A 450917-nucleotide genomic window follows, 5' to 3' on the forward strand; every position below is an offset into this window, starting at 1 on the left:
GGCGCCTACACGGGCATCGTCCTGATCCTGCTGGGCATGGGCCTCGATTCGGCCCTGTATCCGGACATGCAGTCAGCCTTCACCAGCGCCCGCCTGCTGGTGTCGGTGCTGATCTTTATTGTCGTGCTGGCCATGCGCACGCGCTGGGCGCAGGACCGCATCCAGGGCCTGACCTTCGTCTGGCTGCTGCTGCCGCAGCTGATGATCGCCTGGATGATCGCCGTCACCGAAGGGGCCGCCTCCATCTATTACGTGGGCATGACCCTGGCCATCTATTCGTCGGGCATCGTGCTGGCGTTTGGCCTGTGGCAAAACATGGTCTTCGGCGCCGTCTCCTGCCTGCTGTACGTGGCCGCCTGCGCCTGGCATGCGCACGGCTTCGACTTGCAGAGCACGTTTATCGTCAATTGCCTGTTCCTCATCATGTCGGCCAGCATCAGCGCCGTGTTTACCTACTTTAACGAGCGCGCCCGTTTCATGCTGTTCCAGCTGAAGGCGGAAGTGGCGCAAAAGAACACGCAACTGGAAGAAACCAACAAAAGTTTGGCCGATATCAAGGGGCAGATGCTGCAACAGGAGAAAATGGCGGCCATCGGCACGCTGGCCGCCGGCATGCTGCACGAGGTCAACAACCCCGTCAATTTCTGCATGATGGCCATCGAGGTGGCCATCGAAGATCCGGCTGCCAAGCAGAGCGCGCTGGTGAGCGAATGCCTGGCCGACGCCAAGCAGGGCATGCTGCGCGTGCAGCACATCGTTTCCGACTTGAAGACCTTTGCCTACCGCAAGAGCGGCAATCAGCTGGAAACGGGGCACTTCCAGTTCCGCAGCGCGCTCGACGCGGCGATCCGCCTCGTGGGCCACGAAACGAAGAATGTCAGCATCAGCCATGACTTGCCGGTCGATACCCTGGTGCGCGGCGACGAGGCGGCCATCGTGGGCGTCCTGATCAACCTGCTGGGCAATGCCGTGCTGTCCATGCGCAAGGGCAATGCGCCGCCGTTCGAGATCCGCATCACGGCCCGCTGGGACGACGACCGCCTGCGCATCAGCGTGCGCGACAATGGCCCCGGCATCGCGCCGGAAAACCTGGCGCGCGTCTTCGAACCGTTCTTCACCACGCGCGAAGTGGGGCAGGGACTGGGCCTGGGGCTGAGCATCAGCTATGGCGTGATCGAGCGCCATGGCGGCACGCTCAGCGCCGAGAGCGAGCTGGGCGTATGGGCCAGCATGAACTTCGACCTGCAGCGCTCGGATTGGGAGGGCCGCTAGCATGGATAACGATAGCCGCGCCTGCGTGCTGTATGTGGACGACGAAGCGCTCGCCTGCAAGTATTTCGAGCGCGCCGTCGCCACGCGCTACCGCGTGCTGACGGCGCCCGGCGTCGATGCGGCGCTGGCCTTGCTGGAACAGCATGGCGGACACGTCGACGTGCTCGTGACCGATTACCGCATGCCGGACCGCCTGGGCAGCGAATTGCTGCAGGAAGTGGCGCAGCGCTACCCGCACATCGTCTGCATGCTGGTGACGGCGTATGCGGACAAGGACGTGCTGCTTGAGCTGATCAATGGCGGCACGGTGTTCCGCCTGCTGGAAAAGCCGCTCGACCTGAACGCCATGCACAGCGCGCTGCAGCTGGCCGTGCAGACGGGACGCGAGCGCACCGCGCGGCGCCAGGGCCTGGTGGCGATGCAGGAGTCGCTCGCTTTCCTGGCCCATGAATTGAATACGCCGCTGGCGGCCATCGCCAATTTTGCGCGCGGCATCGAGCGGCGCACGCAGTCGGCTGGCGCGCAACAGGCCGAGATCGGCGAGGCGGCCGCCCTGATGCATGGCAATGCCCGTTATTGCCTGTCCGTCCTGGCCAGCTTCATCGACACGGTGCGCCTGGCCAGTGCCGGGCCCGGCATGCAGGATGGACGCGGCGCCGGCAGCGCGCGCCAGCTGCTGGCGGCACTGCTCGACAGCTACCCGCTGAGCACGCAGCAGCGCGGTGCCATCACGGTCGAGGCCGGCGAAGACTTTGCCATCGCCGAGTCGCCCAATTGCGTGGCGCTGATCCTGTCGTCCGTGCTGGGCAATGCCTTGCGCTCGGCCGGCGAGCAAGCCCATCCGGCGATCAGCATCCGCATCGGTGCCGGCCACATCAAGGTGCGCGACAATGGCGCCGGCATCGCCCCCGAGATTGTCGAGCAGCTGTTGATCGACCCCGTCAGTGCCAGCAGCGATGCGGGCAAGGGCTGGGGCATGGTATTTTGCCACCGCATGATGCAATCGTTCGGCGGCAATCTCGACATCGCCACCGAGTTTGGCAGTTCCACCACGGTGACCCTGAATTTTCCAGTACATATAAGGAACGAGCATGATTGACGCCAATCTGCGTTTACCGGCTCAACGAGAGCCGGCGCAAGGCTTGCCGACGATACTCTATGTCGATGACGAGGCCAACGCCCTCAAATATTTCCAGCGCGCCATCGCGCCGCTGGCCGACGTGCTGACGGCCACTTCGGTCGAGGAGGGCAAGCGCATTCTCGACGAACAGGCCGACCGCATCGCCGTGCTCGTATCGGACCAGCGCATGCCCGGTGCCTACGGCAACGAGCTGCTGTCGTACGCGTGGGACCGCCATCCGCATATCGTGCGCATCCTGACGACCGCGTATTCCGAGCTCGAGCACACGGTGGAAGCCGTCAACCAGGGGCAGATCCACCGCTACATCCAGAAGCCGTGGGATATCGCGGCGCTGCGCATGGAGTTGAAACAGGCGCTGGAGCTGGCGCGGCTGCGCAACGAGCATGCGCAATTGCTGCGCGAAAAGCTGATGGTGCGCCAGCGCCAAGCGATCGCCAACCGCATCGGCACCCTGTACACGCTGTGCGCCAGCCTGGCCGGTCCGGAACAGCAGCTGCCCGTGGAAGCCTACCTGTCGGCGGCCTTGACGGCCGGCGTCACGCCGCCCGAGCCGGACTGGCTGTTGATGGATTATGCCGACCTGGTCAGTTCGGAAGCGTTCCGCGGCACGGCTTTTGCCGCCGCCGTGCGCCAGCAGCTGGAAACGCTCGAGCGCGAGCATCCGGGGCGCGGCGTCGAGCAGGCCATCGACATGCTGCAGCCTGCGTTTGGCGCGGCGCTGCAAAACCAGGCCGGCACGGCGCTGTTCCTCGATGGCCGCCTGTTGACGGAATTCCTTGAAACGCCCACCACCACGCCCGTCTCGGCCACCCATGCGTTCTGGCTGGCCAATCTGCTGTGGCTGGCGCGGCGCGGCTGGTCCTTGCAGCTCAGCAAGGGCGAACAGGGTTTGCTGGGCAAGGTGGTGCAAGCCGAACCGGCCCTCACGCCCGATCACCTGGCGGCGTGGATCGAGCAGTTTTAAGCATGCGGTCCGCTTTCACGCGCCAACGCGGCGCCGACGGCGTGCAGGCGAACCGTTTTCATGCGGTGGATGGTATATTTAATCTTCGAATAACTTTGTTTATTGCATCCCCCAATATAAAATAGGGTTTTATTGTATTCATATTCAAATGAAACCTATTTTACTGAGCCTGGTTTTTGCCCTGTCTTTTATTTCATCGCAAGCCCATGCCGAGGGTTCCATTATTGGCAAGGTCTCGGAAGTGCGCATTGATTCCGACGGCAAGGGCCTGGTGACATTTGTCGACGTTATCACGGGTACGCCGCCGGCGTGCGCCATTGCCGGTTATAACCATTCCCTGGCATTTGATGCCGCGACGGCCGGCGGCAAGGCCTTTTATGCCATGGCCTTGCTGGCCAAATCCAGTGACGGTGTTATTTTTGGCCTGGGAAAAGGCGTATGCGTGACTTACGGTGTCGTCGAGGATGCCAATATTCTTTTCTTGAAATGACGAGTATCGGGTTTTCTGGATAAAACATCCTGGCCGCTCCGTCACAGCAGCTGCCCGTGGCAGTGCCGCTGTCGGCGCTCCTGACGGCCGGCGGACCGTTTTCATGCGGTGGATGGCATATTTAATCTTTGAATAACTTTGTTTATTGCATTTGCCAATATAAAATAAGGTTTTATTCTATTGATATTCAAATGAAACCTGTTTTATTGAGCCTGGCTGTTGCCCTGTCTTTTATCTCGTCGCAAGCCCATGCGGAGGGCGCCATTATTGGCAAGGTCGCGGAAGTGCGCATCGATTCCGATGGCAAGGGCCTGGTGACATTTGTCGATGTCGTCGTCGGCACGCCGCCGGCGTGCGCCATTGCCGGTTATAACCATTCCATGTCATTTGATGCGGCGACAGCCGGTGGCAAGGCGATGTACGCGCTGGCCTTGCTGGCCAAATCCGGCGGCGCCACGGTTTATGGCCAGGGCAAGGGCACTTGCGCGATTTACGGTGTCGTCGAGGACGCCAGTATTCTTTTCCTGAAATAATAAGCGCAAGGGCATTCCCATGTGAATGCCTGTCAGCTTGGATGCTTGCTGGGCCCGCCGGCAGGCGGCGCAATGCACCTGCCTGCATGGATATGCAAGGGCCGCGTCTCCAGCCGTCATCCCAAAAGAACAGGGCCGCGCAGGCCCTGTCCGTCATGGGGCGGAGACGAGTTACCGTTCCGCCGCCGCCTTCAGGTTGTTCAAGCCCTTTTCGAAATCCTTGCCGATCATGGTATCCATGCTGACGAACACGGTCATGACCTTGCTGACGTAAGGGCTGGGGCCCGTCATGGTCCAGTTCACCTTCGTGCTGTCGCCCTCGGGCGTCATGGTGAACGTGGTGGTGTTATGGCTTTCGAACGGTTTCAGGAAGTCCAGCTTGATGACGGTGCGCTCCGGTTGGGCCGCTTCCGTGATTTCCATGCTGCCGGCGCCCACCTTGTCATTGCCTTGCCACGCATATTGCGCGCCCAGGCCGCTGGCCGGGCCCGTAAACGTGCGGCGCATGGCCGGATCGAGCTTTTCCCACGGCGACCAGGCGGCCCAGTAGTGGAAGTCCGTGATCAGGGCGGCGATCTTGTCCGGCGGGGCCTTGATGGTGATTTCGCGCTGGACACTGAATGTGTCGGGCTTGGTGGTGGCATAGCCGAGGATGGCGGCGACGACGACGACGATCAGCAACAGGGTTTTTTTGATCATATGCTCTCCAAATCTTGAATGGTCGATGCGAACGAATCAAGGCAATCTTAGCAGATATGAATGGCTGTGCGCTGCATGTTGGCCTTTATTTGCGCTAGCTCGCCGCAAGGCCGCTTGCCGCCTCGCGGACAGGCGCACGGCAGGTTTGTGGTGCGGGCCTATCCTCCGCTAGAATGCTGGCCTGCAAAGATTTCAACTAGGGAAATATGATTCAAGGAACGATCGCCAGGCTGACCCTGGCGTGCGGCATGCTGGCCACGGCCTTTGCCGCGAACCTCGCTTACGCCGCCGCTTGCCCCGCGCATTACGTCGATGGCCGCAGGCCGGAAATCACCAACCCCAAGCTGGAAGTGGCCACCAAGGAACTGTGCTACAACGTGTTTGGCGTGATGCACTCGGGGATTACCCGCACGCCGCTGTGGTCGGCCGAACATTTGACGGCGAACAACCTGGAAGCGGCGCAGGACTTGTCGCGTGAAAACTCCTTCCATGCCGAGCGCAAGCTGCCGGCGGCCCAGCGCGCCGAGCTGGCCGATTATGCGCGCAGCGGCTTCGACCGTGGCCACATGGCGCCGAATGGCGACATGCCGGACCGCCAGAGCCAGCGCGACAGCTTTACCCTGGCCAATATGGTGCCGCAAGACTCGCGCAACAACCGCTATGTCTGGGCCGGCATCGAAGGCGCCGTGCGCAAGATGGCGAAGAAGGAGGGCGACCTGTACGTGATCACGGGACCGGCCTTTATCGGCGGCAATTTGCGCAAGGTGGGCAGGGTGATCGTGCCCAGCCACCTGTACAAGGCCGTGTACAGCCCGCGCCAGGGCGCCGGCGCCGCCTACTTCATTGAAAACGTGGATACCAAGAGCTATGAAGTGCTGAGCATTGCGCAACTGGAAGACAGGATAGGCATCGATCTGTTACCGTCGCTGACGCGGCAGCAGAAGTTGCGCATGCTGAGTTTGCCGAAGGTCAATAGCAAGTCCAGGAAATAATCTGATTGAGAGGAAATGCCATGTGCGCAAAGAAATTCGTTCCCTACGCCAATGAAAGCGATGTGCTGGAAATTGGCAGCCTGACGGTCGAGAACCGCATCGACCGCATCAGCATCAGCGGCGACATCGACCTGACCCTGGACAAGCCGGGCCTGGCCCTGGCAAAACAGCTGCAAAAGCTGCTGGCCGACGTCGTGGCGCAACTGGAAAAGCAGGACTTGCCGGACCAGCTGCCGCCGCCCGAAGTGACGTCGGTGGCCAATCCCTTCGAGTGAGGCGGGCCTGCTCCTGCGGCGCCCGGGTGGTGCGGGAGCAGTGAACAGCCTATGCCGTGGGCGGGAAAGGGCGGATAATAGCGGCTAATTCATTAATGCACAGGTTTGTTATCCCCCATGGAAATTAAAGTCAACTTTCTCGACAAGCTGCGTCTCGAAGCCAAGTTCGATGATTTTACGGTCATTGCCGACCAGCCCATCCGTTACAAGGGCGATGGCTCGGCGCCGGGCCCGTTCGATTATTTTTTGGCCTCGTCGGCCCTGTGCGCCGCGTATTTCGTGAAGTTGTATTGCGATACACGCAATATTTCCACCGAACATATCCGCCTGTCGCAAAATAATATCGTCGACCCGGAAAACCGTTACCAGCAGATCTTCAAGATCCAGGTCGAATTGCCGGCCGATATCTCCGCCAAGGATCGCCAGGGCATCCTGCGTTCGATCGACCGCTGCACGGTGAAAAAAGTGGTGCAGACGGGCCCCGAGTTCGTGATTGAAGAAGTCGAGAACCTCGACGCCGATGCCCAGGCCCTGCTGACCCTGAATGCGGCGCCGGGGGCGAGCACCTATATTACCGGCAAGGATTTGCCGCTGGAACAAACCATCGCCAATATGTCGGGCCTGCTGGCGGGCCTGGGCATCAAGATTGAAATCGCGTCGTGGCGCAACATCATTCCCAATGTGTGGTCGCTGCATATCCGCGATGCCCATTCGCCCATGTGCTTTACCAACGGCAAGGGCGCGACCAAGGAAAGCGCGCTGGCCTCGGCCCTGGGCGAGTATATCGAGCGCATCAGCAACAACCATTTCTATGCCGGTTCGTTCTGGGGCGTAGACATCGCCAACGCGCCGTTCGTGCACTATCCGAACGAGCGCTGGTTCAAGCCTGGCCGCAAGGATGCCTTGCCCGACGGTATTCTCGATGCATACAGCCTGGACATCTACAATCCCGATGGCGAGCTGCGCGCCTCGCACCTGGTCGACACCAACTCCGGCAATGCCGAGCGCGGCATCTGTTCGCTGCCGTATGTGCGCCAGTCGGATGGCGAGGTCGTGTACTTCCCGTCGAACCTGATCGAAAACCTGTATGTCAGCAATGGCATGAGCGCCGGCAATACCCTCGTCGAAGCGCAGGTGCAATGTTTGTCGGAAATTTTCGAACGGGCCGTCAAGCGCGAAATCCTTGAAGGCGAGATCGCCTTGCCCGACGTGCCGCAGGAAGTGCTGGCGAAATATCCGGGCATCCTGGCCGGCATTCAGGGCCTGGAGGAGCAGGGCTTCCCCGTGCTGGTGAAGGATGCGTCGCTGGGCGGCACCTACCCCGTCATGTGCGTGACCTTGATGAATCCGCGCACGGGCGGCGTGTTTGCCTCGTTCGGCGCACACCCGAGCCTGGAAGTGGCGCTCGAGCGCAGCCTGACGGAATTGCTGCAGGGCCGCAGCTTTGAAGGCCTCAACGATTTGCCGCAGCCCACGTTTGCCAGCGAAGCCGTCACCGAGCCGAACAACTTTGTCGAACATTTCATCGACTCGAGCGGCATCGTGTCGTGGCGCTTTTTCAGCGCGAAAGCCGATTACGATTTTGTCGAGTGGGATTTTTCCGGCCACGGCGACGACTCGAATGCCGAGGAAGCGGCGACCCTGTTCGGCATCCTTGCCGACATGGGCAAGGAAGTCTACACGGCCGTGTATGACCAGCTGGGCGCCACCGCCTGCCGCATCCTCGTGCCCGGTTATTCGGAAGTGTATCCAGTCGAGGATTTGATCTGGGACAATACCAACAAGGCCTTGCTGTTCCGCGCCGACATCCTGAACCTGCATCGCCTGGACGAAGCCAGCCTGGAAGACTTGCTCGAGCGCCTGGAGAACAGCGAGCTGGACGAGTACGGCGACATCGCCACCCTGATCGGCATCGAATTCGATGAAAATACGGTGTGGGGACAGTTGACGACGCTGGAATTGAAACTGCTGATCCAGCTGGCCTTGCAGCAATTCGAGGAAGCCAAGGAGCTGGTGGAAACCTTCTTGCAGTACAACGACAACACGGTCGAGCGCCGGCTGTTTTATCAGGCCTTGAACGTGGTGCTGGAGGTAGAGCTCGACGACGAGCTGGAGCTGGACGATTACGCGGTCAATTTCCGCCGCATGTTTGGCAACGAAAGGATGGACGCCGTGCTCGGTTCGGTGGACGGCAGCGTGCGTTTCTACGGCCTGACGCCCACCAGCATGCAGCTGGAAGGGCTGGACCGGCACCAGCGCCTGATCGACAGCTTCAAGAAACTGCACGCGGCGCGGGCCAGGGCGGCAGCCATCGGCTGACCGCCGCTTCATACACCGGTTCAAGCCTGATCGGCCATGCTGCGCCGGACCAGGTTTGAACCGCGTTTCTTCCCGTCTTATTTGGCGAACGCCTGCGCCGCCGGCGTCACCGTCACCGCTTCCGGCTTGATGTTGAGTTTCATCGCACCGATGACCTTGTCTTCGGCTAGCAGCGCTTGCGGCTTGTTGCCATCGTACTTGATGGGCGAGTAGGCGTCGCTGACGAGCTTATCCTTCAGGCCGGCCGCATCCTTGGCGATCACCACCACGGACAGGTTCTTTGCCGACAGGTGCTGCTGGATGGCGCGGTTGACGTCGGCCACCGTCAGTTTCGACAGGCCATCACGCATCAGCCTGGTGAACTCGGGCGTGCCATACCATTGCGAGTCGAGCGCGTAACCGAGCTGCTGGTCCTGCGTCGAGGTCATGACGAACACGTTCTTCATCAGGTAGTCGCGCGTGGTGGCGAACTGTTCCTGCGTCAAGCCGTTGTCGACCAGCTTGCCCAATTCCGTCAGCGCCACGCGCAGGGCGAAGTGGGCGTTTTCCGGCGCCACGGGGCGGATCCAGATTTCGAACAGCTGCGCCTTGCGGCCCAGGTTCGGGTTCGGGAAGAACTGGTACATGCCGCGCGGGAAGGCTTCGATGTAGGCATAGTCGCCATAGTTCATGCCGCGGATTTCACGGATGCGCTGGTACAGGTAGGAATTCGAGGCGCGGTGTTCGCCCAGCCAGGTCTTCACCAGCCACAGGGCGGGGAAGTCCGCGTGCGTGCGCGTCACCTCGAGCGGCAAGCCGAAGGAAATGGCCGTGGCGCGCGTGTTTTTCTCGATGATTTCCACTTCCAGGCCGTTCGCCTTGCGGCCCACGGGTTTCACCGTGGCCGGCAAGCCGGGACCGGCCGGCAGCTTCGCCAGCGCCTGCGTCAGCGAAGCCGTCATGGCGTCCGAGACGTCGCCGGAAATGCCCACCTTCACGGCGCCTTGCGCATACGCCGTCTTCCAGAACTGTTTCACGTCGTCGAGCGTGATGGCGTCGATGCCGGCCACGGTGCCCAGCACCGGGTGGCCGTACGGCGTGCCCGCGTAGACATTCGTCTGCAGCCGCTCCTTGGCGAACTCTTCCTCGTTATTGTCCTTCAGGTCCAGCAGCAGCGCGTTCCTCTGCGCATCTTTCAGGCGGCGGAAGTCGTCCTCGCGGAAACCGGGCGAGAGCAGCAGCGGCAGGGCGATGTCGCTGAACTGGTTCCAGTTATCCTTGTGGATGGAACCGGTAAACGTCGTCATTTCCTTGTCCGCCTGTTGCGTAAAGCTGCCGGCCAGCGGGAACAGGGCCTGGTTGACTTCGTCGATCTTGCGCTCGGACGAGCCGCCCGATGCCACCATGGCGGCCGTCAGCGCGGCCAGGCCTTCCTTGCCTTGCGGATCGTGCGCGGAACCGGCCGCAAACAGCAGCTTGTAGCGGATTTGCGGCAGCGCGGACTTTTGCACCAGCACGTCGAACTTGGCGTTCGGGGCGGCTGGCAGCAGGCTGGCCAGTTTCGGCACGCTGGCGATGGCGGCCGGCATGGCTTCATGCGACAGGGTGGTCAGCACCAGGCCGTCGTCGTTCAGGTATTTGCGCGCGGCCGCCTGCAGGTCGGCCGGGGTGAGCGAGTCGATCAGGCGGTAGTACTGGTTCAGGGTGGCATACGAACGGTCGAAATGCACGAACGAGGCCAGGGTGCCGGCGATCTGCTCGGTATTGTCGAGGGTGCGGATCAGGCCGTATTTTTCCGCCGACTTGGCGTCCGCCAGGTCTTTCTCGCTGACGGGCGTCTCGCGCAGCTGCGCCACGGTGGCGAGGATCGCGTCGCGCACGTAGACGACGTCGGCGAGGTTTTTCACGCGCGCGCCCAGCACGGCCAGGGTCGGGTCGACCCGGTCCGGCGTCATGTCGAACAGCTGGTCGACCTTCTGCTCGTTCTGCACCAGGCGTTTATACAGCGGCGAGGTGCGGCCGAACGACAGCGACAGCAGGGTCGCCAGCGCCGCCTGGTCCTTGTCCTTCACGGAAAACGCCGGCGCATGGAAGCCGACGGCCACCCATGGCAGGGTCGGCGTAGGCCAGGCCACGTGCTTGTAGACGGGGCCATGCGGTGCCGGTTCGACGGGCACGGCCGCCTGCCGCTTGCCGCGTTGCCAGCCGCTCCAGTATTTTTCCACCAGCGCGATGGCGTGCTGCGGCTCGACGTCGCCGGCGATGATGATGGTGGTGCGTTCCGGACGGTACCAGCGGTCGAAGAAGATCTTCGAGTAGGCATACTGGTTCGGCATGTCCTCGATGTCCTGGATGAAGCCCATCGTCGTGTGCTTGTAGGTATGCGTCGTGTAGGCGCTGTCGCGCATCACTTCGAACAGTTTCGAGACGGGATTGGCGCTGTTCTTGTTGTATTCGCCCAGCACGGCCCGCGATTCCGTCTTGAACGCGTCTTCCGCATAGTCGAGGTGCTGGAAGCGGTCCGCTTCCACCTTCAGCACGGTTTCCAGGTCGTCCTTGGCGAACGTCGTGTGGTAATTGGTCAGATCGTCGCTGGTGTAGGCGTTCTGGCGCGCGCCCGCCTTGGTGATGATGTCCTGGTATTTTTCGGGCGGATAGGCCTTGGTGCCGCGGAACATCATGTGTTCGAAGAAATGCGCGAAACCGGACTTGCCCGGCTCGACTTCATTGCGCGACCCCGTCTGCACGGGAATCTGCAGCGAGACGATATTCGGGAAGCCGGTCGGCACGATGATGATCTTCAAGCCGTTGGCCAGGGTCTTTTCCGTGGCCTTGAACGGCAGCAGGTCGGCCTTGCCGGCGGCGGCGCTTTTCGCAATGACGGGCTTGGCTGGCGCGGCGCCGGCCGTTTGCTGGGCCAGGCTGGACGAGGCCATGGCCGACAGGGCCAGGGCGAAAGCGGGGATGAAAACGGGCATGATTCTTGACACGAGGGCTCCTTCTTTTCTTGGAATGTGGAAAGTGCAACGCCGCAGCATAGAATATTCATGCCGCCGTGCATAGGGGGCAAGGCGTTTTGGCATGCAGCATGCAGGGGCGGTCCTGTCAGGGCAATGGCGCGAGCGGGCAAGGCATGCCGCTGGCGCGGACACTCACGTCAGCGTCGTCTCCGGCAAGCTGATGCGGTTGCGGCCCAGGTGCTTGGCGCGGTACAGGGCGCAATCGGCCGTGTGGATCAGCTGGCCCAGTTCCGTGCCGGCGCCGGGCAGGGCGGTGGCGGCGCCGATGCTGACGGTGACGCAGGCGCCGCCTTGCTTGCTGCGCGGCAGTTGCAAACGCTCGACGCGCTGGCGTATGCGCTCGGCCACGATGGCCGCGCCCTTCAGCGACTGGTTCGGCAGGATCACGGCGAACTCTTCGCCGCCATAGCGGGCCACCAGGTCGTTCGTGCGCAATTCGCTGGCGACGGCGCCAGCCACCTTGCGCAGGCACAAGTCGCCCCCCTGGTGGCCGTGGCTGTCGTTGTATTGCTTGAAATTGTCGACATCGACCATCAGCAGCGACAGCGCCTGCTGCTGGCGCTGGGCGCGCTGCCATTCGGCATGCAGGGTATCGTCGAAGCAGCGCCGGTTCGCCAGGCCCGTCAAGCCGTCGCGCGTGGCCAGGCGTTCCAGTTCCACGTGCGCGCGTTTTTCATCGGTCATGTCGCGCAGGGTTTCGACGACGGCGATCAGTTCGCCGGGATTGCCGTAGATGGGGCTGGCATCGACGGCCAGGTAGCGCCGCCGGCCCGTGCGCGGCATGTCGCACCAGTTTTCCGCGCACAAATTGTCGCCCGTGTTGCCGCGGTATTGCTGCTGCGCATACACGGCGTGCAAGTCGCCGCCGCGCCCGGCCAGCAGCAGGTCGGCCAGGGTGGGGCGCTGATCCGTGTAAAAGCAGCTTCCCGCCTCGCGCGTGCCCAGCACTTCGGCGGCCGGCACGCCCGTCAGCTGTTCGCAGGCGCGGTTCCAGATCATCACCTGGCCATGCACGTCGAGCACAAAGGTCGGCACGACCAGCAATTCCATCATTTTGACGGCGAAACCATGGGCGACACCATAGGGCGACTCGCTGGCCTGTGCGTGGCTGTCCGGCATGAAAGCATCCTTATCGGGCGTGGAATGGGGCTGGCTCGACCGCCATGATGCAGCGTGGCGGGTAAATGATGTTGATATTGAGCAATATTCTCAGGGATAGCCGGCACGTTCGTCCGGCGTGGCCGGCAGCGGCAGCGACAGGTGCAAGGTGGTGCCGCTATCGACGCCGCCGCGGCTGTCGATGCGCAGGGCGCCGCCGGCGCTGGCCAGGCGTTCATGCATGCCGGACAGGCCGCAGCCGAGGCGGGCGGCGGCGGGCATGCCGACGCCGTTGTCGCTGATGCGGAACTCCAGCGTGGCGGCGCGGCGGCGCAGCTGTACGCTGACGCGCGTGGCGTGCGCGTGGCGGGCGATATTGGCCAGCGCCTCCTGCAGCACGTGGTACAGCAGGATGGCGTGCGCGCCTGCCGCGCCCTCGGCCAGCGCGGGTTCGCACATGCATGCGCAGACGACGCCCGTATTGCGCGAAAAATCGGCCAGCAAGCCGTCGAAGGCTGACTGCAGGCCCAGCTCGAGGGCGGGCGGGCGCAGGTCGTGGATCACGCAGCGCAGGGCGGCGATACTGAGGTCGACATTCTGCACGATCATGGCCAGTTTCTGCGCCAGCAGCGGCGTGGCGTCGCACGTGCTCGTCTGCAACATGCACAGGTCGATTTTCAGGGTCAGCAGATGCTGGCCCAGGTCGTCATGGATATCGCGCCCGATGCGCTGGCGCTCCTGTTCGCGCGCCTTTTGCTGCTCGCCGGCCAGCAGCGTGCGCTCGGCGTCCGCGCGCAGCTGCTCCTGCGCGTGCAGGCGCGCGGCCAGGCAGTGCTGGCGCCACAGCAGCAACAAGGCCAGCGCGCCCAGCAGGACGGCGCAGGCCGTCATCAGGTTCAAGGGCGTATTCACCTGCGCCAGCGATTCGTCGGCGTGGCCCGCATGCAGGGATGCGGCCGTGCCCGCAGCAAAGCAGGCAACAATGCCGAGGCGAACCGGCAGGCGTATGGCGCGTTGCATCATCTCCTCGCTCCCCGAATGTTTTCCAACAGGCAATGCTATTGCCTGAAAATATATTATCTTGTGTATATTTATATTGTCTAAACGCAAAAGCTCGGCAGATAGGCGCGCTGCTGTCGTTTTCCGGGCGGCCGTGGCGGGCCATCCAGGCACCGGGCGCGGCATTTGCACGGGAAGTGTCTGGGCGGCATATAATAGAGGGTTGTCAATCGGCTTTTGCGGTCCTGGCCCTGCGGTTAGCGCCGTGCGCGCCCGCATCCATGCGCCCGTCATGCGCGATGGCGCCAGCCAGCTCTTAGGAAATACAGTGACTTATAGCATCAAAGAGATTTTTTATACCCTGCAGGGGGAAGGCGCGCATGCGGGCCGTCCAGCCGTGTTTTGCCGCTTTTCCGGCTGCAATCTGTGGACGGGCCGCGAAAGCGACCGCGCCACGGCCGTGTGCCAGTTCTGCGACACGGATTTCGTCGGCACGGATGGCGAACTGGGCGGCAAGTTCAAGACGCCGGCCGCGCTGGCCGCGCTGATCGACAGCCTGTGGCCGACCAGCTATACCGCCAGCAAATACGTGGTGTTTACGGGGGGAGAACCGCTGCTGCAGCTCGATGCCGCGCTGATCGACGCCATGCACGCGGTGGGCTTTACCATCGCCATCGAAACCAACGGCACCTTGCCCGTGCCGCCCGGCGTGGACTGGATCTGCGTGAGCCCGAAGATGGGCTCGACCCTGGTGGTGCACAAAGGCAATGAAATCAAGGTGGTCATTCCCCAGTTCCAGCAAGACCTGGCCGCCTACGAACAACTGGACTTCGAGAACTTCTTCGTGCAGGCGATGGACGGCCCCCTGGCCGCGCACAACATGAAGCTGGCCATCGAGACATGCAAAAGCAACCCGAAGTGGAAGCTGAGCCTGCAAACCCATAAACTCCTGCAAATACCTTAAACAAATAATATGCTGACTATCACACGCAAGCTCGAATTCGACGCGGGCCACCGCATTCCCGACCACAAAAGCCAGTGCCGCAACCTGCACGGCCACCGCTATACGGTGGAAATCACCCTGGTCGGCAAGGTCATCGAAGCGGAAGGCAATTCCGACAATGGCATGATCATGGACTTTTCCGATGTCAAGACGCTGGCCAAGCAGCACCTGGTCGATGTCTGGGACCACGCCTTCCTGGTGTACGAGAAAGACACGGCCGTGCGCGACTTCCTGGCCAGCCTGCCTGACCACAAGACGGTCGTCATCGACCGCATCCCCACCGTGGAAAACCTGGCGCGCATCGCCTTCGACATCCTGAAAGCCGCGTTTACCGACCACTTCGGCACGGGCTTGCACCTGCATAAGCTGGTGCTGCATGAAACGCCAAACTGCTGGGCAGAAGTGACCGATGACTGAAACCCCTGACTGCGCCGTGCCTGCCGTGAACGCGGCCGACGCCGGGTTCATGCGGCTGGCCCTGGAGCAGGCGCAGCATGCGTGGGACCTGGGCGAGGTGCCCGTGGGCGCCGTCGTCGTCAAGGACGGGGAAGTCATCGCCGTCGGCTACAACCAGCCCATCGGCCGCCACGATCCGACGGCGCACGCCGAGATCATGGCCTTGCGTGCGGCCGCCGACAAGCTGGGCAACTACCGCTTGCCCGGCTGCGAACTGTATGTGACCCTGGAGCCGTGCGTGATGTGCTCGGGCGCCATGCTGCATGCGCGCCTGGCGCGCGTCGTGTTTGGCGCGGGCGATCCGAAGACGGGGGCCTGCGGTTCCGTGCTGAACCTGTTCGAGCAGACGGCGCTGAACCACCAGACGGCCATCGAAGGCGGCGTGCTGGCCGACGAGTGCGGCGCCTTCCTCAAGCGTTTCTTCGTCGAGCGCCGGCGTGCCCAGGCGGAAGCGCGCAAGCTGGCCAATCCGGCCGCCCAGGTCTAGCCAGGAGCGGGCAGGGCGGTTCCGGCCCGCATTCCTGCCAGCATGCGCATGCCAGCCATTCCGGCTGGCATTTTTTATAACTGTTGCGAAATAACATCTGTATAGACCATTTTATCATTCTCAAATGAGAATGATTCGTGTTACAGTATTGTTTTCGCCAGCAAACTTCCCTTGCGTATCGTTATTGATCCGGGTTCAAGAGCCAGCCTTCACTCTTCCACCGGATCATCATGACTACAGTGCCTCTGCAGCGCACCGCTGCACCCGTCGTTCCTGCCATTCGTCTTCCTGCCCGCCGGCATAACCTGGTGCTGCGCGCCGCCTTGCTGGGCCTGTTCGCGGCGCCCATGCTGCCTGTGTATGCGCAAACGGCCGCCATCAATGCGGGCACGGCCGCGCAGGAACCGGCCAAGCTGCCCGTCTTCCCGGAAATCGTCGTCAATGCCAAGCAGGACTACGAGCGCCGCGCGGGCACCAAGACGGTGATACGCAGCGATGACCTGGAGCGCCGCAATGTGACGGACATGGCCGGTGTCGTGCGCTATCAGCCGCTGATCAGTACGCCAATGGCGGCCTCGGGCGGCGGCGGCATCTGGGATGGCGCGGGCAACACCGGCTACAACATCCGCGGTCTGGAAGGCAACCGGGTCAGCCTGGAACTCGATGGCATTTCCCTGCCCGATGCCGCACCGAAGCCGGACAGCAATACCCTCAACGCGTTTGGCATGGGCCGCGACTATTTCGATCCAGAAACTTTCCGCGAAGTGCGCATCGATTCCGGCACGACGTCCGTCAGCGGCGCCAATCCCGGCCTGGGCGGCGGCGTGGCCTTCATCACCAAGTCGCCCGAAGATTACCTGGGCGAAGGGGTGGACCATTACGTGGCGTATAAGTACGGCCGCGCCACGGTAGACCGCAGCAATGCGCACACTTTGACCGGCGCCGCCAAGATCGGCGCCAATCTGCAAGGCCTGGCCGTGTACGTGCACCGCGACGGCGAGCAGCTTGACAGCCGCGGCAGCGCCCCCATCAACCCCGATGACTGGCATTCGAACGCCTTGCTGTCCAAGCTGGTGTGGGCCTTGCCGGGCGAACAAAAGCTGGACTTGACGGTCGACATGTTCGAACGCAAGAACAAGCGCGATCTCAACAATAAGGTCAGCGCCATGTATCCGGACGGCGTGCAGCAGGATTCCACCACCAGGCGTACCCGCGTCAGCCTGGGCCACGATCTGGTATTGAAGGATTTCGCCCTGTTCGACCGCCTGACCTCGAAAGTCTATCTGCAGAACGCGAAGATCGAGGACAAGAGCAAGGGACGCTATACCTACCAAGGCAACTTCCAGCGCGCCATCGATACCAGCTTCAAGAATGACAGCATCGGCCTGACCTCGGAAGCGTTCAAGCAGCTCAATGCGGACAACGCGTTGCTGTACGGCGTGCAGCTGGAGCAGGCCAAATCGCGCCGCCCCTGGATGGAAGACCGCACCGTCATCGCCACGGGCGCGCACCAGATCACGCGCAAGAACCGCATGGCCGACATGGACGCCACCAAGCTGGCCCTGTACGTGCGTGACGACCTCAGTTTCGACCTGGGCGGCAAGAAAGCCGTGCTGACGCCGGGCCTGCGTGCCGACTACCGCAAGCTGGAGCCGAAGAACCTGCAAAACTACCTGATCGGCGTACCGGGCGCAGCCAAGGAAGTGCGCAAGGAGAGCGACACTTACTTCACGCCGAGCCTGAGCCTGTCCGTGGAAGTGCTGCCGCAAATGAGTGCCTATGCCACGTTCACGCGCGGCACGCGCCTGCCGACGGCGGTCGAACGCACGGGCACCTATGATTCCATCAGTTATACGGGCACGGGTAATGGCTATGCCGTGCTGGGCAATCCGAATCTGGGCAAGGAAACCAGCAAGGCGTATGAACTGGGGCTGAAAGGCGACGTGACCAGGGGCTTGAGCATGCACGCTTCCGTCTACCAGACGGAATACAAGAACATGATCGAGTACGTGGCGCAAGACCTGGATCCGGTGAATTACCCGACCCTCACCTGGGGCTTGTACCGTCCGGAAAACATCGGCAATGCGCGCACCTGGGGCGCCGAGCTGAGCCTGCGCGCGGAGCTGGGCGCCTGGTCGCCAGCCATGCAGGGCTACCGCGTCGACCTGGCCACGGGCGTGGCCAAGGGCCGCTCCTTCAATACCCTGACGGGCGAGAGCGGCGGCCTGGCCTCGGTGGCGCCGGCCAAGACGGCGCTGACCTTCGGCTATGACCATGCCAACAAATTGTTCGGCCTGGAACTGACGGCGCTGCACGCCGGCGAGAAACAGGCGCCGAACGACTTGCTGATGGGCACGACCGCGCCGCGCTACAAGGTGCCGTCGTACACCATCTTCGACCTGTCGACCTACTGGAACGTGCACAAGAACGCCAAGATCATCGTCGGCGTGTACAACTTGACGGATCGCAAGTACTGGGATTACGCCGCTGCGCGCAGCCTGTCCGCCGGCACCACGGCGGCCAGCCGCACCGAGATCGAGCGCTACGCCAAGCCTGGCCGCAACGTCGCCGCCAGCCTCAGCATCAACTATTGATTTTTTACCGGGGAGGGGCGGCTGCCCCTCTTTTTTTCCATGTTTGATTGAATGGTCTCTCTATGAAGTTATCCAAACTCGTTCTATCCCTGCTAGGCAGCCTGCTGATTGCAAACGCATATGCGGCCCCAGCCACTTTGGCGGAACGCTGGTCCACCTTGCGCACGGAGCAGCCCAAGCTGCAGATCCGCGACGCGGCGCGCGCGCTCGGTGTATCGGAAGCGCAATTGCTGGCAACCAACATCGGCAATGGCGTCACGCGCCTGCAGGCCGACGGCAACCAGCCGCGCGAAATCATGCGCGCCGCGCTGGACCTGGGCGTGGTGCAGGCGATCACGCGCAATGAAAATGGCGTGATCGAAACGACGGGCACGGCCAGCAAGTTCAAGCAGGCTGGCGACAAGTCGGAACAGGCCGACGCCAAGCAGGATCCGGAACAGGAAGCGCGCCAGCGCAATATCGCGGGCGGCTACCTGGGCGGCCAGATCGACCTGCGTTTCCACTTTGAAAACTGGAAATACGCATTCGCCGTGGTCCAGCCCGGCCGTGACGGCAAGCCGACGCGCAGCCTGCAATTCTTCGACGCCAACGGCACGGCCGTGCACAAGATTTATCTGCGTAACGAACCGGGCGTGGCCGTCTACGACAAGCTGGTGGCTACGTTCCGCATGCCGGAGCAAAGTGCCGAACTGAACGTGCTGGCCGTGGCGCCGAAAGCGGCGGAAAAGCCGGACGCCGAGATCGACGTCAAGGAATTCCAGCTGGCGTGGAAAGACATGACGGACGTGCACCAGTTTGCGCAAATCATGCGCGAATTCCACCTGACGCGCGAACAGGCGCTGCGCCTGGCGCCGGCTGGCGTGGTCGAACGCGTGACGCCGGAAGCGCTGCGCACCCTGCTGGAAAACGCGGCCAGGAACAAGGTCGCCATCATGGTGTTTCTGGGCAATGAGGGCTTGACGCAGATCTACAGCGGCAAGATCGAAAAAACCATGGCCGCCGGCGGCTTCTTCAACGTGCTGGACCCGGACTTCAACCTGCACATCCGCGACACGGCCTTGCGCAGCGGCTGGGTCGTCAAGCGCGGCGGCGTCACTTCCGTCGAGTTCTTCGACAAGGAAGGCACGCAAGTGGTGTCCTTCTTCGGCGTGCGCGAGCGCGGCAAACCGCAGCCGCAAGCGTGGGTGGACCTGGCCGATTCCCTGCCAAAAGCCAAGTAAGTTGCAGCACCGTTGCCGCCCGGCGTACCGGTGCGGCAACACTTCAGCTGGGTGCCGCGTGCCGGTCTCATGTCTGAAGCACAATAGTGGTATGCTGATTGCAAGGCCGCAGCGATCGTGCCTGCGTGCTGGTTCCTGGAAGAGAGGCAATCATGGCAACCATCATGGCGAACGGCCTCAACATAGCTTATGAATGCCACGGCGATCCGGCCGACCCGTGCGTCTTGCTGGTGATGGGCCTGGGCATGCAATTGATCGCCTGGCCATCGGACTTCGTCGAAGGCATCGTCGAGCAAGGCTTTCGCGTCTTGCGTTTCGACAACCGCGACAGCGGCCTGTCGAGCAAGATGGCGCTGGCCGGCAAGCCGTATCTACCGCTGGCCTACGTGAAAAACCTCGTCGGCTGGCCCCTGAAAAGCTCCTACACCCTCAACGACATGGCGGACGATGCGCTGGGCCTGCTGTCGGCCCTGCGCATTGCCCAGGCGCACGTGATCGGCGTGTCGATGGGCGGCATGATCGCGCAGGTGATGGCGGCGCGCGCGCCGCAACAGGTGCTGAGTCTGACTTCCATCATGTCGAGCAGCGGCCGGCGCGGCTTGCCCGGCCCCACGCGGGCGGCCCGCAATGCTTTATTGCAACGTCCGAAACGCAATGCCAGCCGCGCCGAGCTGATGGCGCACATGGCCGCCACCGTGCGCGTCATCGGCAGCCCCGCCTATCCCGTCTCGGAAAAACTGCTGTACCAGCGCATCGAGGCGGCGCTGGAGCGGGGCAGCTGTCCGGAAGGCGTGGCGCGGCAAATGGTGGCGATTGCCGCCTCGGGCGAGCGCACGGCCTTGTTGCCCAGCATCACATGTCCGGCGCTGGTGATCCATGGCGCGGCCGACCCGCTGATTCCCGTCGCCTGCGGCATCGATACGGCGGCGCTGATTCCGGACGCGCGCCTGGAAGTGATCGAAGGCATGGGACACGACATGCCGCCGCAGCTGATCGAGCGCCTGCTCGCCTTGATCGATGTGCATCTGCAAGGTAAGATGGCGCCCCAGATGCGCTCCCAGCCAGCCTAGGCGCGCCCACCATTTGACTAGCCGGGCATATTTTGAAGACACCTGAGATTGGCATCGCCATCGTCGCGCCGGGCGGGTATGCGCCCGACGAGGCGGCCCTGGCGCGCGGCATCGCCCGCTTGCAGGCGCAAGGCGCCACCGTCCACAATTATTACGATCCACAACATAAGTTCCAGCGCTTCGGCGGCACGGATGCGGGCCGCCTGGCACAGCTCAACGCGGCCGCCAGCGACCCGGCCGTGCAGGTGGTGCTCGCCTTGCGCGGCAGCTACGGCATCAGCCGCATCCTGCCCGAGATCGATTTCCAGGCCATGGCCGATAGCGGCAAGCTGTTTGTCGGCTACAGCGATTTCACGGCCTTTCACATGGGCTTGATGGCAAAGACGGGCCGCGCCAGCTTTGCCGGGCCCATGGTCTGCGACGATTTTACGCGCGACGAGTCCGAGCAATTTACGCTGAATCAACTGTGGTCATGCCTGGCCGGCCCCACGCACACGGTGACGGGCACGGCAGCGGGCAATCCGCAGGTCGAATTGCAGGGCCAGCTATGGGGCGGCAACCTGGCCATGCTGGTGCACTTGCTGGGCACGCCGTATTTCCCCCAGGTCGATGGCGGCATTTTGTTCCTGGAAGACGTCAACGAACACCCGTACCGGGTCGAGCGCATGCTGCTGCAACTGCTGCACGCGGGCGTACTCCAGCGCCAGCAAGCCGTGCTGCTCGGCGATTTTTCCGCGTATAAACTCAGCCCCATGGATAACGGCTACGATTTCGACGCCATGCTGGCCTATGTGCGCCAGCGCTTGCCCGTGCCCGTGCTGACGGGACTCGAGTTCGGCCACATCCGCCGCCGGGTCACCTTGCCGTTCGGCGGCCAGGCACGGCTGCGCTCGGACGAGGCCGGCTTTACCCTGCAGGTGGGCGATTACCCCACCCTGGCGCGGCCCTGAACGCCGTGCCCGCCAGACACGGACGCTTGCCGCAACTCGACGTGCTGCGCGGCATCGCCGTGTTCGGCATCCTGCTGGTCAATATCTGGGGCTTTGCCTGGGGCACCATTTCCCTGCGCTACGGCACCTTGCCGGCGCAGCCGCCCGTGCTCGACCAGCTCGTCATTTTCGGCGTGGCGGCGCTGGCGCAATTCAAGTTCTATCCCATCTTCGCCTTCCTGTTCGGCGCCGGCTTTGCCCTGCAGACGCGCTCGCTGAAGCGCCAGCTGGGCAGCTGGGAAGAGGCGCAGGCCGCCTACAGGCGTCGGCTGCGCTGGCTGCTTGCGTTGGGCCTGCTGCATGGTTTTTGCGTGTGGAGCGGCGACGTGCTGACCTCGTATGCCGTTGCCGGCATGCTGATCCTGCCGCTGGCGTCCGCCAGGCTGAGTCGCGTTCGCAACCGCGCCTGGCTGGTGGCGGGCGGTTTCCTGCTGTTCATGTGTTTATTGATTCCCGTGGGCCAGCAGGGCGGCGCTCCGGACACGGCGCACGATCTGCAAAGTTTTGCCGCCCGGTACGCCATCTATACGCAAGGCGGCGCGTGGGCCGTGGCAAAGTTGCGCGCCAACGACTACCTGACGTCCTTGCTGTACGCCATCGTCATGCTGCCGCACATCGTCGTGCTGTTCTTGCTGGGCATCGTCTCCGTGCGTTTGGGCTGGCTGACGCAGCCGCAGCGCCACGGGCGCCTGTGGCGCTGGGTCTGCGGCGTGGGGCTGGGCGTGGGACTGCCGTTCAATTTGCTGGCGGCGTTTGCCATCACGTGGCAAGTGGTCGATCCGTATCAACAAGTGTTCGACGCGGCCTTGTTCGAGGCGGGCCTGTTCGCGGGCGGCCCCGTGCTTGCCGCAGGCTATGTGGCGGCCTTGATGCTGGCCGGCCCCTTCCTGCTGCGCTGGCTCGCTTCCTGGCTGGCGCCCGTGGGCCGCATGGCGCTGAGCAACTACCTGTTGCAATCCTTGCTGGGAAGCTGGCTGCTGCAGGGGCCGGGCCTGGGCTGGGGCGCGCGTTTGCGCCCGGCCGAGATGCTGGGGCTGGCGATACTGATGATGGCGGGGCAGGTGCTCTTCAGCCGCTATTGGCTGCGCCACTTCCGCCAGGGTCCGTTTGAAGCGCTGTGGCGCCGCCTGGCGCGGTTGCCCGGCTGATCTGGCGTAATCCGCTCTAATCCGCACTCCAGTCGAATGAGGATTGGCCGGGCGGCGCGGGCGGCGGCTTGGCCTTGGCGGACGGCACCAGCGGATTGTCGACGGCATGCCATGCGAACAGGTCCACGTCGAGCATGCAGCTGCGCGCCAGGTGCAGCGCGGCCTCGGGCGTCAATGCGGGGTCGAGCCAGCGCCGCGCGTCTTCCAGGCTGACGGCGACGGGGCGGCGGTCGTGGATATCGACCATGCCGCCCATGCTGTCGGCCGTCACCAGCACGAAGCCCGCTTCCTCGCGGCTGTGTTTCCAGGGACCGAACTGGGCCAGCACCAGCAGGAACAGGCGCGCGCGGTCGCGGCGGTGGATATGCCACGGCTGCTTGCCGCCTTTTTCGCCGGTCCACTCATACCAGCCATCCACGCAGACGATGCCGCGTCCCGCGCGCAGCAGCGGCTTCCAGTAGGCGCCGGCCAGTTTTTCCAGCCGGGCGTTGATGGCGATGGGAATTTTCTTCTTGCCGGGCGCCGGCGTGGCCTGCGCCGCCCAGGCGGGGCGGTAGCCCCAGAAGACGTCGCCGACGCGGCGCACGCCATCCTCGATATGCAGCACGGGGCGGTAGCTACCCGGAGAGACGTTCAGGTGCGGCTCGGCCTCGCTGTCGAAGACCGCGTCGGTCCAGCCGAAAGACGACGCCAGCACGCGCGCCGTGTCATTTTGATCGAATCGTCCACACATGGCGAAATCATACCTGAATGCCTGGCCGCGCGACGGCTGGCGCACGCATCGTGCGGGTGTGGGCCAACGTACAGACCGTGCGCGGCGACCGGCGCACACTGGCTGCAGTCAGATCCCTGACGCTCATGCATCGGAGGAAATATGTCTTTTGAGAATCCCACCATCCACAAAGGTTTCACCATCAGCGCCACGGCCAGCCAGCGCCGCGATGGCCGCTGGGTCGGTTCCTTCATCAGCCAGAACCACGCGTGCGGCGCCTATGCAGACACCTGCGATTATGACGATTGCAGCAACGAGAAGGACGCGCAGCAAGTGGCCCTGTCGGTCGGCTGGCGCCTGGCCGACGGCACGCCGGCTTCCCGCTAGGGTATGCAGTGGCGCAAGCTTGCAGGCGCCGCGCCTTCAGCCTTTGCGCCGCAATGCCAACAGCACGCCCGCCAGCGGGAACAGCAGGACGGTGCCCAGGCGCACGGCCGCCAGCGAGGCGATTTCCACGCCCAGCACATGCGGCAAGGCCAGCAGCAATAGCGGCGCCGGCACCGCAATGGCGAAGAAGAACAGATACCACGAGTGGCCGTTCCTCTTTGCCAGCAAGGCGATCAGCGCGCAGCCGATCAGGAAGACCAGCGGCAGATTTACATTTTCCATTATTTGGCATCTCATCGAGTGGGGTAGGCGCCGCGTCTGCGCGGCGCGCGTGATTATACGCGTCCCCATGCCGTATGGCGCCTGGCAACTTCGCCCGGCAACTTGCTAGTTGCCGACCAGGTCAGGCGGCTGCGGCGCCTGCTTGCCGCTGGCGGGCGCGTCCGCCGGCAGCAGCGCCTTGATGGCGTCGTTGTAGATGAGTTCCTGCGCATACGCGGACGCCTCGATCAGGGCCGCATGCACGGATTTGAAGCTGCTGGCCGTCTCGATGAGCACCGGCTTGGCGTACACCTGCTGCGTATCGCCGCGCTTGCTGACCAGTATCATGCCCCGGTAGCGCCCATCCTTCTCCAGCGCCCCCGTCACATGAAATTCATAGCCCCTGATCTGGTGTTTTTGTTGTTGCTCCATGTTTCCCGCCTCCAGCACCGATTGTCACGGCATTGGACCATCCATTCGATAGGAACAGCAGAGTGTTTGATGTGTATCAATGCTTGAAATTTTTACCACGATACAAGGAACGTCACGCCGCCAGGCAGAATCGCAGCGAGCGGCAGGGACCTATGGCCGAGTGGTGCAACCGTACCCTGCTACGGTGCGCCTCGCCAGCCGCAAGGCGCCCCGCGCAGTGGCTTGCGGCAAGCGTCATCAGCCAGCGCGGATGGCGCGGATCTGCTGGGCTGTTTCTTCTATCTCGCGATACGCTTCCTGGATATAGCCATCGATAGGATGCCCGTCCATCCATTCGAAATAGGCGCGTTCGTCATGCTTGATGGAAAAGGGGACATGGTGGTCGCGGATCGATTCGGCCGTTTCGCGCACCAGCGAGGCAAACAGCAGCTCCAGAGTTTCCATGATGGTCACCTAGCGAGACATAGAGCATTCAATGTAGCACACCGCCAGCCAGGGCGCGCACCGCCGCCGTGCGCGCCCGCGCCCGACATGCCGCCCGCGGCTATCATGATGCGAGGCGGCTGGCCGGCCTTCAGGCCGGGTGGCCGATATGCTCGTACAGGATCACGCAGCCGATGACGATCAGCACGAGGCCACCCACCAGTTCGGCGCGGCGGCCCGCCACCGTGCCCAGCACCCGGCCCAGCATCACGCCCAGGGTCACCATGACGAAGGTGGAAAAGCCGATGGCGGCGGCCGTGACGACGATATTGGCGCCAAGCAAGGCCAAGCCGGCACCCACCACCATGGCGTCGATGCTGGTGGCCAGGCCCGTGATGGCCAGCACCCAGAACGAGTGCGACTGCGCGGGCGCTTCCTCCTCGTCGGCGTCGGACAGGGCATTGCGTATCATCAGCAAGCCGATGATGCCCAGCAGGCTGAAGGCGATCCAGTGGTCCCATGCGGCCACATATGGCGCGGCCACGCTGCCCAGGGCCCAGCCGATGACGGGCGTGATGGCTTCGATGACGCCAAAGATGAGGCCAGTGCGCAGCGCTTCGCGCCATTGCGGCTTGTGCAGGGCGGCGCCCTTGCCGACGGCGGCAGCGAAGGCGTCGGTGGACATGGCAAGCGAGAGGGCGGCGGTGGCGGCGAAATTCATCGTTGGCTTTCAGTGGGGCTGGCTGGGATGGTTATTCACGATAAGGCCTACAAGACTGTAGCGGGCGCAGGAGAGTTGCGGCCGCGAGGCGCCACTGTACGGAGGTACGGTGCGCATCGCAGGCCGTCAATCACGACGCGCAGCAGGTTTGATCGGCGTTTTCAGCAAACCCGGCGATTCTACCCCACGTACAGCACGACGGCAGAGGCCAGCAGGCAATAGGCGCCAAAGAAATGCCAGCGTCCCTGTTCCAGCCAGCGCGACAGCCAGCGCAGGGCCAGCAGGCCGGCCAGGAATGAGAGCAGCATGCCCAGCAGGCTGGGCGCGAGCAGTTGCGGCAGGCTGGCGCCATGCGCCAGGTGGCCGAGGCTGCCGCTGGCGACGGCCTGGTAGAAGCGCCAGCCTTCCTTGACCAGCACGGCGGGCGTCAGCACGACGGCCAGCGCGAAGCTGAATTCCTCGGCGCGGCGCTGCGGCACGCCCATGGCGATGCCGGCCGAAATGGTGGCGCCCGAGCGGGAAAAGCCGCGGAAAGGCAGGCACAGCCCCTGCACGGCGCCGATCACCATGGCCTTGCCGATAGACAAGGTACCGCTTTCCCGCGCCTGCTGGCGCGAGGAGGCGATGATCAGCAGGCCGGCGGCGGCCAGCGCGGCCGCCATCAGTGTGGCGTTGCCGAACAGGTGTTCGATTTCAAAGCCGGGCGCCTCCTTGCGCATGACGTGGGTGATGCCTTTCAGCAAGCCGAAACCGACGATGCCCGTCAGGGCCGTGGCGGCCACCAGCAGCAAGGCATTGCGGCGGAAGGCTGCGGCCGAGCTGAAATAGGTGGCGCGCCAGGATTTCCAGAAATACACGATCACGGCAAACATGGTGCCGGTATGCAGCATCACCAGCAGCATGGTCAGCTCGGGTGAGGTGGGGTCCAGGCCCATCCATTTTTCCGCCATGATGACGTGGGCGGAGCTGGACACGGGCAGCAACTCGGCGAAGCCCTGGACGATGGAAAGGATGAGGAGTTGCAGAAAAGTCATGGATGATGTGCTCGGGATCGTAGGCAGGCAGGAAAATTGTTGCATCGGAAACATGGCGTATCCGGCCGCGCCATTTTACAGGCCGCCTCCTGGCTGGCCGCTTGGCGCACCATTACAGTTTGTCCATGTTGGCGCAGGCCAGCAGTACGCCTAGCGCCATTAAAATCGTGCCGATCAGCCGGTCGACCATCCGCTGGTGGCTGAGCATGCGGGAACGGAACGTTGCTCTTGAAAAAAAGATGGCGACCAGGGCAAACCACAGCAGATGGATGGCGGACATGCATAGCCCGTAGCCGAACTGGACTGTTAATGGCGTGCCAGGCTGCACCACCTGGGTGTAGGTACTGATGACAAACAGCGTCGTCTTCGGGTTCAGGGCATTGGTAAGGAATCCATGGAGGAAAATTTGCTGTCGGGACACGGACGCGCCGTTGTGCAGGTCGATGACGAGCCCGGCGCGGTTGACGCAGGTTTTCCAGCCGATCACGATCAGGTACAGGGCGCCGGCAAACTTGATCGCGGCAAACAAGGCCGGTGACTTTGCAATGATGAGCCCGATACCAAACATCGTATAGAACACGTGGACTTGCACACCCACGGCGATGCCGAGCGCGGCCAGCAGGCCGGCACGGCGGCCATGCAGATAGCTGTTACGCGTGACCATCGCGAAATCGGGGCCGGGGACGATGGAGGCCAGCAGGGTAATCAGTGCAACAGCAAGCAATTCAAGCATGGATTCTTCCTTGGACGGTGGCGGCGCCGCATGGCGATCAGTGAGTATTCATCGCCTGGATGGCAAGCGCCATTGCGCATGCGGGCTAGCGGAAGAGCAATTATCCCTATAATGACGTACGGTGAAAAACGATGATATCGTGCGATTATGTGTGAGAAAAAATGACAGATCATGACTAGACAGGTAGCCCTCGGCGCCTTGCGCTTCTTCGCGGCGGCGGCCAGGCTGGGCAGCTTCGTCCAGGCGGCCGACGCATTGCATGTCACGCACGGCGCGGTGAGCCGGCAAATCCGCCTGCTGGAAACGTCGCTGGGCACGCCCCTGTTCGAACGCCGCAACCGTGGCGTGTTCCTGACGCCGGCGGGCGCGCAGCTGCAGGAGGCCGTCCAGCAAGCGTTCGAGCGGCTCGATGCCGCCCTCGAGGCCGTGCGCCAGCCGGCGCGCCAGGCGCCACTGGTGGTGTCATGCGAGCCGACGATCGCCATGAAATGGCTGATCCCGCGCCTCGGCGACTTTTACCAGCGGCATCCCGAGGTGCCGCTGCACCTGTTTGCGTCGGGCGGGCCGGTGGCGTTCCAGCGCGACGCGGTGGATGTCGCGCTGCGCCGCAACGATTTTCTGTGGGATGCGGGCCTGCATGCGGAAAAGGTGTGCGACGAATGGATCGCGCCCGTGTGCGCGCCGGCCCTGTTGCGGGACGGCCGGCTGGACTTGTCAGCGCAGCGCTTGCTGCATGCGGCGTCGCGCCCGGCCGCCTGGACGCACTGGCGCGCCGCCGCCAGGGACGACGGCGGCCAGGGCCAGGGCGACAGCCAGAGCTACGAACACTTCTACCTGAGCCTGCAAGCGGCCTGTGCCGGCCTGGGCGTGGCCATCGGCTCCGTCCTCATGGCGCGCGAAGACCTCGACCACGGGCGCCTGGTGGCGCCGTTTGGCTTCCGGCGCGACGGCACCGGCTATTTCCTGCTGTCCCCGCAGCCGTTCGACGGCGACGCGCGCCGTACCACCTTGCTGCACTGGCTGCGCGAGCAGATGGTGCCGGCGCTGCCGGCACCGTAGTCGCCCCGTTTACCGGGACGGTGTGGCCGGCTTGAACACGGCGCGGAAGGCCTTCAGGGCGGCGGGATGGTAGATCGTGCCATGGGTTTCGGCCGGCATCTTTTCCTGGTGCCATTGCAAACCGGCAGGCGCCTGCTTCTCCAGCACGTCCGACAGGCGCTGCACTTCCACGGCGATGCCCGCTTCGCTGCTGGACGCCAGGTACAGGCTGCGCTTGCCTGGCGCGCCCTTGGCCAGCAGGGCGGCCGCCTGGCGCGGCAGGGCGCCGCCGTTCCACCACAGGCTGGGGTCGAACGCCAGGTAGTGGTCGAACAGCTGCGGCTCGAGCAGATAGGTTTCCACCACGAACAGGCCGGCCAGCGATTCGCCGACGATGGCCGTCTCGCCCGTCGTGCGGTAGCGGCGCTTGACTTCCGGCATCAGTTCATCGCGGATGAAGCTGCGGTAGGCGGATGAACCGCCCACGACGGCAGCGATCTTGCGGTCGTCGGCGCTGTCGGTCGGCCCCGTCAAGTCGCGCCGGCGCTGCGTGTTCTGCATGCCGACCAGCATGAAGGGGCGCATCGTGCCGTTGGCTACCGACACTTGCAGCAGGCCGGCCACGTGCAGGAAATCCTCGGCCACGCCGCCATCGGGCATGTACAGCACGGGCAGCGGGGCGTCGGGCGGGGTGTCCCAGGCGCGCGCCACGTACACATTGATGTGGCGCTTTTCCTTCAGGGCGCGGGAATCGATGCTGAAACTTTCGCCGATGACCAGCGGCGTCGCCGCGCTGGCCACCGCGGTGGCGGGCGCGGCTGCGCTGGCAAGGTGAAAAGCGCTGCTGGTGGACAGCAGCAAGGCGGCGGTGAGGTGCAGTGCAAGGGTAGAACGGCGCATGTTTTCCTGTGATAAGTAAATTGGGACGATGGCATGTACTCGTATAGACATGCCATTGAGCAATTCTATCTTATCTTTGATGCAGGATTACTTGATCGCCAATAGTTCCCGCTCCCGCACGATGCCCGTGCTGTCCACCGTGTAGGCGATCAGCAGGGCGCCATCGTCCGCGCACGCATGGCAGCTCTTCAGGGACGTGGAAAACAGCAGGCGCTGGCCACCATCGCTGGTGGCCGTGCTGCCGACGAAGTCGGCCGGCGCAAACGGCATGGCGTCCGGGTGGGCGGCGGCAAAGGCGCGCCAGGCTGGCGTGGCGCGGTCCTCGTCGCGCACGGAATCTTCGTCGACGTCGATGGCGGCGCCATCGCTGCCGATCAGCAGGCTGCCTTCATTCGTGTTGGCACGAAACGGATAGGTGACGGTGGCCAGGGCCGCCTTGCCCAGCGGACGCCAGGCGGAGATGAAGCCGGCCTTGTCCGCCTTCACCAGCATCCTGGCGGCGGCGATGGCTTGCGGCCGGGCGCCGCTGCGCTGCATGGTGCGCAGCAGGCAGACGTCGGGCGCGGTGGACGATTGCTCGCTGCGGCAGGCCGACAGCGAGCGTTCCTGCCACACGGCGCGCGCGTCGATGGCGTCCGTGGGCGGGGCGGCATGCGCCGCGTGCATGGTGGTCAGGCTGGACAGGGCTAGTGCGGCAACGCCGGCAAGGTGGCGGGAAAGTCGTAGGGGCATGGCGTTATCCTTTCAGTGCTTTTCAACAGGCACTGATTATAGGAGGAGGGCCGCGCCCGCCTGCGCACCGTAGCGGCGGCCTAGCGCTTCCTTGCCGCCGCCTGGCGCAGCGCCTTCGCTTCCTGTTTGTTCGGGATGTGCGGGCGCGTCGCCAGTTCCGTCTTGACGGCGGCGATGGCGGCGCCGAACAGCTGTGCGGCCTGCTCCATGCTGGCGCCCGCATAGTACTGCTGGTTGGACTGGGCGGCGCGCAGCCGGCGCAATAGCGCCAGCAGCTGCCTGCCGTGCAGGACGGACAGATCCTGGGCCAGCACTTGCCGGCCCAGTGCGCCTTCCACGTAGTCGGGATCGAGCAGGCGCAGCAAGGCCAGGCCTGCGGGTTGCGGTACCGGCTTGTCCATCAGCACATTCTAAACGCGGCGCGGATTACAGGTAATCCCAGATTTCATCGAAGGTTTCGCGCGCGAAATCGTTGCGCCAGGCTTCCGAACTCTTTTCGCGGCTGATGGGGAACACGGCGCGCCAGGTCTGCTTCGGCGCGCTCGCGTAGGTCGCGGCGATCTTTTTCAAGCCTGCAATGCATTGCTCCGCCTTGCAGCCGCTCTTCGCCAGTTGCTGCGAGGCAGGCGCCCATGCGACAGGCACCTTGACGAGCTGGCATTCGAAGCTGACGACGGTCGTCTGCATGCCGTTTTCTTCCGTTGCCGGATCGGCCTTGGTGGCCTGGCATGCGGCGCCATTCTTGGCGGCGATGACGTTGGCGGCCAGCAACTCGGCTGCCGGCGTCAAGGCTGCCTGCATGGCGGCCGGGAACAGGTCGGCGATCAGCTTGCCCGTTTCCGCTGGAAATTGCGCATCCGTTTCCTTCAGCGCGCTGTACGACGCATATTCGGCGGACTGGTGGCCGGCCAGGCGGGTGGGGCGCAGGTAGGCGTTGAGCTTGGCGACGCTCGCTTCGTCATGGTTGACGATGGTCTTGATGTACAGATTGGCCACATCGACCGGCGCCAGTTCCACGGCGACGGGCGTCGCGGCGATGGCGGGTTGGGCCAGCGCGACGGCGGCGGCAAGGGCAGCCGCCAGCAGGGTGGCGCGCGGTGCTTGTTGTTTCAGGTGCATATATGTTCTCCACGATTCAATGTCAGGCGCCAAAAATGCCTTACGGCAACTCTGGCGCCGCGCATTATATATGGTGAAAGTCATAACGTTGCGCACGTCACGCGTCATCCTTGCTGGCCGCGGCCAGGAGGGCGATCAGCAGCTCCTTGCGCCGTCCGTCCGCCTTGCGCGCCAGGGCGGCCATTTTTTCCAGCTTGCCCCAGATCGGATACAGCATGTGTTCCACCAGATAGTCTTCCAGCCCCTGCAGTTGCTGGTGCAGGCAGGCCAGCTTTTCCACATCGTCGAACTCGGCCTGGATCTTGAGTTTCACGTTGTCCGTGCAACGCCGCAAACACGCCACCAGCGTCGGGATGGTTGCCGTCGTGACGCCATATCGCTCCACGAAGGCCGCCGTAAACTGATCCTGCACCGACTGGTGTTCGTCATCGACCTGCGCCATGTAGTCGTGGATCAGGGGAAAGTGACGGGCGTCGAGCAGGCCCAGGCCGAACGTGGCATAGCTGCCGGGCATGCAATTCTTTTCGCCTTCCGTATCGGCATAGAATTCATATTCCGCGATGGCCGCGCGCGCATACGCTTCTAGCTGCGGCTGCAGGGCGGGCCAGGCGAGGGCGTTGGCAAAGAAGCGGTGCGTATCGGATTTCGCCAGTCCCTTGATCGGCAGGTAGGCCTTGGCCCTGGATTTGAGCTTGATCTGGTAGCTTTTCGGGAAACCGTTTGCCAGCAGATGCGTGATGAATGCCAGCGCCTGCCCATACGCGGCTTCCTCTTCCTGGGCAATGCTGATGGTCAGCGTGGCAAACACGTCGTTGGCGCGGCATTCCAGCAGCGCATTCTTGACATGGATTTCCCCCTCGCTGAACGTGCCGCTGCCTTCGTGCAGCATGCGCACGGCCCGTTCACTGCCCAGTTCGCGCGCGATTTCCAGGAATTTGAGGCCCCTGGCCTTGGCGTAACTCGGTTCATGGCGCAGTATCATGACGGCGCCGTAGAGCAGGAGGTCGAGCGGCTGCATGGCTTGCGCATCGAGTGCCACGGCCGCTTTCAAGGCGTATTCGGTGGCGCGGTAGGCGGACTGGGCGCGGTCGTAGTATTGCGGCAGGAAGTCGTTTTCCACCCATTGCGTGATGGCGCGCAGGATATGATGGCGGTGTTCGGCCAGCGCATCCGGCGTGGCCTTGTTCAATGCCAGGATGCGTTCGAATTGCGCGATGGTCCAGGCCACGTCGAGTTGCGGGAATAGCTGATGGTCGAGCAGGTGGCGCGCGAGGAAGAACGATTCCAGCGCTTGCGTCGGCTGCGTGCCCTGGGTCAGCTGTTGATCGATATACGCGTGGATGCGCTCAAGCAGCAGTTGGCGTTTGTCTTCATTCACATATTCCAGCAAGCTCAGGTGCAACTTGCCCTGCGCCGTCTGGAATTTGCCGCGGAACGTGAAGCGGTAGTCGATCATCGCCGTGTTCACCAGTGGCGCCAGCCGCGCTTGCACCAGCGCCGTCAGCTGCGGCGCGATCAGCTCGCGCACTTGCGCATCATCAAGACGGGCCGGCGTTCTCGGGCGCGCGTCATCGTCGTTGTCGTAGCCCAGGTCGATATCGTCGGCCGTCGTGCGGCCTGGTTTGTAGTCGAGCAGGAAATCGCTGAAGATGCCCACTTGCATGGTGGTCCGGTCGAGAGACGAGTTCAGGTCGGTGCGCTGCAGGCGCTCGTCGAACCAGGCATGGATCGCCTGCGTCATTTCCTCTGTTGCCTGCTCTTGCAATGTGCTCATCTATTTCGCCTTCTCATGCATTGCACGCGACAAGGCCAACGCATGGCGTCACGAGCAATATTTAATATAAATCACTATTTTAGGTGTTCCGGCCTGGCCTGGGCAAGGGTGCGCGGACGTCAGGAGGGCGGCGCGAGAAAGCGCTCGTCGATCTCGCTCGATTGCGGCCCCACTGTGACCGTCGAGTGCCAGCCCGACGGTTTCTCATTGCCGTCAAATAAGGCGATGCGCGTGTGGATGAACAGCACCGAATAGACGCCGGACTTCATGTCGCGGTTCAAGTCCCAGTGCACCAGTTCTATGGCTTCGCCGATGCGCGGCAAATGCGCGCCGGGCGGCACCACGATGTTCTGATTGACGAACTCCCGGCTTGGCCCCGGTTCCTTGTGGCGCGGATCGATGTAGCGGAAGGAAACGCTGGTGGGGATGGTTTGCATGGACGGGCCTGCTCAATTGTATGTCCGATGACAATAGCACATGGGCGGCTGGCCTGATGCGTACCGTACGCGGCCGGGCTGCCTGTTGTCGCGACAGGCTTGCGCATGCGCTATGTACGGTAACAGACGGTTTTTAACCGGGAATCACGTTAGGCTTGCTTGTTGTCACTCCTAATAGATCGCAGGAAACGTCATGATGCATTTATTCCTAGAGGAAAAGCAGGTGGGTACGGCCGCGCTCAAGCCGGGGAGCACGGGCATGTCGGGCGCGACCGGTGCCGTGCTCGAGCGCAGCCTCGCGGGCTTGGGCACCCTGAGCAACCGTGCGCTGGCGGAAGTGCGCTCGGAGGCGGGCTTGACCTTGCAGCGTTCCATTTTTTCTGTCAGTAACTTCATCGCTGAACTCAGCTATCGGGCCGGCCTGCAAGCGGAGCTGTCGCGCTGCATCTTCGTCGCGGAAACGGTCGATCCCGTGCTGCGGCTCGATGCGGACAAGGATTTACTGCTGTCTGCCGTGGGCAGGCTGCTGCAGAATGCCTTCAAGTTTGGCGCGCCGAATGGCACGGTGGTGCTGCGCGCGTATGCGAGTGGCGAGCGGATCAAGGTCGAGGTGGAGGACAACGGCGCCGGCCTGTCGCCGGCTGCGGCAGAGCAGTTGTTTCTGCCATTCACGCAAGACGGCGCCGACAAGACGGGCCTGGGCCTGTCGATCGCCAAGCGCAGCGTGGAAGCGAATGCGGGCGTCCTGAGCGCGGAAAGCGTGCTCGGCCACGGCTCTGTCTTCATCATCGACTTGCCGCGCCATGCAGACGCTGCGGATACATCTTGCCCATGAATGCCTGCCTGCTTCCCGACATCGTGGCCACCGCGTCGCCACCAGGCACGTCGCGGACGGCATGCGGGACGGAGGCTGGCCATGCCCTATGAAATCGTCAAGGACAGCATTGCGCTCGACCAGGCTGGCGCCGCCGTCACCTTCCATCTGGGCGTCTTCGGGGTGGAAAAGAGCTGCAGCATCAGCGCGACCGCATTGCACAGCCTGGACGAGGGCCGAGGCGGCGACTTGCTGGCCATCTTCGACACCCACCGGCTGCGCATCGCCCAGCGTGCGTTCGCTCACCTGAGCAGGGATTTGCTGGTCAGCGGCGTGACCTTGCGCGCACTTGATTTCTAGTCACTATTTCCTGTGTTGACGCCGCTGTCCTGGCCAGATATGGCATTTCCGCACAGATCATCAAGTAAATGCAGGTATGGCTGGACGGAAATGTTACATCTCGGTATTCTGCGCATCTGATACTTATTTCTATACGGAAAAAAGTAAGAATGTGGCCGGGACCAGCGCTCACGCTGGCAGCCTGGCCAGGCACGATCAGGCATGCAAAGATGAAGTCGTCCACCTGCCGAGTGTCGCCGTCTGGTTGCGGCGCGCAGGGGACAGGGAAACTGTGCTGTCATCTTAAAAAGTAAGAGAGGTTGTTTATGAATCCAGAAAAGGCTGTTGTGTACGGTACAGAAGATTTGTTAATGAGTTTGTGTAACTCGGTAGTGCGGGTGCTCAACGTTGCAACACAAAGCAAGGTCAATTATTCCGGCATGGTGCAGCGCATCACCAAGACCGGCCTGAAACCGGACATCGGCTGTTTCGTGATGTTCGATGGCGGCTTCACGGGCCTGGTCGTGCTGAACTTCGCGGCCGACACGGCGATGGAAATCTACGAGCGCTACATGTTGCACATGGGGATGCCGAAGTCGGAGCTGGCCAGCTTCTACACGTCGGACGAAGTGTCGAACATCATGGGGGAGCTGATGAACCAGATCGTGGGCGACTTCACGGGCAAGGTGCGGCGCGAGCTGCAAACCAACATCACCCAGAACCAGCCGAAGATGCTGGTGCTGAACAAGCAGGTGATGCTCAGCGTCGATACGCCGCTGGACCGCCCGGAAATGCGTCGCGTGACGTTCTATACAGAAAAGAACAACATTTTCTATCTGGAACTGGCAATCGACCGCACCGAGTTCATCAAGCTGCACGATTTCGATTCCAAGGAATACGACGCCGACGCCTTGATGGCTACCGAGCATGCCAACCAGGCCAGCCAGGCCGCCGCGCCGGCGCCCGCGCCAGCCGCGCCGGACGAGGATGACAACGCCGACCTGCTCAAGTCCCTGGGCATGTAAGCTGGCTGTTCATCCGGCGGCGGTGGAGGCATTGCCGCCACCGCCGCCAGCGGTTTCAATCGTGGTTTCAATCGAGTAAGGTTTTGCTCATGAACACGCGGCTCGTCCCCTCGGGACTGCAGCTGATTTCGCCAAAGGTGCGCCAGCCACGGCGTTCGTAAAATTCGGGCGCCTGGAAACTGATGGTGTACAGCACCGCCGAGGCGCAGCCGCGCCGGCGTCCTTCCGCCTCGAACTGCGCCAGTACCTGGCTGCCCAGGCCGAGTCCGCGCAAGGCGGCGGGCAAATAAAACAGATCGAGGAAAAGCAGGCCCAGCGAGGTGCGGCCCATGGCGCCGCCCAGCACCTGACGCGTCTCGCGGTCGCGTACGACCACGCTCAGCGCCTGTCTGTCGCTGTAGCCGGTGATCGCATCGTTGTAGGCGTTCAAGCCATCGAGAATGACTTGCTCGACCTCGGCGTCGATCGCGGCGCTGACGGAAATGGTATAGGACGGCACGGTGTGCGGATTTTCAGGCATGCTCGACAAGGTTGTGATTGATGACTGTATGAATATACAGTATCTTGCGTCCCGCGACCAGTGCGAGTCTACCCGGCGCGCGCCGTGCTGGCGCTATGGCGACAGCGTCACCGTGTCCATCTTACCCGTGCCGACCATGCCGCTCTGCTGGCTGTCATCGAGCGACCAGTACTCGAGCGCATACACATAGCTGCCATCGATGATGGTCAGCGTTTCCTTCTGGCGCCCGCTGGGCGCCTTGTAATACAGGCGTCGCGCCGGTTTGCCATCCACCGTCTGATGGAACGCCTGCGGCGAAATGCGGACGCGCTTGCCCGCCTTGCCCGCCATCGACATCGCCGTGATCGTCAGGTAGGCCCGTTCCGGGCAGCGCGCCAGCAGGTGTCCGCCGCTCAGTACAGTTGCCTGCGCGCCCTCCAGCGGGAAGCCAAACGGTTGCACGCCGACGATATCGTGGCAGCCGACCTGCCGCGCCACAGCGGTCAATATGGCCGGGTCGAGCGCGCTGCCCAAGTGTTTTTCATCGGCCTGTGCCCGACCGATCGCCCAGCGGCGCTCCACCTCGGCCAGCGAAATGTCGCCGGACACGGGCAGCGGGGCAGGGGCGTGCGGATCGGCCGCCCTGGACGTTTCGTCCCGCATGCGCGCTTCGACAGAGTGGGCGCGCTCGGGGGATGTGGCGCGCGCGGCTTGTTCCGCTTCAGGCGAGGCGCTTGCCAGGGCGGTGCTGGCGAAGAACAGGCCGGCGGCCAACGTGATAACTTGTTTGCTAAGCATGGGGATATTGTGGGCGGCGGGCTGGCCTGACGCGCTAGGGGCAAAGGACAAGCATTCTTGCACCGAATCGCGCTTTTGCCCATGGGGGCACGAGAAATAGGGCGGCGCAGTGCCAAACATCAGGGGCCGGACAGGCTGGGGCGCAAAGGCGGCGAGTCGGGCGTAGCTTGTCTGCCGGTGGCGTTCCGTGCTTTGACGTAATTTACAGCTGTCGTCAGCCGCAAAAGTCAGCCCCCAAAAAATCTGTCGAGCCTGTAACCATAATGCCTGAGTTTCCCTTTTCGTATGGCCGTTCCCGAACCCAGCATGGAGTCGTCTTTTATTGCTGACATCAGCTTGCCTGCGGCTTTGAGCTTATCTTCCATCGAAATGCTTTTTTGCAAGAAAAACAGCCCGTCTCCCGGGTTAAAGAAAAAAATACCGTCGCGATGCTGGTACACCGCCCCCGCGTGTCCGTTTCCGGCAACGAATAGAAAGTCTCCCGGTTCCATTCCCGCAATATCCGCGCTGGATAGTTCTGCGGGAACAAGCGGGAAAAACATCGAATCAGTGCCTAATAAGTCCTGCAATTTCACTGCCCAGGAAGTGTCGCCTTTTTCAATAAGGGCTTGCAATGCATCACAATCGCTTGCCTTCAACTTCAAGGCATGTTCCATTCCCTGATTATCAAGCCGGGATAGCCATAACATTGCCGCCGCCTCACACACTCCCTTTGGGTGCATATGGGTCTTGTTTTCCCATTCCCTTACCTTTTTCATGATATGTGTCCGTCATTGCCAGATGGATGGGATGTTCGTATTTATTTTCACGGCTTGATTTCTTGTAATTATAGTTGGTGAAATATTGGTAGTTCTAGATAATTGTCACTGCTTGCTTGTAATTTCAGGTAAAAATTGCGGTTGCCGCAATTCGCCGACTCGTCGGGATTTGCCGCCTGGCTAGTGCTGCGATGTACAGGTGGCGATAGTGATTTTTTGCTTCTAACACGTTACGTGCCGCGTAACCTGCTGTTACTTGCTGGCCGATGCGGGTCGGCATACTGTGCCTCCATCGGTCCACCAGTTTTGTTGTAATAAATATGCAGGCCGGCCCTTGTGGCGACTCCCTATCCATCGATTCGATGGATAGGGCAGTGTCTGTCGCTCCCGTGCAAGTTGGTGTCATGGCATATGGATTCCTTGAGTACGGAACCGATACACTTTCAACCAATCAATGAGGAAATGATCATGCAAACGATCGGCAGCTTGAATCTTGCGAACAATGGCGGCTTTGTCTGCGCTGGCAAAGTGAGTTTTATCGACCCCAATGGCGGCACGGGAACGTCTGATCGCTGGGATATGATCGCGCTTGGCCAGAACGAGACGATGAAGCCAGGTGACAGGGGCGTGGCAAGCGGTTCGCTGGTGCAGATGTATATCGACATCGTGGCGGGAAACGACCGTACGGGAGGAACTTACTTCCTGTACGACCCGGCTTCGCCACGCTGCGCCAACTACAGCATTACGGGCACGACGCTTAACAGCACGGTGCATTTTGGCGGCATCACGCCAGTCTGATCAGGGGGCGTGGTCAGGCTGGACGGTATCGTGTCCCTGGTCTGGCTGCGCCGGTGCAGGCGGAAGCCGAGCATAAAATGGCTGCCTGGCATGGCACGGGAAAGCGAGCTGGTTCCCGGATTGCCTTGCTGGCGGTATCGGCTGAGTCCTGCCTTGGCAGCAGCCAGCGTTTTATCGGCGGAATGTGCGGATCGAGGATCTTTTCCGCTGATGTAAATCCGATGTGAATTTATAGGCGCCCACCACAGCAGCGGCAGCGGCAATGCCCAGCCCGTAAAATCCCATTCCCCAACCTACTTGAATGTCCGTACTCGCGTATTTATTCAGGAAAAAGGGCGCCGCATAGATCAGCGCAAGGCTGGCAACCCCAAAAACGCCCGCTCCTATCTTGGACGCCTCTGCAACCTCCCCCTGCGTGGCGCCATACACGATGTCGCCTCGGCAGCCTTGGCACACATGCGCGCCAACATTGAATTCGAAATGGCATTGATAGCAACTACTTGTTTTTTGAGCCAATTAAATTCTCCAGATAAATGTTTATTTATGGAAATTATCATAGATTGTCTGAAGTTTAATTGTCAAGGGCAGGGCATCGTGCCGCCGCAGCTGTCTTACCGCCCCGTAACCGCCGGCGCCAGCTCGATCGAACTCAGTTTCCAGCCCCAGATGCCGTGTCGCTGCAAGACCAGCGCGCCGTTGTGCGTCTTGCCATCCTTCGCGCGCACGACGAACTGGTTGATGCCGGCATAACCGGCCCGGTAGTCGGCCTTGTTGCGTGCGCCATCGGCTGCTGCACCGGCCCCTGCGCCTGCATCCATCTGCGGGCTGATGGCGCTGTTGTTGACGAGCGCGACGACGCCGGCGGGCGAGACCATGGCGTCGACCATCTTGCCCAGCATGGCGCCGGCAATCGATTGGCCGAGCGCGGCGAGCGGGTTGTCGCTGCCGGCCACTGCCTGGATGCTGTTGGCCATGTTCGCTTCCAGCTGGATCTTGACGCTGTCGCGCAGGGCGGGGAAGTCCACGTGCGCGGCCAGCGCGTCGGCATTGCGTTCGGCCAGCGCGGTCTTGATCTGGTGCAAGGCGTAATACGGCGAGGCATAGATGGTGGCGGCGATGGTAATGGCGGCTACGGCGGCGGCGATGGTGATTTTTTTCAAGGGATGCCTGTGTGATGAAAGGGAAAAGGGCGCTGTCACGCCGCCTCGCATGGCGGCCTGAAGCGGGCGAGCGCAGCGTATCTGTTAAATGAAAATGCGGCAATAGTAATCTCTTGCCATTATCTTGACCGCATCCGCTGGCCTGGCCGCGCCAGGTGCCGTTTCCCGGCCCCTATGGAGGGGAGGGTGGCCGGTGCTGTATAATGGGAGAAAAGTACTTAACTAGCTGTTTTAACTGAATAAAGACCTAATATCACATGCTTTCAACCGCAAATATTACGATGCAGTTTGGCGCCAAGCCATTGTTTGAGAATATCTCCGTCAAGTTCGGCGACGGCAACCGCTATGGTTTGATCGGCGCCAACGGCTGCGGCAAATCGACGTTCATGAAGATCCTCGGCGGCGACCTGGACCCATCGGGCGGCAATGTCATGCTCGATACCAACGAGCGCCTGGGCAAGCTGCGCCAGGACCAATTTGCCTTTGAAGACATGCGCGTGCTCGACGTCGTCATGATGGGCCACACGGAAATGTGGGCCGCCATCCAGCAACGCGACGCCATCTACGCGAACCCGGAAGCGACCGACGACGACTACATGCAGGCGGCCGAACTGGAAGGCAAAGTCTCCGAATACGACGGCTACACGGCCGAATCGCGCGCCGGCGAGCTGCTGCTGGGCGCCGGCGTCGCCATCGACCTGCACCAGGGCCCGATGAGCAATGTCTCGCCGGGCTGGAAGCTGCGCGTGCTGCTGGCGCAGGCGCTGTTCTCGAACCCGGACATCCTGCTGCTCGACGAACCGACGAATAACCTGGACATCAACACGATTCGCTGGCTGGAAGACGTGCTCAACGAGCGCAACTCCACCATGATCATCATTTCCCATGATCGCCACTTCCTGAACCAGGTGTGCACCCACGTGGCCGACATGGATTACGGCACGCTGAAGATTTATCCAGGCAACTACGACGAATACATGTTTGCCTCGACCCAGGCGCGCAACCAGCAACTGGCCAACAACGCGAAAGCGAAAGACAAGGTTGCCGAGCTGCAGGAATTCGTGCGCCGCTTTGCCGCGAACAAGTCCAAGGCCCGCCAGGCGACGTCGCGCGCCAAGCAGATCGAAAAGATCAAGGTCGATGACATCAAGCCGTCGTCGCGCGCCTATCCCTTCGTGCGTTTCGATGGCGAGAAGAAATTGCACCGCCTGGCCGTGGAAGTCGAGAATATCTCGAAAGGCTTCGACCGCCAGCTGTTCAAGAATTTCAGCATCATGGTTGAAGCTGGCGAGCGCATCGCCATCATCGGCGCCAACGGCGCCGGCAAGACCACCATGCTGCGCTGCATCGCGGGCGACATCGCCGGCCTGCAGCCGGACCAGGGCCGCGTGAAGTGGGCGGAAAACGCCAACGTCGGCTACATGCCGCAAGATCCGACGGAAGATTTCGCCAAGGATACGAACCTGACCGACTGGATCGGCCAGTGGACGAAAGAGGGCGACGACGACCAGGCCGTGCGTTCCATCCTGGGCCGTTTGCTGTTCGGCGGCGACGATGTGAAAAAGGCTGTCAAGGTACTGTCCGGTGGCGAGAAGGGCCGCATGATGTACGGCAAGCTGATGCTGGGCCGCCACAACGTGCTGATGCTCGATGAGCCGACCAACCACATGGACATGGAATCGATCGAATCGCTGAACATCGCGCTGGAAAAATACGCGGGCACCCTGATCTTCGTCTCGCATGACCGCGAATTCGTTTCCTCGCTGGCCAACCGCATCATCGAGATCAAGGAAGATGAAGTGGTCGATTACCGCGGCAATTACGAGGATTACCTGAAGAGCCAGGGTATTGATTAATTTTGTAGGGTAACGTTCCGTCGGATTACGCGCTGTGCGCTGATCCGACCTACGTCAGAGTGAGTTGACTGGGTTGGCCGCGTAGGTCGGATTGGCGGGGCCGCCGAGGCGTAGCGTAATCCGACATTACAATGCCAGCCTGCAACGCCAACCGCCAGCACCACACCGACGCGCCGCGGTCCTTTCGTTCCGGCGCACTTGCTTTCATGCGATAGTGCCGGTCTATTCCGTTTTTGTTTGACACAGCCATGCAAACTTTAGCAATCAAATCCGTCGAGTATGAACATCCACAAGACGGAGCCAGCTGCACTGCCCACGCCTGGGCACGCACGCCAGCGACGCCTTCCCCGGCCGAAAAAGCCGAACTGATCACGCGCATCAAGCGCCTGCTGATCGAGCGCGAAGCCGTGCTCGTTGCCCACTACTACGTTGATGCTGACCTGCAAGACCTGGCGGAAGCGACGGGCGGCTGCGTCTCCGATTCCCTGGAAATGGCCCGCTTCGGGCGCGACCATCCGGCCAAGACCCTGGTCGTCGCCGGCGTGCGTTTCATGGGCGAAACGGCCAAGATCCTCAGTCCCGAGAAAACCGTGCTGATGCCCGACCTCGATGCGACCTGTTCGCTCGACCTCGGTTGCCCGGCCGATGAATTCACGGCCTTCTGCGACGCCCATCCCGACCGCACCGTCGTGGTCTACGCCAACACCAGTGCGGCAGTGAAAGCGCGCGCGGACTGGATGGTGACGTCGTCCATCGGCCTCGACATCGTTGCCCATTTGCATGCGCAGGGCAAGAAAATCCTGTGGGCACCCGATAAACACCTGGGATCGTACATCCAGAAGCAGACGGGCGCCGACATGCTGCTGTGGCAAGGCAGCTGCCTCGTGCACGACGAATTCAAGGGCATCGAACTCGATCTGCTCAAGGAAGAGTATCCGCAGGCCAAGGTGCTCGTGCATCCGGAATCGCCGGCCAACGTGGTGGCGCTGGCCGACATGGTGGGCTCGACGTCGCAAATGATTGCGGCAGCGCAAACCATGAACACGGATACCTTCATCGTCGCCACCGACAATGGCATCCTGCACAAGATGCGCGCGGCGGCGCCGGGCAAGCGTTTCATCGAAGCGCCCACGGCCGGCAACAGCGCCACCTGCAAGAGCTGCGCGCACTGCCCGTGGATGGCCATGAATGGCTTGCTGAACCTGGCCGAAACGCTGGAAAACATGCACAACGAAATCCACGTCGATCCCGCCGTCGGCCAGCTGGCCGTGCGCTCGATCAACCGCATGCTCGACTTCGCCGCCGCCAAGAAGGCTGGCCTGCAGCCGGGCGCCGATCTGGCAAAAGAAACTAAATTGTTCCAAGGAATCGGTCCAGCATGAGTACCCTTGTTAATTCTTTCGCTCCCTTCGACCCGGCCCTGGCGCGCGCGTTCGAGGGCAACTTGCTGGCCGCCCTGCTGGAAGACGTGGGCCAGTGCGACCTGACGGGCGAGCTGGTGCCGCCCGACCACATCGTCACGGCCCGCGTCATCGTGCGCGAAGCGGCCGTGCTGTGCGGCGCGCCATGGTTCGAAGGCATCATGAAAAGCCTGGACCGCAGCATCGACATTGCATGGCATTACGCGGAAGGCGACATGATGACGGCCGACAGCGTCGTCTGCACGATACAGGCGCCGGCGCGCGCCTTGCTCACGGCCGAGCGCAGCGCCCTCAATTTCCTGCAGCTGCTGTCGGCCGTGGCCACGGCCACGCGCCAGTACGTGGACGTGGTGGCCGGCACCAAGGCATCCATTTTAGATACGCGCAAGACCTTGCCCGGGCTGCGCCTGGCGCAAAAATATGCGGTGCGCGTGGGGGGCGGCAAGAACCAGCGCCTGGCCCTGTACGACGGCATCCTGATCAAGGAAAACCATATCGCGGCGGCAGGCGGCGTCAGCCAGGCCCTGGAAAACGCGCGCAACCTCGACGCGGGCGTGCCCGTGCAGATCGAGGTGGAAACCCTGGCGCAACTGCAGGAAGCGCTGGACGCGGGTGCCGTCTCCGTGCTGCTGGATAACTTCAGCAACGACATGATGCGCGACGCCGTGCAGCTCACGGCGGGCCGTGCCTTGCTGGAAGCGTCGGGCGGCATCAATTTCGATACCGTGCGCGCGATTGCCGAGACGGGCGTCGACCGCATTTCGATCGGCAGCCTGACCAAGGACGTGCGGGCCACCGATTACTCCTTGCGCATCGTCGGCTGATGACGGCAGCAGGGCGGCGCCTGGCGCGCACGCGCATGCTGGCCGTGGCCCTGCTGTGGCCGGCGCTGGCCTTGCCCTTGCAGGCGCCAGCGCGCGAATTGCTGGCCGTGGGCGCGCAGTTCGAACGCGTGTTCGAATACCAGGATAGCGGCGAATATGGCGGCCTGGGCGCGGAACTGCTGCGCCTGATGGCGGCGCGCACGGGCAATACCGTGCGCTTTCGCATGGTGCCGTGGGCGCGCGCGCAAGCCATGCTGGTGCAGGGCCAGGCCGATATCTTGATCGGCCCCTACAAGGCGCCGGACCGCATCGCCAGCATGGCGTTTTCCGACAAGCCGTTCTACCAGGACCAGATCGTCTTCTATACGCGCCAGGATGCCAGTTTCGGCTGGGATGGCGACTATGCGGTGCTGAAGAACCGCAGGGTGGTGCTGCTCAATGGCTGGGCCTATGGCTCGGACTGGGAGCGCGCGCGGCCCGGCTTGCAGGTCAGCGTGGCCAACAACGTGGAAAATGGCTTGAAAATGCTCGTGCATAATCACGTCGACGTGTTTGTCAGCAACCGCCGCAACACCGATCCCGTCATCGCCCGGCTTGGCTACGGACGCCAGGTGAAACCCTTGCCGAAAGTCATAGAAGTACAGAATGGCTACTTTGCCTTTCCCCGTTCGCCCACATTCGACAAGCTGCGCCTGCAATTCGACCAGGAACTGAATATGCTGATCGAGACGGGCGAACTGAAAAAACTGGGCAAGCGTTTCGACGTCAGCGTGCCCTGACGGGCGTGCCGCCGGTGCGGCTCAGCCTGCCTATTTCTCCTGCGCTTGACGCGCCTCAACCATGCCGCATGGCCTGGCTATACCCTGACAACAGGCAGCGAATACTGTCCACCTCGTTGAAGGGAGACGCCATGCATACGCACCACATCAGCAAGCTTGTCTGCGCCGGGCTCACCGCCGTGCTGGCCGGGGTCCTGTTTGCCTGCGGCGGCGGCCACCATGACCACAAGCCGCCGAGCCTGGAAGGCTATGGCGCGACCAGTCTCGTGTCCGATACGGCGCAGTTGCCCGCCGCGCACACGGATGCCAAGCTGGTCAATGCCTGGGGGCTGGCCTTCAATCCCCGCGGTTTCGTCTGGGTGGCGGCCAACGGCACGGCGAAATCCACCTTGTATGACGGCAATGGCGTGCCGCAATCGCTGGTGGTCAGCACGCCTGCGGGGCCGACCGGCATCGTTTTCAACGGCAGGCAGGATTTCAAGCTGAGCCGGAACGGCGTGACGGCGCCCAGTCCCTTCATTTTCGCCGCCGAGAACGGCAGCATTTCGGCCTGGTCGCCCTCGGTCAGCCCGACCACGGCCCTCGTCGTGGTCGATGGCGGCGCCGGCGGCAGCGTCTACAAGGGCCTGGCGATTTCCCGCCATGCCGGCGCCAACTACCTGTATGCGGCCGATTTCCACAAGCAGCGCATCGATGTGTTCGATGCCAGCTTCGCCAGAGTCAGCTGGTCCGGCGCATTCAGCGACCCCGGCATGCCGGCCGGCTACGCGCCATTCGGCATCCAGGCCATCGGCGAGCGCATCTATGTCGCGTATGCGAAGCGCAGCGCTAGCGGCGACGAGGAGGAGACTGGGACCGGCTTGGGCATTGTCAGCGTGTATGACAGCGGCGGCACCCTGATCAGGCAACTGGTGCGCGGCGGGGCCCTGAATGCGCCATGGGGCATGGCGCTGGCGCCGGCCAATTTCGGCAGCGCCAGCCATGCCTTATTGGTGGGCAATTTTGGCGATGGCAGGATCAATGCCTATGATGCGGAGACGGGCGCGGTCATCGGCAAGCTGGCGCAGGCGGATGGCAAGGCGCTGGAGATCGACGGCTTGTGGGGCATCGCCTTCGGCAATGGCGTCAACGGCCAGCCGGCGAACACGCTGTTCTACGCGGCCGGACCGGACGATGAGACGCATGGCCGGTATGGGCGCATCGACGTGAAATAGGCGCTCATGCCATTGCCGCCCATGCCACCGGCGGCGGCATGGGCGTTCGCGCCGTTACAGCTGGCGCGCCTCGAACGTGTTGCACTGGGCGATCTGGCCGCTTTCGATACCCTTGCTAAACCAGCGCACGCGCTGCTCGGAGGTGCCGTGGGTAAAGGAGTCGGGCACGACATGGCCTTGCGCCTGACGTTGCAGGGCGTCGTCGCCGATGGCCGTGGCCGCTTTCAGGGCCGCTTCCACGTCGCCTTGCTCGAGGATCTTGCGGTCCGCATTCGCGTGATACGCCCACACGCCGGCGAAGCAGTCGGCTTGCAGCTCCAGGCGCACGGACATGGCGTTGGCCTGGCGCTCGGACGCCGTGCGGCGCGCATTGTCGACCTTTTCGGACAGGCCCATCAGGTTTTGCACGTGGTGGCCCACTTCATGCGCGATCACGTACGCTTCCGCGAATTCGCCGGACACCTTGAAGCGCTGCTGCATCAGGTTGAAGAAGTCCAGGTCCAGGTAGACTTTCTGGTCGCCGGGGCAATAGAAGGGGCCGCTGGCGCTCTGGCCCGTGCCGCATGCGGTCGGCGTGCTGCCCGAGAACAAGACCAGCTTGGGTTTTACATAGTTGCCGCCTTCGGCCTTGAACAGGTTGCTCCACGTGTCTTCCGTATCTGCCAGCACGGTTTTCACGAAGCGCGCCATCTCGTCCGATTCGGGGGGCTGGCGCGCGGGCGCCTGGCTTTGCTGGGTGCTGACCTGGCCACCGCCGCCGCTGAGCAGATTCAGCAAGGTCAAAGGGTTGACGCCCAGCACATACGAGCCGACGAGGGCGATGACGATGGTGCCGATGCCGATCGAGCGGCCGCCAAAACCAAAGCCGCCACCGCCGCCGCCCCCACCACCGTCTTCGCCACGGCGGTCTTCCACATTGTCGCTTTCGCGATTGCCTTCCCATTTCATGATGTCTACTCCTGCTGCGATTGTGCGATTGATTGGTGACGCCTCAAAATGTTTCTTGCGACGAATCTTATAATTATCGCAGCAAACCGCGCCGCGACAGGAGCGACAGTGTTACGCTTTGCAACTTTCCACCCACACGACAACAGGTAGATGCATGGTGCTTGCCAACGATACACTCATTTCGCCCGCGGCGGTGGTCCAGGCCCAACTGGACGCCTATAACGCCCACGACGTGCCTGCCTTGCTGGCCATCTACGCCGATGACGCCCAGCAATTCCAGCACCCGGATACCTTGCTGGCCACGGGCGCCGCGCAGATCGCTTCCCGCTTTACGGCCCGCTTTGCCGCCAGCCGGCCGCAGGCGCAGTTGCTCAACCGCATCGCCTGCGGCAAGCTGGTGATCGACCATGAGATCGTCCATGGCGACACGGACGATGGTGTTTCCGCGCAAGAACTGGTCGCCACGTATGAAGTGGCGCAGGGGCGCATCGCGCGCGCCTGGTTCAGCTTTGGCGCCTTGACGCGGCTGCGCGTGGCGCTGCCTAGCGACGTGCCCGTCATGAATGCGCTGATCGCCCGTTCCGGCGTGGAATTGAGTACGGGCTTTTATACGCTGGAGCAGGCCGAGGCCGTCACGCGCCACGTGTTCGGCGTCGACACGCAGCTGGTGGCCGACCAGACGTATTTCGTCATTGAGCGCGATGGCGCCATGCTGGCTTGCGGCGGCTGGAGCCGGCGCGCCACCCTGTACGGCGCCGACCGCGCCAAGAGCGGGCCGGACCCGCTGCTCGACCCGGCCAGCCAGCCGGGCCGCATCCGCGCATTCTTTGTCGACCCCGCGGCCGCGCGCCAGGGCCTGGGCAGCATGCTGATGCGTCATTGCGAACGGCAGGCGCGGGCGGCAGGGTTTACGGCGCTGGAACTGGCCGCCACCTTGCCCGGCGTGCCGCTGTACCTGGCCAGCGGCTTTGCCACCACGCAAGAGTTTCACCTGGACTTGCCCGGTGACATACAACTGCCGCTGGCGCGCATGCACAAGCGGCTGTGAGGCCATGCCTTACCAGGGCAGCGGCGCCTGTTCGCCGTTGCCATTTTCCGCGTAGTACAGCGAGGGCAGGAAGCGCGACAGATAGGTAAATTCGCTGTAGCAATGGCGCAGCAAGTTCAGGCCCAGCACGTCGGGTACGTCGCGCACGGGGTCGAGGCTGTTGCGCCCCAGCAGGAAGCGGCTGCGCAGCACGCAGCCGGTGGACGTGTCGCGCGCCAGGTGCAGCATTTCGCCATCGAGCGGATCGCCTTGCGGGTCGAGTTCCACCTGGTCGCCAAAACCGATGCGCGCGCAGACGGCCGCCGACAGGGCGCCGCTCTCTTGCGCGTGGCGCAGCTGCGCCGCATCGAATACACACTTCGGATCATGGAACTTCAGCTTGGCTTTCACGGGCGGAATGTCGCCCAGCGCTTCCACCGCCTCGATCGAGGCGCCATGGTAACTCTCGCCCTTTTTCCAGACGCTGTTCCAGCCGTGATGGGCCACGTGGTCGTGCGGATGCCACCATTTGATGTGCTGCGTCGTTTCAAAGAACGTGAACCACCAGTCCAGCATGCGCCCGCTGCAGCCATGCAATTGCGTGCGCGCCGCCACCAGCAGGCAGCCGTCGTCCAGGCGCGTGACGCCCGTTTCCAGGTGCAGGGGGAATGGGTCGAGCAAGTCGCCCGTGCCGGCGATACGCCACGGTGTGGCAGGATGGTTTGTGTCAGCCATGTTGTTCTCCTTTGTTGAGGTGAGCCAATTATATATTAAAGAAACGCAAACCGTTTCCTAAATGTTTTTCAGTGTAAAATCGGCCATCGATCAAGCAGGAGCAGGCATGCAGGAAGCAGACAGCAAGACCATGCGCGGACGCGGGCGTCCGGCCCGTCCGCCCGAAGAGGGGCGCGAAGCGGCCGTGCAGGCGGCCACCTGGCTGCTGCTGCATGAAGGTTATGCGGCCACGACCATGGAAGCCGTGGCGCGCCACGCGGGCATGGCAAAGAAATCGCTGTATCAGTACGCGGCCAACCGCGAGGAACTCGTGGCCCTCGTCGTGCGCGGCTGGACGGACGCCTTCCTGCCCGCCATGGCGCACGATGCGGCCACGCCCGCAGAGGTCCTGCCCTTGCTGAAGGACATATTGCAGGCGATGGCGGCGCGCGTGCTGACGGCCGACGCCGTCGGCCTGTTCCGCCTGCTGTGCACGGAGTTTCCCGCGCGTGCAGACTTGCTGGCCGCCTACCAGCGCAACGGCATCGAGCGGGGCACGGCCCTGCTGGCCGAGTGGCTGCAGCGCCAGGCGGCGCACGGCAGCGTGGCGCCCGGCAATGCGGGGGAAGTGGCTGGTTTGCTGCTGTCCATGGTGATTGCCGAGCCGCTGCGGCAGATGGCGCTGGGTTTGCTGGCGCCCGCGCCGGCCTGGGATGCGGCGCCGCGCATCGATGCCGCGCTGCGGCTGCTGGGCGGGCAGGGTTTCAGCCTGGCTGGTGCTTCAGCGCTTCGCGGTAGCTGAGCGCAGATAGGTGCTGGCGGTGTGCGCTGGCAAAGGCCAGCACGGCCTCGGGCGCGTGGCGCGCGTAGTCGCGCAAGGCCCAGCCGATGGCCTTGCGGATGAAAAACTCGTCTTCATGGGCCAGCGCCAGCGTGGCGTCATACAGCCAGGCGGCATCCGTGTCGGCGCGCCAGCCCAGCTGGTGCAGCATGGCGATGCGGCGCAGCCAGAAGTCGTCATGGCGCAAGGCTGCGTCCATGTGTGCATGGCCATCGCCGCCGCGCTTGTGTTCCGCCTGCAGCACGTCGCCCACGATGCCCGCCATGCCGTCGACGCTGTCCCACCACGCGCGCTGGCGCGCCAGGGCCAGCAGGGCGGGGAGGTGTGCCGGCGTCAGCTGGCGCCGGTGCAGGGCCAGCATGTCGAGCGCCACATGCTGGTATTCGCGTTCGGGCTCCTGCCACAGCCGCTGCGCGTGTTCCAGCAGGACATCGCCCCCAGCACCCTTCAAGCCCGCCAGCAGCGCCTTCGCGGCCAGGCGCCGCTGCGGCGCAGCGACGCCAAGAAACACGAACTGGTCGCGCATATACGCCTGCATGGGCATGGCGCGGGCCGGGTCGGCGGCCGCTTGCAGGGCGGCTTTCAATTCTGCATGTAAACGCATGGCGTTCTCCGGGCGTAAAAAAAGCGCTCCAAGGAGCGCTTTATATCCGGGCAGGATGCCCGATTTACTGAATCTTTGCTTTCTTCATCAGTTCGTCGCGGTAAGCGGCGAGCTTCTTCTGTTGCAGCGATTCAGCCACTTGACCCTTGACTTCTTCCAGCGACGGCAGCTTGGCCGGGCGGGTTTCTTCCAGCTTGATCACGTGGAAGCCGAATTGCGATTGCACTGGCGTTTGCGTGACCTGGCCTGGTTTCAGGGCGACCATGGCGTCGGAGAATGGCTTCACGTAGGAAGCTGGGCTAGCCCAGTCCAGGTCGCCGCCATTGGCTGCGGAACCGTCTTTCGATACTTTCGCCAGTTCTTCGAACTTGGCGCCGCCTTTCAGCTTGGCGATGATGTCTTTCGCTTCCGCTTCGGTGGCCACCAGGATGTGGCGTGCATGGTATTCCTTGTCGCCAGCCTGGGCCTTGAACTTGTCGTACTCGGCCTTGATTTCAGCGTCCTTGACCGGGTTTTTCTTCACGTAGTCGGCCAGCAGGGCGTTGATGATGATGCTTTGACGGGCATTGTCGATCTGCGACTTGACTTCCGGACGGGTGCCGTAGCCTTGCTTGTCGGCTTCCTGGATCAGCACTTCGCGGCCGATCAGGTCTTTCTTGATGGCTTCGCGCAGTTGCGGCGAATCCGCTTGCTTGCCCTGGGCGACGACTTGCTTGACGACCTGGTCGACGCGCGACGATGGAATGGCCTTGCCATTCACGGTGGCAACGTTTTGGGCGAAAGCAGGGATCGCCGCAACGGCTACCAAGGCTAAGATCAGGCGGGCTGGCTTCAAAATCATGTTCATTCCTAATAGATATACAAAAGATCGCGTCTGGCGGGCAGAGCGCATTCAGGCGCAGAATACACGACCGGCGCCGAAAAGGGCGCCGGGGAGGTCAGTTCTTATTGAACTTTCGCTTTTTTAATCATTTCTTCTTGATACGCTTGCAGTTTCTTTTGCTGCAGCGCTTCAGCGATCTGTGGCTTGACTTCTTCCAGGGTTGGCAGTTTTGCCGCGCGGGTGTCGTCCAGCTTGATCACGTGGAAACCGTTAGGCGTTTGCACCGGGGTATCGGTGACCTGGCCTTTTTGCAGTTTCACGAAGGCGTCCGAGAACACTTTCGGGAACGACGATGGGGCTGCCCAGTCGAGGTCGCCGCCATTGTCGGCCGAGCCGGCATCTTTCGATTGCTTGGCCAGGTCTTCAAACTTGGCGCCGCCTTTCAGCTTGGCGATGACGTCTTTCGCTTCGGCTTCGGTGGCCACCAGGATGTGGCGCACATGGTATTCCTTGTCGCCGGACTGGGCCACGAAGCGGTCGTATTCGGCCTTGATTTCAGCGTCGGTGACGGGGTTCTTTTTCAGGTAGTCGCCGACCAGGGCGTTGATGATGATGGCCTGGCGCGCGTTCTCGATTTGCTGCTTGACGGCTGCATCTTTACCGAAACCTTTGTTTTCCGCTTCTTGCATCAGCACTTCACGGCCGATCAAGTCCTTCTTGATCATTTCGCGCAATTGCGGCGAATCCGGTTGCTGGCCTTGGGCGACGACTTGCTTGACGACTGCATCAACGCGCGACGATGGGATAGGCTTGCCATTGACGACGGCAACATTTTGCGCAAAAACAGGTACCGCGACAACGGCGAGTAGTGCGATCAGCAAGCGGGCTGGCTTAAAAGTCATTATTAAATCCTGTTAGGGAAAGTTTCGTAAAAAACGCATGGAAGAAATTCCGCATGGCGTAGGCTGCGGCATATCCGCAAAAATGCGGATACGCCAAAAACGCCATCCTTATGCTACCTCGGACGGCGCCAATGCAACAATCGCCAATGCATGTATCTCATTATGCATCATATCGTGCACGGAATCATACACCAGTCGATGGCGCATGACGAGCCTGAGGCCTTCAAATTGACTAGAAATAATGCGCAAATTGTAATGGCCTCCGCCCGAAGCGGCACCCGCATGGCCGCGGTGGCGTGCCGAGTCGTCTTCCAGCACGCATTCCAGAGGGGAAAGCGCCGTTTCCAGGCGGCTACGAATGCGCTGCATGCGGGTTTCCGGCGCGGTGTTTTCGGTAGTGGTATGCATCATGCGTCTTCCTTGATATGTTTGGCCAGGAACAGGGTTTGCGCCACGATGAAGGCAAAGAAGATGCCCGTCGCGCCAAATGCCTTGAAACTGACCCAGGCCGCCATGTCGCCCTTGTACAGCACGAAGGCAACGAACAGGTTCAGCGCGCCGATGGCGCCAAAGAAGATGATCCATGCGGCCAGCAACTGGTTCCATACGGCGTCGGGCAGCTGCACTTGCGCTTCCATGGTCTTGCGGATCAGGTTTTTCTTGAAGCCCACGTGGGCGATCAGCAGGGCCAGGCCGGACAGCCAGTAGATCAGGGTCGGCTTCCATTTCAGGAAGAAATCGTCATGCAGGTAAATGCTGGCGCCGCCAAACACGACAAAGATGAACAGCGACAGCCACAGCATGCCGTCCACTTTGCGTCCGCGCAACAGCAGGTAGCTCACCTGGCAGGCGGTGGCGACGATGCCGACGAGGGTGGCGAGTATCCACGGCGCCTGGTCGGCCTTGATCAGGCCGCCGGACACGAAGCCGGATAAATAGTGCTGCACGAAGTCGTGCGTGGCCGCTTCATACATGCCGCCCAGCTTGAAGGCGGCGAAGAAGGCGATCAGGGGGAAGAGGTCGAATAGAAATTTCATGGCGAGACTTTACTATGGTCTTGTTAAAAGCATCTTAGGAATGGCTTAGGAGCAAGCGTGGCGCTCCCAGGCGATCCCCGTGTCTCAAGGCTGCGGATCGAAGCGCAGGGAAGCCGAATTGATGCAATAGCGCAATCCGGTCGGTGGCGGGCCGTCCGGGAAGACGTGGCCCAGGTGGGCGTCGCAGACGGCGCAGACGATTTCCGTGCGCACCATGCCATGGCTGCGGTCGACGATTTCCGTCACGTTGGCCGGATCGAGGGCCTGGAAATAGCTGGGCCAGCCGCAGCCGGAGTCGAACTTCGTGTCCGAGGCAAACAGCGGCGTGTTGCAGCAGACGCAGGTGTAGATGCCGTGTTCATGGTGGTCCCAGAACTTGCCAGTGAAGGCCCGTTCCGTGGCCGCGTGGCGCGTGACTTCGTATTGCATGGAATCGAGCATGGCGCGCCATTCGGCGTCCGTTTTTTTGACTTTATTGGTGGTCATGGTAATACCTCAGGATGAGCAACTGACTTCAAGGTGGCTGGCCCAGTCGGGCGGCAGCGCCGCATAGTGCTGGTGTTCGGGCTGTTCGTCAAATGGCTTTTGCAATATTTCCAGCAATTTTGCCACTTCCGTGTAATCGTGCTGCTGGGCTTTTTCGATGGCAACCTGCGCCAGGTAGTTGCGCAGCACGTATTTCGGGTTGACCGCATTCATGGCCGCTTGCCGTTCCGCATCGACGCTGTGCTCCTGCAGCAGGCGCGCGCGGTAGCTGCCGGCCCACGCATCGAAGGCGGGACGGTCGATGAACATGTCGCGCAGCAGCGCATCCGTTTCCGGGCTTGCCACTTGCAGTGTAGACAGGGTGCGGAAAAAGTTCGTGAAATCCACGTGATTGGCTTGCATCAGCGCAAACATGCCGTCGAAAAGCGCCGTGTCCTCGTCCTGCGCCGTGCGCAAACCGAGCTTGGCGCGCAGCAAGGCGTTCATCTTCGCGGCAAACGCGCCCTGATAGCCGTCCAGCGCCGCCTGCGCCAGTTCCACTTCGCCGATCAGCGGCAGCAGGGCCTGGCCCAGCGCATAGCAGTTCCAGTGGCCCACCTGCGGCTGGTTGGCGTAGGAATAGCGGCCTTGCTGGTCCGTGTGATTGCAGATGTGCTCGGCATCGAACGCTTCCATGAAGCCGAACGGGCCGTAATCGAGGGTCAGGCCCAGGATGGACATATTGTCCGTGTTCATCACGCCATGCATGAAGCCGACGGCTTGCCATTGCGCCATCAGCTCGGCCGTGCGCACGCTCACCTCGGCCAGCAAGGCTTGATATGGATTTGATGCAGCGCGCAAATGCGGATAAAAACCGTCGATCACGTAGTCGGCGAGGATTTTCAGCTCGTCCGGTTTCTTGCGGTAAAACCAGTGCTCGAACGAGCCGAAGCGCACGAAGCTGGGCGCCATGCGCGTGACGACGGCCGCCGTTTCCACCGTTTCGCGCATGATGCCTTGCTGCGAGCCCATGATGGACAGCGCGCGCGAGGTGGGGATGCCCAGCGCCGCCATGGCTTCCGAACAGAGGAATTCGCGGATGGAAGAGCGCAGCACGGCGCGGCCGTCGCCCATGCGCGAATACGGCGTGGCGCCGGCGCCTTTCAGCTGCAGCTCCATCGGGCCATCGTCCGTGGCGATATCGCCCAGCAAGATGGCGCGGCCATCGCCGAGCTGGCCGGCCCAGACGCCGAACTGGTGGCCCGAATATACGGCCGACAACGGCTGCGAGCGCTCGGCAACGGCGTTGCCGCTGAATAATGCCACGTAGTCGGACTCGGCCAGGCGCGCCGCATCGAGCCCCACCAGGGCCGCCGCCGGCGCGCTGGCGGCCACAAAGTAGGGCGAGGGCAGGGGCGTGGGCATCAGGCGCGTATAGAACGCGGGCGGCAAGGCCGCGAAGGAGTTGTCCAGGGGTAAGGTATGAGCGGTGATGGCGATTCCATTCAATAGTGTCAAGCGCGCCAGCGGTGTGCGCCGGCCGGAAAGGCGATTTTACCGCACGGCGCCGCGGCGTGCGGCGCCGTGCCATTTCCCCGCGCCGCCGTGCCGGTTTGCCCGTGCGCGCGGCGGGAAAAACGGCGAAAAAACGGAATGGAAAATTCCATGCTGCATTGCAATATCGAAATGCGTTGACGATTTCCGCACGACCGTACGAAACTAGGCCATCTTAGTTAAAACTCAAGAATAGAAGCGAGCCATCCCGGGCCCTGCCGCTATTCGCTTACCAGGAGACACGATGTCGGCATTCCCCTTGAGTCCAGTGATGGGCCAGATGATGAATCAGCCTCTGCTGATTTCCAGCATTATCGAGTTTGCAGCGCGTCATTATGGGAGCGGCGAAATCGTCTCGCGGCGGGTGGAGGGCGATGTGCACCGCTATACCTACCGCGATTGCCACCAGCGCACGCGGCGCCTGGCCAACGCCCTGCATGGCCTCGGCGTCGGCATGGGCGACCGCGTCGCCACCCTGGCCTGGAATGGCTACCGCCACCTGGAGGCCTACTATGCCGTGTCCGGCTCGGGCGCAGTGCTGCACACGATCAACCCGCGCCTGTTTCCCGAGCAGATCGCCTACATCTCGAACCATGCGGAAGACCAGGTGCTGCTGTTCGACCTGACCTTCCTGCCCGTGGTGGAAAAGATCGCCGCCGATTGCACCTTCGTCCGGCACTTCGTGCTGATGTGCGACCGCGACCGCATGCCCGCCAGCAGCAGCATCCCCGACCTGCTGTGCTATGAAGACTTGATCGACACGCATTCGGACGAATACACCTGGCCCCTGTTCGATGAGAATTCGGCCGCCGCCCTGTGCTATACGTCGGGCACGACGGGCAACCCGAAGGGCGCGCTGTACTCGCACCGCTCGACGGTGCTGCATGCGTATGCCTCGGCCATGCCCAGCGCCCTGAACGTGCGCGCCACCGACACGGTCCTGCCCGTCGTGCCCATGTTCCACGTGAATGCCTGGGGCTTGCCGTATTCCGTGCTGCTGTCGGGCGCGCGCATGGTGTTTCCCGGCGCGGCGCTGGACGGCAAGTCGCTGTACGAGCTGTTCGAAACGGAAAAGGTGACGTTCTCGGCCGGCGTGCCCACCGTCTGGCTGGGACTGCTGAACTACGCCTTGCAGAACGACTTGAAGTTTTCCACCTTCCGCCGCACGGTCATCGGCGGCGCCGCCTGTCCGCCGGCCATGATGGATACCCTGATCGACAAGTTCGACGTGGAAGTCATCCATGGCTGGGGCATGACGGAAATGTCGCCGCTGGGCACCACGGGCGGCTTGCAGACGCGCCACCTGGCCATGAGCAAGGAAGCGCAGCGCGACATCCTGCACAAGCAGGGCCATGCCATCTATGGCGTGGACATGAAGATCGTCGACGACGACGGCAAGGAATTGCCGTGGGATGGCGTCGCCCATGGCCATTTGCTGGTGAAAGGGCCGTGGATCATCTCGTCCTACTACAAGAACGAAGGCGGCGAGGTGCTGCAGGATGGCTGGTTCCCCACGGGCGACGTGGCCACCATCGATGCGGACGGCTACATGCAGATCACGGACCGCAGCAAGGACGTGATCAAGTCGGGCGGCGAGTGGATAGGCACCATCGACCTGGAAAACCTGGCCATGGCGCACCCGGCCGTGCTGCAGGCGGCCTGCATCGGCGTATTCCACCCGAAATGGGATGAGCGTCCCGTGCTGGTGGTGGTGGTGCGCCCGGGCATGGCTGTCACGCGCGAGGCCTTGCTGCAGTTCTTCGAGGGCAAGATCGCCAAGTGGTGGACGCCCGACGACGTGCTGTTCATCGACGCCTTGCCCATGGGCGCCACGGGCAAGATCCAGAAGAACAAGCTGCGCGAGCAGTTCAAGGGGCACAAGCTGCCAGGCCTGTAGGCAGGCGGCGCGGCGCGGGCCTTACGCGGCCTGCGGCAGCGCCGAGCCCAGTTTCTCCAGCAAGTGTTCGCACTGGAACACGGACAGGGTCTGGCGCTGGGCCTCCGTGCCGATATCGATCATGTCATCCATGTCGCTGCGCAAGTCGTCGTGCGTGCCCGTGCGGATGATCTGCGGCGCCGCAAAGCGCCGGCTGTCGGAAATGGTCATGATGTTATCGACCTTGTCGACGAGGAAGCCGTAGCGCTCCTCGCCCCGTTCCACGATGAGGATCTTGCCGGCGCTCGCGTCGGGCAAGGCCGGCATCGCGTACAGCTGGCGCAGGTCGATGATGCTGATCATTTGCTGGCGCAGGTTGAGCATGCCGCGCATGCAGGCCGGCATGCCGGGCGGCGTCGTGATGTCGGCGCTGAAGTCGATGATTTCGCGCACCTGTCCGATTTCCACGGCAAACTGCGTTTCCACCGTGAAGGTGATGTAGACGCGGCGCTGCGCCTTCAGCGTGGCGGCGCTGGCCGTTTCCGCATCGGCCGGATACAGGCGCGCGTGGCCGTCGCGCATCTCGACGATCTCCGTTTGCGACAGGATTTCCTTATGGTCGAGGAAAATGATGTCGCCCAGCCCCTCTTTCGTGATGCAGCCGGCAAACATGGCCGCGCGCGCCTTGCTCAGCAGGGGAATCGGCAGCACTTCATCGCCGAAGAAATGCACGATGCTGTCGACCGAATCGACGAGGAAGCCCACCGTCGTGTCGTCCAGGCGCACGACGATGATGCGCTGGTCCGGCGTGGTCGCCTTGCCGGATGCGGCCGCATGCAGCAGGGCGCCGAAGTCGACGACGGCCACCTGGCTGCCGCGAAAATGCATGCGTCCCAGGCACAGCTCACTATTCAGTATCGAGCTGTGCAGTTCCGGCACGCGGATGATTTCCTGGATCGCGCACATCTCGAAGGCAAACGTGGCACCCGCCGCATGGAAGCTGACGCACTGCCGGCGCTCGCTTTGCGCGTGGTAGCGGGCCGTGCTGAGCTTGGCGCCGCTCGCTTGCAGGGCCAGCACGTGCGGCACGTTTTCGATGCGCAGCATGGCTTGCGGGTCGAGGATTTGCAGCAGGCGGGCACCGCCGTCGAGCAATATCGTGCCGGCGATGACGGCATGGGCGTCGCCGGCCGCATATTGCAGGGCGCTGCGCTGGCTGGCGGGCACGCGCAGGATTTCGCCCGTATCCTGGAAGACGATGCCGATCAGCACCTGCTGGAAATCGAGTATGGCGATCTTGTCGCTGGGCACGGCGCGCGGTGCGTCGGCATGGAACAAGCGGCCCAGGTTGACGACGGGAATGACGCTGCCGCGCAGGGTGAACATGCCTTCCAGGTAGGGCGGCGACAGGGGCAGGGTCGTGACCCTGGCCGGATAGTTGACCACTTCGCGGATGCAGCTGGCGGGCAGGGCGAATTCATCGTCGCCGAGAAAGAAGGAGCCGAACAGTTCCGTGGCCGCCTCGCCGCCGGCCTCGGTGTGCAAGCCCGTCGCTTCATGCATGTCCATATGCGCTTTCCTTGCGTTGAGTCAAAGGGGCGTGCGCCACCACGTCGGTGACGGCAAAGCTGTGGCGGGCACAATCGATCAGCAGCTGGCGGCCGTGGCGTCCGCCCAGCGCGCAGAAACTGACGTGCAGGCCGCACTGGTCCAGGTATTTCTGCGCCGCTTCCGCGTTTTGCCGGCCCACCTGCAGACGCCCGTTGCGCGGGCCAAACATGCTGGCGCCGCCGGCCAGCACCACTTCGATGTCGGGATAATCGGCCTGGCGCGCCCCCATCAGGCGCAGCAGCGAGGGCACGGCCTGGCTTACATAGCGCGCGCCCAGGGCTGCTTCCCGGCCCGGCGCTTCCGGCAGCAGGCAGTGGGCGAGACCGCAGCAATGGCCTTTCTTCCAGAGGAAGCCGATGCCGATGCAGGAGCCGAGCAAGGCTTGCAGCTGCTCGCCGTGCGTGCCCACGCTGAGTTGCCCCATGCCAACCTGCTGCAGGGGCACGCCGTGTTCAGGGAGAAGGACGCTGCTGCTCATGCCGTGCCCGCCTTATAAATCATGGGAAACTCGAATTGGTAGCCGGTGCCGAGGCGGGCGATGGTTTCCGACTCGCCCAGGATCAGCCGGCCATCGTCCTTGAGGCTGCCGCGCGCCTGGCGCAGCACGGTCTCCTGGTGCTCGGCGTCGAAGTAAATCAGCACATTGCGCAGGAACACGAGGTCGAATAGCTGGGCCGGGCGCAGCGCTTCCAGCAGGTTATGCTGGGCAAAGCTGACGTGCTGGCGCAGCTCCTCGTTGATGCTGACGCCATACGGCGAGGGCGTGAAATACTTGCGCAGCAAATCCGGATGCGACAGGCGGATGCGCTCGACGGAGCGGCCGCTGTACTGGCCGGCCCGGGCCGCGGCGAGGATTTGCTGCGAAATGTCGCTGGCCAGGATCTGGTAGCGAAAGGCCGGCACTTGCAGCTTGAATTGCTCGCACAGCATGGCGATCGAATACAGTTCCTCGCCGCTGGCGGCGGCCGCCGACCACACTTTCAGGCAGGCGCCAGGATGGGCGCGGGCCCAGGCGGGCAGGTAGCGGTCGCGCACATAGTCCCACACCTGCGGCGTGCGGAAGAACAGGGTGTCGTTGGTGGTCACCAGGTCGATGAAATGGCTCACCTCGTCGCGGTCGCTGGCCACGCGTTCCAGGTAAGCCTGGTAGCTGTGCAGCGACAGCGCCTGCAGCCGGGGCTGCAAGCGCCGCTCCAGCAAGACGCTCTTGCGCGGCGTCATGGCGATGCCCGTATGCTCGCGCACCAGCGCGATCAGGCTCGTCAGGACCTCGGGCGTCAGGCTGGCCGCGTGGCTCATGGCCTACACCACGAAACCGGAGACAGTCTGGTTCAGGCTGCCCGCGCGCTCGTTCAGGCCATCGGTGGAGCGGGCGATGCTGTCGCAGTTGGCGGCCGACTTTTCCGTTTCCTCGGCGATATACTGGATCGCCGTCGACACTTCGCGCGCCGTCAGCAGCTGCTCGTTGGCCGCCTTCGAGATATCCGAGATGGCCAGCGTGGTTTTCGCCACGCCCGAGACGATCTTGTCGAAGGCGTCGCTGGCCTGGCGCGAAATTTCGCTGCCCGTCGAGACGCGCTTGACGGATTCGTTGATCAGCTTGGAAATTTCCTTGGTTGCCTGCGAGGAGCGCTCGGCCAGCTTGCGCACTTCGTCGGCGACGACGGAAAAGCCCAGGCCGTGTTCGCCCGCGCGTGCCGCCTCGATGGCCGCGTTGAAGGCCAGCATATTGGTCTGGTTGGCGATTTCGCTGATGACCTTGACGATTTCGCCGATGTCTTCCGACGAGCGGTTGATCAAGTCCATCGCCTCGATCGACTTGGCGACGGCGCGCGCGCCCGCTTCCGCCTCCTGCTGCGTGGCTTTCGCCAGGTAGTCGGCGTTCGAGGTGTTTTCGGCGATGGAATTGATGGAAAAGGTCAGGCCGTCGATGGACGCGTTCATTTCCTCGACCGTCGCGCCCAGCGCCTGCGTGCCGACGGCCACGCCCGTGGCCCGCTCGGCGATCGCGTGCGAGGCGTCGGCAAAGCCGTTCGCCGCCGACACCACGTTGCCGATCACGCCGCGCAGGTCGACGATCATCTTGCTGATGCCGCCGGCCAGCAGGTCGATCGGTTCCTCGCCTTCGGGCACGATATTGCAGGTCAGGTCGCCTTGCGCCGCGCGCGCCACGGATTCGAGCAGGGCATTGACCTTGCGGCTGTCGTTGGCGGACCTGGCCTGGATGCTGTTTTCCAGGTTCACCTGGTCCGTGATGTCGATGGCGAATTTCACCACCTTATATGGCTTGCCGTTGAGGTCGAGGATGGGGTTGTAGGTGGCCTGTATCCACACCACCTTGCCGTGGTTGCCCAGGCGCTTGTAGCGGCCGCTGTCGAATTCGCCGCGGTTGAGCTTTTGCCAGAACTTCTTGTAGTCGGCGCTGCTCGCATACTCGGGCTCGCAGAACTGGCGGTGGTGCTCGCCCTTGATATCGCTCAAATCGTAGCCCATGACGGCGAGGAAATTTTCGTTCGCGTCGAGCACATTGCCCTGCATGTCGAACTCGATCACGGCCTGGGCCTTGCCGATGGCGCTGACCTTGCCCTCGTACTCGGCGTTGCGTTTCTTCAGGGCCGTGATGTCGCTGGCGAACTTGACCACCTTGAACGGCCGGCCTTCCGCGTCGAAGATGGGATTGTAGGTGGCGTTGAGCCAGATTTCGCGGCCATCCTTCGTCACGCGCTTGTATTCGCCGGCGTCGAACAGGCCTTGTCCCAGTTTCTGCCAGAACTGCGCATATTCGTCGCTCTTGGCATACTCGGCTTCGCAAAAGATGCGGTGGTGCTTGCCCTCGATTTCCTCGGGCGTATAGCCGACGGCCTTGAGGAAGTTTTCGTTGGCGCGGATGATGGTGCCGTCGAGGCGGAATTCGATCACGGCCTGCGCCTTGCTGATGGCGTTGATCTTGCCTTCGTAATCGGCAGTGCGGCGCTTGCTGGCCGTGATGTCGGTGGCGAACTTGATGACTTTATACGGCTTGCCGTCGGCGTCGAGGATGGGGTTATAGGAAGCGTTGATCCACACTTCGCGCCCATCCTTGGTCAGGCGCTTGTATTCGCCCTGGTCGAATTCGCCGCGGGCCAGCCGGGCCCAGAAGTTGCGGTATTCGGGCGTTTTCACATACTCGGGATCGCAGAACAGCGCATGGTGCTTGCCTTGCACCTCCGCCAGGGTATAGCCGAGCACGTTCAAGAAATTGTCGTTCGCATGCAGGATGGTGCCGTCGAGTTCGAATTCGATCACGGCCTGTACACGGTTGAGTGCAGTATTTATCGCTTGTAAGTCCAGATCCTGCGAATGGCTGACATGGCTGGCTGCGTCCATAGTATTTCCTTCTGTGTGAGGCGAAGTGAATGGGGGCGATAATACTGATCTGGTAATGACTACATAAATGGCTTACATCCATGAAAAAATGATGGCGACCGTGCGCGCGGTGATAATCGGTGAGAATGTCCGCAATACGCACGGCTATTTCGGCAATGACTGTGCCTAATATTAAATCAATTGCAGAGTATTGATTTGAATCAACTATTTTATTATTCCCCAGCGTCAGGCGAAAAACAAGGGGGCTGAATAAATAATGCGAAAAGTGTCGTTATTGTCCAGTGTTGGTATATATCGGGGCATTTTTCATATAATAAAACGATGTTTTTCTTATTGCTGTTTTATTATTTAAATGAATATCCAAACGATAGCTGCTGGCGTCGGGCGCGGTCGGTGCCGCCATGCGCAGGTGGGCGATGTTGTACCATGGCGCCGAGGGCGACCGCCTGGCACGCCACGACAAAAATAATACGAGCGTTCTTTTATGCGGTATAGTGAAGCTTCATCCCTTGCAACCACCTCATACGTTGAGCAAAACCAATAAGGAAGAGACATGAGTGCTGAATATCAGGTGAACGGCGCCGTTGCCGTCATTACCCTTAGCAATCCGCCAGTCAATGGCCTGGGCCTGGCAACGCGCACGGCCGCCGTCGCCGGCATCCGCCAGGCGCTGGCCGACGACAGCGTGAAAGCCATCGTCATCACGGGCGCCGGCAAGGCCTTCTCGGGCGGCGCCGATATCAAGGAATTCAATTCGCCCAAGGCGCTCACGGAACCGACCCTGCATACCTTGATCAATGTGGTCGAGCAGTCGGGCAAGCCCGTCGTGGCGGCCATCCACAGCGTCTGCATGGGCGGCGGCCTGGAGCTGGCCCTCGGCTGCAACTACCGCGTGGCCGCGCCGGGCGCGCAGATGGCCTTGCCGGAAGTCAAGCTGGGCATCTTGCCGGGCGCGGGCGGCACGCAGCGCCTGCCGCGCGTGCTGGGCCTGGAAATGGCGCTCAACATGATCGTCTCGGGTACGCCCGTGGCGTCCGACAAGCTGGCCGGCACGGCCCTGTTCGACGAAGTCATCGCGCCGGGCGCGGACTTGCTGGGCGCCGCCGTGGCCTTCGCGACGAAGGTGGCCGACGTGCGCCCGTTGCCGAAAGTGCGCGAGCGCAAGGTCGATTACCCGAACCACGAAGCCTTTCTGCAGTTTTCGCGCAACACGGTGAAAGCCATGTCCGGCCCGTTCCCCGCGCCGCTGAAATGCGTGGATGCCGTGGCGGCCGCCGTGACGATGAAATTCGACGACGGCTTGAAGTATGAGCGCGAACTGTTCATGCAGCTGGTGCAGTCGCCCGAGTCGAAAGCCCTGCGCCACGCCTTCTTTGCCGAGCGCGTGGCCAGCAAGGTGCCCGACGTGCCGGCCGACACGCCCGTGCGCACGATCGCCGGCGCGGCCATCGTCGGCGCCGGCACCATGGGCGGCGGCATCGCCATGAACTTCGCCAACGCGGGCATACCCGTGACGCTGCTGGAAACGCAGCAGGAAGCGCTGGACAAGGGCCTGGCCACCATCCGCAGGAATTACGAGAACACGGTGAAGAAGGGCAAGCTGACGCAAGAGAAGGCCGAGCAGCGCATCGCATTGGTCAGCGGCACGCTGGCCTATGCGGATATCGCGCAGGCCGACATCGTCATCGAAGCCGTCTTCGAAGAGCTGGGCGTGAAGGAAACCGTGTTCCGCCAGCTCGACGCCGTCATGAAGCCGGGCGCCATCCTCGCCTCGAACACCTCGACCCTGGACCTGGACAAGATCGCCGCGTTTACCGCGCGGCCGCAGGACGTGGTCGGCACGCATTTCTTCAGCCCCGCGAACGTCATGAAGCTGCTGGAAATCGTGCGCGGCAAGGCAACGGGCAAGGACGTGCTGGCGACGGCGCTGGCGCTGTCGAAAAAGCTGAAAAAGACGGGCGTCGTCTCGGGCGTGTGCGACGGCTTCATCGGCAACCGCATGATCGAGCAGTACAGCCGCCAGGCCGGATTCCTGCTGGAGGAAGGCTGTTTGCCGGAGCAGGTGGACAAGGCGGTCGAGAAATTCGGCTTCGCCATGGGCCCGTTCCGCATGGGCGACCTGGCCGGCAACGACATCGGCTGGGCCATCCGCAAGCGCCGCTATGTGGAAAAGCCGGAAGTGACGTATTCGAAGACGGCCGACCTGCTGTGCGAATTGAAACGCTATGGCCAGAAGACGGGCGCCGGCTGGTATGACTACAAGGCGGGCGACCGCAAGGCCTATCCATCGGAGCAGGTCAATGCCATGATCGTGCAGCATAGCGCCGACATCGGCGTGGCGCGGCGCAAGATCGGCGACCAGGAAATCGTCGAGCGGCTCGTGTATGCGCTCGTCAACGAGGGCGCGCGCATCCTGGAGGAGGGCATCGCCCTGCGTGCTTCGGACATCGACATGGTCTACCTGACGGGCTACGGCTTCCCCCTGTTCCGCGGCGGCCCCATGTTCTATGCGGACAGCGTCGGCTTGCCGAACGTGCTCGATACGATCAATGGCTACGCGAAAGGCCGCCACGGCGAGGCATGGACGCCGGCGCCGCTGCTGGTGAAGCTGGCGGGCGAGGGCAAGGGATTCAATAGCTGATGATGGGGTAGGTCGGATGTAGGTCGGATTAGCGAGGCTGCGCCTCGCGTAATCCGACAACATTGTTGGCCGTAGCGGTGTCGGATTACGCGGCATGCCGCCAATCCGACCTGCGTTGTTATTTTTTCTTCGCCACCATCTTCACCGCTTCGTTGACGATGACGGGGTTGTCCTTCTGGATGTAGTAGCCGGCGCCCGTGATACGCTCGATGGCAGGCGCGCCGGACAGGCGCTGCCAGTCCTTCTCCTGCGCCCGCACCAGGGTTTCAAACGAGCCCATTTCCTCGATGCCGAACTTGTCGCGCACCAGCAGCATGGCCGGGATGCGCAGCGGGCTGGCCATGTCCACATGCTGCAGGCACTGCGCCTGGGCATCGAATTCGGCCGACTCGGCACTGTTGAACATCAGCTTGCGCCGCGTCTTCACGAGCATGGCGTAGGTGGACGCGTCCGTCTGCATGCGGCTCCATTGCTGCGGGTGGGTAGGGTCGAGCAAGACCAGCCCGGCCACGTCCTGCGGATACAGCTTGGCATACACATACTGGTACAGGCCCCCCAAGCCCTGGCCGACCAGCACATACGGCGGCTTCAGGCCCGCTTGCGCCAGCAGGGCGCGCTGCTGGGCCGCGATGGTGCACGGGTCGCGCGGCGTGGTGGTTTTCCGGCTGTCGCCGTAGCCGGGACGGTCATACACGAGCACGCGGTGCTGCTTTGCCACTTCGGGCACCACGGTGGTCCACACATCCTTGCCGTCGCCCATGGCCGACTGGAAGACCACCGGCAGCGTGCCTTGTCCTGTCAGCGTGTAGGCGATGGTGGCGTCGGGCAGGGCGGCGGTGGCCGGCACGCCGGGCATCACGGGGGAAGAAGGCAGCAGGGAGCAGCCGGACAGCAACAGCCCGACACTGCCGAGGAGAATGGCGCGCGCGCGGCGGTCGACGAATAGATGATGCATGAATTTCCTTCTTGGTGCAGGGACCGGGGACCGGTATGGCGTGCCAGCCATTATAGGCAAATCGTCCCGAAGTGGAAATGCCGAACAGAGGTGGTTTTCCGTCCTGTCAGCCGGCGTCGGCGCGATGGCAGACGGCTTCGATGCGGTTGCCGTCCGGATCGAACAGAAAGGCCGCGTAATAGCTGGCGTGATAATGGCGCAAGCCCGGCGCGCCCAGGTCGAAGCCGCCGTGCGCCAGGCCCGCCTGCCAGAAGGCGTCCACGGCGGCGCGCGATGGCGCCTTGAAGCAGCAGTGGCGGCGCGGCGCGTCGTCGGGCGCGGGACCGAGGCGCACGGAAAAATAGCTGCGCGCGGGGAATTCGGCGTCGCTGCGTTCGCCATAGCCTATCCACGCGTTCGCATGGTCGCTGCCCACCTTGGGCACGCCCAGCGCGGCGAAGACGGCGTCGTAGAAGCGTTCCGCGCGCGCCAGGTCGGCGACGGTGAGGGAAACGTGATCGAGCATGGGCACTCCACTGTAATCGGGGACGGCCATAGCATAGCCCGTATCGGACGCCATGTGGGCCTGGCGAGGGCAGAATGACCAAGTGATCCTGTGCGAAGACTACCTTTGGTCAAGGCAGGCCCAGATCAGGCGGAGATCGGCGGTGGCGGCTCAGGACGAGCAGGAGCAGGCCGTGCCCGCTGGCGCGCCGCCGCAAGCACAGGTCGGGCAGGCCGGCGCCGGACGCGCGATCCTGGCGACGATGCCACGGCTGAGCGCTTGCACGCGCGGCGCGAACAGCATCACGGCGCAAAAGGCGACGGGCCAGGCGGCAAGGAAGGCATGGCGCCAGCGCGGCAGGAAGTCCGCCTGCAGGCCGATATTGAGCCAGGTGACCCAGGCGCTCATCAGCAAGGTCATCACCAGCGACATCAGCAGGGCAAACACGAAACGCAGGCGCAGGGCGTCGGACATGGCGTCATCTTCCAAATGATTGAGAAATGACAGCGTAAACACTTGCGGCAATCTATACTAGAGCGAAATTTTTAATTTCAAATTCCATAAATGAAATCATATTCGACGCATCATGCTGGATGACCTGGCCCTGTTTGTCGCCATCGTGGAGGCGGGCAGCCTGCATGCGGCCGCCGTGCAGGAAGACTTGCCGCCCGCCACCGTCACGCGCCGCCTGCAAAAACTGGAAAGCGAGCTCGGTTACCGCTTGCTGAACCGCAGCGCGCGCCGCCTGCAGCCGACGGCGGAAGGCTGGCAATACTATGAGCAGTGCCGCCCGCTCGTGCATGCCTTGCGGCAAGCCACGCGGCAGCTCGACGCCAGCCTGTCGGCCGTCTCGGGCAGCATCCGCGTGCTGGCGCCCGTCAACTTTGCCAGCGGCCTGCTGACGCCGGCCTGGGTCAGCTTCATGCGGCAGTATCCCGACATCCGCCTGGAGCTGGAACTGTCGAACCGCCTGCAAGACCTGGTGGTGAGCGGCGCCGACCTGGCCATCCGCGTGGGCGCGCTCGACGATTCCTCGCTGATGCAGCGCCGCCTGGGCAGCGCTGCGCTGGTGATGGTCGCCGCGCCCGCTTACCTGGCGCGCGCCGGCGTGCCGCAAGACTTGCAGGAACTCGAGCGGCATGAGCTGATCGTGGCCGAACCGCTGCGCAGCTGGCGCTTGCGGCGGCCCGGCGACGGCGCCGAAATGGTGATCCAGCCGCAGGCGCGCCTGCGCGTCAATGAAATGCGCCTGGCCGTGGAAATGGCGGACGCCAGCATCGGCATCTTGCTGTGTCCGCTGCTGCAATGCCGCGACGAAGTGGCCCGTGGCAGCCTGGTGCGCGTCCTGCCCGACTGGATGCCGCAGCCTCGCCACGTGTACGCCGTGTGGACGCAGCGGCGCTACCTGCCGGCCCGCGTGCGCGTGCTGCTCGAGCACCTGGCCACGTTTGCGGCCGGCAATCCCCTGTTGAACGGGGAGCCGGGCGCTTAAATCGCCTGCTGCCGCGCCAGCCACCGCGTGAACTGGCGCAGCGCCGGCACGAAGCCGTCAGCCGGCGCGGCGCCCGGCCGGGCCTGGGCCAGGAAGCAGGCCAGCTGCGCCCGCATGCCGGGATGGCGGCGCAGGAACAGCTGCGCGTGTTCGTCCAGGCTGGCGGGCCAGCAGGCGTCGCCGTCGCGGCGCAGGATATTCGTGGAACGGATCAGCTTGCGTGACGCTTCCCGCTGCAGGCGCGCGATGGCGGCCGGCTCGGTCGCCCTTTCGAGGCGCCGCGCGTAGTCGTCCAGCACGTGGGCAAAGTCGCCATTCACGGCCATGGCGATGGCGCGCGATGGCGCGAACGGCGCGAAATGGGTCGACAGGTCGTCGCCCCACAGGCAGCGGCACTGGTGCTTGAGCCAGTAGCCCCAGCTGTACAAGTGCTCCGGCGCCAGCACCTGGGCCCGGTGGCCGATATCGAAATCGACCTTGAGCACTTCCGGATGGCGCGCCTGCAACGCCTGCCGCAGCGTTTCCAGCGCCGCGGCGTGCGCCGGTGCCGGCGCCTGGCGCAGCACCAGCGTCAGGTCGAGGTCGGATACGCCAGGCGTGGCGTCGCCGCGCGCGATGCTGCCGTAAAGGTAGATGCCATCGAGCAAGTCCCCGGCGTGCGCGGCCAGGGTGGCGCAGGCGTCCTGCAGCAGGGCGTCGAAGGCTGGCTGCAGCGCAGCGTCGGGGGCGGGCGGCAGGAAGGTGGCGGTGGCGGGCATGTCCGGAGCATTGAGCGTGAAAGCAACAGCTACCATAGCATGCGGCCGGGCTGGCGCGCCAGGCTGGGCCGGGAAGCATGGGCGCCGCCGTTAATTATTACCATTCAGTAATACCGAGCGCTTGTACTTCGCGCCGGGATCGCGTTAAGATAAAGCCGCTCGCTTATCAAGCTTGTAACCTGGTGTTTTTTGTCGCGCAATCCCTTCCATACACATGTGAGATGCAATGAAATATCTGATCGTTCCCTTCCTGTTGGCCATTACCGGCTGCGAGGTACTGTATGACGCGAACCGGGACAAGATCGGCGAGTACTGCAACAGCCTGAATAATTTCGACGACCGCAATGCCTGCCGCAAGCGCAACCAGACCAGCTACCAGGAATACGTGCAGCAGCGCGACAAGCTGAAAAAGGGCGCCACGGAAAAGTAAGCGTCCCGCCGCCGCATAAAAAAAACGCCGCTGAGATATCAGCGGCGTTTTGCTTTGCGGGCCCCGGCAGCGCGGCCGGGGCTTGCATTGCATCAGTCGTCGGCGTAGATATTGTTGTCTTTGGTTTCGCCGACAAACAGGGTGCCGATCACGACAGTCGCCAGGGCGACGACGATCGGATACCACAGGCCATAATAGATGTCGCCCTTGAAGGCCACCAGCGCGAAGGCCGTGGTCGGCAACAGGCCGCCGAACCAGCCGTTACCGATATGGTAAGGCAGGGACATCGAGGTGTAGCGTATGCGGGTCGGGAACATTTCCACCAGCATGGCGGCGATCGGGCCGTACACCATGGTCACGTACAGCACCAGGATGAACAGCAGCAGCACGACCATCGGCTTGTTGATCTGTTCCGGATCGGCTTTCGCAGGGTAACCGGCTTCCTTGATGCCGGCGCCCAGTTCCTTCTTCAGCGCCGCTTCATGGGCCTTGCTCTCGGCGTCGAAGTTCAGGCCATCGGCAGTCATGACGGCGTTAAACGAGGAGAACTCCTTCGTGCCGATGCGGACCTTGGCGATGCTGCCTGCCGGTGCATCTTCCTTCGTGTAGTTGACGGAGCTGTTCGACAGGAAGCCGGTGGCGATGTCGCACGACGATGGGAATTTCTTGGTGCCCGTCATGTTGAACTGGAAGTGGCAGGAGGCGGGATCGGCCACCACGACCACTGGCGAGTTCTTCAGTGCAGCTTCCAGTTGCGGGTTGGCGAAGTGGGTCAGGCCGTTGAAGATCGGGAAGTAGGTGGCGGCGGCGATCAGGCAGCCGCCGAGGATGATGTACTTGCGGCCGATGCGGTCGGACAGGCTGCCGAAGAACAGGAAGAACGGCGTGGCCAGCAGCAGGGCGATGGCGACGAGCACGTTGGCCGTTGCCAGGTCCACTTTCAGGGTCTGGATCATGAAGAACAGCGCGTAGAACTGGCCCGTGTACCAGACGACGGCCTGGCCTGCGGTCAGGCCGATCAGGGCCAGGATGACGATCTTCAGGTTTTTCCACTTGCCGAATGCTTCCGTCAGCGGGGCTTTCGAGGTCTTGCCTTCGGCTTTCATCTTGGCGAACGCCGGCGATTCATTCATGGCCATGCGGATCCAGACGGAAATACCCAGCAGCACCACGGAGAGCAGGAACGGCACGCGCCAGCCCCACGCCTCGAATGCCTGCTCGCCGGTCGCCAGGCGGGTGCCCAGGATGACCATCAGCGACAGGAAGAAGCCCAGGGTCGCCGTCGTCTGGATCCACGCCGTGAACGCACCGCGCTTGCCTTCAGGGGCGTGTTCCGCCACATACGTGGCGGCGCCGCCGTATTCGCCGCCCAGGGCCAGGCCTTGCAGGATGCGCAGGATGACGAGGATGATAGGCGCGGCGATGCCGATGGACGCATGGCCCGGCAGCAAGCCGACGATGAAGGTGGAGCCACCCATGATGATGATGGTGACGAGGAAGGTGTACTTGCGGCCGATCATGTCGCCGAGGCGGCCGAAGACCAGCGCGCCGAAGGGACGCACGATGAAGCCGGCGGCAAAGGCCAGCAGCGCGAAAATGAAGGTGGTGGTGGGGTCGCCGATGAAGAATTGCTTGGCGATGATGGAGGCCAGCGAACCGTACAGGTAAAAATCGTACCATTCAAAGACGGTGCCTAGCGAGGACGCAAAGATGACCTTGCGTTCCTCCGGCGTAATCGGAGTTCCCTTGGTGGAAATTTTCCGTACGTCGGCCGAGCCGGATGGTGTTGCCATGGTTTGTCTCCCTATATTTATAGTGAACCGTTGCCGAGGTCTTAGATTGACCATTCTTGCAACAGCTGGAGCCGAGTGTGTTCTCTTAACCTTACGTCATGCTTGCTTGAAACTTACACGGAGCTTACAGTGCGCGGCTTTTACGCGGGCGCAAAACAGCGTGCAACTTTGCGAACGACCGTACTTAAATGTGCTATTCTGCCTGCATGCACTGCACCGTAGACATCACCACAAAACATTCCCACAAGGAGACACAGCATGAATGAAGCCGTCATCGTTTCGACCGCCCGCACGGGCCTGGCCAAGTCCTGGAAGGGCGCGTTCAACATGACGCATGGCGCCACCCTGGGCGGCCATGTGCTGGCCGCCGCCGTCGAGCGCGCGCGCATCGAGGCGGAAGAAGTGGAAGACGTACTGGTTGGCTGCGCGTTTCCGGAAGGCGCGACGGGCGGCAATATCGCGCGCCAGGTGGCCTTGCGCGGCGGCTGCCCCGTGACGACGGCCGGCATGACCGTCAACCGCTTCTGCTCGTCCGGCCTGCAGGCGATCGCCTTGGCGGCGCAGCGCATCATCGCCGGCGAAGGCGATATCTATGCGGCCGGCGGCGTGGAGTCGATTTCCTGCGTACAAAACGAGATGAATACGCATATGTACCGCGACGTCTGGCTGCAGCAGCACAAGCCGGAAGTGTACTGGCCCATGCTGCAGACGGCCGAAACCGTGGCCAAGCGCTACCAGATTTCGCGCGAACGCCAGGATGTGTATGGCGCGCAAAGCCAGCAGCGCGCCGCCGCGGCCCAGGCCGCCGGCCTGTTCGACGCGGAAATCGTGCCGATGACCACCATCATGGGCGTGGCCGACAAGGCCAGCGGCATGCTGGTGTCGCGCGAAGTGACGATTGCCGCCGACGAAGGCATCCGCGCCGACACCACATATGACGGCGTGGCGAAGATCCGGCCTGCCATGCCGGGCGGCGTCATCAGCGCCGGCAATGCCAGCCAGTTTTCCGACGGCGCGTCGATGGCCATCGTGATGAACGCCAAAGTGGCCGAAGCGAAAGGCTTGCAGCCGCTGGGCGTGTTCCGCGGCTTTGCCGTGGCCGGCTGCGAACCCGATGAAATGGGCATCGGCCCGGTGTTTGCCATCCCGAAACTGTTGAAAAAAGCGGGCTTGACGGTGGCCGACATCGGCCTGTGGGAACTCAACGAGGCATTCGCCGTGCAAGTGCTGTACTGCGCCGACACGCTGGGCATCCCCATGGAGCGCCTGAACGTAAACGGCGGCGCCATCGCCGTCGGCCACCCGTTCGGCGTGTCGGGCGCGCGCCTGACGGGCCACGCCTTGATCGAAGGCAAGCGCCGTGGCGTGAAATACGTGGTGGTGACCATGTGCATCGGCGGCGGGCAGGGCGCGGCCGGCCTGTTCGAAGTGCTGTGATGATCGCGAGTCCAGCCATGTAATCGCGTCTGCGGGCGGCCTTTGTGGCCGCCCGTTTGCATTCCGCCCCCTGTTCCTGCAGAGCGCGCCGATAGCGGTTACAGTAATGCTTCATTTATAAACAACCAGCCTGCCACCATGATCAAGCACATCGTTTTCTGGAAACTCAAAGACCATGCCGAAGGCGCGGACCGCGCCACGAATGCATTGAAACTCAAGGCTTTGCTCGATTCCTGCGCCGACCTGGTGCCCGGCATCGTGACATTCGAGGCGGCAGTGGCCCAGCCTGGCCTGGAAGCCACGTACGACATCGTGCTGTACAGCGAGTTCGCCAGCCGCGAAGCGCTCGATGCCTACCAGAACCACCCCGAGCATGTGAAGATCAAGCCGTTTTTCGGCGCCGTGCGCGAAGCGCGGCAATGCATGGATTACGAAGTGTAAGGACGCAGAACTAAACCTGCTGCGCGTCGGCACAGGCGGCCCGCGATGTTTACCGTCCTTCAGTACGGTTGCGCTTCCCGGTTGCCTCCGCCTGGCGCTCGCGACGGTTTGGTACGGTGTCGTGAATATCAATGTTAGCCATCAACTTTATTGACAGGAGCATCATGAGCACATATCAACGCATCGTCCTCGCTTCGCGCCCCGCGTCCACGGATGAAGTCCAGCCGGCGCATTTTCGCCTGGAAACCAAAGACATTCCCGCCATCGCGGAGGGCCAGTTGCTGGTGCGCAACCATTATCTGTCGCTCGATCCCTATATGCGCGGGCGCATGAGCGCGAATAAAAGCTATGCGGCGCCGCAGGCGCTCGATGAAACCATGATAGGCGGCACGGTCGGCGTGGTGCTCGAGTCGAAGCATCCGAAGTTTGCCGTCGGCGACACGGTGGTGGGCACCCTGGGCTGGACGGAAGTGGCCGTGTCGGACGGCACGATGCTGCGCAAGGTCGATACCACGCATATCCCGGCGTCCGCCTACCTGGGCGCCGTGGGCATGCCCGGCATGACGGCCTGGTATGGCTTGAACCAGATCATGGCGCCAAAGGCGGGCGAAACCGTGGTCGTGTCGGCCGCCAGCGGCGCCGTGGGCAGCGTCGTCGGCCAGCTGGCGAAATTGCAAGGTTGCCGGGTGGTCGGCATCGCCGGCGGCGCCGAGAAATGCGCGTACGTCGTCGATACGCTGGGTTTTGACGCCTGCATCGACTACAAGGCGGGCAATCTGGCGTCCGACCTGGCGGCGGCCACGCCGGACGGCATCGACGCCATCTTTGAAAACGTGGGCGGCGCCGTATTCGATGCGGCCCTGGCGCGCACCAACGCGTTTGGCCGCGTGGCCGTGTGCGGCTGGATCGCCGGCTACAATGGCGAGCCGACGCCGCTCGACAATGCGCGCCTGATCCTCACCAACCGCCTCACCGTGCGCGGCTTCATCGTTTCGGAACAGCCGGAATTCTGGCCGCAAGGCCTGGCGGAACTGGGTTCGCTGGTGGCGACGGGCAAGCTGACATTCCGCGAATCCGTGGCCGACGGCCTGGCCAGCGCGCCCGAAGCCTTCATCGGTCTGTTAAAAGGCCGTAACTTCGGCAAGCAGCTGGTGAAGCTGACTTGACGCGGTCGGGCTGCGTGCCCTGCTAAAGAAGGGCAGGCCGTGCGACAATAACGGCCTGTCTTTTACTACTGCCTACCATGACCAAGCACACTATCCGCCTCGGCGACTGGGCCACCCTGGGCCAGGACGCCACCGCCATCCGTTTCGAAGTCTTTGTCGATGAACAGAAAGTGCCGGCCGAGATCGAACTCGACGACATGGACGCCGTCTGCCTGCATGCCGTCGCCTATGACGCGGCCGGCGTTGCCGTCGGCACGGGCCGTTTACTGCCGGATGGCCACATCGGCCGCATGGCCGTGCGCCAGCCGGGCCGCGGCACGGGCGTGGGCGGCGCCATCCTGCAACTGCTGATGGAAAAAGCGCGCGAACGGGGCGACCGCGCCGTCGTGCTGAACGCGCAAACCGTGGCCGCGCCATTCTATGCGCGCCACGGTTTCGTGCAGCAGGGGAATGTATTCGAAGAGGCGGGGATTGCGCATGTGGAGATGCGGCTGGAGTTTTGAGCCTTGCGCACGAGGTTGTCGGATGACGGCCTGCGGCCTCGGCGGCCCCGCCTAATCCGGCCTGCGCCGACCTGCTGCGGCTATGGCAGGTCGGGTCAGCGCGCAGCGCATAACCCGACATCACCAGCACAATCAGTTCTGCGCGTGCGACTGGCGCCATTTATCGAGGATGACGGCCAAGACAATCACGACACCCTTGGCCACATACTGCCAGAACGACGACAGTCCGAGGATCGTCAAGCCATTGTTCATCACGCCGATGATCAAGGCGCCGATGACGGTGCCCCAGACGGAGCCCACGCCGCCCATCAGGCTCGTGCCGCCCAGCACGACGGCGGCGATGGCGTCCAGCTCATAGCCCGTGCCCCAGTTGCCGTTGGCCGCGTACAGGCGGCTGGCCGACATGGCGCCGCCCAGGCCGGCGAACAGGCCGCTGATGGTGTAGACAAACATCAGCACGAGGCCGACCTTGATGCCCGTCAGGCGGGCCGCCTGGATATTGCCGCCGACGGCGTAGATATGCAGGCCCAGCGTCGTCTTGCGCAGGATGAACCACGTCAGCACGACGACGGCGGCGGCCAGCCAGATCAGCCAGGGCACGGCCAGGAAGCTGCCATTGCCCATCCATTCGAAACTGGGGATTTCCGTGTTCAGCACGCTGGTGCCGTCGGCCAGCAGGTAGGCGGCGCCGCGCAGGGCCGTCATGGTGCCCAGGGTGACGACGAAGGGGTTCAGGCCGACGAGGGCCACCAGCACGCCGTTCAGCGCGCCCAGCAGCAGGCCGACGATGAGGAAGGTGGGAATCGAGAAGCCGGCGAACTGGGCCGATAGCGACATCAGCATGCCCGCCACGGCCGAGACGGCCAGCACGGAGCCGACGGACAGGTCGATGCCGCTGGTCAGGATGACGAAGGTCATGCCCGAGGCCAGCACGATATTGATCGACACCTGGCGGAAGATATTCATGGTGTTGTTGCTGGTCATGAAGGTCGATGTGCCGTCGGCCGAGAAATACACGGTCAAGCCATACATGGCCAGGTACAGCACCACCAGCACGGGCAGCATGCCCAGGCGGCGCATCAGGTTCGAGGCATTGAAGGGTTCTCCGGCGCGCGCGGCGCCGCTGGTGGTACTCGTAGTCATGGTCTATCTCCTGAATGATTATGCTAATACGTATTCCTGGAACGCCTGACAAAACCGTAGCGGGCGGAAGCGGCTTGTGGTCGAGACGCGCAGCAGGTTTTGACAGGTGGTCTTATGCCGCTTCCAGCTGGGTGGCGTAGGCAAGGATGTTTTCCTGCGTGATGTCGTCGCCCGTCACTTCGCCCGTCAGCCGTCCTTCGCACATCACCATCACGCGGTCGCAGATGCCGACCAGTTCGGCCAGTTCGCTGGAAATGCATAGCACGGCCGTGCCCGCATCGGCCAGCTGGTGGATGATCTTGTAGATTTCGCTCTTCGCGCCCACGTCCACGCCGCGCGTCGGTTCATCGAGGATGAGGACCTTGGGCGCGATGGCCAGCCAGCGCGCCAGCAAGACTTTCTGCTGGTTGCCGCCCGACAATCCCCCGACGATGCCTTCCGGGCCCGACACCTTGACGTTCAGGTTGGCAATCGCCTCGCGCGTGAGCTGCGTCAGGGCGCCGCGGTTGACCACGCCCGCCGTGGAATGCTTGGAAAGGATATTCATCGACATGTTTTCCATGGCCGACAATTGCATGAACAGCCCTAGGCTCTTGCGGTCTTCCGGCAGGTAGCCGATGCCGTGGCGGATGGCCGCCAGCGGCCGCTGGATATGCACTTCCTGGCCGTCGAGCCAGACTTGTCCCGATTGCTTCTTGTCGGCGCCAAAGATCAGGCGCGCCAGTTCCGTGCGGCCCGCGCCGACGAGGCCGGCCAGGCCCGTCACTTCGCCCGCATGCAGGGCGAACGAAGCGGGCTTGACCTTGCCGCCGCCCACGTTTTCCACGCGCAGCCGTTCGGCGCCGCGCGACGTGCGGCGCTGGTGCGAGTAAAAGTCGTCGGCGGGACGGCCCACCATCATTTGCACGACTTTCTTTTGATCCAGCTCATCCTTGCCCAGCTCGCCCACATAGGCGCCGTCGCGCAGCACCGTGATGCGGCGCGCCAGGCGCTCCACCTCGGCCATGCGATGGCTGATGTACAGCACGGCCAGGCCCTTGTCGCGCTGCTCTTCGATGATGCGGAACAATTGTTCGGTCTCGCGGTCGGACAGGGCGGCCGTCGGCTCGTCCATGATCAGGATGCGGCTTTCGTGCACGAGGGCGCGGGCGATTTCCACCTGCTGCTGCTCGGCGATCGACAGGCTGGACACCATGGTGTCGGCATCGAAACGGGAACCGAGGTCGGCCAGGATGGCGTTCGTGCGCGCGCGCATCTCGCCGCCCTTGACGGTCCAGAACGGTCCTTGCGGTTCGCTGCCCATGAAGACGTTCTGCGCCACCGTCATGTTCTTGGCCACGCTCAATTCCTGGTAGATCAGGTTGATGCCCAGCGCGCGTGCCTCGCCCGGGTTGCGGATACGAATCGGCTTGCCGTCGAGGATGATTTCACCGGCATCGGGGGTATAGACGCCCGAGAGGATTTTCATCAGGGTGCTCTTGCCGGCGCCGTTCTCGCCCATCACGGCATGGATTTCGCCGCTGCGCACCGTCAGGTGCACGCCGCGCAGCGCGCGCGTGGCGCCAAAGCGCTTCTCGATGCCGCGCATTTCAAAAATAATATCGTCGCTCATGGGAATATCCTTGCTGTGAAACTGGCGCCCGCCCCCGGGCCGGAGCCGGGGCGGGCGACATGTGGTTCAGGTCAGGCAGATCAGTTCTTTACCCAGCCCGTATAGGTGGCGACGTTTTCCTTGGTGATGGCAGGGGTCGGCAACAGCACCATGGTCTGCTTCGGCGTGCGGCCGTTCATGATGTCGTAGCCCATCTGCACGGCGTCGGTGGCCATGCGGTACGGGTTTTGCGCCGAGGTGGCGGCAAACAGGCCGGCCTTGTTTTTCAGGGCGTTCTGGCCATCGGGCGCGCCATCAACGGCCGTGATCAGTTTCACGTCCGTGCGCTTCGATTGCTTGATCGCCAGTTCGGCGCCGATGCCGGTCGGGTCGTTGATGGCGAACACGCCGTCGATCTTCGGATGGGCCGTCAGCAGGTTCGACATCACCGTCATGCCGCCGTCGCGGCTGCCGCCCGCATTCTGGTTGTCGGACAGGATCTTGATATCCTTGAACGCGGCCAGGGTCTTCTTGCAGCCGTTGACGCGGTCGATGACGGAGGTGACGGGCGGGCCGTTGAGGATCACCACATTGCCCTTGCCGCCGATCTGCTTGGCCAGGTAGGCGCACGAGACGTCGCCGGCCATGGTGTTGTCGGACATCACGGTGGCCGAGGCGCCCACGGCGCCCACGTCGACGGCGATGACGACCACGCCCGCATTGCGCGCCTTCTTGATGGCCGGCGCGATGCCCTTGGAATCGACGGCGTTCAGGATGATGATATCGGTCTTGTTGGCGATGAAGTTCTCGATCTGGTCCACCTGGGTGTTGAGGTCGTACTTGCTCGACACGGTGGTGACTTTCACGCCGGGGCCGCCCAGCTTTTTCGCGCTTTCTTCCGCGCCGCGGCCGATGGCGACGAAGAAGGGGTTGGCCAGGTCGCCCACGCTGACACCGATCGATTTCAGCGGTTTGTCGGCGGCGAAGGCGCCGCAGGCGGCGGACAGCAGCAGGGTGGCGGTAAGGACTTTTTTCATGGGTATCTCCAAAGGGTTTTTATTGTGAGAGCAGGGGTGCTACGGGTAAAACTTATTGCTTCTTTAATTTTTCGATCATGGCGTCCAGCTTGCCCGCATCGACGGCGAAGCCGCGGATGCCTTCGGCCAGCTTTTCGGTGGCCATCGCATCGTCGTTCAAGGCGTAGCGGAAAGCCGCCTCGTCATACGTGATGGCCGCCTGCGCCGCGCCGAGGTCGCCGCCCAGGGCGCGCTCGAACGGCGCATCCGCCGCTTCCAGCTTGGCCAGCAAGTCGGGGCTGATGGTCAGCAAGTCGCAGCCGGACAGCGCCGTGATCTGGCCCACGTTGCGGAAGCTGGCGCCCATGACCTGGGTGGCGATGCCATGTTGCTTGTAGTAATTGAAGATGCGCGTCACCGATTGCACGCCTGGATCGTTGGACAGGCTGCGCGCCGCTTCGTCCCAGGCCGCGCCCAGCGATTTCTTGTGCCAGTCGTAGATGCGGCCCACAAACGGCGAAATCAGGCGCACTTTCGCGTCGGCGCAGGCGACGGCCTGGCAAAACGCGAACAGCAGGGTCAGGTTGCAAAAGATGCCGTCCTGTTCCAGTTCGCGCGCCGCCTGGATGCCTTCCCAGGTGGCGGCGATCTTGATCAGCACACGTTCGCGCTTGATGCCGGCCTGCTCGTACAAGGCGATCAGGCGGCGCGCCCGGGCCACGGTGGCGGCGCGGTCAAAGCTCAGGCGGGCATCGACTTCCGTCGACACGCGGCCCGGCACCACCTTCAGGATTTCCAGGCCGAAGCGCACCAGCACCTGGTCGACGATGTCGTCCAGCGAGGCGGCTTGATGCTCGGCGACCGTGCTTTCCAGCAAGGGCGCGTAATCGGGCTGCAGCACGGCCTTCAGGATCAGCGACGGATTGGTGGTGGCGTCTTGCGGCGCGAAGCGGGCCAGTTGCATGAAGTCGCCCGTGTCGGCGACGACGGTGCTGTATTGCTTCAGTTGTTGCAGTTGAGTCATTGCTACTTATCCTTCGCTAAGTTGGTGCAAGGCCTGCACGGCAGGAAACAGGCTACGGTATCGACCGTAACGGACGCTCAAGGCTGCGCTGTGCGCGGCATCGGGCAAGAAAGTATTTTTGACGGGCAAGCCCTGCGCCAGCAGGCTGGCGTCGCCGATGGCGGCAAAGCCCAGCTTGGCCGCGCCCAGGCTGGCCGACAGCTCGCTGTGGTGCAGGGTGCGCATTTCGCGTCCCAGCACATTGGCCAGCAGCTGCGCCCAGTACTGGCTGCGCGCGCCGCCGCCCACCAGCAGGCAGTGCGGCACCACGGCGCCCGTCGAGGTGACGGCCGCCATGGCGTCGCGCAAGGCAAAGGCCACGCCTTCGAGCACGGCATAACCGAGCTGGGCGGTATTGCTGTCGTGGCCCAGCTGCAGGAAGGCGCCGCGCACCTGCGGGTCGTTATGCGGCGTGCGTTCGCCCGACAGGTAGGGCAGGAACAGCGGCGCCGACGGCGCGATGGCGGTATCGAGCGGCAAGCCCGCTTCCACCAGCGCCAGCAGGGCCGCCTCGTCGGGCAAGCCCAGCACGCCCGTGGCCCAGCGCAGGCAGCTGGCGCCGGACAGGATGGCGCCCATCGCATACCAGCGCCCGGGCAAGGCGTGGCAAAAGCTGTGCACGCCGCCGGCCGGGTTGCCCAGCGGCGCTTCGGTGACGCTGACGATGGCGGCGCTGGTGCCCAGCGAGATAAAACTGTCGCCGCCGTTGACGGCGCCGATGCCCACGGCCGAGACGGGGTTGTCGCCGCCGCCGCCGGCCACCACCACGTTCGCCGGCAAGCCCAGCTTGTCGGCGATGGATGCCAGCACCGTGCCCGTGGCCGCATCGCCTTCGGCCAGCGGCGGCAATTGCTCCGGCGCCAAGCCGCAGGCGGCCACCATGGGCGCGAACCAGGCGCGCTTCGCTTCGTCCAGCCACAGGGTGCCGGCCGCGTCGGACATGTCCGTGAGCTTGATGCCCGTCAAGCGCAGGCGCAGATAATCCTTCGGCGACAGCAGGCAGGCGATGGCGGCAAAGGCGGCCGGCTCATGCGTTTTCAGCCACAGCAGTTTCGGCGCCGTCAGGCCCGCCATGGCCAGGCTGCCCGTCACGTCCGCATAGGCGGGATATTCGCGCGCCAGGGCGGCCGCTTCGGCATCGGCGCGCGCATCGTTCCACAGGATGGCCGGGCGGATCACGGCATCATGGTCATCGAGCAGCACGGCGCCGTGCATCTGGCCCGACAGGCCGATGCAGGCAATGTGCGCAAAGTCTTGCGGCCAGCCGGCGCGCAGCTGGCCCAGCGCGGCGACGCAGGCGGCCCACCAGTCGTGCGGCGACTGTTCGGACCAGCCCGGCTGCGGGCGGCTGACGTCGAGGCGCACGGAGGCCTGGCCGCGCAAGTTGCCGTCGCGGTCCATCAGCACGGTTTTCAGTTCGGAGGTACCGAGGTCGATACCGAGGGAAATAGCTGAATGCATGGGTGTCTGGCGTAAAAGTTCAGGGGCAACCGCAGGAATTGCGCACGCGCAAGGCTGGCGACAAGCGCTGCACATGCTGGGCGCGGCCCGGGTTGGCGATACGGTCGATCAGCAGGTCGACGGCCATGGCGCCCAGCTCTTCGAGCGGCTGCGCCATCACGGTCAGGCGCGGGCTGAAATAATCGGCCCAGTCGAAATCATCGAAGCCGGCCAGCGCCACGTCTTGCGGTACCGCAATATGGGCGTCGCGCAAGGCGTGCATGGTGCCGATGGTCATCAGGTTGTTGCCGGCGACGATGGCTGTCGGGCGTTGCGGCAAGGCCAGCAGTTCGCGCGTTGCCATGCCGCTGCGCTCGAGGTTCGAGTCGCCCGAGCGCAGCAAGTCCCCATCGAAGGCGATGTTGGCGCGCTGCAAGGCCAGGCGGTAGCCCGCGATGCGCTCGTCCGTGGTGGACAGGCCCGGTGCGCCGGCGATGAAACCGATGCGGCGGTGGCCGTGGGCCGCGATCAGGTGGCCGACCAGTTCGGCCGTGGCCTCGATGTTTTCCACGCCCACCTGGTCGAACGCCTGCGGCGACATGCGGTCGACCAGCACGGAAGCGATCTTGTTGCTGCTTAAATAGTCGAGGGCGCGGTTGTGCGCGTCGCCGGACGGCGCCAGCACGATGCCGTCGACCCGGCGCTGGTGCAGGTTCTGCACCACCTTGAGTTCCTGCTCGGGGTCGTCGTGCGTATCGGAAAACAGCATCATCAAGCCGTGGCGCGTGCAGGCGGCCTCGATGGCGCGCACGGTTTCGCTGAAATAATGGTTGGTGAAGGCGGAAATGGCCACGCCGATGGTGCCCGACGAGGAGCCGGCCAGTGCGCGCGCCAGCATATTGGGCACATAGCCGATCTGCTGCATGGCCGCGTTGACGGCGGCGACGGTTTTCGGGCTGACCTTGCGGGTGCCGTTGAGTACGTGCGAGACGGTCGACAGCGATACGTCCGCCGCCCGCGCTACATCTTCCATGGTGGCCATGGTGTCTCCTGATGGTTTTTTTATTCTTATGTACTGCGATTGGATGCGGCTGTGTCGCCGCGTTGGAATCCATCGTAAACAAAAGAAAGCGCTTGCGCAAGCGCTTTCTTTTTTTGTGCGCATGGATGGCGTGTGGGTTTTCGATGAGGATAGGGGAAGCTTGCGCAGGTGATAGGGGAAGCTTGCGCAGGTCGGATCAGCGCGCCGGAGGCGCGCGTGATCCGACGTCGGGGACGGCGGTGATGCCGGTGGAGTGTGGTGGGTGGTGTCGGGTTACGCGCTGCGCGCTAACCCGACCTACCTGACTTTTTTTGTGCGCATGGATGGCGTGTGGGTTTTCGATGAGAATAGGGGAAGCTTGCGTAAGTCGGATCAGCGCGCCGGAGGCGCGCGTGATCCGACGTCGGGGACGGCGGTGATGCCGGTGGAGTGTGGTGGGTGGTGTCGGGTTACGCGCTGCGCGCTAACCCGACCTACCTGCCTTTTTTTGTGCGCATGGATGGCGTGTGGGTTTTCGATGAGGATAGTGCGTAGGTCGGATTAGCGCGCCGGAGGCGCGCGTAATCCGACGAGATGGGGAAGGTTATGGCGGACGGCGGTTGTTGCCGGCAAGGCCGCTGGCGTTGTCGGGTTACGCGCTGCGCGCTAACCCGACCTACTGAATCACCAGCTCATGCAGTTCGCCGGGGGAGTCGGGGAACAGTTTCACGACGGTGGACGTGCGCGTGCCGTAGCCCGGCGTTTCGATGCAGACGGCCGACAGCACGCGCTCGAGGTCGAGCGGCACGCCCGTGTCGGGCAGGCGGAAGTCGGGCGCGCGCGTGGTGTCGGCCAGCATGTCGAAATAGGCGTCGTCCGGGGCGCCCTGGCACAGCAGGCTGGCGAACTGGGCCTTGGTTTTCAGGACCTTCGGCCACGGCGCGTCGAGCAGGGCGTTCGACAGGCCGTAGATGCCCGGCGCCAAAGGCTGGCCGTTGCGCGCATCGCCATCGCCGCGGTTGGAGAACCAGATCAGGGTGCTGGCGTCGCCCAGCACGAGGTTGAAGCCGTTGTAGGCTTTGCAGCCGGGGCGGATCTGCGCGATGTAGTCTTGCGGCGACATCGTGCCGGCCAGGTAGTCGGCCACCAGGGCGCCGCGCGAGGGGGCGTCCGGGTTGCGGTCTTGCGGGCTGCGGATATTCGTGATGGCGGCAAAACGCGAACTGCCGCCGCCCGTCTGCGTGATGCCCATCCAGCTGCCGCCCGCCTGCAGGTCGCGCCCGGCATACACTTGCGGGTGCTCGGGCCAGGCGCCGGCGGGTGCGCTGGCGCGCTCATAGAATTCGTCGCGGTTGGCGGCGGCAATCAGCGGGATGTGCGGATTGACTTTCCAGGCAAAAACGATCAGGCACATGGGGGCAAATCCATGAACACTTCCGTGTGGCGGGCGCCTGCCGTCAGCGCCAGCAGGCCGGCCTCGTCGGCGGCGCTGGCCAGCAGGTCGGCAAAGCCTTCGCCGACGACGGGATAGATTTCCATCCACGTCTGCAAGCCGTCCTTGGCTTCCGGGCGGCGCTTCAGCTGCGGCGCCACGCCGGAGGCGGCCGCCAGCTTGCCTTGCAGGGCGCGGACCCTGGCTTCCAGCGCCTGGGCGTGCTCGTCTTTTACCTGATAGTAAATGTACAGATCTTTCATGGCATTCTCACAAGTCGAGTGCGTCGAGCACGTAAGGCATGGGCAGGAATTGCACGGCGGCACCCTGGGCCGAGCCGTAGCGCACGGCACCGGCGTCGCTTGAACCTGCTTCGATCGCCCCCAACTTCATTTCAACGAGGGCGTCAACGCCGCCGGCGCCGTTGGGCGCCGCGTTGACGACCATGCCGCAAGGCTGGTCCGGATCGCTGACGGCAAACAGTTCGCCGCCGGCCGCTACCGATGCCCCGGCGATGCTGACGAGGGTGGTGCGGCGCTTGAGCTTGCCCAAATACTGGCTGCGCGCGACGATTTCCTGGCCCGGATAGCAGCCTTTCTTGAAATTGACGCCGCCCAGCAGCTCGAAGTTGACCATTTGCGGCACGAACTGCTCTTGCGTGGCGGCCGTGATCTGCGGGATGCCCGCATGGATCTCGGCCAGTTGCCAGGCGTCGTTGCCGCCCTTGGCCAGCCGGGCAGTCAATTGCGGCCACGCGTCGCGCGCCGTGGCGGCCGACGCCAGCCATTGGTAGCGGGGACTGCCGAAGGCGTCGGCCACGCGCAGCAGGGTGCCCGCCGCATGCTCGACCTTGCTGAACGGCGTGGCGGGCAGGGTGGGGAACCAGGCGGACAGGGCCGCGTCGGCTTGCCGGCCGCCGACACCGAGCACGACCTGGTTCGCCGCATCGGCGGTGGCATCGTGCAGCTTGGCCTTGGCGCGCAGCACGAACATCTGCAAGCGCTTCTGGATGGCCGGCTGTATGGCGCGCGGCAATTGCAGATAGATGGTGGTGGCGTTGCGCCACATCAGGAAACTGGCCAGCAAGCGGCCTTTCGGCGTGCAGTAGCCGGCCAGGCGCACTTGTTCCTGGTTCAGGTGCTCGACATCGTTGGTCAGCTGGCCGTGCAGGAAACTGGCCGCATCGTCGCCATCGAGGCCGATCAAGCCCTGGTCCGTGATGGCCGCGACGAAGCCGTCTTGCAGCTGGGGCACTGTCAGGGACTGGCCGAAATCGGCGATGGGGGACGCGGTGGCGGGGACGGTACTGTCAGGCGCGCCTTCGGGAGGGACGGGACGGGCGCCTTGCGCAGCTAAAAATTGATTCCAGTTATTCATAATTTCCATTAGATCAGCGATTAAGCATTATCATTACGGGTTCATTATAGTGATGTCGCGCGGATCGCGTCGGCAGCGGCAAGAAACACAGCATTCGTGCAGGTTTGCGCAGACTTTCTTCACAAATGAACGATCACAACAAGCGGGCGCCGGCAACAGGCGCCGGCATAACAAGAATCGGAACAATGGCTTTCTTTAAAAAACTCGTAGTCAGTTCAGTCATCGCCGCCATCGGCGTCGGTGGTACTTTTGTGTACTGGGCGCAGCAGCCCATCACGACGGAAGGCGAAGCGATTCCGTTTACGATTTCGCCAGGCAGCGGCGCGCATGCGGCCGGCCAGCAGATCGCGGATGCGGGCGTGCCCATCGTGCCCATCCTGTTCAACTTGCTGGCGCGCATCGAAGGCAAGACGTCGAAGATCAAGGCCGGTTCCTACGAGCTGAAGCCGGGCACGACGCCGCAGCGCCTGATCACGCAGCTGGCGCGCGGCGAGTTCGCGCAAGAGTCGCTGACCATCATCGAAGGCTGGACCTTCAGGCAGATGCGCCTGGCCATGGCCGGCCACCCCGGCCTCAAGCACGACACCGTGGGCCTGTCCGACAAGGAACTGATGGCCAGGATCAGCCCGGAATATCCGCAGCCGGAAGGCCTGTTCTTCCCGGACACCTATCTGTTCGCCAAGGGCGCCAGCGAGATGCAGATCTTCAAGCAGGCGCACGCGGCCATGATCGGACGGCTGTCCGAGGCGTGGGACAAGCGCGACCCGGCCTTGCCGTATAAGAACCCGTACCAGGCGCTGATCATGGCCTCCATCGTGGAAAAGGAAACGGGGCAAAAGTCCGAACGCGCCATGATCGCCGGCGTGTTCGTGAACCGCCTGAAGACGGGCATGCTGCTGCAGACGGACCCCACCGTGATCTACGGCATGGGCGACAGTTACCAGGGCAAGATCCGCAAACGCGACCTGGAAGCGGACACGCCGTACAATACCTACACGCGCGGCGGCTTGCCGCCCACGCCGATCGCCTTGCCCGGCGCGCAATCGCTGACGGCGGCGCTGGCGCCGGCCCGCACGCAGGCGCTGTACTTTGTCGCGCGCGGCGACGGCACCAGCCAGTTCTCGGCCAACCTGCCCGACCATAACCGCGCCGTGAACCAGTATCAGCGTTAACATCAGAGAATAAGAAGTTTCATGACACAACAATATCAACCCCGCTTCATCACGTTCGAAGGCATCGATGGCGCGGGCAAGTCGACGCATATCGGCTTTGTCACTGATTACCTGCAGCAACAGGGCGTGCGCCTCGTCTCGTCGCGCGAACCGGGCGGCACCAGCCTCGGCGAAAAGCTGCGCGAATTGCTGCTGCATGAAAAGATGCACCTGGAAACGGAAGCCTTGCTGATGTTCGCCAGCCGCCGCGAACACATCGCGCAAGTCATCGCTCCCGCGCTCGAGCGGGGCGAGTGGGTCATTTCCGACCGCTTCTCGGACGCCAGCTTCGCTTACCAGGGCGGCGGACGCGGCATGGACTTGCGCAAGATGGAGCAACTGGAAGCGTGGGTGCATCCGCATTTGCAGCCGGACCTGACCTTCCTGTTCGACGTGCCGCTGGCCGTGGCCCGCGCCCGCCTGGACGCCACGCGCGCGCTCGACAAGTTCGAGCAGGAGCAGGCCGATTTCTTCGCCGCCACGCGCAACGAGTATCTGCGCCGCGCGGCCCAGTTCCCCGAGCGTTTCCGCATCATCGATTCCACGCAAAGCATCGTTGACATCCAGGTACAGCTCGCGCAGTTTCTTGATGTTCTGCTTGAGAAAAGTATCGCAAGTCACTGATTAACAAAGAATAATATGACCAGTTCTCTCTATCCTTGGCAACAGGACGCGTGGCAGCAGCTGCAAGCCCTGCGCCCGCGCATGCCGCACGCCATCCTGTTCCATGGCGCGCAGGGCATCGGCAAGGCCGACTTCATCGAGCACTTTGCGCAAGCGCTGCTGTGCGAAGACGTGCGCGCCGACGGCCATGCCTGCGGCGCCTGCGCCTCATGCGGCTGGTTTAGCCAGGGCAACCATCCCGATTACCGCCGCGTGCGTCCGGAAGCGCTGGAAGACGAAGTGGCCGACGAGGGCGAAGACGGCGAGGGCGCGAAGAAAAGCGCCAAGACCAAGACGCCGTCGAAAGACATCAAGATCGAGCAGATCCGCAACCTGGCCGACTTCATGAACATCTCCACGCACCGCCAGGGCTTGCGCGTGGTGGTGCTGTATCCGGCCGAAGCATTGAACACGCCGGCGTCGAACGCCTTGCTGAAGACGCTGGAAGAACCGCCGCCAGGCACGTTGTTCCTGCTGGCATCGAACAGCCTCGACCGCTTGCTGCCGACCATCCTGTCGCGCTGCCGCAAGTTCGCGCTGCCCATGCCCAGCCACGAGCAGGCGCTGGCCTGGCTCAAGGTGCAAGGCTTGAACGACGCCGACAGCTGGCTGCGCGAGCAGGGCGGCGCGCCACTGGCGGCGCTGGCCCAGTCCGAGTCGGGCGGGCGCGAAGAAACGGAGCAATTGCTGCAGGTGCTGGCCAATCCGGGCGTGGAAGCGGCCTTGAAGGCGGCCGACAAGCTGCAGAAGGCGCCGCTGGCGCCCCTCGTGGCTTCCCTGCAGCGCTGGCTGTACGACTTGTTTTCCATCAAGCTGTCGGGCACCATCCGCTACTACCCGCGCCACCGGCGCGAGCTGGAAGCCCTGGCCGGACGCATCAACGTGAGCCGGCTGATGGCCGCCATCAAGGCCGCCAACGAACGGCGCGCCATCGCCGAACACCCCTTGTCGCCAAAGCTGTTCCTCGAAGATATGCTGCTCGACTACGCGGCCAGCTGCCAGTAGGTAAAGTTTCAATCAATTCAAATGCTTGCATTGCGTACCTCATCTGAAATATGAGAAAGAAAGTGCGCGATCCGGTCCTTCCGGGCCGGCGCGCCGCTTCCTGCCGCCATGCCTGTTTGCCACGCCCGGGCCATGGTGTTAAAGTGAAATGAAAGTAACTTTTCATAACGGGCATCGTCCCGCACCGGAGGCAACACATGAAACGGGTCACTGGCATCGGCGGCATCTTCTTCCACGCGCAAGACCCGGCCGCGCTGCGCGCCTGGTACCAGCGCCACCTGGGGCTCGACGTCTTGCCGTGGGGCGGCGCCGCCTTCACCTGGACGGATGCCGACGGCAAGCCCACGGCCGGCACCACCATCTGGTCCGTTAGCGAAGCGGGCAGCGATCAATTCGCCCCGGGCAAGGCTGCCTTCATGATCAATTACCGCGTCGACAACCTCGACGCGCTGCTGCAAGTGCTGCGGGAAGAGGGCTGTAACGTGCTGGACAAGGCCCCCGATTCCGAATATGGCCAGTTCGGCTGGGTCATCGATCCCGAGGGCAACAAGGTCGAGCTGTGGCAGCCGCCCCCGGGGCAGTAAGCAGGCAGGACGGTCATTGCCCTGGCGGCGCCTGGGCATCGTTTCCCTGAGTTTCGGGGAAAGTCTTCTTATCCGTGTCGTCGTCACTGAAAGGATGCACCATGCTGCACGTTCCAGATGGATACACCACTGCCCGCGACGCCCTGCTGACCCTGCCGACCGGGCAACAGCTCCTGCACAGCATCCGCACGGCCAACGTGCGCGCCATCATTTCCCATGACTTGAATGGGGCATATGGCAGAACCGTGGATGCCCTCACCATCCACCTGACGCCCAATTTCGCGCAATTATCGCTGCCGCAACAAGCCTGCGTGATCGCGCACGAGCTGACCCATGCCCACGACCTGAGCTATGCCGACCAGAACGCGGACGACTACCGGGACAGCAAAGGCCTCGGCGATACCGAAATCAACGCACACTTTAATCAGGGACAGGTACTGCGCGAGTTTCGCAGTGCGCGCGCCAGGTTCGCCGCGCCCGATGCCCTCGCAATCGACGCGGCATGCGCCGGCGTCACGGTGTTTGGCCGCTCCGTCGACTGGATTACCCGGGCCGACGTCGTCAGCCACCTGGCGAACGGCATGTACGCCGGCCATGTGATCGGCTGGCGCCTGGGCGCAGGGATTTACAGCGATGACATGTACACCAGTGCGGCGCGGCCGTTTCACTGCGACGAAAACTGGCATACCTTCAGGCGCGTGCTGCCCGTGGAGGACGAAGGCGAGATCGAGGAAATCCACGTCTAGACGCGTCCATGGCCGCAGGGCTGGCGTCGCCATGGCAATGCCGGCGTCTGGAATGCGGCGCGCGGTGCGTTCTTAGGTGCTGCCCGGTTCCAGGTCCAGCGAAAACTGGTGGCCGTCGACCACGACACCATGCACAATGGCGATATCCGCAATCCCATTCCCCCGCGTGAAACCGCAGCGTTCCAGCACGCGGATCGATGCCGCATTGCCATCGATGGCGCAGGCGTAGAGCCGCGCCAGCCGCCATTCTTCACGGGCCAGGCCGATCAGGTGGCGCAGGGCGGCCGTGGCCAGGCCCTGTCCCGCATGCTGCTGGCCGACGCGGTAGCCGACTTCGGCCGTCTGCGCCTGCCGGTCGATATCCTTGAGGTTGGCGCGTCCGGCCAGCTGTCCGTGCTCGTCGAGGATGACGCACGGGTGCAAGCTGCCGCCCGCATGGCCTGCCAGGAAGTGCCGGATGTGGGCCAGCACGCCGTCCGCGCTGTAAAACCCGTCGGGCCGCGGATCGATGTGGCGTTCGAACCAGGCGCGGTTGTCCAGCTCGAAGGCCAGCAGTTGCGGCGCGTCGTCCAGGCGCAGGGTGCGGATGGTGTAGGGACTCATGAATGTTGTGGCGGCACGCGGCCGGCTCGCGATTGAAAGACATGAGTCTAGAGACGGAAGGCCGGGCCGGTCAATCTTGATTCGCGGAATCGACCATGCAGCCATCAACGCTACAATGGCGGCCATGAACAAAGACCTGTCCGCGTCCGAGGCGGCGCGCATCCTCGGCGTCAGCCTGCCCACCCTGTATTCCTACGTCAGCCGTGGCTTGCTCGCATCCAGCGCCAGCGGGCCGGCGCGCCGCAAGCGCTATCCGCATGAGGACGTGCTGCGCCTGGCTGCCCGCAAGGGCGACGCCCGGCGCGGCGGACAGACGGCGGTGGCGGCCATGCACTGGGGCGTGCCCGTGCTGGAGACGCAGATTTCCCATATTGCCGATGATCAACTGCTGTACCGGGGCTGCGATGCGGCGGCGCTGGCCGGCCATGCAACGCTCGAAGCTGTGGCCTGCCTGCTGTGGGACGATGGCCAGGTCGACTATTTCATGGCGGGCGCCCCCGTGCTGCCCGAAGGCCTGTTCGAGCGCGCCCTGGCCCTGGCGCCGGACGCGGCGCCGCTGGCGCGCGCCATGGCCACGCTGCCGCTGCTGGCGCAATGCCTGCCGGCGCCCGGCCCGCAGCCGCAGGCCATGCTGCAGTCTGGCCCGATGCTGATGCGTCTGCTGGCCGCCATCCTGCTGAAGGCGGCGCCAAGCGCCTTGCCGCTGCACCGGCAAGTGGCCCTGGCGTGGGGCGTTGATGCGGCCCAGGCCGAATGGATACGCGCCGTCCTGGTGCTGCTGGCCGACCATGAATTGAATGCGTCGACGTTTGCCGTGCGCTGCGTCGCCTCGACGGGCGCCAGCCTGGCGGCGGCGCTCGCGGCTGGCCTGGGCGCCTTGTCCGGCGACCGGCATGGCGGCGGCAGCGCCGCGGCCAGGCGCATGCTGGCCGGCGCGCTGGCCGCGACACAGCCCGAGGAATTTATCGCCAGCTATTACCGGAGCATCGCGCCGGAACTGGCCGGCTTTGGCCATCCGCTGTATGCGCATGGCGATCCGCGCGCGGCGTATGTGCTCGCGCGTCTGGCACCCCTGGCGCAAGAGCGGCCGCGGCTGGCCGCCATCCTGTCCGCGTGCGAGGCGGCGGGCCAGGTGCTCGACGCCCGCCCGAATGCCGACCTGGCGCTGGCCGTGCTGGAACTGGCTTTCGACTGGCCCGTGGCGGCAGGCAGCACGCTGTTTGCCCTGGCCCGCGCGGCCGGCTGGATCGCGCATGCGGCCGAGCAGGCCACGGCGGCCACGCTGATACGGCCGCGCGCCCGCTATGTCGGGCGTCACCAGCGCGATTGACGCTTAGCGGCTGGCGCCAGCGCTTGCAGCGGCCACGCGGTCCGGGGTGGCCGCGCCGTACTGTCCCTGCAGCTTGCCCCTGGCCCAGTCCGCCATCAGGTCGTAAAACCCGGCAGCGATGCGCGTCGACTTGCGCGTGCCGTCGGCCGCCTCGGTGTAATGCCACATGCCGTGGCCCGTCAGCGGGAACAGGTAGACGGCGATATCGTGGCCTTGCCGGCGCAACTGCGTGAGGCGCTCGAGCGTCTGTGCAATCGGCGCCTGCCGGTCTTCCGCCGCGAATGCCCACAGCTGCGGCACCTTGACGCCGCTCAATACCTGCATGGGCTGCACCGACCAGTCGATATCGAGCTTGTCGAATTGCGGCACGCCATGCCGGCGCAGTTCCTCGGCCGGTATGCCCAGCAGCACGCCCGTATAGCCGCCCTTGATAACGGCAAACCACGCTTCTTTCGCATGGCGCTGCTGGAACGCCGCCAGCTCGTCGAGCCCGTCCTTGTACGACGACTTGACGATCCTGGCCGTGATGTCGCTTGCCGCGCGGCCCAGCGCGACGATCTCGTCGCCATAGCCGCGCTCGCGCAATTCCTTGCCGACCTGGGCCGCGTCCTGTTCCGTGATGTCGACGGCCAGGCCGTAGCCGATGCCGAGAAACTCCGCCTTCGCGCGCTGCGCCGCCAGCGGGGCGATCCAGCCGCCCTGGCTTACGCCCAGCAAGCCGAAACGGCCGTAGCGGCCTTGCGCCAGCCGCTTCGCTTCGCCCGATGCCGCCACCAGGTCATCGGCCAGGCGCGGGAAGTTCTGCGTATATTCCCCTTCCGACAGCCCCGCGCCGCGCTTGTCGTAGACGAAGACGGAGACGCCGCGCCCGACCATCTGGTACGGGTCGCGCGCGCGGTCGATCCAGCCGCTGCCTTCGGAACCATGCGCATACACGACGAGCGGCGTCTGCCTGCCCGCGCCAGGCGGCTCCATCAGCCGTCCGGCCAGCATCACGCCATGCGAGGCGAAGCGCGTGTTCGACTCGGCGATCGCCACTTTCGGCCAGGTCTGCGTTGCCCGCACCCGCACGCCGTCCTTTTCGCAGGCGACGAGGGCGGCCGCATCCAGTGTATTGCCGACCGTGCCGTCGCTGAAGGTGTAGGCATAGCCTTTGCCTCCTTTCGTGAGGGCGACGAAGGCCGTCTCATCCTTGCGGTAAACGCCCGTCTCGCAGGCGATGGGTGGGGCCGCATCGGGCGCGGCAGCTGCTGGCGCAGGCGCAAGCTGGGCATGGACGGGAGCGCCGGCGGCGGCGAGCGCGGCGGCAAGGACGGGGGCGAGGAGGTGGTTTGTCATCGCACAATACTACCGCATGGTGTTGCCGCATTGTTAAAGAAAAGCTGAAGACCGCGGCGCCGGCCATGGCGCCTTGCTGGCGCGCCCCTGGCCGCTGCCAGTTTCCTCCCGCTCCGGTACAATCTCGCCTATGTATATCGATTCCCATTGCCATATCAATTTCCCCGAGCTGGCTGCTCGCATGCCCGAGATTCTTGCCAAGATGGCCGAGAACAAGGTCACGCACGCCTTGTGCGTGTCCGTCGACTTGCCGGACTTTCCGCAAGTGCTGGCCCTGGCCGAGCAGTATCCGCATATTTTTGCCTCCGTCGGCGTGCATCCCGACTACGAGGATACGCCGGAGCCGTCCGTGGACGACCTGGTGCGGCTGGCCGACCATCCGAAGATCATCGCCATCGGCGAGACGGGCCTCGACTATTTCCGCCTGACTGGCGACCTCGAGTGGCAGCGCGAGCGTTTCAGGACCCACATCAAAGCTTCAAGAATCACGCGCAAGCCCTTGATTATTCACACAAGAGCGGCCAGTGAAGACACCATACGCATCATGCGCGAAGAGGGCGCCGGCGTGGCCGACGGCGGCGTGGCCGGCGTCATGCATTGCTTTACTGAATCCCTGGAAGTGGCGCGCGCCGCCATCGACATGGGTTTCTATATTTCGTTTTCCGGCATCGTCACCTTCAAGAGCGCCAAGGACTTGCAAGCCGTGGCGCTGGAAGTGCCGCTCGAGCGCATCCTCATCGAGACGGATTCACCTTACCTGGCGCCCGTGCCCTTCCGCGGCCGCATGAACGAACCGGGCTACGTGGCCCACGTGGCGGAATACCTGTCGACCCTGAAAGGCATGCCGCTGGCCCAGGTGGCGCAGCAGACGACGGATAATTTCTTCAAGTTATTCAATCAGTTGCCATAACTTATTAAGGTTGATTATGATGCGAAAACTCGCGCTGGCGGCGCTATTGTGCTGGGCCGGGGCCAGCCAGGCGGCGCCGGAACCGGAAGCCTTCTCCCGCGCCGTCTCCGTCAACAATGACAGCGGCGTGCGCAGCATGCTGGCCGACGGCATGAATCCCAACCTGCCCGACGCGCAGCGCGGCGACGTTCCCCTCGTGCTGGCCCTGCGCGACGATGCGGACAAGGTCTTCGAGGTCTTGCTGGCCGCGCCCGGCATCGACCTGGAAGCCCGCTCGGCGAATGGCAACACGGCCCTGATGATGGCCGCCTACAAGCACAAGCAGGCGGCCGTGGAAGCCTTGCTGGCCAAGGGCGCCAAGGTCAACCAGAGCGGCTGGACGGCGCTGCATTACGCGGCCTCGGCCGGCGACCTGCCCATCATGAAGATTTTGCTGGACCGCGACGCCGTCGTCGATGCGCGCGCGCCCGCCAACATCACGCCGCTGATGTTTGCCGCCCGCGAAGGCCAGGAGGGCGCCGTCAAGCTGCTGCTGTCCTGGGGCGCCGATGCGCAACTCAAGAGCGACCATGGCTGGACGGCCATCCAGTTCGCCCAGGCCGGCGACAAGCCGGGCGTGGTGGCCATCATCGAACGCCAGCTGCAGGCGCGCGCCAGCCGCAAGTAATCGTTCCAGTATCATTCCTGCAATGTTTTCCATGCCAGCGCTCAAACTGGCATGGAATTGCCTCTCACCTCAGCCCTTTGTTCATCTCCCTGATTAACGATAATGATTGTGTCGCATTAATCAGGAGATCTTTCGCATGGGTAATCACATCAAGGCCAGGCGCCGGCTGTACTGCCGCCGCCCCGCGCGCAGCCCGTGCGATATCACTGCTTTCTGGAATGACAAAACCGACCGGCCATCGGAGCCAGACTCCAAGAGGACAGACATGCTGAATGAACGAGAAATCGAGAGTTGTTACCTGGGGCAATTTATCCCCGTCCATTACCACCACAATATGTTGATGGACCAGAACCGCATGCACGGGTTCAAGTCGGCGATCGATTACGCGGTAAAACCCGGCATGAAGGTGCTGGAGCTGGGTGGCGGCACGGGCGTGCTGTCGTGGTTTGCGGCGGCCCGCGCCGACAAGGTGTGGTGTGTGGAGTTCAATCCGGACATGGTCAAGGAAGCGCGCAAGATGCTGGCGCTCAACCCGAATGGCGAAAAAGTCGAGGTCGTGCATGCGGACGCCTTCGAATACCTGCCGCCCGAGCCCGTCGACGTGGTCATCTGTGAAATGATCCATGTGGGCATGCTGCGCGAAAAGCAGGTGGAAGTGATCGAATCGTTCAAGCGCCGCTACCTGGCCCGTTTCGGCGGCCCGCTGCCCATCTTCCTGCCCGAGGCCGTCATCATGGCCGTGCAGCCGATGCAGCAGGAATACGATTTCGAAGGCTTTTACGCGCCCATCGTGCAATTCCAGGAAACCACGGCCATCCATCCTGGCGTGCAGGAACTGGCGCCGCCATCCGTCTACAGCATCATCGACTTCAGCCAGCCGACGGACAGCGTGTTCGGCTTCGACGGCAAGTTCGTCGTCGAGCGCAGCGGCACCCTGAACGCCTTGCGTTTCGTCACCAAGAACATCCTGGCCGTCGTGCCCGAGCGTTCCACCACCATCGACTGGCTGAATCACTACATGTGTTTGCCGCTGGCCATGCCGGTCGCCGTGAAGGCGGGCGACGTGCTGCAGGTGAGCTTCCAGTACCGCGCCGGCGGCTCGATCCCTTCGCTGGAAGCGTCGATCCGCGCGCAGGTCATCTACGACGTCAACCTGCAGCCTGTCGTGCAGAACGCCGTCTACGCCTGAACGCCGGCCTAAGCTGCTGCACGTCGCGATGTGCGGCCTGCGATGCTCGCTGTGCCCTGGCACAGCTGCGCTTCTCGGCCACAACCCGCTACCGCTCGCGACGGTTGTTTCAGGCGTTTTGACGCACCTTTTGCTAACGCCGCAGGCATTTCGTCCTGCGGCGTTCGTCCATTCAGGGTATATTTCGTCCTTTACCCACCGGACAGCTTTACTATCATGGAACAGATCGATCAGCGTTACCTCGTGCAACAGAACAAAATCAGCGACGGCGAGACCAAGCCGCCCGTGTTTGCCAAGGTGATGCGCAGCAAGGAAGGCGTGTTTGAAGGCGTGTCCTTCATCAAGTCGAAGGACAAGGCGACCGTCATGACCATCGAGGACGCCAACCAGGCCATCAAATGGGCCACCAGCAAGAAACCGAACGCGCACGAGTACGTCACCAAGGTGATTTGCGTCGGCCAATAAACACGCCGCCAGCCGCCGTTCATTCCCGCTTTCGTCCCGTTCATCGTGCCATTGTGCCGTTCATCGCATTGCCGTTGCCGCCATGCCGGCGCTTTTATATAGTGGCGTCACGGTAGCGGGGCAAGCACAGCTTGCTCCGCACATTTCATTCAAGGGGAACGACATGCTGGGTTTTGTGCTGTGGCTGCTGCTGCTGATGCTGTGCTGGCCCCTGGCCTTGCTGGCGCTCGTGCTGTATCCGCTGGCCTGGCTGCTGCTGCTGCCGTTCCGCCTGATCGGCATCGGCGTCGAGGGCGTGTTCGAGCTGCTGCGCGCCATCGTCATGCTGCCGGCCCGCGTGCTGGGCGGCGGACGGCGCTGAAGCGCTCCTCCCCATAAAAAAATGGCGCCCCCGGCGCCATTTTGTATTTGTCGGACAGTACTCTTACAGGTCGACCATGAAACCGGCGCCGATCGACTTTTGCGAATAGTTGTAGTCGATCAAGCTCTGGCCATAGCCGGAGAACAGCTGCAGATAGCCTTTCAGGTTGGCTTTCAGCGGGAAAGCCCAGCTGGCCTGCATGGAGCCATGCTTCTTGCTGAAATTGCGGCGGGCCGTGACGGCGTATTCATGACCCTTGTTGCGATAGCTCAAGCGTAAATCGCCATGTCCCATGTAATCGATGATGTCGATATTATCATTGTCGTTCGCGCTATTGTCGAGGCGGTGCCACACGCGCGCCGTGATGGCCAGATTGTCTTTTTCCATACCCAGCTCGGCATATACGCGGTTCCAGCTGCGCGACAGGGTCGAGGTCTGGCCGTTTGACTGGTGCACCAGGCCGAAGTTCAGGTAATTGAATTCCAGGCCGGCCAGATTCTTGTTGATCGGCATGACCAGCATCAGTTCTGGCTGATAGTTCGTCTCGCGGAACGGGCTCGAGGCCTTGCGGTTGTACGCCTGCCAGAAGCTTTGCTGCGTGTAGCCGAACCACATGTCGATCGGCGTGCCGGCGATGTCTTCCAGCATTTTCATCTTAAAGCTCAGCTGGAAAGTCAGCTCCACATGCTGGCTCTTGATGCCGCCCGGCGTGAAATCCTGGAACGGTTCGTCATTGGAAGCGTTGCTGTAATTGGCCAGCAACAGATACGTGTCGCGGTGGGGGCGGAAGTTGAACAGGCCGCGCTTCGACGCCTCGTTCAATTCCCACGATTGCTGGGTGCGCGAAATCGGCGTTTCCGGCGGCGCCGCGCCAGCCTGGGCGATGGCGGGAATGGCGGCGTTGACGGCTTCCGGCGTGGCGACGCCAGGCGGGCTGATGAGCGTGAGGGGCGCGACCTCGGCGGCAGCCGCCAGGGTCACGGCCGCCGTCGCCGGATCGCCGCCGGCCGCGATGGTGGCTTTTTCCGCCGCCTTGGCCAGGGTGTCGAAGCATCCCAGGCGGGCGCTGGCGTCACCGAGCACGGCGCAACGCTGCATTTGCTGCTCCAGTTCGCCGGCCATGGATAGCGCAGGCGACGCCAGCAGGGAAGAGAGAATTATTTTTCTTAGTTGAATAGTCATAGGCTGTGTGGGGCATGTCGTTCGGTGCGCACCTGGGCTGCATGCCGGCGGCGTCGCCTTGCATGGCAGGATGCCATGCATATTGATACTGATTAATCTTTGTTGATTTAGTACTTATGAAAGTATAGCTGAATCCGCAATTAGCCCCGGTGCGCCTGACGTGCGCGCGGCGGACAGTGTTGTGTGCATGGTAAACGGCCCGCTGCCGTGCCGCCAAAATCGATGTCTGCTACACTGGAAGACCGGCGCAAACCCTGGCGTGCCGGGGCTAGCCATGGAGATTGTGATGACCCGCAAAACACCTATCGAGCGCTACCGCAACATTGGCATCAGCGCCCATATCGACGCCGGCAAGACCACCACCACCGAGCGCATCCTGTTTTATACGGGGGTGAATCACAAGATAGGCGAAGTGCACAATGGCGCCGCCACCATGGACTGGATGGAACAGGAGCAGGAACGCGGCATCACCATCACCTCGGCCGCCACCACGGCCTTCTGGAAAGGCATGGCCGGCAATTTCCCCGAGCACCGGATCAACATCATCGATACGCCGGGCCACGTGGATTTCACGATCGAGGTCGAGCGCTCGATGCGGGTGCTCGACGGCGCCGTGATGGTCTACGACGCCGTCGGCGGCGTGCAGCCGCAGTCCGAGACCGTCTGGCGCCAGGCCAACAAATACCACGTGCCGCGCATCGCCTTCATCAACAAGATGGACCGGGTCGGCGCGGACTTCCTGCGCGTGCGCCAGCAGATCGGCGCGCGCCTGAAAGGCGTGGCCGTGCCCATCCAGCTGCCGATCGGCGCCGAAGAGCATTTCACGGGCGTGATCGACCTCCTGAAAATGCGCGCCATCACCTGGGATGACGCCAGCCAGGGCGTGCAGTTCAGTTATGGCGAGATTCCCGCCGAATTGCAGGCGCAGGCGCAGGAGTGGCACGAGCACCTGGTCGAGCATGCGGCCGAAGCCAGCTCCGAGATGACGGAACGCTACCTGAACGGCGACACCTTTACCGAGGCCGAGCTGAAGCAGGCCTTGCGGGCGCGCACCATCCGCAATGAAATCGTGCCCATGCTGTGCGGCAGCGCGTTTAAAAACAAGGGCGTGCAGGCCATGCTCGATGCCGTCATCGAATACCTGCCGTCGCCGATGGAAGTGCCGCCCATCATGGGCCATGACGAGCACGACAACGAGGTGGAGCGCCATCCGACGGACGACGAGCACTTTTCCGCGCTGGCCTTCAAGATCATGACGGACCCGTTCGTGGGCCAGCTGACGTTCTTCCGCGTGTATTCGGGCGTGGTGAACTCGGGGGACATGGTCTACAACCCCACCAAGAGCGCGCGCGAGCGGCTGGGGCGCATCCTGCAGATGCATGCGAACGAGCGCAAGGAAATCAAGGAAGTGTATGCGGGCGACATCGCCGCCGCCGTGGGCCTGAAGGCCGTCACCACGGGTGACACCCTGTGCGCCATCGACCACATCATCGTGCTGGAAAAGATGATCTTCCCGGAACCCGTGATTTCGCAGGCCGTCGAGCCGAAGACCAAGCCCGACCAGGAAAAGATGGGCATCGCCCTGAACCGCCTGGCGCAGGAAGACCCGTCGTTCAAGGTGCACACGGACGAGGAGTCGGGCCAGACCATCATGTCGGGCATGGGCGAGCTGCACCTGGAAATTCTGGTCGACCGCATGCGCCGCGAATTCGGCGTCGAAGCGAATGTGGGCAAGCCGCAGGTGGCCTACCGCGAAACCATCACGCGCACGGTGGAAGATGTGGAAGGCAAGTTCGTCAAGCAGTCGGGCGGACGGGGCCAGTACGGCCACGTGGTGCTGAAACTCGAGCCGCTCGAACCCGGCACGGGCTACCAGTTCGTCGACGCCATCAAGGGCGGCGTGGTGCCGCGCGAATTCATTCCCGCCGTCGACAAGGGCATCGCCGAAACCCTGAAATCGGGCGTGCTGGCCGGCTATCCCGTGGTCGACGTGAAGGCCACCTTGACCTTCGGCTCCTACCACGACGTCGATTCGAATGAGAATGCCTTCCGCATGGCCGGCTCCATCGCCTTCAAGGATGGCATGCGCAAGGCCGCTCCCGTGCTGCTGGAACCGATGATGCAGGTGGAGGCGGAAACGCCGGAAGAGTTCATGGGCAACGTCATGGGCGACTTGACGGCCCGGCGCGGCATGGTACAGGGCGTCGACGACATTCCCGGCGGCGCGGGGCGCATCGTCAAGGCCCTCGTGCCGCTGGCCGAGATGTTCGGCTATTCCACCACCCTGCGTTCGCTGACCCAGGGCCGCGCCACTTACACGATGGAATTCAAGCACTATGCGGCCGTGCCCAAGCATATCCTCGACCAGGTGGCGGCGGCGGGCAAAACCAAATAGAGGCGGGTAGCGGGTAGGTCGGATTAGCGCGCAAGCGCGTCATCCGACGCCACCACCGGCAACGCCAACGATGTTGTCGGATGACGGCCTGCGGCCTGATCCGACCTACCCATCAATTCAGAAGATTCTGCGCAATAATCGTATCGGCGATCTTTTCCGCCTCGGCCACCGGCTGGCGCAGCGCTTTGGTCGTGTAGACGGTCGACGCCACCATCGGCTGGTCCAGGGTCGCTCCTTCGCCATGGCTGGTGTCGACCGTCACGGTGGTGGACAGGCCGATGCGCAGCGGGTGGGCCGCCAGTTCCTTCGGGTCCAGCGCGATGCGCACGGGCACGCGCTGCACCACCTTGATCCAGTTGCCCGTGGCGTTTTGCGCCGGCAGCAGCGAAAACGCGCTGCCCGTGCCGGCCGACATGCCCAGCACCTTGCCGTGATACACCACCTTGCTGCCATACAAGTCCGTTTCGATGGTGGCCGCCTGGCCGACGCGGATATTGCGCAATTCGGACTCCTTGAAGTTGGCGTCGACCCATAATTGATCGAGCGGCACGATGGACATCAAGGGCGTGCCCGGCGTCACGTGCGAGCCCAGCTGCACGCTGCGCTTGGCCACGTAGCCGGAGACGGGTGCGAGCACGGCGTTGCGGCGCACGGCCAGCCACGCCTGCACCACGTCGCCCCTGGCCGACAGCACGGCCGGATGGCTGGACAGGTTCACGCCGGCCACGCCCGACTTGGCGGACTCGGCCTGGCGCTGCGCCACCACCAGGGCCGCGTTCGCATCGTCGACGGCCTGTTTCGCGTGGGCCAGGTCTTCGCCGGAAATCGTCTGGTCCGCGGCCAGCGGCGCGCGGCGCGCCAGATTGCCCTGCGCCGTGGCCAGGGCCAGGCGGCGCTGCCCGATGACGGCGTCGTACTGCGCCACGCTGGAATACCGTTCGCGTTCCTGGCGCACGACGTTGCCCAGTCGCGCCTCGGCCTGGCGCAGGGCCAGCTCCGCATCGATGCCGTTCAGGGTGATGAGCGGCGCGCCCGCTGTCACCATCTGCGTCTCGTCGGCGCGGATTTCATCGACATTGCCCGTTACCTGGGCGGACAGGGTGACCAGGTTGCCGCCCACATAGGCGTTGTCCGTGACTTCTTCCTTGGCCAGCACCAGTTGATAGTAGGCGGCCCAGGCTACGCCGGCCACGACAAACGCGGCCGTGATGGCCATCAGTACGGCCTTGCGCTTGCCCGGTTGTTCGGTTGGGGTGCTTGTTGCTGTGGTATCGCTGCTCATGATGTGTTCCGTAATCGATGGTTATTGTTGGGCGGTGGCATTGGCGGAAAAGTCGCTGCTGCCCCGGTAGCCGCCGCCCAGGGCCACGGTCAGGCCGATTTCCGCGTTCTGGCGCTGGTTTTGCAGCTGCATGCCCAGGTCCACCTGGCCGCGCACGGTCATTTCCGCGCTGAGCTGGGTGGCGCGGTCGGCCAGTCCTTGTTTCAGGCGCGCATTCGCATTGCGCAGCTGCGCTTCGCTGGCGCGCAGGTTTTCCTGCTGCAGGCGCAGCTGGTTTTCCACGCCCTGCACCCTGGCGCCGGCCTGCGCCACGTCGCGCACGACGTTGTAGACGTTCTGGTTGTAGTCGGCGATCAGTTCATCGCGCTCGCTGCGCGCGCCGGCAAGTTGCGCCTGCAGGCGGCCGCTGTCGAACAGGGGCAGCGATAACGCCGGGCCGATGAACAGGGTGCGGCTGCCGGACTCGAGCAGCTTGCCCAGCTTGATGGCATCGAGGCCGAACGAGGCGCCGAGGTCGATATCGGGGTAAAACGCGGCCTCGGCCGCCTCGATGCCGCTCAGCGACGCTTGCACGCGCCAGCGCGCCGCCTGCAAGTCGGGCCGGCGCGCCAGCAATTCCATGCCCAGCTTGCCGGGCAGGGCGTGCGGCAGCGCCTGTGCCTCCTTCGGCTGCAGGCTGGCCAGGGCCATGCCATCCGCGCCCAGCAGCGCGCGCAAGGCTTCGCGCTCCGTGACGACCTGCGTTTCCAGCATGGCGATCTGCTGTTGCAGCAGGCTCAGCCGCGTTTGCGCGGACAAATGGTCGTCGCTGACGCCGAGGCCGTTGGCGATGCGCTTTTCCTTGTCCGCCACCAGTTGCTGCTGCAATGTCACCAGCGCATGCAGGTTGTCCATGCGGGCCCAGCCGTTTTGCATGCTGAAATAATGTTTGGCGATTTCGGCCGCCAGCATCTGCTCGGCCATCGCATACTCGGCGCGGCGCGCGTTGACTTCGCCCAGGGCGGCCGCGATCTGCGCCCTGTGCCGGCCCCACCAGTCGAGGTCGTAATGGGCTTGCACGCCCACCGTCGCTTCATTGTAGTAATTGCCGCCGATGGGGGCGGGCATCAGGCCGTTGCCTGAATAGCGCTGGCGGTTGGCGGCGGCGTTCACATCCACGCGGGGGCCGCGCTCCGCATGCCGGGCGTCGAAGGCGGACAGGGCCGAGCCGATGCGGGCATGCGCCACGTCCAGGCCCGGGCTGGCGGCCAGCGCCTGCTCGACCAGCTGATCCAGCTGCGGGTCGCGGAACTGGCGCCACCACTGGGCCGCGGGCCAGCCTTCGCTGGCTAGGTGGATGTCGGCAGCCAGCTGGATGGTGGCCAGGTCTTGCTGCGGCAGCCGTTGCGCGTCGGGCGGGATGCTGGCGCAGCCGGCCAGGGCCAGCGATACGCTGAGGGCCAGTATGCCGAGGGAGAGTTTCATAGGTGTGTGCATGAGGGTTATTCCATGGCCGCGTGGTCGACCACGACCGGCGCATTCTTCTTCGGTGGTTTGATCAGGAGCAGGAGCGGCAGCACGAGGATGGTCAGCCACATCATCAGCCAGAAATCGTCGAGGTAGGCGATCATCGACGCCTGCCGCGTGATTTCGCCATTCAGCGCCGCCATGCCGGTGCCCGTGCCCAGGTCGAAGACTTGCGCGATGCCGGGGTCGTGCAGGGCGGGGTTGGCGATATTGATGTGTTCCGTCAGGGACGCATGGGCAATCTGCGTATTGCGCACCAACAAGGTTTGCACGAGGGCGATGCCGATGCTGCTGCCGATATTGCGCACCAGGCTATAGATGGCCGTGCCTTCCGCCCGCATCTGCGGCGACAGCGTGGCAAACGTGGCCGCGCTCAGGGGCACGAAGACGAGGCCCAGGCCGATGCCCTGGATGATGCCGTTCCACACGACGGTCTTCGGCACGAGGTCCAGCGTGAAATTGGCCATCTGCCACAGCGAGAACGCCGTGATGGAAAAACCCACGCCCAGCAGGATGCGCGTGTCGATTCTGCCCGTGAGCTTGCCGACGATCAGCATGGCCATCATCGTGCCCAGGCCGCTTGGCGCCGTCACCAGGCCGGCAATGGCCGCCGGGTAGTTCATCAAGCCTTGCAGCATCGACGGCGTCAGCGCGCGGGTGGCGAACAGCACCAGGCCGACGATGAAGATGAACAGCAGGCCGCTCACATAGTTCGAGTTCTTTAACAGGCGGTAATCGAGGAAGGACTTGCCGGCCGGGCGCAGGGCCGTATGGGCGATGAAATAGCACAAGCTCATGGCCAGCACGATGGCTTCGATCCACGTTTCCGTCGAGGAAAACCAGTCGTTCTGCTCGCCACGGTCCAGCAGCATCTGCAAGGCGCCGATGGACAGGCTCAGGGTGGCGAAGCCGAACATGTCGAAATTCATGCGGCGGTTCGGCGGGTCCTTGGGGATGTAGCGCCAGATGCCATAGAAGGCCATGGCGCCGATCGGGATATTGATGAAGAAGACCCAGCGCCAGCTGTAGCTGTCCGTCAGCCAGCCGCCCAGGGTCGGTCCCAGGATGGGGCCTATCATCACGCCCATGCCCCAGATGGCCATGGCCGAGCCGTGCTTTTCGCGCGGATTGATGTCGAGCAAGACCGCCTGCGACAGCGGCACGAGGGCCGCGCCGAATACTCCCTGCAGCAGACGGGCGGCGACGATCTCGGACAGGGTGCCCGACAGTCCGCACAGCACGGAAGCGAGCGTGAAGCCGGCCACGGAGACGAGGAAGGTGTTTTTCTGGCCGAAACGGTCGCACAGCCAGCCCGTCAGGGGCGTGGCGATGGCGGCGGCGACGATGAACGACGTCAGTACCCAGGTGATCTGGTCTTGCGAGGCGGACAGGCTGCCCTGCATGTGGGGCAGGGCGACGTTGGCGATGGTGCCGTCGAGCGCCTGGATGATGGTGGCGAGCATGATGGAAATCGTGATCATGCGCCGGTTCAGCGTGGGATCTTGCGCAGCCGGTACGGAGGACGCGGCAGTGGCCGAACTCATGCGGATTTCTCCGTGGACGCCTGCAAGGCTTCCAGCAGTTCGGTGGCGGCCCGCAATTGTTCTGGGTCAATGCCTTGCAACAGTTCCTTGCGGAAGCCATCCGCTTCCTTGCGCACCGTGTCGTACACCTGCATGCCCGCGTCGGTCAGCACGACGAGTTTCACCCTGCGGTCCGTTTCCGATGGCTGGCGCTGCACGAAGCCCGATTTCACGAGCCGGTCCAGCATCGACACCATGGTGGGGTTTTCCACCCCCAGCTGGTGCGCCAGCTCGCTTTGCGACGGCGGCTGCGGCGACTTGGCGATCATGGCGATGGCCATCCAGCTCGCCTGTCCCAGGTCCAGGTCTTTCAGGCGCCGGTCGATCGCATGGCGCCAGCCGCGCGCCGTCTTGTGGAGCGCGGCGGAGAAACGCTCTTCGATAGAAATCATAAAGTAAGTCGTCTAATAGTTAGGTATCGAACTAATATTTTAGCATGCAGATGTGCGCCGCGTGCAGGCCTTTCTGTTTTTCCACGCCGCTGTTACATTAGTGCCAGTCCATCACCTTCAGGAGACAGCATGACGACCGCAGAACAGAAACAGGAAGGACAGCACCGTGACGGCAGCGACTTTGTCATCACGCAAACTTTCGACGCGCCGCGCGAGCTGGTGTTTCAGTCGTGGGTGGAGCCGGACCGCCTGGCCCAGTGGTGGGGCCCGGTGGGCTTCGAATTGAGCGTGCTGGCGCTCGACCTGCGGCCGGGCGGCATTTTTCATTACGGCATGCGCGCCGACAATGGTTACGAGATGTGGGGCAAGTTCACTTACCAGGCTATCGACGCGCCGGAAAGAATCGTGTCGATCCTGTCGTTCGCCGACAAGCAGGGCAATGCCGTGCAGCACCCCGTCAGCGCCACGTGGCCGCTGGAATCGTTCAATACCATGACGCTGACCGAAGAAAACGGCAAGACGACGATGACCCTGCGCTCGACGCCGCACAAGGCGACGGATGAGCAGCATCGGACTTTTGTGGAAGGGCATGAGTCGATGACGGAGGGCTTCAAGGCCACGTTCGGCCAGCTGGCGCAGTACCTGGCACGCGTGCAGTGATCTGGCGCGGTTTCGTTAAAAGCGGGCCGGAGTCGCGGGCCTGAGAAAACGGCCATGGCCATTTTTCCGGTACGCTGGGTCCGAAGTGCCGGGCTTGGCAGCGGGAGCCTGCCCGGCTTGCTCCTGTCTGCCCGTTTGGCGTTCGCCGGCAAGCACCGACATGAACGCGGGCAGGTCGCCGCCGCGCCTATGTGTGCGACAGAATATTGATGAGCTTGCCGAAAGGGTCGCGCACGAAAAAGCGCCTTACGCCCCAAGGTTCATCGACTGGGCCATATTCAATGGGAAAGCCTGCCGCAGACATGCGTGCCAGTGCCGTATCGACGTCATCGACTTCAATGGAAAGGTCGGGCACGGCAGTGTTCGAGCCGCCTTCCGTCGCGAAGCTCACCTGAACGCTCATCTCGGTCTGCAAACCATATGTCCTGATCCAGCCGTGATCCATTAACAGGCTGAGACCCAGCACTTCCTGGTAAAAAGTCCGGGCCAGTCCCAAATCCGGCGCCGGGAAATTTGCCACTATCCGCATGACTTGCATATTTTTCCTCACTGCCAAAGATTGAACAATTCAACACCCGCCTCTAAGCGTCAGTTTTGGCTATGCCAGCCTCCAGCAAGCTGTGGCAGGCCGAGAAAATCTCGTCGACACAATCCTCCGCCGCAATGCCAAAACACTGGTGCCCTGTTTGTTCGTGCGCCAGCACCGTGAAGTCTTCCAGCGATGGAGGATGTCCAAGCTTTCCTGCGATGGTTGCTATCAGGGCGCAGCCCTGGTTGGCATCGAGCGACCTGTCCAGCACGTCGCGAGCCAGAATCGCACATAGTATTCCTTGCTGTGGGCGGCACTGACCAGTTTGCTTAACATCCGCAAAAATTCATCGAGTGAAAAATGGGTGCGATCAAAGTCTTGCGGGAAGAAGGTAAGTTCGCAGAATATGCTCCCTGCGGCGTCCCAGTAGAAGAACGCCTGAATGTGCTTGGGATTGCTGCCATCGTCCCATAGCGTCGACAGTGCGCCGGTGCGCTGTTCCAGGACGCGGGCCAATGCCGCGTATGGAATGTCTTCGCCGCTGTAGGTTTTCGCCTGCCTTAGCTGCCAGTAAGCAGCCAGAACATGGAGGACGCCGATAGCACCAGACGTCGAGATACATTCCGCAAAGTTGATGTCCCGGCAGGAGCCGTCATCATCCAGCAGGGCAGCCTCGACAGCGTTCAACATGGTTTGTTCATTGATTTTCATGAATGATTTGCGCATCCAGCACCTTGAACACCGTTTCCCCAGAGACAGACGCAATGCCCCACGGCTGCTCCGTACTGACCCGCGCCAGGCGGCGCTATCTGCACGGACAGACTGGCCACGCGGGGACCGGTCATGAATCATCATCCCGCTTGGCATCGCGCTCGCGGCAGCTCAGGGATGCATAGTGCCCCTTGGGGACCTTGTTCCTGATCGCCACCTCACGCAGTTCATGCGCCAGATCAACATGATCGCTCAGGGTGCAGCGGTTGGCGCGGGCAAACTGTTCCAGGTTCCTGGTACTGCCATGCACCTTCACCGTGACTCCCGCACCGGGGCTGACGCAGCAGCCGATGTATTGCGTGATGTATTCCTCTTCGATCAGCACCAGTTCATGGCCCAGGAAGGGGGCCGGTGTATTCAAGAGGTAGTAGTCGGTGTAGTCGGCGCGCTGGTTGGGCTTCTTGCCGACCAGGCCAGCCCGCATATAGGCCTCGATGGCCTGGCCGGACGTGCCCGTGCGCTCGGTCGTGCCCTTCTTGAGTTGCAAGGCATGCAGCAAGCCGCTTTCCAGTGACGTGGTGTCGGCGGCGAACGCCATGACGGAGCAGGCGGCAAGCATGGCACAGGCGATGGCGTGTTTCATTGTGCTGCCATCCCCAGCATCTGTTTGATCACCGGCAAGATCATCCGCCACGCGGGCGACGTCGCGGCGATTTCGTCGTAGTGGCTGGCGCCGGGCAGTATCAGTACTTCCGCATGGTCGCCGGCCAGCTTCGCCTTGGCCGCATAGTCGTGCGCGACGCGGGGCGGCGAGATGGTGTCGAGTTCGCCCGTGGCCAGCACGGTGCGGCTGCCGTTGGGCATCAGGTCGGCCGCGTTGGTGTCGCTGTAGATGTCGGGACGATCATTGCTGGCGCTGCCCGCCAGTTGCACCATATCGCGCTCGCAGCTGCTCTTGATCAAGTCTTTCTCGTGGCGCAGGTCGGCCAGGCCGCCGAGGCTCAGGATATTTTTTACTGGCAAGAACTTGTCGCGGTACAGGGGGCTGGTACGCGGCAGTTTTTCACGCCCGGCGATCCATTGCACCAGCTGCCCGCCCGCCGAATGGCCCATGGCCACGATGCGGCCTGTGTCGAGCTGGTACTCGAGCGCATGCTGTTGCAGGCTGTCGAGCGCCGCGTGCATGTCTTCGTAGGTGCCGGGATAGCCGCCGCCTGCCTCGTCCACGCGCCGGTACTCGACATTCCACACGGCGATGCCCTGCGCCACGAGGGCGCCGGCCACGTTGCGCATCTGCGTGATGCCGCCGAACGCCACCGTCCAGCAGCCGCCATGCACGAGCACGACGACGGGAAACGGTCCGCTGCCTTCGGGCCGGAACAGCTGCGCGTACTGCGACGGCGCCGCGCCATAGGCGATCCGTGTCGTGGGCGCGGGGCCATGCAGGGCCAGGTAATCGTCCAGGCTCATGGGAGCGGCGACGGCGCCGTGGCTGGCGGCGAGCAGGGCGGTGGCGATCAGGGAGGGCGGCAGGGACATGGTCATGTGCGATTACGCTTGAGAGAAGAGCAACACTCTAGCATAGGCTGGCGCCCTCATCACTCCCGGAGATGCGGTTTTCTCCTATGGGAAGCGTTGCCCCATGGTATATTTCGGGCATCAGTTACCCGCTTATCGACACGGTGCACGCAAACAACATCATCACATTGCTGGACGCCGAGCATCGCGCGCTGGGAAGCATCGCCGCCGGTGTCGACCTGGCCCATGCTTTGGAACATTTGCTGCTGGCGCTGGAGTCGCAGTCCGACGAAGCCATGCACGCCTGCCTCGTCCTCATCGACGAGACCGACCGTTTTTGCGGCCTGGCCGCGCCCAGCCTGCCGCAGGACCTGTGCCTGGCCTTGCGCCACGGCGGCGAACAGCCATCGCCGTTCAGCACGGCCGCCTTTTCCGGCGCGCCCGCATACTGCGGCGACATCACGCGCGACTTGCAATGGAGCGCCGGGCGCAAGGAAGCGGTGCTGCATGGCTATCGTGCCTGCTGGGTCGCTCCCGTGTTTGGCGCCAGCGGACATATCCTGGGCGTGCTGGGCTTGCTGTTCCAGGCGCCTTGTCACCCGACCCAGCCCGAGATCGAGCTGCTGGCGCTGGCCGCCCGCGTCGCCTCGCATGTGATCGAACGTAGCCAGCTGGAACGGCAGCTGCACGACAGCCGCGAACACTTTCACTACGCCATCGAGCTCAACACCCAGGTGCTGTGGACGGCCGACATCGACGGCAAGCTCGACTATGTGGCGCAGCGCTGGCGCGAATGGACGGGGGGCAGCGGCCTGGGCACGAGCTGGCTCGAGGCCCTGCATCCCGAGGATGTACCCCATTCCCTGGCGGCATGGAGCGAAGCGGTGGGCAGCGGCCAGCCGTTCGAGGCGGAAATGCGCGTGCGCCGGCAGGACGGCCAGTACCGCTGGATGCACACACGCGCCTTTTGCCGGCAGGATGAGCGGGGCAATCCCTTGAAATGGTATGGCTCGTGCGAGGATATCGAAGAGCACTGGCAAGCGCGCAACGCCTTGCTCGACAGCGAAGCACAGTTCCGTTCGCTGGCTTCGACCATGCCCAACCAGGCCTGGCTGGCGCACGGCAACGGCGCCACCTACTGGGTCAACGAACAGGTCTGCGCCTACACGGGCCAGTCCATGAAGTCGCTCGTGGCCAGCGGCTTTCGCTACTGCGTGCACCCGGACGATATGCAGGCCACGCAGCAAAGCTGGGAGCGGGCCGTCAGCACGTCCAGCGCCTATGAATACGAGTTCCGCATGCGCCGCGCCAGCGATGGCCAGTACCGCTGGTTCCTGGCGCGCGCCTTGCCCCTGTTCGACGAGGCCGGCAAGGTGCTGCGCTGGGTGGGCACCAACACGGACGTGCAGGAACAGAAGAACGTGCTGGAAAAGATGGCCTACCTGAATTCCTCGCTGGAAGTGGAGATGGCCAACCGTACGGCCGACCGCGACCGCATGTGGCGGCTGTCGACCGATATCATGCTGGTGGCCGACATGAGCGGCATGATCATCGCCGTCAATCCCGCCTGGACGGGCATCCTGGACCGGCCGGAAATCGAATCGCTGGGCATGGATTTCATCAGCCTCGTGCATCCCGAGGACCGCATGGCGGCCTTGAAGGACCTGTCGCGCCTGGCCCATGGCGCGCCGACCCTGCGCATGGAAAACCGCTACCGGCGCCGCGACGGCGGCTACCGCTGGATTTCCTGGACGGCCGTGCCGGCGCAAAAGCTGATCCACGCCATCGGCCGCGACGTCACGGACGAAAAAGAGGCGCGGCTGGCGCTGGTGCGCAGCGAGCAAGCCTTGCTGCAGGCGCAAAAGCTGGAATCGATCGGCAAGCTGACGGGCGGCGTGGCCCACGATTTCAATAACGTGCTGCAAATTATTTCCGGCAACCTGCAGCTGCTGAAGCTGACGGTGGCCGACAACCCGCAGGCGGCGAAACGCCTCGATTCCGCCGCCTCGGCCGTCGAGCGCGGCGCCAAGCTGTCGTCGCAATTGCTGGCCTTTGCGCGGCGTCAACCGCTGAAACCGCTGGTGACGGACCTCGGACGCCTGCTGCGCCGCATGCATGAGCTGATACGCCGCGCGCTGGGCGAGGCGGTGACCGAGGAAACCTTCATCAGCGAAGGCCTGTGGCATACGCTGGTCGACCCGAACCAGATGGAAAACGTGCTGCTGAACATGGCCATCAACGCACGCGACGCGATGGAAGGGGGCGGCCGCCTGACGTTTACCTTGAGCAATGTCACGCTCGACGCCGCCTATGCCAGCCTGCATGCGGACGTGCTGGCGGGCCAGTATGTCTTGCTGACCATCACGGACACGGGCCACGGCATGGAGCGCGACGTGATCGACCAGATCTTCGAGCCGTTCTTCACCACCAAGCGCGAAGGCGAGGGCACGGGCCTGGGCCTCTCCATGGCCTACGGCTTCATCCGCCAGAGCGCGGGCCACATCAAGGTGCACAGTGCGCCGGGAGCGGGCACGACCTTCAAGATATATCTGCCGCGATCGCTGGAAAAACTGGCCGAGCCGCCGCCCGGCCTGGCCGGACCCGTGCTGGGCGGCGGCGAGACCATCCTCGTGGTGGAAGACGACGCCCCCGTGCAGCACACGGTGGTCGACATGTTGCGCGGCCTCGGCTACGACGTGCTGCACGCGGACGACGGCGCCTCGGCCCTGGCCCTGCTGCGCAGCGGCGTCGCCGTCGACCTGCTGTTTACGGACGTGGTCATGCCGGGTCCCGTGGGCAGCAAGGAGCTGGCGCGCCAGGCGCGGCTGCTGCTGCCGGAACTGGCCGTGCTGTTTACCTCGGGCTATACGCACAACGCCATCATGCAGGGCGGCCGGCTGGACCCGGGCGTGGAGCTGCTGAGCAAACCGTACCGGCGCGAAGACCTGGCCCGCACGGTGCGCCATCTGCTGGCCGACCGCCGCCTGGTGGGCGCGCCCGACCCGTCCGGACGACGCATCCTGCTGGTGGAAGACAATGACGATGCGCGCGAAATGAGCACGGAAATGCTCAACATGCTGGGCCATACCGTGTATGGTGTGGCCAGCGCCGAGGACGCCTTGCCCCTGCTGGCCTTGCCGGGCCTCGACGTGCTGGTCACCGACATCAGCCTGCCCACCATGTCGGGCCTGGAACTGGCGCGCCATGCGCGCGAGCACTGGCCGCAGCTGGAAGTGATCTTCGCTTCCGGCCACGACTGGGGTGCCAGCCTGATGCAGGACGCCAGCGCGCGTTTCCTGCGCAAGCCGTTCAGCCTGGAAGAGCTGGCCGCGGCCCTGAAGGCGCGCCGGCCCGGGACTTAAGCGCCTGTCTTGCCGGGCGGCAGCAAGACCTGCTGCAGCTGTTCGAGGGTAAATGGCTTGACGAGGAAGCGCGCCGCCGGGTCCAGCACGCCGGAATTGGCCGGCGCATGGCCCGTGGAAAACACCACTTCCAGCCGCGGATGCTCGCGCGCCACCAGTTCGGCCAGTTCGACGCCCGACATGTGCGGCAGGCTGATGTCGGTCAGCAGCAACTCGAGTCCAGGCGTGCCCAGCAGCGGCACGGCTTCCTCGGCCGTGCCCACGGCCAGCACCGCATGCCCGAGCATGGCCAGCAGTTCGCCCGTCATGGCGCGCGCGTCCGCATTGTCTTCCACCAGCAGGATGTGACGCGTGCCGGGCCGTGCCCCGGGCAGCGCGGGCGCGGCCGGCTGCGGCGCCAGCTGCGCGCGGTATTGCTGCAGGCCCGCCACGTGGCGGCCATTGGCCAGCAAATGGCGGATGCGCCGCGCCAGGTCTTCGCGCCGGTAGGGCTTACTCAGCAGCTCCACGCCCGGTTCCAGGCGGCCGCCCTGCATGATGGCATCCTGCGTGTAGCCCGAGGTAAACAGCACGGCCAGCTCCGGCAGCAGCAGCCGCGCCTGGCGTGCCAGCTCCGTGCTGGCCACCTTGCCCGGCATCACCACGTCCGTAAACAGGAGGTCAATGGGGATGCCGCTGCCGATGATGTTGAGCGCGCTTTCGCCATCGCTGGCGCGCAGCACGAAATAGCCGAGGCCGCGCAGCATGTCGACCACCGTCGTCTGCACCTGCAGGTCGTCTTCCACGACGAGGATGGTTTCCTTGCCGCCGAGCACGGGACCATCGAGCTGCAGCGGCAGTTCGGATTCCGCTTCCAGCGAACGGGGCAGGTAGATGCGGAAGGTGCTGCCATGGCCGGGCACGCTGTCCACCTTCAGGTGGCCGCCGCTCTGGCGCAGGAAGCCATACGCCATGGACAGGCCCAGGCCCGTGCCTTCGCCTTCGCGCTTGGTAGTGAAGAAGGGCTCGAAGATCTTGTCCAGCAGCTCGGGCGGAATGCCCGTGCCCGTGTCCGACACGGCCAGCTGCACATAGTCGCCGGGCACCACGTCCGCATGGCGGGCCGCATAGGCGCTGTCGAGCACGCTATTGCTGAGCTCGATGGTCAGCTGGCCCTGGCCCTCCATGGCGTCGCGCGCATTGATGGCGAGGTTGAGGATGACGTTTTCCAGCTGGTGCGGGTCGACCAGGGCGCGCCAGGCGCCTTCATCGAGCAGCAAGCGCGTGTCGATGGTCTCGCCCGTGGCGCGGCGCAGCAAGTCCTCCGTCGAGCGCAGCAGGTGCGCCAGGTCCGTCACCAGCGGTTTCAACGGTTGACGCCGCGCAAAGGCCAGCAACTGCGCCGACAGCTTGGCGCCCCGTTCCACGGCGGCCGTGGAGCTGGCGATGCGCCTGGCGGCCAGCGGATCGTCGCCCACGGTCATCTGCAGCAGCTGCAGGTTGCCGGAAATGATTTGCAGCACATTGTTGAAATCGTGGGCCACGCCGCCCGTCAGCTTGCCCAGCGCTTCCAGCTTTTGCGACTGCAGCAGCGCCGTCTCGCTGTGGCGCAAGGATTCCTGCATGCTGCGCAAGGTGCTTTCCGCTTCCTTTTCCAGGGTGATGTGGCGCCCCGTGGCGAACACCAGGTCGCCTTCGGGCGCGGCCACCCAGGACAGCCAGCGGTGGCCGCCGTCGCGGTGGCGGTAGCGGTTTTCAAAGCTGGGCATGGCTTCCGGCGTCACTTGCGCCACCTGCGCCAGCGCCCGGCGCGTGGCGGCGGCATCCTCGGGCAGCACGAAATCGAACACGCTGCGGCCCAGCATTTCCTCGGGCAGCCAGCCGAGGATGGCGGCCGAGGCCGGGTTGACGGCGGCGAAGCAATATTCGGCATCGACGGCCACCATCAGGTCGTGCGCGCTGCGCCACAGCCTTTCGCGTTCGCTGTTGCGTGCCGCCAGGTCCGCTTCCAGCTTCTTTTCCACGCTGATGTCGCGCGCGCTGCAATACACCTTGTCGCCCTCGGGCACGGCCACCCACGACAGCCAGCGCCAGCCGCCGTGCTTGTGGCGGTAGCGGTTCTCGAAGCGCAGCGCCGGCTGGCCCTGGTTGGCCGCCTCCCACGCCGCATAGGTTCGCTTCAAGTCGTCAGGGTGGATCAGTTCCAGGAACTTCGTCGTGCGGATTTCCTCTTCCGACCAGCCCAGCGTGGCTTGCCAGGCGGGGTTCGAGTGCTCGAAATAGCCGTCGAGGTTGAGCACGCCCAGCAGGTCGGGGCTGACTCGCCAGGTTCGACCGAATTCGCGCGTGCGCTCGGCCACCTGCTGCTCCATGTTGGCACTGAGCAGGCGCAGCTGTTCTTCCGCCTGGGCCCGCAAAATGGTCGACCAGACCCGTTCCGACACTTGCACGGCCAGTTCGATCTCGTCCGCGCGCCAGATGCGGGCGGCGCGGCTGTGGACGACGAACAGGGCCGCCAGCCGGCCATCCTTGGCGATGGGAATGTTCAGGAAGGCGCGTATGCCCAGCCGCGCGAACGTGGCCAGCGCGGCCGGCGCGGCCGTGCGCGGGTCGCTGGCAACGTCGCTGACGGCCAGCGCGTGGCCGGCCGACAGCGTGTCGGCCAGTCCGGCGGCATAGTCGCCGAGAAAGTATTCGCCGGCGGCGCCCGGCGCCAGGCCATCGCTCCATGCATGTTGCAGGGTGGGGCATTGCAGGGTCTGGTCAATGTCGAAACAGGCGACCTGCTGTGCGCCCAGGCGCTGGCCCAGCATCTGCGCCGACAGGGCGAGGATGGCGCCCGTGTCGTGCAGCAGGCGCAGCCGGCGCTCCAGTTGCAGCAGGAAGGCCACGCCGCTGGGGCCGGTGGTGGTGCGGTGTTCCGTCATGCCGGCCTCAGCTTCCTGCCAGCGGCAGGGTGACGCTGAACAGGGCGCCATTGCCGGGCTGGCTTTGCAGGGTGATGGCGCCGCCGTGTGCATCGACCAGCTGCTTGGTGATGAACAGGCCCAGGCCCAGGCCGCCCGAGCGGTCCTGGTACATGACCCGCTCGAAGGCGTCGAAGATGCGTTCCTGGTCCTTGGCGCCGATGCCGATGCCATGGTCGCGCACTTCGATGACGGCGCTGTTCTGCGTGTGCGCCAGGCTGATTTCCACGGGCTGGCCCTGGCCGTAGCGCAAGGCATTGCTGATCAGGTTGACAACGATCTGTTCCACGCGGAAGGCATCCCAGTAGCCGTGGATGGGCTCGAAGGCCAGCACTTCGAGCACGCTGCCCGTCGTCGCCGCATAGTGGGCCAGATCGTCGGCCACGCGGCGCACGAGGCACGCCAGGTCGACCGGCTCGCGGCGTATCGACAGCTTGCCGCTGGTGATGCGCGAAACGTCGAGCATGTCGTCGATCAGGCGCACCATGCTGCGGATCTGGCGCCCGTCGCGGGCCACCATCTTGTTCAGCTTATCCGCTTCGAAGGCGGCCAAGTTGCCCCGCTCCAGGTTGACGGTGCGCATCTGGGTTTCCAGGAACAGGGTGTTCAATGGCGTGCGCAATTCGTGCGCCACCATGGACATGAATTCGTCGCGCAGGCGCAGCGAGCGCTGCAGTTCGGCCTGGGTGGCGCGCAATTCCTTGAGCAGCGCTTCCTGCTGCTGGCGGCTGTACTCGAGCGCCTGCACCTGGCGCCGCGTTTCGTTGCGCTGCTGGTGCAGGGCGACAAACACGTTGACCTTGCTTTGCACGGCATTGATGTCGAGCGGCTTGTGCAGGAAGTCGACGGCGCCGCTCTCATAGCCCTGGAAGGCGAAATTCATTTCCTTGCCGGCCGCCGTGACGAAGACGATGGGGATGTGGCGCGTCTTTTCCGTGCCGCGCATCAGTTGCGCCAGCTCGAAGCCATCCATTTCCGGCATTTGCACGTCGAGGATGGCCAGCGCAAAATCGTGTTCGAGCAGCAGGGCCAGCGCTTCCTCGCCCGAGGAGGCCTGGTAGACGCTGCGGTCGCTCTCGCGTATCAGGGCATTGAGCGCGCGCAAGTTTTCCGGCAAGTCGTCGACGATTAATAATTTGGTACTGGTTTCAGTCATCATGTGTCATTCCTGGCATGGCTTTGCCGTCCAGCGTAAGAGGGCGCGGCGCGCGATGGCGCGCGTTTGCGGTAGAGTTTTTCGACGCCGGGCAATGGCTCGAACTCGGTGGAGAAACGGGTGAAATGCGGACTTTCCTTGCTGCCCAGCCCCAAGAAGCCCCGGTGGCACAGCGATTCATGAAACAGGCCCAGCGCCCGGTCCTGCAGCTGCTTGTTGAAGTAGATCAGTACATTGCGGCAAAGCACCAATTGCGTTTCAACAAAGACGCTGTCCGTCGCCAGGCTATGGTCGGCGAAATTGATCTTGTCGAGCAGTTGCCGGGGGAAGCGCGCCGTGGCGTGCTCGACCGTGTAGTACTCGGCCAGCTGGCCCAGGCCGCCAGCTTCCCGGTAGTTGTTGCCATACTCTTCCATCCGGTGCAGCGGATACGTGCCGCGCACGGCCGTGGCCAGCGCTTGCGGGTTGATGTCGGTGGCGTAGATGCGGCTGCGCTCGAGCAAGCCTTCCTCGTGCAGCACGATGGCCAGCGACAACGCTTCCTCGCCCGTGCAGCAGCCGGCCACCCAGATGGTTGGCGACGGGTAGGTTTTCAGCACGGGCACGACATCTTCGCGCAAGGCGAGGAAAAAGGCCGGGTCGCGGAACATTTGCGTGACGGGCACGGTCAAAATCTGCAGCAGCCGGCCAAAGGCGGCAGGGTCTTCTATCACCAGCTGCTGCATGGCGGGCAGGTCCGCGCACTGGAAGCGGTCCAGGGCATGGTTCAGCCGCCGGCGCTGCGAGGGCAGCGTGTAGTCGCGGAAGTCATAGCTGTAGCGCTGATAGATGGCTTCCATCAGCGCCTGCAGTTGCGCATCCGTGTGGCGCGCGGACATCAGTGCCGCTCCATCCTGTGCGAAACAGGCGAAAGGCGCGCCATCACATGCGTTCCATCTTCGGCATCCACACGCGCAGCAGCGAGTACAGGCGGTCGAGGTCGATCGGCTTGGCCAGGTAGTCGGAGGCGCCCGCCTGCAGGCACTCTTCCTGGTCGTTCTTCATGGCCTTGGCCGTGATGGCGATGATGGGCAGCTTGTTGTAGCGGCCGTCGGCGCGTATCAAGCGCGTCGCTTCCAGGCCATCCATGCCCGGCATCATGACATCCATCAACACCAGGTCGATATCGTCCACGCTATTGAGCTTGCTGATGGCTTCGAAGCCGTTGCGGCCGATTTCCACCACCACGCCTTTCTGTTCCAGCGCATTGGTCAGGGCAAAGATATTGCGCACGTCGTCGTCGACCAGCAAAATCTTGCGGCCTTCGAATACGCGTTCGCGGCTGCGCACCTGCTGCAGCATGCCCTGGCGTTCGCTCGACAGTTCGGACTCCACCTTGTGCAGGAACAGGGTCACTTCGTCGAGCAGGCGCTCGGGCGAGCGGGCGCCCTTGATGATGATCGAGCGCGAGTATTTCATCAGGTCCGCCTCTTCCTCGCGGCTCAGGTTGCGGCCCGTGTAGACGATGACGGGCGGGAACGAGCACAGTTCCTCGTGTTCCATGCGTTCGAGCAATTCGTTGCCCTGGATGTCGGGCAGCTTCAAGTCGATGATCATGCAATCGAAAATCTGCGTCTTCAGCAATTCCAGTGCCTGTTCGCCCAGGGCCACGGCCGTGATTTCCACGTCGTCGTCGCTGATCAGGTGCACCACGCTTTCGCGCTGGCGTTCATCGTCCTCGACCAGCAGGATGCGCTTCATCTTTTGCGTGAACTTCGATTCGAGCTTGCGGAACACGTCCTTCAGCTGTTCGCGCGTGCGCGGCTTGGTGGCGTAGCCGATGGCGCCCAGCTGCATGGCTTCCTGCACCTGGTCGTTGCCGGACACGATGTGCACGGGAATGTGGCGCGTCAGCGGGTTTTCCTTCAGCTGCTGCAAGACCAGCAAGCCGGGACGGTCCGGCAAGCCCATGTCGAGCAGGATGGCGTCGGGCAGGAACTGCTCGGCCAGGCGCAAGCCTTCGTCGGCGCCATGCGCCACCAGGCAGCGGTACTGCATTTCGTGGGCCAGGTCGAACAGGATGCCGGCAAACGAGGGCTCGTCCTCGATCACCAGCACGGAGCGCTGGCCGCTCTTGCCGGCCGGTACGCTGTCGCGGTCATCCTGGAAGGTGGCCAAAGGCACGGGCTTGGCGGCGGGCGCCGCTTTCGGCGCGGCGGCTACGGTGGCTGGCCGCGCCGCGGCAGGCTGGACGGTGACGGTAGCGGGCGCGAGGGCGTCCGGCGCCGCCGCGCGCTGCGGCATGGCCGGCGGCAAGACCAGGGTAAATGTGCTGCCCTGGCCAGGCGTGCTGGCCAGTTCGATGGTGCCGCCAAGCAAGGCTGCCAGGTCGCGCGAGATCGACAGGCCCAGGCCCGTGCCGCCATAGCGGCGGCTGGTGGTGCCGTCGGCCTGGTGGAAGGCGTCGAAGATCTTTTGCTGCTGGTCGTCGGCGATGCCGATGCCCGAATCCTGCACCTGGAAGCGCACGTTGCCGCCGTCATCGGTGCTCACCTGCAGGGCCACCGTGCCCGCATCCGTGAATTTGATGGCGTTCGACAGCAGGTTTTTCAGGATTTGCTCGAGGCGCTGGCGGTCGCTGACAAACGACGCGGGCGCATCCGGCGCCACGCTGACGTTGAAGGCGAGTTTCTTTTGCTGCGCCTGCGGACCGAACAGCATGCGCATGCTGCTCAGCAGTTCATCGAAGGGCACGGTGTCCGGCATCAGTTCCAGCTTGCCCGCCTCGACCTTGGAAATGTCGAGGATATCGTTGATGAGCGTCAATAAGTCGTTGCCGGCCGAATAAATGGTTTGCGCAAACGTCACTTGCTCGGGCGTCAGATTGCCGCCGCTATTGTCGGACAGCAGCTTGGACAGGATCAGCGAGCTGTTCAAGGGGGTGCGCAGTTCGTGCGACATGTTCGCCAGGAATTCGGACTTGTAGCGGCTGGCCCGCTGCAGCTCTTCGGCGCGCGCCTCGAGCTGGGCATGCGCCTGGACTATCGCCATGTTCTTCTGGTCCAGCGCCAGCGCCTGCACGGCCAGCTGCTCGTTCGACTGCTCGAGCGCCGCCTTCTGCTCTTCCAGGTGGGCCTGCGACTGCTCCAGCACGCGCGACTGCTCGCCCAGTTCCTCGTTGGCCGTGCGCAGCTCTTCCTGCTGCACTTCCAGCTCTTCATTCAGCTGCTGCGTTTCTTCCAGCACGTTTTGCAGGCGCTGGCGGTACAGCGCCGCTTCCAGCGAGGTGCCGACATTGGCGGCGATCAGGTTCAGCAATTCTTTCGCGCGCTGGCTGACGGGATGCGTGAAGCCCAGCTCGATCACGCCGTTGACGGCGCCCTCGTTGTTGACGGGGGTCAATACCAGTTCCAGCGGCGCGCCATGGCCCAGGCCGGACGTCACGGTCAGGTAATCGTGCGGCACCTGCTTGATGTGCTTGAGCCGTTTCTCGCGCGCCGTTTCGCCCACCAGGCCTTCGCCCAGCTTGAATACCTGCTTGTCCTTCACGCCCTGTTCGTTGAAACCGTAGACGGCCGTGCGGCGCAGGCTGCCGTCGTCATCGATTACATACATGGTGGCGACGGCCACGTCCAGGCGGTTGGCGAGGAAATCGAGCACTTGCCGTCCCAGTTGCGGCAAGGCCAGCTGGCCGCTCGTATGCGCGGCCAACTCCGTCTGCCCCGTGCGCAGCCAGGCCTGTTCCTGCAGCACGTCGTTATCCTTGCCGCGCTGTTCCAGCGCCTCATTGTAGATGTCGGACAGGCGCAGCAGTTCGCGCCGGCCCAGGTAGGCCAGCAGACCGGACAGTCCCAGGCTCAGGACCAGGAACACCACCACGGCCAGCACCGTGCGGCTTTCGGCCGTATCGCCGCGCTCCTGGCGCAAGCGCTGCTCCATGGACAGGAAGGACAGGAATTCGCGGCGGATCTCGTCAAATTCCAGCTTGCCTTCGCCCTGGCGCACGCGCGCGAGAAATTCCTGGTTGCTGCGGCGCTGCCCGATGACACTTTCCGCGTATTCCATCCACTGGTTTTGCAGCGCGCGGATGCGGCGCAGGCGGTCCACCTGGACGGGACTGTCGGAGACCAGCTCGAGCAGGGTATTCATCTCGACGGCGATCTTTGCCTTGCCCGATTTATACGGCGACAGGAAGGTCTCGTCGCCCGTCAGCAAATAGCCGCGCATGCCCGTTTCCAGGTCGACGGACAGCTTCATGACTTCATTCGCATTGCCGATGACCCTTTCGGAATGTTCGACCGAGCGCAGCGCCGACAGCAGGTAGGCGATCAGGCCGACGAATACGAGGGCCGTGACGACGCCGATGACCAGGGGCAGGGTGACGTTGCGGGCAAGGATGCGGCGAAAGCTGAAGGAGTCGATCGGGGTCTTGGTATTCATCATGTCCGGTAAGGGCTGGTGCAAAAAATCAATTTTAATGGAAATGCAAGTATTTATGCGGATTGCGCATAGCGTGCGCTAGCATAGCAGCCTTGCGCCAGTTTCATTGCTGTAATACTTGTGTATGCGAGGCAGCGAACAATGCGATGCGGGCCATGTTCAAGTTCGCCAGAAGTCAATGCTTGCACGTTTGATATAACGCAAAGAGTGCGCCGGTTTGCGTCCTAGTATGCAGATGGTGGTGGCGTCCGTGCGGATGGCAGCTTGCCGCGCGGCTGGCCACCGTGTGCAATGCCATTGCCCATGCAGGAGGACATCATGGCCAATCATCTGATCCACCGCGATCCGCTCAACCCGCTGGCGCGCTTCGACCCCTTCAGCGACATGGAAGAGCTGATGCGCGATTTCTTCACGCCGGCCCTGCGCCTGCGCGAAGGCGGCGCGCCGCGCATCCGTGTCGATATTTCCGAAACCGAACAAGCTTACCTGGTGCAGGCCGACATACCGGGTGTCAGCAAGGATGACATCAAGGTGTCGATCGACGGCAACCGGGTATCCATCGCCGCGGAACTGAAGAATGAACGCGAACTGCGCGATGGCGGCGGCAGGGTCGTGCGCAGCGAGCGCGAATATGGCCAGCAATACCGCAGCTTCGTGTTGCCGCATGAAGTGGAGGAAGCTGGCGCCCAGGCCCGCTATGAAAATGGCGTGTTGTTGCTGGACTTGCCGAAAAAGGCGGGCACGGGCGGCAGGCAGCTGGCGATACAGTAGCCGGCGCCAGCAGCGGGGCATGGCGCCGGTTCCGGCGCGGCCGGCGCGCAGGGCCGGCGACAAAAAAATGCGCCGGAAGAATCCGGCGCATGGTGTGCATTGCGGCATGCGGCAAGCGCACGCCTGTCTATATATATGTCAGTCGCGGATTTCCAGCGCCCGGTTCAGGCTCAGCGCGGCCAGCGAGGCGACGGCGCCCGACAGCAGGTAGAAGCTGACATAGGCGAGGCCGAAGTTGGCCGACAGGCCCAGCGCCACCAGCGGTGCGAAGCCGGCACCGACCAGCCAGGCCAGGTCGGACGTCAGGGCCGCGCCCGTGTAGCGGAAGCGGGCAGGGAAGTTCGCCGTCACGGCGCCGGCCGCCTGGCCGTAGGACAGGCCCAGCAGGCTGAAGCCGACGAGGATGAACACGTCCTGGCCCGTATTGCCGCCCCCCATCAGGGTCGGCACGAAGGCGCTGAAGATGGCGATCAGCACGGCCAGCACACCCAGGGTGGTGCGGCGGCCCACTTTATCGGCCAGCAAGCCGGAAATCACCACGCCGACGGCGGCCAGCACGGCGCCCAGCATCTGGATTTGCAGGAAATCCGGCGCAGAACGGGTCTGGTAGACGGAAATCCACGACAGCGGGAACACGGTAACGAGGTGGAACAGGGCGTAGCTGGCCAGCGCGGCGAGGGCGCCGATCAGCACGTTGCGGCCCTGGCCGCGGCTCATTTCAAACACGCTCACGGGCTGCAGTTCGCGCTCGTCGAGCAGGCGCGCATATTCATTCGTCGATACCAGGCGCAACCGGGCAAACAGGGCCACCACGTTGATGGCGAAGGCCACATAGAAGGGATAGCGCCAGCCCCAGTCGAGGAAATCTTCATCCGTCAGTGTGGTCAGCATGAACCAGAACAGGCCGGCGGCGATCAGGAAGCCGACGGGGGCGCCCAGCTGGCCCAGCATGGCGTACCAGCCGCGCTTGTTTTCAGGCGCGTTCAGGGCCAGCAGCGACGGCAGGCCATCCCACGAGCCGCCCAGCGCCACGCCCTGGCCGATGCGCAGCACGGACAGCCAGATGATGGCGGCAAAGCCCAGGTGCGAATAGGTGGGCAGGAAAGCGATGCCGGCCGTCGATACGCCCAAGAGGAAGAGGGCGAACGTCAGCTTGGCGCTGCGCCCCATGCGGCGCTGGATTTCCATGAAGATCACGGTGCCGAACGGACGGGCGATGAAGGCGAACGAGAAGATCAGGAACGCATACAAGGTGCCTTCCAGGCGCTCTTCGAAGGGGAAGAAGACGCGCGGAAACACCAGCACCGAGGCGATGGCGTAGACAAAGAAGTCAAAATACTCGGAAGCGCGGCCGATGATCACGCCGACGGCGATCTCACCGGGGTCGATATGCGATTCGACCGTGCCGGCCCCGCGTGCGTCGCGCAGGGAATGGGGGGAAAAGTCAGCGGGTACATCCCCGCTGTGTATGCGCGTGCTGGACATGATGATCGTCTCCAATATAGTTTCGAGTTCGGCCAACGCGTAACATACCCCGGGTGTCTCACGCCCGGAGTAGGACTATCCATCAGGTAGTCGTAGGAAAACTCCGTACGTACACAGTGAAAGTCCGAGCAAGGGGTAGGACAAAACGTCCAATTGCCAACGCGCTCCAGTGAGAATACAGTACCATATCTTCATCCCCTGTACTGGACTTTCCTGTATGTTTTCATTAAAAGTTCGTCGCGGACTGCTTCTTTTACCTCTCGCATTGTTGGCTGGTTGCAATACGGTGGTACTGAATCCGTCCGGAGACATCGCAGTTCAGCAAGGCAATCTGATTGTCATCTCGACATTGCTGATGCTGTTGATTATCGTTCCGGTAATCGCCCTGACCCTGCTTTTCGCATGGCGCTATAGAAAAAACAACACCGCGGCCAAATACGAGCCGGACTGGGACCACTCGACTCGCCTCGAGCTGATCATCTGGGGCGCGCCCCTGCTGATCATCATCGTGCTGGGCCTGCTGACCTGGATCAGCACCCACACCCTCGATCCTTATCGTCCGCTGAGCCGTATCGACGCCAACCGTCCGATTCCTGCCAGCCACAAGCCGATGATCGTCGAAGTCGTGGCGCTGGACTGGAAATGGCTGTTCATCTACCCTGAGCAAGGCATCGCTTCGGTCAATGAACTGTATGCGCCAGTCGACCGTCCGATCCGCTTCAAGATCACCGCCTCGTCCGTCATGAACTCGTTCTTCATCCCCGCACTGGCAGGTCAGATCTACGCCATGCCGGGCATGGAAACCCAGTTGAATGCCGTCATCAACAAGCCAGGCGTGTATAAAGGCTTTTCCGCCAACTACAGCGGTGCCGGTTTCTCGGGCATGCGCTTCAAGTTCCATGGCGTGAACGATGCGGACTTCGACAAATGGGTGGAATCGGCACGTGCCGGTGGCGGCGCGCTGAACCGCGACGACTACCTGACGCTGGCCCAGCCGAGCGAGCGCGATCCCGTGCGCCGCTACAGCGCGGTACCTAGCGATCTGTACAAGGCAATTTTGAACCGCACCATCGTTTCCGACGCCCTGTGCGTGACGCCGGTCGAGCCATACAAACTGGCGGTGGCAAATAGCCCGGTAGCGGCCGTAACGGCAGTAGTCGCTAGCGATGCAGTGGTTGAAAAGGGCGTTCAAGCCAAGTAACGACTGCATGAATCCCGCAGCGCATAAGTACTTAGCGCTGCAGATACTGGCGCCGCTTGCCTGGCGCCTCCCTTTTTTCTCTGAGAGTAACAATGCTAGACCATATTGATCTGACGAAGCTTATATTCGGCCGTCTGACTTGGGATGCAATTCCATTTCACGAACCTATCCTGCTGGTGACCTTTGCCATGGTTGCCCTGGGCGGTATCGCACTCGTTGCGGCACTGACGTATTTCCGCGTCTGGGGTACCCTGTGGCGCGACTGGATCACCAGTATCGACCATAAAAAAATCGGTATCATGTACATGATTCTGGGCCTCGTCATGCTGCTGCGCGGCTTTGCCGACGCGCTCATGATGCGTACCCAGCAGGCCGTCGCCTTTGGCGACAATGCCGGCTTCCTGCCACCGCATCACTACGACCAGATCTTCACCGCCCACGGCGTGATCATGATCTTCTTCGTCGCGATGCCTTTCGTGACGGGGCTGATGAACTACGTGGTGCCGCTGCAAATCGGCGCGCGCGACGTGGCTTTCCCTTTCCTCAACAACTTCAGCTTCTGGATGACCACCATGGGCGCCGCCCTGGTCATGGCCTCGCTGTTCGTCGGCGAATTCGCCCGCACGGGCTGGCTGGCGTATCCACCGCTGTCGGGCATCGTCGGCAGTCCGGACGTGGGGGTAGACTATTACATCTGGTCCCTGCAGATTGCCGGGGTCGGGACGCTATTGTCCGGTGTCAACCTGATCGCCACCATCGTCAAGATGCGCGCGCCCGGCATGACCTGGATGAAAATGCCCGTCTTCACCTGGACCGCACTGTGCACCAACATCCTGATCGTCGCCGCCTTCCCGGTGCTGACGGCCGTGTTGGCCATGCTGTCGCTGGACCGCGTTGCCGGCTTTAACTTCTTCACGACGGAACTGGGCGGCAACGCCATGATGTACGTCAACCTGATCTGGATCTGGGGTCACCCGGAAGTCTACATCCTGATCCTGCCGCTGTTCGGCGTGTTCTCGGAAGTGGTCGCCACGTTCAGCAGCAAGCGCCTGTTCGGCTACGCCTCGATGGTGTACGCCACCTGCGTCATCATGATCCTGTCCTACCTGGTCTGGCTGCATCACTTCTTCACCATGGGTTCAGGCGCCAGCGTCAACTCCTTCTTCGGCATCACGACGATGATCATTTCGATCCCGACGGGCGCGAAGATCTTCAACTGGCTGTTTACCATGTACCGCGGCCGTATCCGTTTCGAACTGCCCATGCTGTGGACGATCGGCTTCATGGTCACCTTCACCATCGGCGGCATGACCGGCGTGCTGCTGGCCGTACCACCAGCCGACTTCGTGCTGCATAACAGCCTGTTCCTGATTGCCCACTTCCATAACGTGATTATCGGCGGCGTGGTCTTCGGCGTCTTCGCTGCGATCAACTACTGGTACCCGAAAGCCTTCGGCTACAAGCTCGATGCGTTCTGGGGCAAGTGCTCGTTCTGGTTCTGGTTCGTCGGCTTCTACCTGGCCTTCATGCCGCTGTACGTGCTGGGCCTGATGGGCGTGACCCGTCGTGTCAACCACTTTGAAGATCCATCGCTGCAAATCTGGACCATCATCGCCTGGTTCGGCGCCGTCTCGATCGCCCTGGGCATCGCTTCCATGCTGATCCAGTTCTATGTCAGCTACCGCAACCGTCACGCCCTGCGCGACGTTACCGGCGACCCATGGGGCGGCCGTACGCTGGAATGGTCGACGTCGTCGCCACCGCCAGACTATAATTTCGCCTTCACGCCACAAGTGCACGAACTCGATGCATGGACCGACATGAAGAAACACGGTTACCAGCGTCCGACGTCCGGTTTCACGAAGATCCACATGCCGAAGAACACCTGGGCTGGTTTCGTGATCGCCGCGTTGAGCGCACTGGTTGGTTTTGGCCTGATCTGGCAAATGTGGCTCGTCGCCAGCATTGGCTTCGTGATCATGATGGTCACCATCATCGTCCATACCTTTAACTACAAGCGCGATTACTACATTCCTGCGGAAGAAGTGGTCCGTACCGAAGACGCTTATACTAAATTGCTGAGCAGCCATGTCTGATACCATCGCCCATAACACCGGCGCCGCTGGCGCCGCACCAAGCACGCGCAGCTACTTTGTGCGCGAGCACCACCCGGAAAACGGCAGCCTGCTGGGTTTCTGGCTTTACCTGATGAGCGATTGCCTGATCTTCGCCTGTCTGTTCGCCACGTACGCCGTGGTCGGCCGCAGCTACGCGGACGGCCCGACGGGCGCCGCGCTGTTCGACCTGCCGCTGGTGGCCGTCAACACGGCCATGCTGCTGCTGTCGTCGATCACCTACGGCTTCGCCATGCTGGCCATGCAGCGCAAGAATTTGCGCAGCACCCTGGTCTGGCTGGGCATCACGGGCCTGTTCGGCCTGGCCTTCCTGTCGCTGGAAATGTATGAATTCATGCATCTGATCCACGAAGGCGCCGGTCCGCAGCGCAGCGCGTTCCTGTCCTCGTTCTTCGCCCTGGTCGGTACCCACGGCTTGCACGTGACGTTCGGCGTGATCTGGCTCGTGACCTTGATGTTCCAGTTGAACAAGCATGGCCTGACGCCGGAAAACGGCCGTCGCATGATGTGCCTGTCGCTGTTCTGGCACTTCCTGGACGTCATCTGGATCGGCGTCTTCACCTTTGTCTACCTGATGGGAGTGCTGCCATGAGCGACCACCACACACACGGCGATAGCCACCACCATGACCATCACGATCATGGCAGCCTGAAAAGCTATGCCATCGGCTTCATCCTGTCGGTGATCCTGACGGCCATTCCTTTCTGGCTGGTGATGACGAAAGCCATCACCAACTCGGGCACCATGGGCCTGGTCCTGCTGGCGTTCGCGGCTGTTCAAGTCGTGGTACACATGGTGTACTTCCTGCACATGAACACCAAGTCCGAAGGCGGCTGGAACATGATGGCGCTGATCTTCACCATCATGATCGTGGGTATTGCCATGGCCGGTTCGCTGTGGGTCATGTACCACATGAACCACAACATGATGCCGGATCTGATGCCTGAGTACATGCATACGAAAACGGCTCCATGATGAGTCAAACGCGCCCAAGCAGCACCGGGCGCGCCCCGGGCGCCGCATCGCAAGATGCCGCGCCAGGCCCACGCGGCATGGCTGTGCATTATTCAAAAATTGCACTGGCCTTGCTGGCGGGGATCGTTTTTGCCGGTTTCTGTGCCCTGGGCACCTGGCAAGTCAAGCGCCTGTTCTGGAAGCTTGACCTGATCGAGCGCGTCGAACAACGCGTACATGCGCCCGCAACGGACGCACCTGGACCCGCAGCCTGGGCCAAGGTCACGCAGCAAACGGATGAATACCGCCATGTGCGACTCTCCGGTACTTATCTTCCCATTTTCAATACCCTGGTGCAGGCAACGACGGCACTGGGCAGCGGCTATTGGCTGGTGACGCCCTTGCGCCTGGCCGATGGCAGCACCGTGCTGGTCAACCGCGGCTTCGTGCCCAGGCGCGAAGGCATCGGCGCCAGCACGCCGGCCGGCATCGTCCACGTCGATGGCTTGCTGCGCATCAGCGAGACGGGCGGCGGTTTCTTGCGCGAAAACAGTCCTGCCACACAGCACTGGTATTCGCGCGACGTGGCCGCCATCGGCGCCTCGCACATGCTGAGCAACGTGGCGCCATACTTCGTCGATGCGAAGGCAAAGTCGGAAACGGCTGCGGACGCGCCCGTCGGCGGCCTGACCGTGATTTCCTTCCACAACAACCACCTCGTGTACGCCTTGACGTGGTTCGCGCTGGCCTTGATGGTGGCGGGCATCACGTGGTGGATCGTGCGCGAAGACAGGCGCCGCCGCGCGCGCCGTGCCGGTGGTAACAGCAGTCAAGAAAGCGACCATGCCGGGCAGGATTGAGATCCTGCCCAACCGCGAAGTGCTGGAGCGCGGTGCGGTAGCGGCCGAGATGGAACATCCGGCCGGCCACCAGAACATGAAGCTGCTGATCCAGCTGCGCTGGCTGGCCGTGATCGGCCAGATCAGCACGATCTTCGGCGTCGGCGTGGGACTGGGCATCGCCTTGCCCGTGCCCTACATGCTCGAAGTGCTGTCCTGCCTCATCGCCTTCAACCTGGCCAGCCTCTTGCGCTGGCACGAACGCCAGCCCGTCTCGAACACGGCGCTGTTCCTCGCCTTGCTGGTCGACGTCACCGTGCTGACGGCCCAGCTCTACCTGAGCGGCGGCATCAGCAACCCGTTCGCCTTCCTGTATCTGCTGCAAGTCATCCTCAGCGCCGTGCTGCTGGAAGTGTGGTCGACCTGGATCATGGTGGCCATCACCAGCCTGTGCCTGGCCGGCCTGGCCTTGCTGCCCGGCCCCCTGATCCTGCCGATCGACCCCGAGCGGGGCTTTTCCAGCCTCTACGTGCAGGGCTTGCTGATCTGTTTCATCCTGAACGCCGCCTTGCTGGTGGTGTTCATCACGCGCATCAACCGCAACCAGCGCGCCGGCGACGCCAAGGTGGCGGACTTGCGCCAGCGCGCGGCGGAAGAAGAGCACATCATCCGCATGGGCTTGCTGGCATCGGGCGCCGCGCACGAGCTGGGCACGCCGCTGGCGACCCTGTCCGTCATCCTGGGCGACTGGCGCCGCATGCCGGAATTGAGCAAGAACGGCGAATTGCTGGAAGAAATCACGGAAATGCAGGCGCAGTTGCAGCGCTGCAAGAGCATCGTCAGCGGCATCCTGTTGTCGGCAGGTGAGGCGCGCGGCGAATCGTCCGTGAAGACGACGATCAACACCTTCCTCAACGACCTCGTGGAAGAATGGCGCACGAGCCGGCCCATCCACGATTTCGAGTACGATAACCGCATCGAGCACGACGTGCCCGTCGTCTTCGATTCGACCCTGAAACAAACCATCTGCAATGTGCTCGACAATGCGCTGGAAGCGTCGCCCGACTGGCTGCGCTTCGAAGCGACGCGCGAAGCGGACGCCTTGCACCTGGTGATCACCGATGCGGGCCCCGGCTTCGAGCCGTCGATGCTGACGCACCTGGGCAAACCGTATCAAAGCAGCAAGGGCAAGCCCGGCGGCGGCCTCGGCCTGTTCCTGGTGGTCAACGTTGCGCGGACCTTGGGCGGCACGGTGACGGCGCGCAACCGCGTGCAGGGCGGGGCGGTGGTGCACCTGGCCCTGCCGCTGGCGGCCATCAAACTGGAAAGAGAAAGCGACCACCATGCAGGATGACCGTCTGTTACTGATCGTGGAAGACGACGCCGCGTTTGCCCGCACCCTGGGCCGCTCGTTCGAGCGGCGCGGCTACCAGGTCATCCTGGCCACCAATTTCGATGAAGCGAGCGCCTTGCTCGAGCAGCATTGCCCCGACTACGCCGTCGTCGATTTGAAGTTGAATGGCAATACCTCGGGCCTGGCCTGCGTGCAGATGCTGCACCAGCACGATCCGGACATGCTGATCGTCGTGCTGACGGGCTACGCCAGCATCGGCACGGCCGTCGAAGCGATCAAGCTGGGCGCCTGCCAGTACCTGGCGAAACCGTCGAACACGGACGATATCGAAGCGGCCTTCGGCCACGTGGCCGGCAACGCCGACATCGAACTGACGAGCCGCGCCACCAACATCAAGACCCTGGAATGGGAACGCATCCATGAAATGCTGGCCGAGACGGATTTCAATATCTCGGAAACGGCACGTCGCCTGGGCATGCACCGCAGGACCCTGGCGCGCAAGCTGGAGAAGCAGCGCGTCAAATAGGCTGGCGTTTAGCCGTTGATGTTATAGCCCGACACTTTCCAACTGGCATCTTTTTCCAGCACGGTCGTGATGGTTTCGCGCACGTCGGCCTTGTTTTCATACTGGCTCACGTAGTCGATGACGACCTTGTCCGGGCCCGGCTTGCCGGCCGGCGCCTTTTGCAGGGCGGCCGACTTCAGCTTGCGCGACTTGAACTCGCCCAGCGGCCAGTGCACGGCCGTGATCAGCATCTTCCAGCCCGACTTCGACATTTCGCTGCGCAGCGAGGCCGCGCTGCTGTCCCACGTGCCCGCATCGTCGCCCGCATCCATGCGCTTGAGCCAGCTGTTGGCGGCGACCTTGGCGGCCGCCACTTCCGAGGATTCCTGCGCCATGGCGGGCTGGGCGCCAAACAGGGCGGCGGCGACGAACATCGATGTGATGATTTTCATGGTGGTTCCGCAAGAGATTGAACAGGCACCAAGATTAGCGCCAAAGCCGGGCCCGGCATAGCGTTTTCTAAGGGGCGGTGCGGGCACGCAACATCAGGCCGGCGCCAGCCACGCCATCTTCTGCACCTGGATATGCGGGTGGCTCTCCAGCGCTTCCCATTCCGGCAGGAAGACAAAACCCTGCTTCTGGTAAAACGCCGCCGCGCGCGCGTTTTCCGGCGCCACGTCGAGCACCAGCCGCGCATGGCCAGTGGCCACGGCCTGCCGTTTCACGGCATCGACCAGGCCCTGCGCCACGGCCATGCCGCGGTATTCTCGCTGCACCCACATGGCGATCAGGTTGCACTCGCCGTTGCCGGCGACCACTTGCGCGGCGATGCCGATGGCGTGTTCGCCGTCAAAGGCGAGGAAAAACGTCCGCTGCGCCGTGCTGACGGCGCGCTGCCGCCAGTCCGCGTCGGCATAGGCGGCCGCGCTGGCATGGCTGACGCCAAAGGCGGTCGGCGCGTCGAGCAGCGAAGCGAGGCGCGTGGCTTTCAGGGCGGGCCAGTCGGCCGGGGTGGTGGGGCGGATGTGGATGGTGGTCAAACCAGGGGATTCCTTGTGGTGTGATGTTGCCGTGGACTATTTGCCAATATTAACAGCATCGCTGCCGCGTTCAAGCATTTCCGCACGCTAGGCGCCCGCCCAGGTGCTGGCTGAACCAGGCGAGGTGCTCTATTTGCTGTGGTACCTTGTCGTGACGGGAGTGCATGGGCTGTTTGGCCTGCTCAGCTCCTGGCATCGAAGGCCGGATGATAGGCGACATTCCCCGATGGCAGCGCCGAATCGAAAGCCAGCGCCTGGAAATATTCGGCCGGCACGCCCGGCAACACCAGCGCGCCGTGTGCCTGGAAGCCGAAGCGCCCGTAGTAGGCAGGCTCGCCCAGCACCACGCAGCCCGCCGCGCCCCGCTGGCGCAAGTCGTCCAGCAACTGCTTGATGAGCTCGCTGCCCACGCCTTGCTGCTGATGGCTGGGGGCCACTGAAACGGGCCCCAGGCCAAACCAGTGCGGCGCGCCGTCGCTGATGGCGACGGGCGAGGCGGCCGCGTGGCCGATCAGTTCTCCGTCCAGTTCGGCCACCAGCGAGACGCTCAGGGCGCCCGCGTCGCGCAAGGCTTTCACGATGAACTGTTCCGTGTGGTCCGTGTGCGCGGCGTGCAGGAAGGCGTCGCGCGTCAGCTGGTCGATGGCCCCGATGTCGGCCGCGGTTTCCTTGCGTATGATCAATGTACTGTTCCTCATGACTGGTCCCACACTTCAATGGTCAGGAGCTGGCCTGGCGCGCAGGCGGCGATGCGGTCCCCGTGCACGGTGATGCAGCCGGGCCAGCCCGTGGGCTGGTCGTGGGGAAAAACGCCATCCTGCGCGACGGCGATGCCGTTTTCCAGCAGGGGCAGGATGTCGCCCGCCAGCGCCGTGTAGCGGTTGGGAAAGCCGTTCGACGACAGCTGGGTTGCCTTGCCTTGTGCACACAGTTGCGCGATCCAGTCGGCGCCGAACAGGCCCGCTTCCCACGTGGCCAGGAACGCTTCCTTGTTGACTTTCGTCATATCGGCCATGCGTTGCGGCGTGTCTGTCGAAATGATGGTCCACCAGCCTGACATAAATGATTCCCTGTAATAAGTAAATGCTTCAGCGCGTCATGGCCCGGCGCAGCACATAGCTGAGGCCATCGACGGCCGCCACCATCAGCAGCATGGCGATGATGACGGTGGCGGCGCTCTGCATCTGGAACAGCGACAGATGGTATTTCAGCATCTGCCCCAGGCCGCCCGCGCCGACGACGCCGAGGATGGCAGCGGCGCGGATATTGTTTTCCCAGCGATACAGGGTGTAGGACATCATCTGCGGCCCGCACTGGGGCAAGGTGGCGTACAGGAAGGCCACGGCCGGGCGCGCCCCGTTGATGCGCAGGGTGGCGGCCGGCAGCGGCGGGCAATTCTCGAAGGCGTCGGCAAACAGACGTCCCAGCACGCCCACCGTGTGCAGCGCCAGCGCCAGGGTGCCGGCGAACGGGCCCAGGCCGGCGGCGATCAGCAGGATCGAGGCCCACACGAGTTCGGGAATCGAGCGCAGCACATTCAGGACGCCCCGTGTCGCGTTACGCGCCACGGCACCGAATCGGCCGCTGGCAGGCAGGGCCAGCAGGGCACCGAGTACGGCGGCAATCACCGTGCCGATAGCCGACATGGCCAGGGTTTCGAACGTGGCCACGCCCACTTTCACGAGGAAGGCGCCGGCCAGCTCGGGCGGGGCGAAGCCGTGCAGGAAGTCGGCCGTCGTGCGCAGCGCGTCCTGGCTGAAGAACTCGCCCCATTTCAGGGGCAGGGTGGCAAAGCTGGCAATGACGAGCAGTAACAAGCCGGCCAGCAAGGCCCAGGTCGACCAGCGCACGGGCGTGGAAACAGGCAGCATGGACGTGTCGTTCTTCATGCCAGCCTCCGGCGCAGCATGGCGGAGACGGCGTCGGCGCCCGCCACCAGCAATACGAATACCATCAGCATGGTGGCCAGTTCATTGCCTGCCATCATCTTCATCGATTCATCCATGCGCTGGCCCAGGCCGCCGGCGCCGACGAAGCCCATGACGACGGAACCGCGGATCGCGCATTCCCAGCGGTAAATCGTATACGACACGAGTTCGGCGGCCGATTCGGGCAGGGCGCCGTACAGCAGGGCCTTGAGGCGGCCGCTGCCGTTGTGCAGCAGGGCGTTGCAGGCGGCGGCATCCGACGATTCGAGGATTTCCGCGTAGACCTTGCCCAGCATGCCACAATAGGTGAGGGCGATGGCGATCACGCCCGCCGTCGGCCCCAGGCCGACGATGCGCACCAATAGCAATGCCCACACCAGTTCCGGCACGCTGCGCAGCAGTACCAGCACGGCGCGCACGCCGTGGCGCAGGGCGGCGGCCGGCGGCGACACGTGGCCGGAACCGATGCGCGAGATCGACAGCCGTTCCGTCACCAATAAGGTCAAGGGGATGGCGCCCAGCATGGCCAGCGCCATGCCGGCCGTCGCCATGGCGATGGTTTCCCAGCTGGACACAGCCACCAGGCGCAGGAATTCCAGCGAGTGCGCGGGCGGCACGAAGCTGGCGATGAAATTCCACGTCGCTTCCAGGCTTTGCGCGTCGAACAGGATCCACGGCTTGAACTCGGCCTGCACCAGCATCGGCCACAGCACGAGCAGCACGATGGCGGCGGCGCTCAGGCGGCCGCGCCAGGCGGGGTCGCGCGGCAGGGCGGCGTCGGCGGCCTTCAGCAAAGGGGCCTCGCGGCGTCCAGCCGCGCTTCCACGGCCTCGAATGCGGGCGCGGGGTCGGCCTGGTTGCGGTACAGCGCTTCGATCATGGCGTCGCTGACGTCGGCGCTGGCCGCATCGAACACCACCTTGCCGTCGCGCAAGGCAACGATGCGCGGGAAGCAGGCGCGCGCGATTTCCACCTGGTGCAGGCTGCAGATCAGCGTGGCATGACGCGCTTGCGCTTCCGCCTGCAGCACGGCGATCGTCTGCAGGGCCAGCGTGGGGTCGAGCGCGGACAGCGGCTCGTCGACGAGGAAAACTTCGGCATTCGAGACGAGCGCGCGGGCCATGCCGCAGCGCTGGCGTTCGCCGCCGGACAGGCGGTCGACGCGCGCATACAGCTTGTCCTGCAGGTTGAACTTGCCCAGGGCCACCCAGGCGGCGCGCGGGTCGATGGGCGCCAGCAGCGAACGGATGGCCGTCCACAAGCTCCATTGCGGCAACCGGCCCGCCAGCACGGCGTTGACGACGCGCTGGCGCGGCGGCAGCGGCGGCGTCTGCGGCGCCAGGAACAGGCGCGCGCGCAGGGCGTGGCGCTGCGCGCTGCCGATGTCCCACGGCGCGCTGCCAAGTATATTCAAGGTGCCCGCTGCGGGACGCAGCGCGCAGGCCAGCGTGTGCAGCAGGCTGGTCTTGCCGGCGCCGGAAGGGCCGATCAGGGCGATCTGTTCACCCGGCGCCACGTCCAGGCTAAGTTCGCGCAGGGCCAGCGCATTGCCGGCGGCGCCCGCGTGGTGGACGCTGACCTTGTGAAGTTGGAATGTCATGCGATGTTCGGTCTTGGGGAGGGGTGGTGTCGGATTACGCGGCTGGGCCGCTAATCCGACCTGCGCCATGCGATAGCAGCGCAGGTCGGATCAGTCCGCAGGACGTCATCCGACAGGTTTCAGCAGTTACTTCAACAGCTTCGCATCGCGCGCGGCCGCTTCAATATCCTTGTAGTTCTCGGCCTTGGTCGGGATGAACCGGGTGGCGCGCTGCAGCTCGAGGATTTCCTTGCCTTCGGGCGTGGACGGGTCCAGCGCCAGGAAGGCGTCCGTCAGCTTCTTGCGCACGACGGGATTCATGTCGGCGCGCACGCTCCAGTTGTAGTCGTAGTAGCCGGGCGTCGTGTAGAACACGCGCACCTTGGCCGGGTCGACCTTTTTCGCTTCCACCAGCTTTTCCCACACGGAGATATTCAGGGTGCCCGCATCGACCTTGCCGCCGGCTACGGCCGCCACGGTGGCGTCATGCGCGCCGGAAAACGCGATGCGCTTCATGTCCGTATCCGGGTTGATCTTGGCGGCCAGCAAGTAGTAGCGCGGCATCAAATGACCGGACGTCGACGATTCCGAGCCGAACGTGAAATTCTTGCCCTTCAGGTCGGACAACTGGTTGATGTCCTTGCTGGTGGTCACGAACACGGAGCGGAACTTCGTGTCTTCCTCGCGCTGTACCAGCGGCACGATCTTGCCGCCGCTGCGCACGTTCGCCTGCACGAAGGTGAAGCCGCCGAACCAGACCATGTCGAGCTTGTTATTGATCAAGCCTTCCACGGACGCCGCGTAGTCGGTCACGGGCGTAAATTCCACCTTCATGCCCAGCTTTTTCTCCAGGTAGCTGCCCAGCGGCTTGAACTTGCGCTGCAATTCCGTCGGCGCTTCGTCGGGAATGGCGGACACGCGCAGCACTTGCTGCGCCTGCGCCAGGCCGCTGTGGATGGCCAGGGTGGCGGCGACGGTGGCCAGGATGGCGGGGAATTTAGAGAACGTGGTCATGGGACTGCCTTTGCAAAAAAGTATTCATTAAAATACGGAAACCCCGGTGTTGCCTTCCTGCATCTCGCCGATCACGGTTGCCTCGGCAAAACCTTCGGCACGGAAAATCGCCAGCACCTGTTCGACGGCTTCCGGCGCGCATGCCACCAGCAGGGGACCGGCCGTCTGCGGATCCGTCAGGATGGCCTTGTCGATGGCGCTGAGGGCATCGTCGAGCTGTACCTGCGCGCCATAACCTTGCCAGTTGCGGCCCGAGGCGCCCGTGATGTTGCCGTTTTGCGCCAGTTGCTGTACCTGCGGCAGCAGCGGCACGTCGCGCATGGCGATGCGCGCCTGCAAGTTGGCGCCGCGCGCCAGTTCCAGCGAGTGGCCGAGCAAGCCGAAGCCCGTCACGTCCGTCAGCGCATGCACGCCGTCCAGCAGGGCCAGCTTCTTGCCCGGGGTATTCAATTTGGTGGTGTTGTCGATCAGCGAGGCGTAGCCGCCCGCATCGAGCGCATTCTTCTTCAGCGCGGCCGACAGGATGCCCACGCCGATCGGCTTGCCCAGCACCAGCTTGTCGCCGGCGCGCGCGCCCGCGTTGCGCTTCACCTGCGACGGGTGCACGAGGCCCAGCACGACGAGGCCGTAGATCGGCTCGACGGAATCGATGGTGTGGCCGCCGGCGATGGGGATGCCGGCCTGGGCGCAGATGGTTTCGCCGCCTTTTAATATCAGGCCGATGGTTTCCACCGGCAGCTTGTTGATCGGCATGCCGACCAGGGCCAGCGCCATGATGGGCGTGCCGCCCATGGCGTAGACGTCGGAAATGGCATTGGTGGCGGCGATGCGGCCGAAGTCGAACGGGTCGTCGACGATGGGCATGAAGAAATCCGTCGTGGCGATCAGCGCCTGCTCGTCGTTGAGCTGGTAGACGGCCGCGTCGTCCGAGGTTTCTATGCCGACCAGCAATTCCTTCGGCAGGGGGAAGCCGCCGCTGCCTTTCAGGATGTCGGCCAGCACGCCCGGCGCAATTTTGCAGCCGCAGCCGCCGCCATGGGCAAATTCGGTCAATCGGATGGGGCTTGGAACGCTATCGGACATGGTCTTCATCCTGCTGAAATAAGTAATTAGATGGCAAGCCAGGCATCACACGGCGCTGGCGGTACGTTGTTCGCCGACGATAGCACATAATGCGCGCGCGGCTTGCTCAAAGGCATGTTCTGAAATATCGGGCAAGACCAGCGGCGTCGCCTGCGCGTAGCGGCTGAAATTGCGCGCGATCGATTGCCGGTACACGGGGTCGTAATGCTGGACCAGCAATTCCTCCACCAGCTCGGCCATGCGGCCCGCCGTCGCCAGTTGCTGCCAATGGGCGATTTTCTCGCGGCCATGCAGCTGCGTCAACAGGGCCAGCTGCACGTTCAGGCGCGCCGGGTCGCCGACGAAATGCGCGTAATCGTCCATCAGCAGGCGCACGCGCTCGCCGATATCGAGCCGCACGTCGGTGCAGGCGGCCGCGCGCATCTTTTCCATCAGCGCGTCGGGCACGCGCAAGCGGCCCACTTTCTTGCTTTCGGATTCGATGAACACGGGGAGTGCCGGGTCGAAATGGCGCAATTGCTGCCACAGCGCGCTTTCAAACGCCTTTTGCGATGGCTGCTCTTCTTCCGGCAAGCCGCCCAGCACGGAGCCGCGGTGGGCGGCCAAGTGTTCCAGGTCGATCACTTGCGCACCCTGGCGGTCTAGTACCTGCAGCAGGCGGCTCTTGCCGCTGCCCGTGGGGCCGCACAGCACGTTGATGAAATCGAAACGCTCAGGCAGGGTGGCCAGCTCGGCGTTCACGTGGCGCCGGTATTCCTTGTAGCCGCCGTCGAGCTGGGTGACGGGCCAGCCGATGCGCGCCAGGATATGCACCATGGCGCCGCTGCGGTTGCCGCCGCGCCAGCAATACACGAGCGGTTTCCAGTGCTGCGGATGGCCGAGGAAGCCGTCCTCGATATGCCGCGCAATATTCTGCGCGATCAGCGCCGCGCCCAGCTTCTTCGCTTCGAAGGCGCTCGCCTGCTTGTACAGGGTACCCACGCGCACGCGCTGCTCGTCGTCCAGCACGGGCAGGTTGATCGCGCCCGGCAAGTGGTCTTCCGCGAACTCGGACGGGCTGCGCACGTCGATGATGGCATCGAATTCGGTCAGGCGGGGCAGGATATCGCTGAAAGGCAGGACTGCGGGGTATTTCATCGTGGCGAGGGCGCTGGCAAGGGGAAACGCATATTATCCCCGATAAACGCCCGTGCCGTCGGTGTTTGCGCCGCCTAGCCTGGTTCTTGCTGCTCCGCAAAGAAATTGAGCAGGCTGTGCGGCGCGTCCTCGCCAAAACACAGGCTGAAGACGCGCCCGGACTCCGCCGCCGCCGCGCTGCTGCGCGCAAACAGCGCCGTTTCATACGCTTGCAGGGCCGCTTCCACGTCGCCGGGATGGGCCGCCAGCGCCTGCGCCAGCTCGGCGCCGTCGAGCATGGCGAGGTTGGCGCCTTCGCCGGCGGGCGCCATCAGGTGGGCCGCGTCGCCCAGCAAGGTCACGCCCGGCACGCGCCGCCAGGCATGGTCGGGCGGCAAGGTATGCACGGGACGGGGCACGGGCGGCGTCTCGCCATCCGTGATCAGCGCCGTCAGCGCCGGCGCCCAGCCGGCAAATTCCGCGGCGACGCGGGCGCGGGCGGCCGCGGGATCGTCAAAGTCGATGCCGGCCAGCCATGCCTCCGGTTTCTGCAAGGCCACATACGTATGCAGCACGCCATCGGGCTCGCGGTGGGCCTGGATGCCCTTGCCGGGCGCCAAGGCAAACAGGGCGCCGGCGCCCACGGCTTGCGCGCTGGCCTGGTGCTGGCGGTCGCTATCGAGCAGATATGTTTCAATGAAGGACACGCCCGAGTACACGGGCTGCGCGCCGGACAGCAGGGGGCGGACCCGGGACCAGGCGCCGTCCGCGCCCACCAGCAGATCGGTTGTTGCCGTCGCGCCATCGGCAAAGGTCAGCCGGTGCCTGCCTCCGCCCAGCGCGGTGGCGGCCGCAAGCCTGTGGCCCCAGCGCACGGTGCCGGCCGGCAGCGAGTCGAGCAGGATGCGGCGCAGCGCGCCGCGCGGCACTTCCGGACGCCCGCCCGTGCCATCGTCGCCCTCGTCGAGCAAGACCGTGCCGTGCATGTCCAGCACCCGGCTCGCTTCGCCGCCCGCGTGGATGATGGCGCGGAACGCGTCATACAGGCCGGCCGCCCTCAGCGCGCGCTGGCCATTCTCTTCATGAATGTCGAGCATGCCGCCCTGGCCGCGCGCCTGCGGCGACGCATCCGCTTCATGGATGGTGGCGGCGATGCCGTGGACATGCAGCACGCGGGCGAGCATCAGCCCGCCCAGGCCCGCGCCGATGATGGTGATGTGTGGATGCATGGGAATTCCTTAAGGGGAGGGGCGGGAGCGTTCAACCACATGAATGGAACGGTGTTCCACAAGAATTTTGCGGCATCGCATCATCTGTGTCAAGATAAGCGATGCTGAAAAATGTAACGAAACCACCACGGCGCGACGCCTCGCTGACGCGCGACACCATCATCGATGCCGCCATCAGCCTGCTGGACACGGCCGGTGAGAGCGGCCTGACATTCCGCGCCCTGGCCGCGCGTCTGGCCACGGGGCCGGGCGCGATTTACTGGCACATTGCCAACAAGGACGAGCTGTTCACGGCGGCCAGCGACAGCGTCGTCATGCGCGCCATGGATGCGGTCTTGCCTGGCGCCACGCCGCCAGCCTGCATCCGGGCCGTGGCGCTGGCCGTGTTCGAGGCGATGGATGCGCATCCGTGGCTGGGCTCGGCGCTGGCGCGCGCGCCGGGCCAGTTGCCCACCGTGCGCATCCTCGAGCGCCTGGGCCGGCAAGTGGACGCGCTGGGCGTGCCGGCAGAGCGGCAATGGCTGGCCGCCTGCACGCTGCTCAATTATCTGCTGGGCGTGAGCGGGCAGAATGCGGCCAACGCCGCCATCGGCCGCGCGAGCGGCCTGGACAGGCCCCATTTCCTCGACAGCCTATCGGCCGCGTGGTCGCGCCTCGATGCGCAGGCGTTTCCGTTTGCGCGCAAGGTGGCGGGGCAGTTGCGCGCGCACGACGACCGCGAGGATTTCCTGGCCGGCATCGACCTGATCGTGCATGGCATGCAGGCGCTGCAGGCGGGCCGCTAGCCCAGCAGGCGTCCCAGCAGCGGCGCCAGCAAGACCGTCACGACGCCGGAAAAAATCATCGTCAGGCTGGCCACGGCGCCTTCTTCCGTGCCCACGCGGCGCGCCACGGACAGGCCGAAGCCGTGCGCGGCCGCGCCATACGGGGCGCCCCGGGCGATGCGCATGCGCAGGGGCAGCAGTTTCAGCAGCGGTTTGCCCAGCATCAAGCCAAACAAGCCCGTCATCACGACAAAGATGCCCGTCAGCTGGGCCGAGCCGCCCATGTGGCGCGACGCTTCCAGCGCGAACGGCGTCGACACGGAACGCGCCAGCAGGCTGCGCGCCATGTCGCCGTGCACGCCCAGCAAGCGGTCCAGCAGCAGGGTGGCGGCGACCGAAGCCACGATGCCGGCGCAGCTGCCCAGCGACAAGGCCAGCCAGTGCTTGCGGATCAGTTTGCGCTCCTGGAAGATGGGCAGCGCGAACGCCACAGTGGCAGGCCCCAGCAGCCAAGGCAGCCAGCGCGTCTCGCCGAAGTACGTGGCGAACGGCGTCGCCGTCGCCTGCACGATGACGATCAGGATGGCCGAGGTGCAGATGGCCGGCGTCAGCAGGAAGTGCGGGTGGCGCTTGTGCACGGCCTGGTTGGCATAGAACAGCACCAGGGTCAGCAGCAAAAACAGCAGGGACAAGACGAGGGTGCTCATGCTGCTGCCCTGGCATTGCGCTGGCGCCGCAGTGTTTGCAGGCGCAGCCGGCGCTCATAGCGGCACACCCATTCCACGGTCAGCGCCGTGGCCAGCATCACGCAGGCAAAGCCCAGGCCGATGTTCACGAACAGCATCAAGCCCTGTGACTTCAACAGCTGCGTAAATTGCACCACCGATACCACCAGCGGGATGAAGAACAGCAGCATATTGGCCAGCAGCCAGTTGGCGCCCAGCTCGATGGCGGCCGGCCGCACCCAACCCGCCAGCAGCAGGGCCACCAGCACGAACAGGCCGACGACGCCGCCGGAAAACGGCAAGTGCAAGGCGGCGGCCGCCTGGTCGGCCAGCCACCAGGCGGCGATCAGCACGCCCACTTGCCACAGCGTCTGCGCCGGCTGGCGCCAGGCGGGCATGGAGGGCAGGGTGGCGACAGGATGGGGGACGGCTTTCACGGCGGGCTTTCAAGTTGCAGGGGGAAGTTTTCATTGTAGGGATTGCACATCAAAAGATAAAATGACTTAAACTCATGATCATCATTCGATATTGGAATGCATCATGGATATCCGCTCCCTGCGCTACTTCGTCGAAGTGGTCGAGCAGAACAGTTTTACGCGCGCGGCCGCCCGGCTGCACGTGACGCAGCCCACCGTCAGCAAGATGATCCAGCAGCTCGAACAGTCGCTGGACCTGGCCCTGCTGGACCGCGCCGGCAAGCGCTTTACCCTGACGGATGCGGGCCAGGTGGTGCTGTCGCGCGCGCATGAGCTGCTGGCCCTGCATGCGGAACTGAAGGTGGAATTGCGCGACCTGCAGCAGCTGGAGCGTGGCGAGCTGCGCGTGGGCGTGTCGCCGCAGACCCATTCCACGCTGGCGCCGTGGCTGGCCGAATACCACCAGCGTTATCCGGGCATCGAGCTGAAGATGTATGAAAGCGGCACGCAAGCCATCGAGCGCGACTTGCGCACGGGCACGGTGGAGCTGGGCACCATGCTCGACTACCCGGGCAATGCAGCCACCTGGCAGGATTTCGACGCCTTGCCCCTCGTGCGCTCGCCCCTGTGCCTGCTGGCACCGGCCGACAGCGTCTGGCGCGGCCGCGCGGCCGTGGCCCTGGCCGAGCTGGCCGACAGTCCCTTCGTGTTCTACGGTGCCTCGTTCGCCCTGAACGACATCGTGCTCGACGCCTGCCAGCGCGCCGGTTTCGTGCCGCGCATCGCCGGCCGCAGTGGGCAGTGGGATTTCATCGCCTCGCTGGTGCGCCTGGGCGTGGGCATCTGCCTGCTGCCGAAGATGTATTGCGACACGCTCGACGCCGCGCAATTTGCCGTCATCCCGCTCGAAGGCCCGCCCGTGGAGTGGAATTTGATGCTGGCCTGGCGCCGCGGCGGCCGGCTGTCGTTCGCCGCGCGCGCCTGGCTCGATCTCGTCAGGGCGCACATGGCGCCGCCCGGGCGATTACAATAGGCGCTCGCCAACTACCGCCAAACACATGAAGAACATCGGTAACGCCAAACTCAAGCGCACGGCAGGCTCATTGCTGCTGGGATTGCTGTGCACTGTGGGCCTGATGAGCGAGATGGGCCATGCCCAGGCCGCCATTCCCGTTTATGGCTACTTCGTCAAGAATAGCTATCCGCACGATCCCCGCGCCTTCACCCAGGGCCTGCTGTTCAAGGATGGCCACCTGTATGAAAGCACGGGCCAGAATGGCCAGTCGTCGTTGCGCAAGGTGGACCTGGCGACGGGCAGGGTGCTGCAGCGGGCCATGCTGGACAAGAATGTGTTTGGTGAAGGCATCACGGCCGTGGGCGACGAGATCCTCGGCCTGACGTGGACGTCGCAGACCGGCTATGTGTTCGACCAGAAAACCTTCCAGCTGAAGCGCACTTTCAGCTACAAGGGCGAAGGCTGGGGCCTGGCCAGCGACGGCAAGGCCGTTTACATGAGCGACGGCACGTCCGCCATCCGCGTGCTGAACCCGAAGACCCTGGCCGAGGTGCGCCGTGTCGAGGTGAAGGCCGAAGGCCGTCCCATCGAGCGCCTGAATGAACTGGAAATGGTCAATGGCGAGCTGTTCGCCAATGTATGGGGCGCGGACGTGATCGCCCGCATCGACCCGGCCAGCGGCAAGGTGGTGGGCTGGATCGACCTGACGGGCCTGCTGCCGCCCGAACAGCGGGGCACGGCCAATCCCGACGCCGTGCTCAACGGCATCGCCTGGGATGCGCGCGGCAAGCGCCTGTTTGTCACGGGGAAATTGTGGCCGAAGCTGTTCGAGATCGAGCTGATCGAGATCCAGCGCCATTGATGTTTCCTGCGGGACAGTGTTGCTGGGGATGAATCGTTTATGATGTTCATCCTTCGCCCGGTGCGACCTTTACAGGATGCCATGCTGTCCCTACCTTTACGCCGCCTGGCGGCTGCCGCCGTCCTGGCCGCCGTCATCTTGCCCGCCGCGCAGGCGCAAACACCGTACGTGCCGGTGAGCAAACAATATGGCGACTTCGTCGTCACCAACGACCGCCACGACCCGCTCGTCACCTTGACTTTCCGCAAGCAGGGCTATTGGCCCGGCGGCGCGCGCGAAGTGGTGGAAGTGCGGCCCCTGCCGGCCACGCGCGAAGGCCAGCCCATGCTGCTGGCGTTTACCAAGGGCTATACGGGCCAGGGCACCATCCTCATCGGCGTGCAGAACGGCGAACCGCTGATGCGTCCCGTCAGCCCCCTGCAGCGCGACAGCATGGTGCGCACGGAGCGCGACCCGGAATGGGGCGTGCCGCAGCGGGGCCGCGACAGCCTGCTGCTGTTTGCCCGCGACGGACGGGCGCTCGATACGCGCACGGGCGAGCTGCTGTGGTTTGACGTGCAGGGCGTCGTCACCGGCGATTATCCGAATGCCATGCTGGTGTCCGTCTCGCCCGACAGGCAGCGCGCCGCCTACCTGTCGAATGCGCTGACCAAGGTGAAGATCATCGTTGCCACGCGCGACGACGGCATCGCCGGCGCCCTGGCCTTGCCGCCCGATACCTACCAGCGCTGGCTGAAGCCGCTGTCGGACAAGGCGTCCGAGCAGGCGCACGTCGCCATCAAGGCGGGCAAGGGCCGCACGGATTCGAACCGCATCCGGCGCGAACTGGAACTGGCCTGGTTTGGCGAGCAATTTCAATGGAAACAGGGCCAGCACGGCTGGCAAGTGACGGGCCTGGGCCTGACGACCACGCCTGTCGCCGCACAAGGAGCACAGCCATGAAAATCCATCACCTCCTCTGCGCCTGCCTTGCCGCGGGCTTGCTGGCCGGCTGCGTGCATGGCGAAATGTTCCCCAGGGATTACCTGGCGCAAGACATCGACAGGCAGCAGGCGTTGCTGGAACTGGACGTCGCCTTCGAACAGGCGCCCGACTACAAGCTGACGTCGCGCAGCTCGGCCCGCGCCGACGGCAGCCTCGAGTACTCGGGGGCTCCGCATATCGTCGTGCCGTTCTACCAGAAGGGCCTCGGCTTCGACCAGGGTTTTGCCGGCACCTACATCTTTGCCGTCGTGTATCCGGTTGCCAAGGTCGAGACGGCCACGGCCAGCAGCCGCGTCTTCGGCCAGCAAGTCGATGGATCGCAGCAGGGCGGCCAGCGCTACCGCTTCCGCGTGCCGGGCAAGGCGCAGTGGAACAGCAATGAAACCTTCATGCTGAGCTTTGCGCGCAAGGACCGCCGCGAGGAAATCACCTTCCGTTTCAGCAACGAAAAAAGCTGTCCATCCGCCTTCAAGGCCATCACGCCACGCTATGGTTTTCCGATCAGCGTCAGCGCCACCTTCAAGGATGGCAAGGGTTGCCTGAAAGTGTGCGACAGCCGCGACCAGTATCCGGGCTTCTGCGCCTTCCAGCCGCCGCCAGCCGCCTGACTATCATCATGCAAGCCACGCGCCGGCGCTTGCCGGCGCGGCGCTTATACACGTGCGCCTGGCCGGAAATCTCTCCAATTGTCATCGAATTGCGCATAAACCCCACCTTTTGCCAGGCTAGCCTGGCTGGAAATTGACGCAGATCAATTCCCGCATCGGCATGCAACTCTTGCCGCAAAAACATCTTTCCTAAGCGTATTATATTCTTGCCGTTTTCAGCGCACCTTGCATGGCGCGGCGACGGCCTGACATCCGAAACGCCTCATCCCGTGGAGAGACCAGAATGAAAATGCCCGTGTTAGGAAGTACGCAAGCCGCCATTACCAACCGCCCGCTCGACATGCTGGCCACCGACACGGCGGCCGTGCGCGCCATTGCCCAGGCGGCCGTCAGCGTCGAGCTGTTCACCATTCCCCTGTACATGGCCACCATGTATTCGATCCAGGGCACGCACCAGATCAATTCGCAGGGCATCAGCTATTACGAGGGCCGCCAATGGCCGGGCATGGGCACCACGGCGCGACCGGAACTGGCGGAACAGAAAGCCTTCAACATCATCTTCAGTGTCTTCATCCAGGAGATGCTGCACCTGCAGATGGCCGCCAACCTGGCCACGGCCATCGGCGCGGCGCCGTGCTTCACGGGCTCGGAACTGCAATCGCAGGAGCATGGCTGGACCTGCTATGGCAAGGACTGCACGGTGATTCCGCACATCGTCGACTTGCAGGACACGTCCGGCTACCGCCATGTGCGCGTCAACCTCGAGGAATTGAACGGCAACCAGTGCGACCTGTTCCTTGCCATCGAGCAGCCGGAAGAACAGGCGCGCGAACAGTTGCGCGCGTTCGACCGCCAGGATCACACGAAATACTTCCCCGACGTGCCACTTGCCGGCTGGACACCGGGCAAGCATGTGCACGACCTGCCCCTGTTCGGCACCATCGGCTATATGTACGAGTGCTATGCGCGCTATATCAGCATCGAATACACGGACGGCGAGGCGCTGTGGCAAAAGCTGTTCGTCAACGGCTCCGTGCAGCAAGACATGTTCAACAAGAAGGTCGATGGGCATGAACAGGCCGAGTTTCCCCGTTTCGACACCTGTTTCGGTCCGCAAGAGCAGGATGGCGGCCTGACCGGCTCGTTCAACAAGGCCATCGACATGATGGCGGCCATCACCGACCAGGGCGAGGGCAGCGAGACGGCCATCAAGCGCTACCGGCGCGACGCGGCCGCGCGGCTGATGGCAGTGCAGCCCGACTACCGCGAAGACCTGGCGGCCCTGAAGGTCGATTACCCCTCGTACTCGAACGATGGCAAGGAGGCGGCATCGCGCGATGCGGCCGCGCGCCACGACAGCGCGCCGTTCGACCATTACGAGCGCTTTGGCCAGGTGAAGGACATGCTGCCCGTGAAAACCTGGGCCCAGTGGCACAAGGAGGGCCACCGCTGGGACGAAGCCATGCTGACCAACGAGCGCTATCACAAGGCGACGGCGCCGAAGAATATTCCCGCGCCGGGCGACGTGGCAGGCGCGCTCAACCGCCTGAAGGACACTGCCGGCACCTTGAAGATGCTGAGCACGGTGGCGACGGGCGCCATCTATGGCATCACGTCGGTGCTCGACACCTACTGGCAAAAGCAGGGCACGGAGTTCCCCTACCCGTCGATGGTGGGCGCGGGCGACCGCATGGCCATCTGCTGGGCCGTGCTGGGCCAGGCGCCGAACCTGGCGACGGGCGTGCCGGTGGCCGAGAAGGGCGTGCTGTACCACGCCTGCCAGGGCATGCACCTGGCAGGCGAGGCGTCGTCCACCTGCGCCGCACTGGCCGTCTACCATACCTGCCGCGGCTCCAACGGCTGCCATGCGCAGGGCGGTTGCGGCTTTGCCCAGCCGGACACGGGCGGCTCGTCCTGCGGCCATTCGGTGAAAGCCGTCGCGGCAGCGGGCAATCTGTGCGGCACGCCCAAGCCGGTTCCGCCAGGCAAGCAAATCTATAGCGCGCCCAGCGACAACAAATGCGCGACGTTCGGCGGCTGCGCCGTGCCGATCTCGGCCTCGCAGCTGTATCCGAACACCACCAAGACGCAACCGCCCGAGTCCGCCACCATGGTGCTGTACGATTTCGGTCCCGCGCCCGATCACCACCCGCAGCCGCTGCAGCAGACCCTGACGTTTTCGCTGGGCGACAATGTCTATGACAAGGCCTGGGAAGCCTACGGCAAGGTGATGGCGGCGCGCGGCACGCCCGTGGGTGCGGCGCCGGCGCCCACCGACCTGCGCCTGGCCTTGCCGCCGTCGACCTGATGCCGGCCGCCACGACCGGCGCGCCACCGCGCCTGGGCCTGCCGAACCTGGGCCTGGGCGTGGGGCTGCGGCCGCAGCACTATGAGCACATCCTGCGCCACGGGCCGCAGGTGGACTGGTTCGAGATCATCAGCGAGAACTTCATCGACAACCACGGCTATGCGCGCCATGTGCTCGAGCGCGTGGCGGCGCAGGTGCCCATCGTCATGCATGGCGTGTCGCTGTCGATCGGCAGCAGCGCGCCCCTGGACCTCGCGTATCTGCGCCAGCTGCGCCAGCTGGCGGCCGAGGTCCGGCCCGCGTGGATTTCCGATCACCTGTGCTGGACGGGCGCCGCCACCCTCAACAGCCACGACTTGCTGCCGCTGCCGCTCGATGACGCCAGCCTGCGCCATGTGGCCGCGCGCGTGCGCCAGGTGCAGGAATTCCTCGGACGGCCATTGATCCTGGAAAACCCTAGCACCTATGTGGAATTTTCCCGCTCCAGCATGCCGGAATGGGAATTCCTGGGGCGCCTGGCCGAGGACACGGGGTGCGGGCTCTTGCTTGACGTCAACAATGTCCACGTGTCCGCGCATAACCATGGCTTTGACGCGGCGGCCTATATCCGCCAGTTGCCGCACGACCGCATCGTGCAGCTGCACCTGGCCGGGCCCACCGATTGCGGCGACGTGCTGGTCGACACGCACGACGCGCCCGTGCCGGCCGCCGTCTGGCGCCTGTATGCGCTGGCGCAGCAGTTGACGGGCGGCGTGTCGGCCTTGCTGGAGTGGGATGCGAAGATTCCGCCGTATCCGCAGCTGCTGGCCGAACTGGACAAGGCGCGCGCGGCCGAACGGGGCGTGTTTGCGCAGGACGCCATGGCGGCGGCCACGGGCGGCGCCACCTCGACGCCGCTGGGCTTTCACCTGGAGGCCATCCATGCCTGAACCAGTGGTCCTTGCCCTGTCCGCGGCCGAGGCGCCGCTGGCGCAATTGCAAGCCTGGTTCCTGACGGCCATGACGGCGCCGGGCGGGGCGGCGCGCGGCGTGGCACTGGCGCAGCAGCGCCACGGCCTGGCGCCGGGGCACGTGCTCAAGGGCGGCGAACAGGGCGTGGCGCGGCTGCGCATCCATGCCGACGGCTATGTGCAGCGCCTGCTCGAATGCCTGCAAGCCGACTATCCCGTCTTGCGCAAGGTGATGGGCGACGAACTGTTCGATTTCTTTGCCCGCGCCTATATCTGGCGCCACCCGTCCACGTCCACGACCTTGCATGACCTGGGCGCCGGCTTTGCCGGCTTCCTCGCCGCCACCCAATCTGGCGCCGGTGCGCGCGCCGAAGCGCTGCGTTTCCCCATTGAACTGGCGCAGCTGGAGCGGGCGCGCAGCGAGGCGGCGCGGGCGCCGGGACTGGAAAATCAGCCCCAGCCGCTGCTGCCGCCGGGACTGGAGTTGCTGCTGGGAGGGGCGCAAGCGTGGCGCATGGCGCCGTGCACGCGGCTGCTGGCCGTGACGTTTCCCGTTTGTGCCTTCTGGGAACAGTTGCAGGCGGCGCCAGAAGGCGAGGCGCCGCCCGAGCCTGCGGCGGCGCCCGGGTTTGTCGCGATAAGCCGCCTGCATTATCGAATTGTCATGCATGCGGTGCAGCCATGGCAATGGTACTGGCTGCAGGCGCTGGCGGACGGGGCGTCGCTTGCGCAGTGCGCCCGGCGGGCCGCCGTGGCCAGCGGCAGGCCACAGGACGAGGTGCTGGCGGACGCCATGTTGTGGCTGCCAATGGCGGCCGCGGCCGGCCTGATCGCGTGTGACGCCTGAACAGGAGGCGCGCGCGGCAGGCGCAAAAAAGGCCGATGGATATCGGCCTCGATGGGAGTGCGGTGCTTAGCGGTGAATTAGCGGTAAAACGCTTCGACTTTGCCCTTCAGCTTGATCTGCAGCGGACGGCCGCGGCGATCGAGGGACTTGGTGGAAGCGACCTTGATCCAGCGTTCGCTGATGCAATATTCTTCCACGTCAAGACGCTCCTTGTCGTTGAAGCGGATGCCGACGTCGTTTTCGAACACGGCTGCAACGTGGTAAGGGCTGCTAGGGTCGATCGACAGGCGATCGGGCAATGGGGGTAAGGTGGTGGTATCGTTCATGGCCGCAATTATCGCCCAGAATGCCAATCCAGACAACGGGGTTTCGCATGCCCGCCCGCCGCGCCGTCACGCCAGGCGGGACGCCGCCGCCTGCCGCGCACTATAATGGCGCCTGCCCTAGCGAGAGGAGTCAGCATATGGAAATGGCAGTAAGCGACAGTCTGCGGCGGCAGGCATATGCGCTGGCCGAGGCCTTCGTGCAGGCGCTCGACCGGCGCGATCCCGTTGCGCTGCAGGACGGCTGGGCCATGTCGCCCGCGCTGGCCGGGGAAATCGTCGACATGGTGGACGGTTATTTTGCGCCGCGCCAGCGCCTGTCCCTGGCGCCCCTGGCAGATGCCTTCATGGCGGGCAGGGGCGGGCGTCCGCCCGTCGATGTGTATGCCACCGATGCCGGCCCGCTGGGCATGGAATGCCTGCTGCTTGCCGACGGCAAGCCGGACGAAGCGGTCCTGCACCTGGAAGTGTCCGGCCACGATGGCGCCTTGCAGTTATCTTATAAATACATCGGTTCTTAATAGAAATGAACGACATGGTCAGCGAAAGACAGCAGCGCATCTGCGATAAATTTGATTTGCCGGCGCAGGCGCCCGAACCCATGGTGGCCCTGGCCATCGGCAGCCTGGCGCAGTCGCCCATCTATGGCACGCGCGTCGCGTTGCCCGAGAATGGCACCATCAGCTGGTTCATCCATTGCGGCGAGCACGACGACGCCCTGGACTTTTACCAGCCCCTGCATGCGGAACACTTGCACGAGATGCTGCCGCAGGTGCTCGATTACCTGGCCTTGCCCAGCGGCGCCAAGTTCATCCTCGACCGGGAAGGGTACGAGGATGTGTGGCTGGAAGTATAGGTTTCTAAGTAGCAAGATTCTCGTTGACGTTGGTAAATAGGTATGTGATGCTGCGCGGTCCGTTTCTTTACCTTCGTCCTCGAGAAAGAACCACCATGCCCGTACGTTTCCCCGCCGCCATCTTCGTCATGGCGCTCGCCGCCGTCCCTGTTGGCGCCATGGCAGCCAAGGCTGCGCCGTCCAGCCAGCAGCAGTCCGCCCGCGCGGAACACGATATCGCCGCCTTCCTGCGCAGCGAAATGCAGGAACGCCAGATTCCCGGGCTGCAACTGGCCGTCATACAGCGGGGCAAGGTTGTCCTGGCGCGCAATTTTGGCGTGGCCAGCCTGCAATACCAGGTGCCGGTGACGGACGCCAGCCTGTTTTCCATCAATTCGGCCACGAAAGCGTTTGCGGGCGTGGCCGTGATGCAGCTGGTGCAGCAGGGCAAGATCGACCTCGCCGCGCCGATCGGCAACTACCTGCCGCACTTGCCCCCTGCGTGGCAAGCCGTGACGGTGACGCAGCTGCTCAACCATACATCGGGCTTGCCCGACGTGCTCGATCAGCGCAGCGGCAAGCTGGTGGGGCCGCAGCCGGACGATGCCGATGCGGCATGGACAGCCGTGCAGGCGCTGCCGATGGATTTCCAGCCGGGCACGCGCTACCGCTATAACCAGAGCAATTATGTGTTGCTGGCGCAATTGATCGAGCGTCAGGGCGGCCAGCCCTTCGTCGACTTCGTCCAGCGCCACCAGTTCGACGTGGCCGGCATGCGGCACAGCGGCTTTGGCGATGCGAAGGACGTGGTCGCCAACAAGGCCAGTTCCTACGTGCTGGCCCGGGGCGGCAAGGGGTACCGCAACGTCATCGAGGATTTCCCCGTCTTCATGCGGGCCGGCGCCGGCATCAACAGCACAGCGGGCGACCTGGCCAACTGGCTCATCGCGCTGCAGTCGGGGCGCCTGCTGGCGCCCGCCAGCGTGGAGAGGCTGTGGCAGCCGACGACTTTCAGCGATGGCAAGCCGGCGCCGTGGGCGCTGGGCTGGCCCACCATCCGCCGCGACAGCCACCGCGCCGTGGCCGGCATCGGCGGCGCCCGCTCGGCATTCTATGTGTATCCGGACGATGGCCTGGCCATCATTATCCTGAGCAACCTGGCCGGCGGCCAGCCGGAACAGCTGATCGACAGCGTGGCCGGCTTTTACATCCCGGCACTGCGCCAGCAGAGCGGCGGCGCCTATGCCGCGCACCTGTTGCGGCAAAGCCTGGGCAATGGCGCGTATGCGGACCTCGGGCAGAAGCTGTCGGCCATCCGGCAACAGCACGCCTTGCCGAATCCGCCGGAAGACGACTTGAATGCCTGGGGCTACCGCCTGCTGGCGCGCCAGCAGCCGAAGCAGGCCGTGGCCGTGCTGCAACTGGGCGTCCAGCTGTATCCGGACAGCGCGAATGGCCACGACAGCCTGGCCGAAGCATTCGAGGCGGACGGTGCCACGGCGCCAGCCATCGCGCACTACCGCCGCTCGCTGGAACTCGATGCGGGCAATGCGCACGCCGTGGCGCGCCTGAAAAGCCTGGCCGCCCACTAGCCGCGCGGGTCGGGGGCGCGTCAGCCCTGCTTGCCGTGTTCGGCCCCGTGCATGGCCAGGTAGGCTTGCAGGTTGTCGTCGTCTATGCCCAGGGTGCGCAGGATTTGCGCCGTGAAGGTGACGGGCGCCGTGCCCGGCGCCGTGATGATGCGCTGGTCGGCCACGGCCCACGGCACGTCCTGGTACAGGGCGGCGCCCGCATAGCCGACGGCTGTCAGGTTCTCGGCGGAATTGGAAGTGTGGCGCACGTTGTCGAGCACGCCCGCTTGCGCCAGCACGCGGGTGCCGTCGCAAATGCCGGCCAGCACGATGTTTTTGTCGCACGCGGCGCGCAGCAGGGCGCCCAGCTCGGGTGCCTGCGGCGTCTGCCAGCTGCTGCCGCCGCAAACGATGAGCAAGTCCAGTTCCTCGAGTGAAATGGCTTCCAGCGCCAGCTGGGGCGTGACCAGCATGCCGCCCGACGAGGTGACGGCACGGCCGCCCGGCGTGGCAAACTGGGTATAGAAGCCGTAGTACAGGCGCGCCGTGGAGTTGACCAGGGCGGTTTCCCAGTCGGCGAAGTTTTCGGTAAGGATGGTGATGGCGCGTGTCATTGCAAGATCCTGTCTCAGGTGGTGTCGGCATGGTACGGGCCGGCTGGCCCGTTGGTGGCGAAATCATAATAAAAGGTACTGACAGTTTCTGTCAGGAGCGCAGCCATGGCCCCAGGCTCGCTGCCTTGGGCCGCAGATGCTATCGACAAGAAATGATGATACAAACCGCAACAAGCTGCGCTACAATCGCGCACCCGTCCACGCGGACGGTGCCGTGTCGCCCGTAATCATTCCTGCAATCTATCTCTAGCCAGCCATCGCCGCCATGCTGATCCTGTTTTGCCGTGTCCTGCTCAGCATTGCTGGCCTGTTCGTGTTCTTCCTCCTCGATCAGTTAAGCGCGAACGAATTCGCCAAGCTGGGCGTCCTGCTGGCCGCGCTGCTGCTGGGCGTGGGTGGCGCGCTGAACGCATGGGGCTGCCGCGACGGCGCCATCACGCTGCTGCTGCGCATTGCGCTGCCCGTGTTTTATCTGGATGCTGCCATCAAGGGCTTTTTACGTGGCTATTTTGGCATGCGCCCCAATCCGAATGCGGTTTTGCAGGCAATGTTTGCGACAGATCAAGCGGAAACGGCGGAATTCTTCCAGCATAACAGCCTGGCCCTGCTGCAGGCGGCCGGCTGGTTTGGTGCGGTGACGGCGGCCGTCATGCTGGCCGACCACTGCCTGCAGCGCCGGCAGCGGATGCGCGCCATGGCGCCGGTGGCGCCGGGCCCATGGCAGCGGGGCTTTGCCGTCTTCATGTGCGTGTTCCTGGTGCTGCTGCACGTGAATACCACCATGCGCCGCGAAAACCCGCTCCTGTTCTGGCCGCTGCGCTTCCAGCAGTACGATGCCCAGCTCGAAGCGATGCAGGCCATGCAGCGCGCGCTGGCAACGAAGATGGCGTCGCCGCCGGACTGGCAGGTGCGCTACGCGGGCGAGGACGCGCACACGGTGATCCTGGTGATCGGCGAAAGCACGAACCGCGCCTCGATGTCGCTGTATGGCTACCCGCGTGCCACCACGCCGCAGCTCGACGCCATGCGCTCGCAGTTGCTGGTATTTAATGACGTGATTTCACCGGCCTCGAGCACGGTGGAATCGATGATGACGATGCTCACGCCGGCCGACATCGGCAATCCGACCGCATGGATGGCCAAGCCGAACCTGCTGATGCTGGCCGAGGCGGCCGGCTACAAGACATTCTGGGTGTCCAACCAGGCGCGCAACGATGGCTGGATAGGCTTGCTGGCGGGCGAGGCCGATGAAAGCGACTTCATCAACTTCGGCATCGGGCGTGGCGAAAACAATTTCGATGGCAACCTGTTCCAGCCATTTGGCCATGCCTTGCGCGACGAGGCGCCGAAAAAGCTGATCGTCGTGCACTTGCTGGGCGCCCATCCCAGCTACGACATGCGCTATCCCAGCCGTTTTTCGCATTTCGACAAGCAACGCGACACCGTCAGCGCGCAGATGGCCAGCCAGGGCCGCTCCGCGTGGATACGCAACCAGCGCGACGAATACGACAACGCCATCCGCTATGGCGACTATGTGCTGGGCAATCTGATCGCCATGACGGACCTGGCCAAGTCCGACCGCGCCGCCTCGCTGCTGTTCGTCTCCGACCACGGCCAGGAAGTCGGTCACAGCCGCAATCACGCCGGCCATTCCGCGTCGGACAAGAGCGGCTATGAAATTCCGATGCTGATGTGGAGCAACCGGCAGCTTGGCCAGTCGAACGTGGCGCGCGCCGCGCTGGAAAGCCGGCCGTACCAGACGGACAAGCTCGATGCGACCGTGCTGGGCTTGCTGAAGATCGAGACGCGCTACTATGCGGCGCACGACGATATCCTCAGCAACGCCTTCACGCCCGTGCCGCGCTTCATGAACGGCGTGCACTACCAGCGCGGCGCGGTGCGGCCGCAGGCGGCGGGCCGGCAAGCCATCCTGCGTTGAGGGTGCGCTGAAACGACAAGGGCCCGGCGCCGCCGCGCAGTGCGGCGGGGCCGGGCCCCAACGGTGCTAGCCGATTACTTTTCGGCGAATGCTCGCTCGACAACAAAGTCGCCTGGCGTCGAGGTGTTGCCTTCCTTGAAACCACGCTCTTCCAGCATGTCTTTCAGGTCGCGCAGCATGTCCGAGCTGCCGCAGATCATCACGCGGTCTTCGGCGGGATTGAGCGCAGGCACGCCCAGGTCTTCGAACAGCTTGCCGGTTTCGATCAGTTCGGTGATGCGGCCCATGTTGCGGAAGTCTTCGCGCGTCACGGTCGGGTAGTAGCGCAGCTTGTCGCTGACCATTTCGCCGAGGAACTCGTGGTTCGGCAGATGCTCGACCAGCAGGTCGTGGTAAGCCAGCTCATCGACCTGGCGCACGCCGTGCACGAGGATCAGCTGGTCGAAGCGCTCGTAGATGTCCGGATCGCGCACGATGCTGAGGAAAGGCGCCAGGCCGGTGCCCGTCGACAGCATGTACAGGCGCTTGCCTGGCAGCAGGTAATCGGAGACCAGGGTGCCCGTCGGCTTGCGGCCGACGATGACAGTGTCGCCCACTTGCAAGTGCTGCAGGCGCGACGTCAATGGACCGCCCGGGACCTTGATGCTGAAAAATTCCAGGTGGTCTTCGTAATTGGCGCTGGCGATACTGTAGGCGCGCAGCAATGGCTTGCCGTCGACGCGCAGGCCGATCATGGTGAAATGGCCATTCGAGAAACGCAGCGACGGGTCGCGCGTGGTGGTAAAGGAGAACAGGGTATCCGTCCAGTGGTGCACGCTTAATACGCGCTCTTCATTCATCGAACTCATAGTGTTTGTTGGCTGGTCAAAAAAATGGTTAGTTGCTGGCAACTGCTGGCAAAAGTGAAACCCTGTGTAGGCCCAGACGCTATTGTACTGGCGTCCACACGAAATTGTTACCGTCTATCGCCGCCATTGCTGCCGCACGCGGTGCCGACATTATAGTGCGAATGGCAAGGCGGGGCTGGAATTCGCCCGGAAACACGCGGCCGGCATGCGCTCTCTTGACCTGGCTCACTTTTTCTCCTGGCCAGGTATCGCCGGGCCGGGCCGTCAGGCGCCGCGTGCCTGCAGTGCCGCCGCGGCCACGTCGCGCATCTGTTGCAGGACGGCCGCCAGCGCGCTCAGGCTGGGGCTGTCCTCGCCAAACTGCTCGTCCAGGCAACCAGCCAGCGCGTCCAGGCTGATCAGTGCCTCGTCCAGCCGCGCCTGCAGATCCAGATAGAACGCCGCAGGCGTGGCGGCCACGGCAGCGGCGAGCCCGGCAAGGTCAGGCCCCGCATCCACAGCCACTTGCTCGCCGCCGTGCTGCCGCAGCTGTTCCTGGCGCCGCGCCCGCTCCCAATCGGCAAGGGCAAAGGCGGGCTCGCCGGAAGTGAGCGGCAGCAGGCGCAAGTCTGGCAGCAGCTTTTCATTGAGCCTGCGGAAGATGTTCGCGCGGTGCTCGTCGTCGGCCGGGTACAGCGCCTGCCAGTAGCGCGCGCACAATTGCTGCAGCAGGCTGAAGCCGGGGGCGAGGGCGTCGACACCCGTGCGATGGACTTGCGCCTGCAGCAGCCATGCCGCCAGTTGCAGATCCTTGCTGTCGTGCGTCAGCGCGTGCGCGGCCAGCCCGGCCACGCGCTGCCAGTCGGCCTGCCTGAGCTGATGCTCCCAGGCGCCCATCGGCAAGCTGGCATCATCGTGCCGGCGCGCCTGTTCGATGGCGTGGTACACGGGGCCGCCGCGCAGCGGGGTGCCGGCGGGAGCGGCGGCCGCGGTGGACGCATCGAGGGGAGCGATCAATTGTTCGAAGGAAAAGCCCGTGTTCGCCTGGAAATAGGCATGCGCGCGGCTGGTATGTGCTGGAGTCATGGCGTCCTAGCCTGGATGGCAAAAAGCATAGTTTGCCATTGCCACAAGGCAAAGTGCTATGTTTTTATGCCGCAGCGCCGGCAGATGCAGGCCTTGCCCCGTTGTTCGGGCGGCACGCGGGCGCGCGCGGCCGCGTCAATGGGCTGCGCCTGGCACCAGCAGGGCGTGGCAAAGCTGCCCGACCGGGCCGGTGCGCAGCCGTTCGGGCCGCCGCACAGGGGGCAACGGTGCTCCGGGGCGGGAACGCCTTTTAAAGGGGCCTGCATCGCCTATGGTACGCAGGAAGGCGCGGCCGTGGCGCTGCGCCGGAAGCGCCGGCGGATGGCGGCGTTGGCCGGCTCGGACAGGTAGCGGGCGACGAGGGCCGCCGCCAGCGCCGTCGCGGCGAGGAACACCAGCAGCCAAGGCAGGCGCTCCGCATAAGCGAGGCCCGCCTTGTCGACGACGTTGCGCATGCCGGCCAGCACGATGATATGGAATAAATACAGTTCATAGCTGTGGCGTCCCAGCCACTGCAGCGGCGCGAACCGGGGCGGGCGGGCCCCCTGTGCGGTCGTGCCGCCCAGGATGAAGGCGGCGCTGGCCACGGCGATCCAGGTAAAGCCAAACACTTCGTGGCCGCCGATGCCGCGCACATACAGCGCCGCCAGGGCAAGGCCGGACAGCAGGCGCAGCAGCTGGCCCTGGCGTGGTCGCAGGCGCACGGATTGCGCCAGCAGGGCCGTCAGGCAGCCGATGGCGATGGCGTCGAAACAGGCGAAATAGCCGTACATGAAGTAGATTTCATTGTCGGCGTGCAGGCTGCGGTAGGCGGGCCCGGCCACGATGGCGGCGCCGCACAGCAGCAGGATCCAGTGTCGCTTGCGCAAGAGCCGGCACGACAGCGGCAGCAGCAAGTAAAACATTTCCTCGACCGATAGCGACCAGTACACGTTCAGGCAGTAATTGAAATAGCCGGCGCTCTGCATCAGCACGTTGTGCCAGAAGGTCAGCACGGAAGCGATGGCGATGACGAAATAGCTGGCCGGCAAGTCCTTGCCGCCGTCCGAGTTGGCGAAGAAGGGCACGTCCAGCGTTCCCAGCATGACGATGATGGACAGGGCCAGCAGCAGCGACGGCAGCAGGCGGGCGATGCGGTAGACATAGAAGGCGGCCAGGTCGATGCGCGCCAGGTCGCCCCAGCGGCGCAGCGACGTCGACGTGATCAGATAGCCGGAAATGACGAAGAACATCGTCACGCCATAATTGCCCTGATAGGCGGCGCGCAGCAGCCAGCCGGGCAAGGCTTCGAGCGGGCTGTTCTTCAGGCCGTAAGCCAGCGCGAAGTGCAGCACCAGCACGCACAGGATGGCGGCGCCGCGCAGGGCGTCGATATGGCTGTTCCGGGTATTCAATGTGCATCCTTGTCGCAAGAGGGTGGCGGGTACGCGCGCGGCCAGCGGCCTATGCCGGCTGGCGACTGAAGGGGCAATTATGCGACACGTGTCGCTCAAAGGTCAACGATTTTCAAGATAGTGGGCAGGCAATGGTGCTACAGAGCAAGGGGCGGTGAAGTCTTGCGTGTATGATATTGCCGAACAGAATTGTTGGGCATCTGTCATCTTCAAAGGCGCGTTTTTCCCGCGCGTCCGCCCGAGACTCTGCGCGCACGATGCCGCTTGCCAGGATGCCTGACCCACAGTGAAAGGTAACGATGATGTATAAGACAGTGCGCGACATGTTCCTGCATTTCAAGGAAGCCGTCCCATTCCGGCTCGTCCCGGCCCTGATTTGCACTGCCTTGCTGGTTGGCATGTTATTGCTGCCGGCGCCGGAAGGCTTGACGCCGAAGGCCTGGGGCCTGGTGGCGATCTTCCTCACCACCATCCTGGCGATCATTTTAAAAGTCATGCCCATCGGCGTGATGGCGATGATGGCCATCGTCATCGTCTCGCTGTCGCAGGTGACGTCGACCTCGTCCAAGGGCGCCATCACGGATGCGCTCAGCAGTTTTTCGAATCCCCTGATCTGGCTGATCGTCGTGGCCATCCTGATTTCGCGCGGCCTGAAAAAGACGGGGCTGGGCAGCCGCATCGGCCTGCTGTTCATTTCGCTGCTGGGCAAGCGCACCATGGGCATCGGCTATGGCCTGGCCATCTGCGAACTGGTGCTGGCGCCCTTTACGCCGAGTAACACGGCGCGCGGCGGCGGCATCGTCCACCCCGTCATGAAATCGATTGCCAACGCCTTCGACTCGGATCCGGCCAAGGGCACGGAAAAGAAGGTCGGCACCTACCTGGCCCTCGTCAATTACCACGCCAACCCGATCACCTCGGCCATGTTCCTGACGGCCACGGCGCCGAACCCGCTGGTGGTCGACTTTGTCGCCAAGGCCAGCGGCCAGGCCTTTCACCTGAGCTGGACCACCTGGGCCCTGTGCATGCTGCTGCCGGGCCTCGCGTGCCTGCTGGTGATGCCGCTGGTCATTTACTGGCTGTCGCCGCCGGAACTGAAGGCGACGCCGGACGCCGTCACCTATGCGAAGGCGGAATTGAAAAGCATGGGCCCGCTGTCGCCGTCGGAAAAAGTCATGCTCGGCACCTTCGGTTTGCTGCTGCTGTTGTGGGCCAACGTGCCCGCCATGCTGTTCGGTCCCGCGTTTTCGCTCGATGCGACGGTGGTCGCCTTCGTCGGCCTGTTCGTGCTGATCATTACCGGCACCATAGCCTGGGACGACGTGCTGTCGGAAAAGAGCGCCTGGGACACCCTGGTGTGGTTCGGCGCCCTGGTGATGATGGCCGAGCAACTGAACAAGACGGGCGTGATCGCCTGGTTCTCGGCCGGCATGAAGGCGGCCATCGTCGCCAGCGGCATGGACTGGCTGCCGATCGCGGCCGTGCTCGTGCTGGTGTTTGTGTTTTCGCATTACTTCTTTGCCAGCACCACGGCCCACATCAGCGCCATGCTGCTGGCCTTCCTGACCGTCGGCCTGCACCTGATCCCGGCCGCATACCACGTGCCCTTCATGCTGATGATGACGGCCGGCTCGGCCATCATGATGACCCTGACCCACTATGCGACGGGTACGTCGCCCATCATCTTCGGCAGTGGTTTCGTGACGATGGGCAACTGGTGGCGCGTCGGCTTCATCATGTGCGTGCTGGAACTGCTGATCTTTGCCATCGTCGGCACCACGTGGTGGAAGCTGCTCGGCTACTGGTAAGGCGCAGCTACAGCTGGCGCGCCAGGCTCTGCATCGCAGCCAGGCAGTGCGCCAGCTCGCCGCCGACGGCGCGCTGCCACAGGACGGCCGTTTGCGACCAGGCTTTTTGCGCCAGCAAGCCACGGATTTCCTCTTGCAGCGCTGCTGGCAAGGCGCCGAACCGGCGCAGTTCCAGAGAACGGGGCTGGCCGTGGCGGCCCGCCGGGTCCAGCTCTTCCAGTGCGTCGTGCAGGCTGCCGGGCCGCTGCGGCGCGCCGGCGTCGGCCAGATACGCCAGCTGCAGGTCGGGCGCGTCCTCGACGTCGTAGCCGAGGTCGCGGCAAGGGTCGTCGATCAGCTGGGCCACATTGTAGATCGTCAACACCTGCGCGGAACGCACGACGTCCGTCAGGTCGTGCACATCGACACCGGCGTCCAGCAGGCGCTGCAGGGCCGGGGAGTTAATGAAGGGAAAGCCCGACTCGCCCAGGTCGCGCCAGCGCTCGAGCCACTGCGGCTGCGGCTGGCTTTCATCGACGACGTCGGACCACAGGCCGCGCAGCAGCAAGTGCCGCAGCAAGGGCCCATGGTCCTCGCGTTGCGCCGCCTGCGCCAGGGCGTGCGCCTGGCTGTCGCTATATCCCAGTTCCTGCAAGCGTTCAGAGATTGAGGTCATCGCCTTACTTTCCTGTCATAAAGATTCCGGCATGATAGCGGCTGCGGGCTACGGCGGTCCGTTCAGCCGTGCATGCGCGGCAGCCACATGCCGATCGCCGCCACGGCAATGCCCGCGCCCATCGCCACCGTCAGCAGCGCCAGCACGGCCGCCATGCCCAGGCGCAGCATCGGGCCGCCGCCATCGCGGCAGCGCAGATAGGCTTCCAGCACGGCCAGCGGCAGCAGATACTGGGCAAAGGCGAGGATGCCGAGGGCCGGTCCAGTGAAGGTGGCCGGGTCGAAACCGGCCGGGCCGCCGTTGACGGCCAGCCAGAACATCAGTCCCACGCGGAAAAACCACACGCCGCTCACCGCCAGGAACAGGCGCAGCGCCCAGCGGCGGTGCGCCGCGATGTCGCGCCGCACCGCGTTTTTCAGCGCGAGGCCCGCGAACAGCAGCACCAGCACGGCATTGAGGCTGATGCCGAGATGCTGCACCATGTCGCCCACGGCGCCGCGCCACCACAGCATGTACAGTCCCGACACGGCGGCCAGCACGGCGCCGGCCAGATATATGCGGCCGTTCCAGCGGTGCAGGCGGGGCGCGCGGCGGCGCACCTGCGGCACCAGCTGCAGCGCGCCGCCCAGCATGATGACGGCCGCCAGCAGCAGGTGCACGCCGGTGGCCAGGTTGCCGATGCCGTCGCCGGGCACGTGGCCATGCGTCATGACCGTGTTCCAGCCCTGAAAGTGGCCGCGCGCGGCATGGCCGCCGTACAGGGCCACGATGTAGGCGGCAAACACCAGCTGGCCGATGACGGTGGCGAGGAACCAGAAGACGGCCGAGGCGGACAGCGCCGTGGTGCTCCATGTTCCGGCCGCGGCCTGGTACGGCGCGGGGCAGGGCATGGCGGTGGAAGGTGCGGATGGCATGGGGTCTCTCCTGACAGGGTGTGCAGCCATCAGCATAGGCGGCCGCCTGCCTGGCGGGCGCGAACAGGCGGCGACGGTGCGACGAACGGCGGTTTTCAGGGCTTGAATGGCGGCCGCTTCCCGCGTATCGTGGCGCCATGATGCCCGCGCCTGTCACCACCCGCCGCACCCCAGCGTTCCTGCCGACCGCGCGGCAGGCGCTCGTCGTGACGGTCTTCACCTTGCTGCTGTCGTGGCTGCTGCATCTGCTCAGCGGCACGCCCTACCTGGGCGTGTTTGGCCGCATCGGCTTTATCGGCGCGGTGCTGCTGCTGGCGTACTCGGCGGCGGGGGCCTTGCGTCCGCGCTGGCTGTCGCTGGCGTCCGCGCGCCTGGGCGCCGTGGTGCTGATGGCGCCCGTGGCCGCCCTGGTCACGGCGCTGGCCACGCAGCGGGGCCAGTTCTTTGCCTATCTTGCGCAAACGCAAACCCTTGTCGGCCACTTCCTGATGGTCTTGCTCGCTGTCGTCTTCGGCGTGCTGTTTTCCCTGCTGGCCATGCGCAGCGAACGGCGCGAGCGCGAACGGGCCGACCGCCTGCAGGTCGAACTGGAGAAAAACACCCTGGAGCGCGAACTGCTGGATGCGCGCCTGCGTCTCTTGCAGGCGCAGATCGAACCGCATTTCCTGTTCAACACCCTGGCCAATGTGGAAGCGCTGGTGGCGTCCGGCTCGCCGAATGCGGGCCCCGTGCTGCGCCACCTGATCGCCTATCTGCGCGCCGCCATGCCGCGCCTGAACGATGCCGGCGCCACGCTGGAGCAGGAATTGCAGCTGGTGCGCGCCTACCTGGAACTGATGCAGGTGCGCATGCCGGACCGCCTGCAGATCGACGTGGCCCACGTCGCGCAGGCGGCCAGCCTGCGCTTTCCGCCGATGGCGCTGCTGACCCTGGTGGAAAACGCCGTGCGCCACGGCATCGATCCCGGCGTGGCGGGCGGGCGCATCGCCGTGGGTGCGACGGTGGACGCGGCCGGCGGCGCGAGCTGCGTCTGGGTCAGCGATACGGGCGTGGGCATGGCGCCGACGGCGCAGCCCGGCACCGGCTTGAGCAATGTGCGCAGCCGCCTGCAGGCCGTGTACGGCGCCCATGCCCGGCTGGAACTGCACGCGGTCGCCCCGCATGGCGTGCGCGCCGAACTGCATTTTTCTGGAGGCAGGCATTGAACACTATTTCCGCGCTGATCGCCGACGATGAACCGCTGCTGCGCGAGCGCCTGCGCAGCCATCTGGCCGCCCTGTGGCCGGCCCTGACCGTGATCGGCGATGCGCGCAACGGCGCCGAAGCGCTCGAGCTGTTTGAGCTGCATCAACCCGACATTGTCTTTCTCGACATCCGCATGCCTGGCCTGGACGGCATCGCCACGGCGCGCGCGCTGGCCCGCCGCGCCCAGCTGGTGTTCGTCACGGCGTACGACCAGTATGCGCTGCAGGCGTTCGAGCAGGGCGCCGTCGACTACCTGGTGAAGCCCGTCGACCCGGCGCGCCTGGCCGACACGGTGCAGCGGCTGCAAGGCCGGCTCGCCACCCGGCTGGCCGATGGCGGCGCACTGGACGCCATGCTGGACCAGCTGGCCAGCCGCCTGGGGCAGCGCGCCGCGGCGCCTGCCTGGCTGCACTGGATCCGGGCATCGGTGGGCAACAGCGTGCGCCTGATTCCCGTTGAGCAAGTGCGCTATCTGCGCGCCGAAGAGAAATACACGCTGGTGGCGTGGGAGGAGGGCGAGGCACTGATACGCACCAGCATCAAGGAACTGGGGGAACAGCTGGACCCGGGCCGCTTCGTGCAAATACACCGCGCCGTCATCGTCAACCTGGCATATGTCAGCCAGGTAACGCGGGGCATGAATGAAACGGCGCAGCTGCACTTGCGCGGCAGCGACGAAACCCTGCCCGTCAGCCGCAGCTACCTGCAGCATTTCCGGCAGATGTGATTGCATTCACGGACAACTACCTATACAAGGAGCGGCAAATGGCAATTATTCCAGCGGCAATGACGGAACACCTGTTTTCCTACGGCACCCTGCAGCAGGCCGATGTGCAGCTGGCCACCTTCGGACGCCTGCTCGACAGCCAGCCCGACCAGCTGCCGGGCTACCGCCTGGCGCTGCTGGCCATCGACGATGCGCAGGTGGTGGCCACCAGCGGCAAGACGCATCATCCGATCGCCTCGCGCAGCGGCGAACCGACGGATTGCGTGCCCGGCGCCGTGCTGGCAGTTTCGCCGGAGGAATTGCGCCAGGCGGACGGCTACGAGGTGGCCGCCTACCGGCGCGCGCGCGTCACCCTGGCATCGGGCAGGCAAGCGTGGGCTTACGTGGATGCGCGCGACGCGCCGCCCTGACCGCTTCCTTTGCTCGCTATTTACGGTGTGACAATGCGTGTATTTTCATGCAGGGAATCCCGTTAACATGGCCGGCAAACCCTTTCCAGCCTGCATGGCGGACGTGCAATGCAGGCGGCTTCTCTTTCCCTATCGCATCGCTCAACGCCTACAAGGAAATATGTCGAACGCAACCATAGAGATTTTATCGGGCAACAATCAAAACCAGTACAGGCTGGTTACGGCAGCCGGCAATGCAGTCGCGACTTTCGCGCCGCTTTCCGTCCGGGTGTCTTCCGGCGGCGTGCCGCTTGCGGGCCGCCAGGTCAGCTGGAGCGCGTCCGGGCAGCCGGCGTCCATGGCCGTGCAGACAGAGCCGGGCGGGGGCGCTGGCAGCGTCACCGTCACGGGAGCCGATGGGGTGGCCGTCCTCGACAGAATGGGCGGCAACGCCGTCTTCGCCTACTATGCCGATGGCGGCTTCGGCGTCACAGCGGCATGCGATGGGGCGAGCGCCGCATTCAAGCAGACGGTTGCCGGGCTGGCGCCGCCCGCGCTCGCGCTGAGCGTGCTATCCGGCGATCACCAGAGCGTGGCGCGCGCGGGTTTCGCGGTGCCCGGCGGCAAAGCCGTCTTTGGCACGCTGCAAGTCAAGCTCATCGACGCGTCGGGGCAGCCGGTACCCAAGGCGGACGTCTATTTCAGGGGGGGCGTCAAGCCGGAGGGCATGGCCATTCAGATGAGCTCGAATTCGGAGGGTGCCCTGCTGACCACCGATGCGAATGGCATCGCCACCCTCGACAGGTCTGGCAACCACGGCCTGGCTTGCTACTACGCGGAAGGGGCCTTCACGATCGTCGCCGGCGCCAATAATTCATCGACGGCAACTTTTTCGCTCACCGTGGCGCCGTCCGCGCCGCCGCCCGCGCCCATTGCCGGCGCAAGCCTGGCCGTGCACGCGGGAGATGGACAGACGCAGGCGCGCATCCATGGCGCCGGACGCAGCGCGGCGGCAAACTTCGCGGCGCTGACGGTGCAGCTCAAGGGGCCGGACGGCGTGCCCCTTGACGGACAGCAGATCAGCTGGTCGTCACCATCCCATCCGCGCGAGATGGCGCTGCAGACGGAGCCGGGTGGCGGCATGTCCTCCATCACCTTTACCGACGCCAACGGCATGAGCACCCTGAACCGGATGAGCGGCTTCAGCGTCAGGGCCTACTTTGCGGATGGCCCGTTCACGCTGCAAGCTTCCCACGGCTCTGCCACGGCGCTGTTCCACCTGACCGTGGGCTGACGCCAGCTGCCGCTTCCCGCGCAGGCCTTGGCGCGCGCGTCAGGCGCAGACCGGATTTTCAACGTCGGGAACAGTGCGTGAAAGCCAAGGGTAGACAGGCGCAGCAAACCATCGAGTCGAATGCGCCGGCGTTTCAAAGAACGCCGGCGGCATTTTCCAGCAGCCGCTTGATTTCTAAAAAGAAAATTCCGCCGGCCACCAATAAATGATTGCGCACTGCGCTGTCCACTGTGCTGTCCATAAGCGGCGCCGTGCGCCGTTATGCATGGCGACTGCTTATGTCCTTTGCGGTTTCGCAATAATTTCTCGTGTATTGCTTAATTCTTCAGGCGGCAAAAGGACGTCGAGCGGTCCTGCGTGTAATAGTGCTCCACCAACTTGCGTTTTATCGCCGGGGTCTGCACCAGCAATACCGCGCGATGCGAATCCGCTTCGCCATCGGCGCCGATACCCAGACGGTATTTCCCGGGCCACCCGCCACCGCGCGCGTCTTCGCGTCAAGAATGAGTATTATTAAAGTTTATAAAATATTACCATTCAATTGTCACGCGATGATAAATATCTGTCTATTGTCTATCGGGAAATTGAATGGTGAGCTATCACGGAGAATAAATATATTGCAGGGTTTCTGAAAAACACATGCAGACTTTTACATTCAGGTGACAATGTTTGAGTCTTTTGGATTTTCAATTCGCTATGCTGTATGGCAGTTACTGGCAGCCGGCGAGCCGGTAAAAACATGCCGTTCTCCCGATATTCTGTTGTTGGGTATATTCGATGCAGAATTAAGGATGACTTCATTGATTTAAATCAATTACTTCTGATAGGAATCTGCATGAGCCATGACCACCTCGGTTGCGCCTGCTGCAACCTGCCTCACCTGCCAACGCTGACCAGCGGCCTGCTGACGGAAACCGCACTCAGCGGCGAACTGGATGCCGCGTTTCAACAGGCATATGCGCCGCACGGCGGGAAGCTGGGGCCGCAAGCCGTGATCTTTCATAACGGCGTCATCCATACCCTGGCCACGGGCGGCAGCGAGCAGGTGGATGCCCTGGGCATCGCCGGCGGCACCATCATCGCCACGGGCACGCTGCACGAAGTGCGCCAGGCCATGCAGGCGCACCAGCCGGACGAGACGGACCTGCATGGCCGTACCTTGCTGCCAGGCTTCGTCGAAGCCCACATGCACGTGCTGCCCAGCGCGCTGTACAAGAGCTGGCTGTCGCTGACGCCTTTCCAACAGGCACCCCGGCAACAGGAGTTGAATCCGGAATACAGTTTCCAGAGCATCCGCCAGCAGATACTCAGCGCGCTGGCGCAGCCGGAAAAGCTGCAGAAAGACAAGAAAGGCAATCCCTGGCTGCTCGGTTTTGGCGTTGATCCTTCGCTGATGCAGCCTTGGGAAGACATCACCGCCAGCCAGCTGGACCCGTTGAGCAGCACGGTGCCCATCCTGCTGATGAACTCTTCCGGCCACCTTGCCTATCTGAATACCGCTGCGCTGAACGCGGCGAACATCCAGGACAACCCTTCCGGCGTGCTGACCGAGATCAAGATCGCCGAAGCGCTGCTGGCCGCGCCGCAGCCCAAGCTGCCGGAATTTATCGCTAGCCTGAAGCAGGTGCTGGAGAATGCCTCCGCCATGGGCTTTACCACCGTCTTCGACGCCGGCCTGGGCGCCACCGAGCAGCCGCAGCTGGAGATCGGCCTGCTCAAGCTGGCGGCCCACCTCGGTCCCGTGCGCATCGGTGCCGCGCTGTTTACCAAACCCGAAGCCGCAGCGCTGGACAAATGGCTGCAGCATTACAAGCCGGACCTGGACAGCCACGGCGACCAGCGTTTCAGCATCAAGGCGATCAAGCTGATTGCCGATGGCTCCAACCAGGGCTTGACCGGTTACCAGAACCAGCCTTATGCCTGCGCGCATGAACATTCGATACCTGGCGTGCCCGACACCGGCTTGAGCAATTACCCCCAGACATCCTTGTTTACAAGCATGCTGGGCAAGGCGGTGGGGCAGGGCTGGCCCGTGCTGGTCCACGCCAACGGCGACAAGGCGGTGGAATATGTGCTGGACAGCTACCAGCAGGTATTGACGGCGCAGCCGGGCGGCATCAGCGAAGAGGAAGCGCAAAAGCGGCGCAAGCTGCGCCTGCGCGTCGAGCACGCATCGCTGCTGAATGATGTAGCCATCAATAAAATGGCGGAACTGCAATTGAACCCCAGTTTCCTCATCGGCCACGTCGGCTATTGGGGGTACTCGTTCCAGAGCACCATTTTTGGCCGGGAGCGGGCCCAGTTGCTGGACCGCTGCCATTCGGCAGTGCAAGCGGGTATGCACATCAGCTTGCACTCGGACCATTTCGTCTCGCCGCTGGGGCCCTTGCGCATGATGGAGCAGGCGGTGTTCCGCACCATGGAAGCGACGTCGGGGAAGGAAGTGCTGAATCCGGGCGAGTGCCTGAGCCGCATGGCGGCCTTGCGCGCCGTCACGCTCGATGCAGCCTGGCATTGCCACATGGATCATCTGGTGGGTTCGCTGGAGGCCGGCAAGCGGGCTGACCTGGTGATCCTTGCGCAAGACCCGCTGGACGAGACGGTGCGCAAGCTGCGCGACATCGTGGTGGAGGAGACCTGGCTGGCAGGAGTCAGAGTGCATCGCCACGGCAATGCGCCAGGCAACATTGCGCGATAAGCCGCCGCAATGCAACAGCCCCCGATAGCTGCCGGCAGCTATCGGGGGCTGTTAGTTACCGCAGGACGTTACCGGCTCAGGCCAGCTTGTGCTTGCCTGCCGAGAAACGGTTCCAGCCATAGCCGGCGACGATGATGGCCAGGATGGCCGCTTGCGCCAGCAAGGTTTCCAGGGTCGGCAGGATGCCCAGCAGATCGACGCGGATGAAATCGACGGGGCTCACGCCGACCCAGCCCGCTTCCTGCAGCGCGGCCACGCCTTTGCCCATCAGGATCACGGCCAGCACGGCCACGAAGGCGGACGTCCACGAGAAGAACTTGCCGATAGGCATGCGCGCGCTGGTGCGCAGCAAGGCCCAGGCGATCACGACCAGCAGCACGATGGCCACCAGGAAGCCGCCCAGCAGGGCGCCGCCATTGCCGTCCGCCGCCAGGGCGGAATAGAACAGCACGGTTTCAAAGACTTCGCGGTAGACGGCGATGAAGGCCAGGGCGAACAGACCCCAGGCCGAGCGCCGCGACATGGCTGCCGTGAGTTTCTCGTGCAGGTATTCCTGCCAGCGTCCGGCGCTGCTCTTCTGGTGCATCCACAGGCCCACGCTGAGCAAGACCAGGGCCGCGAACACGGACCCGAGGCCTTCGCTCACTTCGCGGCTGGCGCCGCTGATGGTCACCAGATACGTTGCCGCCACCCACGTCAGGCCGCCCGCCACCAGGGCGCTGGCCCAGCCCGCATGCACGTAGGGCAGCACATCGTTGCGCTTGGCCTTGCGCAGGAAGGCGATGATGCCGATCACGATCAGCAACGCTTCCACGCCTTCGCGCAGCAAGATCGTCAGGGCACCGATGAAGGTCGTCATCGGATCGGCCTTGGCGTCGCCCAGTTCCGCTTCCACGTGGGTAAACAGTTGCTGCAGCTTTTCGCCGGCTGCGTCGGCATCGGCCACCGTGCCCTTGGCCACGGCCGAGCGGTAAGCCAGCATGGCGTTTTCCACGGCCAGCAGCAGCGATTTGTTGCGCGCGCCGACCATCGGCTCGATCGGTTCGAAGCCGTCCAGGTAGGCGGACAGGCCCAGGCGCGTGGCGCCCGCGCGGTCGCCCGCGTGCATGGCGGCCAGGCTTTCGGCCAGGCGCAAACGCGACAGGGCCAGGCCGGCCGGCTTGTGCGCCTCGGCCTTGTCCGGATGGCTGCGCAGATACGCCGTCAAGGCTTGCGCCTCGTCCGCGCCCAGCTTGGCGGCCGCCGCTTCCTGCGTCAGCGTCGTCACGGCGGCCAGGTCCGCGTACAGTTTTTTGCTGCGCGGATCGTCCTGCCACAGTTTTTCGCCGCGCGCGCCTGCCGCCGCATCGTGCGACATGCCGCCGATGTAGAAGGCCAGGTCCCAGCGCTCTTCTTCGGACAGCTGGCCAAAGCTCGCCATCGAGGTGCCGGCCACGCCTTGCGAGATGACCTGGTACAGCGCCATCAGGCTGCGCGACTGCGCCCGCTCGCCATCCGTGAAGGCGATCGGCTTCGGTTCCAGGCTGGCCGCCAGCGGACCATCGCCGCCGCCGGCCACGCCGTGGCACGACGCGCACTGGGCCGCATACAGGGCGGCGCCGCGCGCCAGGTTGGGCAGCACTTTCGGCGCCACGGGAATCGGATAGGCGGCGATCAGCAAGCCATTCGCGTGGTGCGCCAGGCGCTTGACTTCCGCGCCATCCGCCTTGGCGACGACGGCTTTGCGCAGGTCGGCGATGGCGGCGGCAATGGTCGCTTTCGAGGCGTGGGCGGGCAGGGCGGCGATCTGCGTCGTTGCGTTGTCGGTAAAATCGAGCATTTCCGCATACTCTGCCTCGCTCACCACCTTGCCGTGCTCGACGGCGCCGCTGTAATCGACGGCAACATAGTCAATCAGTTGCCACAGCTGCTTGGCCCCCGTGTCCTGCCCGGCCACTTGCGCCTGCGCGCCGCCAGCCAGCAGCAGGGCGGCGGCCATCAGGAGATGGCAAACGAGCCGTTTCTTCATTTTGATGAACATGATTCTCATTCTCATTTCTTGTTAACCCGGCGACTATAGGACAGGCACCGCGGGGTGTCAACGCGTGCACGGGTGAAGGGCATGGCATTTTTGTTCTATCGGGCAACGAATTAGTGCGGATTGCGCGTGCCCGAGGCAGCAGGTGAGGACCCGGGGCCGAGAGCTAATTCAGCAGTGGTGAACTTGTCCATGCGACAAGAATCGCCTGTCGAGGAGGCGCTGTGGGGTGGTGATGTAGGCGAATGCAGTGGCTTGCAAGAACATTTAATGGAATGAATCGTGTCTGACAGTGTGAATTGCAACTGCAACTTGCGTGCGTTTCCCAAGGATACGCACGCAAGAAGCTATTGTTTAAGACAGGCGCCTATTTTTTCACCTTCGACATGCTGCCGATGCGCTGTCCCTGCAAGACGGAAATACAATCGAGCACGCCAGGTTGAAACAGCAGGATATTGAGCGATCCGCCATAAGCAAAATAACCGAGTTCCTCGCCTTTCTTGATCTTGACGGGGGTGCCGCCCGGACGCACGTAGGTGTCGCTCACCACCGATGGATGTATCGCGCTGATGGTGTTCAGTCCGACCGGCACCACTGCCACGTAGCCGTAATCCGCCGTTTCGATGATGAAATAGGCACGGTGGAAGTCTTCAAAAATGCTGAAGTCGGTATCGCTTTCGCCGATATTGCCTTCGCCGAACCAGTGCTCGCCATCCATGATGCCGTTGTAGATACCCGGAACTTCCATGCCTTCCACGATATTGCCGCTGACCGGCGCATGGTAATGGTGGTAACTGGTCGGCATCAATACGCAGGAAAGGGCGGTGCCGCCCACGAAATGCCTGGCAAATTTGGAATTATTCAGCAATTGCGTTACATTCAATTCCCGCGTCTTGACCGGCAGGGAAGTCTTGAGCGTGAGGTTCGATTCGATGAAGTTGATTTCGGTATCGCCTGAAGCCACCAGTATGGAATTATCCTCGGGATCGGAAACAGGCCGGGGATTGTAGGCGGCACTGATATTCAGGCGACGGGTAAAGAATTCATTGAAAGTCTTGAAGCCGCCTGGGGGAATGATGAAGTCCCTGTTCGGAAACGTCGCCATCCATTCCTTCAGATAATCCTGATTGATGGATGCAGGCGAGTCCATGAAATGGCCGCGCTCCTTGATGAATCTGACCGACCAGTTGAATATCTCCCTCGAGTATTCTTCCGCATGACCGCTTTTGCTTTGCAACCTGTTCATGAAATAGAATGCCTGCGGATTATTCACATAGAAAAAGGTCAATGGAACAATGAAACCCAGGCCGCTGTCTGGCTGCGGCAGGAAGGTAAACCATTTGTCGAAATAGCCGACGAAATCATCCACCGTGGTATTGGTCCATGGATTTTCCTGTTGCATGCCCAGTTCCATGATGAATGGATCCAGGTTGGCAATGGCGGTGTTGTAAGCCGCTTCGACCACTGGATTGCGTACGATCACCCGCAACTCATCCATGATCTTTTTCATTTCAGCTGTATGCGCCGGATATACGCCATCGGGAAACATTCCAACCAATGGGTTTTTTGATTTGGCGTCTTGATTTATCTGTTCCATAATTTCAATCATCTTTCAAGTGAGAAATTTACATATCGGTGAGCAGAGAAATACACATACACAGTCAATACAAGGTGATACAAGGACATACCGCACAACATTGCGCAGACAAACCCATCCGCACTCAAATTTTTCTGCACGACGATACCAAGCGATTCAAATCCGCTCATCGCTATCGCCATGCAAAACAGCATCAGCAAGCAATACGCCAGGCGCGGCAAGATCTGCGCCCGCATGCCGCGCCGGATGCGCAGCCACCATCCTGTGCCGGCCGCAACGGAGCCTTGCCCTGGTACTGCGACGGCATGAAAACCCAGGCATATCCACAGCAGCATCGCGACAGTCGTGATGGGGAACCATTGGAAGTGAAATTCGATATGCCGCCCTATCCCGGTGAGGAATGCTTCCTGCATGGCGCTACGGCACTGCGACAACAGGAAAACAGGCGACACGCGCCAAAAGTCGCCCAGGCTGGCAATACTGATCAGGGCGCTACATCCGAGCAGGGACCAGATGGCACTGCGCCGCCGATGCAGGTGAAAGAGCAGCCAGGATGTCGTTACCAGACACGCGCCGCTGAGCGCTCCCCATAGCCACAGGGTCGGTACCTGGTGTGGCAGCAGCGGCAGCAAGGTTGCCAGCCAGGAAAAGCAAAATAGCAGGAGCAGATCGCGAGCAGGCCGGGGGGAAAGCCAGCTTGCCGATCCGATAAGAGAGCGGGCACGTGCCGCCGCTCCAGGATGCCATGCGTGGGGGAGGGTCACTTTATCCTTCCGCATAATTTTCACCATGCTCCTGTTACCAGACAAAGAATTCTTTGCGGTAGGACAAATTGAAAGAGATACGTGGATCACGCAGGCTGAAAGAGCGCAATTCCATGTCTTTCAGCCTGCGTTGCTGTTGCTATCCCGTTTATTTCAGGCTGACCCGCAAGGCCTTCCTGAGGGGCGCCGCAGTCGACGCCAGCGCCAGCGTATTTACGCCAGGATCGGCCTGGTGGCCGACAATTTCTGCACTGAAGGTCGTGTCGGAATTCGCTACCACACTCTGTGGCAGGTGATTCAAACTGAAGTGTGCCTTGACATTCAAATGCGTCTGGCAGTTGGCGCAACCCTGGATCGCATTCCGGCTCAGGACGGACTGGACGCCGACCAGGTGTTTCTGGCCATTCACCGTGGCATAGCCTGCGATCAGGAAGGAGCCGCGGACGGCCGCCTTGTTGGCGCCAGACACCGTCAATACCTGGCCGCTGTAACCTTCCGATACGTTCAGCATCTGTTGTCGGCACGCCCCGGTTTGCGGCCAGCTCGCCTGGTCAAGCGAGCCGATCGAATAGGTGTAATTCAACTGCTGCTCGATATTCACCACATCGCTGGCGACTTGCACCTTGCCGTTCGCATCGACAAATGGCATCAGCGGCGAGTCCATCGACAGCCAGACATTGCCGGCCACCCCGGGCGTAGGTCCCTGATTATCGACAGAATTGGTGCCCGGATATTGGGGAATGATATCGAGTGTGTTGAGGTTGCCAGTTTTCTTTTGCCAGACCCAGAACATGCGGTCGACATTACAGTGATGGAAATAGAAAATCGGATCCAGGCCCGCCGTGTCATTTTCACCCATGTCGCCATTGGCGCCAACGATCGGCGATCCGTCAAAATTCTGCGTGGCGACCGTTGTAATATCGACGCCGCCGACCGCGACGTGCATATCGTTATGCGGCTGTTCAAGCGGCACTGCCAGAGTTTCACCGGTACTCAGTAAATCATTGTAATTCTGGGCAGACGTCGTATTCGAGAAAACCGTATAATTGGGCGCATTCAAACAATTCTGGTAGGCAGTATGGATGCCGGCCGATATCGTTGTATTGTTATTGACGTTATCCGGTTGAATATTGATAACGGCAAGATTGAGCCAATTAACCACGTTCTGGTTAAGCACGACAACCGCTTCGGCCGCGTTCCACTGGCTGTTGTGCAGCTTAGTCACGGCCAGATTGGCAGGCGTGCCCACCAGGCCGGAATAAGGGTAGCGAACCGTCGTGTAGCCTGCATTCTTGGTATACAAGCCTCCCGCGCCACCTTCCTGGTCCGTGGAGATATTATCCGTAATATTGACTGGAAACGTGAATGAGCGCAGCGGATTCGGAATCTTATTTCCATTGCTATAGGTGAAAAACTCGTCCGTCAGGCAGGATGGTATGCCTTGCGCCAGTGAGTATTCATCTGTTTCATCCCAATACGGCAACATCACGCTTTCACATCCTGGAATGCTTTGCAATGCCTTTTCCAGTTTCACCAGATACAATCTGTGCCAGGTTGGAAACAGGACGTTTCCGTGATTGCACCAGCCGCCCCACCATGCGCTGCTGCCATATCCAGCGCCGCGGAACGGTTCGCCGTGATAACCGCCAAGCACAAAAAATGAATTGAGGTTGGAGGAATCCAGCGCCTTGATGCCAGCCCAGGCCGTCATCAGGTTTTCCAGGGTTTCAGTATCCGTCTTGTTCTCGAAATTGGTCTGGATTTCCAAAATGGAACGACGAACGCCCATCGATATTTGTGCCATATTTTACCTTGTCGTGGTTTTGTACAAGAAAGAAATACCCTGAAAATCCAGTGATGCATACTGCGTTCGACGGTCATACATTTCTTCTCATCATCATCTTTATTATTGAACGATAAAACAAGTAACATCTCGGCTCAAAAAGTTACATCCATTTGTTACTTGCATAAAAATAATAAGCAGCGAGCCAAATTTTCTGTCAAATACTGCTCAACGCATGGCGCGGCCAGGCTTCGGGGCGATGCCGGCAAGATTGGCCTTGCGTATCAGTGCGCAGGGAGCGTGGCGCGGGCGCAGGCCCACGCGCACGGCGGGCGGGGAGGGGAGAACATCAGGCAACGGCACTGCGCCAATTCTCCGATTCCTGTGCCAGATCAAAAGAGCATTGACATTAACGTTGACTTTAGTCTTAGAGTAGAGCCACGGCTGGGCAGGCAGGGCGGGGGGATCCGTCCTGAAAGCAAACGTTGCCAGGCCGTTCGAGTCGTTCCCGTCGCCTCGCCCAAACCGTAAAGGAGCAGGATTTTACCGAGTGACAGCAAGCAGCTCATACCTCACCAGGTGGCAACTCACACATTACATAGGAGTACGGACCATGGCATATGTCACAACGCAGGATGGAGTCGAGATATTCTACAAAGACTGGGGGCCGCGCGAGGCGCAGGTGATCTTCTTCCATCATGGCTGGCCGCTCAGCGCTGACGACTGGGATGCGCAGATGCTCTTTTTCCTGGCCAACGGTTTTCGGGTAGTGGCTCACGATCGTCGCGGCCATGGGCGCTCCAGCCAAGTCGGGGACGGCCATGACATGGACCATTATGCCGATGACGTGGCGGCGCTCGTGAACCACCTCGGCGTGCAGAAGGCCGTCCACATCGGCCATTCCACGGGCGGCGGCGAAGTCGTCCGCTATATTGCCCGTCATGGCGAGGATCGCGTATCCAGGGCGGTGCTCATCAGCGCGGTGCCGCCCTTAATGGTGAAGACCGACGGCAATCCGGGCGGCCTCCCCAAGGAGGTTTTCGACAACTTCCAGGTCCAGCTCGCGGCGAACCGGGCGCAGTTTTACCGCGACATTCCTGTCGGCCCTTTCTATGGCTACAACCGCCCCGACGCCAAGCCGTCGGAAGGCGTCATCCTGAATTGGTGGCGGCAGGGCATGATGGGTAGTGCCAAGGCCCATTACGACGGTATCGTGGCTTTCTCGCAGACCGACTTCACCGACGACTTGAAGAGCATCAGCATTCCCGTACTGGTCATGCATGGCGACGACGACCAGATCGTCCCTTATGAAAATTCCGCGCCCTTGTCGGCGAAGCTGCTGAGGAACGGCATCCTGAAAACCTATCCGGGATTCCCGCACGGCATGCCGACTTCCAACGCCGACACGATCAACGCCGACCTGCTGGCGTTTGTGCGAGGCTAACAGCCACGGGCGCCGGTGGATCCCCCCCTGGCGCCCGCCGGCCCGCTGTTACTGCGGGCCTGGCGAGATGCGCGCAAGATCATTTTTCGGCGTCGAGGGCAGCGAGTGGCTTCGGCGCATACAGTGCACTCTGGAATTCTGGCACGTATTCATATTTCATCATTTTCCCCAGCTTCAGCGTCTTGATGTAGGTGGAGAAGCTGCCGTCGCCCAGCGTCAGGTCTACAGATTCTGCGCTGCTACTCGATGCATAGCTAAGTTGCCGGGAAACGGCATAGCCATAAGTCAGCTTCCCGTCCCGATCCTGGTTTGTGAAGCTGTTTTTCACCAGGCCGGCCTTGTGCGAGAGGTCGCCCAATTTTTTTCCCGCAAAAACAAAATCAAGCTTGCCCGTGTCGCTATCCTTGACCTCGAAGGAAATGCTTCCTTCCGTTTCCTTCAGATCGATATCGGTCAACCACTTGGGCAGATTGTATCCAAGCACGCCACGCACCCTGGCCAGTTCCGTGTTCACAGGCAGTTTCAGCACATAGCCCCAGAAATCATTGGACAGCGATTGGGCAATCAGGGTGAACGGACCAAAACTGGACGTGCCAGGCTGGTTGGTCACTATGGCCAATGAAATTTCATTGTAGCTGTCGTTGTCGCAGTACGCATATGCATAGGCGGTCAACGCCACCGCACCACGGCCTGGCCACACTTGCAGTGGCTGGACTTCCTTCAGGATCTCTTCCGGCATCAGTTCCTTCAACCTTTGTAGGTCTGCCGTAAATACGGCAGTGATTTTGCTGTTTTTATAATAAAAATTCGGTGAGTAGGACTCGAAGCCGATGGCGACCTGTTCTTTCTTAATCCCCCTGAACCAGTTCAAGTCAAGGTCCGGCGCTTCCGACTCGATGACGGACAGGGGCGGATTTGAGCGGAACCGATCATACAAGCCCCCGGCCGTCACCGGGACAGCATGACCGGCGATGTGAATGATGGTCTGCTTGCTGTCGACAGGATTGTCGGCCCGGGACGGGCTTGCCGCAGTACTCAAAAGAAATCCAGATACTGCCGCGGCAATTTTCATATGCATTGCTTGCCCCTTCAATGTTTGATTTGGAAAAGTTGGTTTATAAGCAGTCTGGCCGGTATGCGAGCACCGCGGCGTCAGGCATTGCGCGGTTTATCCATCCTGCGGCGATACTGCCAGTTCTTGACCTTGGTTTCCAATTGCTGAATCAGCAGCGCCAGGGCAGGGGCCACATCGGGCCTGGTATGCTTTCCCTGGCTGAGGCGTCGCAGTTGATACTTCACCATCGCCATATAGGCGATGGACGACAGCACCTTGTTTTTCCAGGTGATCGCTCTAAGCAACGGAGTTGCTGATGTGTCAGAAGCCCATGCTTCAGGCAGGCGCGGATTGATCGCCAGCGCAGTGCCCATGCCCGCCATATCGATGCCGCTGCTCAACACTTGCTCCACTACCTGATAACGGCGTATGCCGCCTGTCACCATGATGGGCATCCGCGCCACCGTTGCGATGTCTTTGGCAAATTCCAGAAAATAGGCCTCGCGGGCAAGCGTGCGGCCATCGCGTGTCTGGCCGTGCATGGCCGGCGCTTCATAACTGCCGCCGGACAATTCAATCAGGTCCACCCCCATGGGATTGAGCATGGAGACAACTTTCTTGGCGTCATCCGAACTGAAGCCACCCTTTTGGAAATCCGCCGAGTTGAGCTTCACCGCAACGGCAAAGCCTTTGCCCACGGCCTGCCGCACCTCCTTGACGATGTCGACCAGCAGCCGCGCGCGATTTTCAAGTGATCCGCCCCAGCGGTCAGTGCGCCTGTTGGTGATGGGGGACAGGAATTGGCTGATCAGGTAGCCGTGTGCGGCATGTAGTTGCACGCCCGTAAAACCGAACCTTTCGGCCAGCTGTGCGGTCCTGACAAAGCGTTGCCTGACGTCGGCAATGTCGGCCTCCGTCATCTCCCGCGGAGCCGAAAACTGCTTTGAGAAGTTCCCCAGGTCCATGGGCACGGGTGACGGTGCGATGGTTTCCTGTCCCATTGCAGCGGGCATCTGGCGTCCCGGGTGATTGATCTGCATCCAGATCTGCGCGCCCTGTGCGCGGGCGGTTTGGGACCATTGCTCAAAACGTTCGCCAAACTGTTCGGACTCGAGAACCACGCCTCCCGGTCCCGTCATGGCGCGGTGATCGATCATCACATTTCCAGTGATCATCAGGCCGACGCCACCGTCAGCCCACGCACGGTACAGGCGAATCAGCTCCGCCGAAGGAGCATGATCTTTATCCGCCATATTCTCTTCCATGGCGGCCTTTGCCAGGCGGTTCGGAATGACTGCCCCATTGGGCAGCGACAGTGCAGTGAAGGGTTTCATCGTTATTTTCCAAGGTTGCGATACGCTCACGATAAGCTTTAAGCTAACTTGAAGGTCAAGCCCTAAAACGAAAAAATATTGCGCATGTATCCCGATCGAGACAACCGTTTGCAGAACTGCCATCCCCTGAACAGAAAAAACATCGGCAGCGCATTGGCCCCTTGACCTTGAAGTTGGCTTCAAGCTTATAGTTGATCGTGCCGTGTCAGCGGACATGGCCTGGTACTTTCAACCATGTGGAGGACCATCCCAAAAGTGCCCTGGCTGCTGCAAAGTGAGATGGAGAGCAAGGGGGCGCGTTATGCAAAGGGCCTTATCCCGTTTGACAGCTTCGTGATTACAGATGACCGCTTCGTCACGGGCCAGAATCCCGGATCGAGCAAGGAAGTGGCGCAAGCGCTACTCAAGGCGCTGCAGAATAACAAACCGCAATAATGACTAATACAATGTTGCAAACGATTGCTCAACAGGAAAAACTATGAAAATTGGTGAATTGGCCAAGCGCAGTGGCCTTGCCGCATCGACGATTCGATTCTACGAATCGAAGGGCTTGCTGAAAGTCGTGAGCCGGCAATCGAACGGCTACCGTGACTATCCGCTTGAAGCGGTGGCGGTGCTGTCCATTATCAGTGATGCGCAGCAGGCTGGCTTTTCCCTGGACGAAATCAGGCAAGTCCTGCCAGAGGATATATCCTCATGGCGCCATGATGATTTGATGGTGGCCCTTAAAAAGAAGATTGCGGATATTGAATCACTCGAAGTCCGCCTAGCCCAGAACAAAGCCCATCTGCTGTCGCTGATTCAACTGATCGATGCAAAACCTGATGATCTGGCTTGCAAGGACAATGTCGCCAGAGTCATGGAAAGCATCGGCATAGCCAGTAAAAGTGAAATATAGAACACAAGGCCGGTGATTTTTGGAGGTCCACGGATTCAATCGGGGGCAAAACGCACCGGGAGAGAAGGCTGCCGTGCCGTAATCGAGACCAGCATGCCGCGGGAACTGGCGCCGGCCCATGGGCAGTGGTCGCATGCCGGCATCAGCGACGAAGAAGCAGGACGAAGGTAGCGGGCTAGCTGTTTCTGGCTGCCAGCAGAAAACCTTGCGCATCACGGCTTCCAGTAACAGGCAGCGAATTCCCGGAACGTCAGGGTGAAGACCCGAAGCACCGACACCTAGAGCGACGGCGACTACAGTTGCAGGCAAAGTTGCAGCGGCAGCGGCAAGCCATGATGCAACGCAGGGAGAAACGATACGCTCAAATCAACGGGTGCCCGTTGGTTGCTACGTTCCGACAGACTGAAAAATCGCTGTACGACGAACAGGCAACAGGGCAATTTGGCGAACAGCTTGCGGCCAGTCAAAGTGCCGTGCGCCAGGTGGAAGTAATGTGGGAACTCGTCACCGGGAACGAAGGGCAGCTAACCTCCATCGTCAATTTGACATAATATAAATTATGCGAAGTATTGTGCGAACCTGAAGAATCCCCGTTCTCCTCGAGATGGAAATCGCAATACCGATTTATGGTCTTCGATCCATCATAATCAAAAATAACAAATGAGATTCCCAATCTGCGACACGGCAACCCCACCGGGCTTGCGCACTTCGTCATGGACCTTCCCTTGGCTGATATGGTGCGCACTGCGCCGCGACGAGCGCACCGTGCGCGACTGGCTCAGCGACAAACAGCGCGTGCCCTGGTGGAGTCCCGAATACATGCGCTTGCGCCAAATGGAACAAGCCGGACATTTGCTGGCGATGAACATGACAGCCCTTGGAGATCGCCTGGGCGTTGTGGCATTGTGCGTGCGGACGTCATCGAACTGGCCGTGCGCCTGCCAAAAAAAGAGCCGCAAATAACTGGCTTGCGGCGCGATGACTTCGACCAGCTGCAGATCGCCCTTTGATTACTGCTAGAGCGGCCGATTACAGCACTTGCAGCGTTCGCGCTTATTATTCTTGCGTATTTCGCACCTGAAGGCCCAGGCGGACAGGACAATGCAGACGACTATCAGGACGATGCCAGTTGCGATAAAGCTTTGATGTGGACTCATATCATTCTCGACCATGCAAAAACAGAAATTCGATTCTATCAAATAAATTATTTATCACGTTACATTTTGTAACAAAGCCCGCAATCTGCGGGCTTTGTCCATTTCTTCTTGTGCTTGCGGAATTGTCTGTTTGCCTTGCGCAGCGGCGTGCGACGGGCCGTTATGCGGCCTCCAGCGCTTCCACGAGGGATTCGATTTGCGCGGGCACCCCAGTCCTGCAACAGAAGACCTGACAACGAAATGAACAGGAACGGGTCTACTGCGCTCATTTTGCCAGCGGACCTTTCTCAGCGATCACGCCCGCCAGCGCGTCCGCCTTGGCCTTGGCGCCATCGACCGCGACACAGCTGCCTGTCGAACATCGAGGTACACCGGCGCGGCCCCGCATCGGCGGGCATCCACGATTGCTCGATCTTCAATTGGAGAGGCGATTTTGTGATGTTTCGACTCGCCTGCCTGCTTTGGACTCGGCTGCCGGCAACGCTCACGCGTACGCTAGGCTCAAGCGTCGGTCTGCATCTGCGCTAGTGAAATGCTTTGCTCTTCTTGGGATTGGGTATGCCCTTTGCCTGCGGCTTGTAAAACATGCCGCCGGTAATGACGCCGTTGCGCAAGTCCTGGGTCCAGTCGTCGATGATGACGCGTAGTTTTGCCCGGTTGCTGATCCAGCGCTGCCTGGCGCCATCGATCTTGTTGTAGAAATCCAGACTGGCGAGGTTCCTGGCCGTCAGTGAATCGAGTAATTCAATGTAGTGCTGGGTGCCGGCCGTCGTGCTTTGCGATTCGAGGATGCCGATATTATCCATGTAGCGTTGCAGCTCCTGCGCAGCCAGCGAACTGTCCGTGTTGGGCTTGGCAAGGTGCTGGAAGTTATCCAGTTCATATTGAATATGCTGTTGTTGCCTGACCAGCATGTCGCTATGTGCCGAATAACGTCGTTCGCGCTTGGCAACGCCACCGTAGGTCCACGATGTCTTTGCCGTCGCATCCGGCAAAAAATGGTTGGCCAGCGTCATGTTCGGCGTCGTATTGGTCTTCTGCGGCGTGATATCGGTAAATACGACCTTGCAATTCTGAAAAAAATTCAGCATGTGCGGGTCGATGGTCGTGTTGTTGTTGCTTTGATTTTCATTGGCCCAGCCAGCCCACAAATTCATCGGTTCCCAGATGCAGACCGTATCGAAATTGTGCAAGCCGCTGGCGTCCCAATGGGGTTTGATTCTCAGGGTTTTCAGGTCGGCTGCCTGGATGATATTCATGGGGTCATCATAGGCGCCGCCGCCCAGGATCATCAGGTAAAACACGAGGATGGCGCGCTCGAATGTATTCGGCCCCTGGGCCTGGGCCAGTTCAAAGAGATCGAGCAGATCGGTCTGGCGCACCTTGTGCCGCTTGTTCAGTGCGCTGGCCATGCTGCCGAGCGCGTCAAATTCCCCCACCACGGCCACGGCCGTCGATTCCGCCAAAAACAATTCGAGTGCCAGCTTATCCATCTGCGCGTCTCCACCTGCTCAAGGGCCATCCCCTTGCGGCGATGGCCAAGATAATCAATGTCGGGTCCATTTGCGACGTTATAACAAGCCATGGAGCCGCGTACGTATCAGCCCGATACAAACAGGTAACAGCAGGCCAGCACCGCATGCACAAGGCCCTTGCCTTGGCGCCACGCTGTCGCGTGTCAGATTGCCGTCCATGAGCGCGATATGCATGAAATCAATGCCTTGCAGAGTATTATGAATGAAAAGTCTTAACATATGACCTTGTCCCAGCCCTGCTTGCGCGCGAGCATCGCGCTTGCCATCGCTGCTGATTTGTCCGCCTGCGCCAGCCAGCCTGGCCCCTGGCCATCGCACGCGCTACCGTCCGGCATCGTCTTCCCTTCCCCGCCCTGCTCCCGGCGCCGCGTCAAGCCGCGCCGCTGGCGCCCATCCAGTCACCATACCAGCGGTTCGGAAAACCAGCACTGGTATGGTTCGGATTGCACAGCCTATGGGGCGAGGCCGAAACTGGTATTGTGATCTTGCGCAAAGAATAAAACCAGTTGACTACCACCTGTAATGCTTGCACTCTGGAAAATCGGACGGTGATGAACCGGACCGCCATGATAAAAAACACACAAGGAGATGCAAGTGAACCGGACAGTCATGAATACCCTCATCGTTACCCTTTTCGGGGGCACTTTGGCCGCGTGCGGCGGCGGCAGTGAAGGATCCGCCGCGGGCGCCAGCCAGCTGCTGGCCGGCACGACGGAAGCCGTCGCCTGCTACACGCCGTGGAACAGCAGCACCGCCTACAACGGCGGCGGCAAGGCCAGCTACAACAATGTCAATTACAACGCCAATTGGTGGACACAAGGCAACAATCCTTCCACCAGCAGCGGCGGCGCCGGCAGCGGCCAGCCGTGGACGGCAGTGGGCGAATGCGGCACGCCAACGCCAACCCCGACTCCGACACCAACGCCTACTCCGACGCCTACTCCGACTCCGACACCAACGCCTACTCCGACGCCTACTCCAACGCCAACGCCCACCCCGACGCCGACGCCGACGCCAACCCCAACCCCAACGCCTACCCCGACTCCAACGCCCACCGGCCTGGCGAAGCACGCGCTGATCGGCTACTGGCACAATTTCACCAATCCGAGCGGCGCCACCTACCCGATCAGCCAGGTCAGCGACGACTGGGATGTGATCGTCGTCTCGTTCGGCGACAACGCGGGCGGCGGCAATGTCAGCCTGACCATCGACCCGGGCGCCGGCACGGAAGCGCAATTCATTGCCGACGTGGCCGCCAAGCGGGCGAAAGGCAAGAAAGTCATCCTGTCGCTGGGCGGGCAAAATGGCTCCGTTTCCGTCGGCAACACGGCCGAAGCCACCAACTTCACCAACAGCCTGTACGCCATCATCACGAAATATGGCTTCGACGGCATCGACCTGGACCTGGAAAACGGGGTGGCGCAAGGCGCGGCCATCCAGACCTATCTGCCGATTGCCGTGAAAAACCTGAAAGCCAAGGTCGGCAACAGTTTTTACCTGTCGATGGCGCCCGAATGGGTGTACGTGGAAGGCGGCTATACGAGCTACGGCAGCATCTGGGGCGCCTATATTCCCATCATCAATGCATTGCGCTCCGAGCTGACGGTGCTGCACCCGCAGTACTACAACAATGGCGACATCTACACGCCATACGCCACGGGCGCCATCAAGGCCGGCTCGGCGGACCAGCTGGTGGCCACGGCGCGCATGCTGATCGAAGGCTTTAATTATGGCAGCAACACCTTCGCCGGCTTGCGTCCTGACCAGGTGGGCTTCGGCGTGCCGTCGGGCCGCAGCTCGGCCGGCTCGGGTTTTACCACCAACGCCGACGTCAGCAACGCCCTCAATTGCCTGACGCGCCTGCTCAACTGCGGCACCATCAAGCCCTTGCAGGCGTATCCGGACTTCCGCGGCGTGATGACGTGGTCGATCAACTGGGACCGCCATGACAACTATAACTTCTCCGTGCCGACGAAGAATGTGCTGAAAACCTTGCCATAAGGCGCCAGGCAGGCCGGAGAAGGACTCCCCTCCTCCGGCCTGCCGCTTCTGCACACACTATATAGTGGCGCGTTCAAACCCCGGACTGGAACACCAGCCGGTCCCGGTCGCCAATCCGCCAGTGCAGCACACGGTCGCGCCAGCTCGGCTTGCCGTCATGGGCCAGCACGTGCCGCGCATACGCGCAAAACCGCGCCGCGTCGATGTGCTCGGCGCGGGGAACACCGCCAAAACGCCGGTCCACCACAAAGAACCGCAGCCGCCACGTGATGTCGGTGCCGCCAGGCACTAGACGTGGAGGCAGTTCTTCCCGCGCGACGCGTATGAAAATCACCTCCGCATGGCGCTCGCTTAACTGGCTTAGCTGGCAAAACAGGCCCCAGGCCTGCATATCCGCCTGGTAATGGCAGGTCGACACGCCGCGCACGAGCGGATACCGGCCCGTCTGGCGCGCAATGCGGTCGCAGGCGAACCTGGCCAGCACCGTGCGGTGACTCCCGCCGCCATCTGTAAACCAGTGCGTGCCATCGATGGAGCTGAGCATGATGCCGTTATCGAGGTCGCCATTGAAATAGTAGTCGGGATGGCTTTCATACAGCTCAAAGACGCCGCGCATCTTGTCCTGCCGGTACTGCGGCGCCAGCGCCGCCTCGCGCCAGGATTGTCCCGCATAGTGTTCCGACTGGCCCACGACCGTCCGCATGTCGATGCGCGCATCGCGCCGCCGGTACTCGCGCACGACGAAAGCTTCGAGGCTGGCGCCGTGCTGCGATGGAAACATATCGCGCCATTCGGCAATCACTTGCTGCGACCAGGGCTGGGCCGTGGTCAGGATGTCATCAAACAGGGTATTCATTCGCTTCTCCGCATTCACCAGAACTACTGGCCTAACAAGGTCTAGCGAGTGGCTGGCCGGGCAAGCGGGCCAACAGGGCCCAATTGAAAGAATATTGAAAAATATAATGAATTCTTATTTTACGATAGTTTTCAATGATCAACTCGATTGAAATATTTTACTTCCTTTTGTAAATGAGAATCGTTACTATCTACCTCAAGGATAAGCGAATTCAACAGAAAAGGAGCGTCCCTTGTTTACAGCGATCAAAACATTCAGCCAGGTTCTCACGCACATGTCGATCGCCTTCGGTCTCGCCTACTTGCTGACGGGCTCGCTGGCTCTCGGTGGCCTGGCGGCGATTATCGAACCCGTCATCAATGTGGCCCTGCTGCCCTGGCATGAAAAGGCCTGGCATGCGATCCGCCGCCGCTACGCCGCCAGCCGCCTCGGCTTTGCCGCGCTGGCCGGTGAAAAGGTCAGCCAGACCTGCTTGCACATGAGCGTCGCCTTCGGCGTCATGTACTGGGCCACGGGTTCGATGGCCTTCGGCGGCTTGCTGGCCGTGGTCGAGCCCATCTGCAACGTCATCGTCCTGCCCTTCCATGACCGCCTGTGGGAGCGTGTGCGTGCCCGCCAGGAAAGCCGTGGCGCGGCGCGCCTGGCGGCCCTGTAATCAACGTTATTCTCTGCCAGCCCACACGGGCGGCCGCCTTTGCACCCATGGCGCCGCCCGCTCCAGCTGCCCGGCAAGGCGCAGCAGCACGCCATCCTGGGCGTAACCCGCCATGAACTGCATGCCTATCGGTAAGCCGTCGGCTGACATCGCCAGCGGCACGGACATGGCCGGCAAGCCCGCCACGTTCGCCAGTGGCGTGTACGGCGAATGTTCGAACAGGCGCGCCGTCCAGCCCAGGCCGTCCAACGTGCCTTCATTTTCCCCATAGCGGCCCAGCTGCCACGGCAAGTCCGGCATGGTGGGCGTCAGCAGCACGTCATATTCCGTGAAGAAGGCGCCCGCGTGGCGCGTGACCGTGTTGCGCACGTCAAGCGCGGCAACGAATTCGACGGCAGAGACTGTCTTGCCATAGCGGTAGCACGCCAGGGTGGCTGCTTCCAGCGTCTCCAGCGATACGCTGCGCCCGCTTTCCTGCGCCAGGCCATCGATCCACGGCACCAGGTTGGCGCACCAGATACGCGCATTCGCCTGTACGAACGCTTCCCACGACACGCCCAGCGGCGGCGTCACCTGTTCCACATGGTGGCCCAGCCCTTCGAGCAGGCGCACGGTCTCGTCCAGCGCGGCGTCCACGGCGGGCACGGGTTGCGCGCCATTGCTGGCCGCGCGCTGTACGCCGATGCGCAACTTGCCCGGGGCCACGCTGACCTGCGACAGCCAGGTGAGGTGGGGCGCGCCCGTCACGTACGGCTCGCCCGGCATGCTTCCCTGCACACCATCGAGCAAGGCGGCGCTGTCGCGCACGGTGCGGCTCACGCCCAGCTGCACGCCCAGGCCGCTGAAGATCTCGTCCATGGCCGGGCCGTTCGAGACCCTGCCACGGCTCGGCTTCAGGCCGAAAAGTCCTGTCGAGGCGGCCGGCACGCGGATGGAACCGGCCGCATCCGTCGCATGGGCCAGCGGCACGATGCCGGCCGCCACGGCCGCCGCCGCGCCGCCGCTGGAGCCGCCCGCGCTCAGGGCCAGGTTCCACGGATTGCGCGTGGCGCCATACAGGACCGGTTCGGTGGTGGTGGCAAACGCCATTTCCGGCGTGCCCGTGCGGCCAAGGGTGGCCAGGCCAGCCTGGCGGAACTGCGCCATCAGGTGCGAATCGGCGGCCGCGACATGGCCGGCGCCCAAACGGCTGCCCGCCTCGCTGGCCTGGCCCGCCATGGTGACGGCCACATCCTTGATCAGGAAGGGCACGCCGGCGAACGGCGCGGCCTTGTCGATGCCGGCAAGGTCGGCCGGCCACAGCCCGACCACGGCGTTGATGTGCGGGTTGACGGCGGCGCAGGCGCGCATGGCAGCATCGTGCAATTGGGCCGCGCTGACTTCGCCGTCGCGCAGCAGCCGGGCCAGCCCAAGGCCATCAAAGCTTGTTTATTCATGGAGTTGCATCAGATTGCTCCTGTAATGGTTTAAAAGTGTAGGTCACAGGAACAACTGTAGGGCTTGCGCTATCATTGTGGAAATGAATAGTTAATATACGAGGTATAGTCGTGAACAATCTACGCAAGCTGGACTTGAATCTGCTGCTGACCCTGGAAGCGCTCTTGATCGAACGCAACGTCACGCGGGCGGCCGCGCGGCTGCACCTGAGCCAGCCTTCCGTCAGCGTGCAGCTGGGCAAGCTGCGCGCCGCCTTCGACGATCCGCTGCTGTTGCCGGGACCGCGCGGCATGCTGCCCACGGCGCGGGCGCTGGCCCTGTTCGCGCCCTTGCAAGCCGTGCTGGCCCAGCTGGAGCAAGTCTTGCAGCCGGAACAGGCGTTCGACCCGGCCACGGCCGAGGTGCGCTGGAACCTGGCGGCGGCCGACGCCACCGAGTATGCGATTCTGCTCCCCATGCTGCCGGCGCTGCGCGCGCAGGCGCCGCAGTCGCGCATGGCCGTGTTCGAAGCCGTGCCGGCGCGCATGGCGCAGGAGCTGGAAAGCGGCCAGGTCGACCTGGGCTTTCTGGCACAGGAAGAAGCGCCGCCCGGCTTGCGCCACCGCACCCTGTTTACGGAACACTATGTGCTGGCGGGCCGCCACGACCACCCGCTGCTGCAGGCGCCGCCCGACCTCGAGCGATTTTGCGCGCTGGAATTCATCGTCGTCTCGCCCAACGGCGGCGGCTTCCGCACGGCTGTCGACACGGCCCTGCAGCAACTGGGCCGCCAGCGCAAGGTGGTGTTGTCCGTGCCGCATTTCCTCATCGTCCCGCCCTTGCTGGCGGCGTCCGACATGGTGGCCTTGTTGCCGTCGCGGCTGCTGAAGAACGCGCTGGGCGCACTGCGCACGTGGGAGCCGCCCGTCAGCCTGCCCGACTACGAGATGGCCATGGTCTGGCACGAACGCCTGCACCTGGACCCGGGCCACCGCTGGCTGCGCGAGCGCATCCTGGGATTTGTCGCGTAGTGATGCGGAAAGCGGGCTTGATGCGCCGTCTGGCCGCCCTGCCGCTGTTGACAAGGAGCGCGATCCACTATATCGTCTAACTTTATCACTAACTAAGTTAGCTATTAATTAGAATGTCTACCGTTCCACTGCCTCGCTGGCCGATTTTACTTGCCATGATCGTTGCCGAGATCATGGACCTTGCCGCCTCAACCATCGTCAATGTCGGTGGACCTGCATTGATCAGTTCGCTTGGCGCCAGCCCGGCCCAGATGCAATGGGTCATTGGCGCTTATGCGCTCGCCCTGGGCGCCGGACTGGTTCTCGGCGGGCGCCTCGGCGACCGCTTCGGCCGGCGCAACATGTTTCTCACCGGCCTGGCCGCGTTTACCGTCGCCTCGCTCTTTTGCGCCGTGGCGCCGACCATCGCCATGCTGATCGCCTTTCGCCTGCTCCAGGGACTGGCCGGCGCCATGCTGTTGCCGCAAGGCCTGGGGTTGCTGCGTGAAAACTACAGCGGTCCGGATCTGGCCAAGGTGTTCGGCATCTTCGGTCCCATCCTGGGCCTGGCGGGCATACTCGGCCCCGTGCTTGGCGGGATGCTGCTTGAACTGAACCTGTTCGGCCTGGGCTGGCGAGCCGTGTTCCTGATTAATATTCCGGTAGGCATTGCCTGCTTCCTCGTGGCATGGCGTTACTTGCCGCATCGTCCGGGTGACTGCTCGGTCGACATCGACGTCGCCGGCGCCAGCCTGCTGGTGCTGTCCTCGGTGCTGCTGGTCTTGCCGCTGGGCGAGGCTGGCGCCTGGCCGGGCTGGGGCTGGCCTTGCATCGTGCTGGCCGCGCTGGGCTTCGGCCTGTTTGGCCTGCGCCAGTCGTCGGTGGTGCGCGCCGGGCAGGCGCCGCTGATCATGACGTCGATTTTCCAGCGGCCTGCGTACACGGCCGGGCTGGCCGGCATTGCCCTGTTCTTTTGTTCGCTCGTCGGCATGCAGCTGGTGCTGACGCTGTTTCTGCAGATCGGACATGGATTGACGGCGGGCGAAGCAAGTATTGCCAATCTGCCATTCGCTATCGGCACGGCATGCGGCGCCACCTTGAGCGGCGCCGTCCTGGCGGCGCGTTTCGGACGCCGGGTGCTGCAACTGGGCGCCGGCGTCCAGCTTGCCGGCGTGGCGCTGCTGCAATATGAACTGGGCAATACGGCGGCCTTTTCCGCATGGCATGTAGTGCCAGGCATGCTGGTCTGCGGTATCGGCGCCGGCCTGGTGATTGCCGCCCTCTTCAGCATCATCCTTGCGTCCCTGGACGACAGGCAGATAGGCTCGGGTTCCGGCGTTCTGTCTGCCGTGCAATCGATTGCCGCCTCGATCGGCGTGGCCGTGTTCAGCGGCGCATTCTTTGCCGCGCATCCCGCCGTGACGCCAGGCCGGGCTTTGAGCGCCGCGCTGGCGATCCAGGCCGTCATACTCGTCGCCTTTATGGGCGTGACCTTATTTTTCCCCACTGCCGCAAAATCAGAACTCGAGGTAAACCATGCATGACCAGCAAGCAACAATTGAATCATTCGCCCCCGAAGACCCGCGCGGCATGCACATCGCCGGCGATGTCATCGGTCGCCAGCTGCAGGACATCGCGATCCTGACGCGCGAAACGGCGCAGCGCCTGAGCACCGCGCTCGGCATTAACCAGACCGATATGGCGTTGATGGAGCAGCTGATCAGCAACGGTCCCCTCGCTCCGAATGAACTGGCCGCGCGCCTTGCCGTCACGACGGCCGGCGTCACGCTCGTCATCGACCGCCTGGAGCGTGCCGGCCACGTGACGCGCGAACGCCAGCAGGACGACAAGCGCCGCGTGCTCGTGCATCCGGTGCAGGCATCGGTGGCGCAGACGTACCGGCATATCGCGCCGATGCTCGATGGACTGGACGCGGTGCTGAGCGCCTTGTCCGCGGGCGAGCGCACGACGATAGAGCATTTTCTCCAGCAAGTGATTACGGTTTACCAGACCACGTTGCCAACGGCAGCAGAAAAGAAGAATAAATGAAGAACAAGCGAAAAATCCTGATAACGGGTGCAAGTGTCGCCGGCCCCACGCTGGCTTTCTGGCTGGCGCGCCAGGGCATGGAGGTGACGGTCGTCGAACGCGCGCCCGAGTTTCGCGATGGCGGGCAAACGATCGACGTGCGCGGCGCCGGCAAGGTGGTGGCGCAGCGGATGGGACTCGAGAGCGCCATCCGCGCCAAAAGCACGCATGAGGATGGGATCAGGTTTGTCGACGAGCATGATCGCACCAGGGCGGAAATCGGCATCGGGGCGTTCGAGGGCAACGGGCCGGTGGCCGAGCTTGAAATCCTGCGCGGGGAACTGGCCAAGCTGCTGATCGAGCATGGCCGTCAGCAGGTGAACTACCGCTTTGGCGACAGTATCGCTGCGCTCGAGGAGCTGCCCGACGGCGTCGAGGTGCGCTTCGAACACGGCGGCGAAGAGCGGTTCGACCTCGTCATCGCTGCCGAAGGCGTGGGCTCGCATACGCGCAAGCTCGTGTTCGGAGACGAAGTCAGACGCCGGTCGTTCGACCTCTACACGGCCTACTTCACCATCGCGCGCGCGCCCGGCGACGAGCGCCAGATGCGATGGTTCAATGCGCCTGGCGGCTTGAGCGTATGCTTGCGTCCGGACAACCTGGGGACCACCCGCGCCCTGCTCTCGTTCCAGGAACCGCCCAGCGCCTACGAAAAGCTGTCGCTTGCCGAGCAAAAGACACTGCTGAAGCAAAAATTTGCCGGGCTGAGCTGGGAAACGCCGCGCATACTTGCCGCCCTGGACGCGACTCCCGACCTGTATCTCGACCAGATTTCCCAGGTAAAAATGGCGCGCTGGTCCAAGGGCAGGATCGCGCTCGTCGGCGATGCCGCCTATTGCGCCTCGCCCATCAGCGGCATGGGGACCAGCCTGAGCCTGTGCGGCGCTTACATCCTGGCAGGGGAACTGGGACGCCACGCCGATCACGTGCAGGCGTTTGCCGCGTATGAAGCGATCATGCGCCCCTATGTCGATCAGGCGCAGAGCGTGCCCACCTTCGCGCCCCGGCTTGCCTCGCCCCACTCCCGCGCCGGGATCGCCTTTGGCCATGCGATGTTGCGCATGAGCAATGTTCCAATTGTGAAGTCAATTCTGGCCAGGTTTTTGACTCCCAAGGCAGATGCCCAGGCGCTTCCCGATTATGCGCACATGGCCTGATGCGGGCACACCTTGACCGGCAGTCGGTCAAGGTGTACGGCGCCTTCCGCCTGCCGCAGCGCGTAATTGCCATACAGTAATTTGCGTCGGCATGCACTAGGCAAGATTACCTAGTCGACCGAAAGAAACTCCCAATTTTCGCCATGGTGGCGCATGCGTATGCTGGGCCCGAATAATAGAGGGTCACCATGAACGCCAATGCCACTTCCACCTTGTATCCCGGTTCGCCGCACCGCTTTTCCTTTTCATCCGCACTGATGCAGGCGCTGCTGCTCCTGGCGAGCATCCTGCTGTGCGCCACTTCCGCCACAGCCGCCGCGCCGCCAGCCGCGGCGGCGCAAGCGGCGCCATCCGCCGAACTCGTCAAGCGCGGCGAATATGTCGCGCGCCTGGGCGATTGCGTGGCCTGCCACACCAGCCCGAACGGCGCCGCCATGGCCGGCGGCCTGGAGCTGAAAACGCCTTTCGGCACCATTTACAGCACCAATATCACGCCCGACGCCAGGACGGGGCTGGGCGGCTACTCGTTCGCGCAGTTCGACCGCGCCATGCGCAAGGGCGTGGCGGCGGATGGCCACAATCTGTATCCGGCCATGCCCTACCCGTCCTATGCGAAGATCTCGCCCGACGACATGCAGGCCCTGTACGCGTATCTGCAGCGCGGCGTGGCGCCCGTGGCGCAGCAAAACCGCGAAACGGACATGAAGTGGCCGTTCAGCATGCGCTGGGGCTTGTCCTTGTGGAACGCCGTCTTCCTCGACGACGCGCCGTTCAAGCCCGACAGCGCCAAGTCGGCCGTGTGGAACCGGGGCAGCTATATCGCCCAGGGCCTCGGCCATTGCGGATCGTGCCACACGCCGCGCGGCGTGGCCTTCCAGGAAAAGGCCATGGGCCAGGACGGCAGCGGCGGCAAGCATTACCTGTCCGGCTTCACCTTCGACGGCTGGCATGCCGTGAACTTGCGCAACTTATGGACGCCGGAGGAAATCGTGCGCCTGCTGAAAACGGGCCGCAACAGTTTCGGCACGGCAGCCGGCAGCATGACGGAAGTCATCACGCACAGCACGCAGTATGTCACCGATGGCGACCTCGATGCGCTGGCGCACTACCTGCATGACTTGCCGGCCAAACCGGGCGCGCCAGTGACGCAAAAGGCGCCGACTCCCCTCGTGGCGGCCAGCGACGACGCCCTGTACAACACGCGCGGCGGCCTCGGCTACCTGCAGTTTTGCGCCACCTGCCACCGGCGCGATGGCCGCGGCGTCGAGAACATCTTCCCGCCGCTGGCGCAGAACGACTCGGTGCAGTCGAAGGATGCCACCTCCGTCATCCACATCGCATTGACCGGCTGGCAGTCGGCCGTCACGCAGCAATCGCCGCGTTCGTTCGGCATGCCCTCGTATGACCGCCTGTCGGATGCGGAACTGGCGGAAATCCTCACCTTTGTGCGCGGCAAGTGGGGCAACCACGGCGCGCCCGTCACGACGGCGCAGATCGCCAAGGTGCGCAAGGAACTCAAGCTCAAGGCGCCGGATCCGGGCGGCTTCGTCACGCCCCGCTTCGCCGCCCTGGCGGCCGATCCGAATGCCAGCCAGTTGATCCACGGCATGCAGCTGATGACGGAAACGCGCGCGCGCCTGCCGCGCAACGTGGGCAACGACCTCAATTGCAGCAGTTGCCACCTGAATGGCGGCACCGTGGCCAACGGTTCGCCCTTCCTCGGCATTTCCGCCTTCTTTCCCTCGGAAGCGCCGCGCGCGGGCAAGGTCATCAGCCTGGGCGAGCGCATCAACGGCTGCTTCCGCCGCTCGATGCACGGCAAGCCGCTGGCCGTCGACGGCCCCGAGCTGCAGGCCATGGTCGCCTATATCGACTGGATGAAGGGCGCCACGCAAGCGAACGACAAGGTGCCGGGACGCGGCGTGGCGAAGATCGACCGCAACCTCATGCCCGATCCCGTGCATGGTAAAAAAGTATATGCCGAGCAATGTGCCGTGTGCCACGGCGCGAATGGCGAAGGCATCCAGGGCGCCAATGGCGTGCCGGCCTTTCCACCGCTTTGGGGCGAGCGTTCGTTCAATATCGGCGCCGGCATGGCCCGCACCTACACGGCGGCCGGCTTCGTGAAAGCGAACATGGTGATGGGCCATGGTCAGAAGTTTCCGCTGGGGCAAGGCAACCTGTCCGACCAGGACGCCGTCGACGTGGCCGAGTATTTCACCCACATGCCGCGTCCGGACTTCCCGGACAAGGTGAAGGACTGGCCGAAAGGCGGCAAGCCCAGGGATGCGCGCTATTGACGTCCGGATCCGCTATGCTCATGTCATGACCATCCTGGGAGCATTGCATGAGCGACAACATCCATCACGCGGCCGCCGACGGCTACGCCACGGCGGCCGCCAGCTACGTCAAGGGCCGGCCCGACTATCCACCGGAAGTGTCGGCCTGGCTGAAGGACGCGCTGGGCCTGCGGCCGGGCGTCACGGTGCTGGACCTGGGCGCCGGCACGGGCAAGTTCACGCCGCGGCTGCTTGATACGGGCGCCACGGTGATTGCCGTCGAGCCCGTACCCGCCATGCTGGCAAAATTATCCGCCGCCCTACCGCAAGTCACGGCCCTGGCGGGCGCGGCAACGGCCATTCCCCTGCCCGACGCGTCCGTCGACGCCGTCGTCTGCGCGCAGGCATTCCACTGGTTCGCAACGCCGGCGGCGCTCGATGAAATCCTGCGCGTGCTCAAGCCCGGAGGCAGGCTGGGCCTGGTGTGGAACCTGCGCGACGCCAGCGTGCCCTGGGTGGCGCGGCTGGACGCCATCGTCAACCGGGCCGAAGGCGATACGCCCCGCTATTACACGGGCGCCTGGCGCCAGGCGTTTCCCCATGCGGGATTGAGTCCCTTGCAGGAAACGCATTTTTCCCACGGGCATACAGGGTCGGCGGAAGACGTGCTGTTCAACAGGGTGCGCTCGACCAGCTTCATCGCCGCCCTGCCGCCGCAGGAACGCCAGCGCATCGACGACGACATCGGCCAGCTGATCGCTGCCGAACCGGCCTTGCGCGGCCAGGACGTCGTCACCGTGCCCTACCGGACGGCCGCCTTCGTGGCGCACAAGCTGGGCTGAAGCATGGCCGGCCGGCGTTCAAGCCTGGCCTGAGCATGTTTTCCACGATGCGCAGCACGGTTTCACGGGGCAACAAGCGCGGCAGCCAGGCCAGCAGGCGATTTTGCCGGCCCGCCACATGGCTGCTGCGGCCCTGGTCGAGTGCGCGCAAGGCTGCGTCGACGACGGCCTGCGGCGCCATGCGCCTGCCCACGGCCGCCTCGGGCGCGGCCACGACGTCGAAGAAGGCCGTATCCGTCGCGCCCGGACACAGGGCCAGCACGCGCACGCCGCGGCGGCGGTTTTCCGCCCACAACGCTTCGGAAAATGCCAGCACGAAGGCCTTGCTGGCGCCATACACGGCCATATAGGGATCGGGCTGCAGGGCGGCCGTGGACGCCACGTTGATGATGGCGCCCCGCCCTTGGGCCAGCATGTGCGGCAAGGCGCAGTGCGTCAACTCCATGAGCGCCGTGCAATTGACCGCCACCTCGCTGGCCTGGCGCGCCAGGTCGATGTTCTCGAAGCGGCCATGCGTGGCGAAGCCCGCATTATTGACCAGCACGTCCGGCGGCATGCCCAGCGCGCAGGCCTGCGCATGCGCGTCCCGGGCGGCGCCCGGCAGGCTCAGGTCGGCCACGAGGGCATGGGCGCGGATACCGTGGCGCCGGGAAAGTTCGGCGGCCAGGCTGTCCAGCACGGCGCCGGAGCGGGCCAGCAGCAGCAGGTGCGCGCCGCGCGCGGCCAGGGTCTGCGCGAAGACGCGGCCGATGCCGGACGAGGCGCCCGTGATCAGCACGGTCTGGTTCATATAGTTGATGGTGGTCATGGCAAGAGTGTCGTAATGGAAGGTGTTTTCACTGTAAACTGTGGTCTTTAGTCCACTGTCAACGAAAAAATCATGCGCATTGGTGAAATCACCCGCCTGACGGGCGTAACGAAGGATACGGTGCGCTTTTACGAGCGCCAGGGACTGCTCGATGCGGCGCCGCAGCCGGGCATGACGAATAACTACAAGGAATATTCGGCGCAAGCCTTGCGGCGCATCGAACTGATCGGCCACGCCAAGGCGCTGGGGTTCACACTGAAGGAAATCGCTGAAGTGATTGCCGTATGGCAGGAAAATACCCTCGATGCGCACACCAAGCGCGCCATGCTGGAAACCAAAATTGCCCAGATCGACGACAAGGCCCGCTCGATGGCCGTGCTGCGCGCCGGCCTCGTCGACGCGCTGGCCAAGGTGGAAACGGGCTGCGACGATGGCGCGCCGGACGCCACATTCAAGGATAAACAATGAGCAACTATTACACGCAATACCGCCACCTGGCGCTCGACGGCGCCAGGCCGGCGCCCACGGCGCAAGAGATCGCCGCCATCGAAGCCTTGCTGGAAGCGCCCTTGCCGCCCGCCTTCCTGGCCTTTTTACAGGTGGCCAACGGCGCCTATTTCGACTACACGTGCGACGTGCCCGATGGCGAGGGCGGCGTGGAAAAAATGGGCTTCAACACCTTTTTCAGCGCTGACGAGGGCGATTTCTGCGATGAAACCCTGGTTGGCGAGATCCGCGCGGCGCGCAAGCACATGTCGATGCCGGCGCAAATCCTGCCGTTCGCCCGCGATGGCGGCAATTCCATGGTCTTTCTGGACTTGACGGCGGAAGGCGGCGGCCGCGTCATGGGCTATGTGCAGGAATTGCCGGGCTGGACGGGGCGCCGCGCCCACGGTTTCATCGAACTGGCGCCCTCGTTCGACGCCTGGCTGGACAGCCTGTACATCGACCGCGACACGGTGCTCGACGAACTCGAACACAGCGTCTCGGAGCCATCGCACCTGGAAGCGATGGCGCAGTGGCTCGATATCGGCATGCCGGCCTGGCGCCAGGATGCCGGCATCGCCGCCATGTTTGCTCTTAAACAAGTCCAATTGTACGCTAGCGAACAGGAGTAGTCCTACGGGAAGGACCGTGCGCGTCCTATGGGTGTGCGCAGGCTGCGGGCTTAACATTGTCGCCAGCTTGCAGAAAACACCACTAGGAAAAGGATATCCCATGCGTATCTCCACCACCAGTTCCCGCGCGCCCACCCTGAGGAGCGTGGCCATCGGCGCCGCCGTGGCGCTGCTGAGCGGCATCGCCATCAACAGCATCGCCGCCGCTGCCCCGGGCGCGTACGACAGGCAGTTCCTCAGCAAGGCAGCCGACGCGGGCAGCACGGAAATTGCCGCTAGTAAAGTAGCGCAAAGCAAGAGCAGCAATGCGGAAGTGAAGAAATTCGCCGACGCCATGGTCGCCGATCACACGAAGGTGGCCGAGGAATTGAAACAGCTGGCCAGCAGCAGGCAGATCGAGGTCAGCGACGAGCCGGGCGCGAAGCACAAGGCGCAGATCGCCAGGCTGAGCCGTCTGGACGGCAAGCCGTTCGACACGGAATATGCGGCCAGCATCGGCGTGGCGGCGCACCAGGACGCCGTCAAGCTGTTCACGGAAGCGAGCCAGAAGGCCAGCGATCCCGCCATCAAGGCCTTCGCGGCGAAGACCTTGCCGGCATTGCAACATCACCTGGCAATGGCCAACGCCCTGCACGCGGCGCTGGCCAGGCAGGCTTAGTCTGCGGGAACCTACTTGCTGTGCGTGCTGTACAGCAAGTATTCTCCCGCTTGACATACAATGCGGCAACTTTGTTTTCGGCTACGCGACGACCCCATGCAGCTACTCAAAAAGACCGGCCTGATTGCCGCCGCCATCCTGTTCCTCATCCTGCTGGCAGGCTGGCTCTTCATCAAGGTGGCGGCGGCCCGCAATGCGACGGTGTACGCGCAGCAATGGAACGCCAGCGGCACCTGCGTGATCAAGACCTTCGTGCCCCACTATGGCGGCGGCGTGCCGCAGAACATCGTGCGCGCATTCAGCACGTCTACCTTCTTCCGCGTGTATCACAAGGATGGTACCTTGCTGGAAAGTACGGAATGGGTGCTCGACATGCATGAAGACGGCATCCTCGACCATGCCCGCTGGGGCCAGAACCGCGCCATCTATCCGACCGACATGGGGTACGAGGGCTGGACCCTGCCCGAATGCGCGTGAGCGGAGTAGCCTGATGCCAAAACACAAGGGATTGCGCGGCCCCTGGAGCGACGCCCTGTACGCCCCCACGCTCCACCATTTCCTCGGCCCCTTCGACGTGTATGACCGCGAAGAAACCCTGGGCGTGGAACTGGAGACCCACGACATGAACGATCCGGCCCAGCGCGCGGCGCTGATACGGCGCGACATCACGGGCCAGTACAAGGAGCTCAGCTACCGCCACCGCCATGCGCTGCTGGAGGTGCTGGCGCGGGCCCTGCAAGAGCCCGGCTACGATTTCCAGGCCATCCTCGAACATGACCCCGAAAACACGCACGCCCTGCCCGCCTTGTGGGACGAGATGGACGATCCGCGCGCCTTCTTCGCTGATATCTATCGGCTGGCGCGTGAAGACTGGCGCGATGACCTGGCCCGCGCGGCGGCGGAAGACCCTGCCGACTGGTGATGCTGCGCCCGCACGCGGTGCGCGCGCCACACTAGCGTGGCGATAGCCGGTCGCCTCCCTTCCCCTCTGAAACCGCGATCGCGGCCATGTGCACGCGGCGTTGCAAAAATGCTCGCAATAAATATTTTTTACTGCTGAGCACATGCGTGCCGGCATCGCGCTAGTATGCGACGTCGGCGCTCCGATAAGCGCCCCCGGCGCGCCGGTTCCCCACCGGCCGCCGCCTGCCGCCATGAGAAGGAGACCGTCATGTCCAAGCTTGCCCCTGCCATTTGCCTGTCGCTCGCCGTCGCCTTCGGCACGCCGCCACTGGCCGCCAGCGCTGCCGAGGGCGGCGCCACGCGCGCCGATGCCGAAGCCATGGTCAAGAAAGGCGTGGCCCATATCAAGAGCGCCGGCGATGCCAGGGCGTATGGCGATATCACGGCCAAGTCGCCGCAATTCATCCTGCACGACCTGTATCTGGTGGTCTACAAGCTCGACGGCACGGTCGTCGCGCATGGCGCCAATCCGAAAATGGTGGGCAAGAACTTGATCGAGTTGAAGGATATCGACGGCAAGGCCTTCGTCAAGGAGCGCGTCGACCTGGCCAGGAGCAAGGGCAGCTTCTGGCAGGAATATAAATTCACGAATCCGGAAAACAAGAAGATCGAACCGAAGGTGATGTATTGCGAAAAGCTCGACGAGACCGTCGTTTGCGGCGGCATCTACCTGTAGCCGGCCGCCGCGCCGCCGGTGCCGGGATGGCAGTCCACAGGGGCCAGCCGTGAAAATCGCGCACAAGATGCTGATCGTGCCGCTGGCCGCGCTGGCTTGCCTGCTTGCCATGGGAGCCTTGTCCTATGTCGGCATGCAGCAAAACGAGCAGCGCATGCGCGGCTTGAAGGATGTCACGCTGGCCGCCGAACGCCTTGCTAACAAGCAGGTTATTGCCCTGAGCCAGGTGCATGCGGACGCGTATGCGCGGATCGCCATCGCCGCCAGCCTGTCGGAAGCGCAATTCAAGCAATTCGGCGCGCACACGGACGGGCAGCTGAACGCCATCGCGCAAGGCTTGACGCAGTTGAAGACCTACCCGGGCGCCGCCACGGAAGCGGCCCAGGCCTTGCCGGCCGTCGAACGCTACCGGTCCAGCGTGGCGCAGGCGCTGGACCTGGCCTCGATGGATCCGAATACGGGCGTGGCCGCCATGCAGAATGCCGCCACGCACTACCAGCAAGTGCGGACCCAGTTGCGCCAGGTGCTGCTGAACCTGGACAGGCGCACCGCCGACGCGCTGCAGGATACCCGGAGCGCGGGCCAGCGCGCCGCCTGGCTGCAGCTCGGCACGATGGCGCTGGGCTTTGCCGTGCTGGCACTGATCGCGACCTCGGTCGCGCGCTCCGTGCTGCGCCCCATCGCCGAAGCCTGCCGCGCCGCCGTATGCCTGGCCGCCGGCGACCTGACGACGCGCATCGAGGTGCGCAGCGACGATGAAGTGGGCAAGCTGTCGCGGGCGCTGGCCACCGTCTTGAACAACTGGAACACCTTGCTGGGCGATATACGCCAGGCCGGCGCCACCATCACCGTGGAAGCCGGTGAAATCGCCCTGGGCAATGCGGATTTGTCGGCCCGCACCGAGTCGCAAGCGCAATCGCTGCAAGAAACGGCATCGTCCATGCATGCCTTGACCGGCACCGTGCGCGAAAACGCCAGCCATGCGCACCAGGCCAACCAGATGGTGCTGTCGACGTCGAACGTGGCGCTGGAAGGCGGTCGCGTGGTGGGCCAGGTGGTCGAGACGATGGGCTCGATCAAGGCCAGTTCCGGCCGCATCGTCGATATCATCGCCGTCATCGACGGCATCGCGTTCCAGACGAATATCCTGGCCCTGAACGCGGCCGTGGAAGCGGCCCGCGCGGGGGAACAGGGTCGCGGCTTCGCCGTCGTCGCCACCGAGGTGCGCGGCCTGGCGCAGCGTTCGGCCACGGCGGCGCGCGAAATCAAGCAGCTGATCGAGGATTCGGTGGACAGGATAGAAACGGGCAGCCGGCTGGCCGACAGCGCCGGGCGCACCATGGGCGAGATCGTCGCCGCCGTGCAGCAGGTGACGGCGATCATGAACGACATCACGGCGGCCAGCGAACGCCAGAGCCAGGGCATCGAGCAAGTCAACAGTGCCATCACCGACATGGATGAACTGACCCAGCGCAATGCCGCGCTGGTCGAACAATCGGCCGCCGCCGCGCAAAACATGCAGGACCAGGCCCGCGACATGCTGAAGGTGGTCGACGCCTTCCGCCTCGGTGATGCGGCGCGGACGCTGCTGCCGCCTTAGCGCGGCGGCAGTACCGCCGCTGCGCAAGCCTGCATTTTCTGGCCCGCCGCCACCAGCGCGGGATCGGCCTCCCGCTGCAAGACCTTGCCCATGCTGTTTTGCTCATAGTAATCGCCCAGCATGGCGGCATACAGATAGATCTGGTCCTGCCTGCGCCAGGTGCCGCTGTTGCCGGGGCCGGGAGCGACAGGCGCGCCGGCACTGAAGAAACTGTACAGGCCGCCGACCTTCTTCTTGTGCAGCCATTCCATCAACTGCACGATGCGGTACTGTTCCAGCAGGCTCAAATCGCCGACCTTACCGCCGGCCAGCGCGTAATACAGTTCCAGGCGGGCCATCCAGTTGCCCTTCTCGCCTGCCGCCACCAGCGCATCCCAGGCGGGGCCGGCCCGCACCTTGCGCACGTCGCGCGGCGCCGCCATCCAGGCGGCGACGGCTGTCTGGTCCGGCACGGGGCCATAGTCATCGGGGGTGCGACAGACGAACTGGCGCACGTCGGGGACGCCTTCCTTGAATTCGTCGGCGATGTAACGGGCCACCTTGTCGCCGATGCCCAGCAGGCGCTTGCCATAGCCTTCCAGGGTCCAGCTGGCAGGCAGGCGGCCCAGCCAGGCCAGTTCATCGTCGTTGGCCCGCGCCGCCACCGCATAGGCGGCGATCTTCGCTTGCATCTGCACTTCCTTCTGCTGCTCGGCCAGCTTGAGCGCATCCTGCTCTTCGTCATAGCGGCTCGTGGTTTTCGCCAGTTGCACACAGTCGAGGAAAGCCGCCGGCGCCCCCTGCCAGCATTGCGCCGGGACCTTCAACTGCCAGCGCATGCTCACTGTTTTCAGGATATAGTTTTCTTCGCCCTCCTCTGCCCTGACATAGGCGCGACCATCGGCCTTCGTCACGCCTTTGCTCAGCTGCTTGCCGCCGGCCGTGCTCCAGGTATACGGATCATCGTTTTGCGGCACGCCGGGCACGGCGTACAAGGTCAGGTAGTGGCCGGTTGCGGGAACGGCATCGGCGGCCTGGGACAGCGGCGACAACAGGGACAAGGTCAGCAGTGTACTTTTGGATAACAGTTTCGGCATGAATCAAGAGGGTCGATAAAGGAATCAATGGAGGTCGGTATGGCAGGCACAGTCGTGGCCGCTGGCCGCCTCGGACAGGTTTTGCAGGATGGCGCAGTCTTGCGACGGCTGCGGCTGGTCGCACTGGTGGCGCAGGGTCACCAGTTGCTGCTGCAAGGTTTGCAAATTGGCCATCTGCTCGGCGATGCGCAGTATATGGTGGTCGAGCAATTCATTAACGCTCTGGCAACCTTCGGCCGGATTGTTCTTAAATTCCAGCAAGGCGCGGATATCGGTCAGGCCGATCTGCAGCGAGCGGCAATGGCGGATGAATTGCAGCCGCTCCTGGTGCTCTTCCCTGTATTCGCGATAGCCGGCGCTGTTGCGGCCGGGCTCCTGCAGCAAGCCCGCCTTTTCATAGTAACGCACGGTTTCCACGTCACAATCTGTCCGTTTGGCTAGTTCTCCGATACGCATGGCATCCCCTTTTCATTCCAATCTGCAAATTCCGCTTGACCCTGTAGCGGCTACAGGGTTTCTAATGGAAGCATACACGAAACCGGAAGGACGCTGCGATGCCGCACGATACACACGCTCACGACGATGCTCATAGTCACGACCACGCTCACGGCCACGGGCCTGCCCCTGTACCGCAGGCTGCCGGCGCAAGCTGCTGCTCGCATCAGCATGCCTGTTCGGCAACACCCTCAGCCCAGGCCGCGCCCGCCTTGCCCAGCACAGCTATTGATGGCGCGCACACGGCCAAATACCGCATCGCGAACATGGATTGCCCGACGGAAGAACGCCTGATCCGCAACAAGCTGGGCGGCATGGCCGGCGTCGTCGGCCTCGATTTCAACCTGATGAACCGCGTGCTCGACGTGCACCACACCCTGCCCTCGCTGGCCACGGTGGAAGCAGCCCTGCACGGCATCGGCATGCAGGCCGTGCCGATGGAAGCCGGCGCCGCCATCGTGCGCGCCCCGAACGAAGGCAGCCTGAGCGGCATGCAAAAAGGCTTGCTGGTGGTGTCCGGCCTGGCCGCGGCCGGCGCCGAGGCGCTGGCGTGGACGACGCACGAAGACAGTTCGCCGCTGGTGATCGCCCTGGCCCTGCTGTCGATCGCCACGGGCGGCTGGCCGACCCTGAAAAAGGGCTGGATCGCCCTGAAAACGTTCACCCTGAATATCAATTTCCTGATGAGCCTAGCCGTGATCGGCGCCATCGCCATCGGCCAGTGGCCGGAAGCGGCCATGGTCATCTTCCTGTTCGCCATCGCCGAGCTGATCGAAGGCTTGTCCTTGAACCGCGCGCGCAACGCCGTGCAGAGCCTGATGCAGCTGGCGCCCGACGTGGCCACGGTGGCCGATGCCAGCGGTGCCTGGCAACAGGTGCCCGTGGCCACGGTCGCCATCGGCGCGGCCATGCGCGTGAAGCCGGGCGAGCGCATCGCCCTCGATGGCGTGGTGGCCAACGGCGAGTCGTCCGTCAACCAGGCGCCGATCACGGGCGAAAGCATGCCGGTCGACAAGGTCGTGGGCGACGTCGTGTATGCGGGCACCATCAATGAACGGGGCGTGCTCGATGTCACGGTGACGGCCAACAGCGGCAACAGCACGCTGGCGCGCATCGTCAAGGTGATCGAGGAAACGCAGGGCAAGCAGGCGCCCACGCAGCGCTTCGTCGACCAGTTCGCCCGCTATTACACGCCGGCCGTGGTGGTGTTTGCCGTGCTGGTGGCCGTCGTGCCGCCGTTGCTGCTGGACCAGCCCTTCATGGCCTGGGTCTACAAGGCGCTGGTGATGCTGGTCATCGCCTGCCCGTGCGCGCTGGTCATTTCCACGCCGGTGACAGTGGTCAGCGGCCTGACGGCGGCCGCGCGGCGCGGCATCCTCGTGAAAGGCGGGCAATTCCTCGAGACCGGCTATCGCCTGAAGGCCATCGCCGTCGACAAGACGGGAACCTTGACCATGGGCAAACCGGCCGTCACGGACGTGGTGGCGCTGACAGGCAGCAGCCGCGACGCAGTCTTGCTGCTGGCGGCCAGCCTGGACGCCCAGTCCGCGCACCCGCTGGCCGCCGCCATCGTCAAGGCCGGCCCGCCCGCCGGCAGCCACTTGCCGGTCAGCCAGTTTGCCGCCCTGAACGGACGCGGCGTGCAAGGCACGATGAACGGCCAGACGTATTACCTGGGCAATGCGCGCCTGATGACGGAACTCAAGGTGCTGACTCCTGAACTGCAAGCCATCCTGGCGCGCCTGGAACAGCAAGCCTACACGGCCATGGTGCTGGCGACGCCGGCCGGCGCGCTGGGCGTGATCGCCGTGGCCGATGTGCTGCGCCCGACGGCCGCGGCCGCCATCGCCCGCCTGAATGCGCTGGGCGTGACCACCGTCATGTTGACGGGCGATAATTTGCTGACGGCGCAGCGCATCGGTGCCGAGGTCGGCGTCAGCCTGGTGAAGGCGGAATTGCTGCCGGAAAACAAGCTCGATGAAATCAAGGCCTTGCAGCAGCAGTTTGGCGTCGTCGCCATGCTCGGCGACGGCGTCAACGATGCGCCTGCCCTGGCGCAGGCCGACATCGGCTTCGCCATGGGCGCGGCCGGCAGCGACACGGCCATCGAGACGGCCGACGTGGCCCTGATGGACGATGAACTGGGCAAATTGCCCGAATTCATCAGCCTGAGCCAGCGCACGCGCAGCATCCTCGTGCAAAACATCAGCTTTGCCATCGGCATCAAGGCCGTCTTCTTCGGCCTGGCGCTGGCCGGCATGGCGACCTTGTGGATGGCCGTGTTCGCCGACGTGGGCGCCAGCCTGCTGGTGGTGGCAAACGGCTTGCGCCTGCTGCGTGGCAGCAAGGCCAAATAAATCCACGTGGAAAACTTTCCATCTGGACAATTGGTGTAAAAAACGCTACTTTGGCGGCTGTTCTCCACCGCCGTCAAAGTAGCCGATGACATTCCTGCCCCGCCTGACCCTGCTGGCCGCCGCGCTTGCCCCCCTGGTTGCCAGCACATCCCTGCACGCCGAACCCCTGTTCTTCACGCCCTGCTCCGACACGGCCGTCCCCGGCAGCCTGTGCTCGGGCTTGAACGTGCCCGGCAGCTATGACGAACAGGGCCGCGCCGTCGGCGACAACGATGCCATGCACGTATTCGTGCGCAAGATCGCCGCTGACGTGCCTGCCGGCCAAGCCGCCAGGGGCACGCTGTGGCTGGTGGCGGGCGGACCCGGCGAATCGGGCGCTTCGTTCTACAACTTGCTGCCCACCCTGCGCCGCGGCTTTCCCGGCTTTGAATTCCTGATCCCCGACCATCGCGGCACGGGCCATTCTTCGCGCCTGTGCAAGGTGGAAGAGTCCGAACGCAGTCCGGGCGGCCGCGCCCTGGCCGGCGCCGAATGGGCCAGCTGCTTTGCCGGCATCAAGCTGATGCCGGAGTACGCGCACCAGTTTTCCATCACCACGGCCGCGCGCGACCTGAAGGCCCTGCTCGAGGGCCAGCGCGCAGCCAAAGGCAGACAGCCGCCCGTGTATGTATACAGTGTGTCGTACGGCACGCAGCTGGTCTTGCGCGCCTTGCAGCTGGGACCATTGCCCGTCAACGGCGTCATCCTCGACTCGCTGGTGCCGCCGCAAACGGATGCGCGCTGGGACTTGAGCCAGCGCTCGCAGGTGGTTGATGCCGTGGGCAGGCAGGTGCTGGCCCGCTGCGATGCGGATCCCGCTTGCCACGCGGCACTGGGGGAGCCGGCCGAGACGCTGTACCGCCGCGTGCTGGACAAGGCGCAGGCCGATTCCGCCGTGCTGGCGCAGATTCCCGGCAAGAACCTGAAAAACTTTCTGGGTGGCATGCTCGACGTGCCGGCCGCGCGCGCCCGCATTCCCTATGTGCTGCGTGACCTCGACCAGGGCGGCGACGCGGAACTGGCGGCCGTGCGCGCCACCCTGAACGAGGCGGCGGCCAGCCTGGGCAGCTATCCGCAGTCGCCGCTGTCGATTCCGCTGGTGAGCATCATCAGCAATTCGGAAAACAATCTGCAACCCTCGCTGCGGCCCACCCTGGCAGCCGTCGACATCGACCGCGAAGACGCCGATTTGCTGTTTACCAGCCCGCTGCCGCGCATCCTGCTCGCTGGCGGCCTGCCCACCTATCCGCGCGACCGCTATTTCGGCGCCTTGCCGGAAAACATGCCGCCAACCCTGGTGCTGCACGGCACCCTGGATCCGAAGACGCCCTATGCGGGCGCGCAGGCGCAGGTGAGCGCCCTGACGCAGCGCAAGGCCGGCAAGGTGGCCTTGTCCTCGATCAGGAATGCGCCGCATTTCATCCTGTGGACGGCGCCCGCCTGCTTCGAGCAGGCGAGCCAGCGCTTTATCGCCGGCAAGCCGGCACACGATTGCACGTTGTAGTTCCCGTCCTCCCACTATAAAGGTCCCTATGCGCAAGAGTTGCCTGGCATTCCTGCTGTTTTCCTGCTTCAGCGTGGCGCAAGCCGCCGCCACTCCCGCTGCCGTGTGTGCCTCGCCCGCGCAGCCTGTGCGCGAGCAAGGCTATGTGCCGATCAATGGCATCGAGCAATGGATCACGATCACGGGCGCGCGCTGCGGCAATCCCGTGATCCTGTTCATCCATGGCGGCCCCGGCAACCCGCTGAGCCCGTTCGCGGACGCCATCTATGGCAGCTGGCAACAGGATTACACCCTGGTGCAGTGGGACCAGCGCGGCGCGGGCATGACCTATACGCAGCAGCGGCCGACGGAAGATACGCCCCTGAGCCTGGAGCAGATGCGCGACGACGGCATTGCCGTGGCCCGCTATCTGCAGCAGCACCTGGGCCAGCAAAAGGTCATCCTGATGGGCAGTTCCTGGGGCTCCATCCTCGGCACCTACATGGCCAAGGCGCGACCGGAGCTGTTCCATGCCTATGTCGGCACGGCGCAGGTGGTCGATGCGCAGCAGAACATGGCCGATATGTATGGCCGCGTCCTTGCGCTGGCGCAGGCGGCAAACGATACCCCGACGGTGGACAAACTGGCGGCACTGGGCCCGCCGCCGTGGCGCGATCCGCGCAATTTCGGCATCCTGCGCCGCTTCGACCGCAAGTACGAGGCGCTGGTGACGGATGCGCCGCCGAAACACTGGTGGCAGCCGGCCCCGTTCTACGCCACGCCGCAGGCGCTGGCCGACGCCGAGGCGGCCGACGATTATTCCTACATCCAGTTCATCGGCATGCGCGGCGACGGCATGTTTTCCAAGGTGGCCCTGCCCGCGCTGGGCACGCGTTTTGAGCTTCCCGTGTTCCTCGTGATGGGCGAGGAAGACTTGCTGACCTCCGCCCCGATTGCGCGCACGTATTTCGACAGCATCACGGCGCCGCACAAGAGTTTTACATTGGTGAAACGGGCCGGACACGACCCCAACCAGGCCGTGCTCGACGCCCAGTGGCGCATCTTGCGCGAGCAGGTGGCGCCGCTGCTGCGCTAAGCCTACTGCTAGTCTGGATGGCAACGGGCCCGCCGTTTGCGCGGCGGGCCGGTATGGATGGCGGTCGCTCCGACCCTGCCAGATCAAGCCATGGCGCGGGTGGCGCGACGCGCCTTCAGGTGCAGGTAGCGGATGGTCGCGGCGGCCGCGATCAGGATGGCCGAGGCCGTGGCCAGCACGACGATGAACGCCTTGTCGAAGGCCGAGCGGGCCAGTTCCGACACTTGCAGGCCCAGTTCGGCAGGCAATTGCTCGGCGGCCAGCAGTGCCGCATCGAGGGTGTCATGGGCGTTCGGCAGCAGGCCAGCGCTTTCCGGGATCACCAGGGTGGCGCTGTAGACGGCCGACAGGATGGTGCCCAGCACCGTCACGCCGATCACGGCGCCCAGCTCGTACGATACTTCCTCGATCGAGGCGGCCATGCCGGCCTGTTGCGGCGCCACGTTCAGCATCACGGCGCTCGAGGCGGCCGTCATCACGGCACCGAGGCCCAGGCCCAGGATCACCAGGCTGGCCACCTGGGCCGAAACGGCGGCGTCATGCAGCAGCAGATAGCTGGCCATGCCGATGCCGGACAGCAGCAGCGAACCCCACAAGACCTTGGCCTTGTCGGCGCGCGGCAGCATGAAACCCGTCAAGGGACCGGCGAATACGGACGCCAGCGGCAGCGGCAACAACAGCAAGCCCGCTTCCAGCGGCGACAGCTCGCGCACCAGCTGCATGTGCTGGCTCAGCGCCAGTTCCATGCCGATCAGGGCGGCGGACGCCACCATGGCGGCGGCCACGGCGCTCGAGAACGGCAGTTCGCGGAACAGGGCGAAGTCGATCAGCGGCTTGGACTGGCGCTTCTGGCGGCGCACGAACTTCAGCATGAAGAAGGCGCCCACGGCGAACGAGGCGGCGGCCAGCGCATACGACGGCTGCGACTTGCCCAGCTCCTTGATCGCATACACGCCACCAAGCAGACCCATCATGATTTGCAGGGAACCGACCAGGTCCCACGGCTTGTCGCGGTTACCGGCCCGTTTTGGCAGGATGACGGCGGCCAGCACCAGGGTCAGCACGACGATGGGCACGTTGATCAGGAAGACCGAACCCCACCAGAAATGCTCCATCAGGAAGCCGCCGAGCACGGGGCCGAATGCGGCGCCGCCCGAGGCGATGGCGGCCCACACGCCGATGGCGAACGAGCGCTCGCGGTTATCGGTAAACGTCAGGCGGATGATGGACAGGGTGGCCGGCATCATCAATGCGGCGCCGATGGCCAGCAGCACGCGGGCAAAGATCAGCCATTCGGCCGCCGGCGAAAACGCGGCGCTCAGCGAGGCGATGCCGAACACGGCCAGGCCGGCGAGGAAAACGGGTTTGTGGCCGAGGCGGTCACCAAGGGTGCCGAGGCCAGGCAACAGACCGGAGACGACCAGCGCGTACACGTTGATGATCCACAGTTTTTGCGAGGAAGTGGCCTGCAAGTCGCGCGTCAGCGCGGGCAAGGCGGTGTAGAGCACGGTCATGTCGACCACGATCAGGAACAGGGCGCTGGAGACGATGGCCAGCGTCAGCCATTTTTTCATTGAATGCATGGGTAACTCATTGCTTTATAGTTTAACTTTTAACAACTGTCTGTTTGGATGAATTTGGTGCTGCGCAAATATTTGCGTTCCAGGCTGCCACGGGCCTGGGCTGGTCGGGGGCGGCGGGCGTCAGCCACGGTCACCATCCTTGTCATCCACGGCGGCCGAAACCGCGACGGCATCGAGTTCGCGCAGCATGACGACGGACACCTGCTTGAAGCCGCGGCCCTGGAAGAATTTCTGCGCCGTCAGGTTGTGCGCGCCGCATTCGAGGAACAGGCGGGCGATGCCGTGGCTGCGCAGTTCGGTCGCCACCCATTCCACCAGCAGTCTGCCGATGCCGCTGCCGCGCACGGAGGGCAGCAAGACCAGGTCGTCGAGCGCGGCGAACGATTTCGAGGCGCGCTGGCGCGTGTCGATGGAGACGAGCGCCATGCCGACGATGGCCTCGCCTGCCGTGGCGACCGCCAGCAGCGTCGAATCGCCATGCTCCCAGTCATGCGACAGGGCGGCGCGGATTTCGCCGCGTATCACCTCGGGCAGGTCCGCGCGCCAGTTGCCGGGCGCATCGGCGCGCTCGCCCTGCAGCTCCGAATGGGAGATATAGTCGGCGCTGACGTTATCAAGGTAGAGCTTGCACAGCGCGTCTTCGGCGGTGGCGTCGTGACACCAGCTGAAGCTGATGGCTGGGGTACTGGCTTGAGCGTTTTTCATGGCGGATCTCGTGTTATTGAATGTAGAACACATTTTATGTCGCCCCTGAATGGCATTCAAGTTAAAATCCATCTGTAAAACAGATAGGTTAATGCCATGCAATGGACTTTGGAACAAATGCGCTACTTCGAAGCGGCCGTCGCGGCCGGCTCTTTCTCGGGCGCGGCACGCCGGCTGGGCCGCGCGCAATCGGTGGTCAGCACCTCGATCGGCTTGCTGGAAGCGGAATTCGGCGTGGAGCTGTTCGACCGCTCGCGCCGCAGCGCCGTGCTGACGGAAGCGGGCAAGGTGATGCACCTGGAAGCATGCGAACTGCTGCGCCAGGCCGAACGGCTGCAGCTGCGGGCCCAGTTGCTGAGTGCGGCGCCCGAAGCGCAGCTGACCCTGGCGCTGGACGAAGCCCTGCCCTACCTGGCCATCGGCACCCTGGTCAAGGAACTGGCGGCGCGCTATCCGGCGCTGGAGCTGGTGATGCTCAACGCCACGGCGTCCGAGGTGGCGCAATATGTGGAGCAGCAGCAGGCCGACGTGGCCTTCCACTTCGACCGCGGTCCCATCTCGCCCGTGCTGGAACAGCAGCACATCGGCAGCGTGGCGCAAGGCGTGTTCGTGGCAAAAGGCCACCCGATGGCGCACGGCCAGGAAGTAAGCCGCAACGAGCTGACCCGTTACCGCCAGCTGATCATGGATTCCGAGCTGAACCGCGAACACGCGTTCAGCCCCGCCGTCTGGTTTTCCGACAGTTTTTATAGCATCGCGGAAATGGTCGCGGACGAGCTGGGCTGGGCCATCCTGCCCCTGAACATCGCCAACTACGACAATTACAAGGGCTATTTGCAGGAAGTGCCCTGCCCCGCCCTGGCCCTGTCGCGCCTGCCAGTGCGGCGGCTCTCGATCCATGGGAAGAAGCTGAGTGAGACGAGCTTGTGGCTGACGACGCGGCTGGCGGAATTGCTGCTCGACGGGCCGAGGGGATGATATTTTTTGGCAATAATGACGGCGTGACGGAGGATGCGCCGCACATTGCCTGCTCCATTACCGATTCAATGACCTATTGATATGAAAGGATTTGCATGATTAGCAGCATGGTCGTCAGCAAGTGGTTCGACATGGCGAAAGACGATGCCGTGGAAATTGATGCTGCCGACATCAATCACGAAGCGATGAGCAATATGTGGCGCTTTTCGCCCACGGACGAGGAAACGCCGGAGATCACCGCGGCGGATATGCGCGCGTTCATCGGCCAGATGGTCGCGGCGCGCAGCAGCGCGCTCGCTGGCGAGGAGATGCTGTTCTATTGCTGGCACGATGCGCAATGCCGGCAGCTGCGCTTCAGCCTGGTCTCGCGCGCGCATGGCCGGCTGCCGTTTCGCTGCGAAGTGCGCGAAACGCAGGATCTGGCGCTGATCGTCGACCGCGTGGTGGACGGGGACTGGCGCAACGAAGACTATATGCAAGCCCCGCAGGAGGACGGCGACGCGCAAGAGCAAGCGCCGTTCATCCTGCCCGTATTTGTCGTGCCGGTGCCCTAGAAATCAGCGCGGCACAGGGTCTTTGCGTCATTTACGCCAGGAAACGCGCAGGCCGGCAAGCGCTCAACGCTGCCGCTGGCTGGCCATCGACGATTTCCTCGCTGACAAGTTGGCCCACGATCGCCGCCAGCACGACGCCCGGATGCATGGCGCACACATACACGCCGTCCACTTGCGGCAGGTAGCCGATGACGGGAATGCCGTCGGCGGGCATGGGACGCAGGCCGATGCAGGCCTGTTCCGGTTCGATCGCATCGGCGCCCGCCAGTTCATCGCGGATGGCGCCGGCCGTGCGCTGCGCCATGGCCGCGGGCTGGTTTTCCGGCGTGTCGTCCAGATAGTCTTCCGCCGCCAGCAAGCCGCCATCCGCGCCTTGCCGCACTTCCATGGCATGGCTGGAGATGATGCTGCGCACCAGCCCGGGCGGCGCCTTGTAGCGCATGAAGATGGCGGGCGAGGCGTGTATCGGCAGGTTCACGTTCAATTTTTCCGCCAGGCTGGCAGTGGCCGCGCCGGCCGCCAGCACCACCACATCGGCGGCGAGGAGGCCGCTGCCCGTTTCCACGCCCGTCACCCGCCCATCCCGGATGGTAAAACCCAGCACCGGCGTGTGCGTGCGGAGCGTCGCGCCATGGGATGCTGCCGCCGCCAGCAAGGCATGCGTGGCGGCCACCGCATCGAGGGCGCCATGCCCGGCTTCGTACACGGCCTGTGGCGGCGGCTTCTTCAGATGTGGTTCCAGCCGCGCAATCTGCGCGCTGTCCAGCAGCATGGACGAGGATGACGGTGCCCTGCCCTCGTCCGTGCCATACGACAAGGCGCCCGTCCAGCGCACTTCCAGGCCGGGCACCTGGGTTTCCAGGCGCCGGTAGGCGGCGATGGCCGCGCCGCGCAAGGCGGCAATCGGATCCGGTCCCGAATACGCGGTGTTAATCCAGGCAAATGAGGTACCCGTCACGCCCGAAGCGATGCCGCCCGCCTCGACGACCGTGACCTGCGCGCCCTTGCTGGACAGGTGATACGCGAGCGACGCCCCGACGATGCCGGCGCCAATGACGATGATATTTTTAGGGCCCTCATGACGCATATGCGCTTGCCTTTATTGATTGTTGGATGCTTTGCCGGGTACCGTCCCGAGCGCGGATTATAGCGTTGGCTGGTGGCAAGCTCGTTCGCTGAACACCTATAAATTGTCGCGGATCAATTCGCCACCGATGGCCAGGCCGATGGCGGCGCCGAACGATGGCGCTCCAGCGGGGCGAGGTCGCCGAAATGGACGCAACGGCCAGCTGGATACGGCGACGCGCGCTAATCGGGCAGGAAACTATGGGGCCGCCGTCCCAGCCGATGGCCACGACCTGGGGTCCCAGATAGCGCTCGATATGCATTCCATCTCTCTCAATGTGTGACACGATATTCTGCCCGCCTCGTGTTGACATATTTCGCTTGTTTTATTACGCATACGTAGTAGTATACTCCGCATGCGTACCAATATCCCCACCCCATCCGATAGCACCGAAAACGTCGATGCTGCTGCCTGCCCGCTGGGCGAGCGCTCGCCGCGCCTGTTCAACCTGCTCAACCTGGCGCGCCAGAACCTGTTTCGCTCGGCCGATGCCGTATTCACCAGCGAACTCGGTTACTCCGGCACGCAAGTGGTGGCCCTGTTCGCCCTGAAGGGCGAGGAAGGCTGCCAGCTGAAGGACCTGGGGCGGGCGCTGCAATTGAAAAACTCGGCCGTCACGGGGCTGGTGGCGCGCATGGAAGAAAACGGCCTCATCGTGCGCGGCCAGTCGGCGCTCGACGCCCGTGCCGGCACTTTGCACATGTCGCCCAAGGGTGGCGCCGTGCTGGCCGACGCCCTGCCCCTGCTCGACAGCCTGAATGAACAACTGAAAGCGGGTTTCAGCGAAGCGGAGCTTGCCATCGTCGCCCGCTTCCTGCTGCATGCCTCGCGCCTGCGTTTCGCGCAGGATATCTGAATTTCCATCCGTTACCACCCACAGGAGTCATCCATGCATCCGAACGACATGACAGGCTTGCAACTCATGCAGGCTTTCGCCCAGGGCCTGTTTCCCCGCCCCGGCATTTCCAAGACCATGCCCATGGACGCGCAAACGGTCGAGCACGGCCGCGTCATCTTCACGGCCACGGCAAATGACAACCACACCAACCCCATGGGCGGCGTGCACGGCGGTTTCGCCGCCACCGTGCTCGACACGGTCACGGGGTGCGCCACGCACACCGTCTTGCCGGCCGGCGAAAGCTACGGCACGACGGACCTGAACATCAAGATGTGCCGTCCCCTGCCCTTCAACGTGACGCTCTATGCCGAGGGCAAGGTCATCAATGCGGGCCGCAATCTGGTCATTTCCGAAGGCGCCATCCGCGACGAGGCCGGCAAACTCTATGCGCACGCGACGGCCACCTGCATGATCATCCGCCCCCGGGAGCAAGCCGCCACATGATACGGCCAGGCACCCTCGAGGAAGCCTGGCAGGTGCTGCAGGCGATCCCTGAATTCGACCAGCCGCGCACCGTGGCGCAGCTGCGGCAGCGGCTGCCCGCCGATGCGCTGATCCTCATCGCGGAGGAAGACACCGGGCCCGCCGGCTGCAAGCTGGCCTACCGCGCCGACGATGGCTCCCTATATAGCTGGCTCGGCGGCGTGCTGCCCGCGCATCGCAAGACGGGGCTGGCGCAGCGTCTGCTGGAATACCAGGAAGCGTGGGCCGGCGCGCATGGTTATCCGGCCGTGACGGTAAAATCGATGAACCGCTATCCCGCCATGCTGCGCTTGCTGATCCGCAACAGCTATCGGATATGCGCCGTCGAGCACTTTGGCGACCCTGCCAACGAGCGTATCCATTTCATCAAGCCGTTGTCCTGCAGTAGCTAGAACTCTTTTGATCCATAGGAATATGTTGGGGGCCTGGGTGTCTTGCCCGACGCCTGGGGTGCGGTCTCGTCGTTGCCTGATGCAGCGACGAGATCGGGTTTGACCTGTCTATCTCCCTGCCCTGCAGACACTGCTGCCGAGTTCCATTCACCGTCTCCCAGAGCGCGATGGTCAGCGCGGAAATTTATACCGTACCAGCAGCGTAGGTCCCTTGCCGCCAGGTGGCGTCAGCACTATCTCGTCACCCGGCCGCATCTCTTCATACATCACCGTGCAACAGGTCGGCATCGAATGGCCGCGCGCCGGATAAATGCCCACGTCGGTGTGCAGGGTCGCCGCGCGTACGTCCACGCTGGACTTGCCAGCCTTTTCTTCTTCTTGCAGCAGCTTGCGCAGTACGGTGACGAAGTCCCCTTTACTGAGTCTGGCAGGTGCCTGGTTTGCTTGCGGGCGAGCGGTGGCGTCGTTTTTCATGGCAGTTTCTTTCAGTGTATACATTTCCGCCACTATATCATTCGCCCCCAGCATCACGCCAACGAGATGCCAGCCCGGAGCGCCTAATGAGTCGCCACCAGCCGCTTCAGCGCGGCACCCGTCACTACTTCGTCGACCGTCGTCGTTCGCCTACATTATTCTCCGTGCCTTAAGATGTCAATTTGACGTCCAGTTTACCTTGCACACCCAGGAGGCAACATGACAGTTAAGCGTATGGACAACGTCGGCATCGTGGTAGAGGACATCGATGCCACCATTGAGTTCTTCACCGAACTTGGGCTCGTTCTCGAAGGGCGCGCCCCGGTTGAAGGAGACTGGGCAGATGGCGTCACCGGACTGCACGGCATGCGCGTCGAGATTGCCATGCTGCGGACGCCGGACGGTCACAGCCGTATCGAGTTATCGCGTTTCCTCGCACCGCCCGTGGTCGCCGATCACCGCAACGCGCCAGTGAACGCGCTCGGTTACCTGCGCGCCATGTTTACCGTCGAGGATATCGACGATACGCTCGCCCGGCTCGTCAAACGCGGCGCGAAGCCAGTCGGTGCAGTCGTCCAGTATGAAAACATGTATCGGCTCTGCTATATCCGCGGCCCAGAAGGAATCCTCATCGGGCTTGCCGAACAGCTCCTGCAGAAGCCGTCCTGAGGCCATTCCACAGGACGTTGAGCGCCAAAGGATAGGCACCCAAGCCGTTAGTGACGCAGGCCGGCGCGAACAGTCGGCTACTCGCCCTGTTCGCCGCCTGACTGATGCAATCATGGAACGTTGAACGATCCCCTGGGTGACTACGCCGATTTCGCAGACCGTGCATCCGCCATGAGCGAGGACCCGGTCTTCATCAAGCGCTCCCCAACGCCTTCCTCTGCCGGAGCTGCACCGCCAGGTTTTGCTGGACGTCCTCAAGCGGCCGGCTTCTTCTTCGCCTTCAACAAACTGCCGGCCGCATTTTCTTCGAAGCGCCCCGCCTCTTCTATATAGCCATGCACGGTGCCGTCGTGGCGCCAGCCGCCCTGGCGCTTGATGGCCTGGAAGTCGGCGCCGGCCCGGTGCGCGCTGGTGGCCATGCCGCGGCGCAGGCTGTGGCTCGACAGGTCCGGCACGTAATCGAGTCCCGCCAGCTTCGCGCAGCCTTCGAGTATCGTATTGATGCTGCCCGCGTGCAGCCCTTGCGCACTCACATGCCCCCATTGGTTGACGGGGCGCAAGAGCGGCCCCGTGCGGATGTGCGCGGCCGCCAGCCAGGCGCGCAAGGCCGTGGCCGGGCAGCAGATGCCGTCGCCAAACGGAATCGCCTTGACGATGCCCTCGCCCAATTGATCCGTCTTCGAGCGCGGCAAGGTGATCACCATGCCCTGCGGCTCCCAGCCGATATCTGCCAGCTGCAATCCCGCCAGTTCGCTGCGGCGAAAGCCGCCAAAAAATCCCAGTTGCAGCAAGGCGCTGTCACGCAAGGCCTTGATGCTGCCCAATGCCTGCAATTGCGCCACGATCCGCTCCAGGTCTTCCAGCGGCAAGGCCTTGGCCTTCTTTTTCGGCTTGCCGTGCAGGCGCGCGATGCCGGCCAGGGTCTTGCGCACGGTCGGCGTGGACGCGGGGTCGGCAAAGCCCTGGTACGCATGCCATTGCGACAGGGCCGTCAGGCGCAAGGCCAGGGTGCGGGCGTTCAGGCTGTCCGCATACGCCATCAGGTAGCGGATGACGGCGGACTCATCGGCGGGCAGCGCCCCGCCCCACACCTGGAAGTGGCGGATGGCCGAGCGGTAGCTGCGGCGCGTGTTGTCCGAGGTGGCGGCGGCGAGAAACGCCTGGTGGCGCGCGGCCAGCTCGGCATCGACCAGGCCGCCATGTGCCGGGGCCATGGCGGTGACAGCGAGCGCCAGGGGCGCCGGCGCGGTTTTCGGCAAGGCGGCACGGCGTTTCGGGAGGGGCAGATCGGGCATGGAAGGGCTGAAATCACGCTGTTGTACTGGAAGGACCACAGAATACCATGCGAAACACCCCCATAACATGCGATAAGCAATCTTATCGCGACTTATTTCTTATAAAAATTCGTAAAATTTATATCGTAATATTATTCGATATTACGTATCATGTAATACGTTACTAAATTTAGCTCATAGGTGATTTCATGGCCCGCACCGGCATTCTGTACTCTGATGTTATGAAAGCAGCCCAAATCGTCGCTGCCGATGGGCGCAATCCCACGGTCGACAACGTGCGCGAAGCGCTGGGCAGCACGGGCAGCAAGAGCACCATCGCTCCCCTGCTCAAGCGCTGGAAGGAAGAGTTCCAGGGTGCGGGCGCCGTGAAGACGGAATCCGGCTTGCCGGCCGAACTGATGGAAGCGATGCGCGGCGTGTATGACAAGCAGCAGCGCGACGTGGCGCAGCAGCTGGAAACGGGCATGCGGCAAAACCGCGCCGAACTCGACGCGGCCACGGAGAAATTAAAAAAGACGGAACACGAACGGCTGAAATTGACGGAGGCGCGCGCCGCCCTCACCCAGGAACTGCGCGCCACGCAGCACGCGCTGGCGCAACTGAAGGAAGAGCACCATTTCCGCGCCGTTACCCTGGCGACCCTGCATAGTGATAACGCGGGCTTGACGCAGCGCCTGGCAGACCGCAACGAAGATATCGCCGCCCTGCACCGCCAGCTGGCGCAGGTGCGTTCGCAGTTCGACCATTATCAGGAAGCGTCGGCCACGCAGCGCAGCGAGGAACGGGCCCAGGCACAGCAGCGCGAAAACCGGCTGGAGCAGGAAAACGCCCAGCTGCAGCAGCGCCTGCAAGGCCAGCAAGCCACCCTGGTGCAGCAAGACATGCGCCTGAGCCAGCTGCAGACGGAACAGGCCCGACTCGCCAGCGAGGCGGCCGCCGACCGCGAGGCGCTGGCCAGCGTGCGTCCCGAGCGCGACCAGTTCGAGTTCCAGTACCTGCAGGCGGCAGCGTCCGCCGACGCCCTGCTGGCCAAGCTCGATACGGCCCTGCAGGCGCTGAACGACGCCAGGGTGGCGCTGTCCGCACAGGACCGCCAGCTCGAGATGCTGGCGCAGAACGCGCAGGCGTCGCAGCAAAAGGCCGAGGCGCTGGCGCTGGAGCGCGACAGCTTGCTGCGCGAACATGCGGGCATGGCGGCGCAATTGGCGCAGATCTCGCTGCATGCGCGGGAGAAACGCGATATTTGAGCAGGTTTACAAGGTTTGGGCGATGTATGACGGCACGCGCACGGGCATCGCCAACTGCCGGGGCAAGCGCATTATTTCACCTGTCCGATGACGGACGACGGCGAAGACTATGCGCAGCAGACGCTCTTTGCCGAGATACGCTACAGGGCGTTTTCTTTATTCACCTTGCCGAGGCTGGCAGCGGATGCGTATCCACGCGCCGATGGCGTCCACGCCGCAGTCGCCGTGATCTTCCACCCAGCCGGCGCGCGCATAAAAGCGCCGCGCTCGCGTATTGGCCAGTTGCGTTTTCAGGCTCAGATGCGGGCCGAAGCGCGCCACCACGGCCGCCAGCCGCCGCGCGCCGACGCCTTGCCCGCCGTGCGCCGGATGCACGTACAGATGATGCAGGAAGTGCTCGGGAGCGTCGCCCGTGTGCACGGCGGCTAAGCCGACGACCTTGCCGCCGCATTCGGCGACAAGGATCTGCTCGTCCTGCGTGGCGCGCCGGAACACGCCGCTATCGGCCACCGGCCCGAAGCTGTCGCGCCCGGCCAGCGCCAGGATGGTGGCGCATGACGCCGTATCCACGCTGGCGCAGGGACGGATCAGGCACATGGCTGGCGCACCGCTTGCCGGCATGTCATTGCTGGCCTCACAGGCGGCGGTTCAGCACGCTGTCGATATCGTGCGTCCGCACTTCCGCCTGCACGACGCCCTGCCGCAGCCAGTAGCCGGCATCGCCCTGCTGCAAGCCCTGCATGTCGAGCGTTCCCAGCGCGGCGGGCACGATGCCGGCAAGCAGCTGCGCCACATCGTCCCATGCGCTGTAAAACAGTTTCAGATACCAGCCGTCATCGTGGGCGTAGGCAAGAAAGCGGTTGCCGAGGCCAGGAATCCGCGGGCGGCGCAGCGCCCGCCCCCGATGCGCGAAGAACACCGCCTCGGCCACGTCCATGTCGCCCAGCGGCGGCAGCGCGGCATCCTGGTAATCGGCCCAGGCATGGCTGCCCCAGGACGCCATGTCCTCGCGCGCCAGCGCCGCCAACTGCATCTGCGACACGTGCTGCAGCCCCGATGGCGCGTCGTACTGCGCCGCGGCGGCATCGCCTTTCAGCAACAGTACGCCGCCCGCTTCGCCGAGCGTCGGTAAAAAATCGCCGAATTCGATGCCCGAGGCGACGAGCATCTGCTGGTCCGGGTCGTGCCATATATACAGATAATTTCTCAAGTGCTGGTCCGTTTGGTTTTCGGCGCCGTGTTCAAGGCCACGGCGGCCCATAGCAGCGCGCACACCCTGGCCAGCATGGCGCCGCGCCAATCGCCGAGCTGCGCGATCTTCGCATCGATCTGGTGCGAAGGGAATTCCTGTTCTTTCTGCATGGCTGACACTCCTTCCTCCATGATATGCCAGGCTGCATGGCCGCCTGCCGCAGTACTGCACCGGCCACAGCGCCGCTAGCGCGTCAGCAGCATGGACGCCAGATACACGAGCGATGCAAGGACCACGCCTATCCCCACCCAGGCCGACAGCACCATGAAACGGCCTTCCCGGCAGCCCTGCTTGCTCAGCTTTGAGTAATAGGCCCATTCATCGCCCGGCGCATAGGCCTTGCGCTTGCGGTGTTTGGCATCGATGCGTCGGTTGACGATGCCAAAGGTCAGCGCGAAGAGCCCGGCGAGTATTTTTATGAATAGCATGAGTGAGCCGGATGAAGGAATCGGATGTTTGCGTCCTGTGCGCAGTGCATGGCGCGGCAGCCACTGTACTCCATTTGAGAAAGATTGTCATTTAAGTATGTGCATCCGGCGTGCCGGCGTCCTTAATATGAAATTCACCTTGCCTGCGTAGCATACAAATTGGCAAGGCCTTCATGGAGCAAGGTCTGCCATTGACGGATACAACCATGCAAACCTTTTTTCTGTACCAGCACGCCAACCCACGCCTCGCGGCGTGCCTGCCATGAACACCGCGGCCCTGGCTGCTTCGCCCGCCTTGTCGCAACGGCCTGCGAGCGGGCACCGCCTGAAAGCGGCCTTGGGCGCCCTGTTCTTTCCGCGCCAGCGCACGCGCTGGCAGGCGTTTCTCAGCAGCACGCCCGGCATGGCCGCGCTGGCGCAGCTGCATCCCTGCCTGCGCTTCAAGATTTTCCGCCCTTACGCCTCGCGCCAGCTGGGCTGTTCGGCGCGCCTGACCTTGCTCGAAGGACACTACCGCTTCCTGTGGCAGGCGGGCGCGCGGCCGCTGGTGGAACAGGCGGCGCGCCACCCCGTGCTGCTGGCGGCCTTCGCCGGCAAGGACGAGGCCTTGTACCGGCTGCAGCTGACGGCCATCCACGACAGCCACCGCGAAGGCGAGCTGTGCCTGCGGCTGACGCGCAACGGCCTGCCCCTGTACCTGGCCAGCTTCCTGTTTACGCCGCGCGCCGATGGCGTGTCGATCCAACTGGGCGCGCTGCAGGGGCTGCGCTCGGAAGCGGGCGCGCAAGCCGTCAAGGCGGCCACGCGGGCCCTGCACGGCTGCCGGCCGAAAAACCTGATGGTGGCCGCCCTGCGCGACTTCGGCGATTTTTTTGCCTGCACCAACCTGTTCCTGGTCAGCAATCACAACCGCATCGCCCTGAATGCGCGGCGCCGCCGCCATATCGCCGCCGATTATGACCAGGCGTGGCAGGAATTGCGCGCCTTGCCCATGCGCGACGGCAATTATCACTTGCCGTGCGCGGCCTACCGGCCAGCGGACCTGGCCGACGTACCGTCGAAAAAGCGCGCCGATGCGCGCCGGCGCGGCGAATTATTGCTCGGCATGACGGCGGACATGCGCGCCCAACTGGCCTTCCTGCTGGACGCGCCTGCGGCAATGGCGGTCGAAGCACCTTGCCAGCAAAGCGATACCCTCGATAGCAGTGTTTTACCTTCCCACCATTAACAATTAACGGACGGAGTTGACCATGCCACCACGCCTGCCCACCCTGTTATTGCCCATCGTATCGCTGTCTGCCGCCGGCGCCATGGCCGCCCCCACTCTCGATGCAAGCGTGCGCGAGCGCGCGGAAACGCTGGTACGCGAGGGCAAGCATGCGAGCCTCGTCATCGCCGTGATCGACGGCAGGGATAGCGCCGTGTATGGCTTTGGCCGCGCGCGGCCTGGCGATGCGGCCGCGCCCGATGCCGACACCGTCTACGAAATCGGCTCCGTGACGAAAACCATGACGGGCCTGCTGCTGGCCGACGCCGTCGTGGCCGGCAAGGCCGGGCTGGACCAGGCCGTCGCCGAGCTATTGCCCGCCTATACGATTCCTGCCCATGCCGGCCAGCAAATAACACTGGCCCAGTTGGCCACGCATTTTTCCGGCTTGCCGCGCCTGCCCGGCAACCTGGCGCCGGCGGACATCAACGATCCCTACGCCGACTATGCGGAAGCGCAGCTGCGCAGCTTCTTGGCAGGCCACACCCTGTCGCGTCCGCCGGACGCCTCCTACGAGTACTCGAACCTCGGCTATGGGCTGCTGGGCACGGCATTGGCTGAACGGGCGCAGCTGCCATATGAAGAACTGCTGCAGGCGCGCATCTTCCGCCCGCTGGGCATGCTTTCCAGCTCGACGCAGACCACGCCCGCCCTGCGGGCCCGCCTGGCACCTGGTCATCTGGAGGATGGCCAGCCCACATCGAACTGGCATTTCCAGGCCATCGCGGCGGCCGGCGCCGTGCGCTCCAGCGCGCGCGACATGATTGCCTATGTGCAGTCATACATGCGCGCACCCGGCGCGGCACAGCGGCTGGCCGTGCAGCCGCGCCAGATACTGGCCGGCGAAGGCGACGGCGACGGCGTCAAGAAAGTGGGCCTGGCATGGGTGCTCGACCAGGTCGATGGCCAGCCTTTCGCCTGGCATAACGGACAGACGGGCGGCTACGCCAGCTTTGTCGGCTATACCCTCGACGGCAAGCGGGGCGTGGTGGTGCTGAGCAATACTGCGCGCGACGTCGACGGGCTGGGCGTCGGCGTGCTGGTGCCTGGCAGCCTGCCGCCCCTGGAAAAGGATGGCCCGCCGCCGGAGGAAATCGCCATCGACCCGGCCCGGCTGGCGCAATACGCGGGCCAGTACGCGCTGGCGCCCACGTTCGTGCTCAGCGTGCGCCAGGGGCCGGACGGTTTGCTGGTGGGCGCCACGGGCCAGGGCGAAGCGCCCGTGTTCGCCAGCGCGCAAGACACGTTCTTTTACAAGGCGGTCGAGGCGCAGCTGGTGTTCCAGCGCGACGTCCAGGGCGCCATCACTGGCGTGGTCCTGCACCAGAACGGCATGGCCATGCCGGGCAAGCGCAAACCTTGATTTTTCAGCAATAATGGAATAAAACTCAGGCAACCTTCATGTAGCCAGCCTATGCTCGGCGTTCATTCCAGCCACTTTACCCAGGGGCTGGCGTGAACTTGCCGTTCAGACCAACTCTAGACAGGTTCCCATGACACCCACTTTCGCCCTCCTCCCCCTCTGCCTGCTCGGTTCCGCCGCGCTGGCCGCCCCCGTGCTGGACGACGCCGTGCGCCAGCGCGCCGAGGAACTGACGCGCACGGGCTTGCATTCCAGCATCGTCATCGCCGTCATCGACGGCAAGCACAGCGCCGTGTACGGTTTCGGCCATGCGCAGGCGGGCAAACCCGCCAAGCCCGGCGCCGACACCGTCTACCAGATCGGTTCCGTGACCAAGACCATGACGGCCCTGCTGCTGGCCGACGCCGTCGTGGCCGGCAAGGTGGCGCTTGACGAGCCCGTGGCGAAGCTCTTGCCCGGCTACACGCTCCCAACCTTTGACGGCAAGCCGATCACCGTGCTCGACCTGGCCACGCATTATTCATCGCTGCCGCGCCTGCCTGGCAATTTCGCGCCGAAGGACCCGGCTAACCCTTACGCCGACTACACAGAACAGTTGCAGCGGCAATTCCTCGCCGCCTACCGCCTGCCGCGCGCGCCAGGCAGCGCCTTCGACTATTCGAACATCGGCTATGCGGTGCTGGGCACGGCATTGGCGGCCCAGGCCGGCACCAGCTATGAGGCGCTGCTGCAGTCGCGCATCGCCGTGCCGCTGGGCATGCGCTCGACGTCGAACACGGCCTCGGCCGGCATGCTGGCGCGCCTGGCGCCCGGCCACCTGGGCACGGGCCAGCCCACGCCGGCCTGGGATTTGAACGTGGTGGCGCCGGCCGGCGGCGTGTATTCGAGCGCGCGCGACATGGTGGCCTACCTGCAAGCCTATATGCTCCGGCCGTTGCGCCCGTATGCGCTGGCCGTCAAGCCGCAGCGCGCGCTGGCGCCGGACAGCGACACGAAAATCGGCCTGGCCTGGCTGCTGGAGCAGAAGCAGGGACAAGGCTATGCCTGGCATAGCGGCCAGACGGGCGGCTACTCGAGCTATGTGGCGTTCACGACGGATGGCAAGCGCGGCGTGGTGGTGCTGACGAATACGGCGCGCACCATCGACGAGCTTGGACTGTCAGCCTTGCTGCCGGGCACACCGTTGCCAGCCATCAAAAAGCTGCCAGCGGCCATCGACCTGCCGCGCGCGGCGCTGGCCGAGTATGTGGGCGAGTATCCGCTTGGCAAGGAATTCACCTTGACGGTGAGCCTGGGCAAGGATGGGCTGGAAGCGGCCGGCACGGGCGTCGGTTCGGCGCCCGTGTTTGCCAGCGCGAAAGACCGCTTCTTCTTCCGCGCCATCGACGCGGAACTGGCGTTTACGCGCGATGCCCAGGGCCGTATCGACAGCGTCCTGCTCAAGCAAGGCGGGCAGGACGTGGTCTTGCCGCGCAAGCCCTAGCGCTCATGCGGCCGGGTCGCGCATGAATTGCTCGACCCGGGCGACAAATGCCGCCTTGCTGCGCGTGCGGAATTCGCCGAGGAAGGCATCGCTGCCCTTGACGACGTTGCCGTGGCGGTCGTAGGCCACCTTGCCCATCTCCAGCACGAATTCGCCGGCGGGATCGTCTTCCGGCTCGAAATGCGAGTTGAAGCAGTAGCCCGTGTCGCGGCAGCTGCCCCACAGCAGCAATGCGCTGCTGAACCACTGCATGGTCTCGGGACCCGGTTCCACTTCGAACAGGGTGTTGACGGTGATGCTCCAGCCGCCAGGAACGCGCAGCGGCTGCAAGGGATAGGGAAAGCGCGGTGTGCTCATGGCGTCGATGGTGTCAGCGGTGGGCGGCGGGTTTCGTAAAAGGCGAGGAATTCGGCGGCCGGCAGCGCTTTCGCAAACAGCCAGCCCTGGCCGAATTCCACCTGGCGTTCCAGCAGATAGTCGGCCTGCGCCTGCGTTTCGATGCCTTCGGCCACGATCAGCATCTTCAGGCTGCGCGCCATGGCGATGATGTGCGGCGTCACGCTGCTGGTGGCCGCGTCCGTGCCGATGGTGTCGACGAACGATTTGTCGATCTTCAAGGCGTCGAGTGGCAGGTTTTGCAGGCTCGACAGGCTGGAATAGCCGGTGCCGAAATCGTCGATGGCCACCGCGTGGCCGCGCGCTCTGGCTTTCTCGATGGTGGCGCGGGCCGCCTCCACATTGATGAAGCCCCGCTCCGTCGCTTCCAGCCAGATCTGCTGCGCCTCGATGCCGGTGCCGGCCAGGGCCCGCCCGAGCACGTCGAGCACCCTGCCCGTCTCGATATCGCTGGCGCACAGGTTGATGGCGATATGCAGCTCGCGGTCGGCCACCAGTGCGGCGCGCAGGTCGGCGATGACGCAGTCGATGACCTGGTCCGTGATCGGCAGGATCAAGTCGCTCTCCTCGGCAACGGGGATGAACAGGTCGGGCCGTATCATGCTGCCATCGGGACGGCGCCAGCGTATCAGCGCCTCGGCGCCCACGCAGGCGCCCGTGTCGAGCGCGATGATGGGTTGATAATGGACAAAGAACTCGCGCCGGTCGATGGCGATGCGCAACTCGCCCATCAGCGACAGGCGGCGGCGCGACAGCCAGACGACGATGCCGACGATGAAGGCGGCCATCAGCAAGCCCATCGGCAGGAGCAGCAACTGTTCGCGGCGCAGCCTGTCATTCAGCTTGCTGCGCGGTTCGATCATGACGGCCGTCAAGCCATCGCGGTACAGCGTTGCATGGATGCTGCCATCGTGCGCGATGTCGCCCGCCGTGGGTGTGCCGGCAAGCAAGGCTTGCACCTGCGCCGGATCCGGATGGTGCAAGGTGTCGAGCACGCCTTCCTTGCCGATGGCGACGGCCATCTGGATGTCGCTGTCGACGATGACGTCGGAAAAGCGCACGGGATCGATCAGCACCTTGTAGGCGCGGTATGTCAGTCCCACCATGCGCTTGCCGCCGCTGACGACGGGACGCAGGTTGAAATCGAGGCCCATGCCATTGTCCAGCATGAAATCGGGCGGCGTCACGGTGATGCGCGCCTCCTCGATGCCGGTGGAGGTGCATTTCAGCAAGCCGTTCTCGACATAGCCGATATCGTCGATGCTGCGCGTGGTGATGGTGATGCGGCGCAACTGCTGGATATGCGCCTCCGAGCACGGCACGAGGTCCAGCGCGTCGGCGCTGCGCAAGGCGGCGCTGGCCGAGGCGATCGAGCGGTGCGCGCGTTCGAGCGCATAGCCGGCCAGCAGGCGCAAACGGTCCTGCTCGCCCTGCACGGCGCGCACGGACGACAGGTAAAAAGCCAGGCTCAGGGGGGCCGCCACGCCGATGACTGCCACCAGCACGCTCGTTACAATAATGCGTTTTCTGCGCATGCTACCCCTCCGGTGAACCGCTGTTATTTGAATGCTATGTATTGCTCGATGGCATCATATTACAAGCGGGAGCGGCGCACATGGATCCTACCGATTAGTTACACTTTTATTTGACCGTCACGGCCGCCGGAGCCGGCCGCGCCAGCACGAATACCAGCGCCGCCACGACGGCTGCCAGGGCGCCGGCCAGGTACAGTACGCTGGCGAAGCCGTCGACGAAGGCGTGGCGCGCCGCTTCCTGCGCCAGCGCCTGCATGGCTGGCGGCAGCTGGCCGAAGGCTTCGGCCGCGTTGCCGGCGACGATGCGCCCTATCATCTCGGGCGTCGCCTTCAAGCCGTGCAGCCAGGCCAGGCGCTCGAACGACGCCGCCGTGCGCATGGCCAGCACGGCGCCCAGGCCGCCGACGGCCAGCACGATGCCGACGAAGCGCGTGGTGGTGCTGATGCCCGAGCCCATGCCTGTCCGTTCGCGCGGGATGCAGGCGAGGATGGCCTTTTGCGTGGTGCCGTTGAGCAGCCCGGCGCCGGCGCCCGTGACCACCATGCCGGCCGCTACCCATGCATATTGCAGGCTGGCGGCCGCGAATGCCGTCGCCACATTGCCCACGGCGACGATCAGCAGGCCCGTCACCAGGATGCCGCGGTCGTCGAGCCGGCGCATGGCGCGCGGCGCCAGGCGCGACAGCACCACCATGGCGACGGCGAATGGCAGCATGGCGCAGCCGGCGATGACGGCAGAAAAGTCGAACGCGTTCTGCAGGTACAGCGGCAAGAACGTCATCATCACCTGCGCCGCGATGGCGTAGCCGAACATGCCCAGCACGGCGCCGACGAAGACGCGGCGGCCAAACAGCGCCAGGTCGATCATCGGCGCACGCTGGCGGCGCTCGGCCACGACAAACACGCACAGCAGCGCCGCCCCGGCCAGGAAGCGCAGCATGGTGGCGCGGCTGCCCCAGCCCGCCACACTGGCGTCGATCAAGCCCCAGATGATGCAGAACAGGCCGGCGGAAAACAGCAGCGCGCCGAGCGGGTCGAAGCTGGCGTTCGACGCATCCTTCGATTCGTCCACGTGGCGCTGCACCAGCCACATCAATATGGCGACGACGGGCAGGTTCAGGTAAAAGATCCAGCGCCAGTTGATGGCGCTCGTGACGAGGCCGCCCAGCAGCGGCGCCACCGTCATGGCCACGCCCATGGCCGCGCCCCACACGGACCAGGCGCGCGCCCTCTCCTTTTCCGCATGAAAAGTGTGGCCGATGACGGCCAGCGCGGAAGTGAGCAGCAGCGCGGCCCCCAGGCCCTTCACGGCGCGCGCCACGTTGAGCACGAACGGCGTCCAGGCCAGGCCGCACAGCAGCGAGGCCAGCGCGAACACGCCCAGGCCGCACAGCATGACCCTGCGCCGCCCCAGGCGGTCGGCGATGCTGCCGGCCGGCAAGAGGAACGAGGCGAACGCCAGCATATAGGCACTGACCACCCATTCCACGTCGACGAAGCTGGCGTTCAGCGAGCGGGCGATCGAGGGCAGCGAGACGGCCACGACGTTGGTGTCGAGCATGATCAGGGCGCAGACGCCTGAGCATGTATATAAGGTCCAGTTGGTATTTTTCATGCCTGGATTGTAAGCAGGCCGGTATTATTTCTTGTTATAAGTCAATCGACTTATAATTCACTCATGGTGAATACAGAAAAATCGCTGGAGCTGCGGCATTTCCGCTGCGTGCTGGCCGTCGCGCACAGCCTGCATTTCGCGCGGGCCGCCGCCGAGCTGGGCATTTCGCCGCCCGCGCTGACCAAGCAGGTGCAGGAAACGGAAAGCCTGCTCGGCACGCGGCTGTTCCAGCGCAGCAAGCGCGCCGTGACCCTGACGGCCGCCGGCGAGCTGTTCGTGCCGGAAGCGGCGCGCGCGCTGGAACAGCTGGAACAGGCGCAGGACGTGGCGCGGCGCGCGGGCCGGGGCGAACTGGGACGGCTGGAAATCGGCTACGTGGCGTCGGCGGCCTATGCCGGCGTGCTGCAGGCGCAGTTTGCCCGCTTCCGGGCGGCGCACCCGGGCATCCGCATCGGCGCGCGCGAGTATGCGATGGAAACGCTGCCCGAGCTGCTCGACCAGGGCCGCCTCGACCTGGCCTTCGTGCGTCCGCCCCTGCGCCTGCCCGATGGCGTCGCCAGCGTCGTCTTGCTGCGCGACCGCTTCGTGCTGGCCGTGCAAGCCGACAGCCCGCTGGCCCGGCTCGGCGTGGTGGCGCCGGCGAACCTGGCGCAGCAGGCATTCATCGTGCCGGAACAGGAATTGGGCACCGTCGAGTTCAGCCGGCGCGGCGGCTATGCGCCGCAGGTGACGTCGCGCCCGGGCAGCCTGCTGGCCGTGCTGACGGAAGTGTCGCTGGGCGTCGGCTGCGCCATCGTGCCGCACTCGGTGATGGCCAGCGTGCGGCTGCCGGGTGTGGAATTTCGCGAACTGGCGCAGCCCGCGATCAGCTCGGAAATCGCCGTCGCCTTTCGCCGCCACGAACAGGCGCCGGCCGCGCGCGCCTTCATCGCCCAGCTGCGCGCGGCGGCGCTGGCCTGACATCGCCGCTCAGGCGTTTTTCAGGACGGCCACGGCGTAGGTGCAATCGGCCGCCGTTTCATTGCTGAACACGCAGTCGGCCGGCGGCCCCAGCTCCAGGCAGTCGCCTTCGTCCAGCGCGTGCCGCGTGTCGCCTTCGATGAAGACAAGGCTGCCGGATAGCACCCAGATGAGCTGGCGCCGCGACACATAGGCGGCCGCCGGCATGGGCACGGCCGCGCCCGGCGGCAAGGTGATGTGCACGAGATCGAGCGGCATGTCGGACGCCGGCGATACGTGCCGCCGCACGTAGCCGCTCTGCGGGTCGACCCACACGGGCTGGCCCGCCTTGCGCAGCAGGCGCCCCTCGCGCATCTCGGCGCGGGCGATGAGCTCGGACATGCTCAGCTCGAAGGCGCCCGACAGCCGGGCCAGCAAGGTGGCCGTGGGGCTGCAATCGCCGCGCTCCACCTTGTGCACCATCGCGCGCGACACGCCGGACCGGGCCGCCAGGTCCGTCAGCGACCAGCCCAGCCGTTCGCGCTCGATGCGCACCCTGGCCCCTATGCGTTGGTTCAATTCGTCTGGTTTAGTGGACATACTCAGGATTTATTGGACAAAAGTGTGGGCGGCAATCTATGATTTGTCCATTATAGTAGACGCCCAGCGAGGAAACAACCATGCAGATACGCGACGCCCATGCGGGCGATATCGAGGGAATCACGGCCATCTACAACGATGCCGTCAGCAATACCCTGGCCATCTGGAACGAGCAGACGGTCGATGCGGCCAATCGCGCCGCCTGGCTGGCCGACCGCCTGCGGGCCGGCTATCCCGTGCTCGTCGCCATCGACGCGCAGCAAAGCGTGGCCGGCTACGCCTCGTTCGGCGACTGGCGCGCCTTCGACGGCTTCCGCCATACGGTCGAGCATTCCGTGTATGTGCGCGCCGATTGCCGCGGCAGCGGCACGGGCAAGGCCTTGATGGTGGAGCTGATCGCGCGCGCGCGCGGCATCGGCAAGCATGTCATGGTGGCGGGCATCGAAGCGGGCAATGCCGGTTCGATCGCCCTGCACAAGAAACTCGGTTTCGAGGAGGTGGGATTGCTGCCGCAGGTGGGCACCAAGTTCGGCGCCTGGCTGGACCTGGCGTTCCTGCAGCTGACGCTCGATGCGCGCAGCGATCCGGACGGCATCACGCCGTCCAGCTAACTTCAGGCAAGCCTCAGGGATCGATGTCCGGCGGCGGACGGCGCAGGGCCAGATGTTCCCACACGGCCACCAACACCAGCACGCAGCTGGTGATGCAGGCCAGGGTCAGCGGCGCATACAGGCGGCCGTACGCCATCGGGATCAGCGCCAGGATGATCAAGATGCCCAGCAGATGCGACAGCGGCGGCGTGGCGCGGTCGTTGCTGACCCATTTGAACAGGGCGTTGCCCAGCAGATACAGGATCGGGCCGCCCAGCAAGGCGCTGATGCCGGCGAAGCTGGCCTCGTCCGGGTGCACGAGGGCCAGCTCGTCGGCCACGGCGCTGACGATCACGCCGCCCACGATCAGCATGTGGATGTAGGTGTAAGCCTTGCGCGCGATGCGGCCCGGATCTTTCGAGTGGGCGATGCGGTGGTGGCCCGCTTCGGCGCCCGTGTCGAAATAAATCCACCACATGGCGATGCTGCCGACCAGGGCCGACAGGAAACCCAGCCAGTTGGCGGCCGTCCATTCCAGGCCCGCGAACGTGGCGCCCGTCACCAGCAGCGATTCGCCGAGCGCGATGATGACGAACAGCGCGCAGCGCTCGGCCATGTGGCCCCCATCGACATCCCAGTCGGCCGTCGACGAGCGGCCCAGGCCGGGCACGCCGAACTGCATCCACGGTCCCGCCAGGTCGATCAGCAGGGCCGCGGCCCACCAGAAGATGCGCTGCGAAGGGTCGGCCAGGCCGCCGGCGATCCAGAAGGCGCCGGACAGCACGGCCCACAGGGCGATGCGCTGGAAATTGCGGCGGCGCGACAGTGCTTCGTGGCGCACGGCCCACCAGGCGAACAGGGGGCGCCCCACCTGCATGGCGACATACGCGCCGGCAAAGGCCAGGCCCCGCGTGCCGAACGCTTCGGGAATCGAGGCGGACATGATGAGGCCGCCCAACATCAGGGCGAACAGGCTGATGCGTACGGGAATGCGCTCGGGGTCGAGCCAGTTGGTGATCCACGACGTGAAGATCCAGACCCACCAGACGGCCATCAGCAGCAGCCCCGTCTGCAGCCAGCCCGTGGCGCTCAGGTGTGCCAGCAAGCCATGCGACAGTTGCGTAACGGCAAACACGAACACGAGGTCGAAGAACAGCTCGATCATGCCCACCTTGCCGCTGTCCTGCCCGCCGCGCTTGCGCAACAGCGATTTTGTCAATTCCATACATACTCTTTCATCGTCAATCCTGGCCGCGCTGGCGGTGTTGCCCATGGGCTGGCGGCTCAGGCGCGTTGTAAACGCCACCACAAAAAACCGGCCAGCAAGGCTGGCACGGCAAAAATTACTGCAAAAATCGGTAGTTCCTCGGCCACGGAATAGCCGGCCCCGAGCACGCCCACGGCCATGTTGATGCCCGCGCCCACCAGCCACAGGGGAATGAAGGCCAGGGCCGCATGCGCCATCGCGCCCCTGCCCCGTCCAATCAGCAGGCACAGTGCCAGTAGCGCGAAACCCGCGCCCATCACCAGTATCGTATGCATCGCCGTCCCTTCATTAAAACATCGTATGGAAAACTATGTATAGGATGCTAACGCATTTCGCGGGTGCAGGGAGCAATTTGCTGTGCGCGGCAGGCGGATGGCCTTAAACCGGCGTGGGCAAGGGCAAGCCGGCGAAGTGCGCTGCCAGGTTGTCCACCACCAATTGCCCCATCGCATGGCGCATTTCCACGGTGAGGCTGCCCACGTGCGGCGTCAGCACCACGTTTGGCAAGGCGCGCAAGGCGGCGGGCACGCGCGGTTCGTCCGTAAATACGTCGAGGCCGGCCGCGCCCAGGTGGCCATCCTGCAGGGCGGCAATCATGGCGTCTTCGTCGATCAGGGCGCCACGGGCGATATTGATCAGGGTGCCTTGCGGGCCCAGCGCGTCGAGCACCTGGCGGTCGACGATCTTGCGCGTGGCCGGCGTGCCCGGCGCGCAGACGATCAGGTAATCGCTTTCCTGCGCCAGGGCCAGCAAGGATTCCGCGCGCGGCACGGGCGTGCCAGGAATGGCGCGCGGCTGGTAATAGCGTACGTTGACGCCGAAGGCGGCCAGGCGCAGCGCGATCGCTTGTCCGATCTGCCCGAAACCGAAGATGCCGGCCGTCTTGCCGCGCAGGCTGGATGCGGGAGTGATCGCTTCGCGGCGTTCCCAGGCGCCATCGCGCACGAAACGGTCGAGCGCGGCGATATGCCGGGCGCTGGCCAGCAGCAGGCCCAGCGCCACGTCGGCGACGTCGTCGGTCAGCACGTTCGGCGTGGTGGTGACGGCGATGCCGCGCTGGCGCGCCACGTCGAGCGCCACGCCATCGAGGCCGACGCCGTTGACGGCGATGATTTCCAGCGCGGGCAGCAAGCCCATGTCCGTGGCGTTCAAGCCCAGCGCGCCCGTCGTGACGACGGCGCGGATGCGCGGCGCCCGCTCCGCCAGCCAGGCATGGCGCTCTTGCGGCGCGATTTGCCAGGCGTGGTGGCACGTGTAATCGTGCTCAAGCTGCGCGTTGACGGCAGCCGAGGGGCTGGGAGCGAGGATCAGGAGTTCGGGGGGCATGGGCGTCCAGGATGGTGTCGGCATAGGGGAACGGGAAACAAACGCAGACGCAACTTAGCATATTTGACGCCCTGCCGGGGCCGCCTGTCCCGTAAATGCCCTCAAAACCCTGATCGCAACGCGGGCTTTGCCTCGCGCTTCAGCCCGGGCAAGCCACGCGTTTCAGCTTACCGCCCGTCTTGAACGGGTCGGCGCCCGCGCCGGGATTGTCGCCCATGGCAAAGCAGGTCGAGCCGCCCGGCGTGCGCACGCGCGAGGCGGGCCGGCCGTCGGCCGTCAGGTAGTCGTCGACCGCCAGCACGGCGCCGCCGCGCCGGGCGGAGGCGACCAGCTTCTGGAAGGTCGTCTGGCTGTCGATCTCGGGCGCGGCCAGCCACGGCTTGTCTTTCTGCAATTCGGCGCGCAGGGCCTTGTCGGCGGCGCCCGCCGCCAGCCTGGCGCGCGTGCGCAAGTCTTCCGTGGGCGCGGCAGGCGGCGCATCGACGGGCGCGGTGATGGTTTCCGCCGGCGCGGCAACGGATTCGGCCAGGACGGGCGGCAAGGCGGGCGGCGCCACGGGCGCAATCGCGCGCGCGCGGGGCATGGGCATCGGCAAGGGCATCGGCGGCGTGCGCGGCAAGGGCCGGGGCAAGGGCCGGGGCGGCATCAGGGTCAGGAAGGCCACTTCCGTGTATTGCTTGAGCTGGCGCGCCGGCAGCAGCAGGAAATACAGGCCCAGCGCATGCATGGCGAGGATCAGCGCGACGGCGGCGCCTTTCAGGCTGAGCCAGTGCGGCAGGCGCGTGCGCGGCGCATCAGGCGGGGAATGGCGAAGCATGGGCATGCGGTGTCCTGTGGGCGCAAGGCGCGATGCTGCATTTTAGCGGGAGCGCCTGGCATGGGTTGATGAATTCGCAAGGTATCGTCTGGCGCGCCTTTTTTATGCAGAATCCGGTGCCTGATCCGTCAAGTGTTGTGCTACGCACCATTTTTTGACTGCCAGGCGCACGATTTTGCACGCTATCCCGCGTGGCGGAATACAATGATAATCATTCTCATTACTATCCAAACAACATCATGCGCAAGTTCCACCTCGCCCCTACCCCGTTCGCCCTGGCCGCCTTCCTGCTGGCCAGCACCGCCGCCCACGCCCAAACCAGCGTCGCCGCGCCAGCCAGCGGCGACGCGCAAAGCATGCCCACCGTCGTCGTGAATGCATCGGCCGATGCGTCGGCGGAAGGCTTGTCGAAGGCGTATGCGGGGGGGCAGGTGGCGCGCGGCGGGCGCATGGGTATCCTCGGTTCCGTGGACATGATGGATTCCCCGTTTGGCAGCACCAGTTACACGCAGCAGTTCATTGCCGACCAGCAGGCGCGCAGCGTGGGCGACCTGCTGCAAAGCGATCCGGCCGTGCGCATGTCGCGCGGCTATGGCAACTTCCAGGAAGTCTATGTGATCCGTGGTTTCGCCCTCGATTCCGATGACGTGGCTTACAACGGCCTGTACGGCGTCTTGCCGCGCCAGTACGTGTCGCCGGAACTGCTCGAGCGCGTGGAAGTGTTCCGCGGCGCCAGCGCCTTCCTGAATGGCGCTGCCCCTGGCGGCAGCGGCCTCGGCGGCGCCATCAACCTGATGCCCAAGCGCGCCGGCAACGCGCCATTGACGGAGCTGACGGTGGGCGTGGAGTCGGGCGGTCATGCCTACGCGGCCATCGACGTGGCGCGCCGCTTCGGCGACAACCAGGAATTCGGCGTGCGCGTGAACGCCGCCAAGCGCCAGGGCGAGACCAGCATCAAGCGCGAAGACCACGACGTGGGCATGTTCTCCGTCGGCCTCGACTATCGCGGCCGCAACTACCGCCTGTCGGCCGACGCCGGCTACCAGAATTTCGATCTGACGGCGCCGCGTCCTTCCGTCAGCACAGGCAGCCTGACGGCCTTGCCTGGCGCGCCCGACGCGGCGAAGAACTTCGCCCAGCCGTGGAGCTACTCGAAGGAGCACGATGTGTTCGGCACGGCACGCGCCGAGGTGGACCTTGCCAAAGATGTGGTGGCCTGGGCCGCATTTGGCAGCCGTTCGACGAAGGAGTCGAACAGCCTGGCCCAACCGACGTTGAACTCGCTCAATGGCGATGCCAGCGTGTACCGTTTCGACAATGCGCGCAAGCAGGAAATCCGCACGGGCGAACTGGGCATCCGGGGCAAGGGCCGCACGGGCTCCGTCCAGCATACGCTGGTGGCCAGCTGGTCCGGTCACTGGAACGAGGCGAAGAATGCGTATGCGATCAGCGATTACGCAGGCTTGCCGACGAATATCTACCGTCCGTTGGACGTGGCCATGCCGCCTACCCTGCCCGCGAACTCGGGTGGCGTGATGAGCGACCCGCGCCTGACGCAAAAAACCATCCTCAACAGTTACGCCGTGGCCGATACCATGGCCTTCCTCGACGAGCAGCTGTTGCTGACCGTGGGCCTGCGCCGCCAGCAGATCCGCGATGCGGCGTATGCCTACGGCACGGCCGTGCAGTATTCCAGCTATGACAAGAGCGCCACGACGCCCGTGGCCGGCATCGTCTACAAGGCCAGCAAGAACGTGTCGCTGTACGCCAACTACATCGAGGCGCTGGTCAAGGGACCAGTTGCCAGCGGGACCTACTTTGATGGCAAGAACGACATGCCGGTGAGCAACAAGGGCGAGGTATTCTCGCCATACAAGACCAAGCAGAAAGAAATCGGCATCAAGTACGATGGCGGCAGGCTGGGCATGAGCGCCGCCCTGTTCTCGACGGCCAAGCCCTTGCCGGCCGTGGTCGGCTCGCGCGCCACCCTGTCGGGCGAACAGCGCAACCAGGGCCTGGAACTGTCCGTCTTCGGCACGCCGATGGCCGGCGTGCGCCTGCTGGGCGGCCTGACCTGGCTCGATACGGAACAGCGCAAGACGGACAAGCCGGCCAACAATGGCAAGAACGCCATCGGCGCGCCGAAAACGCAGCTGAGCGTGGGCGGCGAATGGGATGTGCCTGGCGCGCCTGGCCTGTCGCTGAACGCACGCACCGTCTACACGTCGACGCAGTATGCGGATCTGGCCAACAGCAAGCAGCTGCCATCCTGGACCCGCGTCGATATCGGCGCGCGCTACCTGACCCAGGTGGCCGGCCATGACGTGACCTTGCGCGCGCGCATCGACAACGTGGCCGACCGCAGCTACTGGGCCTCGGCCGTCTCCTCGTTCGACGCGGGCAGCCTGGTGCTGGCTGCGCCGCGCACCTTTGTCGTCTCGGGCAGCGTGGCGTTCTAAATCAGCCTGCGCCGGCCTGCGATAAAGCTGCCCGTCCCCGTGGCAGCTTTTTTTTCGCGTGCGCGCCTGTGCCGGCACGCCCGGTTCGGCGACAATGCCCGCATGAAACTCTCCCCTGCCCTGCTCGTGTCACTGGCCCTGTCCCTGCCCGCAGCTGCCCAGCAGCAAGTTGCCTGTCCGTATGCTGCCTGGAAAAGCGGCTTCAAGGGCGATGCGCGGGCCCAGGCCACGTGCTTGTTGCGCCCCGTCAAGCTGTATGCGCGCCTGGGCGCCAGTGCGCCGCTGCCCGCCTTTCTCGACAGCCACGTCGGCCAGCGCACGGACATCGCCCCGGCCAGCCTGCGCGCGTATCTGTCCACGCACGGCATCGATGAAATGGCCGTCGGCGGCGCCGTCGACGCGCCGCTGTCGCGCGCCGTGGGACGGCTGGTGGCGCCCGTGGCCCGCTATTTCGTCATCCACGACACCAGCTACCCGAATTTCCTGCTGGACGCGATTCCCGCCCACATCAACGACGCCAGCTGGGATTTCAACGACTTTACGCTGCGCAATCCCGCCCTGGGCGGCGGTCCGAAAGGCCATGTGTATGTGAACCGCCTCGGCGATTCGCTGGCGGTGCGCGACTTTGGCACGGCCGGCTACGCCAGCAAGCTGGAAAAGGACAAGCCGTCGCTGACGGGCCTGTTCCTGCACGTGGAGTTGGTGCAGCCGCGCCGTTCCGTGCCCGGCGGCGGCAAGGGCAACGATGGCCTGGCGCCCGACCCCGGTTTCACGCCGGCGCAGTATGACCGCCTGGCCTTGCTGTACCTGGCCGCCAGCGTGCGCAAGGGCACGTGGCTGATTCCCGCCTTCCACGCCGTGCTCGACACGGGTTTTGCGAACGGTCATGATGATCCACAGAACTTTTCCCTGGCCGATTGGTCAGCCTCGCTTGCGCGCCTGGAGGCGGCCCTGCGCCAGGCCAATACTGGACAATAATGCGTTTCCCTGACGGCTGATTTGGCGCATACTATTAAGCGCATAGCCATTCCTGCCAGGGAGTTCAGGTGAGTAACGCCACGCATCATCACGCGGATCGTCGGGCAGCCGCAGGCCCGCCGCTGGCGCGCGCGCAGCGCATCTTTGCCATGCGCGACGCCGTCCTCACTGCCTGGGAAGACCGCGTGCGCGCCTGCGTGCGCGGCGCCGACCAGCTGCTCACGCCCATCCTCATCAATACCTTGCCGGCCTTTTTCGACAACCTGGCCGAGGCCCTGACGCCCGGCCATCCGCGCGAAAACGCCGCCAGCAACAGCAATGTGCCGGCCGTGCATGGCAACGAGCGGGCGCGCATGACCAATTACGGGCCGGAACAGGTGATCCAGGAATACCAGATCTTCCGCGACTGCTTCGCCGCCGTCGCCCACGAGTCCGGCATCACCTTGCGCCGCAAGGACTGGTGCGTGATCAACGAATCGATCGACGTGGGCATCCGCGAATCGATACGCGAATTTACCAGCATGCATGAAGGCTTCCGCCGCCGCATCGCGGCCGGCCTGTCGCACGACATGCGCAATCCGCTGGCCGTGATCAGCACCAGCGCCCAGTTGCTGCTCAGGCCAGCGGAACCGGAACGGGTGGCCGTGCTGGCGCACAAGATTGCCGAACACAGCAAGCGGCTCGACAGCATGATCGAGGAATTGCTCGACACCCTCAGCTACCACCAGGGCCAGCAGCTGCCGCTGGTGCTGAGCCAGTTCGACGTGCTGCCGCTGGTGCGCGCCGTGGCCAGCCAGGTCAACCTGCAGCGGCCCGATAAATGTATTGTCAATGGACAATCTGTCGTCGGCTGGTGGTGCGAGAATTCGCTGCGGCGCGCGCTGGAAAACCTGCTCAGCAATGCCCTCAAGTACGGCGATGACGCCGCCATCGGCTTGCATGTGGAACAGACGCACGAACGCATGATCATCACCGTGCACAATGGCGGCCACCCGATCGCGCCGGAACAGGCCGAGCGCATCTTCGACTACCTGCGGCGCGAAAACCATGGCCCGGCGCCAGGCTGGGGCATCGGCCTGCCCTTCGTGCAAAACGTGGCCGAAAGCCATGGCGGCAGCATCGCCGTCGACAGCTCGCCCGAGACGGGCACGAGCTTCATTTTCGACTTGCCCGTCGATTGCCGGCCCTTCGTCCATCCGGCCGACTTCCCCAGAAACTGACAAGTAACGCACCAATACGGTGCAGATGACGGATTTACGCCACAAAAGTGGTCATTTTTTACACAATTTCACGCGTGCGGCATTGCTGCGGCATTGGCACACTTCCTGCTGAGCTATAGTCAGACCAAGGCTCAAGGGGAAATCACAACATGGCAAATTTTTTCAATGAAATGACTGCAGATGACGTGGGTACGGACGGCAAGGTACGTGAACACTATCGTGAATTTAATAGCTGGCTGGAGCAGCAATCCCCCGACACCATCGCCCGCAAGCGGGCCGAAGCCGACCTCACCTTCCGCAGGGTCGGCATCACCTTTGCCGTGTATGGCGACGATGCCGGCACGGAACGTCTGATACCGTTCGACACCATCCCGCGCATCATCCCGGCCGCCGAATGGGCGCAGATGCAGACGGGCCTGGTGCAGCGCGTGCAGGCGCTGAACATGTTTATCCATGATATTTATCATGAACAAAACATCATCAAGGCCGGCATCATTCCCGCCGAGCAAATCTACAAGAATGCCCAGTACCGCCCGGAAATGCAGGGCATCGCCGTCGCTTCCGACATTTACGCCCACATCGCCGGCGTCGACATCGTGCGCGCCGGCCAGGGTGAATTCTATGTGCTCGAAGACAATCTGCGCGTGCCATCCGGCGTCTCCTACATGCTGGAAGACCGCAAGATGATGATGCGGCTGTTCCCGGAACTGTTTGCGCGCAACCGCATCGCCCCCGTCGACCACTATCCGGACATGCTGCTCGACAACCTGCGCTCCGTGGCGCCGATGGGGATCGATGACCCCACGGTCGTCGTCATGACGCCCGGCATGTACAACTCCGCCTACTTCGAACACGCGTTCCTGGCCCAGCAGATGGGCGTGGAACTGGTGGAAGGCAAGGATTTGTTTGTCAACGATAACTCGGTCTACATGCGCACGACGCGCGGCCCGAAGCGCGTCGACGTCATCTACCGCCGGGTCGACGACGATTTCCTCGATCCGCTGGCGTTTCGGTCGGACTCGTCGCTGGGCGTGCCGGGCCTGCTGTCCGTCTACCGCGCCGGCAGGGTGACGCTGGCCAACGCCATCGGCACGGGCGTGGCCGACGACAAGTCGATCTACCCTTTCGTGCCCGACATGATCAAGTTTTACCTGTCGCAGGAGCCGATCCTCAACAACGTGCCCACCTACCAGTGCCGCAAGCCGGCCGATCTGTCCTACGTGCTGGCGAACCTGGCGCAACTGGTCGTCAAGGAAGTGCATGGCGCCGGCGGCTACGGCATGCTGGTGGGCCCGGCGTCGAGTGCCGCGCAGATCGAGGACTTCCGCCAACGCCTGCTGGCCAATCCGGGCGGCTACATCGCCCAGCCCACCTTGGCCCTGTCCGCCTGCCCCACGTATGTCGAGGCCGGCATCGCGCCGCGCCACATCGATTTGCGTCCATTCGTGCTGTCCGGCAAGACGATTTCCATGGTGCCCGGCGGCCTGACCCGCGTGGCGCTCGGCGAAGGTTCGCTGGTGGTCAATTCCTCGCAGGGCGGCGGCACCAAGGATACGTGGGTGCTGGAACCATCGTCCGTCTTTGCAGGAGAAAAAATATGCTGAGCCGCACCGCCGATCATTTGTTCTGGATGGCCCGCTACACGGAGCGGGCGGAAAACACGGCGCGCATGCTCGACGTCAACATGCAAACGTCGATGCTGCCGCAGTCCGAGCAGGATGCCGAACAGGGCTGGCGCGCCACCCTGGGCATTTCCGAACTGCAGAGCGCGTATGACCACAAATATGGCCGCTTCCACACGCGCGACGTGCTCGACTTCATGGTGCGCGACCCGAACAACCCGTCGTCCATCCTCGCCTGCCTGACGGGCGCGCGCGAAAATGCCCGCGCCGTGCGCGGCACCCTGACGACGGAAGTATGGGAAATCCAGAACGCCACCTGGCTCGACATGCAGAAACGCCTGAAAAGCAATCTGCTGGAAACGGACCCCAGCCAGTTCTTCGAATGGGTGAAATACCGCTCGCACCTGTCGCGCGGCGTGACCCTGGGCACCATGCTCAAGGACGAGGCCATCCATTTCATCCGCCTCGGCACCTTCCTCGAGCGGGCCGACAACACGGCGCGCATCCTCGACGTGAAGTTCCACGGCGCGCGCGACACGTCGAAAGACATCACCCAGCGCGATTTTTACTACTGGGCGGCGCTGCTGCGCTCCGTCTCCGGCTTTGAAATCTACCGCAAGGTGTACCGCGACGTCATCACGCCGGCCAGGGTGGCGGAATTGCTGATGCTGCGCGGCGACATGCCCAGGTCCCTGCTTGCCTGCATGGAAGACGTGGTGGAAAACCTGAAACATATCCGCAACGATGTCTCGGCCGATACGGAGCGTTTCGCCGGCAAGCTGCATGCGGAGCTGAAATTCGGCCACATCGACGACATCATGAAGGCGGGCCTGCACCTGACCCTGACGGAGTTTCTGGAAAACATCTATGACCTGGGCAACCGGGTCAGCCGCGACTTCCTCGTTCCCTTGGCGGCCTGATGCAGCTCACCATCCGCCACGAAACCCATTACGCCTACAGCGCGCCGCTGGCCTACACCATCCAGCAGCTGCACCTGACGCCGCGTATCGAGCCGCAGCAGCGTGCCCTGTCCTGGCAGATCACGACGCCGGGCCGGTGCCACGCCTACACGGATGCCTACGGCAACCTGTCGCACATGCTGACCATCAATGGCAGCCACCAATCGCTGAGCCTGGTCGCCCAGGGCGTGGTGGAAACCATCTACCCGCACAAGGGACGGCTGAACCTGGTCGATACCCTGTCGCCGCTGTTGTTTACCATGCCGACGCCGCTGACGCAGGCCAACCCGGCCATCCTGGAGCTGGCTTGCGCCAGCCTGCCGGACCGGCGCGTGACGGCCGGCACGGGCCACTTGCTGCGCCTGGCCGAAAGCATCGTCGGCAAGGTGGCCTATGAAAGCGGCGCCACCATGGTCACCACCACGGCCGGCGACGCCCTGGCCCTGGGCCGTGGCGTGTGCCAGGACCACGCCCACCTGTTCCTAGCCTGCTGCCATGCGTGGGGCATCCCGGCCCGCTATGTCTCCGGCTATATCGACCCGGAAACGACGGGCCACGCGGCCAGCCACGCCTGGGTCGATGCCTGGACCGAGGACACGGACTTCGCGGGCTGGGTCAGCATCGACGTCACGCATGCGCGCCTGATGACGGATGCGTATTGCCGGCTGGCCATCGGCCGCGACTACGATTCGGCCGCCCCCGTGCGCGGCGTGCGCCAGGGTGGTGGCACGGAAACGTTGCGTGTCGATGTACAGATTGTGCCCGTGTAACCCTGCAGGAATGAGGCTGGCCGGGCCTTGCGGCGGATCGCCTGGGCCTGGCTGGTGTAGAATGCTTCCCCTTTTACTCGATTTGCTACGATGACTTATTGCATAGGCGTGCGCCTGAACGAAGGCCTGGTCTTCCTGTCCGACTCCCGCACCAACGCTGGCGTGGACCAGGTGGGCACCTTCCGCAAGATGAGCGTGTTTGAAAACCCGGGCGACCGCATGCTGGTGTTGATGACGGCAGGAAACTTGTCGATCTCGCAAGCCATCCGCCAACTCGTGTCCGAACACGTGGATGCGGACGGACGCAGCATCTGGAACGTGGCCAGCATGTACGACGCGGCCCGCATCGTGGGCGAAGCCGTGCGCACCGTGCACCAGCGCGAAGCGAAGGCCCTGGCCGAGTGCGGCATCGATTTCAATGTCAGCATCATTCTAGGGGGCCAGATAGGCGCCGAGCGCTGCCGTTTGTTCCAGGTGTATTCGGCCGGCAATTTCATCGAATCGCACGATGAAAACACATATTTCCAGATCGGCGAAGCCAAGTACGGCAAGCCCATCATCGACAGGGTCATCAACCCGACCACGCGTCTGGACGAGGCGGCCAAGTGCGCACTCATTTCCATGGATTCCACCTTGCGCTCGAACATTTCCGTCGGTTTGCCGCTGGATCTGCTCGTCTACGGGACGGACAGCCTGGCCGTCACGCGCTTCGTCACCATCGATGAAAAGAACCAGTATTTCCGCATGATCCGCGACACGTGGGGCGAGCAATTGAAACATGTGTTCGAAGGCATCGCCGATCCCGTGTGGAATGCCACGCCGGAAACCACCACCAACGTGCTGTCGTCGACGAATATGCACAGCAAGCCCGTGCGCGTCAGCATTCCCGGACACGTCAGCCGTGGCGGCCTGAGCGTGGCGCCCCTGCAATCGCTGGCGCAGCAATTCAGCGACGACAAGCAGCATTGATCTGCCGCGCACCGCCTGCGCGCGGTGCTGGACAAGTCGCCTCGCGCGTGCTTTTATGGCAATATGGCTAGCCAGGCTATCCATATTGCATAGAGAGGCAGGTGGCGCATGGACTTGATCACTTCCGCCGTCGTCGCGGCCATCGGGCATGGCGCCCCCGGCCACGCCGCCGAGGCCATCAGCAGCCACTACCGGCAGCTGAAGACGGCCATCGCAAAGTTCGACAGTGCGGCTGCCATCCTGGCCGCCATCGCCGCGCTGGAAGCCGACCCCGCCTCTGCCCCGCTGCGCCTGGCGCTGGCGGCGGCCCTGTCCACGGCGAAGGTGCCGGACGACATGGAAACCCTGTTCGCCGCGCAAGGCTTGCTCGATGCCCTGCAACGCCCCGTCACCGCCATCGACATCACGCCGGCCAGTGTGCCCACGCCCGCCGACAAAAGCGCCGTCGTCTCCAATTATGCCGTCGTGAAAGTATATTTCGCCACCGACCGCCAGCGCGACGTGGGCAAGCCGGCGGCCCTGCGCTTCAACGGCGAGCGCAGCACAGGCGCGAGCACAGGCAGCGGCAATGGCGGCGGCGATGGCCCGCTCAGCTATGGCAGCTGCGACATCAGCATCCCGCGCGACCACCGCATGGGCCAGCTGGAATCGCCGTCGCTGTGGCGCCTGGAATTGCGCGAAGACCCGGCCAAGCACGTCGTGCTGCTGGAAACCGAGGTGCAGGACCGCGATAATTTCTTTGCGGCATTGAGGACGCAGGTACGCGCCTCGGCCGGCAAGAGCGCCTTTATCTTTGTACACGGCTACAACGTGACGTTCGAGGACGCGGCGCGGCGCACGGGGCAGATGGCCTACGACCTGGGCTTCGATGGCGCGCCCGTGTTCTACAGCTGGCCGTCGCGCGGCGAACTGGCGGCCTACACCGTCGATGAAAACAATATCGAATGGAGCACGCCGCACATCGCCGCCTTCCTGGCCGATTTCCTCGCGCACAGCGAGGCGGCGCACGTCTATCTGGTGGGCCACAGCATGGGCAACCGGGGCCTGGCGCGCGCCGTGGCCGAGCTGATGGTGGCACAGCCGCAGCTGGCGCAAAAGATCACGGACATCATCCTGACGGCGCCCGACATCGACGCGGCCATCTTCAGGCACGATATCGCGCCGAAACTGGCCGGCGCGCGCAACCCCGTCACCCTGTACGCCTCATCGCAGGACCTGGCCCTGGCCGCCTCGAAAACCGTGCACGGCTACGCGCGCGCGGGCGACAGCGGCGCCGGCATGCTGATCATGGCCGGCGTGGAAACCATCGATGCCAGCGGCGTCGATACCAGCTTCATCAAGCATTCCTACTTCGCGGAAAAGCGCTCGGCCCTGTCCGACATGTTTTATTTGATACGCAACAATGCGCGCGCCGACCAGCGCTTTCTCGACCCCGTCGATACCGTGGCCGGCCGCTATTGGACATTCAAACCGTGACGCGGCTTCATGCACGGGGGCACGCATGCTAAGATACGGCCATGAGGGTGCCAAAGGCACGGCGATGACGCCGCCAGCCCGTCCACCCGTAAGCAGGCCATATCATGTTGACATCTTCTTTTACACCGCAAGCCGAATCGCTGATCCGCAACACCAACGCCCGCGTCACCAAGACGCGCGTGAAGGTGCTCGACTTTTTAATGGCGCAAAGCCGCTCGCTGACCCACCATGAAATCCAGCAGGCGCTGTCGCAGGACAGCGATATCGATTCCGTGACCCTGTACCGCGTGCTCGAGTGGCTGACGGAAAATGAACTGGTGCACCGCATCGCGGGTGCCGACCAGGTGTGGCGCTTCAGCGCGGGCGCCGGTCACCAGGCGCACGAACACGCGCACTTCCAGTGCACGAAATGCGCGAACGTCACGTGTTTCAACGAGGTCAAGCTGCCCACGCCCGTCGCCTTGCCGGAAGGCTTCAGCGGCGACGAGGTCGATTACCTGATCAAGGGCCTGTGCCCGCGCTGCAAGTAATTTCCCAAAAGACATCACCTGTAGACATCACCTGAGCAGCAAGGCCAGGTGATGCTCGTCATAGAACAGCTCACCGACGCGCATCGAGCGCGGTTCCGTGCCGTAGCCGATAAAGCCCAGCGATTCATACAGGCGCAAGGCGGCATTGTTTTCCGCGTTCACGCTCAGATGCACTTGCAGGATGGCGGGATCATGCTCGGCCAGCGCGATGCAGGCATTGACGAGGCGGCGCGCCACGCCCTTGCCCCGGTAAGCGACGTCCACGAAGACGCCCCACAGCAGGGCCTTGTGCGACAGCTGGCGCATCGGCTCGCGGCGCAAGCCCGCAAAACCGACGAGCCGGTCGCCGTCGAAGGCGCCAAACGCCCGCTGCATGGCGCCGCCGGCGATGCGCTGCACGTGTTCGTCTGGCGTACGGGCCAGTTCATCCTCGCGCGACGAGGAAAACGCACTGGGCGCCTCCTGGATCGCGCGCAGGCGCAGCGCGCAAAAGGCGGTGGTGTCGGCCGGCGTCAGCAGGCGGATGGCGATATCGTGGGCGCTGGCGTTTGTCATGGCGGGATCCGGCTGTTTTTGCCCATTATACCCACGCCGCCCGCCCCTGCAGCGCACGCCTAGTGCACCTTGACGGCGCGCAAGCCGTACAGGGTCCAGCCATACAGGATCGCCATCAACAGCACCATGGCCGCGCCCAGCGCCACGGTCCAGCTTTCCGGCATGGACCACGCAGGCTCCAGCTTGCCGGCCGCCATGTAGCCGGCCATGGCCACGCAGATGGCGACGATGGGCCAGCCCAGGCGGCGCCGGAATGCGCGCACGATATCCTCCTTGCCGGTACGCATGACCCTGGCCGTCACCCAGCCATCGAAGGTATCGGTCACGCCCATGCCCACGGCAAACACCAGCCCCGTCAGCAAGGCCGGCCCCATGCCACCGAGGGCCACGGCCGCATAGCCCCAGGCGGCCGCCTGCAGGGCCGTATCGAAGACCAGCGCGAACAGCATGCCGACGAGGATGCCGCCCAGCGGGCCGGCAGCGCCTTTCAGCCATCCGGGCAACATCCGTGCGCGCACATTGGCCAGTTGCGCGCCGGCCAGCAAGGTGCGCGCATTCATGGCGGCAATGAGCAGCAGCAAGGCGATGGGCAGCCACTCGAGCCAGCCGAACACAGCTTCCGACGGCGTGAACTGTTCCGCCGCCAAGGCGGCCACGGCGACGATGGCCAGCACGGTAATGCCATGCCCCAGCGCAAACATCGCCCCCATCCACGGCGCCCAGCGCGGGTGCGCGGGCAGGCTGCGCAGGGTCAGGCCGTCGACGGCGGCCAGGTGGTCCGGTTCCAGGCCGTGCCGCATGCCCAGCAGGAAGATCAGCGCCAGGGCGGGCAAGCCCGCTTCCACGCTCATGCGGCCACCCCGGCTGCCGCCCCCGCCACGACCTCGGCCATCATGTTGGCCGGACTGGCGGCGCCGGCCACGCAGCGGTCCAGGCCACGGATCAGCATATCCTGCGGCAAGTCGCGGCCGATGAAGATCATGGTGCTGGCGCGCGTTTCATCCTCGCGCCACGGCGCACCCAGTTCCGAGCCCATCAGCATGTGCACGCCCTGGAAGACGGCGCGGCATGGCAGGTCGGCGACATGCAGGATACCCTTGTAGCGCATCAGCTGGGTGCCGAACAGCTGCACCACGGCATCGAGAAAATTTTCCACCTGCAGCAGGTCGAGGGCCTGGGACTGGTGATACACGAACGATTGCACGCCGTCGCCATGGCGATGGCCCAGTTCGCCGAGGAAATCCGGCTCCAGCTCGACGATGGCGTTCAGGTTGAAGCCACGGATGTCCAGGATGTCGCGCAGCGGCACATTGCCAAAACTCAGCTTTTGCATGCCGGCGCGGCAATTGATGGCCGCCAGGCGCTGGCGCAGCGCGGCCAGCTCGGCCTTGCTGACCAGGTCCGTCTTCGACAGCAGCAGGCGGTCGGCAAAGCCCACCTGCTCCTGCGCCTCCCTGTGCGCCGTCAGTTGCTGCTGCGCGTGGCGCGCGTCGACCACGGTCAGGATGGCGTCGAGCATATAGAACTCGCTGACGGATGGTTCCGCAAAGAAGGTTTGCGCCACGGGACCCGGCGCGGCCAGGCCCGTCGTCTCGATGATCACGTGGTCGAAATCGATGGCGCCCGCCGCGCGCCTGGCATGCAGTTCGCCCAGAATGCGGATCAGGTCGCCGCGCACGCTGCAGCAGATGCAGCCATTGTTCATTTCCACGATCTGCTCGTCGCTGTCCTGCACCAGCAGTCCATGGTCGATGCTTTCGGCGGCGAATTCATTTTCGATCACGGCGATGCGGTAGCCGTGATCGCCCTGCAATATGCGCTTGAGCAAGGTGGTTTTCCCGCTGCCGAGAAAACCCGTGATGATGGTGACGGGGATCAGTTCTGTCATGCTTTTTTCCTCTTCAAGGTTAGTCTTCCAGTTCTTCCATGCGTTGCCATTGGGGAAACGGGTCGGGCAAGCTGCGCCAGGCCGCCATGCCCTTGCGCGTTTCCGTATAGTTCAGTTGGCATTTTTTCAAGTCCGCCTCGATGGCGGCCTGGTCCATGTCCTGGCCGATGAAGACGATTTCCTGGTAGCGGTCGCCATACGTCTCGCTCCAGCCCGCCCGCATTTCCGCCAGGGACTCGGCATCCGTCGGCCAGCGCTCGCGCGGCACGGCGGCCCACCACAGGCCCACCGGTTCGATATTCATCAGCTTGCCCGCGCCGGACAGGCTGGCCACCCATTCGGGGCGGCTGGCCAGCCAGAAATAGCCCTTGCTGCGCACCACGCCGGGTATCGGCCGGGAAATGTAATCGTGCAGGCGCTGCGCGTGGAACGGTTCTTTCGCCCGGTACACGAAACTGGCTATGCCATAGGCTTCCGTTTCCGGCGTATGGATGCCCGCCAGCTCTTGCGCCCAGCCCGGCATGCTGGCCGCCTGCTCCAGGTCGAACAAGTTCGTGCCCAGGATGGCGTCCAGCGGCACGACGGACTGGTTGGTTTCGATGACCGTGGCGCCCGGATTGAGGGCGTGGAGGATGGCCAGCACGCGCCGGCGCTCGTCGGCCCCCACCATGTCGACCTTGTTGAGCACGATGACATTGGCAAACTCGATCTGTTCCGTGAGCAAGTTGGCCAGCTGACGGTCATCGCCCTCGCCCGCGATTTCGCCACGCTGCTCCAGGCTGTCTTCGCTGTGGAAATCGTTGAGCAAGTTGGCGCAGTCGACCACGGTGACCATGCAGTCGATGCGCGCCACGTCGTTCAGGCTGTCGCCATGCTCGTCCTCGAAGTCGAAGGTGGCGGCCACGGGCATCGGCTCGCCTACGCCCGTCGATTCGATCAGCAGATAGTCGAAGCGGTCTTCCGCGGCCAGGCGCCGCACTTCCAGCAGCAGGTCGTCGCGCAGGGTGCAGCAGATGCAGCCGTTCGACATTTCCACCAGTTTTTCTTCCGTACGCGACAGGGCCGCACCGGCCGCCTCGGCGCTGTCCTTCACCAGCGAAGCGTCGATATTGACGTCGCTCATGTCGTTGACGATGACGGCCACGCGCTTGCCTTCGCGGTTGCGCAGTATGTGGTTGAGCAAGGTGGTCTTGCCGGCGCCGAGAAAGCCGGACAGGACGGTGACGGGGAGTTTGCGCTGGGTCATGGGTATCTTTCGGATGGGGGTGTTGATATGGGCAAGCAAGGGCTGCAATGGATGCTGATTTTTAAATGCAAGTCGATTGCGTTTTGAATTATAATGCAGCTCACTTGCATTTGTGCGGCAATCTTTGCTTGCCTGCTACCGGAAAGAGAAACCATGCTCCACCTCGCCTCACTGACGTACGGCTATGACGATGCGCCCCCCGTGCTCGACATCGCCGCCTTCCACTTGCCCGCCGGGCGCCATGCGCTGCTGCTGGGACCGTCCGGCTCGGGCAAATCGACCTTGCTGCATCTGCTGGCAGGCATCCTGGCACCGCAGCAAGGCCGCCTGGAAGTGGCGGGCACGTCGCTGGCGGGCCTCTCGCCGCGCCAACGCGACAGCTGGCGCGGCAGCACCGTCGGCTTGCTGCCACAGCAACTGGCGCTGGTGCCCAGCTTGAACGTGCTCGACAATGTTTTGCTGCCCGCCTATGCCAGCGGCAAGCGGCCCGACCGGAACCGCGCGGCCAGCCTGCTGGGCCAATTGGGGCTGGCCGACAAGCTGGCCGCCTATCCGCACGCATTGAGCGGCGGCCAGCGGCAACGAACCGCCATCGCGCGCGCCGTCTTCATGCGCCCGCGGCTGATCCTGGCCGACGAGCCGACGGCCAACCTCGATGACGGCGCCTGCGCGGCCGTCGTCAACCTGCTGGCGCGGCAGGCGGCACAGGCTGGTGCCTCGCTCGTCATCGCCAGCCACGACGCGCGCGTGCTGGCCGCCTTGCCGGACGCCGCCGTGCTGCGCCTGCCTCGCGCCGGGCTGGCGCCATGAACGCGGTGACGCTGGCCTGGCGCGCCCTGCGCCACAAGCCGCTGGCATCGAGCCTGAATCTGCTGCTGGTGGCGATCGGCATCGCCATGATGACCTTCATCCTGGCCGTCTCCAGCCAGCTGGAGGAGCACGCCGGGCGCGATGCGCAGGGCATCGACCTCGTGGTGGGCGCGAAAGGCTCGCCGCTGCAGCTGATCCTGTCGTCCGTGTATCACGCTGACATTCCGACCGGCAACATTCCCGAGACCACGCTGGCGGCGGTCGCCGCGCAGCCATTGGTGAAGTCGGTCATCCCCCTGGCCCTGGGCGACAATTTCCACGGTTTCCGCATCGTCGGCAGCACGACGGCGCTGCTCGATCATTACGGCGCACAACTGGCGCAAGGCCGGCCGCCCTCGCAAGCGATGCAAGCCGTGTTCGGCGCCCGGGCGGCGCGCGCCACGGGAGCGACCCTGGGCGCCACCTTCGCCGGTTCGCATGGGCTGGCGGCGGGCGGCGAACTGCATGACCACGCGCCCTACACGGTGGTGGGCATCCTCAAGCCGACGGGCACGGTGCTCGACCGCCTGATCGTCACGCCCGTCGCGTCCGTGTGGCGCGTGCACGAAACAGACCCCGACGAGCAGCCGGCCGAACCAGCCGCGACAACTCCCGGGCGCGAACTGACAGCCGTGCTGGTGCAATACGCGTCGCCGCTGTCCGCGATCACGCTGCCGCACTGGGTGAATAGCCAGCCAGGGTTGCAGGCGGCCCAGCCGGCGTTCGAGGCGGCACGCCTGTTCAACCTGCTGGGCGTGGGTATCGCCGTGCTGCACGCCATCGCCGCCGGCGTGCTGCTGGTGGCGGCCTTGTCGCTGTTCGTCGCCCTGTATGGCGCGCTGGAAGAACGCAGGATGGATCTGGCCATCCTGCGCACCCTGGGCGCCTCGCCCTCCAAACTGCTGGGCCTGCTACTGACGCAGGGCTTGCTGCTGTCGTCGACAGGAGCGGCGCTGGGCTGGCTGCTCGGGCATGGCGGCGTCGCGCTGTTGCAGTGGAGCATGGATGGCGAGCAAACGCTGAACTTGCAGGCCTGGCGCCTTGCGCCCGATGAAGCGTGGCTGCCCGTCATCGCCGCAGCCGTGGGCTTGCTGGCGGCCGCCCTGCCCGCCGCGCGCGCCTACCGCACCGATATCGCCGCCACCCTGGCGCGCCCCTGAAAGGAAAACGCAATGTTGCATCGCCTCTTGTTGAAACGCCTCGTACTGGGCGCTGGCGCACTGGCCGGCGCCAGCCTGCTGGCCAGCGCCTCCGCTTCCGCGCTGGCCGGCGCGCTGAACGAGCCGCCCTCGTTCTTCGCCCCCTTGACGGATATCCCGGGAGTGGTCTCGTGGAAACTGCTGGGCAAGGCCACCACCGTGAAGGCAAGCAAGGGCCGCATGGTGCCGAAGTACACGCCGGACATCCGCGCGCTCGACAACACGGAGGTGAAAGTGCAAGGCTTCATGATGCCCCTGGAGCCGGGCCAGAAGCAGAAGCATTTCCTGCTGACCGTCACTTCGGCCAGCTGTCCCTTTTGCCTGCCGGCCGGCCCGGAAGGCGTAGTCGAGATCAAGAGCCGAACGCCGGTCAAGTTCAGCTACGCGCCCTTCATCCTGCAGGGCAAGCTGACAGTGCTGGCCAGCGACCCCATGGGCCTGTACTACCGCATGACGGACGCCATCGTGGTGCCGCCATGAAAGCGTGGCTGCTGCCGCTGCTGATCGCCGGCAGCGCGACCGCCGCGCCGCTGCGCTTCGACCTGCCCCGCCTCGATGCGGACGGCAGCCTGGGCCTGCGCCAGTACCGGGGCCAGGCCGTGGTGCTCAATTTCTGGGCCAGCAACTGCCTGCCCTGCGTCCGGGAGTTGCCGATACTGAATGCCTACGCCGCCAGCGCGCCCCGGCAACGTCTGATCGGCATCGCCATCGATACGCGGGCAGCCGCGCAAGCGTTCCTGCGAAGCCACCCTGCCAGCTATCCCCAGGCCTTGGCCAGGCCAGACTTGTTGCCCATCTTTGGCAATCAAATCAAGGGCTTGCCGTACACAGTGATTCTGAACTCTCAACATCAGGTCTGCACGCGGCGGCTGGGGCCCGTCGATGCGGCCTGGCTGGCCGGCGCCGTGGCCGCCTGCGCGCGCCCCTGATTCCATGCGCCCCGCGCGGCTGTCATGGTGGCGTCACATGGCGGCGTTACAGTCGCGTCCTTTGAATCTTTCCGAGGGCGGTAATGAAAACAAATTGGGTCATGCTGGCGGCGCTGGCAAGTGTGGGTCTCGTCGGTTGCAACGGCAGTTCGAATACGCCGGCGGTGCCGGCCATTCCCGAAGGCACGACGGTCACCGTGGCGCTGCTGGAAACGACGGACATCCATTCGAATGTCCTCAGTTATAACTACTATGCGCTGGCCGAGGACACGAGCCTGGGCCTGGAGCGCACGTCGACCCTGATCCAGGCGGCGCGCGCGGAAAATCCGAACAATGTCTTGCTCGACGATGGCGACGTCATCCAGGGCACCCTGCTGGCCGACCTGCAGGCCGTGGCCGCGCCCGTGCCTTGCAGCGGCACCCTGGCCGTGCACAAGGCCATGAACGCGCTGAAATACGACGCGGGCGGCATGGGCAACCATGAATTCAACTATGGCCTGGCTTACCTGAGCCAGATCACCAATACGGACTTCGGCATCCCCGGCGTGGTCAAGCCGACGGGCACTTGCGGCGCGCCCGCCTTCCCTTCCGTGCTGAGCAATGTCGTCGGCGTGGCCAGCGGCAAGCCCATCTTCCAGCCCTATACCGTGCTGCCCCGCGATTTCGATGCGACCGCGCCCGATGGCAGCAAGCTCAAGGTCAAGATCAATGTGGGCGTGCTGAGCTTTGTGCCGCCGCAAATCCTCGAATGGGACCAGAAGGTGTTGGCTGGCAAGGTCAGCGTAACGGGCGTGCAGGAAGCGGCGAAACAGTACGTGCCGGAATTGCGCAGCAAGGGCGCCGACCTGGTCGTGGCCCTGTCGCATGGCGGCCTGGACACCAGCGCCTACAGCCCGAAGATGGAAAACGGCAGCTATCACCTGACCAGCACCGGCATCGATGCGCTGATGATCGGCCACTCGCACTTGATCTTCCCGAAAGGCAAGGAAGTGGGCGCGGCCGCGCTGGACGCCTCGTTTGCCGCCTTCCCCGCCAGCGCCAAGATCGACGCCGTCAACGGTTTCGTCAACGGCGTGCCCACCGTCATGGCGCAAAGCTGGGGCCGTCGCCTGGGCATCATCAAGCTGACGCTCGCCTACCAGGGCGGCAAGTGGGTGGTGCAGCCGGCCAAGACGACGGTCGAGTCGCGCGGCTTCAAGTACACGGATGGCACGACCCTCGTGAAAGCCGACCCGGCCATCGCGCCGCTGGTCGCCACCGAGCACGCGGCCACCATCGCCTACGCCAGGCAGCCGCTGGGCATCAGCACGGATTTCGAGATGTCGGCCTACTTCGCGCTGGTGGGCGATGTCAGCGCCATCCAGCTGGTGAACCAGGCGCAGCTCGACTATGTGAAGAACTTCATCGCCACCAGCACGGACGCCACTTTGTCGAGTTACAAGGACATCCCCGTCATCTCGTGCAGCGCGCCGTTCAAGGCGGGTCGCAACGGGCCGTCGGACTTCACGGACGTGGCCGCTGGCGCGACGCCGGCCGCGCCGATCGGCTTGCAGGTGCGCAATCCGGGCGACCTGTATTTGTATAGCAACAACAACTTGCAAGCCGTGAAGATCAAGGGGGCGGACTTGAAGGCGTGGCTGGAAACGTCGGCCAAGCAATTTGCCCAGATCGACCCGGCCAAGACGGCCGAGCAGGACCTGGTGCCGTCGTATGGCACGATCTATAACTATGACGTGTTCTATGCGGAAAACAATGCCCTGACGTACCAGATCGACGTGACGAAGCCGGCCGGCAGCCGCATCGTCAACCTCAGCTACAAGGGCGCGCCCGTGGCCGACAGTGCCGACTTCATCGTCGCCACCAACGACTACCGCGCCGGCGGCGGCGGCGCCGTGCCCGGCATCGACGGCAGCAAGACCATCATCAAGTCGCCCGATGCCAACCAGGCCGTGGTCAGCAACTACCTGGCCTCGCTCAGCACCAAGGGCGGCAAGGTGACGCTGGCGGCGAACGGCAGCGCGCGCAGCTGGAGCTTCGTCAAGACGGCCACGGCCGGCCCCGTGATCCTGCGCTCGGCGCCGGGCCACCTGGCGCTGGCGCAAGGCAGCGGCATCGTCAACGTGGCGTCCGAAGGCGGCCTCGACGCCAGCGGCTTTGCCAAGTACAACATCGATCTGTCTAAATAATCCGTTGTGCAACTCAGGCGAGCCGGGACAGCGGTGGTCCCGGCCCGCCTTGATTGAAGGTGATCATGATGAAACACGCACTCTCCCTGCCCGCCGTCGTGCTTGCCGCAGCGCTGGCCGCCTGCCAGGCGCCGCCGCCGCCCACCTCGGCCGAGATCGAAGCCGTCGCCATGCATGCGCGCCAGGCGGGCGACCACAAGGCCGAGCGCCGCGTGCGCGGCTGGGCCAGCAAGGACATGCCCGTCGCCGAGCGCGAACTGGCGCTGATTTACCAGGCCAGGCCCGAGCGCCGCGCCGATGCCCTGACCCTGTTCGAACAGGCGGCCCGCGCCGGCGACACGGAAGCCGCGTTCGAACTGGGCCAGATGCTGCGCGCGGCCGCGCCGGAACAGGCGTGGCCATGGTACCGCCAGGCGGCGCAGCAAGGCCACGCGAAAGCTGCGCTAATGCTGGGCCTGCTGGCGGCGAATGGCGAAGGCGTGCCGAAAGACCAGGCGGAGGCGGCGCGCTGGCTGGACAGATCGAGCGCGCTGGGCAATGCACACGCCATGTTTTTGCTTTACAACGCCTACCGCGAAGGCCGCGGCGTGGCGCGCGACCCGGCCAAGGGCCGCGAGTTGCTGGAAGAAGCGGCCCACCACGAATACCCGCCCGCCATCCAGGAACTGGCCATGACGCTGCAGGCCGACGATGCGCTGCGCGCCGGCCACCTGATGAAGGAAGCGACGGAACACCGGCACAACAACTGGAACCGGTTTTAAGCCGGCTCAAGGCCAGGCCGTATTTCCAAGTGGAAAGCAGCTTGCAGGCATAAGCTGGCCCGGCACGCACAGGTGTCCGTGCGCCATCGGATCGCGAGGCAAGCATGGCAGACCAGCGGACGGGGCCGATAAAGCACGGCGACTTGCCATTCAGCTATCCGGACGGCCCGGCCCCGGGCGACGACCCGGCAGCGGCATCCCCGACAGCGCGCTGCTGAACCGCCACCATGGCATGCGGTGCGATACAGCGGCAACAGCTGGTCGGGCGGCAGCCGGCAGACGGCATTGAAATGCGAACGCCTGATCCGGCGCCACTTGCCGGCAGGAATACGCGGCCATGCGGCCGTGCCGGAATGGCTGCGAACGAACTGGGTCAACTATCCCCGACACGGCAGGAATGCTGCTGCAGCTTTGCGCTGCGTCAACGGTGTTGGGGTAGACATTACCGAAGGGCTATGATGGACGCGCCGCCTCCACGGAGGCGGCGGGGCTGCTGCCGGCCCCGAAATGGATTACACTGAATTTGCTTTTTAGAAATTGATTGCTCTGGACCAGCCTCGGTGAGTCGGTACGTATCAGTACCGCATGCTCAACCCAGCCAGTGTTTGGGTAGGCGCCTTGGCTCGTCCGTTGACCTCCCTATAAAGAAAGAGTCCAATGAAAAAGCTGACCACCGCCTTTGGCGCGCCTGTTGTAGACAATCAAAACATCCAGACGGCCGGCCCGCGCGGCCCGGCCCTGTTGCAAGATGTCTGGTTCCTGGAAAAGCTGGCCCACTTCGACCGCGAAGTCATCCCGGAACGCCGCATGCACGCCAAGGGCTCGGGCGCACACGGCACGTTTACCGTCACGCACGACATCACGCGCTACACGCGGGCGAAAATCTTTGGCGAAGTGGGCAAGAAAACGCCGATGTTTGCGCGCTTTTCCACGGTGGCCGGCGAACGGGGCGCGGCCGATGCGGAACGCGACATCCGCGGCTTCGCCCTGAAGTTTTACACGGAAGAAGGTAATTGGGATCTGGTCGGCAACAATACACCCGTCTTCTTCATGCGCGACCCCTTGAAATTTCCCGACCTGAACCACGCCATCAAGCGCGACCCGCGCACCGGTTTGCGCAGCGCCAACAGCAACTGGGACTTCTGGACCTCGCTGCCGGAAGCCCTGCACCAGGTCACCGTGGTGATGAGCGACCGTGGCCTGCCGCGCAGCTTCCGCCACATGCACGGCTTCGGCAGCCATACCTTCAGCTTCCTGAATGCGCAAAACGAGCGTTTCTGGGTCAAGTTCACCTTCAAAACCCAGCAAGGGATTCAAAACCTGACGGATGCCGAAGCCGAGGAACTGGTGGGCAAGGACCGCGAAAGCTCGCACCGCGACCTGTATGAAAGCATCGAGAACAAGGACTTCCCGCGCTGGACCCTGTACGTGCAGATCATGCCGGAAAAAGAGGCAGGCACTTACCACCTCAACCCGTTCGACCTGTCGAAAGTGTGGCCGCACGGCGACTATCCATTGATCGAAGTAGGCGTGCTGGAATTGAACCGCAATGCCGACAACCACTTTGCCGAAGTGGAACAGGCGGCCTTCAACCCGGCCAATGTGGTGCCCGGCATCAGCTTTTCGCCGGACAAGATGCTGCAGGGTCGCTTGTTTTCGTATGGCGATGCGCAGCGCTACCGCCTCGGCGTCAACCACAGCCACATTCCCGTCAACGCGCCGAAGTGCCCGTTCCACAGCTACCACCGCGACGGCCAGATGCGCGTCGACGGCAACCAGGGCGGCACCCTGGGCTATGAGCCGAACAGTCAGCAGGAATGGGCCGAGCAGCCCGATTTCCGCGAGCCGCCGCTCAGCATCGAGGGCGCGGCCGACCACTGGAACCACCGCGTCGACGAGGATTACTATTCGCAGCCGCGCGCCCTGTTCCGCCTGATGACGCCGGCACAGCAGCAAGCCCTGTTCGAGAATACGGCGCGCGCCATCTCGGGCGCGTCCGACGAGGTCAAGCAACGCCACATCGGCAACTGCACCCTGTGCGACCCGGCCTATGGCGCCGGCGTGGCCGAGGCGATTAGCCGCCTGAGCAAGTAAGACCCGCACGCAAGACCCGCACCTCCTGCCGCGGCGACAGCCTGCGGCAGGAAATGCCTGCTCGCGCCTCGGGCAATACGGGACGGCGGCCAGGCGGCGGTCGGATAAGCGTCCGATGGCGATCTGATAACGCGAGCTGGCGACGCGAGCTGACACCGGCCAGGCAAAAACACGACAAGCGGCAGCGGCAGCCCGCGAGGCCCCCAACCCGGTGCCTGACCAGGCGCCCGCGCCCGCCATGGTGCCGGAATGCCGCTTACCAGCGCTGGATATCGATCTGGCCCGTGATGCTCGTTTCCACCGGATAACCTTCTACTTGCAGCGGCACGCGCGGCTTGACGGACGAGTCGCGCAGGTACACGACGATGGCTTCCCGGCCGATGGCCGTTTGCCCGAGGCTGACGCCTTCGACGCCGTCGATGGCCATCAGTGCCCGCTCATTGCGCCGCTTTGCCGCTTCCAGCCGGCCGTGCGGCTGCGTTTGCCCGCCCAGGCCGCCGCCCGCCGCGGCCTGTCCGCCGCCGTCCGGCAGGTAAGGCATGGCCGCATCTTCAAAGACGGCGTACGGCGCCTGTACGAATTTACTGTTTGACATGACAAGCCCTCCTGATGCTGTCCATGATACACCCGGCAAACCGGCGTCGCCACCGCCGCCGCCTGCCGGGCAGCAGCATGCGCGGCAAGCGCCACTGACAAGTTCATCATCGTGCAAGGAGCGGCGTTATGCAAGGTGGCGTAACACCGCCGCGTCACTGCACTCAGGTGTACAGGTTGATGTCGAGGGCCACCACCACCCGGCGCATCTGGTTGGCGAACGTGATGTTGCCGCCGCCGGCAAACAGCAGGCCGACGGGATTGCGCTGCTGGTTCCAGGTCCAGATGGACGAGCCGGAATCGCCGCCCGCACTGAAGGCCCCGCTGACGCCCGTGATGGCGATCTGGTCCTGGAACAGCGCGATCCTGCCGCCGCCATAGTTGACGTTGATGGTGGCGCCCAGGCCCGTGATGCGGCCCTGCGTCAGTTGCGTCGTGCGCCCTGACTTGCCGACCAGCATGCCCAAGGCGGGCGCCACCAGCGCGTTGCTGATGCGGAAATAGGCAGGCACGCCGCCGCTGAGGAAGACCAGTTCGGGGCGCACGCGGTCTGGCCAGGCCCAGCCGGTGGCACAGTCAACGAAATTGACGCCGCCGCTGAAATTGATGGGCACGAAGCGCTCGAGTACCGCCACCTGGTCTTGCGGACACCTGCCGCCATCGATGGGGCCAGGCTGCACGATGCAATCGTTGAACACGGCGTTGTTCGAGTTGGCCAGCACGTGATTATTGCTCAGTATCATCAGGCGGTTGTTGCGCGGCGCGCTGCGGCCCACGGCCAGGCAGCCGATGGTGCCGGCCGTGATGCGGAAATGCCCGACCGAAACCCCGCCCGGCGCCGGGCGCAGGCGGAAACGGTGCGGCTGCGCATCGATGATGCCCGTGACGACGATATTCACGGGCACACTGTCGCTGGCCACGGCGCGCACGCCCATGGCCCCCACGATGGCCGCCTTGGCGCGATCGACGGAGGTCGGCTCGGCTACATACAGGGTCAGGGCCGGCATGCCCGGCTCGCCGGACGAACTGTCGCTGGCGCCCTCGCCCAGGCCGATCGACACGCCCTGGATATTGCCCGAATCGCTGAAGGCGTCGGCGGCGCGCACGCCCCCCGCCTGCAGGATGGCCTGGCGCATGCCGTCCTCGATGCTGCGCTTGATTTCCAGTAACTCCATGCTGACGCCGCTCAAGGCATCGGATACTTCCGATACGGACGCGCTCTCGATATTGCCGTCGCCGTCGCCGGGATCGGCAAACTGGTTCACTGCCTCTTCGTCGTCCGCACTCTGTCCCTTGCCAGCCGCGCCGCCCGGCGGCGCGCTGAAACCATTGTCATTGCCGATCATGTCGTTCTCCTCGTGGGTCGCTCTGGAAGTCCAGTGTGGGCCGGCCACGGCACCCGGTATTGATCTGGATTCAACTGTGCTGCGCAGGAGCGCCGTGCGCCACCTGTGTTCAATGTGCCGGAAATAGTTCCGTTTTTAAGCTTGAGCGAGATCAGGCGTGCGACTAGAGGCTGCGCCGTATACTGGGTTAATCAACTAGCCGCAGCGCCACCGCGTGACGGCAGGGATGGAAAAACAATGACGAGCCCAGGCAGCACTCACCAGCCCCCCGACGATGCGCGCAAGTCTGCAACGCCGGCAATGGCACCGCTACTCGATGGCGCCCCGCAGGCGGGGCATCAGGACGATGCGCCGCGCGCCCGCTTCGCCCATGACATGGCGGCCTATGCGGCGCAACACCGCATCACGCCCTGGCGCGGCCAGTTTGCCGATTTTCTCGAGCAAATCCTGCCCACGGGCGCCACCTTGCTGGCACGCAACGCCCACCAGTACCTGTGGGACATGATGCGCTGGAACGGCCAGGCGGATGGCGGCGGGCGTTTCCGTTGCCGCCTGTTCGACGACGAACTGTTCGGCATCGACGAAGCGATCGACCGCGTTGCCGCCTATTTCAAGGCGGCGGCCGCCGGTTCCGAAGTGGGCCGGCGCATGCTGCTATTGTTGGGACCGCCGTCGGGCGGCAAGTCGACCATGGTGATCCTGCTCAAGCGGGGACTGGAGGAATACAGCCACAGCAGCGAAGGCGCGCTGTACGGCATCGATGGCTGTCCCGTGCATGAATCGCCGCTGCACCTGGTGCCGCACGGCATGCGCGCCGACTTTCGCGCCAGCTACGGCGTCGAGCTGCAGGGCGAACTGTGCCCCCATTGCCGCGCACGGCTGGAAGAACAGTATGCGGGCGACTTCCTGCGCATGCCCGTCGAACGCATCCACATCTCCGAGGCGGGCCGCTGCGGCATCGGCACGTATGCGCCGCACGACCCCACCACGGCCGACCTGGCCGACCTGGTCGGTTCCGTCGACCTGTCGAAGGTGGCGCAATACGGCGACGAGGGCGATCCGCGCGCCTGGTCGTGGTCGGGCGCCGTGTACGCGGCCAGTCGCGGCATGCTGGAAATGATCGAGATCCTCAAGGTCAAGCGCGAATTCCTGTACCTGCTGCTGACCTTGACGCAGGAAAAAAACGTCAAGGTATCGCGCTTTCCCCTGATTTACCTCGATGAAAGCATCGTGGCCCACACGAACCTGGCGGAATTTCGCAAATTCCTGCAAGAAAGTGAAAACGAGGCCTTGCTCGACCGCATGGTCATCGTGCAAGTGCCGTACACGCTCAACTATCGCGAGGAAGCGCGCATCTACCGCAAGCTGATCCTGTCGGCCGCGCCCGCCTTCCGCGGCGTGCACCTCGATCCCCACGTGCTGCATGCGGCGGCCGTGTTCGCCATCCTGAGCCGGCTGCCCGAAGCCGAAGACAAGGAAGCCGAACTGGTCAAGAAGCTGCGCATCTATGCGGACGAAGACGTGGACGACTTGCCGCATGCGGAAATCCGGCGCATCCGCGAGCGCGACAAGGCGCCCGACGAGGGCCTGGCCGGCGTCTCGCCCCGCTTTGTCATCAATGCCCTGTCGCATGCCATCATCGCGGCCCGGCGCAACAGCCTGTCCACCATGGACGTGCTGCTGGCCCTGAAGGATGGCATCGAAAGCGATGCCCGCATCGAACCCCGGCGCAAGCGCAAGTGGATCGATTATCTGGTGCTCACGCGCAAGGATTTCTATAACCGCTGGGTCAAGGCCGACGTGCACAAGGCACTGTTTGTCTCGTTCGAGCAGGAAGCGCAGGATTTGCTCAACAAGTATCTCGACGAAGTCGAGGCCATGCTCGACAACCGCCAGATCCGCGACCCCATCACCAGCGAGGAACGCCGCCCGGACGAGCGCTTCCTGCGCGCCGTGGAAGAAAAAATCCATATCAGCGACTCGGGCAAGCAGTCGTTCCGCCAGGAAGTGGTGCGCAAGGCCATGGGCGCCTTCAAGCGGGGCGAAGTGTTTGGCCTGGGCAGCCACGCGCAGTTGCACGATGCGATACAGCAATATCTGTTCGAGCAGCGGCGCGACGTGCTGCGCCTCGTCAGTTCAGCCAAGCGTCCCGACGATGACGTGCGTGCGAAAATTTCCGCCGTCGAGCAGCGCCTGGTCGACGAATACGGCTATGACGCCCACAGCGCGCGCGAAGCGCTCAACTACGTCACCACCTTGCTAGCGCAGGAGTAGCGATGCCCACCACCAACACGCCAGGCAGCGGCAAGCACGACGGGGGGCCGCTACCGGACGACGCGATGGGTGGAGCGGGTGCGGCGTTGCCGGCGGATACGAACGCCAACGCGGACGGGAACGCGGGTCTGGCGCCGGCCGGGCATGGCCGCGACTTCAGCCGGCCCTGGTATGCGCTGTTCTCGCGCGGTGCGCGCGACTGGCTGCGCCACAACCAGAAAGTGCGCGAAGCCGTGCAGGCGCACTTGCCCGAGCTGATTGCCGGCCCTGACCTGATCGGCGGAGCGCAGCAGCGCACGGTGCACGTGCCCGTACGCCTGCTCGAGCATGCCCATTTCCGCCTGGCGTCCGCGCGCAACAGCATCGGCGCGGGCCAGGGCGAAGGCCAGCCCGGCGATATCCTGCGCGCGGCGCGCCCGGCTGTCACGGGCGAAGGCGAGGCGCAAGGTGAAGGCGGCAATGGCGAGGGTGAAGTGCGGCTGCTGCTGGAATTTGCCGTTGACGACATCCTCGACTGGCTGTGGGATGAGCTCAAGCTGCCGCATTTGCAGCCGCGCCACCTGAGCGCCATCGACGAGGTGCAACTGGTGCGCACCGGCCTGGACCGGCATGGCGCCCGCTCGCGCCTGGACCGGCGGCGCACGGTGAAGGAAGCCATCAAGCGACGCGCGCTGCAAACGCAGGCCGTGCCCTTCACCAACGATGACTTGCGCTATCGGCAAGTAGCGCAGCAAGCACGGCCCAGCGCGAATGCCGTCGTGTTTTTCGTGCTCGACGTGTCGGCCAGCATGGCGCAGGCCGAGCGCAAGCTGGCCAAATCCTTCTTCTTCTTTGCCTTGCAGGGCTTGCGCCGCAGCTATGCGCGCGTGGAAACGCGCTTCATCGCCCACACGACGCGGGCCTGGGAGTTTTCCGAGGCCGAGTTTTTCCAGGTCAATGGCATGGGCGGCACCATGGCGTCGAGCGCCTTCCGCCTGAGCCGAGAACTGTTGCAGGAACGCTATGCGCCCGGCCGCTACAATGCTTATCTGTTCTACGCCTCCGATGGCGAAAATTTCAGCGAAGACCGTGACGCCAGCAACCTGGCCCTGGGCGAACTGGCCGCCTTGCTCAACTATATGGGCTATGTGGAAACGCTGCCCGGCGTGGCGCGCAGCCTGGAAACGGAAATGCACCGCCTGTGCGCCGAACTGGAGCGCCGGGGCTTGCCCTTGCACAGCAGCATACTGGCCAAGCCCGACGATGTCTGGGCCGCCATCCGCACCTTCTTCCAGCACGAAGCGGCCGCGACCGGAGAGGCGCCATGCTGACGCGAAGGCCAGCGCCGGGCCACGCGCCCCAGGGTAGCAGCCATGGTGGCGACAGCCACGGCGGCGATGCCGGCGCCTTGGCCAGCTATGCGGCGCGCATCGAGGCGCTGGCGCTGGAGGCGGGCCTGGTGTTTCCCCGCGTCGATTTCGAGCTCGTACCCGACAGTTTCATGGCTGAAATCGCCATCTATGGCTTGCCTGTGCGCATGCGCCATTGGTCGTTCGGCGTGCGCTACATCCACCAGCTGGTCCACCAGAAGATGGGCAATTCGCATATCTTCGAAGTCATGTTTCCCGGCGACCCCTGTCATGCGTACATGGCCGAACATAATTCCGTGGCAGAAAACACCCTCGTCACGGCCCATGTGCTGGGCCATGCGGACTTTGCCAGCCGCAACGAGCTGTTCATCCGCTTCGGCGCCATGGCGGGCCAGCACATTCTGGAACAAAGCGCGGCGCGCGCGCAGCGCATCGAGACGGCGCTGCAGCATCATGGCCAGGACCAGGTCGAAGCCGTGCTCGACGCGGCGCTCGCCCTCGAACAGCACGTGGACATCCATGCCGCCCTGCATCGCCCACCCTACCCCGATGCGCCGGACGCGTCCGCTGCCACCGCACCTGCCTGGCGCCACGGCCCTGCCGCCAGCGGGGGCGCCGGCGATGCCGTTAGCAGTACCGCTGCCGCCCTGCCCGGCCCGTTTGCCCGGCGTTTCCAGCGCTTGCCGGGCGAAGCGGCCGCGCGCGCGGCGCAGGAGGCGGCGCGGGCGCGGCTGGCGCAGCGTCCGCTGCTGCCGCCCCGGCCCGAGTACGACTTGCTGTGGTTCATCGCCCATCATGCGCCGGAGATGGCCGATTGGGAACGCGACATTTTCCTGGCCGTGCGCGAAGAGTCGTTTTACTTCTATCCCGTCTATGCCTGCCAGATCATGAACGAAGGCTGGGCTTCGTACTGGCATGCGCGGTTGCTGCGCGAGGCAGATTTTTTGCCGCCGGAACTGTATCTGTCCGCCATCAAGTCCCATTCGGACGTGGTGCGCCCGTATGCGGGCGAGCATCAACTGGCGCTGGCCGTCAATCCCTACCACCTGGGTTTTTGCATGTGGGAACAGATCATCGAACGCGAAGGATTGGCGCGCGCCCGTCAAATTTGCCAGGAAGACGATGATTTCAGTTTCATCCGCAATTATCTCGATGCGGAACTGGCCGACCGCCTGGGCCTGTTCGTGCATGAAAGCCGGCGCGATGGCGAAACGCGGCTGGCCAGCCGCGAGCTGCCATCGATCCGCGAAGCGATCCTGGCGCCCAAATACAATTATGGCGCACCCAGCATTGCCATTACCTTGCTGAAAGACGATGGCAGCCTCGTCCTGCGCCACGAACACCAGCGCGATGGCCGTGGCCTCGACCTGGAACAGGCGGAACGGGTGCTGGCCTACATCGCCCGCGTCTGGCGCCGCCCCGTCAGCCTGCACACGGCCGACTTCCGCGGCACGCCACGGGTGCTCAACAGCAAGATGGATGGCACGCCGCCACCGCCCACGGCGCCTCCGTCATCGAGGCCAGCGCCACCAGCGGCCGCGTCGCCTCCGCATTAGCATTAGCATGGCGCCGTCGCGGCCAGAATGCGGCGCTGCAGCGTTGGCGCGGGAAGGCCGGCCGGCGCCAACGCTGCCGCAAGCGTGGTCCGGTATCTCCACGGCCAGTCTGTGGCAGTAATGGCAGGCTGATGCATCGGTAAGGGGAGAAGCGCGCTAGCCCCAGGCGCTACGAGCGGAGCGGTTCGTGGCGATACGGATGATCTTGCCGCTGGCGAACAGTTACGGATTACGGCTGCGATTTCTGTGCGCCCGCCTGCGCCATGGCTGGCAAGCTTGCCTGGGTAGTTGCCTGGGTAGTTGTCTGCGTCGTTGGCTACATCGTTATCTGTTGAGCTGTCTGTTGATTTGTCTGTGAAATCGCCTGATTTACGTGCGGCTTGGCCTGTCTTGTCTGTTGATTCGCCTGTTGATTCGCCTGTTGATTCGCCTGTTGATAGGCCTGCATTTAGGCCTGTATTGCCTGCCAATTGTCTGTATTTGCTGTGGATTCCCCGGCTCCATGGGCTTGATCATTGCCTGCTCCGGGGGCTGACGACGCAGGGTGCCGGGCTGGCGACGCGCGGGTTTCCGGGGCAAACGCGTGCAGCGCAGAAAATTGCACCCTGGCTGGCGACGTGGAAAGGGAGGCCGCGACTTACACGGCGGTGCGCTGCGTGGCAGCAGGCAAGCCCCCCGGCGCCGTGGCCTGCGCCGCGTACCAGGCGATAGTCTCCTGCAAGCCTTGTGCCAGGTCGTGCGTGGGCATGTAGCCGAGCAGACGGGCCGCCTTGGCGATGTCGGCCTGCGAGTGGCGCACGTCGCCGGGGCGAAATTCGCCATATTGGGGCGCCAGCGGCACGTGCTGCGGACAGATGGCTAGCAGCATGCGCTGCATGGTGGCGTGCAGCTGCGTCAGGCTGGTGCGGGCGTTGACGGCCACGTTGTAGACCTGGTTGACGGCGGCCGGGTCGGCGCACGTGGCGGCCAGGATATTCGCCTGCACGGCATTATTCACGAAGCAAAAGTCGCGGCTGGTGGCGCCGTCGCCGTGGATCTGCACGGGCTGGTTCGCCAGCATGGCCGCGATCCAGCGCGGTATCACGGCCGCATAGGCGCCCAGCGGATCTTGCCTTGGGCCAAAGACATTGAAATAGCGCAAGCCCACGGCCCGGGTGGCGTAGCAACGCGCATACACGTGTGCGTACAGTTCGTCGATATATTTGCTCAGCGCATACGGCGACAGCGGTGCGCCGATATGCTGCTCCACTTTCGGCAAGGCCGGGTGGTCGCCGTAGGTCGCGCTCGAGGCCGCATACACGAAGCGCTGCACGCCGGCGGCGCGCGCGGCGGCCAGCATGTTGAGAAAGCCGCCGACATTGACGGCATGGCACAGCAAGGGGTCTTCCAGCGAGCGCGAGACGGAGCCGAGCGCCGCCTGGTGCAACACATAATCGATGCCGTCGCAGGCGGCGGCGCAGGCCGGCAACTCGCGGATATCGGCTTCGAGGAAGTCGCAGCGCCGCCACGCCTCTTCGCCCACGCTGGCGCGTACTTGCTCGAGATTATGCCGGTGCCCCGTCATGAAATTGTCGAGGCCGCGCACCTGCTGGCCCAGCTTCAGCAGGGTTTCCATCAGGTGCGAGCCGATGAATCCGGCCGCGCCTGTGACGAGCCAGCGTCGCGGCGCCTGCCCCAGCCCGGCGCAAGCCTGCGCATAGGCGGCAGCTCCCGCGCCGGCGCCGCTGGCCGCGGCCGCGCCGGCAACAGCGGCGGCACCGGCACTGGCCGCAACAGGGGTCGCGCTGGCCTCCCCCACTGCGGCGGCTGCGGGACCGGCAGCGCCGGCAATGCCGGCAATGCCGCCCCCTGCGGCGCCCGGTGCCCGGGAGTCCTCGCCGCGCGCCGGCAGCGGGCCGGCCGCAATGCATTGCGGGGCCGCCATCACAGCCGCCACACGTGCAAGCCAGCCTCTTCCAGCGGACGCGGGTCGAAATGCGACTTGATGTCGATGAAACAGCCGTTTTCCACCACCTTGGCCTGGTAATCGGCCAGCGGCCGGGCCAGCAGCGCCTGGTGCGACACGGCGCTGATGATGGCTTGCGCCTGCGGCAGCTGCTCCCAGCTTTCCAGCGTCAGGCCGTACTCTTCCAGCGCTTCGCGGCCGTCGGCGACGGGGTCGTGCACATGCACCTGCACGCCGTACGATTGCAGTTCATGGATCATGTCGACCACCTTCGAATTGCGCAGATCGGGGCAGTTTTCCTTGAACGTCAGGCCCAGCACGTTGACGTGCGAACCTTTCAGCTTGAAGCCGGCGCGCACCATTTCCTTGATGGTTTTTTCCGCCACGAACTTGGCCATGCCGTCGTTGATGCGGCGCCCGGCCAGGATCACGTGCGGGTGGTAACCGAGCATTTCCGCCTTGTGCGTCAGGTAATAAGGGTCGACGCCGATGCAGTGGCCGCCCACCAGGCCGGGCCGGAATGGCAGGAAATTCCATTTCGTGCCGGCCGCCTGCAGCACTTCCAGGGTGTCGATGCCGATGCGGTCGAAGATGATGGCCAGCTCGTTCATCAGCGCGATATTCAGGTCCCGCTGCGTGTTTTCGATGACTTTCGCCGCTTCCGCCACGCGGATGCTGGAGGCCCTGTGCACGCCGGCCCCGACCACGCCTTCGTACAGGCGCGCCACTTGCTCGAGCGTCCCGGCATCGTCGCCGGAGACCACCTTGCGGATGCTGTGCAGGGTGTGCGCCCTGTCGCCGGGGTTGATGCGCTCGGGCGAGAAGCCCACGTGAAAATCCTCCTTCCAGCGCAATCCCGAATGCTGTTCCAGCAAGGGGATGCAGATGTCCTCGGTGGCGCCCGGATACACGGTCGATTCGTAGATGACGGTGGCGCCGCGCCGCATGTGGCGGCCGACGGCGGCGCTGGCGCCGGCCAGCGCGGAAAAATCGGGATTATGCGCGGCGTCGACGGGCGTGGGCACGGCGACGACGATGAAATCGGCCAGTTGCAGCTCGGCCGGGTCGCAGCCCACGCTCAGCCACTGCGCGGCGCGCAGCTGCTCCGTGCTCACCTCGCCCGTCGGGTCGATGCAATTGCGGTAGCTTTCCACCTTGCGCGCCGACAAGTCAAAGCCGATGGTGCGCTGGCGCGTGCCGAACGCGACGGCCAGCTGCAAGCCCACATAGCCCAGTCCCACCACCGCCACCACGCCCGCGTTGCTGTCCATGATATGTGCTCCGTATGGTTGCGGCCAGACTGTCGCCGTCCGGGAAATTCTACGGTCGCGGCACCGGCCATTCTTGAGCGGGAACAAGAAACCGGGCGTGGCCACGGTGGCGGCCGCGCCCATTCGCCAGCCTGTTGAGCGCAATCAAGGAGGCCGGCGGCCATCTTTTTAAGCTAGGACCTGTCGCTGCAGACAAGGCCCGCCTTGCCGGCGCACCGGCAAGGCAGCCAGGACGCGGACAGCTCCGCAGCAACAGGCCGCGCAGGATCGTGTCCTGGCCGCCGGCGGCTGGAGGCAAGGTGCCGCGCGCCGCCGCAAGCAGGACAACAGAGCAATGCAGGGGGCTTGCCGGCTCCCGGCCCATCGCACGTGCACGCGTTTACCGGAGACTTCCATGGCCCGTCCCTTCCCGCCCTGCCTTTCCCGCCTGCCTGCCGCCGCGCTGTGCTGCGCCCTGCTGTTGCCGGCCCTGACGGGCTGCCATGGCACGCAAGACAGTGCATCCCTGCTGGCCGACGCGCAGCAGTACCGCCAGAAGGGCGAGGCGCGGGCCGCCATCATCCAGCTGAAGAACCTGCTGCAAAAGGAACCGGAAAACGCGGCCGCGCGGCTGCTGCTGGGCAGTATCTATCTCGACACGGGCGAGGCGCTGTCGGCGGAGAAAGAATTGCGCAAGGCAAAATCGCTGGGCCTTACCCAGCAGCAGGTGATGCCGCTGCTGGGCAAGTCCTGGCTGATGCTGGGCCAGTTCGACAAGGTGCTGGCCGAGGTCGCCGACGATGCGGCCCAGCCGCCATCCGTGCAGGCCCTGCGCGGCGACGCCCTGCTGGCCCTGGGCCGGCAGGACGCGGCGCGCACCTTATATACGCGCATGCTCGACGGCCATCCCGGCCAGGTGGAAGCGCTGCTGGGCCTGGCGCGCATCGCGGCGCTGGAACAGCAGCTGACGGCCGCCGAGCTGCTGCTGGCGCAGGCGTTAAAGTCCGCGCCGGCCAGCCTCGACGCCTTGCGCCTGCAGGGCGACCTGCAGCGGTTGCAGGGCAAGAACGGGGCCGCGCGCCTGGCCTACCAGCAGATACTCAAACTGAAACCCGGCGATACGCAGGCGCATATCGACCTCGCCAACCTCGACATCGTGGAAGGCCGCTTTGCGGAAGCGGCGGCGCGGCTGGCCACGGCGCGCAGGTCGGCGCCCGGCAGCCTGGGCCTGCTGCAGGCGCAGGCGCTGCTCGATTTTCGCCAGGGCAAGCACAAGGCCGCCCTGCAAGCGTTGCAGCTGGTGCTCAAGGCCGCGCCCGAGCACATGCCGTCCATCTTGCTGGCCGGCGCCGTGCAACTGGCGCTCGGTTCGCCGCAACTGGCGGAGAGCTACCTGCGGCGCTTCCTGGCCGTGTATCCGCAGCATCTGTATGCCGTCAAGATGATGGCCTCGATCGAATTGATGCGCGGCAAGACCGATGCGGCCATCGACCTGCTGCTGCCCGTGCTGACGGCCTTTCCCGAGGACGTGGAATTGCTGTCGCTGGCCGGCGAGGCGCATTTGCGGGCGCGCCGCTACGACAAGGCCACGGCGTATTTTGAGAAGGCCAGCACGCTGGCGCCGGACACGGCCAAGCTGCATGCGGCGCTGGGCATCAGCCGCCTGGGCATGGGCGAAAACAGCCGCGCCATCAACGAGCTGGAGCGGGCAAGCATGCTCGACAAGAGCACGCCGCAGGCGGGCACCATGCTGGTGATGACCCTGCTGCGCAACAAGCAGAACGACAAGGCCCTGGCCAGCGTAAAGTTGATGGAAGAGCAGCAAAAAGGCACGAATCCCGTGCTGCTGAACCTGAAAGGCGGCGTTTACCTGGCGCTGCGCGACGTGCGGGCCGCGCGCGCCAGTTTCGAGCAGGCATTGGAGATGGACCCCGTCTACCTGCCGGCCCTGAACAACCTGGCGCAGATCGACCTGGCCGAGAAAAAACCCGAGCGGGCCAAGCTGCGCTTCGAGCAGGCACTGGCGAAGTCGCCGAAAAATGCCGACCTGTGCGCGGCGCTGGCCAAGCTGGCCGCCTCGCAGGGCAAGACGGACGAGGCGCGGCGCTGGCTCGAGCGGGCCCACCGCGACAATCCCGACGCCGTCGCGCCAGCCCTGCTGCTCAGCAATTTTTACCTGAAGACGGGCGCGGCGGACAAGGCGCTGGAGCTGGCGCGCACCTTGCAGACGGGCCATCCCGGTGACGCCGATGCGCTGGCCCTGCGCGCGCAGGTGGAATACAGTGCCGGCCAGGCGCCGGCGGCGCTCGACAGCTACAGCAAGCTGGCCAGCGTGCAAACCGCCTCGGCCCCCCTGCAGATGCGCATCGCCAGCCTGCACCTGGCGTTGGGAGACCATGCAAGCGCCTTGCAAGCCGTGCGGCGGGCACAGGCGCTCGACCCCACCTTGCTCGACGCGCAAGTGATCGAAGTGGCCATGCTGCTGTCGCTGAACCGCCAGCGTGAAGCGCTGGCCGTGGCACGCAAGGTGCAGCAACAGCAGCCGAAGCTGGCGGCCGGCTACAAGCTCGAAGGCGACGTGCTGATGGAGCAGAAGCTGCCGCAGCAAGCCGTCAAGCTGTACGAACATGCGTTCCAGCTCAGCAAGATCGGCCCGCTGCAAGTGCAGCTGTACCGCGCCCTGCAGGCGGCCGGCCAGGAACGCGAGGCCGACACGCGCATGGCGGCCTGGCTGAACGAGCATCCGGACGACTTGCCCACACGTACTTACCTGGCCGGCACCAAGCTGATGGCCAAGCAATACGGCGCGGCCATCGAGCAATTCCAGTACATCGTTGCCAGGGACAAGGATAATGTAGTGGCGCTGAACGACCTGGCCTGGGCTTACCAGCAGGAAAAGGATGGGCGCGCGCAGGCCACGGCCGAGCAGGCGTTCAAGCTGGCGCCGGGGAATCCTTCCGTGCTCGACACCCTGGGCTGGATCGTGCTGGAGCAAGGCGATGTGAAACGCGCCACGCTGCTGCTGCGCAAGGCGGCAGGGCTGGCGCCGAAGGCAACGGAAATCCAGTACCACCTGGGCGTGGCGCTGGCGAAGTCGGGCGACAAGCCGGGCGCGCGCCAGCAACTGGAACAGCTGCTGGCCGCCAACAAGGACTTTCCACAGCGGGCCGAGGCGCAGGCCTTGCTGACCCGGCTCTAGGCCATGGCGGAGCACGCGGCGCTGGCCAAGCCCAGCCTGGCGGTGCGGCCGCTGGCCCTGGTGGCGGGCGCGGCCTGCATGCTGGCCCTGCGCCACTACCCGCTGGGCCACGGCTGGCCGGGCCTGCTGTTTGCCGTCCTGCTGCCCGCCTATTTCCTGCTGCTGTGCTGGCGCCCCGCCTGCTGGCTGTTCTGCCTGCCGGCACTGCTGCCCGTGCTGGACCTGGCGCCATGGACGGGCTGGTTCTTCCTCGAGGAAATCGACGTCTTGCTGCTGCTGACGGTGGCGTGCGGCTATTGGCGCCTCGGCGGCGGCGCCCGGCCCGCCGCGGCGCGCCTGTCGCCGGTGGCATGGGCTTGCCTGCTGCTGTGCAGCCTGGCCTGGCTGGCGGCCCTGCTGCGCGGCCTGCTGCCGCTGCCGCCGCTCGATGCGAATGCCTGGAATAATTACCTGAGTCCATATAACAGCGTGCGCCTGGGCAAGGCCTGGGCCTGGAGCCTGCTGTTGCTGCCGCTGCTGCTGCGCGACGCGGATGCGCCTGCCCTGCGCCGCTACGCGCTGCCCGGCATGCTGACGGGGCTGGCCATGGTGTCGCTGTGCGCGCTGTGGGAGCGGGCCGTGTTTCCCGGCCTGCTGAACCTGTCGAGCGATTACCGCATCACGGCGCCGTTTTCCGCCATGCACACGGGCGGCGCCGCCCTCGACGGCTATCTGGCCCTGAGCCTGCCGTTTGCCGGCCTGTGGCTGGCGCGCGCGCATAACCGCTGGCAAGGCGCGCTGGCCTTGTTGCTGCTGGGTCTGGCCCTGCATGCGGCCTTCGCCACGTTTTCGCGCGGCCTGTACGCGGCCATGCTGGCGGCCGTGCTGCTGGCTGGCTGGCAGGCGCTGGCGGCGGGCCGGCAGGCGGCGCGGCGCACGCCGCGGCGCGGCCTGCTGCTGGGCCTGGCATTGGCCGGCGCCGGCGCGCTCGCCCTGGTCTATATGTTCAGCCTGGCCGGTTACCGGGGCTTGATCGCCGCCGTCGTGCTGCTCGGCGCCACTTTCATGCTGGCGGCGCAGCCGCTGCCATGGCGCTTGGCGCCGGCCAGCGTGCTGTGCGGACTGTGCCTGCAAGGCCTGCTGGCCGCCTGGTGGCCGCAAGCGGACGGGCCGCTGGCGGCAGGCTGGATGAAAGGCCCGTATTTCCTGTTCCTGCTGGCGGCCCTGCTGCTGGCCATCGCCCTGTGGCCATCCGGCGCGGCGGCGGACAGGAGCCCCGCCCGCCTGGGCCTGGCCATGCTGGCGTGGACCATGCTGGCCTGTAACCTGGCCTGGATAGGCTGGCATTGGGCGGGGCCGGCCGCCCTGCCGGCGGCGGCCACGGTCGTGCTGCTGGCCATGCTGATGCTGGGCAACCGGCGCCTGCGCCCGCCCTTGTGGCGGCTGGACCGTGCCAGCCTCGGCGTGGCCGGCGCGGCCGCCATCCTGTTGCTGCTGACCATCCCCGTTTCGGCCAGCTATTACGCCACCGAGCGCTTCGCCACCAGCGCGGGCGACTTGCAAGGCCGCCTGCGACACTGGCAGCAAGTGCTGGCCATGCAGCCGGCCAACTGGCACAGCCGGCTGTTCGGCATGGGCCTGGGCAGCTTTCCCGCCACGTACTACTGGCACAATCCCCAGCGCGACGTGCCGGCCAGCATCACGTACGCCGAGGAGGCGGGCAACGATTATGTGCGCCTGACCAGTCCCGGCTACAGTGCCGGCTACGGCGAACTGCTGCGGTTGCTGCAGCGGCTGGAACTGCGCCCGGCCACGCGCTACACGCTGGCGCTCGACGCGCGCCGCGCCGGCCCCATGCCCGTGCTGCAGGTGCGCCTGTGCCAGCGCCAGTTGCTGTACGCGCAGAACTGCGTCGCGCCGCCGCTGCGCCTGCGTCAACCGGCGGCAGGCACGCCCTTGACGGCGTGGCAACACTATCAGGTGCAGTTCGACAGTGCCTGGCTCGGCGCGGGCGGCTGGCTGCTGCGCGCGCCCGTGCAGCTGGAACTGGCCGCCAGCGGCACGGCCGCGTCGTCCGTCGTCGATATCGACAATCTCAGCCTGCGCCCTCCCGGCGGCGACGAGCTGATCGCCAACGGCCGCTTTACGCAGGCAAGCAATTACTGGTTTTTCAGCAGCGACCACCATCACCTGCCATGGCATGTCAAGAACCTGGCGCTGCAACTGCTGGTGGAAGCGGGCTGGTGCAGCCTGCTCTCCATGCTGGCCCTGGTAACGGCGGCGGGCCTTGCCTTGCTGCGACTGGCGCGCGAAGGCCGGCATGCCGCCGTGGCCGGCGCCGCCGCCCTGCTCGGCTTTCTCGTCGTCGGCCTGTTCGACAGCCTGCTCGACGTGCCGCGCATCGCCCTGCTCGCCTATCTGATGCTGCTGTGCGCGCTGCTGCGCCCCCTAGCTCCGCCCTCCCACCCTGCCGAAAGCGCGTCCCCATGAACTATCCATCCACCTTGCTGTTCGGCCTGGCCCTGGCCCTGGCCGCCGCGCCCAGCCGCGCCGATGCCACCCTGGCGCAAGCCATTGCCCGCGTCAAACCGTCGGTCGTCGGCGTCGGCAGCCTGCAAAAGACGCGCACGCCGCCGATGAACTTTATCGGCACGGGCTTTGCCACGGGCGACGGCTTGAGCGTGCTGACCTGCGCCCACGTGATCCAGAAGCTGCTCGACGCCAATCCCAACGAAATCATCGGCATCCTCACGGGCCAGGGCGAGGCGGCGCAGTTTCGTCCGGCCAAGGTGTTGTCGATCGACACGGAGCACGACCTGGCCCTGCTGCGCCTGGCCGGCGTGCCGCTGCCGGCCCTGGCGCTGGGCGACGCGGCCAGCGTGCGCGAAGGCCAGGCCATGGCGTTTACGGGCTTTCCCCTGGGTATGCTACTGGGCTTGCACCACGTTACGCACCGCGCCACCGTGTCGTCGCTGACGCCCGTCGTCATGCCCAGCGAAAACGCGCAGCGGCTCGATGCGCGGCGCCTGGCGCAGTTGCAAAAATCGCCGTACACCGTGTTCCAGCTGGACGCGACGGCGTATCCGGGCAGCAGCGGCAGCCCGCTGTTCGATCCCGAGACGGGACTCGTTTATGGCATCGTCAACATGGTCTACGTGAAAGGCTTGAAAGAAACGGCCATCAGCGCGCCCAGCGGCATCACCTACGCGATACCGGGCAACCACATGCAGGCGATCCTGCTGAAAAATAAATGAATTTCAGTTACGTCCCTGCCGCAGGCGGTCGGTAATACCAGGCTCATCCCATGTTGGAAAAAAAAAGGGGTAAAACGACCGTTCTCCCCCATGTTGTTCCATCAGGCCGCCATATTTGCGGATCTGCGCTCCCATGTAATCGAGGTCGAGCCGCAGCAGCACGGCCGGCGCCCCCACGCGCGTGCATTCGCGCTCGCCGCCGAAGTCCTTGAAGCCGAGCATGCGCTTGTAAAACACCACGTGACGCGGGTTGACTTCGATCACGTAATCCGTAAAGCCGTGGATATTGTGGGCATAGATATAAGAAATATGAATCAGCGCGGCAAAGACGCGCTTGCTGACGCCCTTGTCGATGGCCAGGCGCGACGGCTCGCACAGGCGGCGCCCCTCTTCGCGCAGCACGTCGAGCTTGTCGCGGAAGTTTTCATCGGCGGGCAAGCCCGTCTCGTCATTGTCCAGGCACAGGGTCATGGTGCCGACCGTCGTGCCGGCCGTTTCCGCGAACAGGGTGATCTTGTTCAGCGCATGCGTGATGCCAGGGTCGACCGCATAACCGCGCCAGCCGTACATCTTGCGGATCAGCAGGCTGGCCGCTTCGCGGCGGCCGCGCGAATTGGCCATGCGGATATGGAAGCGCTGCAGGTCGAGCTCGTGCTCCATGGCCGGGTCGATCTTGCCTTCGCCCACCACCAGGTCGCTGAATTCGCCCGGCGTGTCGAAGGAAATAATAGGTTCATCTTCAAAGCTCATCTTGTCCTCGCGTTCATCGGCCGCCCGTCGAGACGGACTGAAGCCAATGCCTTGTGACAAGTAGAGAACTGGAGAAGTTCCCGCTTCCGCTGAAAAAAACAGAAGAAAGTGCGTATTCAATAGCAAAATTACATGATTAAATTTGCCCGCGAGTACAAATTTATAAATAAAAGTGCTGTTTTGACAGCACTGTTAATGTTTTAAAAAAAGCTCTCCGGTATCAGCAACACGTCGCCCGGACGCATCATGACGTTCGCCGAAATATCGCCATTCTTCAATAGATCGTCGAGCCGCACGCGCAGCTGCTGCTGGCTGCCATCGCGCAGGCGGATGATGCTGGCCTTGTTGCCCGCGGCGAAATCGGTGATGCCGCCGACGGCGATCAGCACGTCCATCAGCGACATGCCGAGCCGGTATGGCAGCGCCTGCGGCTTGGCCGCCTCGCCGATGACGCGGATCTGCTCGCCATACGGCCCCGAGAAGTTGGTGACGATGACGGTCACCACCGGTTGCTGGATGAACTTGCTCAACGCCTGCTCGATGTCGCGCGCCAGCTGGGTCGACGTCTTGCCGCTCGCTTCCAGGTCTTCCACCAGCGGCGTGGTGATCTTGCCGTCGGGCCGCACGGCCACCGTCAGCGACACTTCCGGGTTGCGCCAGACGATGATGTTGACGGAATCGCCCGGCCCGATCAGGTAGTCGTGCTGGGGCGCGCTGTCGTCGGCGGGCGCCAGCGGATGACGCGTGCCGCAGGCGCCCAGCAGGCCGCCCGCCGCCAGGGCCAGCGCGCGCAGGACTAAGGTACGGCGGAACAGATTCATGCTGGGCCTCTTCGAGTCGATGGCGCACCAGGTGGCGCACCAAGCCGCCGGCCGCGCAGAAGCAGCCTGGGCCGCGAACTCCTATGATTATTAAAACGCGGCAAGGGAACCTTGAGGCGTATCAAGAAGCAATCATCTTGGGAAATCTTGCCCGGCAACGGTCCTATACTTTGCTTACTCGACAAGCATTTGCCGCATCGGGCTGCCGTTTCCACGCCGCCGGCCCCGCTATTGCGCAGCATCGTCACCGGAAGGAAGCGACATGGAGCAATTGATACAGCAACTGCTGTCCAGCCTGAAGGGCATCTGGAAATACCGCTGGCATGCCGTGCTCGTCGCCTGGCTGGTGAGCATCGCCGGCTTCATCAAGGTCATCACCCTGCCCGACGATTACCAGACCCGGGCGCGCGTGTTTGTCGATACGCAAACCATCCTCAAGCCGCTGATGGCCGGCATGACCAGCGTGCCGAACACGGAGCAGCAGGTGGCCATCATGAGCCGCACCCTGCTCAGCCGTCCCAACGTGGAGCGCGTCATGCGCATGGTCGACCTCGACCTCGACTCGAAGACCGTGCGCGAACATGAGGCCCAGCTCGATGACCTGATGAGCCGCATCAAGATCAGCGGCACGAATGCCTACGATATCTACACCATCAGCTACAACGGGCGCGACCCGAAGCTGGTGCGCGACGTCGTGCAAAGCCTGCTGACCATCTTTGTCGAAGGCAGTTTCCAGGGGAAAAAAGGCGATTCGCAGAAAGCCGTGCAATTCATCGACGAGCAGATCAAGAATTACGAGGACAAGCTGAGCGCGGCGGAAAACCTCGTGAAGGAATTCAAGATCCGCAACAACCTGCTGCTGCCGCGCCAGGGCATCGACTATGGCAGCCAGCTGCTGATGTCGTCCGATAGCCTGAACAATGCCAAGCTGGAACTGGTCGAGGCGGAACAGTCGCGCAAGGCCATCCTCAGCCAGATCGAAGGCGACGAACCGGTGCTCGACCTTGAACCGAACGCGGCCGCCATCACGAATCCCGAACTCGACGAGCGCATCGCCTCGCTCAACAAGAACCTCGACAGCCTGCGCATGCAGTTTACAGAATTGCATCCCGATATTATTTCCTCGAAGCGCCTGGTGGCCCAGCTGGAAGAACGCAAGATCGAGGAAAGCAAGCTGAAGGCGGCGTCCGGCGATCCGGGCAAGAATTACAGCCCCATGCTGCAGCAGCTGAAAGTGGCGCTGACGGACGCCGACGCCAAGGTGGCCGCCATCAAGGCCCGCGTGCAGGAATACAGCGCGCGCAACGAGCGGCTGCTGGCGCAAAGCAATGCCGTGCCCGAGGTGGAATCGCAGCTGGCGCAGCTCAACCGCGACTACATCATCAACAAGGAAAACTATGAAAAGCTGATCGGCCGGCGCGAAGCGGCCAAGCTGTCGGGCGAACTCAGTTCCACCACCGACATGATGGCCTTCAAGATCATCGACCCGCCCACCGTGCAGTACGCGCCCGTCGGCCCGAACCGCCCACTGCTGTTCAGCGCGGCGCTGGGCGCGGCCCTGGTGGCCGGCATCGCCACGGCCCTCCTGATCAGCCAGGTGCGCCCCACCTTCCTCAGTCCGGCCGAACTGCGCGAAGCGACGGGCTTGAGCGTGCTGGGCACCGTGTCGATGAACTGGACGCCGCTGCAGCAGGTGCGCCGCCGGCGCGCCCGCTATGGCTTCGGCGCCTGCCTCGGCAGCCTGTTCATGCTGTACGGCGTGGTCATGACGGCCGCGCTGCTGAAATTCTAAGCCAGGGCCTGGCCCGGGGAGCAAGCATGCATAGCAACGGCAAGGAAGAACCGAACATGGGGCGCGTGGACGAGGCCGGCGTGCCGCCTGGCGCCGATGGTGCGTCCGAAGCGGCGGCGCAGCTATCGCCGCGCTACCGCACCCTGAACCTGGCCCGGCTGCAGGAACAGGGCATGCTCACGCACGACGGCGGACGCAGTTCCGTGGCCGAGGATTTCCGCATCATCAAGCGCCCGCTGCTGCGCCAGGCGCGCGCCGGCGGCGCCGAGGCCATCCGCCACGGCAACCTGATCGTCGTCACCAGCGCCATGCCCGGCGAAGGCAAGACCTACTGCGCCGTCAACCTGGCCATGAGCATCGCCATGGAGATGGATATCACGGTGCTGCTGGTGGACGCCGACGTGGCGCGCCCGTCCGTGCTGAAAGTGCTGGGCCTGGCGCCGGAACCGGGGCTGATGGACGTGCTGCTCGACGAGCAGCTGGAAATGGCGGACGTCATCCTGAAGACGAATGTCGCCAACCTGAGCATCCTGCCGGCCGGGCGCAGCAACCGGCACGCGACGGAATTGCTGGCCAGCCGCGCCATGAGCCGCTTGCTGGCGGAGATCGCCAGCCGCTACGCGGACCGCGTCGTCGTCTTCGACTCGCCGCCGCTGCTGATCACCAGCGAAGCGCACGCGCTGGTGGGACAGATGGGGCAAGTGGTGATGGTGGTGGAGGCGGAAACGACGACCCAGCATGCCGTCAAGGAAGCGCTGCGCCAGATCGAGGCGTGCGAACACATCCATTTGATTTACAACAAGACCAAGTCATTTCCGGGTAACGACTACTACGGTTATGGCTATTACGACTAGGCGCAGGCCGCCGCTGTTGTCAAGCCTGCCGCTGCTGCCGCTGTCCCTGTTCCTGCTGCCCGCGCCGGCCAGCGCCGTCGACTGGCTGGTGAAGCCGTCGCTGCGATTGCGCGAAAGCTATACGGATAACGCCCTGCGCGCGGCGCCCGAGCGCGCGCAGTCCGACTTCATCACGGAAATCGCGCCCGCCATCGCCCTCGTCGGCAACGGCCCGCGCCTGCGCGTGCACCTCGACTACAGCTGGCACAAATTCCTGTACGCGCGCCGCGCCGACACGGACAGCCACCAATTGCGCGCCGCCGGCGACGCCGAGCTGGTACAGGACTGGTTCTTCGTCGACGCGGCCGCCAGCGTCAGCCGGCGCAACATCTCGCCGTTCGGCCCGCAGGTGATCGACGACTTGCCCGACACGGAAAACGCCAGCACCGTGCGCACCACCAGCATCAGCCCCTACCTGCGCCACCGCTTCCGCGGCGTGGCCACGGCCGAGCTGCGCTACACGCGCAACGCGGTGGCCAGCGGCGGCGACCTGCTGTCCGTGCACAGCGACGAAGTGGAATTGCTGCTGGCCGGCGAGCCGCGCGGCGCCGGCTGGACGTGGAATGCCAGCCACGACGTGCGCCGCACGCAGGACAGCCGGCTGGCGCCGCTGCGCATGGAACGCCGCAGCGCGGGCCTGCGCTACCCGCTCAGCAGCAAATGGGCGGCCACGGCCAGCGGCGGCATGGAGCGCGAAGGCTATGCATCGGTCACGGGCAAGGCGCCGCAGGGCCGCTTCTGGTCGCTGGGCACCGTATGGACGCCGTCGCCGCGCACCAGCGTCGCCTTCAGCACGGGCAAGCGCTACTTTGGCCACACGTACAGCCTGGACGCCAATTTCCTGCAGCGCCACACGAGCTGGCAGCTCAGCTACAACGAAAACATCACCAGCCTGCCCGCGCAAATGCAGCGCCTGGGCGACCGCGACGCGGCCAAGCTGCTCGATCAGTTGTGGCGCGGTATCTTTCCCAACGCCATAGACCGCCGCCTGCGCATCGACGCCTTCCTGCGCTACGCCAACGGACTGGGACCGGAACTGGGCGCCATCAATTACTTCAGCCACCGTTATTTCCTGCAAAAGCAGGCTAAGCTCAGCATGGCGCGCGCGACGGCAAAAAGCACCGTGGTCTTCGGCATCAACGCCGTCGACCGCACGGCGCAAACGGCCAGCGGCATCGACAGCATCCTGCTGCCCGGCGTGGAATTCGGCAGCGAAGACCGCACGCGCCAGGTCGGTACCAGTCTCGGCTGGAACTGGCAACTCTCCTCGCGCAGCAGCCTGAACCTCAATGCCGGCTATGCCAGCGTGCGCTCGCTGAGCGTGCCCCGGCGCGACGGCAACGCCACCGTAACGGCCGGCTACAGCCGCCTCCTGCAACCGAAAGTGACGGCCAGCATCGACGTGCGGCACACGCGGCATACCAGCAACCGCGGCGGCGGCTACCGCGAAAACGGCGTCAGCGCCACGCTCAACATGCAGTTTTAGGAGGCCGCCATGACCACGCCACGCCCGCGCAATGCGCTGACCATCGACGTCGAGGATTACTTCCAGGTCTCCGCCTTCGCGCCGCATATCGCCCGCGCCGACTGGCCGCGCCTCGAATGCCGCGTCGAGGCCAACATCGAGCGCATCCTGCTGCTGCTCGAGCGCCGCCGCATCCACGCCACCTTTTTTACCCTGGGCTGGATCGCCGAGCGCTATCCGGCCATGCTGCGGCGCATCGCCGCCGCCGGACACGAGGTGGCCAGCCACGGCTACGCCCACCTGCGCGCCTCGGCGCAGTCGCCGGCCGATTTCGCCGCCGACGTGCGCGTAAGCAAAACCATCCTGGAACAGTTGACGGGCCGCGCCGTGCACGGCTACCGGGCGCCCAGCTTTTCCATTGGCGCCGCCAACCTGTGGGCCTTCGACGTGCTGCAGGAAGCTGGTTACCGCTACAGTTCCAGCATCTACCCGATCCGCCACGACCATTACGGCATGCCGGACGCGCCCCGCTTCGCCTGGCGCCCGCGCGGGCCGCAAGGCGTGCTGGAATTGCCCGTCAGTACCGTGCGCCTGGGCGGGCGCAATGTGCCGGCCGGCGGCGGCGGCTATTTCCGCCTGCTGCCGTATGCACTGTCGCGCTGGCTTTTGCGACGCATCAATTCGCGCGACGGGCAAGCTGGCATATTCTATTTTCATCCCTGGGAAATCGATCCCGGCCAGCCGCGCCCGGCCGGCCTGAGCGCCAGGACGCGCTGGCGCCACTACCTGAACCTGGGGCGCATGGAAGCGCGGCTGGCGCGTTTGACGCGCGACTTCGCCTGGGACCGCATGGACCGTATCTTTCTGGAAAGCACATGATGCACGAGGCCAGCCTTCCTCTCGACTGCCCGGCGCCACCGGCCGCCAGCGTGCTGCCATTTCCCGGCGCCATCGCGGTACGGCAGCTGCCGTCGCAGCGGCACGCGCATGCGCGCTGGGACGCCTTCGTCCAGGCTTGCCCCGACGCCACCTTCTTTCACCGGGCCGGCTGGCAAACCATCATGGAGCAAGGCTTCGGCCACGACAGCTATTTCCTGTACGCCGAACACGATGGCCGCATCTGCGGCGTGCTGCCGCTGGTGCACCTGCGCAGCCGCCTGTTCGGCAAGGCCCTCGTCTCGCTGCCGTTCTGCGTGTATGGCGGCATCGCCGGCGCCAGCGCCGCCGCGCGCGAGGCGCTCGATGGCGCGGCGCAGGCGCTGGCGCAGCGCCTGGGCGTGGGCCACCTCGAATACCGCTGGCGCGACGACGGCGCCAGCCATGGACTGGCGCAAGACGGCTGGCTGCGGCGTCCCCTGTATGCGACGTTCCGCCGAATCCTGCACCCCGACGCCGAGCAGAACCTGCTGGCGATTCCCCGCAAGCAGCGCGCCGTCGTGCGCAAGGGCATCGCCAACGGCTTGCACAGCGCCATCGACTACGACCTCGAACGGTTCTACCCGATCTATGCGGACAGCGTGCACCGGCTCGGCACGCCCGTCTTCGCGCGCCGCCATTTTGCCCTGCTGCGCGCCGTGTTCGGCGCCGATTGCGACATCCTCACCGTCTATCACGGCCAGCAGGCGCAGGCGAGCGTGCTCGTGTTCTATTTCCGCGATGAAGTGCTGCCGTATTACGGCGGCGGCAGCGTGCTGGCGCGCAACACGGGCGCCAACGACTTCCTGTACTGGGAAACGATGCGCCGCGCCTGCGCGCGCGGCTGCCGCCTGTTCGATTTCGGCCGCAGCAAGCTGGGCACGGGCGCCTACGATTTCAAGAAGAACTGGGGCTTCGCGCCGCAGCCGCTGCCATACGCGTACCGGCTGGTGCGCGCCACCCAACTCCCCGAGGTCAATCCCCTGAATCCGAAATACGCGCTGTCCATCCGCGTCTGGCGCCGCCTGCCGCTGCCGCTGGCCAACCTGCTGGGGCCGCATATCGTGCGGCAACTGGGTTAGCCATGCGCGATCTCCTGTACCTGGTGCACCGCATCCCGTATCCGCCCAACAAGGGCGACAAGATACGCTCGTGGCACATGCTGCAGTACCTGAGCCGGCATTTCCGCGTGCACCTGGGCTGTTTCATCGACGACGAGGCCGACTGGCAGCACGCGAACACCGTGGCCGCGCTGTGCGCCAGTTCGCGCTTCATCGACCTGCGGCGCGGCGCGGCGCGCTGGCGCGCGGCGCAGGCGCTGCTGTCGCGGCAATCCATGAGCGTGCACTACTACCGCGACCCGCGCCTGCTGCAATGGGTGGACGGCGTGCTGGCCGACGGCAGGGTGCGCCACGCGCTCGCCTATTCGGGGCCCATGGCGCAATATGTCGACGGCAGCGCGGGTCGGCCGCTGCACCGCGTGATCGACTTTGTCGACGTCGATTCCGACAAATGGCGCCAGTACGCCGACAGTAAGCCATGGCCGTTGTCGCAGCTGTACCGGCGCGAGGCGGGCTTGCTGCTGCAGTATGAACGCCATATCGCGCAGCAGTTTACGGCCGCCAGCTTCGTCTCCCAGGCCGAGGCGGCCCTGTTCCGCCAGTGCGCGCCCATGGCGCGCCGCAAGACCGGGCATTTCAACAACGGCGTCGACGCCGCCTATTTCGCCCCGCCCGCGCCGGCGCCGGCGGGCGCGGACACCGGCCCGTACGCACCCGGCGCGCAGGTGCTGGTATTTACGGGCGCCATGGATTACTGGCCGAATATCGACGCCGTGCAATGGTTCGTGCGCCACGTCTGGCCCGCGCTGCGGCGCCAGTTCCCCCAGCTGCAGTTCTATATCGTCGGCAGCCGTCCCGCCGCGGCCGTGACGGCGCTGGCCAGGGTGGCCGGCGTGACCGTGACCGGCAGCGTGCCCGACATCCGTCCCTACCTGGCCGGCGCGGCGCTGGCCGTGGCGCCGCTGCGCATCGCCCGCGGCGTACAGAACAAGGTGCTCGAGGCGATGGCGATGGGCAAGATCGTCCTCGCCACGCCGCAGGCGCTGGAGGGCATCGCCGCCCAGCCAGGGCTGGAATTGCTGCTGGCGCGCGACGACGCCGAATTCATCCACCACGCGGCGCGCGTGCTGCGCAACCAGCACGGCGGCGACGGCGGCGCGGCCATCGGCACGGCGGCACGCCAGCTGATATTGCAGGAGTATGACTGGGAGAAAAACCTGCAGGCGCTGGGCGCCATGCTGGGCCTGGCGCAGGCAGACGCCGTACCCAAGCCTGGCCCCGGCCCCGACCACGGCGCCGCGCCAGCCACCGGCATCGCCAGCCTTGCCCCCTCGCGCCCGGCGCGGGAACCGTCCACATGAGTGCGCGCCTCGACAGCCTGGCGCCGCCGCCCGATGCGCTGGCCTTGCCGCCAGCGTCCAGCGTGCCCGATGGGCGGCGCAACAGCGCCCTGCCTGCCCTGCTGCTGGCCCTGGCCGCCATCGTGCTGCTGTACCACGCCACCTTCTGGTCGATGCTGGAGCTGTGGTCGCGTTCGCAAACCTTCGCGCACGGCTACCTGATCGTGCCCATCTGCGCCTGGCTGGCCTGGCGCCGGCGTGCCCGGCTGGCCGCGCTGGCGCCGCAACCGTCGGCGGCCGGCTTGCTGCTGCTGGCCGCGCTGGGCCTGGCCTGGCTGCTGGCCGACGCGGCCAACGTGCAGGTGGTGGAACAGTACGCGGCCACGGCCATGCTGCCGGCCTGCGTGCTGGCCATCCTCGGGCTGCCGGCCGTGCGCCTGCTGGCCTTCCCGCTCGCCTATCTGTTCCTCGCCGTGCCGTTCGGCGAAGTCTTCCTCGAACCGCTGATCGACTTCACGGCCGCCTTCACGGTGACGGCGCTGCAGCTGACGGGCGTGCCGGTGTTCCGCGATGGCAACAATTTCTCTCTGCCCAGCGGCAACTGGTCGGTGGTCGAGGCGTGCAGCGGCTTGCGCTACCTGATCGCCGCGCTGGCCCTGGGTGCCCTGTTCGCCCACCTGCACTTCCACAGCACGCGCCGGCGCCTGGCCATCATGGCGTGCGCGCTGCTCGTGCCCATCCTCGCCAACGGCGTGCGCGCCTACCTGATCGTGATGCTGGGCCACCTGAGCAATATGCGCCTGGCCGTGGGGGTCGACCACCTGGTCTACGGCTGGCTGTTCTTTGGCGCGGTGGCGCTGCTGCTGTTCTGGATCGCCGCGCGCTGGCGCGAATTGCCGCCCGCCCGCGCGACCGTCGCCGCCGCGCCGCTGCCACCCCAGCCGCCGGGCCGGAACCGCGCCCATCCGCGCGCCACCGTCCGCGCCGCGCTGGCCTGCCTGGCGATCGCCGCGCTGTGGCCCGCGCTGGGCTGGCGCCAGCACGACGCTGTCCTGTCCGCGCCGCCGCCCGCCGCGCTGGCCTTGCCCGATCCGCCCGCCTGGCGGCGCCTGCCCGCCGTGCCGCCCGCCTGGCAAGCGCCATTTTCCGGCGCTCCCGCGCAATGGCTGGCCACGTATGCGCGCGATGGCGACGATGGCGGCGCCCAGGTGGGGCTGCAGCTGGCCTGGTATGCGCGCCAGGCGCGCGATGCCGAGCTGCTGACGCACCAGGGCATGCCGTATGGCGCGCGCTGGATGGCGCTGGCGCACGGCCAGCGGCACGTCAGCGTGGGCCATGGCGCGACGGACGGCCTGCTTGCCGTGCGTGAAAGCGTGCTGGCGCACGGCGGCGAACGGCTGCTGCTGTGGCGCGTCTACCGCCAGGGCGGCGTGCTGACGGCCGAACCGGTGCTGGTGAAGCTGCTGCTGGCCAGGGCCAAGCTGCTGGGCACGCGCCAGGATGGTGCCGAAATCCTCGTCTTCGCCAGCTACGACGAACTGGCGCCGCCGCCGCGCGCGGCCCTGCACGCGTTCCTGCGCGCAGCCCTGCCGGCCATCGAACAACGCTTGCAGGAGTTGCCGCATGGCCGATGACAGCGTCGTGGCAAGCGGGATCGCGGGCAGCGGGACGGCGCGCGCCGCCCCGCTGATCGTGCACGTGATCCACCAGCTCGACGTGGGCGGCCTGGAAAACGGCCTGGTGAACCTGCTCAACCACCTGCCGCCCGGACGCTACCGGCACGCCATCGTCTGCCTGAAGAACGCCACCGCCTTCCGCCAGCGCCTGACGGCGCCCGGCGTCGACATCATCAGCCTGGGCAAGCGCGAAGGCAAGGACTGGCCCCATTACCTGCACCTGTACCGCGTGCTGAAACAGCTGCGGCCGGCGCTCGTGCATACGCGCAACCTGGGCTGCATCGAGGCGCAGCTGCTGGCCTGGCTGGCCGGCGTGCGCCTGCGCGTGCATGGCGAACACGGGCGCGACATCGACGACTTACACGGCACCAGCCGCAAATACCGGCTGCTGCGCAAATGCATGCTGCCGCTGGTGCAGCACTTCATCGCCGTCAGCGCCGACCTCGGGCAATGGCTGGTGGATGCCATCGGCGCCGCGCCGGCCCACGTGACGCACATCGGCAATGGCGTCGACAGCGTGCAATTCCACCCGCGCCTGGGGCCGACGGCCGCCGTCGGGCCGCCCGGCTTCCTGTGCAACGGCGCCTTCGTCATCGGCAGCGTGGGCCGCATGGCCGCCGTCAAGGATTACGCCTCGCTGGTGCAAGCCTTCTTGCTGCTGCTGGCGCAGCCGGGCGCCCGTGCGCGCCTGCGCCTGATGCTGATCGGCGACGGGCCGTGCCGCCAGCAGTGCCTGGCCATGCTGGAGCGGGCCGGCGCGGCGCACCTGGCCTGGCTGCCCGGCGCGCGCGACGACGTGGCGCAGCTGCTGCGCGCGATGGACCTGTTCGTGCTGCCCTCGCTGGCCGAAGGCAGTTCCAACACCATCCTCGAAGCCATGGCCACGGGCTTGCCCATCGTCGCCACCCAGGTGGGCGGCAATGCGGAACTGGTGCAGTCGGGCTGGAGCGGCACGCTGGTGCCGGCCGGTTCGCCCGAGATGCTGGCCGACGCCATCCTCGACTATTACAGCATGCCGGAACTGGGTCCGCGCCACGGCGCGCGCGGGAGGCGCCAAGTGCTGGCCGAACACAGCCTGCCGGCCATGGCCGGCGCCTATCTGGCCGTGTATGACCGCCTGACGGGCGCGCAGCAGCCGTCGCCCCTGTCCACCTATCCCTGAAAGGCCAGCCATGTGCGGCATCACCGGCATCTTCGATCTGCAGGGCCAGCGCGACGTCGATCCGGCCCTGCTCGCGCGCATGACCCAGAGCCTGCGCCACCGCGGCCCCGATGAAGGCGGCTTGCACCGTGAACCGGGCCTCGGCCTCGGACACCGGCGCCTGTCCGTGATCGACCTGGCGGGCGGCCAGCAGCCGCTGTTCAACGCCGACCGCAGCATCGCCATCGTCTTCAATGGCGAAATCTACAACTATCGCGCCCTGATGGCCGAGCTGCGCCAGTTCGGCCACCCGTTCCGCACCAGCAGCGACACGGAAGTCATCGTGCATGCCTGGGAACAATGGGGCGAACAGTGCGTGCAGCGCCTGCGCGGCATGTTCGCCTTCGCCCTGTGGGACCGCCGGCGCCACCTGCTGTTCCTGGCGCGCGACCGGCTCGGCGTGAAACCGCTGTATTACGGCGAGGCCAGCGACGGCACCGTGCTGTTCGGCTCCGAACTGAAAGCCCTGCTCGCGCATCCGGCCATGCCGCGCGATATCGACCCGCTGGCGGTGGAGGAGTATTTCGCGTATGGCTACGTGCCCGAGCCGCGCAGCATCTTCCGCCACGCGCGCAAGCTGCCGCCCGGTCATACCCTCTCCATCCGCGCCGGTCAGCCGCTGCCCGCGCCGCAGCCGTACTGGGACATCCCCTTCGTGCCGCATGCGCCGGCCAGCGAGGCGCAGGCGGCCGACGAACTGCTGGCGCGCCTGCGCGAGGCCGTGCGCATCCGCATGGTGGCCGAGGTGCCGCTGGGCGCCTTTCTGTCGGGCGGCGTCGATTCCAGCGCCGTCGTCGCGCTGATGGCCGGGGCCAGCGCCACGCCCGTCAACACTTGCTCGATCTCGTTCGGCGACCCGGCCTGGAACGAGGCGCGCTACGCGGACATGGTGGCGCGCCGCTACGGCACCTTCCACCACGCGCGCCAGGTCGAGCAGGACGATTTCGAACTGATCGACCTGCTGGCCAGGCTGTATGACGAACCGTTCGCCGACAGTTCGGCCATGCCCACCTGGCGCGTGTGCCAGCTGGCCCGCGAGCGCGTCACGGTGGCCCTGTCGGGCGACGGCGGCGACGAAAGCCTGGCCGGCTACCGGCGCTACCGCCTGCACACGCGCGAGGAACGCGTGCGCAAGGCGATGGACCCGCTGCTGCCGGCAGGCCTGCGCCAGTCGCTGTTCGGCACCCTGGGGCGGCTGTATCCGAAGGCCGACTGGGCGCCGCGCTTCCTGCGCGCCAAGACCACCTTCGAAGGCCTGGCGCGCGACACGACGGACGCCTACTTTCACGGCGTCAGCCTGCTCGGCGACGCCATGCGCGCGCGCCTGTTCAGCCCCGAGCTGCGGCGCGGCCTGCAGGGCTACCGCGCCGTCGAAGTGCTGCGCCGGTACGCGCTGGCCAGTCCCGCGCAGGACGCGCTGTCGCAGGTGCAGTACCTGGACCTGAAAACCTACCTGCCCGGCGACATCCTCACCAAGGTGGACCGCGCCAGCATGGCGCATGCGCTGGAAGTGCGCTCGCCGCTGCTCGACCACGAACTCGTGGCGTGGATGTCGGGCCTGCCGCCGCAGTGGAAACTGCACCGCGGCGAGGGCAAGTACCTGCTCAAGAAAGCCCTGCGCCCGCTCCTGCCCGATGAACTGCTGTACCGCCGGAAGATGGGCTTTTCCGTGCCGCTGGCCGCCTGGCTGCGCGGCCCGCTGCGCCAGCGCCTGCAGCAGCGGCTGCTGGGGCCAACGCTGGCGCAGTGCGGCCTGTTCGACATGGATTACGTGCGCGTGCTGCTGGAACAGCACGCGTCCGGACGGCGCGACTACAGCGCACCGCTCTGGTCGCTGCTGATGTTCGAAGCCTTCCTGCGCCAGGTGCTGCCGCTGCAGACGCCGGCGGCGCCGGCGCCCGTGCCGGCCGTGGCGCTGGAGTAAGCCATGCGCATCCTGCACATCCTCGACCACTCGCTGCCGCTGCACAGCGGCTACACCTTCCGCACCCTGGCCATCCTGCGGCAGCAGCGCGCGCTGGGCTGGCAGACGACGCAGCTGACGAGCGCCAGGCAGGGGCCGACGCCAGCCGCGCAGCAGCTGGTCGACGGCTGGCATTTCTACCGCACGCCGCCCAGCCGGCGCTGGTGGGCGCGCCTGCCCGTGCTGCGCCAGGTGGCCGTCATCGCCGGCCTGGCGCAGCGGCTGCACGCGCTGGCGCGCGGCCTGCGGCCCGACATCCTGCACGCGCACTCGCCCGTGCTCAACGCCATCGCCGCCCTGTACGTGGGCCGCGCGCTGGGCATCCCCGTCGTCTACGAGGTGCGCGCCCTGTGGGAGGACGCGGCGGCCGACCACGGCACCAGCCCGGCCGGCGGCGTGCGCTACCGGCTCACGCGGGCGCTGGAAACCCATGCGCTGCGGCGCGCCGACGCCGTCACCACCATCTGCGACGGCTTGCGGCGCGAACTGCGCGCGCGCGGCGTGCCGGCCGAGAAAATCACCGTCATCCCGAACGCCGTCGACAGCGCCGCCTTCAGCGCCACGGCGCCCGCCGATCCCTGGCTCGCGCATACCCTGGGCCTGCATGGCCACCTCGTCATCGGCTTCATCGGCTCGTTCTACGCGTACGAGGGACTGGCGCTGCTGCTGCGCGCCATGCCGCGCATGCTGGCGGCGCAGCCGGCCCTGCGCCTGCTGCTGGCCGGCGGCGGCCCGCAGGAAGCGGCGCTGCGGGTCCTGGCCGCGCAACTGGGCATCGGCGGCGCCGTGGTGTTCGCCGGCCGCGTGCCGCATGCGCAGGTGGCTGCGTATTATCAGTTGCTCGACATCTGCGTCTATCCGCGCCTGGCCATGCGCCTGACGGAACTGGTGACGCCGCTCAAACCGCTCGAGGCGATGGCGCAGGGGCGGCTCGTGGTGGCGTCCGACGTGGGCGGCCACCGCGAGCTGGTCGAGCATGGCAAGACGGGCCTGCTGTTCCGCGCCGGCGATGCGCAGGCGCTGGCGCAGACGATACTCACGCTGCTGCTGACGCCCGACAGCTGGACGCCGCTGCGGCGCCAGGCGCGCGCCTTCGTGGAAACGCAGCGCAACTGGCCCGACAGCGTGGGCCGCTATGCGGGCGTGTATGCGCGCCTGGCCGCGCCCGGGCGGCCGACATGAAACTGGCCGGCCTGCGCATCGCGCTGGTGGGGCCGCTGCCGCCGCCGGCCGGCGGCATGGCCAACCAGACGCGCCAGCTGGCCGCGCTGCTGCGCGCTGACGGCGCCCACGTGCAGCTGCTGGCCGTCAACGGGCCGGCCCTGCCGCCGTGGCTGGCGCGCATCCGCTACGTGCGCGCCGCGCTGCGCCTGCCGATCCACCTGTGGCGGCTGTGGCGCGCCGCCAATACGGTCGACCTGTTCCACATCATGGCCAATTCCGGCTGGTCCTGGCATTTGCAGGCGGCGCCCGCGCTATGGATCGCCAGCCTGAAAGGCAAGCCGGCCCTGCTCAATTACCGGGGCGGCGAGGCGGCCGCCTTCCTGGCCCGCTCGCCGCGCCTGGTCTCGCTCAGCCTGCGCCGCGCCAGCGCCATCGTCGTGCCGTCGGCCTTCCTGGCCGGCGTCTTCGAGCAGCATGGCCATACGGCGCACATCGTGCCCAACGTGGTCGACCTGGCCCGCTTCGCTCCCGCGCCGGTTCCCGCTCCCGCGCGCGGCCCGGCGCCAGACAGACCGCGCATCCTCGTCGCGCGCCACCTGGAAGCGCTGTACGACAACGCCAGCGCCGTGCGCGCGCTTGCCATCGTGCGCGAGGCGTTTCCCGCGGCGCGCCTGGTGCTGGCCGGCGGCGGGCCGCAGCGCGCGGCGCTGGCGCGCCTGGCCCGCGCGCTGGGCGTGCACGACGCCGTCGATTTCGCCGGCCAGGTCGACAACGCCGCCATGCCGGCGCTGTACCGGGCCAGCGACATCGTCCTCAATCCCAGCCTGGCCGACAACATGCCCATTTCCGTGCTCGAGGCGCTGGCTTGCGGCGTGCCGGTCGTCAGCACCAACGTCGGCGGCATCCCCGCGCTGCTGGAACATGGCGTCACGGCGCGGCTGGTGGCGCCCGGCGATGCGCCGGCCATGGCGCAGGCGATCCTGCACCTGCTGCGCGCGCCGCGGCTGGCGCGCGCGCAGATCGACGCGGGCCTGGCGCACGCTGCCCACTTCGACTGGCGCGCGGTGGAGCCGCTACTGGCCACGCACTACCGCCGCATCCGCGCCGCGCCGCGCCCTGGCGGCTACACGCGCTGCGTCGCCCGCTGGCTGTTTCCCCTGCACGAATGGCTCAAGGGCCACCACAGCGCGCGCCTGCTGCGCCACATGGAGCGCTCGCAGTGGTGGAGCGCGGAGCAGCTGGCGCAATGGCAGCTGGCGCGCCTGCGCGCGCTGCTGCGCCACGCGGGCGAGCATGTGCCGCATTACCGCGCGCTGTTTGCCCGCAGCGGCTTCGAGCCAAGCCAGGTCGGCCAGTTGGCGGACCTGGCGCGCCTGCCGCTGCTGCGCAAGGCCGACATCGCCGGCGCGCGCGACAGCTTCAAGTCGGCGCACGCCGTAGGCCTGCGCCCGTTCGCCACGGGCGGCTCCAGCGGCGAGCCGCTGCTGTTCTTCCTCGGGCGGCGCCGAGTCAGCCACGACATCGCCGCCAAGTGGCGCGCCACGCGCTGGTGGGGCGTCGACATCGGCGACCGCGAAGCCGTGCTGTGGGGCTCGCCCATCGAACTGCACGCGCAGGACCGCCTGCGCCGCCTGCGCGACGCGCTGCTGCGCACCACCCTGCTGCCCGCCTTCGCCATGTCGCCCGCGCGCATCGACGGCTACATCGCGCAACTGCGCCGCCTGCGCCCGCGCATGCTGTTCGGCTATCCGTCGGCCCTGTGCCGCATTGCCAGCCACGCCGCCGCGCACGACGCGCCGCTCGACGGCCTGGGCGTGAAGGTGGCCTTCGTCACGTCCGAACGCCTGTACGACGAACAGCGCGCGCAGATCGCCGCAGCCTTCGCCTGCCCCGTGGCGAATGGCTACGGCGGGCGCGACGCCGGCTTCATCGCCCACGAATGCCCGGAAGGCGGCATGCACATCACGGCCGAGGACGTCATCGTCGAAATCGTCGATGCGCAGGGACGTCCCGTGCCGGCCGGCGGCACCGGCGAAATCGTCGTCACGCACCTGGCCACGCAGGATTACCCGTTCATCCGCTACGCCACGGGCGACGTCGGCGCGCTGGGCACCGCACCGTGCGCGTGCGGGCGCGGCCTGCCGCTGCTGCAGAAAATCGAGGGCCGCAGCACGGATTTCCTCACGGCGGCCGACGGCAGCGTCATGCATGGCCTGGCCCTCGTCTACATCGTGCGCGAACTGCCGCAGGTGCGCGGCTTCAAGATCATCCAGGAAAGCCTGCTGCAGACGCGCGTGCTGCTGGTGTGCCTGCCGCGGCTGGACGACGCCACGCGCGCAGCCATCGTGGCCGGCTTCCAGGCCAGGCTGGGCGCGCAGGTAGACATCGCCATCGAGGAAGTCGACGAAATCGCGGCCGAAGCGTCAGGCAAGTACCGCTATGTGCTCAGCAAGGTGCCGTAAATCCGTTCCGAAAGACCGCAGCAATCCAATCCACCCTGAGGTAGCCGCCATGGATCGCCACCGCATCCGCGCCAACCAGTTCCTCGTCCTGGGATTGACCGCCTGGCTGGCATTCAACCTGATCTTCCGCTGGCTGTACTGGCCCCTGTTCCAGTCGCACGGGCCATTCGGCATCGCGCAGCCGGCGCTGACCGACCTGGCGCTGATGGTCGCCTGCACGCTGTGCAGCGCGTTGCTGTTCGCGCTCGCCGCCCTGCTGCTGGGGGCCTTGCATGCGCGCTGGGGCGACGTCATCGTCCTCGTCTACGCGGCCGTCTCGCTGATCGCGCTGGAGGCGGACATCGGCTGGTATGCGATGTCGAAATCGCATGCGACCCTCGGCGACCTGCAACTGTTCCTGACGCAGAGCTGGCGCCACCACTTCGGCATCCAGCGGCACGACATTATCCGCTTCTGCAAGATCGCGGCCGTGCACCTCGCCGTCATCGGCTTCGTATATGCGCTGCACCGCCAGCTGCGCCGCCATGCGGGCTCGCACCGGGCGCTGCCGCGCCTGCAGGCGGCCTGCGCCCACCGCCACGCCCTGGCGGCGCTGCTGCTCCTGGCGCTGCTGGGTCAAGCCACGACGATGCTGCGCCGCGGCAGCGAGACCACGCGCACCATATGGGACATCGCCGGCAACGCCAATCCGTATTACATCTCGGCGGCGGACCGCTGGCTGCGCGAGGCGCGCCTGCCATCGGCCTATGTGCGCTTCAATGCGCGCCTGCAGGCCGCGCGCGGCAAGGCTGGCGCGTCGCCGCGGCTGGCACCCGTGGCGCTGCCCGCCCGCCACACGGGCGGGCCGGCGCCGGCCGCGCGGCCCGATATCCTGTTCCTCACCGTCGAAAGCTGGAACGCCGGCCTGGCCGACCGGCACGCGATGCCGTATTTTTCCTCGCTGGAGCGGCAGTGCTATGTCGGCACCAACCACTATTCGGGGGCAAACCAGACGGAACTCGGTATCTTGAGCCTGCTGTATGGCGACCCCGCCATCTTCTTCGCCGGCTACCGCCAGCACGCGGCCGTCGTGCGGCAGTCGCCGTACGTGCAGGCGCTGGGCCAGCTCGGCTACCGCACGGGGCGCGTGGTCAGCGACCTGACGCAGCAAAACACCATACCGCGCTACCTGGCCAGCTTCAACCAGGCGGAAATCGTCAACCAGTTTGACTGGGAAAACATCCATACGATCGCCGCGCGCCTGCGCCATCCGGCACCGGCCTTCATCCACGCGCATTACTACGGCACGCATTACCCCTACCTGCATGCGCCCAATTTCGCCACGCACCGGCCGGAAACGCCATCCAGCTTCAATTTCCAGAGCAGCAACCTGGCGCTGCAGCGCGGCGCCATCATCAACCGCTACCGCAACACGCTGGGCGAACTCGACGCGTGGCTGAAAACCCTGCTGCAACAGGTGGACCTGGCGCACACCATCGTCGTCATCACGGGCGACCATGGCGAAGAGATGTTCGAAACGGGACGCCTGGGCCACGCCTCGACCCTGGACGCGCCGCAGATCCGCACGCCGCTGGCCATCTGCGCACCGGGCGCCATGGGCAGCGCCGCCGGCACGTCGGCGCAGCTGTCCTCGCACGCCGACATCTTCCCCACCGTCTTCCAGATGCTGGGCCTCGAACACCGGCTGTCCAGCATGGGACGCTCGCTGCTGGGCGAACCGGCGCCGAAGATCGCGCTGGTGGCCAAGCAAAACCACGGCAAGGCGCCGCTCCAGTGGGCGGCCGTCTCGGCGGCCGGCACGCTGTACCTGAGCCTGGGCAACGACGGCGCCTTCGCCGCAACGGGCGGCGACCCGGCGCTGCACGCCATGCTGGCGGGCGGCAAGGACAGTGCCGCCGGGACGGAGGCGGAGCGGCTGATCATCGGGACGGTGCTGGCGGCGGAGCGGGAGCTGGCGGCGGTGCGGCGACTCAATCCCTGACATGGCCTGATCGTCCCGGTCGGCGCCCGCGCGCCAGTCCAGCTCCGGACCAGCCGGCCTGCGTCTGCCCCGTGTCGCGGCACCGGCTGTGCCGCGACCGGGCAATTCATTTGGTGCATTGATTGTCCACAATCATCTCTTGCCATCTCGCGCTTTGAAGCTTCGACGCCGATGCCAGCTGAAAAGGCCATCCCAGGCAAAAATCCTCCCATGCCGGCCCCTGCGGGCGGCGGATGCATCATGGCAGGCAATAACCATCCCGATATACAGTGGATTAATTTCATTAATTGAAAATGAAAAATTGAAAGGTGATTTTTTAATAATATTAATTCATTGAATTTATTTACTTGAACGGCATGCTGAAAAATGCAAAATGTGACAAAGTGAGTATTTTCAGATTGGAAAAACAATTACGCTAGCAGCATGGATTGCAGTATTTTCTTGTTTTCGAACATACCCTTCGCTTGCCCGTTTGGAGTTGAAAATGAAAACTGAGATCAGCAGGCAATTTGTTTTTTCAGCTCTTTTGCTATATTTCCTGAGCATGCCAATTAATGCCAGCGAGCTGAAATCGAAATTAACTGACAACTGCCCCAATCAGGCGCCCGATCAGCAATCCCAGATTAGTGACAGTCCCCTGCTTGCCATACTGATTCCAGAAATAATTTCGGCTGGCGTGGACATGGCTTCCGTCGCCATTGCCGAGGCAGCGAAGACAAAGACCGCGACCCTGATCACCGACAGCAAAGCATTCGATATGTACAAAGTGGCGAGCAACGCCAACTTGTCGATCAATCGCAAACCAGGCTGCCTGATTATCTATCAGCCAGCCAGCATGCCTGCGGCGGCAAACGCCGCTTCGGCAGCGGTTCCAGGCTGGTTTTCAAATGCACGGCAGTACATCCCTGAGAACAGTGCGCCTGATATCTATCTCGAAATTCAGCTGCGGCCCGGATACCAGAATTCCGGCATGCATCTCGGCCCCCAGCTGCTGGTCGTCAACCGCCGATTGCAGGACGGCTTTTTCCTTAAAAATAAGCGCGGCTATGTCATCGCCCTGTCGTTCAAGGATGCCGATTCGCGAGCGTCATATGGTGCGGCGACCCTTGCGTTTGATGATGTGCCCCTGGGTATCTGGACCAGGGATGGCCGCTCAGGCACATCGATGGCGCCGGAGTGGCCGGAAGAGACGATGCTTCCCAAAATGCCGAGCAATGCGAAAATTGTCGCCGACGTTTCCGAGCAAAAACAAGCCAGCGCTGTGGTACAGGAGGTCAACGCGCTGTTGAAACAACGCGTGGCGCAAAGAACCGCCGTCAAACGGGATGATATCGCCGACGACGCCGAATACAAGGCTGCCCTTCAGAAATTCTGCAAGGCACTGGACTCCGAAAAAGCCGGCAAAGGTGCGGACAAGCTGGGCGATGATCGCTGCCCGATCAATGTGTATATTGCAAAACGCCATCTGGCGACGGTCATTGACGCCAGATCCAGGGAACTGGGATACCAATGGGCGGACGCCTATTTCCGCAACCACTGCTCGACGAGTCCAGGAGCAATGCAAGATCATCCAGGCACATGTCCGCTTCCTGATCCGGCAATCAAGACAACAGGCGCAACCTTCGTGTCGATCAGCGTCGTCGAGACATCGGAAGCGAATGCGTTTGCCCAGTCACTGGCCGCTATCTTCGACAAAAAGAAAGGCGATATCAAGACGGCGCTGAACGACAAGTACAATCCGGACCGGCGCGATGAACTCTCGGATGCCGCCGCCGTGAAGGCACGCGATGCGCGCAACGTCCATCAGCTCGCGATGCTGAATGTGCAGCAGATTGAAGCCCAGCTGCAGGAAGCATTCGACAAGCCAGAATCCGCGCGCACGGGCATACGCATTCAACTGGCGCGCGCGAAGATTGACGCGAACAAGACATCCGCCGATGCCGGCCTTGCCTTTCCCTTCCCCGAGTTCAATTAACGCGTTTGCCATCGTGATAAACCGGAGGTTCCATGAAACAGTTGAACAGGCTTTCCCTTATTCTGCTTTCCATTCCGGCCTGCGCCGGGGCGCAGGAACATGTCACGGTGGTCGACAGCTTGCCCGAGCATTTGCTATATCTATATACAACTGTGCCGACAAAAGGCGAGAAAAACTCGCTTGACCAGATGGTTGCAGGAGAAAGAAAATGGGATGCGGGACGCACGCTGCGCGTATGCCTATTTCAAGGCAATAAGACTGTCGCCAGCCTGATCCGCAATGTCGCAAGCGAATGGAATGCATATTCGAGCACCAAGTTTGATTTTGGACCATCCGACAGCTGGTATAACTGTCTGGCGCCCAATAACGGGTATTTCCAGATCCGCGTCGGGTTTTCCTCCCAGGGTTACTGGTCCGCAGTAGGCACGCATGCCGAGAGCCTGATAGACAATATGGCGCCGACGATGAATCTGGAACGGTTCAACCGCCAATATAGCGAATCCAAGTACTCTTCCAGCACCGTGACTGAGCAAGCGCAGCCGTTTCATAAGGCGGTGATCCGCCACGAATTCGGCCATGCGCTCGGATTGCTTCATGAAGCGTCCAATCCAAAGCTCAACTGCCAGGCCGAAATTCGATGGGAAGGCGATAACAATGCCTATGATTATTATGCACAACCGCCGAATTCCTGGGGAACCGAGCAGGTGAAGCGAAATCTGGGCTTTGTCGGTCAAACAGATCCCGATTATGTCGCCGGCGAAGAAGACATAAAATCGGTGATGTTCTATTCTTTACCGCCTGATATACTTATCAATGGAACCGCCAGCAAGTGTTATACAACGCAGAACCTCGTCATCTCGGAAAAAGACGCAAAGATTATCGCCAAGATTTACCCGCTGGTTGCGCCACTATCGTCCAAAGTGGATATCGATTTAAAAACGGCAAATTTGAAGGCATTGCCGCTGAACGTGAGCAATATAGCGTTCGAGGACATACAGACGCGCATTCTGGCGGACATTGAATCCAACGATCCCTACGTTCGGCGCGACGCAAGGGTGCGCCTCAACGAACTGCTGGCAAAGGATAATTCCTTTTCCCAGACTGCCACTTTTCTTCAAAAAGTACCGCAAGGTACCTATCGCTACCAGTTGGGCGTCGCCGTGGCGCTGGCCAATTCGCCGAAACCCGTGGAAGTCGATCCTGCGCTGAAAGCGGTACTGGTAGCGCAGCAAAAGGAAACCAAAGACCAAACCTTGAAGCTACAGTTGAAAAACGCAATTGGCAAACTGGTGGAAAAATAGGGCAACTGCCATTCAGGAACGGATGCAGAAACAAGATGGCCACACCCTGGCTGCCTGGGCGGCGCGGTGCTTGCCATGCGCAGCTGTATCTGGACAGCATCTGATCGGCACCCGCATGGCTGCCTCGCTGCGCGTCCGGCCGAGGCGCCGCTGGCGGCGGCAACATCGGCCGAATGTCTGCCCATGGCTGCACCGGCAAGCTGGCCGCCGGACGCCGCTCAGCCAGCGCCGTCCGGCAGTTTCTCCAGCTGTTTTTCCAGCCCTGAGCGGTCGCCTGCCGCCACAAAACACGCCCCCTGCCAGCGCTGCGTGCGCTGCGCCTGGCTTGACGCCGGGACACACCACGGCGCATACACGCGCAACGCGCGCTTGCCGCCCATGCCGGCGCGCGACATGACGCCCCGCTCCAGCAACACGGCACGCGAAAAAATGAAGTAACCATGCCGCCCGCCGTCAGCCACGGCGACGATGACGGCATCGACCGCGTCGCCGTCGTCCAGCGGCGCGATCGCGGCGCCGGGATGCGGGCGTTTCCAGACGGTGAAGAACTGGCCGATCTTGGTCGGCGTCGTCCTGGCAATCCGCAAGACCAGCCGCAGGCCGTGCAGTTCCGCGCGGCCGGCGCCGTAGTCGGCGCTTTCCGCCTCGGGCACGGGCGCCTGCGCCAGGCCGAGGATATCCCAGGGGCGGTTCGTCATTCCGTGCTGAACTCGGCGGCCGCCTTGGCCGCCCACAGCGCTTCCGCGTGGCTGGCGAACGGGCTGTCGTAGCCGTCGATGCCGCCATCGTCATCGACGAAATACAGCCACCAGCCGTCGGCCTGCTGGCGGATGGCCGTGTGGCCCGGTGCGCAATGGCGCGCGATGTCCTCGCTGGCGGCCAGGGTGGTGATGGTGATGCCGCGGTGGTTGATGGCGTGGGTTGTCATGGCGGGCTATTCAATGCAAGATAATCAATGCGCGCAGTGTAACCGCTGCGGCAGGATAGCAGGCAAAAAAGGGGCTCCCGCGGCCATGGCTTGCGCTACACTGGCATCTGGAACCAGGGAGACAGACATGGCGTCACAGCAAGGCACGGTGGATTTTTTGCTCGACCAGATGGCGGGTGCGGGCGGCGTCAGCGCGAAGAAAATGTTTGGCGAGTACGGCCTGTATTGCGACGGCAAGATGTTCGCCATCGTCGCCGACGACCAGCTGTTCATCAAGCCGACGGATGTGGGGCGCGACTGGATCAGCGCGCAGGGCGCGCTGCAGGAAGCGCCGCCCTACCCGCAAGCCAAGCCGTATTTCCTGATCGACGGCGGACTGTGGGACGAGCGCGACTGGCTCTCCCAGCTGGCGCGGCGCACGGCCGATGCCTTGCCGCTGCCGAAACCGAAGCCGCCACCGAAGCCGAAGGCGCCGGCCAAGGCGACAGCCGTAGCCAGGACGGCAAAATAGGCGTCAGCCGGCCAGCACGCTGTTGGCGCAATCCTTGTCCTGGCGGAAACACGCAAGGTTGTGGTAAGTAATGGCGGCGATTTCGCGCAGCGCCTCGATGGTGAAGAAGCCCTGGTGGCCCGTCACCAGCACGTTCGGGAAGGTCATCAGGCGCTGGAAGATGTCGTCGTCGATGATGTCGGACGAGCGGTCCTGGAAGAACAGGTTGCTTTCCTGCTCATAGACGTCGATGGCCAGCGAGCCGAGCTGGCGCGATTTCAGCGCCTCGATGACGGCGCCCGTGTCGATCAGGCCGCCGCGCGAGGTATTCACCAGCATGGCGCCCTTCTTCATCAGCGGCAAGGTTGCTTCGCTGATCATGTGGCGCGTGCTCTCCATCAGCGGGCAATGCAGCGAGACGATGTCGGACTCGGCCAGCAGCCGCGGCAACTCCACCATCGTGCCCAGATCCGCGAACGCGGGGGCCGGGAACGGGTCGTGGCCCAGCACCGTGCAGCCGAAGCCCTTGAAAATGCGCGCCGTCGCCAGGCCGATCTTGCCCGTGCCGACGATGCCCACCGTCATGCCGTGCAAGGTGGAGCCGAGCAAGCCGTCGAGCGAGAAATTGCCTTCGCGCACGCGGGCATACGCGCGGTGCGTGTGGCGGTTCAGGGTCTGCACGAGGGCCAGCGTGTATTCGGCCACGGCTTCCGGCGAATACGCGGGCACGCGGGCGACGAACAGGCCAAGGCGCTTGGCCGCTTCCAGGTCGAGGTTGTTGTAGCCGGCGCAGCGCAGCAGGATGGCGCGCACGCCGTAGCCGTGCAAGGCTTCCAGCACGGGCGCGTCGAGCACGTCGTTGACGAAGACGCAGACGGCTTGCGCGCCTTGCGCCAGCACCACGGTTTCCTGGCTCAGCAAGGCGCTGTGGTACACCAGTTCGATGCCGGCGGCGTCCGGCTGTGACGGCAAGGCTTCATCGAAGAAACGGCGGTCGTAGGGCTGGCTGGCGAAGAAGGCGATTTTCATGGGGCGTCCTGTCAAGTGAACCGGCGAAAAACAATGCCGGATGGCAAAACGCCATCATAGCGCAGCCGTCCCGCCCCTTGCGTACGCCTGAACAGTGCATCGGCACGGCTCGCCTTTATGCCCGCCCTGCCGCCCCGCCTCAATGCGGGATGCGCGGCCCGTTGAGTATCTTTTGCACATACGCCGTCTCTTCCGCGTGCTCGACGTGATAGCGGTCGCGCGCGGCGCGCATGGCCGCGTGGTGGGCGTCGATATTCGCCTTCGTCAGTTCGACGCCGAAATCGGCCGGCGGCACGAGGTCGCCGCCAAACAGGCGCGCCAGGATCAGGCGGCCCACGTTATCGCGGTAATGCGACACTTCCCAGTAATAGCGCATCTCGGCCCGGCCGCTGACGAGCGGGATCGGGTCCGTCGTGACGCTGTTGAAACCGGAAAAATCGTACAGGCGTACGTCGCAGCCCGCCGCGCGGTGGCGTTCGACGAATTGCACCAGGCCCCGCTGCCAGGCCTGCATGGCATCCCACTTGCCGCGCCAGTGCAGCACATCCATCGTCAGCGCGTGCGTGGGGTTGATGTACAGGCGCAGCCGCATGCTGCCCCGGCACAGCTTGCCGACGCTGGCGTCGAGCGCGGGCGTGGATGGCGGCGTCGGCCCTTCGCCATCGCCGAATTCCTGCAGCCGCAGCGGGATCGCATGGGCCGCGCCGCCCCAGCCCTTCATGCGGCTGATGACGCAGGTTTCGTCGCGCTGCCCGTACAGGGCCAGGCTGGAGCGGCAGACGTCGCCGAAGCTGCCGTTGAGGATGCGCAGGGTGTCCTGCGTCATGTCCACCGTCAAGCCCCGCTTCAGGTTGAGCAAGGCGCGCCGCGCGAAAAAGCCGTGGTCGTCGCCCGTCAAGCCGTCTTCCACGCGGGCCGAACCGAGGTCCATGGAAAAGGTGGGCGCGTCGACGCCCCACACCATGGTTTCGATGCGGCTGACCTTGGCCGCATGCTCGGCCAGGCGGATGGCGTCGCCCAGCGAGGCGCCCGAGACGGCGCTGTTGAACACGCTCTTGTCCGGGAAGGTGGCTTGCGCGCGCGTGGGCAAGCCCATTTCCGTGCGCGAATTGCCGATGTAGATGATGCTGGGCCGGTAACGGGCCACGGCATACGTCTTGCCCCAGGCGCTCAGCTTTTCATTCGTCGGGCGCAGGCGCTGCAGCAAGGGAGTGTCCCACTGGTGCAGCAGATAGGGATCGATGCGGTAATTCATGGCCGAGACGAGGGCCAGCACGAAGAAGGCGACGGTAAAGAACCAGGCCAGGTAGCGGCGGGAGATGGTATCCATGACGTGTCCCTGCTCAGAATTGGAAGTAGAGAAATTCGGTGACCCGGTTCATGCCGAAGATGCAGGCGACGAACAGCGCGGCAAACCCGAGGCTCCAGCCGCGCGTGGGCCGCCAGCTGAAGGCCCAGCGCCCTTCGGGCTGAAATATTCTTTCAAGCGCGGGCTCGTAGAGAAAGAATATTTCTTGCGTATTCGGCGCCTTGAAGGCCAGCACGATGGCCAGCAGCAGCACGGGCAAGCCGGGGCCCATCAGCTCGATCCAGCGGATGCCGTCGAACGCGGGTTGCAGCCCCCATTGCGCGAGGCCGGCCGCATGGCTGGCCAGGCCGCGCGGCAGGCTCACGCCGTTCGCCCCCACCAGCGCGCCGAGGATGTCCCAGGCCGTGGCCACGTCGGGCGCGCGGAAGAAGATCCAGGCCAGCATGACGACGGTAAATGTCAGCGCGGCCGGCCACCAGCGTCCCGTGGCCGCGCCGAACGCGCGGCGCCACGCCTGCTGCACCACGAGGAACAGGCCGTGCAAGCCGCCCCAGATGACGAAGGTCCAGCCGGCGCCATGCCACAGGCCGCCCAGCAGCATGGTCAGCATCAGGTTGCGGTAGCGGATGGCCTCGCCACGGCGGCTGCCGCCCATGGCGATATACAGATAGTCGCGCAGGAAACGCGACAGTGTCATGTGCCAGCGGCGCCAGAACTCCGTGATGTTGGCGGCCTTGTACGGCGAATTGAAGTTCAGCGGCAATTTCACGCCGAACATGCGCGACAGGCCGATGGCCATGTCGGAATAACCGGAAAAGTCGAAATACAGCTGGAAGGTATAGGCCAGCACGCCGATCCACGCCTCGAGCAGGTTCGGTTCGGCGCCGGCCGCGAAGACGGGAATGGCCAGCGGCGACAGGTTGTCGGCGATCAGCACTTTTTTCGCCAGCCCGACGACGAAGATCGACATGCCGATGGCCAGGTTGGCCGCGCGCGGGTGGCCGCTGGCCGGGTCGGCGAACTGCGGCATCATCTCGCGGTGGTGCAGCACGGGGCCGGCGATCAAATGCGGGAAGTAGCTGACGAACAGCATGTAATGGATGAAGCGGTATTCGCGCACCTCGCCCCGGTAGCAATCGACGAGGAAGGCGATCTGCGTAAAGGTGAAGAAGGAGATGCCGATCGGCAGCACGATGTCGAGGCCGGACCACGGCAGGCTGGCCGCGCCCGCGCCGGCGGCCACGGCGTTGACGCTGTCGATGAAGAAGTTTGCGTATTTATACCAGGCGAGCAAGCCCAGGTTCAGCGCCAGTGCCGCCACCAGCACGCGCTTGCGGGCCGCGCCCGCGCTCGAACCGATCAGCCGGCCGGCCCCATAATTGAGGCAGATCGAGGCCAGCAGCAGCGGCAGGTAGCGCACGTCCCACCACGCATAAAAGAACAGCGAGGCGGCGGCCAGCCAGGCGGCGGGTGCCAGGCGGCGCCAGCCGGGCTCCGCCCTGGTGCCCGCCGGCGCCAGGCGTTCCAGCAGAAAATAGCCTGCCAGGACGATGGGCAGGTAGGCGCACAGGAAAGCAAAGGAATTAAACAGCATGGCTCCTCCTTGACGGCTGCGCGGCGGCAACGGCGGCCGCATGCAGCTGGACATAGCAATCGGCGATCTGGCCCGCCACCCGTTCCCACGTAAACCGCTCCACCAGCGCCTGCACGCGCAGGCGCGCGGGCGGCTGCGCCAGCAGTTCCGTGATGGCCAGCCGCTGCGCGGTGCCGTCGTCCCAGCGCACCTTGCGCAGCGCAAACGCGGAATCGGGCAAGTCGAGCGCGCTTTGCGCCGTCATGACGACGGGCGTGCCGGCCGCCAGCGCTTCGAGCACGCTCAGGGGAAACACTTCGCCCTGGCTCGGCAGCGCGGCCACGGCCGCCGCATGGTAGGCGCTGGCCAGCAGCGGGTCGGCATGGTCGAGCGCGCCGAGCCAGCTGACGTGGGGCAAGTCCAGCAACTGCTGCAGATAGCCCTGCTGCTCGCGCGGCGCGGCGCCGATCAACACCAGCGGCAAGCCGGCGCCGGCCAGCGCCTGCGCCAGACCCAACTGGTTTTTATACGGCGAAATGCTGCCCACCATCAGCACGAACGGCCCGGCGATGCCCGTCTCGCGCAGGAACAGGTCGCCGTTGGCCGTGAAGAAATGCGGGTTGATGCCGTTCGGGAAGACGCGGATGGACTGGGCCGGCATGCCGAAACCGTGCACGATGGCGTCGCGTTCGGCCTCGCCCAGCGCCACCACCACATCGGCCAGCAGCAGGGCGCGCCGCGTCTGCGCGTAACTCGTTTGCACCATCCATTCCGTCAGCCGCCCCGCCAGCCGGTCGGCCAGCCGCGCGCGCCAGGCGCTGGCGCGGCTCCAGCTGGGCGGCAGCAGCGGCGACAGCACCACCGGCACGCCCAGTTCCCTGGCCGTTTCCACGATGCGATAGTTGCCGTTGCTTGCCGAAAACACGTGCAGCACGTCGAAATCGGCCAGCCGCTCGTGGTTGGCGTCGACCAGCTGCACCTCGAGCGGGCGCGCCGCGTGAGTGTGCAGGCGGTTCAGCGCGGCCACGGTCTCGCGCACCTGCACCTGCAAGCCGCCGTCGCGCTGGAACAGCATCGGATAAGACAGGATACCGACACGCATGTTCGTCCTTTCGTTCCTGCGCGCCATCCGGGACCGTTGCGGGTCCGCTCAGCGCGGCGATTTGACGGGCAGCCAGCGGCTGGCCAGCTTGCGTTGCAATAACAGAAACTCGGCGGCGATCTCGTGTTTCACCAGGAAGACGCCGGCGATCCAGCACAGCAAGGTGGCCAGTCCCGTGCCGGCCAGCGCCAGCAGCGCGGCGCCATACGGCAGCTCGTCCGGCAGCCACAGCAGCATGCACAGCGGCGGCGCACCGCTGAGCGCGCACAGGACCAGGCTCTTGCGCACGGCCCGCGCCAGGATGCCCCAGTGCAAGCCGTTCAAGCGCCGCAAGCAGCCATACGCGAGCCAGCTGCGCAGCACATTGCTGAAGACCACGGCCCAGGCCACGGCCACCAGTCCCAGCGGCGCCGCCAGCAGCAGCGCCGCCACCTTCAGGCTGCCGGCCCAGGCGTCGAGCCGCACCTGGGCGCGCATCTGGCCCGTCGCCACGAACAGGTAGCGCGCCATACTGAACATGCTATACACGGCCGCCGACAGGCACATGATGCGTATCAAGGGCACACAGCCCAGCCATTGCGGGCCATACAGCACCTTGACCAAGGGCAAAGCCATGCACCCGAGGAAGAGAAAAAACGGCCAGGCCAGCGCCGTCATATAGCTGATCGTGCGCAGGTAGGCATCTGCCGCCCCGCCCGCCCTGCCCGTCTCGCCATCCTCGCGCGCGCGCGCCGCGAACAGGGGGAACACGACAGGTGAGATGGCGCTGGTGATGGCCTGGTTGAAGAGATTGAGCACGCTTTGCGCCTTGCCGAACAGGGCCAGGCTGTCGATGCCGATCAGCTTGCCGATGATGAGGTCCGGCGCCGCCACGCCCGCCTCGTCGACGAGGCCGCCGCCCGTCGCATACGCGCCAAAGCTGGCGATGGCGCCCATGCCGCGCCGCCCCGGCAGCCATGGCAGTTCCTTCGGCCGCAGCAGCAGGCTCACCAGTAGAGATGCGGCCGCGCCGGCCAGCGCCGCCCACACCATGCTCATGTAGCTGTGGCCCAGCAGCGCCAGCAGCACGGCCACCAGCAGGTTGACGACGCTATTGGCCGCGTTGATGGCGTAGATGGCGCGAAAGCGCAGCTGCCGGCGCAGCATGGGCAAGGTCAGCGCGCTGAAAGGGATCAGCACGAGGTTGATCGACAGCAGCCGCAGCACGGGCGTCAGGCGCGGCTCGCCATAAAACCGCGCCAGCGGCGCGCTGGCCAGCAGCACCAGCGCCGCCAGCAGCCACGCCACGAGCAGGCTGGTGGCCAGCGCGGCGCGCAGTTTCACGCGGTCCAGGCGCTTTTCCTGGATCAGGTACTGGCCCACGCCAAAGTCGCGCACCACCTGCGCCAGCGCCACCAGCACGGCGCCCAGCGAATACACGCCCACCTCGGCCGGCGTCAGCAGGCGCGACAAGATCATGGTGCCGACGATGCCCAGCAGCAGCACCGTGTATTTCTCGGCAAAGGAAAACAGGAAGGAATGGCGCGTGGCGTTCATCGCGGCGGCCCGCGCCTACACCAGGCCCGCATAGAACTGGCGCAGCTGGCGTTGCAGGCGCGGCATCGAATAGCGCTGCACGGTTTCCGCGCGCGCCAGCCGTCCCATGCGTTCGCGCCGCGGCGCGTCGCGCAGCAGCCCGGCCACGGCGCCGCAGGCGGCCTCCTCGTCGCCGGGCGGCAGCAGCAAGCCGCCGCCGCTGTCGTGCAGGATATCGCGCGTGCCCGGCACATCCGTGCCCACGGCAGGCACGCCGCAGGCCATCGCTTCGATGGTGGCGATGCCGAAGCCTTCGTTCTTGCTCAGCAGCAGATGCAGGTCGAAGGCCGGCATCAGCAGGTCGATGCGCGCCTGGAAGCCGGCAAACACGATGCGCGGCGCCAGCCCCAGTTGCTGCGCCTGCAGGCGCAGCATGGCCTCCAGCGGCCCCGTGCCCACGAGTACCAGATACAGGCCGGGAAACTGCGGCGCCAGGCGGGCGAACAGGGCCAGCAGCGCCTGCGGCCGCTTTTGCGGCGACAGCCGCGCCACCGAACCGAGCACCAGCGCGTCCTGCGGCAAGCCCAGCTGCCGGCGCGCCAGCACGCGCCGCTCGGGCGAGACGATGAAGGCGTCCGTATCGACGCCGTTCGGGATCACGGCCAGCCGCGTGGCCGGCTCCAGCATGTCGCGGTACAGGTCCAGGAAATGCCGCATGGCCGACGGCGACACGGCATACACGCCCTTCACGGCGCGGAACGCTTCGCGCAGGAACGGGCGCTGCCAGTCGCTGAACGGCGCCAGCGGAAACGCATTGTGCACGCTGATCACGGCCGGCAGCCTGCATTGCCGCGCCAGCCAGACGATGGACGCGCCATAACTGGTCCAGCAAAACGCCACGTGGACGAGGTCGGGCCGCAGCCGGCGCAGCCGCCACGTGCCCGTCAGCATGGCGCGCAGCCGGTTCCAGCGCCGCCACGCCCAGTGTTCGAGAAACAATGGCGGCTCGTACACGCGCACGCGCAGCCGCTGCGCGCGCAAGCCCTGCGCCCAGGCGGCAAAGCCGGGAAAGCGCCGCAGCGCCAGCACGCTGTCGTAACCGCTGTCGTCGAGCATGCGCGCCTCTTGCGCCATGCGCAGCTCCATGCCGCCCAGTTCGCCCGAATAACTGCTGATGACGATGCGCGGCAGCCGCTTGCGCCGTCCGCGCCACGCTTCATGGAAAAAGCCGCGCAGCTTCGCCCGCTCCCACTGGTGCAGGAACAGGCTGGCAGGGTCGCGCCGCAGCCAGGCCAGCGCGGCGCCCACGGTGTCGCGCAGGTAGCGTCCCAGCATCCAGCGCGGCACGCCGAGCAATTCCACGCTCGCCTCGGGCAGGGCCAGCCGGCATTGGCCCCGCCCGAACAGCATGGCGCGCCGCAATATCCAGTCGCGCCGCACCTGCGGTGCGCGGATGATGTGGGCCACCCTGGCCTGCGGACAGAACCATGACGGGTTGCCGGCCGCGTGCATTTCCAGGTTGAGCCGGGTCTCGCTGCCCATGGCATAGCTGGCGCCCTGCGGGCCGATGCTTTCGTCATAGCGCGCGCCCGCCTCGAAGATGCGGCGGCGGATGGCCATGTTGGCGCCCCATACGAGGCCCGGATAGACGGGGCCGTCGCGCAGCTCGGGGCTGGTGATGCCCCACGTCAGGCCGACGGGCGTCAGGCGCAGCAGCCAGTCCGCCGGCCTTGCGCGCCAGGCGGGCACGATGGCGCCGCCGAACAGGGCGTAGCCGGGATGGCTGCGTGCGCTGTCCTGCAGGCGGCACAGCCAGTCGCGCTCGGGCAGGGCGTCGTCGTCGCCAAAGACGAACAGTTCGCTGCCATCGCCGCCGTGGCGCAAGGCGTGTTCGACGGCGTCGTTCAGGGCCGGACTGCGGCCGCGCCGCGCCACGTACACGGAGCTGAGAGGCAAGCGCGCGCGGAAGGCGGCGATCACGTCCGCCGTGGCGTCGCTGCTGCCATTGTCGGCGATGACCAGGCGCCAGCCGCCCTGTGGCGGGCGCAAGCCCATGTACGCCTGCAAGACCTGGGGCAAGGTGCCGGCGCCATTGTAGGTCGCCATGAGAACGGTCAACAAGCGCAAGCCTCCTTGGTCTTACTATCATCAAACTGATGAAGTGATGCTGATGTGATGGAGTGATGCCGATGCACAGCGCACGAAACCAGTGTAACCAGCCTGCCCGCCAGCCCGTTGACCGGCATCAAGACCCGCTCCCAGGGCGCCGGCGGCAGGAGACAACGAGGAGCGTCCCCCTTCATGCGCGACATCATCGTCACCATCATTATCCTGGGCTCCCTGCCCTTCATCCTGAAGACGCCGGCCATTGGCGGCCTGATGTGGGTCTGGGTCAGCGTGATGAATCCGCACACGCAGGCGTGGGGCTTTGCCACCCATTTGCCCTTCGCCTTCATCATCGCCATCACCACCATGCTCAGCCTGGTGATGACGCATGCGCCGCGCAGCCTGCCGCTGACGCCCGTCAGCGTGCTGCTGCTGCTCTTTACGGCGTGGATGAACGTCACGGCGCCGTTCGCGCTGCTGCCCGAGCCGTCGTGGGAGCAATGGAACAAGGTCATGAAGATCATGCTGATGAGCTTTGTGGTGATGATGGTGATACGCACGCGGCAAGATATCGTGCGCCTCGTGTGGGTGCTGGTGGGATCGATCGGCTATTACGGCGTGAAAGGCGGCATCTTCACGATTCGCAGCGGCGGCACGGAGCGCGTGTGGGGGCCGGAAGAAACGTTCATCGGTGACAACAACTCGCTGGCCCTGGCCCTGATCATCACCATCCCGCTCATGTATTACCTGCAGCAAAACACGGACCGGCGCTGGCTGCGCCACGGCTTGTCGGCGGCGATGCTGCTGTCGGCCCTGGCCGCGCTGGGTTCGTATTCGCGCGGCGGCCTGCTGGCCATTGCCGCCATGGGCCTGTTCATGTGGCTGAAGAGCGACCGCAAGCTGGTGCTGGGAGCACTGCTGTGCCTGGTCGCTCCCCTGCTGCTGGCCTTCATGCCCGAGCGCTGGAGCGAGCGCATGGACACCATCCACAGCTACGAGGACGACGTCTCGGCCATGGGCCGCCTGAATGCCTGGCGCATGGCCTACAACCTGGCGCGCGACCGCTTCTTCGGCGGCGGCTTCGACGTCTCCGAGCCGGTCGTCTTCGCCCGCTATGCGCCGAATCCCATGGACGTGCATGCGGCGCACAGCATTTACTTCCAGGCGCTGGGCGAACATGGCTTTGTCGGCCTGGCCATCTACTTGGCGCTGGGCATCGCCACCTGGCATACGGCCGCCGTGATCATCCGTTTGACGCGCGGCAACGCCGAGCTGCGCTGGGCGCACGGCCTGGCCACCATGAGCCAGGCCAGCCTGATCGGCTTTGCCGTGGGCGGCGCCTTTCTCAGCCTGCTGTATTTCGACATGCCCTACTATTTGATGGCCGTGCTGATCGCCACGCGCATCGTCGTCGAGCAGCATGTGCGCGACCACGCGCCGCTGGCGCACCGCGCCAGGCCCAGGGCCGTGGAGAAGGCAAAGACTTCCGTCGCGGGGCAGCCATGACCGCCATGACGCCCTCCCTGTCGATCCTGATCTACCACCGCGTGCTGGCGCGGCCCGACCCCCTGTTTCCCGGCGAAGTCGACGCCATGCTGTTCGAGCGCCAGCTGCGCCTGCTCAAGCGCTTCTACACGCCGCTGCCCCTGGCCATGGCCGTGCGGCGCCTGCAGGATGGCAGCCTGCCCGCGCGCGCCGCATGCATCACCTTTGACGATGGCTATGCGGACAATGCGCAGGTCGCCCTGCCGCTGCTGCAGCGCCACGCCATGCATGCCACCTTCTTTATCGCCACCGGTTACCTGGACGGCGGGCAAATGTGGAACGACAGCGTGATCGAAGGCGTGCGCCACGCGCCCGGCCCCAGCCTTGACCTGCACGCATATGGCCTGGGCAAGCTGCCCATCGCCAGCCTGGCGCAGCGGCGCGCCGCCATCGCCACCTTGCTGGGCCAGCTCAAATACCTGCCCTTCGCCCAGCGCCAGTGCCTGGCCGTGCAGGTTCGCCGGATGGCGGGCGCCACCATGCGCCGGCCGCAGATGCTCAGCACTGAACAGCTGCGCCGCCTGCACGCGGCCGGCATGGGATTGGGCGCGCACACGGTCAGCCATCCTATCCTGGCCACCCTGTCGCCGCGCGCCGCGCGCCTCGATATCGCGAATGGCAAGCGCCAGCTCGAGGAATTGATACAGGCGCCCGTCACCCTGTTTGCCTATCCGAACGGCAAGGCAGGCCAGGACTACGGCGCGGCCCACGTGGAGATCGTGCGCAGCCTGGGGTTTACGGCGGCCGTCGCCACGGACTGGGGCGTGGCCCGCCCCCATGCGGGACTCGACATGCTGCAGCTGCCCCGTTTTACGCCGTGGGATCGAGGACGGCTGGCGTTTCTGTGGCGCATGCGGCAAAACCGTGCGCAAGCGCACCGAGCGCAGCCGGATGCTGGCTGAGCCACTGCTCCAGCATCAGCAGCAGCCACACCATGGTGCCGTGATAGGCCGGATGCTCGGCCAGCAGCCGTCCCTGCAAGTCGTCGATGAAGGCGGGCCGCACGATGCCGCGCCCGCGCAGCTGCGTCAGGTTATCGAAGGCGAACTCGCGCAGCGGCGCATGGCTGTGCAGCCACAGGCCGAATGGCAAGCCGAAGCCGTGCTTTTTCTTGCGCACGATGGCCGGCGGCAGGATGTCCGCCAGCGCCCGCTTGAAGAATGGCCGCAGCCGCATGCCGTCGAGCTTGTCGCGCGGCGCCAGGCGCGCGGCAAACGCCACCATCGCGTCGTGCAGGAAGGGAAACGCCGCTTCCACGCCGGCCAGCTCGCACGCCTTGCGCACCTTCAGCAAGTCGTTGTCGGCCAAAGTAAAGCGCATGTCCAGCGCCAGCAACTCGTTGATCTGGCTCAGGCCCAGCCCCTGGCGCTGCCAGTACGCGCCGTTCAGGCAGCCGGACGCCATGCCGGGGTCGATGGTATCGATGAAACCGTCCTCGAGCACCGTGCGGTGGCCATGGCACAGCAGCAGGTTATGGCTGTCCAGGCGCGCCGGCAAGGGCATGCTGGCCTGTTCGATATAGCGGCGCGCCTTGTCGCCCAGCCGCCACGGCCGTTCCACGCGCCGGCGAAACAGCAGCGGCTCGATGATGGCCTGGCGCAACATCGCCGGCAGCCGCTCATAGCCGGACAGCAAGGCCTGGCGCGCGTAGCGTTCATTGCCGCCAAACAATTCGTCGCCGCCATCGCCGCCCAGCAGGCGCGTCACGCCATCGTCGCGCGCCATCTGCGCACAGTAAAAGGCGGGGATGGCCGAGGCATTGCCGAATGGCTGGTCGAATACGGCCGCCATGGCGGGTATCGCGGCCAGCACGTCGTTTGGCGTCACGTAGCGCTCATGGTGGATGCTGCCCGCATGACGGGCGGCCAGGCGCGCGTAGGCCATCTCGTCGTAGCCGGGCGCGTCGAAGCCGATCGAATACGTGCGCGCCGGCCGGCCCGTCACCTGGCCCACGACGGCGGCCACGGTGGAACTGTCAGTGCCGCCGCTGAGAAAAGCGCCCGTGCTTTCCCCATCCGCGCCCAGGCCCGCTTCCACCGCCTGGCGCAGGGTGCGCAGGAATTCCTGCTTCTTGCCCGCAAAGCCCGTGCGCGCCAGCGCGTTTTCCTGGAAGTCGAGCTGCCAGTAGCTGCCCTTGCATTGCCGGCCCGCGCGCACGTGCAGGTATTCGCCGGGCAGCAATCGCTGCTGGCCCAGGTAGGCCGTGGCGGGAGCGGGCACCATGTGGAAGAACAGATAGTGGTACAGCGCTTGCGGATCGAGGGCGCCGCGCACGGACGGATGGGCCAGCAAGGCATCGTGCGAGGAAGCAAAGAACAGGCCGTGCGCATTGCTCGTGTAGCTGAGCGGATGGATGCCGGCCCGGTCGACGGCCAGCAGGGCCGCGCCGGAGCACGCATCGACGATGGCCAGCGCGAACGGCCCGGACAGGCAGGCGCAGGCGGCCGCGCCCCGACTCAGCCACAGGGAAGCGAGGCGGCGCGCCACGTCGTCCGTCGAACCATCGAGCGCGGGCCGGCCCCAGATCGCCACCTGCAAGCCCTCCTGCTGGTGCAGGTGGCGGCTGCCGTCGATGGCGGCCACGGCCACGGCGCCCGCCTCGCCCGCGCTGGCGGCCAGGGGCGCCGAGTCAAAGCGCGACAGCGGCGCGGCCATGCGCGACAGCGCCGCCGTCGCCACGGCATCGGCCTGGGTAGGCGCAGCGGCGCCGGACAGGCCAGCGCCGGCAGGTTCGGCCGCCGGCTGATCCCCCAGGCGGCCATCCGCGCCGGCGGCAAGGCCAGCTTGCCGGCCGGCAGCCAGATGCTGCGCGGCCGGCGACGCGGCCCCAGCCATGGCGGCGGCAGGCACGGCGCCAGCATCGCCGCTGCCGCAGGCGGCACTGGCAACGCGGTCATTCGCCACGCCAGCGTCAGCATCAGCGCCATCATGCGCATGCGCGGCACCCGGCGCGACGTTCCCGCCCACCCCGCCCAGTGTCAACCAACCGCACAGGCCGCTCATACGAGCACCTCGGCCGGCAGCGGATGGCCGAGGAAGGCCGTCGGGCTGGCCGTCAAGCCATACGCGCCCGACTGGAACACCACCACCAGGTCGCCTTCCTCGGCGCGCGCCATCTCCATCTGGTCGGCCAGCAAGTCGAGCGGCGTGCACAGGGGGCCGACGACGGACGCCAGCTCGCGCGCGCCGCCGCGCAGGCGGTTGCCGATGGCGACCGGGTAATTCTTGCGTATCAGCTGGCCGAAATTGCCCGAGGCGGCCAGGTGGTGGTGCAAACCGCCATCCGTGACGAGAAACACCTGTCCATGCGATACCTTGCGCTCAAGCACCTTGCACACATAGATGCCCGCCTCGGCCACCAGGTAGCGGCCCAGTTCCAAATTCAGGCGCGCTCCGGGCGCCGCCGCGCCCAGCTTGTCAAGCTGCAACTGCAAGCCGGCGGCCACCGGTCCCAGGTCCAGCGGCTGTTCGCCGGGAAAGTACGGCACGCCGAAGCCGCCGCCGATATTCAGCACGCGCAAGGGAGCGGGCGCGCACGGCGCCAGTTCCAGCGCCAGTTGCACGCTGTGCTCCTGCGCCTCGGCCAGGGCCACGCCCGACAGGTTTTGCGACCCGGCGTAGATATGAAAGCCGTGAAAGTCCAGCCCCAGCTGGCCGATGCGCCCCAGCAGCGCCGGCACGAGGGACGCATCGACGCCGAACGGCTGCGCGCCGCCGCCCATGCGCATGCCCGTGCGGCGCAAGGCGAAGTCGGGATTGATGCGCACGGCCACCCTGGCCGCCAGGCCCAGGCGTTCGCTGGCCAGCGCCGTCCTTTCCAGCTGCGCGCGCGATTCCACATTGATCAGCACGCCCGCCGCCACGGCGCGCGCCAGTTCCGCATCGCTCTTGCCCGGCCCCGCAAAACTGATGCGCCCGACCGGCATCGTCGTATCGAGCGCCGTCGCCAGTTCGCCGCCCGACGCCACGTCGATGCCGTCCACCAGCCCCGCCAGCAGCTGTACGACGGCCGGCATGGGATTGGCTTTCATCGCGTAATGCACATGCACGCCAGCCGGCAGGGCGGCGCGCAGTTCGGCCACGCGGCGCACGATATGCGCGCGTTCATACGCATAAAATGGCGTGCCGCCCACGCGCTGCGCCAGCCGGCGCAAGGGTACCCCGCCCACTTCGAGCATGTCGTCGGCCACGGCGAACTGGCGCAAAGCCGCATGCGACGGCAGTCCGGGCGCGTTCATGCGCCTGCTCCTGTTTGGACCGCATACGCGCGCGCCAGTTCCCTGGCCAGCAGCGGACGGTCGATCTTGCCGTTCGGATTGCGCGGCAAGGCGCCGTCGCGGATATCGACCCACAGCGGCACCATATAACTGGGTAGCCGGGCGCGGCAGGCTGCCAGCACGGCGTCGCGCAGCAATTCCACGCCCGGCGCCCGCGTGACGAGCAAGGCGATGGCCTGGCCCAGCACGGCATGCGGCACGCCCAGGGCGACCGCCTCGCCCGCCAGGCCGCTCGCATACACGACTTCCTCGATCTCGGCCGGGCTGACGCGATAGCCCGACGTCTTGATCATGTCGTCGCTGCGGCCGACGAAATACAGATAGCCGTCCGCATCGCGGCGCACGGTGTCGCCCGACCAGACGGCCAGCTCCGGCAGCACCAGCCCGCTGGCCTGCGGCGGCAACGGCTTGAAGCGCTCGGCCGTGCGCGCCGCGTCGTTCCAGTAGCCGAGCGCCACCAGCGCGCCACGGTGCACCAGTTCGCCTGGCTCGTCGGGCGCGCAGAGGCTGCCATCGGGGCGCAGCACCAGCACCTCCGCGTTCGGGATGGCGCGTCCGATGGAATCGGGACGCCGCTCCAGCTGCTCGGGCGCCAGATAGGTCGAGCGGAACGCCTCCGTCAAGCCATACATCAGGTAGACCTGCGTGCGCGGCAAGGCCACACGCAGCTTGTCGAGCGTTGTTTTCTGCATCACGCCGCCGGAATTGGTGATGTAGCGCAAGGGCGTGGACAAGGGCCAGCTCAGCTGCGACAACTGCACCCACAGGGGCGGCACAGCGGCCAGCCCCGTGATGGCTTCCTGCTCCACGGCTTCGACGATGTCGCGCAGCAGCAGATAATTCATCAGCACGGCGCAGGCGCCGCTGGCGAAGGCCGTCGTCAGCTGGCTCAGGCCGTAGTCAAAACTGAGCGGCAAGACGCACAGGATGCGGTCCCGCGGCGTGTTGTGCAAATACCCCGACACGCTGAGGGCGCCCGCCATCATGTTACGGTGTGACAAGACCACGCCTTTCGGACTGCCCGTGCTGCCCGAGGTGTACAGGATGGCGGCCATGTCCGTGTCGATCACGGCGTGCGGCGCCGCTACGTCGCCTTCATGCTGCGCGGCCGCCTGCAGCGCGGCGTTCCAGGACAGCAGCCGCAGGCGGCCCAGGGCCGATTCCAGGCCGGGTTCGCCCACCAGCAATACCGCCTGCAAGTCCGGGCAGGCGGCCAGCGCCGGGCCCAGCTGCGCCAGGCGTTCGCGCGACGTGACGAGGATGGCCACGTTGCAGTCGGCCAGGATGTACGCCACCTGGTCCGGCTTGAGCAGCGGGTTGACGGGCACGAACACGCCGCCGGCCGCCGCCGCGCCAAACATGGCGCTGACGTTTTCCGGGCGCTTTTCCAGGTAGACGCCGACCCGCCCGCCGCGCGCCAGGCCCAGGGTCAGCAAGGCCCAGGCGCAATCGCGCACGGACTGTTCCAAAGCGCCATAGCTGGTTTCCTCGCCCTGCCACGACAGGGCCGGCGCCTCGGGGGCGCGCCGCGCCGTCTCGCCTATCAGCTCGTGTATCAGTGTTGCCATCGTCTCGCCCCCTGGTCGGCATGCTCGTGCATGTATCCCCTATGATTGGGATAAACGGACCCAGCGGTCTTGATTTTTATCAAGTAACGGCTGCAGTGTGACAGTTGCCATAACACTTGAGGCGGCGCAAGACCCGCGCTGGCCGCTGCGCTCTAATGGACAGCGTTGGCTGCATAGCCGCCCCATCCGTGATCGCCATGGCCTTTCTGCCCGATTCCCGTCCGTTGCGCCGCCTCGCCGCCAGCATACGCCAGCTGGGCTGGCGCGACAGCGCCTGGCTGGCCGTGGCGCGGCTGCTGGCGCGCGCGCCGGGCGGGCGCTGCGCGCTGCACCGCTACCAGTTCGTTGCACAAGCCGTGGCGCCCGGCTCGCTGTGCCGGGGTCGGGGACGCGCCATCACGGTCACGCCCTGCCTGGTGGAAGCGGACTTGCCGCCCGGCCCCATGCGCCGCCCCGGCGCGCTGCGCGAGCGCTACCGCCAGGGCGCGCAATGCCTGGTGGCCCGCGCCGCGCCGCAGGAACCCGGCGATGCGCCCATGGCCGGCTGGCTGTGGCTGCTGCGCGACGGCTGCCTGGAAGACGAGGTGCGCGTCCGCTATGCGCTGGCCTCGCCCGAATCGGCGTGGGACCTGGACGTGTGGGTGCATCCGCAGCAGCGCGGCGGCCTGGTCTTCGCCCGCCTGTGGGAAGAAGCCAACGCGGTGCTGCATGCGCAGGGCGTGCGCTGGTCGTGCAGCCGCATCTCGCGCTTCAACCGCGCCTCGCTGGCCGCCCACGCGCGCCTGGGCACGCACGCGCTGGGCACGGCCACCTTCTTGCGCTGCGGCGGCTGGCAATGGATGGCCGCCAGCCTGCCGCCCTATCTGCACCTGTCGCGCCATGCCGGCAGCGTCCCCCACCTGGCGTTCGACACCAGCCGCCTGCCCCACTACCCTTCCCTGGAGCTGACATGCCGCATCTTGAAGCAGTAAAGCGCATCCTCGACACCACCCTGTGCCTGAACGGCCGGGCGCTGGAGGCCCACACGCCGCTGCTGGGCAGCGTGCCCGAGCTCGACTCGATGGCCGTGATCGGCGTCATCGCCGCGCTGGAAGACCATTTCGGCATCGAGGTGGCCGACGAGGATATCCACGCTCGCCATTTCGCCACCGTCGGCACCCTGCACGATTTCGTCTTTGCAAAGCTGCGCCGATGAGCCATACCGTTTCCGCGGCGCTGCCCCTGCTGCCCTTCTTCATGCCCGCCAGCGGCGGCCAGCGCTATTGTTTGCTGCACCTGCCCGCGCCGGGCCAGCCCGTGCGCGGCGGCATCGTGTACATCCACCCGTTCGCCGAAGAGCTCAACAAGAGCCGCCACGTGGCCGCCGCGCAGGCGCGCGCCTTCGCCGCCGCCGGCTACAGCGTGCTGCAGATCGACCTGTTTGGCTGCGGCGACAGCAGCGGCGACTTCGGCGAGGCGCGCTGGCCCATCTGGCACAACGACCTGCACCTGGCTTGCGCGTGGCTGGCGCAGCGCGTCGACGGGCCGCTGACGCTGTGGGGCTTGCGCCTGGGCGCCCTGCTGGCGCTCGATTTCGCCAACCGCGCGCCGCTGCCCGTGGCGCGCCTGCTGCTGTGGCAGCCCGAGCTCGATGGCCGGCGCTGCATCGACCGCTTCCTGCGCCTGCGCCTGGCGCGCCGCCTGCTGGCCAGCGGCGCCCAGGAAGCACCCGGCCATGCGCGCGCCGAACTGGCCGCCGGCCGGCCCGTGGAAGTGGCGGGCTACCTGCTGGCGCCCGCGCTGGCGCACGCCATCGACGACGTCGATGCCGGCGTGCTGGCGCCGGGCGTCCCCGTCTACTGGCTCGACTACCAGGGGCCGGAGCAGGCGGGCGCGCCATCCGTGCCGCCGCTGGCGCGGCAATGGCGCGACCACGGCGCCGCCATGCACGTGGCCACCTTCGGCGACGGTCCGTTCTGGCACAACGGCGAACTGCTCGCGTGTCCGCAACTGCTGGACGCCACGCGGGCACTGTGCCGCGACTGGCTCGACGGAGAAAGGATGGCGCCATGAAGCGCGATGACACCGGCCTGCAGGCCGTGCACCAGCTGGCCCTGCGCTTTCGCAGCGCGGCCGACGGTGTCGATGCCGATGCCGATGCGCAGGCGCGCCTGGTCGGCATCCTCAGCCTGCCCGCCGCGCCGGGGCCGCGCGGCGTGCTGATCGTCACGGGCGGGCCGCAATACCGGGTCGGCAGCCACCGCCAGTTCGTCCTGCTGGCGCGGGCGCTGGCGCAGCTCGGCGTGCCCGTGCTGCGCTTCGACCTGCGCGGCATGGGCGACAGCGAAGGCGCGCCGCGCGACTACCGCGCCGCCGGTCCCGACATCGCTGGCGCGCTGGCGCAATTCTTCGACGCCGTGCCGGCGCTGCGCGAGGCGGTGCTGTGGGGCTTGTGCGACGGCGCCACGGCGGCCGCCTGCCATGCGCCGCGCGACGCGCGCATCACAGGCCTGGTCCTGCTCAACCCGTGGGTGCGCAGCGGCACCGGCCTGGCACGCGCCACCCTGCGCCATTACTATCTGCCGCGCCTGCTGCAAGTCGCCTTCTGGCGCAAGCTGGCCGGGGGCGGAATGCCGCTGGGCGCCAGCCTGGCCTCGCTGCGGCAGGTGACGGCCGCCACGCGCGCCGCCGCGCCGGAGGAAAGCGATGCGCCCGCGCCGGCGCTGCTGCGGGCGCTGGCGCAGTTCCAGGGCAAGGTGCTGCTGATCCTCAGCGGCGACGACCTCGGCGCGCGCGAGTGGCAGGCCCTGCTCGATGGCGATCCTGCCTGGCGCGCCGTGGCCGCGCGCGCGCAATGGACGCAGGCGCAGGTCGACGGCGCCAACCACACGTTCGCCAGCGCCGCCTGGCGCGCCGACGTCGAGCAGCTGTGCGCGCGCTGGATCGCCTCATGGTAGCGTCCACGCCGAAACGGGTGCTGATGGTGGCCTACCATTTTCCGCCGCTGGCCGGCGGCAGCGGCATCCTGCGCACCCTGGGCTTTGCGCGCCACCTGCCCGAGTGCGGCTGGCAGCCGCTGGTGCTCAGCCCCAGGCCGTTCGCCTACGCGCAGCAGGGAGCGTCCCAGCTGGCGCAGATCGGCGCGCACACCACCGTGCGCCGCACCCTGGCGCTGGACGCGGCGCGCCACCTGGCCATCGGCGGGCGCTATCCGCGCTGCCTGGCCCTGCCCGACCGCTGGAGTTCGTGGTGGCTGAGCGCCGTGCCGGCCGGCCTGCGCCTGATCCGCCAGTACCGGCCCGACGCCATCTGGTCCACGTATCCGATCGCCACGGCGCACCTGATCGCGATGACCTTGCAAAAACTCAGCGGCCTGCCGTGGATCGCCGACCAGCGCGATCCCATGCTCGACGACAGCGACGCGCTGGCGCCGTATCCGCCAGATCCACGCCTGCACCGCATGCATGCGTGGATCGAACAGCGCATCGCGGCGCGCAGCGCGGCCATCGTCTGCACCACGCCGGGCGCCGTGGCCGCGCACCGGCGCCGCCTGGCGCACGTGGCGCGCGAGCGCTTCACGCTGATCGAGAACGGCTACGACGAGGATGGCTACAGCGCGGCAGGCTCGCGCGGGCCGCGCGGCCACCACAGCCGCTTCCTGCTGCTGCACAGCGGCGTGATCTACCCGTCCGAGCGCGACCCGCAGCCGCTGTTCGAGGCGCTGGCCTATTTGCGCCTCGACGGCACGCTGCATGCGCGCAATTTCCAGCTGCTGCTGCGCGCCACGGGCCACGATGCATGGCTGGCCGGCCTGCTGCGCAAGTACGGCATCGACGACCTCGTGACCCTGGCGCCGCTGCAGCCGCACCAGGACGCGCTGCGCGAAATGCTGGCCGCCGACGGCTTGCTGCTGCTGCAGGCGGCCAACTGCAACGGGCAGATTCCCGCCAAGCTGTATGAATACCTGCGCTGCCGCCGGCCAGTCCTGGCCCTGACCGACCTGGCCGGCGACACCGCGGCCAAGCTGCGCCACTGCGGCATCGACACCATCGGCCAGCTGGCCTCGAGCGGCGACTGCGCGCGCGCCCTGCTGCGCTTCCTGGAACTGGCGCGCCAGGGCCGCGCGCCGCTCGCCAGCAGCGACGCCATCGCCCTGCAATCGCGGCAAGCCCGCTGCAACGCCCTGGCCGAGTTGCTGGACCAGGTCAGCCACAGGAGTCCACCATGAAGCGTCTGTCCATCGTCTGCATCCTCGCCGCCTGCTGCCTCGACGCCATGGCGGCCGAGTGCCCGCCCTACGTCAAGCACACGCCGGGCGGCGACTACACGAGCGCGGAAGACCGCGCCGGCCTGGCCGTGATCGAGAACTACCACTTTTCGCGGGCCGTGGAAACGCTCACGCACGGCATGACGGGCAGCCTGGGGGCCGACATCAGCTACACGCTCGAGCACTTCCCGAACCACCACCGGGCGCTGGCCTCGATGGCGAAGCTGGGCTTGCGCCAGAAAAGCGCGCAGCCGGGCGGCGCCCGCTACACGGTCAGCTGCTTTTTCGAGCGCGCCATCGCCTACGCGCCGCACGACGTGACGGCGCGCATGGTGTACGGTAACTACCTGCTGGCCACGGGCCAGGACACGGCCGCCCTCGAGCAGCTGGACGCGGCCAGCCGCCTGGCGCCCGAGCAGGCCACCATCCAGTACAACCTGGGCCTGATGTATGTAAAAAAGAAGGAATACGAGAAGGCCGGCGTCCATGCGCACAAGGCCTATGCGCTGGGCTTTCCGCTGCCGGGACTGAAGAACAAGCTGAAGGCGGCCGGCAAGTGGCGCGAAGCGCCGCCGGCGCCGCCCGCCACGGAAGCGGCGTCCGTGCCCGATGCCGTGGCGCCGCCCGCCAGCGCCGCCGAACCGGCGGTGGCGCCGGTCGAGCAGGTAGCGCCGGTGGAGGAAACCGTGCCGGCGCCGCCTAGCGGGGCATGACGGCCGCGCGGCCAGCCACGCTCAGATGGCCCGCCGGCGACGCGGCCAGCGCGGCAGCCAGGTCGCGGCGCGACTGCGCCTTGTCGTCGGCCTCGCTGATGAAGGCCAGTTCCGCCGGCTGCAGCACGGTGGCCGTCAGCAGCAGCACTTCGCCATACGGCGTATCGAACGATGGCGGAATCGTGCTTGCCGCCTGGTGCAGCAGCACGCCCACCTGTTCGTTCTCGTCTTCCAGTCCGGCCGGCGCATCGCGCAGGTCGAGCACCATGGAGACGCTGCCATGGCGCTGCAGTAGCAGGTCGATGGAGCCGTGATCGGCCACGTTCTGGCTCACCTGGTAGATCAGGTCGAACAGCCAGGAGCGCGACACGTCCGCGCCGTCGAAGGCGGCCAGCGGCGCTTCCACGCACACTTCCAGCAGATGGCCGCGCGGCACGAAGACGTCGTCGTCATCCTCGAACGGGTCGCTCAAGCCATCGCTGGCGAGGAGGATGGAGCCAGGCCGGCGGATCACGCGCCAGGCCTGGCGCAGCGACGGCCAGCGCGGACCGCCCATGAAGGCAGGGTTGATCGCCGGCGCCAGCACGTCGGCGTCTACCGTGCCCAGCGTGGCATAAAAAGCGTCGCGCGCGGCGCAGGCCGCGGCCAGCATCTGCGCGCCCGCTTCCTTGCCGACGACGGCGTCGTCCGGTTGCGGTACTTGCGGGATATCGTGTTCGTTGTCTGTCATGCCTATGCTCTTTGCTTATTAATTAGTCAGCAGGTGGAAAGTCATCATAACTGCGCGGCAAGTAGCCCCAGATGCGCGCCACCCTGTCACGCACCTCGAAATCGAAGCCGATGCGTTCCAGCTCCGGCACGATCCACGCGCCATGGTCGATGATGGTCTTCGGCAGCAGCATGCCCACGTGTTCTTCCGAGTACAGGCCGATGTCGAACCACTCCACGCCCATGAAGGGAAACGGCGGGTGGTAATCCCATTCCGTATCCCAGCGCGAGACAAACCCGGAGACGGAGCCATAGCGGTACGACGGCACCCAATCGGTCCGTCCGCGCATGAAGGCCAGCAGTTCGTTCCACTTGCAGTCGTTGGCGGCGCCGGCCAGGTTGCGCCGCGCGATGTGGCCGCGCAGCTTGCGCTTGATGTCGTCGCCGCCGGCGTCGGCAAGCGGCAGGCTGGGGTCGGCCATCAGCGGGCGACCGGCTTGACTTTCGAGGCGGCCAGCACGGCCCGTTCGCGCGCCGTGGCAATATCGTCGGCCGTGGCCAGCGCCACGCCCATGCGGCGGCGCGCGAACGATTCCGGCTTGCCGAACAGGCGCAAGTCCGCGCCCGGCACGTTCAGGGCGTCCGCCACGCCTTCGAAGGCGATGCCCTTCGCTTCGACCTGGCCGTAGATGACGGCCGAGGCGGCCGGCGAGCGCAGCGCCACGTTGACGGGCAGGCCGAGGATCGCTTTGGCGTGCAGCTCGAATTCGCTCTGCACCTGGCTGGCCATGGTGACCATGCCCGTGTCGTGCGGACGCGGGCTCACTTCCGAGAACCACACCATGTCGTCCTTGACGAACAGCTCGACGCCAAACAGGCCCAGGCCACCCAGGTTGTCCGTCACCTTGCGCGCGATCTCGCGCGAACGCTCGAGGGCCAGCGGCGCCATGCGCGCCGGCTGCCACGATTCCACGTAGTCGCCCTGCACCTGCAGGTGGCCGATCGGCTCGCAAAACTGCGTTTCAATGTGGCCCGAGGCGCCCACGGCGCGCACGGTCAGCAGGGTGATTTCGTAATCGAAGTCGATGAAGCCTTCGACGATCACGCGGCCCGTATCGACCCGGCCGCCGCTGGCCGCATACGCCCACGCCGTTTCCACGTCGTGTGCGCCATCGAGCTTGGACTGGCCCTTGCCCGACGAGGACATCACGGGTTTCACCACGCACGGGAAGCCGATTTCCTGGCACGCCAGCTGCAATTCCTGCAGGCTGCTGGCGAAGCGGTACGGCGACGTGGCCACGCCCAGGGTTTCGGCCGCCAGGGTGCGGATGCCTTCGCGGTTCATCGTCAGCACGGCAGCGCGCGCGTTCGGAATGCAGGTGATCTGCCCGGCCGCTTCCAGCGCGGCCAGCGTATCGGTGGCGATGGCTTCGATTTCCGGCACGATCAGGTCCGGCTTTTCCAGCTCGATCAGGGCGGCCAGCGCCGCGCCGTCGCTCATGTCGATCACGTGCGAGCGGTGCGCCACCGGGTGGCCCGGCGCGTTCGGATAGCGGTCGACGGCGATCACTTCCACGCCCAGGCGCTGCAGCGAGATGATCACTTCCTTGCCCAGCTCGCCGGAACCGAGCAGCATGACCTTGATGGCGGTGGAAGACAGGGGCGTGCCGAAGGTGCGGGGCGCGATGGTGCTGCTGGTAAGGGTGCTGGTCGTCATGGCGGTTCAGTCAGGCGGTGGAAAGATGGCTGGGACTATAACAAATGCCGGCCATCTTGGACAGGGCGCGCGACTGCCGTGCGCCCGCACGCGGACGCACTCCCCCCCTGCGAAACCTGTCCGGCGGGCAAGCTAGCCCGCGTAGGCGCGCTTGATCTGCTCGATGTCGATCTTTTTCATGCCCATCATGGCTTTCATCACGCGCTGGGCCTTGACGGGATCGGGATCCGTCAGCAGCCGGATCATGATGGTGGGCACGATCTGCCACGATACCCCGAACTGGTCCTTGAGCCAGCCGCATTGCTGGGCTTCCTTCGGCCCCCCTTCGGACAACTGCTTCCAGTAATGGTCGACCTCGTCCTGCGTCTCGCAATTGACCTGGAACGAGATGGCTTCGGAAAACTGGAACAGGGGGCCGCCATTCAAGCCGGTAAACGTCTGCCCGTCCAGCTCGAACGCCACCGTCAGTACGCTGCCCGGCTCCTGGCCGTGGATTTCCCTGCCTTCCTCGCCATAGCGCAGGATTTGTCCGATCTTCGAATTGGGAAAAATCCCCGTATAAAACAGGGCCGCCGCCTCCGCATGGCCGTTGAACCATAGACACGGGGTAATCTTTTGAACGCTGTGCATGATGTCTCCCTTGGTCAAAATAGCAACACCTCCCCGCGCGGGAAGGACCAGCCCCAATATAGACATTTTCACACCGTCGTGGCGCGCACTAGCCGCCCCGGGATGGCTAGTGCGGCGCCTCCCGGCCCGCGATGGCGTCGCGCCCCAGGATGCCGGCGCTGGCCAGCAGGCGCAGCCGGGACGCTCGCCATTCCGCCTGGCAACGGACGCGCTCCTGCCGCGCCTCGAGCAGCGCGGACTGCGTGGCCAGCATTTCCAGGATGTCGGCCGCACCGAGGCCGAACTTGCGCTGCACGCTGGCCAGCGCTTCCTGCGCCGCATCCTGCCACGCCTGCGCCGCCGCCAGGTTCCCCAGCGCCGTGCCGGCTTCCGCATGCGCCTTGACGAGGTCCATCAGGGTCTGCTGCTGCGCTTCCTCGGCCTCGGCCTGGCTTTGCTCGGCCTGCGCCAGCGCGCCGCGCACCTTGTAGTTGCGCGCAAAACCGTCGAACAGCGGGATGTTCAGCGATACGCCGACCAGCGTTTCGCGCGTCGAGGCCGGCGACAAGCCCTGGTTCGGACGGCCATTCTGGTAGATATTCGCCGTCAGGTCGATGCTGGGGCGGCCCTCGGAACGCGCGATGGCCACCCGTTCGCGCGCCGCCTGCAGGCGCGCCTGCGCCGCCGCGATGGCCGGATGCCGCTGCCGGGCCATCGTCAGCCAGGCGTGCAAGTCGTCGCGCAGTCCCGCCGTCGCGCCGCCGGCATCCGCCTCCTCGTTCAGCACCACGTCCGTGCTGGCCGGCAAACCGAGCGTGTAGACGAGGACTGCCCTGGCCTTGCGGTAATCGCCATCGGCGCGGCTGGCGCCCAGCGTCGCCTTGGCCAGGGCGCTCGCCGCCTGCAGGGTGTCGCTGTGGGAACCGAGCCCGCGCTGCGCGCGACGCTGCGTGGCCGCCACCGTTTCCTCGGCCAGGGCCTGGTATTCCCGCCGCACGCGCACGCCGGCCAGCGCCGTCTGCGCATCGAAATAGGCGCCGATCGCGGCTGCCAGCGTCCGTTGCAGCACCGCGTCGCGGTTGGCCAAGGCCGCATCGAGCAGCGCGCCGGCCGAACGCTGGCCCGCCGCGCGGCCGCCGAAATCGAACAGGCGCCAGGACAGGCTCAGCGAGCCGGTATTGCTGCTCAAGCTGCTGGCGCCCGTGCGCGAACCGGGATAGGCCGTGCGGTCATGCACGCGGCTCACTCCCCCGTTCACGGTGGGCAGGTAGGCGGCCCTGGCCTCGCCCAGGCTGGCCGCCTGCAGCTTGATGCCGGCCCAGGCGCCGTGCACCTGCGCGTTGTGGCACAGGGCCAGGTCGACGGCCACCGGCAGGGTCAGCGGCGCGGCCTCGTCGTAGGCGGGCGGACACGGCGCCACGCCCAGGTCGCCCGGCAGCGGCAAGCCGCCCGCCGGCACGGCCGGCTGCGCGCGCAGCGGGTCGTCCAGCTGCCCGGCGAAATCGCCGGCCTGTACCGAAACGGCGCTGAAAAGCAAGCCGGCGGCGATGGCCATGGCGCGGCCTCTAGCGTTCATGCAGGGCCTCCTTCTGGTGCCGCACCAGCGGCGAGAGCACGTATTCGATCACCCTCCTCGTCCCCGTCCGGATCTCCGCCCGCACCGCCATGCCGGCCGACAGCGGCACGCGCCTGCCGTCGATGACGATGGCCGGCTGCCGCACGCTGATCTTCACCGCATACACGAGGCCCTTCTTCTCATCCTCGATGGCGTCGCGCGAGACGCTCTTGACGACGGCCGGCACGGTGCCGTATTTCGTGTAGTCGAAGGCGTCGACCTTGATGGCGACCGCCTGCCCCGCCTGGACGAAGCCGACGTCGCGGTTGTCCAGCACGGCGTCGATTTCCAGCGTGCTGGCGCGCGGCACGATCTGCATCAGCGCCTGCGCGGCCGGCACCACGCCGCCCAGGGTATGCACCTTGAGCTGCTGCACCGTGCCGTCGACGGGCGCCGTCAGGCGCAGCAGGCTGCCGCGGGCACCGGCGCGGCGCGCATCCTGGCCGCTGGCGGCCGCCACCCGCGCGCCCTCCGTCAGCGCGTCGTACGCGTCTTTCCTCGTTTGCGCCAGCAGGGCCGCGCGTTCGCTGCGGGCCGATGCCAGCTGGCCGGCCAGGTCGATGCGCGCCTGTTCCTTGTCCAGCCACGCGTGTTCGGACACGTCGCGCGCCTGGGCCAGCGCCTGGTAATCGCCGGCGCGCTGCGTGGCCAGCGGCAGCGCCTGGGCGTAGCGGGCGATTTCACCGTCGAGGTGGGCGAGCCTGGCGCGGAAGCTCGCGTACTGGCCATCCACGTGCGCCTGCGCGGCCGCGCGGTCGGCGGCGGGGATATCCCTGAGCGGTCCCAGCACCGGCGGCGTCAGCGTGCCGATGGCGGCGATCAGCGCGCGCGAGCGCGCCACCTGCAGCGCGGCCGCCACGGCGTCGCCGGCCGCCTTGTCGCGCTCGGCGTCCGGGCCACGGCTGTCAAGTTCAATCAGCAGCTCGCCCACCTGCACGGCCTGACCTTCCTGCACATGCAGGGCGCGCACGGCCGCCACATCGACGGAGGCGATGGTCTTGGTATTGCCGGAAGGAATGACCTTGCCGGCCGCATTGACGATGATGTCGACCCGGCCGAAGACGGCCCACAGCACGACGCAGGCAACGAGCAGCATCAGCACGCGCGCCGTGACGCGCAGCGACGGCGACACGGGCCGCTCCTGCAGCGCCAGCGCGGCCGGCAAAAAGGCCGCCTCGTCCTCGCTCAGCACGGGGCCGCCCAGCGAGGCGCGGATGCGCCAGCAATGCCGCAACACCTGGCCGTAGCGCTGCAGCAGCTCGCCATACGCGGCGAAACGGTGGCCGGCGCTCATGCTGCGCTCCCCGCCGCGCCCTGCTGCAGGCTGTACAGATGGGCGTAGATGCCGCCCGGCTGCGCCAGCAGCGCGTCATGGCTGCCCACCTCGGCCACCTGGCCCCGCTCCATGACGACGATGCGGTGCGCCTCGCGCACGGCCGACAGGCGGTGGGCGATGATCAGCACGGTGCGCCCGGCGCAGATGCCGCGCATATTGTCCTGGATGATCTTTTCCGATTCGTAGTCGAGCGCGCTCGTGGCTTCGTCGAAAATCAGGATGCGCGGATTGGCGATGAGGGCGCGGGCGATGGCGATGCGCTGGCGCTGGCCGCCCGACAGGCCCGTGCCGTGCTCGCCCACGATGGTGTCATAGCCTTCTGGCAACTCGCAGATGAACTCGTGGGCGCCCGCCAGTTTCGCCACGGCGATGACGGCTTCCATCGGCAGCGCCGGGTCGCTGAGGGCGATGTTGTCGCGCACGGAGCGGTTGAACAGTATGTTTTCCTGCAGCACCACGCCGATCTGGCGCCGCAGCGAGGCCGTGTCGATGACGGCGATATCCTGCCCGTCGACCAGCACCTTGCCCCGCTCGGGGAGGTAGAGGCGCTGCGCCAGCCGCGTCAGGGTGCTCTTGCCGGAACCGGAACGCCCGACGATGCCGATCACCTCGCCCGGCGCGATGCGCAGCGACACATCGCGCAGCACTTCGGCCGCGTCGGGCCGGTAGCGGAAACCCACCTGCTGGAATTCGATGGCGCCGGCGATGCGCGGCATGCGCGCCTTCTGGCTGCCCGCTTCCGTGCGGGCGTTGAGGATGTCGCCCAGGCGGCTCATGGAAATGCCCACCTGCTGGAAATCGTTCCACAGCTGCGCCAGGCGCAAAATCGGCGACGCCACCTGCCCGGCCAGCATGTTGAAGGCGACCAGCTCGCCCACCGTCATCTTGCCGTCGATGACGAGAATGGCGCCCCACCACATGATGGATGCCGTCACCAGCTTGCTGACGAGGGTGACGCCGCCGCCGGCCAGCATGCCGATGTGACTGGCCGACAGGCCCGCCGAGACATAGCCGGCCAGCTGTTTTTCCCACTGCTGCTGCCAGCGCGGCTCGACGGCCATGGCCTTGACCGTGTCGACGCCGCTGATCGTTTCGACAAGGAAAGACTGGTTTTCCGCGCTGCGGTTGAATTTATCGTTGAGGCGCGCGCGCAGGATGGGCGTGAGCAGCATCGACAGCGCCGCGTAGACGGGAATCGAGGCCAGCACGACGACGCTCAGGGTGGCGCTGTACCACAGCATGGCGGCGATGAAGATGAAGGAAAACAGCACGTCCAGCACCAGGGTCATGGCGTTGCCGGTCAAAAAGGAGCGGATGTTTTCCAGTTCGTGGATGCGGGCCACGGAATCGCCCACGCGGCGCGCCTGGAAGTAGGCGATCGGCAAGGCCAGCAGGTGGCGGAACAGGCGCGCGCCCAGTTCCACGTCGATCTTGCTGCTGGTACGGGCGAAAACATAGGTGCGGATGGCGCCGAGCACGGCTTCGAAGACGATGGCGCAGACAAGGCCGATGGCCACCACGTGCAAGGTCTGCATGGCGTGGTTGACCAGCACCTTGTCCATCACCACCTGGAAAAACAGGGGCGTGGCCAGGCCGATCAGCTGCAGCACGAAGGAAATCAGCAGCACTTCGCCCAGCAGCCTGCGGTATTTGACGATGGCGGGGATGAACCAGCTGAAGTCGAAGCGTGCCGTCTCGCCGGCATAGCTTGCCTTGCTGGTGAAAAAGATCAGTTCGCCCGTCCAGGCGGCGAGGAATGCGTCGCGGCCGAGGATTTGCGGCGGCTGGCCCGGATGCTGGATCAGCACCTTGCTCACGCCGTCATCGCCCGTGTCGACTTTGCCAAGGATAAAGAAGCGGCCAGCCGTATCGATGGCGATGGCCGGCAGCGGCGCCTGCGCCAGCCGTTCGGGCGCCTGGCGCACCAGCCTGGCCGTCAAGCCCAGCTGCCTGGCGGCCAGCACGATGGTTTGCCGCGTGAAGTCGGTCTGGCCAAAGGCATGCCTGAGCTGCGCGCCGTCGGCGGCGACGCCGTGCAGGCTGGCCATCAGCAGCAGCGACAGCAAGCCCGTGTCGGGCGGCGCGCCTGTCTCGGCGGTTGCGGTGGGTGGGGCGTGCGGCGTATCGTTGCGGTATGGGAGTGCGGTCATCGGGCGATATCAAAAAGTCTATGGCGCAGCCAGGCCGGGCATGCGACCCCGGCCTGGCTGCGTGATGGTGACGCTAGCTGCTCACGCTATCAGTGCGCCGCCGCCAGCTGGATCTGCGTGGCAGCGCCGCCCTGGGCCTGCCAGTGCGCCGAGGCCGACGCCGGCACGGCAAAACCGGCCATCGCCTGCACCAGCTGCGCGGAATCGGCTTGCAAGGCGCCGTAGCCGCCCTGGCTGGCGGCAAGCGCTTGCTGAGGGACGCGCCAGTTCTGCGCCATGACCGGCGCCAGGCTGGCGGCCGTGCCGGCAGGCAAGGTCAGCTGGCCGACCGGCGGCGGCGTCAGGCCCGCCATGGCCTGCACGAGGTTTTGCACATTGGAGCCCAGCAAGACGCGGCCATCGGCCATGCGGAATTCCTCGATGCGCACCGGCGTGTCCGCATACCAGTTGTTCACGGTGATCTTGTCCGTGGTGCCGATGGTGCTCACTTCCAGGTGCGCGCCCGCCTGGCGGAACCACAGCTGTTCGGCACTGACGCCGGCCAGGAAGGACACGACGTCGTGGCTGCCCGCCTCCACCACCTCGGCGATGATGTCGGCGCCGTCGCCGCGGCCAAAGATATAGGTATCGTTGCCCAGCGCGCCAGCGAGCGTATCGTCGCCCTTGCCGCCCTGCAAGGTGTCGTTGCCGAGGCCGCCAGCCAGGATGTTCTTGATCTCATTGCCGATGAGCACGTCATCGAACTTGCTGCCGATGACAATATTGAAATTGGCCAGCACGTCGGCGCCCGGACGCCCGACCATGGGGCCGCCGACCGGTGCGAAGGCGGCCGTCACGCCTGTCGTGGCGCTGGCGTAATTGAGCGTATTGCCGGCGCCACCGCCGTCGAGCACGTTGCCGCCAGCGGTTTCCACATAAAACATATTGCTCGTGTAGGCGCTGCCCGTCACCGTCAGGCCGGCCGCGTTCAGGCGCACGATCTCGACGTTGTCGGCCACCTTGTAATTGACGCTGGTGTACACGGTATCGCTGCCGCCATTGCCCCGCTCGACGATGAAGTCGTCGCCGTGGTTGACGTAATACGTGTCGTCGCCGCCCAGGCCTTCCAGCAGGTCGGCGCCGGCCGTGCCGTTGATGATATCGGCGCCCGTCGTGCCGACAAAGTGCTGTCCTGTCGGTTGCGTGGGGCCGTTGAAGTGCCAGGCCTGGGCCAGCGCGGGCGCCAGGGCGGCGGCCGTGCCGGCCGGCAGGGTCAGCTGGCCCAGCGGCGGTGGCGTCAGGTTCGCCATCGCCTGCACCAGCAGCTGCACGTCGACGCCGCGCATGACGTGGCCGGCGGCCGTGCGGAATTCCTCGATGTTCGGCACGGCCGCGTTCCACGAACGGATGGTGATCTTGTCCGTCGTGCCGATGGTGCTCACTTCCAGGTCCGCGCCCACCTGGCGGAACCACAGCTGGTCGATATTCACGCCGCCCAGGAAGGCGATGGCGTCGTAATTGGCGTCGGCGGACGCTTCGGCGATGATGTCGGCGCCGTCGCCGCGCGCAAAGACATAGGTATCGTCGCCGAGGCCGCCAACGAGCACGTCATCGCCCTTGCCGCCTTGCAAGGTATCGTTGCCGAGTCCGCCGGAAAGGGTGTTGGACAGTTCGTTGCCGAACAGCACATCATCATAGGCGCTGCCTTCCACGCGGCCGATGTTGAGCAGCACATCGCTGCCCGGGCGTGGCGCGGGGTTGTCGTTGCTGGAGATCATGCTGGCCGTCACGCCGGCCCTGGAACCGGCATAGGTGGCCGAAACGTTCGTTCCGATGCCGCGCAGCACATTGCCGCCGGCGACATCGACGTGGAATACGTTGTCGTTGCCATTGCCCGTCACCGTCAGGCCGGCCGCGCTGAGATGCACCTCTTCGATGTGGCTGGCCAGGGAGTAATCGACCGTCGTATACACCGTGTCGCGGCCGCCGCCGGCCTGCTCAATGACGACGTCGCCGCCATGGTTGACATAGTAAATGTCGTCGCCCGCCAGGCCCGCCATCACGTCGGCGCCGGCCGTGCCCTTGATGATGTCCGGGTTTGCCGTGCCGACATAGGCGCCATTGCTGGGCTGGCTCGGTCCCTCGGTGCGCCAGTTCTGCGCCAGCGCCGGCGCCAGGATGGCGGCGATGTTGGCCGGCAGGGTCAGCTGGCCGGCTGCTGGCGGCGTCAGGCCCGCCATCGCCTGCACCAGGTTTTGCACGTCGCGCCCCAGCAGCACGCGGCCGTCGGCCGTGCGGAATTCCTGGATGCGCAGCCCCGTTCCCGCATACCAGCCGTTGACGGTGATCTTGTCGGTGGTGCCGATGGTGCTTACTTCCAGGGTCGTGCCCACCTGGCGGAACCACAGCTGGTCGGCGCCGACGCCGGCCAGGAAGGAAACGACATTGCGGCTGCCCGCCTCCTCCACCTCTGCAATGGAGTCGGCGCCATCACCGCGGGCAAAGATATAGGTATCGTCGCCCTGCATGCCGGCCAGCAAGTCGTCGCCCTTGCCACCGCGTAAGGTATCGTTGCCATAACCGCCGACGAGGGAGTTCCTGAGCTCGTTACCGGTCAGCACGTCGTCGAACTTGCTGCCGACGACGTTGCTGAAATTGACGAGCACATCGCTGCCCGCCGGTGCCGTCGGGGCGCCATTCACCGCCACCAGGCTCGCCGTCACACCCACGCTGGAACCGAGGTAATTGACCGAATTGCCCGTGCCGCCGCCATCGAGTACATTGCCGCCGGCCACGTCGACATAAAAGAAGTTATTGGTGTTGGCGCTGCCCGTCACCGTCAGGCCGGCGGCCGTGAGGCGTACATTTTCAACGTTGTCGGCCACCGTGTAATTGACGCTGGTATACACGGTATCGGTGCCGCCGTTGGCCAGCTCGACGATCACGTCGCCGCTGTGGTTGACGTAATACGTGTCGTCGCCGGCCAGGCCTTCGAGCACGTCGGCGCCCGTGGAGCCGTTGAGCACGTCCGCGTTCGGCGTGCCGGTGTAGCGCTGCGGGGCCGCCGCGATACTGTTCAGGTAAGCCTCGAGGGCGGACACACCGTCACCCGCAGCGGTGGAATTTTGCGATGCAGATTGTTGAGTCATGTTGCAGTTTCCTGTCGTTAAACGTCAAAACCATGATGGAATATGTCGGCGCAAGCTGACATGCAAGGCAAAAGTCCCGGCCGCCGCCACTTGCAGTCCAGCGTGCACCTTCAACGGTCCGGCACTTTCGGCGCATGGACGGCGCGCGGTTGAGCGTCGCCTCGCATGCACCCCCTACTGACGTTCGGACGCAAGAAACACTGTTATTTGTCATGCAAATGTCACACTGCACGCAGGTGGACGGGGGAATGGCAGGAGTGGCAGGAATGGCAATGCCGGGCCAGCCTGTGCGGCCGGACCGGGGCACGGTGGCGATGCGGGGGAGAAGGAAGCGGGCTACTTACTTGCCAGGCGCTGCGGCCTGCAAGGCGCGCAAGGTGGCCATGCGGGATGTAAATGCCGCGAGCGCCTCGTCCAGTGCCAGGCCGGGCCTGCTGGCCGCGAAATCGGCCCAGGCTGGCGCATGCCGCGCCGCCGCGTCGGTGCCGTTCTTGTCGTCAAGATAGGCGATGGCGGCCATCGCCTGCGCCTGATCAAAGTGCAGCTGCGGCTGGCGCAAATAATGTGCGAGATAGCGGTGCAGGTAGGCGCGGCTGTCCGGCGTGTCGAAAGCGGCCAGCGCCAGGCAGTAGGCGCTGCCCGCATAGCACACCTCGCTGGCCAGCAGCAGGCCGCCCAGCTGCGCCGTGAAGGCGGGCCGCTCCTTCAATGCGGCCAGGTAGGCGCCCGCCGTGCGGCTGCGCCAGTCGAACTGGCCCAGCAGGCGCGCAATGACGGCGTCATCGGCCTGCGCCAGCCGGCGCGCGCACGCCTGCGCCTGCGGCTGGTGCAAGCCCATGTACAGGGGCCGCACCCAGTCGTCGCGCAGCGCCGGCGTCAGCGGCGCCGGCGGCGGTAGCGGCATGCCAGAAGCATCGCCGAACGGATGCGCGTGGCGCACGGTGGCGCCCGCCACGTGACGCTGCAGGTCGGTCAGGCGCGGATCGTCGCTCAAGGCCAGGCTCCAAAAGTACGGTTCTGAAATTGTTCTACCAGGAAATCGATGAACACGCGCAGGCGCGGCGGCATGTGGCGGCTGGCGGGCCACAGCAGCCAGAAGCCCGTTTGCTGCTGCGTGTGCTCATTGAGCAGGCTGATCAACTGCCCCGCCGCCAGTTCGCGCTGCACGGCAAACGCGGGCAGGTAGGCGATGCCCTGTCCCTGCACGGCCAGGTGGACGCGCATTTCCACGCTGTTGCAGACCATGCCCGGCGCCGGCGCCGTGCCTTCCATCGTCAACGGCCACTGTTCCAGCCTCACCGTGGCGGGAAAGCGGTAGTGCAGGCGCTGGTGCTGCGCCAGATCGGCCGGATGGCCAGGCTGGCCATGGCGCGCCAGGTAGGCGGGCGAGGCCACGAGCAGGCGGCGAAACGTGCACAGTTTGCGCCGCGTCAAACCCGAATCGTCGAGCTCGCCCGTGCGCACGGCGGCGTCAAAGCCGTCGCTGACGATGTTGACGAGCGCATCGGAAAAATCGAGGTCGAGTTCGATGGCGGGATAGGCCAGCATGAAGGCGGCGATGACGGGCTCGAACAAGCCGCTGTAGCGCGGCAGGCTGATGCGCAGGCGTCCGCTCGGCGCGCCGGTGGATTCGCCCAGTTCGCGCTCGGCCGCTGCCACCTCGGCCAGGATGCGCTTGCAGCGGGCGAGGAATTTTTCGCCCTCGTCCGTCAGCGCCAGGTGGCGCGTGCTGCGCTGGAACAGGCGCGCGCCGAGCCGCGCCTCCATGCGCGCCACGCTCTTGCCGACGGCCGATGACGACAGGCCCAGCAATCGGCCCGTGGCCGAGAAACTGCCGCTGTCGGCCACCTGCACGAACATGGCGATGCCGCCCAGACTATCCATATCACGCCTTATTGAAGACAAATTTGTCCGATATGTTCGTCAGTTTAGCCTGTTTTTCTTTAATCGGCGGCACGCCATACTCGTCCCTCCTTATTTTCGAGTTGCTGTCCATGCCCTCTTCTTCCAAGCTGATGCTGACCCTGCAAGTCCTGGCCGCCTGCCTGACGGGCTTGCTCATCCCCCTGTGTTTCACGGGCCCGGCCGTCGTGCTGCCCGCGCTCAGCGCCGAATTGCACGGCAGCGCCTCGGCCCTGAACTGGGTCATCAACGCGTATATCCTCAGTTATGGCAGCGCCATGATGGTAGCCGGCAGCCTGACGGACGTGCTGGGGCGCCGGCGCGTATGGCTCAGCGGACTGGCGCTGTTCTGCGTGGCGACCCTGGCCATCGCCTGGGCGCCCACGGTGGCGTGGATCGCCGTGCTGCGCGGCGTGCAGGGACTCGGCGGCGCGGCCGCGTTTGCCGCCGCCATGTCCTCGCTGGCGCCCCTGTTCCGCGGTGCCGCGCGCAACCGCGTGATGAGCTTGCTGGGCACGACTTTCGGCCTGGGCCTCGCGTTCGGCCCGCTGGCGGCCGGCGCCATGCTGGAGCTGGCCCGCTGGCCCGCCATCTTTTACGCGACGGCCTTGCTGGGCGCCATCGGCGCGCTGCTGGTGGCGGCCAGCGTGCCGGCCGATGCGCCGCAGGCCGGTGGCCGCCTGGACTGGCCAGGCGCCATCAGTTTCAGCGCCGCGCTGGCCTTGCTGACGGTGGGCACGCTGCTGGCGCCCGAACATGGCTGGCGCAGCGCGGCCGTGCTGCTGCCGCTGGCCCTGGCCGCGCTGCTGTTCTGGAGCTTCATCGTGATCGAAGGCAAGGCGCGGCAAGCGATGCTGGACTTGCGGCTGTTCCGCCAGCGCCGCTTTGTCGGCGTGCAAGTGCTGGCCGCCTCGCCCGCCTTTTTGTTCATCGTGCTCATCGTCATGCTGCCGGGGCGTTTCATCGGCATCGATGGCGTCTCGGCGCTGGCGGCGGGCCGCCTGATGATCGCGCTGGCCGCGCCGCTGCTGGTCGTGCCCGTGCTGGCGGCGCTGCTGTTGCGCTGGTTCAAGGCCGGTACCCTGTGCGCGGCAGGACTGCTGCTGGTGGCCGTCGCGCTGGCCTGGCTGGCGCAGGTGCTGGGCACCGGCAGCGGCGCGGCGCTGGCCTGGCCATTGCTGCTGGTCGGCATCGGCATCGGCTTGCCGTGGGGCTTGATGGATGGCATGGCCCTGAGCGCGGTGGAAACGCAGCGGGCCGGCATGGCGACCGGCATCTTCAACACGGTGCGCATCAGCGCCGACGGCGTGGCGCTGGCCGTGGCCGGCGCCGTGCTGGCCGGCCTGATCGGGGCGGCACTGGCACGCCAGTTGCCGGCCGGGCTGCCCTTGCTGGCGGCCGCCAGCCGCGCCGCGCTGGGCGACCTGCAGCAGGCGGCGCAACTGTTGCCTGGGCACCAAGCCTTGCTGCGGGCCAGCTATGACGACGCCTTCCGCCACCTGCTGCGGCTGTTGGCGGGCCTGGCCGTGGCCCTGGCCGCGCTGCTGCTGTATTTGTTCAGGAAGGAAGCGGCTCAGGCGTCGAGGCCGTAAAACACGGCGACGAGGATGGCGATGTTATTGCAGGCGCGCGAAAAGGCCGTCGTCGTGTAGGCGGCAGCCACGCCCGGGGCGCGGTAGCGCAGGTAGACAAAGCTGAACATGGCGCCCGAACCCAGCGCGACGATGGCGTGCAGCAAGCCGCCGCTGATGTAGTGCACGACGCCCCACAGGATGGCGCCGGCAGCGATGCTCAGCTGGCGGCTGGCGCCCAGGCGCCTGAGGATTTCCAGCGGCAGCAGCTGGCCGAGGAAGGTTTCCAGGATGGGCGAATAGATGACCACCCAGAACACCAGCAGGGGCAGCGACATTTCGCGCTTGAACTTGGCCAGGCCCGTGTGCGCGCCCCAGTATTCGGGCGGCAGCAGCCATTTGGTGAGGAACAGGATGGCAAAGCACAGCACGCACGTCAGCAAGCCCCAGCCGAGGCCGGCCAAGGCCTGGTGCAGCACGGGCGGCGCCGGCGGGTCGTCATCCGGGCTGGAAACATCGTGGCTGCTGTGCACTTGCATGGGATGTCCTGGCGGTGATCCAGCTCTCATTGTAGCGCGGAATATGGCGCTTGGCGCGCCGCGCCACTGCACGGCGGGACGTCAGGCGGTCAGGCGCAAGGGGCCGTTGGCCGCCTTGGCCAGCTTGAAGATGCCCACTTCCTGCTCCAGCTGCGCCGCCTGCTGCTGCAATTCCTGCGCGGCGGCGGCCGCCTGCTCCACCAGGGCAGCGTTTTGCTGGGTCACCCTGTCCATGTCGACGATGGCGCGGTTGACCTGCTCGATGCCGGCGCCCTGCTCCTGCGTGGCGTGGCTGATCTCGGCCATGATGCCGCTGACCCTGCCGATGCCGGCCACCACCTCGTGCATGGTGGCGCCCGCCTGCTCGACGAGCAGGGTGCCCGTGCCCACCTTGCTGACGGAATCGTCGATCAGCACCTTGATTTCGCGCGCCGCGGCGCTCGAGCGTTGCGCCAGGTTGCGCACCTCGGTGGCGACGACGGCGAAGCCGCGCCCCTGCTCGCCCGCGCGCGCCGCTTCCACGGCCGCGTTCAGCGCCAGGATATTCGTCTGGAAGGCGATGCTGTCGATGACGCCGATGATGTCGACGATCTTGTTCGACGAGGCATTGATCAGGCCCATCGTGTGCACCACTTCGGCCACGGCCTTGCCGCCCTGTTCCGACACGGTGGAGGCGTCGCGCGCCAGGCGGTTCGCCTGCTGCGCATTGTCTGCATTCTGGCGCACGGTGGAAATCAGTTCTTCCATCGACGACGCCACTTCTTCCAGCGAACCGGCCTGCTGCTCCGTGCGCTGCGACAGGTCGCGGTTGCCCGAGGCGATCTCGGTCGAGGCCGTGGCGATGCTTTCCGTGCCGTGGCGCACCTTGCCGACGATGGCGGCCAGGTTGTCGCGCATGGTCTTGATCGCAAACAGCAGGCTGCTGTCGTCGCCGTGGCGCGTGTGCACGTCGATGGCCAGCTCGCCCAGGGCGATGCGCCCGGCGATGGCGGCCGCATACGCCGGTTCGCCGCCCAGCTGGCGCAGCAGGCCGCGCGTGATGACGGTGGCCACCGCAATGCAGATGAGCACGCTGAGCGCGGCCAGCACGCCGATCCAGCGCAGCGACTGGCCATAGATGGCGCGCGCGGCCGCGCTGGCCTGCTCCGATTCGCGCTGCACGCTTTTCAGGACGGCATCGATGTCGGCCACGATCTGGCGCCGCAGGGGGCTGCACTCCTCGACGAGGAAGGTGCCGTACTGCTCCATCTGCCCCGCCGCGCGGAACTTGCGCGGACGCTGCAGTTCCTGCGCCATGGTTTTCAAGCCGGCGCTGACTTTCTCGAACTGCGCATCGCCGGCGAATTTCGGCGCCAGCGTGGCCAGCGCTTCCAGGTACAGCGCCTTCTGGCTGTCGAGGATGGCCAGCTCTTTCTCGGCGGCCGCCTGGTCGTGGAAGATATACGCGTTGCGCGCCGCCAGGCCCGTCTGGTCGAGCGCTTCGCGCGCCACGTACAGCGGTTCGAGTTTTTCTTGCTGGACTCTTTCCTGCGCGTCCATGGCGTCGGCGATGGCGCCGATGCGCAGCAGCGCGAAGGCGGCCAGCACCAGCATCAGGATGACCAGCGCGGCAAAGCCCGCGCTCAGGCGTGCGCCTATCGTCAAGCGATTGAATGACTTCATTGTTGTGAATGCCCTGTTAAAAGTTGAATGTTGCCGGTTCCGCTAGAACCGGTAATGCCTGTTCGCCGTCGTGTTGCCTTTCCTGCATGGCGCAGGATGGGTATCTAACTGGCGTTTTTTGGGCAGTCAGCTTCTATTTCGGGCAATGTGTACGCACGCGGGCCACCCCGCGCGGCACATAAGCGCACTGAATTATAAGCGAACAGCGTTATTTATAATTCCACGCGTTCACTTTTAGTGCCTTGACGCATGTCAATAACGACAATATCAGCCCGCGCCAGGGGCGTCGATGACGGCCATGGTGATGCGCGAGATGCAGCACAGTTTGCCGTCATCGTCGACGATGCGGATTTCCCAGACCTGGCTCGTGCGCCCCCGGTGGATGGGCGTGGCGCGCCCCGTCACCTGGCCGCCGCGCACGCCGCGCACGTGGTTGGCGTTGATTTCCTGTCCCACGCTCACCTGCCGGCGCCCGTCGAGGCAGGCATTCGCGGCCATGCTGCCCAGGGTTTCGGCCAGCAGCACGGAAGCGCCGCCATGCAGCAGCTTGAACGGCTGCATGGTGCGGTGGTCGACGGGCATGGTCGCCTCGATCCAGTCGGGGCCGAAGGCCGTGAAGACGATGCCCAGGTGGCGCATGGCCGTGCCTTCGCTGGCCGCGTTGAGGGAGGCCAGGTCGAGCGCTGCGTGCCAGATTTCCATTGTTATTCCTTCAGTGATGAAATGAAGCTATTGTAGGGCAGCGACGGCGCGCGCGCCGCTTCATGATTCCTTCACCTGGGTGCGGGGTGGCGATGTCATTAACTGGTTATAATTGCCCCATTCTTAAAAAACGAGGTTGTGTATGAAGTGGGCCTTGCTGGGCATTTTTGTGTTTTCCGTTTTACATATTCATTTTCGTGGCAAGGTGCGCCTGCCGTTTCGCCGCCAGATCTTCGATCACTCCTCGTTCATGGCGCCGCTGAACCTGTTCATGCACACCTTTTCCAAGGTGCCGGCCACGCCATACCTGTCCGTCGAGCAATTTCCGGAACTGGCGCCGCTGCAGCAGAACTGGCAAATCATCCGCGATGAAGCGCTGCGCATGCAGGAAATGAAAAAGATCAAGGCGGCCGAAAAGAACAACGACGTGGGCTTCAACTCCTTCTTCAAGTATGGCTGGAAGCGCTTCTACCTGAAATGGTATGACGCCAACCACCCGTCGGCGCAGCAGATGTGTCCGCAAACCTATGCGCTGCTGCAATCGATCCCCTCGATCAAGGCCGCCATGTTCGCGGAACTGCCGCAGGGCGGCAAGCTCAACCCGCACCGCGACCCGTTCGCCGGCTCGCTGCGCTACCACCTGGGCTTGCAGACGCCGAACGACGACCGCTGCTTCATCGACGTCGATGGCGAACGCCACAGCTGGCGCGACGGCCAGGCCGTGATGTTCGATGAAACGTATATCCACTGGGCCCGCAACGATGCCGACAGCGACCGCATCATCCTGTTCTGCGACATCGAACGCCCGATGCGCTACCGCTGGGCGCAAGGGCTGAACCGCTGGCTGGGCCGCACCCTGATGACGGCCGCCGCCTCGCCCAACGAACTGGGCGACCAGGTCGGCGGCGTCAGCAAGCTGTTCCAGATTTCCTGGACCATGGGCCAGTACCGCCGCCGCTTCAAGGCGTGGAACAAGACGGCTTACCAGGTCACCCGCGTGGCGCTGGTCGTGGGCATCATCGCGCTGATTTACTTTATCTAGTTGCGGCATGGCTGCTTTGATCAAAACCGCCTTCGGGCGGTTTTTTTATTGTGCATCGCTATCGCCGCCCCATGCGTTACAGTGCCGTGCACCTGTCCGGAATCAGCACCTTGAAAGCGAGACTAGAAAATGACCGAACGCGACCGCCAGTACGATCTCCAGATCGACGATGATGAATGGATCGAACACATCAGTATCGAAGCACGCTATGGCCAGGCCGTGGACATCGATGCCCACCTCGCGGGGCTGGGGCCGCTGATCGACCGCCTGGAAAGCCATTGCGTGGCCGGCTGCTGCGGCTTCGACGCCTTCGATTTCACGCGCGACGCCATCGACGCGGCGCTGCCCGGGCTAGATCGGGCGCCATTGCTGGCAGCGTGCGCGTCGGCCAGGAACGCCGTGGCAGCCGTCGCCAGCGGCGTCGTCCTGAGCAACAGAATGAACAACGCGTGCGACAGCCGCGTCTTCCTGCGCCTGCTTGAGCATATCGCAAGCCGCATCGCCGGCCATGCAAGCCCGGTTTGACGGCGGCGCCTGCATCGGCGCCGGCAAATCGGCGATAATATCGGCTTACACCACTTTCCCCTTCTATTTATGCGCGACATCATTGCCGGATTTTTACGATTCCAGAAGGAAGTCTTTCCCGAACGCCGAGAGTTGTTCAAGACACTGGCAACGGGACAGACGCCGAAGGCATTGTTCATTTCCTGCTCCGACAGCAGGATGGTGCCCGAACTGGTGACGCAGCGGGAACCGGGCGAACTGTTCGTGATCCGCAACGCGGGCAACATCGTGCCCTCGTTCGGCCCCGAACCGGGAGGCGTGAGCGCGTCCGTCGAATTTGCCGTGGCGGCCCTGAACGTGACCGACATCGTCATTTGCGGCCATTCCGACTGCGGCGCCATGAAAGCCATCGCCACCTGCACCTGCCTCGATCACATGCCGGCCGTCAAGAACTGGCTGCGGCACTCGGATGCGGCGCGCATGATCAATGAATCCATCGAGCATGCAACGGAACAGGACCGCATCGATGGCATGGTGCGCGCCAATGTGGTGGCGCAACTCAATAATATCCGCACCCACCCCTCGGTGGCCCTGGGCATCACGCAAAAGCGCCTGACCCTGCATGGCTGGGTGTATGACATCGAAAACGGTTCGCTGGACGCGCTCGACGAGGCTACGGGCCAGTTCGTCCCGCTGGCGGAGCACCCGGCATCGAAGCTGTGACGACCTGCGACGAATGCGGCAGCGCCTACCGTGGCGCAGCCTCGGCCATGGCCAGCCTGTGTCCCGCCTGCGCGCATGCGCTGTATGGCTATCCGCGGTGCGAGCACGAGTTCGAGGCGGGCCACTGCCGGAAATGCCTGTGGGATGGCAAAACCAGCGATTTCGTGCGCAAGCTGGCGTCGCGCTGATCAGAAAGGGGCTTGACCTTGCCGGTGCGGGAAGGTCCAAGGTGACGGTATTCAAGCGACTCAAGGAGAATCCCGTATGCCCAGAATCACCGTCCTGCCCCATCCCGAGCTGGCTCCTGACGGCGCCGTCTTCGACGCGCCCGAGAAGATGAGCATTTGCGATGCATTGCTATTGAACAAAATTGACATGGAACATGCCTGCGGACAGGTCGGCGCCTGTTCCACCTGCCACGTGGTCGTGGTGCAGGGTTTCGACTCGCTCAATGCACTGGGCGACAACGAGGAAGACATGCTCGACCAGGCCTGGGGCTTGCAGCCCCACTCGCGCCTGTCCTGCCAGGCGCGCCTGAACCAGGAAGACCTGACGGTGGAGCTGCCCAGGTACACGCTGAACCACGCCAAGGAATAATCCCCGGCATGGCTGTTGCCAGCCAGGGCATGCCTGGCCGCCCTACTTCCTTACCACATGATCACGCGCTGCTCGGGCGGCAGATACATCGGGTCGCCCGGCTTGATGTCGAACGCCTCGTAGAAGCCGGGCTGGTTTTTCACCGTGCCCTTGGCGCGGAATTCGCCCGGCGAATGGGGGTCGCTCTTGATCTGGGCGATCGCCGCCTCCGGGCGCAGCTTGGCGCGCCACTTCTGCGCAAAGCCGATGTACAGGCGCTGTTCGCCCGTCAAGCCATCGAGCACGGGCGACGGCTTGCCGCCGAGCGAACGCTGGTAGGCCTTGTAGGTGATCGACAGGCCGGAATTGTCGCCGATGTTCTCGCCCAGGGTCAGCTCGCCGTTGATGTGGTAGCCCGGCACGGGGCTGTAGGCGCCATATTGCTTGACGAGGCCGGCGGCCAGCGCCTTGAAGGCGGCACGGTCCTCTGCCGTCCACCAGTTGCGCAAACGGCCCCTGGCGTCGTACTGGCTGCCCGAATCGTCGAAGGCATGGCTGATCTCATGGCCAAACGTGATGCCCAGCAAGCCGTAATTGACGGCATCTTCCGCTTTCACGTTGAAGAATGGCGGCTGCAGGATGGCGGCCGGGATCGTGATGGCGTTGAGCGACGGGCTGTAGCTGGCGTTGACGGTTTGCGGCGTCATCGACCATTCGTCGCGGTCGACCGGCTTGCCCAGCTTGTCGACGTTTTGCTGGCGGCTCCACGCGCGCGACGCGCGCACGTTGGCGATCAGGTCATTCGGCTGCGTCCGCATGGCGCTGTAATCGCGCCATTTATCGGGATAGGCGATCTTCGGCTTCAGGGCGGCCAGCTTGAGCTGGGCTTCCTTCTTGGTTTCCGGACCCATCCAGTCGAGCTGCTCGATGCCATCCTTGAACGAGGCGACGAAATTGTCGAACATGGCCATCACGCGGGGCCGGGTTTCCGGCGGCAGATACATCTCCACATAGCGCTTGCCGATGGCGTCGCTGATGGCGCCATCCGTGAAACGCAGCGCCAGCTGCCACTGCGGTTCGCTTTGCGGCACGCCGCGCAGCACCGTGCCTTCGAAGCCGAAGCGTTCCTTGACGCTGGCGCTATCCAGGTAGGAGGCATAGCTTTCGATGATGCGCCAGTTGAAATAGCTCTTCCAGGCGTCCAGCGGCACGGCGGCCACCGTCTCGGAAAAACCTGTGATGAAGCTGGGCTGGCGCACCACGGCCGAGCTTTCCTTTTTCGCCAGGCCGGCAGCCGCAAAGTAGGCGTTCCAGTCGAAGGCCGGCGCCAGCGCCGCGAATTTGTCGAAACCGACGCGGTTGTACGATTTCACGGGGTCGCGCATCTGCACGCGCGTCCACTGCACGGCCGCCAGGCGCGTCTCGATGTCGAGGATCTGGCCCGCATGGGCGGCGGCGGCCTTGTCGCCGCTCATGGCCAGCATGGCTTCGATATGCTTCAGGTATTTCTCGCGCACGGCCTTGAGCTTGGCGTCGTCGTCCTTCAGGTAATAGTCGCGGTCAGGCAAGCCCAGGCCCGACTGGCTGATATTGATCGTGTATTGCTCGGGATCCTGCGCATCGGGCGCAACATAGGCCGAGAACGGCGTGGCGATGCCATTGCCTTGCAGGTAGGCAAACAGCGCCGGCAAGTCCTGCTTGTCCTTGAGCGCGGCGACGCGGGCCAGTTCGGCCTTCAAGGGCTTGAAGCCGGCCGCATTGCGCGCCTTGTCGTTCATGAAACTCGTGTACAGGTCGGCGATCTTGTGCGCATCGCTGCCGGGCTTGCCGGGGTGCTTCAAGGTGTCGGCGATCAGGCCGCGCAGCTGGCCTTGCGCGATTTCGCGCAATTCGATATACGTGCCCCAGACGGATTTGTCGGCCGGGATTTCCGTATTGCGCGTCCACACGCCATTGACGTAGCCGTAAAAATCATCTTTCGGGCTGACGGCCGGGTCCAGGGTTTTCAGGTCGATGCCGGAAACTGGCGCGGCGGCACCCTGCTGGGCGTACAGCGAGGGCGAAGATAAGGCGAACAAGGCGCAGCAGGCGGCGCTGATAAGCGAACGTTTCACGAAGATTCCTTTAATAATTATGGTCTGACTTCATCTTGCGTCGCATGCTGTCTCCAGGCATGCGACGCAAGATTATAGTCCGCCCATCGCCAAGGCAACAGCCCCCGCCCAGGAATCGCCGTGCCGGGGCGCTACGCCATGCTTTGTATAATCGGCACAGCCGGTGCCAGGCAAGCGGGCGGCAATCCATCCAATAACTGGGAGTATTTTCATGCAGGAATGTCGATTCAATGTGTTTGGCACGCTGATTGCCGTCAGGGGGAGTCCGGGCGCCTGGCGCGCATGCTATCTCGGCGCGGAAGGCAAGCGCCGGCCCGCCGATTTCATTATTCCCGATGATATCCAGGCCGATGCGCTGGGCGAATATCTGGCCGACCTGTTCCACGAGGATGCGACGCCGCGCAATAACACGACAACCCGGCTGTTTCCCTGACTCCAGCGCCTGACGCAGAGCCGGCCCTGGCGCCGCCGGCACGTGTTCCCGCGCCCTATTTCACCGGCTCGAACGTCACCGTCAGCCCGTTGCCCGTGGTCCTGATCTGCGTCGGCACGAATTGCACGCCTGCATAGCGCAGCTCGTCCGGCTTGAAGGTGTAGATCGGCGTTTCATGCATGAGCTGGTCGGCTACCAGGCTGGCCACCTTGGCGAACTGGCGCTGCTGCGACGCATCCATGCCATCGATATTCACCGTATCCACGCTCGCTTCGCTCAGGTAGACGGCGTTGCGCTGGGCGTCGAGCACGAGGCGGCCCGACATGGCCAGCTTGCCGCGCCAGGTCTGGCGGATGAAGGGCGGCATCACGCTGGCGTCCACGCTGAGGGCCACTCTGTCGCGTTCGGGCTGCAGCGACAGCTGCGGCTGCGTCAGCTTGACGTCCAGCACGGACAGCACGCGCTTGTCGATGGGAAAGCGGCGCTCCAGCCCTTGCTGCATCTTGCTGAGCGACACGTTCACGTCGCGCGGGCCGATCAGGGTGGAGCATGAGGCCAGCACGGTGCAGGCAAAGGCGGCGATGGCGGCGGTTTTCAGCAAGGGACGGATGGCGGTCGCATTCATGGAGAGTCTCGGTGGAAGGATCGCGCCATCTTACACATGGACCCGCTTCAACACAAACGGCGCCCGGCTTGCGGCGGGCGCCGTTACTTGCGTCAACTTCTTAATGCACGAACAGGGCGATCAGGATGACGATGGGCAGTGGAATACCGAGCAACAGCAACAGGATGGAACGCATGGCAGACTCCTTTATAGATATGTGGGGGTTCAGATGGTGACGTGGCGCAGCACGCGCTCATGGTCGCGCTGGCGGCCGCCGAAGGTTGCCGCCAGGCTCGCAACGAAGGCGCCCAGCAACAGGGCCACGAACATCCACAGGGCCGTATGGGCACCGGCCTTGCGCGCCGTGTCGGCCGCTTGCTGCGCGGCAGCCTTGGCATCGGCGGCGGCCTTGGCGGCGCGGCCGTAGACGGCGTCGACGCGCGCTTCCGCTTCGGCCTGGGTCAGGCCCGTGCGATTGGCGACGAGCTGGCCCAGGTAGGCGCGGTCATCGGCGGCCAGGCTGCCCGTGGACAGGCCGGTGGCGAAGATCTTGCCGATTTCCACGCGCTGGTCGGCGATGGTGACGCCCGCATCGGCCACCGGTGCGGCGGGCATGCCCGCCGTGCCATTGGCGGCGGCCGGCGCCGGCGCGGCGCGCAGCAGCATGTCCGAGAAGTAATCGAGCGGATTGGCGCCGCCGCCCTCGCCCGCCTTGGCACCCGCCGCCCCGGCGCCCGCGGCGGCTGCCGGTGCCACAGCCGCGGCCACGCCGCTGCCCGCGTCAATGGCGCCGCTCAGCACGGCGCGCGTGCCGCCGGCCAGCACGGCCACCGTGACCAGCGTGGCCACGGCCCAGGCCAGCAAGCCATGCGCCGTGTCGCGGAAATGCACCTCATCCGTGTGGATAGCACTCCATTTCACGCGCAGCCGGCCCGCCATGTAGCCGCCGATGCCGGATGCGGCCAGTTGCATGAAGGCCAGCCAGGCGATGGTCGACACGCCGATGGCCGTCGCGTTGAACGACCATGGCGACACGGACGACAGGCCCAGGCCCACGCCGAGGATCAGCAGGATGAAGGACAAGGCGGCCGCCGCGGCCGCGCCCGCCAGTACGGCGCCCCAGGAAACGCCCGGTTGGTTGATGTCCGAGACGGACAGTTGCGTAGCTTGCATGAAGTTCTCCCTTGGTCAGTTGTTGTCAGTTGTTGTATGGGGCGGTCAGGCGGCGGCGCCCGTCAGCTGTAGCTTGCGCGCGGCCATTTCCTCGCCCAGCGCATCGAGGTCGACGCCCGTATGGCGCACCTTGGGGAACATGTCGCCCTCTTCTTCCTTGACGTGGTGTTCGATCTGCTCGGACAGGACCTTGACCTTGGCGTCGTACAGGTCGTCGGCCGGGTCCATCGCTTCGATCTGCGCGATCAGTTCCTTGGCGCTCGCGTGCTCGACGACGGCTTCATCCATCAAGTCGCCATCGTGGATGGGCCGGCGCACGGCCGGATAAAAGATTTCCTCTTCCAGCTGCGTGTGCACGGTCAATTCCTGGCAGATCTGGTCGGCCAGCTTTTTCTTGGTGGCAAAGGAGCGGTCGCTCAAGCCTTCATATTGGGCAAACAGGGCCTTGACGGCCTTGTGGTCCTTCATCAATAAACTGATCGCGTTCATGGCGCCTCCTCGTTGTGGATGAGGCTAGGATGCGCCGAGGCGGCGCCAGCGTATGTGCGACGCCATACACAATCTTGATATTTAATCCATATCAATACAGCGGCCTACCTGATGCCGTGGTGCCCCATCAAGTCATACAGGGTGGGCCGGCTCACGCCCAGCAGTTCGGCCGCCTTGGCGATATTGCCGTCGGCGCGGGCCAGCGCGCGCACCATCACCTTGTATTCGGCCGCTTCGCGGGCCTGGCGCAGGTTGATGGCGTCGTCCACGGGCGCGGCCTGGGCGCTGGCAGGCAAGCCCAGGTCGTCGGCCGCGATCTGCGGCCCGTCGCTCATGATGACGGCGCGCTTGATGCAATTCTCCACTTCGCGCACATTGCCGGGCCAGCCATACGCTTCGATCAGCTGCAGCGCGCCGGCGCTGAAATGCAGGTTGCTGCGGCCTTCGCTGGCGCAGAACTTGTTCTTGAAATGGTGGGCCAGCAAGGCCGCGTCGCCGGCCCGCTCGCGCAGGGGCGGGATGCGCAGCACGATTTCGCTGAGCCGGTAAAACAGGTCTTCGCGAAAACGCCCCTGCTCGGCCAGCACCTTCAGATCCTGGTGCGTGGCGCAGACGATGCGCACGTCGACGGCGATCTCGCCCCGTCCGCCCACGCGCTCGATGACCCGTTCCTGCAAAAAACGCAGCAGCTTCGCCTGCAGCGCCATCGGCATGTCGCCTATCTCGTCGAGAAAGAAGGTGCCGCCGTGGGCCAGTTCGATCTTGCCCAGGGTTTGCCGCGCCGCGCCCGTAAACGCGCCCCGTTCATAGCCGAACAGCTCGCTTTCCAGCAGGTTTTCGGGGATGGCCGCGCAATTGATGGCGACGAAGCGCTGCGCGTGGCGGCTGGACAGCGCGTGCAAGCCGCGCGCCACCAGTTCCTTGCCGCTGCCCGAGTCGCCCAGCAGCATCACGCTGGCCGACGAAGGCGCCACTTTTTCCACGCTGCGGCACAGTTTCAGCATGCCGGGATCGCGGCTGACGATGCCGGCCAATGGCGAGTCCGCCTGGGTTTGCAGCATGCGGCGGTTTTCCTGCTGCATCGCGTGCAGATAAAAGGCGCGGGCGATGACGAGGCCCAGCATGTCGGCGTCGAACGGTTTCTGGTGGAAATCGTAGGCGCCCAGGGCGATGGCTTTCAAGGCATGCGCGCGTTCCTGGTTGCCCGAGAGGACGATGACCTTCGTGTCCGGCGCCAGCGCGAGGATCAGCTGCAAGGTGGCCAGCCCTTCCGTGGCGCCGTCGGGGTCGGGCGGCAAGCCCAGGTCCATCGTCACGACGGCCGGCTGGTGGCGCCGCACCAGCGCCAGCGCCGCCTCGCGCTCGCCCGCCAGCAACACCTCGTAGGCATCGAAACTCCAGTGCAGCTGCTTTTGCAGGCCGGGGTCGTCTTCGATGACGAGTAATTTCTGCTTGGCCATGCTTGTCCTTTCCATTCACGCGGCATGCAGCGGCAGGATCACGCGAAACGTCGTGCCCACCTGCGGCGCGCTGCGCACTTCCAGGCTGCCGCCCACTTCGCGCAGGTATTCGCGGCTTTCGAACACGCCGATGCCCATGCCGGCCGTCTTCGTCGTGTCGAAGGGCTTGAACAGGCGCTCGCGGATGAACTGCTCGCTCATGCCCTGCCCCGTATCGTCAAGCTCGACCACGGCCGTCTGGCGCTCGCGCAACAGGCGCACGGCCACCTGGCCATCGCTGGCCGTGGCTTCGATGGCGTTCTGGATCAGATGGCCGAGCACCCGCTCGAGGCGCGCGCGGTTGGCCAGCACCGTCAGTTCGCCGTCGACGATCTCCAGCCGCGGCGCGGGCGCCAGGCTGGCCTTGGCCGCCACGGCCTGGCGCAGCAAGCCGTCGAGGCGCAGCGGCGCCGGCGCTTCCGGCGTCTCGCCGCGCGCCAGCTTTTGCAGCAGGGTCTTCATTTTTTGCACGGAATGGTCCAGGGTACCCAGCATGTCTTCCTGGAAGGCGGGATTGGCGCGGTGCTTTTCCGCATTGCTTAACAGCAAGGACAGCTGGAACACGAGGTTTTTCAGGTCATGCACGATGAAGGTCGACATGCGGTTGAACGATTCGAACTGGCGCGACACCATCAGCGAGTCCAGCGATTCGCGGTGCGCCAGGTAACTGGCGGCCTGGCTGCCGGCAATTTTCAGCACGTCGCGGATTTCCCAGTTCAGGCCGATGGCCGTGCGGGGCCGCGCCAGCGCCACGAAGGCGAACAGCTGGCCATGCAGGGTCAGCGGCACCAGCAGCCACACATTGGGCAAGGCCAGCAGCGCCGGCGGCAAGGCCAGGCCGGCGTACTGGCGCGGATTGCCCTGGCAGTCGGGCACGTCGATCACCCACTGGCGCGCCTCGAGGAACTGGCACAGGCTGCCCGCCGCCGGTTCGCTCCAGGCCGGCGGCGGCCAGTTCCAGCTGGCGGCCGGTGCAAACAGCCCTTGCTCGCGCAAGATCCACAGCGCGCCGGCCGGGCTTTCCACCAGCTGCGCCACGGCCTGGATGGCCCGCTCGCCCAGCGCCGGGCCATCCTCGGACAGGGCGCGCGTAAAGCGCAGCCATTCCTCGCGGTAATCGAAGATGGCGTTATAAAAATGCTTGTTGATGCTGACCTTGAGCTTGGCGCGCAAGCTGCCCGAAAACAGCACGCCGGCCAGCAGCAGGCCTGCGCCGCCCAGATAAGCCATCTGCATCAAGGAACCCCAGGTGCCGCCGAAATAGCGTAAATAATAGGCGCTGGCCGCCATCGCCAGCAGATAGATGGCCGAGCCGAGCAAGGCGGCCGAGCGGTACAGCATCTGCCGCGAGACGGACAGGCCCAGGGCCCAGCCCGGATTGCGCGCGGCGGATACGGCCAGCATCGGTGCGCACAGGGCGTCGACGATGCCGCGCGCGGCCCAGATATCGTCGTTAATCGTGCGGAACAGCAAGGCATCGCTGTACAGGTAGAAATCGTAGGCAAACAGGCCGCCCACGCCCAGGCAGGCGAACTTGATGCCCCAGCGCTTGAGCGGCGGCGTATTGCGGTACCACTGTTCCACCAGCAGCATGCCCAGCACGGCCAGCAACAGGCGGCTGACGCTGGCGATGATGCGCGCCGGCAAAGGCAACGCCAGCCACGACGAGGCCAGCGCGGACAGCCCGGGCGCCAGCGCCGTGAGGACGACGCCGGCCAGCACGAGGCGCAGGCGGGGACGCGACGGCTCGACCAGCAACAGCACGAACACCAGCCAGGCCAGGGTGCGCAGCATTTCCAGCGCATCGCCGGCCAGCACAATGCGGTGTCCCAGCAGCACCAGCACCACCGTGCCCGTCGCCCACGCGCCCGTGGCCAGGCAGGCGACGAGCAAGGCGCGCACGTTCTGCCGCGCGCGCCAGTTGCTGATGAGCAGCAAGGCCAGCGCGAAGAAGGCCAGCGACGCCAATCCATGGCTGAGCGCTGCCGCATCGGCCGCCGCCAGCCACGCCGACTGTTCCCGCATCATCGGCCGCCCTTGCCAAACAGCACCACCTGCACCGTGTCGAGCAGGATCAGCAGGTCGAGGAACAGGCTATTGTTTTTGACGTAATACAGGTCGTATTGCAGCTTTTTCACGGCATCGTCGACGGAGGCGCCATATTGGTAGCGCACCTGCGCCAGGCCCGTGATGCCGGGCTTGATACTGTGGCGAATGTTGTAGTACGGAACCTGTTCCTTGAGCTGCTCGACGAAGTAGGCGCGCTCGGGACGCGGTCCCACGAAGCTCATCTCGCCGCGAAACACATTGAGCACCTGCGGCAGCTCGTCGATGCGCAGCTTGCGGATGAACTGGCCCACGCGCGTGACGCGGGCATCGTTGGCCAGCGCCCAGAGGGGCGTCCCGTCGCGCTCGGCATCGCTGCGCATGCTGCGAAATTTCAGCACATGGAAGGGCAAGCCGTCGCGCCCCACCCTTTCCTGCTGGTAAAACACGGGGCCGCCATCCTCCAGGCGGATGCAGGCGGCCGTCACCAGCATCACGGGCAGCGCGGCCAGGCAGATGACGCTGCTGGCGGCCAGGTCGAACAAACGCTTCGAGGCGGCGCGGAAAAAGCTCTGGTCGAAGCCGCCGCCATAGATCAGATAGCTGGGCTGCAGGGAATCGATGCGGATCTGGCACGCTTCGCGCTCGAAAAACGTGGCCGCGTCGATCACTTTCACGCCGCCCAGCGCGCATTCGAGCAATTGCTTGCCGGGAAACGCGCCATTGCGCCGGTCGCTGACGGAGACGACGATCTCGTGCGCGTCATGGCGCTGCGCCATGGCCAGCAGCGACGGTCCGGATGGCAGCAGCGCCGAGGCCGGCACGCAGCATTGCTCACCGGCCACATCAATGCATCCCACCACCGTGAACTGGTGGAAACCGATCTTGCTGGCCGCCAACTCCATGCATTCGCGCGCCAGCGCCCCGCCACCCACCAGGATCAGCCGGCCTTCCATCAGCGCCGATTGCGAGGACTTGAACACGACCAGGCGCGCCAGCAGCACGCCGATGGCGCCCAAACCGAAGATCAGCACGCCGCCGCGCCCGAAATGCAGCGCGGGGATGAAGCGCACCAGCAGGCTGAGCACGGCAAAACCCAGCGCGAACGAGGGCAGGATGCGCAATAAAGTGTTGCGGATGTCGTCGCGCGAGCGGTGCTGGTACATGCCCAGGGTGCTCATGCTCAGGACGATGACCAGCGCGAAGATCGACGACGACAGGTACACCTCGCCCAGCCTCACCAGGCGGCTGCCATCCGCCAGCCACAGCAGGGACGTCAGGGTGGCCGACAGCAGCAGGATCAGGATTTCCAGCAACAGCAGGATGAATGCCGTTTTTGACACGTAATGGCTGAAGATGCGGATCATGTGGTCCCCCTGCGGCAAGAAGCGGCCCGGACCGGCAAGCCATGCATGCGGCCATGCGCGCGGCGGTCCGATACCCGTCTTCTCATCATGGCGGACTGTTCCGCGCAAGCATTGATGCGCCACAAGCTACGGCTGCGGCTATCTTTCGCTTGCAGAATTTATCTCAACACATTACCGAATGGGGGGAAATGGAATATAGTATGCTTCCCCTAAAAAAAGATAAATGTCATGAAATTTGATGTAGCGATTGTCGGCAGTGGCCTGGCGGGTTTATCGGTTGCACTGCATTTAGCTGAGACGCGCACCGTCGCGATCATTTCCAAACGCGCGCTGCTCGACGGCGCCAGCAACTGGGCGCAAGGGGGCATCGCGGCCGTGCTGGACTCGGGCGACAGCCACCAGCAGCACATCGAAGACACCCTGATCGCCGGTGGCGGCCTGTGCGACGAGAGCGCCACGCGCTACATCGTCGAACACGGCCGCGAAGCGATCGAATGGCTGATCGAGCAAGGCGTGCCGTTCACGCGCGACGCCACGGCCGAACTGGGCTTCCACCTGACCCGCGAAGGCGGACACAGCCAGCGTCGCATCATCCACGCGGCCGACGCCACCGGCCACGCCGTGCAAGTCACTTTGGAAGAAAAGGTGCGTGCCCACCCGAACATCACCTTGTTCGAACACCATTGCGCAATCGACCTCATCACCTCCGACAAGCTGGGCATGAAGCCCACCCAGCGCAACGCCCAACCCCATTGCCACGGCCTCTACGTGCAGGATGAGCAAACGGGCAAGGTCCTGACCTTTGCCGCCGAGCACACCGTGCTGGCCACGGGCGGCGCCGGCAAGGTGTATTTATATACAACGAATCCCGACACGGCCAGCGGCGACGGCATCGCCATGGCCTGGCGCGCCGGCTGCCGCGTGTCGAACATGGAATTCATCCAGTTCCACCCGACCTGCCTGTACCACCCGTACGCCAAGTCCTTCCTGATCACCGAAGCCATCCGTGGCGAAGGCGGCTTGCTGAAGCTGCCGCCTGAAGCGGGCGCGGCGGCCGGCCAGCGCTTCATGCTGGCCCACGACGAGCGGGCCGAACTGGCGCCGCGCGACGTGGTGGCGCGCGCCATCGACTTCGAGATCAAGAAGCGCGGCCTCGATTACGTACACCTGGACATCAGCCACAAGCCGGCCGAATTCCTCATCGAACACTTCCCGACCATTTACGCGCGCTGCCTGGAACTGGGCATCGACATCACCAAGCAGCCGATTCCCATCGTGCCGGCCGCCCACTACACGTGCGGCGGCGTCGTCACGGACCTGTCCGGCCGCGCCGACTTGCCGGGCCTGTATGCCGTGGGCGAGACGGCGTGCACGGGCTTGCATGGCGCAAACCGCCTGGCGTCGAATTCCTTGCTGGAATGCATCGTCATCGGTCGTGCCTGCGCGCAAGATATCGAAAGCAAGGAAAAGCTGGGCACGCCTTACCTGCCCGACTGGGATGAAAGCCGCGTCACGGACGCGGACGAGGAAGTGGTGATTTCCCACAATTGGGACGAGCTGCGCCGCTTCATGTGGAATTACGTGGGCATCGTGCGCACGACGAAGCGCCTGGAACGGGCCCAGCACCGCATCGCCCTGCTGAAAGAAGAAATCGACGAGTACTACCGCAACTTCCGCATCACGCACGATTTGCTGGAGCTGCGCAATCTCGTCGACGTGGCTTCGATGATCGTCAACAGCGCCCTGTCGCGCCGCGAAAGCCGCGGCCTGCACTTCAGCCGCGATTATCCGGAAACCTTACCCAAGGCGATTGCCAGCGTGCTGACGCCGCCGCACCGGTAAATGCAGGGGAATGCGTGCCGACCGCGCGCATTCCCTCACTCTTGCGGCTGCTCAGGCTGCTCCGGCATTACCACCTCAATTCCATCCTCCGTGTAGGAAAACTTGGCGGACTCGCCCGTGCATTCCCCCTGCGGCTCGTCGGCCACATAGCGGCATTCGCTTTCCACGCTGCCATCTGCGCGCCAGTGGCGGGTCCAGCCCTGGCGCTCGCCATCGACATACTCGATCAGCTGCTTCGGCTTGCCATTTGCATGCCATGAGCGCAATGCGCCCTCCTCGCGTCCGCCGGCGTTCCACTGCTTCTGCACGAGCAACACGCCCTGGGGGCTGAACAGTTGTTTACTGCGCAACACGTAGTGACCGCTGTGCGTGTGCCTGCTGGCCACCTTGCCGTCCGGATAATACTCGACGCTCTCGCCCGCCGGCTTGCCATCGACATAGCTGCCCGTGCTGCGCACCTTGCCATCGGGGAAATAGTCTGTGCTTGGCCCCGTGATGATGCCGTTGACATACTGCCTGCGGCTTTCCACCTTGCCATCGGGATAAAGCAGCAGCAGTTCGCCATCCGTCTGGCCCTTGAGCTGCGTCATGCGCGTGCGCAGTTTGCCATCCTGGTCGAACGTTTCCACCAGGCCATCGGCGCGGGCGCCGTTGCGGTAGGTGCGCGATTCGATCAGCTTGCCGCTCTGGTGGTAAGCCTGTTCCTCCCCCTCCTGCACGCCATTGCGCCACGTGGTACGCATGGATATCTTGCCATCCGGATAATAGCGGGTCTGGATACCCTCCTGCACGCCGCGCCCGTCCTGCTCCACCTGCATTTCCAGCTGGCCATGCGGGTAATACATGCTGTAGTTGCCCACCAGCTTGCCGCCCAGGTAATCGGGGGCGTTGACCTGGCCCGTCAGCCGCTTCGGCTCGCCTTCGCGCACGTGATAAATCTCGACTTGCCAGGTGCCGGGCGTCTTGCCTGGCGGCAGCGGTACGACCAGTGCGTAGCGCGCATGCTCCATGGCCTCGCCGCGCGACAGGTTGTGGTTCAGATAGAGACGGGCCTTGCCATCGGCACAGTGCGCATCGCAGCCGCGCAGCATGTGGATGACGGGGATGGCATCGGCGCCCGTCCGGTCGGGCGCCGGACAGGCACGCAGGCGTACCAGCAGCGGGTTTCTGTCGCGTATCATGTTGGCCAGCTCGACCTTCATGACAGCATACTGTTCCTCGCTCAGTCCGATCGACGCGGCATCCATGCGCAGCTGCCGGCCGCCGCAGCCCGTGTCGTCGTCCACGGTCAGCACGTCGCCACCAATGTTGCCGGGCGCGGCCTTGAGCGCCGTGATCACTTGCCGTTGCACGATCTCGGCCTGGGCCAGCGCCGGCAACAGCAGCATGACGCCAACAAGGTGATTTAATTTAAGGCGCGCCATGCCTGCTCCTTTCGCACGATTTCCGGGGATGGCGACGCTTCGCCGCAACCGTCCTGCGCCTTGCCGGCCACATACCGGCATTCGCTGTGCAACGTGCCATCCTCGCGCCAGCTGCGGCTCCAGCCGTCGCGCCGGTCATTCACGTAATCGATGGATTGCTCGGGCTTGCCATTCTCGTACCACGAGCGCGATGTGCCCTGCTCGCGCAGCTGCGCATCCCATTGCCGTTCCAGCACCAGCACGCCCTGGGGGCTGTAGCGCTGGACGCTGAGCAGCCCGCCCTTGTCGCCATACTGCTGGCGGCTTTGCACCTTGCCGTCCGGATAGAACTCCAGCGCCTCGCCCACAGGTAAATCGTTGACCTGCGTCATCCTGGCGTGCACGGCGCCATCGGGATAATAATTCGTGCTCACGCCATTGAACTTGCCCTGCCGCATTTCCGCGCGGCTGGAGATTTTCCCATCCGGGAAGTATGTGAGCATCTCGCCTTCCATCTTGCCGTCACGCAAAGCGTAACTGCTGCTCAGCTTGCCATTTTCATCGAAGGTTTGCACGGGCCCGTCGAGCTGCTTGCCGTCGCGGTAGCGGCTCGTCTCGCTCAGCTTGCCCGTCGCGTGATAACGCCGGTGCTCGCCTTCCGGCAAGCCATGGCGCCAGTTGCCGCGCAGCTCCAGGGTGCCATCAGGAAAGTACTTGCTGCCGATACCGTCTTGCTGGCCTTTGGCATCCTGCGCCACCTGCTTCTCGATCTTGCCATTCGGGTAATACGTGACATAGCCGCCCACCAGCTCGCCCTGCGCATAGTCGGCGCGGTTGACCTGGCCCGACAGGCGCAGCTTGTGGTCGGCCACGCTGACAATCTCCACCTTCCACGTGCCTGGGAGTTTGCCTTTCGGCAAAGGCAACAGCAGCACGTTGGCGGCCTTTTCCTGCTCGACGGGGAAGAAGTTCTCGTGCAGGTACAGGCGCGCACGGCCATCGGCGCAGGCGGCTGGCGTGCAGGCGGCGATCTCCCGCACGATGGGCACGCTCGCATCCTCCGGGCATTTTTTCACGGTCACGAGCATGGGCGTCCTGTCGCGGATGCGCCGGGCCAGCTCGGCTTTCAGCGCTGCGTACGGCGCCTCGTCCAGGTTCACCGAGCGCGCATCCATGCGTATCTGCTTGCCGCCACAGGCCGTCGTGCCCGCAATGGTGTACACATCGCCGCCTTCGCTATCGGGCTCGCCAGCCATGCTGGTCACCACCTGGCGCTGCACGATGTCCGCCTGCGCCATGCCTGGGCACAGCAAGGAAGCGCCAAGCACGGCGCATATCGTCTTGATTTTCATGGTATTCCTCTAATGTTCCGCCGTGACGGCGACACCGCCCGGCACGAAGCTGACCCGGCCATCGCGGTAACGCACCAGTACCACCACCTTGGCGTCCAGCAATTGGCCGTGCTGCACGGCAGGCAGATAGGTCCAGCGTTGCACGCTATCGAGCAGCACCTTGTTGAGCATGGGTTCCATCGGCAATTCCGCCGCCGCGTACGTCAGGCTGCCGTCGGCGGCAATGGTCAGGGTCAAACGGTTTTCGCCCGTCGCGTGCTGTTTGTCGAGCACGCCATAGTCGACCGTCGTCATCGTCTCGCGCTGCACGCCGCCGACCTGGTCCCGCAGGGGCGGCATGGCCTGGAGCTTTTGCGCCAGCAGCACGCCCTCGGCCAGCGTCTTGTCCCAGCGCTTCTGGTAGGCGCCCGGTTGCGCCAGGCGCAACACCCTGGCGGTCAGGTCCATGCGCTGCATCGTGCGCGCGACGCCATTGTCGGCCGGCTCGCCCGGATCCGCCGGCAAGGCGTTCTGCACGGCATAACGGTAAGCCGTCAGCCGCGCCAGCGCCACCAGATTGACGGCATCGCGCTCGTCGCCACCGCGCAGCTGTGCAGCCGCCGCGATGCCCAGCCAGGCCGGGCCATCGGTCGGGCGCGCCCACACGGCTTGCTCGAAGTACTGGCGCGCCGCCTGCGGTTCGTTCAGGCTCAGGTGCATGCGGCCCATGGCCGCCGCCACCAGATGGTCGCGCGGGTTGGCTTGCAGCAGATCAAGATAACTGGCGACCAGCGCCGGCTCATAGCCGGGCACCCAGCCCAGGCCTTCCAGCAACGAGGCGCGCAGCTGCGCCTGCGTGCGGTCGCCACCGTAGCCGGACTGCTTTTCTTCGCCGGCACGGTACAGCAGTTGCAAGCCCCGCGTGACGGCAGCGTCGTCGCCCTTGCTGATCGCTTGCGACAGGCTGCGCACGGCCTTGCGCGCGTCGGACGGCTGGAAGCCGGCCGTCCTGCGCGGACGCCAGGAAAATACTTCCAGGCCTGCCGCCTGGTCGGCTTGCGCCTGCAGGCTGGCCTTGTCCTTCACTGCATCGGGCGACGAAGTCCAGGCCGTGAAGCCGATCAGGAACAGCACGATCAGCAGCACCACCACGGCCCAGCCCTTGCCGCTGATGCCGCCGCCAGTGTTGGCCGCCACGGGGATGGCGGCCGGCGCCTGCCCCGGCACCGTGCGGCGCGCGCTGCGTTGCAGCGGCAACGATTGCTGTTGCCGTTGCAACTGTTGCGCTTGCACGGATGCCTGCGCGGCCGCAGCGATGACTTTCTCGCGCGCGCAGGCCGCGCAGCCATGGCCCGCAAAATGCTGGTGTTCGGGATTCGCGGCGCAGACGACGAGCTTGCCGCCGCTGCGCTGCGCATAGCCGCGCAGCAACTGCGCCCAGTCGGCCGCCGATGGCCGCTGCGGTTTCGGTGACGGGGAAAAGGCGCGGTCGAACATGGCCCGCAACTCGGGCGGCATCAGCGCGTGGCCGCTGGTGGCGTTGGGTGCCAGCTGCTTGTGGCGCTTGACGCCATACGCATAGCAGCCGTCGCGGATGCGGCCGGGAATGTCGCTGGCTACTTGCGCATTGCCGGGCCGCCCGCTGTACGGGTGGATGCCAAAGTTCAGCAGCTGGAAGATGACGACGGCCAGGGCAAAGCGGTCTTGCGCCATTTCCGTGCCCGCCGGCATGCCCTTGCGCTGGAACTCGGGCGCCAGGTAGTCGGCCGTGAATTGCTCGGCAGGAAAGCGCTCGGCATGGCCCTGGATGCTGAAACCATCGCAGTCGAGCATGGCGATGTACAGGGAATCGCGGTAAAAGCGCAGGTTCACGGGTTTCAGGTCGACCACGTAATGCTGCTGCTGGTGCAGCGCGTCGATCACGGCGGCCAGGTTGGCGGCCAGGGTCAGCTTGGGACCGAGTCCCGTCGGCAAGCCGGCCGCGCGCGCCTGGCGCTCCTGCATGACCTGTTCCAGCTCGGCCGTTTGCGCCATGTCCAGCAGGGGCATGACGAAGCCGGCAAAGCCGCCCTGGCCGTCGAACACGGCCGCCTGCGGCCAGGCGATCTGCACGTAGCGCTTGCCGTTTTCCAATTGGTCGGGCAGCTCGGGCGACAGTTCCAGCATCGCTTCGAGCTTGCGCCGGTTGGCGGCGCGGTCCAGGTGCGGATGGTAGAGCTTGGCGACCTGGGCGGGCGCATCGGGTAACAGGTAGACGCTGCCCGCGCCGCCGCTCTTGACGAGTTTGCCCAGGATCAGACTACGGACTTTGTCCAGCCAAATTTTCCCACCCGGACTCAGGCCCGGCGTCACACCCTGCTTCCGGCTCATGTACGCAAGGCCAGCAGCAAGGTCTTGTCATCGCCCGTGATCTGGTGCGTGCGCGGGTCGGCCAGCGTGGAGGCCAGCGCCGCATTGCCTGATTCAACGCTGTCGACCGTGCGCAGATAGCCTTGCACGGCATCCATGAACGGCGCGTACAGCGAGGCATTGTTCTTGCTCATGGCAAACGGCATGCAGCCGTCGGACATCAGCACCACGCCGCGCACGGCTTGTGGAATCGCAAGCAGGCGCAGCTGTTCGCGCCAGCGCTCGCCGCTGATGAAATAGGTTTCGTTGGCATACTCGCCGTTGGCAGGTAGCGAGATCAGCTCGCCGCCGTCGCCCAGTTGCGCCACGCCCAGGCCATCGCCGAGGTGGAAGAAGAAGCCGCTGTCCTTGCCCATGACCACGCCCACCACCGTGCTGGCGTAGTCGTCCAGCGTGGCGTTGGCGGCGCTGGCGATGTCGTCCAGCGCGGCGCGGATCTGTGCCAGGGTGCCCGCCAGCGCGCCGTCCTGTAAATCCTGCACGGTGGCGCCCTGCTCCAGCCGTCCGGCCAGGGCCTGCACGGCGTGCGCGGCAACAAACTGCGCGCCGTGTTCGCTATAGCGGGCAGAACCGGCGCCGTCGCAGACGATGGCGACCAGCACGCCATTCACGACGGCGTGCGCGTGCGCATCCTGGCAAGGGATGTCCTTGTCCAGGTGCGCCTTGCCCGTGACGGAAGCGCCAAACACGCGCCAATGATTGCTTACTGTCGCCATGGATCAGCGGGCGTTCACGTATTCACGACGGACCAGCCGTCCGTTGACGCCAGCTGTGCCTGCGCACCGGGACGCGATTGCGACACCACTTGCATGCTGGCGCTCAGCCACAGGAACAGTTCGCGGAACTGCAAGCCTTTCAGCTGTTTCACTCCCCGTTCGCCACGGCTGGAAAACTGTCCCAGCGAGTCGATATTCGCATTGTCGCCGACGGCGATGGGGAAGATCGCCACTTTATTGGCCTGCTCGGCCGCGCGCGCCTGTTCGGCGCCGTGCTGCCAGCGGTCCGTCGGCTCGCCGTCCGACATCAGGAACAGCCACGGTCGCGTGTACGCCACGCCGGCCTGGCGGAAACGCTGCTTTTCCTGCTCGATCTCGGCCAGCGCCAGTTCCACGGCCGCGCCCGTCGGCGTGGTGCCGTTCGCTTCAAGGCGAGGCGCCGTGAAATCCATGGCGTCGCACCAGTTGCTGGCGACCACGGCTTCATCGTGCGCGCCATATTGGATCACGAGGATGCGCACGCGCTTGGAGGCGATCACATCGGACTTGAGTTCCTGTTCCAGCAAGGCCAGCCCTTCATTGAGCAGCGCAACGGGCTCGCCGTCCATGCTGCCGGAGCAGTCGAGCACGAGTACCAGCGGCGTGCGTTGTTCGGTGTTGTCGACCAGGGCGACGTCGGGAATCATTATTGAACTCATGGGTAATGGGTAAATGTAAAATCAGACACAGTGCGAATCTTACATCACCAGAGTGTTTTTCTCGCGCAAGTTTCCTACAGAACAATATTCAGGCAGATTTCCGCCGGCCATTGCAGCACCGATGTCTTTGTACTATCTTGAAAGATGCCCAGGCCAGATGGCAGCAATCAGCCCTTCCTCACAAAGGCAGGGTGGATCGCTGTGCCACACTGCCCTTACCCAGTTCCGCACCTGCACGCCCGCGGCACACTGATGTAATGAGGAAATGGGGGCAAGCATGGGTACGGCGACAGTAAGGGCGGATGTGGGCAAGCTGATCGGCACCATGTACGACGCGGCCTGCGGCGAGGGCGACTGGCCACAGCTCGACAGCGCTGGCCTGAGCGGCCCGCAATGGCAGGAACTCTTGCCGCATCTGCAACGCGCCCTGTGCCTGCAGCAGCGCCTGCGCGAGACGCAGCTGGCCAGCCATTGCGCGCTGGCGGCGCTCGACGTCATGGGCGCCGCCGTGCTGGTGCTCGACGCCAACCTCGGACTGCGCTTCGCCACCCCCGCCGGCCATGCCTTGCATGCGGCGCAGCTGGCACACGCCGTCCCGCCCGACCTGGCGCGCGCCGTGCGCCTGGTTATCGCCGGCGCCGGCGGCGCACCGCAATGCCAGTCGCTGCGCCTGGCGCGCAAGCAGCAAGCGCCGCTGGCCCTGACCGTCACCCCGCTGGCCGATTGCCAGCCTGCATGCGCGCTGCTGATCGCACGCGATCCCGCAAAAACGAGCACCTCCGTCCCCGCCTTGCGCCAGCTGTTTGACTTGACGCAGGCCGAAGCGCTGGTAGGCAAGGCACTGGCGCAAGGGGCCACCATCGAGGAAATCGCCGCGCGCTGCGGCATCAGCGTCAATACCGTCAAGACGCATCTGCACCACACCTACCTGAAGACGGATACCCGGCGCCAGGGCGAGCTGATCGCCCTGATCCACGGCGCGACGGCGCCCCTGGCCCACCTTGACGCCTGAGGCCGTGTCATCCGATCGGATGATGTGCTGGGCAACTTGCCTGCCTACACTGCCAACACCGGCTGGCAGCGCCTTGCCAGCGTGACCGCACCGTCGCAGGCAGGCCGGTCCGACTTTCCGTGGCAACCACACAACCTCGCCGCGCCAGTACGGCATGGCGGCACAATTCAAGGATGGGCCGAAAAATGAAAACATGGATACTCGCCGGCACACTGGGCGTCTGCGCCCTGCTGGCAAATGCACAAACGTTGCCCGACAGCCAGACCGTCACCATTCCCGGCGGACGCCTGCACACGATCGAACTGCCCGTCCATAAACACTTCATGAGCCCGGAAACGTTTGGCCAGTTCCGCGGCGCCTATGAACTGTCGAACGGCCAGGTGCTGTACCTGCGCAATGCCAGCGCCATCAGCACCATCATGTATGCGCGCATCGACGACCAGGATGAGCACCGCATCATCGCCACCGACAGCGACAGCTTCGTCGCACTCGACCGGCAGCTGGCGATACGCATCGACCTGCGCGACAATGGCGGCGTGGGCGGCGAAGTGCTGATGCAGGTACCGGCAGAGAAACTGGCCAGCGGCGCCATCGTGCCGGCCCACGTGCAAAGCCTGAGCCTGGCTGCGCGCTAGGGCGGCGGGCTGACGCGGCAGACAGGTGCCGGGCCAGTGCCATCATCCCCGGCCCGGCCATCTTTCCCCATGCGTGGCAGCCATGAGCAAGCAATATTGCGTCCAGCAGCAAAACGCGCTGACCCTGGCGGCCATCCGCCAGACGGCGGCCTGGTGGCGCGCGCGTCCCCTGCCCGACGCCCTGTGCGAGTGCGCGGCCAGCCACGGCGTGGCGCTCGAGGCGGCCATCATGCTCGACCTGCAGCTGGCGTTTCCCGGCATGCCCGCCGTGTACGGCAAGCTGCTGAGCGCCGATGGCCACTTCATCCACTTCGAGATGGATCTCGACGACGCCCTGCGCCCCCTGCCCGGCAGCGTGGAATGGCGCGACATCAGCGCCAGCTATGACCTGGCCGAGCACAAACGCGGCACCGGCGTCGGCTACGGAGTGCTGTGCAAAAAGGTTTTGCAAGAAATGAATCACTGCGTGACTGCATAGCCCCGCTGACAGCCGGCGCGGCATAAACCGCAGCCATGCGGTGGCCCGCCATGCAAAATATTCAGGCCTTTCTCCATCGAATGGAGGATGCGCAGCGCCAAACCCGTGTCTAGACTGGTTCCTGCCCCATGCCCGCCCGCATCATGCGTCAGAGCTCATCAACCATCGAGGAAGACACCATGAAAACCATCATCCTGGGCACACTCCTGTGCCTCGCTGCCGCCAGCACGGCAGCCACCGCACAGACACTGGCGCCGGAGCACACCGTCACCGTGCCGGGCAATTCGCTGCGCATCGATGTGCCCGACCACCCGCGCTACATGATGCGCCAGGATTTCAAGAAATTCGTCGGCGCCTATGACCTGTCGAATGGCGACACCCTGGAACTGCGCCTCGCTGGCGCCGTCATGTATGCGCGTATCGGCAAGCAGGACGAGCACCGCATCGTCGCCACCGACCGCAACGCCTTCGTCGCGCTGGACCGCCAGCTGAAGGTACGCATCGACCACAACGATGACGGCAGCATCGACGGCGAACTGGTGATGGTGCTGCCGTCGCAGAAACTGTCGGGCGGCGACATCGTGCCTTCCCGCGTACAAAACGTCGGCCTGGCATCGCGTTGAGGCGGCAGGATAACGCGGCAGGCGCGGCGCAGGCCACGGCCTGCCGTGTAAAAAAGTCCTGCAAGAAATGAATAGCGCTACACCGTAGCGCAGTTCCAGGGAGTCGCGCGCCGCCATCGCGTGCTATCATCGCCGCCAAATTCCTTGAACGAATGGCAACGGCCCATGGAGCGCAATGCAGACACCTGGCAGTAACCCGATATTCACCGTGCTGCGGCGCGGCCTGCGCCTGCTGGCCTGGCCCCTGCTGGCCCTGGTCAGCGCCGCCTGCACCAGCACCATGCGCCATCCTGCCAGCGAGCCCACGCAAGTCATCCTGCGCTTTACCTTTGACGACGGCAAGCCGATGCGGCATGAAGATCACATGGTCATGGCGCGCCAGCAAACGTATATCAAGTACTGCAGCAAGATAGGCAGCACCCGTGTCTGCGATGTCGGCATAGATATACTCTATGCAAGCGCCGACGCGCCGCTCGATGCCACTGGCGAAGTGCGCGTCACCCTGCGTTCGACCGGCCCCATCGGCGACATGCCGACCGAACGCTGCATCAACGGCAAGTCCTACCTCTTTAATTCCGGCGACTGGATACGCGGTCCGTTTCACCATGGGCAGGTGATCGAGATCCGCTACAAGATAAGTGCTTTGAAGATGGCATGCCCGAGGTCGGAGAGCGCGCCGCCGTGGTGGGATAAAGACTAGCAGCCAGTCTCATGCCAACACCAGCGGGCTGGCAAGCGCTGGCGGCGGCCGCAAGCCGATGCGCGCCGCCACCTGCCCTGACTGACAATGAATTTACTGCAACTCGAACTCGCCGGGAGTCAAGCCCAGCTCGCGCGCGATCTTGCCCGCCACGCGCTGCTCGTTGGCATCGAAATTGCCGTCCGACGAAGCCACCGCGATAATCATGCGCACCAGCAAGCGCGACGCCTCGACATTCGACTTCATCTTGCCCAGCGCCTGGTAGGCCTTGGCTTCGCCGATATCCTTGTCGAACTCCAGCTGGCCGACATATTCCTGGAAAGCCTTGATCACGTCCGTGGTGGTAAACACCGAGAGCGCGTCGTTGCTTTCAATAAACTTCACCATCTTCTGCTTTTCTTCCGCACTGACGCTGCCGTCGGCCATGGCGATCAGGGCCGACCCCGCCATGGCGGCGTTCAGGAAATCCTTGTTCTTGTATTTCAAGGCCTCGGTTTTCAGTTCGCTGGCTTTGGTCTTCAGTTTGGACAGAAAGGAATCGAAACTCATGGTACACCTCCGGGTTGGCGTGGATGCGGCTGCAATACGAGCGGCCACTTCCAGTCAACTGGGGGCGCATGCCTGGAATACAAGCGATGCGCCGCCCACCGTCACTGCGGCCAGCGGGCCTTGGCGCGCGCCTTGATCTTGCTGGCGACCGCTGCCAGGTCGTCATATTTGCCATTGTCGACCCAGGTGGTGTACATGAAGCCATCGACGCCCGTCACGCCGTCCGCTTCGGCCGCATCCAGGTTGTCGAGCCATTCGTCCGTCAGCGGCAAGTCGTCGTAATACAGGGCGATCACCTGCTTGAGGTTGCGGTCGTGGAAAAATTTCAACGAAGACTGCTGCAGCGGGATCGGCGGCGCTTTGACGTACACGTTCCTCTGCGTCCAGTTGACGATGACGGTATTCGGGTGGATGCCATCGGCAGCCCCCAGCAGGCTGCCATTGACCATGAAATACTTGTCGACGGCATTCATGTCGGGATCGAACATGTCGTTCCACACATACAGTTCCACACCCGGATTGACCTGCTTGAGCATGGCCTGCATGGCCGTCATCGTGCCGGCCAGGTAGGCACCCGCGCTCGCGTACTGGCAGCTCGGGTCCCAGTTCATGATGCGCCATTCGTCATAATTGATGAAGAATTTCTTGCTGGATGGATACAGTTCCTTGATTTTTTCATAGCCCGTCCTTTGCCAGGCCATATACTCGGGCGGGCAAGCGCTGGCCGGCGCCGTCCAGACGGGCATCATGTTCTTCGCTTGCTGATACCACGATACCAGCAGCTGGCTTCCATCGGGAATGCGCCCGTTGAGTATGTTCAGCGACTCGTTGGCAACGGTGAAATCGAGCCCCTCCTTGTACACGGTGCCCGTGGTTTTCGACCGCACGCTGACTTCCAGGTGATTGCGCACGACGGGATGGGCCAAACCTGTTTCCCGGATCTGCATATCATCTATCCACGCTTCCCCCGGCTCGTCATTCTTGGCGTTGCTCCACGCGCCCACATAGAAATTAATGTTGCCAAACTCCCTGGTATTGAAATCGATGGTGATATTTTTCCACTCGCCATAGGCCCCCAGTGCATTCGGCTTGGCGTTCCACGCACCATTGCTGCTTCCCCATCCCAGCGGATACAGGCTGTCATACAGGGGAATGGTGCTTGTATCGTCCAGTACCTGGACCTTTAATGGCGCCTTGTAATTTTTAACCATGATCCAGAACGAGGCGCGGTAGGACGTGAATGGCTGCAAATTGACAAAGCGGCGGTGCAAACGCGTTTGCTCGTGCCGCTTTGGCTGGGCGCCTGCGGCGACCGGGTCAAAGCCGTTGGGTTGCACCAGCTTGAGCGATCCTGGCCCGTTGTGTCCTTCCGTCGGATCATGCTGGATATTCAGGTCCCACAGGTCCCAATCGCTTTTTCCTGCGGCAAAATTATCATTTGCCAGCCAATGGGTGGCGACCCTGGCCACGCCATTGGCAACGACAAACGGCGTATCCACCACGGGAACCGCTTCGGCAAGTTCCGGTTGCAACTGTGCCGGTATCTGCGGATGGCCGCCCATCGGTATCAGTTCGATGCCTTTATCCAGCGCCAATTGCTTGATGGCCGCCAGGTTGCCGGCAAAATCGGGCGCATCGCGCGAGTCGGAAATATATGAGTCTTCGCCGCCGATATTGACGACGATGCCGTTATAGCCCAGCGCTGCCGCGTTGACGATCAGTGCCGACAGCTTGTTGAAGTCCGCGTTCGCGGTTTTTGTACCCCAGGCAATGCCGCCATAAAAATAGATCCAGCGTTTGGTAAAACAGTTCGTCACGCAGGCGGGCGCCAGCTGCACCGTCACTTGCTGCGACACGCTGGCCCCGCCACCCTGGCACGTCACCGTATAGCTGGTGGCCGCCTGCAGCGCCGGCGGCGTGTACGACCCCGTCAGGGGCAGCGACGGCGCCCACGACGAAGCGCAGGATTCGGCGCCCAAGGCATCCCAGGCAATCGAGGTGCTCGTCCCCTTGGCCACCACCTCCGGGCTGGCGGACAAGTGCACGGTGGGCGCCGCGATGGCCAGGCCTGTCAGGCAAGTGCCCATGAGTACGGCGATACGGCTGAAAGCAAGCTGTCGCATGGCATTCCTTATCAAAGTGGAATTTTTATTTTAATAAGTTTTTGTAATTTTTGCAATTAATTCGATATGAAATAATTTAATATTGACAATATAAAGTAAGATATATGCAAAAAAAGCCGCTGTCTCCCGACAGCGGCTTTTTCATTCCTATCCCAACAGCAGCGCCCTGGATCCAGACGCCACGCCGTAAATAACTTAATTACCCCACAAACTTCCGCGCATTCCTGAACATGCGCATCCATGGCGAATCCTCGCCCCACGCTTCAGGATGGTAGGACTGCTGCACCGAGCGGAACACGCGCTCCGCGTGCGGCATCAGCACCGTGAAGCGGCCGTCCGGCGTGGTCACGGAAGTGATGCCTTCCGGCGAGCCGTTCGGGTTGTACGGATACGCTTCGGTGGCGGCGCCCTTGTTGTCGACGAAGCGCATGGCTTTCGTGACTTGGGTGATGTCGCCCGTTTGCGAGAAGTCGGCGTAGCCTTCGCCGTGGGCGATGGCGATGCCGGCCTGGGTGCCGGCCATACCGTTGAAGAAGATCGATGGGGAATCCATCACTTCGACCATGGCAAAGCGGCCTTCGAATTTCTCCGACTTGTTGCGCGTGAACTTGGGCCAGGCGTGGGCGCCGGGGATGATGGATTTCAAATTGCTCATCATCTGGCAGCCGTTGCAGATGCCGAGGCCAAAACTGTCCGTGCGGTTGAAGAAGCGCGCGAACTGTTCCGCCAGGCTGGCGTTGAACAGGATGGTCTTCGCCCAGCCTTCGCCCGCGCCCAGCACGTCGCCGTACGAGAAGCCGCCCACGGCGATGACGCCCTGGAAGTCGTCCAGCTTGACGCGGCCGGCAATCAGGTCGCTCATGTGCACGTCGACGGCCGTGAAGCCGGCCTGGTGCATCACGTAGGCCGTCTCGATGTGCGAGTTGACGCCCTGCTCGCGCAGGATGGCGACGCGCGGACGCACGCCGGTGGCGATGAATGGCGCGGCGATGTTCTCGTTCTGGTCGAAGGTGACGATCGGCGACATGCCCGGGTCTTGCGCGTCCAGCAGGCGGTCGTATTCGGCGTCCGCGCAGGCCGGGTTGTCGCGCAGGCGGGCGATGCGCCAGCTCGTTTCGCTCCACAGGCGGTGCAGGTCCGCGCGCGGCTGGGTGTAAATCAGCTTGGCGTCGCGCGTGAATTCGATCACGTCGCGGTCGTTCAATTTGCCGATGATATGGCTGCAGGCGCCCAGGTTGAAGGTGCGCAGCACGTCCATGACGAGCGACTTTTCTTCCGCGCGCACCTGGATCACGGCGCCCAGCTCTTCGCTGAACAGGGCGCGCAGGGTCAGTTCATTGCGGCGTTCCGCCACCTGGCCGGCCCAGTTCTTGGCGTCGCCCCAGTCGCTCGAATGCTCGCCTTCCATGGTCAGCATGTCCAGGTTGACGGACATGCCCGTGTGGCCGGCAAAGGCCATTTCCGTCAGGGTGGCGTACAGGCCGCCGTCCGAACGGTCATGGTAGGCCAGCAGCTTGTCGTCACTGTTGAGCTTTTGAATGGCGGCGAAGAAGCCTTTCAAGTCTTCCGCGCTGTCGACGTCCGGCGTTTCATTACCCAGCTGCTGCAACACTTGCGCCAGCGCCGATGCGCCCAGGCGGTTCTTGCCGCGGCCCAGGTCGATCAGGATCAAGGACGTGTCGCCCTGGTCCGTCTTCAGCTGCGGCGTCAGCGACTTGCGCACGTCCGTCACCGGCGCGAACGAGGAAACGATCAGGGATACGGGCGACGTGACGGATTTCGCCGCGCCCGTGCTCTCGTCTTTCCACGTCGTGCGCATCGACAGCGAATCCTTGCCGACGGGGATGCTGATGCCCAGCGCCGGGCACAGGTCCATGCCGACGGCTTTCACCGTGTCGTACAGGGCCGCATCCTGGCCTGGCTGGCCGCAGGCGGCCATCCAGTTGGCGGACAATTTGATGTCGGAGATGTCGCCAATGGCCGCGGCGGCGATGTTGGTGACAGCTTCGCCCACGGCCATGCGGCCCGAGGCGGCGGCGTCGATGACGGCCAGCGGCGTGCGTTCGCCCATGGCCATCGCTTCGCCCAGATAACCCTCGAAGCTCATGGTGGTGACGGCGCAATCGGCCACCGGCACTTGCCACGGTCCCACCATCTGGTCGCGCACGGTCATGCCGCCCACGCTGCGGTCGCCGATGGTGATCAGGAAGGATTTGTCGGCCACGGTCGGCAGCAGCAGCACTTTTTGCGCCACATCCACCAGGTCCATGCCGGTGAGATCAATGGCGGGGAAATCGTTGGCCACGTGGACCACGTCGCGCTGCATCTTCGGCGGCTTGCCCAGCAAGACGTCCATCGGCATGTCGACCGGCTCGTTGCCCAGTTCCGGGTCGATCAGTTTCAATTGACGCTCTTCGGTGGCCACGCCCACGGCGGCGAACAAACAGCGTTCGCGTTCGCACATGGCTTTGAACAGGGGCAGGCTTTCCGGCGCGATGGCCAGAACGTAGCGTTCCTGCGATTCATTGCTCCAGATTTCCTTCGGCGCCATGCCCGATTCTTCCAGCGGGATCTTGCGCAGGTCGAAAATCGCGCCGCGCTTGGCGTCGTTGGTGATTTCCGGGAAAGCGTTCGACAGGCCGCCCGCCCCCACGTCGTGGATGGAGATGATCGGGTTGTCGGCGCCCATTTGCCAGCAGGCGTTGATGACTTCCTGGGCGCGGCGTTCCATTTCCGGATTGCCGCGCTGGACGGAATCGAAGTCCAGGTCGGCCGTGTTGCTGCCGGTGGTCATCGACGAAGCGGCGCTGCCGCCCATGCCGATGCGCATGCCCGGGCCACCGAGCTGCACCAGCAGGCTGCCGACGGGGATGTCGTTCTTGTGCGTGTGCTGCGCCGAGATATTGCCGATGCCGCCGGCGATCATGATCGGCTTGTGGTAGCCGAACACGGCGTCAGGGGCGCCCGCTTCTTTCGCGCCGACGTTCTGTTCATACGTGCGGAAGTAGCCGCCGAGGACCGGGCGGCCGAATTCGTTCGAGAACGCGGCGCCGCCCAGCGGACCTTCGATCATGATTTGCAGCGGCGACGCGATGCGTTCCGGCTTGCCGTATTGCTCCGCGTCGCTACGCGCGGCCAGGGGCGCCGTCACGGAGGCGGCCGTTTCCCAGCTGCGCACGGCGTCCGGCAGCGACAAATTCGATACCGTGAAACCCGTCAAGCCGGCTTTCGGCTTGGCGCCGCGGCCCGTCGCGCCTTCGTCGCGGATCTCGCCGCCCGCGCCTGTGGAAGCGCCGGGGAATGGAGAGATGGCCGTCGGGTGGTTATGCGTTTCCACCTTCATCAGGGTGTGCGTCAATTCCGTCGATGCCGCGTATTCGTGGCTGGCGCCGCGCGGGTAGAAGCGCGACACCGTGGCGCCTTCCATGATCGAGGAATTGTCGCTGTAGGCGACGACGGTGCCCTTCGGCTGCAGTTCGTGCGTGTTCTTGATCATGCCGAACAGCGACTTGGGCTGCGCCACGCCGTCGATGGTCCAGTCGGCGTTGAAGATCTTGTGGCGGCAATGCTCGCTGTTCGCCTGCGCGAACATCATCAGTTCCACGTCCGTCGGGTTGCGGCCAGCCTTGGTGAAGGCGGCATCCAGGTAGTCGATTTCGTCTTCCGACATCGCCAGGCCCAGCTCCGTGTTCGCCGTTTCCAGCGCGGCCTTGCCCTGCCCCAGCAAGTCGATCGATTCGAGCGGGCGCGCTTCCAGGGTGCGGAACAGGTCCTTGGCGTCGTCCGCGCTGCGCAGCACGGATTCCGTCATGCGGTCGTGCAGCAGGTCGGCCACGGCCTGTACCTGCTCGTCCGTCAATTTGCCGGCGCCGATGGCGCTGCCCAGGATGCCCGATTTCAGGTTGATGCGGAAGGCGATGCCGCGTTCGACGCGCTTGATGTGCGCCATGCCGCAGTTGTGCGCGATGTCGGTGGCTTTCGAAGCCCACGGCGAAATCGTGCCGAAACGGGGGATGACGAAGAATTCTTCGGCAGCGCCTTCCGTATTGTCAGCGTGGGCCGGCTCGCCGTACGTCAGCAAGGCGCCCAGGCGCGTGCTGTCGTCGTTGGTGAGAGGCGCGCTGGCATCGATGAAATGGACATAGCGTGCTTGCACGGCAACAATCGCAGGCGAAACGGCTTGCAGTTGGCTTAACAGACGGTGGCTACGGAAAACGGACAGGGCATTGGAACCCGGCAGTATCAACATGATTGGAAGGTGGTTGATGCAGCGTGGCTGCGGGTTAAAGGTAGGTATGACAATATCTTTCGTACGGCAAATTTCCTTTGCGCGCATTATACCCGTTTTACCCCTGCTTTATGACCGGAACTTATGGCTTTGCCCCCGGAAAGCGGCAGTTTTCCCCAACTTGCAACAATAGCGTCAGACGATCACATAGCGGTTCTTGCCCTGGCGCTTGGCCAGGTACAGCGCTTCGTCGGCCAGCCGGTAACTGTGACCCAGCTCCTTGCTGCGGTCCAGTTCGGCCACGCCCACGCTGATAGACACGAACTGGACTGTCAGGAAACCCTGGCTGACGGCCTCGACCAGGGAGCCGGCAAAGGCGCATACGGCGTCGCGGTCGCCTGCGTAGACGATGCCGAACTCCTCGCCGCCCAGGCGCCCGCACAGATGGCCTTGCGCCTTGTCGGCGATGATGGCGGCCGTGCGCATCAGCACCTCGTCGCCCGCATCATGGCCCTGCTGGTCGTTGATGACCTTGAAATTGTCGATATCGATCATCAGGAAATGCAGCATGCCGCCGTGCGGCGCGCCATGCATCTGCTGCGCGCGCTGCGTGAACATGCGGCGGTTGTTGATGCCGGTCAGGCTGTCCTGGAAGGCCAGCCGCATCAGCTCCTGCTTGGCGTGATAGTTGCGCAGACGCAATAAACTGAAGCTGACGTTCAGCGCCAGCCCGAACAGCACGCTGACGGTGATCATCAGCGGCGCCCACGATTCGTCGGGCAAGCCCGCGTTCACGGGATACAGGCCGTGGCCCACGTTCCACCACACGCCGGCCACCACGGCCAGGTAGCTGAGGCCGCCATTGAAGATGGAGGCGATGGCCAGGGTCATGAAGACGCCCACGGGCAAGACCCAGAAGCTGGCGTGCTGGACGGCGCCGGCCATGGTGCGCAGGCCGAAAGTCAGCGCCAGCACGGCGCAGGCGCCCGTAATCGTCAGCACGGGCAAGGTGGTGCAGCGGTAGCGCACCACCAGGCTGGCCAGCATGCCCAGCAGCGCCAGCACGGCATGCGTGAGGTTCGGCTGGAACGGCGCCGGCATCAGCAGCCAGGTCAGGCTGTAGGCGATGATGCCCAGCACTTGCGTGACCATGCCGACGCGGTGCAGTTCCGCGAAATACGTGTGCTGCTGCTCGCTGTTGCCGCCGAACGCGAGGGGGACGGCAACGCGCCGCAGGGTACTCATGGAAGGAAGGCGCATCACGAAGGCTGGATTTTCTCTGGTAAAGGTGAAACGCCAGCGGTCACGTTACGGTGAAACTCTGCGTCTGCGCCACATGTCGCCTGCCTGCGGCTGATATATTAATACAAACAGAATACCCGCTCCCCGGCGCCTCCGCAAGACTCATGTGCATGCCGTCAGGCGATGACATACCGGTTCTTGCCCTGGTGTTTGGCCTGGTACAGCGACGCATCGGCCACGCGGTAGCTGTGCGCCAGCTCCGTGTCACAGGCCAGCTCGGCAATGCCTACGCTGATCGACACGGCCTGCGCCGGATTGAAGGCCAGGTAGACGGCATCGACCAGGCTGGCGGCGAACTGGCAGACGGCGCGCCGGTCCCCCAGGTAGACGATGCCGAACTCTTCGCCGCCCAGGCGCCCGCACAGGTGGCCGCCGCAGGCGTCGGCGATGATGTGCGCCGTCTTGACCAGCACCACGTCGCCCGCGTCATGGCCCAGGGTATCGTTGATTTTCTTGAAATTATCGATATCGACCATCAGGAAGTACATGGGTTGCCGCTGCTGCTGCAATTGCTGCGTCAGTTCGGTAAAACGGCGGCGGTTATTCAAGCCCGTCAAGCCATCCTGGTAGGCCAGACGGGTGAGCGCCTCCCTCGCGCGAAAGTCGCGCAGACGCAACAGATTGAAACTGATGTTCAGGACCAGGCCGAACAGCATGCTGTAGGCGATCAGCAAGTTCGCCCAGGCCGCATGCGCCATGGCAGGATCCAGCGGGAAATGACCGTAGCTCAGGATCAGCCAGACGGCGGCGGCGACGAGCAGATACAGCGCGCAGCCGTTGAAGATCGGCGCCGCCAGCAGCACCATGAACACGCCCACGGGCTGCATCCAGAATTCCGCCTGGCCCGCCGCCTCCGCCAGCAGGCGGAAGCCACAGGCGATGGCGCACATGCCCGCCGCGCCCCCCAGTTTCAGCACCCAGATGGCGCGCGCGCCCACATTGATGCCGATGGCCAGCACGATGCCGGCCAGCGTATAGAGCAGCGCGCCCATGTCAAGCGTATTTACATGCGGAATAAAGGCCCACACCAGCAACATGCTGACCAGGGCAAAAGACTGGCTGATGACGGCCATGCGGCGCAACTCCGGGAAGTACTTTTCAGCGTGGGCCCGTCCACCGCCGGAGAGCAGATGATGCAGGGTTTGCTTGCGCGTCTCGTTCAAATACATGGCGGCTTTCCAGGCGAAGTGTCCAGCATGGTCAAACGTAAAAGGTTGCCTTCAGGATACCCCGCGCCTGCCCTGCCCGCAAGCGTACGCGCCTGCCGTGTCGCGCCGTGCGCGTTCGCCTGCATTTTGTTAGCGATTTGCACCAGCTTTGCAGTATGCTGACAAATAATAATATTATTAGGCAACTACGTTGCACCATCGAGCCGCACAGCCATATACAGATGAACGAGAGCTGAACAATGCCAGAATATAGCGACTTATCTGTCCTGATCGTCGACCCGAACCCCAGCATGCGGGGCAATCTGCACAATATGCTGAACCAGGCCGCCATCACCAAGGTGGAATACGCCGTCAATTCCGGCACGGCCATCCGCCTGCTGACGAAGAAACCGTTCGACATCATCCTGTGCGAATACGATCTTGGTAGTGGCACGGACGGCCAGGACGGCCAGCAGTTGCTGGAAGACTTGCGTCACCATAAGCTGATCGGCCTGTGGACCATCTTCATCATGCTGACCTCCGAAGCCATCCACAGCAAGGTGATCAGCGCGGCCGAGCTGACGCCGTCCGATTACATATTAAAGCCGTTTACCGTCGACGTATTGAGCGGACGCATCGAGCGCGCCATCGAACGGCGCGCCATCTTCCTGCCCGTCTACCAGCAGATCGACAAGGGCGATTTGCGCGAAGCCGTGAAAACCTGCCGCGCGGCCGAACTGCAGCACCCGCGTCTGGCGGCCGATTTCGCCCGCCTGCGCGCCGAGCTGCACATCACCCTGGGTGAATGGAAGGAGGCGGAACAGATCTACGCCGACATGCTGGCCACCCGGCCCATGGCCTGGGCCCACCTGGGACTGGCGCGCGCGCTGTTCGAGCAGCAGCGCCACGAGGATGCGCAGGATGCGCTGCTGGAACTGGTGGAAGTCAATCCCCGCTACATGGCCGCCTACGACCTGCTGGCGAAGAACCACGAAGCCATGGGCCAGCAGCTGCAGGCGAAGAAAATCCTCGAAGACGCCGTGGCCATATCGCCGCACATGGTGCGCCGGCTGCGCCACCTGGGCGGCATTGCATTCGACACGGGCGACATCGGCGCGGCCGAGCGGGCCTACAAGCAGGTCGTCACCAAGGCGAAGTATTCGGAATTCCGCGACCCGGAAGACCACGTCAACCTGGTGAAAACGCTGGTGAAGAAAGGCGACGCACCGCAGGCGAGCGGCGTGCTGCGCGACATGGAGCGCTCGCTGCGCGGCGGCGCCAACGTGGAAGCGTGCCGCGCCATCTCGGCCGCCATGCTGCATGAACTGTCGGGCAACGACATCGCCGCCGCCAGCGAGCTGCAGCTGGCCGCCGCCGCCCTCGACGGCGCGCGCGGCCTGTCGACGCAGCTGAAGGTGGGCCTGGTGCAGAGCTGCCTGAAGAACAACCTGGAACAGGCCGCGTCCGACGTCATGATGAAACTCGTCAACGAAGCCGACAGCGAAGTGACGATGGAAGCAGCCGTGGACGTGTTTGAAAAAGCGGGACGCCATGACCTGGCGCAAGGCATGGGTCAGCAGATCACGAACCAGGTGCAGGAACTGATGCAGGACGCGGCCAGCAAGTCGGAAAGCGGGGAACTCAAGGGCGCCGTCTTCGTGCTGCGCCAGGCCCTGCGCAAGACGCCGGGCAACCTGCCCGTGCTGTTCGCCTCCGTCGACGCCATTTTGCGCCAGCTCAACATGCTGGGTTGGGAAGCGCCGCTGGCCGAACAGGCGCAGCACCAGATGCAGGTGATCCGCAAGATCGATCCCAAGCATCCGAAGCTGGAGTCGCTCAAGCAGCAATATGCGGCCACGCAGCATAAATACGGTATCGCTACCTGAACCTGTCGCAAGCCCGTGACTGCCGGGAGTATTGGACGCAAGCAGAAGTGCTTGCTCCCCAGACCGCTGCCAGCGAATTTTTCTACAACATATTGCACAATATATTGTATGCTCGAGTTTCACCGAGGGGGTAACATCAGAATGCGCCATCACCTGTTTCTGCTTCAAACGCTGTCGGCACTGTCCATCATGTGCGCATCGAGCGCTTTTGCCGGGGCGCCGGGCATCTCACAGAACGAGAAAGGCGCAATCATCGCCTCCCTCGATAGCACCCTGAATGCAAACTACGCATTTCCGGACATCGCACGAAAAATTAGGCCGGTGCTTCAGGAACATCTGAAAAAGGGAGCTTATGACTCGGCGACCACGAAGGCGGAGTTTGCGAGCAAGCTGACCGACGATCTCATCAAAGTCAGCGGCGACCTGCATTTCCTGGTGGCGACTGACCCGGAATGGATCGCGGAATTCAAGGCAAAGGCCAACCCGGCGCTCAAGGCCAAGATACGACAAGAAGAATCGAGCAGGCTGGAGGAGACCAATTTCGGTTTCGACGAGGTCTCTCGCCTGAAGGGAAATATCGGTTATCTACGATTCAGCTATTTTGCCGATCCGGAACTCGCCTATGATACGGCGGCATCCGTCATGCGCTTCCTGGGCAATACGGATGCCGTTATCATCGATTTGCGCTATAACAATGGCGGACATCTGGAAATGGCGCAGTTTCTAGCGAGTTATTTCTTCTCCAGCGAGAAAGACCAGCTACTCTTCGACTACTATTACAACGAGGACGGCAAGCGTATCCAGCGCGGACAATGGGTACTGCCAGGCTTGCCAGGCAAGCGCATGGTGGACAAGCCCGTCTATATCCTCACCGGCTCCACGTCGTTTTCCTCCGCAGAATGGTTTTCCTATGCGATGAAGAAGCTTGGGCGAGCCACCCTGATCGGGGAGCGGACCGCCGGTGGCGCGCATCCGGTGGCACGCAAGCCGCTCAACGATGATTTTTTCGTGCAAGTGCCGATCGGCCAGATCCAGGATCCCGTTGACCATGGCGACTTCGAAGGCGTCGGCGTGCAACCCGATATCCCAAGCCCCTCCATTCGCGCGCTGCCTCTGGCACACAAGCTGGCGCTTGAAAATCTGGCGAAGACCGATGACGCCAGACGAACCGAATTTGCCTGGCTGCTCCCCAGCCTGACGGCAGCGATCGAGCGCCCGCACATCGATGCCGCGATGTTGACGAGAGCGGCCGGAAAATATGAAGGCCGCCAGATCATCCTGGACAATGGCATTCTTTACTATATCTGGCGCGATCGGTTTCGGGTCGCGCTTGAGCCGATAGGTCCCGACCTGCTCGCGGTAGAAGGCGTGTCGGATTTTCGATACCGCTTGAATACTTTGGATGGAAAAGTGACGGCGCTGGAACGCGTGAATAAGGACGGCAGCATCCAGAGGTACCAGCGCCTTGACTAAGGAAACGCATTCCCCGGCCGCGATCGATGACGCCGTGTTTCTCGGCCGCGCTGTCGAACGGCTGAGCGTCCTCATCGCCGAACAATCCAAGCTTGTCTTCGATACGATGGGGATCGTCATCCCCGTTCGTTCATGTTCGCTGATGACTGTTCTTGCAACGCTAGGCGCGGCATCAGCGTCGGATCTGGCGCGCGAACTCGGACATTCGCACCAGTTGGTCATGCAAAAGATACCAAAGCTGCTCCGTCTGGGCCTCATACAGTATCGGAACGATGACAATGATGCGCGGCGGCGGCTATTTATGCCCACGGATGAAGGCTTGTCGCAGCTTGCGAAATTCGAGCAGTGCACGGTGCTGATTCGGGAAGCCTATGCCGGCTTGTTTGCCGAGGTGGGGGACGTCAGGCAATACGTGGACCGGGCCACCGATGCGCTCAACGGGAAGCCGCTGCACAAGCGCATAAAATCCCAGGCCTGACGGGGCGACGCTGGCCACTTGGGACCCATACTGGCGCCTGGCCGTCCAACGCCTTGAATTCTTCCCTATACCGCTTCCCACCCATGATCTTCTGAGCCTCGATTGTGGCTCAAAAGTGTCGACAGGACCTGTTGCGGTATCGGGCCGGCGCAGGGCGATGATCATCGGCGCGCAGGTATTCGACCACCGCCACGAGCAGCTTTTGCTGACTGCCGAAGTAGCGACAGGCGGTGATGTTTTAGCCGCCTGCCTCGGCCACGAGGGCACCGTGCCCCTCATAGATTTAACCTGGAAACTCCCCTTGCGTATAGCTTTTCCAAAGATTATTAATAAATTCAACATCAAGCTTATTCTTGAATGCCAGGGCGATCAGGCCCATATCGTCCGATACGCATGCAGCAAGATCAGCATTTTCAGTTATTCGATAAACCTTCTTGTACGCCGCCTCTCTGACCTCCCTGACCGAGCCATCTTCAGGCGGGCAAGATGAAGTTACAGTTTCATGGCTAACACTCCATGCCTTATCAAACTCAAAAGAATCCCTGGCGTCTAATTTTTCATCCCAGTCGGTGGCTTTCTTGAAAATAGGCTCAAGTAGCATATCGTCATTGATTTTGGTAACAATCTCACTGGTGGCTGCTATCGCGCTATTATCGACACTCACTTGTTTCATCACTTTTCCCCATCCTTCATCCAATCTCCATGCGGTGATTGTACTGGTGAATCCGCCACCGGTAGTGCAGGCACTGCTGGAGCATGGCGTCATGCATGACCAGGGCTTCGAGGCTATCGACGGCCGCCTGTGGAACCTGGCCTGGACGGCGCCGCAAGCCTGATGCGCTGAGCTGGCGCCAGCAACGTTGTCGGATGACGGCCCTGCGAGGGCTGATCCGGCCCGCGTCCCTCGCTTACTTGCGCGCCACCCGCGCCACCACCAGCTCGATCAGCTCCGCGATCAGGGGACGGAAGGTGGCCGCGTCGCCGCCCTGCCCCAGCATCACGGTGCGCGTCGTCAGATGGGAGAAAACGGCGTCAAACAGGATTTGCGGCAGGTTGGAAAACGAGGCATCGGGGGCGATGCGGCCTTGCGCGCGCTGCTGTTCCAGCAGGCGCAAAATCAGCGCGTGCCACACTTGCGGGCCGTGCTCGTACCAGGTGAGGCCGACGGCCGGCACGGCGGCCGCGCCCGTGACGACGAGGCGGTAGAAATCCGCGTGGCGGGGGCTGGTGACGACGGCCACCAGTTCATCGAGGATCAGCTGCAAGCCCTGCTCCAGGCCCGCCTGCGCCGTATCGAGCTGGCGCAGCGCGATGATGAAGTCGGCGCACAGGTACTCGACTACCGCCACCAGCAGCTCCTGCTTGCTGCCGAAGTAGCGGTAGGCGGTGGCTTTCGAGCCGCCCGCCTCGGCCACGATGGCGTCCATGCTGACGCCATCGTAGCCCGAGGCGAGAAAAAGGTCCGCCGCCGCCACCAGCAGCTTGCGCCGCCGCTCCTCGCTTCGAGTACTGGGGGAAGCCGGAACGGTGCGCAACTGGGGCATGAAGCAAACTCTTACTGTGTCTTGGGAAGCGCGTATGCTATCACGTAATCCCCCCGGTCCGGGCTCTGGCGGGCGCCGCCGGCCACCACCACGACATACTGGCGCCCCGACTTGGGCGACACATACGTCATCGGCGTGCCTTGCGAGCCGACCGGCATGCGCGCCTTCCACACTTCATGGCCGGTGGCGATATCCATGGCGCGCAGGTAGTAATCCTGCGTGCCCGCATAAAACACGAGGCCGGACGCCGTGCTGACGCCGCCGCCCAGGGTCGGCATGCCCAGCGGGACAGGCAGCCGCGCGCGCACGCCGTTGATGACGGCGTCCTGCACGGTGCCGGCCGGGCGCTCCCACACCTTGGTGCGCGTCTTGAGATCGATGGCGGCGAACACGCCCCACGGCGGGCTTTGGCAGGGAATGCCCAGCGGCGAGTTGAAGGCCTTGTGGTCGATGACGAATGGCGTGCCATCCATCGGATAGGTGCTGCCCACGCCATGGCCCGACGTCAGCTTGGCCACGTCCACCGTCTCGCGCGGCACCAGCTTGACCACCTGCGGCATGCGGATATCGTTGACGAACATATAGCCGTTGCTTTCGTCGACGGCCGCGCCGCCCCAGTTGAAGCCGCCGTAGTAGCCAGGGTAGATCAAGGTCTCTTTCGTGCTGGGCGCCGTGAACTCGCCCTGGTAATTGAGCTTGCGGAAGCTGATGCGGCAGGCCAGCTGGTCGAAGAAGGTGGCGCCCCACATGTCGCGCTCCGTCAGCGTATCCGCGCCGAGGGCCGGCATGCCGGTCGAATACGGCTGCGTTTTCGACACCCAGTCGCCGGCCGCGTGCTCCTGCGGCACGGCTTTTTCGATGACTTCGGCAATCGGCTTGCCGGTGCGGCGGTCCAGCATGAAGATCTGGCCGCGCTTGGTCAGCTGCACCAGCGCCGGGATCTTGCCGCCCTTGCCGTCCGGGACGTCGTACAGGGCCGGCTGCGCGGCCACGTCGTAATCCCAGATATCGTGGTGAACGGTCTGGTAGGTCCAGCGTTCGCGGCCCGTGGCCATGTCGAGGGCGACGATGGCCGATGCGTATTTTTCCGTCAGCGGCGGACGCTTGCCACCCCAGAAGTCCGGCTGCTCATTGCCCGTCGGCAGGTAGACCAGGCCCAGTTCGTCGTCGAACGCGGGCGTGGACCACATGTTCGGCGTGCTGCGCGTGTAGGTCTGCCCTTCCGGCGGCAGCCTGGTGATGGCAGGATTGCCCAGGTCCCAGGCCCACACCAGTTCGCCCGTGTCGGCACTGTAGGCGCGCACGACGCCGGACGGCTCGTCGGTCGAGCGACCGTCGAACACCCAGCCGCCGAGGATGATCAGGTTGCGCGCGATGGTCGGCGCCGACGTGTAGGCGTAGTACGGCACGTTCATCTTCACCTTGCCCAGGCCGACGGTCAGGTCCACCGCCCCCTTGTCGCCGAAGCCTGCGCACTGCTTGCCCGTCTGCGCGTCGATCGCGATCAGGCGCGCATCCATGGTCACTTGCACGATGCGTTTGGCGCACGCGCCCGCATCAGGCGCGCTGGCCGCCTGCATGCCCTCAAAACGGAACGGCTTTGCCACCTTGGCCGGCTCGTAATAAGCCACGCCGCGGCAGCGGTTCCACGTCTTGGTGTTGGCCGGTTTCGGGTCGAAGGTCCAGCGCTCCTTGCCCGTGTCGGCGTCCAGCGCGATGACCTTGCTCGTCGGCGTGCACGTATAGACGGTGTCGCCGATCTGCAGCGGCGTATTCTGCGACTCGGACGCGCCCTCGGCCAGCTCGCCCGTGCGGTAGCGCCATGCCACTTCCAATTGACCGACGTTGGCCTTGTCAATCTGCGTGTATGGCGCGAAGCGCGTGCCTTTCGGCCCATAGCCATAATGCGCCCAGTTGGCGCTGCCGTCATTGACGGCCGTCACGGCATCCTGCTGCAGCTGCACCGCGGCTTCCAGTACGCCATGCGGCTTGAACATGGCAGCGAAACCGGCGACCAGCAGCACGGCAAACAGGGCCGCGAAGCCGCGCGACTGTCCCGATTGTCCCTGCTGCGGCGCGCTGCCCGCCAGCCACGGATGCACGAGGGCGGCAAGCAGGCCGATGACGAGGAACGGCGCCAGGCGTGGCACCATGGGCCAGAAGGCAAAGCCGATCTCCCATACGGCCCAGATCAGGGTGGCGATGAGCAGCACGGCGACGATGGCGCTGGCCAGCCGTTTGCGGCGCAGATACAGCACGCCGGCGAGAATCAGGCCGAGACCGGCCAGCAGGTAGTACCAGGAACCGCCGAGGGTAATCAGTTCGATGCCGCCCGCCGCCAGGGCCAGGCCGGAAAAGCCGAGAAAAACGCCAAAAACCGTGAGGGCAAGCCGCTTGCCCCTGAAGACAGCCGGGATCGCCGGCGCTCCCTTATTTACTGAAGTGTCCATTTTTTATCCATGACGCCTCCCCTGCCCAGGCCAACACGCCGGGGATGGCTGATTTTTTAAAGCTACGTAGTGAAACTGTACGGTACGGTTTCATTTTATGCCGATTTTTGACGCAAGGAAAGAAAAATTGATGCGGATGCTTGATTTTTGGCGCGGATGGAGGATGGACAGGGTGCTCGGATTACGCGCTTGCGCGCGAATCCGGTCTACCGGACCGCCCGCTAGACGTCGGTTGGATTAGCGCAAGGCGCGTAATCCAACGCGCGCAGACAGTAGACGGTTGTGCTTTTAAAGCTTACCGGTTGAAGCGCCCGAAAAATGCCCAGGACCAGGCGCCGCGGCGAAGACAGTACGAAGAGTACGGCGAGACGCGGCAACAACGCCCTGGGCTTTTTCTCGGCTGTTACAAAGATGCCATATCGATGACGAAGCGATAGCGCACGTCGCTCTTCACGACGCGCTCGAACGCCTCATTGATATCCTGGATGCGGATGATCTCGATGTCGGACACGATATTGTGCTTGCCGCAGAAATCCAGCATTTCCTGGGTTTCCTTGATCGAGCCGATCATGGAGCCGGACAGGCTGCGGCGCGCGCCCACCAGGCCGAAGGCGCTCACGGGCGGCACGGCGCCGTCCGGGATGCCGACGATGACCATGTTGCCATCGACTTTCAGCAGGTTGATGTACTGGTTCCAGTCGATGGAGGCGCCCACGGTGCAGATGATCAGGTCGAAGGTGCCGGCCAGCTTGCTGAACGTTTCCGCGTCGTTGGTGGCGTAATAATGGTCGGCGCCCAAACGCAGGCCGTCTTCGCGCTTCGACAGGGTCTGGCTCAGCACCGTCACTTCGGCGCCCATGGCGTGGGCGATCTTCACGCCCATGTGGCCCAGGCCGCCCATGCCCAGGATCGCCACCTGCTTGCCAGGACCGGCTTTCCAGTGGTTCAGCGGCGAGTACAGGGTGATGCCGGCGCACAGCAGCGGCGCGGCGGCGTCCAGCGGCAGGTTGTCGGGAATCGACAGCACATAGCCTTCCTTGACGACGATGCTGTCCGAATAGCCGCCCTGCGTGGCCGTCTTGCCGTCCGCTTCGACGCCGTTGTAGGTCTGGATCAGGCCTGGCATGTACTGTTCCAGGTCCACGTTGCGCGTCTTGCAGGTGGTGCACGAGTCGACGAAGCAGCCCACGCCCACGTGGTCGCCCACCTTGAACTTGCTGACGTTGGCGCCGACGGCCGTGACGACGCCGGCGATTTCATGGCCGGGCACCATCGGGAAGGCGGCGCCGCCCCATTCGTCGCGCGCCTGATGGATGTCGGAATGGCATACGCCACAGTACTTGATCGAGATGGCGACGTCGTCTTCGCGCGGGGCGCGGCGTTCGAACGTAAACGGTTGCAGTGCGGAAGTCGGGCCCAGTGCGGCGTAGCCTTTGGCGATGGTGGTCATGAAAACTCCTTGAGTGGTGATACTTGCGGGAACGCGTGCCATGCATGCGATTGCACAAGTGTGCCTCAGATGCCCGCCCGCCGTTACCGCGATCCTGCAAGACCTTTGCACGATCCTCCAAATCTGCGTAAGATCAGCCCCTGCCCTCCCTCGCCTGCCGCATACTGCCAGCCATGCCTACCTTATCCTTGCCCCAAGACGAAATCGCCGCCCTGATCAGCCGCCACGCGCCGCGCACGGGCGACTACGTGACGGCCATCGGCAACCTCACCTTCCACCGCCAGTCCTCGGTCACGGAATCGCTGTTCCATGCGGCGCGCCCCAGCGTGGCCCTCATCGCGCAGGGCGCGAAGGACGTCACCCTGGGAAGCGAAACCTTCCATTACAGCCGCATGCAGTATCTGCTGACGTCCGTCGACCTGCCGGTGCAGGTGCGCGTGGTGGAAGCGAGCGAGGAAGCGCCGCACCTGTGCGTGGTGCTGGGCATCGACATCGCCGACGTGGCCGCGCTGCTCGACAGCGAAAGTGGCGGCAGCGGCGCGGCGGCGCAGAAAATCACTGCCGCCACGCGCGGCATTTCCGTCAGCGACGTCTCGCCCGAACTGCTCGATGCCATGCTGCGCCTCGTGCGCCTGCTCGACAAGCCGGAAGAAATCTCCGCGCTGGCGCCGCTGATCCGCCGCGAGCTGACCTTCCGCCTGCTGAATGGCCCCGTCGGCGCGCGCCTGCGCCACATGGCGCTGGCCAGCAGCCAGTCGCACCAGGTGGGGCAAGCCATCGACTGGATCAAGCACCATTACGCGCAGCCGCTGCGCATCGAGCACCTGGCCGGCATGGCGAACATGAGCATGTCCTCGCTGCACCACCACTTCAAGGCGATTACCGCCATGACGCCGATGCAGTACCAGAAGCTGCTGCGCTTGCAGGAAGCGCGGCGGCTGATGCTGGTCGAGCAGATCGACGCCGGCACGGCCGGCTACCGGGTCGGCTACGCCAGCGAATCGCAGTTCAGCCGCGAATACAGCCGCCAGTTCGGCCGCGCGCCCATGCGCGACGTCGGCCTGGTGCGCGCGCAGCTGAGCGGCGCGGGCGCCGGCACGGCTTACTCCAGCTTGCCGTAGCCGCCGCCGCCCGGCGTCTCGATCACGAACACGTCGCCCGCCCGCATGTCGGTCTTGCCGATATGCGCCAGGTGTTCCACCGTGCCGTCCGCGCGCTCCACATAGTTGCGCCCCAGCGCGCCCGCCTCGCCGCCGTCCATGCCGAACGGCGGAATGATGCGGTTGTTCGACAGGATGGCCGCCGTCATCGGTTCGAGGAAGCGCACCCTGCGCACGCCGCCATTGCCGCCATGCCAGCGCCCCGCGCCGCCGGAACCGGCGCGGATGCCGTAGCTGTCCAGGCGCACGGGGAAGCGCCACTCGAGGATTTCCGGGTCCGTCAGGCGCGAATTGGTCATGTTCGTCTGTACCACGTCCGTGCCGTCGAAGCCGGGACCGGCGCCCGAGCCGCCCGATATCGTCTCGTAATACTGGTACTTCTCGCTGCCGAACGTAAAATTGTTCATCGTCCCCTGCGAAGCGGCCATCGCGCCCAGCGCGCCATACAGGGCGTTGGTGATGCAGGTCGAGGTTTCCACATTGCCCGAGACGACGGACGCCGGATACTGCGGGTTGAGCATGGAGCCGGGCGGGATGATCACCGTGAGCGGCTTCAGGCAGCCCGCGTTCAGGGGAATCTCGTCGTCGACCAGGGTGCGGAACACGTACAGCACGGCCGCCATGCAGACGGCGGAAGGCGCGTTGAAGTTGTTTGGCAGCTGGCTTGAGGTGCCCGTGAAGTCGATAATGGCGCTGCGCTGCGCCGCATCGACCCTGATCGCCACCTGTATCCGCGCGCCGTTGTCCAGGTCCAGCGCATACGCGCCGTCCTTCAGGGTGCCGACCACGCGGCGCACGGCTTCCTCGGCGTTGTCCTGCACGTGGTGCATATAACTTTGCACGACATCGAGGCCGAAATGCGCGACCATCTTGTGCAGTTCCTCGGCCCCCTTCTGGTTGGCCGCCACCTGGGCGCGCAGGTCGGCCAGGTTTTGCCGGGGATTGCGCGCCGGCCAGCTGGCGCCCGCCAGCAGGGCCAGCGTTTCATCTTCCGCCATCCGCCCCGTGGCGCCGTCGACCAGCTTGAAATTGTCGATCAACACGCCCTCTTCCTCGATGCGCGTGGAATCGGGCGGCATGGAGCCGGGCGTGGTGCCGCCGATGTCCGCATGGTGGCCGCGCGAGCCGACGTAGAACAGGAGAGCCGCGCCTTCTTCATCGAAGACGGGCGAGATCACCGTCACGTCGGGCAAATGCGTGCCGCCGTGGTACGGGTCGTTCAGCATGAACACGTCGCCGGGCCGCATGGCGCCCGCATTGCGCGTCATGACGGTGCGGATGCTCTCGCCCATGGAACCGAGGTGCACGGGCATGTGCGGCGCGTTGGCGATCAGATTGCCTTGCGCGTCGAAGATGGCGCAGCTGAAGTCGAGGCGCTCCTTGATATTGACGGAATGGGCCGTGTTTTGCAGGCGCAGCCCCATCTGCTCGGCGATCGACATGAACAGGTTATTGAAGATTTCCAGCATCACGAGATCGGCTTTTGTCGCTGTTTGCACACCCTTGGCGCGCTGTTCGGGCACGGCGGCCATCCTGCGCAAGATCAAATGGCCGTGCGCCGTGACGCTGGCGCGCCAGCCCGGTTCGATGACGGTGGTGGCGTTGGCGTCGCTGACGATGGCCGGGCCGTCGATGGCATCGCCGGGGCGCAGCGCCGCAGCCGCATACAGGCCGCTTTGGCGCCAGGCGCCGGCGCAGTACATGGCCACCGTCGCCAACGGCGTCAGCTCGCCAATGCGGGCCGCATACGCGGGCGCGGCCGGCTGCGGCGCGCTGGAGGCGCCGATGGCTTCGATGGAAATGGCTTCGACGATCAGCGCGCGCGCCGGCATCAGGAAGGAAAAACGTTTTTTATACGCCGCCTCGAACTGCGCCTGCATGCTGGCCAGCGTATCGAACAGCACGACGAGCGCCGAATCCGTGCCCTCGTAGCGCAGGTGCACGCGATGCACAAGCGCGATGCGGTCCGCCTCCACGCCCTGGCGCAGCAGGTCGTCGCGCGCCTGCGCGCCCAATGTCGCGAAATGGCGCGCCAGGTCGGCCCCCAGTTTCGCTTCGATGGCTTTTTCGCGCATGGCGCTCTGGTCGGCCAGGCCCATGCCATAGGCCGACATCACGCCCGCCAGGGTATGGATGAAGACCGTGCGCATGCCCAGCGCGTCGGCCACCAGGCAGGCGTGCTGGCCGCCCGCGCCGCCAAAGCTGGTCAGGGTGTATTCGGTGACGTCGTGGCCGCGCTGCACGGAAATCTGCTTGATGGCGTTGGCCATGTTGCCGACCGCGATGGCGATATAGCCTTCGGCCACCTGTTCCGGCGTCGAGTTCACCGTGCGCGCCAGCGCCTCGAACTGGGCGCGCACGGTGTCCACGTCCAGCGTCTCGTTGGCATCGGGGCCGAAGACGCGGGGGAAATGCGCGGGCTGCAGCTTGCCCAGCATGACGTTGCAGTCGGTGACGGCCAGCGGGCCGCCGCGCCGGTAGCTGGCGGGGCCGGGGTTGGCGCCCGCGCTGTCCGGCCCCACCTTGTAGCGGGCGCCGTCGAAATGCAGGATGGAGCCGCCGCCGGCGGCCACCGTGTGGATGCTCATCATGGGCGCGCGCATGCGCACGCCGGCGATCTGCGTCTCGAACACGCGTTCGAATTCGCCCGCATAGTGCGACACGTCGGTGGACGTGCCGCCCATGTCGAAGCCGATCACCTTGTCGAAACCGGCCAGCGCGCTGGCGCGCACCATGCCGACGATGCCGCCGGCGGGACCGGACAGGATGCTGTCCTTGCCCTGGAAGGCGCGCGCGTCCGTCAAGCCGCCGTTCGACTGCATGAATTGCAGGTGCACGCCGGGCAGTTCCTGCGCCAGCTGGTCCACATAGCGGCGCAAAATGGGCGACAGGTAGGCGTCGACCACCGTCGTGTCGCCGCGCGCCACCAGTTTCATCATGGGGCTGACCTCGTGCGACACGGACACCTGCGTAAAGCCGGCCGCGCGCGCCAGCTGCGCCAACCGCGCCTCGTGCGCGTGATGGCGGTAGCCATGCATCAGCACGATCGCGATGGCGCGCAGGCCGCGCGCATGGGCGTCTTCCAGCGCCGCCTGCGCGGCCGCCTCGTCGAGCGCCTCCACCACCTCACCGTGGGCGCCCACGCGTTCATTGATCTCGATCACTTCGCCATACAGCAGTTCCGGCAGGATGATCTGGCGCGCGAACAGTTGCGGACGGTTCTGGTAAGCGATGCGCAAGGCATCGCGAAAGCCCCGCGTGATGGCCAGCACGGTCGGCTCGCCCTTGCGCTCGAGCAGCGCGTTGGTGGCCACCGTCGTGCCCATCTTGATGGCCCCCACCTGCTCCACGGGCAGCGGCGCAGCGGGCGCAAGTCCCATCAGGTGGCGCATGCCGGCCAGCGCCGCGTCGCGGTACTGGCCCGGGTTTTCCGACAGCAGCTTGTGCGTGGCCAGGCTGCCGTCAGGACGGCGCGCCACGATGTCCGTAAAGGTGCCGCCCCGGTCGATCCAGAATTGCCAATCCATGTGCCGCGCCTCCGTCAATGATGATGACTATGTGAGATGGCTATTGTAGCCGCACAATTTGCGCCGCACTTCAGGCGTGCGCACCTTGCCTTCCGCGTGGATCGGCCTTATGTTGACAGCATACTGACTAAGGAAGCCCCCATGACACTGATCGACTCCGCCACCCCGCTGTACGCCATCGCCGACATCCGCGCCATCGAACAGGCCGCCGCGCAAGACTTGCCGCAAGGCGCCTTGATGCAGCGCGCCGGCCAGGCCGCCGCCAGTGCCGCCCTGAAGCTGCTGCACGCGCAGGAAGACGCCGCCAGCGCGGGTCACATGCGCGTGCTCGTGCTGGCCGGTCCCGGCGACAATGGCGGCGACGCGCTGGAAGCGGCGGCGCACCTGGCCGGCAGCGGCATCGAGGTGCTGGTGTGGCTGGCGCCCGAGGCGCAAGCCACGTCGCCGGAACGCGAAGTGGCCCTGAGCCGCGCCCGCAACAGCGCCGCGCGCTTCATGGACGCCGGCACCAGCACGGCCTCGGCGGCCGTCGGCGCGGCGCCATGGGACCTGGTCATCGACGGCCTGTTCGGCATCGGCGCGACGCGTCCCCTGGCGGGCGAATGCCGCGAGGTGGCGCAGCTGGTCAACAATCTCGATTGCCCCGTGCTGGCGCTCGACGTGCCCAGCGGCCTGCACGCGGACACGGGCGCCATCGACGGCGTGGCCATCCGCGCCACGCACACGCTTACCTTCATCGGCGACAAGCCCGGCCTGCATACGGCGAACGGCCGCGATGTCGCGGGCGAAGTGGAAGTGGCGTCGCTGGCCATCGCCCCCGCCCTGCTGCCGCCCGCCAAAGCCCAGCTGAGCGGCCTGCACCTGTTCGCCCGCCATCTGCTGCCCCGCCGGCAAAACACGCACAAGGGCAGCTACGGCAGCGTGGCCATCATCGGCGGAGCGCAAGGCATGGCCGGCGCGCCTGTCCTGTCGGCCCGCACGGCCCTGCATGCGGGCGCGGGCAGAGTCGTCGTCGCCTTCCCCGAGACGCCGCCCGCCTTCGACAGCGGCCAGCCGGAGCTGATGTGCCGCCGCGCGCAGGACGTGGATTTCTCGGGCTTTCACTTTGCCGCGCTGGTGGCGGGCCCCGGCCTGGGCGAACAGGCCGACACCGTGGAATTGCTGCAGCGCGCGTTCGACAGCGACAGTCCGCTGCTGCTCGACGCCGATGCGCTGAACCTGATGGCGGCCGAACCGGAACTGCAATCGGCGCTGGCCCTGCGCGCGGGCGCGACGATACTCACGCCGCATCCGCTGGAAGCGGCGCGCCTGCTCGACATGACGGTGGCCGAAGTGCAGGCCGACCGCCTGGGCGCGGCGCGCCAGCTGGCGGCGCAGCTGGGCGTCATCGTCGTGTTAAAAGGTTCGGGCACGGTGATCGCCGCGCAGGATGGCGGCGTGGTGATCAACAATACGGGCGGCCCCGCGCTGGCCACGGCCGGCACGGGCGACGTCCTGGCAGGCCTGTGCGGCAGCCTGCTGGCGCAGGGCTGGCCCGAATGGGAAGCGGCCGTCGGCGCCGTCTGGCTGCACGGCGCGGCCGCCGATGCGCTGGTGGCGTCCGGCAGTGGCCCTATCGGCCTGACGGCCGGGGAGTTGATCCCGGCGATACGCAAGCTGATCAATGCCTTGTCGGCATAGGCAGGCGGCACGGGGGCGTTGGATTACGCTGCGCTAATCCAAGCTACGGCAAAGCAAGCAGGCCGGATTAACGGCACGCGTAATCCGACAACCACCGGCAATCACACCAGCCGACCCGCCGCAATGGTGATCGTGCGGCCGCAGCGCGCCGCGATCGAGCTGTCATGCGTGACCAGCACCAGGGTCGAGCCGCGTTCGCGGTTCAGCTCGAACATCAGCTGGATCACGGCTTCGCCCGTGGCGGCATCGAGGCTGCCCGTCGGTTCATCGGCAAACAGCAGCGGCGGCTCCGTCACAAACGCGCGTGCCAGCGCCACGCGCTGCTGCTCGCCGCCGGACAGGTATTTCGGATAGTGCTTCAAGCGGCTGCCCAGGTTGACCCGGCCCAGCATCGCTTGCGCCTTCTCCTTCGCGTCCGGGTCGCCGCGCAATTCCAGCGGCAGCATGACGTTTTCCAGCGCCGTCAGGTGCGCCAGCAGCTGGAACGACTGGAACACGAAACCGAGCTTTTCCTTGCGAAAACCGGCGCGGCCGTCTTCGTCGAGGGCAAAGATATCGGTGCCGTCGAGCATGACCTTGCCCTCGCTGGGCGTATCCAGGCCGGCCAATAAACCCAGCAAGGTGGACTTGCCGGAACCGGAGGCGCCGACGATGGCCAGCGTCTCGGCCGTTTGCACGGTAAAATCGACGCGGTGCAGGATGGTCAGCTCGCCATCGGCATCGGGTACGCGCTTGGCCAGCTGGATCACTTCGATGGCCGGCTGGCCGTTTTGGCTGTTGGTTGCGGCAGGCCGCTGGGCAGCTGCTTCGGACGGAAGGAAATTGGTGGAAGTCGCTTTAGGGAATTCGGGCATGCTGATCTATCTTAAAAAAATTCGTGAACAAATAAATGTCAACGCCAGTGGCGATGCGAGCGTGAAAGCGCTCCACCGCACGCGGCGGCGCACCCTCTCCTTGCTTCCTGCGGCAGCCCTGCTCCTGATGGCAGGCATGGCGAACGCCTATTCTGCACCAAAAACGCTGCTGGTGCTCGGCGACAGCCTGTCGGCCGAGTATGGACTGGCGCGCGGCACGGGCTGGGTGGCGCTGCTGGAACAGCGGCTGAAGGCGCAAAAGAACGATACGCGCATCGTCAACGCCAGCATCAGCGGCGAGACCACGAGCGGCGGACGGGTGCGCCTGCCCGCCCTGCTGACGAAGCACCAGCCCGACGTCGTGCTGATCGAGCTGGGCGCCAACGACGGCTTGCGCGGCTTGCCCGTGGCGGCGGCCGAGGCGAATCTGCGCGCCATGGGCGAAGCGGCCAGGAAAGCTGGCGCACAAGTGGTACTGGTGGGCATGCGCATGCCGCCCAATTATGGGCGCGCCTATGGCGAGCAGTTTTATGGCGTGTACGGCAAGCTGGCGCGGGAATGGAAGGCGCCGCTCGTGCCGTTCATGTTCGAAGGCATCGCCGACCAGCCGCAGCTGTTCCAGGCCGACCGCATGCATCCGAATGCCCAGGCCCATCCGGCCATCCTGAAAAACATCTGGCCGCAGCTGGCGCCGTTGCTGAAAGCCAAGTAAGCAGCCCTGCACCGAACACCTGATAGAACGGTCGCGAGCGGAAGTGCATGGTGGATGAGAAGCGGCGCCGTGCTTTGCTCGGGGCCGCCAAGGCAGTGAGCATCGCCAGACCCAAGTCACGACGCGCAGTAGGTTTTCGCTGGCGCTCAAAAAAAATAGCCGCTCGAGAGCGGCTATTTTTATGCCTGGAAGCCCAATCTTATGGCGCTTCCGGTGCGGCGGCTGGGGCGGTGACCGGTTTGACGATCTTCACCTTGGCCTTGTTTTTCAGGTACTCGACGTAATCGAACATTTCCTGCTGCGCCAGGATGCCGCTGATCTGGTCTTTCTCTTGCTGGCGGCGCGCAGCATCGACTTGCGCTGGCTGCTGCACCTTGGCGATGCGGTAGATGCCGTAGCCCAGGGCTGGCAGGTCCACGCCCACATAGGCTGGCAGCTTGCTCGTGTCGGCCTTCATGACTTGCGCGATGGCGGCACGGTTGATGCCGTCAAGCTTGCTACGCGAGACCCACTGTGCGGCGCCGAAGCCGGTCGCATCGCCCGACGCTTTCAGCGCGGCCAGTTTGGTTTCGCCGGCTTTCTTCGCCAGTTTTTCCGCTTCTTCCATCGTCACGCGCTGACGGATCATCGCTTCGACTTCGGCCAGCGGACGCTTCGATGCTGGCTTGAATTCGATCACGCGGCCGGCGATCAGCGTATTCGGCGCCACTTCCACGGCTTCCGTATTGCGTTTTTCTTTCAGCGAATCGTTGGAGAAAATCGCCTTCAGGAACTTGACGTTGTTGAACGGCGCATTGCCCAGGGCCGGCGACGGCGTGCGCGACAGGTTGGCGGCGCTTTCCACTTTCAGTTTCAGCTTGTCGGCCACCGGCTTCAGGCTGTCCGATTGCTCGTACACGGTGTTGGTGAAGGTTTCCGCCATTTCCGAGTACTTCTTCGCGGCGAACTGCTTGCGCAGGTCGGCCGTGATTTCGCCGCGCACTTCGTCCAGCGATTTCACGTGCTGCGGCTTGAGCGAGGTCACGGTCAGGATGTGATAGCCGAAATCGGAAGCGACGACGTCGCTGATTTCACCTTGCTTGAGCTTGAAGATGGCCGCTTCGACTGGACCAGGCAAGGCGCCCTTGGCCACGACGTCGAGGTCGCCGCCGAGTTCGGCAGAGGCCGGGTCTTCCGACTTGGCCTTGGCCACGGCGGCAAAGCTTGCAGGCGCCTGGCGCACTTCGGCCAGGATGGCTTCGGCCTTGGCCTTGGCGGCAGCCTTGTCGGCGGCGGAAGCGTCCTTCTTGACGGCCACCAGGATATGGCTGGCGCGGCGCGCTTCTTCGCTGGTGTAGGCTTTCTGGTTCTTCGCGTAGTAGCTGGCCACGTCCGCGTCGCTGACATCGACCTGTTCGCCGGCAGCCGTGCCATCGAGCACGACGTATTCGACCTTGGCTTGTTCCGGGATTTCGAAGAACTTGCTGTTCTTGTCGTAGAACGCTTTCACCATGGCGTCCGTGACCTTCACTTCCGGCACGAACTGGGCGATCGGCAACAGCAGTTCCTGCACTTCACGCTCTTCCGAGGTGATGTCCGACAGGCGCTTGGACACGGTGTTCGGGGCGAAGGCCGTGCCTTGCACGGCGCCGGCCAGTTGCTGCAGGGCCAGGTCGCTGCGGCGGCGCGCATCGTACATCTGCGGCGTCATGCCCTGGGCAGCCAGCATGGCCTTGTAGCGTTCGAGGTCGAACTTGCCGTCTGGCAAGGTCAGGCCGGGAATCTCCAGCACTTCCTTTTGCAGCACGGCATCGCTGATGACCAGGTGGCTGCGGCCCACTTCGGCGGCCACGGCACGTTCGGCGATCAGGTTGTCGAGGATGCTCTTGCGCGCTTCCGGCGTGTCGAACATTTTCTGGTCGAACTGCTCGCCCATCATCTGGCGATAGCGGTCGATCTGCTGGCGTTGCGCTTCTTCATATTGCTGCTGCGTGATCACCTGATCGCCGACCTTGGCGATGGTGTTCGCGCCGTCGCCGAAGCTTTGGTAGCCGCTGATACCGACCAGTGCAAAAGACGGGACGATGACCAGCATCAAGAGAAACTGCATCAAGCGTCGATGGGTACGAATAAATTCAAACATGGTCAGCCAATTCGGGATGAGTGGATCACTATAAAAAAAGGCGAACATGCGTTCGCCTTGATTTCTTCGGCGGAATGGACGGGACAGATGTCCACTTCCCCTTTAGATTCAACAACTTGGCGCTGGAACTAAAGCAGGATTCTGACGCCCAAGCCATTATCTCCTGATTCTACAATGCCCATAGCGCTATAGCAAGAGTAAATCAGGGCCCGCGCCCTGCCCCGGCGCCGCATGCTGCGCCGCAAAGCGGCGGATGCGCTGCATGGCGGACAAGGCGCCAGCCTGGACATTAAACCCGGCAAAGCTTAAAGGGGATTTAAATACCCGCGCCGGCCATTTAAAAACGGCAGGCGGGAAATTGAAAATGCAGAGGCGCAAAGATAATCGCGCGCATAAAAGAAAAACCCGCGCTGCTTATTCAGCAGCGCGGGTTTCTATATTCTGGCGGAGCGGACGGGACTCGAACCCGCGACCCCCGACGTGACAGGCCGGTATTCTAACCAACTGAACTACCACTCCTTGAGAGCGTATTTTTTTGGCGGAGCGGACGGGACTCGAACCCGCGACCTCCGACGTGACAGGCCGGCATTCTAACCAACTGAACTACCACTCCGAAAAATACACAGTACTACTTGCATTTGCATCCAGGATCGCCATTCGAGGAACGTCGATCCTGAAATCGCGGCACCCGGAGGCGCCGCCAAATGTTTCCGGTGATTGTCACCTCACCGAAGTCCGTTAGTTTACAGCATCCTTCAAAGCTTTACCAGCTTTAAATTTTGGAACTTTTGCAGCTTCGATCGTGATCGCTTCTTTGGTACGCGGATTGCGGCCGGTACGCTCAGCGCGTTCGCTGACCGAGAAGGTACCGAAACCAACCAGCGTCACGCTGTCGTTGTTTTTCAAAGTTTCCGTCACGCCGCCGATAACAGCGTCGAGTGCGCGCGCAGCGGCGGCTTTGGAAATGTCAGCTTTTTCAGCAATGTGGTCGATCAATTCAGTCTTGTTCACTAGCATCCCCAATTACAAAGGTATAAAACGTTTACCGTATCGTTGCGGCACTTTTGGCACCACAGCTGTCCGGCGAAAAAAATGTGCAGGCGTATTAAACAAGCCACACTGTATATGTGTCAAGCGCTTTGGGGGCGCAATTCACGTTTCAATATAAAACAAGCGCTCTAAAAGCGCTTGTTTGGGGAAAAACAGGGTAAAACGTTAGTGTTTTACTACCTCGCCGGCCGCATCAGGCTTCGCCGCGGCGGCCGTGACGGCCTCCACTGCGGCCACTTCGGTCAGCGCTTCAGGCATGCGTTCGAGGGCAATTTCCAGCACTTTGTCGATCCAGCGCACCGGCACGATCTCCAGCTTGTTCTTGACGTTGTCCGGAATTTCGGCCAGGTCTTTCACGTTCTGCTCTGGAATCAGGACCGTCTTGATGCCGCCGCGATGGGCCGCCAGCAGCTTCTCTTTCAGGCCGCCGATCGGCAATACTTCGCCGCGCAAGGTGATCTCGCCCGTCATCGCCACGTCGGCGCGCACGGGGATGCCAGTGAAGACCGACACCATCGCCACCGTCATGGCCGCGCCAGCCGAAGGACCGTCCTTCGGTGTCGCGCCTTCCGGCACGTGGATATGGATGTCGCTCTTCTCGAACACGTCCGGCTTGATGCCCAGGCGCGCGGAACGGCTGCGCACGACGGTGCGGGCCGCCTCGATCGATTCCTTCATGACGTCGCCCAGGGTGCCCGTACGGATGACGTTGCCCTTGCCCGGCATCGACACGGCTTCGATGGTCAGCAGATCGCCGCCCACTTCCGTCCATGCCAGACCGACCACCTGGCCTACCTGGTTTTCTTTCTCTGCGACGCCGAAATCGTAGCGGCGCACGCCGAGGAACTTGTCCAGGTTCTTCGAGTTGACGATGACTTTCTTGTCGGACTTCTTCAGCAGCAGCATCTTGACCACCTTGCGGCAGATCTTCGACACTTCGCGCTCGAGCGAACGCACGCCGGCTTCCCGCGTGTAGTAGCGGATGATGTCGCGCAGCGCCGATTCGGCCACCGAAATTTCGTCTTCCTTCAAGCCATTGTTCTTGATCTGCTTCGGCAGCAAATAACGCTGCGCGATGCTGGTCTTCTCGTCTTCCGTGTAACCGGACAGGCGGATCACTTCCATGCGGTCAAGCAAGGCTGGCGGAATATTGTACGAGTTCGACGTCGCCACGAACATCACGTCGGAGAGGTCGAAATCGACTTCGATGTAATGGTCGGAGAACGTGTGGTTCTGTTCCGGATCGAGCACTTCCAGCAGGGCCGACGAGGGATCGCCACGGAAATCGGCGCCCATCTTGTCGACTTCATCGAGCAGGAACAGAGGATTGCGCACGCCGACTTTCGACAGCGATTGCAGGATCTTGCCCGGCATCGAGCCGATGTAGGTGCGGCGATGGCCGCGGATTTCCGCTTCGTCGCGCACGCCGCCCAGGGCCATGCGCACGAACTTGCGGTTCGTCGCGCGGGCGATGGACTGGCCCAGCGAGGTCTTGCCGACGCCCGGAGGGCCGACGAAGCACAGGATGGGCGCTTTCAGCTTGTCGACGCGCTGTTGCACCGCGAGGTACTCCAGGATGCGTTCCTTGACCTTGTCGAGGCCGTAGTGGTCGCCCTCGAGCACTTTTTCCGCATTCGACAGGTCGTTATTGACCTTGGATTTCTTTTTCCACGGTAAATTGACGAGCGTGTCGATGTAGTTGCGCACGACGGTGGCTTCGGCCGACATCGGCGACATCAGCTTGAGTTTTTTCAGCTCGTTGGTGGCCTTGTCGAGCGCTTCCTTCGGCATCTTGGCCGAAGCGACTTTTTTCTCCAGCTCGTCGAGGTCGGCACCATCTTCGCCCTCGCCCAGTTCCTTCTGGATCGCCTTGACTTGCTCGTTCAGGTAGTACTCGCGCTGCGATTTTTCCATCTGGCGCTTGACGCGGCCACGGATGCGCTTTTCCACCTGCAGGATGTCGAGCTCGCCTTCGAGCTGGCCCAGCAGGTGCTCGAGGCGCTTGGCCACGCTGAAAATTTCCAGGATGACTTGTTTTTGCTCAAGCTTCAGCGGCAGATGCGCGGCCACCGTGTCGGCCAGGCGGCCGGCATCGTCGATGCCCGACAGCGATGCGAGGATTTCCGGCGGGATTTTTTTGTTCAGTTTGACGTACTGGTCGAACTGCTGCACGATCGCGCGGCGCATGGCTTCGACTTCCGACTCGTCGCCCGGCTCGGATTCGAGCGGCGTCAGGTCGGCGATGAAGTGCGTCGGCGCATCGCTGATATGGTTGATACGGGCACGCTGCGCACCCTCGACCAGCACCTTGACGGTGCCGTCGGGCAGCTTGAGCATTTGCAGAATATTGGCGACGCAGCCAATTTCATAGATGTCCGAAGGCGATGGCTCGTCCTTCGCGGCTGCTTTTTGAGCGGCAAGCATGATGCTCTTGCCCTGCTCCATCGCAGCTTCCAGCGCCTTGATCGACTTTGGACGGCCAACGAACAGCGGTATCACCATATGCGGGAAAACGACGACATCCCGCAACGGCAATAACGGCAGTTGAGTTTGCTCAGTTAATTTGGAAGTTGTCATGGCGTACCTTATAGAAAGCGTGTTTACGATGTTGGCGCTCGCTGCCAAAACACAAGACCGGCGAGAATAAATAATTCTGTGAAACAAACATTTTGTTCATTTCGCAAAACACACCCGCATGACTGTAACAAGTGCAGTTGTAACAGTAAAAAAGCCACGCGCAGCTAAGCGCCGCGAGTGGCTTTCCGATTGAAGCCTGCACTCATTGATTTAAATTGTACTGCCATGCATTAAGGAATCAAAACCCTTTTTATGCATTTGTCTCGGCAGTAATCAATTTTCTCCGGAGGCCTTGGCAGTCTCTTGGTAAATCAACAAAGGTTTGGCGCCGCTGGTGATGGTATTTTCATCGATGACGACCTTCACCACGTTCTGTTCGCTCGGCAGTTCGTACATGACGTCCAGCAAAGCGTGTTCCAGGATGGAGCGCAGGCCGCGGGCGCCCGTCTTGCGCGCCAGCGCCTTCTTGGCGATCGCATGCAGGGCGGCCGGACGAATCTCCAGTTCCGCGCCTTCCATCTCGAGCAGCTTCGAATACTGCTTGATCAGCGCATTCTTCGGCTCGACGAGGATCTGGATCAGCGCCTCTTCCGTCAATTCCGCCAGCGTGGCGATGACGGGCAGACGGCCCACCAGTTCCGGGATCAGGCCGAACTTGACCAGGTCTTCCGGTTCCGCTTGCAGCATCAGTTCGCTGGCCGAGCTTTGCGACTTGCTGCGCACGGTGGCCGAGAAACCGATACCGCTCTTTTCGGAACGGTTGGCGATCACTTTCGACAGGCCGTCGAAGGCGCCGCCGCAGATGAACATGATGTTGGTCGTGTCGATCTGCACGAAATCCTGGTTCGGATGCTTGCGGCCGCCTTGTGGCGGCACGGAAGCCATCGTGCCTTCGATGAGTTTCAGCAAGGCTTGCTGCACGCCCTCGCCCGACACGTCGCGCGTGATGGACGGATTGTCGGACTTGCGCGAAATCTTGTCGATCTCATCGATGTAAACGATGCCGCGCTGGGCTTTCTCGACGTCGTAGTTGCAGCTCTGCAGCAGCTTCTGGATGATGTTTTCCACATCCTCGCCCACATAACCGGCTTCGGTCAGTGTGGTGGCGTCGGCGATGACGAACGGCACGTTGAGCATGCGCGCCAGGGTCTGCGCCAGCAGGGTCTTGCCCGAGCCGGTAGGACCGACCAGCAAGATGTTGCTCTTGGCCAGTTCGATGTCGTCTTTCTTGCCCAGGTGCTTGAGGCGCTTGTAATGGTTGTACACCGCCACCGACAGGATGCGCTTGGCAGTCTGCTGGCCGATCACGTACTGATCGAGCAAGGCGGCAATTTCTTGCGGCGTCGGCAGGTCGGATTTGGTACCGGTCACCGTCTCGATGCTCGACGTTTCATCACGGATGATGTCGTTGCACAAGTCGATGCACTCGTCGCAAATGAACACGGACGGGCCGGCGATGAGTTTCTTCACCTCGTGCTGGCTTTTGCCGCAGAACGAGCAATACAGTAATTTTTCGCCGCTAGAGGATTTTTTGTCTGACATAAGGCATTTTGGTTGGAACTGCATTAACAATATTGCTAAATCGCAAGCCGGAGTGCGGTAGTTGCCCGCAAAGGCAGCCACCCATGGCGCAAGTCAACAACGTGCACAAGCTCCATGCTACCCGAAATAAAAGCGAAACGCCCGAACGTTTGATCGCCCGGGCGTTTACTTACTTGCTTAGCAATACCGGTAGGGGCTCATCAAGCGCGGCTGGTCAACACTTTGTCGATCAAACCATACTCGACGGCCTCGTCGGCGGACATGAAACGGTCGCGGTCGGTGTCCTTGGCGATCTGTTCGATCGACTGGCCCGTGCGCTCGGCCATGATGCCGTTCAAGCGGGTACGCAGGTAAAGGATTTCCTTCGCCTGGATCTCGATGTCCGACGCCATGCCTTGCGAACCACCGGACGGCTGGTGAATCATGATGCGCGAGTTCGGCAGCGAGAAACGCTTGCCCTTGGCGCCGGCGGCCAGCAGGAAGGCACCCATCGAGGCGGCCATCCCGGTACACAGGGTCGAGACGTCCGGCTTGATGAACTGCATGGTGTCGTAGATGGCCATGCCGGCCGAGACCGAGCCACCTGGCGAGTTGATGTAGAGCGAGATTTCCTTTTCCGGATTCTCGCTCTCCAGGAACAGCAGCTGGGCGACGACCAGGTTGGCCATCTGGTCATTGACCGGGCCGACCATGAAAATCAAGCGTTCCTTCAGCAGGCGCGAGTAAATATCATACGAGCGCTCGCCGCGACCGCTTTGTTCCACCACCATCGGCACCAGGCCGAGCATCTGTGTGTCCAGCGCTGGATTACGGTTCATACCTGTCATTTCATTTCCTTGTGAAGCAGTTAGGGGATGCCGCATATACCTTACGGCAAGAGGCGGCATCCCAATACCAACTGGTTTACGCTTGTGCGTTGCTTCCCATCAGTTCGTCGAAAGCAACTGCTTTCGTCGTGACTTTCGACAGGCCCAACACGTAAGTGACGACGTTTTCTTCCAATACAAGGGCTTCGATCTCACCCAGGCGACGACGGTCGCTGTAGTAGTACTTCAGCACTTCGCGTGGATCTTCGTAGCTTTGGGCGAAATCTTCGATCTGCGCCTTGACTTGCTCAGGCGTTGCCTGCAGGTTGTTGTCGCCCACCAGTTGCGACAGGATCAGGCCCAGGCGTACGCGACGCTCGGCTTTTTCCGCGAACAGTTCTGCTGGGAAAGGCACGTCCTTGACGTTCATGCCGCGCTGCGCCATGTCCTGGCGGGTCATTTCGGCCAGGCGCTCGGAATCCTGAGCGATCAGCGTTTTTGGCACTTCCAGCTCAGCAACTTTGATCAGCGCGTCCATGACGGCTTCCTTGTTGCGCGCTTTTACGCGGCCAGCGACTTCGCGCTGCAGGTTGACTTTGATGTCTTCGCGCATTTTGGCCAGGTCGCCATCGGCAACGCCCAGGGACTTTGCGAATTCGGCATCGACTTCCGGCAGGTGCGCCCATTCCAGCTTTTGCAGCGTGATGGTGAACGAGGCGGTTTTGCCGGCCACGTCCTTGCCATGGTAATCCTCAGGGAACGACAGCGGGAAAGTCTTCGATTCGCCCACTTTCAGGCCCAGGGTCGCGGCTTCGAATTCTGGCAGCATGCGGCCTTCGCCCAGCACGAAAGCGTAGCCTTCAGCTTTGCCACCTGGGAATTCAACGCCGTCGATCGAGCCGACGAAGTCGACGGTCACGCGGTCGCCGTTGGCAGCGATCGGCTCACCGCCGTCGCCGTGTTCGCCAGCTTCGCCCTTGGTGTGGAAGTGCACGCGCTGCTTGCGCAGGATGTCGATGGTCTTGTCGATTTCGGCTTCCGAGACGTCGGCTTGCACGGTTTCGATTTCAACGCCGGCCAGGTCGCCGATGACGACTTCCGGGTACACTTCGAAGGTGGCGTCGAAAGCCAGCTGGCCTTCCGCGGCGTCGTCTTTCGACACGATGTTCGGGTAACCGGCGACGCGCAGGTTGTTTTCGTTGGCGGCGTCGTTGAACGCGCGGCCGACTTTGTCATTCAGCACTTCGGATTCGATTTGGTAGCCGTATTGTGCTGCGACCATTTTCAACGGCACTTTGCCCGGACGGAAGCCCGGTGCCTTAGCCGTACGGGCTTGCACTTTCAGGCGCTTCTCAACTTCCGTGCGGACGTCCGTCAGCGGGAAGGAGATCGTGATACGACGTTCGAGTTTGCCCAAGGTTTCGACTGCAGTTGCCATGTAAAAAATCGTCCAAAAAATAAGATACTGTTGGTGCGAGAAAAGAAGACCCGACCCCTTGCGCCATTAATGACGACAAGACATGGGTCCAGCTTCACTCGCTCGCATATTCATCTGTAACGTACTGCAAGCAGGATGATGGACCTGGTCTACCCGGCATGGAACAAGCCACCAGGCACCAAACAATCCGCCGCTTCCAATACTGCGACAGGGCTCCGAGCGTCCAGCCATGCTTCAAGGTAATCGCAGGGCCGGCCATCATTCGGTAAAGCGTGGCATTATAACAAAGGACTTCGGAGAAGTGGCTGGCTTTGCGGCCCGGCCACAGAGGATGCCAGCGGCGGCGAACGAGTCGCCACAGCCTGGGTCTGCCCTGTCTTTACTCTTGCCCCGGCATACTTCATTTCGCCAGAGACAGGCTTTCCAGCCTGCTTCGTTCATTAGTATATGCGAACTGTCGCTCCGTCCGAAACAAAGAAATGCGCTGACAACGAAGTTTTCGGGCAAAAAACCATTGATTTGCCTCAATTTGGCCATTTTTCAGGCAAAACCCCGGCGGCGCCCTGTCCTGCCCGCGCATTTCAGGCGAAAAACAGCACGGGCGCAGGCGTGCCGGATAGCGGCTACGGGCGTAAATCTGTCGAAAATGAAGGACCGGGCCGGCGCTGCCGGCGGCGCGGCGGCGCATATGGCGCATGAAGAAACATGAGAACAACTCGATGGTGCTGCACCCGCGGGCTGGAGCAGCCCGGGCTGGTGCGGATGGGGAGACTCGAACTCCCAAGCCGAAGCACTGGCTTCTAAGACCAGCGTGTCTACCAATTCCACCACATCCGCAATTTGTACGCAGCTTGTACATACCACTTGACTGCTGCCCCCGATTTTAACAACTCGGGAGCATTCTGGCTACCTTGGACTTGCACTGCAAGCCGGCGGTAAAGCAAAGGCGGCATTCTACTGGATTTCCCAGAGGAATGCCGCCTTTTTTATGCCGCTAGTTTACTGCCGTATCCTAGCCCGCTTTTGCGCTCGCCGGCTCCGGCTTCCTGACCCGGAACCAGGCCGCGTACAGGGCCGGCAGGAACAGCAGGGTCAAGGCCGTCGCCAGGATCAGGCCGCCCATGATGGCGACGGCCATCGGCCCCCAGAACACGGAGCGCGACAGCGGTATCATCGCCAGCGCGGCGGCGGCGGCCGTCAGCACGATGGGGCGGCAGCGGCGCACGGCCGAGTCGATGATGGCGTCCCACGGCGCCGAGCCATCCTTGATGTCTTGCTCGATCTGGTCGACAAGGATCACCGAGTTGCGGATGATCATGCCGAACAGCGCGATGATGCCCAGGTTGGCCACGAAACCGAGGGGCCGGCCCAGCGCCAGCAGGGCAAATGCGGCGCCCGCCACGCCCAGCGGCCCCGTCAGGAACACCAGCAAGGCGCGCGAGAAGCTGTGCAGCTGCAGCATCAGCAAGGTGAAGATGATGAAGATGGCCAGCGGCAAGTTGGCCGCGATCGACGCTTCCGCTTCGCCGCTGTCGGCCGCCACGCCCTTCACGGTGATGCGGTAGCCGGCCGGCAACTTGGCGCGCAAGGCGTCCAGCTGCGGCGCCAGTTGCGTCGACACGGTGGCGCCCTGGATGCCGTCGACCACGTCCGACTGCACGGTAATGGCCCATTCGCGCTTGTCGCGCCAGACGACGCCCGGCTCCCACACGAAGTGCGCGCGGGCCAGCTGCGAAATCGGCACGGACTTGCCCGTTGCCGTCGGGATATTCGTGTCATTCAACACGGAAATCGTCGCCCGCTCTTCCAGCGGCTGGCGCACCTGGATGTCGATCAGCTTGTTGTCTTCGCGGAACTGGCCGATGACCGTGCCCGACAGGATGGTATTGGCCGCCTGCATCACCGTTTTCGAGGTGACGCCCAGCGCACGCATCTTGTCCTGGTCCAGGTCCAGGCGCAGCACCTTCACCGATTCATTCCAGTTGTCGTTCACGCCCAGCGTGTTCGGGTTGGCGCGCAGGATGTCCTTGACCTGGTCGGCGATGGCGCGCACGCCCTCCACTTCCGGCCCCGTGACGCGGAATTGCACGGGATACGGCACCGGCGGTCCGTTCGGCAAGAGTTTCACGCGGCCCCGCACTTCCGGGAAGTCTTTCTTGAAGACATCGACGATTTGCTGGCGCAAGCGTTCGCGGTCAGCCAGGCTCTTCGGCAAGACCACCACTTGCGAGACGTTGGTCTGCGGGAAGATCTGGTCGAGCGGCAGATAGAAACGGGGACTGCCGGTACCCACGTAGCTGGTCACGCTTTCCACGCCGTCGAGCTTGCCAACGAAGGCTTCGAATTTCTTGACCTGCTTTTCATTCGCGGCAAACGTCGTGCCTTCGGGCGACCACAGCTCCACCATCAGTTCCGGCCGGCTGGAATCGGGGAAGAATTGCTTCTCGATGAAATTGAAGCCATAGATGCCCAGCGCGAAGATGGCCAGGGTGGCGGCGATCGTCGTCTTGCGCCATTCCACGCACCAGGTGACGGCGCGGCGGAAGCGGCGGAAATTCGGCGTATCGAACAATTCATGGTCGTCATGCGCGTGCGGCTTGACCTTGAGCAAGATGTAGCCGATGTATGGCGTGAAGACGACGGCCACCACCCAGGAAATGATCAGGGCCAGCGCATTGACGGAGAACAAGGAAAACGTGTATTCGCCCGCGGCCGACTTGGCCAGGCCGATGGGCAGGAAACCCGCCACCGTGATCAGGGTGCCCGTCAACATGGGCATGGCCGTCGACGTGTAGGCGAACGTGGCCGCGTCGAAGCGGGAAAAGCCCTCTTCCATCTTGCGCACCATCATCTCGACGGCGATGATGGCGTCATCGACCAGCAAGCCCAGCGCGATGATCAGGGCGCCCAGTGAAATCTTGTGCAAGTCGATGTCGAGCATGCGCATGCACAGGAAGGTGACGGCCAGCACCAGCGGGATGGTCAGCGCCACCACCAGGCCCGGCCGCACGTCGATGCGCAGCGGCTTCGTGTGCAAGCCCAGCGCGACGAAGCTGACGGCCAGCACGATCAGGATGGCTTCGATCAGGGTATGCACGAACTCGCCCACGGAGGCCGACACGGCTTCCGGCTGGTTCGACACGCGCTGCAGCTCTATGCCGACCGGCAACTCGCTCTTCATGCGCGCCACCGTCTTTTGCAGGGCCTTGCCCATGTCGATGATGTTGCCGCCCTTTTCCATCGACACGCCCAGGCCGATCACTTCCTTGCCGTTGAAGCGCATCTTGTCCTTCGGCGGATCGACGAATTCGCGCTTGACCGTGGCGAAATCACCGAGGCGGAAGGTGGTGCCGTTGGCGCGCAGTTCGAGGTTTTCCAGGTCCTTGACGGTCACCATGGCGCCCGTCACGCGCACTTGCAGGTTGTCCGTCGGCGTCACCAGCACGCCGGTGGCGTTGATCGAGTTTTGCTCGGACAGTTGCTGCACGATGGCCGAGAAAGGAATGCCCAGCTGGGCAAATTTCTTGTGGGAAAAGATAATATTGATCTTTTCATCTTGCACGCCGAATAGTTCCACCTTCGACACCTGCCCCACGGCCAGCAGTTCCTGGCGCACCTTGTCCGCGTAATCCTTCATTTCCGCATAGGTGAAACCGTCGCCGGACAGGGCGAAGATGGAGCCGTAGGTGTCGCCGAACTCGTCATTGAAGAACGGTCCCACGACGCCGGCCGGCAAGGTGCCCTGGATGTCGCCGATCTTCTTGCGCACCTGGTACCAGGCGGCCGCCGTTTCCTTGGGCGGCGCCGATTCGCGCAGTTCCAGCAGGATCAAGGTCTCGCCAGGCTTGGAATAGCTAGTGATTTCGTCGATATACGGCGTTTCCTGCAGCTTCTTTTCCAGCTTGTCCGTGACTTGCTCGGCCATCTGCAGGGCCGTCGCGCCCGGCCAGTACGCTTGCAGCACCATGGCGCGGAAGGTGAATGGCGGGTCCTCGTCCTGGCCCAGGCTGGCGTAGCTGAGCATGCCGCCGATCAGCAGCACGGCCATCAGGTAGCGCGTCAGCGGAATGTGTTCGAGCGCCCAGCGCGACAGATTGAAGCCGCCCTTCATTTGGCGGCCCCGACTGTAATGGCGCTGGCGGACGCGGCTGCCGGCGCGGCCGTTTCCGCGCCCAGGATCGTGACTTTCTGGCCTGGTTTCAGCAGGTTGACGCCGGCCGTGACCACCGTCTGCCCCGCTTTCACGCCCGAGCTGAGCACCAATTCATTGCCGGCCACGCCTCCGACCGTCACGGGCACCAGTTTCACGGCGCCGTTCTCCACCACCCACACGGAGCTTTGCGATTTCTCATTGAACAGGGCCGTCAGCGGCACCTTGATCTGCGGCGTGGCCGTCTGCGAGGCGAACTGCACCGCGGCCGTCATGCCCAGCCGCGCTTGCGGCGCGTCGGGGATGCTGACCTTGGCCACGTAAGTGCGCGTGGCGGGATCGGCCACGGGCGACACTTCGCGGATCTTGCCTGGCAGCGCCTGCTTCGGGTCGGCCCACAGCCGCACGACGACATCCTTGACCTGGCGCAAGGTATCGACCTTATCTTCCGGAATGCCGATCACGACTTCCTTCTCGCCGGACTTCGCCACCACCACCACGGGCGTGCCGGGCGCCACCACCTGCCCCACTTCCGCCTCGATGCGCGTGACGACGCCATCGACATCGGCGACCAGGCTGGCATAGCCGGACTGGTTGGCCTGGCCACGGTAGGCGGCCTGGGCCGCTTCCACATTCGATTGCGCCGCCTTGTAGCTGGCATCCTTGCTATCGAGCACGGCCTGGCTGACGAAGTTTTTCTCGCGCAAGTCCTTGTAGCGCTTCAGCTCGGCGCGTGCCAGGTCGCGGTTCGTTTCCGCGCTGACCAGCGCCGCCTTCGCCTGCGCCTGCGACAATTGCAGGTCGACGGGGTCGAGCTGCATCAGCAGCTGCCCCTTTTTCACCACGGCGCCCACGTCGACCTTGCGCGCGACGATCTTGCCGCCCACGCGGAAACCCAGCTGCGACGCCACGCGGGGCACGACCTCGCCCGCCAGCTCCGCATTCACATCGATATTGGTACTAGACAACACAATCGCGCGCACGGGGCGCACGTCTTCCACCTTGGCCGCAGGCTTGGAACAGGCCGCCATGGTCATGGCAAGGGCCGCGGCGGCGATCAGGCGCAGGGCGGGAAGAGCTGGCGCGCCGGTCTCGCGGCGCAGGGTTTTCAGGGCAAACAAGGTATTTTCCTTTACTATGCGGGCTGTTAGATTTTTACGTGAGGAAACTTTTCGCTTGGCGGCTGGCTCGAACGAAATTTTTTCGCACGCGATATCCTTAAATTTGTGACAATATCAGCTTGGTCATGGCGGAGGCTTACGCACCGTTAATGACTTTCTGGTTAGTAATTATAATCGCGGCCAAAAGTTTTTAGTGACTTTTGCGTCATTAATCTTGAGATGTACAACGTCCGGCAAAACCGCGGGTTTGGACGGCGTTCGACATCACTGCAAGACTAGAGAAGTGTGTTCATGCCTGTAGATCATTACGAAAATTTTCCTGTAGCATCATTTTTACTGCCGCGCCGCCTGGTGCCCGCCGTCGAAGCCATCTATGCCTTCGCCCGCAGCGCCGACGACCTGGCCGATGAGGGCGACGCCACGCCGGCCGAGCGCCTGGCCTCCCTGCACGCCTATGTAGCGGCGCTGGCCCGGATCGAGCGCCAGGAAAGCCACACGGGCGAGAGCGCGGCCATCTTCGAGCGCCTGGCCACCATCATCGCCAAATTCCAGCTGCCAATGAAACCGTTTTACGATTTATTGTCGGCCTTCAAACAGGATGTGGAAACGACGCGCTACGCCAGCTACGAGGATGTCCTCGACTATTGCGCCCGCTCCGCCAATCCCGTCGGCCTGTTGATGTTGCACCTTTATGGGGCGGCCGATGAAGAGAATGTACGCGATTCCGACGCGATATGTTCAGCTTTGCAACTAATTAATTTCTTGCAAGACGTTGCCATCGACCAGCAAAAGGAGCGCATCTACCTGCCGATGGAAGATCTGACCCGCTTCGCCGTCTCGCCGGCCGCCTTCGAGCGCCCCGAGGCGCACGGCAAGTGGAGCGCCCTGATGCGCTTTGAAGTGGCGCGCACGCGGGCGCTGATGCTGTCCGGCGCGCCGCTGGCCCTGCGCCTGCGCGGGCGCATCGGCTGGGAATTGCGCCTCGTGGTGCAAGGCGGCTTGCGCATCCTCGAGTGCATCGAGGCCGTCAATTACGACGTCTTCCGGCGCCGGCCGAAGCTGGAGAAGCGCGACTGGCTGATCATCTTCTGGCGCGCCTTGCGCATGTCGCGCAAAAGCCTGCGTCAAGAGACGCAAGTAAAAACGGCTTTTCCCCCGTCGCCCACTCTGTAAGACGATAGAATAGCGGCTTCGATCTGCAACCCTTGCTCTTTTGACTATGTCTCCCGACGAATACTGCCAACAAAAGGCCGCCCAGAGCGGCTCCAGCTTCTACTACAGCTTCCTGTTCCTGCCGGCCGAACGCCGCAAGGCCATCACGGCCCTGTACGCCTTCTGCCGCGAAGTCGACGACACGGTCGATGAATGCACGGACGAAGCCGTGGCACGCACCAAGCTGGTCTGGTGGCGCAAGGAAGTCAAGGCCATGTACGAGGGCAACCCGACGCATCCCGTGATGCGCGCGCTGCAGCCGCACCTGGCCATCTACACGCTGGAAGAAAAGCATTTGCAGGCCATCATCGACGGCATGGAAATGGATTTGAACCAGACCCGCTACCTCGACTACCAGGCCATGAGCCGCTATTGCTGGCACGTGGCCAGCGTGGTCGGCATCTTGTCGGCCAGCATCTTTGGCGCGACCCGCCCGGAAACCCTGCTGTATGCGGAAAAACTGGGCCACGCCTTCCAGTTGACCAACATCATCCGCGACGTGGGCGAAGATGCGCGCAAGGGGCGCATCTATTTGCCGATCAGCGAGTTGCAGCAATTTAACGTGACGGCGGCCGACCTGCTGAACGCGCGCCACAGCGACAACTTTGAAAACCTCATGCGTTTCCAGGTGGCACGCGCGCAGAAAGCGTATGACGAGGCGTTCGCGCTGCTGCCGGCCGAAGACCGCCGCGCCCAGCGCCCGGGCCTGATCATGGCCGCCATCTACCGCACCCTGCTCAATGAAGTCGAGCGCGACGGTTATCACGTGTTGAAACAGCGCATCTCGCTCACGCCGATCCGCAAACTGTGGCTGGCCTGGAAGACCTGGGTCCGTGGCTGAGCATAGCGTGAAGCAACGCTACGCCGTCATCGGCGGCGGCTGGGCTGGTTGTGCGGCCGCCATGGAACTGGCGCGCGCCGGCCATGCCGTCACCGTGTTCGAAGCGGCCCGCACGCTGGGCGGCCGCGCGCGCCGCGTCGAGAAGGACAATGCCGTACTCGACAATGGCCAGCACATCCTGCTCGGTGCCTACACGGAAACCTTGCGCCTGATCAAGCTGGCGGGCCAGGATCCACGCGAACTGATCCTCACCCTGCCCCTGCAGATGCGCTATCCGCCCGGCGCGGGCGGCATGGATTTCATCGCGCCCCGCCTGCCCGCGCCGCTGCACCTGGCGTGGGCCTTGCTGCGCGCCAAAGGCTTGCAGCGCGCCGACAAGCTGTCGCTGATGCGCTTTTCCACCGCCATGCGCTGGATGGGCTGGCAACTGTATAACGATTGCACGGTCAGCGAACTGCTGCAGCGCTTCGACCAGACGGACACCTTGTGCCGGCTGATGTGGCACCCGCTGTGCCTGGCCGCGCTGAATACCCCGCCCGGGCGGGCCTCGGCCCGCGTCTTCATCAACGTGCTGCGCGACAGCCTGGGCGCGCGCCGCCGCAGCGCCTCCGACATGCTGATCCCGAAGGCGGACCTGAGCGCCGTGCTGCCCGACGCGGCCGCCCGCTACGTGGAAGGGCATGGCGGCACCGTCAAGCTGGGCGCCAAGGTGGACGCCATACAAGCGCTGCCCGACGGCCGCTGGCAACTCGACGAGGCGGCCAGCTTCGACGGCGTCATCGTCGCCACCTCGTCGGTACAGGCGGCCGCCCTGCTGCAAGGCGTGCACGATGCGCGCCTGGACACCGTAATTAGCCAGATGCAAGCCTTCACGCCGGAAGCCATCAGCACCTGCTACCTGCAGTACGACGCCGGCGTGCGCCTGGGCTTGCCGTTTTACGCGCTCGTCGATGCGCCGGACAGCCAGCACTGGGGCCAGTTCGTCTTCGACCGGGGCCAGTTCGACGCCAGCCAGGCGGGCATGCTGGCCGTCGTCATCAGCGCTTCAGGCGATGCCGCAGAGCAAGGCCATGCGCCGTTGGCGCAAGCCGTCGCCGCCCAGCTGGCGCAGGTGCTGCAGCGTCCGGCGCTGGCGCAGCCGCTGTGGAGCCAGCTGATCACGGAAAAGCGCGCCACCTTTGCCTGCACGCCGGACCTGGCGCGTCCCGGCAACGCCAGCGGCCTGCCGGGCCTGGTGCTGGCCGGCGATTACACGGCCAATGACGACCGGACGCAGGACTATCCGGCCACCATCGAAGCGGCCGTGCGCAGCGGCGTGGCGGCGGCGCTGGCCGTCCGCGCCGGCAGCCAGACGGAGCGGACGCCAAAGTAGACTTGACGGTGCATCCCTCCCTGGTGTCGCTGGACCCCGTGAAATTGCATTCTGTCGCACCGCGCTGGTGCACCCGCGTGCGCTTGGGTACAGTCCGACCATAGCCAACCACCATGCCACGAGGAAGACCATGCACACCACCCTGCACTTGAAAACCAGCTTGAAAGCCGTGGCGCTGCTGGCGGGCGTGGTGCTGGCCATGCTGCTCGTCATGGACGGACAGCAAGTACAACAGGCGCAAGCAGCACCGCTGCCGCTGAGCCAGGCAAGCATGCTGCTGCCGGCACTCGGCTGATACGCGCCACGCAACGGACATGACAACCATGAATAAACAAGATTATCTCGAGGCGCTGCGGCGCGCACTGGCAGGCTTGCCACCGGACCTGGTGGCCAAGACGCTCGACTATTACGAACAGACCTTCATCGAAGGCGCGGCGGCCGGCCGCAGCGAGCAGGAAATCGCCGACGACCTCGGCGATCCGAAGAAGATCGCCCTGACCTTGCGCACCAGCACCCACCGCCAGGCCTTCGAACAGAAGAAGACGCCCGTCAACCTGCTGCGGCTGCTCATCTCGCTGATCGGCCTGGCCATCTTCAACCTGTTCATGGTGGTGCCCGCCGCCGTCTACGCAGCCCTACTGGCCACCCTGTATGCCGTCGGCCTGAGCTTTTACCTGGCCGGCATCGCCATCACGGCCAGCGGCTTGTCGGGCGCCAACGAACTGGTGCTCGACGGCCCGCTGCGCCACATCTTCATCCACGACGACGATGGCGGCGACGGCGACGACAGGCGCGAGACGCGCATCATCATCGGCGACACGGGCATCGAGGTGGACCACGTGCCCGGTCCCGTGCAGCGCGAGCCGGGCGAGACCGAGGCGCAAAATACCTCGTCGCGCATGATGGAGCGGGCCGAAGCGCTGGCCGGCAGCGGCATCCGCATCTCGACCGACATGGACCGCGATGCGCGCACCACGCAAACCGTGTTCGGCGTTGGCATGTTGCTCGGCGGCATAGTCATCTTCCTGCTCAGTCTGGTAGTAACGCGCTATACCTTGATCGGCCTCAAACGCTATATCGCCATGAATATTTCCCTGCTCAAAGGTCACTAAGAAAGGCTGTCATGAAACGCTTACTCAAAGTCGGTCTGAGCATGTTCCTGCTGGCCCTGGTCCTGATCGCCATGTCGTATGCGGCGCTGCGCGCCAAGGGCATCAGCAGCCCCAGCAGCGCCGCCGGCCGCGCCGTGCGCAGCGAAACGCGCCCCATCCCCGCCGATATCACCAGCATCGACCTGGCGGGTCCCATCGACCTCGTGCTGCGCCGCGGCGCCACGCCATCGCTGAAGGTGAGCGGCGAGCAGCGCCTGCTGTCGAATGTCGACACGACGGCCGACGGCACGACCCTGCATATCGGCCCGAAAGGCATGCTGTTCCACCATCGCCAGCCGCTGCAGGTGGAACTGGTGCTGCCGGCCCTCGTCCGCGTGGAAGTGCACGGCAACGGCGACAGCCGGATCACGGGATTTTCCGGCGACAGTTTCATCCTGGAATTAACGGGTTCGGGCGACGTCAGCTTCACGGGCCGCTACAAGCAGGTGCAAGCGACCGTCAACGGCAGCGGCGACCTCGACATCAATGGCGGCAACAGCGACAGCGTGGTGCTGGAAATGGTGGGTTCGGGGCGCATCGCCGCCAGCGGCAATACCAAGTTCCTGCGCGCCGACCTGAGCGGCTCGGGCGATATCGACGCCGAGCACCTGGCCGCCGACAAGGCCAGCGTCAGCCTGCAAGGCTCGGGCCAGAGCACGATCTTCGTGCGCGACGCCGCCAACCTGAGCCTGCGCGGCAGCGGCGACATCCACGTCTACGGCAACCCGCGCCAGCGCGATGCGCAAAAGAGCGGCTCAGGCGACATCATCTGGCATTGATGATGACAGCCGCGCCTCAGGCGCGGCGCTCTTCCAGCCACGTCACCGCCTGCTCGCCGGCCGCCTTGCCTTGCGCCAGGCATGCCGTCAGCAGGTAGCCGCCCGTCGGCGCTTCCCAGTCCAGCATTTCCCCCGCCACGAACACGCCCGGCATGGCGCGCAGCATGCTGCCGTCCACGCCGTCGAATGCCACACCGCCGGCGCTGCTGATGGCTTCATCGATGGGGCGCGGGCGCCGCAAGGTGACGGGCAGCAGTTTGATGGCGGCCGCCAGCCTGGCTTCGTCGGCAAAGTCGGCCGCGCTCAGGCATTCGCGCAGCAAGCCCGATTTCACGCCCTTTATTCCCAGCCGGCTTTGCAGGTGGCTGGACATCGAACGGGCGCCGCGCGGGCGCGTCACTTCCTCGAACACGCGCTCATGGCTGTGGTCGGGCACCAGGTCGAGCCAGATGGTGGTGCTGCCCTCGGCCGCGATCTGCTCGCGCAGGGCGGCCGACAGCGCGTAGATCAGGCTGCCCTCGACGCCGCCCGCCGTGATGACGAACTGCCCCTGGCGCTTGATCGTCAAGCCATCGATGTCGCGCGCCGTGACGGCCACGGTGGCCAGGTGTTCGCCCGCATGACGGCTGCTGAAATGCCCGCTCCAGTCCACGTCGAAGCCGCAATTGGCCGGCGCCAGAGGCGCCACGGCCACGCCCTGTCCTTGCAGCAGCGGCACCCAGGCGCCGTCCGAACCCAGGCGCGCCCAGCTGCCGCCGCCGAGCGCCAGGATCACGGCGTCAAAGGCGAAGCGGCGCTCGCCGTCCGGCGTGGCAAACGCCAGCTGGCCGTCCTGCCAGCCCGTCCAGCGGTGGCGCATGTGAAATTGCACGCCCGCTTCGCGCAGGCGGTGCAGCCAGGCGCGCAGCAGGGGCGCGGCCTTCATATCGGTGGGGAAGACGCGGTTCGACGAGCCGACAAAGGTCTCCACGCCCAGGCCGTGCACCCAGTCGCGCACTTTTTGCGGGCCGAACTGGTCCAGTGCCGGTTTCACGCGCTGCGCCTGTTTGCCGTAGCGCGAGACGAAGGGCTGGTAGCCTTCCGCATGCGTGATGTTCATGCCGCCGCGCCCTGCCAGCAGGAATTTGCGGCCGACGGACGGCATGGCGTCGAACAGCTCCACCCTGGCCCCCTGCTCGGACGCCGCCTGGGCGGCCATCAGGCCGGCGGGACCGCCGCCGATGATGGCGATGTGGAAGGGAGGAAGGCTGGAGTTGGACATGGCAGGCTGGGAAACGGTGAAAACCCCGGCATTTTAGTCGAGATTGGCGGTGTTCAGGCTGCCCGATGACGATGGCGCCCAAAAATGAGGCATACTGCTAGCGCATGCTGCAACGATCAGCAGTTTCATATCACCAGACGACGAGACACGAGAGGAGAAACACATGGGAGCAGGATTCTGGATTTCCCGCTATTTGCTGGCCAGCTCGATTTTATTCATCATCCTGATGGTGGTCGAGTACAGCAAGGGCACAACCAGCCAGGCCGATATCCTGAGCGCGCTGGCCTGGTCGCTGGTGGCGTCGGCCATCTTCATCGGTTCGAAGTACTGGCGCTACAAGAAAGCCGTCGCATGTGCGACGTGCAGCGACGCCACGGGCGGCAAGCCGAAAAACAAGGCCTCATAAGACCATGGCCGCTCCAGGGAGCGGCCACTTTCAAGGCGCCGGCATCAGCCGCCCGTCACGGGCGGGAAGAACGCCACCTCGTCGCCATCCGATACGGGCGTATCGGCATCGCACATCACCTGGTTGTGCGCCATGCGCAGCGAACGCGCCTGCGCCAGCGCATATTCCCAGTTGCCGCCACGGCCGATCAGCTGGGCGCGCACGTCGCCCACGGTACGCAGCGGCGCGGCGCCCTCTTCCACCACCAGCACTTCCTGGGCCGTGCCCACCAGCTCGCGCACGCTGGCGAAAAATCGCAGATTGATCTTCATCAAGACTTCCTTAGTACAGCAATTCGTTAAACGGGATAAAGCGCAGCATGTCGCCGCGCGCGATCGACAGTCCCGGCGGGCAGTCGATCAAGCCGTCGCCCCACACGGTGGAGGTCAGCACGCCCGAACTCTGGTTGGCGAACAGTTCCAGCGCGCCGTCGTCCGTCACTTTGGCGCGCAGGAATTCATTGCGCCTGTCCGCCTTCAGGCGCTCGAAATTGGCCGGCAGGCGGTAGCTGCGCGGCGCCACGCTCCCTTCCACCCCCTGCAGGCGCAGGATGAAGGGGCGCACGAACAGCAGGAAGGTGACGAAGCTGGAAACGGGATTGCCGGGCAAGCCGACAAAGAACGCGTCCTTCACTTCGCCGAAGGCCAGCGGCTTGCCCGGCTTGACGGCGATCTGCCACATGTTCAGCCGCCCTTCCGCTTCCACGGCCGGCTTGATATGGTCTTCCTCGCCCACGGATACGCCGCCCGAGGTGATGATCAGATCATTGCCCTCGGCCGCCTGGCGCAGCACGGCGCGCGTCGCTTCCAGGCTGTCGGGCACGATGCCCAGGTCCGTGATCTCGCAGCCGAGGTTTTCCAGCAGGCCGCGCAAGGTAAACCGGTTCGAGTTGTAGACGGCGCCCGGCGCCAGCGGCTCGCCGGGCATGGCCAGTTCGTCGCCGGTGAAAAACACGGCCACGCGCAGCTTGCGCAGCACGGGCAGCTGCGCCAGGCCCACCGAGGCGGCCAGGCCCATTTCCTGGCTGCGCAAGCGCCGGCCGGCGCCGAGGATCACGCCGCCGGCGCGGATATCCTCGCCCTGGCGGCGCACCCATTCGCCCGCCTGCGGCACGTGGTTCACCGTCACCACGCCGTCCGCCACCGTACACTGTTCCTGCATCACGACGCAGTCGGCGCCGTCCGGGATCAGGGCGCCCGTGAAGATGCGCGCCGCCGTCCCCGGCTGCAGGGGCTGGCCCACGTGGCCGGCCGCGATGCGCTGCGACACGGGCAGGCTGGCCGCGCCGCTGGCGCAGTCCTGCGCGCGCACGGCATAGCCATCCATCTGCGTGTTGTCGCGATCGGGCACGTTCAGGGTCGAGGTCTGCTGCGCCGCCAGCACGCGGCCGTTGGCGCGCATGGTGTCGACCTGCTCCACCTGCGTCACGGGGCGCGCCGCGCCCAGCATGAAGGCTTGCGCCTCGGCCACCGACAGCATGGGCTTGCGTTCTGCAGTAGGAGCACTCATCACAAGCCCGTGTTGGCGGCGATATACGCCTTCATTTTTTCCACGTCGGCACCCATCACGACGAACTTTTGCGGCAAGTCCTCGATGTTCTCGAAGCCGGCCGGGCGCTCCGCATCCACGCCCAGCGCTTCGAGGATGGTTTCGTTGAACTTGGCCGCCAGCGCCGTTTCCAGCACGATCATCGGCACGTTGGGCTCCAGGTGCTCGCGCGCCACCTTGATGCCGTCGGCCGTGTGCGTGTCGATGGTGATGCCATAGTCGTCGGCGACGTCGCGGATGGTGTCGAGACGGTCCTGGTGCGTGGACTTGCCCGACTTGAAGCCGTAGTTGGCCACCAGCTGGAATTCGTCGCCGTCGCTGCCAGGCTTGCCGGACAAGTCGAAGCCGCCATGCGTTTCCACTTTCGTGAACAGGGCGCGCACGCGGTCGCTGTCGCGGCCCACGAGGTCGTAGACGAAACGCTCGAAGTTGGACGCTTTCGAGATATCCATCGACGGGCTGCTGGTATGGTAGGTCTCGGCGGACTTGCGCACGCGGTACACGCCCGTGCGGAAGAATTCGTCGAGCACGTCGTTTTCATTGGTGGCGGCCACCAGTTTCGAGATGGGCAAGCCCATCATGCGGGCGATATGGCCGGCGCAGATATTGCCGAAGTTGCCCGATGGCACCGTAAACGACACTTTCTGTTCGTTGCTGGTGGTGGCCGCCAGGTAGCCGCGGAAGTAGTACACGACCTGCGCCACGACGCGCGCCCAGTTGATGGAGTTGACGGTGCCGATCTTCTGCTTCGCCTTGAACGGCAGGTCGTTCGACACGGCCTTCACCATGTCCTGGCAGTCGTCGAACACGCCTTCGACGGCGATGTTGTAGATGTTCGGGTCTTGCAGGCTGAACATCTGCGCCGTCTGGAAGGCGCTCATTTTCTTGTGCGGCGACAGCATGAAGACGCGGATGCCCTTCTTGCCGCGCATCGCGTATTCGGCCGCGCTGCCCGTGTCGCCCGAGGTGGCGCCGAAGATATTGAGTTCGGCGTCGTGCTTGGCCAGCGTGTATTCGAACAGGTTGCCCAGCAGCTGCATGGCCATGTCCTTGAAGGCCAGGGTCGGGCCGTTCGACAGCGCCTGCAGGATCAGGGTGGTCTGGCCGCCCTTGACGACGTTTTCTTCGAGCACGCGCAGCGGCGTGATGTCGGCCGCGTTTTCGCCGGCGCGGGCGTTCTTGTAGACTGCCTTGGTATAGGTTTTCGCCGTCAGTGCCTTCAGGTCCGCGGCCGGGATATCGGTGGCGAACTTCTTCAGGATTTCGTAGGCCAGGTCGGCATACGACAATGTGCGCCAGGCGTTGAGCTCGGCACCAGTGACTTGCGGGTAGTGTTCAGGGAGATACAGTCCGCCATCGGGGGCCAGGCCGCCCAGGAGGATGTCGGAGAATTGCTGCAAAGATGATTGTTGCGACTGCAATGGCGCTGTATCAGCGCGGGTAGACACGTAATGCATAGATTTGAAGAGTCCAGTTGAGCTGAGAGCGGTTGATCATGAATGGCAGCGGATATTATAGTGCCAGCCGCCGTCCAAGGCGAATCGCGTGGCGCGGGCCAGGGCAGGATGTGACAATTGGAGAGCCTGACTATTATCAAACAGGCCATAATGGCATGAGATCAAGCCAGGCGAACATGGCCGGCGCACGCACTGGCGCGCGCCGCCGATTTGCGCCACACTGTGCTTTCTGCCCTGTACCGTGCCAATGATGGAATCGAGAACCATGGAATCGAAAACCGGCCATGCCGATCAGTAAAAAACCGTACCTGCAAAGCGCCGCGCTGCGCCCTGACGCCGTCGTCGACCTGGACCACTATCCGTTCACCATCCCCGCCATCCGCGATTTCGTGCACATCGATTTCCACCGCGACGTGACATTTTTCGTCGGCGAGAATGGCAGCGGCAAGTCGACCATGCTCGAAGCGCTGGCCGTGGCGCTGGGCTTCGGCAAGGATGGCGGCACGCGCAGCGTGCGCATTGCGCAGGAATCGGACCAGGAATCGGGCCTGCACGCGCATCTGCGCCTGAGCAAGAGCTACAAGAAACCGGACGACAGCTATTTTCTGCGCGCCGAGAGCTTTTTCAATGTCGCCACCTATATGGACGACATGCCCGAATACCTGGGCAGCTACGGCGGCAAGTCGCTGCACGCGCAGTCGCACGGCGAAGCCTTCATGGCCACCCTGATCAACAAGTTGCGGGGCAAGGGACTGTATCTGCTGGACGAACCGGAGGCGGCCCTGTCGCCGAGCCGCCAGCTGGCGGCTTTATCGGTGATCCACCAGCTGGTGCAGGACGATTCGCAGCTGATCATCGCCACCCACTCGCCCATCCTGCTGGCCTACCCGCACGCGAAGATCCTGATGTTTACGGGTGGCGGCATCCACGAAGTGGCATACGAAGACACCGAGCACTTCGCCGTGACGCGCGATTTCCTGAATAATTATCCAAGAAGGCTGGAGCAGCTGTTCGAGGAAGAGTGAGGGTGATGGCTTGCTGCCGTGGTGATGTCGGCTTACGCGCTTTGCGCTAAGCCGACCTACGCGATGTTAAAGAGTCGCATGGGACGTCGCGGCGGCGCGATGGACAATGTCGGCTTACGCCCTGCGGGCTAAGCCGACCTACGTACACCGTGGCGTATCGTAGGTCGGATTAGCGCTCCGCGCGTAAGCCGACACTACCAGCAACACATCAGCAAGCCGCGTGGTTCACCGTGATCACGTGGACCGCCAGGCCGCCCAGCGACGTTTCCTTGTACTTGTCCTGCATGTCCGCGCCCGTCTGGCGCATGGTTTCGATGACTTCGTCGAGGCTGACGAAATGCGTGCCGTCGCCCTTCAGCGCCAGCGAGGCGGCCGTGATGGCTTTCACGGCGCCCATGCCGTTGCGCTCGATGCACGGGATCTGCACCAGGCCGCCGATCGGGTCGCACGTCATGCCCAGGTGGTGTTCGATGCCGATTTCGGCCGCGTTCTCGATTTGTTCATTCGTCCCGCCCAATGCCGCCACCAGGCCGGCCGCCGCCATGGCGCACGCCACGCCCACTTCGCCCTGGCAGCCCACTTCGGCGCCCGAAATCGAGGCATTGCGCTTGCACAGCATGCCGATGGCGGCCGCCGTCAGCATGAAGCGGCGCACGCCGCCCACCGGATCGCTGGGGCGGCAGTCCTGCGCGTAATAGCGCAGCACGGCCGGGATGATGCCGGCGGCGCCGTTGGTCGGCGCCGTGACGACACGCCCGCCGGCCGCGTTTTCCTCGTTGACGGCCATCGCGTACAGGCTGACCAGGTGCACGGCGTCGTGCGGCAAGTCGTTGGCGCGGTTGTCCGACGCCTTGGCGTCCTGCGCCAGCCGCCATAATTTGGCGGCGCGGCGCTTCACGTTCAAGCCGCCCGGCAGGTTGCCCGTCGTTTCCAGGCCGTGCGCGATGCAGTCGCGCATGACGTGCCAGATGCGGTCCAGGCCTTCATTGAGCTCCGCGTCGCTGCGCTTGACGCATTCGTTCGCGCGCAGCATTTCGGGGATCGACAGGCCGCTTTCCACGCCATGCGCCAGCAGCTGCTCCATGGTGTCGAAGGGGAAGACGACGCGCGCGGAAGCGGCCGACTCCACTGCCGCTTCGGCCTGCGCTTCGCCGGCCTCGCGGATAAAACCGCCGCCGATCGAGTAATACACCTTGTCGACGCGGCTGCCGTCCGCCAGTTTCAGGGTAAACAACATGCCGTTCGGATGCTCGGGCAGCGACTCGCTCTTGTGCCAGATCAAGCCCGTGGCCGCCGTAAACGGCACCACGTGCGTGCCCAGCAGCGCGATTTCACCGGCCGCCTCGATGGCGGCCAGCTTGCTGTCGACGGCATCGGGCGCCACGTGCTGCGGCGTTTCCCCCATCAGGCCGAGAATGACGGCCTTGTCCGTGGCATGGCCCACGCCCGTCAGCGCCAGCGAGCCATACAGGGCCGCCTCGACGCCCACTACCTGGTCCAGCGGACCGTATTCGACCAGAAAACGCCGCGCCGCCACCATCGGCCCCACCGTATGGGAACTCGACGGCCCGATGCCGATCTTAAACAGGTCAAATACGCTCATGTCCATATAGTGTCTCTTTGCTTGTGTTTTAGTTATTTATATTGTGTTCTACGACTTCAAGCTGCCTTGGCCGCCTGCCCGGCGTCGACATTGGCCAGCATGTCGGTGACCATCTGCTCGACGCCGATTTGCGCTTTCCAGCCCCAGTCCGCGCCGGCCGTGCTGTCGTCCAGGCTTTGCGGCCAGCTGTCGGCGATGGCCTGGCGGCTGTCCGGCTTGTAGCTGATCTTGAAGTCCGGGACCATGTGCACGATGGCCTTGGCCAGCTGCTCGGGGTTGAACGACACGCCGGCCACATTGTAGGACGAACGGATCTTGATGCGCGCCGCCGGCGCGTCCATCAGCTCGATGGTGGCGCGGATGGCGTCTGGCATGTAAATCATCGGCAAGGTGGTGTTCGCGTCCAGGAAGCAGTCATAGCGCTCGCCGCGCAAGGCCGCATGGAAGATGGCGATGGCGTAATCGGTGGTGCCGCCGCCCGGAGGCGACTTGTAGCTGATGATGCCCGGGTAGCGGATGCTGCGCACGTCCACGCCATACTTGTTGAAGTAATACTCGCACAGGCGCTCGCCGGCCAGCTTGCTGATGCCGTACATCGACGTCGGGTCCATCACCGTCATTTGCGGCGTGTTGACCTGCGGCGTGTTCGGGCCGAAGGCGGCGATCGACGATGGCCAGAAGATGCGCAGGGGTTTGCCCGCCTCGCCCCGTTCGCGCGCCAGCTCCAGGATGTTGAGCAAGCCATCCATGTTCAAGCTCCACGCCTTCAATGGCGCCGCCTCGCCCGTGGCCGACAGCATGGCCGCCAGCTGGTACACCTGGGTGATGTTTTCGTCGGCGATGATCTGCGCCAGGCCGTCCTTGTCCAGCACATTCAACTGCGCATAGCGCTTGGCCTGGTACAGATTGTTGGTGCCGATGTCGCTGGCGATGACGTTGTCCGCGCCGTGCTGCAGCGCCAGTGCGCCCACCAGTTCACTACCGATTTGGCCGTTTGCGCCTATGACTAAAATGCGTTCCATCTTCTTGTCCTGAGTTCTTGTTAATTAGTAGTGGTGGTCAGCAGACCGAGTTCCTTGCCGGCCTGCTCGAAGGCGGCCAGCACTTTCACCAGCTGTTCGCGGGTGTGGGCGGCCGACAGCTGCACGCGCACGCGGGCCTGGCCCATCGGCACGACCGGATAGAAGAAACCCGTCACCAGCACGCCCAGTTCATACAGGCGGGCGGCGAATTTCTGCGCCACGGGAGCGTCGAACAGCATCACCGGCACCACCGGATGCGTGCCCGGCTTGATGGTAAAGCCGATGCGCTCGATCTCGCTGCGGAAGAACGCCGTGTTCTCATGCAGGCGGTCGCGCAGTTCCGTCGACTTGGCCAGGCGCTCGAGCACCGACAGCGAGGCGCCGGCGATCGATGGCGCCAGGGTGTTCGAGAACAGGTAGGGACGCGATTTCTGGCGCAAGGTGTCGATGACTTCCTTGCGCGCCGACGTAAAACCGCCCATGGCGCCGCCCAGGGCCTTGCCCAGGGTGCCCGTGATGATGTCGATGCGGCCCATCACATTGTGGTGTTCGTGCGTGCCGCGGCCCGTCGCGCCCATGAAGCCGGAAGCGTGGCATTCGTCGATCATCACCAGCGCGCCGTACTTGTCGGCCAGGTCGCAGATCTTGTCCAGTTGCGCGATCGTGCCATCCATCGAGAACACGCCGTCCGTGACGATGACCTTGTGGCGCTTGCCGGCGGCAATGGCCGCCTGCAGCTGCACTTCCAGGTCGGCCATGTCGTTGTGGGCGTAGCGGTAGCGGCCAGCCTTGCACAGGCGGATGCCGTCGATGATGGAAGCGTGGTTCAGCGCGTCCGAGATGATGGCGTCGTTTTCATCGAACAGCGGTTCGAACACGCCGCCGTTGGCGTCGAATGCCGCCGCGTACAAAATCGTGTCTTCGGTGCCGAGAAAGGCGGAAATCGCCTGTTCCAGTTCCTTGTGCACGGTTTGCGTGCCGCAGATGAAGCGCACGGACGACAGGCCGTAGCCGTATTTTTGCGTGGCGGCGATGGACGCCTCTTGCGTCTGCAGGTCGCCGGACAGGCCCAGGTAGTTGTTCGCACACATATTGATCAGGGTACGGCCATCGTCGCACACCACTTCGGCGCCCTGGCGCGAGGCGATCACGCGCTCGGGCTTGTACAAGCCTTGCTGGCGCAGTTGATCGAGGTTCTGTTGCAGACCGCTGAAAAAGGTGTTCTTCGCTTGCTCGCTCATGATGATCCTTGTGTGTCCCTGTTGTATGCGTGTTTGTTGTATCCGTGTGACCTCTGCCGCCATAGGGAAAAGCCGTCGCTTGACCGGTGCGCGCAGTATGCTGTACCGTGAAGCGCTGTTTGAAGTCTACACGTTTCCGTGATTTCCTTCAAAATCCACTATTTCGAACTGAAATTCAATATAGTGGATATTACCCAAGCCTTTTGAACTTTGCAAGCCACCTGCCGATGAAAACCAGCGTTTCGACCAATTCTCCCCCTGAAGTAGGTGCCACCCTGCAACGCCTGCGCCTGGCGCGCGGCCTGACACTCGAGGATTTGTCGCGCATTGCCGGTGTCTCGAAGTCCATGCTGTCGCAAATCGAGCGCGAAAAGGCCAATCCCACCATCGCCATCACGTGGCGCCTGGCCAACGCGCTGGGCGTGCAGATCGGCGAATTGCTGTCGAGCGCGGAAAAAGCCGTGGAAACCATCCGCATCACGGACGCCCACGAAACCCCCACCCTGCCCGGCGACCATGCCGGCTACGTGCTGCGCATCCTGGGGCCGATGGAACTGGCCGGCAAATACGAATGGTATGAAGTGACCCTGGCGCCAGGCGGCGAACTGGCGTCGCAGCCGCACGACCCGGGCACCACCGAGCATTTGACGGTGATCCATGGCAACCTGGAGCTGGAAGTGGGCGCGGCGAAGAAAAAGGTCAAGAACGGCGGCACGGCGCGCTATCCGGCCGACCAGCCGCATATTATCCGCAATCTGGGCAAGACCGAGGGCAAGGCTTTACTGGTGGTCATACACCGCTAGAAAGCGAATGGGACAGGCAGGCGAAAGCGCGCCCATGGCTGCGCCGCACGCCCTCGCCGTGCCGTACTATGTGTACTCTTCGTACTGTCTGTACTGTCTTCGGGCACGCGCCTTGCCCTGACCGTTTTTCATCCGGCTTCGACTGCACACGGAAAAGCCGCGATACCCTACGGCAACGTTCACACTCCTGCGGTGCGCAATATGCATAGATGCCTATGCTAAGATTTTAGAATAAACAAGATTTCCAGGCCTGGATGTCTTAGCAGAGCGCCGCAGCACATCCCGGCTCGTCCCACGCTCGCGTGGCATCCAGGCATCCACCGCTTACACGGAGCCCAGCGCGATGACCATTTCCGACAGCACCACCACCTTCCACAACAAAAAAGTCGTTCAGTACGATCCGGACCTGGCGTTTGACGCGTCGCCAGGCATCGTCTACCGCCTGTCGCTCGAATACGACGACAAGCGCAAGATGGCGGAACTGATCGCCGGCTTTCTCGACAAGGCCGACAAGGGCGCGCTCGAGGCGCTGATCATCGGCATGTGGGGCGACCCGTACGAAGCGGGCGCCGACGAGGTGATGGCCACGCTGATCGCGCACGCCGCCGAACTGCCCAGGTTGCGCGCCATTTTCATCGGCGACATGACGTACGAGGAATGCGAAATCTCGTGGATCGTCCAGGGCAGCTACAAGCCCCTGCTGGACGCCTTCCCGCAACTGGAGGAATTGCGCATTCGCGGCGGCAATGAACTGGTCATCGAACCGTTCGCGCACCAGCACCTGCGCAAGCTGACCATCGAATCGGGCGGCCTCGATCAAAAGATCGCCGAGGCGCTGGCGCAATCGAGCATGCCGCAGCTCGCGCACCTGGAACTGTGGCTGGGCACGGAAGAATACGGCTTCTCGGGCGACGTCGACCTGTACCGCAAGGTGCTGGCGCAGCTGACCGTGCCGACCCTGCGCTACCTGGGCCTGCGCGACGCGGAAATCGCCGACGACCTGGCCGTCTGGCTGGCGGAAGAAGCGCTGGTGGCGCAGCTCGACACCCTGGACCTGTCGCTGGGCACCATCGGCGACCTGGGCGCCGTGGCCGTGCTCAATCACACGCAGCTGGGCAAGCTGAAGCGCCTGGACCTGTCGCACCATTACATTTCCGAGGAAAACCAGGCCAAGCTGAAAGCGCTGCCATTCGACGTGGTGCTGGACGACCCGCAGGAAGAGGACGAAGACGACGGCGAAACCTACCGCTACGTGGCCGTCGGCGAGTAATCGTGGGCCAATAAGCGGAGTTTCATCCCTTGCATACGCAACTCACCCTGCTGGCCACGGCCGGCAGCAAGCGCGTGCGCCTGATGCAGGCGGCGCGCGCGCAACTGCGCCTGCCGCCGGCACGGGTGCTGGAATGGCGCGACTGGCTGGCGCAACCGGCGCTGCTGGAAGAGTCCTTGCGCCAGCCCGGTCGCTTGAAGATCGAACCGCCCGGCGACGATGCCGCCGCCCATCTGCTGTTGCTGCATGCGGGCTGCCGGCTGCAGGGCCGCCCTCCCGTGCCTGCGCCCGACCATGGCGAGCTGCTGGCCATGGATGCCTGGTTTGCCGGCTTCGCGGCCGCCATGCAGGCACTGGCCGCGCAGCTGGCCGCCCTGCCGCACGTGCAGGCCTACAATGCGCCAGCTGAGATCATTCTCATGACGGACAAACTGGCTTGCCAGCGCCACCTGGCGGCGCACGGCGTGCCCATTCCGACTTTGCTGGGCCCCGTGGCAGGCTACGCGCATTTGCAATCGCTGCTGCATGAACACGACCTTGACCGCGTGTATTTAAAACCGCGCTACGGCTCGTCCGCGTCGGGCGTCGTCGCCTATCGCCGGAACCGCGCGGGCAGGCAGCAAGCCACCACCTCGGCGGCATTGTCGCGGGCGGAAGGCCGGACCCGCTTGTTCAACGTCAAGCGCATGGCGCGCTACGAGACGGAGCGCGACATCGCGGCCCTCGTCGACGCGCTGGCCGAGCAAGAACTGTACGCGGAAGCGTGGCTGAACAAGCCGCGCTGCGGCGACAGCCACTACGACCTGCGCGTCGTCACCGTGGCCGGCCGGCCCGCGCACCGCGTGGCGCGCATCGGCGACCGGATGATGACCAATCTGCACCTGGACAACCGGCGCGGCGACGCCGCCGGCCTGTTGGACGCGGCCGACCTGGCGGCGCTGGAGGAAACCGCGGCCCTGGCCGCGCGCGCCTTCCCCGCCAGCCACGTCACGGGCTACGACCTCGTGGTGCGCCACGGCCAGGCCCACGCGCTCGAGGCGAACGCCTTCGGCGACCTGCTGCCCGGCCTGCTCTGGCAAGGCGCGGACACTTACGCGGCGCAACTGACACATGCTTAACGACACAGCAATCATCCCCGACATGCAGGCGGTCGTGGGCAGCCACGACATCGTCTTCATCACGCTCGACACCTTGCGCTACGATGTGGCGCAAGCGCTGTATGAGGCGGGCGAATTGCCCGTGCTGGCGCGCTTCCTGCCTCAGGGCGGCTGGGAACGGCGCCACTCGCCCGCCACCTTTACGTATGCGGCGCATCAGGCCTTCTTCGCGGGATTTTTGCCCACGCCGGCCGCGCCCGGCCGCCATCCGCGCCTGTTCGCCTCCGCCTTTGCCGGCAGCGAGACGACCTCGAAGCACACCTACGCCTTCGCGGAGGCGGACATTCCCGCCGCGCTGGCCGCGCGCGGCTACCGCACCATCTGCATCGGCGGCGTCGGTTTCTTCAACAAGCAGACGGCGCTGGGCACGGTGCTGCCGTCGCTGTTCCAGGAAAGCCACTGGAGCGCCGGCATGGGCGTGGCCAGCCGCCATTCGACGCAAAAGCAGGTGGCGCTGGCCATCGAACGCCTGGCCGACGGCGAACAGCGCACCTTTTTGTTCATCAACGTGGCCGCCCTGCACACGCCGAACCGCGCCTACCTGCCCGGCTGCCGCGCCGACAGTCTGGACAGCCACGCGGCGGCCCTGCGCTATGTGGATGGCGCGCTGGCGCCGCTGTTTGCCGCCTGCGCCGCGCGCGCGCCCACGTTCGCCATCATCTGCTCGGACCACGGCAGCGCCTACGGCGAAGACGGCTACCGTGGCCACAGAGTGGCGCACGACAGCGTATGGAACGTGCCGTATGCGCACTTTTTCATCGCGCCAGCCCCATAGACCTTACACCCGCATTCCCAGGAAACCCCACCGTGAACCCATACGTAGCAACGGACACCCTGGCGCAGCGCATGCGCCACACGCCCTATCAGGCGTATTCGTATTCCTATCCGCACAAGGCGGCCTACCGTGGCTTGCCGCAAGCGGCGCCACTGGCGCCGCTGTGGGCGCGGCAGGACCGCTCCGCCCTCTTTGCCTACATCCACATCCCGTTTTGCGAGATGCGCTGCGGCTTCTGCAACCTGTTCGCCATGGCGCGACCCGGCGCCGACATGGTCGAGCGCTACGTGCAGCAGGTGCTGGTGCAGATGCGCGCCCTGGCCGGCGCGCTGGGCGAACGCCGCTTTGCCCGTTTCGCGCTGGGCGGCGGCACGCCCACCTATCTGTCGCCGGCGCAGCTCGACACCCTGCTGTGCGGCGCGCGCGACATCCTCGGCATCGATTTGCAACGCACGCCGGCCGGCATCGAAGCGTCGCCGGAAACCATCACGGCCGAACGGCTTGCCGTGTGCCGCGCGCATGGCATCGACCGGGTCAGCCTTGGCATCCAGAGCTTTGCCGCCGGCGAAATGCGCGCGCTGGCCCGTCCGCAGCAGAACGCCACCGTGCAACACGCCATCGGCCTGATACGCGCAGCGGGCTTTCCCACGCTGAACCTGGACCTGATCTACGGCATCGCGGGCCAGACCATCGCCAGCCTGCTGGCCTCGATCGACAGCGCGCTGGCCTTCGCGCCCGAGGAGCTGTACCTGTACCCGCTGTACGTGCGCGAGCAGACGGGGCTCGGGAAAGTGGCGCGCCGCCAGGGCGCCGCCACGCTCAACCCCATCATGCTGGCGCGCGACGGCGACAGCCGCCTGGCCCTGTACGCGGCCGCGCGCGACCATCTGCGCGCGCGCGGCTACGTACAAGTCTCGATGCGCATGTTCCGCGCGCCGCATGCGCCGGAACAGGACGGTCCCTCGTACTGCTGCCAGAACGACGGCATGGTGGGACTGGGCGCGGGCGCCCGCTCGTACACCGCCAACCTGCATTATTCGAGCGAATACGCGGTGGCGCGCACGGAAACCATCGGCATCATCGAGCAATACCTGGCGCTCGACGAGGCGCGCTTCGCCCAGGCGGAACACGGCTATGTGCTCGACGCGGCGGAACAGCGGCGCCGTTACGTGATCCAGTCGCTGCTGACGGAGCCGGGCCTGGACCGCGACGCCTACACGGCCCGCTTCGGCACGGCGTGCGAGGACGACTTGCCGCAGCTGGCCGAGCTGCATGCGCTGGCCCTGGTGGAGTACGACGGCGCGCTGCTGCGCCTGAACGACCGCGGCTACGCGTATGCCGACACCATCGGCCCGTGGCTGGCGTCCGATACGGTGCGCGCGCTGATGGCGGAAAGCGGCCAGGCGTGCTGACAGCGCCGCCCGGTTTCGCGCAGGCGGGAACGCTGTCCCTGCTGTACCGGGGCACGCTGGCCAGCTGCAATTACGCCTGCGGCTACTGTCCGTTCGCCAAGAAGCGCGACAGCCGCGCCGCACTGGCCCGCGACGCGCGCGAAGTGGCGCGGTTTGTCGACTGGGTGGCGCGCCAGGCGCGCCCCATCGGCATCCTGTTCACGCCGTGGGGCGAAGCGCTGGTCCGGCGCCACTACCGCGCGGCCATGCAGACACTGGCCGCTTTGCCCCACGTGCGCCAAGTGGCGCTGCAGACGAATCTGTCCGGCCCATTGAACTGGCTGGACGGCATGGATGGACGGGACAAGGTCGGCCTGTGGTGCACCTACCACCCGGACCAGACCACCGTGGCGCGCTTCCTCGAACGCTGCGCGCGCCTCGACGCCATGGGCGTGCGCTATTCCGTCGGCGTGGTGGCCATGCAGGCGCACCTGGACGCCATCCGCGCCCTGCGCGCGGCCCTGCCGGCCCGCGTCTACCTGTGGCTGAACGCGTATGACCGCCGTGGCCCCGGCTACTACAGCGCGGAAGACCTGGCCTGGCTCGACGCCATCGATCCATGGTTCGCGCAAAACCGCCGCCCGGCCCCGTCGCGCGGCAAGCCCTGCCTGGCGGGCGAAGCGTCGCTGTCCGTCGACGGCGACGGCGAACTGGCGCGCTGCCACTTCGTGCCCGAGCGGCTGGGGAATTTATATACCGACGAACTGGCGGACATCCTGCGCGAAAAACCGTGCCCGCGCTTCAAGTGCGACTGCTATATCGGCTACGCGCAGCGCAAGGACTTGCCGTTCCAGTCCACGTTTGGCAAAGGTGTACTGGCGCGCATCGCGCCTTTGCCACAGGCGTAAAAAAGCGCGGGCCAACAGCACCCGCGCTTTTGATCAGCCAGACAACGATGCGCTGATTACTGCGCCGCCACCTTGGCCGGTTCCGTATTCACGGCTGGCGTCATCTTCAGCGAACGGCTGAGGAAGCCCCAGCGGTCGGCCACTTCCTCGATCTGCTTGGCCGTCGGCTTGCCGGCGCCATGACCCGCCTTGCTGTCGATACGGATCAGCACGGGCGACGCGCCGCCTTGCGCCGCCTGGGCGGCGGCGGCGAACTTGAAGCTGTGCGCCGGCACGACGCGGTCGTCGTGGTCGGCCGTCGTGATCATGGTGGCCGGATAGCAGCCGCCCGCCTTCAGGTTGTGCAGCGGCGAGTATTTCACCAGCGCCTTGAACTGCTCGGCGTCGTCCGACGAACCATAGTCAGGCACCCAGCCCCAGCCCACGGTGAACTTGTGGAAGCGCAACATGTCGAGCACGCCCACCTGCGGAATCGCTGCCGCGAACAGGTCGGGACGCTGCGTCATGGCCGCGCCCACCAGCAGGCCGCCATTGCTGCCGCCGCCGATCGACAGTTTCGATGGCGACGTGACCTTGTTGGCCACCAGCCATTCGGCCGCGCCGATAAAGTCGTCGAACACGTTTTGCTTGTTCAGCTTGGTACCGGCCTGGTGCCAGGCTTCGCCGTATTCGCCGCCGCCGCGCAGGTTGGCCATCACGTAGACGCCGCCCATTTCCACCCAGGCCAGATTGGCCACGGAGAAGCTCGGCGTCAGCGAAATATTGAAGCCGCCATAACCGTACAGGTAGGTCGGGTTCGTGCCATCCAGCTTCATGCCTTTTTTCGAGACGATGAACATCGGCACCTTGGTACCGTCGCGGCTGGTGAAGAATTGCTGGCGCGTTTCAAAGGCGTTCGGGTCGAAATCGACCTTCGGCTGGCGGTACACCGTGCTCTTGCCCGATTTCATGTCGTAGCGGTAAATGGTCGCTGGCGTCGTGAAGCTGGTAAACGAGTAGAACGTTTCCGTGTCACCACGCTTGCCGGCAAAGCCGCCCGCCGAACCGATGCCCGGCAAGGCCACTTCGCGCACCAGCTTGCCATTCAGGTCGACGATCTTGATTTGCGTTTGCGCATCTTTCAGGTAGTCGAGCACCAGCTGGTTGTTGATCAGGTTGACGGCCACGAGGGTTTCCTCGCTTTGCGGCACGATTTCCTTCCAGTCCGCAGGCGCGGGCTTGCGCGTGTCGATGGCGATCACGCGCGATTTCGGCGCCTTGTTGTCCGTCTTGAAGAAGAACACGGGGCCGTCGTTGTCGATGAACGAGTACGAGGCATCGAACGCTTCCAGCAAGCCCACGACCTTGGCGTTCTTCTGGCGCAAGTCCTTGTAGAAGATGCGGTTCTTGCGTTCCGTGCCCTGCGTGGCCGTGATGATCAGGTAATTGCCGTCGTCGCTGACGGTGCTGCCGCCAAACGCCCATTCCTTCTGGTCGGGACGGTCGAAGACCAGCACGTCATCGCTTTGCGGCGTGCCGATCTTGTGGAAATACAATTTCTGGAAGTAATTGATGTCGGCCAGCTTGGTCGCCTCGTTCGGCGCGTCATAGCGGCTGTAGAAGAAGCCGGTATTGTCCTTGCTCCACGAAGCACCGGAGAACTTGGCCCACTTGATGTGGTCCGTCAAATCCTTGCCCGTCTCGATATCGCGCACTTTCCACTCGTTCCAGTCGGAACCGGAAGCGGCCGTCGCGTAGGCCAGGTATTTGCCGTTCGGGCTGATCGAGGTGCCGGCCAGCGCCACCGTGCCATCGGTGGACAGGGTATTCGGGTCGAGCAGCAGGCGCGGCTCGTCCGTCAGTTTCTTCACCGTGTACAGCACGGCCTGGTTCTGCAAGCCATCGTTGCGGCTGTAGAAATAACGGCCGCCCTGCTTGGTCGGCGTAGAGAAACGCTCATAGTTCCACAGCTTGGTCAGGCGCTGCTTGATCGCTTCGCGCTCGGGGATGGTGCCCAGGTACGCTTGCGTCAGCTTGTTTTGCGCCGCGACCCACTCGCCCGTCTCGGCACTGTTGGCGTCTTCCAGCCAGCGGTAAGGATCGGCGATGGTGGTGCCGAAATAGCTGTCCTGCTGGTCGACCTTCTTGCTGACCGGATACGTCACGGCAGCGCCGTCGCCTGCCGGGCACGATGGCGTGGCGGCGCTTTGCGCCAGGGCATTGCCACCGAAGGCGGCCATCAAGCTGAATATGAGGGTTGCACTACGTAATTGCATGGGTTTTTGTCTCATTGTTGGATGTCGAGGAAAGCAGGCCGCTCAAGCACGGCTGCCCATGTTGACTTTCGCCAAGAGAAATCATAGCGCGGATTGCCACTTTTAATGCACAGTTATCCGGGCGCTTTACCGACTTTTGTTTGGGAAATTCCCGGCAACGGCCATGATTTATCTCGCTTTCACCGAAATCGACAAACGGACGTTCATGCAAGCAACATTATCAAAAACAAAGTCGTTTCATCAAGCGGTCATAAATCTTCTTTACCATCGGCAACATGTTCATGGCCCGTCCAGCGGCCGTGCCGCCACGTAAGCCTATGCACACTCTCGCCCTCCCCGCCGCCACCTGCGCGCCCGCCGTCCCGCCGTCGAACGTGGCCTACCTGAAGCCGCCATCCACAGCCATGAACATCGAAGGGACGGACGCCTTGCACGAGATCCTCGCCGGCCGCAAGCTCAGCGCCCTGTTCCAGCCCATCATCCACATGCAAAGTGGCGACATCATCGGTTATGAAGGCTTGATACGGGGCCCGTCCGACAGCCCCCTGCATGCGCCGATGAACCTGTTCAAGGTGGCGCGCGCGAATGACCTGACGCTGGAAGTCGAGCACCTGTGCCGCCAGGTCGTGCTCGAGCGCTTTGCCGAACTGCAGCTGCCCGGCAAGCTGTTCCTCAATGTCAGCCCCGAATGTCTGTTGTTGCGCAATGCGCGCCATGGCGAAACGCTGGAATACATCGAGCACATCGGCATCAATCCGGACCGGGTCATCATCGAGCTGACGGAAAACCAGCCCACCTACGACTACGAACTGATGCGCGAAGCGGTGCTGCATTACCGCAATATGGGTTTCCAGATCGCCATCGACGACCTCGGCGAAGGCTTTTCCAGCCTGCGCCTGTGGTCGGAACTGCGGCCCGAATACGTGAAGATCGACATGCACTTCATCCAGGGCATCAATCACGATCCCGTGAAACTGCAGTTCGTGCGCTCGATCCAGGAAATCGCGGAAAAATCGGGCACCCTGGTGATCGCCGAAGGCATCGAGGCGCAGACGGAACTGCTGGTCTTGCGCGACCTCGGCGTGGCGTTCGGCCAGGGCTACCACCTGGGCCGTCCGAATATGGTGCCGGCGCGCGCGCTGCCAGCCGAAGTGGTGCAGGCGCTGGGGCGCCATGGCGTGGCCGTGTATCCGCAGCGCAGCAACCTGGAGAAGAATGGCGCGAGCATCCGCAAGCTGCTGCACCGCGTGGCGGCCGTCTCGCCCGAGAAAAACAATAACGAGGTGTATGATATTTTCCTGAAGGATCCGAAGCTGATGATCATCCCCGTCGTCGACGCGGGCGTGCCGCTGGGCCTGATCAGCCGCTTCGAGATGATCGACCACTTCGCCCGCCCCTACCAGCGCGAACTGTACGGCAAGAAATCATGCAGCCTGTTCATGGATGCCACGCCCCTGATCGCCGACCACGAGACAAGCTTGCAGGAACTCAGCTACACCATGGTGCAATCGGATGCCCATCACCTGTTCAACGGTTTCATCATCACCGAGCACGGCCGCTATCTGGGCATGGGCACGGGACACGACCTGATGCGCGAAATCACGCAGATGCAGATCAACGCGGCGCGCTACGCCAATCCCCTCACGCAATTGCCCGGCAACGTGCCCATCAACGAGCACATCGACCGCCTGCTGCACAGCGGCAGCCGCTTCTGGGTCTGCTATTGCGACCTCGACCATTTCAAGCCCTTCAACGATGTGTACGGCTACCGCAAGGGCGACGACGTGATCCAGCTGACGGGAGAAATCCTCAGCGGCCATTGCGACCCGAACCGCGACTTCATCGGCCATATCGGCGGCGACGATTTCATGATCCTGTTCCAGAGCGAAGACTGGGAAACGCGCTGCCAGGCCATGCTGAACGATTTCGCGGCGGCCATCCTCGCCTACTACAGCACGGGCGACTGCGAACGGGGCGGCTACATCAGCGAAGACCGGCAAGGCAAGAAAGTGTTTTACTCCTTGATCAGCCTGTCGCTGGGCGTGATCAAGGTGGAAGCGCACCAGTACTACACGCACCATCAAATTGCCACGCAGGCGGCGGAAGCGAAGAAGCAGGCAAAGAAGATCCACGGCAACAGCCTGTTCCTGGACCGGCGCCAGGGCGCGGGCGTGGCGCGCATGGATGCGTAGCGAGCACTGGCAGTAAGCAGGCCGCTAGATACGCAGCAGTTCGCTGAACGCATTCGTACCGCAGGCATCGGGCAGAAAAGCCAGCGCGATGCGATCGCCAGCGCGCCGCGCCTGCACGCGGTAGTTGCCCACGGGTAGCTCCACGAACAGGCCGCCGTACGCCGTGTCCGGCTCCAGGCCGCCGCCCGTCACATCCTCGCCGGCGCCGATGAAGACGCGGCCCGAAACGACGGCCAGATGCACGCTGGCATGCGGCGCGAGCAGTTCGGCGAGCAACTCGATCTCGTACGCGCCATCGCTGCCCAGATTGAAGAACGCCACCTGTCCCGCATTCACGGCCGCCAGTTCCGCGCCCGGTATGCTCCACCAGTCGCAGTCATCGGCCAGCTTGTGGCGCACGCCTGCCGGATCGAACACGCACACGGTGGCCGTGTCGGTCGACAGCGTGAACGTGCGGCCTGCCACCGCTGGCATCAGGCCAGCCGCGGCGCGGGGCCCAGCAGCGGTTGGCTGGCGACATACGCCTCGCCGGCCTCGGCATCCCACGGGAAGTGGCCGTCGCGCGACGGCCAGACGATTTGCTGCAAGGTAAAATCATTGCCCTGGTAATACCAGCGCGCATAGCCGACGTAGTCGCGGTATTGCGCCTCGGGCACGCGCACGAACGCGCAGGGATGGCCTTTCAGCAAGGCGTCCGTGGTGCAGGTGAAATCCGTGATGGCGCCGCTGCGCGCGGCATCGAGCGCCACGTCGAGTATCTGATGGGCCGTCGCCTGCGGCAAGCCCATGATCAGGAAGTCGGGCAAGCCGAAGCTATGGTAGACGCCGATCGTGAAACTGTAGCCGGGGCCCTCTTCATCGCCGCTGATATGCACGCAATGCCAGCCATGTGTGGCAATGTCATCGATGACTTTTTGCTCTGATGCATCTTCGCCTGCCTGCCTGACCATCGTCCACCCTTCACTCTACTGTTCCACGATCCATGTCCGCGCCATGCAACGGGCATGCTAAGCGGCAATTATCGCATGGCTGCGGCAGCGCCGCATCAGGCGTGCGGTGGCGCCGGCAAGACGTGCGCCTGGCGCCATTGCCGCGTCAATTCCTGCGCCGCCTGCAAGGCTTCGGGCGCCAGCTTGCCGGCGCTGGCTTCGCGGGCGCTGCCGGCCGCGCCATCGCCGCCTTCGGCCGCCAGCTCCAGCCACATGTAGGCGCGCACGGGGTCCTTGCCGACGCCGCGGCCGCTGTTATACATGCCGCCCAGGTTGTACTGCGCCAGTGCATGGCCTTGCTCGGCCGCGCGCGCATACCAGTGCACGGCCAGGCCATCGTCCTGCGGCACGCCGTGGCCATTCGCGTACATGACGCCCAGGTTGTTTTGCGCGCTGGCATCGCCCTGCTCGGCGGCCGTGCGGTACCAGCGCACGGCGCAGACCTCGTCGCGGGCCACGCCGTGGCCGTTGGCATACATCACGCCCAGGTTGAACTGGGCGTTCGACGCGCCCTGGGCCGCCGCCCTCGCATACCAGTCGAGCGCCTGGCGCAAGTCGCGGACGATGCCGCGCCCGCCCGCATACATGCCGCCCAGGTTGTATTGCGCCATGCAATGCCCTTGCAAGGCGGCTCGGCGGTACCAGCCGACGGCGCGCGCCTCGTCCTTGTCCACGCCCTGCCCGCGCGCCAGCATCAGGCCCACGTTGAACTGGGCGTCGGCATCGTCCTGCTCGGCCGCGCGCTGCAGCCACGCATACGCGCGCAGCTGGTCGGACGCCACGCCCAGGCCCTGCGCATACGCCACACCGAGTTGCCGTTGCGCCACGGCCAAGCCCTGCGCGGCCGCCTGGCGGAACCAGGCCAGCGCCTGCGCATCGCTTTGCGCCACGCCCTGGCCCCGCTTGTAGACGAGGCCCAGGTTCAGCTGTGCCTGGGCATCGCCCTGCAAGGCGGCCTTGCGGAACCAGGCCAGGGCCAGCGCATCGTTCTTTTTCGCGCCCAGCCCCTGCGCATACGCTTCGCCCAGCAGCGATTGCGCGCTGGCCACGCCCTGCTCGGACGCGCGGTAGAACCAGGCCAGGGCCAGCTCGTCGCTTTGCAGCACGCCGCGTCCCTTGCGGTACATCTGCCCCAGGTTCTGCTGGGCCGATGCATCGCCCTGGGCCGCCGCGCGGCGGAACCACAGCACGGCCTCTTCGTCGCTCTGCGCCACGCCACGACCGTGGTAATACAGGGCGCCCAGGTGATTCTGCGCGAAAGCCAGGCCCTGCAGCGCCGCCAGGCGCAGCCAGACAAACGCGCGCGCGTCGTCATGCACGACGCCTTCGCCCTTCTTGTACATCAAGCCCAGATTGAACTGGGCATAGGCATTGCCCTGCTCGGCCGCCGTGCGAAACCAGATATACGCCTGGTGGCTGTCTCTGGCAGTATGGTGCTTGTCCATGTGCGCCCCCATCCACATTGCGCTTGCCGGCAGCGCGCGCAAAACGGCGGCCCAGGGCGGCGAAATCGTGTGTGTTGCCTAAATTTTAAATTCGATGCGGGCGAAGGGCTTGAGCGAACTCAAAGAAAATAACAAAATTATATCGTTTTGATGAGTCCGCTTTTGGGCAAGCGCGATGGCATTGACGCTACGCGTCTTCCGCGTCTTGCTGGCCGAAAATGTCTCGTTGAAGGATCGTGCCCGTCTGGGCTGCGCGCCAGGGCGGCGCGCGGCCGTCAGCGGCGCGACGGGTGTTTCTGCAGGAATTGCGGCACTTTCGCGGCCGCCAGCTTGTTCAGCGACACGAGCAGGTCCGCATCGACATCGGCGATGCCGTAGTTGCTGCGCAAATGGCGGCCGATATGGATCAGCACTTGCGCCGCCACTTCCGCATCGGACTCGGCCCTGTGGGCCGCGCTCTTGAAAGCGATGCCCAGCTGGCTGGACAGCAGCCCCAGCTTGTAGCTGGACATGCCGGGAAACACGCGGCGCGACAGTTTCAGCGAGCACACGAGCGACTGGTGCGCGGGCGCCAGGTTCAGGCGGGCGCTTTCCGCGCGCAAAAACTTTTCGTCGAAGCTGGCATTGTGCGCCGACAGCGCGTCGCTGCCGATGAAGTCGAGCAATTGCGGCACCACGTCGGCCACGAGCGGCGCCTTGTCCACCATCGCCTGCGTGATGCCCGTCAAGCCCGTGATGAACGAGGGAATGCGCGCATTGCAGTTGATCAGGGTCACGTAGCGGTCCGTGATCTGCCCGCCCTCGATGCGCAGCGCCGCCACTTCCGTGATGCGGTCGCCCATGTCGGGCGACAGACCGGTCGTCTCGAAGTCGATCATGACGATCGGTTTGTCAAACACATTCATGGAGCGCTCTTTCGTGGGTACGGCCAAGGGGTACGACTAGGATATCGATAAAATGCCCAGGGCAAAGGGCGGCAACGCCGCCATGGGCATTGTATCAGCCGAACTTGCGCACGGCGTCCAGCGCCAATCCCGCACCGATGCTGCCGAACAGGTCGCCTTCGACCTTGCGCGCCGCCGGCACCAGGGCCGCGATCTTTTCGCGCAGCAGGCGCACGCCGCTCGAGCCGCCCGTGAAGAACACCGTGTCGACGGCTTCCGGCGCCACGCCCGCGTCGCGCAGCAGGCGCAGCACGGTTTCTTCCACGGAACCGCACAGGTGGCCGATGGCTTCGTCGAACTGCGCACGTTTCAGCAACAGGCTTTGCGCGGGCGACAAACGGTCCAGCTCCAGCTGCACTTCGGCCGCGTCGGACAGGGCAATCTTGCCTTCTTCCACTTTCATGGCCAGCCAGTGGCCGGCCCGTTCGTCGATCAGCTTTTGCAGGCGGCCCATCTTGTCTTGCTCACGCGCATCGCGGCAGACGTCGGCCAGCTGCACCCAGATCTTCTTCGTGTACGCGAGGTTGATCGTGTGCCAGGTGGCCAGGTTGAAATAATAGCTCGATGGCACTTCGCTATTGTTGTGCAGGCGGCTGCCATAGCCGAGCAGCGGCATGACGGACGACAGGCTCAGGTATTTATCGAAATCCGTGCCGCCGATGTGCACGCCGCCGGTGGCGAGGATGTCGTCACGGCGCTCGGCCTTCTTCGCCCGGTCGGGCGACAGGCGCACCAGCGAAAAGTCGGACGTGCCGCCGCCGATGTCGGCGATCAGCACCAGCTCTTCCCTGGCGATCTGCGACTCGTAGTCGAAGGCGGCGGCGATCGGCTCGAACTGGAAGGCCACATCCTTGAAGCCGACGGAACGGGCCACTTCGGCCAGGGTGTCCTGCGCCAGCTGGTCGGCCTGGGCATTGTCGTCGATAAAGAAGACGGGACGGCCGAACACGGCGGACGAGAATTCGCGGCCGGCCGACTGTTCGGCGCGGCGCTTCACTTCACCGATGAATTGCGCCAGCAACATGCGGAACGGCAGCGCGCGGCCGCCCACTTCCGTCTGGCCGTCGATGAGGCTGGTGCCCAGCAAGCTCTTGAGCGAACGCATCAGGCGGCCCTCGTAGCCGGCCAGATAGCCGGCCAGCGCGGCGCGGCCAAAACTGACTTCCTCGTCTTCCGCATTGAAGAAGACGACGGATGGCAAGGTTGTCTTGCCATCTTCCAGGCCGAGCATGGTGCTCTGCCCTGGACGTGCCCAACCTACCGTGGAATTTGACGTGCCGAAATCGACGCCGCAAGCATTGGCCATGTCGACCCTTCCCTGAATAAAGGGGCGTTATGTTATCAGAACGGGCGCCATTGCACCAGAAAAATACGTCCGGCACGGCCAAGACAACAAGCTTGCTCTGCATCAAATACCCGCGGCGCGCAAAAGCTACTCTTGGGAAATTGACGCCGAGCAATTCGGCCAGCTCCCGGAGACCCATCGTGCCCCTCGTCCGCCTGTCCTATCCACTCCTGCCAGCTGGCTTGCTGGCTGCCGTCTTCATTGTCCTGGCCGGCTGCGGCGGCGGTGGCGGCGATACCCAGGCCGGCGCCGGCTGCTCGCTGCACAGCACGGCCGGCTGCGGCGGCAGCCCGCCGCCGCCCATCGTGCCGCCCGTGACGCCGCCCGTCACCCCGCCGGTGACGCCCCCCGTCACGCCGCCCGAACCGGCCAGCCTGGCCAGCCTGGCCAGCGCCGTCACGCTCGTCTTTTCCAGCACGGAACTGGCCTCGGCCGGCCTGGCCGGCGGCGAGGTGGCCGTCACGGCCCTCGTCAAGGATGGCGCCAACCTGGCCTTGCCGAATGCAAAGATATCGTTCAGCGCCGATTCCGGCATCCTTGGCAGCGTCGATGCCGTGACGGACAAGAATGGCCGGGCACGCGCCCTGCTGGGCACGGGCGGCGCGAATGCCAACCGCAGCATCACGGTGACGGCCACAGTCGGGCCGCGCACGGGCAGCGGCACGGTGGCCGTCACCGGCAGCACGCTCGAACTGCAGGGACCGGCATCCCTGATGCTGGGCCAGGGCAGCGACCTGACCGTCACCGTGCGCGACTCGGCGCGCAAGCCCGTGGCCGGCGCCGCCATCGCTTACAGCACGGGCGCCGGCAACAGCGTGCGCGTCAAGGGGGACGGCGCGGCGCTCAGCAATGCGCAAGGCCAGCTGGTGCTGCGGCTGAGCGCTGGCAGCCTGGGCAAGGATACCGTCTCCGTCAGCGCGCTGGGCGCCGCCGCCACGCAGGCGTATGCCGTGGCCGGCAGCGACCTGCGCCTGAGCCCGGCCGTGGGCCAGGATGCGGGCGGCGCCGACGTCCTGCCGGAAGTGGCGACATTGGCCTGCCAGCCCATCGATGCGCGCTATGAGAAGGCGGGCGTGGCACAGTCCGGCAGCGCCAGCCTGTCCACCTCGCGCGGCAGCCTGTTCAGTGACAGCGTTTGCGGCCAGGCACTGCCGGCCAGCCTGATCTTCAACAATGGCAACTTGCCGCGCAGCTATATCCAGTCCGCGCACGCGGGCGTGGCCACCGTCACGGCGGCCGTGGCGGGCGGCCCGACGGCGCAGACGCGGCTCGAATTCGTCGCGCCGCTGAGCGGCGCCAGCAAGCTCGCCGTGCAGGCCGAGCCGGCCGTCCTGCGGGCCAATCCCGGCAATGGCGCACCCGCCGACAACGTCAGCGTCATCAGCGCCGTCGTGCGCGATGGCGCGGCGAACAACCTGGTCAAGAACGCGCCCGTCGTGTTTACCATCTTGAGCGACCCCAGCGGCGGCTACCTGCGGCAAACGGGCCGGGTCTTCAGCGGCAGCGACGGCCTGGCGCGCAGTGTGTATGTGGCCGGCCCGGCCGACAGCGGACGCGACGGCGTAGTGCTGCAGGCCCGCATCGAGGGTGCCGCGCAGGCCGCGGCCACAGGCCTCGTGCGCCTGACGGTGGCCAGGCAGGCGCTGTCGATCAAGCTGGGCACGGGCAACCTGGTGCGCGAACACTCGGCCAGCGTGCTGCAGAAGGAATTCGCCGTCTTTGTTTCCGACAGCGCCGGCAATGCCGTCTCCGGCGTGGCCATCACGGCAGCCGCCTGGCCCAGCCGCTATGCCAAGGGCTATTATGTGTGGCAGGCGGACAAGCCCGAGTTCCCCGACACGGGCGTGTGGCGCCTGGCCCTGCCCCATTACAGCTGCGCCAACGAGGATGTCTTGCGCAACGGCATCTATGACGCCGCCTACGACAGCAATGGCAATGGCGTGCTCGATCCGGGCATCCCGCTGACCGTCAGCGCCAGCGGCCTGAGCGATGCACTGGGCATGGCCACCGTCACCGTCAGCTATCCGCGCAATTACGGTTCCTGGGTGCAACTAGCCCTTACCGTCAGGGGCACGGTCAGCGGCACGGAAGCGAGCGCCACGGCGGAATTGCCGCTGGCGACCGTGGCCAGGGATTTCAGCGAGCGCCGCGTGGCGCCGCCAGGACAGACCAGCCCGTATGGCAGCGGCGCCTGCGACAGCGCCGATTAGGGGCTGGCGGCGGCCATATCCCTTGCCAATCAGTCATATTTTTTGCAACATGAATAAGAAAACAGTCTTGCCATAAGGCAATCTTTTACGCTATGCTCAGCTTTCCCGTCCTGGCCGCCACAAGTGGCCGGGCCTGCAGGAATACTTTGAGACAGGTTGCTTGCCAGACCGCTATGCGAAAAAAGAATACTGTAGCCAGGAACCCCGGCGCGGCCCCCGTCACTCGCAACGTGCCCGGTGCCGGACGGCGCGTCACCTCGTATGACGTGGCCCTGCTGGCCGGCGTCTCGCAGTCGGCCGTGTCGCGTTGCTTCAAACCGGGCGCCAGCGTCTCGCCCGCCACGCACGCCAAGGTCATGCAGGCGGCCATCACCCTCGACTACATTCCCAACGCGGCCGCGCGCAGCCTGATCACGCGCCGCTCGAACCTGGTGGCGGTCATCACTTCCAACCTGGCCAACCTCTACTATCCGCAAGTGCTGTCCGAGCTGAGCCAGCAAATCGCGCGCCTGGGCAAGCGCCTGCTGCTGTTTACCCTGGAGCGCGAGGCCGACATCGGCAAGGTCCTCGGCGACGTCTGGCAATACCAGGTCGACGGCGCCGTCGTGGCCGCCAGCCTGTCGGACGAGCAGCTGGTCGAGTTCGGCCGCCGCGACGTGCCGCTGGTGCTGTTCAACCGCAGCCCGCGCGAGCACGCCGTACATGCCGTGCTGTGCGACCAGGCCGAGGCGGCGCGCCTGCTCGTGTCGCGCCTGGCCGAGGCGGGCCACCGCCAGTTCGCCATCATCGACGGCCCCGGCGATTCGGCCGTGGCGCAGGAACGCAAGGCCGGCGTGCTGGACCGCCTGCTGAGCCTGGGCTTGCCCGCCCCCATCGTCGTCAGCGGCAACTACGACTACGCCAGCGGCGGGCGCGGCTTGCGCAAGGTCATCGACCGCCTGGGCCGCGTGCCCGATGCCGTCATTTGCGGCAACGACATCATGGCCATCGGCTGCCTGGACACGGCGCGCCACCAGATGGGCATCCAGGTGCCGCTGCAGATGTCCGTGGCCGGCTTCGACGCGCTGGAAGCATCCGGCTGGCTCAGCTATGACATCACCACCTTGCGCCAGCCCGTGCAAAAGATGGCCGCCGACGCCGTCGCCATGCTGGGCGAACTGATGGAGCGGCGCGGCGGCCTCGCCGAGCGGCGCCGCTATTGCTCGTATCTGGTGGAAGGCAGTACGGCACGGCTGACTTGCGAGCCGGCCTACATGGCACAGCGCCTCGGCATGATGGCCGCCGCCTAGAACGCCTGAGAAAACGCCTGTGGCGTTGTTGCCGGGTCTACGCTGGTCTTGCGCCGTACTCGCGTACTGTCGTCGGGGCGGCGCCCCGCCCGGGGCATTTTTCAGCCGTCCTCGTTCTCGGAGGCATAAAAAAACCTCGCACGAATGCGAGGTTTTTTCACTTCCACCACCAAACGATCAACCGAAGATCTTGCCCTTCAGCATGTTCAAACCCTGGCTGACGAGGTCATTGCCTTCCGGTACCTGTCCATCCGGCGTCAGCTTGTCGATCAGCTGCGGCAGCAGGGCCGCCAGGCCGCCGAGGGCGGCGTCCGGGGCGACGCCGGCTTTTTCCGCGATTTGCGTGACCGTGTCGCTGCCCAGTGCATCCTTGATCTGTTCGCCGGACACGGGCGCGTTCGCGCCGGTGCCGATCCAGCTGGCCACTTGATCGCCGAGGCCGCTTTCCTGGAATTTCTGCAGCAGGCCGGGCAAGCCGCCATGCTGGTTGACCAGGTCCATCACGCTACCCAGCAGTCCCGATTGCGCGTCGCCATCCGTGCCCTTGTTGCCCAAAGCGCTCATCGCCTGTCCTGCAAGTTGATCTAGCAAACTCATCGTATTCTCCTGAACGCTATCCATTAGTGCCGCGTGATTGCGGCATTCGTCAAGGCCGGCACTCATTCTCCGACACACACAACCATTATACTATGAATAATAAAAATGCTATAATTACAATTTAACAGGAAGCCAAAAACAGGCTCGACTACAAGTTCGCCCACCTCCATCATATTTACTTCGGCACAACTTGCAAGCGTAAATTGACGGTTCACAAAAACGTGTAGAATTAATTTTCCTACTTACTGAGGAGTATCAAGAGATGAACATCAATAAAGCGGTAGACAAGGCCTACGAGAAAAAGACGTTCAAGGAAATCGCCGATGCGCCCGTCGATGCGCTGCAAGGCGTGAGCGAGAAGGATGCGGAGCTGCTCAAGCAGGCCTTCAATATCAAGACCGTGCGCGACCTGGCGAACCTGAAATACTCGAAATGGGCGCGCGCCATCGTCACCCTCGCCGATACGGAAGAATAAGACAGGGACATGCCCGAGGCATACCCGTCAGCACAGCCCGCCTCCGTCGGCGGGCTTTTTCATTTTGGCGCACCAGCGGCTGGCAAGCCGATAGCCACGCGGAGGCGCGCTTGGCGACGCCATTGACGCTGCCCGGCATCTGCTGGCCATTGCAGGCGAGCACGGGCCATCTTGCCATGACGACACAGCACATCACGGGCCACTTCCGCGCCGGCGCGGGCCTGGACGCCATCGTCCTGTGCGATGTGCAACCCGCCGGCAAGTTTCGCAACGGCGCCGCGCGCCACTGGTGCCGCACCCATCAATGCTACTGGGGCACGCGGGCGGACGTCGACGGCTTGCAGGCGACGCGGCAGCTGCGCTGCCGCCAGCACGCCAGCCCCATGGGCTATGTGCTGTATCCGGAACTGTTCGACACCAGCCAGTTTCACGCCATCACCGTGCGCCAGGCTGCGACAGGCCTGCTGCAGCTGCGCGCCCGCGCCGATGCCGGCGGCGCCCTGCTCAGCCGCGACGTGCCGGCCCTGGCCATCGATTGCCGCACCCTGCCCGGCCTGTTTCACCCCGACATCGTGCAGCTGAACATCACGCCGCCGGCCGCGCACGCCTTCGCCGCCGCGCTGCAAGCCGGCGTGCCGCTCGGCTGCAGCGACTGCGCCCGCTGCGGCCACCCGCACCTGGACCTGGGCGATTTCGCGCTGGCGCCGCACCGCCGCCATACGTGCGGCCACTGCGGCCACGACGCCACGCACAGCCCCGGCGCCATCGTTTCGACGCCCCTGTGGCGCTTGCGCGAATACGCCAGACGCGCGCCCGCACGCATCGCGCAATGCTTCTGAAGGTGCGCTTGGCCACAGTCAGGGCTGGCGCCAGCGCGTAGACTGGCCGCATCACCACCACGAGGACAGCCCCATGCCACACGCGCAACACCAGGACGAGGACGGCCAGTCAGGCGACGCAGGCGATTTGTCCGATCTGCTCAGCGAATTGCGCATCCTCCTGCCCGGTGCGCAGATGCTGACGGCCTTCCTCATCATCCTGCCATTCAATGGCGGCTTCGCCAAGATCGTGCAGGCGGAAAAGATCGTCTTCCTGCTGACGTTTTTCCTTTCCATGACCAGCCTGGTGCTGCTCAGCGCGCCAGCCATCCAGCACCGCGTGATGCGCCCGCTGCAAGACCGCGAACGCTTCAAGCGCGTGGCCGACCGCATCATGATGGCCGGGGCGTTGTCGCTGGCGCTGGCGTTTATCCTGGGCACGAACCTGGTGATCTCGGAAGTCTTCGGCCACATCGCCGGCATCGTCGCCTGCGCGCTGATGGGTTCACTCATCCTCTGCATGTGGTGGTGGCTGCCCCTGCATTTGAAGCACGCCAGGAAAATCTAGGCGGCTACGCCCGCCTGTTCCAGCAAGGTTGCGCGGAAAATTCCCACCAGCGGGCGCAGGTTGACCTTGTGCCAGGCCAGCCACAGCGGCGTGCGATAGCTGAACCATGGCAAGGCGCGCACGACGACGCCGGCCGGCGCGTGCTGGCGCAGGCTGTGCTGGATCATGGCCATGCCCAGCCCGGCCGCCACCAGGCCCAGCGCCGTCAGCGGTTCCGTCGCTTCCAGGCGGATATCGGGCGTGAAGCCGGCGCGCGCGCAGGCGGCGACGAAATTATCGTGTTTCAACGCGCTTTCCTTGTGCAGCACGGCAATCCATTCCTGGCCCGCCAGGTCGACGGGGGTCAGCTCGGCCTTGGCCGCCAGCGGATGCGTCTCCGGCAAGGCCAGCAGCATGGGGTCGCTCAGCACCTGCGCGCAATCGAGGTCGGGGTCATTCGGCAGTGGCGGTTCGCACAGCAGGGCGATGTCGAGGCTGCGCTGGCGCAAGCCTTCGATCTGCTCGGCCGAATGCAGGTTGTACAGGGCGATGTGCACTTGCGGCCGCGTGGCGCGCAAGGCGCGCAGGCCGTCCGGCAAGACGCCCGCATGCATGGCGTTCTCGATATAGCCGATGCACAGGCCCCCTTCATCGCCGCGCCCCAGCCGTTTCGCCAGCGCTTCCAGGCGGTTGCCGTGCGTAATGAAGGCGCGCGCTTCGGCCAGGAAGGTGTGACCGTCGCGCGTCAAACGGATGCGCTGGGCGCTGCGCTCGAACAGGGTCAGGCCCAGCTTGTCTTCGAGCTGGGCGATCTGCCGGCTCAACGGGGATTGGGAAATATGCAGGCGCTCGGCGGCGCGCCCCACGTGTTCTTCCTCGGCGACGGCGATGAAGTATTGCAACTGGCGGATATCAAGCATGTCAGACCTTACAGGACTCAAGTTACGCCAATTATGTCTTGGACAGGCTTAACTTGTCCAGCTATTCTGTCTCTACTCCTCCACACATTGAAAGAAAACACCATGACAATCAAACACTTACTGACAGGCAAACTGGGTTTCGGCACGGCGCCGCTGGGCAATATGTTCCGCAACATTCCTGAAGCCGAGGCGCTGGCCACCGTCGACGCGGCCTGGGACAGCGGCATCCGCTACTTCGACACGGCCCCGTTCTACGGCGCCGGCCTGGCCGAGCTGCGCCTGGGCGCGGCCCTGAAACAGCGCCGCCGCGACGATTATGTCTTGAGCACCAAGGTCGGCCGCCTCATCCTCGACGAACTGGAAGACCCGGCTGCCCGCGAACTGGGCGAAAAAGGCGGCTTGTTCGAATTCGGCCGCAAGAACAAGATCGTCGACGATTACTCGGCCGACGCCACCCTGCGCTCGATCGAAGACAGCTTGAAGCGCCTGGACACGGACCGCCTCGACATCGTCTGGGTGCACGACATCGCGCAGGATTTCCACGGCGACAACTGGCTGGCGCAGTTCGAGATTGCCCGCACGGGCGCCTTCCGCGCGCTGACCCGCTTGCGCGAAGAAGGCGTGATCAAGGCCTGGGGCGTGGGCGTGAACAAGGTGGAACCGCTGGAACTGACCCTGGGCCTGGCCGAAGCGCAGCCCGATGCCTTCCTGCTGGCCGGGCGCTACACCCTGCTCGACCATGAACGGGCGCTGCAGCGTCTGATGCCGGCCGCGGCAGCGCAAAACGTCGACATCGTCGCCGGCGGCCCCTACAGCTCGGGCATCCTGGCCGGCGGCGCGCATTTCGAATACCAGAAGGCCTCGCCCGCGATCATCGCCAAAGTGGAACGTATCAAGGCCATCGCCGCCCGCCATGGCGTCAGCGTGAAGGCGGCCGCCCTGCAATTCTCGCTGGCCAACCCGGCCGTGGCCGCCGTGATCCCCGGCGCCAGCCGCCCGGAACGCCTGGCCGAAGACCTGGCGGCATTGACCAGCGTCATCCCCGCCGCCTTCTGGCAGGACATGCGCGCCGAACAGCTGGTGTCGGCCTTCGCCCCGCTGCCAGGCGACGCCATCTAATTAATACAGACACAAGGAACTCATCATGGCACATACCACCACCTCGATCGACATTGCCGCCACGCCGGCGCAAGTATGGCAACTGATAGGCGGCTTCAATTCGCTGCCCGACTGGCTGCCCTACATTCCCAGCAGCACCCTCAGTGAGGGTGGCCGCATCCGCCACCTGGCCAACCCGGCCGGCGACGTCATCGTCGAGCAGCTGGAAGCGTACGACAATGCGGCGCGCAGCTACAGCTATTCCATCCTGCAGGCGCCGTTTCCCGCCAGCGATTACTTATCGACCTTGCAAGTGGAAGCACTTGCCGGCGGCGATGGCGCCAGGGTCACCTGGTCGGGCCGCTTTACGCCCGTCGGCGTGAGCGAGCAGGAAGTGACGGAGCTGTTCCACGGCATTTATGCGGCCGGCCTGGAAGCGCTGCAGCAATCGTTGCGCAAGTCATCCGGCAACTAGCGGCAATTCCGCCACAGAGCGACTTTCTTCACCGCCTCTGTGGCGGAATCCGGCGTTTTCCGTGTTATCGTTAACAACAAGGACAAGCGATAGCGTGTGCAGTGCAGCATATTTTGGCCGGCCGCCGGCAGAACTTGCCCGAATCTTTTACAATATTGTCTGTGGGCAGCTATTCCAGCCCGAAATGCCGGGCGGTTTCCTGCTCCTTGCCTTTCTTCACTTCGCATCCGGTGGCGCATTGCCATCCCTGCGGCTGAGCCACAGCACGCTACTTCACCCGGTTCCACCGTTACCCTACCAATAAGAACATGCACGCATCCGTAGATCCCCTGATTCCGCGCGTCACCGCGCCTTTTGGCGCCGGTTACGCCGACCTGGCCCTGGCCATCGGCGGCCTCGCCATCGGCACGGGCGAATTCGCCTCCATGAGCATCCTGCCCGTGGTGGCGGACGACCTGGGCACCACCTTGCCGCAGATGAGCCACATGATCAGCGCCTACGCGCTGGGCGTGGTCATCGGCGCGCCCCTGATCACGATCTTCCTGGCGCGCATGCCGCGCCGGCTGATGCTGATCTGTCTGATGCTGATGTTCGCTGGCGGCAACTTGCTTAGCGCCATCGCGCCCAACTACGGCTTGCTGGTCGTCGCCCGTTTCGTCGCCGGCATCCCGCACGGCGCCTATTTCGGCGTGGCGGCGCTGGTGGCGGCCGCGCTGGCCGAACCGGACAAGCGGGGCCAGGCCGTCGCGCGCGTCCTGATGGGCTTGACCGTGGCAAATATCTTCGGCGTGCCGCTGGCCACCTACATCGGCCAGACCCTGGGCTGGCGCTCGGCCTTTTTGCTGGTCGCCGCGCTGGGCCTGCTGACCATGCTGATGGTGCGCATCTTCGTGCCCATGGTCGCCGCCGGCGACTCGAGCCCGCGCCGCGAACTGGGCGTGTTCCGCCGCCTGCAAGTGTGGCTGACCCTGCTGATGGTGGCGATCGGCTTCGGCGGCATGTTCGCCGTCTACACCTTCATCACGCCAACCTTGCTGGAAATCACGAAAGTCTCGCCCCTCGTCATTTCCATCTTGCTGGCCATCATCGGTATCGGCATGACGGTGGGTAATCTGATCGGCGGCTGGCTGGCCGACCGCTCGCGCCTGTGGACCATCTTCGGCGTGCTGCTGTGGAACGTGGCCGCGCTGGCCGCCTTCACCTATACCAGCAGCAATGTGTGGTTGACGGCGATCAACCTGTTCGCCATCGGCGCCGGCATCGCCGTCGCCCCGGCCGTGCAGACGCGCTTGATGGACGTGGCCGGCGACGCGCAAACCGTGGCCGCCGCCCTCAACCATTCCGCCTTCAACATCGCCAACGCGCTGGGCGCCTGGGCCGGCGGCATCGCCATCGCCATGGGCATGGGCTTGCGCTCGACCGGCTGGGTCGGCGCCATGCTGGCCTGCGGCGGCATCGTCGTGCTCGGCATTTCCGTGCTGGTGGAAAATCGCAGCCGCAACCTGGGCGGCGTACAGCCGGCCTGATGAGTTAAGCGGGCGGCGGCCTGATCAGGCTGCCGCTCGGCATATCAGATCGTCGATGATTCCCAGCAAGGCGCGGTCATCCGACTGGCCTAGATAGGGGCTGATCCGCAAATGATTGCGTGGCTGGCGCGCGATTTTCTCGGGCGAGTCATCCAGCATGGTGATGTGCTCGACGGCATAGCCTTGGCCTTGCACTTTGCGCAGGTCCTTTATGTACACATAACTGTTCGCCACCACATCCACGCGCTGCACGCAGCGCTCCACGGCCCAGGCGAACTTGAGTTCGTTCTGCACGCCAAATACCTGCCCCACCACTGCATCGACATAATTGCGCGAAGCCGAGGACCATACGGCAAAGTCATACAGTGCTCGAGTAGCATCCAGCAATTCTTCGATAAATGGACGTTGGTAGACAAAATATGGTGGATACAATAAATCTGCCGCGTGCGGCAGTGCCATAGGACTGGCGTGCACCAGGGTTTCATCTAAGTCAAAAATCAACAGTTTTCTTGTCATAATTTGCCTTGCATCGCGGCGGCAGCGACTTCGCCTGCCTCCACCTGTGAATGTATATCGACGTGCTACTACGATGCCAGCGCCAGCTCAGCTGGCCAGGGCAAACGCCACCGCCGCCTCGCAATGAATGGCCGTCGTATTAAATAGCGGCACATCCACATCGCCCTGCCGGATCAGCAGCGGTATCTCCGTACAGCCCAGTATCACGCCCTGCGCGCCCTGCAGCCGCAATTTCTCGATGACGTCCAGGAAGATTTTCCGGCTGGCGTCGGTAAAGATATTCTGCACCAGTTCCGTGTAGATAATGTCGTGGAGGATGTCCTGGTCGTCCGCATCGGGCGTCACCGTGGCGATGCCCAGCTGCTCCAGCGCCTGGTGATAAAAACTGCCTGCCATCGTCTGCTTGACACCCAGCAAGCCCACCGTACGCAGGCCCGACTGTCGCACTGTTTTCGCCGTTTCCTCGACGATGCTGATGAACGGCAAGCCGATCCGCGGCACGATGGCCGGCGCAAAGCGGTGCGCGCCATTCGCGCACAGCAGGAAGAAATCCGCGCCCATGCCTTGCAAGCGCCGTCCTTCGCCAATCAGGAATTGCTCGATGGCGTGGGAGTCCGCTTGCGCCGCATGCGCGACGAAATCGGCCTGGTCGATACTGACCAGCAGGATGCGGGCGCTGTGCGCGGGCCCGATGCGCGCCACCAGCATTTCATTGATGAGCCGGTAGTATTCCAGCGTCGAGGCCCAGCCGATGCCGCCGATGAGCCCTATCGTCTTGTCTTGCACCTTGTTTCCCCTGCGAGATGAGTTGCGCAAATTATACGGCGGCCAGCGCGGGTCATGCGCTGCCCATCAAGCGTCCAGCCACAGGAACAAGGCCTTGTCCGGCGTGGCGCACTGCTGCCATTTCGATTGCAATTCCAGCAGGAATCCGGCCAGGTCGACGGGATTGACCTCCAGGCCGGCCCACGGCGCGGTCTGCGCCCATGCTACGGCGATATCGGCCAGGTTGTCGGCCGTCATCCGCTCGAACGCCAGCGCAATCGCGGCGTTGAACACGTAAAGTTCGCGTCCCGGGATAGGTACGTGCCGGATGGCAGGTGCCGCCGAGCGGGTCAGCAATTGCCCCAGCGACGCAAAATCGAGTTCGCCGGGCAAGGTGATGCCGGTGACGGGAAAGGAATCGACGGCCTCCTCCCAGCTGGCACATGCGCGCATCCCGGCGTCGGAACAGACAAAGATATCGATTTTTTTCATGTTGCAGTCATGCGGCACGATCACGTGCCGGTTGCGTCATGCCGGTCCGACGTCTCGCGGCGATATGCGCGTGCAAAGGCGGCCAGGCTCTCCGCCTGCGCCCACAGGCTGGCGATATAGTGAAACTCCTCCTCGAACGGCTGCTCGAAGTTCTGCACGTCCGTCGCATACTCGCAATTGCGGCTCAGCATGACCAGCCAGTCGGGATAGCCCAGCGCCGGATACAAGCGGGTCAATATGGCATCGAGTGACTGCACGCTTTCCCGGCCCGCCAGGTAGGCGTCGCGCAGTTCGGCGATGTATTTGCCCGCCAGAAATTGCGCATTCAGCCGCCCGGCACCCCGGTAGCGCTCGATGATCGCCTCGGCCAGCGGCAGCACTTCGCCGGCCCCCCTTGCGCTGGCCAGCAGCACGATCTCCAGGTCGTCGCCTTCCTGGCCCAGGCCCAGGCGCTGCACGGCCCAGTCCACGCAGCGGTCAGCCTGGGCAAAGCCCATGCTGAGCTGGAAAGCGGCAATTTCAAGTTCTGTCAGTTGTTCCATGTTTTTTCATTCGAGTGCAGTGACGGCCATGCCGAGTCCGGCCTTACGCGAGATTCAGCATCTTTTGCAACACCGCATCGAGCTCATAGAAGTCCACGGGCTTGGTCAGGTGCAAGTCAAACCCCGCGTCGGAGGCCATCTTGCGGTCCTTGTCCTGGCCCCAGCCTGTCACGGCGACGAGGATGGCATCTCGACCGCACGGCTGGGAGCGCAGCAGGCGCGCCACCTCGTAGCCATTCATGTGCGGCAGGCCGATGTCGAGCAGGATGACTTGCGGCAGAAACGTTTGCGCGGTCGCCATGCCGGCCGCGCCGTCGTAAGCCGTCTGCACTGCGTAGCCGAGGATGTCGAGCGCCAGCGCCAGGCTCTCGGCGGCATCGGCGCTGTCGTCGATGACGAGTACCTTGCCTTCGCGCGTGCCGGCCAGCAGGCGCCGGTCGACAGGAGGCGGCGGCGCCAGCGGCACGGCGGGCAGCGGCAGGCGCAACTCGAACGTGCTGCCCTGCCCCACGCCATCGCTGTGCGCGCTGACACTGCCGCCGTGCAATTCGGCCAGGCCGCGCACCAGCGAGAGGCCGATGCCCAGGCCGCCCTGGGCGCGCGACAGGGCCGGCTCCAGCTGGGAAAACATGTCGAAGACGGTTTCCAGGTGCTCGGGCGCAATGCCGATGCCCGCGTCGCGCACGCTGATGCGCACCTCGCTGGCCGTGCAGCCGACGGCCAGCCAGATCGCGCCGCCCGGCGGCGTGTACTTGACGGCGTTGGTCAGCAGGTTGGCGATCATCTGGCCCAGGCGCGTGGCGTCGGCGTCGAGCCAGATGGCTTGCGGCCATTGCTCCACGTGCACGCTGTGGCCGGACTGCGCGACCAGGCCCGCCACGCTGTGCAGCGCCGCCTCCACCACGGGCGCCAGTTCCACGCTGTCGCGGCGCAATTCCAGGCGGCCGCGCGTGATGCGCGACACTTCCATCAAGTCATCGACCAGGTGCGTCATGTGGCCCACCTGGCGCCCCAGCACGTCGCGCGCCCAGCACAGTTGCGGATCGTCCAGCTGCGCCAGCCGCAATACTTCCAGCACGTTGCGCATCGGCGCCAGCGGGTTGCGCAGCTCGTGCGCCAGGGTCGCGAGGAACTCGTCCTTGCGCCGGTCGGCGGCCGCCAGCTGCTCGTTGAGCACGCCAGCCTCGGTGCGCGCCAGTTGCAGTTGCTGCTCGTATTTGCGGCGGTCACTGGCGACAAAGACGGCGATCTCGTCATAGCGCACGCCGTCGTGCACGCGCCGCACGGCGTTGAACAGCATGGGGATGGCTTGCCCCTGGCGCTGGCGCATGTCGAGCAGCACTTCCGAGACGCTGCCCTGCACCTGCATCAGCGGCAGCCAGTGCGTCTGGTGGAACACGCGCCCGCCGATGGTCAGCAAGTCCTGCAGTTTCTTTTTTCCGATCAATTCCCCTGCGCCATAGCCGAGCCAGCCGCAAAAGGTGGCGTTCGCCTGCACGATGGTGCCGTCGCTGCTGCACAGCAGCAAGCCGCAGGCGGCATGCTGGAACAGGGTATGGGCGTCAGGCAAGGAAGGCATGGCGTCGCGCATCACAGGTGCAGTCCGTCGAGAAAGTGGCGGATGGCGCGGTAGCTGGCGTCAGGCGCACTCATATGCGGGCAATGGCCCACATTCTCGACCACTTGCAGGCTGCTGAGCGGCAACATCTCGCGCAGGTAATGTCCCACGGACGGCGGCGCGATGAAGTCGTCGCTGCATTGCACGACCAGGGCCGGCGTGCTGTTGCGCGGCAAGACGGCGCGGTGGTCGGACAGAAAGGTCGCTTGCGCGAAATGCCGGGCGATGGCGGGATCGGTGCGGCAAAAGCTGCGCGCCAGGTCGTCGCCCAGCGCGGGCTGCCCCGGCGCCCCCATGATGGCGGGCGCCATGCCGGCGGACCAGCCCAGGTAATTGCTGTCCATGGCATTGAGCAAGTCGTCGATATCGGCGCGGCTGAAGCCGCCACGGTAGCCGGCCGCCTCATCGTCGATGTAGCATGGCGATGGCGCCAGCATGACTTGTGCGGCAAACAGCGGCGGTTCGGCGATACTGGCCAGCAAGGCGCTCATGGCGCTGACGGAATGGCCGACGCAAATGACGGGGCCGCCGCCGACGGCATGGATGACCCGGCGCAGATCGGCGCCATGGGCGTCGAGCCGGGCATAGCTATCGAAATCATAGGCGCCGAGGTCGGACGCGCCACTGCCGAGCAGGTCGAACAGCACGGTGCGGTAGCGCGGGCGGAACAGCGGTTCCAGGTAACGCCACATGGTCTGGTCGCAGCCAAAGCCATGCATGAATACCATGGTGGCTGCCGCGCCCGCTTGTGGCGCCTGCGTGGCCTCGCTGACGCGGACATTGTGACGATCTTCTATGCGCATGCCGGTTCAGCCTTGAATATTTCCATGTGGAATGTAAGTTAGCATCTTGCTAGTATCTTAGCATGCGCATTTTATGCAAGGCCAGCAGCATCGCTGCTGGACAAACGGGGCGCTCAGGCGGATAATGAGAACGATTCCCATTATCAAACTGCCGGACCTGCGTCCGGTGTAACTCTGTGCGCCGCGATGGCGCCCGCTGGCGGCAACAAGCCGGTTTTATTTTGAAGGTTTGTACCGCATGCGCGCTTTCTGGACTGTCATACACCGCTGGGCCGGCCTGACCATCGCCCTCTTCCTCATCGTTGCCGGACTGACGGGCGCCATCACCTCGTGGGACCACGAACTCGACGAATGGCTCAATGCGGACATCATGGAAACGCCGGGCCGTGGCCCCCTGCAGCAGCCGTTTGCGCTGGCGCAAAAAGTCGCTGCCGCCGACCCGCGCGCGCAAGTCAATTACATGACCCTGGGACTGGAAGAAGGCCACGCCGCGGCCTTCATGGTGCGTCCGCTGACGGATCCGGCCACCAACAAACCGTTCGTGCTCGACTACAACACCGTCTACATCGACCCCGTCACGGCGCAGATCACGGGCACGCGCGACTCGACCGCCATTTCCCTGTCGCGCCGCAGCCTGATGCCCTTCCTGCGCCATCTGCACTACAGCCTGCATGTGCCCGCCTTCTGGGGCACGGACCGCTGGGGCTACTGGCTGATGGGCAGCGTGGCCCTGATCTGGCTGCTCGACAGCATGGTGGCGTTGTACCTGACCACGCCGCGCCGTTTGCGCCCGCGCGCGCACGACGAGGCGCCGCGCCACCGCGACGCCGCCGGCTGGTGGCAGCGCTGGAAACCGTCGTGGGTGGTGCGCTGGGCGGCCGGCGGCTACAAGCTCAACTTCGATCTGCACCGCGCGGGCGGCCTGTGGGTATGGATCATCCTCATCGTCGTCGCATTCACGTCGTTCTCGCTGAACCTGTACCGCGAAGTGTTTTACCCCGTCATGTCGCTCGTCTCGACCACCACGCCGGGTCCGTATGAAACGCAGACGCCGGCACCGTACGGCACGTATATCGAGCCCGCCATCGGCTTCGAGCAGGCGGTAGACATTGCCAAAAAACAAGCCGTGCAGCGCGGCATCACCACCCCTATCGGCGGCATTTATTACGGCGGCAATTATTCGTTCTACAACGTCTCCTTCTTCGACCCGGCCGACGAATTCGGCACGGCCGGCATGGGCCTGTCGAACCTGTACGTCGATGGCATGGACGGCACCATCATCGGCCAGCACAAGCCCTGGGAAGGCACGGCCGCCGACGTCTTCGTGCAACTGCAATTCCCGCTGCACTCGGGCCGCATCCTCGGCATGCCGGGGCGCATCATGATGTCCTTCATGGGCGTGATGGTGGCGATGCTGTCGGTGACGGGCATCGTCATCTGGGAACGCAAGCGGCGCTCGCGCCGGCTGCAGGCGAAGAAGGCCGTAAAACCCGCCTGAGCCTGAAACAGCAACTTCATCAGGGCACAAACGGGCTGGCCCTCTCCCGCGCGCCAGCCCGTGCCGCCACAGCTTGCCACCGGCATGCATACGCCCGCGACGGGCAAGACCATCGCACCTCTGCACTTTGCTACACGGTAGCTGGCACATGCCGGCTGCTGTGCGTCCGTCATCCAGACAACTGACCATTCCCCGCGCAGCACCCTCAAACGCAGTTAACTTGCATTAACATTGGGTGCCAGCTATTATTGCAACTCAATTGCATTTATAGCGCCACGCGTCTGCTATTTCTGCCGCCAGCAACGCTTTCCGCCCCTTTTCAGAGAGACCTATGCGCCATCACGTATTCGCAGCCGCCATGCTGTCCACCGCCCCGATCGCCTACGCGGCGGACGACGTCACCCTGCAGACCATCAAGGTGCGGGCGGACCGACCATCCGCCATCGACAGCATCGTCACCGTCGAGAATGACCAGCTTCAGAACCGGACCCTGGGCGGCATGCTCGAACATGTCTCGGGCGTACAAAGCAGCGCGTTCGGGCCGAACGCCGGCGCACCGGTGATTCGCAGCCTGAGCGGTAGCCGCGTGCAGATCCTGGAAGACGGCCAGTCCATCCTCGGCATGAATGCGCTCAGCGGCGACATCAACATCCCTTTCGATCCGCTCTTCGTGCGCAGCGTCACCGTGAACAAGTCGTCGGACAGCGTGCGTTACGGCGGCAATGCCATCGGCGGCAGCGTCGACGTCGACTCCGGCATCGTGTCCAGGAAGATGGAAGACAAGGAGAAGGACCTGGAACTGCTCCTGCGCAAGGGCGTCAACGATGCCGATGCCCAGGGCTTGCGCATGAACTTCAACGATGGCAAGCACTTCTCGACCAATCTGCAGATGTCATTCCAGAAGATCGGGCATTACGCTATTCCGGGCAACAGCAAGGCAGGCGTGTGCAACAGCCAGCTGTTCCCTGTGAAAGGCGGCGTGAATACCTTCCTGGCCGACAGTTGCCAGAAGGAGGCGCGGATCCAGCAGATCTATAACAAGTCCTCGCAACCGTATATCGACCAGTTCATGACGGAAAATCCGGACTGGGCGGACGGTGATTTTTCCTTTTACACCAATCACCCGACCTCCGTCTGGCAGCGCAAGACCTATGTCAATCCCGCCAACCCCGCTTACGTGCCGGGCACGCCCATGACGGTGCAAAACAAGATCAACAAGGATGTGACCCCCGATTACCACAAGAAACTGGGAAACAGCTACGCCAGCAATTCCCATTTTGCCGTCGGCACGACCTACTTTTTCGAGCGGGGCTACGTGGCCGCCAGCCTCGATACCAAGGACAGCAAGTACGGCGTCCCGGGCTTTTCCATGGAAAACCAGTCGTTCGGCTCGAATTACGCCGAGGGCCTGCCGGTCGGCGTCGTCATCAAGCAGGATAAATATGCGCTGGAAGCGCTGCTGCGCGATCCCCTTGCGTATCTTGAAAGCGCGCAGCTGCGCGTGTCGCGCCTGAACAATGCATCGGGAGAACGTCTCGGCGCTGCCAAGGCGAATGACTACCAGTTCGACACCAATCAGGCCGAACTGCTGCTTGCGCAGCGGCGCGCCGGCCCATTGAGCGGCTTGCTTGGCCTAAGCCATCGGGTCCGGGAGATCACCGGCAGCGGCCCGCAGCTGTACCTGCCCGATACGAGCACGGTCAGCAGCGCGCTATTCGTCAAGGAAAGCCTCGACTTCGACTGGGCCACCTTCGATGCCGGCTTGCGCCATGAAAAAGTGGAGCATGAAATACGCAAGAGCCAATTCAAGACGTCCAGGAATGCGAGCAACTCCAAACTCGAGGACAAGGCGTTCAGCCTGAACAGCTATAGCCTGGGCGCCTCGGCCAAGCTTGGCCCGCTTTTCGGTGCGAAGATGCGCTATGCCTCGTCGGAACGGGCACCCGATGTCAATGAGCTGTATGCGAGCAACCGGCACTATTCGATCATGACCCAGGAAGAGGGAAACCAGAAACTCAAGGCCGAACGCGCCAGGAATACCGAGCTCACCGCCTTGTTTGGCCATCGCGGCTTCAACCTGTCCGCAACCGGCTACGTCATGAAATACGAGAATTATCTCTACCTTGGCCACTCGGGCGCCCAGATGGCGAATCGCCTGCCCTTGAAGTACTGGAAGCAGACCGATACGACGGTCAGGGGATTCGAGGTCGACGCTTCCCAGGCGCTGCAGCTTGGCGGCTACGGCAAGCTGGACATCTCCGTGTTCGCCGACCTGGTCAAGAACAAGGCGGACAATCCGGACAAGTTGCGCGCGCACAATGACGGCGCCTACCTGCCCAATATGCCCACCAACCGCTACGGCGCCAATGTGCTGTGGGAAAACAAGGGCTGGAAAACCAGGCTTTCCGGCACCCGCTACGACAAGCAGCAGTACCTGGGCAAGAGTGTCAGCGAGGAAGTCCCGCTCGATGGCTACACCATGGTGAACTTCCAGGTGAGCCGCGAGATCCGGGTGCCGAATGCGCCGTTTGCCGGCATCGAGGTATTTATCAGCGGCACCAACCTGCTCGATGCAGATGCCCGGCCGCATAATTCCCCACTGAAATACATCGCGCCCTTGCCAGGCCGGGGTTTCCAGCTTGGAGTGAACGCCAGGCTGTAACGGACCTTGGCGCGGGGCGGCATGCGGTGGTGCTGCGCCCGCACGGGCGCGCGGGCGCAGTCAGCGCGACTCTGCGACACGCCCAGGCAACGCAGCCATGGGCGCCTCTCGGGCCCGCCATCGCGACCCGCACCGGAATGCTTAAATGGCGCTGTCCCACGGCGCCGACAGCCGCACGGCGCAGTTGATCAAGCCCACCATCGAATACGTCTGCGGAAAATTACCCCACATCTCGCCCGTCACGGGGTGCGTGTCTTCCGACAGCAGACCCAGGTGATTGCGTGCCATCAACATCGTTTCAAATATCTTGCGCGCCTCGTCCTTCCTGCCGATGCGCGCCAGCGCGTCGATGCGCCAGAAGGTGCAGATATTGAAGGCGGTCTCGGGCTTGCCGAAGTCGTCGGGCGCTTCGTAGCGGCGCATGTAGGGGCCGTCGCACAGCGACGCTTCCAGCGCATCGACGGTGGCGATGAAGCGCGGGTCCATGGGGTCGATGAAGTTGACTTCCGCCATCAGCAGGACCGAGGCATCGAGATCGCGCCCGCCCAGGCTTTCCGCGAACGCCTGGCGCTCTTCGCTCCACGCCTCGCGTAGCAGGCGTTCGCGGATCAGCACGGCGCGGCTGCTCCAGTGCTCGGCCCGGTCGGGCAAGCCCAGCTTGTGCGCCACTTTCGCCAGGCGGTCGCAGGCGGCCCAGCTCATCAGCATGGACGAGGTATGCACGCGGGCCCGCGTGCGCAGCTCCCACATGCCCGCGTCCGGTTCCGCATGCAGGCGGAAAGCCTGGTCGCCCACGGCTTCCAGCGCGGCAAACTCCGCCTTGCCGGCCCGGTGGAACAGCCGGTGGTCGAGGAAAGCCTGCGCTGCACCGAGCACGATATTGCCATACACATCGTGCTGGAAGTGTTCCTGCGCCTGGTTGCCCACGCGCACGGGGCCATTGCCGCGGTAGCCGGGCAAATGGTCGAGCATGGATTCGGGCAACTGCTCTTCCAGGCCGATGCCGTACAGGGGCTGAATGTGGCCGCCCTTCGAACGGGCGACGATATTCGTCAGCCAGCGCAAATACTCTTCCATGGTGCCCACTTCGGACAGGCTGTTCAGGGCGCGCACGACGAAGAAGGCGTCGCGCAGCCAGCAGTAGCGGTAATCCCAGTTGCGGCTGCTGCCCGGTGCTTCGGGGATGCTGGTGGTCATGGCGGCGATGATGGCGCCCGTGTCTTCATACAGGGACAGCTTCAAGGTGATGGCGGCGCGGATGACCACGTCCTGCCATTCCAGCGGCACGGCCAGCCGGCGCGTGTAGGTGCGCCAGTAATTGATGGTGTCCTTTTCGAAGATGCGCGCCGTCTCGTCGATGCCGCCGGCCAGGGTTTCATCGGGGCCCAGCAGGAAGTTGGCGGTGCTTCCCAGCACGAAATAGGTTTCACTCAAGACATAGTTGAGCGACACGTCCGTGTTCAGGCGCAGGGTCTGTTCCGGCCCCACATAGCGGATGTGGTGGCTGCCCTGCGTGATCTGCGGCGCCAGCCGGCCCCAGTCGTAGCGGGGACGCAGGCGCACGCGGATGCGCACGGCCCGGTCCAGCGGACGCACGCGGCGGATCAGCATCAGCGGGCGGAACATGCGGTCGCGGCTGAGAAAGCGGGGCGCGAAATCCGTGATTTCCACGCCGCGCCCGTCCGTGTCGTACAGGCGCGTGCGCAGCACGGCCGTGTTCGGCTCATAAAACTGTTCGCTGCGGGCAAAGTTTTCAATATCGATGCCCCACACGCTGCCGTTTTCCGAGGCGTCCAGCAAGCTGTTGAAGACGGGGTCGCCATCGAAACGGGGCAGGCACGACCAGACGACCTGCCCTGCCTGGTCGATCAGGGCGCTGAACGCGCAATTGCCCACCACGCCGCAGTTCAGGCTGGCCTGGATGGGCGTGACAGGTGCCGACGCGGCCGTGGCCGTGACGGCAGCGGCCAGCGTGCCGGCGGCGCCGCTGGGCGTTGCATGGGACTGCTCATAGGACGTCGTCATCGGCTACTCCTGAATGGGGGGATGGGGCGGCCGGCAAGGCCGCTTGCAGCAAGACGGCGCGCAAGGCAGCGGGGCTGGCCAGGCGCAGGACGGCGGCGCTGGGGCCGCTGCCCACTTTCACGCCCTGCCCGCCCGCCTGTTGTACATGGGCAAAGCCGGCCTCGTCGGTGGTGTCATCGCCCGCGAACACGGGCTGGCGGCCGGCAAACGGCGTTTCCGCCATGAAGGCGGCGATGGCGCCGCCCTTGTCGGTGGCGGCCGGCTTGGCTTCCAGGACCATTTTGCCATGCAATAGCAAAACCCCGGGGCACGCTTGCACGGCCGCCGTCATTTCCTGCACGCACAGCGGCTCCAGCTGCGGCGCCAGCCGGTAATGCAGGGCCACGGCGCCGCGTTTCTGCTCGACCAGCAAACCCGGGTGGCGCTCCGCCAGCGCCTCGGCGCGCGCCAGCACGGGCGACACGTCGGGCGTGGGCGCCAGATGCAGGCGGCCATCGGCGCTGCGCCGCTCCACGCCATGCACGCCGGCCACCGGCAGGCGCAAGGGCGCCAGCATGGCGTCGATCTGCGCCACGGGGCGGCCGGAAATGATGGCCAGCGCGCCGCCGTGGCGTTCGGCCAGCAGCGCCAGCGCGTGCGCCACGCCCGGCGCCACGCGCACGCCGTCGGGCGTGGGCGCCAGGTCGACCAGGGTGCCGTCGAAATCGAGGAAGACGGCACTGCCGGACGCGCTCAGCAGCTGCAGCAAGGCTTGACCATCGTCACTATGCGTCGCCATCAAATCCCCTTGCGCCGCTTGATGCGGCTGTGGGCGTCGATCTTGGTCATGACCTTGTCGCGCTGGCGCAGGCGGGCCGCGTCGAGCAGCATGCGCCCGGCCCAGCGGTAGACATTGAAATGCTTGACTCTGGCCCGCATGCTCTTCATGCGCTCGCGCTGTTCCACGGGCGGCATCACGAGGGCGCGGTACAGGGCGTCGGCGCCCTGCTCGATGTGATACGGGTTGATGATCAGCGCCTCGTGCAGCTCGCGCGCGGCGCCCGTGAATTGCGACAGCACCAGCACGCCCATCTCGTCGTCGCGCGCGGCAATGAACTCCTTGGCCACCAGGTTCATGCCGTCATGCAAGCTCGTCACCATGCACACTTCGGACGCGCGGAAATAGTGCTGCAAATCGTCCTGGCCGTGGTGCTCGGCCTTCAGCAGGATGGGCACATAGTTGCCGCTGCCGAAACGGCGGTTGATGCGTTCGACCATCTTGCGCACCCTGGCATCGAAGCTTTGATATTCATCGAGCGAAGCGCGGCTGGGCGCGGCGATCTGCACAAACGTGAAGTTCCCCACCATGCCAGGCTGCTGTTCCAGCATGCGCTCGACGGCCTGGAAGCGCTCGACGATGCCTTTCGTGTAATCGAGGCGGTCGACGCCGATGCCCAGCAGGTGGTCCGATGCCACGCCCAGTTCACCGCGAATCTGCGCGCGGCAGCTGGCCACGTCGGGCTGTCCGGGACTGTCGTCGGGCCAGGCGATGGAAATCGGGTAATCCTCGACCTGCGTCATCTCGCCGCCGTAGGAAATCACCGACGCTTCCGGCTCGATGCGCGTTTCCAGATAGCGGTCCACCGTTTCGAGGAAATTCTTGCGGTGAAATGGCGTGTGGAAGCCGAGGATGGTACTGCCCAGCAAGCCATCGAGGATTTCCTCGCGCCACGGACAAATGCCGAACGATTCCGAGTTCGGCCACGGGATATGCCAGAAAGTGATAATCGTCGCCTTCGGCAAGGCTTCGCGCACCATGCGCGGCAGCAAGGCAAAGTGATAATCCTGCACCAGCACGACGGGGTTGTCCGTCTTCGCCTCGGCGATCACGGCGTCGGCAAAGCGGCGGTTAACCTTCACGTACTGCTCCCAGTCGGACGAGCGGAACACGGGGCGCACGTGGGCGATGTGGCATAGCGGCCACATGCCTTCATTGGCGAAACCATAATAATAGCCCTGCTCTTCCTCTTCCGTCAGCCACACGCGGCGCAAGGTGTAGCTGGGGTTGTCGGGCGGCACGGGCACGTGGTCGAGCTTATCCACGGTCTCGCGGTCGGCCGAGCCGGCGCCGTGCGCGATCCAGGTGCCGGAACAGGCGCGCATCACCGCTTCCACGGCCGTCACCAGGCCGCTGGCCGGGCGCTGCACGGCAATACCAGCTTCCGTTTTGGTGTGGATATACGGTTCGCGGTTCGACACCACCAGCACCTGGTCGCCCGCCAGGTCCGCTTCGAGCAGGGCGCGCAGCTTTTCCGGCGTCCAGTCCGACGACCAGCCATTATCGCCCTGGCGCTCCAGATGGTATTCCTGCAGCAATTCGCGCAAGTCGCCGATCAGCGGCTGCATTTCCGGCGGCGGGGCCGGCGTGGCGGCCGGTGCGCTGGCCGCATCGGCGGGCGCGGCCAGGTTCTTTTTCGTCAGCAATTCACCGCGCAGGATATCCTTCACGGCCGCCAGCCAGCCGCGCCAGCTCAGGTGCGCCACGAACACGGTCATCAGGGAAATCAGCACGGCCAGCACGGCCAGGAAGGCAAAGATGAAGCGCTTGGTATCGGTATTGCGGCGCTCGACAAAGCTCATGTCCTGCACCAGCACGAGGCGGCCCAACTGCGACGCATCCTGCATGACGGGCGTTTCGCTGATGTGGACCTGGCCTTGCGGCAATTGCGCGAGCGATTTGTACAGGCCACCCGTCGATGGCGTGCTCCAGCAGCCGATCGAAGCGGGGTACTCGAGGGATTGGTAGAGCAAGTGGCCCGCGTTGTCGCAAAAGCCGATGGCGATCAGGCGTTCGTCGCGCGTGGCGCCCTGGAACAGTTCGCCGATGCGGCTGGCGTCGTGGGCGGGCAGGTATTCGGTGAGCGAGGGTCGGAGCGTGCCAGCGAGCAATTCCGCCCGGCTGTCGAGGTCGCGCACATACCAGCGCAGGGTGATATTGTCCAACAGGGGTACCACGATATAAGCAAACAATCCCAGCACCAGGGCCAGCGGCAGGATGAAGCGCAAGGACATTCGGAGTGATCGTACTATCATCGTTTTCCTTTGCAAACACAAAAAGCATGGCAAGTATGACTATGTTTCCAGTACGGCGACGCCCGTTTGCTTTCCGTATCGAAACGTCAGCGTGGGATGGCGCACCGCAGCAATTGCTTCCAGTATCTACCTGCATGGCGACCTTATCCGTTCGGCAACGCACGTCCCCGCTTTCTCGTCTGCCCGTAAAATAGAACGTTCCGACATCCATTTCACTTAACTACAAGGAGTTTTCGCCTATGGATCTCAGCACGTTTCACTCGCTGATGGGAGGCCCGCTGCGCTCGGCGCTGACCGTGCTCGTTTCCGCCCTGCTCGTCACCCTGGTCGCCATCGGCGTGCACCGGGCCGGCATCGGCTTGCTGAAAAGACTGGCCAACGGCCGCCCGTTCACCACCAACGCCACGCGCGTGGCCTTCCGCGCCAGCCAGCTGTGCGTGATCGTCTTCGGCCTGCGCATGGTGCTGGCCGGCGCGCCCGACGACACGCCGGGCTTGCTGGCCATGTCGCATGTCACCAGCGTGGCGCTGATCATCGCGCTGACCTG

General features: G+C 64.5%; 405 protein-coding genes and 3 tRNA genes (2 of these 408 only partly in view). 200 read left to right on the forward strand and 208 right to left on the reverse strand.

What is annotated here, in order from left to right; all coding sequences use genetic code 11:
• The 5 genes from YQ44_RS11390 to YQ44_RS11410 all read left to right on the forward strand — a co-directional run.
• Nucleotides 1–1272 carry the 3' portion of a sensor histidine kinase gene (locus YQ44_RS11390; protein WP_071323479.1) on the forward strand. It extends 72 nt beyond the left edge of the window, so only the last 1272 of its 1344 coding nucleotides appear in the window; its start codon lies off the left edge, out of view; the stop codon is at nucleotides 1270–1272.
• Nucleotide 1273: 1 nt separating this feature from the next.
• Complete coding sequence (locus tag YQ44_RS11395) at nucleotides 1274–2371, forward strand: hybrid sensor histidine kinase/response regulator (RefSeq protein ID WP_071323480.1); 1098 nt, start codon at nucleotides 1274–1276, stop codon at nucleotides 2369–2371.
• A complete protein-coding gene (locus YQ44_RS11400) occupies nucleotides 2364–3377 on the forward strand; it encodes a response regulator (RefSeq protein ID WP_071323481.1) in 1014 nt (337 codons plus the stop codon). Before YQ44_RS11395 ends, YQ44_RS11400 begins: the two co-directional genes overlap by 8 nt.
• Nucleotides 3378–3525: 148 nt before the next feature.
• The gene (locus YQ44_RS11405) at nucleotides 3526–3867 is read left to right on the forward strand and encodes a hypothetical protein (RefSeq protein ID WP_071323482.1); all 342 of its coding nucleotides are present in this window, start codon (nucleotides 3526–3528) and stop codon (nucleotides 3865–3867) included.
• A gap of 128 nt (nucleotides 3868–3995) precedes the next feature.
• Nucleotides 3996–4400, forward strand: a complete 405-nt coding sequence (locus YQ44_RS11410) for a hypothetical protein (protein ID WP_156894793.1) — start codon at nucleotides 3996–3998, stop codon at nucleotides 4398–4400.
• A 171-nt stretch (nucleotides 4401–4571) separates the two neighbouring features.
• Here YQ44_RS11410 and YQ44_RS11415 read toward each other — a convergent pair whose 3' ends face one another.
• Entirely contained in the window at nucleotides 4572–5099 is a 528-nt protein-coding gene (locus tag YQ44_RS11415) for an SRPBCC family protein (RefSeq protein ID WP_071323484.1), read from the reverse strand.
• Nucleotides 5100–5305: 206 nt separating this feature from the next.
• Here YQ44_RS11415 and YQ44_RS11420 point away from each other — a divergent pair, with 206 nt between their 5' ends.
• The 3 genes from YQ44_RS11420 (at nucleotide 5306) to YQ44_RS11430 (ending at nucleotide 8685) form a co-directional block, all read left to right on the forward strand.
• A complete protein-coding gene (locus YQ44_RS11420) occupies nucleotides 5306–6091 on the forward strand; it encodes a DNA/RNA non-specific endonuclease (RefSeq protein WP_071323485.1) in 786 nt (261 codons plus the stop codon).
• 20 nt (nucleotides 6092–6111) lie between these two features.
• Nucleotides 6112–6366 (forward strand): hypothetical protein, encoded by a 255-nt coding sequence (locus YQ44_RS11425; RefSeq protein WP_071323486.1) that lies wholly within the window; start codon nucleotides 6112–6114, stop codon nucleotides 6364–6366.
• A 117-nt stretch (nucleotides 6367–6483) separates the two neighbouring features.
• Nucleotides 6484–8685, forward strand: coding sequence for an OsmC domain/YcaO domain-containing protein (locus YQ44_RS11430; protein ID WP_071323487.1), 2202 nt, complete (start codon nucleotides 6484–6486; stop codon nucleotides 8683–8685).
• A gap of 77 nt (nucleotides 8686–8762) precedes the next feature.
• Here the strand turns inward: YQ44_RS11430 and YQ44_RS11435 are convergent, their stop codons facing one another.
• The 3 genes from YQ44_RS11435 to YQ44_RS11445 form a co-directional block, all read right to left on the reverse strand.
• Complete coding sequence (locus YQ44_RS11435; protein ID WP_156895032.1) at nucleotides 8763–11642, reverse strand: M16 family metallopeptidase; 2880 nt, start codon at nucleotides 11640–11642, stop codon at nucleotides 8763–8765.
• A 174-nt stretch (nucleotides 11643–11816) separates the two neighbouring features.
• The gene (locus tag YQ44_RS11440; protein ID WP_071323488.1) at nucleotides 11817–12803 is read right to left on the reverse strand and encodes a sensor domain-containing diguanylate cyclase; all 987 of its coding nucleotides are present in this window, start codon (nucleotides 12801–12803) and stop codon (nucleotides 11817–11819) included.
• Nucleotides 12804–12893: 90 nt separating this feature from the next.
• Nucleotides 12894–13805 (reverse strand): sensor histidine kinase, encoded by a 912-nt coding sequence (locus YQ44_RS11445; protein ID WP_198043918.1) that lies wholly within the window; start codon nucleotides 13803–13805, stop codon nucleotides 12894–12896.
• 304 nt (nucleotides 13806–14109) lie between these two features.
• Between YQ44_RS11445 and queE the strand changes: the two genes are divergently transcribed.
• From queE to YQ44_RS11485, 8 genes are all read left to right on the forward strand, one after another.
• Nucleotides 14110–14745: a 7-carboxy-7-deazaguanine synthase gene (queE, locus tag YQ44_RS11450; protein ID WP_071323489.1), complete on the forward strand. Its 636-nt coding sequence runs from the start codon at nucleotides 14110–14112 to the stop codon at nucleotides 14743–14745.
• Nucleotides 14746–14754: 9 nt separating this feature from the next.
• The gene (gene queD, locus YQ44_RS11455; protein ID WP_034755997.1) at nucleotides 14755–15201 is read left to right on the forward strand and encodes a 6-carboxytetrahydropterin synthase QueD; all 447 of its coding nucleotides are present in this window, start codon (nucleotides 14755–14757) and stop codon (nucleotides 15199–15201) included.
• Nucleotides 15194–15727, forward strand: a complete 534-nt coding sequence (gene tadA, locus YQ44_RS11460; RefSeq protein ID WP_071323490.1) for a tRNA adenosine(34) deaminase TadA — start codon at nucleotides 15194–15196, stop codon at nucleotides 15725–15727. Before queD ends, tadA begins: the two co-directional genes overlap by 8 nt.
• 230 nt (nucleotides 15728–15957) lie before the next feature.
• Complete coding sequence (locus YQ44_RS11465; RefSeq protein WP_071323491.1) at nucleotides 15958–18321, forward strand: TonB-dependent hemoglobin/transferrin/lactoferrin family receptor; 2364 nt, start codon at nucleotides 15958–15960, stop codon at nucleotides 18319–18321.
• A gap of 62 nt (nucleotides 18322–18383) precedes the next feature.
• Nucleotides 18384–19541 carry a hemin-degrading factor gene (locus YQ44_RS11470; protein ID WP_071323492.1) on the forward strand — a complete coding sequence of 386 codons (1158 nt, stop codon included), beginning with the start codon at nucleotides 18384–18386 and terminating at the stop codon, nucleotides 19539–19541.
• A gap of 152 nt (nucleotides 19542–19693) precedes the next feature.
• Nucleotides 19694–20611: an alpha/beta fold hydrolase gene (locus tag YQ44_RS11475; RefSeq protein WP_071323493.1), complete on the forward strand. Its 918-nt coding sequence runs from the start codon at nucleotides 19694–19696 to the stop codon at nucleotides 20609–20611.
• Nucleotides 20612–20643: 32 nt separating this feature from the next.
• Complete coding sequence (gene ldcA / locus YQ44_RS11480; protein ID WP_071323494.1) at nucleotides 20644–21561, forward strand: muramoyltetrapeptide carboxypeptidase; 918 nt, start codon at nucleotides 20644–20646, stop codon at nucleotides 21559–21561.
• 5 nt (nucleotides 21562–21566) lie between these two features.
• On the forward strand, nucleotides 21567–22748 hold the full coding sequence (locus tag YQ44_RS11485) for a DUF418 domain-containing protein (protein WP_232251259.1): 1182 nt from the start codon (nucleotides 21567–21569) through the stop codon (nucleotides 22746–22748).
• A 16-nt stretch (nucleotides 22749–22764) separates the two neighbouring features.
• Here the strand turns inward: YQ44_RS11485 and YQ44_RS11490 are convergent, their stop codons facing one another.
• A complete protein-coding gene (locus tag YQ44_RS11490) occupies nucleotides 22765–23481 on the reverse strand; it encodes an SOS response-associated peptidase (protein WP_071323496.1) in 717 nt (238 codons plus the stop codon).
• Nucleotides 23482–23622: 141 nt separating this feature from the next.
• On the opposite strand from YQ44_RS11490, the gene YQ44_RS11495 reads away from it, so the two are divergent.
• Nucleotides 23623–23847, forward strand: a complete 225-nt coding sequence (locus tag YQ44_RS11495; protein WP_071323497.1) for a hypothetical protein — start codon at nucleotides 23623–23625, stop codon at nucleotides 23845–23847.
• A gap of 36 nt (nucleotides 23848–23883) precedes the next feature.
• Here YQ44_RS11495 and YQ44_RS11500 read toward each other — a convergent pair whose 3' ends face one another.
• From YQ44_RS11500 to YQ44_RS11525, 6 genes are all read right to left on the reverse strand, one after another.
• Nucleotides 23884–24129 carry a hypothetical protein gene (locus YQ44_RS11500; RefSeq protein ID WP_071323498.1) on the reverse strand — a complete coding sequence of 82 codons (246 nt, stop codon included), beginning with the start codon at nucleotides 24127–24129 and terminating at the stop codon, nucleotides 23884–23886.
• A 105-nt stretch (nucleotides 24130–24234) separates the two neighbouring features.
• Complete coding sequence (locus tag YQ44_RS11505; protein WP_071323499.1) at nucleotides 24235–24540, reverse strand: hypothetical protein; 306 nt, start codon at nucleotides 24538–24540, stop codon at nucleotides 24235–24237.
• Between the two features lie 237 nt (nucleotides 24541–24777).
• Entirely contained in the window at nucleotides 24778–24984 is a 207-nt protein-coding gene (locus tag YQ44_RS11510; protein WP_071323500.1) for a hypothetical protein, read from the reverse strand.
• Between the two features lie 130 nt (nucleotides 24985–25114).
• Nucleotides 25115–25684, reverse strand: a complete 570-nt coding sequence (gene mntP / locus YQ44_RS11515) for a manganese efflux pump MntP (RefSeq protein ID WP_071323501.1) — start codon at nucleotides 25682–25684, stop codon at nucleotides 25115–25117.
• 179 nt (nucleotides 25685–25863) lie between these two features.
• Nucleotides 25864–26718 (reverse strand): undecaprenyl-diphosphate phosphatase, encoded by an 855-nt coding sequence (locus YQ44_RS11520; protein ID WP_071323502.1) that lies wholly within the window; start codon nucleotides 26716–26718, stop codon nucleotides 25864–25866.
• A gap of 112 nt (nucleotides 26719–26830) precedes the next feature.
• Nucleotides 26831–27451, reverse strand: a complete 621-nt coding sequence (locus YQ44_RS11525) for a LysE family translocator (protein WP_071323503.1) — start codon at nucleotides 27449–27451, stop codon at nucleotides 26831–26833.
• A 171-nt stretch (nucleotides 27452–27622) separates the two neighbouring features.
• On the opposite strand from YQ44_RS11525, the gene YQ44_RS11530 reads away from it, so the two are divergent.
• Complete coding sequence (locus YQ44_RS11530) at nucleotides 27623–28510, forward strand: LysR substrate-binding domain-containing protein (protein WP_071323504.1); 888 nt, start codon at nucleotides 27623–27625, stop codon at nucleotides 28508–28510.
• Between the two features lie 9 nt (nucleotides 28511–28519).
• Here YQ44_RS11530 and YQ44_RS11535 read toward each other — a convergent pair whose 3' ends face one another.
• The 6 genes from YQ44_RS11535 to YQ44_RS11560 all read right to left on the reverse strand — a co-directional run bounded on the left by YQ44_RS11535 (nucleotide 28520) and on the right by YQ44_RS11560 (nucleotide 33451).
• Complete coding sequence (locus tag YQ44_RS11535; protein WP_071323505.1) at nucleotides 28520–29389, reverse strand: alpha/beta hydrolase; 870 nt, start codon at nucleotides 29387–29389, stop codon at nucleotides 28520–28522.
• Nucleotides 29390–29476: 87 nt separating this feature from the next.
• Entirely contained in the window at nucleotides 29477–30121 is a 645-nt protein-coding gene (locus YQ44_RS11540) for a hypothetical protein (RefSeq protein ID WP_156894794.1), read from the reverse strand.
• 80 nt (nucleotides 30122–30201) lie between these two features.
• Nucleotides 30202–30522, reverse strand: coding sequence for a hypothetical protein (locus tag YQ44_RS11545; RefSeq protein ID WP_071323507.1), 321 nt, complete (start codon nucleotides 30520–30522; stop codon nucleotides 30202–30204).
• Nucleotides 30523–30547: 25 nt separating this feature from the next.
• On the reverse strand, nucleotides 30548–31240 hold the full coding sequence (locus YQ44_RS11550) for a hypothetical protein (protein WP_071323508.1): 693 nt from the start codon (nucleotides 31238–31240) through the stop codon (nucleotides 30548–30550).
• 97 nt (nucleotides 31241–31337) lie between these two features.
• Nucleotides 31338–33014 carry a DUF6138 family protein gene (locus tag YQ44_RS11555; protein WP_071323509.1) on the reverse strand — a complete coding sequence of 559 codons (1677 nt, stop codon included), beginning with the start codon at nucleotides 33012–33014 and terminating at the stop codon, nucleotides 31338–31340.
• A 119-nt stretch (nucleotides 33015–33133) separates the two neighbouring features.
• A complete protein-coding gene (locus YQ44_RS11560) occupies nucleotides 33134–33451 on the reverse strand; it encodes a hypothetical protein (RefSeq protein WP_071323510.1) in 318 nt (105 codons plus the stop codon).
• Nucleotides 33452–33644: 193 nt separating this feature from the next.
• On the opposite strand from YQ44_RS11560, the gene YQ44_RS11565 reads away from it, so the two are divergent.
• From YQ44_RS11565 to YQ44_RS11575, 3 genes are all read left to right on the forward strand, one after another.
• Complete coding sequence (locus tag YQ44_RS11565) at nucleotides 33645–34286, forward strand: sensor histidine kinase (RefSeq protein WP_083411777.1); 642 nt, start codon at nucleotides 33645–33647, stop codon at nucleotides 34284–34286.
• 81 nt (nucleotides 34287–34367) lie between these two features.
• Nucleotides 34368–34625, forward strand: coding sequence for a DUF1488 family protein (locus tag YQ44_RS11570; protein ID WP_071323511.1), 258 nt, complete (start codon nucleotides 34368–34370; stop codon nucleotides 34623–34625).
• Between the two features lie 305 nt (nucleotides 34626–34930).
• Nucleotides 34931–35629, forward strand: a complete 699-nt coding sequence (locus tag YQ44_RS11575) for a DUF3334 family protein (RefSeq protein WP_071323512.1) — start codon at nucleotides 34931–34933, stop codon at nucleotides 35627–35629.
• Nucleotides 35630–35696: 67 nt separating this feature from the next.
• Here YQ44_RS11575 and YQ44_RS11580 read toward each other — a convergent pair whose 3' ends face one another.
• From YQ44_RS11580 to YQ44_RS11590, 3 genes are all read right to left on the reverse strand, one after another.
• Complete coding sequence (locus tag YQ44_RS11580) at nucleotides 35697–36128, reverse strand: GNAT family N-acetyltransferase (RefSeq protein ID WP_071326419.1); 432 nt, start codon at nucleotides 36126–36128, stop codon at nucleotides 35697–35699.
• A gap of 114 nt (nucleotides 36129–36242) precedes the next feature.
• A complete protein-coding gene (locus tag YQ44_RS11585; protein WP_156894796.1) occupies nucleotides 36243–36926 on the reverse strand; it encodes a hypothetical protein in 684 nt (227 codons plus the stop codon).
• Between the two features lie 227 nt (nucleotides 36927–37153).
• Nucleotides 37154–37684: a hypothetical protein gene (locus YQ44_RS11590; RefSeq protein ID WP_156894797.1), complete on the reverse strand. Its 531-nt coding sequence runs from the start codon at nucleotides 37682–37684 to the stop codon at nucleotides 37154–37156.
• A 468-nt stretch (nucleotides 37685–38152) separates the two neighbouring features.
• Here YQ44_RS11590 and YQ44_RS11595 point away from each other — a divergent pair, with 468 nt between their 5' ends.
• The gene (locus YQ44_RS11595; RefSeq protein ID WP_156894798.1) at nucleotides 38153–38482 is read left to right on the forward strand and encodes a hypothetical protein; all 330 of its coding nucleotides are present in this window, start codon (nucleotides 38153–38155) and stop codon (nucleotides 38480–38482) included.
• Nucleotides 38483–38653: 171 nt separating this feature from the next.
• On the opposite strand, the gene YQ44_RS11600 is transcribed toward YQ44_RS11595, so the two are convergent.
• Entirely contained in the window at nucleotides 38654–38998 is a 345-nt protein-coding gene (locus tag YQ44_RS11600; RefSeq protein ID WP_156894799.1) for a hypothetical protein, read from the reverse strand.
• 95 nt (nucleotides 38999–39093) lie between these two features.
• A complete protein-coding gene (locus YQ44_RS11605; protein WP_071323517.1) occupies nucleotides 39094–39642 on the reverse strand; it encodes a DUF2939 domain-containing protein in 549 nt (182 codons plus the stop codon).
• A 257-nt stretch (nucleotides 39643–39899) separates the two neighbouring features.
• On the opposite strand from YQ44_RS11605, the gene YQ44_RS11610 reads away from it, so the two are divergent.
• The 5 genes from YQ44_RS11610 to YQ44_RS11630 all read left to right on the forward strand — a co-directional run bounded on the left by YQ44_RS11610 (nucleotide 39900) and on the right by YQ44_RS11630 (nucleotide 45736).
• Entirely contained in the window at nucleotides 39900–41498 is a 1599-nt protein-coding gene (locus tag YQ44_RS11610) for an ABC-F family ATPase (protein ID WP_034756044.1), read from the forward strand.
• Nucleotides 41499–41746: 248 nt separating this feature from the next.
• Nucleotides 41747–42880, forward strand: a complete 1134-nt coding sequence (gene nadA, locus YQ44_RS11615; RefSeq protein WP_071323518.1) for a quinolinate synthase NadA — start codon at nucleotides 41747–41749, stop codon at nucleotides 42878–42880.
• On the forward strand, nucleotides 42877–43743 hold the full coding sequence (gene nadC, locus YQ44_RS11620) for a carboxylating nicotinate-nucleotide diphosphorylase (protein WP_071323519.1): 867 nt from the start codon (nucleotides 42877–42879) through the stop codon (nucleotides 43741–43743). The genes nadA and nadC overlap by 4 nt, the downstream gene beginning before the upstream one ends.
• Nucleotides 43743–44522 (forward strand): substrate-binding periplasmic protein, encoded by a 780-nt coding sequence (locus YQ44_RS11625; protein WP_071323520.1) that lies wholly within the window; start codon nucleotides 43743–43745, stop codon nucleotides 44520–44522. The genes nadC and YQ44_RS11625 overlap by 1 nt, the downstream gene beginning before the upstream one ends.
• A 131-nt stretch (nucleotides 44523–44653) precedes the next feature.
• Nucleotides 44654–45736 carry a TIGR03118 family protein gene (locus tag YQ44_RS11630; RefSeq protein WP_071323521.1) on the forward strand — a complete coding sequence of 361 codons (1083 nt, stop codon included), beginning with the start codon at nucleotides 44654–44656 and terminating at the stop codon, nucleotides 45734–45736.
• A gap of 54 nt (nucleotides 45737–45790) precedes the next feature.
• Here the strand turns inward: YQ44_RS11630 and ypfJ are convergent, their stop codons facing one another.
• Nucleotides 45791–46684, reverse strand: a complete 894-nt coding sequence (ypfJ, locus tag YQ44_RS11635) for a KPN_02809 family neutral zinc metallopeptidase (RefSeq protein ID WP_071323522.1) — start codon at nucleotides 46682–46684, stop codon at nucleotides 45791–45793.
• Between the two features lie 154 nt (nucleotides 46685–46838).
• Between ypfJ and YQ44_RS29530 the strand changes: the two genes are divergently transcribed.
• The gene (locus YQ44_RS29530; protein ID WP_083411780.1) at nucleotides 46839–47732 is read left to right on the forward strand and encodes a GNAT family N-acetyltransferase; all 894 of its coding nucleotides are present in this window, start codon (nucleotides 46839–46841) and stop codon (nucleotides 47730–47732) included.
• 9 nt (nucleotides 47733–47741) lie between these two features.
• Here the strand turns inward: YQ44_RS29530 and YQ44_RS11645 are convergent, their stop codons facing one another.
• Nucleotides 47742–48446 carry a DAPG hydrolase family protein gene (locus YQ44_RS11645; RefSeq protein WP_071323523.1) on the reverse strand — a complete coding sequence of 235 codons (705 nt, stop codon included), beginning with the start codon at nucleotides 48444–48446 and terminating at the stop codon, nucleotides 47742–47744.
• Nucleotides 48447–48552: 106 nt separating this feature from the next.
• Between YQ44_RS11645 and YQ44_RS11650 the strand changes: the two genes are divergently transcribed.
• Entirely contained in the window at nucleotides 48553–49227 is a 675-nt protein-coding gene (locus YQ44_RS11650) for a TetR/AcrR family transcriptional regulator (RefSeq protein WP_071323524.1), read from the forward strand.
• Here YQ44_RS11650 and YQ44_RS11655 read toward each other — a convergent pair.
• The 7 genes from YQ44_RS11655 to YQ44_RS11685 all read right to left on the reverse strand — a co-directional run bounded on the left by YQ44_RS11655 (nucleotide 49190) and on the right by YQ44_RS11685 (nucleotide 54606).
• On the reverse strand, nucleotides 49190–49870 hold the full coding sequence (locus YQ44_RS11655) for a DNA alkylation repair protein (RefSeq protein WP_071323525.1): 681 nt from the start codon (nucleotides 49868–49870) through the stop codon (nucleotides 49190–49192). The genes YQ44_RS11650 and YQ44_RS11655 overlap by 38 nt on opposite strands.
• Nucleotides 49871–49934: 64 nt before the next feature.
• Nucleotides 49935–50711, reverse strand: coding sequence for a peptidylprolyl isomerase (locus YQ44_RS11660; RefSeq protein WP_071323526.1), 777 nt, complete (start codon nucleotides 50709–50711; stop codon nucleotides 49935–49937).
• A 104-nt stretch (nucleotides 50712–50815) separates the two neighbouring features.
• On the reverse strand, nucleotides 50816–51595 hold the full coding sequence (locus tag YQ44_RS11665; protein WP_071323527.1) for a peptidylprolyl isomerase: 780 nt from the start codon (nucleotides 51593–51595) through the stop codon (nucleotides 50816–50818).
• Between the two features lie 108 nt (nucleotides 51596–51703).
• A complete protein-coding gene (locus YQ44_RS11670; RefSeq protein WP_232251260.1) occupies nucleotides 51704–52006 on the reverse strand; it encodes a BolA family protein in 303 nt (100 codons plus the stop codon).
• Entirely contained in the window at nucleotides 52003–52632 is a 630-nt protein-coding gene (locus YQ44_RS11675; protein ID WP_071323528.1) for a septation protein A, read from the reverse strand. Before YQ44_RS11675 ends, YQ44_RS11670 begins: the two co-directional genes overlap by 4 nt.
• 84 nt (nucleotides 52633–52716) lie before the next feature.
• Nucleotides 52717–53118, reverse strand: coding sequence for a peptide-methionine (R)-S-oxide reductase MsrB (gene msrB, locus YQ44_RS11680; RefSeq protein ID WP_070218372.1), 402 nt, complete (start codon nucleotides 53116–53118; stop codon nucleotides 52717–52719).
• Nucleotides 53119–53127: 9 nt separating this feature from the next.
• Nucleotides 53128–54606: a protein adenylyltransferase SelO gene (locus YQ44_RS11685; RefSeq protein ID WP_083411781.1), complete on the reverse strand. Its 1479-nt coding sequence runs from the start codon at nucleotides 54604–54606 to the stop codon at nucleotides 53128–53130.
• 289 nt (nucleotides 54607–54895) lie between these two features.
• Here YQ44_RS11685 and YQ44_RS11690 point away from each other — a divergent pair, with 289 nt between their 5' ends.
• Nucleotides 54896–56548 carry a 3-(methylthio)propionyl-CoA ligase gene (locus YQ44_RS11690; RefSeq protein ID WP_071323529.1) on the forward strand — a complete coding sequence of 551 codons (1653 nt, stop codon included), beginning with the start codon at nucleotides 54896–54898 and terminating at the stop codon, nucleotides 56546–56548.
• Nucleotides 56549–56569: 21 nt separating this feature from the next.
• Here the strand turns inward: YQ44_RS11690 and YQ44_RS11695 are convergent, their stop codons facing one another.
• The 4 genes from YQ44_RS11695 to YQ44_RS11710 are packed head-to-tail and all read right to left on the reverse strand — an operon-like array spanning nucleotide 56570 to nucleotide 61504.
• Entirely contained in the window at nucleotides 56570–58096 is a 1527-nt protein-coding gene (locus tag YQ44_RS11695) for a chemotaxis protein CheW (protein WP_232251261.1), read from the reverse strand.
• Nucleotides 58083–58616: a chemotaxis protein CheD gene (locus tag YQ44_RS11700; RefSeq protein WP_071323530.1), complete on the reverse strand. Its 534-nt coding sequence runs from the start codon at nucleotides 58614–58616 to the stop codon at nucleotides 58083–58085. The genes YQ44_RS11695 and YQ44_RS11700 overlap by 14 nt, the downstream gene beginning before the upstream one ends.
• Nucleotides 58613–59437, reverse strand: coding sequence for a CheR family methyltransferase (locus YQ44_RS11705; protein ID WP_071323531.1), 825 nt, complete (start codon nucleotides 59435–59437; stop codon nucleotides 58613–58615). Before YQ44_RS11705 ends, YQ44_RS11700 begins: the two co-directional genes overlap by 4 nt.
• Nucleotides 59438–59440: 3 nt before the next feature.
• Nucleotides 59441–61504 (reverse strand): methyl-accepting chemotaxis protein, encoded by a 2064-nt coding sequence (locus YQ44_RS11710; protein WP_083411782.1) that lies wholly within the window; start codon nucleotides 61502–61504, stop codon nucleotides 59441–59443.
• Between the two features lie 553 nt (nucleotides 61505–62057).
• Here YQ44_RS11710 and YQ44_RS11715 point away from each other — a divergent pair.
• Nucleotides 62058–64145 (forward strand): 3-hydroxyacyl-CoA dehydrogenase NAD-binding domain-containing protein, encoded by a 2088-nt coding sequence (locus tag YQ44_RS11715; protein WP_071323532.1) that lies wholly within the window; start codon nucleotides 62058–62060, stop codon nucleotides 64143–64145.
• A gap of 118 nt (nucleotides 64146–64263) precedes the next feature.
• On the opposite strand, the gene YQ44_RS11720 is transcribed toward YQ44_RS11715, so the two are convergent.
• From YQ44_RS11720 to YQ44_RS11730, 3 genes are all read right to left on the reverse strand, one after another.
• On the reverse strand, nucleotides 64264–65100 hold the full coding sequence (locus YQ44_RS11720) for an alpha/beta fold hydrolase (RefSeq protein ID WP_071323533.1): 837 nt from the start codon (nucleotides 65098–65100) through the stop codon (nucleotides 64264–64266).
• 106 nt (nucleotides 65101–65206) lie between these two features.
• Nucleotides 65207–65605, reverse strand: a complete 399-nt coding sequence (locus YQ44_RS11725) for a VOC family protein (RefSeq protein ID WP_071323534.1) — start codon at nucleotides 65603–65605, stop codon at nucleotides 65207–65209.
• Between the two features lie 150 nt (nucleotides 65606–65755).
• On the reverse strand, nucleotides 65756–66058 hold the full coding sequence (locus tag YQ44_RS11730; protein ID WP_071326425.1) for a DUF2798 domain-containing protein: 303 nt from the start codon (nucleotides 66056–66058) through the stop codon (nucleotides 65756–65758).
• 112 nt (nucleotides 66059–66170) lie between these two features.
• On the opposite strand from YQ44_RS11730, the gene YQ44_RS11735 reads away from it, so the two are divergent.
• The gene (locus YQ44_RS11735) at nucleotides 66171–67076 is read left to right on the forward strand and encodes a LysR family transcriptional regulator (protein ID WP_071323535.1); all 906 of its coding nucleotides are present in this window, start codon (nucleotides 66171–66173) and stop codon (nucleotides 67074–67076) included.
• Here the strand turns inward: YQ44_RS11735 and YQ44_RS11740 are convergent.
• Complete coding sequence (locus tag YQ44_RS11740; RefSeq protein WP_071323536.1) at nucleotides 67073–67834, reverse strand: nucleotidyltransferase domain-containing protein; 762 nt, start codon at nucleotides 67832–67834, stop codon at nucleotides 67073–67075. The genes YQ44_RS11735 and YQ44_RS11740 overlap by 4 nt on opposite strands.
• A gap of 226 nt (nucleotides 67835–68060) precedes the next feature.
• Here YQ44_RS11740 and YQ44_RS11745 point away from each other — a divergent pair, with 226 nt between their 5' ends.
• Nucleotides 68061–68264 carry a hypothetical protein gene (locus YQ44_RS11745; protein WP_071323537.1) on the forward strand — a complete coding sequence of 68 codons (204 nt, stop codon included), beginning with the start codon at nucleotides 68061–68063 and terminating at the stop codon, nucleotides 68262–68264.
• A gap of 92 nt (nucleotides 68265–68356) precedes the next feature.
• Here YQ44_RS11745 and YQ44_RS11750 read toward each other — a convergent pair whose 3' ends face one another.
• Nucleotides 68357–70057 (reverse strand): MFS transporter, encoded by a 1701-nt coding sequence (locus YQ44_RS11750; RefSeq protein WP_071323538.1) that lies wholly within the window; start codon nucleotides 70055–70057, stop codon nucleotides 68357–68359.
• Nucleotides 70058–70315: 258 nt separating this feature from the next.
• Here YQ44_RS11750 and YQ44_RS11755 point away from each other — a divergent pair, with 258 nt between their 5' ends.
• From YQ44_RS11755 to YQ44_RS11770, 4 genes are all read left to right on the forward strand, one after another.
• Nucleotides 70316–71494, forward strand: a complete 1179-nt coding sequence (locus tag YQ44_RS11755) for an acetyl-CoA C-acyltransferase (protein ID WP_071323539.1) — start codon at nucleotides 70316–70318, stop codon at nucleotides 71492–71494.
• Nucleotides 71495–71632: 138 nt separating this feature from the next.
• A complete protein-coding gene (locus YQ44_RS11760) occupies nucleotides 71633–71935 on the forward strand; it encodes a Dabb family protein (protein WP_071323540.1) in 303 nt (100 codons plus the stop codon).
• A 164-nt stretch (nucleotides 71936–72099) separates the two neighbouring features.
• Nucleotides 72100–73101 carry an NADP-dependent oxidoreductase gene (locus tag YQ44_RS11765; protein ID WP_071323541.1) on the forward strand — a complete coding sequence of 334 codons (1002 nt, stop codon included), beginning with the start codon at nucleotides 72100–72102 and terminating at the stop codon, nucleotides 73099–73101.
• 77 nt (nucleotides 73102–73178) lie between these two features.
• Nucleotides 73179–73604 carry a GNAT family N-acetyltransferase gene (locus YQ44_RS11770; protein ID WP_071323542.1) on the forward strand — a complete coding sequence of 142 codons (426 nt, stop codon included), beginning with the start codon at nucleotides 73179–73181 and terminating at the stop codon, nucleotides 73602–73604.
• A 132-nt stretch (nucleotides 73605–73736) separates the two neighbouring features.
• On the opposite strand, the gene YQ44_RS11775 is transcribed toward YQ44_RS11770, so the two are convergent.
• The 9 genes from YQ44_RS11775 to ygfZ form a co-directional block, all read right to left on the reverse strand.
• Nucleotides 73737–74747, reverse strand: a complete 1011-nt coding sequence (locus tag YQ44_RS11775; RefSeq protein ID WP_071323543.1) for an ABC transporter permease subunit — start codon at nucleotides 74745–74747, stop codon at nucleotides 73737–73739.
• Between the two features lie 112 nt (nucleotides 74748–74859).
• Nucleotides 74860–76359, reverse strand: coding sequence for a sugar ABC transporter ATP-binding protein (locus YQ44_RS11780; RefSeq protein WP_071323544.1), 1500 nt, complete (start codon nucleotides 76357–76359; stop codon nucleotides 74860–74862).
• Between the two features lie 80 nt (nucleotides 76360–76439).
• Entirely contained in the window at nucleotides 76440–77375 is a 936-nt protein-coding gene (locus tag YQ44_RS11785) for an ABC transporter substrate-binding protein (protein ID WP_156894800.1), read from the reverse strand.
• 52 nt (nucleotides 77376–77427) lie between these two features.
• Nucleotides 77428–78378, reverse strand: coding sequence for a transaldolase (gene tal / locus YQ44_RS11790; protein WP_071323545.1), 951 nt, complete (start codon nucleotides 78376–78378; stop codon nucleotides 77428–77430).
• Between the two features lie 6 nt (nucleotides 78379–78384).
• Nucleotides 78385–79866, reverse strand: coding sequence for a xylulokinase (gene xylB, locus YQ44_RS11795; protein ID WP_198043968.1), 1482 nt, complete (start codon nucleotides 79864–79866; stop codon nucleotides 78385–78387).
• Between the two features lie 31 nt (nucleotides 79867–79897).
• A complete protein-coding gene (locus YQ44_RS11800; protein WP_071323547.1) occupies nucleotides 79898–80899 on the reverse strand; it encodes a LacI family DNA-binding transcriptional regulator in 1002 nt (333 codons plus the stop codon).
• Between the two features lie 655 nt (nucleotides 80900–81554).
• Nucleotides 81555–82292, reverse strand: a complete 738-nt coding sequence (locus YQ44_RS11805; protein WP_071323548.1) for an NRDE family protein — start codon at nucleotides 82290–82292, stop codon at nucleotides 81555–81557.
• Nucleotides 82283–82573, reverse strand: a complete 291-nt coding sequence (locus YQ44_RS11810; RefSeq protein ID WP_071323549.1) for a DUF4936 family protein — start codon at nucleotides 82571–82573, stop codon at nucleotides 82283–82285. The genes YQ44_RS11805 and YQ44_RS11810 overlap by 10 nt, the downstream gene beginning before the upstream one ends.
• A gap of 7 nt (nucleotides 82574–82580) precedes the next feature.
• Complete coding sequence (ygfZ, locus tag YQ44_RS11815) at nucleotides 82581–83687, reverse strand: CAF17-like 4Fe-4S cluster assembly/insertion protein YgfZ (RefSeq protein WP_232251262.1); 1107 nt, start codon at nucleotides 83685–83687, stop codon at nucleotides 82581–82583.
• Between the two features lie 185 nt (nucleotides 83688–83872).
• On the opposite strand from ygfZ, the gene mltG reads away from it, so the two are divergent.
• The 5 genes from mltG to YQ44_RS11840 all read left to right on the forward strand — a co-directional run bounded on the left by mltG (nucleotide 83873) and on the right by YQ44_RS11840 (nucleotide 87896).
• Nucleotides 83873–84859, forward strand: a complete 987-nt coding sequence (gene mltG / locus YQ44_RS11820; protein WP_071323551.1) for an endolytic transglycosylase MltG — start codon at nucleotides 83873–83875, stop codon at nucleotides 84857–84859.
• A 21-nt stretch (nucleotides 84860–84880) separates the two neighbouring features.
• Nucleotides 84881–85522 carry a dTMP kinase gene (gene tmk, locus YQ44_RS11825; RefSeq protein ID WP_071323552.1) on the forward strand — a complete coding sequence of 214 codons (642 nt, stop codon included), beginning with the start codon at nucleotides 84881–84883 and terminating at the stop codon, nucleotides 85520–85522.
• A 15-nt stretch (nucleotides 85523–85537) separates the two neighbouring features.
• Nucleotides 85538–86566 (forward strand): DNA polymerase III subunit delta', encoded by a 1029-nt coding sequence (locus YQ44_RS11830; RefSeq protein ID WP_071323553.1) that lies wholly within the window; start codon nucleotides 85538–85540, stop codon nucleotides 86564–86566.
• 197 nt (nucleotides 86567–86763) lie between these two features.
• Complete coding sequence (locus YQ44_RS11835) at nucleotides 86764–87150, forward strand: VOC family protein (protein WP_071323554.1); 387 nt, start codon at nucleotides 86764–86766, stop codon at nucleotides 87148–87150.
• Between the two features lie 101 nt (nucleotides 87151–87251).
• The gene (locus YQ44_RS11840) at nucleotides 87252–87896 is read left to right on the forward strand and encodes a hypothetical protein (protein ID WP_071323555.1); all 645 of its coding nucleotides are present in this window, start codon (nucleotides 87252–87254) and stop codon (nucleotides 87894–87896) included.
• Nucleotides 87897–87968: 72 nt separating this feature from the next.
• On the opposite strand, the gene YQ44_RS11845 is transcribed toward YQ44_RS11840, so the two are convergent.
• The gene (locus YQ44_RS11845) at nucleotides 87969–88499 is read right to left on the reverse strand and encodes a GNAT family N-acetyltransferase (protein WP_071323556.1); all 531 of its coding nucleotides are present in this window, start codon (nucleotides 88497–88499) and stop codon (nucleotides 87969–87971) included.
• Nucleotides 88500–88623: 124 nt separating this feature from the next.
• On the opposite strand from YQ44_RS11845, the gene YQ44_RS11850 reads away from it, so the two are divergent.
• Entirely contained in the window at nucleotides 88624–89829 is a 1206-nt protein-coding gene (locus YQ44_RS11850; protein WP_071326427.1) for a citrate synthase, read from the forward strand.
• Between the two features lie 3 nt (nucleotides 89830–89832).
• Here the strand turns inward: YQ44_RS11850 and YQ44_RS11855 are convergent, their stop codons facing one another.
• On the reverse strand, nucleotides 89833–91167 hold the full coding sequence (locus YQ44_RS11855) for an alpha/beta hydrolase family protein (RefSeq protein WP_071323557.1): 1335 nt from the start codon (nucleotides 91165–91167) through the stop codon (nucleotides 89833–89835).
• A gap of 130 nt (nucleotides 91168–91297) precedes the next feature.
• On the opposite strand from YQ44_RS11855, the gene YQ44_RS11860 reads away from it, so the two are divergent.
• The 5 genes from YQ44_RS11860 to YQ44_RS11880 all read left to right on the forward strand — a co-directional run bounded on the left by YQ44_RS11860 (nucleotide 91298) and on the right by YQ44_RS11880 (nucleotide 94759).
• Nucleotides 91298–92077 carry a TatD family hydrolase gene (locus YQ44_RS11860; RefSeq protein ID WP_071323558.1) on the forward strand — a complete coding sequence of 260 codons (780 nt, stop codon included), beginning with the start codon at nucleotides 91298–91300 and terminating at the stop codon, nucleotides 92075–92077.
• 16 nt (nucleotides 92078–92093) lie between these two features.
• On the forward strand, nucleotides 92094–92744 hold the full coding sequence (locus tag YQ44_RS11865) for an ankyrin repeat domain-containing protein (protein WP_071323559.1): 651 nt from the start codon (nucleotides 92094–92096) through the stop codon (nucleotides 92742–92744).
• Nucleotides 92745–93009: 265 nt separating this feature from the next.
• The gene (locus YQ44_RS11870) at nucleotides 93010–93933 is read left to right on the forward strand and encodes a methyltransferase domain-containing protein (protein WP_071323560.1); all 924 of its coding nucleotides are present in this window, start codon (nucleotides 93010–93012) and stop codon (nucleotides 93931–93933) included.
• Between the two features lie 216 nt (nucleotides 93934–94149).
• Entirely contained in the window at nucleotides 94150–94398 is a 249-nt protein-coding gene (locus tag YQ44_RS11875) for a hypothetical protein (protein WP_071323561.1), read from the forward strand.
• A gap of 163 nt (nucleotides 94399–94561) precedes the next feature.
• Nucleotides 94562–94759: a hypothetical protein gene (locus YQ44_RS11880; protein ID WP_071323562.1), complete on the forward strand. Its 198-nt coding sequence runs from the start codon at nucleotides 94562–94564 to the stop codon at nucleotides 94757–94759.
• A 63-nt stretch (nucleotides 94760–94822) separates the two neighbouring features.
• Here YQ44_RS11880 and YQ44_RS11885 read toward each other — a convergent pair whose 3' ends face one another.
• Entirely contained in the window at nucleotides 94823–95881 is a 1059-nt protein-coding gene (locus YQ44_RS11885) for a phospholipase A (RefSeq protein ID WP_083411784.1), read from the reverse strand.
• A gap of 346 nt (nucleotides 95882–96227) precedes the next feature.
• Here YQ44_RS11885 and fusA point away from each other — a divergent pair, with 346 nt between their 5' ends.
• A complete protein-coding gene (fusA, locus tag YQ44_RS11890) occupies nucleotides 96228–98336 on the forward strand; it encodes an elongation factor G (protein ID WP_071323564.1) in 2109 nt (702 codons plus the stop codon).
• A gap of 112 nt (nucleotides 98337–98448) precedes the next feature.
• Here fusA and YQ44_RS11895 read toward each other — a convergent pair whose 3' ends face one another.
• Genes YQ44_RS11895 through YQ44_RS11910 form a run of 4 tightly spaced genes read right to left on the reverse strand, consistent with a single transcriptional unit; the run spans nucleotide 98449 to nucleotide 103099 of the window.
• Nucleotides 98449–99618: an HlyD family secretion protein gene (locus YQ44_RS11895; RefSeq protein ID WP_071323565.1), complete on the reverse strand. Its 1170-nt coding sequence runs from the start codon at nucleotides 99616–99618 to the stop codon at nucleotides 98449–98451.
• Nucleotides 99619–99639: 21 nt separating this feature from the next.
• The gene (locus YQ44_RS11900; RefSeq protein ID WP_232251263.1) at nucleotides 99640–101082 is read right to left on the reverse strand and encodes an efflux transporter outer membrane subunit; all 1443 of its coding nucleotides are present in this window, start codon (nucleotides 101080–101082) and stop codon (nucleotides 99640–99642) included.
• Nucleotides 101083–101099: 17 nt separating this feature from the next.
• Nucleotides 101100–102668, reverse strand: coding sequence for a DHA2 family efflux MFS transporter permease subunit (locus YQ44_RS11905; RefSeq protein WP_071323567.1), 1569 nt, complete (start codon nucleotides 102666–102668; stop codon nucleotides 101100–101102).
• Nucleotides 102665–103099 carry a MarR family winged helix-turn-helix transcriptional regulator gene (locus YQ44_RS11910; protein ID WP_071323568.1) on the reverse strand — a complete coding sequence of 145 codons (435 nt, stop codon included), beginning with the start codon at nucleotides 103097–103099 and terminating at the stop codon, nucleotides 102665–102667. Before YQ44_RS11910 ends, YQ44_RS11905 begins: the two co-directional genes overlap by 4 nt.
• Nucleotides 103100–103228: 129 nt before the next feature.
• Between YQ44_RS11910 and YQ44_RS11915 the strand changes: the two genes are divergently transcribed.
• On the forward strand, nucleotides 103229–103759 hold the full coding sequence (locus YQ44_RS11915) for an SRPBCC family protein (RefSeq protein WP_071323569.1): 531 nt from the start codon (nucleotides 103229–103231) through the stop codon (nucleotides 103757–103759).
• A 187-nt stretch (nucleotides 103760–103946) separates the two neighbouring features.
• On the opposite strand, the gene YQ44_RS11920 is transcribed toward YQ44_RS11915, so the two are convergent.
• The 4 genes from YQ44_RS11920 to YQ44_RS11935 form a co-directional block, all read right to left on the reverse strand.
• Entirely contained in the window at nucleotides 103947–104297 is a 351-nt protein-coding gene (locus YQ44_RS11920) for a VOC family protein (RefSeq protein WP_071323570.1), read from the reverse strand.
• A 219-nt stretch (nucleotides 104298–104516) separates the two neighbouring features.
• Nucleotides 104517–104999, reverse strand: coding sequence for a hypothetical protein (locus tag YQ44_RS11925; protein WP_156894801.1), 483 nt, complete (start codon nucleotides 104997–104999; stop codon nucleotides 104517–104519).
• Nucleotides 105000–105129: 130 nt separating this feature from the next.
• The gene (locus YQ44_RS11930) at nucleotides 105130–105642 is read right to left on the reverse strand and encodes a hypothetical protein (RefSeq protein ID WP_071323572.1); all 513 of its coding nucleotides are present in this window, start codon (nucleotides 105640–105642) and stop codon (nucleotides 105130–105132) included.
• Nucleotides 105639–106544, reverse strand: a complete 906-nt coding sequence (locus YQ44_RS11935; protein WP_071323573.1) for an alpha/beta hydrolase — start codon at nucleotides 106542–106544, stop codon at nucleotides 105639–105641. Before YQ44_RS11935 ends, YQ44_RS11930 begins: the two co-directional genes overlap by 4 nt.
• 80 nt (nucleotides 106545–106624) lie before the next feature.
• Here YQ44_RS11935 and YQ44_RS11940 point away from each other — a divergent pair, with 80 nt between their 5' ends.
• Complete coding sequence (locus YQ44_RS11940) at nucleotides 106625–109879, forward strand: PAS domain-containing protein (RefSeq protein ID WP_232251264.1); 3255 nt, start codon at nucleotides 106625–106627, stop codon at nucleotides 109877–109879.
• Here YQ44_RS11940 and YQ44_RS11945 read toward each other — a convergent pair.
• The 4 genes from YQ44_RS11945 to YQ44_RS11960 are packed head-to-tail and all read right to left on the reverse strand — an operon-like array spanning nucleotide 109876 to nucleotide 118399.
• Nucleotides 109876–112785: a hybrid sensor histidine kinase/response regulator gene (locus tag YQ44_RS11945; RefSeq protein ID WP_071323574.1), complete on the reverse strand. Its 2910-nt coding sequence runs from the start codon at nucleotides 112783–112785 to the stop codon at nucleotides 109876–109878. The two genes, YQ44_RS11940 and YQ44_RS11945, sit on opposite strands and share 4 nt — an antisense overlap.
• A gap of 7 nt (nucleotides 112786–112792) precedes the next feature.
• On the reverse strand, nucleotides 112793–113983 hold the full coding sequence (locus YQ44_RS11950; protein WP_071323575.1) for a hybrid sensor histidine kinase/response regulator: 1191 nt from the start codon (nucleotides 113981–113983) through the stop codon (nucleotides 112793–112795).
• Nucleotides 113980–114858 (reverse strand): CheR family methyltransferase, encoded by an 879-nt coding sequence (locus YQ44_RS11955; RefSeq protein ID WP_071323576.1) that lies wholly within the window; start codon nucleotides 114856–114858, stop codon nucleotides 113980–113982. Before YQ44_RS11955 ends, YQ44_RS11950 begins: the two co-directional genes overlap by 4 nt.
• A gap of 43 nt (nucleotides 114859–114901) precedes the next feature.
• On the reverse strand, nucleotides 114902–118399 hold the full coding sequence (locus YQ44_RS11960) for a response regulator (RefSeq protein ID WP_071326429.1): 3498 nt from the start codon (nucleotides 118397–118399) through the stop codon (nucleotides 114902–114904).
• 318 nt (nucleotides 118400–118717) lie between these two features.
• Between YQ44_RS11960 and YQ44_RS11965 the strand changes: the two genes are divergently transcribed.
• Complete coding sequence (locus tag YQ44_RS11965) at nucleotides 118718–119170, forward strand: Hsp20/alpha crystallin family protein (RefSeq protein ID WP_071326430.1); 453 nt, start codon at nucleotides 118718–118720, stop codon at nucleotides 119168–119170.
• Between the two features lie 138 nt (nucleotides 119171–119308).
• Here the strand turns inward: YQ44_RS11965 and YQ44_RS11970 are convergent, their stop codons facing one another.
• Nucleotides 119309–120655 carry an MFS transporter gene (locus YQ44_RS11970; protein ID WP_071323577.1) on the reverse strand — a complete coding sequence of 449 codons (1347 nt, stop codon included), beginning with the start codon at nucleotides 120653–120655 and terminating at the stop codon, nucleotides 119309–119311.
• Between the two features lie 217 nt (nucleotides 120656–120872).
• Between YQ44_RS11970 and cyoA the strand changes: the two genes are divergently transcribed.
• From cyoA to YQ44_RS12005, 7 genes are all read left to right on the forward strand, one after another.
• Nucleotides 120873–121856 carry a ubiquinol oxidase subunit II gene (gene cyoA, locus YQ44_RS11975; RefSeq protein WP_083411786.1) on the forward strand — a complete coding sequence of 328 codons (984 nt, stop codon included), beginning with the start codon at nucleotides 120873–120875 and terminating at the stop codon, nucleotides 121854–121856.
• Nucleotides 121857–121948: 92 nt separating this feature from the next.
• Entirely contained in the window at nucleotides 121949–123952 is a 2004-nt protein-coding gene (gene cyoB, locus YQ44_RS11980) for a cytochrome o ubiquinol oxidase subunit I (protein ID WP_070253477.1), read from the forward strand.
• Nucleotides 123945–124583, forward strand: coding sequence for a cytochrome o ubiquinol oxidase subunit III (cyoC, locus tag YQ44_RS11985; RefSeq protein ID WP_071323578.1), 639 nt, complete (start codon nucleotides 123945–123947; stop codon nucleotides 124581–124583). Before cyoB ends, cyoC begins: the two co-directional genes overlap by 8 nt.
• On the forward strand, nucleotides 124580–124966 hold the full coding sequence (cyoD, locus tag YQ44_RS11990; protein ID WP_071323579.1) for a cytochrome o ubiquinol oxidase subunit IV: 387 nt from the start codon (nucleotides 124580–124582) through the stop codon (nucleotides 124964–124966). The genes cyoC and cyoD overlap by 4 nt, the downstream gene beginning before the upstream one ends.
• Nucleotides 124963–125805 carry an SURF1 family protein gene (locus tag YQ44_RS11995; RefSeq protein WP_071323580.1) on the forward strand — a complete coding sequence of 281 codons (843 nt, stop codon included), beginning with the start codon at nucleotides 124963–124965 and terminating at the stop codon, nucleotides 125803–125805. Before cyoD ends, YQ44_RS11995 begins: the two co-directional genes overlap by 4 nt.
• On the forward strand, nucleotides 125789–127138 hold the full coding sequence (locus YQ44_RS12000; RefSeq protein ID WP_071323581.1) for an ATP-binding protein: 1350 nt from the start codon (nucleotides 125789–125791) through the stop codon (nucleotides 127136–127138). Before YQ44_RS11995 ends, YQ44_RS12000 begins: the two co-directional genes overlap by 17 nt.
• Complete coding sequence (locus YQ44_RS12005) at nucleotides 127128–127664, forward strand: response regulator transcription factor (protein ID WP_071323582.1); 537 nt, start codon at nucleotides 127128–127130, stop codon at nucleotides 127662–127664. The genes YQ44_RS12000 and YQ44_RS12005 overlap by 11 nt, the downstream gene beginning before the upstream one ends.
• Before the next feature lie 8 nt (nucleotides 127665–127672).
• On the opposite strand, the gene YQ44_RS12010 is transcribed toward YQ44_RS12005, so the two are convergent.
• The 11 genes from YQ44_RS12010 to YQ44_RS12060 all read right to left on the reverse strand — a co-directional run bounded on the left by YQ44_RS12010 (nucleotide 127673) and on the right by YQ44_RS12060 (nucleotide 136632).
• Nucleotides 127673–128095: a DUF4019 domain-containing protein gene (locus YQ44_RS12010; protein WP_083411787.1), complete on the reverse strand. Its 423-nt coding sequence runs from the start codon at nucleotides 128093–128095 to the stop codon at nucleotides 127673–127675.
• 93 nt (nucleotides 128096–128188) lie between these two features.
• A complete protein-coding gene (locus YQ44_RS12015; protein ID WP_156894802.1) occupies nucleotides 128189–128683 on the reverse strand; it encodes a GNAT family N-acetyltransferase in 495 nt (164 codons plus the stop codon).
• 182 nt (nucleotides 128684–128865) lie between these two features.
• Nucleotides 128866–129381: a GNAT family N-acetyltransferase gene (locus tag YQ44_RS12020; RefSeq protein WP_071323583.1), complete on the reverse strand. Its 516-nt coding sequence runs from the start codon at nucleotides 129379–129381 to the stop codon at nucleotides 128866–128868.
• On the reverse strand, nucleotides 129378–129743 hold the full coding sequence (locus YQ44_RS12025) for a hypothetical protein (protein WP_071323584.1): 366 nt from the start codon (nucleotides 129741–129743) through the stop codon (nucleotides 129378–129380). Before YQ44_RS12025 ends, YQ44_RS12020 begins: the two co-directional genes overlap by 4 nt.
• Nucleotides 129744–129771: 28 nt before the next feature.
• Nucleotides 129772–130572 (reverse strand): phosphonate ABC transporter, permease protein PhnE, encoded by an 801-nt coding sequence (gene phnE, locus YQ44_RS12030; RefSeq protein ID WP_071323585.1) that lies wholly within the window; start codon nucleotides 130570–130572, stop codon nucleotides 129772–129774.
• Complete coding sequence (locus YQ44_RS12035) at nucleotides 130569–131405, reverse strand: PhnE/PtxC family ABC transporter permease (RefSeq protein WP_071323586.1); 837 nt, start codon at nucleotides 131403–131405, stop codon at nucleotides 130569–130571. Before YQ44_RS12035 ends, phnE begins: the two co-directional genes overlap by 4 nt.
• On the reverse strand, nucleotides 131399–132211 hold the full coding sequence (locus tag YQ44_RS12040) for a phosphonate ABC transporter ATP-binding protein (protein WP_071323587.1): 813 nt from the start codon (nucleotides 132209–132211) through the stop codon (nucleotides 131399–131401). The genes YQ44_RS12035 and YQ44_RS12040 overlap by 7 nt, the downstream gene beginning before the upstream one ends.
• Nucleotides 132212–132337: 126 nt before the next feature.
• A complete protein-coding gene (locus YQ44_RS12045; RefSeq protein ID WP_071323588.1) occupies nucleotides 132338–133204 on the reverse strand; it encodes a putative selenate ABC transporter substrate-binding protein in 867 nt (288 codons plus the stop codon).
• A 27-nt stretch (nucleotides 133205–133231) separates the two neighbouring features.
• Nucleotides 133232–134287: a selenide, water dikinase SelD gene (gene selD, locus YQ44_RS12050; RefSeq protein WP_071323589.1), complete on the reverse strand. Its 1056-nt coding sequence runs from the start codon at nucleotides 134285–134287 to the stop codon at nucleotides 133232–133234.
• A 45-nt stretch (nucleotides 134288–134332) separates the two neighbouring features.
• Nucleotides 134333–135424 carry a tRNA 2-selenouridine(34) synthase MnmH gene (gene mnmH, locus YQ44_RS12055; RefSeq protein ID WP_071323590.1) on the reverse strand — a complete coding sequence of 364 codons (1092 nt, stop codon included), beginning with the start codon at nucleotides 135422–135424 and terminating at the stop codon, nucleotides 134333–134335.
• Nucleotides 135425–135498: 74 nt separating this feature from the next.
• Nucleotides 135499–136632, reverse strand: coding sequence for an FAD-dependent oxidoreductase (locus tag YQ44_RS12060; RefSeq protein ID WP_071323591.1), 1134 nt, complete (start codon nucleotides 136630–136632; stop codon nucleotides 135499–135501).
• A gap of 101 nt (nucleotides 136633–136733) precedes the next feature.
• On the opposite strand from YQ44_RS12060, the gene YQ44_RS12065 reads away from it, so the two are divergent.
• Nucleotides 136734–137417 carry a TetR/AcrR family transcriptional regulator gene (locus tag YQ44_RS12065; RefSeq protein ID WP_071323592.1) on the forward strand — a complete coding sequence of 228 codons (684 nt, stop codon included), beginning with the start codon at nucleotides 136734–136736 and terminating at the stop codon, nucleotides 137415–137417.
• Here the strand turns inward: YQ44_RS12065 and YQ44_RS12070 are convergent.
• Nucleotides 137414–138103 (reverse strand): LrgB family protein, encoded by a 690-nt coding sequence (locus tag YQ44_RS12070; protein ID WP_071323593.1) that lies wholly within the window; start codon nucleotides 138101–138103, stop codon nucleotides 137414–137416. The genes YQ44_RS12065 and YQ44_RS12070 overlap by 4 nt on opposite strands.
• Nucleotides 138100–138558 (reverse strand): CidA/LrgA family protein, encoded by a 459-nt coding sequence (locus YQ44_RS12075; protein ID WP_083411788.1) that lies wholly within the window; start codon nucleotides 138556–138558, stop codon nucleotides 138100–138102. Before YQ44_RS12075 ends, YQ44_RS12070 begins: the two co-directional genes overlap by 4 nt.
• Before the next feature lie 103 nt (nucleotides 138559–138661).
• Between YQ44_RS12075 and YQ44_RS12080 the strand changes: the two genes are divergently transcribed.
• The 7 genes from YQ44_RS12080 (at nucleotide 138662) to YQ44_RS12110 (ending at nucleotide 146111) form a co-directional block, all read left to right on the forward strand.
• Complete coding sequence (locus tag YQ44_RS12080; protein ID WP_071323594.1) at nucleotides 138662–139570, forward strand: LysR family transcriptional regulator; 909 nt, start codon at nucleotides 138662–138664, stop codon at nucleotides 139568–139570.
• 25 nt (nucleotides 139571–139595) lie between these two features.
• A complete protein-coding gene (locus YQ44_RS12085) occupies nucleotides 139596–140414 on the forward strand; it encodes a glutaminyl-peptide cyclotransferase (protein ID WP_071323595.1) in 819 nt (272 codons plus the stop codon).
• An 81-nt stretch (nucleotides 140415–140495) separates the two neighbouring features.
• On the forward strand, nucleotides 140496–141356 hold the full coding sequence (locus YQ44_RS12090) for a hypothetical protein (RefSeq protein ID WP_156894803.1): 861 nt from the start codon (nucleotides 140496–140498) through the stop codon (nucleotides 141354–141356).
• A complete protein-coding gene (locus YQ44_RS12095) occupies nucleotides 141353–142006 on the forward strand; it encodes a hypothetical protein (RefSeq protein ID WP_071323596.1) in 654 nt (217 codons plus the stop codon). The genes YQ44_RS12090 and YQ44_RS12095 overlap by 4 nt, the downstream gene beginning before the upstream one ends.
• Nucleotides 142007–142289: 283 nt before the next feature.
• Nucleotides 142290–144314, forward strand: coding sequence for a ferritin-like domain-containing protein (locus YQ44_RS12100; protein WP_071323597.1), 2025 nt, complete (start codon nucleotides 142290–142292; stop codon nucleotides 144312–144314).
• Nucleotides 144314–145243 carry an MNIO family bufferin maturase gene (bufB, locus tag YQ44_RS12105; protein ID WP_071323598.1) on the forward strand — a complete coding sequence of 310 codons (930 nt, stop codon included), beginning with the start codon at nucleotides 144314–144316 and terminating at the stop codon, nucleotides 145241–145243. The genes YQ44_RS12100 and bufB overlap by 1 nt, the downstream gene beginning before the upstream one ends.
• Nucleotides 145236–146111 carry an HvfC/BufC N-terminal domain-containing protein gene (locus YQ44_RS12110; RefSeq protein WP_071323599.1) on the forward strand — a complete coding sequence of 292 codons (876 nt, stop codon included), beginning with the start codon at nucleotides 145236–145238 and terminating at the stop codon, nucleotides 146109–146111. Before bufB ends, YQ44_RS12110 begins: the two co-directional genes overlap by 8 nt.
• 77 nt (nucleotides 146112–146188) lie before the next feature.
• On the opposite strand, the gene YQ44_RS12115 is transcribed toward YQ44_RS12110, so the two are convergent.
• Nucleotides 146189–146437, reverse strand: a complete 249-nt coding sequence (locus YQ44_RS12115) for a DUF3297 family protein (RefSeq protein ID WP_010398340.1) — start codon at nucleotides 146435–146437, stop codon at nucleotides 146189–146191.
• A 137-nt stretch (nucleotides 146438–146574) separates the two neighbouring features.
• Between YQ44_RS12115 and YQ44_RS12120 the strand changes: the two genes are divergently transcribed.
• The 3 genes from YQ44_RS12120 (at nucleotide 146575) to YQ44_RS12130 (ending at nucleotide 148861) form a co-directional block, all read left to right on the forward strand.
• Nucleotides 146575–146955 (forward strand): hypothetical protein, encoded by a 381-nt coding sequence (locus tag YQ44_RS12120; RefSeq protein ID WP_083411790.1) that lies wholly within the window; start codon nucleotides 146575–146577, stop codon nucleotides 146953–146955.
• 14 nt (nucleotides 146956–146969) lie between these two features.
• A complete protein-coding gene (locus YQ44_RS12125) occupies nucleotides 146970–147290 on the forward strand; it encodes an immunity protein Imm33 domain-containing protein (RefSeq protein ID WP_232251266.1) in 321 nt (106 codons plus the stop codon).
• A 95-nt stretch (nucleotides 147291–147385) separates the two neighbouring features.
• Nucleotides 147386–148861, forward strand: coding sequence for a serine hydrolase domain-containing protein (locus YQ44_RS12130; protein ID WP_198043919.1), 1476 nt, complete (start codon nucleotides 147386–147388; stop codon nucleotides 148859–148861).
• Nucleotides 148862–148881: 20 nt separating this feature from the next.
• Here YQ44_RS12130 and YQ44_RS12135 read toward each other — a convergent pair whose 3' ends face one another.
• Nucleotides 148882–149454 (reverse strand): type 1 glutamine amidotransferase family protein, encoded by a 573-nt coding sequence (locus YQ44_RS12135; RefSeq protein WP_071323601.1) that lies wholly within the window; start codon nucleotides 149452–149454, stop codon nucleotides 148882–148884.
• 265 nt (nucleotides 149455–149719) lie between these two features.
• Between YQ44_RS12135 and YQ44_RS12140 the strand changes: the two genes are divergently transcribed.
• Nucleotides 149720–151393 carry a phosphoethanolamine transferase gene (locus tag YQ44_RS12140; RefSeq protein WP_071323602.1) on the forward strand — a complete coding sequence of 558 codons (1674 nt, stop codon included), beginning with the start codon at nucleotides 149720–149722 and terminating at the stop codon, nucleotides 151391–151393.
• A gap of 74 nt (nucleotides 151394–151467) precedes the next feature.
• Here the strand turns inward: YQ44_RS12140 and YQ44_RS12145 are convergent, their stop codons facing one another.
• The 4 genes from YQ44_RS12145 to YQ44_RS12155 form a co-directional block, all read right to left on the reverse strand.
• Complete coding sequence (locus YQ44_RS12145) at nucleotides 151468–152241, reverse strand: ferredoxin--NADP reductase (RefSeq protein WP_071323603.1); 774 nt, start codon at nucleotides 152239–152241, stop codon at nucleotides 151468–151470.
• A 264-nt stretch (nucleotides 152242–152505) separates the two neighbouring features.
• Nucleotides 152506–153306, reverse strand: a complete 801-nt coding sequence (tssA, locus tag YQ44_RS12150; RefSeq protein ID WP_071323604.1) for a type VI secretion system protein TssA — start codon at nucleotides 153304–153306, stop codon at nucleotides 152506–152508.
• Between the two features lie 56 nt (nucleotides 153307–153362).
• Nucleotides 153363–153572: a cysteine-rich CWC family protein gene (locus YQ44_RS28235; protein WP_083411792.1), complete on the reverse strand. Its 210-nt coding sequence runs from the start codon at nucleotides 153570–153572 to the stop codon at nucleotides 153363–153365.
• Nucleotides 153573–153575: 3 nt separating this feature from the next.
• Nucleotides 153576–154700, reverse strand: a complete 1125-nt coding sequence (locus YQ44_RS12155; RefSeq protein ID WP_071323605.1) for an acyltransferase family protein — start codon at nucleotides 154698–154700, stop codon at nucleotides 153576–153578.
• A gap of 302 nt (nucleotides 154701–155002) precedes the next feature.
• Here YQ44_RS12155 and YQ44_RS12160 point away from each other — a divergent pair, with 302 nt between their 5' ends.
• Nucleotides 155003–156508, forward strand: a complete 1506-nt coding sequence (locus YQ44_RS12160; protein ID WP_071326438.1) for a DASS family sodium-coupled anion symporter — start codon at nucleotides 155003–155005, stop codon at nucleotides 156506–156508.
• Nucleotides 156509–156515: 7 nt separating this feature from the next.
• Here YQ44_RS12160 and YQ44_RS12165 read toward each other — a convergent pair whose 3' ends face one another.
• Both YQ44_RS12165 and YQ44_RS12170 read right to left on the reverse strand, forming a co-directional pair.
• Nucleotides 156516–157163: a hypothetical protein gene (locus tag YQ44_RS12165; protein WP_156894805.1), complete on the reverse strand. Its 648-nt coding sequence runs from the start codon at nucleotides 157161–157163 to the stop codon at nucleotides 156516–156518.
• Between the two features lie 62 nt (nucleotides 157164–157225).
• Nucleotides 157226–158077 (reverse strand): DUF2306 domain-containing protein, encoded by an 852-nt coding sequence (locus YQ44_RS12170; protein ID WP_198043920.1) that lies wholly within the window; start codon nucleotides 158075–158077, stop codon nucleotides 157226–157228.
• Nucleotides 158078–158214: 137 nt separating this feature from the next.
• On the opposite strand from YQ44_RS12170, the gene YQ44_RS12175 reads away from it, so the two are divergent.
• The 5 genes from YQ44_RS12175 to YQ44_RS12195 all read left to right on the forward strand — a co-directional run bounded on the left by YQ44_RS12175 (nucleotide 158215) and on the right by YQ44_RS12195 (nucleotide 164430).
• Nucleotides 158215–159282 carry a sensor histidine kinase gene (locus tag YQ44_RS12175; protein WP_071323608.1) on the forward strand — a complete coding sequence of 356 codons (1068 nt, stop codon included), beginning with the start codon at nucleotides 158215–158217 and terminating at the stop codon, nucleotides 159280–159282.
• Nucleotides 159279–160049, forward strand: a complete 771-nt coding sequence (locus tag YQ44_RS12180) for a LytR/AlgR family response regulator transcription factor (RefSeq protein ID WP_071323609.1) — start codon at nucleotides 159279–159281, stop codon at nucleotides 160047–160049. The genes YQ44_RS12175 and YQ44_RS12180 overlap by 4 nt, the downstream gene beginning before the upstream one ends.
• Nucleotides 160050–160087: 38 nt before the next feature.
• The gene (locus tag YQ44_RS12185) at nucleotides 160088–160459 is read left to right on the forward strand and encodes a gamma-glutamylcyclotransferase family protein (RefSeq protein ID WP_071323610.1); all 372 of its coding nucleotides are present in this window, start codon (nucleotides 160088–160090) and stop codon (nucleotides 160457–160459) included.
• A gap of 67 nt (nucleotides 160460–160526) precedes the next feature.
• A complete protein-coding gene (locus tag YQ44_RS12190; RefSeq protein WP_198043921.1) occupies nucleotides 160527–161732 on the forward strand; it encodes a hypothetical protein in 1206 nt (401 codons plus the stop codon).
• A gap of 835 nt (nucleotides 161733–162567) precedes the next feature.
• Nucleotides 162568–164430, forward strand: a complete 1863-nt coding sequence (locus tag YQ44_RS12195) for an amidohydrolase (protein WP_071323612.1) — start codon at nucleotides 162568–162570, stop codon at nucleotides 164428–164430.
• A gap of 76 nt (nucleotides 164431–164506) precedes the next feature.
• Here YQ44_RS12195 and YQ44_RS12200 read toward each other — a convergent pair whose 3' ends face one another.
• The 4 genes from YQ44_RS12200 to YQ44_RS12215 all read right to left on the reverse strand — a co-directional run bounded on the left by YQ44_RS12200 (nucleotide 164507) and on the right by YQ44_RS12215 (nucleotide 170612).
• Nucleotides 164507–166450 (reverse strand): cytochrome c/FTR1 family iron permease, encoded by a 1944-nt coding sequence (locus YQ44_RS12200; RefSeq protein ID WP_156894807.1) that lies wholly within the window; start codon nucleotides 166448–166450, stop codon nucleotides 164507–164509.
• 364 nt (nucleotides 166451–166814) lie between these two features.
• Nucleotides 166815–168044, reverse strand: a complete 1230-nt coding sequence (locus tag YQ44_RS12205; protein WP_198043922.1) for a phosphatidylserine decarboxylase — start codon at nucleotides 168042–168044, stop codon at nucleotides 166815–166817.
• Nucleotides 168045–168052: 8 nt separating this feature from the next.
• On the reverse strand, nucleotides 168053–168808 hold the full coding sequence (locus YQ44_RS12210) for a hypothetical protein (protein ID WP_198043923.1): 756 nt from the start codon (nucleotides 168806–168808) through the stop codon (nucleotides 168053–168055).
• A gap of 148 nt (nucleotides 168809–168956) precedes the next feature.
• Nucleotides 168957–170612, reverse strand: coding sequence for a tyrosinase family protein (locus YQ44_RS12215; RefSeq protein WP_156894809.1), 1656 nt, complete (start codon nucleotides 170610–170612; stop codon nucleotides 168957–168959).
• 592 nt (nucleotides 170613–171204) lie between these two features.
• On the opposite strand from YQ44_RS12215, the gene YQ44_RS12220 reads away from it, so the two are divergent.
• Nucleotides 171205–172035, forward strand: a complete 831-nt coding sequence (locus YQ44_RS12220; RefSeq protein WP_071323615.1) for an alpha/beta fold hydrolase — start codon at nucleotides 171205–171207, stop codon at nucleotides 172033–172035.
• 79 nt (nucleotides 172036–172114) lie between these two features.
• On the opposite strand, the gene YQ44_RS12225 is transcribed toward YQ44_RS12220, so the two are convergent.
• Complete coding sequence (locus tag YQ44_RS12225) at nucleotides 172115–173107, reverse strand: acetoacetate decarboxylase (ADC) (protein ID WP_071326441.1); 993 nt, start codon at nucleotides 173105–173107, stop codon at nucleotides 172115–172117.
• An 80-nt stretch (nucleotides 173108–173187) separates the two neighbouring features.
• Complete coding sequence (locus YQ44_RS12230) at nucleotides 173188–174423, reverse strand: NADH:flavin oxidoreductase/NADH oxidase family protein (protein WP_071323616.1); 1236 nt, start codon at nucleotides 174421–174423, stop codon at nucleotides 173188–173190.
• 478 nt (nucleotides 174424–174901) lie between these two features.
• Here YQ44_RS12230 and YQ44_RS12235 point away from each other — a divergent pair, with 478 nt between their 5' ends.
• Both YQ44_RS12235 and YQ44_RS12240 read left to right on the forward strand, forming a co-directional pair.
• Nucleotides 174902–175321, forward strand: a complete 420-nt coding sequence (locus YQ44_RS12235; RefSeq protein WP_071323617.1) for a MerR family transcriptional regulator — start codon at nucleotides 174902–174904, stop codon at nucleotides 175319–175321.
• A gap of 332 nt (nucleotides 175322–175653) precedes the next feature.
• A complete protein-coding gene (locus YQ44_RS12240) occupies nucleotides 175654–175872 on the forward strand; it encodes a hypothetical protein (RefSeq protein WP_071323618.1) in 219 nt (72 codons plus the stop codon).
• 96 nt (nucleotides 175873–175968) lie between these two features.
• Here YQ44_RS12240 and YQ44_RS12245 read toward each other — a convergent pair whose 3' ends face one another.
• Nucleotides 175969–176190 carry a hypothetical protein gene (locus tag YQ44_RS12245; protein ID WP_071323619.1) on the reverse strand — a complete coding sequence of 74 codons (222 nt, stop codon included), beginning with the start codon at nucleotides 176188–176190 and terminating at the stop codon, nucleotides 175969–175971.
• Between the two features lie 812 nt (nucleotides 176191–177002).
• A complete protein-coding gene (locus YQ44_RS12250) occupies nucleotides 177003–177971 on the reverse strand; it encodes a hypothetical protein (RefSeq protein WP_071323620.1) in 969 nt (322 codons plus the stop codon).
• A gap of 651 nt (nucleotides 177972–178622) precedes the next feature.
• Here YQ44_RS12250 and YQ44_RS12255 point away from each other — a divergent pair.
• Nucleotides 178623–180014, forward strand: a complete 1392-nt coding sequence (locus YQ44_RS12255; RefSeq protein WP_232251267.1) for a chitinase — start codon at nucleotides 178623–178625, stop codon at nucleotides 180012–180014.
• Nucleotides 180015–180087: 73 nt separating this feature from the next.
• Here the strand turns inward: YQ44_RS12255 and YQ44_RS12260 are convergent, their stop codons facing one another.
• Complete coding sequence (locus YQ44_RS12260; protein WP_071323621.1) at nucleotides 180088–180870, reverse strand: hypothetical protein; 783 nt, start codon at nucleotides 180868–180870, stop codon at nucleotides 180088–180090.
• A gap of 232 nt (nucleotides 180871–181102) precedes the next feature.
• On the opposite strand from YQ44_RS12260, the gene YQ44_RS12265 reads away from it, so the two are divergent.
• Complete coding sequence (locus tag YQ44_RS12265; RefSeq protein ID WP_071323622.1) at nucleotides 181103–181525, forward strand: DUF2061 domain-containing protein; 423 nt, start codon at nucleotides 181103–181105, stop codon at nucleotides 181523–181525.
• 6 nt (nucleotides 181526–181531) lie between these two features.
• Here the strand turns inward: YQ44_RS12265 and YQ44_RS12270 are convergent, their stop codons facing one another.
• Nucleotides 181532–182875 (reverse strand): amidase, encoded by a 1344-nt coding sequence (locus tag YQ44_RS12270; protein WP_335589267.1) that lies wholly within the window; start codon nucleotides 182873–182875, stop codon nucleotides 181532–181534.
• 197 nt (nucleotides 182876–183072) lie between these two features.
• On the opposite strand from YQ44_RS12270, the gene YQ44_RS12275 reads away from it, so the two are divergent.
• The 6 genes from YQ44_RS12275 to YQ44_RS12300 all read left to right on the forward strand — a co-directional run bounded on the left by YQ44_RS12275 (nucleotide 183073) and on the right by YQ44_RS12300 (nucleotide 190317).
• The gene (locus YQ44_RS12275) at nucleotides 183073–183972 is read left to right on the forward strand and encodes a LysR family transcriptional regulator (protein ID WP_071323623.1); all 900 of its coding nucleotides are present in this window, start codon (nucleotides 183073–183075) and stop codon (nucleotides 183970–183972) included.
• Nucleotides 183973–184145: 173 nt separating this feature from the next.
• Nucleotides 184146–185495 (forward strand): MFS transporter, encoded by a 1350-nt coding sequence (locus tag YQ44_RS12280; protein WP_198043924.1) that lies wholly within the window; start codon nucleotides 184146–184148, stop codon nucleotides 185493–185495.
• Nucleotides 185488–186000 carry a MarR family winged helix-turn-helix transcriptional regulator gene (locus tag YQ44_RS12285; protein ID WP_083411795.1) on the forward strand — a complete coding sequence of 171 codons (513 nt, stop codon included), beginning with the start codon at nucleotides 185488–185490 and terminating at the stop codon, nucleotides 185998–186000. The genes YQ44_RS12280 and YQ44_RS12285 overlap by 8 nt, the downstream gene beginning before the upstream one ends.
• On the forward strand, nucleotides 185997–187196 hold the full coding sequence (locus YQ44_RS12290; RefSeq protein ID WP_071323626.1) for an FAD-dependent monooxygenase: 1200 nt from the start codon (nucleotides 185997–185999) through the stop codon (nucleotides 187194–187196). Before YQ44_RS12285 ends, YQ44_RS12290 begins: the two co-directional genes overlap by 4 nt.
• Before the next feature lie 188 nt (nucleotides 187197–187384).
• Nucleotides 187385–189496 carry a c-type cytochrome gene (locus YQ44_RS12295; protein ID WP_083411796.1) on the forward strand — a complete coding sequence of 704 codons (2112 nt, stop codon included), beginning with the start codon at nucleotides 187385–187387 and terminating at the stop codon, nucleotides 189494–189496.
• A 47-nt stretch (nucleotides 189497–189543) separates the two neighbouring features.
• On the forward strand, nucleotides 189544–190317 hold the full coding sequence (locus tag YQ44_RS12300; RefSeq protein WP_071323627.1) for a class I SAM-dependent methyltransferase: 774 nt from the start codon (nucleotides 189544–189546) through the stop codon (nucleotides 190315–190317).
• Here the strand turns inward: YQ44_RS12300 and YQ44_RS12305 are convergent.
• Complete coding sequence (locus YQ44_RS12305) at nucleotides 190268–191125, reverse strand: SDR family NAD(P)-dependent oxidoreductase (protein WP_071323628.1); 858 nt, start codon at nucleotides 191123–191125, stop codon at nucleotides 190268–190270. The two genes, YQ44_RS12300 and YQ44_RS12305, sit on opposite strands and share 50 nt — an antisense overlap.
• A gap of 72 nt (nucleotides 191126–191197) precedes the next feature.
• On the opposite strand from YQ44_RS12305, the gene YQ44_RS12310 reads away from it, so the two are divergent.
• The 7 genes from YQ44_RS12310 (at nucleotide 191198) to YQ44_RS12340 (ending at nucleotide 196140) form a co-directional block, all read left to right on the forward strand.
• Nucleotides 191198–191593 carry a MerR family transcriptional regulator gene (locus YQ44_RS12310; protein WP_071323629.1) on the forward strand — a complete coding sequence of 132 codons (396 nt, stop codon included), beginning with the start codon at nucleotides 191198–191200 and terminating at the stop codon, nucleotides 191591–191593.
• Nucleotides 191590–192243: an SMI1/KNR4 family protein gene (locus YQ44_RS12315; RefSeq protein WP_071323630.1), complete on the forward strand. Its 654-nt coding sequence runs from the start codon at nucleotides 191590–191592 to the stop codon at nucleotides 192241–192243. Before YQ44_RS12310 ends, YQ44_RS12315 begins: the two co-directional genes overlap by 4 nt.
• 100 nt (nucleotides 192244–192343) lie before the next feature.
• A complete protein-coding gene (locus YQ44_RS29325; protein ID WP_071323631.1) occupies nucleotides 192344–192901 on the forward strand; it encodes a DUF4142 domain-containing protein in 558 nt (185 codons plus the stop codon).
• A 96-nt stretch (nucleotides 192902–192997) separates the two neighbouring features.
• Nucleotides 192998–193378: a hypothetical protein gene (locus YQ44_RS12325; protein ID WP_071323632.1), complete on the forward strand. Its 381-nt coding sequence runs from the start codon at nucleotides 192998–193000 to the stop codon at nucleotides 193376–193378.
• Between the two features lie 13 nt (nucleotides 193379–193391).
• Entirely contained in the window at nucleotides 193392–193823 is a 432-nt protein-coding gene (locus YQ44_RS12330) for a hypothetical protein (RefSeq protein ID WP_071323633.1), read from the forward strand.
• A gap of 249 nt (nucleotides 193824–194072) precedes the next feature.
• Entirely contained in the window at nucleotides 194073–194540 is a 468-nt protein-coding gene (locus tag YQ44_RS12335) for a cache domain-containing protein (protein WP_071323634.1), read from the forward strand.
• Nucleotides 194541–194589: 49 nt separating this feature from the next.
• Nucleotides 194590–196140, forward strand: a complete 1551-nt coding sequence (locus YQ44_RS12340) for a methyl-accepting chemotaxis protein (protein WP_232251268.1) — start codon at nucleotides 194590–194592, stop codon at nucleotides 196138–196140.
• Here YQ44_RS12340 and YQ44_RS12345 read toward each other — a convergent pair.
• Both YQ44_RS12345 and cadR read right to left on the reverse strand, forming a co-directional pair.
• Entirely contained in the window at nucleotides 196137–197216 is a 1080-nt protein-coding gene (locus tag YQ44_RS12345) for a hypothetical protein (protein WP_071323635.1), read from the reverse strand. The genes YQ44_RS12340 and YQ44_RS12345 overlap by 4 nt on opposite strands.
• A gap of 24 nt (nucleotides 197217–197240) precedes the next feature.
• Nucleotides 197241–197672 (reverse strand): Cd(II)/Pb(II)-responsive transcriptional regulator, encoded by a 432-nt coding sequence (cadR, locus tag YQ44_RS12350; protein WP_071323636.1) that lies wholly within the window; start codon nucleotides 197670–197672, stop codon nucleotides 197241–197243.
• Between the two features lie 98 nt (nucleotides 197673–197770).
• Here cadR and YQ44_RS12355 point away from each other — a divergent pair, with 98 nt between their 5' ends.
• The 3 genes from YQ44_RS12355 to YQ44_RS12365 all read left to right on the forward strand — a co-directional run bounded on the left by YQ44_RS12355 (nucleotide 197771) and on the right by YQ44_RS12365 (nucleotide 202686).
• Nucleotides 197771–200068, forward strand: coding sequence for a heavy metal translocating P-type ATPase (locus YQ44_RS12355; RefSeq protein WP_071323637.1), 2298 nt, complete (start codon nucleotides 197771–197773; stop codon nucleotides 200066–200068).
• A gap of 85 nt (nucleotides 200069–200153) precedes the next feature.
• A complete protein-coding gene (locus tag YQ44_RS12360; protein WP_083411798.1) occupies nucleotides 200154–201611 on the forward strand; it encodes an alpha/beta hydrolase in 1458 nt (485 codons plus the stop codon).
• 28 nt (nucleotides 201612–201639) lie between these two features.
• Nucleotides 201640–202686, forward strand: a complete 1047-nt coding sequence (locus YQ44_RS12365; RefSeq protein WP_083411799.1) for an alpha/beta fold hydrolase — start codon at nucleotides 201640–201642, stop codon at nucleotides 202684–202686.
• Between the two features lie 83 nt (nucleotides 202687–202769).
• On the opposite strand, the gene YQ44_RS12370 is transcribed toward YQ44_RS12365, so the two are convergent.
• Nucleotides 202770–204260 carry an MFS transporter gene (locus YQ44_RS12370; RefSeq protein ID WP_269466324.1) on the reverse strand — a complete coding sequence of 497 codons (1491 nt, stop codon included), beginning with the start codon at nucleotides 204258–204260 and terminating at the stop codon, nucleotides 202770–202772.
• Nucleotides 204261–204389: 129 nt separating this feature from the next.
• The gene (locus tag YQ44_RS12375; protein ID WP_071323639.1) at nucleotides 204390–204974 is read right to left on the reverse strand and encodes a GNAT family N-acetyltransferase; all 585 of its coding nucleotides are present in this window, start codon (nucleotides 204972–204974) and stop codon (nucleotides 204390–204392) included.
• A gap of 96 nt (nucleotides 204975–205070) precedes the next feature.
• Between YQ44_RS12375 and YQ44_RS12380 the strand changes: the two genes are divergently transcribed.
• Nucleotides 205071–205952, forward strand: coding sequence for a LysR family transcriptional regulator (locus YQ44_RS12380; protein WP_071323640.1), 882 nt, complete (start codon nucleotides 205071–205073; stop codon nucleotides 205950–205952).
• A gap of 95 nt (nucleotides 205953–206047) precedes the next feature.
• Complete coding sequence (locus YQ44_RS12385) at nucleotides 206048–206506, forward strand: hypothetical protein (RefSeq protein ID WP_156894810.1); 459 nt, start codon at nucleotides 206048–206050, stop codon at nucleotides 206504–206506.
• A gap of 31 nt (nucleotides 206507–206537) precedes the next feature.
• Here YQ44_RS12385 and YQ44_RS12390 read toward each other — a convergent pair whose 3' ends face one another.
• Complete coding sequence (locus YQ44_RS12390) at nucleotides 206538–207593, reverse strand: NAD(P)/FAD-dependent oxidoreductase (RefSeq protein ID WP_071323641.1); 1056 nt, start codon at nucleotides 207591–207593, stop codon at nucleotides 206538–206540.
• 394 nt (nucleotides 207594–207987) lie between these two features.
• Between YQ44_RS12390 and YQ44_RS12395 the strand changes: the two genes are divergently transcribed.
• Genes YQ44_RS12395 through YQ44_RS12405 form a run of 3 tightly spaced genes read left to right on the forward strand, consistent with a single transcriptional unit; the run spans nucleotide 207988 to nucleotide 209405 of the window.
• The gene (locus tag YQ44_RS12395; RefSeq protein WP_083411801.1) at nucleotides 207988–208488 is read left to right on the forward strand and encodes a MarR family winged helix-turn-helix transcriptional regulator; all 501 of its coding nucleotides are present in this window, start codon (nucleotides 207988–207990) and stop codon (nucleotides 208486–208488) included.
• A gap of 33 nt (nucleotides 208489–208521) precedes the next feature.
• A complete protein-coding gene (locus tag YQ44_RS12400; protein ID WP_071323642.1) occupies nucleotides 208522–208974 on the forward strand; it encodes a PaaI family thioesterase in 453 nt (150 codons plus the stop codon).
• Nucleotides 208971–209405 (forward strand): GNAT family N-acetyltransferase, encoded by a 435-nt coding sequence (locus YQ44_RS12405; RefSeq protein WP_071323643.1) that lies wholly within the window; start codon nucleotides 208971–208973, stop codon nucleotides 209403–209405. The genes YQ44_RS12400 and YQ44_RS12405 overlap by 4 nt, the downstream gene beginning before the upstream one ends.
• Before the next feature lie 171 nt (nucleotides 209406–209576).
• Here the strand turns inward: YQ44_RS12405 and YQ44_RS12410 are convergent, their stop codons facing one another.
• Nucleotides 209577–209879 carry an HNH endonuclease gene (locus YQ44_RS12410; RefSeq protein ID WP_071326449.1) on the reverse strand — a complete coding sequence of 101 codons (303 nt, stop codon included), beginning with the start codon at nucleotides 209877–209879 and terminating at the stop codon, nucleotides 209577–209579.
• A 219-nt stretch (nucleotides 209880–210098) separates the two neighbouring features.
• Between YQ44_RS12410 and YQ44_RS12415 the strand changes: the two genes are divergently transcribed.
• Entirely contained in the window at nucleotides 210099–210548 is a 450-nt protein-coding gene (locus YQ44_RS12415; RefSeq protein ID WP_071323644.1) for a VOC family protein, read from the forward strand.
• 254 nt (nucleotides 210549–210802) lie between these two features.
• Here the strand turns inward: YQ44_RS12415 and YQ44_RS12420 are convergent, their stop codons facing one another.
• Nucleotides 210803–211843: a site-specific integrase gene (locus YQ44_RS12420; RefSeq protein WP_232251269.1), complete on the reverse strand. Its 1041-nt coding sequence runs from the start codon at nucleotides 211841–211843 to the stop codon at nucleotides 210803–210805.
• 221 nt (nucleotides 211844–212064) lie between these two features.
• Between YQ44_RS12420 and YQ44_RS12425 the strand changes: the two genes are divergently transcribed.
• A complete protein-coding gene (locus YQ44_RS12425) occupies nucleotides 212065–213090 on the forward strand; it encodes a DNA-binding protein (protein ID WP_232251270.1) in 1026 nt (341 codons plus the stop codon).
• Nucleotides 213091–213246: 156 nt separating this feature from the next.
• On the opposite strand, the gene YQ44_RS12430 is transcribed toward YQ44_RS12425, so the two are convergent.
• The 4 genes from YQ44_RS12430 to YQ44_RS12440 form a co-directional block, all read right to left on the reverse strand.
• The gene (locus YQ44_RS12430) at nucleotides 213247–213711 is read right to left on the reverse strand and encodes a GNAT family N-acetyltransferase (RefSeq protein WP_083411802.1); all 465 of its coding nucleotides are present in this window, start codon (nucleotides 213709–213711) and stop codon (nucleotides 213247–213249) included.
• Between the two features lie 13 nt (nucleotides 213712–213724).
• Entirely contained in the window at nucleotides 213725–214300 is a 576-nt protein-coding gene (locus YQ44_RS12435) for a hypothetical protein (protein ID WP_071323647.1), read from the reverse strand.
• Nucleotides 214297–214452, reverse strand: a complete 156-nt coding sequence (locus YQ44_RS28890; protein WP_156894811.1) for a hypothetical protein — start codon at nucleotides 214450–214452, stop codon at nucleotides 214297–214299. The genes YQ44_RS12435 and YQ44_RS28890 overlap by 4 nt, the downstream gene beginning before the upstream one ends.
• 75 nt (nucleotides 214453–214527) lie before the next feature.
• Complete coding sequence (locus YQ44_RS12440) at nucleotides 214528–214770, reverse strand: hypothetical protein (RefSeq protein WP_071323648.1); 243 nt, start codon at nucleotides 214768–214770, stop codon at nucleotides 214528–214530.
• A gap of 262 nt (nucleotides 214771–215032) precedes the next feature.
• Between YQ44_RS12440 and YQ44_RS12445 the strand changes: the two genes are divergently transcribed.
• The 3 genes from YQ44_RS12445 to YQ44_RS12455 all read left to right on the forward strand — a co-directional run bounded on the left by YQ44_RS12445 (nucleotide 215033) and on the right by YQ44_RS12455 (nucleotide 218883).
• A complete protein-coding gene (locus YQ44_RS12445; RefSeq protein ID WP_071323649.1) occupies nucleotides 215033–215998 on the forward strand; it encodes a VirK/YbjX family protein in 966 nt (321 codons plus the stop codon).
• 22 nt (nucleotides 215999–216020) lie between these two features.
• On the forward strand, nucleotides 216021–217400 hold the full coding sequence (locus YQ44_RS12450) for a serine hydrolase (protein ID WP_071323650.1): 1380 nt from the start codon (nucleotides 216021–216023) through the stop codon (nucleotides 217398–217400).
• Nucleotides 217401–217530: 130 nt separating this feature from the next.
• Nucleotides 217531–218883, forward strand: a complete 1353-nt coding sequence (locus tag YQ44_RS12455; protein ID WP_071323651.1) for a serine hydrolase — start codon at nucleotides 217531–217533, stop codon at nucleotides 218881–218883.
• Between the two features lie 3 nt (nucleotides 218884–218886).
• Here YQ44_RS12455 and YQ44_RS12460 read toward each other — a convergent pair whose 3' ends face one another.
• The 3 genes from YQ44_RS12460 to YQ44_RS12470 form a co-directional block, all read right to left on the reverse strand.
• Nucleotides 218887–219240 (reverse strand): hypothetical protein, encoded by a 354-nt coding sequence (locus tag YQ44_RS12460; protein ID WP_071323652.1) that lies wholly within the window; start codon nucleotides 219238–219240, stop codon nucleotides 218887–218889.
• Nucleotides 219237–220814, reverse strand: coding sequence for an EAL domain-containing protein (locus tag YQ44_RS12465; protein ID WP_071323653.1), 1578 nt, complete (start codon nucleotides 220812–220814; stop codon nucleotides 219237–219239). Before YQ44_RS12465 ends, YQ44_RS12460 begins: the two co-directional genes overlap by 4 nt.
• A gap of 106 nt (nucleotides 220815–220920) precedes the next feature.
• Nucleotides 220921–222429 carry an MFS transporter gene (locus tag YQ44_RS12470; protein WP_071323654.1) on the reverse strand — a complete coding sequence of 503 codons (1509 nt, stop codon included), beginning with the start codon at nucleotides 222427–222429 and terminating at the stop codon, nucleotides 220921–220923.
• A gap of 63 nt (nucleotides 222430–222492) precedes the next feature.
• On the opposite strand from YQ44_RS12470, the gene YQ44_RS12475 reads away from it, so the two are divergent.
• Nucleotides 222493–223389: a LysR family transcriptional regulator gene (locus tag YQ44_RS12475; RefSeq protein WP_071323655.1), complete on the forward strand. Its 897-nt coding sequence runs from the start codon at nucleotides 222493–222495 to the stop codon at nucleotides 223387–223389.
• Between the two features lie 9 nt (nucleotides 223390–223398).
• Here the strand turns inward: YQ44_RS12475 and YQ44_RS12480 are convergent, their stop codons facing one another.
• Complete coding sequence (locus YQ44_RS12480; RefSeq protein WP_071323656.1) at nucleotides 223399–223968, reverse strand: helix-turn-helix domain-containing protein; 570 nt, start codon at nucleotides 223966–223968, stop codon at nucleotides 223399–223401.
• An 80-nt stretch (nucleotides 223969–224048) separates the two neighbouring features.
• Between YQ44_RS12480 and YQ44_RS12485 the strand changes: the two genes are divergently transcribed.
• A complete protein-coding gene (locus tag YQ44_RS12485) occupies nucleotides 224049–224579 on the forward strand; it encodes a GNAT family N-acetyltransferase (RefSeq protein ID WP_071323657.1) in 531 nt (176 codons plus the stop codon).
• Nucleotides 224580–224592: 13 nt separating this feature from the next.
• Here YQ44_RS12485 and YQ44_RS12490 read toward each other — a convergent pair whose 3' ends face one another.
• The 4 genes from YQ44_RS12490 to YQ44_RS12505 all read right to left on the reverse strand — a co-directional run bounded on the left by YQ44_RS12490 (nucleotide 224593) and on the right by YQ44_RS12505 (nucleotide 227968).
• Entirely contained in the window at nucleotides 224593–225777 is a 1185-nt protein-coding gene (locus YQ44_RS12490) for a low temperature requirement protein A (RefSeq protein WP_442905936.1), read from the reverse strand.
• Nucleotides 225778–225842: 65 nt separating this feature from the next.
• A complete protein-coding gene (locus YQ44_RS12495) occupies nucleotides 225843–226100 on the reverse strand; it encodes a hypothetical protein (protein WP_071323659.1) in 258 nt (85 codons plus the stop codon).
• A 103-nt stretch (nucleotides 226101–226203) separates the two neighbouring features.
• On the reverse strand, nucleotides 226204–227151 hold the full coding sequence (locus YQ44_RS12500) for a 2-hydroxyacid dehydrogenase (RefSeq protein WP_071323660.1): 948 nt from the start codon (nucleotides 227149–227151) through the stop codon (nucleotides 226204–226206).
• Nucleotides 227152–227290: 139 nt separating this feature from the next.
• The gene (locus YQ44_RS12505; protein ID WP_156894812.1) at nucleotides 227291–227968 is read right to left on the reverse strand and encodes a hypothetical protein; all 678 of its coding nucleotides are present in this window, start codon (nucleotides 227966–227968) and stop codon (nucleotides 227291–227293) included.
• A 239-nt stretch (nucleotides 227969–228207) separates the two neighbouring features.
• On the opposite strand from YQ44_RS12505, the gene YQ44_RS12510 reads away from it, so the two are divergent.
• From YQ44_RS12510 to YQ44_RS12550, 9 genes are all read left to right on the forward strand, one after another.
• Nucleotides 228208–230427, forward strand: coding sequence for a TonB-dependent receptor (locus YQ44_RS12510; protein ID WP_071323662.1), 2220 nt, complete (start codon nucleotides 228208–228210; stop codon nucleotides 230425–230427).
• A 102-nt stretch (nucleotides 230428–230529) separates the two neighbouring features.
• The gene (locus tag YQ44_RS12515) at nucleotides 230530–231405 is read left to right on the forward strand and encodes a hypothetical protein (RefSeq protein WP_156894813.1); all 876 of its coding nucleotides are present in this window, start codon (nucleotides 230530–230532) and stop codon (nucleotides 231403–231405) included.
• A 68-nt stretch (nucleotides 231406–231473) separates the two neighbouring features.
• Nucleotides 231474–232625 (forward strand): sensor histidine kinase, encoded by a 1152-nt coding sequence (locus YQ44_RS12520; RefSeq protein WP_071323664.1) that lies wholly within the window; start codon nucleotides 231474–231476, stop codon nucleotides 232623–232625.
• A 149-nt stretch (nucleotides 232626–232774) separates the two neighbouring features.
• Entirely contained in the window at nucleotides 232775–234229 is a 1455-nt protein-coding gene (locus YQ44_RS12525) for a circularly permuted type 2 ATP-grasp protein (protein WP_071323665.1), read from the forward strand.
• The gene (locus YQ44_RS12530; RefSeq protein ID WP_071323666.1) at nucleotides 234223–235167 is read left to right on the forward strand and encodes an alpha-E domain-containing protein; all 945 of its coding nucleotides are present in this window, start codon (nucleotides 234223–234225) and stop codon (nucleotides 235165–235167) included. Before YQ44_RS12525 ends, YQ44_RS12530 begins: the two co-directional genes overlap by 7 nt.
• Entirely contained in the window at nucleotides 235167–235976 is an 810-nt protein-coding gene (locus tag YQ44_RS12535; protein ID WP_071323667.1) for a transglutaminase family protein, read from the forward strand. Before YQ44_RS12530 ends, YQ44_RS12535 begins: the two co-directional genes overlap by 1 nt.
• A gap of 90 nt (nucleotides 235977–236066) precedes the next feature.
• Nucleotides 236067–236945 (forward strand): peptidase, encoded by an 879-nt coding sequence (locus tag YQ44_RS12540; RefSeq protein ID WP_071323668.1) that lies wholly within the window; start codon nucleotides 236067–236069, stop codon nucleotides 236943–236945.
• A gap of 108 nt (nucleotides 236946–237053) precedes the next feature.
• Complete coding sequence (locus YQ44_RS12545) at nucleotides 237054–238421, forward strand: alpha/beta hydrolase (protein WP_071323669.1); 1368 nt, start codon at nucleotides 237054–237056, stop codon at nucleotides 238419–238421.
• A gap of 104 nt (nucleotides 238422–238525) precedes the next feature.
• Nucleotides 238526–238951 carry a Fur family transcriptional regulator gene (locus YQ44_RS12550; protein ID WP_071323670.1) on the forward strand — a complete coding sequence of 142 codons (426 nt, stop codon included), beginning with the start codon at nucleotides 238526–238528 and terminating at the stop codon, nucleotides 238949–238951.
• Nucleotides 238952–238978: 27 nt separating this feature from the next.
• On the opposite strand, the gene YQ44_RS12555 is transcribed toward YQ44_RS12550, so the two are convergent.
• Genes YQ44_RS12555 through zigA form a run of 4 tightly spaced genes read right to left on the reverse strand, consistent with a single transcriptional unit; the run spans nucleotide 238979 to nucleotide 242640 of the window.
• The gene (locus YQ44_RS12555; protein ID WP_071323671.1) at nucleotides 238979–239506 is read right to left on the reverse strand and encodes a GNAT family N-acetyltransferase; all 528 of its coding nucleotides are present in this window, start codon (nucleotides 239504–239506) and stop codon (nucleotides 238979–238981) included.
• A 59-nt stretch (nucleotides 239507–239565) separates the two neighbouring features.
• A complete protein-coding gene (locus YQ44_RS12560; RefSeq protein ID WP_071323672.1) occupies nucleotides 239566–240357 on the reverse strand; it encodes a HoxN/HupN/NixA family nickel/cobalt transporter in 792 nt (263 codons plus the stop codon).
• Nucleotides 240354–241394, reverse strand: a complete 1041-nt coding sequence (locus tag YQ44_RS12565; RefSeq protein ID WP_071323673.1) for a CobW family GTP-binding protein — start codon at nucleotides 241392–241394, stop codon at nucleotides 240354–240356. Before YQ44_RS12565 ends, YQ44_RS12560 begins: the two co-directional genes overlap by 4 nt.
• 19 nt (nucleotides 241395–241413) lie before the next feature.
• Nucleotides 241414–242640, reverse strand: coding sequence for a zinc metallochaperone GTPase ZigA (gene zigA, locus YQ44_RS12570; RefSeq protein WP_071323674.1), 1227 nt, complete (start codon nucleotides 242638–242640; stop codon nucleotides 241414–241416).
• A gap of 153 nt (nucleotides 242641–242793) precedes the next feature.
• Here zigA and YQ44_RS12575 point away from each other — a divergent pair, with 153 nt between their 5' ends.
• From YQ44_RS12575 to YQ44_RS12605, 7 genes are all read left to right on the forward strand, one after another.
• Nucleotides 242794–243450: an ABC transporter ATP-binding protein gene (locus YQ44_RS12575; RefSeq protein WP_071323675.1), complete on the forward strand. Its 657-nt coding sequence runs from the start codon at nucleotides 242794–242796 to the stop codon at nucleotides 243448–243450.
• On the forward strand, nucleotides 243447–244649 hold the full coding sequence (locus tag YQ44_RS12580) for an FtsX-like permease family protein (protein ID WP_071323676.1): 1203 nt from the start codon (nucleotides 243447–243449) through the stop codon (nucleotides 244647–244649). Before YQ44_RS12575 ends, YQ44_RS12580 begins: the two co-directional genes overlap by 4 nt.
• Nucleotides 244650–244661: 12 nt before the next feature.
• Entirely contained in the window at nucleotides 244662–245168 is a 507-nt protein-coding gene (locus tag YQ44_RS12585) for a DUF3299 domain-containing protein (protein ID WP_071323677.1), read from the forward strand.
• Nucleotides 245165–245617: a TlpA disulfide reductase family protein gene (locus YQ44_RS12590; RefSeq protein ID WP_071323678.1), complete on the forward strand. Its 453-nt coding sequence runs from the start codon at nucleotides 245165–245167 to the stop codon at nucleotides 245615–245617. Before YQ44_RS12585 ends, YQ44_RS12590 begins: the two co-directional genes overlap by 4 nt.
• 83 nt (nucleotides 245618–245700) lie before the next feature.
• On the forward strand, nucleotides 245701–247803 hold the full coding sequence (locus YQ44_RS12595) for a bifunctional 2',3'-cyclic-nucleotide 2'-phosphodiesterase/3'-nucleotidase (RefSeq protein ID WP_071323679.1): 2103 nt from the start codon (nucleotides 245701–245703) through the stop codon (nucleotides 247801–247803).
• A gap of 65 nt (nucleotides 247804–247868) precedes the next feature.
• Nucleotides 247869–248564 (forward strand): tetratricopeptide repeat protein, encoded by a 696-nt coding sequence (locus YQ44_RS12600; RefSeq protein WP_156894814.1) that lies wholly within the window; start codon nucleotides 247869–247871, stop codon nucleotides 248562–248564.
• Between the two features lie 657 nt (nucleotides 248565–249221).
• Nucleotides 249222–250658, forward strand: coding sequence for a catalase (locus YQ44_RS12605; protein ID WP_071323680.1), 1437 nt, complete (start codon nucleotides 249222–249224; stop codon nucleotides 250656–250658).
• A 256-nt stretch (nucleotides 250659–250914) separates the two neighbouring features.
• On the opposite strand, the gene YQ44_RS12610 is transcribed toward YQ44_RS12605, so the two are convergent.
• Nucleotides 250915–251253, reverse strand: coding sequence for a hypothetical protein (locus YQ44_RS12610; protein ID WP_071323681.1), 339 nt, complete (start codon nucleotides 251251–251253; stop codon nucleotides 250915–250917).
• A gap of 163 nt (nucleotides 251254–251416) precedes the next feature.
• The gene (locus tag YQ44_RS12615) at nucleotides 251417–252598 is read right to left on the reverse strand and encodes a hypothetical protein (protein WP_071323682.1); all 1182 of its coding nucleotides are present in this window, start codon (nucleotides 252596–252598) and stop codon (nucleotides 251417–251419) included.
• A gap of 237 nt (nucleotides 252599–252835) precedes the next feature.
• On the opposite strand from YQ44_RS12615, the gene YQ44_RS12620 reads away from it, so the two are divergent.
• From YQ44_RS12620 to YQ44_RS12630, 3 genes are read left to right on the forward strand one after another with little or no spacing between them, the layout of a single operon-like run.
• Nucleotides 252836–254872 carry a serine protein kinase gene (locus tag YQ44_RS12620; RefSeq protein WP_232251271.1) on the forward strand — a complete coding sequence of 679 codons (2037 nt, stop codon included), beginning with the start codon at nucleotides 252836–252838 and terminating at the stop codon, nucleotides 254870–254872.
• 2 nt (nucleotides 254873–254874) lie between these two features.
• The gene (locus tag YQ44_RS12625; RefSeq protein ID WP_232251272.1) at nucleotides 254875–256182 is read left to right on the forward strand and encodes a DUF444 family protein; all 1308 of its coding nucleotides are present in this window, start codon (nucleotides 254875–254877) and stop codon (nucleotides 256180–256182) included.
• Nucleotides 256176–257777, forward strand: a complete 1602-nt coding sequence (locus YQ44_RS12630) for a SpoVR family protein (RefSeq protein WP_083411805.1) — start codon at nucleotides 256176–256178, stop codon at nucleotides 257775–257777. The genes YQ44_RS12625 and YQ44_RS12630 overlap by 7 nt, the downstream gene beginning before the upstream one ends.
• Before the next feature lie 637 nt (nucleotides 257778–258414).
• Here YQ44_RS12630 and YQ44_RS12635 read toward each other — a convergent pair.
• Together YQ44_RS12635 and YQ44_RS12640 are read right to left on the reverse strand one after the other, a co-directional pair.
• Complete coding sequence (locus YQ44_RS12635) at nucleotides 258415–259701, reverse strand: SDR family oxidoreductase (protein ID WP_083411806.1); 1287 nt, start codon at nucleotides 259699–259701, stop codon at nucleotides 258415–258417.
• Nucleotides 259701–260993 carry a nucleotide sugar dehydrogenase gene (locus YQ44_RS12640; RefSeq protein WP_071323683.1) on the reverse strand — a complete coding sequence of 431 codons (1293 nt, stop codon included), beginning with the start codon at nucleotides 260991–260993 and terminating at the stop codon, nucleotides 259701–259703. Before YQ44_RS12640 ends, YQ44_RS12635 begins: the two co-directional genes overlap by 1 nt.
• Before the next feature lie 394 nt (nucleotides 260994–261387).
• Between YQ44_RS12640 and prsT the strand changes: the two genes are divergently transcribed.
• Genes prsT through YQ44_RS12655 form a run of 3 tightly spaced genes read left to right on the forward strand, consistent with a single transcriptional unit; the run spans nucleotide 261388 to nucleotide 267404 of the window.
• Nucleotides 261388–264171 (forward strand): XrtA/PEP-CTERM system TPR-repeat protein PrsT, encoded by a 2784-nt coding sequence (gene prsT / locus YQ44_RS12645; protein WP_071323684.1) that lies wholly within the window; start codon nucleotides 261388–261390, stop codon nucleotides 264169–264171.
• A 3-nt stretch (nucleotides 264172–264174) separates the two neighbouring features.
• Complete coding sequence (locus YQ44_RS12650) at nucleotides 264175–266640, forward strand: hypothetical protein (RefSeq protein ID WP_071323685.1); 2466 nt, start codon at nucleotides 264175–264177, stop codon at nucleotides 266638–266640.
• On the forward strand, nucleotides 266637–267404 hold the full coding sequence (locus YQ44_RS12655; protein WP_071323686.1) for a S1 family peptidase: 768 nt from the start codon (nucleotides 266637–266639) through the stop codon (nucleotides 267402–267404). Before YQ44_RS12650 ends, YQ44_RS12655 begins: the two co-directional genes overlap by 4 nt.
• A 3-nt stretch (nucleotides 267405–267407) precedes the next feature.
• Here YQ44_RS12655 and YQ44_RS12660 read toward each other — a convergent pair whose 3' ends face one another.
• Nucleotides 267408–268154 carry an N-acyl amino acid synthase FeeM domain-containing protein gene (locus tag YQ44_RS12660; protein ID WP_071323687.1) on the reverse strand — a complete coding sequence of 249 codons (747 nt, stop codon included), beginning with the start codon at nucleotides 268152–268154 and terminating at the stop codon, nucleotides 267408–267410.
• 200 nt (nucleotides 268155–268354) lie between these two features.
• Nucleotides 268355–268975: an XrtA/PEP-CTERM system exopolysaccharide export protein gene (locus YQ44_RS12665; protein ID WP_071323688.1), complete on the reverse strand. Its 621-nt coding sequence runs from the start codon at nucleotides 268973–268975 to the stop codon at nucleotides 268355–268357.
• Between the two features lie 262 nt (nucleotides 268976–269237).
• Here YQ44_RS12665 and YQ44_RS12670 point away from each other — a divergent pair, with 262 nt between their 5' ends.
• The 14 genes from YQ44_RS12670 to YQ44_RS12735 all read left to right on the forward strand — a co-directional run bounded on the left by YQ44_RS12670 (nucleotide 269238) and on the right by YQ44_RS12735 (nucleotide 290164).
• The gene (locus YQ44_RS12670; protein WP_071323689.1) at nucleotides 269238–270767 is read left to right on the forward strand and encodes an XrtA system polysaccharide chain length determinant; all 1530 of its coding nucleotides are present in this window, start codon (nucleotides 269238–269240) and stop codon (nucleotides 270765–270767) included.
• 26 nt (nucleotides 270768–270793) lie between these two features.
• A complete protein-coding gene (locus YQ44_RS12675) occupies nucleotides 270794–271621 on the forward strand; it encodes an XrtA-associated tyrosine autokinase (RefSeq protein WP_232251273.1) in 828 nt (275 codons plus the stop codon).
• A gap of 16 nt (nucleotides 271622–271637) precedes the next feature.
• Nucleotides 271638–273146: a TIGR03016 family PEP-CTERM system-associated outer membrane protein gene (locus YQ44_RS12680; protein ID WP_071323690.1), complete on the forward strand. Its 1509-nt coding sequence runs from the start codon at nucleotides 271638–271640 to the stop codon at nucleotides 273144–273146.
• 9 nt (nucleotides 273147–273155) lie between these two features.
• Nucleotides 273156–274004, forward strand: coding sequence for an XrtA system polysaccharide deacetylase (locus YQ44_RS12685; protein WP_071323691.1), 849 nt, complete (start codon nucleotides 273156–273158; stop codon nucleotides 274002–274004).
• Nucleotides 274004–275122: a FemAB family XrtA/PEP-CTERM system-associated protein gene (locus tag YQ44_RS12690; protein WP_083412141.1), complete on the forward strand. Its 1119-nt coding sequence runs from the start codon at nucleotides 274004–274006 to the stop codon at nucleotides 275120–275122. The genes YQ44_RS12685 and YQ44_RS12690 overlap by 1 nt, the downstream gene beginning before the upstream one ends.
• Nucleotides 275123–275124: 2 nt before the next feature.
• Nucleotides 275125–276462: a TIGR03087 family PEP-CTERM/XrtA system glycosyltransferase gene (locus YQ44_RS12695; RefSeq protein ID WP_083411809.1), complete on the forward strand. Its 1338-nt coding sequence runs from the start codon at nucleotides 275125–275127 to the stop codon at nucleotides 276460–276462.
• Complete coding sequence (gene xrtA / locus YQ44_RS12700; protein WP_071323692.1) at nucleotides 276459–278075, forward strand: exosortase A; 1617 nt, start codon at nucleotides 276459–276461, stop codon at nucleotides 278073–278075. The genes YQ44_RS12695 and xrtA overlap by 4 nt, the downstream gene beginning before the upstream one ends.
• Nucleotides 278065–279279, forward strand: a complete 1215-nt coding sequence (locus YQ44_RS12705; protein WP_071323693.1) for a TIGR03088 family PEP-CTERM/XrtA system glycosyltransferase — start codon at nucleotides 278065–278067, stop codon at nucleotides 279277–279279. The genes xrtA and YQ44_RS12705 overlap by 11 nt, the downstream gene beginning before the upstream one ends.
• A gap of 10 nt (nucleotides 279280–279289) precedes the next feature.
• A complete protein-coding gene (locus YQ44_RS12710; RefSeq protein ID WP_071323694.1) occupies nucleotides 279290–281242 on the forward strand; it encodes an XrtA/PEP-CTERM system amidotransferase in 1953 nt (650 codons plus the stop codon).
• Between the two features lie 3 nt (nucleotides 281243–281245).
• Nucleotides 281246–282463 (forward strand): TIGR04063 family PEP-CTERM/XrtA system glycosyltransferase, encoded by a 1218-nt coding sequence (locus YQ44_RS12715; protein ID WP_071323695.1) that lies wholly within the window; start codon nucleotides 281246–281248, stop codon nucleotides 282461–282463.
• Nucleotides 282460–284907, forward strand: a complete 2448-nt coding sequence (locus YQ44_RS28245; protein WP_083411810.1) for a glycosyltransferase — start codon at nucleotides 282460–282462, stop codon at nucleotides 284905–284907. Before YQ44_RS12715 ends, YQ44_RS28245 begins: the two co-directional genes overlap by 4 nt.
• Nucleotides 284908–284956: 49 nt before the next feature.
• Entirely contained in the window at nucleotides 284957–286888 is a 1932-nt protein-coding gene (locus YQ44_RS12725; RefSeq protein WP_071323696.1) for a sulfatase-like hydrolase/transferase, read from the forward strand.
• 484 nt (nucleotides 286889–287372) lie between these two features.
• Nucleotides 287373–288863: a hypothetical protein gene (locus YQ44_RS12730; RefSeq protein ID WP_156894815.1), complete on the forward strand. Its 1491-nt coding sequence runs from the start codon at nucleotides 287373–287375 to the stop codon at nucleotides 288861–288863.
• Between the two features lie 32 nt (nucleotides 288864–288895).
• Nucleotides 288896–290164 carry a hypothetical protein gene (locus tag YQ44_RS12735; RefSeq protein WP_156894816.1) on the forward strand — a complete coding sequence of 423 codons (1269 nt, stop codon included), beginning with the start codon at nucleotides 288896–288898 and terminating at the stop codon, nucleotides 290162–290164.
• Nucleotides 290165–290382: 218 nt separating this feature from the next.
• Here YQ44_RS12735 and YQ44_RS12740 read toward each other — a convergent pair whose 3' ends face one another.
• Both YQ44_RS12740 and YQ44_RS12745 read right to left on the reverse strand, forming a co-directional pair.
• Nucleotides 290383–290862: a MepB family protein gene (locus tag YQ44_RS12740; protein ID WP_071323699.1), complete on the reverse strand. Its 480-nt coding sequence runs from the start codon at nucleotides 290860–290862 to the stop codon at nucleotides 290383–290385.
• A complete protein-coding gene (locus tag YQ44_RS12745; protein WP_071323700.1) occupies nucleotides 290859–291092 on the reverse strand; it encodes a hypothetical protein in 234 nt (77 codons plus the stop codon). The genes YQ44_RS12740 and YQ44_RS12745 overlap by 4 nt, the downstream gene beginning before the upstream one ends.
• A 127-nt stretch (nucleotides 291093–291219) precedes the next feature.
• Here YQ44_RS12745 and YQ44_RS12750 point away from each other — a divergent pair, with 127 nt between their 5' ends.
• Nucleotides 291220–291603: a TfoX/Sxy family protein gene (locus YQ44_RS12750; protein ID WP_071323701.1), complete on the forward strand. Its 384-nt coding sequence runs from the start codon at nucleotides 291220–291222 to the stop codon at nucleotides 291601–291603.
• Nucleotides 291604–291606: 3 nt separating this feature from the next.
• On the opposite strand, the gene YQ44_RS12755 is transcribed toward YQ44_RS12750, so the two are convergent.
• The 6 genes from YQ44_RS12755 to YQ44_RS12780 all read right to left on the reverse strand — a co-directional run bounded on the left by YQ44_RS12755 (nucleotide 291607) and on the right by YQ44_RS12780 (nucleotide 300231).
• Nucleotides 291607–292611 carry a 2-hydroxyacid dehydrogenase gene (locus YQ44_RS12755; RefSeq protein ID WP_071323702.1) on the reverse strand — a complete coding sequence of 335 codons (1005 nt, stop codon included), beginning with the start codon at nucleotides 292609–292611 and terminating at the stop codon, nucleotides 291607–291609.
• Nucleotides 292612–292750: 139 nt separating this feature from the next.
• On the reverse strand, nucleotides 292751–293941 hold the full coding sequence (locus YQ44_RS12760; RefSeq protein ID WP_071323703.1) for a hypothetical protein: 1191 nt from the start codon (nucleotides 293939–293941) through the stop codon (nucleotides 292751–292753).
• A gap of 13 nt (nucleotides 293942–293954) precedes the next feature.
• Nucleotides 293955–295514: an MBOAT family O-acyltransferase gene (locus YQ44_RS12765; RefSeq protein ID WP_071323704.1), complete on the reverse strand. Its 1560-nt coding sequence runs from the start codon at nucleotides 295512–295514 to the stop codon at nucleotides 293955–293957.
• Nucleotides 295504–296595 (reverse strand): glycosyltransferase family 4 protein, encoded by a 1092-nt coding sequence (locus tag YQ44_RS12770; protein ID WP_071323705.1) that lies wholly within the window; start codon nucleotides 296593–296595, stop codon nucleotides 295504–295506. Before YQ44_RS12770 ends, YQ44_RS12765 begins: the two co-directional genes overlap by 11 nt.
• A gap of 48 nt (nucleotides 296596–296643) precedes the next feature.
• Complete coding sequence (locus tag YQ44_RS12775; protein ID WP_071323706.1) at nucleotides 296644–298131, reverse strand: oligosaccharide flippase family protein; 1488 nt, start codon at nucleotides 298129–298131, stop codon at nucleotides 296644–296646.
• A 15-nt stretch (nucleotides 298132–298146) separates the two neighbouring features.
• Nucleotides 298147–300231, reverse strand: a complete 2085-nt coding sequence (locus YQ44_RS12780; protein ID WP_232251274.1) for a glycosyltransferase — start codon at nucleotides 300229–300231, stop codon at nucleotides 298147–298149.
• A 180-nt stretch (nucleotides 300232–300411) separates the two neighbouring features.
• On the opposite strand from YQ44_RS12780, the gene YQ44_RS12785 reads away from it, so the two are divergent.
• Together YQ44_RS12785 and YQ44_RS12790 are read left to right on the forward strand one after the other, a co-directional pair.
• Nucleotides 300412–301722 carry a putative O-glycosylation ligase, exosortase A system-associated gene (locus YQ44_RS12785; RefSeq protein ID WP_071323708.1) on the forward strand — a complete coding sequence of 437 codons (1311 nt, stop codon included), beginning with the start codon at nucleotides 300412–300414 and terminating at the stop codon, nucleotides 301720–301722.
• On the forward strand, nucleotides 301719–302663 hold the full coding sequence (locus tag YQ44_RS12790; RefSeq protein ID WP_232251275.1) for a polysaccharide deacetylase family protein: 945 nt from the start codon (nucleotides 301719–301721) through the stop codon (nucleotides 302661–302663). Before YQ44_RS12785 ends, YQ44_RS12790 begins: the two co-directional genes overlap by 4 nt.
• On the opposite strand, the gene YQ44_RS12795 is transcribed toward YQ44_RS12790, so the two are convergent.
• The 3 genes from YQ44_RS12795 to YQ44_RS12805 form a co-directional block, all read right to left on the reverse strand.
• Nucleotides 302572–304665 carry an asparagine synthetase B family protein gene (locus YQ44_RS12795; protein WP_232251276.1) on the reverse strand — a complete coding sequence of 698 codons (2094 nt, stop codon included), beginning with the start codon at nucleotides 304663–304665 and terminating at the stop codon, nucleotides 302572–302574. The two genes, YQ44_RS12790 and YQ44_RS12795, sit on opposite strands and share 92 nt — an antisense overlap.
• Nucleotides 304666–304760: 95 nt before the next feature.
• Nucleotides 304761–305999 carry a pyridoxal-dependent decarboxylase, exosortase A system-associated gene (locus YQ44_RS12800; RefSeq protein ID WP_071323709.1) on the reverse strand — a complete coding sequence of 413 codons (1239 nt, stop codon included), beginning with the start codon at nucleotides 305997–305999 and terminating at the stop codon, nucleotides 304761–304763.
• A complete protein-coding gene (locus YQ44_RS12805; RefSeq protein WP_071323710.1) occupies nucleotides 305996–307606 on the reverse strand; it encodes an acyl-CoA ligase (AMP-forming), exosortase A system-associated in 1611 nt (536 codons plus the stop codon). Before YQ44_RS12805 ends, YQ44_RS12800 begins: the two co-directional genes overlap by 4 nt.
• Nucleotides 307607–307803: 197 nt before the next feature.
• On the opposite strand from YQ44_RS12805, the gene YQ44_RS12810 reads away from it, so the two are divergent.
• From YQ44_RS12810 to YQ44_RS12835, 6 genes are read left to right on the forward strand one after another with little or no spacing between them, the layout of a single operon-like run.
• Nucleotides 307804–308577, forward strand: a complete 774-nt coding sequence (locus tag YQ44_RS12810; protein WP_071326461.1) for a hypothetical protein — start codon at nucleotides 307804–307806, stop codon at nucleotides 308575–308577.
• Entirely contained in the window at nucleotides 308556–308801 is a 246-nt protein-coding gene (locus tag YQ44_RS12815) for an acyl carrier protein (RefSeq protein WP_071323711.1), read from the forward strand. The genes YQ44_RS12810 and YQ44_RS12815 overlap by 22 nt, the downstream gene beginning before the upstream one ends.
• Nucleotides 308798–309658: a hydrolase 2, exosortase A system-associated gene (locus YQ44_RS12820; protein WP_071323712.1), complete on the forward strand. Its 861-nt coding sequence runs from the start codon at nucleotides 308798–308800 to the stop codon at nucleotides 309656–309658. Before YQ44_RS12815 ends, YQ44_RS12820 begins: the two co-directional genes overlap by 4 nt.
• Entirely contained in the window at nucleotides 309655–310542 is an 888-nt protein-coding gene (locus YQ44_RS12825) for a hydrolase 1, exosortase A system-associated (RefSeq protein WP_083411811.1), read from the forward strand. The genes YQ44_RS12820 and YQ44_RS12825 overlap by 4 nt, the downstream gene beginning before the upstream one ends.
• The gene (locus YQ44_RS12830; RefSeq protein ID WP_232251277.1) at nucleotides 310536–311813 is read left to right on the forward strand and encodes a glycosyltransferase; all 1278 of its coding nucleotides are present in this window, start codon (nucleotides 310536–310538) and stop codon (nucleotides 311811–311813) included. Before YQ44_RS12825 ends, YQ44_RS12830 begins: the two co-directional genes overlap by 7 nt.
• Entirely contained in the window at nucleotides 311810–312565 is a 756-nt protein-coding gene (locus YQ44_RS12835) for a tetratricopeptide repeat protein (RefSeq protein ID WP_071323713.1), read from the forward strand. The genes YQ44_RS12830 and YQ44_RS12835 overlap by 4 nt, the downstream gene beginning before the upstream one ends.
• Here the strand turns inward: YQ44_RS12835 and YQ44_RS12840 are convergent.
• From YQ44_RS12840 to YQ44_RS12885, 10 genes are all read right to left on the reverse strand, one after another.
• Nucleotides 312552–313295: a hypothetical protein gene (locus YQ44_RS12840; RefSeq protein WP_083411812.1), complete on the reverse strand. Its 744-nt coding sequence runs from the start codon at nucleotides 313293–313295 to the stop codon at nucleotides 312552–312554. The genes YQ44_RS12835 and YQ44_RS12840 overlap by 14 nt on opposite strands.
• A gap of 22 nt (nucleotides 313296–313317) precedes the next feature.
• A complete protein-coding gene (locus tag YQ44_RS12845; protein ID WP_071323714.1) occupies nucleotides 313318–313755 on the reverse strand; it encodes a DUF6678 family protein in 438 nt (145 codons plus the stop codon).
• Nucleotides 313755–314909 carry a formate-dependent phosphoribosylglycinamide formyltransferase gene (gene purT, locus YQ44_RS12850; RefSeq protein ID WP_071326465.1) on the reverse strand — a complete coding sequence of 385 codons (1155 nt, stop codon included), beginning with the start codon at nucleotides 314907–314909 and terminating at the stop codon, nucleotides 313755–313757. The genes YQ44_RS12845 and purT overlap by 1 nt, the downstream gene beginning before the upstream one ends.
• A 213-nt stretch (nucleotides 314910–315122) precedes the next feature.
• The gene (locus YQ44_RS12855) at nucleotides 315123–315620 is read right to left on the reverse strand and encodes a VOC family protein (RefSeq protein WP_071326466.1); all 498 of its coding nucleotides are present in this window, start codon (nucleotides 315618–315620) and stop codon (nucleotides 315123–315125) included.
• Between the two features lie 106 nt (nucleotides 315621–315726).
• Complete coding sequence (locus tag YQ44_RS12860) at nucleotides 315727–317175, reverse strand: TolC family protein (protein ID WP_083411814.1); 1449 nt, start codon at nucleotides 317173–317175, stop codon at nucleotides 315727–315729.
• Nucleotides 317165–318508 carry an HlyD family type I secretion periplasmic adaptor subunit gene (locus YQ44_RS12865; protein WP_071323715.1) on the reverse strand — a complete coding sequence of 448 codons (1344 nt, stop codon included), beginning with the start codon at nucleotides 318506–318508 and terminating at the stop codon, nucleotides 317165–317167. The genes YQ44_RS12860 and YQ44_RS12865 overlap by 11 nt, the downstream gene beginning before the upstream one ends.
• Complete coding sequence (locus YQ44_RS12870) at nucleotides 318505–320700, reverse strand: type I secretion system permease/ATPase (RefSeq protein ID WP_071323716.1); 2196 nt, start codon at nucleotides 320698–320700, stop codon at nucleotides 318505–318507. Before YQ44_RS12870 ends, YQ44_RS12865 begins: the two co-directional genes overlap by 4 nt.
• Nucleotides 320701–320789: 89 nt before the next feature.
• A complete protein-coding gene (locus YQ44_RS12875) occupies nucleotides 320790–323828 on the reverse strand; it encodes a calcium-binding protein (protein ID WP_083411815.1) in 3039 nt (1012 codons plus the stop codon).
• A gap of 340 nt (nucleotides 323829–324168) precedes the next feature.
• Nucleotides 324169–324822: a DUF6000 family protein gene (locus YQ44_RS12880; RefSeq protein ID WP_071323718.1), complete on the reverse strand. Its 654-nt coding sequence runs from the start codon at nucleotides 324820–324822 to the stop codon at nucleotides 324169–324171.
• Complete coding sequence (locus YQ44_RS12885) at nucleotides 324819–325712, reverse strand: LysR family transcriptional regulator (protein WP_071323719.1); 894 nt, start codon at nucleotides 325710–325712, stop codon at nucleotides 324819–324821. Before YQ44_RS12885 ends, YQ44_RS12880 begins: the two co-directional genes overlap by 4 nt.
• A gap of 110 nt (nucleotides 325713–325822) precedes the next feature.
• Here YQ44_RS12885 and YQ44_RS12890 point away from each other — a divergent pair, with 110 nt between their 5' ends.
• Nucleotides 325823–327322, forward strand: a complete 1500-nt coding sequence (locus YQ44_RS12890) for an MFS transporter (protein WP_071323720.1) — start codon at nucleotides 325823–325825, stop codon at nucleotides 327320–327322.
• On the opposite strand, the gene YQ44_RS12895 is transcribed toward YQ44_RS12890, so the two are convergent.
• From YQ44_RS12895 to YQ44_RS12905, 3 genes are all read right to left on the reverse strand, one after another.
• A complete protein-coding gene (locus YQ44_RS12895) occupies nucleotides 327304–327840 on the reverse strand; it encodes a CPBP family glutamic-type intramembrane protease (protein WP_071323721.1) in 537 nt (178 codons plus the stop codon). The two genes, YQ44_RS12890 and YQ44_RS12895, sit on opposite strands and share 19 nt — an antisense overlap.
• Nucleotides 327841–327921: 81 nt before the next feature.
• Nucleotides 327922–329502 carry a methyl-accepting chemotaxis protein gene (locus tag YQ44_RS12900; protein ID WP_071323722.1) on the reverse strand — a complete coding sequence of 527 codons (1581 nt, stop codon included), beginning with the start codon at nucleotides 329500–329502 and terminating at the stop codon, nucleotides 327922–327924.
• A 267-nt stretch (nucleotides 329503–329769) separates the two neighbouring features.
• A complete protein-coding gene (locus YQ44_RS12905) occupies nucleotides 329770–330204 on the reverse strand; it encodes a hotdog fold thioesterase (RefSeq protein ID WP_071323723.1) in 435 nt (144 codons plus the stop codon).
• 142 nt (nucleotides 330205–330346) lie between these two features.
• Here YQ44_RS12905 and lpxO point away from each other — a divergent pair, with 142 nt between their 5' ends.
• From lpxO to fdx, 5 genes are all read left to right on the forward strand, one after another.
• Nucleotides 330347–331246 (forward strand): lipid A hydroxylase LpxO, encoded by a 900-nt coding sequence (gene lpxO / locus YQ44_RS12910; protein ID WP_046685160.1) that lies wholly within the window; start codon nucleotides 330347–330349, stop codon nucleotides 331244–331246.
• Nucleotides 331247–331375: 129 nt separating this feature from the next.
• Complete coding sequence (locus tag YQ44_RS12915; RefSeq protein ID WP_071323724.1) at nucleotides 331376–331771, forward strand: DUF6331 family protein; 396 nt, start codon at nucleotides 331376–331378, stop codon at nucleotides 331769–331771.
• Nucleotides 331772–331840: 69 nt separating this feature from the next.
• Nucleotides 331841–332473 (forward strand): carbonic anhydrase, encoded by a 633-nt coding sequence (locus YQ44_RS12920; RefSeq protein WP_071323725.1) that lies wholly within the window; start codon nucleotides 331841–331843, stop codon nucleotides 332471–332473.
• Complete coding sequence (locus YQ44_RS12925) at nucleotides 332470–332661, forward strand: hypothetical protein (protein ID WP_198043925.1); 192 nt, start codon at nucleotides 332470–332472, stop codon at nucleotides 332659–332661. The genes YQ44_RS12920 and YQ44_RS12925 overlap by 4 nt, the downstream gene beginning before the upstream one ends.
• Nucleotides 332662–332737: 76 nt before the next feature.
• Nucleotides 332738–333070 (forward strand): ISC system 2Fe-2S type ferredoxin, encoded by a 333-nt coding sequence (fdx, locus tag YQ44_RS12930; RefSeq protein WP_071323727.1) that lies wholly within the window; start codon nucleotides 332738–332740, stop codon nucleotides 333068–333070.
• Nucleotides 333071–333120: 50 nt separating this feature from the next.
• On the opposite strand, the gene YQ44_RS12935 is transcribed toward fdx, so the two are convergent.
• On the reverse strand, nucleotides 333121–335163 hold the full coding sequence (locus tag YQ44_RS12935; protein ID WP_071323728.1) for a M13 family metallopeptidase: 2043 nt from the start codon (nucleotides 335161–335163) through the stop codon (nucleotides 333121–333123).
• 211 nt (nucleotides 335164–335374) lie between these two features.
• Between YQ44_RS12935 and YQ44_RS12940 the strand changes: the two genes are divergently transcribed.
• On the forward strand, nucleotides 335375–335596 hold the full coding sequence (locus YQ44_RS12940) for a DUF7661 family protein (RefSeq protein ID WP_071323729.1): 222 nt from the start codon (nucleotides 335375–335377) through the stop codon (nucleotides 335594–335596).
• Nucleotides 335597–335651: 55 nt separating this feature from the next.
• Here YQ44_RS12940 and YQ44_RS12945 read toward each other — a convergent pair whose 3' ends face one another.
• The 6 genes from YQ44_RS12945 to YQ44_RS12970 form a co-directional block, all read right to left on the reverse strand.
• The gene (locus YQ44_RS12945; RefSeq protein WP_071323730.1) at nucleotides 335652–336221 is read right to left on the reverse strand and encodes a DUF1439 domain-containing protein; all 570 of its coding nucleotides are present in this window, start codon (nucleotides 336219–336221) and stop codon (nucleotides 335652–335654) included.
• Between the two features lie 204 nt (nucleotides 336222–336425).
• Nucleotides 336426–337373, reverse strand: a complete 948-nt coding sequence (locus YQ44_RS12950) for a hypothetical protein (RefSeq protein ID WP_071323731.1) — start codon at nucleotides 337371–337373, stop codon at nucleotides 336426–336428.
• Between the two features lie 45 nt (nucleotides 337374–337418).
• The gene (locus tag YQ44_RS12955) at nucleotides 337419–337862 is read right to left on the reverse strand and encodes a hemerythrin domain-containing protein (protein WP_071323732.1); all 444 of its coding nucleotides are present in this window, start codon (nucleotides 337860–337862) and stop codon (nucleotides 337419–337421) included.
• A gap of 104 nt (nucleotides 337863–337966) precedes the next feature.
• A complete protein-coding gene (gene prsR / locus YQ44_RS12960; protein WP_071323733.1) occupies nucleotides 337967–339322 on the reverse strand; it encodes a PEP-CTERM-box response regulator transcription factor in 1356 nt (451 codons plus the stop codon).
• A gap of 15 nt (nucleotides 339323–339337) precedes the next feature.
• Nucleotides 339338–341389 carry an XrtA/PEP-CTERM system histidine kinase PrsK gene (gene prsK / locus YQ44_RS12965; RefSeq protein ID WP_071323734.1) on the reverse strand — a complete coding sequence of 684 codons (2052 nt, stop codon included), beginning with the start codon at nucleotides 341387–341389 and terminating at the stop codon, nucleotides 339338–339340.
• Nucleotides 341386–342774 carry a TIGR03013 family XrtA/PEP-CTERM system glycosyltransferase gene (locus YQ44_RS12970; RefSeq protein WP_071326468.1) on the reverse strand — a complete coding sequence of 463 codons (1389 nt, stop codon included), beginning with the start codon at nucleotides 342772–342774 and terminating at the stop codon, nucleotides 341386–341388. Before YQ44_RS12970 ends, prsK begins: the two co-directional genes overlap by 4 nt.
• Before the next feature lie 228 nt (nucleotides 342775–343002).
• Between YQ44_RS12970 and nadB the strand changes: the two genes are divergently transcribed.
• On the forward strand, nucleotides 343003–344616 hold the full coding sequence (nadB, locus tag YQ44_RS12975; RefSeq protein WP_071323735.1) for an L-aspartate oxidase: 1614 nt from the start codon (nucleotides 343003–343005) through the stop codon (nucleotides 344614–344616).
• 35 nt (nucleotides 344617–344651) lie between these two features.
• On the opposite strand, the gene YQ44_RS12980 is transcribed toward nadB, so the two are convergent.
• From YQ44_RS12980 to YQ44_RS13000, 5 genes are read right to left on the reverse strand one after another with little or no spacing between them, the layout of a single operon-like run.
• Nucleotides 344652–346040: a toxin-antitoxin system YwqK family antitoxin gene (locus YQ44_RS12980; RefSeq protein WP_198043926.1), complete on the reverse strand. Its 1389-nt coding sequence runs from the start codon at nucleotides 346038–346040 to the stop codon at nucleotides 344652–344654.
• Complete coding sequence (locus tag YQ44_RS12985) at nucleotides 346022–347371, reverse strand: toxin-antitoxin system YwqK family antitoxin (RefSeq protein WP_071323737.1); 1350 nt, start codon at nucleotides 347369–347371, stop codon at nucleotides 346022–346024. The genes YQ44_RS12980 and YQ44_RS12985 overlap by 19 nt, the downstream gene beginning before the upstream one ends.
• Nucleotides 347372–347380: 9 nt before the next feature.
• Complete coding sequence (locus YQ44_RS12990; protein WP_071323738.1) at nucleotides 347381–349720, reverse strand: hypothetical protein; 2340 nt, start codon at nucleotides 349718–349720, stop codon at nucleotides 347381–347383.
• A complete protein-coding gene (locus YQ44_RS12995; protein ID WP_071323739.1) occupies nucleotides 349717–350475 on the reverse strand; it encodes a PP2C family serine/threonine-protein phosphatase in 759 nt (252 codons plus the stop codon). The genes YQ44_RS12990 and YQ44_RS12995 overlap by 4 nt, the downstream gene beginning before the upstream one ends.
• A gap of 14 nt (nucleotides 350476–350489) precedes the next feature.
• The gene (locus YQ44_RS13000) at nucleotides 350490–351173 is read right to left on the reverse strand and encodes a vWA domain-containing protein (RefSeq protein ID WP_071323740.1); all 684 of its coding nucleotides are present in this window, start codon (nucleotides 351171–351173) and stop codon (nucleotides 350490–350492) included.
• A gap of 277 nt (nucleotides 351174–351450) precedes the next feature.
• Here YQ44_RS13000 and YQ44_RS13005 point away from each other — a divergent pair, with 277 nt between their 5' ends.
• The 5 genes from YQ44_RS13005 (at nucleotide 351451) to YQ44_RS13025 (ending at nucleotide 354621) form a co-directional block, all read left to right on the forward strand.
• Nucleotides 351451–352185: a helix-turn-helix transcriptional regulator gene (locus tag YQ44_RS13005; protein ID WP_198043927.1), complete on the forward strand. Its 735-nt coding sequence runs from the start codon at nucleotides 351451–351453 to the stop codon at nucleotides 352183–352185.
• Between the two features lie 185 nt (nucleotides 352186–352370).
• Nucleotides 352371–352820 carry a hypothetical protein gene (locus tag YQ44_RS13010; protein WP_071323742.1) on the forward strand — a complete coding sequence of 150 codons (450 nt, stop codon included), beginning with the start codon at nucleotides 352371–352373 and terminating at the stop codon, nucleotides 352818–352820.
• Between the two features lie 82 nt (nucleotides 352821–352902).
• Nucleotides 352903–353298, forward strand: coding sequence for a hypothetical protein (locus tag YQ44_RS13015; protein ID WP_071323743.1), 396 nt, complete (start codon nucleotides 352903–352905; stop codon nucleotides 353296–353298).
• 179 nt (nucleotides 353299–353477) lie between these two features.
• A complete protein-coding gene (locus tag YQ44_RS13020) occupies nucleotides 353478–353921 on the forward strand; it encodes a hypothetical protein (protein WP_071323744.1) in 444 nt (147 codons plus the stop codon).
• 175 nt (nucleotides 353922–354096) lie between these two features.
• Nucleotides 354097–354621: a hypothetical protein gene (locus tag YQ44_RS13025; protein WP_071323745.1), complete on the forward strand. Its 525-nt coding sequence runs from the start codon at nucleotides 354097–354099 to the stop codon at nucleotides 354619–354621.
• A gap of 93 nt (nucleotides 354622–354714) precedes the next feature.
• Here YQ44_RS13025 and YQ44_RS13030 read toward each other — a convergent pair whose 3' ends face one another.
• The 5 genes from YQ44_RS13030 to YQ44_RS13050 all read right to left on the reverse strand — a co-directional run bounded on the left by YQ44_RS13030 (nucleotide 354715) and on the right by YQ44_RS13050 (nucleotide 363992).
• On the reverse strand, nucleotides 354715–355170 hold the full coding sequence (locus YQ44_RS13030; RefSeq protein ID WP_071323746.1) for a tellurite resistance TerB family protein: 456 nt from the start codon (nucleotides 355168–355170) through the stop codon (nucleotides 354715–354717).
• A gap of 101 nt (nucleotides 355171–355271) precedes the next feature.
• The gene (locus YQ44_RS13035) at nucleotides 355272–357293 is read right to left on the reverse strand and encodes a hypothetical protein (RefSeq protein WP_156894818.1); all 2022 of its coding nucleotides are present in this window, start codon (nucleotides 357291–357293) and stop codon (nucleotides 355272–355274) included.
• Nucleotides 357294–357492: 199 nt separating this feature from the next.
• A complete protein-coding gene (gene purL / locus YQ44_RS13040; RefSeq protein ID WP_071323748.1) occupies nucleotides 357493–361542 on the reverse strand; it encodes a phosphoribosylformylglycinamidine synthase in 4050 nt (1349 codons plus the stop codon).
• Between the two features lie 174 nt (nucleotides 361543–361716).
• The gene (locus YQ44_RS13045) at nucleotides 361717–362766 is read right to left on the reverse strand and encodes a GGDEF domain-containing protein (RefSeq protein ID WP_198043928.1); all 1050 of its coding nucleotides are present in this window, start codon (nucleotides 362764–362766) and stop codon (nucleotides 361717–361719) included.
• A 173-nt stretch (nucleotides 362767–362939) separates the two neighbouring features.
• Nucleotides 362940–363992, reverse strand: coding sequence for a GGDEF domain-containing protein (locus tag YQ44_RS13050; RefSeq protein ID WP_071323749.1), 1053 nt, complete (start codon nucleotides 363990–363992; stop codon nucleotides 362940–362942).
• Between the two features lie 239 nt (nucleotides 363993–364231).
• Here YQ44_RS13050 and YQ44_RS13055 point away from each other — a divergent pair, with 239 nt between their 5' ends.
• From YQ44_RS13055 to YQ44_RS13065, 3 genes are all read left to right on the forward strand, one after another.
• Nucleotides 364232–365857, forward strand: coding sequence for a tetratricopeptide repeat-containing response regulator (locus YQ44_RS13055; protein ID WP_071323750.1), 1626 nt, complete (start codon nucleotides 364232–364234; stop codon nucleotides 365855–365857).
• Between the two features lie 141 nt (nucleotides 365858–365998).
• A complete protein-coding gene (locus tag YQ44_RS13060) occupies nucleotides 365999–367330 on the forward strand; it encodes a S41 family peptidase (RefSeq protein ID WP_071326470.1) in 1332 nt (443 codons plus the stop codon).
• Entirely contained in the window at nucleotides 367323–367808 is a 486-nt protein-coding gene (locus YQ44_RS13065; protein WP_156894819.1) for a MarR family winged helix-turn-helix transcriptional regulator, read from the forward strand. Before YQ44_RS13060 ends, YQ44_RS13065 begins: the two co-directional genes overlap by 8 nt.
• Before the next feature lie 283 nt (nucleotides 367809–368091).
• On the opposite strand, the gene YQ44_RS28250 is transcribed toward YQ44_RS13065, so the two are convergent.
• The 4 genes from YQ44_RS28250 to YQ44_RS13085 form a co-directional block, all read right to left on the reverse strand.
• Complete coding sequence (locus YQ44_RS28250) at nucleotides 368092–368481, reverse strand: hypothetical protein (protein ID WP_083411821.1); 390 nt, start codon at nucleotides 368479–368481, stop codon at nucleotides 368092–368094.
• Between the two features lie 235 nt (nucleotides 368482–368716).
• Nucleotides 368717–369352: a TetR/AcrR family transcriptional regulator gene (locus tag YQ44_RS13075; protein ID WP_083411822.1), complete on the reverse strand. Its 636-nt coding sequence runs from the start codon at nucleotides 369350–369352 to the stop codon at nucleotides 368717–368719.
• A gap of 11 nt (nucleotides 369353–369363) precedes the next feature.
• Nucleotides 369364–371802 (reverse strand): membrane-bound PQQ-dependent dehydrogenase, glucose/quinate/shikimate family, encoded by a 2439-nt coding sequence (locus tag YQ44_RS13080; RefSeq protein ID WP_071323753.1) that lies wholly within the window; start codon nucleotides 371800–371802, stop codon nucleotides 369364–369366.
• 403 nt (nucleotides 371803–372205) lie between these two features.
• Nucleotides 372206–373252 carry an NAD(P)-dependent alcohol dehydrogenase gene (locus tag YQ44_RS13085; RefSeq protein ID WP_071323754.1) on the reverse strand — a complete coding sequence of 349 codons (1047 nt, stop codon included), beginning with the start codon at nucleotides 373250–373252 and terminating at the stop codon, nucleotides 372206–372208.
• A 173-nt stretch (nucleotides 373253–373425) separates the two neighbouring features.
• On the opposite strand from YQ44_RS13085, the gene YQ44_RS13090 reads away from it, so the two are divergent.
• Nucleotides 373426–374373 (forward strand): AraC family transcriptional regulator, encoded by a 948-nt coding sequence (locus tag YQ44_RS13090; protein ID WP_071323755.1) that lies wholly within the window; start codon nucleotides 373426–373428, stop codon nucleotides 374371–374373.
• Here YQ44_RS13090 and YQ44_RS13095 read toward each other — a convergent pair.
• Nucleotides 374355–377939: a hydantoinase B/oxoprolinase family protein gene (locus YQ44_RS13095; RefSeq protein ID WP_071323756.1), complete on the reverse strand. Its 3585-nt coding sequence runs from the start codon at nucleotides 377937–377939 to the stop codon at nucleotides 374355–374357. The two genes, YQ44_RS13090 and YQ44_RS13095, sit on opposite strands and share 19 nt — an antisense overlap.
• Nucleotides 377940–378080: 141 nt before the next feature.
• Here YQ44_RS13095 and YQ44_RS13100 point away from each other — a divergent pair, with 141 nt between their 5' ends.
• On the forward strand, nucleotides 378081–379619 hold the full coding sequence (locus tag YQ44_RS13100; RefSeq protein ID WP_071323757.1) for a bifunctional ADP-dependent NAD(P)H-hydrate dehydratase/NAD(P)H-hydrate epimerase: 1539 nt from the start codon (nucleotides 378081–378083) through the stop codon (nucleotides 379617–379619).
• Nucleotides 379620–379720: 101 nt separating this feature from the next.
• Here the strand turns inward: YQ44_RS13100 and YQ44_RS13105 are convergent, their stop codons facing one another.
• The gene (locus YQ44_RS13105) at nucleotides 379721–380473 is read right to left on the reverse strand and encodes an ABC transporter ATP-binding protein (protein ID WP_442905922.1); all 753 of its coding nucleotides are present in this window, start codon (nucleotides 380471–380473) and stop codon (nucleotides 379721–379723) included.
• Here YQ44_RS13105 and YQ44_RS13110 point away from each other — a divergent pair.
• Nucleotides 380472–381185 carry an arylesterase gene (locus YQ44_RS13110; RefSeq protein ID WP_083411823.1) on the forward strand — a complete coding sequence of 238 codons (714 nt, stop codon included), beginning with the start codon at nucleotides 380472–380474 and terminating at the stop codon, nucleotides 381183–381185. The genes YQ44_RS13105 and YQ44_RS13110 overlap by 2 nt on opposite strands.
• 199 nt (nucleotides 381186–381384) lie before the next feature.
• Here the strand turns inward: YQ44_RS13110 and YQ44_RS13115 are convergent, their stop codons facing one another.
• From YQ44_RS13115 to YQ44_RS13165, 11 genes are all read right to left on the reverse strand, one after another.
• Entirely contained in the window at nucleotides 381385–383307 is a 1923-nt protein-coding gene (locus tag YQ44_RS13115; RefSeq protein ID WP_198043929.1) for a SurA N-terminal domain-containing protein, read from the reverse strand.
• A 442-nt stretch (nucleotides 383308–383749) separates the two neighbouring features.
• A tRNA-Asp gene (locus tag YQ44_RS13120) sits at nucleotides 383750–383826 on the reverse strand.
• Nucleotides 383827–383843: 17 nt separating this feature from the next.
• Nucleotides 383844–383920 (reverse strand) — tRNA-Asp (locus YQ44_RS13125).
• A 125-nt stretch (nucleotides 383921–384045) separates the two neighbouring features.
• On the reverse strand, nucleotides 384046–384318 hold the full coding sequence (locus tag YQ44_RS13130) for an HU family DNA-binding protein (RefSeq protein WP_010398442.1): 273 nt from the start codon (nucleotides 384316–384318) through the stop codon (nucleotides 384046–384048).
• A 204-nt stretch (nucleotides 384319–384522) separates the two neighbouring features.
• The gene (gene lon, locus YQ44_RS13135; protein ID WP_071323759.1) at nucleotides 384523–386934 is read right to left on the reverse strand and encodes an endopeptidase La; all 2412 of its coding nucleotides are present in this window, start codon (nucleotides 386932–386934) and stop codon (nucleotides 384523–384525) included.
• Between the two features lie 273 nt (nucleotides 386935–387207).
• Complete coding sequence (clpX, locus tag YQ44_RS13140) at nucleotides 387208–388476, reverse strand: ATP-dependent Clp protease ATP-binding subunit ClpX (protein WP_010398446.1); 1269 nt, start codon at nucleotides 388474–388476, stop codon at nucleotides 387208–387210.
• A 200-nt stretch (nucleotides 388477–388676) separates the two neighbouring features.
• Nucleotides 388677–389294 carry an ATP-dependent Clp endopeptidase proteolytic subunit ClpP gene (gene clpP / locus YQ44_RS13145; protein WP_374106380.1) on the reverse strand — a complete coding sequence of 206 codons (618 nt, stop codon included), beginning with the start codon at nucleotides 389292–389294 and terminating at the stop codon, nucleotides 388677–388679.
• 85 nt (nucleotides 389295–389379) lie between these two features.
• The gene (tig, locus tag YQ44_RS13150; RefSeq protein WP_071323760.1) at nucleotides 389380–390720 is read right to left on the reverse strand and encodes a trigger factor; all 1341 of its coding nucleotides are present in this window, start codon (nucleotides 390718–390720) and stop codon (nucleotides 389380–389382) included.
• Between the two features lie 754 nt (nucleotides 390721–391474).
• Nucleotides 391475–391557: transfer RNA gene (locus tag YQ44_RS13155), tRNA-Leu, on the reverse strand.
• Nucleotides 391558–391732: 175 nt separating this feature from the next.
• The gene (locus tag YQ44_RS13160; RefSeq protein WP_071323761.1) at nucleotides 391733–394831 is read right to left on the reverse strand and encodes an efflux RND transporter permease subunit; all 3099 of its coding nucleotides are present in this window, start codon (nucleotides 394829–394831) and stop codon (nucleotides 391733–391735) included.
• Nucleotides 394828–395991 (reverse strand): efflux RND transporter periplasmic adaptor subunit, encoded by a 1164-nt coding sequence (locus YQ44_RS13165; RefSeq protein ID WP_083411825.1) that lies wholly within the window; start codon nucleotides 395989–395991, stop codon nucleotides 394828–394830. Before YQ44_RS13165 ends, YQ44_RS13160 begins: the two co-directional genes overlap by 4 nt.
• A 291-nt stretch (nucleotides 395992–396282) precedes the next feature.
• Between YQ44_RS13165 and hpnC the strand changes: the two genes are divergently transcribed.
• The 6 genes from hpnC (at nucleotide 396283) to YQ44_RS13190 (ending at nucleotide 401346) form a co-directional block, all read left to right on the forward strand.
• A complete protein-coding gene (hpnC, locus tag YQ44_RS13170) occupies nucleotides 396283–397164 on the forward strand; it encodes a squalene synthase HpnC (RefSeq protein WP_071323762.1) in 882 nt (293 codons plus the stop codon).
• Between the two features lie 46 nt (nucleotides 397165–397210).
• Nucleotides 397211–398044 carry a presqualene diphosphate synthase HpnD gene (gene hpnD, locus YQ44_RS13175; RefSeq protein WP_071323763.1) on the forward strand — a complete coding sequence of 278 codons (834 nt, stop codon included), beginning with the start codon at nucleotides 397211–397213 and terminating at the stop codon, nucleotides 398042–398044.
• A gap of 7 nt (nucleotides 398045–398051) precedes the next feature.
• The gene (gene hpnE, locus YQ44_RS13180) at nucleotides 398052–399416 is read left to right on the forward strand and encodes a hydroxysqualene dehydroxylase HpnE (RefSeq protein WP_232251278.1); all 1365 of its coding nucleotides are present in this window, start codon (nucleotides 398052–398054) and stop codon (nucleotides 399414–399416) included.
• A gap of 130 nt (nucleotides 399417–399546) precedes the next feature.
• Nucleotides 399547–399711 (forward strand): hypothetical protein, encoded by a 165-nt coding sequence (locus tag YQ44_RS28895; RefSeq protein ID WP_156894820.1) that lies wholly within the window; start codon nucleotides 399547–399549, stop codon nucleotides 399709–399711.
• Nucleotides 399712–399739: 28 nt separating this feature from the next.
• Nucleotides 399740–400528 (forward strand): DUF1700 domain-containing protein, encoded by a 789-nt coding sequence (locus tag YQ44_RS13185; protein ID WP_071323765.1) that lies wholly within the window; start codon nucleotides 399740–399742, stop codon nucleotides 400526–400528.
• A gap of 11 nt (nucleotides 400529–400539) precedes the next feature.
• Nucleotides 400540–401346, forward strand: coding sequence for a head GIN domain-containing protein (locus tag YQ44_RS13190; RefSeq protein ID WP_071323766.1), 807 nt, complete (start codon nucleotides 400540–400542; stop codon nucleotides 401344–401346).
• Nucleotides 401347–401362: 16 nt separating this feature from the next.
• On the opposite strand, the gene YQ44_RS13195 is transcribed toward YQ44_RS13190, so the two are convergent.
• On the reverse strand, nucleotides 401363–402607 hold the full coding sequence (locus YQ44_RS13195) for a TIGR03862 family flavoprotein (protein WP_071323767.1): 1245 nt from the start codon (nucleotides 402605–402607) through the stop codon (nucleotides 401363–401365).
• 163 nt (nucleotides 402608–402770) lie between these two features.
• On the opposite strand from YQ44_RS13195, the gene YQ44_RS13200 reads away from it, so the two are divergent.
• Complete coding sequence (locus tag YQ44_RS13200; protein ID WP_071323768.1) at nucleotides 402771–403013, forward strand: hypothetical protein; 243 nt, start codon at nucleotides 402771–402773, stop codon at nucleotides 403011–403013.
• A 44-nt stretch (nucleotides 403014–403057) separates the two neighbouring features.
• On the opposite strand, the gene moaD is transcribed toward YQ44_RS13200, so the two are convergent.
• Genes moaD through thrC form a run of 3 tightly spaced genes read right to left on the reverse strand, consistent with a single transcriptional unit; the run spans nucleotide 403058 to nucleotide 406057 of the window.
• Nucleotides 403058–403324: a molybdopterin converting factor subunit 1 gene (gene moaD / locus YQ44_RS13205; RefSeq protein WP_071323769.1), complete on the reverse strand. Its 267-nt coding sequence runs from the start codon at nucleotides 403322–403324 to the stop codon at nucleotides 403058–403060.
• A 10-nt stretch (nucleotides 403325–403334) separates the two neighbouring features.
• Nucleotides 403335–404561, reverse strand: coding sequence for a molybdopterin molybdotransferase MoeA (locus YQ44_RS13210; protein ID WP_071323770.1), 1227 nt, complete (start codon nucleotides 404559–404561; stop codon nucleotides 403335–403337).
• Nucleotides 404561–406057 carry a threonine synthase gene (gene thrC, locus YQ44_RS13215; RefSeq protein ID WP_071323771.1) on the reverse strand — a complete coding sequence of 499 codons (1497 nt, stop codon included), beginning with the start codon at nucleotides 406055–406057 and terminating at the stop codon, nucleotides 404561–404563. The genes YQ44_RS13210 and thrC overlap by 1 nt, the downstream gene beginning before the upstream one ends.
• A gap of 284 nt (nucleotides 406058–406341) precedes the next feature.
• On the opposite strand from thrC, the gene YQ44_RS13220 reads away from it, so the two are divergent.
• Nucleotides 406342–407082 carry an AAA family ATPase gene (locus tag YQ44_RS13220; protein WP_071323772.1) on the forward strand — a complete coding sequence of 247 codons (741 nt, stop codon included), beginning with the start codon at nucleotides 406342–406344 and terminating at the stop codon, nucleotides 407080–407082.
• 208 nt (nucleotides 407083–407290) lie between these two features.
• On the opposite strand, the gene YQ44_RS13225 is transcribed toward YQ44_RS13220, so the two are convergent.
• The 3 genes from YQ44_RS13225 to kbl are packed head-to-tail and all read right to left on the reverse strand — an operon-like array spanning nucleotide 407291 to nucleotide 410948.
• Complete coding sequence (locus YQ44_RS13225) at nucleotides 407291–408691, reverse strand: L-serine ammonia-lyase (RefSeq protein ID WP_071323773.1); 1401 nt, start codon at nucleotides 408689–408691, stop codon at nucleotides 407291–407293.
• Between the two features lie 50 nt (nucleotides 408692–408741).
• Entirely contained in the window at nucleotides 408742–409707 is a 966-nt protein-coding gene (locus YQ44_RS13230) for an NAD-dependent epimerase/dehydratase family protein (RefSeq protein ID WP_071323774.1), read from the reverse strand.
• Between the two features lie 20 nt (nucleotides 409708–409727).
• Nucleotides 409728–410948, reverse strand: a complete 1221-nt coding sequence (gene kbl / locus YQ44_RS13235) for a glycine C-acetyltransferase (protein WP_071323775.1) — start codon at nucleotides 410946–410948, stop codon at nucleotides 409728–409730.
• A 227-nt stretch (nucleotides 410949–411175) separates the two neighbouring features.
• Between kbl and YQ44_RS13240 the strand changes: the two genes are divergently transcribed.
• The 6 genes from YQ44_RS13240 (at nucleotide 411176) to YQ44_RS13265 (ending at nucleotide 417252) form a co-directional block, all read left to right on the forward strand.
• Complete coding sequence (locus tag YQ44_RS13240) at nucleotides 411176–411751, forward strand: helix-turn-helix domain-containing protein (RefSeq protein WP_071323776.1); 576 nt, start codon at nucleotides 411176–411178, stop codon at nucleotides 411749–411751.
• 343 nt (nucleotides 411752–412094) lie between these two features.
• Nucleotides 412095–413021 carry an STM4015 family protein gene (locus YQ44_RS13245; protein ID WP_071323777.1) on the forward strand — a complete coding sequence of 309 codons (927 nt, stop codon included), beginning with the start codon at nucleotides 412095–412097 and terminating at the stop codon, nucleotides 413019–413021.
• A 29-nt stretch (nucleotides 413022–413050) separates the two neighbouring features.
• Nucleotides 413051–414139 (forward strand): STM4014 family protein, encoded by a 1089-nt coding sequence (locus YQ44_RS13250; protein WP_083411826.1) that lies wholly within the window; start codon nucleotides 413051–413053, stop codon nucleotides 414137–414139.
• On the forward strand, nucleotides 414132–414953 hold the full coding sequence (locus tag YQ44_RS13255) for an STM4013/SEN3800 family hydrolase (RefSeq protein ID WP_071323778.1): 822 nt from the start codon (nucleotides 414132–414134) through the stop codon (nucleotides 414951–414953). Before YQ44_RS13250 ends, YQ44_RS13255 begins: the two co-directional genes overlap by 8 nt.
• A 32-nt stretch (nucleotides 414954–414985) precedes the next feature.
• Nucleotides 414986–416365 (forward strand): STM4012 family radical SAM protein, encoded by a 1380-nt coding sequence (locus tag YQ44_RS13260; RefSeq protein ID WP_232251279.1) that lies wholly within the window; start codon nucleotides 414986–414988, stop codon nucleotides 416363–416365.
• Nucleotides 416359–417252 carry an STM4011 family radical SAM protein gene (locus YQ44_RS13265; protein ID WP_232251280.1) on the forward strand — a complete coding sequence of 298 codons (894 nt, stop codon included), beginning with the start codon at nucleotides 416359–416361 and terminating at the stop codon, nucleotides 417250–417252. The genes YQ44_RS13260 and YQ44_RS13265 overlap by 7 nt, the downstream gene beginning before the upstream one ends.
• Nucleotides 417253–417308: 56 nt before the next feature.
• Here the strand turns inward: YQ44_RS13265 and YQ44_RS13270 are convergent, their stop codons facing one another.
• Entirely contained in the window at nucleotides 417309–419507 is a 2199-nt protein-coding gene (locus YQ44_RS13270; RefSeq protein ID WP_156894821.1) for a prolyl oligopeptidase family serine peptidase, read from the reverse strand.
• Between the two features lie 404 nt (nucleotides 419508–419911).
• On the opposite strand from YQ44_RS13270, the gene YQ44_RS13275 reads away from it, so the two are divergent.
• Nucleotides 419912–421699: a GGDEF domain-containing protein gene (locus tag YQ44_RS13275; protein ID WP_071323779.1), complete on the forward strand. Its 1788-nt coding sequence runs from the start codon at nucleotides 419912–419914 to the stop codon at nucleotides 421697–421699.
• 24 nt (nucleotides 421700–421723) lie between these two features.
• Here the strand turns inward: YQ44_RS13275 and YQ44_RS13280 are convergent, their stop codons facing one another.
• The 5 genes from YQ44_RS13280 to YQ44_RS13300 form a co-directional block, all read right to left on the reverse strand.
• Nucleotides 421724–422173, reverse strand: a complete 450-nt coding sequence (locus YQ44_RS13280; protein WP_071323780.1) for a DUF6386 family protein — start codon at nucleotides 422171–422173, stop codon at nucleotides 421724–421726.
• A complete protein-coding gene (locus tag YQ44_RS13285; protein ID WP_071323781.1) occupies nucleotides 422173–422649 on the reverse strand; it encodes a DUF4262 domain-containing protein in 477 nt (158 codons plus the stop codon). The genes YQ44_RS13280 and YQ44_RS13285 overlap by 1 nt, the downstream gene beginning before the upstream one ends.
• A 95-nt stretch (nucleotides 422650–422744) precedes the next feature.
• On the reverse strand, nucleotides 422745–424133 hold the full coding sequence (locus YQ44_RS29695) for a tetratricopeptide repeat protein (RefSeq protein ID WP_071326479.1): 1389 nt from the start codon (nucleotides 424131–424133) through the stop codon (nucleotides 422745–422747).
• 275 nt (nucleotides 424134–424408) lie between these two features.
• Nucleotides 424409–425038, reverse strand: a complete 630-nt coding sequence (locus YQ44_RS13295) for a 3'-5' exonuclease (RefSeq protein WP_198043931.1) — start codon at nucleotides 425036–425038, stop codon at nucleotides 424409–424411.
• A gap of 94 nt (nucleotides 425039–425132) precedes the next feature.
• Nucleotides 425133–426383 (reverse strand): Hsp70 family protein, encoded by a 1251-nt coding sequence (locus YQ44_RS13300; protein WP_071323782.1) that lies wholly within the window; start codon nucleotides 426381–426383, stop codon nucleotides 425133–425135.
• A gap of 179 nt (nucleotides 426384–426562) precedes the next feature.
• Here YQ44_RS13300 and YQ44_RS13305 point away from each other — a divergent pair, with 179 nt between their 5' ends.
• Together YQ44_RS13305 and YQ44_RS13310 are read left to right on the forward strand one after the other, a co-directional pair.
• Nucleotides 426563–428632, forward strand: coding sequence for an Ig-like domain-containing protein (locus YQ44_RS13305; RefSeq protein WP_156894822.1), 2070 nt, complete (start codon nucleotides 426563–426565; stop codon nucleotides 428630–428632).
• A 173-nt stretch (nucleotides 428633–428805) separates the two neighbouring features.
• Entirely contained in the window at nucleotides 428806–429921 is a 1116-nt protein-coding gene (locus tag YQ44_RS13310) for a LacI family DNA-binding transcriptional regulator (RefSeq protein WP_083411827.1), read from the forward strand.
• 177 nt (nucleotides 429922–430098) lie between these two features.
• On the opposite strand, the gene YQ44_RS13315 is transcribed toward YQ44_RS13310, so the two are convergent.
• Nucleotides 430099–430485, reverse strand: a complete 387-nt coding sequence (locus YQ44_RS13315) for a YidB family protein (protein WP_198043932.1) — start codon at nucleotides 430483–430485, stop codon at nucleotides 430099–430101.
• Between the two features lie 295 nt (nucleotides 430486–430780).
• Between YQ44_RS13315 and YQ44_RS13320 the strand changes: the two genes are divergently transcribed.
• The 3 genes from YQ44_RS13320 (at nucleotide 430781) to YQ44_RS13330 (ending at nucleotide 432379) form a co-directional block, all read left to right on the forward strand.
• Nucleotides 430781–430993 carry a hypothetical protein gene (locus YQ44_RS13320; protein WP_034751103.1) on the forward strand — a complete coding sequence of 71 codons (213 nt, stop codon included), beginning with the start codon at nucleotides 430781–430783 and terminating at the stop codon, nucleotides 430991–430993.
• Between the two features lie 110 nt (nucleotides 430994–431103).
• Nucleotides 431104–431832: a hypothetical protein gene (locus YQ44_RS13325; protein WP_071323786.1), complete on the forward strand. Its 729-nt coding sequence runs from the start codon at nucleotides 431104–431106 to the stop codon at nucleotides 431830–431832.
• Nucleotides 431833–431905: 73 nt separating this feature from the next.
• Complete coding sequence (locus YQ44_RS13330) at nucleotides 431906–432379, forward strand: DUF6328 family protein (protein WP_071323787.1); 474 nt, start codon at nucleotides 431906–431908, stop codon at nucleotides 432377–432379.
• On the opposite strand, the gene YQ44_RS13335 is transcribed toward YQ44_RS13330, so the two are convergent.
• Complete coding sequence (locus YQ44_RS13335; protein ID WP_071323788.1) at nucleotides 432376–433278, reverse strand: LysR family transcriptional regulator; 903 nt, start codon at nucleotides 433276–433278, stop codon at nucleotides 432376–432378. The genes YQ44_RS13330 and YQ44_RS13335 overlap by 4 nt on opposite strands.
• A 102-nt stretch (nucleotides 433279–433380) precedes the next feature.
• On the opposite strand from YQ44_RS13335, the gene YQ44_RS13340 reads away from it, so the two are divergent.
• The 3 genes from YQ44_RS13340 (at nucleotide 433381) to YQ44_RS13350 (ending at nucleotide 436377) form a co-directional block, all read left to right on the forward strand.
• Nucleotides 433381–434397, forward strand: coding sequence for an aldo/keto reductase (locus YQ44_RS13340; protein WP_071323789.1), 1017 nt, complete (start codon nucleotides 433381–433383; stop codon nucleotides 434395–434397).
• A 25-nt stretch (nucleotides 434398–434422) separates the two neighbouring features.
• A complete protein-coding gene (locus YQ44_RS13345; RefSeq protein ID WP_071323790.1) occupies nucleotides 434423–434851 on the forward strand; it encodes an SRPBCC family protein in 429 nt (142 codons plus the stop codon).
• A 308-nt stretch (nucleotides 434852–435159) separates the two neighbouring features.
• A complete protein-coding gene (locus tag YQ44_RS13350) occupies nucleotides 435160–436377 on the forward strand; it encodes an MFS transporter (RefSeq protein WP_083411828.1) in 1218 nt (405 codons plus the stop codon).
• Between the two features lie 24 nt (nucleotides 436378–436401).
• Here YQ44_RS13350 and YQ44_RS13355 read toward each other — a convergent pair whose 3' ends face one another.
• The 6 genes from YQ44_RS13355 to YQ44_RS13380 all read right to left on the reverse strand — a co-directional run bounded on the left by YQ44_RS13355 (nucleotide 436402) and on the right by YQ44_RS13380 (nucleotide 441113).
• Complete coding sequence (locus YQ44_RS13355; RefSeq protein WP_083411829.1) at nucleotides 436402–436893, reverse strand: HAD family hydrolase; 492 nt, start codon at nucleotides 436891–436893, stop codon at nucleotides 436402–436404.
• An 87-nt stretch (nucleotides 436894–436980) separates the two neighbouring features.
• Nucleotides 436981–437679 carry an aspartate/glutamate racemase family protein gene (locus YQ44_RS13360; protein WP_071323792.1) on the reverse strand — a complete coding sequence of 233 codons (699 nt, stop codon included), beginning with the start codon at nucleotides 437677–437679 and terminating at the stop codon, nucleotides 436981–436983.
• 66 nt (nucleotides 437680–437745) lie between these two features.
• Nucleotides 437746–438150 (reverse strand): hypothetical protein, encoded by a 405-nt coding sequence (locus tag YQ44_RS13365; protein ID WP_156894823.1) that lies wholly within the window; start codon nucleotides 438148–438150, stop codon nucleotides 437746–437748.
• Between the two features lie 20 nt (nucleotides 438151–438170).
• Nucleotides 438171–438692 (reverse strand): hypothetical protein, encoded by a 522-nt coding sequence (locus YQ44_RS13370; RefSeq protein WP_071323794.1) that lies wholly within the window; start codon nucleotides 438690–438692, stop codon nucleotides 438171–438173.
• Nucleotides 438693–438735: 43 nt separating this feature from the next.
• Nucleotides 438736–440271 carry a hybrid sensor histidine kinase/response regulator gene (locus YQ44_RS13375; protein ID WP_156894824.1) on the reverse strand — a complete coding sequence of 512 codons (1536 nt, stop codon included), beginning with the start codon at nucleotides 440269–440271 and terminating at the stop codon, nucleotides 438736–438738.
• A gap of 11 nt (nucleotides 440272–440282) precedes the next feature.
• On the reverse strand, nucleotides 440283–441113 hold the full coding sequence (locus YQ44_RS13380; protein WP_071323796.1) for an alpha/beta fold hydrolase: 831 nt from the start codon (nucleotides 441111–441113) through the stop codon (nucleotides 440283–440285).
• A 238-nt stretch (nucleotides 441114–441351) separates the two neighbouring features.
• Here YQ44_RS13380 and YQ44_RS13385 point away from each other — a divergent pair, with 238 nt between their 5' ends.
• On the forward strand, nucleotides 441352–442611 hold the full coding sequence (locus YQ44_RS13385) for a PepSY-associated TM helix domain-containing protein (protein WP_071326482.1): 1260 nt from the start codon (nucleotides 441352–441354) through the stop codon (nucleotides 442609–442611).
• 358 nt (nucleotides 442612–442969) lie between these two features.
• Complete coding sequence (locus YQ44_RS13390; RefSeq protein ID WP_232251281.1) at nucleotides 442970–445273, forward strand: TonB-dependent receptor; 2304 nt, start codon at nucleotides 442970–442972, stop codon at nucleotides 445271–445273.
• A 141-nt stretch (nucleotides 445274–445414) separates the two neighbouring features.
• Here the strand turns inward: YQ44_RS13390 and YQ44_RS13395 are convergent, their stop codons facing one another.
• The 3 genes from YQ44_RS13395 to YQ44_RS13405 are packed head-to-tail and all read right to left on the reverse strand — an operon-like array spanning nucleotide 445415 to nucleotide 450349.
• On the reverse strand, nucleotides 445415–447298 hold the full coding sequence (locus YQ44_RS13395; RefSeq protein WP_156894825.1) for a glycoside hydrolase family 15 protein: 1884 nt from the start codon (nucleotides 447296–447298) through the stop codon (nucleotides 445415–445417).
• Complete coding sequence (otsB, locus tag YQ44_RS13400) at nucleotides 447282–448076, reverse strand: trehalose-phosphatase (RefSeq protein WP_071323798.1); 795 nt, start codon at nucleotides 448074–448076, stop codon at nucleotides 447282–447284. Before otsB ends, YQ44_RS13395 begins: the two co-directional genes overlap by 17 nt.
• On the reverse strand, nucleotides 448076–450349 hold the full coding sequence (locus tag YQ44_RS13405) for an alpha,alpha-trehalose-phosphate synthase (UDP-forming) (RefSeq protein WP_156894826.1): 2274 nt from the start codon (nucleotides 450347–450349) through the stop codon (nucleotides 448076–448078). Before YQ44_RS13405 ends, otsB begins: the two co-directional genes overlap by 1 nt.
• Nucleotides 450350–450609: 260 nt before the next feature.
• Here YQ44_RS13405 and YQ44_RS13410 point away from each other — a divergent pair, with 260 nt between their 5' ends.
• On the forward strand, nucleotides 450610–450917 hold the 5' portion of the coding sequence (locus tag YQ44_RS13410; protein ID WP_071323800.1) for a mechanosensitive ion channel family protein. The gene runs 808 nt beyond the window's last position; 308 of the gene's 1116 nt are visible here — the first part of the coding sequence; the start codon lies at nucleotides 450610–450612; the stop codon falls past the right edge of the window.

Origin of the sequence: Janthinobacterium sp. 1_2014MBL_MicDiv (assembly GCF_001865675.1) — a bacterium.
Classification (GTDB): domain Bacteria; phylum Pseudomonadota; class Gammaproteobacteria; order Burkholderiales; family Burkholderiaceae_D; genus Janthinobacterium.

What these genes read in the sequence shown, in the direction of transcription:
- YQ44_RS11395 (WP_071323480.1), top strand. Translation starts at nt 1,274, where the DNA reads ATGGATAACGATAGCCGCGCCTGCGTGCTGTATGTGGACGACGAAGCG.
- YQ44_RS11400 (WP_071323481.1), top strand. Translation starts at nt 2,364, where the DNA reads ATGATTGACGCCAATCTGCGTTTACCGGCTCAACGAGAGCCGGCGCAA.
- YQ44_RS11405 (WP_071323482.1), top strand. Translation starts at nt 3,526, where the DNA reads ATGAAACCTATTTTACTGAGCCTGGTTTTTGCCCTGTCTTTTATTTCA.
- YQ44_RS11415 (WP_071323484.1), bottom strand. Translation starts at nt 5,099, where the DNA reads ATGATCAAAAAAACCCTGTTGCTGATCGTCGTCGTCGTCGCCGCCATC.
- YQ44_RS11420 (WP_071323485.1), top strand. Translation starts at nt 5,306, where the DNA reads ATGATTCAAGGAACGATCGCCAGGCTGACCCTGGCGTGCGGCATGCTG.
- YQ44_RS11425 (WP_071323486.1), top strand. Translation starts at nt 6,112, where the DNA reads ATGTGCGCAAAGAAATTCGTTCCCTACGCCAATGAAAGCGATGTGCTG.
- YQ44_RS11430 (WP_071323487.1), top strand. Translation starts at nt 6,484, where the DNA reads ATGGAAATTAAAGTCAACTTTCTCGACAAGCTGCGTCTCGAAGCCAAG.
- YQ44_RS11435 (WP_156895032.1), bottom strand. Translation starts at nt 11,642, where the DNA reads ATGCCCGTTTTCATCCCCGCTTTCGCCCTGGCCCTGTCGGCCATGGCC.
- YQ44_RS11440 (WP_071323488.1), bottom strand. Translation starts at nt 12,803, where the DNA reads ATGCCGGACAGCCACGCACAGGCCAGCGAGTCGCCCTATGGTGTCGCC.
- YQ44_RS11445 (WP_198043918.1), bottom strand. Translation starts at nt 13,805, where the DNA reads ATGATGCAACGCGCCATACGCCTGCCGGTTCGCCTCGGCATTGTTGCC.
- queD (WP_034755997.1), top strand. Translation starts at nt 14,755, where the DNA reads ATGCTGACTATCACACGCAAGCTCGAATTCGACGCGGGCCACCGCATT.
- tadA (WP_071323490.1), top strand. Translation starts at nt 15,194, where the DNA reads ATGACTGAAACCCCTGACTGCGCCGTGCCTGCCGTGAACGCGGCCGAC.
- YQ44_RS11465 (WP_071323491.1), top strand. Translation starts at nt 15,958, where the DNA reads ATGACTACAGTGCCTCTGCAGCGCACCGCTGCACCCGTCGTTCCTGCC.
- YQ44_RS11470 (WP_071323492.1), top strand. Translation starts at nt 18,384, where the DNA reads ATGAAGTTATCCAAACTCGTTCTATCCCTGCTAGGCAGCCTGCTGATT.
- YQ44_RS11475 (WP_071323493.1), top strand. Translation starts at nt 19,694, where the DNA reads ATGGCAACCATCATGGCGAACGGCCTCAACATAGCTTATGAATGCCAC.
- YQ44_RS11490 (WP_071323496.1), bottom strand. Translation starts at nt 23,481, where the DNA reads ATGTGTGGACGATTCGATCAAAATGACACGGCGCGCGTGCTGGCGTCG.
- YQ44_RS11495 (WP_071323497.1), top strand. Translation starts at nt 23,623, where the DNA reads ATGTCTTTTGAGAATCCCACCATCCACAAAGGTTTCACCATCAGCGCC.
- YQ44_RS11500 (WP_071323498.1), bottom strand. Translation starts at nt 24,129, where the DNA reads ATGGAAAATGTAAATCTGCCGCTGGTCTTCCTGATCGGCTGCGCGCTG.
- YQ44_RS11505 (WP_071323499.1), bottom strand. Translation starts at nt 24,540, where the DNA reads ATGGAGCAACAACAAAAACACCAGATCAGGGGCTATGAATTTCATGTG.
- YQ44_RS11510 (WP_071323500.1), bottom strand. Translation starts at nt 24,984, where the DNA reads ATGGAAACTCTGGAGCTGCTGTTTGCCTCGCTGGTGCGCGAAACGGCC.
- mntP (WP_071323501.1), bottom strand. Translation starts at nt 25,684, where the DNA reads ATGAATTTCGCCGCCACCGCCGCCCTCTCGCTTGCCATGTCCACCGAC.
- YQ44_RS11520 (WP_071323502.1), bottom strand. Translation starts at nt 26,718, where the DNA reads ATGACTTTTCTGCAACTCCTCATCCTTTCCATCGTCCAGGGCTTCGCC.
- YQ44_RS11525 (WP_071323503.1), bottom strand. Translation starts at nt 27,451, where the DNA reads ATGCTTGAATTGCTTGCTGTTGCACTGATTACCCTGCTGGCCTCCATC.
- YQ44_RS11530 (WP_071323504.1), top strand. Translation starts at nt 27,623, where the DNA reads ATGACTAGACAGGTAGCCCTCGGCGCCTTGCGCTTCTTCGCGGCGGCG.
- YQ44_RS11535 (WP_071323505.1), bottom strand. Translation starts at nt 29,389, where the DNA reads ATGCGCCGTTCTACCCTTGCACTGCACCTCACCGCCGCCTTGCTGCTG.
- YQ44_RS11540 (WP_156894794.1), bottom strand. Translation starts at nt 30,121, where the DNA reads ATGCCCCTACGACTTTCCCGCCACCTTGCCGGCGTTGCCGCACTAGCC.
- YQ44_RS11545 (WP_071323507.1), bottom strand. Translation starts at nt 30,522, where the DNA reads ATGGACAAGCCGGTACCGCAACCCGCAGGCCTGGCCTTGCTGCGCCTG.
- YQ44_RS11550 (WP_071323508.1), bottom strand. Translation starts at nt 31,240, where the DNA reads ATGCACCTGAAACAACAAGCACCGCGCGCCACCCTGCTGGCGGCTGCC.
- YQ44_RS11555 (WP_071323509.1), bottom strand. Translation starts at nt 33,014, where the DNA reads ATGAGCACATTGCAAGAGCAGGCAACAGAGGAAATGACGCAGGCGATC.
- YQ44_RS11560 (WP_071323510.1), bottom strand. Translation starts at nt 33,451, where the DNA reads ATGCAAACCATCCCCACCAGCGTTTCCTTCCGCTACATCGATCCGCGC.
- YQ44_RS11565 (WP_083411777.1), top strand. Translation starts at nt 33,645, where the DNA reads ATGATGCATTTATTCCTAGAGGAAAAGCAGGTGGGTACGGCCGCGCTC.
- YQ44_RS11570 (WP_071323511.1), top strand. Translation starts at nt 34,368, where the DNA reads ATGCCCTATGAAATCGTCAAGGACAGCATTGCGCTCGACCAGGCTGGC.
- YQ44_RS11575 (WP_071323512.1), top strand. Translation starts at nt 34,931, where the DNA reads ATGAATCCAGAAAAGGCTGTTGTGTACGGTACAGAAGATTTGTTAATG.
- YQ44_RS11585 (WP_156894796.1), bottom strand. Translation starts at nt 36,926, where the DNA reads ATGCTTAGCAAACAAGTTATCACGTTGGCCGCCGGCCTGTTCTTCGCC.
- YQ44_RS11590 (WP_156894797.1), bottom strand. Translation starts at nt 37,684, where the DNA reads ATGAAAAAGGTAAGGGAATGGGAAAACAAGACCCATATGCACCCAAAG.
- YQ44_RS11595 (WP_156894798.1), top strand. Translation starts at nt 38,153, where the DNA reads ATGCAAACGATCGGCAGCTTGAATCTTGCGAACAATGGCGGCTTTGTC.
- YQ44_RS11610 (WP_034756044.1), top strand. Translation starts at nt 39,900, where the DNA reads ATGCTTTCAACCGCAAATATTACGATGCAGTTTGGCGCCAAGCCATTG.
- nadA (WP_071323518.1), top strand. Translation starts at nt 41,747, where the DNA reads ATGCAAACTTTAGCAATCAAATCCGTCGAGTATGAACATCCACAAGAC.
- nadC (WP_071323519.1), top strand. Translation starts at nt 42,877, where the DNA reads ATGAGTACCCTTGTTAATTCTTTCGCTCCCTTCGACCCGGCCCTGGCG.
- YQ44_RS11625 (WP_071323520.1), top strand. Translation starts at nt 43,743, where the DNA reads ATGACGGCAGCAGGGCGGCGCCTGGCGCGCACGCGCATGCTGGCCGTG.
- YQ44_RS11630 (WP_071323521.1), top strand. Translation starts at nt 44,654, where the DNA reads ATGCATACGCACCACATCAGCAAGCTTGTCTGCGCCGGGCTCACCGCC.
- ypfJ (WP_071323522.1), bottom strand. Translation starts at nt 46,684, where the DNA reads ATGAAATGGGAAGGCAATCGCGAAAGCGACAATGTGGAAGACCGCCGT.
- YQ44_RS29530 (WP_083411780.1), top strand. Translation starts at nt 46,839, where the DNA reads ATGGTGCTTGCCAACGATACACTCATTTCGCCCGCGGCGGTGGTCCAG.
- YQ44_RS11645 (WP_071323523.1), bottom strand. Translation starts at nt 48,446, where the DNA reads ATGGCTGACACAAACCATCCTGCCACACCGTGGCGTATCGCCGGCACG.
- YQ44_RS11650 (WP_071323524.1), top strand. Translation starts at nt 48,553, where the DNA reads ATGCAGGAAGCAGACAGCAAGACCATGCGCGGACGCGGGCGTCCGGCC.
- YQ44_RS11655 (WP_071323525.1), bottom strand. Translation starts at nt 49,870, where the DNA reads ATGCGTTTACATGCAGAATTGAAAGCCGCCCTGCAAGCGGCCGCCGAC.
- YQ44_RS11660 (WP_071323526.1), bottom strand. Translation starts at nt 50,711, where the DNA reads ATGATTTTGAAGCCAGCCCGCCTGATCTTAGCCTTGGTAGCCGTTGCG.
- YQ44_RS11665 (WP_071323527.1), bottom strand. Translation starts at nt 51,595, where the DNA reads ATGACTTTTAAGCCAGCCCGCTTGCTGATCGCACTACTCGCCGTTGTC.
- YQ44_RS11670 (WP_232251260.1), bottom strand. Translation starts at nt 52,006, where the DNA reads ATGATGCATACCACTACCGAAAACACCGCGCCGGAAACCCGCATGCAG.
- YQ44_RS11675 (WP_071323528.1), bottom strand. Translation starts at nt 52,632, where the DNA reads ATGAAATTTCTATTCGACCTCTTCCCCCTGATCGCCTTCTTCGCCGCC.
- msrB (WP_070218372.1), bottom strand. Translation starts at nt 53,118, where the DNA reads ATGACCACCAATAAAGTCAAAAAAACGGACGCCGAATGGCGCGCCATG.
- YQ44_RS11690 (WP_071323529.1), top strand. Translation starts at nt 54,896, where the DNA reads ATGTCGGCATTCCCCTTGAGTCCAGTGATGGGCCAGATGATGAATCAG.
- YQ44_RS11695 (WP_232251261.1), bottom strand. Translation starts at nt 58,096, where the DNA reads ATGGACATGCATGAAGCGACGGGCTTGCACACCGAGGCCGGCGGCGAG.
- YQ44_RS11700 (WP_071323530.1), bottom strand. Translation starts at nt 58,616, where the DNA reads ATGAGCAGCAGCGTCCTTCTCCCTGAACACGGCGTGCCCCTGCAGCAG.
- YQ44_RS11705 (WP_071323531.1), bottom strand. Translation starts at nt 59,437, where the DNA reads ATGAGCCACGCGGCCAGCCTGACGCCCGAGGTCCTGACGAGCCTGATC.
- YQ44_RS11710 (WP_083411782.1), bottom strand. Translation starts at nt 61,504, where the DNA reads ATGGACGCAGCCAGCCATGTCAGCCATTCGCAGGATCTGGACTTACAA.
- YQ44_RS11715 (WP_071323532.1), top strand. Translation starts at nt 62,058, where the DNA reads ATGAGTGCTGAATATCAGGTGAACGGCGCCGTTGCCGTCATTACCCTT.
- YQ44_RS11720 (WP_071323533.1), bottom strand. Translation starts at nt 65,100, where the DNA reads ATGCATCATCTATTCGTCGACCGCCGCGCGCGCGCCATTCTCCTCGGC.
- YQ44_RS11725 (WP_071323534.1), bottom strand. Translation starts at nt 65,605, where the DNA reads ATGCTCGATCACGTTTCCCTCACCGTCGCCGACCTGGCGCGCGCGGAA.
- YQ44_RS11730 (WP_071326425.1), bottom strand. Translation starts at nt 66,058, where the DNA reads ATGTCCGACGCCCTGCGCCTGCGTTTCGTGTTTGCCCTGCTGATGTCG.
- YQ44_RS11735 (WP_071323535.1), top strand. Translation starts at nt 66,171, where the DNA reads ATGCTGGATGACCTGGCCCTGTTTGTCGCCATCGTGGAGGCGGGCAGC.
- YQ44_RS11740 (WP_071323536.1), bottom strand. Translation starts at nt 67,834, where the DNA reads ATGCCCGCCACCGCCACCTTCCTGCCGCCCGCCCCCGACGCTGCGCTG.
- YQ44_RS11745 (WP_071323537.1), top strand. Translation starts at nt 68,061, where the DNA reads ATGAAATATCTGATCGTTCCCTTCCTGTTGGCCATTACCGGCTGCGAG.
- YQ44_RS11750 (WP_071323538.1), bottom strand. Translation starts at nt 70,057, where the DNA reads ATGGCAACACCATCCGGCTCGGCCGACGTACGGAAAATTTCCACCAAG.
- YQ44_RS11755 (WP_071323539.1), top strand. Translation starts at nt 70,316, where the DNA reads ATGAATGAAGCCGTCATCGTTTCGACCGCCCGCACGGGCCTGGCCAAG.
- YQ44_RS11760 (WP_071323540.1), top strand. Translation starts at nt 71,633, where the DNA reads ATGATCAAGCACATCGTTTTCTGGAAACTCAAAGACCATGCCGAAGGC.
- YQ44_RS11765 (WP_071323541.1), top strand. Translation starts at nt 72,100, where the DNA reads ATGAGCACATATCAACGCATCGTCCTCGCTTCGCGCCCCGCGTCCACG.
- YQ44_RS11770 (WP_071323542.1), top strand. Translation starts at nt 73,179, where the DNA reads ATGACCAAGCACACTATCCGCCTCGGCGACTGGGCCACCCTGGGCCAG.
- YQ44_RS11775 (WP_071323543.1), bottom strand. Translation starts at nt 74,747, where the DNA reads ATGACTACGAGTACCACCAGCGGCGCCGCGCGCGCCGGAGAACCCTTC.
- YQ44_RS11780 (WP_071323544.1), bottom strand. Translation starts at nt 76,359, where the DNA reads ATGAGCGACGATATTATTTTTGAAATGCGCGGCATCGAGAAGCGCTTT.
- YQ44_RS11785 (WP_156894800.1), bottom strand. Translation starts at nt 77,375, where the DNA reads ATGAAAAAAGTCCTTACCGCCACCCTGCTGCTGTCCGCCGCCTGCGGC.
- tal (WP_071323545.1), bottom strand. Translation starts at nt 78,378, where the DNA reads ATGACTCAACTGCAACAACTGAAGCAATACAGCACCGTCGTCGCCGAC.
- YQ44_RS11800 (WP_071323547.1), bottom strand. Translation starts at nt 80,899, where the DNA reads ATGGCCACCATGGAAGATGTAGCGCGGGCGGCGGACGTATCGCTGTCG.
- YQ44_RS11805 (WP_071323548.1), bottom strand. Translation starts at nt 82,292, where the DNA reads ATGTGCCTGATCGTTTTTGCCTGGAAAGTCAATCCGCACATCCCGCTG.
- YQ44_RS11810 (WP_071323549.1), bottom strand. Translation starts at nt 82,573, where the DNA reads ATGAAAGATCTGTACATTTACTATCAGGTAAAAGACGAGCACGCCCAG.
- ygfZ (WP_232251262.1), bottom strand. Translation starts at nt 83,687, where the DNA reads ATGAATAACTGGAATCAATTTTTAGCTGCGCAAGGCGCCCGTCCCGTC.
- mltG (WP_071323551.1), top strand. Translation starts at nt 83,873, where the DNA reads ATGGCTTTCTTTAAAAAACTCGTAGTCAGTTCAGTCATCGCCGCCATC.
- tmk (WP_071323552.1), top strand. Translation starts at nt 84,881, where the DNA reads ATGACACAACAATATCAACCCCGCTTCATCACGTTCGAAGGCATCGAT.
- YQ44_RS11830 (WP_071323553.1), top strand. Translation starts at nt 85,538, where the DNA reads ATGACCAGTTCTCTCTATCCTTGGCAACAGGACGCGTGGCAGCAGCTG.
- YQ44_RS11835 (WP_071323554.1), top strand. Translation starts at nt 86,764, where the DNA reads ATGAAACGGGTCACTGGCATCGGCGGCATCTTCTTCCACGCGCAAGAC.
- YQ44_RS11840 (WP_071323555.1), top strand. Translation starts at nt 87,252, where the DNA reads ATGCTGCACGTTCCAGATGGATACACCACTGCCCGCGACGCCCTGCTG.
- YQ44_RS11845 (WP_071323556.1), bottom strand. Translation starts at nt 88,499, where the DNA reads ATGAGTCCCTACACCATCCGCACCCTGCGCCTGGACGACGCGCCGCAA.
- YQ44_RS11850 (WP_071326427.1), top strand. Translation starts at nt 88,624, where the DNA reads ATGAACAAAGACCTGTCCGCGTCCGAGGCGGCGCGCATCCTCGGCGTC.
- YQ44_RS11855 (WP_071323557.1), bottom strand. Translation starts at nt 91,167, where the DNA reads ATGACAAACCACCTCCTCGCCCCCGTCCTTGCCGCCGCGCTCGCCGCC.
- YQ44_RS11860 (WP_071323558.1), top strand. Translation starts at nt 91,298, where the DNA reads ATGTATATCGATTCCCATTGCCATATCAATTTCCCCGAGCTGGCTGCT.
- YQ44_RS11865 (WP_071323559.1), top strand. Translation starts at nt 92,094, where the DNA reads ATGATGCGAAAACTCGCGCTGGCGGCGCTATTGTGCTGGGCCGGGGCC.
- YQ44_RS11870 (WP_071323560.1), top strand. Translation starts at nt 93,010, where the DNA reads ATGCTGAATGAACGAGAAATCGAGAGTTGTTACCTGGGGCAATTTATC.
- YQ44_RS11875 (WP_071323561.1), top strand. Translation starts at nt 94,150, where the DNA reads ATGGAACAGATCGATCAGCGTTACCTCGTGCAACAGAACAAAATCAGC.
- YQ44_RS11880 (WP_071323562.1), top strand. Translation starts at nt 94,562, where the DNA reads ATGCTGGGTTTTGTGCTGTGGCTGCTGCTGCTGATGCTGTGCTGGCCC.
- YQ44_RS11885 (WP_083411784.1), bottom strand. Translation starts at nt 95,881, where the DNA reads ATGGCCGGCGAACTGGAGCAGCAAATGCAGCGTTGCGCCGTGCTCGGT.
- fusA (WP_071323564.1), top strand. Translation starts at nt 96,228, where the DNA reads ATGACCCGCAAAACACCTATCGAGCGCTACCGCAACATTGGCATCAGC.
- YQ44_RS11895 (WP_071323565.1), bottom strand. Translation starts at nt 99,618, where the DNA reads ATGAGCAGCGATACCACAGCAACAAGCACCCCAACCGAACAACCGGGC.
- YQ44_RS11900 (WP_232251263.1), bottom strand. Translation starts at nt 101,082, where the DNA reads ATGAAACTCTCCCTCGGCATACTGGCCCTCAGCGTATCGCTGGCCCTG.
- YQ44_RS11905 (WP_071323567.1), bottom strand. Translation starts at nt 102,668, where the DNA reads ATGAGTTCGGCCACTGCCGCGTCCTCCGTACCGGCTGCGCAAGATCCC.
- YQ44_RS11910 (WP_071323568.1), bottom strand. Translation starts at nt 103,099, where the DNA reads ATGATTTCTATCGAAGAGCGTTTCTCCGCCGCGCTCCACAAGACGGCG.
- YQ44_RS11915 (WP_071323569.1), top strand. Translation starts at nt 103,229, where the DNA reads ATGACGACCGCAGAACAGAAACAGGAAGGACAGCACCGTGACGGCAGC.
- YQ44_RS11920 (WP_071323570.1), bottom strand. Translation starts at nt 104,297, where the DNA reads ATGCAAGTCATGCGGATAGTGGCAAATTTCCCGGCGCCGGATTTGGGA.
- YQ44_RS11925 (WP_156894801.1), bottom strand. Translation starts at nt 104,999, where the DNA reads ATGAAAATCAATGAACAAACCATGTTGAACGCTGTCGAGGCTGCCCTG.
- YQ44_RS11930 (WP_071323572.1), bottom strand. Translation starts at nt 105,642, where the DNA reads ATGAAACACGCCATCGCCTGTGCCATGCTTGCCGCCTGCTCCGTCATG.
- YQ44_RS11935 (WP_071323573.1), bottom strand. Translation starts at nt 106,544, where the DNA reads ATGACCATGTCCCTGCCGCCCTCCCTGATCGCCACCGCCCTGCTCGCC.
- YQ44_RS11940 (WP_232251264.1), top strand. Translation starts at nt 106,625, where the DNA reads ATGGGAAGCGTTGCCCCATGGTATATTTCGGGCATCAGTTACCCGCTT.
- YQ44_RS11945 (WP_071323574.1), bottom strand. Translation starts at nt 112,785, where the DNA reads ATGACGGAACACCGCACCACCACCGGCCCCAGCGGCGTGGCCTTCCTG.
- YQ44_RS11950 (WP_071323575.1), bottom strand. Translation starts at nt 113,983, where the DNA reads ATGATGACTGAAACCAGTACCAAATTATTAATCGTCGACGACTTGCCG.
- YQ44_RS11955 (WP_071323576.1), bottom strand. Translation starts at nt 114,858, where the DNA reads ATGTCCGCGCGCCACACGGATGCGCAACTGCAGGCGCTGATGGAAGCC.
- YQ44_RS11960 (WP_071326429.1), bottom strand. Translation starts at nt 118,399, where the DNA reads ATGAATACCAAGACCCCGATCGACTCCTTCAGCTTTCGCCGCATCCTT.
- YQ44_RS11965 (WP_071326430.1), top strand. Translation starts at nt 118,718, where the DNA reads ATGGCCAATCATCTGATCCACCGCGATCCGCTCAACCCGCTGGCGCGC.
- YQ44_RS11970 (WP_071323577.1), bottom strand. Translation starts at nt 120,655, where the DNA reads ATGTCCAGCACGCGCATACACAGCGGGGATGTACCCGCTGACTTTTCC.
- cyoA (WP_083411786.1), top strand. Translation starts at nt 120,873, where the DNA reads ATGTTTTCATTAAAAGTTCGTCGCGGACTGCTTCTTTTACCTCTCGCA.
- cyoB (WP_070253477.1), top strand. Translation starts at nt 121,949, where the DNA reads ATGCTAGACCATATTGATCTGACGAAGCTTATATTCGGCCGTCTGACT.
- cyoC (WP_071323578.1), top strand. Translation starts at nt 123,945, where the DNA reads ATGTCTGATACCATCGCCCATAACACCGGCGCCGCTGGCGCCGCACCA.
- cyoD (WP_071323579.1), top strand. Translation starts at nt 124,580, where the DNA reads ATGAGCGACCACCACACACACGGCGATAGCCACCACCATGACCATCAC.
- YQ44_RS11995 (WP_071323580.1), top strand. Translation starts at nt 124,963, where the DNA reads ATGATGAGTCAAACGCGCCCAAGCAGCACCGGGCGCGCCCCGGGCGCC.
- YQ44_RS12000 (WP_071323581.1), top strand. Translation starts at nt 125,789, where the DNA reads ATGCCGGGCAGGATTGAGATCCTGCCCAACCGCGAAGTGCTGGAGCGC.
- YQ44_RS12005 (WP_071323582.1), top strand. Translation starts at nt 127,128, where the DNA reads ATGCAGGATGACCGTCTGTTACTGATCGTGGAAGACGACGCCGCGTTT.
- YQ44_RS12010 (WP_083411787.1), bottom strand. Translation starts at nt 128,095, where the DNA reads ATGAAAATCATCACATCGATGTTCGTCGCCGCCGCCCTGTTTGGCGCC.
- YQ44_RS12020 (WP_071323583.1), bottom strand. Translation starts at nt 129,381, where the DNA reads ATGAGGAACAGTACATTGATCATACGCAAGGAAACCGCGGCCGACATC.
- YQ44_RS12025 (WP_071323584.1), bottom strand. Translation starts at nt 129,743, where the DNA reads ATGTCAGGCTGGTGGACCATCATTTCGACAGACACGCCGCAACGCATG.
- phnE (WP_071323585.1), bottom strand. Translation starts at nt 130,572, where the DNA reads ATGAAGAACGACACGTCCATGCTGCCTGTTTCCACGCCCGTGCGCTGG.
- YQ44_RS12040 (WP_071323587.1), bottom strand. Translation starts at nt 132,211, where the DNA reads ATGACATTCCAACTTCACAAGGTCAGCGTCCACCACGCGGGCGCCGCC.
- YQ44_RS12045 (WP_071323588.1), bottom strand. Translation starts at nt 133,204, where the DNA reads ATGACCACGTTCTCTAAATTCCCCGCCATCCTGGCCACCGTCGCCGCC.
- selD (WP_071323589.1), bottom strand. Translation starts at nt 134,287, where the DNA reads ATGTCCGATAGCGTTCCAAGCCCCATCCGATTGACCGAATTTGCCCAT.
- mnmH (WP_071323590.1), bottom strand. Translation starts at nt 135,424, where the DNA reads ATGAAATACCCCGCAGTCCTGCCTTTCAGCGATATCCTGCCCCGCCTG.
- YQ44_RS12060 (WP_071323591.1), bottom strand. Translation starts at nt 136,632, where the DNA reads ATGCATCCACACATCACCATCATCGGCGCGGGCCTGGGCGGGCTGATG.
- YQ44_RS12065 (WP_071323592.1), top strand. Translation starts at nt 136,734, where the DNA reads ATGCTGAAAAATGTAACGAAACCACCACGGCGCGACGCCTCGCTGACG.
- YQ44_RS12070 (WP_071323593.1), bottom strand. Translation starts at nt 138,103, where the DNA reads ATGAGCACCCTCGTCTTGTCCCTGCTGTTTTTGCTGCTGACCCTGGTG.
- YQ44_RS12080 (WP_071323594.1), top strand. Translation starts at nt 138,662, where the DNA reads ATGGATATCCGCTCCCTGCGCTACTTCGTCGAAGTGGTCGAGCAGAAC.
- YQ44_RS12085 (WP_071323595.1), top strand. Translation starts at nt 139,596, where the DNA reads ATGAAGAACATCGGTAACGCCAAACTCAAGCGCACGGCAGGCTCATTG.
- YQ44_RS12090 (WP_156894803.1), top strand. Translation starts at nt 140,496, where the DNA reads ATGCTGTCCCTACCTTTACGCCGCCTGGCGGCTGCCGCCGTCCTGGCC.
- YQ44_RS12095 (WP_071323596.1), top strand. Translation starts at nt 141,353, where the DNA reads ATGAAAATCCATCACCTCCTCTGCGCCTGCCTTGCCGCGGGCTTGCTG.
- YQ44_RS12100 (WP_071323597.1), top strand. Translation starts at nt 142,290, where the DNA reads ATGAAAATGCCCGTGTTAGGAAGTACGCAAGCCGCCATTACCAACCGC.
- bufB (WP_071323598.1), top strand. Translation starts at nt 144,314, where the DNA reads ATGCCGGCCGCCACGACCGGCGCGCCACCGCGCCTGGGCCTGCCGAAC.
- YQ44_RS12110 (WP_071323599.1), top strand. Translation starts at nt 145,236, where the DNA reads ATGCCTGAACCAGTGGTCCTTGCCCTGTCCGCGGCCGAGGCGCCGCTG.
- YQ44_RS12115 (WP_010398340.1), bottom strand. Translation starts at nt 146,437, where the DNA reads ATGAACGATACCACCACCTTACCCCCATTGCCCGATCGCCTGTCGATC.
- YQ44_RS12120 (WP_083411790.1), top strand. Translation starts at nt 146,575, where the DNA reads ATGGAAATGGCAGTAAGCGACAGTCTGCGGCGGCAGGCATATGCGCTG.
- YQ44_RS12125 (WP_232251266.1), top strand. Translation starts at nt 146,970, where the DNA reads ATGGTCAGCGAAAGACAGCAGCGCATCTGCGATAAATTTGATTTGCCG.
- YQ44_RS12130 (WP_198043919.1), top strand. Translation starts at nt 147,386, where the DNA reads ATGCCCGTACGTTTCCCCGCCGCCATCTTCGTCATGGCGCTCGCCGCC.
- YQ44_RS12135 (WP_071323601.1), bottom strand. Translation starts at nt 149,454, where the DNA reads ATGACACGCGCCATCACCATCCTTACCGAAAACTTCGCCGACTGGGAA.
- YQ44_RS12140 (WP_071323602.1), top strand. Translation starts at nt 149,720, where the DNA reads ATGCTGATCCTGTTTTGCCGTGTCCTGCTCAGCATTGCTGGCCTGTTC.
- YQ44_RS12145 (WP_071323603.1), bottom strand. Translation starts at nt 152,241, where the DNA reads ATGAGTTCGATGAATGAAGAGCGCGTATTAAGCGTGCACCACTGGACG.
- tssA (WP_071323604.1), bottom strand. Translation starts at nt 153,306, where the DNA reads ATGACTCCAGCACATACCAGCCGCGCGCATGCCTATTTCCAGGCGAAC.
- YQ44_RS28235 (WP_083411792.1), bottom strand. Translation starts at nt 153,572, where the DNA reads ATGCAGGCCCCTTTAAAAGGCGTTCCCGCCCCGGAGCACCGTTGCCCC.
- YQ44_RS12160 (WP_071326438.1), top strand. Translation starts at nt 155,003, where the DNA reads ATGTATAAGACAGTGCGCGACATGTTCCTGCATTTCAAGGAAGCCGTC.
- YQ44_RS12165 (WP_156894805.1), bottom strand. Translation starts at nt 157,163, where the DNA reads ATGACCTCAATCTCTGAACGCTTGCAGGAACTGGGATATAGCGACAGC.
- YQ44_RS12170 (WP_198043920.1), bottom strand. Translation starts at nt 158,077, where the DNA reads ATGCCATCCGCACCTTCCACCGCCATGCCCTGCCCCGCGCCGTACCAG.
- YQ44_RS12175 (WP_071323608.1), top strand. Translation starts at nt 158,215, where the DNA reads ATGATGCCCGCGCCTGTCACCACCCGCCGCACCCCAGCGTTCCTGCCG.
- YQ44_RS12185 (WP_071323610.1), top strand. Translation starts at nt 160,088, where the DNA reads ATGGCAATTATTCCAGCGGCAATGACGGAACACCTGTTTTCCTACGGC.
- YQ44_RS12190 (WP_198043921.1), top strand. Translation starts at nt 160,527, where the DNA reads ATGGCCGGCAAACCCTTTCCAGCCTGCATGGCGGACGTGCAATGCAGG.
- YQ44_RS12195 (WP_071323612.1), top strand. Translation starts at nt 162,568, where the DNA reads ATGAGCCATGACCACCTCGGTTGCGCCTGCTGCAACCTGCCTCACCTG.
- YQ44_RS12200 (WP_156894807.1), bottom strand. Translation starts at nt 166,450, where the DNA reads ATGTTCATCAAAATGAAGAAACGGCTCGTTTGCCATCTCCTGATGGCC.
- YQ44_RS12205 (WP_198043922.1), bottom strand. Translation starts at nt 168,044, where the DNA reads ATGGAACAGATAAATCAAGACGCCAAATCAAAAAACCCATTGGTTGGA.
- YQ44_RS12215 (WP_156894809.1), bottom strand. Translation starts at nt 170,612, where the DNA reads ATGGCACAAATATCGATGGGCGTTCGTCGTTCCATTTTGGAAATCCAG.
- YQ44_RS12220 (WP_071323615.1), top strand. Translation starts at nt 171,205, where the DNA reads ATGGCATATGTCACAACGCAGGATGGAGTCGAGATATTCTACAAAGAC.
- YQ44_RS12225 (WP_071326441.1), bottom strand. Translation starts at nt 173,107, where the DNA reads ATGAAAATTGCCGCGGCAGTATCTGGATTTCTTTTGAGTACTGCGGCA.
- YQ44_RS12230 (WP_071323616.1), bottom strand. Translation starts at nt 174,423, where the DNA reads ATGAAACCCTTCACTGCACTGTCGCTGCCCAATGGGGCAGTCATTCCG.
- YQ44_RS12235 (WP_071323617.1), top strand. Translation starts at nt 174,902, where the DNA reads ATGAAAATTGGTGAATTGGCCAAGCGCAGTGGCCTTGCCGCATCGACG.
- YQ44_RS12240 (WP_071323618.1), top strand. Translation starts at nt 175,654, where the DNA reads ATGATGCAACGCAGGGAGAAACGATACGCTCAAATCAACGGGTGCCCG.
- YQ44_RS12245 (WP_071323619.1), bottom strand. Translation starts at nt 176,190, where the DNA reads ATGTTCATCGCCAGCAAATGTCCGGCTTGTTCCATTTGGCGCAAGCGC.
- YQ44_RS12250 (WP_071323620.1), bottom strand. Translation starts at nt 177,971, where the DNA reads ATGGATAAGCTGGCACTCGAATTGTTTTTGGCGGAATCGACGGCCGTG.
- YQ44_RS12255 (WP_232251267.1), top strand. Translation starts at nt 178,623, where the DNA reads ATGAATACCCTCATCGTTACCCTTTTCGGGGGCACTTTGGCCGCGTGC.
- YQ44_RS12260 (WP_071323621.1), bottom strand. Translation starts at nt 180,870, where the DNA reads ATGAATACCCTGTTTGATGACATCCTGACCACGGCCCAGCCCTGGTCG.
- YQ44_RS12270 (WP_335589267.1), bottom strand. Translation starts at nt 182,875, where the DNA reads ATGCGCGCCTGCGCCGCCGTCAACCCGCACATCAACGCCGTGGTCGGG.
- YQ44_RS12280 (WP_198043924.1), top strand. Translation starts at nt 184,146, where the DNA reads ATGGACCTTGCCGCCTCAACCATCGTCAATGTCGGTGGACCTGCATTG.
- YQ44_RS12285 (WP_083411795.1), top strand. Translation starts at nt 185,488, where the DNA reads ATGCATGACCAGCAAGCAACAATTGAATCATTCGCCCCCGAAGACCCG.
- YQ44_RS12290 (WP_071323626.1), top strand. Translation starts at nt 185,997, where the DNA reads ATGAAGAACAAGCGAAAAATCCTGATAACGGGTGCAAGTGTCGCCGGC.
- YQ44_RS12295 (WP_083411796.1), top strand. Translation starts at nt 187,385, where the DNA reads ATGAACGCCAATGCCACTTCCACCTTGTATCCCGGTTCGCCGCACCGC.
- YQ44_RS12300 (WP_071323627.1), top strand. Translation starts at nt 189,544, where the DNA reads ATGAGCGACAACATCCATCACGCGGCCGCCGACGGCTACGCCACGGCG.
- YQ44_RS12305 (WP_071323628.1), bottom strand. Translation starts at nt 191,125, where the DNA reads ATGACCACCATCAACTATATGAACCAGACCGTGCTGATCACGGGCGCC.
- YQ44_RS12310 (WP_071323629.1), top strand. Translation starts at nt 191,198, where the DNA reads ATGCGCATTGGTGAAATCACCCGCCTGACGGGCGTAACGAAGGATACG.
- YQ44_RS12315 (WP_071323630.1), top strand. Translation starts at nt 191,590, where the DNA reads ATGAGCAACTATTACACGCAATACCGCCACCTGGCGCTCGACGGCGCC.
- YQ44_RS29325 (WP_071323631.1), top strand. Translation starts at nt 192,344, where the DNA reads ATGCGTATCTCCACCACCAGTTCCCGCGCGCCCACCCTGAGGAGCGTG.
- YQ44_RS12325 (WP_071323632.1), top strand. Translation starts at nt 192,998, where the DNA reads ATGCAGCTACTCAAAAAGACCGGCCTGATTGCCGCCGCCATCCTGTTC.
- YQ44_RS12330 (WP_071323633.1), top strand. Translation starts at nt 193,392, where the DNA reads ATGCCAAAACACAAGGGATTGCGCGGCCCCTGGAGCGACGCCCTGTAC.
- YQ44_RS12335 (WP_071323634.1), top strand. Translation starts at nt 194,073, where the DNA reads ATGTCCAAGCTTGCCCCTGCCATTTGCCTGTCGCTCGCCGTCGCCTTC.
- YQ44_RS12345 (WP_071323635.1), bottom strand. Translation starts at nt 197,216, where the DNA reads ATGCCGAAACTGTTATCCAAAAGTACACTGCTGACCTTGTCCCTGTTG.
- cadR (WP_071323636.1), bottom strand. Translation starts at nt 197,672, where the DNA reads ATGCGTATCGGAGAACTAGCCAAACGGACAGATTGTGACGTGGAAACC.
- YQ44_RS12355 (WP_071323637.1), top strand. Translation starts at nt 197,771, where the DNA reads ATGCCGCACGATACACACGCTCACGACGATGCTCATAGTCACGACCAC.
- YQ44_RS12360 (WP_083411798.1), top strand. Translation starts at nt 200,154, where the DNA reads ATGACATTCCTGCCCCGCCTGACCCTGCTGGCCGCCGCGCTTGCCCCC.
- YQ44_RS12365 (WP_083411799.1), top strand. Translation starts at nt 201,640, where the DNA reads ATGCGCAAGAGTTGCCTGGCATTCCTGCTGTTTTCCTGCTTCAGCGTG.
- YQ44_RS12370 (WP_269466324.1), bottom strand. Translation starts at nt 204,260, where the DNA reads ATGAAAAAATGGCTGACGCTGGCCATCGTCTCCAGCGCCCTGTTCCTG.
- YQ44_RS12375 (WP_071323639.1), bottom strand. Translation starts at nt 204,974, where the DNA reads ATGAAAAACGCTCAAGCCAGTACCCCAGCCATCAGCTTCAGCTGGTGT.
- YQ44_RS12380 (WP_071323640.1), top strand. Translation starts at nt 205,071, where the DNA reads ATGCAATGGACTTTGGAACAAATGCGCTACTTCGAAGCGGCCGTCGCG.
- YQ44_RS12385 (WP_156894810.1), top strand. Translation starts at nt 206,048, where the DNA reads ATGATTAGCAGCATGGTCGTCAGCAAGTGGTTCGACATGGCGAAAGAC.
- YQ44_RS12390 (WP_071323641.1), bottom strand. Translation starts at nt 207,593, where the DNA reads ATGCGTCATGAGGGCCCTAAAAATATCATCGTCATTGGCGCCGGCATC.
- YQ44_RS12395 (WP_083411801.1), top strand. Translation starts at nt 207,988, where the DNA reads ATGCGTACCAATATCCCCACCCCATCCGATAGCACCGAAAACGTCGAT.
- YQ44_RS12400 (WP_071323642.1), top strand. Translation starts at nt 208,522, where the DNA reads ATGCATCCGAACGACATGACAGGCTTGCAACTCATGCAGGCTTTCGCC.
- YQ44_RS12405 (WP_071323643.1), top strand. Translation starts at nt 208,971, where the DNA reads ATGATACGGCCAGGCACCCTCGAGGAAGCCTGGCAGGTGCTGCAGGCG.
- YQ44_RS12410 (WP_071326449.1), bottom strand. Translation starts at nt 209,879, where the DNA reads ATGAAAAACGACGCCACCGCTCGCCCGCAAGCAAACCAGGCACCTGCC.
- YQ44_RS12415 (WP_071323644.1), top strand. Translation starts at nt 210,099, where the DNA reads ATGACAGTTAAGCGTATGGACAACGTCGGCATCGTGGTAGAGGACATC.
- YQ44_RS12420 (WP_232251269.1), bottom strand. Translation starts at nt 211,843, where the DNA reads ATGCCCGATCTGCCCCTCCCGAAACGCCGTGCCGCCTTGCCGAAAACC.
- YQ44_RS12425 (WP_232251270.1), top strand. Translation starts at nt 212,065, where the DNA reads ATGAAAGCAGCCCAAATCGTCGCTGCCGATGGGCGCAATCCCACGGTC.
- YQ44_RS12430 (WP_083411802.1), bottom strand. Translation starts at nt 213,711, where the DNA reads ATGCCGGCAAGCGGTGCGCCAGCCATGTGCCTGATCCGTCCCTGCGCC.
- YQ44_RS28890 (WP_156894811.1), bottom strand. Translation starts at nt 214,452, where the DNA reads ATGCAGAAAGAACAGGAATTCCCTTCGCACCAGATCGATGCGAAGATC.
- YQ44_RS12440 (WP_071323648.1), bottom strand. Translation starts at nt 214,770, where the DNA reads ATGCTATTCATAAAAATACTCGCCGGGCTCTTCGCGCTGACCTTTGGC.
- YQ44_RS12445 (WP_071323649.1), top strand. Translation starts at nt 215,033, where the DNA reads ATGAACACCGCGGCCCTGGCTGCTTCGCCCGCCTTGTCGCAACGGCCT.
- YQ44_RS12450 (WP_071323650.1), top strand. Translation starts at nt 216,021, where the DNA reads ATGCCACCACGCCTGCCCACCCTGTTATTGCCCATCGTATCGCTGTCT.
- YQ44_RS12455 (WP_071323651.1), top strand. Translation starts at nt 217,531, where the DNA reads ATGACACCCACTTTCGCCCTCCTCCCCCTCTGCCTGCTCGGTTCCGCC.
- YQ44_RS12460 (WP_071323652.1), bottom strand. Translation starts at nt 219,240, where the DNA reads ATGAGCACACCGCGCTTTCCCTATCCCTTGCAGCCGCTGCGCGTTCCT.
- YQ44_RS12465 (WP_071323653.1), bottom strand. Translation starts at nt 220,814, where the DNA reads ATGCGCAGAAAACGCATTATTGTAACGAGCGTGCTGGTGGCAGTCATC.
- YQ44_RS12470 (WP_071323654.1), bottom strand. Translation starts at nt 222,429, where the DNA reads ATGAAAAATACCAACTGGACCTTATATACATGCTCAGGCGTCTGCGCC.
- YQ44_RS12475 (WP_071323655.1), top strand. Translation starts at nt 222,493, where the DNA reads ATGGTGAATACAGAAAAATCGCTGGAGCTGCGGCATTTCCGCTGCGTG.
- YQ44_RS12480 (WP_071323656.1), bottom strand. Translation starts at nt 223,968, where the DNA reads ATGTCCACTAAACCAGACGAATTGAACCAACGCATAGGGGCCAGGGTG.
- YQ44_RS12485 (WP_071323657.1), top strand. Translation starts at nt 224,049, where the DNA reads ATGCAGATACGCGACGCCCATGCGGGCGATATCGAGGGAATCACGGCC.
- YQ44_RS12495 (WP_071323659.1), bottom strand. Translation starts at nt 226,100, where the DNA reads ATGCATACGATACTGGTGATGGGCGCGGGTTTCGCGCTACTGGCACTG.
- YQ44_RS12500 (WP_071323660.1), bottom strand. Translation starts at nt 227,151, where the DNA reads ATGCCCCCCGAACTCCTGATCCTCGCTCCCAGCCCCTCGGCTGCCGTC.
- YQ44_RS12505 (WP_156894812.1), bottom strand. Translation starts at nt 227,968, where the DNA reads ATGCTTCGCCATTCCCCGCCTGATGCGCCGCGCACGCGCCTGCCGCAC.
- YQ44_RS12510 (WP_071323662.1), top strand. Translation starts at nt 228,208, where the DNA reads ATGCGCAAGTTCCACCTCGCCCCTACCCCGTTCGCCCTGGCCGCCTTC.
- YQ44_RS12515 (WP_156894813.1), top strand. Translation starts at nt 230,530, where the DNA reads ATGAAACTCTCCCCTGCCCTGCTCGTGTCACTGGCCCTGTCCCTGCCC.
- YQ44_RS12525 (WP_071323665.1), top strand. Translation starts at nt 232,775, where the DNA reads ATGGCAAATTTTTTCAATGAAATGACTGCAGATGACGTGGGTACGGAC.
- YQ44_RS12530 (WP_071323666.1), top strand. Translation starts at nt 234,223, where the DNA reads ATGCTGAGCCGCACCGCCGATCATTTGTTCTGGATGGCCCGCTACACG.
- YQ44_RS12535 (WP_071323667.1), top strand. Translation starts at nt 235,167, where the DNA reads ATGCAGCTCACCATCCGCCACGAAACCCATTACGCCTACAGCGCGCCG.
- YQ44_RS12540 (WP_071323668.1), top strand. Translation starts at nt 236,067, where the DNA reads ATGACTTATTGCATAGGCGTGCGCCTGAACGAAGGCCTGGTCTTCCTG.
- YQ44_RS12545 (WP_071323669.1), top strand. Translation starts at nt 237,054, where the DNA reads ATGGACTTGATCACTTCCGCCGTCGTCGCGGCCATCGGGCATGGCGCC.
- YQ44_RS12550 (WP_071323670.1), top strand. Translation starts at nt 238,526, where the DNA reads ATGTTGACATCTTCTTTTACACCGCAAGCCGAATCGCTGATCCGCAAC.
- YQ44_RS12555 (WP_071323671.1), bottom strand. Translation starts at nt 239,506, where the DNA reads ATGACAAACGCCAGCGCCCACGATATCGCCATCCGCCTGCTGACGCCG.
- YQ44_RS12560 (WP_071323672.1), bottom strand. Translation starts at nt 240,357, where the DNA reads ATGAGCGTGGAAGCGGGCTTGCCCGCCCTGGCGCTGATCTTCCTGCTG.
- YQ44_RS12565 (WP_071323673.1), bottom strand. Translation starts at nt 241,394, where the DNA reads ATGACAGAACTGATCCCCGTCACCATCATCACGGGTTTTCTCGGCAGC.
- zigA (WP_071323674.1), bottom strand. Translation starts at nt 242,640, where the DNA reads ATGACCCAGCGCAAACTCCCCGTCACCGTCCTGTCCGGCTTTCTCGGC.
- YQ44_RS12575 (WP_071323675.1), top strand. Translation starts at nt 242,794, where the DNA reads ATGCTCCACCTCGCCTCACTGACGTACGGCTATGACGATGCGCCCCCC.
- YQ44_RS12580 (WP_071323676.1), top strand. Translation starts at nt 243,447, where the DNA reads ATGAACGCGGTGACGCTGGCCTGGCGCGCCCTGCGCCACAAGCCGCTG.
- YQ44_RS12585 (WP_071323677.1), top strand. Translation starts at nt 244,662, where the DNA reads ATGTTGCATCGCCTCTTGTTGAAACGCCTCGTACTGGGCGCTGGCGCA.
- YQ44_RS12590 (WP_071323678.1), top strand. Translation starts at nt 245,165, where the DNA reads ATGAAAGCGTGGCTGCTGCCGCTGCTGATCGCCGGCAGCGCGACCGCC.
- YQ44_RS12595 (WP_071323679.1), top strand. Translation starts at nt 245,701, where the DNA reads ATGAAAACAAATTGGGTCATGCTGGCGGCGCTGGCAAGTGTGGGTCTC.
- YQ44_RS12600 (WP_156894814.1), top strand. Translation starts at nt 247,869, where the DNA reads ATGATGAAACACGCACTCTCCCTGCCCGCCGTCGTGCTTGCCGCAGCG.
- YQ44_RS12605 (WP_071323680.1), top strand. Translation starts at nt 249,222, where the DNA reads ATGAAAAAGCTGACCACCGCCTTTGGCGCGCCTGTTGTAGACAATCAA.
- YQ44_RS12610 (WP_071323681.1), bottom strand. Translation starts at nt 251,253, where the DNA reads ATGTCAAACAGTAAATTCGTACAGGCGCCGTACGCCGTCTTTGAAGAT.
- YQ44_RS12615 (WP_071323682.1), bottom strand. Translation starts at nt 252,598, where the DNA reads ATGATCGGCAATGACAATGGTTTCAGCGCGCCGCCGGGCGGCGCGGCT.
- YQ44_RS12620 (WP_232251271.1), top strand. Translation starts at nt 252,836, where the DNA reads ATGACGAGCCCAGGCAGCACTCACCAGCCCCCCGACGATGCGCGCAAG.
- YQ44_RS12625 (WP_232251272.1), top strand. Translation starts at nt 254,875, where the DNA reads ATGCCCACCACCAACACGCCAGGCAGCGGCAAGCACGACGGGGGGCCG.
- YQ44_RS12630 (WP_083411805.1), top strand. Translation starts at nt 256,176, where the DNA reads ATGCTGACGCGAAGGCCAGCGCCGGGCCACGCGCCCCAGGGTAGCAGC.
- YQ44_RS12635 (WP_083411806.1), bottom strand. Translation starts at nt 259,701, where the DNA reads ATGGCGGCCCCGCAATGCATTGCGGCCGGCCCGCTGCCGGCGCGCGGC.
- YQ44_RS12640 (WP_071323683.1), bottom strand. Translation starts at nt 260,993, where the DNA reads ATGGACAGCAACGCGGGCGTGGTGGCGGTGGTGGGACTGGGCTATGTG.
- prsT (WP_071323684.1), top strand. Translation starts at nt 261,388, where the DNA reads ATGGCCCGTCCCTTCCCGCCCTGCCTTTCCCGCCTGCCTGCCGCCGCG.
- YQ44_RS12650 (WP_071323685.1), top strand. Translation starts at nt 264,175, where the DNA reads ATGGCGGAGCACGCGGCGCTGGCCAAGCCCAGCCTGGCGGTGCGGCCG.
- YQ44_RS12655 (WP_071323686.1), top strand. Translation starts at nt 266,637, where the DNA reads ATGAACTATCCATCCACCTTGCTGTTCGGCCTGGCCCTGGCCCTGGCC.
- YQ44_RS12660 (WP_071323687.1), bottom strand. Translation starts at nt 268,154, where the DNA reads ATGAGCTTTGAAGATGAACCTATTATTTCCTTCGACACGCCGGGCGAA.
- YQ44_RS12665 (WP_071323688.1), bottom strand. Translation starts at nt 268,975, where the DNA reads ATGAATCTGTTCCGCCGTACCTTAGTCCTGCGCGCGCTGGCCCTGGCG.
- YQ44_RS12670 (WP_071323689.1), top strand. Translation starts at nt 269,238, where the DNA reads ATGGAGCAATTGATACAGCAACTGCTGTCCAGCCTGAAGGGCATCTGG.
- YQ44_RS12675 (WP_232251273.1), top strand. Translation starts at nt 270,794, where the DNA reads ATGCATAGCAACGGCAAGGAAGAACCGAACATGGGGCGCGTGGACGAG.
- YQ44_RS12685 (WP_071323691.1), top strand. Translation starts at nt 273,156, where the DNA reads ATGACCACGCCACGCCCGCGCAATGCGCTGACCATCGACGTCGAGGAT.
- YQ44_RS12690 (WP_083412141.1), top strand. Translation starts at nt 274,004, where the DNA reads ATGCACGAGGCCAGCCTTCCTCTCGACTGCCCGGCGCCACCGGCCGCC.
- YQ44_RS12695 (WP_083411809.1), top strand. Translation starts at nt 275,125, where the DNA reads ATGCGCGATCTCCTGTACCTGGTGCACCGCATCCCGTATCCGCCCAAC.
- xrtA (WP_071323692.1), top strand. Translation starts at nt 276,459, where the DNA reads ATGAGTGCGCGCCTCGACAGCCTGGCGCCGCCGCCCGATGCGCTGGCC.
- YQ44_RS12705 (WP_071323693.1), top strand. Translation starts at nt 278,065, where the DNA reads ATGGCCGATGACAGCGTCGTGGCAAGCGGGATCGCGGGCAGCGGGACG.
- YQ44_RS12710 (WP_071323694.1), top strand. Translation starts at nt 279,290, where the DNA reads ATGTGCGGCATCACCGGCATCTTCGATCTGCAGGGCCAGCGCGACGTC.
- YQ44_RS12715 (WP_071323695.1), top strand. Translation starts at nt 281,246, where the DNA reads ATGCGCATCCTGCACATCCTCGACCACTCGCTGCCGCTGCACAGCGGC.
- YQ44_RS28245 (WP_083411810.1), top strand. Translation starts at nt 282,460, where the DNA reads ATGAAACTGGCCGGCCTGCGCATCGCGCTGGTGGGGCCGCTGCCGCCG.
- YQ44_RS12725 (WP_071323696.1), top strand. Translation starts at nt 284,957, where the DNA reads ATGGATCGCCACCGCATCCGCGCCAACCAGTTCCTCGTCCTGGGATTG.
- YQ44_RS12730 (WP_156894815.1), top strand. Translation starts at nt 287,373, where the DNA reads ATGAAAACTGAGATCAGCAGGCAATTTGTTTTTTCAGCTCTTTTGCTA.
- YQ44_RS12735 (WP_156894816.1), top strand. Translation starts at nt 288,896, where the DNA reads ATGAAACAGTTGAACAGGCTTTCCCTTATTCTGCTTTCCATTCCGGCC.
- YQ44_RS12740 (WP_071323699.1), bottom strand. Translation starts at nt 290,862, where the DNA reads ATGACGAACCGCCCCTGGGATATCCTCGGCCTGGCGCAGGCGCCCGTG.
- YQ44_RS12745 (WP_071323700.1), bottom strand. Translation starts at nt 291,092, where the DNA reads ATGACAACCCACGCCATCAACCACCGCGGCATCACCATCACCACCCTG.
- YQ44_RS12750 (WP_071323701.1), top strand. Translation starts at nt 291,220, where the DNA reads ATGGCGTCACAGCAAGGCACGGTGGATTTTTTGCTCGACCAGATGGCG.
- YQ44_RS12755 (WP_071323702.1), bottom strand. Translation starts at nt 292,611, where the DNA reads ATGAAAATCGCCTTCTTCGCCAGCCAGCCCTACGACCGCCGTTTCTTC.
- YQ44_RS12760 (WP_071323703.1), bottom strand. Translation starts at nt 293,941, where the DNA reads ATGGATACCATCTCCCGCCGCTACCTGGCCTGGTTCTTTACCGTCGCC.
- YQ44_RS12765 (WP_071323704.1), bottom strand. Translation starts at nt 295,514, where the DNA reads ATGCTGTTTAATTCCTTTGCTTTCCTGTGCGCCTACCTGCCCATCGTC.
- YQ44_RS12770 (WP_071323705.1), bottom strand. Translation starts at nt 296,595, where the DNA reads ATGCGTGTCGGTATCCTGTCTTATCCGATGCTGTTCCAGCGCGACGGC.
- YQ44_RS12775 (WP_071323706.1), bottom strand. Translation starts at nt 298,131, where the DNA reads ATGAACGCCACGCGCCATTCCTTCCTGTTTTCCTTTGCCGAGAAATAC.
- YQ44_RS12785 (WP_071323708.1), top strand. Translation starts at nt 300,412, where the DNA reads ATGCGCGACATCATCGTCACCATCATTATCCTGGGCTCCCTGCCCTTC.
- YQ44_RS12790 (WP_232251275.1), top strand. Translation starts at nt 301,719, where the DNA reads ATGACCGCCATGACGCCCTCCCTGTCGATCCTGATCTACCACCGCGTG.
- YQ44_RS12800 (WP_071323709.1), bottom strand. Translation starts at nt 305,999, where the DNA reads ATGAACGCGCCCGGACTGCCGTCGCATGCGGCTTTGCGCCAGTTCGCC.
- YQ44_RS12805 (WP_071323710.1), bottom strand. Translation starts at nt 307,606, where the DNA reads ATGGCAACACTGATACACGAGCTGATAGGCGAGACGGCGCGGCGCGCC.
- YQ44_RS12810 (WP_071326461.1), top strand. Translation starts at nt 307,804, where the DNA reads ATGGCCTTTCTGCCCGATTCCCGTCCGTTGCGCCGCCTCGCCGCCAGC.
- YQ44_RS12815 (WP_071323711.1), top strand. Translation starts at nt 308,556, where the DNA reads ATGCCGCATCTTGAAGCAGTAAAGCGCATCCTCGACACCACCCTGTGC.
- YQ44_RS12820 (WP_071323712.1), top strand. Translation starts at nt 308,798, where the DNA reads ATGAGCCATACCGTTTCCGCGGCGCTGCCCCTGCTGCCCTTCTTCATG.
- YQ44_RS12825 (WP_083411811.1), top strand. Translation starts at nt 309,655, where the DNA reads ATGAAGCGCGATGACACCGGCCTGCAGGCCGTGCACCAGCTGGCCCTG.
- YQ44_RS12830 (WP_232251277.1), top strand. Translation starts at nt 310,536, where the DNA reads ATGGTAGCGTCCACGCCGAAACGGGTGCTGATGGTGGCCTACCATTTT.
- YQ44_RS12835 (WP_071323713.1), top strand. Translation starts at nt 311,810, where the DNA reads ATGAAGCGTCTGTCCATCGTCTGCATCCTCGCCGCCTGCTGCCTCGAC.
- YQ44_RS12840 (WP_083411812.1), bottom strand. Translation starts at nt 313,295, where the DNA reads ATGACAGACAACGAACACGATATCCCGCAAGTACCGCAACCGGACGAC.
- YQ44_RS12845 (WP_071323714.1), bottom strand. Translation starts at nt 313,755, where the DNA reads ATGGCCGACCCCAGCCTGCCGCTTGCCGACGCCGGCGGCGACGACATC.
- purT (WP_071326465.1), bottom strand. Translation starts at nt 314,909, where the DNA reads ATGCTGCTCGGTTCCGGCGAGCTGGGCAAGGAAGTGATCATCTCGCTG.
- YQ44_RS12855 (WP_071326466.1), bottom strand. Translation starts at nt 315,620, where the DNA reads ATGCACAGCGTTCAAAAGATTACCCCGTGTCTATGGTTCAACGGCCAT.
- YQ44_RS12860 (WP_083411814.1), bottom strand. Translation starts at nt 317,175, where the DNA reads ATGAACGCTAGAGGCCGCGCCATGGCCATCGCCGCCGGCTTGCTTTTC.
- YQ44_RS12865 (WP_071323715.1), bottom strand. Translation starts at nt 318,508, where the DNA reads ATGAGCGCCGGCCACCGTTTCGCCGCGTATGGCGAGCTGCTGCAGCGC.
- YQ44_RS12870 (WP_071323716.1), bottom strand. Translation starts at nt 320,700, where the DNA reads ATGACCGCACTCCCATACCGCAACGATACGCCGCACGCCCCACCCACC.
- YQ44_RS12875 (WP_083411815.1), bottom strand. Translation starts at nt 323,828, where the DNA reads ATGACTCAACAATCTGCATCGCAAAATTCCACCGCTGCGGGTGACGGT.
- YQ44_RS12885 (WP_071323719.1), bottom strand. Translation starts at nt 325,712, where the DNA reads ATGGATAGTCTGGGCGGCATCGCCATGTTCGTGCAGGTGGCCGACAGC.
- YQ44_RS12890 (WP_071323720.1), top strand. Translation starts at nt 325,823, where the DNA reads ATGCCCTCTTCTTCCAAGCTGATGCTGACCCTGCAAGTCCTGGCCGCC.
- YQ44_RS12895 (WP_071323721.1), bottom strand. Translation starts at nt 327,840, where the DNA reads ATGCAAGTGCACAGCAGCCACGATGTTTCCAGCCCGGATGACGACCCG.
- YQ44_RS12900 (WP_071323722.1), bottom strand. Translation starts at nt 329,502, where the DNA reads ATGAAGTCATTCAATCGCTTGACGATAGGCGCACGCCTGAGCGCGGGC.
- YQ44_RS12905 (WP_071323723.1), bottom strand. Translation starts at nt 330,204, where the DNA reads ATGGAAATCTGGCACGCAGCGCTCGACCTGGCCTCCCTCAACGCGGCC.
- lpxO (WP_046685160.1), top strand. Translation starts at nt 330,347, where the DNA reads ATGAAGTGGGCCTTGCTGGGCATTTTTGTGTTTTCCGTTTTACATATT.
- YQ44_RS12915 (WP_071323724.1), top strand. Translation starts at nt 331,376, where the DNA reads ATGACCGAACGCGACCGCCAGTACGATCTCCAGATCGACGATGATGAA.
- YQ44_RS12920 (WP_071323725.1), top strand. Translation starts at nt 331,841, where the DNA reads ATGCGCGACATCATTGCCGGATTTTTACGATTCCAGAAGGAAGTCTTT.
- fdx (WP_071323727.1), top strand. Translation starts at nt 332,738, where the DNA reads ATGCCCAGAATCACCGTCCTGCCCCATCCCGAGCTGGCTCCTGACGGC.
- YQ44_RS12940 (WP_071323729.1), top strand. Translation starts at nt 335,375, where the DNA reads ATGCAGGAATGTCGATTCAATGTGTTTGGCACGCTGATTGCCGTCAGG.
- YQ44_RS12945 (WP_071323730.1), bottom strand. Translation starts at nt 336,221, where the DNA reads ATGAATGCGACCGCCATCCGTCCCTTGCTGAAAACCGCCGCCATCGCC.
- YQ44_RS12950 (WP_071323731.1), bottom strand. Translation starts at nt 337,373, where the DNA reads ATGCAAGCTACGCAACTGTCCGTCTCGGACATCAACCAACCGGGCGTT.
- YQ44_RS12955 (WP_071323732.1), bottom strand. Translation starts at nt 337,862, where the DNA reads ATGAACGCGATCAGTTTATTGATGAAGGACCACAAGGCCGTCAAGGCC.
- prsR (WP_071323733.1), bottom strand. Translation starts at nt 339,322, where the DNA reads ATGGCCAAGCAGAAATTACTCGTCATCGAAGACGACCCCGGCCTGCAA.
- prsK (WP_071323734.1), bottom strand. Translation starts at nt 341,389, where the DNA reads ATGATGCGGGAACAGTCGGCGTGGCTGGCGGCGGCCGATGCGGCAGCG.
- YQ44_RS12970 (WP_071326468.1), bottom strand. Translation starts at nt 342,774, where the DNA reads ATGATCCGCATCTTCAGCCATTACGTGTCAAAAACGGCATTCATCCTG.
- nadB (WP_071323735.1), top strand. Translation starts at nt 343,003, where the DNA reads ATGAAATTTGATGTAGCGATTGTCGGCAGTGGCCTGGCGGGTTTATCG.
- YQ44_RS12980 (WP_198043926.1), bottom strand. Translation starts at nt 346,040, where the DNA reads ATGGCGCGCCTTAAATTAAATCACCTTGTTGGCGTCATGCTGCTGTTG.
- YQ44_RS12985 (WP_071323737.1), bottom strand. Translation starts at nt 347,371, where the DNA reads ATGAAAATCAAGACGATATGCGCCGTGCTTGGCGCTTCCTTGCTGTGC.
- YQ44_RS12990 (WP_071323738.1), bottom strand. Translation starts at nt 349,720, where the DNA reads ATGAGCCGGAAGCAGGGTGTGACGCCGGGCCTGAGTCCGGGTGGGAAA.
- YQ44_RS12995 (WP_071323739.1), bottom strand. Translation starts at nt 350,475, where the DNA reads ATGGCGACAGTAAGCAATCATTGGCGCGTGTTTGGCGCTTCCGTCACG.
- YQ44_RS13000 (WP_071323740.1), bottom strand. Translation starts at nt 351,173, where the DNA reads ATGAGTTCAATAATGATTCCCGACGTCGCCCTGGTCGACAACACCGAA.
- YQ44_RS13005 (WP_198043927.1), top strand. Translation starts at nt 351,451, where the DNA reads ATGGGTACGGCGACAGTAAGGGCGGATGTGGGCAAGCTGATCGGCACC.
- YQ44_RS13010 (WP_071323742.1), top strand. Translation starts at nt 352,371, where the DNA reads ATGAAAACATGGATACTCGCCGGCACACTGGGCGTCTGCGCCCTGCTG.
- YQ44_RS13015 (WP_071323743.1), top strand. Translation starts at nt 352,903, where the DNA reads ATGAGCAAGCAATATTGCGTCCAGCAGCAAAACGCGCTGACCCTGGCG.
- YQ44_RS13020 (WP_071323744.1), top strand. Translation starts at nt 353,478, where the DNA reads ATGAAAACCATCATCCTGGGCACACTCCTGTGCCTCGCTGCCGCCAGC.
- YQ44_RS13025 (WP_071323745.1), top strand. Translation starts at nt 354,097, where the DNA reads ATGCAGACACCTGGCAGTAACCCGATATTCACCGTGCTGCGGCGCGGC.
- YQ44_RS13030 (WP_071323746.1), bottom strand. Translation starts at nt 355,170, where the DNA reads ATGAGTTTCGATTCCTTTCTGTCCAAACTGAAGACCAAAGCCAGCGAA.
- YQ44_RS13035 (WP_156894818.1), bottom strand. Translation starts at nt 357,293, where the DNA reads ATGCGACAGCTTGCTTTCAGCCGTATCGCCGTACTCATGGGCACTTGC.
- purL (WP_071323748.1), bottom strand. Translation starts at nt 361,542, where the DNA reads ATGTTGATACTGCCGGGTTCCAATGCCCTGTCCGTTTTCCGTAGCCAC.
- YQ44_RS13045 (WP_198043928.1), bottom strand. Translation starts at nt 362,766, where the DNA reads ATGAGTACCCTGCGGCGCGTTGCCGTCCCCCTCGCGTTCGGCGGCAAC.
- YQ44_RS13050 (WP_071323749.1), bottom strand. Translation starts at nt 363,992, where the DNA reads ATGTATTTGAACGAGACGCGCAAGCAAACCCTGCATCATCTGCTCTCC.
- YQ44_RS13055 (WP_071323750.1), top strand. Translation starts at nt 364,232, where the DNA reads ATGCCAGAATATAGCGACTTATCTGTCCTGATCGTCGACCCGAACCCC.
- YQ44_RS13060 (WP_071326470.1), top strand. Translation starts at nt 365,999, where the DNA reads ATGCGCCATCACCTGTTTCTGCTTCAAACGCTGTCGGCACTGTCCATC.
- YQ44_RS28250 (WP_083411821.1), bottom strand. Translation starts at nt 368,481, where the DNA reads ATGAAACAAGTGAGTGTCGATAATAGCGCGATAGCAGCCACCAGTGAG.
- YQ44_RS13075 (WP_083411822.1), bottom strand. Translation starts at nt 369,352, where the DNA reads ATGCCCCAGTTGCGCACCGTTCCGGCTTCCCCCAGTACTCGAAGCGAG.
- YQ44_RS13080 (WP_071323753.1), bottom strand. Translation starts at nt 371,802, where the DNA reads ATGGACACTTCAGTAAATAAGGGAGCGCCGGCGATCCCGGCTGTCTTC.
- YQ44_RS13085 (WP_071323754.1), bottom strand. Translation starts at nt 373,252, where the DNA reads ATGACCACCATCGCCAAAGGCTACGCCGCACTGGGCCCGACTTCCGCA.
- YQ44_RS13090 (WP_071323755.1), top strand. Translation starts at nt 373,426, where the DNA reads ATGCCTACCTTATCCTTGCCCCAAGACGAAATCGCCGCCCTGATCAGC.
- YQ44_RS13095 (WP_071323756.1), bottom strand. Translation starts at nt 377,939, where the DNA reads ATGGATTGGCAATTCTGGATCGACCGGGGCGGCACCTTTACGGACATC.
- YQ44_RS13100 (WP_071323757.1), top strand. Translation starts at nt 378,081, where the DNA reads ATGACACTGATCGACTCCGCCACCCCGCTGTACGCCATCGCCGACATC.
- YQ44_RS13110 (WP_083411823.1), top strand. Translation starts at nt 380,472, where the DNA reads ATGCTGATCTATCTTAAAAAAATTCGTGAACAAATAAATGTCAACGCC.
- YQ44_RS13105 (WP_442905922.1), bottom strand. Translation starts at nt 380,473, where the DNA reads ATGCCCGAATTCCCTAAAGCGACTTCCACCAATTTCCTTCCGTCCGAA.
- YQ44_RS13115 (WP_198043929.1), bottom strand. Translation starts at nt 383,307, where the DNA reads ATGTTTGAATTTATTCGTACCCATCGACGCTTGATGCAGTTTCTCTTG.
- lon (WP_071323759.1), bottom strand. Translation starts at nt 386,934, where the DNA reads ATGACAACTTCCAAATTAACTGAGCAAACTCAACTGCCGTTATTGCCG.
- clpX (WP_010398446.1), bottom strand. Translation starts at nt 388,476, where the DNA reads ATGTCAGACAAAAAATCCTCTAGCGGCGAAAAATTACTGTATTGCTCG.
- clpP (WP_374106380.1), bottom strand. Translation starts at nt 389,294, where the DNA reads ATGAACCGTAATCCAGCGCTGGACACACAGATGCTCGGCCTGGTGCCG.
- tig (WP_071323760.1), bottom strand. Translation starts at nt 390,720, where the DNA reads ATGGCAACTGCAGTCGAAACCTTGGGCAAACTCGAACGTCGTATCACG.
- YQ44_RS13160 (WP_071323761.1), bottom strand. Translation starts at nt 394,831, where the DNA reads ATGAAGGGCGGCTTCAATCTGTCGCGCTGGGCGCTCGAACACATTCCG.
- hpnC (WP_071323762.1), top strand. Translation starts at nt 396,283, where the DNA reads ATGCCTGTAGATCATTACGAAAATTTTCCTGTAGCATCATTTTTACTG.
- hpnD (WP_071323763.1), top strand. Translation starts at nt 397,211, where the DNA reads ATGTCTCCCGACGAATACTGCCAACAAAAGGCCGCCCAGAGCGGCTCC.
- YQ44_RS28895 (WP_156894820.1), top strand. Translation starts at nt 399,547, where the DNA reads ATGCACACCACCCTGCACTTGAAAACCAGCTTGAAAGCCGTGGCGCTG.
- YQ44_RS13185 (WP_071323765.1), top strand. Translation starts at nt 399,740, where the DNA reads ATGAATAAACAAGATTATCTCGAGGCGCTGCGGCGCGCACTGGCAGGC.
- YQ44_RS13190 (WP_071323766.1), top strand. Translation starts at nt 400,540, where the DNA reads ATGAAACGCTTACTCAAAGTCGGTCTGAGCATGTTCCTGCTGGCCCTG.
- YQ44_RS13195 (WP_071323767.1), bottom strand. Translation starts at nt 402,607, where the DNA reads ATGTCCAACTCCAGCCTTCCTCCCTTCCACATCGCCATCATCGGCGGC.
- YQ44_RS13200 (WP_071323768.1), top strand. Translation starts at nt 402,771, where the DNA reads ATGGGAGCAGGATTCTGGATTTCCCGCTATTTGCTGGCCAGCTCGATT.
- moaD (WP_071323769.1), bottom strand. Translation starts at nt 403,324, where the DNA reads ATGAAGATCAATCTGCGATTTTTCGCCAGCGTGCGCGAGCTGGTGGGC.
- YQ44_RS13210 (WP_071323770.1), bottom strand. Translation starts at nt 404,561, where the DNA reads ATGAGTGCTCCTACTGCAGAACGCAAGCCCATGCTGTCGGTGGCCGAG.
- thrC (WP_071323771.1), bottom strand. Translation starts at nt 406,057, where the DNA reads ATGCATTACGTGTCTACCCGCGCTGATACAGCGCCATTGCAGTCGCAA.
- YQ44_RS13220 (WP_071323772.1), top strand. Translation starts at nt 406,342, where the DNA reads ATGCCGATCAGTAAAAAACCGTACCTGCAAAGCGCCGCGCTGCGCCCT.
- YQ44_RS13225 (WP_071323773.1), bottom strand. Translation starts at nt 408,691, where the DNA reads ATGGACATGAGCGTATTTGACCTGTTTAAGATCGGCATCGGGCCGTCG.
- YQ44_RS13230 (WP_071323774.1), bottom strand. Translation starts at nt 409,707, where the DNA reads ATGGAACGCATTTTAGTCATAGGCGCAAACGGCCAAATCGGTAGTGAA.
- kbl (WP_071323775.1), bottom strand. Translation starts at nt 410,948, where the DNA reads ATGAGCGAGCAAGCGAAGAACACCTTTTTCAGCGGTCTGCAACAGAAC.
- YQ44_RS13240 (WP_071323776.1), top strand. Translation starts at nt 411,176, where the DNA reads ATGAAAACCAGCGTTTCGACCAATTCTCCCCCTGAAGTAGGTGCCACC.
- YQ44_RS13245 (WP_071323777.1), top strand. Translation starts at nt 412,095, where the DNA reads ATGACCATTTCCGACAGCACCACCACCTTCCACAACAAAAAAGTCGTT.
- YQ44_RS13255 (WP_071323778.1), top strand. Translation starts at nt 414,132, where the DNA reads ATGCTTAACGACACAGCAATCATCCCCGACATGCAGGCGGTCGTGGGC.
- YQ44_RS13270 (WP_156894821.1), bottom strand. Translation starts at nt 419,507, where the DNA reads ATGCAATTACGTAGTGCAACCCTCATATTCAGCTTGATGGCCGCCTTC.
- YQ44_RS13275 (WP_071323779.1), top strand. Translation starts at nt 419,912, where the DNA reads ATGAACATCGAAGGGACGGACGCCTTGCACGAGATCCTCGCCGGCCGC.
- YQ44_RS13280 (WP_071323780.1), bottom strand. Translation starts at nt 422,173, where the DNA reads ATGCCAGCGGTGGCAGGCCGCACGTTCACGCTGTCGACCGACACGGCC.
- YQ44_RS13285 (WP_071323781.1), bottom strand. Translation starts at nt 422,649, where the DNA reads ATGGTCAGGCAGGCAGGCGAAGATGCATCAGAGCAAAAAGTCATCGAT.
- YQ44_RS29695 (WP_071326479.1), bottom strand. Translation starts at nt 424,133, where the DNA reads ATGGACAAGCACCATACTGCCAGAGACAGCCACCAGGCGTATATCTGG.
- YQ44_RS13295 (WP_198043931.1), bottom strand. Translation starts at nt 425,038, where the DNA reads ATGAATGTGTTTGACAAACCGATCGTCATGATCGACTTCGAGACGACC.
- YQ44_RS13300 (WP_071323782.1), bottom strand. Translation starts at nt 426,383, where the DNA reads ATGGCCAATGCTTGCGGCGTCGATTTCGGCACGTCAAATTCCACGGTA.
- YQ44_RS13310 (WP_083411827.1), top strand. Translation starts at nt 428,806, where the DNA reads ATGCGAAAAAAGAATACTGTAGCCAGGAACCCCGGCGCGGCCCCCGTC.
- YQ44_RS13315 (WP_198043932.1), bottom strand. Translation starts at nt 430,485, where the DNA reads ATGAGCGCTTTGGGCAACAAGGGCACGGATGGCGACGCGCAATCGGGA.
- YQ44_RS13320 (WP_034751103.1), top strand. Translation starts at nt 430,781, where the DNA reads ATGAACATCAATAAAGCGGTAGACAAGGCCTACGAGAAAAAGACGTTC.
- YQ44_RS13330 (WP_071323787.1), top strand. Translation starts at nt 431,906, where the DNA reads ATGCCACACGCGCAACACCAGGACGAGGACGGCCAGTCAGGCGACGCA.
- YQ44_RS13335 (WP_071323788.1), bottom strand. Translation starts at nt 433,278, where the DNA reads ATGCTTGATATCCGCCAGTTGCAATACTTCATCGCCGTCGCCGAGGAA.
- YQ44_RS13340 (WP_071323789.1), top strand. Translation starts at nt 433,381, where the DNA reads ATGACAATCAAACACTTACTGACAGGCAAACTGGGTTTCGGCACGGCG.
- YQ44_RS13345 (WP_071323790.1), top strand. Translation starts at nt 434,423, where the DNA reads ATGGCACATACCACCACCTCGATCGACATTGCCGCCACGCCGGCGCAA.
- YQ44_RS13350 (WP_083411828.1), top strand. Translation starts at nt 435,160, where the DNA reads ATGCACGCATCCGTAGATCCCCTGATTCCGCGCGTCACCGCGCCTTTT.
- YQ44_RS13355 (WP_083411829.1), bottom strand. Translation starts at nt 436,893, where the DNA reads ATGACAAGAAAACTGTTGATTTTTGACTTAGATGAAACCCTGGTGCAC.
- YQ44_RS13365 (WP_156894823.1), bottom strand. Translation starts at nt 438,150, where the DNA reads ATGAAAAAAATCGATATCTTTGTCTGTTCCGACGCCGGGATGCGCGCA.
- YQ44_RS13370 (WP_071323794.1), bottom strand. Translation starts at nt 438,692, where the DNA reads ATGGAACAACTGACAGAACTTGAAATTGCCGCTTTCCAGCTCAGCATG.
- YQ44_RS13375 (WP_156894824.1), bottom strand. Translation starts at nt 440,271, where the DNA reads ATGCCTTCCTTGCCTGACGCCCATACCCTGTTCCAGCATGCCGCCTGC.
- YQ44_RS13380 (WP_071323796.1), bottom strand. Translation starts at nt 441,113, where the DNA reads ATGCGCATAGAAGATCGTCACAATGTCCGCGTCAGCGAGGCCACGCAG.
- YQ44_RS13385 (WP_071326482.1), top strand. Translation starts at nt 441,352, where the DNA reads ATGCGCGCTTTCTGGACTGTCATACACCGCTGGGCCGGCCTGACCATC.
- YQ44_RS13390 (WP_232251281.1), top strand. Translation starts at nt 442,970, where the DNA reads ATGCTGTCCACCGCCCCGATCGCCTACGCGGCGGACGACGTCACCCTG.
- YQ44_RS13395 (WP_156894825.1), bottom strand. Translation starts at nt 447,298, where the DNA reads ATGACGACGTCCTATGAGCAGTCCCATGCAACGCCCAGCGGCGCCGCC.
- otsB (WP_071323798.1), bottom strand. Translation starts at nt 448,076, where the DNA reads ATGGCGACGCATAGTGACGATGGTCAAGCCTTGCTGCAGCTGCTGAGC.
- YQ44_RS13405 (WP_156894826.1), bottom strand. Translation starts at nt 450,349, where the DNA reads ATGTCCTTGCGCTTCATCCTGCCGCTGGCCCTGGTGCTGGGATTGTTT.